420 protein-coding genes, 8 tRNA genes, 3 rRNA genes, 6 pseudogenes and 1 other annotated feature (2 of these 438 only partly in view) are annotated in these 461,373 nt (G+C 55.5%); of the genes and pseudogenes, 220 read left to right on the top strand and 217 right to left on the bottom strand.

The features are described from left to right. Both groL and ABLV66_RS23410 read left to right on the top strand, forming a co-directional pair. Positions 1-241, top strand: partial view of a chaperonin GroEL gene (gene groL, locus ABLV66_RS23415; RefSeq protein WP_015368665.1) — the 3' portion only. 1,406 nt of this gene lie to the left of the window's left edge; the window shows 241 of its 1,647 coding nt (coding positions 1,407-1,647); the start codon falls outside the window, past its left edge; its stop codon occupies positions 239-241. 127 nt (positions 242-368) lie between these two features. Beyond that, positions 369-722 (top strand): DUF4156 domain-containing protein, encoded by a 354-nt coding sequence (locus tag ABLV66_RS23410; protein ID WP_015368664.1) that lies wholly within the window; start codon positions 369-371, stop codon positions 720-722. Positions 723-764: 42 nt separating this feature from the next. Here the strand turns inward: ABLV66_RS23410 and yjeJ are convergent. From yjeJ to ABLV66_RS23365, 9 genes and pseudogenes are all read right to left on the bottom strand, one after another. After that, positions 765-1,628: pseudogene (gene yjeJ / locus ABLV66_RS23405) on the bottom strand (YjeJ family protein). A gap of 10 nt (positions 1,629-1,638) precedes the next feature. Continuing rightward, positions 1,639-3,762, bottom strand: a pseudogene (locus tag ABLV66_RS23400) (peptidase domain-containing ABC transporter). Beyond that, the gene (locus tag ABLV66_RS23395) at positions 3,755-5,044 is read right to left on the bottom strand and encodes an HlyD family secretion protein (protein WP_348877276.1); all 1,290 of its coding nucleotides are present in this window, start codon (positions 5,042-5,044) and stop codon (positions 3,755-3,757) included. Before ABLV66_RS23395 ends, ABLV66_RS23400 begins: the two are co-directional and overlap by 8 nt. An 87-nt stretch (positions 5,045-5,131) precedes the next feature. Beyond that, positions 5,132-5,503, bottom strand: coding sequence for a hypothetical protein (locus ABLV66_RS23390; RefSeq protein WP_047046318.1), 372 nt, complete (start codon positions 5,501-5,503; stop codon positions 5,132-5,134). A 63-nt stretch (positions 5,504-5,566) separates the two neighbouring features. Further along, positions 5,567-5,935 carry a hypothetical protein gene (locus ABLV66_RS23385; RefSeq protein ID WP_047046316.1) on the bottom strand — a complete coding sequence of 123 codons (369 nt, stop codon included), beginning with the start codon at positions 5,933-5,935 and terminating at the stop codon, positions 5,567-5,569. Between the two features lie 202 nt (positions 5,936-6,137). After that, positions 6,138-7,154, bottom strand: coding sequence for a fimbrial protein (locus ABLV66_RS23380; protein ID WP_063414409.1), 1,017 nt, complete (start codon positions 7,152-7,154; stop codon positions 6,138-6,140). Between the two features lie 23 nt (positions 7,155-7,177). Next, complete coding sequence (locus ABLV66_RS23375; protein ID WP_047078497.1) at positions 7,178-9,721, bottom strand: fimbria/pilus outer membrane usher protein; 2,544 nt, start codon at positions 9,719-9,721, stop codon at positions 7,178-7,180. A 35-nt stretch (positions 9,722-9,756) separates the two neighbouring features. Further along, the gene (locus tag ABLV66_RS23370; RefSeq protein ID WP_047078496.1) at positions 9,757-10,443 is read right to left on the bottom strand and encodes a fimbrial biogenesis chaperone; all 687 of its coding nucleotides are present in this window, start codon (positions 10,441-10,443) and stop codon (positions 9,757-9,759) included. A gap of 57 nt (positions 10,444-10,500) precedes the next feature. Continuing rightward, entirely contained in the window at positions 10,501-11,064 is a 564-nt protein-coding gene (locus tag ABLV66_RS23365) for a fimbrial protein (protein ID WP_045396419.1), read from the bottom strand. Between the two features lie 499 nt (positions 11,065-11,563). Between ABLV66_RS23365 and ABLV66_RS23360 the strand changes: the two genes are divergently transcribed. Beyond that, positions 11,564-12,121 carry a winged helix-turn-helix domain-containing protein gene (locus ABLV66_RS23360; protein ID WP_045396416.1) on the top strand — a complete coding sequence of 186 codons (558 nt, stop codon included), beginning with the start codon at positions 11,564-11,566 and terminating at the stop codon, positions 12,119-12,121. Between the two features lie 164 nt (positions 12,122-12,285). Here the strand turns inward: ABLV66_RS23360 and epmB are convergent, their stop codons facing one another. Then, the gene (gene epmB, locus ABLV66_RS23355; protein WP_045396412.1) at positions 12,286-13,317 is read right to left on the bottom strand and encodes an EF-P beta-lysylation protein EpmB; all 1,032 of its coding nucleotides are present in this window, start codon (positions 13,315-13,317) and stop codon (positions 12,286-12,288) included. A gap of 42 nt (positions 13,318-13,359) precedes the next feature. Between epmB and efp the strand changes: the two genes are divergently transcribed. The 4 genes from efp (at position 13,360) to sugE (ending at position 14,876) form a co-directional block, all read left to right on the top strand. Further along, positions 13,360-13,926: an elongation factor P gene (efp, locus tag ABLV66_RS23350; protein WP_003855940.1), complete on the top strand. Its 567-nt coding sequence runs from the start codon at positions 13,360-13,362 to the stop codon at positions 13,924-13,926. A gap of 64 nt (positions 13,927-13,990) precedes the next feature. Then, positions 13,991-14,122, top strand: coding sequence for an entericidin A/B family lipoprotein (locus tag ABLV66_RS23345; RefSeq protein WP_047066041.1), 132 nt, complete (start codon positions 13,991-13,993; stop codon positions 14,120-14,122). Between the two features lie 151 nt (positions 14,123-14,273). Further along, positions 14,274-14,420: a lipoprotein toxin entericidin B gene (gene ecnB, locus ABLV66_RS23340; protein ID WP_015368653.1), complete on the top strand. Its 147-nt coding sequence runs from the start codon at positions 14,274-14,276 to the stop codon at positions 14,418-14,420. 138 nt (positions 14,421-14,558) lie between these two features. Next, the gene (sugE, locus tag ABLV66_RS23335; protein ID WP_045380130.1) at positions 14,559-14,876 is read left to right on the top strand and encodes a quaternary ammonium compound efflux SMR transporter SugE; all 318 of its coding nucleotides are present in this window, start codon (positions 14,559-14,561) and stop codon (positions 14,874-14,876) included. Here the strand turns inward: sugE and ABLV66_RS23330 are convergent. The 5 genes from ABLV66_RS23330 to frdA form a co-directional block, all read right to left on the bottom strand. After that, positions 14,873-15,403 (bottom strand): lipocalin family protein, encoded by a 531-nt coding sequence (locus ABLV66_RS23330; RefSeq protein WP_049061219.1) that lies wholly within the window; start codon positions 15,401-15,403, stop codon positions 14,873-14,875. The genes sugE and ABLV66_RS23330 overlap by 4 nt on opposite strands. Positions 15,404-15,516: 113 nt before the next feature. After that, positions 15,517-15,876, bottom strand: coding sequence for a fumarate reductase subunit FrdD (gene frdD / locus ABLV66_RS23325; RefSeq protein ID WP_015368650.1), 360 nt, complete (start codon positions 15,874-15,876; stop codon positions 15,517-15,519). A gap of 10 nt (positions 15,877-15,886) precedes the next feature. Further along, positions 15,887-16,282, bottom strand: coding sequence for a fumarate reductase subunit FrdC (frdC, locus tag ABLV66_RS23320; RefSeq protein ID WP_045396402.1), 396 nt, complete (start codon positions 16,280-16,282; stop codon positions 15,887-15,889). A 10-nt stretch (positions 16,283-16,292) separates the two neighbouring features. Next, positions 16,293-17,027, bottom strand: coding sequence for a fumarate reductase iron-sulfur protein (gene frdB / locus ABLV66_RS23315; RefSeq protein WP_045362546.1), 735 nt, complete (start codon positions 17,025-17,027; stop codon positions 16,293-16,295). Then, a complete protein-coding gene (gene frdA / locus ABLV66_RS23310) occupies positions 17,020-18,810 on the bottom strand; it encodes a fumarate reductase (quinol) flavoprotein subunit (RefSeq protein WP_032713498.1) in 1,791 nt (596 codons plus the stop codon). The genes frdB and frdA overlap by 8 nt, the downstream gene beginning before the upstream one ends. Before the next feature lie 277 nt (positions 18,811-19,087). Between frdA and epmA the strand changes: the two genes are divergently transcribed. Together epmA and yjeM are read left to right on the top strand one after the other, a co-directional pair. Then, on the top strand, positions 19,088-20,065 hold the full coding sequence (gene epmA / locus ABLV66_RS23305; protein ID WP_015368646.1) for an elongation factor P--(R)-beta-lysine ligase: 978 nt from the start codon (positions 19,088-19,090) through the stop codon (positions 20,063-20,065). Between the two features lie 202 nt (positions 20,066-20,267). After that, a complete protein-coding gene (gene yjeM / locus ABLV66_RS23300; protein WP_348877274.1) occupies positions 20,268-21,770 on the top strand; it encodes a glutamate/gamma-aminobutyrate family transporter YjeM in 1,503 nt (500 codons plus the stop codon). A 43-nt stretch (positions 21,771-21,813) separates the two neighbouring features. On the opposite strand, the gene mscM is transcribed toward yjeM, so the two are convergent. The 3 genes from mscM to rsgA form a co-directional block, all read right to left on the bottom strand. Continuing rightward, complete coding sequence (gene mscM / locus ABLV66_RS23295; RefSeq protein WP_047050409.1) at positions 21,814-25,140, bottom strand: miniconductance mechanosensitive channel MscM; 3,327 nt, start codon at positions 25,138-25,140, stop codon at positions 21,814-21,816. A 24-nt stretch (positions 25,141-25,164) separates the two neighbouring features. After that, a complete protein-coding gene (asd, locus tag ABLV66_RS23290; protein WP_045396393.1) occupies positions 25,165-26,127 on the bottom strand; it encodes an archaetidylserine decarboxylase in 963 nt (320 codons plus the stop codon). Between the two features lie 150 nt (positions 26,128-26,277). Continuing rightward, positions 26,278-27,339 (bottom strand): small ribosomal subunit biogenesis GTPase RsgA, encoded by a 1,062-nt coding sequence (gene rsgA, locus ABLV66_RS23285; protein ID WP_015368642.1) that lies wholly within the window; start codon positions 27,337-27,339, stop codon positions 26,278-26,280. A 94-nt stretch (positions 27,340-27,433) separates the two neighbouring features. Between rsgA and orn the strand changes: the two genes are divergently transcribed. Beyond that, the gene (gene orn, locus ABLV66_RS23280; RefSeq protein WP_015704162.1) at positions 27,434-27,979 is read left to right on the top strand and encodes an oligoribonuclease; all 546 of its coding nucleotides are present in this window, start codon (positions 27,434-27,436) and stop codon (positions 27,977-27,979) included. Positions 27,980-28,023: 44 nt separating this feature from the next. Here the strand turns inward: orn and ABLV66_RS23275 are convergent, their stop codons facing one another. Continuing rightward, entirely contained in the window at positions 28,024-28,755 is a 732-nt protein-coding gene (locus ABLV66_RS23275; protein WP_213317943.1) for an arginine ABC transporter substrate-binding protein, read from the bottom strand. Positions 28,756-29,047: 292 nt separating this feature from the next. Between ABLV66_RS23275 and ABLV66_RS23270 the strand changes: the two genes are divergently transcribed. From ABLV66_RS23270 to ABLV66_RS23260, 3 genes are all read left to right on the top strand, one after another. Further along, positions 29,048-29,123: transfer RNA gene (locus ABLV66_RS23270), tRNA-Gly, on the top strand. Positions 29,124-29,194: 71 nt separating this feature from the next. Beyond that, a tRNA-Gly gene (locus ABLV66_RS23265) sits at positions 29,195-29,270 on the top strand. A gap of 71 nt (positions 29,271-29,341) precedes the next feature. Further along, positions 29,342-29,417 (top strand) — tRNA-Gly (locus tag ABLV66_RS23260). Positions 29,418-29,687: 270 nt separating this feature from the next. Here ABLV66_RS23260 and queG read toward each other — a convergent pair. Beyond that, a complete protein-coding gene (gene queG, locus ABLV66_RS23255) occupies positions 29,688-30,827 on the bottom strand; it encodes a tRNA epoxyqueuosine(34) reductase QueG (protein WP_045396859.1) in 1,140 nt (379 codons plus the stop codon). A 13-nt stretch (positions 30,828-30,840) separates the two neighbouring features. Between queG and nnr the strand changes: the two genes are divergently transcribed. From nnr to rlmB, 14 genes are all read left to right on the top strand, one after another. Beyond that, positions 30,841-32,352 (top strand): bifunctional ADP-dependent NAD(P)H-hydrate dehydratase/NAD(P)H-hydrate epimerase, encoded by a 1,512-nt coding sequence (nnr, locus tag ABLV66_RS23250; RefSeq protein ID WP_348877025.1) that lies wholly within the window; start codon positions 30,841-30,843, stop codon positions 32,350-32,352. Continuing rightward, positions 32,345-32,806: a tRNA (adenosine(37)-N6)-threonylcarbamoyltransferase complex ATPase subunit type 1 TsaE gene (tsaE, locus tag ABLV66_RS23245; protein WP_032715469.1), complete on the top strand. Its 462-nt coding sequence runs from the start codon at positions 32,345-32,347 to the stop codon at positions 32,804-32,806. The genes nnr and tsaE overlap by 8 nt, the downstream gene beginning before the upstream one ends. Before the next feature lie 16 nt (positions 32,807-32,822). Beyond that, positions 32,823-34,175, top strand: coding sequence for an N-acetylmuramoyl-L-alanine amidase AmiB (amiB, locus tag ABLV66_RS23240; protein ID WP_032715470.1), 1,353 nt, complete (start codon positions 32,823-32,825; stop codon positions 34,173-34,175). Positions 34,176-34,185: 10 nt separating this feature from the next. Next, positions 34,186-36,054 (top strand): DNA mismatch repair endonuclease MutL, encoded by a 1,869-nt coding sequence (mutL, locus tag ABLV66_RS23235; protein ID WP_032715471.1) that lies wholly within the window; start codon positions 34,186-34,188, stop codon positions 36,052-36,054. Next, positions 36,047-36,997: a tRNA (adenosine(37)-N6)-dimethylallyltransferase MiaA gene (gene miaA, locus ABLV66_RS23230; protein WP_032706712.1), complete on the top strand. Its 951-nt coding sequence runs from the start codon at positions 36,047-36,049 to the stop codon at positions 36,995-36,997. Before mutL ends, miaA begins: the two co-directional genes overlap by 8 nt. 92 nt (positions 36,998-37,089) lie before the next feature. Beyond that, positions 37,090-37,398 carry an RNA chaperone Hfq gene (gene hfq / locus ABLV66_RS23225; RefSeq protein WP_045396870.1) on the top strand — a complete coding sequence of 103 codons (309 nt, stop codon included), beginning with the start codon at positions 37,090-37,092 and terminating at the stop codon, positions 37,396-37,398. A 75-nt stretch (positions 37,399-37,473) separates the two neighbouring features. Continuing rightward, on the top strand, positions 37,474-38,754 hold the full coding sequence (gene hflX / locus ABLV66_RS23220; protein ID WP_032713510.1) for a ribosome rescue GTPase HflX: 1,281 nt from the start codon (positions 37,474-37,476) through the stop codon (positions 38,752-38,754). Positions 38,755-38,812: 58 nt separating this feature from the next. Further along, positions 38,813-40,075, top strand: coding sequence for an FtsH protease activity modulator HflK (hflK, locus tag ABLV66_RS23215; protein WP_015368631.1), 1,263 nt, complete (start codon positions 38,813-38,815; stop codon positions 40,073-40,075). Between the two features lie 2 nt (positions 40,076-40,077). Further along, entirely contained in the window at positions 40,078-41,082 is a 1,005-nt protein-coding gene (gene hflC, locus ABLV66_RS23210) for a protease modulator HflC (RefSeq protein WP_015368630.1), read from the top strand. A gap of 197 nt (positions 41,083-41,279) precedes the next feature. Next, positions 41,280-41,477 (top strand): DUF2065 domain-containing protein, encoded by a 198-nt coding sequence (locus tag ABLV66_RS23205; protein ID WP_015368629.1) that lies wholly within the window; start codon positions 41,280-41,282, stop codon positions 41,475-41,477. A gap of 103 nt (positions 41,478-41,580) precedes the next feature. Then, the gene (locus ABLV66_RS23200) at positions 41,581-42,879 is read left to right on the top strand and encodes an adenylosuccinate synthase (protein WP_045396875.1); all 1,299 of its coding nucleotides are present in this window, start codon (positions 41,581-41,583) and stop codon (positions 42,877-42,879) included. Between the two features lie 150 nt (positions 42,880-43,029). After that, positions 43,030-43,464 (top strand): nitric oxide-sensing transcriptional repressor NsrR, encoded by a 435-nt coding sequence (gene nsrR, locus ABLV66_RS23195; protein WP_045379682.1) that lies wholly within the window; start codon positions 43,030-43,032, stop codon positions 43,462-43,464. 91 nt (positions 43,465-43,555) lie between these two features. Then, positions 43,556-45,997 carry a ribonuclease R gene (rnr, locus tag ABLV66_RS23190; RefSeq protein WP_045396877.1) on the top strand — a complete coding sequence of 814 codons (2,442 nt, stop codon included), beginning with the start codon at positions 43,556-43,558 and terminating at the stop codon, positions 45,995-45,997. 81 nt (positions 45,998-46,078) lie between these two features. After that, a complete protein-coding gene (gene rlmB / locus ABLV66_RS23185; RefSeq protein WP_015704174.1) occupies positions 46,079-46,810 on the top strand; it encodes a 23S rRNA (guanosine(2251)-2'-O)-methyltransferase RlmB in 732 nt (243 codons plus the stop codon). A 20-nt stretch (positions 46,811-46,830) separates the two neighbouring features. On the opposite strand, the gene ABLV66_RS23180 is transcribed toward rlmB, so the two are convergent. Beyond that, the gene (locus ABLV66_RS23180; protein ID WP_047046281.1) at positions 46,831-48,126 is read right to left on the bottom strand and encodes an MFS transporter; all 1,296 of its coding nucleotides are present in this window, start codon (positions 48,124-48,126) and stop codon (positions 46,831-46,833) included. A 179-nt stretch (positions 48,127-48,305) separates the two neighbouring features. Between ABLV66_RS23180 and ABLV66_RS23175 the strand changes: the two genes are divergently transcribed. After that, complete coding sequence (locus ABLV66_RS23175) at positions 48,306-49,943, top strand: isovaleryl-CoA dehydrogenase (RefSeq protein WP_348877026.1); 1,638 nt, start codon at positions 48,306-48,308, stop codon at positions 49,941-49,943. On the opposite strand, the gene yjfN is transcribed toward ABLV66_RS23175, so the two are convergent. Together yjfN and bsmA are read right to left on the bottom strand one after the other, a co-directional pair. Next, the gene (gene yjfN / locus ABLV66_RS23170) at positions 49,934-50,209 is read right to left on the bottom strand and encodes a DUF1471 family protease activator YjfN (RefSeq protein WP_020079815.1); all 276 of its coding nucleotides are present in this window, start codon (positions 50,207-50,209) and stop codon (positions 49,934-49,936) included. The two genes, ABLV66_RS23175 and yjfN, sit on opposite strands and share 10 nt — an antisense overlap. Positions 50,210-50,349: 140 nt before the next feature. Further along, positions 50,350-50,658 carry a biofilm peroxide resistance protein BsmA gene (bsmA, locus tag ABLV66_RS23165; protein WP_015368621.1) on the bottom strand — a complete coding sequence of 103 codons (309 nt, stop codon included), beginning with the start codon at positions 50,656-50,658 and terminating at the stop codon, positions 50,350-50,352. A gap of 208 nt (positions 50,659-50,866) precedes the next feature. Here bsmA and yjfP point away from each other — a divergent pair, with 208 nt between their 5' ends. Further along, complete coding sequence (gene yjfP, locus ABLV66_RS23160) at positions 50,867-51,583, top strand: esterase (RefSeq protein ID WP_348877027.1); 717 nt, start codon at positions 50,867-50,869, stop codon at positions 51,581-51,583. Here the strand turns inward: yjfP and ulaR are convergent. Together ulaR and ulaG are read right to left on the bottom strand one after the other, a co-directional pair. Beyond that, on the bottom strand, positions 51,580-52,335 hold the full coding sequence (gene ulaR / locus ABLV66_RS23155; protein ID WP_015368619.1) for an HTH-type transcriptional regulator UlaR: 756 nt from the start codon (positions 52,333-52,335) through the stop codon (positions 51,580-51,582). The genes yjfP and ulaR overlap by 4 nt on opposite strands. Before the next feature lie 103 nt (positions 52,336-52,438). Beyond that, positions 52,439-53,503 (bottom strand): L-ascorbate 6-phosphate lactonase, encoded by a 1,065-nt coding sequence (ulaG, locus tag ABLV66_RS23150; protein WP_045396887.1) that lies wholly within the window; start codon positions 53,501-53,503, stop codon positions 52,439-52,441. Positions 53,504-53,867: 364 nt separating this feature from the next. Here ulaG and ulaA point away from each other — a divergent pair, with 364 nt between their 5' ends. From ulaA to ABLV66_RS23120, 6 genes are read left to right on the top strand one after another with little or no spacing between them, the layout of a single operon-like run. Beyond that, on the top strand, positions 53,868-55,268 hold the full coding sequence (ulaA, locus tag ABLV66_RS23145) for a PTS ascorbate transporter subunit IIC (protein WP_015368616.1): 1,401 nt from the start codon (positions 53,868-53,870) through the stop codon (positions 55,266-55,268). Positions 55,269-55,280: 12 nt separating this feature from the next. Then, entirely contained in the window at positions 55,281-55,586 is a 306-nt protein-coding gene (ulaB, locus tag ABLV66_RS23140; RefSeq protein WP_001577590.1) for a PTS ascorbate transporter subunit IIB, read from the top strand. Positions 55,587-55,595: 9 nt separating this feature from the next. Beyond that, positions 55,596-56,063, top strand: a complete 468-nt coding sequence (gene ulaC, locus ABLV66_RS23135; protein WP_015368614.1) for a PTS ascorbate transporter subunit IIA — start codon at positions 55,596-55,598, stop codon at positions 56,061-56,063. 15 nt (positions 56,064-56,078) lie between these two features. Further along, positions 56,079-56,732: a 3-keto-L-gulonate-6-phosphate decarboxylase UlaD gene (ulaD, locus tag ABLV66_RS23130; RefSeq protein ID WP_015368613.1), complete on the top strand. Its 654-nt coding sequence runs from the start codon at positions 56,079-56,081 to the stop codon at positions 56,730-56,732. Positions 56,733-56,741: 9 nt separating this feature from the next. Next, the gene (locus ABLV66_RS23125; RefSeq protein ID WP_045396890.1) at positions 56,742-57,596 is read left to right on the top strand and encodes an L-ribulose-5-phosphate 3-epimerase; all 855 of its coding nucleotides are present in this window, start codon (positions 56,742-56,744) and stop codon (positions 57,594-57,596) included. Beyond that, complete coding sequence (locus ABLV66_RS23120; RefSeq protein ID WP_015704178.1) at positions 57,596-58,282, top strand: L-ribulose-5-phosphate 4-epimerase; 687 nt, start codon at positions 57,596-57,598, stop codon at positions 58,280-58,282. The genes ABLV66_RS23125 and ABLV66_RS23120 overlap by 1 nt, the downstream gene beginning before the upstream one ends. A 61-nt stretch (positions 58,283-58,343) precedes the next feature. Here the strand turns inward: ABLV66_RS23120 and ABLV66_RS23115 are convergent, their stop codons facing one another. After that, a complete protein-coding gene (locus ABLV66_RS23115; RefSeq protein WP_047046274.1) occupies positions 58,344-59,537 on the bottom strand; it encodes an MFS transporter in 1,194 nt (397 codons plus the stop codon). Between the two features lie 148 nt (positions 59,538-59,685). After that, positions 59,686-59,961, bottom strand: a complete 276-nt coding sequence (locus tag ABLV66_RS23110) for a YdgH/BhsA/McbA family protein (protein WP_045396896.1) — start codon at positions 59,959-59,961, stop codon at positions 59,686-59,688. Positions 59,962-60,300: 339 nt separating this feature from the next. Here ABLV66_RS23110 and rpsF point away from each other — a divergent pair, with 339 nt between their 5' ends. The 5 genes from rpsF to ABLV66_RS23085 all read left to right on the top strand — a co-directional run bounded on the left by rpsF (position 60,301) and on the right by ABLV66_RS23085 (position 62,820). Further along, complete coding sequence (rpsF, locus tag ABLV66_RS23105) at positions 60,301-60,696, top strand: 30S ribosomal protein S6 (RefSeq protein ID WP_004098001.1); 396 nt, start codon at positions 60,301-60,303, stop codon at positions 60,694-60,696. Positions 60,697-60,701: 5 nt separating this feature from the next. Then, the gene (gene priB / locus ABLV66_RS23100) at positions 60,702-61,016 is read left to right on the top strand and encodes a primosomal replication protein N (protein WP_015704181.1); all 315 of its coding nucleotides are present in this window, start codon (positions 60,702-60,704) and stop codon (positions 61,014-61,016) included. Positions 61,017-61,020: 4 nt separating this feature from the next. Further along, positions 61,021-61,248: a 30S ribosomal protein S18 gene (rpsR, locus tag ABLV66_RS23095; RefSeq protein WP_000135199.1), complete on the top strand. Its 228-nt coding sequence runs from the start codon at positions 61,021-61,023 to the stop codon at positions 61,246-61,248. Between the two features lie 41 nt (positions 61,249-61,289). Further along, positions 61,290-61,739 (top strand): 50S ribosomal protein L9, encoded by a 450-nt coding sequence (gene rplI, locus ABLV66_RS23090; protein WP_015368607.1) that lies wholly within the window; start codon positions 61,290-61,292, stop codon positions 61,737-61,739. Between the two features lie 145 nt (positions 61,740-61,884). Beyond that, a complete protein-coding gene (locus ABLV66_RS23085; RefSeq protein WP_047046271.1) occupies positions 61,885-62,820 on the top strand; it encodes a DMT family transporter in 936 nt (311 codons plus the stop codon). A 32-nt stretch (positions 62,821-62,852) separates the two neighbouring features. Here ABLV66_RS23085 and ABLV66_RS23080 read toward each other — a convergent pair whose 3' ends face one another. Beyond that, the gene (locus ABLV66_RS23080; protein ID WP_348877028.1) at positions 62,853-63,524 is read right to left on the bottom strand and encodes a LysM-like peptidoglycan-binding domain-containing protein; all 672 of its coding nucleotides are present in this window, start codon (positions 63,522-63,524) and stop codon (positions 62,853-62,855) included. 209 nt (positions 63,525-63,733) lie between these two features. On the opposite strand from ABLV66_RS23080, the gene fklB reads away from it, so the two are divergent. Both fklB and cycA read left to right on the top strand, forming a co-directional pair. Then, positions 63,734-64,354, top strand: coding sequence for an FKBP-type peptidyl-prolyl cis-trans isomerase (gene fklB, locus ABLV66_RS23075; protein WP_002886687.1), 621 nt, complete (start codon positions 63,734-63,736; stop codon positions 64,352-64,354). Between the two features lie 307 nt (positions 64,355-64,661). Continuing rightward, positions 64,662-66,065, top strand: a complete 1,404-nt coding sequence (cycA, locus tag ABLV66_RS23070; RefSeq protein ID WP_015368603.1) for a D-serine/D-alanine/glycine transporter — start codon at positions 64,662-64,664, stop codon at positions 66,063-66,065. Positions 66,066-66,129: 64 nt separating this feature from the next. Here the strand turns inward: cycA and ytfE are convergent, their stop codons facing one another. The 4 genes from ytfE to ABLV66_RS23050 all read right to left on the bottom strand — a co-directional run bounded on the left by ytfE (position 66,130) and on the right by ABLV66_RS23050 (position 69,682). Beyond that, on the bottom strand, positions 66,130-66,795 hold the full coding sequence (gene ytfE, locus ABLV66_RS23065; RefSeq protein WP_348877029.1) for an iron-sulfur cluster repair protein YtfE: 666 nt from the start codon (positions 66,793-66,795) through the stop codon (positions 66,130-66,132). A gap of 82 nt (positions 66,796-66,877) precedes the next feature. Then, positions 66,878-67,852: a DMT family transporter gene (locus ABLV66_RS23060; protein ID WP_348877030.1), complete on the bottom strand. Its 975-nt coding sequence runs from the start codon at positions 67,850-67,852 to the stop codon at positions 66,878-66,880. Positions 67,853-67,928: 76 nt separating this feature from the next. Beyond that, on the bottom strand, positions 67,929-68,753 hold the full coding sequence (locus ABLV66_RS23055) for an AraC family transcriptional regulator (RefSeq protein ID WP_320482883.1): 825 nt from the start codon (positions 68,751-68,753) through the stop codon (positions 67,929-67,931). Between the two features lie 80 nt (positions 68,754-68,833). Then, positions 68,834-69,682: an SDR family oxidoreductase gene (locus ABLV66_RS23050; protein WP_032709690.1), complete on the bottom strand. Its 849-nt coding sequence runs from the start codon at positions 69,680-69,682 to the stop codon at positions 68,834-68,836. An 89-nt stretch (positions 69,683-69,771) separates the two neighbouring features. Here ABLV66_RS23050 and ABLV66_RS23045 point away from each other — a divergent pair, with 89 nt between their 5' ends. Beyond that, positions 69,772-70,143 (top strand): winged helix-turn-helix transcriptional regulator, encoded by a 372-nt coding sequence (locus ABLV66_RS23045; RefSeq protein ID WP_015704186.1) that lies wholly within the window; start codon positions 69,772-69,774, stop codon positions 70,141-70,143. Positions 70,144-70,727: 584 nt separating this feature from the next. On the opposite strand, the gene ABLV66_RS23040 is transcribed toward ABLV66_RS23045, so the two are convergent. Then, the gene (locus ABLV66_RS23040) at positions 70,728-72,671 is read right to left on the bottom strand and encodes a bifunctional 2',3'-cyclic-nucleotide 2'-phosphodiesterase/3'-nucleotidase (RefSeq protein ID WP_348877051.1); all 1,944 of its coding nucleotides are present in this window, start codon (positions 72,669-72,671) and stop codon (positions 70,728-70,730) included. A gap of 191 nt (positions 72,672-72,862) precedes the next feature. On the opposite strand from ABLV66_RS23040, the gene cysQ reads away from it, so the two are divergent. Continuing rightward, positions 72,863-73,606 (top strand): 3'(2'),5'-bisphosphate nucleotidase CysQ, encoded by a 744-nt coding sequence (cysQ, locus tag ABLV66_RS23035; RefSeq protein WP_015704189.1) that lies wholly within the window; start codon positions 72,863-72,865, stop codon positions 73,604-73,606. On the opposite strand, the gene ABLV66_RS23030 is transcribed toward cysQ, so the two are convergent. Next, complete coding sequence (locus ABLV66_RS23030; protein WP_045396912.1) at positions 73,596-74,153, bottom strand: YtfJ family protein; 558 nt, start codon at positions 74,151-74,153, stop codon at positions 73,596-73,598. The two genes, cysQ and ABLV66_RS23030, sit on opposite strands and share 11 nt — an antisense overlap. Before the next feature lie 319 nt (positions 74,154-74,472). Between ABLV66_RS23030 and ABLV66_RS23025 the strand changes: the two genes are divergently transcribed. Beyond that, positions 74,473-74,679 (top strand): stringent response modulator YtfK, encoded by a 207-nt coding sequence (locus tag ABLV66_RS23025; RefSeq protein WP_015368594.1) that lies wholly within the window; start codon positions 74,473-74,475, stop codon positions 74,677-74,679. Between the two features lie 63 nt (positions 74,680-74,742). Here the strand turns inward: ABLV66_RS23025 and paeA are convergent, their stop codons facing one another. Then, a complete protein-coding gene (gene paeA, locus ABLV66_RS23020) occupies positions 74,743-76,095 on the bottom strand; it encodes a polyamine export protein PaeA (RefSeq protein ID WP_045411099.1) in 1,353 nt (450 codons plus the stop codon). A gap of 181 nt (positions 76,096-76,276) precedes the next feature. Further along, positions 76,277-76,915 carry a peptide-methionine (S)-S-oxide reductase MsrA gene (msrA, locus tag ABLV66_RS23015; protein WP_047065991.1) on the bottom strand — a complete coding sequence of 213 codons (639 nt, stop codon included), beginning with the start codon at positions 76,913-76,915 and terminating at the stop codon, positions 76,277-76,279. A gap of 202 nt (positions 76,916-77,117) precedes the next feature. Here msrA and tamA point away from each other — a divergent pair, with 202 nt between their 5' ends. From tamA to ABLV66_RS23000, 3 genes are read left to right on the top strand one after another with little or no spacing between them, the layout of a single operon-like run. Beyond that, a complete protein-coding gene (gene tamA, locus ABLV66_RS23010) occupies positions 77,118-78,851 on the top strand; it encodes an autotransporter assembly complex protein TamA (protein WP_045396922.1) in 1,734 nt (577 codons plus the stop codon). After that, positions 78,848-82,624, top strand: coding sequence for an autotransporter assembly complex protein TamB (gene tamB, locus ABLV66_RS23005; RefSeq protein WP_047078405.1), 3,777 nt, complete (start codon positions 78,848-78,850; stop codon positions 82,622-82,624). The genes tamA and tamB overlap by 4 nt, the downstream gene beginning before the upstream one ends. A gap of 2 nt (positions 82,625-82,626) precedes the next feature. After that, complete coding sequence (locus ABLV66_RS23000; protein WP_015704194.1) at positions 82,627-82,968, top strand: gamma-glutamylcyclotransferase family protein; 342 nt, start codon at positions 82,627-82,629, stop codon at positions 82,966-82,968. Positions 82,969-83,156: 188 nt separating this feature from the next. Here ABLV66_RS23000 and ABLV66_RS22995 read toward each other — a convergent pair whose 3' ends face one another. Continuing rightward, positions 83,157-84,344 (bottom strand): hypothetical protein, encoded by a 1,188-nt coding sequence (locus tag ABLV66_RS22995; protein ID WP_348877052.1) that lies wholly within the window; start codon positions 84,342-84,344, stop codon positions 83,157-83,159. A gap of 74 nt (positions 84,345-84,418) precedes the next feature. After that, positions 84,419-84,949: an inorganic diphosphatase gene (gene ppa, locus ABLV66_RS22990; RefSeq protein WP_015368588.1), complete on the bottom strand. Its 531-nt coding sequence runs from the start codon at positions 84,947-84,949 to the stop codon at positions 84,419-84,421. Between the two features lie 404 nt (positions 84,950-85,353). Here ppa and ytfQ point away from each other — a divergent pair, with 404 nt between their 5' ends. The 4 genes from ytfQ to yjfF all read left to right on the top strand — a co-directional run bounded on the left by ytfQ (position 85,354) and on the right by yjfF (position 89,937). Next, positions 85,354-86,310: a galactofuranose ABC transporter, galactofuranose-binding protein YtfQ gene (ytfQ, locus tag ABLV66_RS22985; RefSeq protein WP_047046248.1), complete on the top strand. Its 957-nt coding sequence runs from the start codon at positions 85,354-85,356 to the stop codon at positions 86,308-86,310. A 103-nt stretch (positions 86,311-86,413) separates the two neighbouring features. After that, positions 86,414-87,916, top strand: coding sequence for a galactofuranose ABC transporter, ATP-binding protein YtfR (ytfR, locus tag ABLV66_RS22980; RefSeq protein ID WP_045394681.1), 1,503 nt, complete (start codon positions 86,414-86,416; stop codon positions 87,914-87,916). Between the two features lie 10 nt (positions 87,917-87,926). Continuing rightward, positions 87,927-88,952 (top strand): galactofuranose ABC transporter, ATP-binding protein YtfT, encoded by a 1,026-nt coding sequence (ytfT, locus tag ABLV66_RS22975; protein ID WP_047078407.1) that lies wholly within the window; start codon positions 87,927-87,929, stop codon positions 88,950-88,952. Next, the gene (yjfF, locus tag ABLV66_RS22970) at positions 88,939-89,937 is read left to right on the top strand and encodes a galactofuranose ABC transporter, permease protein YjfF (protein ID WP_015368584.1); all 999 of its coding nucleotides are present in this window, start codon (positions 88,939-88,941) and stop codon (positions 89,935-89,937) included. The genes ytfT and yjfF overlap by 14 nt, the downstream gene beginning before the upstream one ends. Positions 89,938-89,979: 42 nt before the next feature. On the opposite strand, the gene fbp is transcribed toward yjfF, so the two are convergent. Continuing rightward, a complete protein-coding gene (gene fbp, locus ABLV66_RS22965) occupies positions 89,980-90,978 on the bottom strand; it encodes a class 1 fructose-bisphosphatase (RefSeq protein ID WP_015368583.1) in 999 nt (332 codons plus the stop codon). A 174-nt stretch (positions 90,979-91,152) separates the two neighbouring features. Here fbp and mpl point away from each other — a divergent pair, with 174 nt between their 5' ends. Further along, positions 91,153-92,526, top strand: a complete 1,374-nt coding sequence (gene mpl / locus ABLV66_RS22960; protein WP_032709697.1) for a UDP-N-acetylmuramate:L-alanyl-gamma-D-glutamyl-meso-diaminopimelate ligase — start codon at positions 91,153-91,155, stop codon at positions 92,524-92,526. Between the two features lie 68 nt (positions 92,527-92,594). Next, positions 92,595-93,116, top strand: coding sequence for a GNAT family N-acetyltransferase (locus ABLV66_RS22955; protein WP_315712370.1), 522 nt, complete (start codon positions 92,595-92,597; stop codon positions 93,114-93,116). 101 nt (positions 93,117-93,217) lie between these two features. Here ABLV66_RS22955 and yjgA read toward each other — a convergent pair whose 3' ends face one another. Further along, the gene (yjgA, locus tag ABLV66_RS22950; RefSeq protein ID WP_015368580.1) at positions 93,218-93,769 is read right to left on the bottom strand and encodes a ribosome biogenesis factor YjgA; all 552 of its coding nucleotides are present in this window, start codon (positions 93,767-93,769) and stop codon (positions 93,218-93,220) included. 94 nt (positions 93,770-93,863) lie between these two features. On the opposite strand from yjgA, the gene pmbA reads away from it, so the two are divergent. The 12 genes from pmbA to ABLV66_RS22890 all read left to right on the top strand — a co-directional run bounded on the left by pmbA (position 93,864) and on the right by ABLV66_RS22890 (position 104,794). Continuing rightward, positions 93,864-95,216, top strand: a complete 1,353-nt coding sequence (gene pmbA / locus ABLV66_RS22945) for a metalloprotease PmbA (RefSeq protein ID WP_348877053.1) — start codon at positions 93,864-93,866, stop codon at positions 95,214-95,216. A gap of 64 nt (positions 95,217-95,280) precedes the next feature. Beyond that, entirely contained in the window at positions 95,281-95,667 is a 387-nt protein-coding gene (cybC, locus tag ABLV66_RS22940) for a cytochrome b562 (protein ID WP_015368578.1), read from the top strand. 289 nt (positions 95,668-95,956) lie between these two features. After that, a complete protein-coding gene (locus ABLV66_RS22935) occupies positions 95,957-96,295 on the top strand; it encodes a PRD domain-containing protein (RefSeq protein WP_015368577.1) in 339 nt (112 codons plus the stop codon). A 10-nt stretch (positions 96,296-96,305) separates the two neighbouring features. After that, the gene (locus ABLV66_RS22930) at positions 96,306-96,668 is read left to right on the top strand and encodes an SFCGS family glycine-rich protein (RefSeq protein WP_015368576.1); all 363 of its coding nucleotides are present in this window, start codon (positions 96,306-96,308) and stop codon (positions 96,666-96,668) included. A gap of 2 nt (positions 96,669-96,670) precedes the next feature. Further along, the gene (locus ABLV66_RS22925) at positions 96,671-96,970 is read left to right on the top strand and encodes a DUF4312 family protein (RefSeq protein WP_015368575.1); all 300 of its coding nucleotides are present in this window, start codon (positions 96,671-96,673) and stop codon (positions 96,968-96,970) included. 21 nt (positions 96,971-96,991) lie between these two features. Then, on the top strand, positions 96,992-97,768 hold the full coding sequence (locus ABLV66_RS22920; protein WP_015368574.1) for a DUF4311 domain-containing protein: 777 nt from the start codon (positions 96,992-96,994) through the stop codon (positions 97,766-97,768). A gap of 13 nt (positions 97,769-97,781) precedes the next feature. After that, on the top strand, positions 97,782-98,426 hold the full coding sequence (locus tag ABLV66_RS22915; RefSeq protein WP_015368573.1) for an EF_0833/AHA_3914 family membrane protein: 645 nt from the start codon (positions 97,782-97,784) through the stop codon (positions 98,424-98,426). Positions 98,427-98,538: 112 nt separating this feature from the next. After that, positions 98,539-99,672, top strand: a complete 1,134-nt coding sequence (locus ABLV66_RS22910; protein ID WP_047046238.1) for an EF_0837/AHA_3915 family putative deacetylase — start codon at positions 98,539-98,541, stop codon at positions 99,670-99,672. Beyond that, positions 99,656-100,774, top strand: a complete 1,119-nt coding sequence (locus ABLV66_RS22905) for a DgaE family pyridoxal phosphate-dependent ammonia lyase (protein ID WP_315712377.1) — start codon at positions 99,656-99,658, stop codon at positions 100,772-100,774. The genes ABLV66_RS22910 and ABLV66_RS22905 overlap by 17 nt, the downstream gene beginning before the upstream one ends. Beyond that, positions 100,771-101,511, top strand: a complete 741-nt coding sequence (dagF, locus tag ABLV66_RS22900; protein ID WP_045394691.1) for a 2-dehydro-3-deoxy-phosphogluconate aldolase — start codon at positions 100,771-100,773, stop codon at positions 101,509-101,511. Before ABLV66_RS22905 ends, dagF (ABLV66_RS22900) begins: the two co-directional genes overlap by 4 nt. A 198-nt stretch (positions 101,512-101,709) precedes the next feature. Further along, positions 101,710-102,861, top strand: a complete 1,152-nt coding sequence (locus tag ABLV66_RS22895) for a lactonase family protein (RefSeq protein ID WP_045394693.1) — start codon at positions 101,710-101,712, stop codon at positions 102,859-102,861. A 22-nt stretch (positions 102,862-102,883) separates the two neighbouring features. Continuing rightward, positions 102,884-104,794, top strand: coding sequence for a BglG family transcription antiterminator (locus ABLV66_RS22890; protein ID WP_045394695.1), 1,911 nt, complete (start codon positions 102,884-102,886; stop codon positions 104,792-104,794). 17 nt (positions 104,795-104,811) lie between these two features. On the opposite strand, the gene nrdG is transcribed toward ABLV66_RS22890, so the two are convergent. From nrdG to ABLV66_RS22875, 3 genes are all read right to left on the bottom strand, one after another. After that, positions 104,812-105,276 carry an anaerobic ribonucleoside-triphosphate reductase-activating protein gene (nrdG, locus tag ABLV66_RS22885; RefSeq protein ID WP_045386772.1) on the bottom strand — a complete coding sequence of 155 codons (465 nt, stop codon included), beginning with the start codon at positions 105,274-105,276 and terminating at the stop codon, positions 104,812-104,814. Between the two features lie 533 nt (positions 105,277-105,809). Beyond that, on the bottom strand, positions 105,810-107,948 hold the full coding sequence (nrdD, locus tag ABLV66_RS22880) for an anaerobic ribonucleoside-triphosphate reductase (RefSeq protein WP_032713553.1): 2,139 nt from the start codon (positions 107,946-107,948) through the stop codon (positions 105,810-105,812). 356 nt (positions 107,949-108,304) lie between these two features. Continuing rightward, positions 108,305-109,048, bottom strand: coding sequence for a MurR/RpiR family transcriptional regulator (locus ABLV66_RS22875; RefSeq protein WP_348876735.1), 744 nt, complete (start codon positions 109,046-109,048; stop codon positions 108,305-108,307). 306 nt (positions 109,049-109,354) lie between these two features. On the opposite strand from ABLV66_RS22875, the gene ABLV66_RS22870 reads away from it, so the two are divergent. The 3 genes from ABLV66_RS22870 to celB all read left to right on the top strand — a co-directional run bounded on the left by ABLV66_RS22870 (position 109,355) and on the right by celB (position 112,395). After that, entirely contained in the window at positions 109,355-109,618 is a 264-nt protein-coding gene (locus ABLV66_RS22870; protein WP_015368564.1) for a PTS sugar transporter subunit IIB, read from the top strand. Positions 109,619-109,709: 91 nt separating this feature from the next. Then, on the top strand, positions 109,710-111,017 hold the full coding sequence (locus ABLV66_RS22865; RefSeq protein WP_047046225.1) for a 6-phospho-beta-glucosidase: 1,308 nt from the start codon (positions 109,710-109,712) through the stop codon (positions 111,015-111,017). Between the two features lie 25 nt (positions 111,018-111,042). Further along, on the top strand, positions 111,043-112,395 hold the full coding sequence (gene celB, locus ABLV66_RS22860; RefSeq protein WP_348876736.1) for a PTS cellobiose transporter subunit IIC: 1,353 nt from the start codon (positions 111,043-111,045) through the stop codon (positions 112,393-112,395). Positions 112,396-112,451: 56 nt separating this feature from the next. Here celB and treC read toward each other — a convergent pair whose 3' ends face one another. The 3 genes from treC to treR all read right to left on the bottom strand — a co-directional run bounded on the left by treC (position 112,452) and on the right by treR (position 116,655). After that, positions 112,452-114,107: an alpha,alpha-phosphotrehalase gene (gene treC / locus ABLV66_RS22855; RefSeq protein WP_348876737.1), complete on the bottom strand. Its 1,656-nt coding sequence runs from the start codon at positions 114,105-114,107 to the stop codon at positions 112,452-112,454. A gap of 51 nt (positions 114,108-114,158) precedes the next feature. Further along, complete coding sequence (treB, locus tag ABLV66_RS22850; protein ID WP_348876738.1) at positions 114,159-115,577, bottom strand: PTS trehalose transporter subunit IIBC; 1,419 nt, start codon at positions 115,575-115,577, stop codon at positions 114,159-114,161. A 130-nt stretch (positions 115,578-115,707) separates the two neighbouring features. After that, positions 115,708-116,655 (bottom strand): trehalose operon repressor TreR, encoded by a 948-nt coding sequence (gene treR, locus ABLV66_RS22845; protein ID WP_045394704.1) that lies wholly within the window; start codon positions 116,653-116,655, stop codon positions 115,708-115,710. A gap of 181 nt (positions 116,656-116,836) precedes the next feature. On the opposite strand from treR, the gene mgtL reads away from it, so the two are divergent. The 3 genes from mgtL to ABLV66_RS22830 all read left to right on the top strand — a co-directional run bounded on the left by mgtL (position 116,837) and on the right by ABLV66_RS22830 (position 122,297). Further along, positions 116,837-116,890, top strand: a complete 54-nt coding sequence (gene mgtL / locus ABLV66_RS22840) for a mgtA regulatory leader peptide MgtL (protein WP_219340445.1) — start codon at positions 116,837-116,839, stop codon at positions 116,888-116,890. 146 nt (positions 116,891-117,036) lie between these two features. Then, positions 117,037-119,745: a magnesium-translocating P-type ATPase gene (gene mgtA / locus ABLV66_RS22835; RefSeq protein WP_348876739.1), complete on the top strand. Its 2,709-nt coding sequence runs from the start codon at positions 117,037-117,039 to the stop codon at positions 119,743-119,745. Positions 119,746-119,903: 158 nt separating this feature from the next. Beyond that, positions 119,904-122,297 carry a beta-N-acetylhexosaminidase gene (locus tag ABLV66_RS22830; protein ID WP_348876740.1) on the top strand — a complete coding sequence of 798 codons (2,394 nt, stop codon included), beginning with the start codon at positions 119,904-119,906 and terminating at the stop codon, positions 122,295-122,297. A 57-nt stretch (positions 122,298-122,354) separates the two neighbouring features. Here ABLV66_RS22830 and ridA read toward each other — a convergent pair whose 3' ends face one another. The 4 genes from ridA to ABLV66_RS22810 form a co-directional block, all read right to left on the bottom strand. Further along, positions 122,355-122,741, bottom strand: a complete 387-nt coding sequence (ridA, locus tag ABLV66_RS22825) for a 2-iminobutanoate/2-iminopropanoate deaminase (RefSeq protein ID WP_020079786.1) — start codon at positions 122,739-122,741, stop codon at positions 122,355-122,357. A 73-nt stretch (positions 122,742-122,814) separates the two neighbouring features. Beyond that, positions 122,815-123,276: an aspartate carbamoyltransferase regulatory subunit gene (pyrI, locus tag ABLV66_RS22820; RefSeq protein WP_015368555.1), complete on the bottom strand. Its 462-nt coding sequence runs from the start codon at positions 123,274-123,276 to the stop codon at positions 122,815-122,817. 13 nt (positions 123,277-123,289) lie between these two features. Further along, complete coding sequence (pyrB, locus tag ABLV66_RS22815; RefSeq protein ID WP_045394707.1) at positions 123,290-124,225, bottom strand: aspartate carbamoyltransferase; 936 nt, start codon at positions 124,223-124,225, stop codon at positions 123,290-123,292. 36 nt (positions 124,226-124,261) lie between these two features. Further along, a complete protein-coding gene (locus ABLV66_RS22810) occupies positions 124,262-124,369 on the bottom strand; it encodes a pyrBI operon leader peptide (protein WP_020079785.1) in 108 nt (35 codons plus the stop codon). A gap of 191 nt (positions 124,370-124,560) precedes the next feature. On the opposite strand from ABLV66_RS22810, the gene ABLV66_RS22805 reads away from it, so the two are divergent. After that, a complete protein-coding gene (locus ABLV66_RS22805) occupies positions 124,561-125,013 on the top strand; it encodes a YhcH/YjgK/YiaL family protein (RefSeq protein ID WP_348876741.1) in 453 nt (150 codons plus the stop codon). 54 nt (positions 125,014-125,067) lie between these two features. Here ABLV66_RS22805 and argF read toward each other — a convergent pair whose 3' ends face one another. After that, positions 125,068-126,072, bottom strand: coding sequence for an ornithine carbamoyltransferase (argF, locus tag ABLV66_RS22800; protein ID WP_045378488.1), 1,005 nt, complete (start codon positions 126,070-126,072; stop codon positions 125,068-125,070). A 163-nt stretch (positions 126,073-126,235) separates the two neighbouring features. Between argF and rraB the strand changes: the two genes are divergently transcribed. Both rraB and miaE read left to right on the top strand, forming a co-directional pair. Further along, complete coding sequence (gene rraB, locus ABLV66_RS22795; RefSeq protein ID WP_015368550.1) at positions 126,236-126,661, top strand: ribonuclease E inhibitor RraB; 426 nt, start codon at positions 126,236-126,238, stop codon at positions 126,659-126,661. Between the two features lie 71 nt (positions 126,662-126,732). Beyond that, entirely contained in the window at positions 126,733-127,497 is a 765-nt protein-coding gene (gene miaE, locus ABLV66_RS22790; RefSeq protein WP_063415127.1) for a tRNA isopentenyl-2-thiomethyl-A-37 hydroxylase MiaE, read from the top strand. Positions 127,498-127,743: 246 nt separating this feature from the next. Here the strand turns inward: miaE and ABLV66_RS22785 are convergent, their stop codons facing one another. After that, positions 127,744-128,247, bottom strand: coding sequence for a GNAT family N-acetyltransferase (locus ABLV66_RS22785; protein ID WP_045394710.1), 504 nt, complete (start codon positions 128,245-128,247; stop codon positions 127,744-127,746). 184 nt (positions 128,248-128,431) lie between these two features. Between ABLV66_RS22785 and ABLV66_RS22780 the strand changes: the two genes are divergently transcribed. Further along, positions 128,432-129,628, top strand: coding sequence for a YjgN family protein (locus ABLV66_RS22780; protein ID WP_348876742.1), 1,197 nt, complete (start codon positions 128,432-128,434; stop codon positions 129,626-129,628). 48 nt (positions 129,629-129,676) lie between these two features. Here the strand turns inward: ABLV66_RS22780 and ABLV66_RS22775 are convergent, their stop codons facing one another. From ABLV66_RS22775 to pepA, 3 genes are all read right to left on the bottom strand, one after another. After that, complete coding sequence (locus ABLV66_RS22775; RefSeq protein WP_045394712.1) at positions 129,677-132,532, bottom strand: valine--tRNA ligase; 2,856 nt, start codon at positions 132,530-132,532, stop codon at positions 129,677-129,679. After that, positions 132,532-132,975: a DNA polymerase III subunit chi gene (gene holC / locus ABLV66_RS22770; RefSeq protein WP_020079783.1), complete on the bottom strand. Its 444-nt coding sequence runs from the start codon at positions 132,973-132,975 to the stop codon at positions 132,532-132,534. The genes ABLV66_RS22775 and holC overlap by 1 nt, the downstream gene beginning before the upstream one ends. 121 nt (positions 132,976-133,096) lie before the next feature. After that, positions 133,097-134,608: a leucyl aminopeptidase gene (gene pepA, locus ABLV66_RS22765; RefSeq protein ID WP_008807121.1), complete on the bottom strand. Its 1,512-nt coding sequence runs from the start codon at positions 134,606-134,608 to the stop codon at positions 133,097-133,099. Between the two features lie 390 nt (positions 134,609-134,998). Here pepA and lptF point away from each other — a divergent pair, with 390 nt between their 5' ends. Both lptF and lptG read left to right on the top strand, forming a co-directional pair. Further along, a complete protein-coding gene (lptF, locus tag ABLV66_RS22760) occupies positions 134,999-136,096 on the top strand; it encodes an LPS export ABC transporter permease LptF (protein WP_045394713.1) in 1,098 nt (365 codons plus the stop codon). Then, positions 136,096-137,178, top strand: coding sequence for an LPS export ABC transporter permease LptG (lptG, locus tag ABLV66_RS22755; protein ID WP_045394714.1), 1,083 nt, complete (start codon positions 136,096-136,098; stop codon positions 137,176-137,178). The genes lptF and lptG overlap by 1 nt, the downstream gene beginning before the upstream one ends. Before the next feature lie 142 nt (positions 137,179-137,320). On the opposite strand, the gene ABLV66_RS22750 is transcribed toward lptG, so the two are convergent. Both ABLV66_RS22750 and ABLV66_RS22745 read right to left on the bottom strand, forming a co-directional pair. Next, positions 137,321-138,823, bottom strand: coding sequence for a helicase HerA-like C-terminal domain-containing protein (locus ABLV66_RS22750; RefSeq protein WP_348876743.1), 1,503 nt, complete (start codon positions 138,821-138,823; stop codon positions 137,321-137,323). 87 nt (positions 138,824-138,910) lie between these two features. Beyond that, positions 138,911-139,732, bottom strand: coding sequence for a TIM barrel protein (locus tag ABLV66_RS22745; protein WP_047046198.1), 822 nt, complete (start codon positions 139,730-139,732; stop codon positions 138,911-138,913). A gap of 355 nt (positions 139,733-140,087) precedes the next feature. Here ABLV66_RS22745 and ABLV66_RS22740 point away from each other — a divergent pair, with 355 nt between their 5' ends. Together ABLV66_RS22740 and iolB are read left to right on the top strand one after the other, a co-directional pair. Continuing rightward, positions 140,088-141,593 (top strand): CoA-acylating methylmalonate-semialdehyde dehydrogenase, encoded by a 1,506-nt coding sequence (locus ABLV66_RS22740; protein WP_063415878.1) that lies wholly within the window; start codon positions 140,088-140,090, stop codon positions 141,591-141,593. Positions 141,594-141,611: 18 nt separating this feature from the next. Further along, positions 141,612-142,412: a 5-deoxy-glucuronate isomerase gene (gene iolB / locus ABLV66_RS22735; RefSeq protein ID WP_047046197.1), complete on the top strand. Its 801-nt coding sequence runs from the start codon at positions 141,612-141,614 to the stop codon at positions 142,410-142,412. A gap of 85 nt (positions 142,413-142,497) precedes the next feature. Here iolB and ABLV66_RS22730 read toward each other — a convergent pair whose 3' ends face one another. Then, positions 142,498-143,352: a MurR/RpiR family transcriptional regulator gene (locus tag ABLV66_RS22730; RefSeq protein ID WP_015368536.1), complete on the bottom strand. Its 855-nt coding sequence runs from the start codon at positions 143,350-143,352 to the stop codon at positions 142,498-142,500. Between the two features lie 148 nt (positions 143,353-143,500). Beyond that, positions 143,501-145,414: a bifunctional 5-dehydro-2-deoxygluconokinase/5-dehydro-2-deoxyphosphogluconate aldolase gene (locus ABLV66_RS22725; protein ID WP_316423202.1), complete on the bottom strand. Its 1,914-nt coding sequence runs from the start codon at positions 145,412-145,414 to the stop codon at positions 143,501-143,503. A 527-nt stretch (positions 145,415-145,941) separates the two neighbouring features. On the opposite strand from ABLV66_RS22725, the gene iolD reads away from it, so the two are divergent. The 5 genes from iolD (at position 145,942) to ABLV66_RS22700 (ending at position 152,442) form a co-directional block, all read left to right on the top strand. Next, entirely contained in the window at positions 145,942-147,882 is a 1,941-nt protein-coding gene (gene iolD / locus ABLV66_RS22720) for a 3D-(3,5/4)-trihydroxycyclohexane-1,2-dione acylhydrolase (decyclizing) (RefSeq protein ID WP_348876744.1), read from the top strand. 47 nt (positions 147,883-147,929) lie between these two features. Beyond that, a complete protein-coding gene (gene iolG / locus ABLV66_RS22715) occupies positions 147,930-148,943 on the top strand; it encodes a bifunctional inositol 2-dehydrogenase/D-chiro-inositol 1-dehydrogenase (protein WP_015704222.1) in 1,014 nt (337 codons plus the stop codon). A 41-nt stretch (positions 148,944-148,984) separates the two neighbouring features. Further along, positions 148,985-149,869 carry a sugar phosphate isomerase/epimerase family protein gene (locus ABLV66_RS22710; RefSeq protein ID WP_325080786.1) on the top strand — a complete coding sequence of 295 codons (885 nt, stop codon included), beginning with the start codon at positions 148,985-148,987 and terminating at the stop codon, positions 149,867-149,869. Positions 149,870-149,892: 23 nt separating this feature from the next. After that, on the top strand, positions 149,893-150,792 hold the full coding sequence (iolE, locus tag ABLV66_RS22705; protein ID WP_348876745.1) for a myo-inosose-2 dehydratase: 900 nt from the start codon (positions 149,893-149,895) through the stop codon (positions 150,790-150,792). A gap of 153 nt (positions 150,793-150,945) precedes the next feature. Beyond that, complete coding sequence (locus tag ABLV66_RS22700) at positions 150,946-152,442, top strand: sugar porter family MFS transporter (RefSeq protein ID WP_015368530.1); 1,497 nt, start codon at positions 150,946-150,948, stop codon at positions 152,440-152,442. Between the two features lie 100 nt (positions 152,443-152,542). Here ABLV66_RS22700 and ABLV66_RS22695 read toward each other — a convergent pair whose 3' ends face one another. From ABLV66_RS22695 to ABLV66_RS22660, 8 genes are all read right to left on the bottom strand, one after another. After that, entirely contained in the window at positions 152,543-153,853 is a 1,311-nt protein-coding gene (locus tag ABLV66_RS22695) for an ABC transporter substrate-binding protein (protein WP_348876746.1), read from the bottom strand. After that, a complete protein-coding gene (locus ABLV66_RS22690) occupies positions 153,846-154,919 on the bottom strand; it encodes an ABC transporter ATP-binding protein (protein WP_042894203.1) in 1,074 nt (357 codons plus the stop codon). Before ABLV66_RS22690 ends, ABLV66_RS22695 begins: the two co-directional genes overlap by 8 nt. A gap of 5 nt (positions 154,920-154,924) precedes the next feature. Then, entirely contained in the window at positions 154,925-155,749 is an 825-nt protein-coding gene (gpdQ, locus tag ABLV66_RS22685; protein WP_063415861.1) for a glycerophosphodiester phosphodiesterase GpdQ, read from the bottom strand. Between the two features lie 10 nt (positions 155,750-155,759). Further along, entirely contained in the window at positions 155,760-156,647 is an 888-nt protein-coding gene (locus tag ABLV66_RS22680; RefSeq protein ID WP_348876747.1) for a carbohydrate ABC transporter permease, read from the bottom strand. Beyond that, the gene (locus tag ABLV66_RS22675) at positions 156,637-157,509 is read right to left on the bottom strand and encodes a carbohydrate ABC transporter permease (RefSeq protein ID WP_015368525.1); all 873 of its coding nucleotides are present in this window, start codon (positions 157,507-157,509) and stop codon (positions 156,637-156,639) included. The genes ABLV66_RS22680 and ABLV66_RS22675 overlap by 11 nt, the downstream gene beginning before the upstream one ends. A 142-nt stretch (positions 157,510-157,651) precedes the next feature. Then, positions 157,652-158,671, bottom strand: coding sequence for an NADPH-dependent aldehyde reductase Ahr (gene ahr, locus ABLV66_RS22670; protein WP_015368523.1), 1,020 nt, complete (start codon positions 158,669-158,671; stop codon positions 157,652-157,654). 113 nt (positions 158,672-158,784) lie between these two features. Further along, positions 158,785-160,254, bottom strand: a complete 1,470-nt coding sequence (locus ABLV66_RS22665) for a SulP family inorganic anion transporter (RefSeq protein WP_047046174.1) — start codon at positions 160,252-160,254, stop codon at positions 158,785-158,787. Continuing rightward, complete coding sequence (locus ABLV66_RS22660) at positions 160,251-160,889, bottom strand: carbonic anhydrase (protein WP_348876748.1); 639 nt, start codon at positions 160,887-160,889, stop codon at positions 160,251-160,253. The genes ABLV66_RS22665 and ABLV66_RS22660 overlap by 4 nt, the downstream gene beginning before the upstream one ends. Positions 160,890-161,462: 573 nt before the next feature. On the opposite strand from ABLV66_RS22660, the gene ABLV66_RS22655 reads away from it, so the two are divergent. From ABLV66_RS22655 to ABLV66_RS22645, 3 genes and pseudogenes are all read left to right on the top strand, one after another. Next, positions 161,463-161,547 (top strand) — tRNA-Leu (locus ABLV66_RS22655). Between the two features lie 222 nt (positions 161,548-161,769). Beyond that, positions 161,770-163,014, top strand: a pseudogene (locus ABLV66_RS22650) (tyrosine-type recombinase/integrase); the annotation flags it as partial. Positions 163,015-164,023: 1,009 nt separating this feature from the next. Next, positions 164,024-167,887, top strand: a complete 3,864-nt coding sequence (locus ABLV66_RS22645; RefSeq protein WP_348876750.1) for a DUF4365 domain-containing protein — start codon at positions 164,024-164,026, stop codon at positions 167,885-167,887. 85 nt (positions 167,888-167,972) lie between these two features. On the opposite strand, the pseudogene ABLV66_RS22640 reads toward ABLV66_RS22645, so the two are convergent. Beyond that, positions 167,973-168,515, bottom strand: a pseudogene (locus ABLV66_RS22640) (Fic family protein); the annotation flags it as partial. A gap of 188 nt (positions 168,516-168,703) precedes the next feature. On the opposite strand from ABLV66_RS22640, the gene ABLV66_RS22635 reads away from it, so the two are divergent. Then, positions 168,704-168,970, top strand: a complete 267-nt coding sequence (locus tag ABLV66_RS22635; RefSeq protein WP_079820401.1) for a hypothetical protein — start codon at positions 168,704-168,706, stop codon at positions 168,968-168,970. A 111-nt stretch (positions 168,971-169,081) separates the two neighbouring features. Beyond that, positions 169,082-169,735, top strand: a complete 654-nt coding sequence (locus ABLV66_RS22630; RefSeq protein WP_348876751.1) for an HNH endonuclease — start codon at positions 169,082-169,084, stop codon at positions 169,733-169,735. Between the two features lie 44 nt (positions 169,736-169,779). Here the strand turns inward: ABLV66_RS22630 and mobH are convergent, their stop codons facing one another. After that, a complete protein-coding gene (gene mobH / locus ABLV66_RS22625) occupies positions 169,780-171,369 on the bottom strand; it encodes a MobH family relaxase (protein ID WP_348876752.1) in 1,590 nt (529 codons plus the stop codon). A gap of 190 nt (positions 171,370-171,559) precedes the next feature. Here mobH and ABLV66_RS22620 point away from each other — a divergent pair, with 190 nt between their 5' ends. Beyond that, on the top strand, positions 171,560-172,012 hold the full coding sequence (locus ABLV66_RS22620) for a hypothetical protein (protein WP_348876753.1): 453 nt from the start codon (positions 171,560-171,562) through the stop codon (positions 172,010-172,012). A gap of 73 nt (positions 172,013-172,085) precedes the next feature. Here the strand turns inward: ABLV66_RS22620 and ABLV66_RS22615 are convergent, their stop codons facing one another. The 3 genes from ABLV66_RS22615 to ABLV66_RS22605 form a co-directional block, all read right to left on the bottom strand. Further along, positions 172,086-172,457, bottom strand: coding sequence for a hypothetical protein (locus ABLV66_RS22615; RefSeq protein WP_045330717.1), 372 nt, complete (start codon positions 172,455-172,457; stop codon positions 172,086-172,088). 65 nt (positions 172,458-172,522) lie between these two features. Further along, a complete protein-coding gene (locus ABLV66_RS22610) occupies positions 172,523-173,428 on the bottom strand; it encodes an ArdC family protein (RefSeq protein ID WP_348876754.1) in 906 nt (301 codons plus the stop codon). 64 nt (positions 173,429-173,492) lie between these two features. Continuing rightward, positions 173,493-173,783: a hypothetical protein gene (locus ABLV66_RS22605; RefSeq protein WP_348876756.1), complete on the bottom strand. Its 291-nt coding sequence runs from the start codon at positions 173,781-173,783 to the stop codon at positions 173,493-173,495. Positions 173,784-174,116: 333 nt separating this feature from the next. On the opposite strand from ABLV66_RS22605, the gene glgS reads away from it, so the two are divergent. Then, a complete protein-coding gene (gene glgS, locus ABLV66_RS22600; RefSeq protein ID WP_001561269.1) occupies positions 174,117-174,317 on the top strand; it encodes a cell surface composition regulator GlgS in 201 nt (66 codons plus the stop codon). Positions 174,318-174,461: 144 nt separating this feature from the next. Here the strand turns inward: glgS and ABLV66_RS22595 are convergent, their stop codons facing one another. The 9 genes from ABLV66_RS22595 to ABLV66_RS22555 form a co-directional block, all read right to left on the bottom strand. Beyond that, positions 174,462-175,964 carry a conjugal transfer protein TraG N-terminal domain-containing protein gene (locus ABLV66_RS22595; protein WP_348876757.1) on the bottom strand — a complete coding sequence of 501 codons (1,503 nt, stop codon included), beginning with the start codon at positions 175,962-175,964 and terminating at the stop codon, positions 174,462-174,464. After that, on the bottom strand, positions 175,961-177,322 hold the full coding sequence (locus ABLV66_RS22590; RefSeq protein ID WP_348876758.1) for an integrating conjugative element protein: 1,362 nt from the start codon (positions 177,320-177,322) through the stop codon (positions 175,961-175,963). The genes ABLV66_RS22595 and ABLV66_RS22590 overlap by 4 nt, the downstream gene beginning before the upstream one ends. A gap of 11 nt (positions 177,323-177,333) precedes the next feature. Further along, positions 177,334-178,257 (bottom strand): TIGR03756 family integrating conjugative element protein, encoded by a 924-nt coding sequence (locus tag ABLV66_RS22585; RefSeq protein ID WP_348876759.1) that lies wholly within the window; start codon positions 178,255-178,257, stop codon positions 177,334-177,336. Between the two features lie 89 nt (positions 178,258-178,346). Further along, positions 178,347-179,282, bottom strand: coding sequence for an endonuclease/exonuclease/phosphatase family protein (locus ABLV66_RS22580; protein ID WP_348876760.1), 936 nt, complete (start codon positions 179,280-179,282; stop codon positions 178,347-178,349). A 29-nt stretch (positions 179,283-179,311) separates the two neighbouring features. After that, positions 179,312-180,334 carry a Gfo/Idh/MocA family protein gene (locus ABLV66_RS22575; protein WP_348876761.1) on the bottom strand — a complete coding sequence of 341 codons (1,023 nt, stop codon included), beginning with the start codon at positions 180,332-180,334 and terminating at the stop codon, positions 179,312-179,314. A 10-nt stretch (positions 180,335-180,344) separates the two neighbouring features. After that, positions 180,345-181,325, bottom strand: a complete 981-nt coding sequence (gene srlE / locus ABLV66_RS22570; protein ID WP_348876762.1) for a PTS glucitol/sorbitol transporter subunit IIB — start codon at positions 181,323-181,325, stop codon at positions 180,345-180,347. Continuing rightward, a complete protein-coding gene (locus ABLV66_RS22565) occupies positions 181,322-181,696 on the bottom strand; it encodes a PTS glucitol/sorbitol transporter subunit IIA (RefSeq protein ID WP_348876763.1) in 375 nt (124 codons plus the stop codon). Before ABLV66_RS22565 ends, srlE begins: the two co-directional genes overlap by 4 nt. Then, positions 181,693-182,214 (bottom strand): PTS glucitol/sorbitol transporter subunit IIC, encoded by a 522-nt coding sequence (srlA, locus tag ABLV66_RS22560; RefSeq protein ID WP_000480483.1) that lies wholly within the window; start codon positions 182,212-182,214, stop codon positions 181,693-181,695. The genes ABLV66_RS22565 and srlA overlap by 4 nt, the downstream gene beginning before the upstream one ends. A 112-nt stretch (positions 182,215-182,326) precedes the next feature. Then, on the bottom strand, positions 182,327-182,602 hold the full coding sequence (locus ABLV66_RS22555) for a helix-turn-helix domain-containing protein (protein ID WP_348876764.1): 276 nt from the start codon (positions 182,600-182,602) through the stop codon (positions 182,327-182,329). Between the two features lie 107 nt (positions 182,603-182,709). On the opposite strand from ABLV66_RS22555, the gene ABLV66_RS22550 reads away from it, so the two are divergent. The 3 genes from ABLV66_RS22550 to ABLV66_RS22540 are packed head-to-tail and all read left to right on the top strand — an operon-like array spanning position 182,710 to position 183,954. Continuing rightward, positions 182,710-182,973, top strand: a complete 264-nt coding sequence (locus ABLV66_RS22550) for a helix-turn-helix domain-containing protein (RefSeq protein ID WP_348876765.1) — start codon at positions 182,710-182,712, stop codon at positions 182,971-182,973. Between the two features lie 39 nt (positions 182,974-183,012). Beyond that, on the top strand, positions 183,013-183,240 hold the full coding sequence (locus ABLV66_RS22545) for a helix-turn-helix domain-containing protein (RefSeq protein ID WP_348876766.1): 228 nt from the start codon (positions 183,013-183,015) through the stop codon (positions 183,238-183,240). Between the two features lie 27 nt (positions 183,241-183,267). Further along, on the top strand, positions 183,268-183,954 hold the full coding sequence (locus ABLV66_RS22540) for a RipA family octameric membrane protein (RefSeq protein WP_348876767.1): 687 nt from the start codon (positions 183,268-183,270) through the stop codon (positions 183,952-183,954). On the opposite strand, the gene ABLV66_RS22535 is transcribed toward ABLV66_RS22540, so the two are convergent. The 18 genes and pseudogenes from ABLV66_RS22535 to ABLV66_RS22450 form a co-directional block, all read right to left on the bottom strand. Next, positions 183,951-186,590: a conjugative transfer ATPase gene (locus ABLV66_RS22535; protein ID WP_348876768.1), complete on the bottom strand. Its 2,640-nt coding sequence runs from the start codon at positions 186,588-186,590 to the stop codon at positions 183,951-183,953. The genes ABLV66_RS22540 and ABLV66_RS22535 overlap by 4 nt on opposite strands. Beyond that, positions 186,587-186,946, bottom strand: coding sequence for a TIGR03751 family conjugal transfer lipoprotein (locus tag ABLV66_RS22530; RefSeq protein ID WP_348876769.1), 360 nt, complete (start codon positions 186,944-186,946; stop codon positions 186,587-186,589). The genes ABLV66_RS22535 and ABLV66_RS22530 overlap by 4 nt, the downstream gene beginning before the upstream one ends. Further along, positions 186,943-188,238, bottom strand: coding sequence for a TIGR03752 family integrating conjugative element protein (locus tag ABLV66_RS22525; protein WP_348876770.1), 1,296 nt, complete (start codon positions 188,236-188,238; stop codon positions 186,943-186,945). The genes ABLV66_RS22530 and ABLV66_RS22525 overlap by 4 nt, the downstream gene beginning before the upstream one ends. Beyond that, positions 188,235-189,003 (bottom strand): annotated as a pseudogene (locus ABLV66_RS22520) (TIGR03749 family integrating conjugative element protein). Before ABLV66_RS22520 ends, ABLV66_RS22525 begins: the two are co-directional and overlap by 4 nt. Next, the gene (locus ABLV66_RS22515) at positions 189,000-189,659 is read right to left on the bottom strand and encodes a PFL_4703 family integrating conjugative element protein (protein WP_348876771.1); all 660 of its coding nucleotides are present in this window, start codon (positions 189,657-189,659) and stop codon (positions 189,000-189,002) included. The pseudogene ABLV66_RS22520 and the gene ABLV66_RS22515 overlap by 4 nt, the downstream one beginning before the upstream one ends. Beyond that, positions 189,656-190,009: a TIGR03750 family conjugal transfer protein gene (locus ABLV66_RS22510; RefSeq protein ID WP_348876772.1), complete on the bottom strand. Its 354-nt coding sequence runs from the start codon at positions 190,007-190,009 to the stop codon at positions 189,656-189,658. Before ABLV66_RS22510 ends, ABLV66_RS22515 begins: the two co-directional genes overlap by 4 nt. Position 190,010: 1 nt before the next feature. Then, positions 190,011-190,328, bottom strand: coding sequence for a TIGR03745 family integrating conjugative element membrane protein (locus tag ABLV66_RS22505; RefSeq protein WP_031590962.1), 318 nt, complete (start codon positions 190,326-190,328; stop codon positions 190,011-190,013). Between the two features lie 9 nt (positions 190,329-190,337). Continuing rightward, positions 190,338-190,571, bottom strand: coding sequence for a TIGR03758 family integrating conjugative element protein (locus ABLV66_RS22500; protein ID WP_348876773.1), 234 nt, complete (start codon positions 190,569-190,571; stop codon positions 190,338-190,340). After that, positions 190,564-190,872: an integrative conjugative element protein, RAQPRD family gene (locus ABLV66_RS22495; protein WP_348876775.1), complete on the bottom strand. Its 309-nt coding sequence runs from the start codon at positions 190,870-190,872 to the stop codon at positions 190,564-190,566. Before ABLV66_RS22495 ends, ABLV66_RS22500 begins: the two co-directional genes overlap by 8 nt. 287 nt (positions 190,873-191,159) lie before the next feature. Further along, the gene (locus ABLV66_RS22490) at positions 191,160-192,278 is read right to left on the bottom strand and encodes a hypothetical protein (protein ID WP_348876776.1); all 1,119 of its coding nucleotides are present in this window, start codon (positions 192,276-192,278) and stop codon (positions 191,160-191,162) included. Further along, complete coding sequence (locus tag ABLV66_RS22485) at positions 192,271-194,100, bottom strand: AAA family ATPase (protein WP_348876777.1); 1,830 nt, start codon at positions 194,098-194,100, stop codon at positions 192,271-192,273. The genes ABLV66_RS22490 and ABLV66_RS22485 overlap by 8 nt, the downstream gene beginning before the upstream one ends. Before the next feature lie 486 nt (positions 194,101-194,586). Then, on the bottom strand, positions 194,587-195,219 hold the full coding sequence (locus tag ABLV66_RS22480) for an IncC plasmid conjugative DNA transfer DtrJ family protein (protein WP_348876778.1): 633 nt from the start codon (positions 195,217-195,219) through the stop codon (positions 194,587-194,589). Continuing rightward, positions 195,216-197,234: a type IV conjugative transfer system coupling protein TraD gene (traD, locus tag ABLV66_RS22475; RefSeq protein ID WP_348876779.1), complete on the bottom strand. Its 2,019-nt coding sequence runs from the start codon at positions 197,232-197,234 to the stop codon at positions 195,216-195,218. Before traD ends, ABLV66_RS22480 begins: the two co-directional genes overlap by 4 nt. Continuing rightward, complete coding sequence (locus tag ABLV66_RS22470; protein ID WP_348876780.1) at positions 197,231-197,713, bottom strand: transglycosylase SLT domain-containing protein; 483 nt, start codon at positions 197,711-197,713, stop codon at positions 197,231-197,233. Before ABLV66_RS22470 ends, traD begins: the two co-directional genes overlap by 4 nt. Beyond that, a complete protein-coding gene (locus ABLV66_RS22465; protein WP_348876782.1) occupies positions 197,692-198,366 on the bottom strand; it encodes a TIGR03759 family integrating conjugative element protein in 675 nt (224 codons plus the stop codon). The genes ABLV66_RS22470 and ABLV66_RS22465 overlap by 22 nt, the downstream gene beginning before the upstream one ends. Positions 198,367-198,369: 3 nt before the next feature. After that, the gene (gene pilL2, locus ABLV66_RS22460; protein ID WP_348876783.1) at positions 198,370-199,029 is read right to left on the bottom strand and encodes a PFGI-1 class ICE element type IV pilus protein PilL2; all 660 of its coding nucleotides are present in this window, start codon (positions 199,027-199,029) and stop codon (positions 198,370-198,372) included. A 113-nt stretch (positions 199,030-199,142) separates the two neighbouring features. Further along, entirely contained in the window at positions 199,143-199,526 is a 384-nt protein-coding gene (locus ABLV66_RS22455) for a hypothetical protein (RefSeq protein WP_348876784.1), read from the bottom strand. Between the two features lie 71 nt (positions 199,527-199,597). Further along, on the bottom strand, positions 199,598-200,041 hold the full coding sequence (locus ABLV66_RS22450; protein WP_348876785.1) for an STY4534 family ICE replication protein: 444 nt from the start codon (positions 200,039-200,041) through the stop codon (positions 199,598-199,600). A gap of 385 nt (positions 200,042-200,426) precedes the next feature. Here ABLV66_RS22450 and ABLV66_RS22445 point away from each other — a divergent pair, with 385 nt between their 5' ends. Next, the gene (locus tag ABLV66_RS22445) at positions 200,427-200,897 is read left to right on the top strand and encodes an Hsp20 family protein (protein WP_348876786.1); all 471 of its coding nucleotides are present in this window, start codon (positions 200,427-200,429) and stop codon (positions 200,895-200,897) included. Between the two features lie 47 nt (positions 200,898-200,944). Here the strand turns inward: ABLV66_RS22445 and ABLV66_RS22440 are convergent, their stop codons facing one another. After that, a complete protein-coding gene (locus tag ABLV66_RS22440; RefSeq protein ID WP_348876787.1) occupies positions 200,945-202,771 on the bottom strand; it encodes a DNA topoisomerase III in 1,827 nt (608 codons plus the stop codon). A gap of 242 nt (positions 202,772-203,013) precedes the next feature. Between ABLV66_RS22440 and relB the strand changes: the two genes are divergently transcribed. Both relB and ABLV66_RS22430 read left to right on the top strand, forming a co-directional pair. Then, positions 203,014-203,355, top strand: coding sequence for a type II toxin-antitoxin system RelB family anti-toxin (gene relB / locus ABLV66_RS22435; protein WP_348876789.1), 342 nt, complete (start codon positions 203,014-203,016; stop codon positions 203,353-203,355). Then, positions 203,345-204,685, top strand: a complete 1,341-nt coding sequence (locus ABLV66_RS22430) for a type II toxin-antitoxin system HipA family toxin (protein WP_348876790.1) — start codon at positions 203,345-203,347, stop codon at positions 204,683-204,685. Before relB ends, ABLV66_RS22430 begins: the two co-directional genes overlap by 11 nt. Positions 204,686-204,793: 108 nt before the next feature. On the opposite strand, the gene ABLV66_RS22425 is transcribed toward ABLV66_RS22430, so the two are convergent. The 7 genes from ABLV66_RS22425 to ABLV66_RS22395 all read right to left on the bottom strand — a co-directional run bounded on the left by ABLV66_RS22425 (position 204,794) and on the right by ABLV66_RS22395 (position 209,906). Beyond that, positions 204,794-205,219, bottom strand: a complete 426-nt coding sequence (locus ABLV66_RS22425; protein WP_348876817.1) for a DUF3158 family protein — start codon at positions 205,217-205,219, stop codon at positions 204,794-204,796. Further along, positions 205,209-205,820, bottom strand: a complete 612-nt coding sequence (locus ABLV66_RS22420; protein ID WP_079795026.1) for a PFL_4669 family integrating conjugative element protein — start codon at positions 205,818-205,820, stop codon at positions 205,209-205,211. The genes ABLV66_RS22425 and ABLV66_RS22420 overlap by 11 nt, the downstream gene beginning before the upstream one ends. 159 nt (positions 205,821-205,979) lie before the next feature. Continuing rightward, the gene (locus tag ABLV66_RS22415; protein ID WP_348876791.1) at positions 205,980-206,852 is read right to left on the bottom strand and encodes an STY4528 family pathogenicity island replication protein; all 873 of its coding nucleotides are present in this window, start codon (positions 206,850-206,852) and stop codon (positions 205,980-205,982) included. Further along, positions 206,842-207,399, bottom strand: coding sequence for a DUF2857 domain-containing protein (locus ABLV66_RS22410; RefSeq protein WP_348876792.1), 558 nt, complete (start codon positions 207,397-207,399; stop codon positions 206,842-206,844). The genes ABLV66_RS22415 and ABLV66_RS22410 overlap by 11 nt, the downstream gene beginning before the upstream one ends. Beyond that, complete coding sequence (locus ABLV66_RS22405; RefSeq protein WP_348876793.1) at positions 207,383-208,666, bottom strand: ParB family protein; 1,284 nt, start codon at positions 208,664-208,666, stop codon at positions 207,383-207,385. Before ABLV66_RS22405 ends, ABLV66_RS22410 begins: the two co-directional genes overlap by 17 nt. 16 nt (positions 208,667-208,682) lie before the next feature. Then, on the bottom strand, positions 208,683-208,877 hold the full coding sequence (locus ABLV66_RS22400) for a helix-turn-helix transcriptional regulator (RefSeq protein ID WP_001561320.1): 195 nt from the start codon (positions 208,875-208,877) through the stop codon (positions 208,683-208,685). A 138-nt stretch (positions 208,878-209,015) separates the two neighbouring features. Then, positions 209,016-209,906, bottom strand: coding sequence for a hypothetical protein (locus tag ABLV66_RS22395; RefSeq protein ID WP_348876794.1), 891 nt, complete (start codon positions 209,904-209,906; stop codon positions 209,016-209,018). A 160-nt stretch (positions 209,907-210,066) separates the two neighbouring features. Between ABLV66_RS22395 and ABLV66_RS22390 the strand changes: the two genes are divergently transcribed. Continuing rightward, positions 210,067-210,846, top strand: a complete 780-nt coding sequence (locus tag ABLV66_RS22390) for an HNH endonuclease (protein WP_348876795.1) — start codon at positions 210,067-210,069, stop codon at positions 210,844-210,846. A gap of 897 nt (positions 210,847-211,743) precedes the next feature. Here the strand turns inward: ABLV66_RS22390 and ABLV66_RS22385 are convergent. Then, complete coding sequence (locus ABLV66_RS22385; RefSeq protein WP_000787636.1) at positions 211,744-212,094, bottom strand: helix-turn-helix domain-containing protein; 351 nt, start codon at positions 212,092-212,094, stop codon at positions 211,744-211,746. 164 nt (positions 212,095-212,258) lie between these two features. Here ABLV66_RS22385 and mads1 point away from each other — a divergent pair, with 164 nt between their 5' ends. From mads1 to ABLV66_RS22335, 10 genes and pseudogenes are all read left to right on the top strand, one after another. Further along, a complete protein-coding gene (gene mads1 / locus ABLV66_RS22380; protein WP_142464495.1) occupies positions 212,259-212,465 on the top strand; it encodes a methylation-associated defense system helix-turn-helix domain-containing protein MAD1 in 207 nt (68 codons plus the stop codon). A 28-nt stretch (positions 212,466-212,493) separates the two neighbouring features. Further along, complete coding sequence (gene mads2 / locus ABLV66_RS22375) at positions 212,494-214,497, top strand: methylation-associated defense system DNA methyltransferase MAD2 (protein ID WP_348876796.1); 2,004 nt, start codon at positions 212,494-212,496, stop codon at positions 214,495-214,497. After that, positions 214,494-216,512, top strand: a complete 2,019-nt coding sequence (gene mads2, locus ABLV66_RS22370) for a methylation-associated defense system DNA methyltransferase MAD2 (RefSeq protein ID WP_348876797.1) — start codon at positions 214,494-214,496, stop codon at positions 216,510-216,512. Before mads2 (ABLV66_RS22375) ends, mads2 (ABLV66_RS22370) begins: the two co-directional genes overlap by 4 nt. Then, entirely contained in the window at positions 216,509-217,921 is a 1,413-nt protein-coding gene (gene mads5 / locus ABLV66_RS22365; RefSeq protein WP_348876799.1) for a methylation-associated defense system restriction endonuclease subunit S MAD5, read from the top strand. The genes mads2 (ABLV66_RS22370) and mads5 overlap by 4 nt, the downstream gene beginning before the upstream one ends. Beyond that, positions 217,921-222,078, top strand: coding sequence for a methylation-associated defense system protein kinase MAD6 (mads6, locus tag ABLV66_RS22360; RefSeq protein WP_348876800.1), 4,158 nt, complete (start codon positions 217,921-217,923; stop codon positions 222,076-222,078). Before mads5 ends, mads6 begins: the two co-directional genes overlap by 1 nt. After that, a complete protein-coding gene (gene mads7, locus ABLV66_RS22355) occupies positions 222,068-223,750 on the top strand; it encodes a methylation-associated defense system protein MAD7 (RefSeq protein WP_348876802.1) in 1,683 nt (560 codons plus the stop codon). The genes mads6 and mads7 overlap by 11 nt, the downstream gene beginning before the upstream one ends. Further along, positions 223,747-229,200 (top strand): methylation-associated defense system ATP-binding protein MAD8, encoded by a 5,454-nt coding sequence (gene mads8, locus ABLV66_RS22350; protein WP_348876804.1) that lies wholly within the window; start codon positions 223,747-223,749, stop codon positions 229,198-229,200. Before mads7 ends, mads8 begins: the two co-directional genes overlap by 4 nt. A 344-nt stretch (positions 229,201-229,544) precedes the next feature. Next, positions 229,545-229,697 (top strand): annotated as a pseudogene (locus ABLV66_RS22345) (FosA family fosfomycin resistance glutathione transferase); the annotation flags it as partial. Positions 229,698-230,037: 340 nt separating this feature from the next. Then, entirely contained in the window at positions 230,038-230,598 is a 561-nt protein-coding gene (locus ABLV66_RS22340; protein ID WP_171829914.1) for a type IV secretion protein Rhs, read from the top strand. Next, a complete protein-coding gene (locus tag ABLV66_RS22335) occupies positions 230,595-230,936 on the top strand; it encodes a putative T6SS immunity periplasmic lipoprotein (RefSeq protein ID WP_047075944.1) in 342 nt (113 codons plus the stop codon). The genes ABLV66_RS22340 and ABLV66_RS22335 overlap by 4 nt, the downstream gene beginning before the upstream one ends. 40 nt (positions 230,937-230,976) lie before the next feature. Here ABLV66_RS22335 and ABLV66_RS22330 read toward each other — a convergent pair whose 3' ends face one another. Beyond that, positions 230,977-231,846, bottom strand: coding sequence for a phosphorothioated DNA-binding restriction endonuclease (locus ABLV66_RS22330; protein WP_045394768.1), 870 nt, complete (start codon positions 231,844-231,846; stop codon positions 230,977-230,979). A 179-nt stretch (positions 231,847-232,025) separates the two neighbouring features. Here ABLV66_RS22330 and ABLV66_RS22325 point away from each other — a divergent pair, with 179 nt between their 5' ends. Both ABLV66_RS22325 and ABLV66_RS22320 read left to right on the top strand, forming a co-directional pair. After that, positions 232,026-232,658, top strand: coding sequence for an HNH endonuclease (locus tag ABLV66_RS22325; protein ID WP_348876805.1), 633 nt, complete (start codon positions 232,026-232,028; stop codon positions 232,656-232,658). A 27-nt stretch (positions 232,659-232,685) separates the two neighbouring features. Beyond that, the gene (locus tag ABLV66_RS22320) at positions 232,686-233,681 is read left to right on the top strand and encodes a membrane protein (RefSeq protein ID WP_045386873.1); all 996 of its coding nucleotides are present in this window, start codon (positions 232,686-232,688) and stop codon (positions 233,679-233,681) included. A gap of 89 nt (positions 233,682-233,770) precedes the next feature. On the opposite strand, the gene ABLV66_RS22315 is transcribed toward ABLV66_RS22320, so the two are convergent. The 7 genes from ABLV66_RS22315 to ABLV66_RS22285 form a co-directional block, all read right to left on the bottom strand. Further along, the gene (locus tag ABLV66_RS22315; protein ID WP_348876807.1) at positions 233,771-234,115 is read right to left on the bottom strand and encodes a DUF1294 domain-containing protein; all 345 of its coding nucleotides are present in this window, start codon (positions 234,113-234,115) and stop codon (positions 233,771-233,773) included. A 114-nt stretch (positions 234,116-234,229) separates the two neighbouring features. Further along, complete coding sequence (locus ABLV66_RS22310) at positions 234,230-234,949, bottom strand: DNA/RNA non-specific endonuclease (RefSeq protein ID WP_348876809.1); 720 nt, start codon at positions 234,947-234,949, stop codon at positions 234,230-234,232. After that, positions 234,942-235,070, bottom strand: a complete 129-nt coding sequence (locus ABLV66_RS22305) for a hypothetical protein (RefSeq protein WP_264753184.1) — start codon at positions 235,068-235,070, stop codon at positions 234,942-234,944. Before ABLV66_RS22305 ends, ABLV66_RS22310 begins: the two co-directional genes overlap by 8 nt. 196 nt (positions 235,071-235,266) lie before the next feature. Then, positions 235,267-238,416 carry a CusA/CzcA family heavy metal efflux RND transporter gene (locus tag ABLV66_RS22300; RefSeq protein ID WP_348876811.1) on the bottom strand — a complete coding sequence of 1,050 codons (3,150 nt, stop codon included), beginning with the start codon at positions 238,414-238,416 and terminating at the stop codon, positions 235,267-235,269. Positions 238,417-238,427: 11 nt separating this feature from the next. After that, on the bottom strand, positions 238,428-239,690 hold the full coding sequence (locus ABLV66_RS22295; RefSeq protein WP_348876813.1) for an efflux RND transporter periplasmic adaptor subunit: 1,263 nt from the start codon (positions 239,688-239,690) through the stop codon (positions 238,428-238,430). A gap of 44 nt (positions 239,691-239,734) precedes the next feature. Then, positions 239,735-240,079 carry a cation efflux system protein CusF gene (gene cusF / locus ABLV66_RS22290; RefSeq protein ID WP_047078543.1) on the bottom strand — a complete coding sequence of 115 codons (345 nt, stop codon included), beginning with the start codon at positions 240,077-240,079 and terminating at the stop codon, positions 239,735-239,737. 17 nt (positions 240,080-240,096) lie between these two features. Then, entirely contained in the window at positions 240,097-241,482 is a 1,386-nt protein-coding gene (locus ABLV66_RS22285; RefSeq protein WP_348876814.1) for an efflux transporter outer membrane subunit, read from the bottom strand. A gap of 173 nt (positions 241,483-241,655) precedes the next feature. Between ABLV66_RS22285 and cusR the strand changes: the two genes are divergently transcribed. The 3 genes from cusR to ABLV66_RS22270 all read left to right on the top strand — a co-directional run bounded on the left by cusR (position 241,656) and on the right by ABLV66_RS22270 (position 244,201). Next, entirely contained in the window at positions 241,656-242,339 is a 684-nt protein-coding gene (gene cusR, locus ABLV66_RS22280) for a copper response regulator transcription factor CusR (RefSeq protein WP_047046104.1), read from the top strand. Continuing rightward, positions 242,329-243,771 (top strand): Cu(+)/Ag(+) sensor histidine kinase, encoded by a 1,443-nt coding sequence (locus tag ABLV66_RS22275; RefSeq protein WP_348876815.1) that lies wholly within the window; start codon positions 242,329-242,331, stop codon positions 243,769-243,771. Before cusR ends, ABLV66_RS22275 begins: the two co-directional genes overlap by 11 nt. A 109-nt stretch (positions 243,772-243,880) precedes the next feature. Next, positions 243,881-244,201 (top strand): PcoE/SilE family metal-binding protein, encoded by a 321-nt coding sequence (locus ABLV66_RS22270; protein ID WP_045378631.1) that lies wholly within the window; start codon positions 243,881-243,883, stop codon positions 244,199-244,201. A 92-nt stretch (positions 244,202-244,293) separates the two neighbouring features. Here the strand turns inward: ABLV66_RS22270 and ABLV66_RS22265 are convergent, their stop codons facing one another. Further along, positions 244,294-245,415 carry a ribosomal protein uL16 3-hydroxylase gene (locus ABLV66_RS22265; RefSeq protein WP_320483165.1) on the bottom strand — a complete coding sequence of 374 codons (1,122 nt, stop codon included), beginning with the start codon at positions 245,413-245,415 and terminating at the stop codon, positions 244,294-244,296. Between the two features lie 592 nt (positions 245,416-246,007). Between ABLV66_RS22265 and ABLV66_RS22260 the strand changes: the two genes are divergently transcribed. The 6 genes from ABLV66_RS22260 to ABLV66_RS22235 all read left to right on the top strand — a co-directional run bounded on the left by ABLV66_RS22260 (position 246,008) and on the right by ABLV66_RS22235 (position 252,429). Next, a 16S ribosomal RNA gene (locus tag ABLV66_RS22260) occupies positions 246,008-247,547 on the top strand. A gap of 85 nt (positions 247,548-247,632) precedes the next feature. Continuing rightward, a tRNA-Glu gene (locus ABLV66_RS22255) sits at positions 247,633-247,708 on the top strand. Between the two features lie 190 nt (positions 247,709-247,898). Then, a 23S ribosomal RNA gene (locus ABLV66_RS22250) occupies positions 247,899-250,803 on the top strand. A gap of 95 nt (positions 250,804-250,898) precedes the next feature. Next, positions 250,899-251,014: ribosomal RNA gene (rrf, locus tag ABLV66_RS22245) — 5S ribosomal RNA — on the top strand. Together the 16S, 23S and 5S rRNA genes with 1 tRNA gene alongside form the textbook arrangement of a ribosomal RNA operon. Before the next feature lie 496 nt (positions 251,015-251,510). Next, positions 251,511-251,786, top strand: coding sequence for a DUF2574 family protein (locus tag ABLV66_RS22240; protein WP_020079736.1), 276 nt, complete (start codon positions 251,511-251,513; stop codon positions 251,784-251,786). A 325-nt stretch (positions 251,787-252,111) separates the two neighbouring features. Further along, the gene (locus ABLV66_RS22235) at positions 252,112-252,429 is read left to right on the top strand and encodes a hypothetical protein (RefSeq protein ID WP_020079735.1); all 318 of its coding nucleotides are present in this window, start codon (positions 252,112-252,114) and stop codon (positions 252,427-252,429) included. Positions 252,430-252,456: 27 nt separating this feature from the next. Here ABLV66_RS22235 and ABLV66_RS22230 read toward each other — a convergent pair whose 3' ends face one another. Genes ABLV66_RS22230 through ABLV66_RS22220 form a run of 3 tightly spaced genes read right to left on the bottom strand, consistent with a single transcriptional unit; the run spans position 252,457 to position 257,401 of the window. Continuing rightward, on the bottom strand, positions 252,457-253,581 hold the full coding sequence (locus tag ABLV66_RS22230; RefSeq protein WP_315712896.1) for an ABC transporter permease: 1,125 nt from the start codon (positions 253,579-253,581) through the stop codon (positions 252,457-252,459). After that, positions 253,581-256,340 (bottom strand): ribosome-associated ATPase/putative transporter RbbA, encoded by a 2,760-nt coding sequence (gene rbbA / locus ABLV66_RS22225; protein WP_348876345.1) that lies wholly within the window; start codon positions 256,338-256,340, stop codon positions 253,581-253,583. The genes ABLV66_RS22230 and rbbA overlap by 1 nt, the downstream gene beginning before the upstream one ends. Continuing rightward, positions 256,337-257,401, bottom strand: a complete 1,065-nt coding sequence (locus ABLV66_RS22220) for an HlyD family secretion protein (RefSeq protein ID WP_045395428.1) — start codon at positions 257,399-257,401, stop codon at positions 256,337-256,339. The genes rbbA and ABLV66_RS22220 overlap by 4 nt, the downstream gene beginning before the upstream one ends. A 372-nt stretch (positions 257,402-257,773) precedes the next feature. Between ABLV66_RS22220 and ABLV66_RS22215 the strand changes: the two genes are divergently transcribed. After that, on the top strand, positions 257,774-259,168 hold the full coding sequence (locus ABLV66_RS22215) for a diguanylate cyclase (RefSeq protein WP_348876347.1): 1,395 nt from the start codon (positions 257,774-257,776) through the stop codon (positions 259,166-259,168). Positions 259,169-259,214: 46 nt separating this feature from the next. On the opposite strand, the gene trpS is transcribed toward ABLV66_RS22215, so the two are convergent. The 26 genes from trpS to dagR all read right to left on the bottom strand — a co-directional run bounded on the left by trpS (position 259,215) and on the right by dagR (position 283,250). Then, on the bottom strand, positions 259,215-260,222 hold the full coding sequence (gene trpS, locus ABLV66_RS22210) for a tryptophan--tRNA ligase (protein WP_348876349.1): 1,008 nt from the start codon (positions 260,220-260,222) through the stop codon (positions 259,215-259,217). Between the two features lie 275 nt (positions 260,223-260,497). Continuing rightward, positions 260,498-261,088 carry a hypothetical protein gene (locus tag ABLV66_RS22205; protein WP_348876350.1) on the bottom strand — a complete coding sequence of 197 codons (591 nt, stop codon included), beginning with the start codon at positions 261,086-261,088 and terminating at the stop codon, positions 260,498-260,500. Positions 261,089-261,095: 7 nt separating this feature from the next. Next, the gene (gene ssp4 / locus ABLV66_RS22200) at positions 261,096-262,061 is read right to left on the bottom strand and encodes an Ssp4 family T6SS effector (RefSeq protein WP_047043810.1); all 966 of its coding nucleotides are present in this window, start codon (positions 262,059-262,061) and stop codon (positions 261,096-261,098) included. A gap of 266 nt (positions 262,062-262,327) precedes the next feature. Continuing rightward, positions 262,328-262,657, bottom strand: coding sequence for a DMT family transporter (locus tag ABLV66_RS22195; protein ID WP_004204123.1), 330 nt, complete (start codon positions 262,655-262,657; stop codon positions 262,328-262,330). 17 nt (positions 262,658-262,674) lie between these two features. Then, a complete protein-coding gene (locus ABLV66_RS22190; RefSeq protein WP_047043812.1) occupies positions 262,675-263,088 on the bottom strand; it encodes a DMT family transporter in 414 nt (137 codons plus the stop codon). A 31-nt stretch (positions 263,089-263,119) separates the two neighbouring features. Beyond that, positions 263,120-263,788, bottom strand: a complete 669-nt coding sequence (locus tag ABLV66_RS22185; protein WP_242814343.1) for a hypothetical protein — start codon at positions 263,786-263,788, stop codon at positions 263,120-263,122. Positions 263,789-263,800: 12 nt separating this feature from the next. Next, positions 263,801-264,421 (bottom strand): phosphate propanoyltransferase, encoded by a 621-nt coding sequence (locus tag ABLV66_RS22180; protein ID WP_047043816.1) that lies wholly within the window; start codon positions 264,419-264,421, stop codon positions 263,801-263,803. Continuing rightward, entirely contained in the window at positions 264,418-264,816 is a 399-nt protein-coding gene (locus tag ABLV66_RS22175; RefSeq protein WP_348876352.1) for a BMC domain-containing protein, read from the bottom strand. Before ABLV66_RS22175 ends, ABLV66_RS22180 begins: the two co-directional genes overlap by 4 nt. Positions 264,817-264,828: 12 nt before the next feature. Further along, entirely contained in the window at positions 264,829-265,776 is a 948-nt protein-coding gene (gene cutD, locus ABLV66_RS22170; RefSeq protein ID WP_126027708.1) for a choline TMA-lyase-activating enzyme, read from the bottom strand. Positions 265,777-265,861: 85 nt separating this feature from the next. After that, on the bottom strand, positions 265,862-269,248 hold the full coding sequence (cutC, locus tag ABLV66_RS22165; protein ID WP_213292803.1) for a choline trimethylamine-lyase: 3,387 nt from the start codon (positions 269,246-269,248) through the stop codon (positions 265,862-265,864). 133 nt (positions 269,249-269,381) lie between these two features. Further along, a complete protein-coding gene (locus ABLV66_RS22160) occupies positions 269,382-270,563 on the bottom strand; it encodes a 1-propanol dehydrogenase PduQ (RefSeq protein WP_047065163.1) in 1,182 nt (393 codons plus the stop codon). A gap of 17 nt (positions 270,564-270,580) precedes the next feature. Next, complete coding sequence (locus tag ABLV66_RS22155) at positions 270,581-270,838, bottom strand: EutN/CcmL family microcompartment protein (RefSeq protein ID WP_015368471.1); 258 nt, start codon at positions 270,836-270,838, stop codon at positions 270,581-270,583. A 24-nt stretch (positions 270,839-270,862) separates the two neighbouring features. Beyond that, entirely contained in the window at positions 270,863-272,464 is a 1,602-nt protein-coding gene (locus ABLV66_RS22150; protein WP_047043819.1) for an acetaldehyde dehydrogenase (acetylating), read from the bottom strand. A gap of 53 nt (positions 272,465-272,517) precedes the next feature. Beyond that, complete coding sequence (locus ABLV66_RS22145; RefSeq protein WP_004146125.1) at positions 272,518-272,796, bottom strand: BMC domain-containing protein; 279 nt, start codon at positions 272,794-272,796, stop codon at positions 272,518-272,520. A gap of 12 nt (positions 272,797-272,808) precedes the next feature. Beyond that, positions 272,809-273,093, bottom strand: a complete 285-nt coding sequence (locus tag ABLV66_RS22140; RefSeq protein WP_002442227.1) for a BMC domain-containing protein — start codon at positions 273,091-273,093, stop codon at positions 272,809-272,811. Between the two features lie 17 nt (positions 273,094-273,110). After that, complete coding sequence (locus ABLV66_RS22135) at positions 273,111-273,389, bottom strand: BMC domain-containing protein (RefSeq protein WP_012542984.1); 279 nt, start codon at positions 273,387-273,389, stop codon at positions 273,111-273,113. A 446-nt stretch (positions 273,390-273,835) separates the two neighbouring features. Beyond that, the gene (locus tag ABLV66_RS22130) at positions 273,836-274,354 is read right to left on the bottom strand and encodes a FidL-like protein (protein ID WP_063416119.1); all 519 of its coding nucleotides are present in this window, start codon (positions 274,352-274,354) and stop codon (positions 273,836-273,838) included. After that, positions 274,351-275,154 (bottom strand): winged helix-turn-helix domain-containing protein, encoded by an 804-nt coding sequence (locus ABLV66_RS22125; protein ID WP_032715935.1) that lies wholly within the window; start codon positions 275,152-275,154, stop codon positions 274,351-274,353. Before ABLV66_RS22125 ends, ABLV66_RS22130 begins: the two co-directional genes overlap by 4 nt. Before the next feature lie 21 nt (positions 275,155-275,175). Beyond that, the gene (locus tag ABLV66_RS22120) at positions 275,176-275,760 is read right to left on the bottom strand and encodes a TetR/AcrR family transcriptional regulator (protein WP_015704263.1); all 585 of its coding nucleotides are present in this window, start codon (positions 275,758-275,760) and stop codon (positions 275,176-275,178) included. A 166-nt stretch (positions 275,761-275,926) separates the two neighbouring features. Next, a complete protein-coding gene (gene dagF / locus ABLV66_RS22115; protein ID WP_047043821.1) occupies positions 275,927-276,673 on the bottom strand; it encodes a 2-dehydro-3-deoxy-phosphogluconate aldolase in 747 nt (248 codons plus the stop codon). Next, on the bottom strand, positions 276,660-277,769 hold the full coding sequence (gene dgaE, locus ABLV66_RS22110; RefSeq protein ID WP_348877009.1) for a D-glucosaminate-6-phosphate ammonia lyase: 1,110 nt from the start codon (positions 277,767-277,769) through the stop codon (positions 276,660-276,662). Before dgaE ends, dagF (ABLV66_RS22115) begins: the two co-directional genes overlap by 14 nt. Before the next feature lie 3 nt (positions 277,770-277,772). Beyond that, complete coding sequence (locus ABLV66_RS22105) at positions 277,773-278,633, bottom strand: PTS system mannose/fructose/sorbose family transporter subunit IID (RefSeq protein WP_162182316.1); 861 nt, start codon at positions 278,631-278,633, stop codon at positions 277,773-277,775. Continuing rightward, positions 278,630-279,379 carry a PTS mannose/fructose/sorbose/N-acetylgalactosamine transporter subunit IIC gene (locus ABLV66_RS22100; RefSeq protein WP_015368463.1) on the bottom strand — a complete coding sequence of 250 codons (750 nt, stop codon included), beginning with the start codon at positions 279,377-279,379 and terminating at the stop codon, positions 278,630-278,632. Before ABLV66_RS22100 ends, ABLV66_RS22105 begins: the two co-directional genes overlap by 4 nt. A 25-nt stretch (positions 279,380-279,404) precedes the next feature. Then, positions 279,405-279,890 carry a PTS sugar transporter subunit IIB gene (locus ABLV66_RS22095; RefSeq protein WP_320482968.1) on the bottom strand — a complete coding sequence of 162 codons (486 nt, stop codon included), beginning with the start codon at positions 279,888-279,890 and terminating at the stop codon, positions 279,405-279,407. A 10-nt stretch (positions 279,891-279,900) separates the two neighbouring features. Beyond that, entirely contained in the window at positions 279,901-280,329 is a 429-nt protein-coding gene (locus tag ABLV66_RS22090; protein WP_015368461.1) for a PTS sugar transporter subunit IIA, read from the bottom strand. 119 nt (positions 280,330-280,448) lie between these two features. Further along, positions 280,449-283,250, bottom strand: coding sequence for a transcriptional regulator DagR (dagR, locus tag ABLV66_RS22085; RefSeq protein WP_348877010.1), 2,802 nt, complete (start codon positions 283,248-283,250; stop codon positions 280,449-280,451). 179 nt (positions 283,251-283,429) lie between these two features. Here dagR and fosA point away from each other — a divergent pair, with 179 nt between their 5' ends. Then, a complete protein-coding gene (gene fosA, locus ABLV66_RS22080; protein ID WP_047078040.1) occupies positions 283,430-283,849 on the top strand; it encodes a FosA5 family fosfomycin resistance glutathione transferase in 420 nt (139 codons plus the stop codon). Between the two features lie 100 nt (positions 283,850-283,949). Here fosA and ABLV66_RS22075 read toward each other — a convergent pair whose 3' ends face one another. Beyond that, positions 283,950-285,362, bottom strand: a complete 1,413-nt coding sequence (locus ABLV66_RS22075) for an aminotransferase-like domain-containing protein (RefSeq protein ID WP_045395466.1) — start codon at positions 285,360-285,362, stop codon at positions 283,950-283,952. A 177-nt stretch (positions 285,363-285,539) separates the two neighbouring features. On the opposite strand from ABLV66_RS22075, the gene ABLV66_RS22070 reads away from it, so the two are divergent. The 4 genes from ABLV66_RS22070 to ABLV66_RS22055 all read left to right on the top strand — a co-directional run bounded on the left by ABLV66_RS22070 (position 285,540) and on the right by ABLV66_RS22055 (position 288,445). Next, the gene (locus tag ABLV66_RS22070; protein ID WP_064571553.1) at positions 285,540-285,704 is read left to right on the top strand and encodes a DUF1127 domain-containing protein; all 165 of its coding nucleotides are present in this window, start codon (positions 285,540-285,542) and stop codon (positions 285,702-285,704) included. Positions 285,705-285,852: 148 nt separating this feature from the next. Beyond that, on the top strand, positions 285,853-286,317 hold the full coding sequence (locus tag ABLV66_RS22065; RefSeq protein ID WP_045395468.1) for a MarR family winged helix-turn-helix transcriptional regulator: 465 nt from the start codon (positions 285,853-285,855) through the stop codon (positions 286,315-286,317). Positions 286,318-286,323: 6 nt separating this feature from the next. Continuing rightward, positions 286,324-287,391, top strand: a complete 1,068-nt coding sequence (locus ABLV66_RS22060) for an HlyD family secretion protein (protein WP_348877011.1) — start codon at positions 286,324-286,326, stop codon at positions 287,389-287,391. Beyond that, positions 287,381-288,445, top strand: coding sequence for a DUF2955 domain-containing protein (locus tag ABLV66_RS22055; RefSeq protein WP_045395472.1), 1,065 nt, complete (start codon positions 287,381-287,383; stop codon positions 288,443-288,445). Before ABLV66_RS22060 ends, ABLV66_RS22055 begins: the two co-directional genes overlap by 11 nt. Here ABLV66_RS22055 and ABLV66_RS22050 read toward each other — a convergent pair. From ABLV66_RS22050 to ABLV66_RS22025, 6 genes are all read right to left on the bottom strand, one after another. Beyond that, positions 288,442-288,696 carry a putative Se/S carrier protein gene (locus tag ABLV66_RS22050; protein ID WP_113374528.1) on the bottom strand — a complete coding sequence of 85 codons (255 nt, stop codon included), beginning with the start codon at positions 288,694-288,696 and terminating at the stop codon, positions 288,442-288,444. The genes ABLV66_RS22055 and ABLV66_RS22050 overlap by 4 nt on opposite strands. Further along, complete coding sequence (gene yjiL, locus ABLV66_RS22045) at positions 288,693-289,460, bottom strand: putative 2-hydroxyacyl-CoA dehydratase activator YjiL (protein ID WP_348877012.1); 768 nt, start codon at positions 289,458-289,460, stop codon at positions 288,693-288,695. Before yjiL ends, ABLV66_RS22050 begins: the two co-directional genes overlap by 4 nt. 9 nt (positions 289,461-289,469) lie before the next feature. After that, a complete protein-coding gene (locus ABLV66_RS22040) occupies positions 289,470-290,621 on the bottom strand; it encodes a double-cubane-cluster-containing anaerobic reductase (protein WP_348877013.1) in 1,152 nt (383 codons plus the stop codon). Positions 290,622-290,718: 97 nt separating this feature from the next. Then, positions 290,719-290,958 carry a DUF2164 domain-containing protein gene (locus ABLV66_RS22035; RefSeq protein WP_045395479.1) on the bottom strand — a complete coding sequence of 80 codons (240 nt, stop codon included), beginning with the start codon at positions 290,956-290,958 and terminating at the stop codon, positions 290,719-290,721. Positions 290,959-290,982: 24 nt separating this feature from the next. Continuing rightward, positions 290,983-292,227, bottom strand: coding sequence for a multidrug efflux MFS transporter MdtM (gene mdtM, locus ABLV66_RS22030; protein ID WP_348877014.1), 1,245 nt, complete (start codon positions 292,225-292,227; stop codon positions 290,983-290,985). A 56-nt stretch (positions 292,228-292,283) separates the two neighbouring features. Beyond that, a complete protein-coding gene (locus ABLV66_RS22025) occupies positions 292,284-293,576 on the bottom strand; it encodes a DUF445 domain-containing protein (protein ID WP_165430622.1) in 1,293 nt (430 codons plus the stop codon). Positions 293,577-293,838: 262 nt separating this feature from the next. Between ABLV66_RS22025 and ABLV66_RS22020 the strand changes: the two genes are divergently transcribed. Then, positions 293,839-295,209 carry an NAD-dependent succinate-semialdehyde dehydrogenase gene (locus tag ABLV66_RS22020; protein WP_348877015.1) on the top strand — a complete coding sequence of 457 codons (1,371 nt, stop codon included), beginning with the start codon at positions 293,839-293,841 and terminating at the stop codon, positions 295,207-295,209. Between the two features lie 57 nt (positions 295,210-295,266). Here the strand turns inward: ABLV66_RS22020 and yjiA are convergent, their stop codons facing one another. The 14 genes from yjiA to ABLV66_RS21950 form a co-directional block, all read right to left on the bottom strand. Continuing rightward, a complete protein-coding gene (gene yjiA, locus ABLV66_RS22015) occupies positions 295,267-296,223 on the bottom strand; it encodes a GTPase (RefSeq protein WP_015368442.1) in 957 nt (318 codons plus the stop codon). Positions 296,224-296,234: 11 nt separating this feature from the next. After that, complete coding sequence (locus ABLV66_RS22010) at positions 296,235-296,438, bottom strand: YbdD/YjiX family protein (RefSeq protein ID WP_002887451.1); 204 nt, start codon at positions 296,436-296,438, stop codon at positions 296,235-296,237. A 109-nt stretch (positions 296,439-296,547) separates the two neighbouring features. Continuing rightward, positions 296,548-298,698, bottom strand: a complete 2,151-nt coding sequence (locus tag ABLV66_RS22005; RefSeq protein WP_045395482.1) for a carbon starvation CstA family protein — start codon at positions 298,696-298,698, stop codon at positions 296,548-296,550. A 300-nt stretch (positions 298,699-298,998) separates the two neighbouring features. Continuing rightward, positions 298,999-299,511 (bottom strand): 4-hydroxyphenylacetate 3-monooxygenase reductase subunit, encoded by a 513-nt coding sequence (locus tag ABLV66_RS22000; protein WP_002887467.1) that lies wholly within the window; start codon positions 299,509-299,511, stop codon positions 298,999-299,001. A gap of 19 nt (positions 299,512-299,530) precedes the next feature. Further along, a complete protein-coding gene (gene hpaB, locus ABLV66_RS21995) occupies positions 299,531-301,093 on the bottom strand; it encodes a 4-hydroxyphenylacetate 3-monooxygenase, oxygenase component (RefSeq protein WP_002887473.1) in 1,563 nt (520 codons plus the stop codon). A gap of 225 nt (positions 301,094-301,318) precedes the next feature. After that, positions 301,319-302,209 (bottom strand): 4-hydroxyphenylacetate catabolism regulatory protein HpaA, encoded by an 891-nt coding sequence (gene hpaA / locus ABLV66_RS21990; protein WP_004182836.1) that lies wholly within the window; start codon positions 302,207-302,209, stop codon positions 301,319-301,321. 9 nt (positions 302,210-302,218) lie between these two features. Continuing rightward, positions 302,219-303,577 (bottom strand): 4-hydroxyphenylacetate permease, encoded by a 1,359-nt coding sequence (gene hpaX / locus ABLV66_RS21985; protein ID WP_348877016.1) that lies wholly within the window; start codon positions 303,575-303,577, stop codon positions 302,219-302,221. A gap of 21 nt (positions 303,578-303,598) precedes the next feature. Beyond that, positions 303,599-304,396: a 4-hydroxy-2-oxoheptanedioate aldolase gene (gene hpaI, locus ABLV66_RS21980; protein WP_047037808.1), complete on the bottom strand. Its 798-nt coding sequence runs from the start codon at positions 304,394-304,396 to the stop codon at positions 303,599-303,601. A 10-nt stretch (positions 304,397-304,406) separates the two neighbouring features. Continuing rightward, positions 304,407-305,210 (bottom strand): 2-oxo-hept-4-ene-1,7-dioate hydratase, encoded by an 804-nt coding sequence (hpaH, locus tag ABLV66_RS21975; protein WP_002887487.1) that lies wholly within the window; start codon positions 305,208-305,210, stop codon positions 304,407-304,409. A gap of 108 nt (positions 305,211-305,318) precedes the next feature. Continuing rightward, positions 305,319-305,699 (bottom strand): 5-carboxymethyl-2-hydroxymuconate Delta-isomerase, encoded by a 381-nt coding sequence (locus tag ABLV66_RS21970; RefSeq protein WP_015368431.1) that lies wholly within the window; start codon positions 305,697-305,699, stop codon positions 305,319-305,321. A gap of 9 nt (positions 305,700-305,708) precedes the next feature. After that, entirely contained in the window at positions 305,709-306,566 is an 858-nt protein-coding gene (gene hpaD, locus ABLV66_RS21965) for a 3,4-dihydroxyphenylacetate 2,3-dioxygenase (protein WP_009485358.1), read from the bottom strand. A 1-nt stretch (position 306,567) separates the two neighbouring features. Beyond that, a complete protein-coding gene (hpaE, locus tag ABLV66_RS21960) occupies positions 306,568-308,034 on the bottom strand; it encodes a 5-carboxymethyl-2-hydroxymuconate semialdehyde dehydrogenase (protein WP_008807572.1) in 1,467 nt (488 codons plus the stop codon). After that, complete coding sequence (locus ABLV66_RS21955; RefSeq protein ID WP_009485356.1) at positions 308,031-308,795, bottom strand: fumarylacetoacetate hydrolase family protein; 765 nt, start codon at positions 308,793-308,795, stop codon at positions 308,031-308,033. Before ABLV66_RS21955 ends, hpaE begins: the two co-directional genes overlap by 4 nt. Then, on the bottom strand, positions 308,792-309,424 hold the full coding sequence (locus ABLV66_RS21950; RefSeq protein ID WP_025713114.1) for a fumarylacetoacetate hydrolase family protein: 633 nt from the start codon (positions 309,422-309,424) through the stop codon (positions 308,792-308,794). Before ABLV66_RS21950 ends, ABLV66_RS21955 begins: the two co-directional genes overlap by 4 nt. A gap of 287 nt (positions 309,425-309,711) precedes the next feature. Between ABLV66_RS21950 and hpaR the strand changes: the two genes are divergently transcribed. Next, positions 309,712-310,152: a homoprotocatechuate degradation operon regulator HpaR gene (gene hpaR, locus ABLV66_RS21945; protein WP_045395485.1), complete on the top strand. Its 441-nt coding sequence runs from the start codon at positions 309,712-309,714 to the stop codon at positions 310,150-310,152. A gap of 3 nt (positions 310,153-310,155) precedes the next feature. Here hpaR and ABLV66_RS21940 read toward each other — a convergent pair whose 3' ends face one another. Genes ABLV66_RS21940 through ABLV66_RS21925 form a run of 4 tightly spaced genes read right to left on the bottom strand, consistent with a single transcriptional unit; the run spans position 310,156 to position 313,712 of the window. Then, positions 310,156-311,418 carry an FAD-dependent oxidoreductase gene (locus ABLV66_RS21940; protein WP_315712513.1) on the bottom strand — a complete coding sequence of 421 codons (1,263 nt, stop codon included), beginning with the start codon at positions 311,416-311,418 and terminating at the stop codon, positions 310,156-310,158. Further along, entirely contained in the window at positions 311,399-311,662 is a 264-nt protein-coding gene (locus ABLV66_RS21935) for a (2Fe-2S)-binding protein (RefSeq protein ID WP_045395487.1), read from the bottom strand. The genes ABLV66_RS21940 and ABLV66_RS21935 overlap by 20 nt, the downstream gene beginning before the upstream one ends. Next, positions 311,659-312,768 carry an NAD(P)/FAD-dependent oxidoreductase gene (locus ABLV66_RS21930; RefSeq protein WP_315712516.1) on the bottom strand — a complete coding sequence of 370 codons (1,110 nt, stop codon included), beginning with the start codon at positions 312,766-312,768 and terminating at the stop codon, positions 311,659-311,661. The genes ABLV66_RS21935 and ABLV66_RS21930 overlap by 4 nt, the downstream gene beginning before the upstream one ends. Next, positions 312,765-313,712: a 4-hydroxyproline epimerase gene (locus ABLV66_RS21925; protein ID WP_315712518.1), complete on the bottom strand. Its 948-nt coding sequence runs from the start codon at positions 313,710-313,712 to the stop codon at positions 312,765-312,767. Before ABLV66_RS21925 ends, ABLV66_RS21930 begins: the two co-directional genes overlap by 4 nt. Positions 313,713-314,022: 310 nt before the next feature. Here ABLV66_RS21925 and ABLV66_RS21920 point away from each other — a divergent pair, with 310 nt between their 5' ends. From ABLV66_RS21920 to ABLV66_RS21900, 5 genes are all read left to right on the top strand, one after another. After that, positions 314,023-314,847, top strand: coding sequence for an AraC family transcriptional regulator (locus tag ABLV66_RS21920; protein ID WP_023288209.1), 825 nt, complete (start codon positions 314,023-314,025; stop codon positions 314,845-314,847). A gap of 151 nt (positions 314,848-314,998) precedes the next feature. After that, positions 314,999-315,919, top strand: a complete 921-nt coding sequence (locus ABLV66_RS21915) for a dihydrodipicolinate synthase family protein (RefSeq protein ID WP_008807565.1) — start codon at positions 314,999-315,001, stop codon at positions 315,917-315,919. A 14-nt stretch (positions 315,920-315,933) separates the two neighbouring features. Further along, positions 315,934-317,538, top strand: a complete 1,605-nt coding sequence (locus tag ABLV66_RS21910; protein WP_063415887.1) for an aldehyde dehydrogenase (NADP(+)) — start codon at positions 315,934-315,936, stop codon at positions 317,536-317,538. Between the two features lie 15 nt (positions 317,539-317,553). After that, complete coding sequence (locus ABLV66_RS21905) at positions 317,554-319,155, top strand: APC family permease (protein WP_045395494.1); 1,602 nt, start codon at positions 317,554-317,556, stop codon at positions 319,153-319,155. 11 nt (positions 319,156-319,166) lie between these two features. After that, complete coding sequence (locus tag ABLV66_RS21900; RefSeq protein WP_063415883.1) at positions 319,167-320,183, top strand: Ldh family oxidoreductase; 1,017 nt, start codon at positions 319,167-319,169, stop codon at positions 320,181-320,183. Positions 320,184-320,921: 738 nt separating this feature from the next. Here the strand turns inward: ABLV66_RS21900 and ABLV66_RS21895 are convergent. Continuing rightward, positions 320,922-322,142, bottom strand: a complete 1,221-nt coding sequence (locus ABLV66_RS21895; protein WP_348876885.1) for an amino acid deaminase — start codon at positions 322,140-322,142, stop codon at positions 320,922-320,924. 43 nt (positions 322,143-322,185) lie between these two features. Next, complete coding sequence (locus ABLV66_RS21890; protein WP_042929906.1) at positions 322,186-322,365, bottom strand: hypothetical protein; 180 nt, start codon at positions 322,363-322,365, stop codon at positions 322,186-322,188. On the opposite strand from ABLV66_RS21890, the gene ABLV66_RS21885 reads away from it, so the two are divergent. The 5 genes from ABLV66_RS21885 (at position 322,343) to ABLV66_RS21865 (ending at position 327,327) form a co-directional block, all read left to right on the top strand. Further along, positions 322,343-323,782: an N-acyl-D-amino-acid deacylase family protein gene (locus tag ABLV66_RS21885; protein WP_047078023.1), complete on the top strand. Its 1,440-nt coding sequence runs from the start codon at positions 322,343-322,345 to the stop codon at positions 323,780-323,782. The genes ABLV66_RS21890 and ABLV66_RS21885 overlap by 23 nt on opposite strands. A gap of 10 nt (positions 323,783-323,792) precedes the next feature. Next, positions 323,793-324,185: a RidA family protein gene (locus tag ABLV66_RS21880; RefSeq protein ID WP_047043872.1), complete on the top strand. Its 393-nt coding sequence runs from the start codon at positions 323,793-323,795 to the stop codon at positions 324,183-324,185. Positions 324,186-324,371: 186 nt separating this feature from the next. Next, the gene (locus ABLV66_RS21875) at positions 324,372-325,859 is read left to right on the top strand and encodes a sodium:solute symporter family protein (protein ID WP_047043874.1); all 1,488 of its coding nucleotides are present in this window, start codon (positions 324,372-324,374) and stop codon (positions 325,857-325,859) included. Between the two features lie 9 nt (positions 325,860-325,868). Beyond that, positions 325,869-326,741, top strand: a complete 873-nt coding sequence (locus ABLV66_RS21870; protein WP_047043876.1) for a 2-dehydro-3-deoxygalactonokinase — start codon at positions 325,869-325,871, stop codon at positions 326,739-326,741. Next, entirely contained in the window at positions 326,728-327,327 is a 600-nt protein-coding gene (locus ABLV66_RS21865; protein WP_213797748.1) for a 2-dehydro-3-deoxy-6-phosphogalactonate aldolase, read from the top strand. Before ABLV66_RS21870 ends, ABLV66_RS21865 begins: the two co-directional genes overlap by 14 nt. On the opposite strand, the gene ABLV66_RS21860 is transcribed toward ABLV66_RS21865, so the two are convergent. Together ABLV66_RS21860 and ABLV66_RS21855 are read right to left on the bottom strand one after the other, a co-directional pair. Beyond that, positions 327,324-328,187, bottom strand: a complete 864-nt coding sequence (locus ABLV66_RS21860) for a MurR/RpiR family transcriptional regulator (RefSeq protein WP_015368411.1) — start codon at positions 328,185-328,187, stop codon at positions 327,324-327,326. The genes ABLV66_RS21865 and ABLV66_RS21860 overlap by 4 nt on opposite strands. 81 nt (positions 328,188-328,268) lie before the next feature. Then, complete coding sequence (locus tag ABLV66_RS21855; protein WP_047043880.1) at positions 328,269-328,802, bottom strand: GNAT family N-acetyltransferase; 534 nt, start codon at positions 328,800-328,802, stop codon at positions 328,269-328,271. Between the two features lie 32 nt (positions 328,803-328,834). On the opposite strand from ABLV66_RS21855, the gene ABLV66_RS21850 reads away from it, so the two are divergent. Beyond that, positions 328,835-329,650, top strand: coding sequence for a GNAT family N-acetyltransferase (locus tag ABLV66_RS21850; protein WP_047043882.1), 816 nt, complete (start codon positions 328,835-328,837; stop codon positions 329,648-329,650). 27 nt (positions 329,651-329,677) lie between these two features. On the opposite strand, the gene opgB is transcribed toward ABLV66_RS21850, so the two are convergent. The 6 genes from opgB to ABLV66_RS21820 all read right to left on the bottom strand — a co-directional run bounded on the left by opgB (position 329,678) and on the right by ABLV66_RS21820 (position 335,391). Beyond that, positions 329,678-331,969 carry a phosphatidylglycerol--membrane-oligosaccharide glycerophosphotransferase gene (gene opgB, locus ABLV66_RS21845; protein WP_348876886.1) on the bottom strand — a complete coding sequence of 764 codons (2,292 nt, stop codon included), beginning with the start codon at positions 331,967-331,969 and terminating at the stop codon, positions 329,678-329,680. Between the two features lie 256 nt (positions 331,970-332,225). Beyond that, on the bottom strand, positions 332,226-332,720 hold the full coding sequence (locus ABLV66_RS21840; RefSeq protein ID WP_047043886.1) for a YjjA family protein: 495 nt from the start codon (positions 332,718-332,720) through the stop codon (positions 332,226-332,228). A gap of 65 nt (positions 332,721-332,785) precedes the next feature. Next, positions 332,786-333,523 carry a replicative helicase loader DnaC gene (gene dnaC, locus ABLV66_RS21835; protein WP_026612409.1) on the bottom strand — a complete coding sequence of 246 codons (738 nt, stop codon included), beginning with the start codon at positions 333,521-333,523 and terminating at the stop codon, positions 332,786-332,788. A gap of 2 nt (positions 333,524-333,525) precedes the next feature. Continuing rightward, positions 333,526-334,065: a primosomal protein DnaT gene (dnaT, locus tag ABLV66_RS21830; protein WP_015368405.1), complete on the bottom strand. Its 540-nt coding sequence runs from the start codon at positions 334,063-334,065 to the stop codon at positions 333,526-333,528. A gap of 85 nt (positions 334,066-334,150) precedes the next feature. Continuing rightward, positions 334,151-334,624, bottom strand: a complete 474-nt coding sequence (locus tag ABLV66_RS21825) for a threonine/serine exporter (RefSeq protein WP_045395512.1) — start codon at positions 334,622-334,624, stop codon at positions 334,151-334,153. Next, on the bottom strand, positions 334,615-335,391 hold the full coding sequence (locus ABLV66_RS21820; RefSeq protein ID WP_348876888.1) for a threonine/serine exporter family protein: 777 nt from the start codon (positions 335,389-335,391) through the stop codon (positions 334,615-334,617). Before ABLV66_RS21820 ends, ABLV66_RS21825 begins: the two co-directional genes overlap by 10 nt. Before the next feature lie 270 nt (positions 335,392-335,661). On the opposite strand from ABLV66_RS21820, the gene pobA reads away from it, so the two are divergent. From pobA to bglJ, 4 genes are all read left to right on the top strand, one after another. Further along, positions 335,662-336,846 carry a 4-hydroxybenzoate 3-monooxygenase gene (pobA, locus tag ABLV66_RS21815; RefSeq protein ID WP_063447351.1) on the top strand — a complete coding sequence of 395 codons (1,185 nt, stop codon included), beginning with the start codon at positions 335,662-335,664 and terminating at the stop codon, positions 336,844-336,846. Between the two features lie 24 nt (positions 336,847-336,870). Further along, positions 336,871-337,740 carry a helix-turn-helix domain-containing protein gene (locus tag ABLV66_RS21810; RefSeq protein WP_045395518.1) on the top strand — a complete coding sequence of 290 codons (870 nt, stop codon included), beginning with the start codon at positions 336,871-336,873 and terminating at the stop codon, positions 337,738-337,740. Positions 337,741-337,997: 257 nt separating this feature from the next. Continuing rightward, a complete protein-coding gene (locus ABLV66_RS21805; protein WP_348876889.1) occupies positions 337,998-338,720 on the top strand; it encodes a helix-turn-helix domain-containing protein in 723 nt (240 codons plus the stop codon). Then, positions 338,681-339,361 (top strand): DNA-binding transcriptional activator BglJ, encoded by a 681-nt coding sequence (bglJ, locus tag ABLV66_RS21800; protein WP_045395522.1) that lies wholly within the window; start codon positions 338,681-338,683, stop codon positions 339,359-339,361. The genes ABLV66_RS21805 and bglJ overlap by 40 nt, the downstream gene beginning before the upstream one ends. A gap of 8 nt (positions 339,362-339,369) precedes the next feature. Here bglJ and ABLV66_RS21795 read toward each other — a convergent pair whose 3' ends face one another. Next, positions 339,370-339,828, bottom strand: a complete 459-nt coding sequence (locus ABLV66_RS21795; RefSeq protein ID WP_045395524.1) for a YbaK/EbsC family protein — start codon at positions 339,826-339,828, stop codon at positions 339,370-339,372. Positions 339,829-340,164: 336 nt separating this feature from the next. Between ABLV66_RS21795 and ABLV66_RS21790 the strand changes: the two genes are divergently transcribed. Continuing rightward, the gene (locus tag ABLV66_RS21790) at positions 340,165-341,508 is read left to right on the top strand and encodes a PTS sugar transporter subunit IIC (protein WP_045395526.1); all 1,344 of its coding nucleotides are present in this window, start codon (positions 340,165-340,167) and stop codon (positions 341,506-341,508) included. Positions 341,509-341,545: 37 nt separating this feature from the next. Here the strand turns inward: ABLV66_RS21790 and fhuF are convergent, their stop codons facing one another. Further along, entirely contained in the window at positions 341,546-342,334 is a 789-nt protein-coding gene (gene fhuF, locus ABLV66_RS21785; protein WP_348876890.1) for a siderophore-iron reductase FhuF, read from the bottom strand. Positions 342,335-342,446: 112 nt separating this feature from the next. Beyond that, positions 342,447-343,493 carry a GGDEF domain-containing protein gene (locus ABLV66_RS21780; RefSeq protein WP_045395530.1) on the bottom strand — a complete coding sequence of 349 codons (1,047 nt, stop codon included), beginning with the start codon at positions 343,491-343,493 and terminating at the stop codon, positions 342,447-342,449. 265 nt (positions 343,494-343,758) lie between these two features. On the opposite strand from ABLV66_RS21780, the gene ABLV66_RS21775 reads away from it, so the two are divergent. After that, positions 343,759-343,998 (top strand): DUF1435 domain-containing protein, encoded by a 240-nt coding sequence (locus tag ABLV66_RS21775; RefSeq protein ID WP_045395533.1) that lies wholly within the window; start codon positions 343,759-343,761, stop codon positions 343,996-343,998. A 21-nt stretch (positions 343,999-344,019) separates the two neighbouring features. Here the strand turns inward: ABLV66_RS21775 and ABLV66_RS21770 are convergent. The 4 genes from ABLV66_RS21770 to rsmC all read right to left on the bottom strand — a co-directional run bounded on the left by ABLV66_RS21770 (position 344,020) and on the right by rsmC (position 345,538). Beyond that, positions 344,020-344,106, bottom strand: a tRNA-Leu gene (locus ABLV66_RS21770). A 29-nt stretch (positions 344,107-344,135) separates the two neighbouring features. After that, positions 344,136-344,222, bottom strand: a tRNA-Leu gene (locus tag ABLV66_RS21765). A 28-nt stretch (positions 344,223-344,250) separates the two neighbouring features. Continuing rightward, a tRNA-Leu gene (locus ABLV66_RS21760) sits at positions 344,251-344,337 on the bottom strand. 172 nt (positions 344,338-344,509) lie between these two features. Continuing rightward, a complete protein-coding gene (gene rsmC / locus ABLV66_RS21755) occupies positions 344,510-345,538 on the bottom strand; it encodes a 16S rRNA (guanine(1207)-N(2))-methyltransferase RsmC (protein WP_348876891.1) in 1,029 nt (342 codons plus the stop codon). 102 nt (positions 345,539-345,640) lie between these two features. Between rsmC and ABLV66_RS21750 the strand changes: the two genes are divergently transcribed. From ABLV66_RS21750 to deoD, 12 genes are all read left to right on the top strand, one after another. Next, positions 345,641-346,054, top strand: coding sequence for a DNA polymerase III subunit psi (locus ABLV66_RS21750; protein ID WP_113374550.1), 414 nt, complete (start codon positions 345,641-345,643; stop codon positions 346,052-346,054). Then, on the top strand, positions 346,023-346,469 hold the full coding sequence (rimI, locus tag ABLV66_RS21745) for a ribosomal protein S18-alanine N-acetyltransferase (protein WP_015368389.1): 447 nt from the start codon (positions 346,023-346,025) through the stop codon (positions 346,467-346,469). Before ABLV66_RS21750 ends, rimI begins: the two co-directional genes overlap by 32 nt. A 14-nt stretch (positions 346,470-346,483) precedes the next feature. After that, entirely contained in the window at positions 346,484-347,161 is a 678-nt protein-coding gene (gene yjjG / locus ABLV66_RS21740) for a pyrimidine 5'-nucleotidase (RefSeq protein ID WP_045395924.1), read from the top strand. Between the two features lie 91 nt (positions 347,162-347,252). Further along, entirely contained in the window at positions 347,253-348,842 is a 1,590-nt protein-coding gene (gene prfC / locus ABLV66_RS21735) for a peptide chain release factor 3 (protein ID WP_045395922.1), read from the top strand. Between the two features lie 217 nt (positions 348,843-349,059). Beyond that, complete coding sequence (gene osmY, locus ABLV66_RS21730; RefSeq protein WP_020079668.1) at positions 349,060-349,671, top strand: molecular chaperone OsmY; 612 nt, start codon at positions 349,060-349,062, stop codon at positions 349,669-349,671. A 123-nt stretch (positions 349,672-349,794) separates the two neighbouring features. Then, positions 349,795-349,956 (top strand): DUF1328 domain-containing protein, encoded by a 162-nt coding sequence (locus tag ABLV66_RS21725; protein WP_015368384.1) that lies wholly within the window; start codon positions 349,795-349,797, stop codon positions 349,954-349,956. A gap of 151 nt (positions 349,957-350,107) precedes the next feature. Beyond that, a complete protein-coding gene (locus ABLV66_RS21720; RefSeq protein ID WP_045395919.1) occupies positions 350,108-351,181 on the top strand; it encodes a patatin-like phospholipase family protein in 1,074 nt (357 codons plus the stop codon). After that, positions 351,178-351,963 (top strand): metal-dependent hydrolase, encoded by a 786-nt coding sequence (locus tag ABLV66_RS21715; RefSeq protein ID WP_045395917.1) that lies wholly within the window; start codon positions 351,178-351,180, stop codon positions 351,961-351,963. The genes ABLV66_RS21720 and ABLV66_RS21715 overlap by 4 nt, the downstream gene beginning before the upstream one ends. Positions 351,964-352,371: 408 nt before the next feature. Beyond that, a complete protein-coding gene (gene deoC, locus ABLV66_RS21710; RefSeq protein WP_045395915.1) occupies positions 352,372-353,151 on the top strand; it encodes a deoxyribose-phosphate aldolase in 780 nt (259 codons plus the stop codon). Between the two features lie 113 nt (positions 353,152-353,264). Next, entirely contained in the window at positions 353,265-354,587 is a 1,323-nt protein-coding gene (deoA, locus tag ABLV66_RS21705) for a thymidine phosphorylase (protein ID WP_348876893.1), read from the top strand. Positions 354,588-354,639: 52 nt separating this feature from the next. Further along, the gene (gene deoB / locus ABLV66_RS21700; RefSeq protein WP_045395913.1) at positions 354,640-355,863 is read left to right on the top strand and encodes a phosphopentomutase; all 1,224 of its coding nucleotides are present in this window, start codon (positions 354,640-354,642) and stop codon (positions 355,861-355,863) included. A 197-nt stretch (positions 355,864-356,060) separates the two neighbouring features. Then, complete coding sequence (deoD, locus tag ABLV66_RS21695) at positions 356,061-356,780, top strand: purine-nucleoside phosphorylase (protein ID WP_002887789.1); 720 nt, start codon at positions 356,061-356,063, stop codon at positions 356,778-356,780. A 79-nt stretch (positions 356,781-356,859) separates the two neighbouring features. Here deoD and lplA read toward each other — a convergent pair whose 3' ends face one another. Then, on the bottom strand, positions 356,860-357,876 hold the full coding sequence (gene lplA, locus ABLV66_RS21690; protein ID WP_348875209.1) for a lipoate--protein ligase: 1,017 nt from the start codon (positions 357,874-357,876) through the stop codon (positions 356,860-356,862). 17 nt (positions 357,877-357,893) lie between these two features. Beyond that, positions 357,894-358,526, bottom strand: coding sequence for a YtjB family periplasmic protein (locus ABLV66_RS21685; protein ID WP_015368377.1), 633 nt, complete (start codon positions 358,524-358,526; stop codon positions 357,894-357,896). A 104-nt stretch (positions 358,527-358,630) separates the two neighbouring features. Here ABLV66_RS21685 and serB point away from each other — a divergent pair, with 104 nt between their 5' ends. From serB to nadR, 3 genes are all read left to right on the top strand, one after another. After that, positions 358,631-359,602, top strand: coding sequence for a phosphoserine phosphatase (serB, locus tag ABLV66_RS21680; protein WP_015704324.1), 972 nt, complete (start codon positions 358,631-358,633; stop codon positions 359,600-359,602). 9 nt (positions 359,603-359,611) lie between these two features. Next, positions 359,612-360,994 (top strand): DNA repair protein RadA, encoded by a 1,383-nt coding sequence (gene radA / locus ABLV66_RS21675; RefSeq protein ID WP_015368375.1) that lies wholly within the window; start codon positions 359,612-359,614, stop codon positions 360,992-360,994. Positions 360,995-361,061: 67 nt separating this feature from the next. Continuing rightward, positions 361,062-362,294 carry a multifunctional transcriptional regulator/nicotinamide-nucleotide adenylyltransferase/ribosylnicotinamide kinase NadR gene (nadR, locus tag ABLV66_RS21670; RefSeq protein ID WP_045395907.1) on the top strand — a complete coding sequence of 411 codons (1,233 nt, stop codon included), beginning with the start codon at positions 361,062-361,064 and terminating at the stop codon, positions 362,292-362,294. A 93-nt stretch (positions 362,295-362,387) separates the two neighbouring features. Here nadR and ettA read toward each other — a convergent pair whose 3' ends face one another. After that, positions 362,388-364,055 carry an energy-dependent translational throttle protein EttA gene (gene ettA, locus ABLV66_RS21665; RefSeq protein WP_023291900.1) on the bottom strand — a complete coding sequence of 556 codons (1,668 nt, stop codon included), beginning with the start codon at positions 364,053-364,055 and terminating at the stop codon, positions 362,388-362,390. Positions 364,056-364,274: 219 nt separating this feature from the next. Between ettA and sltY the strand changes: the two genes are divergently transcribed. Both sltY and trpR read left to right on the top strand, forming a co-directional pair. Beyond that, positions 364,275-366,212, top strand: a complete 1,938-nt coding sequence (sltY, locus tag ABLV66_RS21660) for a murein transglycosylase (protein WP_047043908.1) — start codon at positions 364,275-364,277, stop codon at positions 366,210-366,212. An 87-nt stretch (positions 366,213-366,299) separates the two neighbouring features. Then, positions 366,300-366,626 carry a trp operon repressor gene (trpR, locus tag ABLV66_RS21655; RefSeq protein WP_015368371.1) on the top strand — a complete coding sequence of 109 codons (327 nt, stop codon included), beginning with the start codon at positions 366,300-366,302 and terminating at the stop codon, positions 366,624-366,626. On the opposite strand, the gene yjjX is transcribed toward trpR, so the two are convergent. Then, a complete protein-coding gene (gene yjjX / locus ABLV66_RS21650) occupies positions 366,613-367,128 on the bottom strand; it encodes an inosine/xanthosine triphosphatase (protein WP_045395903.1) in 516 nt (171 codons plus the stop codon). The genes trpR and yjjX overlap by 14 nt on opposite strands. A gap of 113 nt (positions 367,129-367,241) precedes the next feature. Here yjjX and gpmB point away from each other — a divergent pair, with 113 nt between their 5' ends. Beyond that, the gene (gene gpmB, locus ABLV66_RS21645) at positions 367,242-367,889 is read left to right on the top strand and encodes a 2,3-diphosphoglycerate-dependent phosphoglycerate mutase GpmB (RefSeq protein ID WP_015368369.1); all 648 of its coding nucleotides are present in this window, start codon (positions 367,242-367,244) and stop codon (positions 367,887-367,889) included. Here the strand turns inward: gpmB and robA are convergent. After that, a complete protein-coding gene (gene robA, locus ABLV66_RS21640; protein ID WP_045395899.1) occupies positions 367,886-368,755 on the bottom strand; it encodes an MDR efflux pump AcrAB transcriptional activator RobA in 870 nt (289 codons plus the stop codon). The two genes, gpmB and robA, sit on opposite strands and share 4 nt — an antisense overlap. Positions 368,756-368,963: 208 nt before the next feature. Here robA and creA point away from each other — a divergent pair, with 208 nt between their 5' ends. From creA to creD, 4 genes are read left to right on the top strand one after another with little or no spacing between them, the layout of a single operon-like run. Beyond that, positions 368,964-369,437, top strand: a complete 474-nt coding sequence (gene creA, locus ABLV66_RS21635; RefSeq protein WP_020079661.1) for a protein CreA — start codon at positions 368,964-368,966, stop codon at positions 369,435-369,437. A 12-nt stretch (positions 369,438-369,449) separates the two neighbouring features. Beyond that, complete coding sequence (gene creB / locus ABLV66_RS21630; protein WP_045395896.1) at positions 369,450-370,139, top strand: two-component system response regulator CreB; 690 nt, start codon at positions 369,450-369,452, stop codon at positions 370,137-370,139. After that, complete coding sequence (gene creC / locus ABLV66_RS21625) at positions 370,139-371,563, top strand: two-component system sensor histidine kinase CreC (protein WP_316423474.1); 1,425 nt, start codon at positions 370,139-370,141, stop codon at positions 371,561-371,563. Before creB ends, creC begins: the two co-directional genes overlap by 1 nt. A gap of 59 nt (positions 371,564-371,622) precedes the next feature. After that, positions 371,623-372,978, top strand: coding sequence for a cell envelope integrity protein CreD (creD, locus tag ABLV66_RS21620; protein ID WP_348876894.1), 1,356 nt, complete (start codon positions 371,623-371,625; stop codon positions 372,976-372,978). Positions 372,979-373,043: 65 nt separating this feature from the next. Here the strand turns inward: creD and arcA are convergent, their stop codons facing one another. Next, a complete protein-coding gene (arcA, locus tag ABLV66_RS21615; RefSeq protein ID WP_002887843.1) occupies positions 373,044-373,760 on the bottom strand; it encodes a two-component system response regulator ArcA in 717 nt (238 codons plus the stop codon). 95 nt (positions 373,761-373,855) lie between these two features. Between arcA and yjjY the strand changes: the two genes are divergently transcribed. The 7 genes from yjjY (at position 373,856) to ABLV66_RS21580 (ending at position 380,611) form a co-directional block, all read left to right on the top strand. After that, a complete protein-coding gene (gene yjjY, locus ABLV66_RS21610) occupies positions 373,856-373,996 on the top strand; it encodes a YjjY family protein (RefSeq protein WP_001541509.1) in 141 nt (46 codons plus the stop codon). 395 nt (positions 373,997-374,391) lie between these two features. Beyond that, entirely contained in the window at positions 374,392-375,078 is a 687-nt protein-coding gene (locus ABLV66_RS21605) for a tRNA/rRNA methyltransferase (RefSeq protein ID WP_348876895.1), read from the top strand. A gap of 210 nt (positions 375,079-375,288) precedes the next feature. Further along, positions 375,289-375,357: a thr operon leader peptide gene (thrL, locus tag ABLV66_RS21600; protein WP_004222578.1), complete on the top strand. Its 69-nt coding sequence runs from the start codon at positions 375,289-375,291 to the stop codon at positions 375,355-375,357. Further along, positions 375,296-375,414: a sequence feature (Thr leader region), on the top strand. (Overlaps the previous gene by 62 nt.) A 25-nt stretch (positions 375,415-375,439) precedes the next feature. Next, entirely contained in the window at positions 375,440-377,902 is a 2,463-nt protein-coding gene (gene thrA / locus ABLV66_RS21595) for a bifunctional aspartate kinase/homoserine dehydrogenase I (protein WP_045395882.1), read from the top strand. Between the two features lies 1 nt (position 377,903). Continuing rightward, a complete protein-coding gene (gene thrB, locus ABLV66_RS21590) occupies positions 377,904-378,833 on the top strand; it encodes a homoserine kinase (RefSeq protein WP_045395879.1) in 930 nt (309 codons plus the stop codon). A gap of 3 nt (positions 378,834-378,836) precedes the next feature. Continuing rightward, positions 378,837-380,117, top strand: coding sequence for a threonine synthase (gene thrC / locus ABLV66_RS21585; RefSeq protein ID WP_047078008.1), 1,281 nt, complete (start codon positions 378,837-378,839; stop codon positions 380,115-380,117). Positions 380,118-380,311: 194 nt separating this feature from the next. Further along, positions 380,312-380,611 (top strand): DUF2502 domain-containing protein, encoded by a 300-nt coding sequence (locus ABLV66_RS21580; protein ID WP_348876896.1) that lies wholly within the window; start codon positions 380,312-380,314, stop codon positions 380,609-380,611. Between the two features lie 38 nt (positions 380,612-380,649). Here the strand turns inward: ABLV66_RS21580 and yaaA are convergent, their stop codons facing one another. Together yaaA and ABLV66_RS21570 are read right to left on the bottom strand one after the other, a co-directional pair. Beyond that, entirely contained in the window at positions 380,650-381,423 is a 774-nt protein-coding gene (gene yaaA / locus ABLV66_RS21575) for a peroxide stress protein YaaA (RefSeq protein ID WP_047043922.1), read from the bottom strand. Positions 381,424-381,500: 77 nt separating this feature from the next. Further along, positions 381,501-382,931, bottom strand: coding sequence for an alanine/glycine:cation symporter family protein (locus ABLV66_RS21570; protein ID WP_315712571.1), 1,431 nt, complete (start codon positions 382,929-382,931; stop codon positions 381,501-381,503). 202 nt (positions 382,932-383,133) lie between these two features. Between ABLV66_RS21570 and tal the strand changes: the two genes are divergently transcribed. The 3 genes from tal (at position 383,134) to ABLV66_RS21555 (ending at position 386,203) form a co-directional block, all read left to right on the top strand. Next, positions 383,134-384,087, top strand: coding sequence for a transaldolase (gene tal, locus ABLV66_RS21565; RefSeq protein ID WP_045395864.1), 954 nt, complete (start codon positions 383,134-383,136; stop codon positions 384,085-384,087). A 110-nt stretch (positions 384,088-384,197) separates the two neighbouring features. Then, the gene (gene mog, locus ABLV66_RS21560) at positions 384,198-384,785 is read left to right on the top strand and encodes a molybdopterin adenylyltransferase (RefSeq protein WP_047078005.1); all 588 of its coding nucleotides are present in this window, start codon (positions 384,198-384,200) and stop codon (positions 384,783-384,785) included. 113 nt (positions 384,786-384,898) lie between these two features. Then, a complete protein-coding gene (locus ABLV66_RS21555; protein WP_045395857.1) occupies positions 384,899-386,203 on the top strand; it encodes an MFS transporter in 1,305 nt (434 codons plus the stop codon). Between the two features lie 40 nt (positions 386,204-386,243). Here the strand turns inward: ABLV66_RS21555 and satP are convergent, their stop codons facing one another. Beyond that, positions 386,244-386,810, bottom strand: coding sequence for an acetate uptake transporter (gene satP / locus ABLV66_RS21550; RefSeq protein WP_045395854.1), 567 nt, complete (start codon positions 386,808-386,810; stop codon positions 386,244-386,246). Positions 386,811-387,253: 443 nt separating this feature from the next. On the opposite strand from satP, the gene dnaK reads away from it, so the two are divergent. The 4 genes from dnaK to ABLV66_RS21530 all read left to right on the top strand — a co-directional run bounded on the left by dnaK (position 387,254) and on the right by ABLV66_RS21530 (position 391,973). Then, positions 387,254-389,170 (top strand): molecular chaperone DnaK, encoded by a 1,917-nt coding sequence (gene dnaK, locus ABLV66_RS21545; protein WP_045395850.1) that lies wholly within the window; start codon positions 387,254-387,256, stop codon positions 389,168-389,170. 87 nt (positions 389,171-389,257) lie between these two features. Next, positions 389,258-390,388 carry a molecular chaperone DnaJ gene (dnaJ, locus tag ABLV66_RS21540; RefSeq protein WP_047078004.1) on the top strand — a complete coding sequence of 377 codons (1,131 nt, stop codon included), beginning with the start codon at positions 389,258-389,260 and terminating at the stop codon, positions 390,386-390,388. Between the two features lie 170 nt (positions 390,389-390,558). Next, positions 390,559-391,503: a LysR family transcriptional regulator gene (locus ABLV66_RS21535; protein ID WP_047043928.1), complete on the top strand. Its 945-nt coding sequence runs from the start codon at positions 390,559-390,561 to the stop codon at positions 391,501-391,503. A gap of 125 nt (positions 391,504-391,628) precedes the next feature. Next, entirely contained in the window at positions 391,629-391,973 is a 345-nt protein-coding gene (locus tag ABLV66_RS21530; protein WP_047078003.1) for a phage holin family protein, read from the top strand. Between the two features lie 60 nt (positions 391,974-392,033). On the opposite strand, the gene ABLV66_RS21525 is transcribed toward ABLV66_RS21530, so the two are convergent. Together ABLV66_RS21525 and ABLV66_RS21520 are read right to left on the bottom strand one after the other, a co-directional pair. Continuing rightward, positions 392,034-392,567 carry a glycoside hydrolase family 108 protein gene (locus ABLV66_RS21525; protein WP_047043932.1) on the bottom strand — a complete coding sequence of 178 codons (534 nt, stop codon included), beginning with the start codon at positions 392,565-392,567 and terminating at the stop codon, positions 392,034-392,036. A gap of 15 nt (positions 392,568-392,582) precedes the next feature. Next, the gene (locus ABLV66_RS21520) at positions 392,583-393,026 is read right to left on the bottom strand and encodes a winged helix-turn-helix domain-containing protein (protein ID WP_047043934.1); all 444 of its coding nucleotides are present in this window, start codon (positions 393,024-393,026) and stop codon (positions 392,583-392,585) included. A gap of 390 nt (positions 393,027-393,416) precedes the next feature. Here ABLV66_RS21520 and ABLV66_RS21515 point away from each other — a divergent pair, with 390 nt between their 5' ends. The 14 genes from ABLV66_RS21515 (at position 393,417) to nhaR (ending at position 410,137) form a co-directional block, all read left to right on the top strand. Then, positions 393,417-395,528, top strand: a complete 2,112-nt coding sequence (locus ABLV66_RS21515) for a glycoside hydrolase family 18 protein (RefSeq protein WP_316423482.1) — start codon at positions 393,417-393,419, stop codon at positions 395,526-395,528. Between the two features lie 88 nt (positions 395,529-395,616). After that, positions 395,617-398,640, top strand: a complete 3,024-nt coding sequence (locus tag ABLV66_RS21510; RefSeq protein WP_348876897.1) for a chitinase — start codon at positions 395,617-395,619, stop codon at positions 398,638-398,640. Positions 398,641-398,960: 320 nt separating this feature from the next. After that, positions 398,961-399,653 (top strand): winged helix-turn-helix transcriptional regulator, encoded by a 693-nt coding sequence (locus tag ABLV66_RS21505; protein ID WP_047043940.1) that lies wholly within the window; start codon positions 398,961-398,963, stop codon positions 399,651-399,653. Between the two features lie 314 nt (positions 399,654-399,967). Continuing rightward, complete coding sequence (locus tag ABLV66_RS21500; RefSeq protein ID WP_047043942.1) at positions 399,968-400,510, top strand: fimbrial protein BcfA; 543 nt, start codon at positions 399,968-399,970, stop codon at positions 400,508-400,510. A gap of 69 nt (positions 400,511-400,579) precedes the next feature. Beyond that, on the top strand, positions 400,580-401,266 hold the full coding sequence (locus ABLV66_RS21495) for a fimbria/pilus periplasmic chaperone (RefSeq protein WP_045395831.1): 687 nt from the start codon (positions 400,580-400,582) through the stop codon (positions 401,264-401,266). 7 nt (positions 401,267-401,273) lie between these two features. Further along, the gene (locus tag ABLV66_RS21490) at positions 401,274-403,877 is read left to right on the top strand and encodes a fimbrial biogenesis usher protein (RefSeq protein WP_348876906.1); all 2,604 of its coding nucleotides are present in this window, start codon (positions 401,274-401,276) and stop codon (positions 403,875-403,877) included. Beyond that, positions 403,878-404,885, top strand: a complete 1,008-nt coding sequence (locus tag ABLV66_RS21485) for a fimbrial protein BcfD (protein ID WP_348876898.1) — start codon at positions 403,878-403,880, stop codon at positions 404,883-404,885. It begins immediately after the preceding gene. After that, complete coding sequence (locus tag ABLV66_RS21480; RefSeq protein ID WP_047043949.1) at positions 404,885-405,421, top strand: fimbrial protein BcfE; 537 nt, start codon at positions 404,885-404,887, stop codon at positions 405,419-405,421. Before ABLV66_RS21485 ends, ABLV66_RS21480 begins: the two co-directional genes overlap by 1 nt. Before the next feature lie 10 nt (positions 405,422-405,431). After that, positions 405,432-405,950: a fimbrial protein BcfF gene (locus tag ABLV66_RS21475; protein WP_047065107.1), complete on the top strand. Its 519-nt coding sequence runs from the start codon at positions 405,432-405,434 to the stop codon at positions 405,948-405,950. Then, positions 405,943-406,641, top strand: a complete 699-nt coding sequence (locus ABLV66_RS21470; RefSeq protein ID WP_348876899.1) for a pili/flagellar-assembly chaperone — start codon at positions 405,943-405,945, stop codon at positions 406,639-406,641. Before ABLV66_RS21475 ends, ABLV66_RS21470 begins: the two co-directional genes overlap by 8 nt. A 58-nt stretch (positions 406,642-406,699) precedes the next feature. Then, positions 406,700-407,539: a DsbA family protein gene (locus ABLV66_RS21465; RefSeq protein ID WP_348876900.1), complete on the top strand. Its 840-nt coding sequence runs from the start codon at positions 406,700-406,702 to the stop codon at positions 407,537-407,539. A 60-nt stretch (positions 407,540-407,599) separates the two neighbouring features. Then, positions 407,600-407,890, top strand: a complete 291-nt coding sequence (locus ABLV66_RS21460; RefSeq protein ID WP_045395811.1) for a hypothetical protein — start codon at positions 407,600-407,602, stop codon at positions 407,888-407,890. 121 nt (positions 407,891-408,011) lie between these two features. After that, entirely contained in the window at positions 408,012-409,187 is a 1,176-nt protein-coding gene (gene nhaA, locus ABLV66_RS21455) for a Na+/H+ antiporter NhaA (protein WP_348876901.1), read from the top strand. Between the two features lie 50 nt (positions 409,188-409,237). Continuing rightward, complete coding sequence (nhaR, locus tag ABLV66_RS21450) at positions 409,238-410,137, top strand: transcriptional activator NhaR (RefSeq protein ID WP_045395806.1); 900 nt, start codon at positions 409,238-409,240, stop codon at positions 410,135-410,137. Positions 410,138-410,234: 97 nt separating this feature from the next. Here nhaR and rpsT read toward each other — a convergent pair whose 3' ends face one another. Then, the gene (gene rpsT, locus ABLV66_RS21445; RefSeq protein WP_001518655.1) at positions 410,235-410,498 is read right to left on the bottom strand and encodes a 30S ribosomal protein S20; all 264 of its coding nucleotides are present in this window, start codon (positions 410,496-410,498) and stop codon (positions 410,235-410,237) included. A gap of 330 nt (positions 410,499-410,828) precedes the next feature. On the opposite strand from rpsT, the gene ribF reads away from it, so the two are divergent. The 6 genes from ribF (at position 410,829) to rihC (ending at position 417,633) form a co-directional block, all read left to right on the top strand. Further along, entirely contained in the window at positions 410,829-411,767 is a 939-nt protein-coding gene (ribF, locus tag ABLV66_RS21440) for a bifunctional riboflavin kinase/FAD synthetase (protein WP_045378895.1), read from the top strand. Positions 411,768-411,812: 45 nt separating this feature from the next. After that, complete coding sequence (gene ileS / locus ABLV66_RS21435) at positions 411,813-414,629, top strand: isoleucine--tRNA ligase (protein WP_047077993.1); 2,817 nt, start codon at positions 411,813-411,815, stop codon at positions 414,627-414,629. Next, positions 414,629-415,126, top strand: coding sequence for a signal peptidase II (lspA, locus tag ABLV66_RS21430; RefSeq protein ID WP_045395800.1), 498 nt, complete (start codon positions 414,629-414,631; stop codon positions 415,124-415,126). Before ileS ends, lspA begins: the two co-directional genes overlap by 1 nt. Positions 415,127-415,249: 123 nt before the next feature. Further along, positions 415,250-415,699 (top strand): FKBP-type peptidyl-prolyl cis-trans isomerase, encoded by a 450-nt coding sequence (fkpB, locus tag ABLV66_RS21425; RefSeq protein ID WP_047043962.1) that lies wholly within the window; start codon positions 415,250-415,252, stop codon positions 415,697-415,699. Position 415,700: 1 nt separating this feature from the next. Further along, positions 415,701-416,651: a 4-hydroxy-3-methylbut-2-enyl diphosphate reductase gene (ispH, locus tag ABLV66_RS21420; RefSeq protein WP_015368325.1), complete on the top strand. Its 951-nt coding sequence runs from the start codon at positions 415,701-415,703 to the stop codon at positions 416,649-416,651. Positions 416,652-416,718: 67 nt separating this feature from the next. Next, positions 416,719-417,633, top strand: coding sequence for a ribonucleoside hydrolase RihC (gene rihC / locus ABLV66_RS21415; RefSeq protein WP_047043966.1), 915 nt, complete (start codon positions 416,719-416,721; stop codon positions 417,631-417,633). 9 nt (positions 417,634-417,642) lie between these two features. Here the strand turns inward: rihC and ABLV66_RS21410 are convergent, their stop codons facing one another. Further along, positions 417,643-418,572: a LysR family transcriptional regulator gene (locus ABLV66_RS21410; RefSeq protein ID WP_045395794.1), complete on the bottom strand. Its 930-nt coding sequence runs from the start codon at positions 418,570-418,572 to the stop codon at positions 417,643-417,645. A 270-nt stretch (positions 418,573-418,842) separates the two neighbouring features. Between ABLV66_RS21410 and ABLV66_RS21405 the strand changes: the two genes are divergently transcribed. The 5 genes from ABLV66_RS21405 to ABLV66_RS21385 all read left to right on the top strand — a co-directional run bounded on the left by ABLV66_RS21405 (position 418,843) and on the right by ABLV66_RS21385 (position 425,613). Continuing rightward, positions 418,843-419,898 carry a 4-oxalomesaconate tautomerase gene (locus ABLV66_RS21405; RefSeq protein WP_045395792.1) on the top strand — a complete coding sequence of 352 codons (1,056 nt, stop codon included), beginning with the start codon at positions 418,843-418,845 and terminating at the stop codon, positions 419,896-419,898. A gap of 45 nt (positions 419,899-419,943) precedes the next feature. Beyond that, positions 419,944-421,377 (top strand): anion permease, encoded by a 1,434-nt coding sequence (locus ABLV66_RS21400; RefSeq protein WP_047077991.1) that lies wholly within the window; start codon positions 419,944-419,946, stop codon positions 421,375-421,377. A 91-nt stretch (positions 421,378-421,468) separates the two neighbouring features. Further along, positions 421,469-422,731, top strand: a complete 1,263-nt coding sequence (locus tag ABLV66_RS21395) for an SLC13 family permease (RefSeq protein WP_348876903.1) — start codon at positions 421,469-421,471, stop codon at positions 422,729-422,731. Between the two features lie 54 nt (positions 422,732-422,785). Then, positions 422,786-425,071 carry a hydratase gene (locus tag ABLV66_RS21390; RefSeq protein WP_045395784.1) on the top strand — a complete coding sequence of 762 codons (2,286 nt, stop codon included), beginning with the start codon at positions 422,786-422,788 and terminating at the stop codon, positions 425,069-425,071. 176 nt (positions 425,072-425,247) lie between these two features. After that, the gene (locus ABLV66_RS21385; protein ID WP_047050152.1) at positions 425,248-425,613 is read left to right on the top strand and encodes a DUF805 domain-containing protein; all 366 of its coding nucleotides are present in this window, start codon (positions 425,248-425,250) and stop codon (positions 425,611-425,613) included. Here ABLV66_RS21385 and ABLV66_RS21380 read toward each other — a convergent pair. After that, positions 425,558-426,490, bottom strand: coding sequence for a LysR family transcriptional regulator (locus ABLV66_RS21380; protein WP_348876904.1), 933 nt, complete (start codon positions 426,488-426,490; stop codon positions 425,558-425,560). The two genes, ABLV66_RS21385 and ABLV66_RS21380, sit on opposite strands and share 56 nt — an antisense overlap. A gap of 92 nt (positions 426,491-426,582) precedes the next feature. On the opposite strand from ABLV66_RS21380, the gene ABLV66_RS21375 reads away from it, so the two are divergent. Continuing rightward, positions 426,583-427,212 carry an alanyl-tRNA editing protein gene (locus ABLV66_RS21375; RefSeq protein ID WP_348876905.1) on the top strand — a complete coding sequence of 210 codons (630 nt, stop codon included), beginning with the start codon at positions 426,583-426,585 and terminating at the stop codon, positions 427,210-427,212. 5 nt (positions 427,213-427,217) lie between these two features. On the opposite strand, the gene citB is transcribed toward ABLV66_RS21375, so the two are convergent. The 6 genes from citB to citS all read right to left on the bottom strand — a co-directional run bounded on the left by citB (position 427,218) and on the right by citS (position 434,736). Beyond that, positions 427,218-427,922, bottom strand: coding sequence for a citrate response regulator transcription factor CitB (gene citB / locus ABLV66_RS21370; RefSeq protein ID WP_045395773.1), 705 nt, complete (start codon positions 427,920-427,922; stop codon positions 427,218-427,220). Next, the gene (gene citA / locus ABLV66_RS21365) at positions 427,915-429,543 is read right to left on the bottom strand and encodes a citrate sensor histidine kinase CitA (RefSeq protein WP_348876908.1); all 1,629 of its coding nucleotides are present in this window, start codon (positions 429,541-429,543) and stop codon (positions 427,915-427,917) included. Before citA ends, citB begins: the two co-directional genes overlap by 8 nt. Positions 429,544-429,884: 341 nt before the next feature. Further along, on the bottom strand, positions 429,885-431,186 hold the full coding sequence (locus ABLV66_RS21360) for an oxaloacetate decarboxylase subunit beta (RefSeq protein ID WP_045398370.1): 1,302 nt from the start codon (positions 431,184-431,186) through the stop codon (positions 429,885-429,887). Positions 431,187-431,201: 15 nt separating this feature from the next. Then, positions 431,202-432,974 carry a sodium-extruding oxaloacetate decarboxylase subunit alpha gene (oadA, locus tag ABLV66_RS21355; RefSeq protein ID WP_165430612.1) on the bottom strand — a complete coding sequence of 591 codons (1,773 nt, stop codon included), beginning with the start codon at positions 432,972-432,974 and terminating at the stop codon, positions 431,202-431,204. 15 nt (positions 432,975-432,989) lie between these two features. Next, positions 432,990-433,238 (bottom strand): oxaloacetate decarboxylase subunit gamma, encoded by a 249-nt coding sequence (locus tag ABLV66_RS21350; protein ID WP_320482668.1) that lies wholly within the window; start codon positions 433,236-433,238, stop codon positions 432,990-432,992. A 157-nt stretch (positions 433,239-433,395) separates the two neighbouring features. Next, entirely contained in the window at positions 433,396-434,736 is a 1,341-nt protein-coding gene (citS, locus tag ABLV66_RS21345) for a citrate/sodium symporter CitS (protein ID WP_348876883.1), read from the bottom strand. 256 nt (positions 434,737-434,992) lie between these two features. Here citS and citC point away from each other — a divergent pair, with 256 nt between their 5' ends. From citC to ABLV66_RS21300, 9 genes are all read left to right on the top strand, one after another. Further along, positions 434,993-436,021 carry a [citrate (pro-3S)-lyase] ligase gene (gene citC, locus ABLV66_RS21340; protein ID WP_047078153.1) on the top strand — a complete coding sequence of 343 codons (1,029 nt, stop codon included), beginning with the start codon at positions 434,993-434,995 and terminating at the stop codon, positions 436,019-436,021. A gap of 30 nt (positions 436,022-436,051) precedes the next feature. After that, positions 436,052-436,345, top strand: a complete 294-nt coding sequence (gene citD, locus ABLV66_RS21335) for a citrate lyase acyl carrier protein (protein WP_045397268.1) — start codon at positions 436,052-436,054, stop codon at positions 436,343-436,345. Next, positions 436,342-437,211 (top strand): citrate (pro-3S)-lyase subunit beta, encoded by an 870-nt coding sequence (gene citE / locus ABLV66_RS21330; RefSeq protein ID WP_348876882.1) that lies wholly within the window; start codon positions 436,342-436,344, stop codon positions 437,209-437,211. The genes citD and citE overlap by 4 nt, the downstream gene beginning before the upstream one ends. 10 nt (positions 437,212-437,221) lie before the next feature. Further along, positions 437,222-438,748 (top strand): citrate lyase subunit alpha, encoded by a 1,527-nt coding sequence (citF, locus tag ABLV66_RS21325; RefSeq protein ID WP_320482665.1) that lies wholly within the window; start codon positions 437,222-437,224, stop codon positions 438,746-438,748. Between the two features lie 19 nt (positions 438,749-438,767). Next, positions 438,768-439,676: a triphosphoribosyl-dephospho-CoA synthase CitG gene (gene citG / locus ABLV66_RS21320; protein WP_045397274.1), complete on the top strand. Its 909-nt coding sequence runs from the start codon at positions 438,768-438,770 to the stop codon at positions 439,674-439,676. Positions 439,677-439,902: 226 nt separating this feature from the next. Then, positions 439,903-440,724, top strand: a complete 822-nt coding sequence (gene dapB / locus ABLV66_RS21315; RefSeq protein WP_348876881.1) for a 4-hydroxy-tetrahydrodipicolinate reductase — start codon at positions 439,903-439,905, stop codon at positions 440,722-440,724. A gap of 455 nt (positions 440,725-441,179) precedes the next feature. Further along, positions 441,180-442,328 (top strand): glutamine-hydrolyzing carbamoyl-phosphate synthase small subunit, encoded by a 1,149-nt coding sequence (carA, locus tag ABLV66_RS21310; RefSeq protein ID WP_015368301.1) that lies wholly within the window; start codon positions 441,180-441,182, stop codon positions 442,326-442,328. A 17-nt stretch (positions 442,329-442,345) separates the two neighbouring features. After that, positions 442,346-445,570 (top strand): carbamoyl-phosphate synthase large subunit, encoded by a 3,225-nt coding sequence (gene carB / locus ABLV66_RS21305; protein WP_045397278.1) that lies wholly within the window; start codon positions 442,346-442,348, stop codon positions 445,568-445,570. 168 nt (positions 445,571-445,738) lie between these two features. Continuing rightward, positions 445,739-445,972, top strand: a complete 234-nt coding sequence (locus ABLV66_RS21300) for a YgdI/YgdR family lipoprotein (protein ID WP_015704368.1) — start codon at positions 445,739-445,741, stop codon at positions 445,970-445,972. Positions 445,973-446,025: 53 nt separating this feature from the next. On the opposite strand, the gene ABLV66_RS21295 is transcribed toward ABLV66_RS21300, so the two are convergent. Further along, a complete protein-coding gene (locus ABLV66_RS21295) occupies positions 446,026-448,884 on the bottom strand; it encodes an autotransporter family protein (RefSeq protein WP_348876880.1) in 2,859 nt (952 codons plus the stop codon). A gap of 374 nt (positions 448,885-449,258) precedes the next feature. Between ABLV66_RS21295 and kefF the strand changes: the two genes are divergently transcribed. The 3 genes from kefF (at position 449,259) to folA (ending at position 452,327) form a co-directional block, all read left to right on the top strand. After that, positions 449,259-449,792 (top strand): glutathione-regulated potassium-efflux system oxidoreductase KefF, encoded by a 534-nt coding sequence (gene kefF, locus ABLV66_RS21290; protein WP_015704370.1) that lies wholly within the window; start codon positions 449,259-449,261, stop codon positions 449,790-449,792. Beyond that, positions 449,785-451,650, top strand: coding sequence for a glutathione-regulated potassium-efflux system protein KefC (gene kefC / locus ABLV66_RS21285; protein ID WP_032715999.1), 1,866 nt, complete (start codon positions 449,785-449,787; stop codon positions 451,648-451,650). Before kefF ends, kefC begins: the two co-directional genes overlap by 8 nt. A 197-nt stretch (positions 451,651-451,847) precedes the next feature. After that, positions 451,848-452,327 (top strand): type 3 dihydrofolate reductase, encoded by a 480-nt coding sequence (gene folA, locus ABLV66_RS21280; RefSeq protein WP_015368294.1) that lies wholly within the window; start codon positions 451,848-451,850, stop codon positions 452,325-452,327. Positions 452,328-452,452: 125 nt separating this feature from the next. Here the strand turns inward: folA and apaH are convergent, their stop codons facing one another. From apaH to lptD, 6 genes are all read right to left on the bottom strand, one after another. Further along, positions 452,453-453,301 (bottom strand): bis(5'-nucleosyl)-tetraphosphatase (symmetrical) ApaH, encoded by an 849-nt coding sequence (gene apaH, locus ABLV66_RS21275; RefSeq protein WP_045397283.1) that lies wholly within the window; start codon positions 453,299-453,301, stop codon positions 452,453-452,455. A 5-nt stretch (positions 453,302-453,306) separates the two neighbouring features. Next, positions 453,307-453,684 carry a Co2+/Mg2+ efflux facilitator ApaG/CorD gene (gene apaG, locus ABLV66_RS21270; protein ID WP_045397284.1) on the bottom strand — a complete coding sequence of 126 codons (378 nt, stop codon included), beginning with the start codon at positions 453,682-453,684 and terminating at the stop codon, positions 453,307-453,309. Between the two features lie 2 nt (positions 453,685-453,686). Continuing rightward, a complete protein-coding gene (gene rsmA, locus ABLV66_RS21265) occupies positions 453,687-454,508 on the bottom strand; it encodes a 16S rRNA (adenine(1518)-N(6)/adenine(1519)-N(6))-dimethyltransferase RsmA (RefSeq protein WP_015368291.1) in 822 nt (273 codons plus the stop codon). Next, on the bottom strand, positions 454,505-455,485 hold the full coding sequence (gene pdxA / locus ABLV66_RS21260) for a 4-hydroxythreonine-4-phosphate dehydrogenase PdxA (RefSeq protein WP_348876879.1): 981 nt from the start codon (positions 455,483-455,485) through the stop codon (positions 454,505-454,507). The genes rsmA and pdxA overlap by 4 nt, the downstream gene beginning before the upstream one ends. Positions 455,486-455,597: 112 nt before the next feature. Beyond that, positions 455,598-456,884: a peptidylprolyl isomerase SurA gene (gene surA, locus ABLV66_RS21255; protein ID WP_045397288.1), complete on the bottom strand. Its 1,287-nt coding sequence runs from the start codon at positions 456,882-456,884 to the stop codon at positions 455,598-455,600. 54 nt (positions 456,885-456,938) lie between these two features. Next, entirely contained in the window at positions 456,939-459,284 is a 2,346-nt protein-coding gene (gene lptD / locus ABLV66_RS21250) for an LPS assembly protein LptD (protein ID WP_032713339.1), read from the bottom strand. Between the two features lie 241 nt (positions 459,285-459,525). Between lptD and djlA the strand changes: the two genes are divergently transcribed. Further along, on the top strand, positions 459,526-460,353 hold the full coding sequence (gene djlA, locus ABLV66_RS21245) for a co-chaperone DjlA (protein WP_047047451.1): 828 nt from the start codon (positions 459,526-459,528) through the stop codon (positions 460,351-460,353). Between the two features lie 32 nt (positions 460,354-460,385). On the opposite strand, the gene ABLV66_RS21240 is transcribed toward djlA, so the two are convergent. Together ABLV66_RS21240 and ABLV66_RS21235 are read right to left on the bottom strand one after the other, a co-directional pair. Beyond that, positions 460,386-461,084 (bottom strand): response regulator, encoded by a 699-nt coding sequence (locus tag ABLV66_RS21240; RefSeq protein WP_045397296.1) that lies wholly within the window; start codon positions 461,082-461,084, stop codon positions 460,386-460,388. After that, a protein-coding gene (locus ABLV66_RS21235) for an ATP-binding protein (RefSeq protein ID WP_045397299.1) crosses the window boundary here: on the bottom strand, positions 461,074-461,373 show its end. 1,326 nt of this gene lie beyond the right edge of the window; the window shows 300 of its 1,626 coding nt (coding positions 1,327-1,626); the start codon falls outside the window, past its right edge; its stop codon occupies positions 461,074-461,076. The genes ABLV66_RS21240 and ABLV66_RS21235 overlap by 11 nt, the downstream gene beginning before the upstream one ends.

Here is a 461,373-nt window from a genome sequence, read left to right as displayed (position 1 = left end):
GAAAGCTGGTGACGGTAACTACGGTTACAACGCGGCAACCGAAGAGTACGGCAACATGATCGACTTCGGTATCCTGGACCCAACTAAAGTCACCCGTTCTGCGCTGCAGTACGCGGCATCCGTTGCTGGTCTGATGATCACCACCGAGTGCATGGTGACCGACCTGCCGAAAGGCGATGCGCCTGACTTAGGTGCTGCTGGCGGTATGGGCGGCATGGGCGGTATGGGCGGCATGATGTAATCGTGCGCTATACGGCATAAAAACGCAGAAACCCCCGGTCAGAAATGGCTGGGGGTTTTTCTTTTTGCTGGCTTTTTAGTATAAGGTTTACATCCGGGCCAGTGCGTCCAGCTCATTGGGGAATAACATGCAGGTAAAATATTTAGCAGGGATTGTCGGCGCAGCATTATTGTTAGCGGGTTGCAGTTCCAGCAACGAATTAACCGCAGGCGGCCAGAGCGTGCGTTTTGTTGAAGATAAACCAGGAACGGAATGTCAGCTGTTAGGGACGGCTACCGGCACGCAAAGCAACTGGCTGTCAGGCCAGAATGGCGATGAAGGCGGCTCGATGCGCGGCGCGGCGAATGCTCTACGTAACCAGGCGGCGGCTATGGGCGGTAACGTCATTTATGGCGTGAGCAGCCCGACGCAGAACCTGCTGTCGAGCTTTGTCCCGACCGATAGCCAGATGAACGGCCAGGTTTATAAGTGCCCGAACTGATGCGTTAAGCACTCTCTGCCTGCGCAGAGAGTGCTTAACAATTTATGCCTCAAGCGATGCTCTGGTCGCCACGTAGAATTCACGCAGCGAAAGCATACATTCATCTCTGGTTAGCATTTATCCCGGGGCGGATGGAATCACCTTACTGAAGATTTGATACGGCGTATGCTGGCTGTGGACCTGTTTTAGCTTCTGACTCTTTTCAAGCAGACGCAGCACGATACTTTTTTCAAAATCTGACTGATGCGCGGCGCTGGTTTTAATCACCGCGCCAGAGAGTACTTTTTTACCTTCTTCCTGCTCGTAGCTGTATAACACGGCCAGATGGTGGCTAAACAAATTCAGCTTCCACTCTTCCTGAGCATATTGCTGGTACTCAATGTTTGGTTGGGTCGTTAAATCGACGGTATACAGCAGCACATAATCCAGAGCCAGCGCCAGATACTCATTTAATTTCGTATCAGCAACCATTTTTAGAGATTGATTGATACCCAGAATCAATGCCTCTACCTGTCGGTCTTCAATGCGTAATGTCGCGATTTGCTCGTTCTGCAGCATCAGGATCAGCGTTGACTCATTTACCCCCGGTTTCAATGTGATCGACATGATCCGCAGCTCCGGATTCGGGTTTTGTACCTCTGCCATATCGACTGCTGGGGTATTGGCGATGAGCTCATTATTGTAGGCAATAAGTTCCTCTTTCAGCGTGTCGTCGCTTTGCTGCAAGCGTTGTAAGAAAACAGACATTCGAGTTGTCAGGACCATAAGCAGGTCAGCCAGCGCCGGCGCCTGTAAATAGAATGTCCGACACAGGCCATTCTGGTTTTGTACTTTCAGCAGCAGCGCCATGAAATGGTCTTCATAGGTAATTCCGGCGGTGTTAAAACCAATAAACGTTCCTTGCATGTTCTTCTCCTTACGCTGGCATTGGTATTTTTGATTGCGACAAATCAATAATCCGATCGGCAGAGGCGATGGTTGACGGGCGGTGGGCAACGATGACGCGGGTAATACTGAGCCCTGAAATCGATTGGTTGATAACAGACTCATTTCTTAAATCGAGATGGCTGGTGGCCTCATCCATAAATAGAATGCTCGGCTTACGATAAAGCGCGCGGGCAATCAAAATACGTTGCTTTTGGCCCCCGGAAATCCCTAAACCTAGCTCACCGACGATGGTTTCATAGCCCATCGGCATTTTCATGATTTCGTCATGGATGTTGCAGCGTTTGGCGCATTCGACGACAAAATCCAGATCGGCGTTGTCTTCAAAGCCGCTGATATTATCAATAAGCGAACCGGAAAAGAGCCTGTCCTCCTGCAATACGCAGGCGGTTCCCTGGCGATAGTTATTTAAACCTATTTTCTGGATATCGAGATTATCGGCAAACACATCGCCGCTGGTGGGGGAGAGCAGCCCGCACATCACTTTCAATAGCGTGGTCTTACCGACGCCGGACGGGCCGACCAGCGCGACGGATTCACCGGGCTCAACGGTGATGTTCAGGTTTGAGAAAATCGGCTGTGAAAATGGATCGTACTGATAGCTAAGATTTTTGACTTCAAGCCTGGCGCCGGCATCTTTCGAAAAGACGTCCCGTGATGGCAACTCTTGCTCGGGTTCGCTGAAGACGATTTCAGAAAGACGTTCGTTATGCAGCGAGAGCATGCGCAGCTGCATGGTCAGGTCAACCAGGCTGGATGCGCGCTGGGAGAACTGGCCTCGGTAGGCGTTAAAGGCCATAAACATACCGAGGGTCATTTCATTATCAATGACCATAATGGCGCCCAGCCACAGTACCGCTACCTGATCGATAGCGGTAATGAAGGTATTGATACCGCTAAACATCATGTCGAAACGGGTCTGTTTGATCCCCGCATTACAGGCGTCGATGTTGATATTCAGCCAGTGCTGAGAGCGGCGTTCTTTCAGGTTCAGCGCTTTGATGGTCGAAATACCGTACAGCGACTCCATAAAATGTGAACTGGAGCGCGCGCCTTTGATTACCTGTTCTTCAGCAACGCGGCGATAGAAGCGATAAGTTCCCAGACGCATAAGGGCGTAACATAAGGTAAAGCCAACGACGACCCATGTTAGCCAACCGCCGTACAGGGTGAGCATAATCAGAAGGCCGATCGTCATGATCGAGTCGATAATGCCGCTGACGATGCTATTAGTGAACGTGGAGCGAATGGTATCCAGCGATGAGAAACGGGACTGAATATCCCCCAGATGACGCTTTTCGAAAAATGCCAGCGGCAGGCTGGCCAAATGATCGAAGAGAGTGGTTTTCCACTGAATGTTGGTCAACGTGTTGAGCGTCAGTGAGGTCCATGCGCGCAGCATGCTGATAAAGGTGCGAAAGAGGGTAAAGAAAACCAGGCCAATACAGATCACCGAGAGCAGGCTCTGATCGTGGGCCATGATCACGTGGTCAGTGACTAACTGTGTGCCTATCGGCAGCAGTAAGCCGATGGCTTCAACGACGACGGAAAAAGCGAAAATCTTCAGCAGCGCAGATTTTAAGCCAACGATATTGCGCATCAGGTCTAACAAACGCAGGCGAGATTTGGCTTTTTCCTGCTGGAAGTTCTGATCGGGCCATAGCTCTAACGCGATGCCGGTAAAATTATTCGACATTTCCTGGATGCCGATAATACGTTTACCCAGGGCTGGATCGTGGACGATAAAGCTGGATTTACGCACTTTGGTCAAAACGACATAGTGGTTCATTCCTCAGTGGATAACACAGGGCAGCTTTAATTGTCTGATCTCATCCAGATCGAGCGATAGCGCCCGGCTCTTTAAACCTGCATGCTCTGCCGTTTTGCTTAATGACATCAGCGTGACCCCCTGAGAGGGGCTGCCAAAGCGCTGGCGGAAATTGAAGAGATCGATATCGAGACCATAATGGCCGCAAATCATCGCCAGGCAGGCAATGCCGCACTCGGCGGCTTCAGATTGCAATATTACCGGCGTCTTTTTCAAGATTGAAAAATTAACTTTCGCCGTAATTTTTTCAAACAGTTCATTAGTCATGAATCGGGCCGCTCACGCTTTGAGTAATCTTATAAACCGGAGTAAACATCCACATGTAGAGAGGGCGTTCTTCAAGGAAGACGACTGCCTGTGCTTTAAGCCCGTTGGACAGACTTAGCGTTTTTCCGTCATATTCGAACTGTTTATCTTTAATTTTGACAATCGCTTTATACAATGCCAGTTCTTGCTGCTGAGGTGTTCCATTATTGACGTTGGTATACTCAGACATTTCCTGTCGTGATGCCGGCATAGAAGATATTGATATTATTTTTCCTGGGAACTGACCAAACTTATCCGATGGGAACGCATCATAGCGAATATTAATAGTATCCCCGGTTTTTAAATACGGGATGGTATTATTTGGCAGCCATAGCACAAGATAATACTCAACATTACCAGTCGGCTTGATCTGAGCCAGGCTGCTACCGTTATCAACCGTCTGACCCAGTGTCGCTGAGAGCGATTCAATTCTGCCATCACTGGTCGATTTGATAATAATATTGCCGTTGGCATTGGATTCGACGAGTTGATTTTTAAAATCATTGGACTGGTTGTATTGACTGGATATTTGGTTGTCAAAGTCGGCTGCTTTAGTGATTTTATCACTGTTCAGCTGCGTGATTTGCGATTCCAGTTGCATCTTTTGACTCACCAGCGACTGATAGGCGCTCTGTTGCTGGAAATATAGAGAGTGCTGATAGTTATATTGGTCTTTAGTTATCAGGCCATTGTTAAGGTATTTATCATAGCTGGAAAGATTATCGTGCATTTTTTTCAGACCTACCTGGGTATTGACCAGCATACGGTTGGTCTCCTTCAGAGAGGCTGTGGTGGTTTTTAACTGCGCATTTAACGCATTTAATGTCTGATTTTTGTTATCTTCTAGTTTTTTAATGATGTCATCAGAGTTAGCAATCTTTTCATTGATGACTTCAACTTGCGCTGCACTGACATTGCCGCTGGTGGTGCTGCGTGAAATATCAATTTCGTAAAGAGGTTGGTTTTTTTTAACAATATCGCCTATTTTAACATGTTGTTTAACGATAAAGCCTTGCTGAGGCGCAAAAACATTTATAGAGTGAGGAAGGGTAATGACTTCGCCCTGAACATCGACACGTTGAGTAAATTTGCAAAATATCAATGCGCAAATAAGTGCGATAAGAAATAATGCCGATAACAAAGTGATTAACCAGGCAGGTAAACCGGCGAGCAACAAGGCTTTCCCTTTCCAGTGATTTCTTTTGTATTCGATCGCTTCCTTGCGATATAGACTATTAGCCATGATTTTTCATATTAGTGATAAGTGAAATAAAAAGGCTCAGTAATTTTGAGCCTTTAGGTCTTACCTCGTCTAAGGTTAAATAGACTATTAGGACTGGCCCCACGGAATAAAAGTACCCTTAACTACCGCCTCGAATGCTGCATTTGAGTATTCTACAGATTTTTCCCATCCCAGAGCGGCGTAAGTTACTGCGCCACCTACGGCGCCGACAATTAATCCCCAGACCATCCCTACAGCGTTGCCGATCAGACCGAGGCCAAGGATGCCCCCATTATTCCCGGATTGGGTGCCGCCTAATAAAGTCCCAAACGCTCCCCAGGTAACAGCGCCAAGAACTGCTGAGGCGACAGCCTCAGCGCCATTGCTTACCAGGCTAGTGATGCTTGACTGTATAGAAGAAAAGTCCCAGCTATAGCCCCCGGATACCGCTTCCATTTCGAAAACTGTAAGTTCTTTCACAAATCATTTCCTTTGATTAAAAATATTATTGCAGGCTGTTAAATGCATCTTGCATATCAATAATTAGCTTTTCCAGGGCATGAAGGTGCCAGCCAGCAGGCCTTGAATACCCTCTTCAACCAGAGCGACAGAGGCATCCCATCCCATAACAGCACCATTAACTGCCCCGGTGACTCCACCCACGATTAATCCCCATACCATCCCGACGGCATTGCCTAGCAAACCAAAACCGAGAATGCCGCCATTTGCTCCAGATTGGGTACCGCCAATAAGCGTTCCCATTGCCGCCATGCCAGTTCCCAGTAAAACGGCTGAAGCGACAGCCTCAACGCCATTACAAACTATACTGGTAATACTGGATTGAAATGAGGAAAAATCCCATGAGTAACCACCGGAAATACTCTCCATTTCAAAGATAGTTAGTTGTTTCATTTATATATCCTTTTTGTTGTATTATGAGTCCATTGATACTCGAACGGTTCTGATTAGCAGCAAGAATATAAAAATAACTGTTCGACTATTTCAATGTGATGCATTGTGATTATTTTATGAATTATTATTTCATATTCGTTGTTTTTATATGTAAGCGGCACGCATAGTAAAGTTTTATTTTCCTGTGCGTGTCGCGCTGTGTTTATTGTTCCTGGATTACTACTTCTAACATCGCTTTAACTTTACCGTTTGTGATACTATCGACGCTATTGCTCTGACGATAATAATCAGCGGTCAGGTTGATTATTTGTGATGCGGCAGCGCTATTGAAACTATAGCTATCCATATCATAAAATACCAGCGGAGTTCCTGTCTGTTTGAATATGATGCCGACATTTTTAGCGCCAGAGCTATCGGTTATCATATTATCAATGATACCATCGCCAGATGTGCTGGCCGTTCCTACCGGGTTAAACCAGTACATTAATGTATTACCGATGGAACCCGCTGGGCAGCTAATCGTTAATAAAATGTTTTTCTGCTCGGGGGTGACTCCACCGCGGGAGACAGACATTAAGGTGCTTTTCTTTATCCTGTTCAATGTTATTTGTGAACTGGATGGCGATATGTCACAAGATGTCACCTGGTATTTGGTGCTTTTGAGTTTTATATTCGTCGTATATAAGAGTTTTTCGGTAGTTCCGGGGTTAGTTGTGGGGTTGCCGACAGAAAAACTGATTGACGGATTTGAATCCGAACCTGAAGTGTCGATGACCTGTTTGGTTTTGATAAACCACACGGTGATGAATTTATAGTAATTATCTGAAGTATTCTCAAACGGTACCAGAACTGAGCCTGCCACGGCAGGAACTAATGCGCCATTTCTACTTTCCAGCAGATCGGAAACCTGAAAGCCTATACCATCGATACCTGTCTCATAAACCGGTTTTCCCTGTATTCCCGTGACTCCAGAAACGACAGGTGTACTAATTTCGGTGATGTATTGATCGTTAGTATTCTGATTGCATGAAAAATTTTTATAAGTTTGAGTACCATACTTTGTTGAATATAACACGCTCCCTACGGGAATTGAGTCATCGGTAGGGATCTTCGCGTTGATGGTAAAAGCTTGTCGACGAATACTCCCTGTATAGGTACATTTTGCAGCCGCCTCGCTGCAAATTAATAGAAGCGCGAAGAGAAAAAATATTCTTTTCATCAATATCTGTCCTTAAATGATGATTAGCGGCAAACCGCTTCAACCTGACTTAAACCAGCGGTTTTGCCTTCCCGCGGTGGCAGCGTGAATGGAGCGTTACATTGTTGGTTAGAACTTTTTCCCCACTGCACGTTGAGCGTTCCGGTTGGTTGCAGCCCGGACATATAGACCATCCCGGCATCGCTGACGATACTGGCCTGGCTTTTCGTATCACCAGCCAGTAAGACCATAGCGCCATAAGGAACATCATTGCCGCTGACAGTTTTCAGGTGAATAAAGGCGCGCTGCCCAATCTTGCCGTCGTAGTTGGCCCGCACGATAGCGCCGCGAGTCGGCACCACGGTTTGCGTTGTTTCCGGTAGTTCCATATCATCGCCAAGCGTGGCGGTGTCGAGTGTGATATCGGTGCGACGATAAGGGGTAACATAAGGCACAATGGCATAGCCGCGATAGTCGGTTGAAATGGTGTTATCGGTGCTCAGTTTGACGTCATCCAGCCCTGGAGCCTTAACCAGTACGGCTGCATCGGTAATGTCCTGACCTAAAGTGATGCCGTCGGCGTGCGCGACAATACTGCCGTTGGCACCATAATCAATACGTTGGCTATCGCGATCGTAGCTATAACCGGCGTTAACACTTCCTTGAGAACTGTTATAAGTGGCGCGCATGTCGCCGCTGTAATATTCGCGGTTGCTGTATCCTTGCTGAATACTCCAGTCCAGACTATCGTTTTCCAGTCCGACGCCGCCGATTGCAACCGATTGATCCGTTGAGCCTGGATTGCTATTTGTGAGCTGGTAGCTGGTATAGGTGCCAGGAAGCCAGTTGCTGATCGGTAGGGTAACGGTCAGGGTTATACGCTGATCGTCCTGGGCATCTTTATTAGAGCTATTGCCGCCCCAGGTGTAGCGGCTATAGCTATAACCCAGGTAGAAGTTCACGTTTTTAAACCCACCGTTATAGCCAACGCTGATAGATTTATTGGTGCGTTTATCATCCCAATAATCCTCTACCAGACCACTAATAGAGAGGCTTCCGAGCCCTTTACCCAGGCTTTGGTTGAGTGTCAGGTTGGTTCGATTGCGTAATGAACGGGTGGTATAGCTACCGTCATTAGCATAGCTATCCAGCACCTCGGATAAAGTGTTAAATCCCTCAGTAGAGTACCGGTAGCCAGCGATGGTAATGTTGGTTCCGGTATCAAGGATGTTTTTACCGTAGCGGATTCGCCAGGACTGTCCCGAAGTCTTTTCCCGATCCTGCATTTTTGACCAGGCCTGGGTGACATCCGCTGACGCGGCGCCGAAATCGCCGAGGTTATAGCCGAGACCGGATGACAATGCCTGATAATGTGAGGCCATTTGCATCCCGCCGTAGGCCGTCAGGCTACTGGATACACCGTAGCTTATCGTTGCTTGGGTGAATGGCGTTTCATGGACACCGTCATCATATGGACGATATTTACCTGAAGTGATTTCATATTGCAGCTGGCCTTCGCGTACCATCACCGGCAGCGTGGCGAACGGCACGATGAATTCTTGCTTTGAGCCATCCGATTCTTCTACCGTAACGTACAGATCGCCGCTACCGCCGCTTGGGTACATATCGGTGATTTCAAAGGCGCCGGGCGCGACGTAGGTCTGATATACCTGGTAGCCATTCTGTTTAACGATCACCCTGGCGTTGGTTTTTGCAATCCCACGGATAATTGGCGCATAGCCGCGAAGGCTCTCCGGCAGCATGGAAGTATCCGTTGCCATTTGAATCCCGGTAAACGGCACGCTATCAAAGATACTGGAAAGCGAGGAGCTTTCACCCATTACCAGATTACTATTAAGAGGGCGAATGCTGCGCTGCATGTACAGGTAAGCTGATTCCCAGTTGCTGGATTCACCTTTCGTTTTATTCCATGTGCTCAAATTTCGGATACGCCATGGACCAAGATTTAAACCGGACTGGAGGTTAAGGCTATAGTATTCATCTTCTGATTCGAAATCATTCGAGCCGCTGAACTGGTAATTCATTAACAGCGCGTTAATACCTTCATCAAATTGATCTTCCGGAATAAAGCCTTGCACGACGGTGGATAATGCTGCCTGTGGTATAGAGATATTTAACCGTTGTGCAGTAAAATCGAAATCCGCTTTTGTATCCGGTATTGCTGTTAGATTAACGCAGTTATTGGCATCTTCTTTCAGCGCTGGGAAGGATTTCACTCTGACACCATATTCCGCCAGGTCTTTAAGAGTGAAACAGGGGGCTAATTTGATATCATCACTCTTGTCGGTAGTATGACTATCAATAACAAACTTGATGGTACGGGTATCCAGATATTGGCCATTGAAGACAATATCCACCCGATAATCCCCGGGTGCCTGAGCGTTCCTGGCTTCAAAAATAGATAAATCTGGGGCGTTTGAAGGATCGCTACCATTCAATGAATTGATGAATGAGGGATCGAAGAAATCACGTGCTTGCGCTTTGTTATCCAAACCACAAAAAAACGCTGGCAACAAAGTGATGCAGAGCGTTGATAGTTTGAATAGCTCTTTATTTTTATTTTGCATAAACACATCCCTATAACGTTAATAAAAGTTCCCAATTACAACGGTGATGAATAGAGCGATCCAGCCCCACCATAATCATTAACTATTTTCCATGTCACGCTTGATGCGTTTATATTTCCCTTTAACGTTACTTCTTTTGTTTCCATCGGTGGGACCGTGTTTACTTCATTTTTTATTTCGGCACTGCCAATTTTTATTGTGTTGAAGTAATAGAAGAAAGGTGTCGGGTTTTTAATGAACAATTTATTGCCTGATTTACTCCATTGGAGTTTTGCCGCTTCCTCATTCGGTTTCATATCAAACAGCGATTTTGGCCGATACACCAGACGCATACGGTGGCGAACAGCCAGCTGAATCGTATTGTTTTTGGCGTTGGTCTCATCAGCGGGCGGGATAGCCATAACGTTGAAATAAAATACAGATTCACGATCGGTTGGCGCTGTGACATTATTGGTTGAAAACAAACGCACGGTATTTTGCTGTTTTGCTTCAAGTCGGAATAGCGGCGGAGTAGCCGTGAAAGATGGTGTTTGCCCTTTTGGGGTCTCAATCCAGGACTTAATTAAGTAAGGAATACCGTCTTTGTTCTCTATCTGGGCGGTGATTTCGCGGGCACCCTCTTTGTAGAGATAGCGAGTTGACTCAATAACGATACCGGCATGTGCAAAACCGCTAATCAATAAAAAAAAGGGAATGAGAAGTTTAAATAAGGTGCTTAACATAGCATTTCTCTAAACGGAAAAAAGGGCTCGCCAGACGGCGAGCCCTTTAAAATAGAATTAGATGGTGTAATCGATAGTAAAGGTTGCAACGCCTTTAACTGGACCTTCGGTTACAGCAGTTGTGGCATTTACTTTCACATAACCAGCATAGTAGTTCAGGGAAGTGACGGAACCATCAGTGTAGGTTTCAGACATGGTGCTGGAACCATCGAACTTAACACGAGAACCGTCGCTTACTTTCGCGATACCGATACCGATACCAGCTGCGCCGTCGTCAGCGGTGTTGTCCAGAATGGCCGCATCGCTGCTGGTTGTACCAGTAACAGCAACAGTCAGGCCAGTTGCCGGATCGCTGCTGCCTTTGGCGCAATCAGAAACATCAAAACCAAACTTCTGGCTTTTGAAAAGGGTGTTTGCAGCCTGCGCGTTCGCTTCGCTGGTGGTAACAGAAGTCAGACGAACGATGCCGTTGTTCAGAGTACCTGTCGGGGTGACTACGCAAGAAGAGGAGGAGTCATTGACTTCACCCAGAACGGTCACTTCAGCAGTGTTAGCTGCCATTGCCTGAGCGCTCAGAACTGCAGATGCAGCAACCATAACAGCTACGATTGTTTTTTTCATTTATTTGTCCATGTATAAATACGTAATCCTTGAAATAGATATCGCTCTAATTGCTAATTATTGGTTTGTCTAATTATCCGATAATTGCCCAAGAACTACACTATCCCATCTCTGTACTCCTTGTTGTCCCTTAGGCTAATAAGCAGATGGTGGCCTGCATTTAGCTTAAGACGGGAGCACTGAGGAATCTAATTCGCCGTTAGGGAAAATGCATGTGAATTTTAATTGAATAAATTTTTTAATGTTCAAGGAACGATTCACATTTTTATTTGAACTATAAGTGATAGCGTTGATTCGATGAATGTTGTGCGGTGTCTCTGGCTTCCATTCAGTTTAAATATCATGTTAGTCTTATCCTGGATGCAAAATCGAGACTCAATGATTGATATGTGAAGCCATCTAATAGCAGGCCTGTTCAAGGCTATTCGCTCAACATTAAAGATGGAATTTCATTAATTTCATGTTTATTTCACATAGCTAATGAAAAAGGGAAGACATTATGGCATTTAGTGAATTCATCATTAACGATGAAGTTATTTTTGATGTGAATATGAGTGAGTTGCGAACTGTTAATGAAAATGGCACTACCGTTAACTTAAATGGGCCGACCGCTCGTTGTTTATTGTTGCTAATAGAAAGTAATGGAAGGATCATTTCACGTGAGGAATTTCTGGAAACAGTCTGGAAAACAAGGGGTGTAATAGTTGCGCAAAACACCTTTTACCAAAATATATCATTGCTCAGAAAATCACTGGTAAAGGCTGGATTATCTCAGGATATCATTATTACCGTCAGACAACGCGGATTTATCCTTGCTACGGATGCAGTGATCACACCAGTGACCAAAGCGGAAGAGGTGAAAGCGAGTCCATCGGCGAATGTAGAGGATCCTGTAAGTGATAGAGAGTGCGAGGAGAGTGAAAGGTACGAAGTTATAGATACTGTAAGTGATAATCGAATCGAAAGTCGCAGAGGGACAGCATTTAAATTACCCAGATGGATTGTGGTGATGTTTATTGTTATGGTTGCAACCAATATACTTTCACTGCTTTTTTAGATGTCTTATTAGCGCATCATTTAATAGATACGCGTATATATAATTATAAATGTTAAGCAAACACTGCCTTCTGGATAACGCTGGTGAAAAATTTTATATCTATTATTTGCCAGGAAAACGCATTTGTCATTTAGGTATCTGCCGGACAGGGCCGGCAGAAAAACTTAGTTTTGTTGCTTTAAACCTAAATCCAGCGGCGTTTTACTCGGTTCGCCGCCTATTTCACGTGCCAATCTTGGCACCATATATCCGGATACCAGCGTTAATAGCTCACGCATGATGGCACGAGCCTCCTCGTCTTCTACCATGAAATGAGCCGCGCCCTGGACTTTATCGAGCACGTGCAGGTAGTAGGGCATTACCCCGGCATCGAACAGCGCATTACTGAGATTCGCCAGGGTTTGTGCATTGTCGTTAACACCGCGCAGCAGGACGCTTTGGTTGAGCAGCGTCACGCGCGCTTGCCGTAGCAGCGCCATTGCCGCCCGGAATTCCGGGCCGATCTCGTTGGCATGATTGATATGGTTAACTAACAATATCTGCAGCGAGGAGGCGCTAAAGCGAGCCGTCAGCCCTTCGGTGATCCGCGCCGGAATGACAATCGGCAAGCGGCTATGGATGCGTAACCGTTTAATATGCGGGATAGCTTCCAGTTGCGTCAGCAGCCACTCCAGTTCGTGGTCTTTCGCCATCAACGGATCGCCGCCGGAGAAAATAATCTCATCTAATTGCGGATTGGCGGCAATGTACTCCAGCGCCGCCTGCCAGTTGCGTTTATTACCCTGGTTCTCGGCATAGGGGAAGTGACGGCGGAAGCAGTAGCGGCAGTTGACCGCGCAGCCGCCTTTCACCAGCAATAGCGCCCGGTTGCTATATTTATGCAGTAGGCCGGGCACCACGCTGTGTTGCTCTTCCAGCGGATCGGTGGAAAAACCAGGAGCGGCAATAAACTCTTCTTGCGCGGTAAGTACCTGACGAAGAAGAGGATCGTGGGGATTTCCTTTCTCCATTCGTGCAATAAACGCGCGCGGCACGCGCAGCGCGAAGAGACGCTTCGCATCACGTCCCGCCAATAGGTTTGCATCTGTTTCCAGATCTAAAAGATGCAATAGTTCATCGGGACTGGTCACAACATCGGCAAGTTGCGTGATCCAATCTTCTCTGGATGGGGTATTTAGGGTTACAATATGCGCCATTTTGTGGCTTAGCTACCAAGTTAAACAATTTCAGAGGGCCTTATGGCGACTTACTATAGCAACGATTTTCGTGCTGGTCTTAAAATCATGATGGATGGCGAACCGTATGCGGTTGAAGCCAGCGAATTCGTTAAACCAGGTAAAGGTCAGGCATTCGCACGCGTTAAGCTGCGTCGCCTGCTGACCGGCACCCGTGTAGAAAAAACTTTCAAGTCCACCGACTCTGCAGAAGGCGCGGACGTTGTCGATATGAACCTGACTTACCTGTACAACGACGGTGAGTTCTGGCACTTCATGAACAACGAAACCTTCGAACAGCTGTCTGCTGATGCTAAAGCTATCGGCGACAATGCTAAATGGCTGCTGGATCAGGCTGAGTGCATCGTAACCCTGTGGAACGGTCAGCCTATCGCTGTGACCCCGCCTAACTTCGTTGAACTGGAAATCGTTGAAACCGATCCGGGTCTGAAAGGCGACACCGCAGGTACTGGCGGCAAGCCGGCGACTCTGTCCACTGGCGCTGTGGTTAAAGTTCCGCTGTTCGTTCAGATTGGCGAAGTCATCAAAGTAGATACCCGCTCCGGCGAATACGTATCTCGCGTGAAGTAATTCATGCTTTGAGACGGTGGGCGCAGCCTTGCTGCTGCGCCTTCAGTTTCGCGCCAGAACTAACATGAACCAGATGCTCAAACTTCTTGCCTTGCTGCTGCTCAGCGGCGCGCTGCTTACTGGATGCAATACCGCCCGCGGTATTGGCGAGGATATCCAGGGGCTGGGGCACGCGATTTCTCACGCCGTTAGCTAGTCTCATTTCATCTGCCTTCCCTGCAATTCATTTTGCTCAGTTCACCCTGAACCTCTTTTTCTCTTAAAAAACGCGACTATCCCTTCATTCTGAATCAGTTTGGCTATGCTTATAGAGCAAGAAAACAAAAACTGTTTATAAGGATGATATTATGGTGAAAAAAACGATTGCGGCGTTCTTTACTGTTTTGGTCCTTTCCTCTGTGCTCACCGCATGTAACACCACGCGTGGTATCGGTGAAGACATCTCTGACGGCGGCAGCGCTATCTCTGGCGCGGCGACCAAAGCTCAGAATTAAACATTACTGGTACGGCCTTGCGCCGTACCGGTCTTCACATTCACGGCGCCGTTGTTTATAATCCCGGCGTTTTCAACCACCTTGCGGGACGACCCGTGAGCGTATCTCATTCGGGGACGGCCCCATTACTGGAGCCTTATGTCCTGGATCATTCTCTTTATCGCCGGTTTGCTGGAAGTCGTGTGGGCCGTCGGCCTCAAATATACCCATGGATTTAGCCGTCTGCTGCCAAGCGTGATTACTATTGCTGCTATGGTCGTCAGTATGGCGCTGCTATCGTGGGCGATGAAATCACTGCCGGTGGGTACCGCTTATGCGGTGTGGACCGGGATCGGCGCCGTTGGCGCAGCGATAACCGGCATTGTGCTGCTGGGCGAATCCGCAAGCCCGATGCGTATCGCGAGCCTGGCCTGTATTGTGATCGGCATTATCGGGCTGAAAATGAGCGCGCATTAATAGCGCTGATTAACCCAAATCAGTTTGCTTACGTCGAAGCCCTGTCGGGTGGCGATATCCAGCATCTGCTGTTTCACCTGCGGCGAAATCTTCGGCGTGCGCGCCAGTAGCCACAGGTAATCACGATCCGGCCCGCAAACCAGCGCATGGCGGTACTCTTTATCCAGCGCAATGACGTTGTAGCCGCCATAGAAGGGGCCGAAGAAAGAGACCTTCAGCGCCGCGCGGTTGGGATTGCCGGTGAACCAGGCAACGCCGTCTGTTTTCTGCCAGATGCCGCGGTCAGGGTTATAACCTTTATTGACCACATCAATGCCGCCATCGCCGCGCAGGCTGTAAGTCGCCGTAACCTTTTCCAGCCCGCTTTCGAAATGATGATCGAAGCGGGCGATTTCATACCAGGTGCCGAGGAAGCGTTGGCTTTCAAATGGGCTGACGACGGTCACGCCAGCGGGAGGAACGGGATTGCTGCACGCAACGCTCAGCAATGACGCGATAACCACGGTTAACACTGGCAGCAGACGCATAGGTATTTTCCTTACCGCTTTTTCTCTAAGTGTAGATAGCGGCAGGAAAAAAGTAGGGTGATTTTGTCGATAAGCGAGCCCGGTAACAGATTGCTACCGGGCGAGATGTTGCATCAGATAAATAACACGCCGACCAGGGTGACGACGGTTAAAATCGCCGCCAGGCCATAGAAGACCCATTTGCCGTTCGGCACGTGGATTTTCAGGTCATGCATCGCATGGTGGATACGGTGCAGGCCGCACCACAGCGGCAGAACAATCATCAGGAAGATAAAGAGGCGACCGATGAAGCTATGGGCGAAGGCGTAAACGCGTTCGTAGCTGAAAGCATCGCCAGGCGCGAGCCCCAGCGGCAGTAGAATGCCGACCAGCAGCACCATCACCGGCGCGATAATCGCCCCCCACATACCGCCTGCGCCAAATAGCCCCCAGAACACCGGTTCATCGGAACGTTTTGGATTGGGATTAATCATATCAGCCTCCTTACCAGAACAACGCGACAAACAGGATCACGATGCTAACCAGCGCCGTAACCGCCCACAGCCCTTTAATCAGCGGCTCAGGCCCCATTTTCTCGCCTTTAACAATGATGTTGGCGGCTTTCGGCGCCAGCTCAAACCAGGTTTTGGTGTGCAGCAGCGCGGCTGCGAGGGTGATCAGGTTGAGGATCACCACAATCGGGTTTTGCAGGAAGGCCACATAGCCATCCCAGCTTTCGGCGCCGTGCTTGAGGGCGAACAAGCCGTAAATCAGCACGATGCTGAACCAGACCGTCGGCACCGCCGTCCCTTCACGCAGCATATAGAAGCGATAAAACGGCAGCTTCTTCCACCAGGTGGAGGTCATGGGCCGCACGTAGGGTTTGCGTTTAGTCGTCATAGTGCACTCCTTAGCGTGGTTTCAGGGTGGCGATCAGGAAGTCTTTCGAACTTTCTACCTTACCCTGCTGAATGGCGGCCGCCGGGTCGACATGCTTCGGACAAACTTCGGAGCAGAAGCCGACAAACGTACAGCTCCACACGCCGTTCTGGCCGTTGAGCTGCGCCATACGTTCCTTTTTGCCGTGGTCGCGGCTGTCTTCGTTGTAACGATGGGCGAGGGTGATCGCCGCCGGGCCAATGAACTCCGGGTTCAGACCAAACTGCGGACAGGCGGCATAGCACAGACCGCAGTTGATGCAGCCGGAGAACTGATGGTATTTCGCCATCTGCGCCGGAGTTTGTTTATTTGGCCCCTGATCCGGCGTGCGGTTATTTCCGATGATATAAGGCTTAATCGCTTCCAGGCTTTCGATAAAGTGGGTCATATCGACCACCAGATCGCGCTCAATCGGGAAGTTGGCCAGCGCTTCGACCTTCAACCCTTTGGTATAATCGCGCAGGAAGGTTTTACAGGCCAGTTTGGGCACCTTGTTGACCATCATGCCGCAGGAGCCGCAGATCGCCATGCGGCACGACCAGCGGTAGCTTAAATCCGGCGCGAGGTTATCTTTGATATAGCCCAGCGCGTCGAGCAGCGAGGTTTGTTCGTCGTAGGGGACTTCATAGAAAGCGCTGTGCGGCGCGGTGTCGACTTCCGGGTTGTAGCGCACCACTTCAACTTTCAATTTGTTCATCTCAGCCATGGGTCGTCTCCTTCTTCTCAGCGGCTTCCGCTTCGGCGCCATAGACGCGTTTAGCAGGCGGCAGAGTGGTAATCTTCACATCGCCATACTCCAGGCGCGTGCTGCCGTCGGCCTCACGGAAGGCGAGCGTATGCTTGAGGAAATTGACGTCGTCGCGTTCAGTGCAGCCTTCATCGAGGCGCTGGTGGGCGCCGCGTGACTCTTTACGCGCGATAGCGGAGTGCGCCATACATTCGGCGACGTTGAGACCATGGCCCAGCTCAATGGTGTAGAGCAGGTCGGTATTAAACACGCTGGAGGTGTCGGTGATACGCACGCGCTTAAAGCGCTCCTGCAGCTCGGCCAGCTTATCGATGGTTTTCTGCATCAGCTCCGGCGTGCGATAGATACCGCAGCCTTCTTCCATCGACATACCCATTTCATCGCGGATTTTGGCCCAGTTTTCATTGCCCTGCTGGTTAACGAGATCTTTAAGACGGTTTTCAACGTCGTTGACCTGCGCATCCAGCGCCGCGTTGTTAGCTTCGCCCGCGGCCATTGCGCGCTGCATGGCTTGCTCACCGGCAAGGCGGCCAAAGACCACCAGCTCGGCGAGCGAGTTGGATCCCAGACGGTTGGCGCCATGGAGACCGACGGAGGAACATTCTCCGACGGCGAACAGGCCCTTGATGCGGGTTTCGCACTGTTGGTCAGTTTCGATGCCGCCCATCGTGTAGTGGGCGGTCGGGCGCACCGGAATGGGCTCTTTCACCGGATCGACGCCAACATAGGCTTTCGCCAGTTCGCAGATGAACGGTAGGCGTTCAAGCAGTTTCTTCTCGCCGAGATGACGCAGGTCGAGATAAACCACGTCGCCGCGCGGCGTCGGAATGGTGTTGCCTTTGCGCCACTCGTGCCAGAAGGCTTGAGAAACTTTATCGCGCGGGCCGAGTTCCATGTATTTGTTTTTCGGCTCGCCAAGCGGCGTTTCCGGCCCCATGCCGTAATCCTGCAGGTAGCGATAGCCGTTCTTATTCACCAGAATACCGCCTTCGCCGCGGCAGCCTTCGGTCATCAAGATCCCCGAGCCCGGCAGGCCGGTTGGGTGATACTGGACGAACTCCATGTCGCGCAGCGGGACGCCGTGGCCCAGCGCCATGCCCATGCCATCGCCGGTGACGATGCCGCCGTTGGTGTTATAGCGATAGACGCGGCCAGCGCCGCCGGTAGCCATGACGACCGCATTGGCGCGAATTTGCACCAGCGTGCCTTCCATCATATTCATTGCCACCAGGCCGCGGGCCTGGCCGTCATCGACCAGAATATCCAGCACGAAGTGCTCGTCGAAACGTTGAATTTGCGGGAACTGGAGGGAAGTCTGGAAAAGGGTATGCAGCATATGGAAGCCGGTTTTATCGGCGGCGAACCATGTACGTTCGATTTTCATCCCGCCGAAGCGGCGAACGTTGACGCTGCCGTCCGGACGGCGGCTCCACGGGCAGCCCCATAGCTCAAGCTGGGTCATTTCCGTGGGGCAGTGGTGTACGAAATAGTCTACGACATCCTGTTCACAGAGCCAGTCGCCGCCGGCGACGGTGTCGTGAAAATGGTATTCAAAGCTATCGTGATCCTGCGCGACCGCCGCAGAACCGCCTTCGGCGGCGACGGTATGGCTACGCATTGGATAGACTTTTGAAATCAGTGCGATTTTGGCTTTTGGATTAGCCTGCGCAGCGGCGATGGCTGCGCGAAGACCTGCTCCGCCTGCGCCAATGACGACAAGATCGGCTTGAAAAGTTTGCACGACATTCCTCCAGTTTTTGTGTATTTCGCCGCCGGGCTGGCGAAAAAGTATCACTGCTCCTTTATAGGTAAATGAGTATAGCCATAGGGATGTTGGGGAAAATTGACGCGTTCGATTTTTTTATCAATCCGTGCGCTGATTTATCAATTTTATTTATGCAATTAAGTTAGCAATAAATTATCAGGATGTAATATCGCCGCCGGATTGCACAAAATTTGTTTCACTCGACGGTTGCGAGTAGACTTCGTGCCCTTGTATGAAATCGGAGAAAAGTACCATGAGCGAGACGGCAACCTGGCAGCCGAGCGCATCCATTCCAAATCTGTTAAAACGTGCGGCTGTAATGGCGGAAATTCGCCGTTTCTTTACCGACCGCGGCGTGCTGGAGGTGGAAACGCCTTGTATGAGTCAGGCAACGGTGACCGATATCCACATGTTCCCGTTTGAAACCCGTTTCGTCGGCCCCGGCCACTCTCAGGGTCTGAATCTGTATCTGATGACCAGCCCGGAATACCACATGAAGCGGCTGCTGGCCGCCGGATGCGGGCCGGTATTTCAGCTGTGCCGAAGCTTTCGCAATGAAGAGATGGGCCGTCACCACAATCCAGAGTTCACCATGCTGGAGTGGTACCGTCCGTGCTACGACATGTATCGTCTGATTAACGAAGTTGACGATTTACTGCAGCAGGTGCTCGAGTGCCAACCTGCGGAAAGCCTCTCTTATCAACAGGCCTTTCAGCGTTATCTGGAGATCGATCCGCTGTCGGCGGACAAAACCCAGCTGCGTGAAGTGGCGGCAAAACTCGATCTCAGTAATATCGCTGATACGGAAGAAGATCGCGATACGCTGCTGCAGCTGCTGTTCGCCATGGGCGTAGAGCCGCACATCGGTAAAGAACGTCCGACTTTCGTCTATCACTTCCCGGCAAGCCAGGCTTCGTTGGCGCAGATCAGCACCGAAGATCACCGCGTCGCCGAGCGCTTTGAGGTCTACTACAAGGGGATGGAGCTGGCGAACGGTTTCCATGAACTAACCGACGCGCGCGAACAACAGCAGCGTTTTGAGCAGGACAACCGCAAACGTGCGGCCCGCGGCCTGCCGGAGCAGCCCATCGACTATAACCTGTTGGCCGCGCTGGAAGCCGGCCTGCCGGATTGTTCCGGCGTCGCGCTGGGCGTAGACCGCCTGGTGATGCTGGCACTGGGGGTAGAGACCATCGGCGAAGTGATCTCGTTCACCGTCGATCGCGCCTGATTAACTGCGCTTCCCTTTCATGAGGAGAGGGAAGCCGTTTCCCGCCGTTAGCGTTATCCCCTTCATTCAAAGATTTTTACAGTTCTCCCGACTGCATTAGCCCTAATAACCACAATTTCAAACTGGAATATTGCTAGGATCCGCGTTCTATTTCTGCTTACCTGGCGACGTCGTTCGGCGACGCTCACGTTTGGATCGATTTATGCCTCAACAAATCAAGAAGATGAGCCTGATTGGGCTGATATTAATGATCTTCACTTCGGTGTTTGGCTTTGCCAATAGCCCTTCAGCGTTTTATCTGATGGGTTATAGCGCGATGCCGTTTTATCTTTTCTCGGCGCTGTTTTTCTTTATTCCTTTCGCCTTAATGATGGCGGAGATGGGCTCGGCATATCGTAAGGAAGAGGGCGGGATCTATTCGTGGATGAACCGTAGCGTCGGGCCACGCTTTGCATTTATTGGCACCTTTATGTGGTTTTCATCCTATGTGGTGTGGATGGTCAGCACCGCGGCGAAAATTTGGGTCCCGTTTTCGACCTTTCTGTTCGGCGCGGATAAAACTCAGAGCTGGGCTTTTGCCGGCTTAACCTCGACGCAAACCGTCGGCGTACTGGCCGCCTGTTGGATGGTGCTGGTGACGCTGGTGGCGGCGAAAGGGATAAATAAGATTGCCAAAATTACCGCCGTCGGCGGTGTCGCGGTGATGTGCCTGAATCTGGTACTGCTGCTGATGAGCGGGGCGATTCTGCTACTGAACGGCGGCCATTTCGCCCAGCCGCTGGATTTCACCGCGTCGCCGAATCCAGGATATCAATCGGGTCTGGCGATGCTGTCTTTCGTGGTGTTCGCCATTTTCGCCTATGGCGGGATTGAAGCGGTCGGTGGGCTGGTGGATAAAACCGAGAAGCCGGAAAAGAACTTTGCCAAAGGCATTATTATCGCCGCGCTGGTGATCTCGATCGGCTACTCGCTGGCCATCGTGCTGTGGGGCGTCAGCGCCAACTGGCAGCAGGTATTGAGCAACCACAGTACCAACCTCGGCAATATCACCTACGTGTTGATGACCAGCCTTGGCGCAACGCTTGGACAAGCGCTGCATCTGTCGCCGCAGGCGGCGGCGCTGACCGGCGTATGGTTTGCGCGCATTACCGGGTTGTCGATGTTCCTCGCCTATACCGGCGCATTCTTCACCCTGAGCTATTCACCGCTGAAGGCGATCATTCAGGGGACGCCGAAAGCGCTGTGGCCGACGATGATGACCAAAGTCAACGCTAACGGTATGCCGGCTAACGCCATGTGGCTGCAATGCCTGCTGGTGAGTCTGTTTATTCTGCTGGTCTCTTTCGGCGGCGATACCGCCTCGGCGTTTTATAACAAGTTAACGCTGATGGCTAACGTCTCGATGACCTTGCCGTATCTGTTCCTGGCGATCGCGTTCCCGTTCTTTAAGGCCAAAGCCGAGCTCGATCGTCCATTTGTGATGTTCAAAAGCCGCATAAGTACGCTGCTGGCAACGACGATAGTGGTACTGGTGGTAGCGTTCGCCAATATCTTCACCGTTATTCAGCCGGTGATGGATTCCGGTGACTGGAACAGTACGCTATGGATGGTCGGCGGGCCGATTTTCTTCTCGCTGTTGGCATTAGGGATCTACGAGAACTATCGCCAGAGAACGGCGGTACAGGTAGCCCTGGCGGAGGGTTAAGAAAGAGAATGCCCGGTGAATCGCTCACCGGGCTAGTTAGTGCTTACAAACTTCCTGGGGTACGGCTGCTTTTACCCGCTGAGTTCAGCGGCTGACTGCTGCGCAGACCATCCAGGCTTTCCAGACGCATCTGGAACGGTGGGAACGGCATGTCGATGCCGTGCGCGCGGTAACCGGCAAGAATCAGTTGATGCAGCTCATGACGCAGCGGCATACGGTGGCCCATCTCGGCGGCGTAAATACGCAGCTCGAAAATCTGAATCCCCTGCTGCAGGTCAACGAGAAACGCTTCCGGCGCCGGGGTATCAATCACCAGCGAGCAGCGATGAGCGGCGGTCAACAGAATCTGTGTGACCTCTTCCGTATTGGCCTCCGCGGGCGCCGGGATAGTCAACACCACACGGGTGACCGAATCCGACAGCGACCAGTTGATGAACTGTTCGGTGATGAACGCTTTGTTCGGCACGATGATTTCTTTACGGTCCCAGTCGCTGATGGTGGTGGCGCGGGTATTTATTTTCGTCACGCTACCGGTCAGGCTACGGATAGTGACCGTATCGCCGATACGGATCGGTTTCTCAAACAGGATAATCAGGCCGGAGATAAAGTTGGCGAAGATTTCCTGTAGACCAAAACCTAGACCGACGCTGAGCGCCGCCACCAGCCACTGCAGTTTCGACCACTCAATACCAATCATCGAGAAGCCAACCAGTCCGCCGATCAGCATCAACAGATATTTGGTGATGGTGGTGATGGCGTAGCCGGTACCCGGCGTCAAATCCAGATGTTGCAGAATCGCCAGTTCCAGCAGCGCCGGGAGATTGCGCACCAGCTGGGTGGTGATAATCAGCACCAGAATGGCGATCAATACCGCGCCGAGGGTAATGGGCTCAAGACTTTCGACGCCCTGTACCGTGGAGGTCACGTCCCACAGCGAGATATTTTCGAGGAAGCCGAATGCCGAGTGAATTTCCGACCACAGGATAATCACCGACAGCAGGGCTATCAGCATCAGCAGCGAACGGACCAGGCGCAGGGACTGGGTACTGATGGCGTCGAGGTCGACTTCGCTGACTTCCGCTTCGACCGAGCCTTCGGTGCTGGTGGAGTGGGCGGTATCTTCTTCGCCGCGGGCGCGCTGGGCGAGGATTTCCGCCCGGCGGTGTTTGGCGCGATCGAAGGCCAGACGCCGACGCTGAATCAGCATCCAACGGCGGATGATATGGTAGACCACCAACAGCAGGAACCAGATGGCAACCGAGGTTTCCAGTCGCGCCAGTAGCGCCTGCGAGGTAGCAAGATAGCCCACTGCCGCCGCCAGCATCGCGATCAGCGGCGCGCCGAGCAGCAGGTTCCACAGCAGACGGTTCACCATGTTCTCGCCGTCGCCCGCTTTATCAAGATACAGCGGGATCCCGGCGTGCTTCAGGCTCAAGGTAACCAGCGCCAGCGCGCCGCATATCAGCATGAAGCACAGGCGGCCCAGAGAGGCCGAGAATTCACGGTCGTTGAGATTATCGAACATGATCAGCGCCATAATCAGCGGTACGATCAACCCGATGCTCATCAGGTAGTAACGCATGGCTTTGGCGACGCGGTTGCGCGGCCAGCCGAAGTGGGCGATGAACAATCCATTCGGCCGGGCGAAGGTGGCGCAAATCATCACCACCCATAGTAGCGGCACGGTGGCGGTCACGCCGTCGCCAATGGCGACCGCCAGCGGGAAGGGCCAGGCCGCCTGCAATCCATAGCCGAGCGTCATCCACAATACCGGCAGCGGAGATGCCACCAGAATTGACCAGAACACGGTGCGCAGCGTCAGCCAGAAGTGATCCTGAGTCACCTTTCCAATCCGCGCGCTGGAGCGCTCAAGGAAGCGGGTAAAGTGGCGGCGCGAATAGATACTGAAGCCCACCAGCACCAGCGCGCCAAACAGCGGGAACAGCGTCTCTTTGCTGGTCAGCATCATGACGCTGGCCTTGCCGAGCTGGTTGATGGTATCAAGCGAGATCAGACGACGCAGATCCTGCACCACTTCCAGCGGCCAGGAGAAGCCAATCGGGCTGACGTCCGAGGTCCAGAACAGATAGCGGTGGGTTGCTTCGTTAATCTCTTTCAGCGCGTCTTCTAACTGGCCGTTGGCGACTTTCAGTTTCGTCAGTTCGAGCAGCAGGGTATCGCCTCCGCGCAGCAGCGAGTTAAGCAGCTCGCTCTGGGTACGCAGCTGCGCCTGCAGGATGCGGTTTTGTTCCGCGGTGAGCGGTTCGCCGTCGGCCTGGCGAATCAGACGTAATTGCGCCTGCTTGCTGAGCAGGTCTTCGTAATGCAAGCGCTGCACGCGCAACTGGGCCGTTTCAGTATCCAGTTGCTGGGGGCGCGGGCGCTCCGGCAGACGGGCGACCTGGGCGCGAAGCGCTTCGCCGAGTAGATTCGATGATCCCAGCCACTGCGACTGTTCGCGTAGGGTGTTCAGCGCCTGGCGCACCTGGAGCGTTTGATTGGTTGCCTGCCGCTGCTGCGAGGCCACCAGATCAAGGCGCTGGACCTGCTGGTTGAGCGCCTGCGATAGCTCGCGGTTAATTTTGAACTGGTCGATGATCCCCGGCGGCAGGTTTTCGCTGTTTTCCGCCAACAGCTCGGTACTCTCCAGCGCCTTTTCCGCTTCGCGTTGGCGCTGGCTGTTCTGCTGATTGCGCAGCGCCTGCAGGTAGGCATCGAGTTGTTCGCTCTGTTTCTGCGCCAGCTCAGAGCGGATGCGCGACAGCTCCTGGCGGTTGTTCGCGGAGAGTTGGGCCAGATCCAGCTCGTCGACCAGCGCTTTCAGACGCGCGGATTCCGCCTGCAGGCCGAGATTTTGCGCCTGCGCCAGCGGCGTATTGCCGGGCTGCGCGCCGACGCGGCGTTCAATTTCGTTAAGCTTGCGGCGGGCGTCGGTTTGCTGTTGAGGCAATTGGTTGAGAGAGTCAGCAATTTCCCGCGCCCGATCCTGCTCCTGCTGCGCCTGGCGGCTGGCTTCCAGAAGCTGGCTGCTGACCTGCAGGATCTCCTGATTCAGCGCGTCGGCGGTGAGGGCGGTAGGTACCTGGTGCGGCGTTTCGCTGACATTCGCTAACTGGGTGCGGAGAGTTTGAAACAGTTTGGGGAAATTATCGATGACATCCTGGTACTGGCGAGCACGCTCAACGGAGGCATTGCGCTCTTCCAGCGCATTCAACGCGGCTTGCAGGACCTCAACGGTTTCAGGCTGGGCGGGTTTCGCCGCCTTCGCCTGTTCCAGTTCCTGGGTGATTTGTTTGACGTCCGGGGCCGTCGCTGCGTACGCCCCGAAGCTGAGGCTCAAGGCCAACAGAAAAGTGTATATCAGGCGCACGGCGTAACCCTTTGTCGTCAGGAATTAACCTTCGTCTTGTTTGTCGTCAACCAGCGGGCTGGCGCGATGTTCGGCGCGGATCTCTTCTTCCGGCAACGGCGCAGGTTCCGCGGATATGTCCGCTTCTACGGCCGTTGCCAGCGGTTCGCCGATTTTGGTGACTGACAGGCTTTGCAGCTGTTCAACCAGCTTCACCTGGCCTGGCGCAAATAGGTTAATCACCGTTGAGCCCAGCTTAAAGCGCCCCATCTCCTGACCCTTCAACAGCGCAACGGAGCCTTCGCTTTCGCCCGCAGGCCAGGTCCAGCGCTTGATAATGCCTTCGCGCGGCGGCGTCACGGTGCCGGACCAGACGGTCTCGATGCTGCCAACAATCGTTGCGCCCACCAGAATCTGCGCCATTGGACCGAATTCAGTATCGAACAGGCAGATGACGCGCTCGTTGCGGGCAAACAGGTTCGGTACGTTTTGCGCCGTCAGGTGGTTGACCGAGAACAGATCGCCCGGAACGTAGATCATCTCGCGCAGGATGCCGTTGCACGGCATATGCACGCGGTGATAATCGCGCGGTGACAGGTAGGTGGTGGCGAAGCTACCGTTACGGAACAGGTCGGCCATCTGGTAGTTACCTGCCAGCAGGGCCTCCAGGGTGTAATTGTGGCCTTTGGCCTGCAGAATTTTGTCATCTTCGATAGCGCCAAGCTGGCTGATAACGCCGTCAGCCGGCATCACCAGTACGTTGGGATCGGTGTTGAGCGGGCGAACGTCATCACGCAGCGGGCGGACGAAGAAGTCGTTGAAGGTGCGGTAAGCGGCGGTATCCGGCTTCTGCGCCTCTTTCATATCGACCTTGTAGTATTTGACGAACAGATCGATAACCAGTTTAGTCAGCCAGCCTGCTCGTTTACTTGCCCCCCAGCCTGCGAGGCGGGTGAGCCACAGTTTAGGCAGAATGTATTGCAGTGAGAGTTTAAACGAGTTTAACAAGGTAGCCTCCAGGCCGTTAATTGTCGTTCCTGACCCCGCTTTGGCGCGGGGTACTGAAAAGGGGGACGATTCTATACGTAAACTTCAGCGAATTGTATCCGCGCCGTCTTGCTGGCAAAGCGAGTACGTATAGCGACGACAGCTTAAATGTCAGTCGTCGGTTGATGAAAAGCTTTTACGCGTTTTTACCTGCACCTGTTCCATACTTTCCAGGATGCGGTGATAGTTGGCGAAACGGCTTTCGGCGATAGCGCCTTTTTCTACCGCTTCGCGAATGGCGCAACCTGGGTCGGTGTCGTGCTTGCAATCGCGATACTTGCAATGGCCTAAATAATCATGGAATTCGACAAAGCCGTTGGTGATTTGTTCCGCATCAAGATGCCACAGCCCGAACTCGCGCACGCCCGGAGAGTCAATCACATCGCCGCCGTGCGGGAAGTGATAAAGACGCGCGGCGGTGGTGGTGTGCTGGCCGAGCCCTGACACATCGGAGACGTCGTTCGTCAGGATTTGCTCATCCCGCAGTCCCAGCAGCGTGTTCAGCAGGCTGGATTTACCCACCCCGGATTGGCCGGCAAAGATGCTGATGCGCCCGGTCAGCGCCTCTTCAAGCGGCTTCAGACCGTCCTGAGTATGGCTGGACACCATCAATACCGGATAACCGATCTGGCGATAGATATCCATCTGCTCGTTGACGAAGGCCATGCCGTCATCGTCCAGCAGGTCTATCTTATTCAGTACCAGTAGCGGTTCGATATTCTGCGCTTCGCAGGCCACCAGATAGCGATCGATAATATTGAGCGACAGTTCGGGTAAAATGGCCGAAACCACGACGATTTGGTCGATATTTGCCGCGATAGGCTTCACGCCGTCGTAAAAGTCCGGGCGCGTTAACACCGAGGCGCGTTCATGTACCGCTTCGACAATACCTTTGACGTTGACCCCGTCGGCGGCGTCTTTACCTGGCCGCCAGACCACGCGGTCGCCGGTCACCAGGGAACGAATGGTCCGGCGAATGTTGCAGCGGTGGGTCGTGCCATCCGCGGATTCGACATCGGCATGCATACCAAAACGGCTGATGACGATACCTTCAGAAGGCTCGCCAAACAGGTTGTCATCGTAGTCGGCCTTCTCCGAAGTCGTTTTCAGGCGGCGCTGGTGGTTGGCCTTGACGCGGCGCTGCTGGCCTTTGGAGAGCTTATTTTTACTCAATCGAACTGGCTCCTGGTCGCCCTGATGGGGCAAAACCTCTATGATACACGCTATTTTAGATGAATATAGTCACGCAAGAAGGGTGGAAAATAGCATGAGTGCAGATGAAAACAACCTGATTTGGATCGATCTTGAGATGACGGGGCTGGATCCCGAGCGCGATCGCATTATCGAAATCGCCACCCTGGTCACCGACGCGAATCTTAATATTCTGGCAGAAGGCCCGACCATTGCCGTGCACCAGTCTGATGCTCAGCTGGCGCTAATGGACGAATGGAACGTGCGCACTCATACCGGCAGCGGGCTGGTCGATCGCGTGAAGGCCAGTACCGTGGGCGACCGCGAAGCGGAACTGGCCACTATTGAGTTTCTCAAGCAGTGGGTGCCGGCGGGAAAATCGCCAATTTGCGGCAACAGCATCGGTCAGGACCGCCGCTTCCTGTTCAAATATATGCCGGAACTGGAAGCTTACTTCCATTATCGCTATCTCGACGTCAGCACCCTGAAAGAGCTGGCGCGCCGCTGGAAGCCGGAAATCCTCGATGGCTTTAAAAAGCAGGGCACTCACCAGGCGATGGACGATATCCGCGAATCCGTCGCCGAACTGGCTTACTATCGCGAGCATTTTATTAAGCTCTGAAGCAAAAAGAACGGGGCCGACATGGCCCCGTTCTTTTTGCTGCCTTACTTAAACCATTTCTGTTCCATCTGCTGGAACTCCGGCGACGCCTTCACTGCCTCCAGCGCGTCGTTAATCTGCTTAAGCAATTCCGGGTCGTCTTTGCGTACCGCGATCGCATATTGTTTGCCGTAGTAGGCCGGGTCGGTGGCGCGCTCTTTCATCTCGGCGTAATCAGAATTATCCGCCAGCCACTGGTCCATCGTCGCTAAATCGCCGATCGCGCCGTCGACTTCGCCGCTTTTCAACGCCGCCAGCGCGTCGCTATCGTTGCCAAAGGCGACGGTTTGAATGCCTTTTTGTTTATCGCGTAGATAACGCTGGTGGACGCTACCTTTGACGACGGCGAGCTTTTTACCCTGCAGGTCGGCAAACCCGTGGGCGGCGTCTTTTGCCGTGACTACCACGCCGGAGAGCTCCTGGCGATAAGGTTGGCTGAAGGCAACCTGCTTTTCACGCATCGGCAATACTTCAACGCCGGCAATAATAGCGTCGAACTTTTTAAAGCGTAGCGCCGGGATGAGGGTATCAAAGCGCTGCGGCGTGAATTTGCATTCCGCCTGCATCTGTTTACACAGCGCATTGGCCAAATCAATGTCAAAACCCGTAGGTTGACCTTTGCCTTTGACGGTCTCAAACGGCGGATTGGCGGTTGTGGTGCCAAAATGGAGCGTCTCGGCGGAAGCCGTTCCGATAATCGATGTGGTCAGCAGCAGGACGGAAAGCGCTTTTTTCATTCTGAATCCCTGATAGTCGTCATGGTGGACCTTTTCGCGGATAGCCACCGCGGTGTCATGCGGGCGATTTTGCGCCATTCGCGCGGGGGGAAAAAGATATTTTGCTAATTATGGCGGTTATTTATACAATTCAGTGGGCTGTGTGGCGAGAAAATGTCCATTCAAACAAAAAACGAAAAAAAGTGCTCGCCAGGGGGTTGCAGGTGAATCGAATTCTCGTATAATGCGCCTCCCGTAACGACGCAGAAATGCAAATTACGACGCCATCGAAATATGGCAAAAAAGCAGTAACGCGGGAATAGCTCAGTTGGTAGAGCACGACCTTGCCAAGGTCGGGGTCGCGAGTTCGAGTCTCGTTTCCCGCTCCAAAATTTGAAAGCAGCACCATACCAAAACATAGTTTTCAGGCTACCGGCAGGTAGATTGAAAGCCGATGTAAGCGGGAATAGCTCAGTTGGTAGAGCACGACCTTGCCAAGGTCGGGGTCGCGAGTTCGAGTCTCGTTTCCCGCTCCAAAATTTGAAAGACACACCATACCAAAGCATAGTTTTCAGGTTACCAGCAGGTAAATTGGAAACCGATGTAAGCGGGAATAGCTCAGTTGGTAGAGCACGACCTTGCCAAGGTCGGGGTCGCGAGTTCGAGTCTCGTTTCCCGCTCCAAATTTCTTCCTTTATCCAATTTATCCACAGTGCGAAATCGCGCCGGGGATGATTTTCATTGCCTATCCCAAAATACTGTAAACAGAGTTATCCACAGGCTGTCGTTTGGCTGACTGCGCGACAAATGCTTCACTTTGTAAATAGTATTGTCGTATCTGATTGAAATTTAACATTTAAATTTCATTTCAAACTGTTAATTCGATCACTTGACGTACGTCTGCCCGTTGAAACGCAATGTGTTTTTGTTTTTATTCACAGCCTGTGAATGAATCAGGCGTCGCGCGGCAATCCTTTCTCGACCACCCGGACCAGGCGTAGTTTCTGCGGCAACTGCACTTCGACAACGTTGGCATTTCGCTTTTCGATCTGCTGCGCAACCGCCCATTCAATGTGTTCATCGAGAAGTGGGTGCTCACCTCGGCGACTTTCCAGCGCCGCCAGATTGGCTTCATTCCACGGGGCATTACCGATCGCGACGGCGATATTGCGTAGCCAGCGTAAGTGGCCGATACGACGTATCGCCGACCCCTCGGTGACTTTCAGGAACCAGGCTTCGCTCCAGGCGAACAGCTCAATCAGCTGCGGCGCATGTAGCGCTTTACGCGGGCTGAAGTCCTCTTCATCGGTAAGCTGCGAAAAACGGTTCCACGGACAAATCAACTGGCAATCATCGCAGCCGTAAATACGGTTGCCGATCAGCGGACGAAATTCTTCCGGGATGGCGCCTTCCAGCTCGATGGTCAGATAAGAGATGCAGCGCCGCGCGTCGACGGTATAGGGCTCGACGATGGCGCCGGTGGGACAGATAGTCATACAGGCGACACAGCGCCCGCACTCTTCGGCAACCGGCTGGTCTACCGGCAGCGGAAGATCGATGAGCAATTCGCCGAGGAAGAAAAACGATCCGGCGTCGCGGCTTAAGATAAGTGAGTGCTTACCTGTCCAGCCAAGCCCCGCTTTTTCAGCGATGGGCCGCTCCAGGATAGGCGCGGAATCGACAAACGGTCTAAAATTGAGCGAAGCACACTGTTCCTGAATCATCTCGCCAAGTTTTTTCAGGCGGTTACGTAGCAGCTTATGATAATCACGCCCCAGGGCATAACGGCTAACGTAACCCAGCGCGGGATCTTTCAGGGTGCTGGCGAAAGCAGCATTGGCGGGCAGATAGTTCATACGCACGCTAATCACGCGTAGCGTACCGGGCAGCAGTTCATGCGGCCGGGCGCGCATCATGCCGTGGCGAGCCATCCATTCCATTTCGCCATGGTATTGTTTATCCAGCCATGCCTGTAACTTAGGTTCGCTGGCGCTGAGATCGGTATCGGTAATACCAACCTGCTGGAAGCCAAGCTCAGTGCCCCATTGTTTGATTTGTTGCGCTAACTGATTGAGATCGAGGGGCTGTGACATGATGGACCATACAATGACGAAAAACCCTGACAGTATACCACACATCGTATGGTCAGCGGAGACGCTGCGCCAGGCGGAAAGAGAGGCGGCGGATAGTCTCGGGCTGACGCTTTTTGAACTGATGCGCCGCGCCGGCGAGGCGGCGTTCCAGCTGGCCCGCAGCCTTTATCCCGCCAGCCAGCGCTGGTTAATCCTCTGCGGCCACGGCAATAACGGCGGCGACGGCTACGTGGTCGCGCGGCTGGCGCAGGCGCAGGGCATCGCGGTAACGCTACTGGCGTTGGAAAGCGATAAGCCGCTGCCGGAAGAAGCGCAGGCCGCACGGGAAGAGTGGCTCAATGCCGGCGGCGTCATCCACGCCGCCGATAGCGCCTGGCCGGATGATATCTCATTGATTATTGACGGTCTGCTCGGTACCGGCCTGCATAGCGCGCCGCGCGCTAATGTAGCCGGGCTGATTGAACTGGCGAACGCCTACCCCGCGCCGGTTATTGCGCTTGATATTCCCTCCGGGCTGAACGCGCAAACCGGCGCGACGCCTGGCGCGGCGATCCACGCCGCCCATACCCTGACGTTTATCGCGCTAAAACCCGGTCTGCTGACCGGTAATGCCCGCGACGTTGTCGGGCGCTTACATCATCATGCGCTCGGTCTGGAGCGCTGGCTTGCCGGGCAAAACACCGCTATTCGCCGTTTTTCTGCGGCGCAGCTGGCAGGCTGGCTGCCGCCGCGTCGTCCGACGTCGCATAAAGGTTCTCATGGTCGGCTGGTGATTATTGGCGGCGATCGCGGCACCGCTGGCGCCATTCGTATGGCGGGCGAGGCCGCTCTACGTGCCGGCGCGGGTTTAGTACGCGTGCTGACCAGGGCGGAAAATATCGCGGGCATTGTGACTGCCAGGCCGGAATTGATGGTCCATGAGCTGAACGGTGACTCTCTTACCGAAAGCCTGGAGTGGGCGGATGTCGTAGCGATTGGTCCCGGTCTTGGGCTAAGCGAGTGGGGTAAAGCGGCGCTGCGACAGGTAGAGAATTTTCGCAAACCGATGGTCTGGGATGCCGACGCGTTGAACCTGCTGGCAATCAATCCCGATAAACGTCACAATCGCGTGTTAACCCCGCATCCTGGCGAAGCCGCCCGTTTATTGAATATCAGCGTGGCAGAAGTTGAAAGCGATCGCTTACATTCTGTACAGCGTCTGGTAAAACGGTATGGCGGCGTGGTGGTGCTAAAAGGCGCAGGAACCGTAGTGGCGAATGACGCGGGCGAAATCGGTATCATTGATGCCGGTAATCCCGGAATGGCCAGCGGCGGGATGGGCGATGTGCTCACCGGCATTATCGCCGCGCTGTTGGGACAGGGGCTGACCCAGTATGATGCCGCTTGCGCAGGCTGCGTGGCGCACGGCGAAGCCGCAGACCGGCTGGCCGCCAGAGATGGTGCCCGCGGGATGCTGGCGACCGATCTTTTTTGCACGCTAAGGCGTGTTGTTAACCCGGATGTGATTGACCTAGACCATGATTAACCGTGTGATTCCTTTACCCGACGAGCAGGCGACATTAGACCTTGGCAACCGCGTAGCGCAGGCCTGTAGCGGCGCGACGGTTATCTATCTGTATGGCGATTTAGGCGCGGGTAAAACCACCTTCAGCCGCGGTTTTCTACAGGCCCTTGGCCACCGCGGCAATGTCAAAAGCCCAACGTATACGCTGGTAGAGCCTTACACCCTCGAAAATCTGATGGTGTATCACTTCGACCTGTACCGCCTGGCGGATCCTGAGGAGCTCGAATTTATGGGAATCCGCGATTACTTCGCTAACGATGCCATCTGCCTGGTGGAATGGCCGCAACAAGGCGCGGGTGTACTGCCTGACCCGGATGTCGAAATTCACCTGGATTACCAGGCGCAAGGGCGTGAGGCGCGCGTAACGGCGGTCTCTTCATTGGGTGAGTCTTTATTGGCGCGTTTAGCCATTTAGCCTAAAGGATGACGGGATGAAGTATCGTATAACCAGTTGGCTGGCCGCCGCTCTGATGCTGTTCGGCACTCAGGCATCCGCGGCAAGTTTATCCGATATCCAGGTCTCAAACGGCGATCGGCAGGCCCGCATAACGCTAAGTTTTGTCGGCGATCCCGAATATTCCTTCACCCCGCAAGGTAAGCGCGTGGTGGCGTTGGATATCAAACAAACCGGGGTGCTTCAGGGGCTGCCGCTGCAGTTTAGCGGTAATAACCTGGTCAAAAGCATTCGCTCCGGCTCGCCTCAGGATACGCAATCTCTGCGTCTGTTGGTCGATCTGACGGAAGATGGTAAAACGCGGGCGGTGAAGCAGCAAAACGGCGCCAACTATACCGTCGTCTTTACCATTAATGCCGATGTGCCGCCGCCACCTCCGCCGCCGCCAGTGGTAGCGAAGCGGGTCGAAGCGCCGGTAGTGTCGCCGCGTCCGAGCGAGCCGCCGCGCAATCCGTTTAAAAGCTCAGGCAGCGACAGAACCACGGTGGTGACCAGCAGTCAGCCGGCGATGACCAACAACCAGACTATTACCCGTCCGGCGGCGCGTACCGTCTCTTCTGACGATAAGATTATTATCGCTATTGATGCCGGGCACGGCGGCCAGGATCCTGGCGCTATCGGGCCTGGCGGCACCAAAGAGAAAAACGTCACGATTGCTATCGCCCATAAACTGCGAGCGTTGCTTAACGACGATCCGCAGTTTAAACCGGTGTTGACCCGTAATGGCGACTACTTCATCTCGGTCATGGGGCGTTCGGACGTGGCGCGGAAACAAAACGCTAATTTCCTGGTCTCTATCCATGCCGATGCGGCTCCGAATCGCGACGCGACCGGCGCATCGGTGTGGGTGCTCTCTAACCGCCGCGCTAACAGCGAAATGGCCGGCTGGCTTGAACAGCATGAGAAACAATCGGAACTCCTGGGCGGCGCGGGCGACGTGCTGGCGAATAGCCAGTCGGATCCTTATCTGAGCCAGGCGGTACTGGATTTACAGTTCGGCCATTCCCAGCGCGTCGGTTATGATGTGGCAACCGATGTACTGAGCCAGCTGCAGCGGATCGGCAATCTGCATAAACGCCGTCCGGAGCACGCCAGCCTTGGCGTTCTGCGCTCGCCGGATATTCCGTCGATCCTTGTTGAAACCGGCTTTATCAGTAATAACGGCGAAGAGCGCCTGCTGGGTAGCGATGATTACCAACAGCAGATTGCAGAGGCGATTTATAAAGGGCTGCGTAACTATTATATGCAGCACCCGCTGCAATCAGCGCCGCGCGGCACGGCTGCGCAAACCGCCAGCGCCAGTTCGCCTGGCGGGTCGTTGATTAACTAAGGAGAAGGTCATGCCGATTCAGGTCCTGCCGCCGCAACTCGCCAACCAGATTGCCGCTGGCGAGGTGGTGGAACGTCCGGCGTCGGTAGTGAAAGAGCTGGTCGAAAACAGCCTTGATGCCGGCGCGACCCGTATCGACATTGATATTGAACGCGGCGGCGCGAAGCTTATCCGTATTCGCGATAACGGCTGCGGGATTAAAAAAGACGAACTGGCGCTGGCGCTGGCTCGTCACGCCACCAGTAAAATCGCTTCGCTGGATGACCTTGAGGCGATCATCAGTCTTGGCTTTCGCGGCGAAGCGCTGGCCAGTATCAGTTCCGTCGCTCGCCTGACGCTGACATCGCGTACCGCGGAGCAGCAGGAAGCCTGGCAGGCCTATGCTGAAGGTCGAGACCAGGCGGTAACGGTGAAACCGGCGGCGCATCCGATTGGCACCACGCTGGAAGTGCTGGATCTGTTTTACAACACCCCCGCGCGGCGTAAGTTCATGCGCACCGAAAAAACCGAGTTTAATCATATTGATGAAATCGTCCGCCGCATCGCGCTGGCGCGTTTCGATGTGACGATTAATCTCAGCCATAACGGCAAAATGATGCGCCAGTATCGTGCCGTGGCGGAAGGCGGCCCGCGCGAGCGCCGCCTCGGCTCGATTTGCGGCGCGGCGTTTCTGGAGCACGCGTTGGCCATTGAGTGGCAGCATGGCGATCTGACGCTGCGCGGCTGGGTTGCCGACCCGTTGCATACTAATCCGACGTTAGCGGAAATCCAGTACTGTTACGTTAACGGGCGTATGATGCGCGACCGGCTGATCAACCATGCTATTCGCCAGGCCTGTGAAGATAAACTGGGCGCTGACCAGCAGCCGGCGTTTGTGCTGTATCTGGAGATTGACCCGCATCAGGTTGATGTCAACGTGCATCCGGCGAAGCACGAAGTGCGTTTCCATCAATCACGGCTGGTTCATGACTTTATCTATCAGGGCGTACTGAGCGTGCTTCAGCAGCAGCTTGATGCGCCGCTGGCGGAAGAAGACGAAGCGCCCGCGCCGCGGCAGGTGCCGGAGAACCGCGTAGCGGCGGGCGCGAACCATTTCGCTCGCCCATCGCCTGCCCGGGAACCGGCGGCGCCTGGTTATGATACTCGCGCGCCGCGGGAACCTGCCGCCGCCGGCGGCGGCTATAGCTCAGGCGGCGCCAGCTGGCCGCACGCCCAGCCTGGCTATCAGAAACAGCAGGGGGCGCTTTATCGTCAACTGCTGCAAACCCCGGCGGCGGAAAAAAAACAACCTGCGCCGACGCCTGCGGAAAGTCTGGCAGCCCACAGCCAAAGCTTTGGCCGGGTGCTAACTATTATCGGCGGCGATTGCGCGCTGCTTGAGCGCGGCGGCGCATTGGCGTTGCTGGCGCTGCCAGTGGCGGAACGCTGGCTGCGTCAGGCGCAGCTTACGCCGGGCGCGGAAGCGGTTTGCGCGCAGCCGCTGCTTATCCCGCTGCGTCTTAAAGTGAGTGAAGCAGAACGTAAAGCGTTGGAAAAGGCGCAGCCGGCGCTGGCGGAATTGGGTATCGATTTACAAGCAGATTCCCAGCACGTGACGGTCCGCGCGGTGCCTTTACCCTTAAGACAACAAAATTTACAAATCTTGATTCCTGAACTGATAGGCTACCTGGCGCAGCTAACGGCATTCGACGTCGGCGACATCGCCCAATGGACAGCGCGTAATCTGGCGAGCGAGCACGCGCAGTGGAGCATGGCGCAGGCGATTTCGGTTCTGGCGGACGTTGAGCGTTTATGTCCGCAGCTGATTAAAGCGCCGCCGGGTGGTCTGTTACAACCTGTTGATTTACATTCGGCAATGACAGCCCTGAAAGATGAGTGATGTAACTGAGGCGAGCCTGCCTAAGGCAATTTTTTTAATGGGGCCGACGGCCTCCGGTAAAACCGCATTAGCTATCGCCTTGCGTAAAGTTTTGCCCGTAGAGTTGATTAGCGTCGATTCCGCCCTCATCTATCGAGGAATGGATATCGGCACGGCCAAACCCGATGCCGCGGAGCTTAGCGCTGCGCCGCATCGGTTGCTGGATATTCTTGATCCGGCAGAGTCGTATTCGGCGGCGGATTTTCGTCGCGATGCGTTGGCGGAAATGGCGGATATCGTCGCCGCCGGACGCATCCCGCTGTTGGTCGGCGGGACGATGTTGTACTTCAAAGCGTTGTTGGAAGGGTTATCGCCGCTGCCTTCGGCGGATCCCGCAGTCAGGGCCAGAATTGAGCAACAAGCGGCAGAGCAGGGGTGGCACGCATTGCACCGGCAGTTACAGGAGATCGATCCCGTGGCCGCCGCGCGTATTCATCCAAATGATCCGCAAAGACTTTCCCGAGCACTGGAAGTTTTTTTCATTTCGGGTAAAACTTTAACTGAACTGACGCAAACGTCAGGAGAGGCTCTGCCGTATCAGGTGCATCAGTTCGCCATCGCCCCGGCGAGCCGTGAACTGCTACATCAACGCATTGAGCAGCGTTTTCATCAGATGTTGGCTTCAGGTTTTGAAGCAGAAGTGCGGGCGCTATTTGCCCGTGGAGATTTGCATACGGATATGCCTTCCATTCGTTGTGTCGGATACCGCCAGATGTGGTCATACCTTGAAGGCGAGGTCCCGTATGATGAAATGGTTTATCGAGGTGTTTGCGCGACGAGACAGTTAGCTAAACGTCAGGTCACCTGGCTGCGCGGTTGGGAAGATGTTCACTGGTTAGACAGTGAGCAACCTGAACAAGCGCTCAACAAAGTATTACAGGTTGTTGGTGCTAGCCAGAACTGAACGTGTACAATTGAACGGTATCGTGCGTAATTTTTTTTAAGAATCGTAAGGTTCTGAGTACAAAACAAGCATACATATAAGGAAAAGAGAGAATGGCTAAGGGGCAATCTTTACAAGATCCGTTCCTGAACGCTTTGCGTCGGGAACGTGTTCCGGTTTCTATTTATTTGGTGAATGGTATTAAGCTGCAAGGGCAAATTGAGTCTTTCGATCAGTTCGTGATCCTGTTGAAGAACACGGTCAGTCAGATGGTCTATAAGCACGCAATTTCTACTGTTGTCCCGTCCCGCCCGGTGTCTCACCACAGCAATAATGCTGGCGGCGGTGCAAGCAACTATCACCACGGTGGTAGCGCGCAAGGTTCTTCTGCGCCGCAGCAAGACAGCGACGACGCCGAATAAGGCTAATGCTGTTTTTCCACGTCGGGGAGCCAGGTTTTCTGCGTTCCCCGCTGGTATTTTATAAGGGGTTTACGCTTGTTTGACCGTTATGATGCCGGTGAGCAGGCGGTACTGGTACACATCTATTTTTCGCAAGACAAAGATATGGAGGATCTCCAGGAGTTTGAATCCCTGGTCTCTTCCGCCGGTGTCGAAGCAATGCAGGTGATTACCGGTAGCCGTAAAGCACCGCACCCGAAGTATTTTGTAGGTGAAGGTAAGGCTGTTGAAATTGCGGAAGCCGTAAAAGCGACCGGCGCCTCGGTCGTGCTGTTCGATCATGCCTTGAGTCCGGCCCAGGAACGTAACCTGGAGCAGCTATGCGAATGCCGGGTTATCGATCGCACCGGTCTGATTTTAGATATTTTTGCCCAGCGAGCGCGTACCCACGAAGGGAAACTGCAGGTTGAGCTGGCGCAGCTGCGCCATCTGGCCACGCGTCTGGTACGCGGCTGGACCCACCTTGAAAGGCAGAAGGGCGGGATTGGTTTGCGCGGACCGGGTGAAACCCAGCTCGAAACCGACCGTCGATTGCTGCGTAACCGTATTATGCAGATCCTGTCGCGACTGGAAAAAGTAGAAAAACAGCGCGAGCAAGGTCGGCGGTCACGCGCCAAGGCCGATATCCCTACCGTCTCGCTGGTGGGATATACCAACGCCGGAAAATCAACGCTGTTCAACCAGATAACCGAAGCGGAAGTCTATGCCGCGGACCAACTGTTCGCCACCCTGGACCCGACGCTGCGCCGTATTAACGTCACCGACGTCGGCGAAACGGTACTGGCAGACACCGTAGGCTTTATTCGTCATCTGCCGCACGATCTGGTGGCGGCGTTTAAAGCGACGCTGCAGGAGACGCGTCAGGCGACGCTGCTGCTGCACGTCATTGATGCCGCGGATGTCCGCGTGCAGGAAAATATTGATGCAGTAAATACGGTCCTTGCTGAAATCGAGGCCGATGAAATTCCGTCATTGCTGGTGATGAACAAAATCGATGTGCTTGACGATTTTGAACCGCGCATCGATCGGGATGAAGAGAATAAACCGATTCGGGTCTGGCTCTCCGCCCAGACCGGGATTGGCGTACCACTGCTTTTTCAGGCGTTAACAGAGCGTCTTTCCGGCGAAGTGGCGCAGCATACGCTGCGCTTACCGCCGCAGGAAGGTCGCCTGAGAAGCCGTTTCTATCAGCTTCAGGCGATAGAAAAAGAGTGGATGGAGGATGACGGCAGCGTAAGCCTGCAAGTGCGCATGCCCATCGTGGACTGGCGTCGCCTCTGCAAACAAGAGCCTGCGTTGGTCGACTACGTGGTTTGACCTGGCCTGAAGATATTAACCCCTGTGGGGATATCAAAAACAAATATGGAGCATATACATGGCGTGGAATCAGCCCGGTAATAACGGACAGGACCGCGACCCGTGGGGAAGCAGCAAAAATGGCGGCAACTCTGAGGGAAATGGCAACAAAGGCGGTCGCGATCAGGGGCCGCCCGATCTGGATGATATCTTCCGCAAGTTAAGCAAAAAACTTGGCGGTCTCGGCGGCGGTAAAGGCGGCCAGGGTGGCGGTAATGTGACTCAGGGCCCGCGCGGTCCAATGGGTGGGCGCATTGTCGGCATCGTTGCTGCAGCGGCGGTGATTATCTGGGCAGCCAGCGGTTTCTATACCATCAAGGAAGCGGAACGTGGTGTGGTGACACGCTTTGGCAAGTTCAGTCATCTGGTTGAGCCAGGTCTGAACTGGAAGCCAACCTTTGTCGATAATGTGCAAGCGGTGAACGTCGAGTCGGTTCGTGAACTGGCCGCATCCGGTGTGATGCTGACTTCCGATGAGAACGTCGTGCGCGTTGAGATGAACGTACAGTACCGGGTGACCGATCCGGAGCGCTACCTGTTTAGCGTGACCAGCGCCGACGATAGTCTGCGTCAGGCCACCGACAGCGCCCTGCGCGGTGTCATTGGTAAGTACACCATGGACCGTATCCTGACCGAAGGTCGTACCGTTATCCGTAGCGATACCCAGCGCGAGTTGGAAGAGACCATTCGTCCGTACAACATGGGTATCACCCTGCTGGACGTCAACTTCCAGACGGCGCGTCCGCCGGAAGAGGTGAAGGCCGCGTTTGATGATGCCATTGCCGCGCGTGAGAACGAGCAGCAGTACATCCGCGAAGCGGAAGCCTATACCAACGAAGTTCAGCCGCGTGCTAACGGTCAGGCGCAGCGTATCCTCGAAGAGGCGCGTGCGTATAAAACCCAGACCGTACTGGAAGCGCAGGGTGAAGTCGCTCGCTTTGCGAAGATCCTGCCGGAATATAAAGCCGCGCCGGAAATTACCCGCGAGCGTCTGTATATCGAAACCATGGAAAAAGTGCTGAGCCATACCCGCAAAGTGCTGGTTAATGACAGCAAGGGCGGCAACCTGATGGTTCTGCCATTGGATCAGATGCTGAAAGGCGCCACCGGCGCGCCGGCAAAGAGCGATAGCAGTGGCGCAAGCGATCTGCTGCGCCTGCCGCCTGCGTCCAGCTCAAGCAGCGCCAGCACCTCATCAACCTCGAGTTCAACCGGGGGTACCATTATGGACCAACGCCGCGCCAACGCGCAGCGTAACGACTACCAGCGTCAGGGGGAATAACGATGCGTAAATCTGTTATCGCGATCATTGTCGTCGTGCTGGTAGTGCTCTACATGTCTGTCTTCGTGGTGAAAGAAGGCGAGCGCGGCATTACGCTGCGCTTCGGCAAAGTTCTGCGCGACGATGAGAACAAGCCGCTGGTGTATGCGCCGGGTCTGCACTTCAAGATCCCGTTTATTGAATCCGTGAAAATGCTGGATGCGCGTATCCAGACCATGGACAACCAGGCTGACCGCTTTGTTACCAAAGAGAAGAAAGATCTGATCGTCGACTCCTATATCAAGTGGCGCATCAGTGACTTCAGTCGTTACTATCTGGCGACCGGCGGCGGCGACGTCTCCCAGGCCGAAGTTCTGCTGAAGCGTAAGTTCTCTGACCGTCTGCGCTCTGAGATTGGTCGTCTGGACGTGAAAGACATCGTGACTGATTCCCGTGGTCGTTTGACCCTGGAGGTGCGTGATGCGCTGAACTCCGGTTCTGCTGGTACAGAAGATGAAGTCTCGACGCCGGCAGCCGATGACGCTATCGCTAAAGCGGCAGAGCGTGTAGAAGCTGAAACTAACGGTAAGGTTCAGGTGATCAACCCGAACAGTATGGCGGCGCTGGGTATTGAAGTCGTTGACGTACGTATCAAGCAGATCAACCTGCCGGCTGAAGTGTCTGAAGCGATCTACAACCGTATGCGCGCCGAGCGTGAAGCGGTTGCTCGTCGCCATCGTTCACAAGGTCAGGAAGAAGCGGAAAAACTGCGCGCTACCGCGGACTATGAAGTGACCAAGACCCTTGCGGAAGCCGAGCGTCAAGGGCGTATTCTGCGCGGTGAAGGCGATGCCGAGTCGGCAAAACTGTTTGCCGATGCATTCAGTCAGGATCCGGGCTTCTATGCCTTTATCCGTAGCCTGCGCGCTTATGAGAAGAGCTTCCAGAGCAACCAGGACGTGATGGTCCTCAGCCCGGATAGCGATTTCTTCCGTTACATGAAGTCACCGGATTCCGTGCGTAAATAAGCCGGGTCAGTGTGAAATCAGAAGGCGCCTTGCAAGAGGCGCCTTTTTTCATGCCATAGATTGTGATTTTTCTCTCAGCTAGTGGTTTCATATTGCCTGTGAAATGCCGGAGAATGTGAAGAAAGAAAAAGGGTTTGCGGTAATACTCACCGGCGCCAACTGGCGGCGGTTTTGTTTTTCTATAAGGGTCATCAATAATGAATGCAACAATTTGGCTGGCACTGGCGCTGGTTTTAGTTCTCGAAGGTCTTGGCCCACTGCTTTATCCCCGCGCCTGGCGCAAGATGGTAGCGACAATGAGCCAACTGCCGGATAATTTATTGCGTCGCTTTGGCGGCGGTCTTGTGGTGGCTGGCATTGTCATCTACTACATGTTGAGGAAATCGATTGGCTGATCAAAAAATAATCGGATTACCCTCATTTTGAGTGCAAAAAGTGCTGTAACTCTGAAAAAGCGATGGTAGAATCCATTTTTAAGCAAACGGTGATTTTGAAAAAATGGGTAACAACGTCGTCGTACTGGGCACCCAATGGGGTGACGAAGGTAAAGGGAAGATCGTCGATCTCCTGACAGAACGGGCTAAATATGTTGTGCGCTACCAGGGTGGCCATAACGCAGGCCATACTCTCGTAATCAACGGTGAAAAAACCGTCCTCCATCTTATTCCATCAGGTATTCTCCGTGAGAATGTAACCAGCATCATCGGAAACGGTGTTGTGCTGTCTCCGGCTGCGCTGATGAAAGAGATGAAAGGTCTGGAAGACCGTGGTATCCCTGTTCGTGAGCGTCTGCTGCTCTCTGAAGCCTGCCCGCTTATTCTCGATTATCACGTCGCGCTGGACGTAGCGCGTGAAAAAGCGCGTGGCGCGAAAGCTATCGGTACGACCGGTCGCGGTATCGGCCCGGCTTACGAAGATAAAGTCGCCCGTCGCGGCCTGCGCGTTGGCGACCTGTTTGATAAAGCCACCTTCGCTGACAAACTGAAAGAAGTGATGGAATATCACAACTTCCAGTTGGTGAACTTCTATAAAGCAGAAGCGGTTGACTACCAGAAAGTGCTGGACGATGTGATGGCGATTGCCGACATCCTCACCAGCATGGTCGTTGACGTTTCCGATCTGCTCGATCAGGCGCGTCAGCGCGGCGACTTCGTGATGTTCGAAGGCGCGCAGGGCACGCTGCTGGATATCGACCACGGTACCTATCCGTACGTAACTTCCTCCAACACCACCGCGGGTGGCGTGGCGACCGGTTCCGGCCTGGGCCCGCGTTATGTGGATTACGTTCTGGGTATCATCAAAGCTTACTCGACTCGCGTAGGCGCGGGCCCGTTCCCGACCGAGCTGTTTGATGAAACCGGCGAGTTCCTGTGCAAGCAGGGTAACGAATTCGGCGCCACTACCGGCCGTCGTCGTCGTACCGGCTGGCTGGACGCTGTCGCGGTACGCCGTGCGGTGCAGATTAACTCCCTGTCCGGCTTCTGCCTGACCAAACTGGACGTCCTTGACGGCCTGAAAGAAGTGAAAATCTGCGTCGGTTACCGTATGCCGGACGGCCGTGAAGTGACCACCACTCCGCTGGCTGCCGACAACTGGGAAGGTATCGAGCCTATCTACGAAACCATGCCGGGCTGGTCCGAAACCACCTTCGGCGTGAAAGAGCGTAGCGGCCTGCCGCAGGCAGCGCTGAACTACATCGCGCGTATTGAAGAGCTGACCGGCGTGCCGGTTGATATCATCTCTACCGGTCCTGACCGTACTGAGACTATGATTCTGCGCGATCCGTTCGACGCGTAATCATCATCCAGGGGCGCCGTTCGGGCGCCCTTGTTTTTGCAGTTCGCCCGCCCCATTTCAAATAAATTAGCGGCCTGAGCGCTGGCTGGTTTATCATCAATAGAGTTAATACCCGCGGATTCACCGCTTTCCCCTTACCCTGAGGTTGATGTGCAGTTAACGAGTTTCACCGATTACGGATTACGCGCGCTGATTTACATGGCGTCGTTGCCGGATGACCGAATGACCAGTATTTCCGAGGTGACGGATGTCTATGGCGTTTCCCGTAATCATATGGTCAAAATAATCAATCAGTTAAGCCGTGTTGGCTATGTGACGGCCGTGCGGGGAAAGAATGGGGGGATTCGCCTTGGCAAGCCGGCTAAAATGATTCGCGTGGGTGATGTTGTGCGCGATCTTGAGCCGCTATCGCTGGTGAATTGCAGCAGCGAATTTTGCCACATTACTCCCGCTTGCCGCCTGAAACAGGCACTTGCCGAAGCCGCGCAAAGTTTCCTGAAGGAACTGGATAACTACACGCTGGCCGATTTGGTTGAAAAGAATCAACCGCTATATAAATTATTACTGGTGGAAGAAAAGCGCTGAATGATTTGCGCCGCAGCGTAAAGAGAACCCACAAAGCGGCGGCGTAAAACGCAGTCAGACTTTCATCGGAGATGACAACGGAGGAACCGATATGTCACAAGACCCATTCCAGGAACGCGAAGCTGAGAAGTACGCGAATCCCATCCCGAGCCGGGAATTTATCCTCGAACATTTAACCAAACGTGAAAAACCGGCCAGCCGCGACGAGCTGGCGATTGAGTTAAATATTGAGGGCGAAGAACAAACTGAAGCGCTGCGTCGCCGCCTGCGGGCAATGGAACGCGATGGCCAGCTGGTCTTTACTCGCCGTCAGTGTTATGCGCTGCCGGAACGTCTCGATTTAGTCAAAGGCGTCGTTATTGGCCACCGCGACGGCTACGGCTTTTTACGCGTCGAAGGGCGCAAAGACGACCTGTATCTTTCATCTGAGCAGATGAAAATGTGTATTCATGGCGATCAGGTGCTGGCCCAGCCGCTGGGCGCGGACCGTAAGGGCCGTCGCGAAGCGCGCATCGTTCGCGTGCTGGTGCCGAAAACCAGCCAGATCGTCGGCCGTTACTTCACCGATGCCGGCGTGGGCTTCGTGGTGCCGGACGACAGCCGTCTAAGCTTCGATATCCTGATCCCTCCTGAAGAGATCATGGGCGCCCGCATGGGTTACGTGGTGGTGGTCGAACTGACCCAGCGTCCAACCCGTCGTACCAAGGCGGTCGGCAAAATAGTTGAAGTGCTGGGCGACAATATGGGCACCGGCATGGCCGTTGATATGGCGCTGCGTACCCATGAGATCCCTTACGTTTGGCCGCCGGCGGTGGAAAAACAGGTCTCCGGCCTCAAAGAGCAGGTGCCGGAAGAGGCGAAAGCCGGGCGCGTTGATTTGCGCTCTCTACCGCTGGTTACTATTGACGGCGAAGATGCCCGCGACTTTGATGACGCAGTGTACTGCGAGAAAAAACGCGGCGGCGGCTGGCGTCTGTGGGTGGCTATCGCCGACGTGAGTTACTACGTGCGCCCCGGTACGCCGCTGGACGGCGAAGCGCGCAGCCGCGGGACGTCAGTCTACTTCCCTTCGCAGGTCGTACCGATGCTGCCGGAAGTGCTGTCCAACGGCCTGTGCTCGCTGAATCCACAGGTCGATCGCCTGTGTATGGTCTGCGAAATGACGATCTCGTCAAAAGGTCGCCTGACCGGCTTTAAATTCTATGAAGCGGTGATGAGCTCTCACGCCCGTCTCACCTACACCAAGGTTTGGCATATGCTGCAGGGCGATCAAGAGCTGCGCGAACACTACGCGCCGCTGGTGAAGCATATTGAAGAGCTGCATAACCTCTATAAGGTGCTGGATGGCGCCCGTGAAGAGCGCGGCGGTATCTCATTTGAAAGTGAAGAAGCTAAATTCATCTTCAACGCCGAGCGTCGTATCGAGCGTATCGAACAGACTCAGCGTAACGATGCGCACAAGCTGATCGAAGAGTGCATGATTCTGGCGAACATCTCCGCGGCGCGTTTCGTTGAGAAAGCGCAGGAGCCAGCGCTGTTCCGTATTCACGATAAGCCAAGCACCGAAGCGATTACCGCCTTCCGCACCGTGCTGGCGGAGCTGGGGCTGGAGCTGCCGGGCGGCAACAAACCGGAGCCGCGCGATTACGCCGAGCTGCTGACTTCCATCGCCGATCGCCCGGATGCGGAAATGCTGCAGACGATGCTGCTGCGTTCCATGAAGCAGGCGGTCTACGATCCGGAAAACCGCGGCCACTTCGGCCTTGCGCTGCAGTCATACGCGCACTTCACCTCGCCGATCCGTCGTTATCCTGACCTGTCGCTGCATCGCGCTATTAAGTATTTACTGGCGAAAGAGCAGGGACATAAAGGCAATAGCACCGAGACCGGCGGTTGGCACTACAGCATGGAAGAGATGCTGCAGCTGGGCGAGCACTGCTCGATGACCGAGCGCCGCGCCGATGAAGCGACGCGCGAAGTGTCAGACTGGCTGAAGTGCGACTTCATGCAGGATCAGGTGGGCAACACCTTCTCCGGCGTGATCGCAAGCGTCACCGGCTTTGGCTTCTTCGTCCGCCTGAACGATCTGTTTATCGATGGTCTGGTACATGTCTCCTCGTTGGATAATGACTACTATCGCTTCGACCAGGTCGGGCAGCGGCTGATCGGCGAGTCCGGCGGCCAGACTTACCGCCTGGGCGACCGCGTGGAAGTGCGCGTCGAAGCGGTCAATATGGATGAGCGTAAGATTGATTTCAGCCTGATTTCCAGCGAACGCGGTCCGCGTAATGTTGGCAAAACTGCACGCGAAAAAGCGAAGAAGGGCGCGCCGGGTAAAAACGGCGGCGGCCGTCGTCGTCAGGTAGGCAAGCAGGTAAACTTCGAGCCAGATAGCGCCTTCCGTAAGGAAAAAGAGAAAGCTAAAGCCAAACCGAAAGGCGAAAAGAAAGCGAAAAAACCGTCGGCGAAAACGCAGAAAATCGCCGCGGCAACCAAAGCCAAGCGCGCGGCGAAAAAGAAGATCGCCGAGTGATTGACGTCCCTTCGCCCTGAAGTCTGCTGGCGCAGAACGGGGTGAAGGGAACGGATAACAGAACCTAAAACGAGTACATCAATGAGTGAAATGATTTACGGCATCCATGCGGTGCAGGCACTGCTGGAACGCGCCCCTGAGCGTTTTCAGGAAGTTTTTATTCTGAAAGGCCGTGAGGATAAGCGTCTGCTGCCGCTGATCCATGCCCTTGAAGCGCAGGGCGTGGTGATTCAGGTTGCCAGCCGCCAGTTCCTCGATGAGAAAAGCGAAGGTGCGGTGCATCAGGGCATCATTGCCCGCGTGAAGCCGGGACGTCAGTATCAGGAAAACGATCTGCCGGATCTGCTGGCGCAGTTCGATCAGCCGTTCCTGCTGATCCTCGACGGCGTCACCGATCCGCACAACCTCGGCGCCTGCCTGCGTAGCGCCGACGCCGCAGGCGTGCATGCGGTGATCGTGCCGCGCGATCGTTCCGCTCAGCTCAACGCTACGGCGAAAAAAGTCGCCTGCGGCGCGGCGGAAAGCGTGCCGTTGATCCGCGTCACCAATCTGGCGCGTACTATGCGTCTGCTGCAGGAAGAAAACGTGTGGATTGTCGGTACTGCCGGCGAAGCCGACCATACGCTGTTCCAGAGCAAAATGACCGGCCCGATGGCGCTGGTGATGGGCGCGGAAGGTGAAGGTATGCGTCGTTTGACCCGCGAGCATTGTGATGAACTGATCAGCATCCCGATGGCGGGTAGCGTCTCTTCGCTGAACGTCTCTGTCGCCACCGGTATCTGCCTGTTTGAAGCGGTGCGCCAGCGCAGCTAAGCCGCCGCTGGCGCGGCGGGTTAGTCGTCCAGCGCGCGCAGATGGTCGTTCTTATTGAGCGTCATTAGCGCGGCTATACTGACGACGGCCGTCGCCATCACGTAGTACGCCGGAATATCCAGATTACCGGTCTGTTTAATCAGGCCGGTAATGATCAATCCGGCGCAGCCGGAAAACACGGCATTTGATAGCGAATAGGCTAACCCCAGCCCGGTATAACGCACCCTGGTAGGGAACATCTCCGCCAGCATCGCCGGCCCAGGCCCGGCCAGAATCCCCACCAGTCCACCCGCAATCAGCACCACGATACCTTTCACCAGCAGCGTGCTGCTTTCCGCCTGCAATATTTTCAGCAGCGGCAGCGCCAGTACCAGCAGCAATACCGCAGCCGCGACCATCACCCGCCGACGTCCCCACTGATCGCTGAGCATCCCGGCAGGCAAGATGGTGATGGCGAAGCCAATGTTGGAGATCACCGCAATCAGCAGCGCCTGATTAAAACCGGTGTGCAGCGCGGACTGGAGGTACGAGGGCATGATCACCAGGTAGGTATAACCCGCCGCCGACCATACCATCAGCCGGCCAATGCCGGTGAAAATCGCTTTGAGCGTCTGGCGCCAACTGGCGCGGGTTTCCGCAGGCGGCGTAGTCTGCTGCTGGCGTAAAAAGCCCGGCGTCTCTTCCATTTTAACGCGTAGCCATAGCGCAACGATGCCCATCGGTATGGCGAGGAAAAAGGGAATTCGCCAGCCCCAGTCATGCAGCGCTTCGGGGCTCAGTACGGCGGAAATCAGCGCGACCACGCCTGCGCCTGCCAGCAACCCTAATGCCACGGTAAAAGATTGCCATGCGCCATACAGACCGCGTTTACCTTTAGGGGCGAACTCGGTCATCAGCGATACCGCTCCTCCATACTCGCCGCCGGCAAACAACCCCTGCAGAATACGTAATCCGGTCAGCAGGAGTGGCGCCGCAATACCGATGCTGGCGTAAACCGGTACCAGCCCGATTGCCGTGGTGGCGAGCGTCATCAGTACCAACACGATAATCAGCGTCGGCTTGCGACCAATACGATCGCCAAGACGGCCAAAAACGATGGCGCCCAGCGGGCGAAAGAAGAACGCAATCGCGAAAGAGGCGTAAGTCAGAATCAGCCCGGTCAGCGGCGCTTCCCCGTTCAACTGGAAGAAGTTTTTTGCAATTACGGTCGCCAGAAAGCCATAGACCGCAAACTCGTACCATTCAATAAAGTTACCGATAGAACCGGCGATCAGCGCGCGTTTTTGCGCCGCTGATGTTGTGCTGGCGGTGTGCATAGGAAGCCCCGACTGATACAAAACAGTAACGAATGAATAAATTATTCCATACATTTTTTCTGAGGAAATTTTAAATTCTTATGCCTGTGATGGGCTTCACGAAGGCGTAGCGGTTTTTTTGTGACCGTCTATGCGGGCGACCATACTTACTGTCAGAGCCATTGACGGAGGGAGACATCATGCACTGGCAAACGCATACCGTATTCAATCAACCGACGCCGCTGTGTAACAGCAATCTGTTTTTGTCCGATACCGCGCTTTGTGAGGCGGTAGTGCGTGAAGGCGCCGGTTGGGATGGCGATCTGCTCGCCAGCATCGGCCAACAGTTGGGCACGGCGGAATCGCTGGAGCTGGGGCAACTGGCGAATAGCAACCCGCCAGAACTATTACGCTATGACGCCACCGGCGCCCGGCTGGATGACGTGCGGTTTCATCCCGCCTGGCATTTGCTGATGCAGGGACTGTGCGCCAACCGGGTGCATAATCTCGCCTGGCAGGAAGACGCCCGCGCGGGTTCATTTGTTGCCCGTACCGCCCGCTTTATGCTGCATGCCCAGGTGGAGGCGGGAACGTTATGCCCGATAACCATGACCTTCGCCGCAACGCCGCTGCTGCAGCGCGCGTTACCTGCGGTGTTCAGCGATTGGTTGCCGCCATTACTCAGCGATCGCTATGACCCGCATCTCGCACCGGGCGATCAGAAACGTGGATTGCTGATTGGCATGGGAATGACCGAAAAACAGGGCGGTTCGGATGTGCTCAGCAATACCACCCGAGCGGAAAAAACGGCGGAAGGATTCTATCGGCTGGTGGGCCATAAATGGTTCTTCTCGGTGCCGCAGAGCGATGCGCATCTGGTATTAGGCCAGACGCCGGGCGGGCTCTCCTGCTTCTTTGTGCCGCGCTTTTTACCCGATGGCCAACGCAATGGCGTGCGCCTGGAGAGGTTGAAAGATAAATTAGGTAACCGCTCTAACGCCAGTAGCGAAGCCGAATTCTTTGACGCCTGCGGGTGGCTGATAGGCGAAGAGGGCGACGGCGTGCGGCAAATTCTCAAGATGGGCGCGCTGACCCGCTTCGACTGCGCGGCCGGCAGCCATGCCCTGATGCGCCGCGCATACTCGGTGGCGCTGTACCATGCGCTGCAGCGTCAGGCGTTCGGCAAGAATCTGGCCGATCAGCCGATGATGCGTCAGGTGCTGGGCCAGATGGCGCTGCGTCTTGAAGGACAAACCGCTTTTCTGTTCCGTCTGGCTCGCGCCTGGGATCGGCGCGACGATGCGCATGAAGTGCTATGGGCTCGTTTATTTACCCCGGCCGCCAAGTTTGCTATCTGTCGCGCCGGTATACCGTTTGTCGCCGAGGCGATGGAAGTGCTGGGCGGTATCGGTTATTGCGAAGAGAGCGAACTCCCGCGCTTATACCGTGAGATGCCGGTGAATAGTATCTGGGAAGGTTCCGGCAATATTATGTGCCTCGACGTAATGCGGGTGCTTGGCAAGCAGCCGGCGGCGTTAGAAATGCTGGCGGCGGAGTGCGCTGAGGTCAAGGGGCAGAACCGGCATTATGACCGCGCGTGGCGACAGCTTCAGCAACTCTTGCGGCGGCCGGTTGAGGCGCAGGGACGAGAAATAGCGCGTCTGGTGTATTGCCTGGGGGCGGGGGCGCAGATGCTGCGCTTTGCATCGCCGCCGCTGGCCCAGGCGTGGTGCCGGATGATGCTGGATCCGCGAGGAGGTATCCGCCTGGACGCTCAACTGCTGGACGATGCGCTGCTACGGGCGATGGGGCGCGGACGACAGCCGTCTCAGGCGTAGAGAATGGCCTGCACTCGCCAGCTATCCGGCTGCGGCTCTTCATACATCTGAACGATACGATACCAGGAAGCGCCCTGCTCATCGGCTTTTACGGCAATGGCATGCTCGACATCCTGCTGACTGCCGGAGATATTATTGACGGAAATCAGACCAATTTCGTTCAGGCCAGTGACGCAATCCGCACTGGCGAATTCGGCTGACTGAGCGGAAGTATTGGCCGTCGCGGTAGTCAGCAACAGGCTGGGTAAGGTCAGTGATCGTTTCATCGTCAGCTCCATTTCACGTAATCCCGAGGGCAGTCCGTTTGCTAACGTTCTGCCAAAAAGGCTGGCCGAACGTTATTATGCGTAGGAGAACGTGAATGGACGCAAAGCAGTGTAAAGCTGGTTAAAAACGCATCACACCGCTATTTATGATACAGAATCGCTTGCGAATACCACTGGCCGGGAACCATGGTGTCATCGATCATAACGATGACGTAGTAATCCGCTTTTGCGGCTTCTGCTTTGGCTTTCAACGCGGTCTCGACATCCATCGGCGAACCGTACATCAGCACGCTGACGGTACCAATCTTTTGCAGGCCCTCAGTCTGATTGCGACGAATTTCCTGCGGATGATCGCTTGCCGGCGGCGGCGCCTCCGGCGTACCCTGCAGGACGCTACATCCGCTTAAGGCGAGAGCCAGTAACCACGGTGTAAACCTACGCATGACCATATCTCGTTTCCTGATAGTGATAGTGTAGTGGTAGCCTGAATATCATTTCTGGGGAATGTTCCCGAATTGTTATCTATCGCGCGATTTTCGAATGAAAATGTTATGAAAGCGTAACCGAGCTCTCAACATTATAAATCGTGCTCAACGCAAAGCTTTGACGAATGTTTTGGTGCGAGACGCCGTGCCACTATAAAGAAGGAGACGATAGTTGATTACACTCGAAATGCGCAATCTGGCAGGCGGTGAAGTGATTCACGCCTGTCCGGCTGGGATGGCGGATAAGCCTCTGCCGGTTATCGTCTTCTATCACGGTTTTACCTCTTCCAGGCTGGTCTACAGCTACTTCGCCGTCGCGCTGGCCGAAGCCGGGTTCCGGGTGATTATGCCGGATGCCGCCGAACATGGCGCGCGTTTTCGCGGCGACGAGGAGGGGCGAATGCAGCGTTTTTGGCCGATCCTGCGACAGAATTTTCTTGAATTTCCCGCCCTGCGAGACGCGATTATCGCTGAGGGATGGCTGGAAGATGAACGGCTGGCGGTGGCCGGCGCATCAATGGGCGGCATGACCGCGCTCGGTATCATGACCCATCATCCAGAGCTAAAATGCGTGGCCTGCCTGATGGGCTCAGGCTATTTCAGCAGCCTCGCGCAGACGCTGTTTCCGTCGCCCGGATTCGATACGGCAAGCCTGGCGGAGTGGGACGTGACTCATCAGTTAGCGGCGCTAGCCGACAAGCCGCTGCTGCTGTGGCACGGCGACGCAGACGACGTGGTTCCGCCCGGCGACACATTTCGCCTGCAGCAGGCGTTAACGCAGAGCGGCCTGGCAACTAACCTGACCTGCCAGTGGCAAAAGGGCGTACGCCACCGCATTACCCCGGAAGCGCTGGACGCGACCACCGCCTTTTTCCGGCAGCATCTTTAAACGCGGATAACCTGCACGCCCTGATCCTCAAGCTGCTTGAGGATCGTTTCATCGGCCTGCTTGCCGGTGATAACCAGGTCGATTTGGCTGGCCTGGCTGAACAGCATCCCGGCGCGTTCGCCGACTTTGCTGCTATCGACCAGTACCGCCAGTTTGCCAACGACGTTAAGCATTTTCTGCTCGGCCATCGCGGTCAACATATCGGTTTTGTACAATCCCTCGGCGGTTAACCCTTTGCCGCTGGTGAACATCCAGTGCCCGGCATACAGGCTGTTTTCGCTACCCTGCGGGCTGAGGGTGATGAAGTGGCTGTGGTTATATTGCCCCCCCATAATGATCACGCTGTCATGCTCCTGGTCAATCAGATAGTTGGCCAGCGGCAGGTAGTTGGTAATGATCTGCACCGGTTTGCCGCATAATTCACGGCCAAGCAGGAAGGCGGTGGAGCCGCAGTTGATAACGATGCTTTCGCCCGGAGAAACCAGTTGCGAGGCGGCGCGGGCAATCCGCACTTTCTCATCGTGGTTTTGCGCCTGATGAATGTTCATTGGCGACCAACGTGGGCGCTGTTCGCTGATGGCTTCCGCGCCATTACGGACCTTTTTCAGCTTGCCATTTTCATCAAGCTTATTGATATCGCGTCTTGCCGTCGCCGGAGAGATGCCGAGGCGGGAGATTACCTGTTCTACGGTGACAAATCCCGTTTGCGCCAGCAAATCCAGTAAAATTTGATGTCTTTGCGCTTCAGTCATGAGCGAATCCGATTAAAAGTGACAAGCAAAGATGATATTTGAAATTAACGCTAAATACTAATGCGGAAAGGGAATTCCGGCGGGCGCGCCCGCCGGAATAGGATTACAAAAAGGATTTGAACGGCAGGTCTGGCTCAATGGTAAAGCAGTCATCGAATCCGCGTGGGTAGTGGTATTCGAAATTGTCTTTATCCAGCGGCCAGGTAAATTTACCGCCGACCTGCCAGATAAACGGCTTGAAGCCGTATTTCAGACGATCCTTTTTCATCTCCCACAGTACGCGGATCTCCTGTGGGTCGGCCTGGAAGTTGGACCAGATATCATGGTGGAACGGAATGACCACTTTGGCATTTAGCGATTCCGCCATGCGCAGGATATCGGCGCTGGTCATTTTGTCGGTGATACCGCGCGGGTTTTCCCCATAGGAACCGAGGGCGACGTCAATCTGATGCTCGTTACCGTGCTTTGCATAGTAGTTGGAATAGTGTGAGTCGCCGCTGTGGTACAGGTTGCCGCCCGGCGTTTTGAACAGATAGTTGACCGCGCGCTGGTCCATGCCGTCCGGCAGCACGCCGGCGGCTTTTTGATCGGCTGGCAGGGTAATGAGCGCAGTACGATCGAATGCGTCGAGCGCGTGGATCTCAATGTCTTTGATCTTCACCACATCGCCCGGCTTCATGACGATGCAGCGTTCTGCCGGCACGCCCCAGCCAATCCACAGATCAACGCAGGTTTTTGGTCCGATAAACGGCACATCGGCGGCGCAGTTTTGCATCACCGCGGCGGCGACGTTAACGTCGATATGATCGTTGTGATCGTGCGTCGCCAGCACGGCGTCAATTTGGCGGATGGCGAAAGGATCGAGCACGAATGGCGTAGTGCGCAGGTTCGGCTGTAGTTTTTTCACCCCGGCCATGCGCTGCATCTGGTGGCCGGTTTTCATCAGCGGATTACCGTGGCTCTGCTTACCGGTACCGCACCAAAAATCGACGCAAATATTAGCGCCGCCTTCCGATTTTAGCCAAATGCCGGTGCATCCCAGCCACCACATGGCAAAGGTGCCCGGCGCAACCTGCTCTTGTTCGATCTCTTCATTCAGCCAGCTACCCCATTCCGGGAAAGTGCTCAAAATCCAGGATTCACGGGTGATGGTTTGCACTTTACTCATCGATCTCTTCCTCTTTTATTTCAAAAGTAATCAATTGGTGATTTGTTTTGATTGATACTGGCACTGTTTTTTCAGGAATGCAATCGGCTATTTTCAAGAAAAAGCGGTGAGAGCGTTGCGCTAACGCGCTGATAAACCCTGAATTTAATATCAAGCATGTATGTATATTGTTGATATTAGTGGTTTGTTTGGTTATGTCGTGACGTAATGGAAAATACACGCACAAAAAATATGATTATTTGCGTGATGCGTCACATTTAATCAAATTCAATCTTGTTGTGATTGTTTTTGATTATTAGAGTGAGGGCGACGACAACTGCTGAGCGTCATGCGCGTTCAAAGCCTTCCTCTTCTGGAGTGTGTTATGGAGATCCTCTACAACATCTTTACCGTCTTCTTTAATCAGGTAATGACTAATGCCCCGCTGCTGCTGGGTATCGTGACCTGCCTTGGCTATATCTTGTTGCGTAAAAGCGTCAGCGTGATTATCAAAGGCACGATCAAAACCATCATTGGTTTCATGCTGTTACAAGCCGGCTCCGGCATTCTTACCAGCACCTTTAAGCCGGTGGTGGCGAAAATGTCAGAGGTTTATGGCATCAATGGCGCGATTTCCGATACCTACGCCTCAATGATGGCGACCATCGACCGGATGGGCGAGGCCTATAGCTGGGTGGGGTATGCGGTGCTGTTGGCCCTGGCGCTAAATATCTGTTACGTCCTGCTGCGCCGCATTACCGGCATCCGCACTATCATGCTGACTGGCCATATTATGTTTCAGCAGGCGGGGCTGATTGCGGTCTCTTTCTTCATCTTCGGCTACTCCATGTGGACGACCATTATCTGCACCGCGGTGCTGGTCTCCCTGTACTGGGGTATCACCTCCAACATGATGTTTAAGCCGACTCAACTGGTTACCGACGGCTGCGGCTTCTCTATCGGTCACCAACAGCAGTTTGCCTCGTGGATTGCCTATAAAGTGGCGCCGTATCTGGGGAAAAAAGAGGAGAGCGTCGAAGACCTCAAGCTGCCGGGCTGGCTCAATATTTTCCACGACAACATCGTCTCTACCGCGATTGTGATGACCATTTTCTTTGGCGCCATTCTGCTCTCCTTTGGCATCGATGTTGTACAGGCGATGGCGGGCAAAACCCACTGGACGGTCTATATCCTGCAGACCGGTTTCTCCTTCGCCGTGGCCATTTTCATCATTACCCAGGGCGTGCGTATGTTCGTCGCCGAGCTGTCCGAAGCCTTCAACGGTATCTCACAGCGCCTGATCCCCGGCGCCGTGCTGGCGATCGACTGCGCCGCTATCTATAGCTTCGCGCCGAATGCCGTGGTCTGGGGCTTTATGTGGGGCACCATCGGCCAACTGATTGCCGTTGGTATTCTCGTCGGCGTTGGCTCCTCCATTCTGATCATCCCGGGCTTTATCCCAATGTTCTTCTCTAACGCGACGATTGGCGTCTTTGCTAATCACTTCGGCGGCTGGCGCGCGGCGCTCAAGATCTGTCTGGTGATGGGCATGATTGAAATCTTCGGCTGCGTGTGGGCGGTGAAGTTGACCGGAATGAGCGCCTGGATGGGCATGGCGGATTGGTCAATCCTGGCGCCGCCGATGATGCAGGGTTTCGCCTCGATAGGGCTGGCGTTTATGGCCGTCATTATTCTGATTTCACTGGCTTATATGTTCTTCGCCGGCCGCGCGCTGCGCGCCGAGGAAGACGCGGAAAAACAACTGGCAGAAGCCTCTGCTCAATAAGGAGTTCTGATTATGACCGTACGTATTCTGGCTGTGTGTGGCAACGGGCAAGGTAGTTCCATGATCATGAAAATGAAGGTGGACCAGTTCCTGACGCAATCAAACATCGACCACACGGTGAACAGCTGCGCGGTAGGTGAATATAAAAGCGAGCTAAACGGCGCGGATATCATTATTGCCTCGACCCACATCGCCGGCGAAATCACCGTCACTGGCAATAAATACGTGGTTGGCGTGCGCAATATGCTGTCCCCTGCGGATTTCGGCCCAAAACTGCTTGAAGTGATCAAAGCCCACTTCCCGCAGGATGTGAAATAAGGAGCCGCCATGAAACTTCATGATTCTCTGGCGCAGAACCACTCCATACGCCTGCAGGCGGAGGCGGAAAGCTGGCAGGAGGCGGTGAAAATCGGCGTCGATCTGCTGGTGGCCGCCGACGTAGTGGAACCGCGTTACTACCAGGCGATCCTCGATGGCGTCGCGCAGCATGGTCCCTATTTTGTTATCGCGCCGGGCCTGGCGATGCCTCATGGGCGTCCGGAAGAGGGCGTTAAGAAAACCGGCTTTGCGCTGGTGACGCTAAAAAAACCGCTGATTTTCAATCACGAAGATAACGACCCGGTCGACATTCTGATCACCATGGCGGCAGTTGACGCCACCACCCACCAGGAGGTGGGCATCATGCAGATCGTTAACCTGTTTGATGATGAAGCCAATTTCGACCGTTTACGCGCCTGCCGCACCGAGCAGGAAGTGCTGGATTTAATTGAAAACGCCACTGCGGCGGCTGTTTAAGAGGGAGTTGATACGATGTCTCAGTTACCAATGTTGCAGGTTGCGCTGGATAACCAAACCCTGTCTCACGCCTATGAGACCACCCGCCTGATCGCCGAAGAGGTGGATATCATTGAAGTGGGCACGATTCTCTGCGTCGGCGAAGGGGTGCGCGCGGTGCGCGATCTGAAAGCGCTGTACCCGCATAAAATCGTACTGGCGGATGCCAAAATCGCCGATGCCGGAAAAATCCTGTCGCGGATGTGCTTTGAAGCTAACGCTGACTGGGTGACCGTGATCTGCTGCGCCGATATCAACACCGCCAAGGGTGCGCTGGATGTCGCCAAAGAGTTCAACGGCGACGTGCAAATTGAGCTGACCGGCTTCTGGACCTGGGAGCAGGCGCAGGCGTGGCGCGATGCGGGCATTCAGCAGGTGGTCTATCACCGCAGCCGCGACGCGCAGGCCGCGGGCGTGGCGTGGAGCGAGGCGGATATCAGTGCGATTAAGCGTCTTTCCGATATGGGCTTCAAAGTCACCGTGACCGGCGGATTGGCGCTGGAAGACCTGCCGCTGTTCGCCGGTATTCCTATTCACGTCTTTATTGCCGGTCGCAGCATCCGCGATGCCGCCTCGCCGGTGGAAGCGGCTCGCCAGTTTAAACGCTCTATCGCCCAGCTGTGGGGATAAGGAGCGGCTATGTTGTCGAAACACATTCCGCTCGGTATCTATGAAAAAGCGCTCCCCGCCGGGGAGTGCTGGCTGGAGCGGTTACAGCTGGCGAAAACGCTGGGTTTTGATTTTGTTGAAATGTCGCTTGATGAAACCGATGCCCGCCTTGCGCGGCTGGACTGGAGCCAGGAGCAGCGCCTGGCGCTGGTCAAGGCGGTAGCCGAAACCGGCGTCCGGGTGCCATCGATGTGCCTCAGCGCCCATCGTCGTTTTCCGCTCGGCAGCGAAGATGACGCGGTGCGTAATCAGGGGCTGGAAATTATGCGTAAAGCCATCCAGCTGGCGCAGGATGTGGGGATTCGGGTGATCCAGCTGGCGGGCTACGACGTTTATTATCAGCAGGCGAACGATGAAACGCGCCGCCGTTTTCGCGAGGGCCTGAAAGAGAGCGTCGAGATGGCCAGCCGGGCCCAGGTGACGCTGGCGATGGAGATCATGGACTATCCGCTGATGAACTCGATCAGCAAGGCGCTGGGTTATGCCCACTACCTGAATAATCCATGGTTTCAGCTTTATCCGGACATTGGCAATTTGTCGGCGTGGGATAACGACGTACAGATGGAGCTGCAGGCCGGTATGGGGCATATCGTGGCGGTGCACGTCAAAGATACGAAGCCCGGCGTCTTTAAAAACGTACCGTTCGGTGAAGGCGTCGTCGATTTTGAACGTTGCTTCGAAACGCTCAAGCAGACGGGCTACTGCGGCCCGTATCTGATTGAGATGTGGAGTGAAACCACCGATGACCCGGCGGCGGAAGTCGCAAAGGCTCGCGACTGGGTGAAAGCGCGGATGGCGCGCGCGGGCCTGACGGAGGCGGCATAATGCAGCAACTTAAACAGCAGGTATTTGCAGCTAATATGGATCTGCCGCGCTACGGGCTGGTGACCTTTACCTGGGGCAACGTCAGCGCAATCGACCGGCAGCGTGGGCTGGTGGTGATCAAGCCCAGCGGCGTAGCCTACGAGTCAATGACCGTCGATGATATGGTGGTGGTCGATTTGCAGGGCAACGTGGTGGAAGGGCGCTGGCGTCCCTCTTCCGATACCGCGACCCATCTTGCGCTCTATCGTCGCTATTCCGGCCTCGGCGGGGTGGTGCATACCCACTCGACGCACGCTACCGCCTGGGCGCAGGCGGGGCTGGCAATCCCGGCGCTCGGCACCACCCACGCGGACTACTTCTTCGGCGATATCCCCTGTACCCGGGCGCTCAGCGCACAGGAGGTGGAAGAGGCCTATGAGCTGAACACCGGAAAGGTGATTATCGAAACGCTGGGCGAGGCCAACCCGTTACATACGCCAGGGATTGTGGTCTATCAGCATGGGCCGTTCTCCTGGGGGAAAGATGCCCATGAGGCGGTGCACAATGCGGTGGTGATGGAAGAAGTGGCGCGAATGGCGTGGATCGCCCGCGGCATTAATCCGCAGCTACAGCCCATCGACAGTTGGCTAATGGAGAAACATTTTCTGCGTAAACACGGGCCTGACGCCTACTACGGGCAGAAGTAAGCTACGCGCTCCGGGGCTTTCACCTCAGGGTGAAGTAACTGGTCTGGCCCCGGAGCCGTTTTTAACCCTGACGATAGGCCGATGGCATACAGCGCATGCCGATGAGCGTGACCACGCAAATCATCGCGCCGGCGTAAAACGTCGATGCGGCGCCGAAGGTTTCCCACAGTACTCCTGCGCCGGTACTGGCCAGCAGCAGCGCCAGGCCGCTCATCAGGTTAAACATGCCGAATGCCGTACCGCGTAGTTCCGGCGGCGCGGTATGCGCAACCATCGCCGCCAGTAGCCCCTGCGTCATCCCCATATGAATCCCCCACAGCGCGACGCCGATCAGCAGCGTGCTCCAGTGGCCGCTGAGCGCCAGCACGATATCGGCGAGGATCAGCACCAGCAGCCCCCATTGCAGCAGTTTGCTGTGGCTCATCCTGTCAGAGAGCTTACCGAACGGGTAAGCCGTGAGGCTGTAGACCAGGTTCATCGCGACCATCACCAGCGGAATAGTAAACAGCGGGATCTCCATCTGCTGGGCGCGCAGTACCAAAAAGGCTTCGCTGAAGCGGGCGAGGGTGAAAATGCTGCCAATCGCCACCACCCACCAGTAGGCGGCGGAGAGCTTTTTCAGGTTTTCGCGCTTCAGCGGATTGCTACGTTTGTGTGCGATGGCGGATTTCGGCTCCTGCAGACCAAAGCCCAGTAGAGCAATGGATAGTACGGCGGGAATGACCGCCACCCAGAAGATAGCGTGAAAATCGTTATGCCATATAAACATCAGCAGCACCGCCAGCAGCGGGCCGAGGAAGGCGCCGACGGTATCCAGCGCCTGGCGTAGCCCGTAGGCCGCGCCACGGATCTCCGGCGGCGTTACGTCGGCGACCAGCGCATCGCGCGGCGCACCGCGGATACCTTTTCCGACGCGGTCGATCATGCGGGCGCTAAATACCACCCCGGCGCTCGGCGCGAGGGCAAACAGCGGTTTACTCAGCGCCCCCAGCCCGTAGCCAAGCAGCGCCAGCCCTTTGCGTTTGCCCACGTAGTCGCTAATGACGCCGGAGAAGACTTTGAGGATTAAGGCGGTGGCTTCGGCCAGCCCTTCGATAAGACCGATAATAATGACGCTGGCGCCGAGCGTAGTGGCCATAAACAACGGGAGCAGGCTGTGGATCATCTCTGACGAGACATCCATTAGCAGGCTGACGCCGCCGAGCACCCAAACTCCTTTCGGGATACGACCTAAGGTCGCGAAACGCGGGACCATCAATCACTCCTGATTATCAAACGGTGAATTGATGATTAAATCAGGTTGCGATGACGCTGGTGAGTCAGTTGGGAAAATAATTCTCAATTGCGTTTACATCGGTTATTCGCTTCGCCCCTCGTGAGGAGAGGCGAAGCATCGACCTGGGCTAGCGGTAAATAGCGGCGCTGGCATGAATAAGGCCATTGCTCTGCGGTTCGTGAATCAGGATTGGCTGGAAGTACTTCGCTCCCAGGGCATCGCTTTCCTGGTTCAGGGCCTGTTCGGCCTCTTGTTCGCTAGCCATATTATGATTGATATAAATTACGCCCAGACTCTGCACATCGTCCATGTTGCGAGCCTGACGCCCATCGATTTTGATGGCTGCCAGCGCGTTGGCGCTAAGGAGTAGCGCAGCCATTACGGCGATGATAATGCTTTTCATAGAACGCTCCTTACTGACAGTACGGGTAAAACGCTGGACTCCTCTTGCTGGTGTCTGGCTATTGATTAAATTGTAATCGCTGGCGTGCCGCCTGATAGCGACCTTTTCTGATGCAGTTGTTCAAAAAAATGCCGCGTTCCTTATTGGTTAATTTTAAATCACCCACTTAGCCCAGCTTGGCGCTTAGTGCGAATTATTTGTGCAAATGCGCTTGTGTTCCTGGGGGGGCGCAATTAGAATGACGCGTCAATTTTTCAGCCGCCCTTTAACACGTTCCTTGCCTCCATGGGCCGCGGCTGACCCAGACAGGAGGCTGAATAATCCGTAAGGAGCAATTCGATGCGTCATTACGAAATCGTTTTTATGGTCCATCCTGACCAGAGCGAACAGGTTCCGGGCATGATCGAACGTTACACTGGTGCAATCACTGCAGCAGAAGGTACGATCCACCGTCTGGAAGACTGGGGCCGCCGTCAGCTGGCTTATCCGATCAACAAACTGCACAAAGCTCACTACGTTCTGCTGAACGTTGAAGCGCCGCAGGAAGCGATCGATGAGCTGGAAACTAACTTCCGCTTCAACGACGCCGTTATCCGCAGCATGGTAATGCGTACTAAGCACGCTGTTACCGAAGCATCTCCGATGGTTAAAGCGAAAGACGAGCGCCGTGAGCGTCGTGAAGATTTCGCTAACGAAACCGCAGATGATTCTGAAGCTGGGGATTCTGAAGAGTAATCCTGATGACCAACCGTCTGGTGTTGTCCGGCACCGTGTGCAGGATGCCCCTTCGAAAGGTCAGCCCGTCAGGAATTCCTCATTGCCAGTTCGTGCTTGAGCATCGTTCTGTGCAGGAGGAAGCCGGTTTTCACCGGCAGGCGTGGTGCCAAATGCCCGTTATTATTAGCGGACACGAGAACCAGGCCATTACTCACAGTATAACGGTCGGTAGCGCAGTCACCGTTCAAGGGTTCATTAGTTGCCATAAGGCAAAGAACGGCTTGAGTAAAATGGTTCTGCATGCCGAGCAGATTGAATTGATAGATTCTGGAGACTAGCCATATGGCACGTTATTTCCGTCGTCGCAAGTTCTGCCGTTTCACCGCGGAAGGCGTTCAAGAGATCGACTATAAAGATATCGCTACGCTGAAAAACTACATCACCGAAAGCGGTAAGATTGTCCCAAGCCGTATCACCGGTACCCGTGCAAAATATCAGCGTCAGCTGGCTCGCGCTATCAAACGCGCACGCTACCTGTCCCTGCTGCCGTACACTGATCGTCATCAGTAATCGGTCACGGTCCATTAATACGACTTTGAGAGGATAAGGTAATGCAAGTTATTCTGCTTGATAAAGTAGCAAACCTGGGTAGCCTGGGTGATCAGGTAAACGTTAAAGCGGGCTATGCTCGTAACTTCCTGGTACCACAGGGTAAAGCTGTTCCAGCTACCAAGAAAAACGTTGAGTTCTTCGAAGCGCGCCGCGCTGAACTGGAAGCCAAACTGGCTGACGTTCTGGCCGCTGCTAACGCACGTGCTGAAGCAATCAACGCACTGGGCACCGTTACCATCGCGTCCAAATCTGGCGACGAAGGTAAACTGTTCGGTTCCATCGGTACTCGCGACATCGCTGACGCTGTTTCTGCAGCTGGCGTTGCCGTTGCGAAGAGCGAAGTTCGCCTGCCGAACGGCGTTCTGCGCACCACCGGTGAGCACGAAGTAGACTTCCAGGTTCACAGCGAAGTCTTCGCTAAACTGGTTGTTAACGTTGTAGCTGAGTAATTTTTTACTCAACTCACGTCGATGCGCCGGCCTTGTGCCGGCGTTTTGCTTTTTAGCGCCTGCCTGATTTTTATCTGGTATGGTAGCTATTCTCGCCGCTTTCTGGATAATAAAATAAAACACGATTTTATTTCCGGTAAAGTTAATGGACGCTTCCTCTCCAACCCCTTCGATTTTTGCCAATAAAAAAGTAGCTTATGTCTGCGCGACGCTATGCTGTCTGCTGTGGGGCAGTTCTTATCCCGCGATAAAAAACGGCTATGAGCTTCTGCACATCGCCACCGATGATGTTCCCTCAAAAATTGTTTTTGCCGGATATCGCTTTCTGTTTGCGGGCTTATTGTTGCTGCTGTTTGCGCTGGCGCAGCGCAAACCCATCGCCCGGCTCAATGGCCGCCAGTGCGGGCAACTGGCGATGCTGGGGCTAACGCAGACCGCTATCCAGTACGCCTTCTTCTACGTCGGCCTGGCGTTCACCACTGGAGTGAAGGGATCGATCATGAATGCCACCGGGACGTTCTTCAGCGTTCTGCTGGCGCATTTTATCTATCAGAATGACCGGCTCAGCTACAACAAAACTATCGGCTGCGTGCTTGGCTTCGTCGGCGTGATGTTGGTGAACTTCAACGCCTCATTGGGCGATTTTAATTTTGTCTGGCAGGGCGATGGCTTTGTCGTGCTGGCGGCGTTCATCCTCTCGGCGGCGACGCTCTACGGCAAACGCATCTCGCAAACCGTCGACCCGACGGTGATGACCGGCTGGCAGCTGGCCTTCGGCGGTCTGGTGCTGGTGGCGGGCGGGTATCTGACCGGCGGGGAGCTACGAATGCACAGCCTGACCGCAGCGATGATCCTTGGCTATTTAACTCTGCTGTCGTCGATAGCTTTTGCGCTATGGAGCGTGCTACTCAAGCACAATCGCGTCAGTATGATTGCGCCGTTTAACTTTGTTATCCCGGTGGCCGGGACGGTGCTGTCAGCGATCTTTCTTGGCGAGAATATCTTTGAGTGGAAGTACGCGATCGCGCTGGTCCTGGTGTGTGTAGGGATCCGCTGGGTGAACAAAAGCCAGGCGCGTTAGGCCGGGCGTACAACCCGGCCTAAGTGAAGCGTTTATCGCGCACGCACGAAGCTGCCGTTCGACTGGCGGGTGAACAGCACCTGCTGGCCGTTGCCGGTATCAATAGTGAGGCCGGTGACGACGCCGTTGGCGTTCTGGCGAATTTGCACCGTCTGTCCACTCTGCAAGGTGCTTAATGGTTTGCCGGCGCCTTCGACCTGCGCCATGGCGTAGACGTCAGTGGCTGGCAGACCGTGGTCGCGGAACAGTTGCGCCAGCGTTTTGCCCGATTCAATCCGGTAGGTGCGCCACTGCTGTTCAATACCCGGCGCAGACTGCTGCTGCGCCGGTTGTTGATACGGCTGAGAAGAGGAAGACGTTTGCGGCTGGTCAGGCTGTTCATCCTGAATGGCTTCAGGCGCCACAGGCGCAACCTGATCGGCATCGCTGACCGTCGGCGTATTGGTGATTGGCGGAAGCGGCACGGCCTGATTACCCGAACCTTGCGGCTGAGACTGGGACTGCAAATCGAGACTGGCTTCACGGCTTGCCTGGGTCGGCGTGCTGTTATCGCCGGAGGGGAGCAGGAAACCAATAATCACCAGCAGGAAGCCGACGATGATGCCGCGGCGATGCATGGGCGGTAGCGGATCCATGAGACGAAGTTGATCCGGGGCGTGCCAGATCTTCGCCAGGGTAGATGTCAGTTCAAAGCGCCCGGGCATGGCTTTCCTCCTGCTCCGCATATTTTTATCCTGCTTATGAGTATAGACGGCTAACGTCCTGAAGGTAGAGGTTAACCTGATATCGCCTATTGTTTCTGTTTCGCTGAGATTTGTCATCATCCGCCGACAAAGTTTTACCCATTCCTCTATGGCTGTTATGCTTTCGAACGCTTTTCTCAAGATGTTTATCACCCAAAAAAGGAACAAAGATGGCAACCCCGACTTTTGACACTATCGAAGCGCAGGCAAGTTACGGTATCGGCTTGCAGGTTGGACAACAACTGAGCGAATCCGGCCTGCAGGGGCTGCTGCCGGAAGCGCTGGTTGCCGGCATTGCCGATGCGCTGGAAGGCAACCAGCCGCAGGTGCCGGTTGAAGCCGTACACCGCGCGCTGCGTGAAATCCATGAACGCGCTGACGCCGTGCGTCGCGAGCGCTTCCAGGCGATGGCCGCCGATGGCCAGAAATACCTCGATGAAAACCGTGAAAAAGAAGGCGTGAACAGCACTGAATCCGGTCTGCAGTTCCGCGTACTGACGCAGGGCGAAGGCCCGATCCCGGCGCGCACCGACCGCGTACGCGTTCACTACACCGGTAAGCTTATCGACGGTACCGTGTTCGATAGCTCCGTAGCCCGCGGCGAACCGGCTGAATTCCCGGTGACCGGCGTGATCGGCGGCTGGATCGAAGCGCTGACCCTGATGCCGGTAGGTTCCAAATGGGAACTGACCATTCCGCACAACCTGGCTTACGGCGAGCGCGGCGCGGGCGCTTCTATCCCGCCATTCAGCACTCTTATCTTTGAAGTTGAGCTGCTGGACATTATTTAAGCACCAGGGGCTTCCTCTCCCGCAGAGGGGAGGGAGCCAATAAAAATAGTGCAAAATCCTTAAGTTATAAATTTATTGGAATTTTATATTGCATATAAGTTTGTTGAGTGTATTTTTGTGAGCTGTTTCGCGTTACATTGGTGATATAACACTCACTTTAAACATAAAATTAACATTATATCTAAATCATAGTATTCATCCCTCCGATTCTTACCTAATATCGATAAACCCTCTTGCCAGGGTTGCGACAAATGACAGGCCAACAGAGCCTGAACAACACAGACAGGTACAACAGGAAGAAAATCACATGGTAGATCAGGTCAAAGTCGTTGCCGACGAGCAGGAGACGACTGAACAATCGCTACGGCGAAATCTCACTAACCGGCATATTCAGCTTATTGCTATCGGCGGGGCGATCGGCACCGGGCTGTTTATGGGGTCAGGCAAGACCATCAGTCTCGCCGGGCCATCCATTATTTTTGTTTATATGATCATCGGTTTTATGCTGTTCTTCGTCATGCGTGCGATGGGCGAATTACTGCTGTCGAACCTCGAATATAAATCATTCAGTGACTTCGCCTCCGACCTGTTAGGGCCGTGGGCGGGGTATTTTACCGGCTGGACCTACTGGTTCTGCTGGGTGGTCACCGGGATGGCGGACGTTGTCGCCATCACCGCCTACGCGCAGTTCTGGTTCCCCGGACTTTCTGACTGGGTCGCTTCGTTAGCGGTTATCCTGCTGCTGCTGGGCCTGAACCTCGCAACCGTGAAGATGTTTGGCGAAATGGAGTTCTGGTTCGCGATGATCAAAATCGTCGCCATTGTGGCGCTGATTGTGGTCGGCCTGGTGATGGTGATGATGCACTTTAAATCGCCAACCGGCGTCGAAGCCTCATTCGCGCATCTGTGGAATGACGGCGGCTGGTTCCCGAAAGGCCTCAGCGGTTTCTTTGCCGGCTTCCAGATAGCGGTATTCGCCTTCGTGGGTATTGAGCTGGTTGGTACCACCGCGGCGGAAACCAAGGACCCGGAAAAATCGCTGCCGCGGGCGATCAACTCCATCCCGCTGCGTATCATTATGTTCTACGTCTTCGCGCTGATTGTGATTATGTCGGTGACGCCGTGGAGCTCCGTCGTGCCGAGCAAGAGTCCGTTCGTTGAACTGTTTGTTCTGGTTGGTCTGCCGGCTGCCGCCAGCCTGATCAACTTCGTGGTACTGACTTCCGCCGCCTCTTCCGCTAACAGCGGAGTGTTCTCAACTAGCCGTATGCTATTCGGTCTGGCGCAGGAAGGTCAGGCGCCGAAAATGTTCGCCAAGCTGTCGAAGCGCGCGGTGCCGGCGAAGGGCTTAACCTTCTCCTGCATGTGTCTGCTGGGCGGCGTGGTAATGCTGATGGTCAACCCGAGCGTGATTGCCGCGTTCACCATGATCACCACGGTGTCGGCGATTCTGTTCATGTTCGTCTGGACTATTATCCTCTGCTCTTATCTGGTCTATCGTAAAAAGCGTCCGCAGCTGCACGAGAAGTCCATCTATAAGATGCCGCTGGGTAAAGTGATGTGCTGGGTGTGCATGGCTTTCTTCGTCTTCGTACTGGTGCTGTTGACGCTGGAAGATGATACCCGCGAAGCGCTGATGGTCACCCCGTTGTGGTTTGTTCTGCTGGGCGCGGGCTGGCTGTTTGCCGGTAAAAAACGTCTGGCGAAATAAAAAAGGCCACCCGGAGTGGCCAATAAACTGATAATGTCGAGAGGGCGCCTGCGGGCGCCTTTTTTTATGATTTTCCGGCGAGGGCACGCGGGAACAGCACGTTATTTTCCAGACTGATGTGCTCCATCAGGTCGTCAATCATCTCGTTAATGCCGTTGTACATCGCTTTCCAGGTAGTACAGGCTTCCGGCGGCGGCGTCACGTTATGGGTGATGTGCTTGATCACTTCCAGCAGTTCGCCCGCTTCGTCATGCTCGCTTTCCATTACGCTGATAGGACCACCGGCCTGAGCGCCCATGCCCTGCTTGATCATCGGGAACAGGATCTGCTCCTCTTTCATCATGTGGCTGGAGAGTTCCTGGTGCAGCATGGTCAGATATTTGGTTAGCCCTTTTGGCACGTTCGGTTTATCGGCGTGGACGCGTTCAACCTTGGTTGCCTGCAGGATCAGTTCCGGCAGCTGTTCGCGGTGGCGATCATGATAGCGAACGATGATGTGGTCGATGATGTCGGCGAACGGCGCGGCGCGCCAGTCGCGCTCGACCGGCTGCTCGGCCAGTTTCGCCAGCTCGGCTTCAATCACCGCAACATCCAGCGCTTTGCGCGTCGCCGCGCGCTCCAGGGTTTGTTTGCCGCCGCAGCAGTAATCCATATCGTATTGACGGAACAGCGCGGAGGCGCGCGGGATGCTCAGCGCCAGCTTGCCCAAAGGTTGGTCACGGAAAGCCATAGCAATTACCTCGTCATCAAAAATATAAGATGCATATTAAATGCATCTTATATCGATGGGAATACCCCTTTGGGATACCAGGCTATTTTTTTGGCTCAACGCGCACTTCCTGCAGGACCGGTTTCTCCGGGCGGGCGCGAACCGCCGACACCACGCCGAGCACCAGCAGCAGGATCCCGCTCAGCGTCAGCAGCGGCGGCAGGCTCTGGCGGAGCAGGAAGGTGTACAGCAGACCGGCCAGCGTCTCGAAGACGATCAGCGGCCCGAGGATCACCGTCGGCAGACGCTGGCTGGCAATATTCCAGCACAGTGCGCCGACCCACGAACAGAGTACGGCGATCGCCAGCATCAGGACGATGAACACCGCCGGGCGCGGGCCGAAGGGGAGCGGGAAGTCGATATGCTGGTTCTGCAGCCACCCACAGGCGGCGATATAACCGACCAGCGAGACCGGAAGGGTGACCAACGCCTGCGCGGTAGCCCACATCATTGGCGGCTTATCCGGGTTTTCACGCAGCCAACGAGCGTTGCGCAGGGCATACCACGCCCAGCAGACGACGGAGATCAGCGCGAGAAGAATGCCCGAACCATAGCGCCACGGGCTGAAATCAGGAAGCCCGTGCTGCAGCTCCGCTACGTTGACGCATACCAGCCCCAGCGCAATACAGATTAGCGCCGGAAATAGCCGCCGCCACGGCAGCTTGCCATCGCGCTGGCTATAAAGCAGGTTGGCGCACACCGGCAGTACCACCGGTAGGGTGCCGATAATCATCGTCGATACCGGCGCGCCGGTGCGCTGAATGGCGCTGGCCAGACAGAAGTAATAGATCAGGTTCCCCATCATGGTCAGCGCCAGCGCGGTCCACCAGTCCTTACCGTTCAGCTGGCGTAGACGCGCGCGGCCGAGCCACGCCAGCGGCAGGGCGATAAGTCCCAGTGCCAGATATCGCCCCATCGACTGCAGCACCGCCGGGTATTCCGGCACCAGCAACGGGCCAACGAAAATCAGCCCCCACATTAACCCCGCCAGCAGGGCATACAACACGCCGCTAATCATGATGACATCCATCTTCAGTTTGCTTGCGCCAAGTGTAGAAGGGTGTGGGGGAAAGAATATTGTATGAGATTGCGCTTTAGCGCCCGGCGACCTGCTTTTGATAACGCACCGGCGTAATGCCGTAGCGGCGGGTGAAGGCGCGGGTTAAGTGCGATTGGTCGGTTAAGCCGGCGGCGATGGCCACTTCGGCGGCAGGCATGCCGTGGGTCAGAAACGCCTTGGCGCGCCACAGGCGAATCGCCATCAGCATCTGGTGCGGAGTAACGTGAAAATGGGCTTTAAACTGGCGCTGGAAGTGATAGGGGCTGAGCGCCGCCACCTGCGCCAGTTCATCAAGGCTGACGGCGCGCATATAGTTATCGTGCAGGTAGTCGCGTACCCGATCGAAGCGGTGCGCCGCTTCCGGCGCCATTGGCGCATGGTGAGCCAGAGGGCGGAAGCTATCAACCAGGTCGAGCAGTATCCCCTGCTGCGCCAGCGGATCGTCTGCGTGCCACAGGCCGTAAATCAGTTGGCCGATTTGCCGGGCGCGCTGCGGCTCCTGGCGCACGACCTCGCTGAACCACCAGTGGCGAACGCCGGTGAAGGCCTCCAGCCGATCTGGCTCCAGATAAATCATCCGGTAGCGCCAGCCTTCGGCGGTTTCCGCCTCGCCGGTATGGAGCTCATCCGGATTCATGGTGACGATGGAATTGGCTGAGGCGACGTGCTGACTACCGCGATAGCGAAAGCGTTCGGCGCCTTGCTCAATCACGCCGATGCCGAAGGCTTCGTGGGTATGCGGTTCAAAGGCATAACGAGAAATATGGGCGTGATAGAGCTCAACGCCGGGGAGTTGGTCGAGATGGCGAAAGCGCGCGTGGTCTTTTTCATCGCTAAATTGTGGTGGTACGCCCTGCATGCCGTGTCTCCCGACGATTCATCCCTTCAATATTAGAGATGAAGCGCCGGGAAGCAACCGCAAAAACTGACAGGGAGCGATTAGATGATGCCTTTCACGCTATCGGCAAGCGACGTGGTCGGGCGGCCAATCAGTTTGCTCAGGGTGCGGCTGTCGTCAAACAGTCCGCCTTTCGACGCGCCGGTATCGGAATCCGCCAGCATATCGGCAAGCCCGGCCGGTAGGCCGACGTTTTTCAGCGCGGCGGCGAAATCGGCTTCGCTGAGGTTTTGATAAACCACATTTTTCCCGCTTTGCTTGCTCAGCTCGGCAGCCAGTTCGCTCAGGGTCCAGGCGTTATCTCCCGCCAGTTCGTAAACTTTCCCGGCATGGCCCTCACCGGCGATAACGTGGGCGGCGGCGGCGGCATAATCGGCACGGGTGGCGGAAGCGATTTTACCCTCGCCGGCGGCGCCAATAAACACGCCGTGTTCCAGCGCTGGCGGCGCGCTGGCCAAATAGTTTTCGGTATACCAGCCGTTGCGCAGCAGCGCGTAAGGAATACCGGAATCGGCCAGCATTTGTTCGGTTTCGATATGTTCACCGGCCAGGCCCAGCGGTGAGGTATCGGCATGCAGCAGGCTGGTATAGGCGATAAATTTCACCCCAGCGGCTTTAGCGGCGTTAATGACGTTACGGTGCTGAACGGCGCGCTGGCCGACTTCGCTTGAAGAGATTAATAACAGTTTATCAACCCCTTGCAGCGCGGCGGTAAGCGCGGCTTCATCGCCGTACTCGGCCTGGCGCACGACGACGCCCTGCTGGCTGAGCGCTTGCGCCTTTGCCGGGTTGCGGACAATCGCCACAATCTGGCTGGCGGGGACGGTTTTTAACAGATCATGCAGTACGTGCTGGCCAAGCTGGCCGGTAGCGCCGGTAATCGCGATCATAGGTCTTCTCCTTCGTGTTCATTGGCAGTTGTGGTAAGCTAACACCTTAACTAACTTTTAGTAAGTACGCACAAAAAGGTAAGTATAAAATGGCCGAACCGACGCTGAGCGACAAACTGCGCAACGGGAATCTGTTTGCTGAACAGTGCCCGTCGCGTGATGTGCTAAAACACGTGACCAGCCGCTGGGGCGTGTTGATTCTGGTGGCGCTACGCGAGGGGACCCACCGCTTTAGCGATCTGCGGCGCAAAATGGGCGGCGTCAGTGAAAAGATGCTGGCGCAGTCCTTACAGGCGCTGGAACAGGATGGCTTTATCGACCGCGTTTCGTATCCGGTGGTGCCGCCGCATGTTGAATATAGTCTGACGCCGCTCGGCCTGCAGGTGAGCGAGAAGGTGGCGGCGCTGGCGGACTGGATCGAACTGAATCTCCCCGCGGTGCTGGCTAACCACGGGGAGTGAAAATGTATCACTCCCCGTAGATACTGTTATCGGTTTGCAACTGTTTTGGTCCGGGAAAAACCGTTGTTTTGTATTCATTCAGCTTTGTAGCCCCGGTAAGCACAGCGCCACCGGGGTACCCGGTGTTATCGGTTTGCAACTGTTTTGGTCCGGGAAAAACCGTTGTTTTGTATTCATTCAGAGCACATTGCGCTCCCGAACTGTCTCCTGCGTTATGTTTCTCATGGCGCGGGGAGCGCACAGAGGGCGGCCAGTCGCCGCCGCCCTCTGTACTCCCGGGCTCTGGCCGCCAAAATCGCCACTTCGTGGTGCCTTCGACTTATCCCGGCAGGCTCCGGGTCGGGTCGAGGCAGCGTCCCTGCAAATCACGGCCCTCAGCCCGCATCCATGCGGGCTGCCCCGGCCTTCCGGGAACGTCTCAGCGATTTTGAGGCCACCAACACCGGCAGTTTCAGCCAACATGGTGAATAAATTAACGGCAGGCCGTACGGGCTATACCCGGATAGCGGCTTACGCCTTATCCGGGCTACCGGCCAGCTTCGCTTTGTAGCCCCGGTAAGCGCAGCGCCACCGGGGAACAGGCATTACTGACTCAAATCCAGCTGATAAATAGCGAAGCCGATATCATCGGTCGCTACCTGCCGCATCGGATACTGCGCTTTCTCTTTGATAAACGCCGCGGCTTTGTCGCCTGGCGAGGTCTCAAAGCGAATATTCAACGGCGTTTTGCTGTGGATCGGCGCCAGACGCCAGTTGTTATCCGCCGCCGGATGGATCGCGCCATCTTTCTTCGACTGCGCGCCAATCCACGCCGCCAGCACCGAACGGTTTTCGTCCGGGGAGGCAAAAGCGATATGGCTGTCGCCGGTACCGGCGAATTTGCCGCCGTAGGCGCGATAGTTATTGGTGGCGACCAGGAAGGTGGCCTGCGGATCGATAGGCTTACCGTTAAAGGTCAGGTCTTTGATGCGCTCTGACTGCGGGTGAATCATCTGGCATTCGCCATCGTAGCGCGCCGGTTGACTCACGTCGATCTGATAGTTTACGCCGTCAATCACGTCGAAGTTATAGGTGCGGAACCCGTCCCAGTTAATCAGCGACTGTGGTTTGCTGCTGGCGGTGTCAATCTGATTAAACTGCCCGGCGGAGCATTCGAGCCACTCCTTGACCTCTTTACCGCTTACCTTCATCACCACCAGCGTGTTCGGGTAGAGATAGAGGTCGGCGGCGTTACGGAAGGTGAGCTGGCCTTTTTCCACTTCGACAAAGCTTGCTGGATCGTTTTTACGTCCGCCGACTTTAAACGGCGCGGCGGCGGAAAGCACCGGCAACTTCGCCAGATCCGGATCGCCCTGGATGTAGTGTTCGACATAGGCCTTTTGCGCCATGTTGACCACCTGCACCGTTGGGTCGTCCTGCACCAGCGCCAGGTAGCTGTACATGTTGTCGGCGGACTTGCCGATAGGCTTGCTGACGAATTCGCGGGTGGCGTCGTGATCGGCTTTCAGCACCGCCACCATTTTACTATCTTCCGCCGCCAGCGACTTTTTCGCCACCGGGTCGTAAATAGGCCGCGCTTCGGCTTTGGCCTGCGTTACTTGCCATTTGCCGCTGTCGTTATTCAGCACCAAATCGACCACCCCGAGATGATCGCCCCACATTCCCGGCATCACCGCCGGAATACCGTTTAGCGTACCTTTGGCGATATCCGCGCCTTTAATGGTAGCGAAGTCTTTACCGGGGAACACCGCGTGGGCGTGGCCGAACATAATGGCGTCAACTCCGGGTACCTGGCTTAAGTAGTAGACCGAGTTTTCCGCCATTGCCTGATAGGGGTCGGCGGAGAGGCCGGAATGCGCAACCACGACCACCACATCAGCGCCTTTCGCGCGCATCTCCGGCACGTACTTACGCGCGGTTTCAGTGATGTCGTTGACCTTCACCTTGCCGTTGAGGTTGGCTTTATCCCAGGTCATGATCTGCGGCGGCACAAAACCGATATAGCCGATGCGCAGTGTATGGGATTGACCATCGCTATCCTGAACCTGGGTATCCTGAATCAGGTAGGGCGTAAACATTGGTTTGCCGGTTTTGAGATCGATAATGTTGGCGTTAACGTAGGGGAATTTCGCTCCGGCCAGCGCCTTGTGCAGGAAGTCGAGACCGTAGTTGAATTCATGGTTGCCCAGGTTGCCGACGGCGTAATTCAGAGTGTTCATCGCCTTATAAACCGGGTGCACATCCCCCTCTTTGAGTCCTTTTGCCGCCATATAGTCGCCCAGTGGGCTACCCTGAATAACATCGCCGTTATCCACAAGCACGCTGTTTTTCGCTTCCGCGCGGGCTTTTTCAATCAGGCTGGCGGTTCTGACCAGGCCGAATTTTTCCGTCGCGGCATCTTTGTAGTAATCGAAATCCATCATATTGCTGTGCAGATCGGTGGTTTCCATGATCCGCAGGTCGACCGTCGCCGCGTTGACGCTGGCCGCCACCAGCGTGGCCAGCAGCGTTGCGCTAAACTTAATCATCAGAGGCGTCCTTTTTTATGAGCAATGGCACAAAAGAAAATGTATTTACATTCTGTTGCTTACAGAATTGTGAATTCTGCCAGAAAAGCGTGAATGGAAACCGCTAGTGTTATCACAGATAGCGGAACTGGTGATGATGCGATATAAATAAAACAACGAGTTAACGCCACTGTAACCAGAAGAGGTGGAGAATGTTAGAACAAGTATGTCAGCTTGCACGGACCGCGGGCGATGCCATCATGGATGTCTACGATGGGAACCAGCCGATGGATGTGAGCAGCAAAAAGGATGATTCTCCCGTTACCGCGGCGGATATCGCCGCGCATAAAGTCATTGTCAGCGGCCTGCAGGCGCTGGATGCAGCAATCCCCATCCTGTCGGAAGAGGATCCGCCGGCGTGGGAAGTGCGGCAGCACTGGCAGCGCTACTGGCTGGTGGACCCGCTGGACGGCACCAAAGAATTTATCAAGCGCAACGGCGAATTCACCGTCAATATCGCGCTGATTGAAAACGGCAAACCAACGCTGGGCGTGGTGTACGCGCCGGTGATGAAAGTGATGTACAGCGCGCAAAATGGCAAGGCGTGGAAAGAAGAGTGCGGCGTGCGCAAGCAGATTCAGGTTCGCGATGCTCGCCCGCCGCTGGTGGTGATTAGCCGCTCCCACGGTAATGACCCGGAACTGCAGGAGTATCTGGAGCAACTGGGCGAGCACCAGACCACCTCAATCGGTTCGTCGCTGAAATTCTGCCTGGTGGCGGAAGGTCAGGCGCAGCTCTATCCGCGCTTCGGGCCGACCAGCACCTGGGATACCGCCGCCGGTCATGCGGTCGCGGTAGCCGCCGGGGCGCACGTTCACGACTGGCAGGGTAAAACCCTCGACTACACGCCGCGTGAATCCTTCCTCAACCCCGGCTTCCGCGTCTCTATTTATTAAGCAACTTATGCAGCAGGTCGACGACCTGCTGTACCTCTTGCTGGGTCAGCGCGCCGTCTTTTGCCCACTGAACGCGTCCGTCTTTGTCTAACACCACAATCGCCGAACTGCCTTCATCGAGCTGCCAGGCTTTGCGTGCGAGACCGTTGCTGTCGACGATAAACTGCGACCACGGATAGAGCTGTTTATTGCTCTCAATGCTGCTGCGCACGAACATTCCGGAACCGGGGATCGCGTCATCGGTATTGACGATGGTGGTGGTCTGGTAGCGGTCGTGCGGCAGGCCAGCCGCCTTAATCGCCTCAATCAGATTGGCATTCTTCTCTTTTGCCGAGGTGCGCCCGGCAATATGCTGGATGACGCGCACTTTTCCCGCCAGCTGCGAGCTATTCCAGTTTTTGTAGCTAAACTTATCGTTACTCAGTACCAGTTCTCCGCGGTCGGCGATGCCTACCGGCGCGACGCGTTGACCGTCGACAAAATTATGTGCCGAAGCCATTAACGGCAACAGGAGGGCGGAAACCGCCAGCAACTTACGTAGGGTCATGAGATATCCTTTTTTATATGCAGGTGATCCGACCACTTGGTCTTGTTTAATGATAAGTGCGAATTGTCGCCATTACCCGCAAGCGTGATGCCAGTTTGCGTGCTAACGCACACATTCAATAAAAAACGGAAACTTATACTAACAACTACGTATGCCTGAAACGAAAATTCTGAATTATTGTCATCAAAGGGTAAAAAAACTTCTACAGACTGGGTGACTTCGGAAATCTGGACTATAGTTTTAGGGCATTAAAATTTGCGCTCCCGATACGCGGGCTAACTGTGGCACCGCAGGAGCGTAACCCTGGCAGGAGACAACAATGAAAATTTTCCAACGCTACAATCCGCTGCAAGTGGCGAAGTACGTGAAGATCCTGTTTCGTGGACGGTTGTACATCAAGGACGTTGGCGCTTTTGAATTTGATAAGGGCAAAATCCTTATCCCGAAGGTTAAGGACAAGCTGCACTTCTCAGTGATGTCCGAGGTCAATCGTCAGGTTATGCGTCTGCAAACAGAGACCGCATAACGTGGTATGACGGCACGAAAAAAAACGGCTCCCGATGGGAGCCGTTGATGTTTTCAGGGCCGCTTACGCCGCACCTTTCTCTTTTTTTGCCGCGTCTTCGACATCAGGCAGTTTCGGTACCAGCACCGTTGGTTTGTTATCGATACGGGTGACCAGCAGCTGGTCGATACGGTAGTTATCGATATCCACCACTTCAAACTTGTAGCCGGAGAACTTCACCGCATCGGTGCGTTTCGGGATCTTGCGCAGCATAAACATCATAAAGCCGCCGATAGTCTCGTAATTATCGGACTGCGGGAACTCATCGATATCGAGCACGCGCATTACGTCATCGATTGGCGTACCGCCGTCAATCAGCCATGAGTTCTCATCGCGGGCGACAATTTGTTCTTCCAGCCCCTGGCCGACCAGGTCGCCCATCAGGGTGGTCATGACGTCGTTGAGGGTGATGATCCCTACCACCAGCGCGTATTCGTTCATGATCACCGCGAAGTCTTCGCCGGCGGTTTTAAAGCTTTCCAGCGCTTCAGAGAGCGTCAGGGTATCCGGCACGATCAGCGTATTGCGGATCTGCACGCCGCCGGTTAACACCAGGCTCTGGTTTGCCAGCACGCGGTTCAGCAGGTCTTTGGAATCGACGTAGCCGATGATGTGATCGATATCTTCGTTACACACCAGGAACTTGGAGTGCGGATGCTCCGCCACTTTATTCTTCAGGCTCTGCTCGTCTTCGTGCAGATCGAACCAGATCACGTTTTCGCGCGGCGTCATTGAAGAGGGAACGGTACGGGATTCCAGCTCAAAGACGTTTTCAATTAATTCGTGTTCTTGTTTACGCAGCACCCCGGCCAGCGCTCCGGCCTCCACCACCGCGTAGATATCATCGGAGGTGATGTCGTCTTTACGCACCATCGGGATTTTAAACAGACGGAAGATGTTGTTCGCCATGCCGTTAAACAGCCACACCAGCGGGCGGAAGACCAGTAAACAGAAGCGCATCGGGTTGATGATGCGCAAAGCCACGGCTTCTGGCGCAATCATACCGATGCGTTTCGGCGTCAGGTCAGCAAACAGGATGAACAAGCTGGTGACCAGGGTGAAGGAGAAAATAAAGCTCAGCTGCTCGGAAAGCTCCGGCGACATGTAGCGGCTCAGCACGCTGTGGAAAGCAGGGGAAAAGGCGGCGTCGCCGACGATACCACCCAGAATGGCCACGGCGTTGAGGCCGATCTGCACGACGGTGAAGAAGGTGCCGGGGTTTTCCTGCATTTTGAGAACGCGCTGCGCGTTCACATTGCCTTCATCAGCCAGCAATTTGAGTTTGATTTTACGCGATGCGGCCAGTGAGATTTCAGAGATCGAAAAAAACGCACTGACGGCAATAAGGAAAAGTATTACTAAAATACTGTTTAACATATCTTTTCTGACCGTTGAGGCCAGATCCTCGGAAGGGAAGTGGATAACTCTTTTAATGTGGAATACATAAAAAACCGGTCCGAAGGCGCTGGACCGGCTATGACACAGCGTAGTATAGCGTAAATGTCTGTAAAGCCACCAGAGCGATAATTATTCTCGCCAGCGGCCTTATTCTTCAGGATTACGCCTGCGGGGGGAGGCAAACGCCAATCCCGCCGATACCGCAGTAGCCGTACGGGTTTTTGTGCAGGTACTGCTGATGATCGTCCTCGGCGTAGTAGAACGGTTTTGCCGTGGCGATCTCGGTGGTGATCTCGCGGGTATCGTTGGCCTCGTGCATCGCCTTCTGGAAGCGCGCCAGACTAGCCTGCGCCGCTTCAAGCTGCTCCGGCGTCAGCGGGTAGATAGCCGAACGGTACTGCGTGCCGTGGTCGTTACCCTGCTGCATCCCTTGCGCCGGGTCGTGATTCTCCCAGAAAACCTGCAGCAGCTGCTCATAGCTGATGACCTGCGGGTCATATACCACGCGCACCGCTTCCGCGTGCCCGGTCTCGCCGCTGCACACTTCACGATAGGTCGGGTTTGGCGTGTAACCGCCGGTATAGCCCGCCGCGGTGCTGTAGACCCCCGGCAATTGCCAGAACAGACGCTCGACGCCCCAGAAGCAGCCCATCGCGAACAGCGCTACCTCCATTCCTTCAGGAACGTTGGTCATTGAGTGGCCGTTAACGGCGTGGAGCGTTGCTACCGGCATCGGCGTGTTGCGCCCCGGCAGCGCATCCGCCTGGGCGACAAGATGCGTTTTATCAAATAGACTCACGGTTGGCCTCGCAATTTGTGGTTAAGGTTGTAACGTCGCGTATCTTTTTAGACAATAAACACGCTCAATACGTCTAAATTTAAACATAAGAATTATTTGGGTTACCGTCACTTTTTCAACCCTTAGTTGTTAGGGTTTTGTTAAGCCGTGGAGCGGCACTTGCGTTTCCTTCGGGGGGAAACAAGGATATTCAGGAGAACACGTGCAACAAATCCGCCAGATATGCGTTACCAGCCTTTTGCTGGTCAGCGGGGTCGCCAGCGCAGCGAATGTGCGTTTGCAGGTTGAGGGGTTATCCGGGGAACTGGAAAAAAACGTCCGCGCCCAACTATCCACGATCCAGAGCGATGAAGTCACGCCGGACCGTCGTTTTCGCGCGCGCGTCGATGACGCCATCCGCGAGGGGCTGAAAGCGCTGGGTTACTATGAACCCACCATCGATTTCGATCTACGTCCGCCGCCCAAGAAAGGGCGCCAGGTACTGATTGCCAAAGTAACTCCCGGCGAGCCGGTGCGCATTGGCGGTACCGAGGTGATCCTGCGCGGCGGCGCGCGCACCGACCACGATTACCTGGATCTGCTGAAAACGCGTCCGGCAATTGGCACGGTGCTCAATCACAGCGACTATGACGGCTTCAAGAGCTCGCTCACCAAGGTGGCGCTGCGCAAAGGCTATTTCGATAGCGAGTTCAATAAAAGCCAGCTTGGCGTATCGCTCGATCGCCATCAGGCTTTCTGGGACATCGATTACAACAGCGGCGAGCGTTACCGCTTTGGCCCGGTAAGTTTTACCGGTTCGCAGATCCGCGAAGAGTACCTGCAAAACCTGGTGCCCTTTAAACAGGGTGATTATTACACCTCACAGGATTTGGCGGAGCTGAACCGCCGCCTGGCGGCGACCGGCTGGTTTAACTCGGTGGTCGTCGCGCCGCAGTTTGATAAATCACGTAAAACCAAGGTGCTGCCTCTGCAGGGCGTCGTTTCGCCACGCAAAGAGAACACCGTGGAAACCGGGATCGGTTATTCGACAGACGTCGGACCGCGCGTGAAAGCGACGTGGAAAAAGCCGTGGATGAACTCCTACGGCCACAGCCTGACCTCCAGCGTCAGCCTCTCCGCGCCGGAACAGCAGCTTGATTTTAGCTACAAAGTCCCGCTGCTAAAAAGCCCGCTTGAGCAGTATTACCTGATGCAGGGCGGTTTTAAGCGTACCGACCTTAACGATACTAAGGCCGACTCCACCACCCTGGCGCTGTCGCGCTATTGGGAGATGTCGAGCGGCTGGCAGCGCGCGATTAACCTGCGCTGGAGTCTGGACCACTTTACGCAGGCTAACGTTACCAATACCACCATGCTGCTTTATCCCGGGGTCTCGGTAAACCGCACCCGTTCCCGCGGCGGCCTGATGCCGACCTGGGGCGATTCCCAGCGCTATTCGGTGGACTACTCCAACACCATGTGGGGCTCGGACATTAACTTTATCGTCATGCAGGCGCAGGACGTGTGGATCCGCACCCTCTATGACCGCCACCGCTTCGTGGTGCGCGGCAACCTCGGCTGGATTGAAGCCGATGACTTCAGCAAAGTCCCGCCGGATCTGCGTTTCTTCGCCGGTGGCGACCGCAGCATTCGTGGTTATAAATACAAGTCGATCTCGCCGAAAGATGACGACGGCAAGCTGATCGGTGCGTCAAAGCTGGCGACAGGTTCGCTGGAGTATCAATACAACGTCACCGGGAAATGGTGGGGCGCGGCGTTTATCGACAGCGGCGAAGCGGTGAGCGATATCCGTAAAAGCGATTTTAAAACCGGCGCGGGCGTCGGCGTGCGCTGGCAGTCGCCGGTTGGGCCGATCAAGCTGGATATCGCCCGACCCATCGGCGACAAAGAAGAACACGGTTTACAGTTTTACATCGGTCTGGGGCCTGAATTATGAGTTTATGGAAGAAGATAAGCCTCGGCGTATTACTCTTTTTAGTGCTGCTGATTGGCGCGGTCGGCTTTTTAGTCGGCACCACTACCGGTTTGCATCTGGTACTGAAAGCGGCGGACCGCTGGGTGCCGGGACTGGAGATTGGCAAGGTCACCGGCGGCTGGCGCGACCTGACCTTACAGAACGTACGCTTCGAACAGCCGGGCGTGGCGGTGACGGCCGGCCAGTTCCATCTCGGCGTCAAGTTGCGCTGTCTGTGGGATAGCAGCCTGTGCGTTAATGATATCTCGCTGCGCGATATCTACGTCGCTATCGATACCAAAAAGATGCCGCCTTCGACGCCGGTAGAGGAAGAAGATTCCGGCCCGCTGAACCTGTCGACGCCATATCCTATTACCCTCAGCCGCGTGGCGCTGCATAACGTCAATGTCAAAATCGACGACACCGCCGTTTCGCTGCGCGATTTCTCCACCGGCCTGAACTGGCAGGAGAAAAACCTGACCCTGACGCCGACTTCGCTCCAGGGCTTGCTCATCGCCCTGCCGAAGGTGGCGAAAGTGGCGCAGGAGCAGGTGGTGGAGCCGAAAATTGACCATCCGAAACCGGAAGAGAAACCGCTCGGCGAGACGATGAAAGATCTGTTCTCGCAGCCGGTGCTGCCGGAAATGGTCGATGTGCATCTGCCGCTGAATCTTAATATTCAGGAGTTCCGCGGCGAACAGCTGCGCCTGACTGGCGACACCGATATGACCGTCTACAGCCTGCTGCTGAAGGTCAGCAGCATCGACGGGCAGATGAAGCTCGATGCGCTGGACGTCGATTCCGACCAGGGCAAGGTTACCGCTTCCGGCACCGCGCAACTGCAGGATAACTGGCCGGTTGATATCACCCTCGACAGCACGCTGAACATCGACCCGCTGAAAGGCGAGAAGGTGAAGCTGAAAGTAGGCGGCGAGCTGCGTAAAAAACTGCAGGTCGGCGTGGATTTAGCCGGCTCGGTGGCCATGACCCTGCGCGCCGAAGCGCAGCTGGCGGAAGCCGGTCTGCCGCTGAATATGGAAGTGAAAAGTAAACAGCTGTACTGGCCGTTTACCGGCGAGAAACAGTTCCAGGCGGATGATCTGCAGCTGAAATTCAGCGGCAAAATGACCGACTACACCATGGCGTTCAGTACCGCGGTCAAAGGGCAGTCGCTGCCGCCGGCTAAAATTACCCTTAATGCTAAAGGCAACGAACAGCAGGTAAATATCGATAAGCTGACCGTGGCGGCGCTGGAGGGGAAAACCGAACTGAAAGCGTTGCTCGACTGGCAGCAGGCGATCAGCTGGCGCGGTGAATTGACGCTCGATGGCATTAATACCGCCAAAGAGGTGCCGGACTGGCCGTCGAAGCTGAACGGGATTATCAAAACCCAGGGTAGCCTGTATGGCAGCAGCTGGCAGATGGCGGTTCCCGAGCTGAAAATTACCGGCAACGTGAAACAGAATAAAGTGGATGTCCACGGTTCGCTGCAGGGTAACAGCTATATGCAGTGGAAAGTGCCGGGACTGCATCTGGCGCTTGGCCCAAACAGCGCCGACGTAAAAGGCGAGCTGGGAGTGAAAGACCTCAACCTTGACGCCACCATCGACGCGCCACATCTCGACAACGCGCTGCCGGGGCTTGGCGGCACGGCGAAAGGTCTGCTGAAGGTGCGCGGCACCATCGACGCGCCGCAGCTGCTGGCGGATATCACCGCTCGCGCCTTACGCTGGCAGGAACTGACGGTAGCCCAGGTCAACGTCAAAGGCGACGTGAAGTCCAGCGATCAGATTGGCGGTAATCTTGATGTACGCGTCGATCGCATCAGCCAGCCGGGCGTCAACATCAGCCTGGTGCAGCTGAATGCCAAAGGTACCGAGAAGCAGCATGATTTACAGCTGCGCGTACAGGGTGAGCCGGTGTCGGGCCAGTTGACGCTGGCGGGCAGCTTCGATCGTAAAGAGGAGCGCTGGAAGGGCACTCTGAGCAATACCCGTTTCCAGACGCCGGTCGGGCCGGTAGCGCTGACGCGCAACATCGCGCTGGATTACCGTAATCAGGAGCAGAAAATCAGCATCGGGCCGCACTGCTGGAGCAACCCGAACGCCGAGCTGTGCGTACCGCAAACCATTGATGCCGGCGCCAGCGGGCGCGCGGTGGTCAATCTCAACCGTTTCGATCTGGCGATGCTGAAGCCGTTTATGCCGGACGCGACCCAGGCAAGCGGCGTGTTTAGCGGTAACGCCGATGTCAGTTGGGACACCACCAAAGAGGGACTGCCTCAGGGCAAAGTCACCCTCAGCGGGCGCAACGTCAAAGTTACCCAGACGGTCAACGACGCGCCGCTGCCGGTGGCGTTCGATACGCTTAACCTCAGCGCCGACCTGCATAACAACCGGGCGCAGTTGGGCTGGCTGATACGCCTGACCAATAACGGCCAGCTTGATGGCCAGGTGGAAGTGACCGACCCGCAGGGGCGGCGTAACCTTGGCGGCAACGTCAACATCAGCAACTTCTCGCTGGCGATGATTAACCCGATCTTCGCTCGCGGCGAGAAAGCGGAAGGCAAGCTTAATGCCCGTCTGCGTCTGGGCGGCAACTTGCAGAGCCCGCAGCTGTTTGGCCAGATGCAGTTGAGCGGCGTCGATATCGACGGCAACTTTATGCCGTTTGATATGCAGCCGAGCCAGCTGGCGATGAACTTCAACGGGACTCGCTCGACCCTGCAGGGGACGGTGAATACCAAACAGGGACAGATTGCGCTGAGCGGCAACGCCGACTGGACGCAAATCGATAACTGGCGCGCGCAGATTGCGGCGAAGGGCAGCCGGGTGCGCATTACCGTGCCGCCGATGGTCCGCCTGGATGTTTCTCCGGATGTGGTGTTTACCGCGACGCCAAGCCTGTTTAACCTCGATGGCCGCGTCGACGTACCGTGGGCGCGCATCGTCGTGAACGAGGTGCCGGAGAGCGCGGTGGGCGTCTCTTCCGATGAGGTGATGCTGGATAAAGATCTGAAGCCGATCAAGCCGCAGAGCGCCGGTATTCCGATCAACAGCAACCTGACGATTCACGTCGGCAACAACGTGCGTCTGGACGCTTTCGGCCTGAAAGCGCGTCTGACCGGCGATCTGAAAGTGGCGCAGGATAAGCAGGGGCTGGGGCTCAACGGCCAGATTAATATTCCGGAAGGCCGTTTCCACGCTTACGGTCAGGACCTGATCGTGCGTAAAGGCGAGCTGCTGTTCTCCGGGCCGCCGGATCAGCCGCTGCTTAATATCGAAGCGATTCGTAACCCGGAAGCCACCGAAGACGACGTGATCGCCGGCGTTCGTGTCACCGGTTCTGCCGATCAGCCGAAGGCCGAGATCTTCTCCGACCCGGCAATGTCGCAGCAGGAGGCGCTTTCTTATCTGCTGCGCGGTCAGGGTTTAGGCAGCGAACAGAGCGATAGTGCGGCGATGACCTCAATGCTTATTGGAATGGGGGTTGCACAAAGTGGTCAGGTTGTGGGTAAAATCGGCGAGACGTTTGGCGTAAGCAATTTGGCGCTGGATACCCAGGGGGTAGGCGACTCCTCCCAGGTGGTGGTCAGCGGCTATGTGCTGCCGGGTCTTCAGGTAAAATACGGCGTCGGCATCTTCGACTCTTTGGCGACGCTTACCCTGCGTTATCGCCTGATGCCTAAGCTATATATGGAAGCGGTGTCTGGCGTAGACCAGGCTCTCGATTTGCTCTATCAGTTTGAGTTTTAGCAATGCGAATATTTGTTTACGGCAGTTTACGACGCAAACAAGGCAACAGCCACTGGATGACCAACGCCCAGTTGCTGGGCGCTCATAGTGTCGACGATTATCAGCTGTACAGCCTGGGCCACTATCCAGGCGCGGTGCCGGGCGAGGGCACAGTACATGGTGAAGTGTATCGTATCGACGCATCAACGCTGGCCGAGCTGGATGCGCTGCGCACCAAGGGCGGTGAATACGCGCGCCATCTGATCCAAACGCCTTACGGCAGCGCGTGGATGTATGTCTACCAGCGCTCCGTCGAGGGGTTTGCGCAGATTGAGAGCGGAAACTGGTTGGACAGAGACCAGTAATTGAAAACGGCAACGCCACCTTCGGGTGGCGTTGTTTTTTTACCTTGTGGCCATCAGCTGTCAGCGTATATTCCTCGTTTAATCGCTATACCATTACCACAAATGAAAATGACTCTTGCCAAGCAACAGAAGGGCCGCCAGCGTGGTGAGTGCGAGAAACGACAACCGCCGTGTTAGGGTGCTGAACATTATGCTATCTCCTGTAATGGGGTGTTGGCGGCGACTCGCCTGAGGTAACCTCTTACCGCCGTTCGCAGCGCCAGCCAGTCACGTACGCTTTGTGACAAACAGCGGGCAACTGGGCCGATAAGCTCCAGGATTGCCAGCGTTCCGCTGAAGCAAAGTAGTAAGAGAGACAACATGTCCAGTGAATCGCGAAGCAACCACCAAAAATCCCTGCCTGACTTGTAGGGGTTATTTAACTCCATGCCAAGTACGAGTAAGTACAGCACCAGCGCGATGCCATAGAACAGGTTATAGAGTAGCGACATTTGCCGGTCGCCGGGATAACAGGAATGATTTTTCAGAAAAGCGCCCCCGTCGCTGACGTTGTATAACGCATGGATGTCGTTATTTTCCCGTTGGTAAACGGCGACTATCCGATCGCCGATAGCGAGAAAGGGCGGTTGACGGCGGTAAAAAAGGGGATGCAGGCCGAAATTGGCGAAACCGATCTGCCAGAAGAAAGCCAGCGGCGCAGCATCGCATTGCATCCCAACACCGTGGTATTCCCGCGTTGGGGTTCCCGTGAACCACTTCTTAAAAATGATATTGCTAATTTTTCCCGTCCTGACGGCATAGCGTTGCGGAAGCGTTTCGGTAAAAGCCAGCGCCGCCTGACGATCGACCGGCGGCGTTGCCTGTATCGCCTGACAAAATGAGAAGTCGCCGCGGCGCGCCAAATTCATCTTCGCCAGCAGATCGCGCATATCCGGGAGGCGTTTTAACGCCGGGCGAAACAGTAGCTCGCAGAGGCCAGACAGCAGCGCGATTAACGCCAGTACCGCGATAATGCCGAAGCCCATCTTTCCCCATTCTGAATCGATGTAAATGACAGGGATGAGCGTTGCGATGAGGACCAGTAGGCTAACCAACAGCAGCGGCCGGGCCCATGGCTTTGCTAACTGGTCAGGTTCAAGTAGCGTTGCGCCGTCGCTCAACCAGTGGATCCAGTAGCAACCATTACGCAAGCGGCGGGCGCCGATGTGCAGGGGGTAGTTAAGCTGCAGGCGGTCAAAAAGCGTGGGATCGCTAAAATGGCGTTTATTGGTATAAAAGACATGCTCGCCAGCAATGAGGCGCAAATAGGTTTGCCCTTCAGAGGCTGCTGTGGTGAAACCGGAATAGTTCAGGGTGAAATAGCGAGTGCTTTTCACGGGGTACCCTCCATGGTGATATTGCGGCAATCCGTGCCGCAGTCAGGCAGGGGATGACCCTGCCTGATACAGAATTACTTCTGTTTAGCGCGCTCGAAGGAAGCAACGATTTCAGCTTTCGCCGCTTCAGCGTTGTCCCAACCGTCGACTTTAACCCACTTGCCTTTTTCCAGATCTTTGTAGTGCTCGAAGAAGTGAGTGATCTGGGCTTTCAGCAGTTCCGGCAGGTCGTTCACATCTTTGATGTGATCGTATTCTTTGCTCAGCTTGGTGTGCGGTACCGCAACCAGCTTGGCATCTTCACCGGATTCGTCGGTCATTTTCAGTACGCCAACCGGACGGCAGCGGATAACTGAGCCTGGCTGCAGCGGGTACGGGGTCGGGACCAGCACGTCAACCGGGTCGCCGTCCAGAGACAGAGTGTGGTTGATGTAGCCGTAGTTGCACGGATAGAACATCGCAGTGGACATGAAACGGTCAACAAACAGCGCGCCGCTCTCTTTGTCAACTTCGTATTTGATTGGGTCTGCGTTAGCTGGGATTTCGATAACGACGTAGATGTCTTCCGGCAGCTCTTTGCCCGCAGGTACGTTGAGTAAGCTCATGTCTGTTTCCTTTAAAAATGTTTGGCAAACAAGTGCCCGGTATTATAGCCAACTCACATCGAATGTCTTCGCTTCTTTTTGCCCTGATGCAGGGGGAAGCGTCTGAATTTCTCCTCATCAGATAACCCTAAAATCCATAAAGATAGCTACATTCTGAATAAAATTGTGTAAACGCTTTCATTATCGCGAACGGCGGTTATCCAGAAGACAAATTTTCGCCATTGGCGCAGGCCATGCCGTTGGGCGGGAAGCCTTATCGCCGCTCAGCTCAGATAAATCGCAGTAATTAACATTTTATTTACTTTTTCGAAGTGTGATGTAACGCATTCAGTTACATAACGGATTGTCTATAGTTTGTTCGCAGGTGAGCATTTAACCAACAATAACCCTACGAGGATCATCTTATGTGGAAGCGCTTACTTCTTGTCACCGCGGTTTCGGCAGCTATGTCGTCTATGGCGATAGCCGCCAACCTGACCGTAGGATTTTCGCAGGTCGGCTCTGAGTCGGGCTGGCGCGCGGCCGAAACGAATGTTGCTAAGGAAGAAGCGGCGAAGCGTGGCATCACTCTGAAGATTGCCGACGGTCAGCAAAAACAGGAAAACCAGATTAAAGCCGTGCGCTCGTTCATTGCCCAGGGCGTGGACGCGATCTTTATCGCGCCGGTGGTGGCGACCGGTTGGGAGCCGGTACTGAAAGAAGCGAAAGAGGCCAATATCCCGGTGTTCCTCCTCGACCGTTCGATCGACGTTAAAGATAAGTCGCTGTATATGACCACGGTCACCGCCAACAACGTGCTGGAAGGCCAACTGATTGGCGACTGGTTGGTGAAAACCGTCGATGGTAAGCCGTGTAACGTCGTGGAGCTCCAGGGTACCGTGGGCGCCAGCGTCGCTATCGATCGTAAGAAAGGCTTCGCCGAGGCGATTGCCAAAGCCCCCAACATCAAGATTATCCGCTCGCAGTCCGGCGACTTCACCCGCAGTAAGGGGAAAGAGGTGATGGAGAGCTTTATCAAAGCGGAGAATAACGGCAAGAACATCTGCATGGTCTACGCCCATAACGATGACATGGTCATTGGCGCGATCCAGGCCATTAAAGAGGCCGGGCTGAAGCCGGGCAAAGATATCCTCACCGGCTCTATCGACGGCGTGCCGGATATCTATAAAGCCATGATCGCCGGCGAGGCGAATGCCAGCGTCGAGCTGACGCCGAATATGGCCGGTCCGGCGTTTGATGCGCTGGAAAAATACAAAAAAGACGGCACCCTGCCTGAGAAGCTGACCATTACCAAATCGACCCTCTACCTGCCGGATACGGCAAAAGAAGAGTTAGAGAAGAAGAAAAATATGGGTTACTAAGCCTTCATGAAAATGCCGGGGGCGCTACGCTTGCCCGGCCTACATTTCGCTCTTTTGTAGGCCGGATAAGCGCAGCGCCATCCGGCGTGATGCAGGGGGAACCATGACCAGCGACCAACACCAGGAGATCCTTCGTACCGAAGGACTCAGTAAATTCTTCCCCGGCGTGAAGGCGCTGGATAACGTCAATTTCAGCCTGCGGCGTGGCGAAATCATGGCCCTGCTGGGCGAAAACGGCGCCGGAAAATCGACGCTGATTAAAGCGCTCACCGGCGTGTACCATGCCGAACGCGGAGCGATTTGGCTGGAAGGCCAGCAAATTTCGCCGAAAAACACCGCCCACGCTCAGCAGTTGGGTATCGGTACCGTCTACCAGGAAGTTAATCTGCTGCCGAATATGTCGGTGGCGGATAATTTGTTTATTGGTCGCGAGCCGAAGCGCTTTGGCCTGCTGCGGCGCAAAGAGATGGAAAAGCGCGCCACCGCGCTGATGGCCTCTTACGGCTTCTCGCTCGACGTGCGCGAACCGCTGAACCGTTTTTCGGTGGCGATGCAGCAAATCGTCGCTATCTGCCGGGCCATCGACCTGTCGGCGAAAGTACTAATCCTCGATGAACCGACCGCCAGCCTCGACACTCAGGAAGTGGAAATGCTGTTCACCCTGATGCGCCAGCTGCGCGATAACGGCGTCAGCCTGATTTTCGTGACCCATTTTCTCGACCAGGTCTATGCCGTCAGCGACCGTATTACCGTGCTGCGCAACGGCAGCTTCGTCGGCTGTCGGGAGACCCGCGAGCTGCCGCAAATCGAACTGGTCAAAATGATGCTGGGGCGCGAGCTGGACCATCAGGCGCTGCAGCGCGCCGGGCGCACGCTGCTCAGCGATAAGCCGGTGGCGGCGTTTGAAGATTTTGGCAAGAAGGGCACGATTGCGCCGTTTACTCTGCAGGTGCGGCCGGGCGAGATCGTCGGCCTGGCCGGGCTGTTGGGATCCGGTCGCACTGAAACGGCGGAGGTCATCTTCGGCATCAAGCCCGCCGACAGCGGTAAAGCGTGGATCAAGGGCAAGCCGCAAACGCTGCGCTCGCCGCATCAGGCCTCCTGCCTCGGCATTGGCTTCTGTCCGGAAGACCGCAAAACCGACGGCATCATCGCCGCTGCTTCGGTGCGGGAAAATATCGTGCTGGCGCTACAGGCGCAGCGCGGCTGGCTGCGGCCGATCCCGCGCCGTGAACAGCATGAGATTGCCGAACGCTTTATTCGCCAGTTAGGTATCAGGACGCCCAGCGCTGAACAGCCAATCGAATTTCTCTCCGGCGGCAACCAGCAGAAGGTATTGCTGTCGCGCTGGCTGCTGACCAAACCCCAGTTCCTGATCCTCGATGAGCCGACGCGCGGTATCGACGTCGGCGCCCACGCCGAGATTATTCGTCTGATAGAAACCCTCTGCGCCGATGGCCTGGCGCTACTGGTTATCTCCTCGGAGCTTGAAGAACTGGTTGGCTACGCCGACCGGGTGATTATCATGCGCGATCGCCAGCAGGTAGCGGAAATCCCGCTCGCCGAGCTATCGGTCCCGGCGATCATGAACGCGATTGCGGCATAAGGAGCCCAGCATGATGCCCAGAACTGTTTCACAAAGCGGACAGCCAAAACGGCGCTTGAGCTGGCCGAAAGGAATGCCGCAAATTATCGCGCTATTGCTGGTACTGGCGGTGGATAGCCTGGTGGCGCCGCATTTCTTCCAGATTCTGCTGCAGGATGGGCGGCTGTTCGGCAGCCCGATTGACATTCTCAACCGCGCGGCGCCGGTGGCGCTGCTGGCGATTGGTATGACGCTGGTCATCGCCACCGGCGGCATCGATCTGTCGGTTGGCGCGGTGATGGCCATCGCCGGGGCGACCGCCGCCTCAATGACCGTCGCCGGGCACAGCCTGCCGGTGGTGCTGCTCGCCGCGTTAGGCGCAGGCGCGCTGGCCGGCCTGTGGAACGGCATTCTGGTAGCGGTGCTGAAGATCCAGCCTTTCGTGGCCACGCTGATCCTGATGGTTGCCGGGCGCGGCGTCGCGCAGCTGATTACCTCCGGGCAGATAGTCACCTTTGATTCGCCGGCGCTTTCCTGGCTCGGCAGCGGCTCCCTGTTGCTACTGCCGACGCCGGTGATTATCGCCGTCGCAACGCTGCTGCTGTTCTGGCTGTTTACCCGCCGGACCGCGCTCGGCATGTTTATTGAAGCGGTGGGGATCAATATCCGCGCGGCGAAAAATGCCGGGGTGAACACCCGCATCGTGGTGATGCTGGCCTATGTACTAAGCGGCATCTGCGCGGCGATTGCCGGCATTATCGTGGCGGCGGATATCCGCGGCGCCGACGCCAACAACGCCGGATTATGGCTGGAGCTGGACGCCATTCTGGCGGTAGTGATCGGCGGCGGTTCGCTGATGGGCGGGCGCTTCAATCTGCTGCTGTCGGTGGTGGGGGCGCTGATTATCCAGGGGATGAACACCGGGATTTTACTCTCCGGTTTCCCGCCGGAGCTCAACCAGGTGGTGAAAGCGGTGGTGGTGCTGTGCGTACTGATCGTTCAGTCGCCGCGCTTTATCGGTCTACTGAAAGGGGTACGCGGCCGTGATAAAACGTAATTTACCTTTGATGATTACCCTCGCGGTATTCGTGCTGGGCTATCTCTACTGCCTGACCCAGTTTCCGGGGTTTGCTTCGACGCGGGTGATTTGCAATATCCTGACCGATAACGCTTTCCTTGGCATTATCGCCGTCGGCATGACCTTCGTGATCCTCAGCGGCGGTATCGATCTGTCGGTCGGGTCGGTGATTGCCTTCACCGGCGTGTTTCTCGCCAAAGCGATCGGCTTTTGGGGGATCTCGCCGCTGCTGGCCTTTCCGCTGGTACTGGCCATGGGCTGCGCCTTTGGCGCGTTTATGGGATTGCTGATCGATGCGCTGAAGATCCCGGCATTTATCATCACCCTCGCCGGTATGTTTTTCCTGCGCGGCGTGAGCTATCTGGTCTCGGAAGAGTCGATTCCCATTAACCACCCGCTGTATGACACTCTGTCCGGGCTGGCGTGGACCATCCCCGGCGGCGGCCGCCTGAGCGCGATGGGGCTGCTGATGCTGCTGGTGGTGGTCCTGGGCATTTTCCTCGCCCACCGTACCCGCTTTGGCAATCAGGTTTATGCTATCGGCGGCAACGCCACGTCGGCCAATTTGATGGGCATTTCCACGCGTAGCACCACTATTCGCATCTATATGCTGTCGACCGGCCTGGCGACGCTTGCCGGAATCGTCTTCTCTATCTACACCCAGGCGGGCTACGCGCTGGCGGGCGTCGGCGTGGAGCTGGACGCTATCGCCTCGGTGGTGATAGGCGGCACGCTGCTGAGCGGCGGCGTCGGAACGGTGCTGGGGACGCTGTTCGGCGTGGCGATTCAGGGGCTTATTCAGACCTACATCAACTTTGACGGTACGCTCAGTTCATGGTGGACGAAGATTGCCATCGGTATCCTGCTGTTTATCTTCATTGCGCTGCAGCGCGGGCTGACGGTGCTGTGGGAAAATCGCCAGAATGCGGCGGTGACTCGCGTGGGTGGGGCGGTGAATCGCTGACAGGGAGCTCCCTTCCCGCAAGGCGGGAAGGGAAGGCAGAAATTAAGCGTCCGGGAACTCTTTAATGAAGTTCTCGACGTCTTCTACCATGTGGTCGTTGCCGACAAAGAACGAACGGCGCTGGTGCAGGCTTTCCGGGATGATATCGAGAATACGCTCTTTACCATCGCTGGCTTTGCCGCCCGCCTGTTCCGCCAGCATCGCCATCGGGTTGCATTCGTACAGTAAACGCAGTTTCCCTTGCGGGTGGCTGGCGGTGCTAGGATACAGGTAGATGCCGCCTTTCAGCAGGTTACGGTGGAAGTCGGCCACCAGAGAACCGATATAGCGCGAGGTGTACGGGCGCTGGGTCTCTTTATCTTCTTCCTGGCAGTACTTGATGTACTTCTTCACGCCCATCGGGAACTTGATGTAGTTACCTTCGTTGATGGAGTAGGTTTTGCCTTTCTCCGGGAAGCGCATCCGCTCCTGGCTCAGGCAGAAGACGCCGAGTGACGGGTCGTAGGTAAAGGCGTGCACGCCGCAGCCGGTGGTGTAGACCAGCATGGTGGAGGAGCCGTAAACCACATAACCCGCGGCAACCTGTTTGTTACCCGGCTGCAGGAAGTCTTCTTCGGTGACTGGCGTACCGACCGGCGTGACGCGGCGGTAGATAGAGAAGATAGTCCCCACGGAGACGTTAACGTCAATGTTGGAGGAGCCATCCAGCGGATCCATCAGCACAACGTATTTGGCGTGTTCGCACCCTTCGAAGACCACGATTTCATCTTCTTCTTCCGAGGCGATACCGGCGACGATATCACGTGCGCGCAGTGCAGCTTTTAATTTTTCATTCGCGAACAGGTCCAGCTTCTGCTGAACTTCACCCTGAACGTTTTCCGCACCGCTGGCACCCAGGATATCGACCAGACCGGCCTTATTGATATCGCGGTGGATGATCTTGGCGCCCAGTTTTATTGCCGACAACAAAGCAGTCAGCTCACCGGTAGCGTGGGAGAACTCGTGCTGCTTTTCGACAATAAATTCACCTAACGTTTTCATAACTCGTTCCCTGCATTTTTATGTTGAGTAAAACGAACGCAACAATCTTAACAAATAATAAAAAAACTGCGCACAGGTGAATCGCGCCAGCAAATGCAGATTTGCCTGAAATGCATTTCTCAGGGGGCATACATATGGGTAAAATGCGGGTCAGATTAATGAGGGAAGTAACGAATGCGCATTCATATTTTAGGAATCTGTGGCACGTTTATGGGGGGGCTGGCAATGCTGGCACGTTCCCTCGGGCATCAAGTAACCGGCTCGGATGCTAACGTTTATCCGCCAATGAGCACCCTGCTGGAAAATCAGGGTATCGATCTGATTCAGGGCTACGACGCCAGCCAACTGGACCCGCAGCCGGATCTGGTGATTATCGGTAACGCCATGACCCGCGGTAATCCGTGCGTCGAAGCGGTGCTGGAAAACAACATTCCGTACATGTCCGGCCCGCAGTGGCTGCACGACTTCGTCCTGCGCGACCGCTGGGTGCTGGCCGTTGCCGGTACTCACGGTAAAACCACCACCGCCGGCATGGCGACGTGGATCCTCGAAGCCTGTGGCTATAAGCCGGGCTTCGTTATCGGCGGCGTACCGGGGAACTTCGATGTTTCCGCACGCCTGGGCGACAGCCCGTTCTTCGTGATTGAAGCCGACGAATATGACTGCGCCTTCTTCGACAAGCGTTCTAAGTTCGTTCACTACTGCCCGCGCACGCTGATCCTCAATAACCTTGAGTTTGACCATGCGGATATCTTTGACGACCTGAAAGCGATTCAGAAACAGTTCCACCACCTGGTGCGCATCGTGCCGGGCAAAGGCAAGATTATTCTGCCGGAGAGCGACATCAACCTGAAGCAGGTGATGGCGATGGGCTGCTGGAGCGAACAGGAGCTGGTGGGCGAGCAGGGGCACTGGCAGGCGAAGAAACTCAACGCCGATGCCTCGCAGTGGGAAGTCCTGCTCGACGGCGAAAAGGTCGGCGAGGTGAACTGGGCGCTGGTCGGCGAGCATAATATGCACAACGGCCTGATGGCGATTGCCGCGGCGCGTCATGTCGGCGTGGTGCCGGCGGATGCCGCTAACGCGCTGGGCAGCTTTATCAACGCCCGTCGCCGCCTTGAGCTGCGCGGCGAAGCCAACGGCGTGACCGTCTACGACGATTTTGCCCACCATCCGACGGCCATTCTCGCGACGCTGCAGGCGCTGCGCGGCAAAGTCGGCGGCACCGCGCGTATTCTGGCGGTGCTGGAGCCACGTTCCAACACCATGAAAATGGGCGTCTGTAAAGACGATCTGGCGCCGTCTCTCGGCCGCGCCGATGAAGTCTTCCTGCTGCAGCCGCAGCATATCCCGTGGCAGGTGGCGGAAGTGGCGGAAGCCTGCGTACAGCCGGCGCACTGGAGCGCCGACGTTGATACGCTGGTGGATATGATCGTGAAAACCGCGCATCCGGGCGACCATATTCTGGTGATGAGCAACGGCGGTTTCGGCGGTATTCATCAGAAGCTGCTGGATAAACTGGCGCAAAAAGCGGCCGCGGCAGAGTAAGCGCGAACGCCTCCGGTTACTGCCCTCCGCGTGAGGGCAGTTTTGTTTTCGCCACCAGGGATTGTGTGATGCTGACCTGTGAAAAAGTCATTTCTACCGACTCGCCCCATTTCGCCGCGCTTGACGCGCTGTACGCCCGTGCCTTTCCGTGGCACGAACAGCGTGAAAGCGACGCCAAACTTCAGGCGTTGAGCAACACGCACTATGCGCTGGAAGCGTGGTTTGATAACGGGGTATTTATTGGCCTGAGCGGCTGCTGGCAGTTTGCCGGTTATAGCTATATCGAACATCTGGCGATTGACGACACCCTGCGTTCGCGCGGCTATGGCAAACAGCTGCTGGCGCAGATCCTGACGCGCGCGCCGCTGACTATTCTGGAAATCGATCCGCTCACCAGCGAAATCGCCCATAAACGGCTGCGCTTTTACCAGTCGATGGGATTCCATGCCAATGCCTGGGCGCACCGCCATCCAACCTATCATCAAGGGATCGACGATCATGAACTGCTGGTGTTGAGCTATCCGCAGCCGATCGATGTGGCGCGGTATCAGCAGTTTGCCGAGGATTTAGGGCACGAGGTCATGAGGTAAGGTTTGCGATGCGCTGACCGGAGCTAGCCACCGGATACCGATTCGTAGCCCGGATAAGGCGCAACGCGCCGCCATCCGGGAGATGGCGGTTAGCGTGGGAATTAGCCTTCGTTCTCGGCCAGTTCGCGCAGATACTGGAAGATCAGGCGCGCGGATTTCGGCGGCTTGTTGCCTTCTTTCTCTTTTTTGGCATTGCGGATCAGTGAGCGCAGCTGCTGACGATCAGCGTCTGGCCACAGGTTCAATACCTCTACGACCGCATCATCGCCATTATCAATCAGGCGATCGCGGATTTGTTCCAGCTTATGGAACAGCGCCACCTGCTGGTTGTGACGGTTCTTCAGCTTATCCAGCGCCTGGCGAATCGGATCGACGTCGCGATTACGCAGCATTTTACCAATCAGCTGCAGCTGGCGGCGGCGGCCTTCTTTCTTGATACGCTGGGCGAGTTCAATGGCGTCGCGCAGGTCGGTATCGAGCGGCAGCTTATCCAGCGCGTTCTTACCGAGGTCTACCATTTCCGCGCCAAGACGCTTCAGTTCTTCCGCGTCGCGCTTAATTTCACTCTTGCTGACCCAGATAATTTCATCATCTTCATCTTCAACGTCATCACCGGGCACGTCGTCGAGCCAGTCTTCGGGCTGCTTTGTCATCTCAGGCTCCTTAAAAAAGAGGCTAATGTTACCAGTTAAGGCGCGCACTGAAAAACGGTTCTCTGTTAGACTTCAGTTAACTCCTTCTTACATTATGGCATTAGCAATGAAAGTCATCTCTCAAGTTGCACAGCAGCGTAAGACGCTGGAAGAAGCCGTTAGTACGGCACTGGAACTGGCGGCAGGTAAATCCGACGGTGCGGAAGTCTCCGTTAGCAAGACCACCGGCATCGGCGTCAGCACCCGCTACGGTGAGGTGGAGAATGTTGAATTCAATAGCGACGGCGCGCTTGGCATCACCGTATATCATCAAAACCGTAAAGGCAGCGCCTCTTCGACCGACCTGAGCCCGGACGCTATCGCGCGTACCGTGCAGGCGGCGCTGGATATCGCGCGTTACACTTCGCCGGACCCGTTTGCCGGCGTGGCGGATAAAGAACTGCTGGCCTTTGACGCCCCGGATCTGGACCTGTTCCATCCGGCGGAGGTCTCCCCCGATGAAGCCATCGAGCTGGCCGCCCGCACCGAGCAGGCCGCCCTGCAGGCCGACAAACGCATTACCAATACCGAAGGCGGCAGCTTCAACAGCCACTATGGAATTAAAGTGTTCGGTAACAGCTATGGCATGCTCCAGAGCTATTGCTCTACCCGCCACTCGCTCTCCAGCTGCGTGATTGCCGAAGAAAACGGCGATATGGAACGCGACTACGCCTACACCATTGGCCGCGCCCTTGGCGATTTACAGACCCCGGAGTGGGTCGGCAACGAATGCGCCCGCCGCACCTTGTCGCGCCTGGCGCCGCGTAAGCTGTCGACGATGAAAGCGCCGGTTATCTTCGCCAACGAAGTCGCGACCGGGCTGTTTGGCCATCTGGTCGGGGCGATTGCCGGCGGCGCGGTCTACCGTAAATCGACCTTCCTGCTCGACTCCCTCGGCAAACAGATCCTGCCGGAGTGGCTGACCATCGAAGAACATCCGCATCTGCTGAAGGGGCTGGCTTCCACGCCGTTCGACAGCGAAGGCGTGCGCACCGAACGTCGCGACATCATCAAAGACGGCGTGCTGACCCAGTGGCTACTGACCAACTATTCCGCGCGCAAGCTGGGTATGAAAAGCACCGGCCACGCCGGCGGCATCCATAACTGGCGCATCAACGGCCGCGGCCTGAGTTTTGCAAAGATGCTTAAAGAGATGGGCACCGGGCTTGTGGTCACCGAATTGATGGGGCAGGGTGTCAGTGGCGTGACCGGCGACTACTCGCGCGGCGCATCCGGTTTCTGGGTAGAAAACGGCGAGATTCAGTATCCGGTTAGTGAGATCACCATCGCCGGCAATCTGAAAGAAATGTGGCGTAATATTGTCACCGTCGGCGACGATATCGAAACGCGCAGCAATATTCAGTGTGGTTCCGTGCTGCTGCCGGAGATGAAAATCGCCGGTCAATGACCTGTGTGCCGGGCGCGTCCTGCCGCGCCCGCTTGATATCTTCATAATAAAAAGGAAGTGAGCAATGCGTAAAAAACTGTTAGCGATGCTGGCCGTCTCTGCTTTTGCGCTCGGTTCGGCATCGGCGTTTGCCGACCTTGGCGAAGACATGGACACCCTTGCGGAAAATCTGCAGGTGGTACAGAAAACCTCAGACATTGGCGAGCTGAAAGCGGCGCTGAATAAGATGCGTACTGCTGCGGTTGACGCGCAGAAAGAGACGCCGCCAAAACTGGAAGGCAAAGCGGCCGATAGCCCGGAGATGAAAGATTTCCGCCACGGTCTGGAAACGCTGGTCGGCCAGATCGACGGCGCGCTGAAGTTAGCTGACGCCGGTAAGCTGAAAGAGGCGCAGGCCGCCGCGGAGGACTTCAAAACTACCCGCAATACCTACCATAAGAAGTATCGCTAATCGCCGTTTTCGGGAGGCGTCAGCCGATGTCTCCCGCCTAAAAGCCTACCCGCATCACATTTTTCCCTTTTCTTTTTCCGGTTTTTCCATCGTCGTTTTCCGCTAAACCTCGCGCATTGTTGTGATGCGCATCACGCCATATCGCCTGTTTTTACATTTATCCGGTGAATATGTGGAGTCGATCACCTAAGCCTTCTCCCTTTCCACTTCGAAGTGGAAAACAACTCGCTACAAACTCCTGACCCCCGGCGCTACTTTGGATTCCAGAGACATCAGCGGGGTAACACAAGTGAATAACGGAGCGGTAATAAACGACGTAGGGGAGCAGGCGGCGCAGACCGAACGCCTGGCTGACAAGATGTTACAGCAGGTATTCGCCCTGTTAAGCCGTCACGACATCGTCCCTAACGACGTTCAGGAGCAAATGCTGACTTCCCACGTGCGGGCCATGGCCCACCGGTCAATCAGCGGCGAACCGCTACCGGAAGTGGATGCCAGTCTGTTCGAAGAAATTTCTGAAGATTCAATGATGCTGGCCCGCGAAGTGGTCGCGCAGTTCGGCAACCTGCCTGATGAAGAGGCCTGGTTGCTGTCCGTCCACTTCGAAGTCGCAAAAGAAAACCTGTAAGGAGCAAAACATGGAACAAATCACCGTAGTTATTGGCGACCGTCTGGGTAAAGGACAAAAAGTCGCGGCAGGCGCAGAAAAAGCCGGCGCACGTGCAGTGGTCGTCCCTGGCGTTGCTGCCGATATGAAACTTGGCGACATGATGAAAGCGGAAAACGCCTCTTTCGGCATCTCCTTCTGCGGCAGCGGCGGCGCAGGCGCTATCACCGCGCAGACCAAGTACGGCTACAAAGCAAAATACGGCATGCGTTCTATTGAAGAGGGCGTCACCGCTATCAACGAAGGTTGCAACGTGCTGGGCTTCGGCTTCATGGATAAAGAAGAGCTGGGCGAGCGCCTGGTTGAAGCCTGGAAAAAGAAATACGGCGCATAAGTATGAAAGAGCAATTCACCACCACGGTGAGGGTTGCAGGCAAAGGCGAAAGCAAATCACGGGCCTTCGCCGATGCCCTTAACCATGTGCAGGCTGCGGTGATGAAATCATCATCGCGCATCCTACTGCGTATTGAGCCACAGGACGTGACGGTTGTTCATGCGCGCGAAGCGGTACGAAAAGAGGCGTTTCTGTTCATCTTTTTGCGCCGTGAACGACGGACCTACAGCGTGGAGCTGGACGTCACCGTCAACGTGACCGCCATCGATCTCGATAAAGTGGATTTCGTCACGCAAACCTGATTGTTACCAAAGGGTCAGACTATGTTCCTGATAATTTTAATAAAATCGCTCATCATCGGCGGCCTGGTCGGCGTCGGCGTGGGCGCCGGAGCGGCACGCATGTTTCACGCGCCCACCACGCAAGGGATGGGGGCGTTTCGTACCTTGGGCGAGCTGAATTCCTGCGAAGGCGATCCGGCTTCTCACTTCTCTTTTGGCCTCGGCTTCTTCTTTAACGCCTGGGCCTCTTCCGTTGCAGCAGGCTCCTTCACCCAGGACGTTGACCACCGCATTATCCCGAACTGGGGCGCGGCGGCGTTGATGGTGAAAAATCGTAACGTTGGCGAAACGCTACACGATCCGAAAAAAATGGCCATTGCCTGCGGCATCATCGGCATGATCGTCGTCGCCTTCCTTAACCTGACCGCCTCTTCCGTGCCGGAAGCGCTGCAGGTCACCGCCGTTAAGGTACTGGTTCCGGCGGCAAACCTGCTGGTGAATACCGTGATGCCGGTGATTTTCTGGCTGGCGGCTATCGATGCCGGTAAGAAATCAGGCTTCTGGGCGACGATTTTCGGCGGCGCGGCGCAGCTGATTATGGGTAACGCCGTACCGGGTCTGGTACTGGGGATCCTGATCGGTAAAGGCGTAGAAGAGAGCGGCTGGAACCGGGTAACCAAAGTGATGATGATCGCCATTGTCGCGCTGTTCGTCCTCAGCGGCTTCTTCCGCGGCTTCGACATGAAGATGCTCGAATCCTTCCATCTGACCGTGCCGAACTGGCTGGACATGATCCACAACTCACTCAGCGGCAAGTAACGGGAGCCTGATAATGGAACAGAATAAAGGTTTTTGGTATGCCGACTGGTCGTTCCCGATCTTTGTTGGCCTGCTCTCCTCCGGCGTCTTCGCCGGGACGCACATGTACTACCTGTACGGCATCGGCGCATTTAACGAAGTGGCCTTCGTGGCGATGTTGAAGGCAGGGATTGATACCGGCGCGTACGGCGCGGTGGCGGCATTCGGCGCGAGCTTCCTGTTCGCCCGCATCATCGAAGGTTCGCTGGTGGGGATTCTGGATATCGGCGGCGCCATCCAGACCGGTATCGGCCTCGGCGTGCCGGCGCTACTGCTCGGCGCGGGCTTTGTCTTCCCGGTGGCGAACTTCGCCGCGTCGCTGGCAACCGGCCTGATCCTCGGCCTGGCGGTCGGCTACATCATCATTCTGGCGCGTAAGTTCACCATCAACCAGAGCGACTCCACCTACGGCGCCGACGTGATGATGGGGGCCGGTAATGCCTCCGGCCGCTTCCTCGGTCCATTGATCATCCTCAGCGCGATGACGGCGTCTATTCCTATCGGGATTGGTTCTTTGGTTGGCGCACTGCTGTTCTACATCTGGCAGAAACCGATCACCGGCGGCGCCATCCTCGGCGCGATGATCCTCGGTTCCATCTTCCCGATTGCGATTAGCTAATCGCCCGATGGCGCTGCGCTTATCGGGCCTACAAGTCAGCGCGATTTGTAGGCCGGATAAGGCGGTACGCCGCCATCCGGCAACAGATTCACTCTTTCATCAGGAGATAGCTATGTTTGATTTACTCCTGCGCCGTGCGCGCCTCGTCGACGATACCCTGACTGATATCGCCATCCAGGACGGGAAAATCGCGGCGCTGGGCGAGATTAGCGCGCCCTCCCGTAAGACCATAGAACTGAACGGCAAGGTTTACGTCAGCGCTGGCTGGATTGACTCTCACGTTCACTGCTACCCGAATTCACCGATTTATCATGATGAGCCGGATAGCGTCGGCATCGCCACCGGCGTCACTACCGTGATCGATGCCGGCAGCACCGGCGCCGACGACGTCGATGACTTCTATCAACTGACCCGTAAAGCGGCGACGGAAGTTTATGCGTTGCTCAACATCTCCCGAGTCGGGCTGATTGCGCAGAATGAGCTGGCGAATATGGCCAATATCGACGCCGCCGCGGTGAAGCAGGCGGTGCAGCGTCATCCTGACTTTATCGTCGGCCTGAAGGCGCGGATGAGCAGCAGCGTCGTCGGCGAAAACGGCATCACGCCGCTGGCGCGCGCCAAGGCCATTCAGCAGGAAAACGGCGATCTGCCGCTGATGGTGCACATCGGTAATAACCCGCCGAACCTCGATGAAATCGCCGATCTGCTGAGCAGCGGCGACATCATTACCCACTGCTATAACGGCAAGCCGAACCGCATTCTTAATCCTGCCGGCGAGCTGCGCAGCTCCATTACTCGTGCTCTGCAGCGCGGCGTGCGCCTCGATGTCGGCCACGGTACCGCCAGTTTCAGCTTTGAAGTGGCGCGGCGGGCGATTGCGATGGGCATTCTGCCGCACACCATCAGCTCCGATATTTACTGCCGTAACCGTATCGACGGCCCGGTACGCTCGCTGGCGCTGGTGATGTCGAAATTCCTCGCCATCGGCATGACCCTGCCGCAGGTGATTGACTGCGTGACCGTCAGCGCCGCCGAGGGGCTGCGCCTGGCGCGTAAAGGGCGCCTGGAAGCGGGCTTCGATGCCGATTTAACGCTATTTAGCCTGCAGCATCAGCCCACGTTATTGGTGGATGCTGAAAAAGAGAGCCTGCAGGCTGACAACATTCTGGTGCCGCTGGCCGCGATTCGCGCGGGCAAGGGCTATCTGACCGAACAAGGGAGCGCGGAACATGCCTTCGATTTTTGAGAAATACCATTTAAAACAAGTTATTAATACTTCAGGCCGGATGACGGCGCTGGGCGTCTCCACGCCGCGCCCGGAAGTGGTTGAAGCCGCGATGGCCGGTATGAACCAGTACTTTGAAATGAAAGACCTGGTGAATAAAACCGGCGAGTACATCGCCAAACTGCTGGATGTGGAAGGGGCGACCGTTGTCTCCTGCGCGTCGGCGGGGATTGCCCAGTCGGTAGCGGCGGTGCTGGTGAAAGACAGCGACTGGCTGCTGGAGAACCTGCACGTTACCCCGATTGAAAATAACGAAATCGTGTTGCCGAAGGGCCACAACGTCAACTTTGGCGCGCCGGTAGGCACCATGGTGGCGTTGGGCGGCGGTAAGCTGGTGGAAGCGGGCTACGCCAACGAATGTTCTGCCCAACAGCTGGCGGCGGCGATCACTCCGCGCACCGCGGCGATTTTGTACATCAAATCCCACCACTGCGTGCAGAAAAGCATGCTCAACGTCGCGCAGGCCGCGGAAGTGGCGCGCCAGCATAACTTGCCGCTGATCGTCGATGCGGCGGCGGAAGAAGATTTGCAGTGCTACTACCGTATGGGCGCCGACCTGGTTATCTACAGCGGCGCGAAAGCGATTGAAGGGCCGACCAGCGGGCTGGTCATCGGCAAAACGCAGTACGTCGAGTGGGTTAAGCGCCAGTCGATGGGGATTGGCCGGGCGATGAAAGTGGGTAAAGAGGGCATTCTCGGCCTGACCTGCGCCATTGAACACTACCTGACGGCGACCAAAGAGAGCGGTCAGCAGATGGTGGACAAGATGACGCCGTTTATCGAACAGCTCAACACTCTCAACGGCGTGACCGCGCGGGTGGTGTGGGATAGCGCGGGCCGCGATATTGCTCGTGCCGAAATTAAATTTGATGAAGCGACTACCGGCGTGAATACCGGCGATCTGGTTAACGCGCTGAAGCAGGGCGAATACGCCATTTACTTCCGCGGCTATAAAGCGAATGAAGGCATTATTGAAGCCGATGTCCGCAGCGTGAACGCGCAGCAGCTGGAGGTGGTCTCCCGCCGCATCGTAGAAGTTCTGAATAAGGAGAAAAAAGCATGAAACTGACCCCAAATTTTTACCGTGACCGCGTGTGCCTGAACGTACTGGCGGGCAGCAAAGACAACGCCCGTGAAATTTACGACGCGGCGGAAGGTCACGTACTGGTCGGCGTGCTCTCCAAAAACTATCCGGACGTCGCCAGCGCGGTGGCCGATATGCGTGAATACGCGAAGCTGATTGATAACGCGCTCTCCGTCGGGCTGGGCGCAGGCGATCCAAACCAGTCGGCGATGGTGAGCGAGATTTCTCGCCAGGTGCAGCCGCAGCACGTCAACCAGGTCTTCACCGGCGTGGCTACCAGCCGCGCGCTGCTCGGGCAGAACGAGACCGTGGTGAATGGTTTGGTCTCGCCGACCGGTACGCCGGGAATGGTGAAGATCTCAACCGGCCCGCTGAGCAGCGGCGCGGCGGATGGGATTGTTCCGCTGGAAACCGCCATCGCGCTGTTGAAAGATATGGGCGGCAGCTCTATCAAATACTTCCCGATGGGCGGCCTGAAGCACCGCGCCGAATTTGAAGCCGTCGCCAAAGCCTGCGCTGAACACGATTTCTGGCTGGAGCCGACCGGCGGTATCGATCTGGAAAACTACAGCGAGATCCTGAAAATCGCGCTGGATGCCGGCGTGAGTAAAATCATCCCGCATATTTACAGCTCGATTATCGATAAAGCCAGCGGCAACACCCGCCCGGCCGATGTTCGCCAGTTGCTGGAGATGACCAAACAGTTAGTGAAGTAGTGCCATTGTCCCTCACCCTAACCCTCTCCCAAAGGGAGAGGGGACCGTCCGGTTTTCTCCCTCTCCCTCAGGGAGAGGGGACCATCTGGTTTTCTCTCTCTCCTTTGGGAGAGGGGACCATCTGGTTTTCTCCCTCTCCCTTTGGGAGAGGGCCGGGGTGAGGGGAAACTTATCCCACCGAACCATCAAGGAGTTACCATGCCAACCGCTCGTCACCTGCTTGTTGCTTCACTGTCTTTGCTTGCCGCCGGCGCCGCCGCGCAAACCCACTACGCCTGGATTGGCACCTATAATCCTAATGGCGAAGGTCTGTATCGCTTTACCGTCGATGCCAAAACCGGCGCCCTGCGCGATAAGGCGCTGGTGAGCTCGTTGCCGAACGTCGCGCAGCTGACCGTGTCGCGCGATGGCAAAACGCTGTATGCCGCCAGTGAAGTCGAAAAAGGCGTGGTGCAGGCGTGGCGAATTGACAAGAACGGCGAGCTGGCGGAACTCAACCAGGTTGCCTCCGGCGGCGCCGGGCCGGTGTATCTCTCCCTGACGCCGGATGGTAAATACCTGCTGGTCGCCAACTACGTTAGCGGCAGCACCGCTGTGCTACCGGTGAAAGAAGATGGTAGCCTGGGCGAGGCGGTGGATGTGCATCAGGATGAAGGTCCGGCCGGCGCCGAACGTCCGGCGGCGGCCGTCGAGGGCAGCTTTGCCATTAGCGATCACAATGGCCCGCACGCCCATATGATCGCCGCCGATCCCAGCGGGAAGTTTGTTTACTCCACCGATCTGGGGCTGGATCGGATCTATCAGTACCGTCTGGATAGCGCCAGCGGCAAACTGACGCCAAACGATCCGCCGTTTATCGCCGCCTCGTCGCCGGGCGCCGGCCCGCGGCACTTCGTCTTTACGCCAAAGGGCGACGGCCTGTGGCTGATTAACGAAGAAGCGTCGACGCTAACCTTCTATCATCTTGATAAGCAAAGCGGCCTGCTGCGCGAAGGCAAAACCGTCTCCGCGCTGCCAAAAGAGTATAAGGGCACCAGCTTTGCCGCCGGCCTTGTGCTGAGCAACGATGGCAAACAGCTATACGTCGCCAACCGCCTGCATAACAGCATTGCCCACTTTAGCGTGCTGGCTGACGGCAGCCTGAGCCACCAGGAGGATATCTGGACGCGCGGGGATTACCCCCGTACGCTGACCCTGGATAATCAGGGGCAGTGGCTGTACGTCATGAACCAGCGTAGCGATAATATTACCCGTTTTAGCGTGGCGCCGAAGGATGGCAAATTAACCTTTGCCTCAGACTACACGCCGGTCGGTAGCCCATCGCAGATGGTGATATCCGCCCAACCCTGAGCCGTAACAACAAGGAACTGACATGCGATTTCCCAACCAACGCTTAGCGCAACTCTTCACCCTGCTGCGAAATGAAACGCTGCCGCAGGATGAACTGGCGCAGCGGCTGTCGGTTTCTACCCGTACCGTGCGCGCCGATATTACCGCGCTGAATGCGCTGCTGGCGCAGTATGGCGCGCAGTTTACGCTCAACCGCGGTAGCGGTTATCAGCTGAAGATTGACGACCGATCGCGTTTTCAGGCGCTGGAGGAGACGGCGCCGAAGACGCAGCACGTGCCGCGTACCGCCCAGGAGCGCATCCACTTTTTGCTGGTGCGTTTCCTGACCTCGGCATTCTCTATCAAGCTGGAAGATCTGGCCGATGAATGGTTCATCAGCCGCGCCACGCTGCAGAATGATATGGTCGAGGTGCGCGAGCGCTTCCAGCGCTATCAGCTTACCCTCGAAACCCGCCCGCGCCACGGCATGAAGCTGTTCGGCAGCGAGGTATCGATTCGCGCCTGCCTGACCGATCTACTGTGGGAGCTGACGCTGCAGGGCGGCATTAATCCGTTGATTAGCGCCGAGGCGCTGGAAGCGGATGTCCCGGCGCAACTGGAGCCGGTGCTGCAGGAGACGCTCACGCGGCATCATATTCGCCTCACCGATGTCGGCGAGCGTTTTATCTGCCTGTACGGCGCGGTCGTGGTGCGCCGCGTTAGTGAAGGCTATCCGCTGGCCGATTTTAGCGCTGAAGATGTGGCGCAAAACGTCCGCGACGCCGCGCGCGACTTGGCGGGAGAGCTACAGCGGTTGGCCGGGAAACCCTTCTCGCCCGCCGAGGAAGAGTGGCTGTGCGTGCATATTGCCGCCCGCCAGGTACAGGATGTCGATCCGGAAACCATCAGCGCCGACGATGACGAAGCGCTGGTAAATTACATTCTGCGTTACATTAACAGCCAATATAACTATAACCTGCTGGAAGACGCCCAGCTGCACGCCGATCTGCTGACCCACATTAAGACCATGATCACCCGCGTGCGCTATCAGATAATGATCCCCAATCCGCTGCTCGATAACATCAAACAGCACTATCCGATGGCATGGGATATGACCCTCGCCGCGGTATCGAGCTGGGGCAAATACACGCCTTATACCATCAGCGAAAACGAAATCGGCTTTCTGGTGCTGCATATCGGCGTCGGGCTGGAACGCCACTACAACATCGGCTACCAGCGCCAGCCGCACGTGCTGCTGGTGTGCGATACCAGCAATGCGATGGTGCGGATGATCGAAGCGATCCTGCAGCGTAAATATCCGCAACTGGAGATCGCCGCCACCATTTCCCAGCGCGAGTACGAACAGCGAGAAGCGATCGATGAGGATTTTGTTATCTCAACGGTGCGGATCGGCGAGAAAGACAAACCGGTGGTGACCATCGCGCCGTTCCCCACCGATTACCAGTTAGATCAGATTGGCAAGTTGGTGCTGGTGGATCGCACCCGTCCGTGGATGTTGAATAAGTACTTCGATGCCGCCCACTTCCGGGTGATCGATAAGCCGATAGATCAGCAAACGCTGTTCGCCGAGCTGTGTCAGCAGCTGCAGCAGGAGGGTTTTGTCGATGCGGAGTTTCATGATTCGGTGGTCGAGCGTGAAGCGATCGTCAGTACCATGCTGGGCGATGGCATTGCGCTGCCGCACGCCCTCGGTCTGTTAGCGAAAAAGACGGTGGTCTATACCGTTATTGCTCCGCAGGGCATCGCCTGGGGCGACGAAATCGCCCATATCATTTTCCTGCTCGCTATCAGCAAGAGCGAGTATGAAGAGGCGATGGCGATCTACGATATTTTCGTGACGTTCCTGCGCGAGCGGGCCATGAGCCGCCTCGCCGCGACCCGCAGCTTCGATGAGTTTAAAACGGTGGCCATGGAGTGCGTCAGCCGGTTTTGAGAGGCTGACGGAGGGGATTAACGCAAATGATGCACGACCTGGTTGCTGCTGCCGCGCCAGATAAGCGCCGGGTCTTTTAAATCCTGCACAAACTTACCGTCGACCAGCACGTTAATCAGGTTCACGACTTCCATCTGCTCAGCGTTCAGTTCATCAATCTTATAGCCGGTCCAGACCCAGATATCTTTACCGGGGCATTCGGCGCGTACGCGCTGCACCAGTTTGAGGATCTCCGCGACGTTTTGCGGATGCAGCGGATCGCCACCGGAGAGTGAAAGCCCCTGGCGTTTGATGCGGGTATCGTTGAGGTCGGCAATGATGCGGTCGGCCATCCCGGTCGTGAACGGCATGCCGGAATTCACCCGCCAGGTGCTTTTGTTGTAGCAGCCGGGGCACTCGTGGACGCAGCCGGAGACAAACAGGGTGCAGCGGGTGCCGGGGCCGTTGACGATGTCGACGGGGTAGTATTGGTGATAATTCATTTTCGCTTCTCAATTAACGTCATAGCGGCGTTGGCTGCGCTCACTCACCCCAGTCACGTACTGAATGTACGCTCCTGGAGATTCCTTCGTTTGCCGCCTTGCTCTGACGTTAATTGCTTTGCGAAAACGCAGGCGTGCGGCCATTTCCCGGCGTCGCTGCGCTCGGCCGGGCTACCAGGGGCTGATACCCTCACCCCGGCCCTCTCCCAAGGGGAGAGGGGGAAAACCAGCGCCGGGCTTGAACGGTTCCCACTCCCAAGGGGAGAGGGGGAAAACCAGCGCCGTGCTTGAACGGTTCCCTCTCCCACGGGGAGAGGGGGAAAACCAGCGCCGGGCTCAACGCCGTGCTCGAACGGTTCCCTCTCCCACGGGGAGAGGGGGAAAACCAGCGCCGGGCTCAACGCCGTGCTTGAACGGTTCCCACTCCCACGGGGAGAGGGGGAAAACCAGCGCCGGGCTCAACGCCGTGCTTGAACGGTTCCCTCTCCCTTGAGGGAGAGGGTTAGGGTGAGGGTGAGAACCCTGTGCAGAACTTAACCGATCTGCCCATTGCCCAGGTGCTTCACGCGGCGCTTCACTTCTTCCTGCTTGCCGGCGTTGAACGGACGCGCGTCCGGGCTGCCGAGATAACCGCATACCCGGCGGGTCACCGATACGCGGGCGGCGTCGTGGTTGCCGCATTTCGGGCAGGTAAAGCCCTTGCTCGTGCACTCGAACTCGCCGGTATACCCGCACTCGTAGCATTCATCGATCGGCGTATTGGTGCCGTAATACGGTACGTGCTGATAGCTGTAATCCCATACGTCTTCCAGCGCCTTGAGGTTATGCTGGATATTCGGATATTCGCCGTAGCAAATGAAGCCGCCGTTGGCCAGCGGCGGATACGGCGCTTCAAAATCGATCTTGTCGTACGGGTTAACCTTCTTCTCGACGTCGAGATGGAAGCTGTTGGTGTAGTAGCCTTTTTCGGTCACGCCCGGTACCACGCCGAATTCGGCGGTATCGAGGCGGCAGAAGCGATCGCACAGGTTTTCGCTCGGCGTGCTGTACAGGCTGAAGCCGTAGCCGGTCTCTTCCTTCCACTGTTCAACGGCGTCGCGCAGACGCTGCACGATGGCGATGCCTTTTTCACGCAGCGCTTCGCTATCGTACATATGCTGATTGTTGTACAGCGCGTTGATGGTCTCGTGAATCCCGATGTAGCCCAGGGAAATGGACGCGCGGCCGTTCTTGAAAATTTCCGCGACGTCGTCGTCGGCTTTCAGACGTACGCCGCAGGCGCCTTCCATATACAGAATTGGCGCGACGCGGGCTTTCACCCCTTCCAGACGAGCTATACGGGTCATCAGCGCTTTGCGCGCCAGCAGCAGGCGCTCGTCCAGCAGCGTCCAGAAGGCGGCTTCGTCGCCTTTCGCTTCCAGCGCGATACGCGGCAGGTTCAGGCTGATAACGCCGAGGTTGTTGCGCCCATCATGTACCTGTTCGCCGTTCTCGTTTTCCCACACGCCGAGGAAACTGCGGCAGCCCATCGGCGTTTTAAACGACCCGGTAACTTTCACTACCTGATCGTAGTTGAGAATATCCGGGTACATGCGCTTGCTGGCGCACTCTAACGCCAGCTGTTTGATGTCATAGTTCGCATCGCCGAATTTATGGTTCAGGCCGTCGCGAATGGCGAAGACCAGTTTCGGGAATACCGCCGTTTTGCGGTTTTTGCCGAGACCGGCGATGCGGTTGCGCAGAATCGACTGCTGGATCAGGCGCGACTCCCAGCTGGTGCCGAGGCCAAAACCAAAGGTGACGAATGGCGTCTGGCCGTTGGCGGTATGCAGCGTGTTGACCTCATACTCCAGCGACTGGAACGCGTCGTAGCACTCTTTTTCGGTCCGCGTACGGGCATAGCCTTCGGCATCCGGGATCTGCCACTCTTCGGCAATTTTACGATGCTTTTTGAAGCTCTCGGTGACGAACGGCGCCAGCACTTCATCGATCCGGTTAATGGTGGTGCCGCCGTAAATATGGCTGGCGACCTGGGCGATAATCTGCGCCGTGACCGCGGTGGCGGTAGAGATAGACTTCGGCGGCTCAATTTCGGCATTGCCCATTTTAAAGCCGTGCGTCAGCATGCCTTTCAGGTCGATCAGCATGCAGTTGAACATCGGGAAGAACGGCGAATAGTCGAGATCGTGGTAGTGGATCTCGCCGCGCTCGTGCGCCTGTACGACATCGCGCGGCAGCAGATGCTGACGGGCATAGTGTTTGGCCACGATACCGGCCAGCAGATCGCGCTGGGTCGGGATCACTTTACTGTCTTTGTTGGCGTTCTCGTTGAGCAGCGATGAGTTGGTTTGCTCGACCAGACCGCGAATTTCCTGGTTCAGGCGGCCGCGCTTTTCACGCTCGATATCGCGATCGTGGCGATATTCGATATAGGCGCGCGCCAGCTGTTTCCACGGGCCGGACATCAACTGGTTTTCCACGGCGGTCTGGATATCGTTGATATCGACCTGCGCGCGGCCCTGCATTTGCTGGCTAACGACTTCTGCGACGGTGGCGCAATAGTCTGCGTCATCGACTCCCGCTGCTTTAGCTGCACGCAGAATTGCTTCTTTAATGCGCTCTGACTTGAACGGCACTTTACAGCCATCACGTTTCATCACATGCGGTGTCATGATCACTCCATATATAGAACAGGTTATCCACAGAGGCGGAAGGTCTCCCAAAAGCGCGCCACGCTACGACTAGCGGCGTTTGCCTTCGGATCCGGCCCTTTTTATCCACATCTCATCACCGCCCAACAACGACAAGATATGGTGACATAATAGACGATTAATACAATATGTAGGGCCGGGGCGCATTTTAAGTTCTATATGTAGTGATTTGCATCAAAGATGTTTGCGATTTTATTGACCCAGAACAAGGTAAAAAGGTGAGAGTACGGATGATGGGCGCTGGCGTAAATGTAAATTTAGGCGCTTAAAATATAAGCAAAAATTGGGCCCGAACGCTAAAGGAACGGGCAAAACATTCAGGCTATCAATGTATCGTTAAGCAGATCGACCAGCAGTAGCAGGGCGTAGCGGGCATGTTGCGGGTTGGCGGGCAGCGGAAGCACGGCGCTGGCCATATCGGCCAGCGCATGCTGTTCCGGGGTCAGTGCGATAATCGTCACTCCCTGCGTACGCGCCTGCAGCGTCGCGCTCTGTAATACCGTACTGGCTTCGGCGGTGGCCAGCACCAGCAGTAGATGATCGTCGTTGAGGGTACTGGCGGTCATTCGCATCAGCGCCGCCTCCTGACAGAGATTAATCGCGATGCCGGATGGCAGCAGCTGGTGCTGCAGCAGCGCCGCCAGCGCCACGTCCTGGGTGCCGAGGGCGAAGCAATGCACCGCGCGAGCGCTCAGCAGGCGCGATTTGCACTTTTCCACCGCCGCTTCGGCGGTGTGCCCGAGCTGGCGGGTTAGCGTATCGCCGAGGCTGCTAAGTTTGTCGCGCCAGGCGACGGGCAGGGCGGCGCTATCCGGCGTGAGCCAGCTGGCGCGCCGTTCACTGGCCTGCGCCAGCTGTTTACGTAAATCACGAATATCATCACAGCCCACTGAACGGGCGAAGCGGGTGATGGTGGCCGGGCTGACCCCCGCGCTGGCGGCCAGTTCGTCAATGGAGGCGCTGGCGGTAAAGCTAAGATTTTCCAGAATAAAGGCGGCGACGCGCGACTCCTGAGCGCTAAAGCGGATCAATCCTTCCTGTAGCTGACCTACGATATCCATCCTGATGTTCCCTTTGGCAGTACCCGGAATTGAAAATATTTTTCACGTAGTGAATAGCCGTTTTTATAGCATCTGCGCAGGCGATTTCCTATATCTGGCGTCGATGTTTGGCAATGACATGAGGAAATAATGCGCAAAAATTGAGCCTCGATCACATCGGTGAAAATTATTTTCATATAGCCTTCACTATCACACAATATTAACAATATAGTCGCACAGGTCGTGAAGGCTGAAGCGATAAACACGCAAAGGGGAAGCGCAATGCCACGAATCGTACTCTGTTGTGCCGCAGGCATGTCGACCAGCATGCTGGTAAATAAAATGAAAGCGGAAGCCCAGCAGCGCGCGCTGGCGCTGGAAATCTACGCGGTGGCGGTGGCGGAATTTGAACGTGAACTGCCGAACGCCGATGTCATCCTCCTCGGACCGCAGGTCAAATACGAAGCCGGACGGCTAACCGCGCTGGCGGCGCCGCAGGGCAAAGCGGTAGCGGTGATCGATATGGCCGACTACGGCATGATGCGCGGCGCCGCGGTGCTGGATAAAGCGCTGGCCCTGCTCGAACGCTAATTTACTAATCCCGTTTTTTATCACCCTCACGTGCGGTCCTGGCGATCGCGCGCGGCGATCTGCATGCCGAAAAATGCGAATAGAGGTCACTATGCAAGCACTGAAAATCGCCGTTATCGGCGGCGGCAGCAGCTACACGCCGGAGCTTATTGAAGGGATTATCGTTCGTTATGAGCAGCTTCCGGTCACCGAACTGGCGCTGGTGGATGTCGAATCCGGCAGGGAAAAGGTTGAGATCATTGCCGCGCTGGCCCGGCGGATGTTGAAACATAAAGGGCTGGAGCAGGTGGCGGTCAGCGTCCACTTTACGCTCGATGAGGCGATCCGCGGCGCCAGCTTTGTGCTGACGCAGCTACGCGTCGGGCAACTGGCGGCGCGCGCCGCCGATGAACGGCTGGGTCTCAAATATCATCTATTGGGCCAGGAGACCACCGGCGTCGGCGGTTTCGCCAAGGCGCTGCGGACGATCCCGGTGATCCTCGATGTTGCGCGCAAAGTGGAACAACTGGCGCCGGAAGCGTTCATTCTTAACTTTACCAACCCGGCGGGGATCGTCACCGAGGCGGTCAGCCGCTACAGCAAGGCGAAGATCATCGGCCTGTGCAACGTACCGATCAACATGCAGCACATGATCGTCGGCATGTTGGGCGCGCAGGAGTCCGAAGTGAAACTGCGCTTTGCCGGGCTCAACCATATGGTCTGGGTGCATAAGGTGCTACAGGGGCGCGAGGATGTCACCGGTAAAGTGATCGATATGCTGTGCGACGGTAAGGCGCTGTCGATGAACAACATTAAAGAACTGCCGTGGCCGGCGGAATTCCTCCGCGCGCTGAAGGCGATTCCGTGCCCTTATCATCGCTATTTCTGGCTGACGCCGGCGATGCTGGCGGAAGAGATCGCCGCAGCGAAAACCAAAGGCACCCGCGCCGAGCAGGTGATGAAGGTCGAGCAGGAGCTGTTTGCGCTGTACGCCGACCCGCAGCTGGAAGAAAAACCAGAGCAACTGAGCTTTCGCGGCGGCGCTTACTACTCGGAAGTGGCCGTTGAGCTTATCAACGCGATTCACAACAACCTGGGCGCGGAGATGGTGGTAAACACCCGCAACAACGGCGCGATTCACGGCCTGGATGATGATGCGGTGGTGGAAACCAACAGCATTATTGATGCGCAAGGGGCACGGCCGCTGGCGTTCGGCCCGCTGCCGCCGGCGATGAACGGCCTGACGCAGCAGGTGAAAGCCTTTGAACGGCTGACGATTGAAGCCGCGGTACACGGCTGCCGCGAGAGCGCGCTGCTGGCGCTGGTGGCTAACCCGCTGGTCGGTAACGTCACCGATGCCCAGGCGCTGCTGGATGAAGTGTTAACGATAAACCGTCAATGGCTGACGCAATTTAACTGACCGCTATTTCCCTCGGGAGCACACCATGTCGAATACAAGCTGGATTGAACGTTACGTCATGCCGGCGGCGCTGAAAATCGCCGGGCAAAAGCACGTCCTGTCGGTACGCGATGGCATCATTCTGAATATGCCGTTTATGCTGATTGGCTCGTTTTTCCTGATTTTCGCCTACCTGCCGATCCCCGGCTATGCCGACATGATGAGCGGCCTGTTTGGCGAGGTCTGGCGCGATAAAATGCTGTACCCGGTGAAAGCGACCTACGACATTATGGCGCTGATTTCCAGCTTCGGCATCGCCTATCGGCTGGCTGAGAAGTACCGCACTATCGACCCGCTGAGCGCCGGGGCGATGTCGTTGGTGGCTTTTGTGATGACTATCCCGCAAAACACCCTGTTTACCCCGGTACACGGCGCGGCGGAGGTGATTAAAGGAGTGATCCCGGTGAGCATGGTCGGCAGCCAGGGGTTGTTTGTCGCTATTGTCATTTCGCTGCTGTCGACGGAGATTTATCGTTTGGTCGCCAGTCGCAATCTCGTTATCCGCATGCCGGACGGCGTGCCGCCGGCAGTGGCGAAATCATTCCTCGCGCTGATCCCTGGTTTTTGCGTACTGGCGGTGGTGCTGGCGCTGCGCCTGGCGGTTGAGGCCTCGCCGTTCGGCGACATCAACAGCATGATCGCCACCCTGATCGGTATTCCGATGCATCACGTCGGCGGTACGCTGCCGGGGATGATTATTTCGGTGATTGTGATCGGTATTTTGTGGACGCTGGGCCTGCACGGCGACGCGATTGTGCTGGTATTTATCCAGCCGGTGTGGCTGTCGAATATGTCAGAGAACCTGACGGCCTTTCAGAACGGCCAGCCGATCCCGCATATTATTACCCAGCAATTTTACGACCTGTGGATTGCGCCCGGCGGCACCGGCGCGCTGCTGGGGCTGGTGATTTTTATGTTGCTGCGCAGCCGTAGTCAGCAGATGAAACAGCTGGGGAAAATTGCCGCGCCGGGAGCGTTGTTTAACATCAGCGAGCCGATGGTGTTTGGCATCCCGCTGGTGATGAACCCCTACTTCTTCCTGCCGTTTATTTTAACGCCGGTGCTGCTGGTGATCGTGTCCTATACCGCGATGGCGACCGGGCTGGTGGCGCCGCCGGCCGGAATCGCGCTGCCGTTCACCACGCCGATTTTCATCAGCGGCTATCTGGCGACCGGCGGCCATATTTCCGGCACCGTACTGCAGGTAGTGAATTTAACTATTTCGCTGGTGATCTACTATCCGTTCTTCCGCGCCTGGGATCGGCTGAAGGCCAAAGAGGAGCATGCCTCAGCGCAGCCGCAGGAGAGCGTTATCCTTCCAGACGCTGACCGCGCGTAATCTCCAGTGCCACGAACCGGTAGCCCCGGTGAGCGTAGCGCCACCGGGGAAAAGCTTTACGCCTGCACCCACCATACCGCTTCGAACGGCCGCAGCGTCATTGCCGCCGGACGGTTGGCCGTTTCCGCATAGTTGCCAATCAGCGCCCGCCAGTCGCCGGACATCTCCGGCGGCTGCCACGGCTGGAACTCACGGCTCAGGTTGGCGGCCACCACCAGCGTCTGCCCCTGCCACTGGCGGCGATAACACCACAGCGACGGATGGTCCGGCAGCAGATCCTGATAATCCCCCCAGGTCAGCACCGGCGTGGTTTTTCGCAGCGCGATCAGCTGCTGATAGGTGTAAAACACCGATTCCGGATCCGCTAGCGCCGCCTCGACGTTAATCTCGCGATAGTTATCACCCAACGCGATCCAGGGTTCTCCATCGCTGAAGCCACCGTTCTCGCCGTCGTGCCACGGCATCGGTGTGCGGCTATTGTCGCGCGATTTGCTGGCCAGAATCGCCAGCAGTTCATCCGGGCTTTGCCCCTGCGCCGCGCGCTCGATAAACATATTATGGCTTTCCACGTCGCGATAATCGCTAATGTTGCTGAAATGCGGGTTGGTCATGCCAATCTCTTCGCCCTGATAGATATAGGGCGTGCCCTGCATGCCGTGCAGTACCATCGCCAGCATCTTCGCCGCCGGCACCCGGTACTCGCCCTCGTCGCCGAAGCGCGACACGATGCGCGGCTGATCGTGGTTACACCAGAACAGCGCATTCCATGCCCGGTTATGCATCCCTTGCTGCCAGTGGCGGAATAGCGCTTTCAGCGCCACGTAGTCCGGACGGGCGAGGGTCCATTTTTCGCCGCCGGGATAATCGACTTTTAAGTGATGAAAATTAAACGTCATCGACAGTTCGCGTCCGTCCAGCGCGGCGTATTGCTGGCAGTGCTCAAGCGAAGTGGAAGACATTTCGCCGACGGTCATCAGGCCACGAGGGGTAAAGACATCGCGGCTCATTTCCTGCAGGAACTCGTGAACTCGCGGGCCATCGGTATAGAAGCGACGTCCATCGCCAACGCTATCGGACGGGAAGTTCTGATCCTTGGAGATAAGATTGATGACATCAAGGCGCAGGCCATCAACGCCGCGATCGGCCCAGAACTCGCAGACTTTTTTCAGCTCGGCGCGTACCGCCGGGTTTTCCCAGTTGAGATCCGCCTGCTCGGTGGCGAAAAGATGCAAATAATACTGTTCGCTTTCCGCATGCCACTGCCAGGCGTTACCGCCGAATTTCGAACGCCAGTTATTCGGCAATGTTCCCGGCTCGCCGCCGCGCCAGATATAGAACTGGCGATACGGGCTCGCCTTATTTAACGACTGGCGGAACCATTCGTGTTCCGTCGAGGTATGGTTAAACACCATATCCAGCACGATGCGGATACCGCGCGCTTTCGCTCCGGCGACCAGTTGGTCGAAATCTTCCAGCGTGCCGTAAGAGGGATCGATAGCGGTGTAGTTCGCCACGTCATAGCCGTTATCCACCTGCGGCGAGACGTAGAACGGCGTCAGCCAGATAGCGTCGACGCCGAGCTTTTTCAAGTAGTCGAGACGGGCGGTGACGCCGCGTAAATCGCCGGTACCGCTGCCGGTGGTGTCCTGAAAACTCTTCGGGTAGATTTGATAAATAACGCCGTTTTGCCACCAGCGGGGAAGGGTATTCATATTACGTTCCTGCGAATATAGGGGGCGCAAGCGGCGCCCCGAAAGAAGACGTTAGATAATCTGCAAGGTGCCCTGACGGTACTTGCGTTGATAAACCACGGTGGTGAGGATAATCGGCACTACCACGGCGATGGCCATCGCCGTGGCGTAGACCTGCCAGTAGCTTGGCTGAATCGACAGGATGCCCGGCAGGCCGCCGACGCCGATGCCATTCGCCAGCACGCCGTTCAGGCCGCAGAGCAGGCCCGCAAGGCCGGATCCGACCATCGCGCACAGCATCGGGAAGCGGTACTTCAGGTTGATGCCGTACATCGCCGGTTCGGTGACCCCGAGATAGGCGGAGATCGCCGCGGGTACCGAGATTTCGCGTTCATTCTGTTTACGGCTGGCAATAATAATGCCTACCACCGCCGACGCCTGAGCAATATTCGACAGCGCAATCAGCGGCCATACCGGCGTGCCGCCCATGCTTTGAATCATCTGCATATCGATAGCGAGGGTGGTCTGATGTACGCCGGTTATCACCAGCGGCGCATAGAGGAAGCCGAACAGCGCGGCGCCGATCGGCGCGAAGCTGCCGGTTAACAAGTGGCGTACCGCGAAGGCCACGCCGTCGCCAATCAGACGACCAAACGGGCCGATAAAAGCGTGAGCGAGGAACACCGCCAGAATCAACGAGCACACCGGCACCACCACCAGATAGAGGTAGTCAGGCACGATACGCTTGAGGCGCGTTTCGATAAAGCCCAGCGCCAGCCCCGCCAGCAGTGCCGGGATCACCTGCGCCTGATAGCCGACTTTCGCAATGGTAAACAGGCCGAAGTTCCACACTTCCGGCACCTGCTGGCCGAGCAGGTAAGCGTTCATCAACTGCGGAGAGACCAGCGTGACGCCAAGCACGATCCCGAGGATCGGCGTGCCGCGCATTTTCTTCACCGCTGACCAGCAGATCCCCACCGGCAGATAGAAGAAGATAGCCTCGCCAATCAGCCACAAGAAGTCATAAATCGTTTTCAACGACGGGTGCATTTGCGCCAGCGTCTGGCCGTTGCTCATCGGCAGATCGCCGATGACGTTACGGAAACCGAGGATCAGACCGCCGCTGATCAGCGCCGGCAGGAGCGGGAAAAAGATCTCGGCAAAGTGCGAGATCAACCGTTCGTGCCACTTCATGTTTTGCCGCGCGGCCTGTTTGGCCTGCTCTTTGTCGGCGGACGCCTGGCCGGTGGTGGCCAGCAGCGCCTTATAGTAATCGCCGACTTCGGTGCCGATGACCACCTGGAACTGCCCGGCGTTAGTGAAGCATCCCTTCACCATGCGCAACTGCTCAATATCTTTCGGTTTGGCGATGGCCGGATCGTTCAGCACAAAGCGCAAACGGGTAATACAGTGGCTGACGGTGGCAATGTTGCCGCGCCCGCCCACCAGTTCGATCAGTTTATCGATGTCCTGCTGGTTTACTTTGCTCATGATGAAGCCTCAAAAACAGAGGGGAGAGATGCCGTTTTTACCTTGCATGCATCCTAACCGTTCCGTTGGGAATGCAAAATGGGAACGTTCCCGAAACTCGGCGAAGATCACATAAATCGCCCGAACGAGATTAATTCAGGGCAGCGGGAATGACGATTTGGCGGGGTTCTGCGTGGCCGGCGATCTGGTCGATCAGCTGCTGCGCCGCCTGGCGTCCGGCTTCGGCGTAGCCGGGATCGACGGTGAGGATCTCCGGATGCAGAAACTTCATCAGCGGCGTGCTGCCGACGCTGGCGAGTTGTAGCGTGTCGATACGCTGTTCCTGTAGATATTTACTGGCGCCGAGAGCGAGAGTATCGGTGGCGCAGACCAGCGCGCGGGTCTCGGGCGTCAGTACGCTGGCAACGCTTTCATAACCCTGCTTCATCGCCAGTCCCGGCAGGGCAGCGGTCGGCGTGAGCTTCTTTTGCGCGCAGAAATCGAGATAAGCCTGATGACGGCGTTCCCCGGTGGTAACGTCGCTGTGCGGCACGCCGAGGAAACTTATATGCCGGTGTCCGCGTTCATAGAGACGCTGCATCAGTAACTTGATCGCGCCATGATCGTCATAACACACCGAAGCGAAGCCGGGAGCGTCGCGCGCCAGCAGCACCAGCGTTTCGCGCCACGGCGCGAGCATCTCCTCGCGAATACCGGTAAAGCCGAACAGTACCACGCCGTCGATATTGCGGCGGGCGAGCATGCCCAGATGTTCTTCCACCAGCGCCGGAGAAAACTGGCTCTCCATCATGATCGGATCGTAGCCCTGCTGATAAAAGGCGGGCAGCATGGTCTGCACCGCTAAATTTTCCGACAGCGAATCCAGACGGGTGACGATAATCGCCACCACCTTATCGCTCTGACCACGCATGGCGCGGGCGGAGCGGGAAGGGGAGAAACCGTGCTGCTGCATCACCGCTTCCACCCGTTCGCGGGTGCGCTCGCTGACGCCGCTTTCGTTATTCAGCACGCGCGACACCGTCGATTTTCCGACGCCGCTTAAACGCGCGATATCTTTGATTGTTAGCCGGTTTTGCATACGAGGTTCTCGCCGTCGTCCGATTTGAGTGAGTCTAATGCTACTCAACGAATCCTCAATGAGCAAAGACTGGTTGAGGTCCGGTTTAGTTGCCGGACGGTATGATAGCCATAATAGCCACAAATAGTTTCCTGGTCGCGGTATACTCCGCGCCGTCTTGAGTTACTTACCGGAGAATTTTATGGACCCCGATCCCACTCCTCATCCTCGATGGAGCAACCTTTCTTTCCGGTAAGCCTGTTTAGCACTGCTTTACCGGAAAGCGTAAAGCAGTGACGTCCACGATGTCCCTGCCCTATAAAAATAATGCCTGACAGGTAAGGCTTTGCCACGCCTGTTGGCAACGCTGCGTTCGCTCGCGCGAGCGCGGAGGGACTGTTTATGCTGAAAAATTTTACCCGGCAGCTGTTCGCGCAGCTTAGCCGTCATTTACCCCATCGTTTGATCCAGCGCGATCCGCTGCCCGACGCCCGTAACCTGGCCAGCGCGCCGATCCCGGATTCACTCGGCAAGCGCTGTCTGGACGTGGCGGCCATGGATGAGCATGAAATCTGGCGCGCGTTCGACAGCCACCCTGAAGGGCTGAACGACGTCGAAGTGGCGGCGAAAATCGCCCTGCACGGCGATAACCAAATCCCGGTGCAGAAGCCGTCGCCGTGGTGGGTTCATCTGTGGACCTGCTATCGCAACCCGTTCAACCTGCTGTTGACGGTGCTCGGCATCGTCTCCTATTCCACTGAAGATTTGTTCGCCGCGGGCGTTATCGCGCTGATGGTCGGCATCTCGACGCTGCTTAACTTCATCCAGGAAGCGCGCTCGACCAAAGCGGCGGATGCGCTGAAGGCGATGGTCAGCAATACCGCCACGGTGCTGCGGGTTATCAACGAGCAGGGCGAGAGCCGCTGGCTCGAACTGCCTATCGACCAACTGGTGCCGGGCGATATCGTCAGGCTGTCGGCGGGAGATATGATCCCGGCGGACCTGCGCATCATTGTGGCGCGCGACCTGTTTGTCGCTCAGGCCTCGCTGACCGGTGAATCGCTGCCGGTTGAAAAAGTCGCGCGCACCCGCGATCCGCTACAAACCAATCCGCTGGAATGTGACACCCTGTGCTTTATGGGGACCAACGTGGTGAGCGGCTCGGCGCAGGCCATCGTCTACGCCACCGGCGGCAACACCTGGTTCGGCCAGCTTGCCGGGCGCGTCAGCGAGCAGGAAAGCGAGCCGAACGCCTTTCAGAAAGGCATTAGCCGGGTCAGCATGCTGCTGATCCGCTTTATGCTGGTGATGGCGCCGGTGGTGCTGTTGATCAACGGCTACACCAAAGGCGACTGGTGGGAAGCGGCGCTGTTCGCGCTGTCGGTGGCGGTCGGCCTGACGCCGGAGATGCTGCCGATGATCGTCACCTCGACGCTGGCGCGCGGGGCGGTGAAGCTGTCAAAACAAAAGGTGATCGTCAAACACCTCGACGCCATTCAAAACTTTGGCGCGATGGATATCCTCTGCACCGATAAAACCGGCACCCTGACCCAGGACAAAATCGTGCTGGAGAACCACACCGATGTTTCCGGTAAATCCAGCGAGAGAGTCCTGCACACCGCCTGGCTCAATAGCCATTACCAGACGGGGCTTAAAAACCTGCTCGACACCGCGGTGCTGGAAGGCGTGGAGCTGGATGCCGCTCGCGGTCTCGCGGAGCGCTGGCAGAAGGTGGATGAGATCCCGTTCGACTTCGAACGTCGCCGCATGTCGGTGGTGGTGAAAGAGCAGGACGACGCGCATCAGCTGATCTGTAAAGGGGCGCTGCAGGAGATCCTCAACGTCTCGACCCAGGTGCGCTACAACGGCGAAATCGTACCACTGGACGACACCATGCTGCGCCGTATTCGCCGGGTGACCGATACCCTGAACCGTCAGGGGCTGCGAGTGGTGGCGGTGGCGACCAAATACCTGCCGGCGCGGGAAGGCGACTATCAGCGTGCGGATGAGTCCGACCTGATCCTCGAAGGCTACATCGCCTTCCTCGATCCGCCGAAAGAGACTACCGCCCCGGCGCTGAAAGCGCTGAAGGCCAGCGGCATTACGGTAAAAATCCTCACCGGCGACAGCGAACTGGTGGCGGCGAAAGTGTGTCATGAAGTGGGGCTGGATGCGGGCGAAGTGGTGATTGGCAGCCAGATTGAAGCCATGAGCGACGACGAACTGGCGGCGTTGGCGAAACGCACCACGCTGTTCGCGCGCCTGGCGCCGCTGCATAAAGAGCGCATCGTGACGCTGCTGAAACGCGAAGGTCACGTGGTGGGCTTTATGGGCGACGGTATTAACGACGCCCCGGCGCTACGCGCGGCGGATATTGGCATTTCCGTTGACGGCGCGGTAGATATCGCCCGCGAGGCGGCGGATATCATTCTGCTGGAAAAAAGCCTGATGGTACTGGAAGAGGGGGTTATCGAAGGCCGCCGCACCTTCGCCAACATGCTCAAGTACATCAAAATGACCGCCAGCTCCAACTTCGGCAACGTCTTCAGCGTGCTGGTGGCCAGCGCCTTCCTGCCGTTCCTGCCGATGCTGCCGCTGCACCTGTTGATTCAGAACCTGCTGTACGATGTCTCCCAGGTGGCGATTCCGTTTGATAACGTCGACGATGAGCAGATCCGTAAACCGCAGCGCTGGAACCCGGCCGATCTCGGGCGTTTTATGGTCTTCTTCGGGCCGATCAGCTCTATTTTCGATATCCTCACCTTCAGCCTGATGTGGTGGGTGTTCCACGCCAATAGCGTCGAGATGCAGACCCTGTTCCAGTCCGGCTGGTTTATTGAAGGGCTGCTGTCGCAGACGCTGATTGTGCATATGATCCGTACCCGCCGCATTCCGTTCGTCCAGAGCCGCGCCGCGTGGCCGCTGTTCGTGATGACGCTGCTGGTGATGGCGGTGGGTATCGCGCTGCCGTTCTCGCCGCTGGCGGGCTACCTGCAGCTGCAGGCGCTGCCGCTCAGCTATTTCCCATGGCTGGTGGCGATTCTGGCGGGTTACATGGTGTTGACCCAGACCGTTAAAGGCTTCTACAGCCGTCGTTACGGCTGGCAGTAGAGGTTTAGCCCCTTTGCCGCCGGGCAGAGGGGCTTACCGGTATTTCTCTTAAATCTCATCAAGTTGTGAAGCCCGTCATCGCCATGTATTGACGCAATTTTGTGCGCATGTTAACCCAATGTTTTGCTTTTTTTGGCCCGTCATAAAAAGGAACATTGATGATTAACACCGTGCGTTACAGTCTGCTGACCAGCGGAATATTACTGAGCAGCATGGCGCTTGCCGCCCCGGCGGGCGATCTGCCGCTGATGCCGTGGCCCGCTCATGTGGAGCGCCCGCAGGCGCAGGGGGCGTTGGCGCTAAATAATCAGCTGACGATCAACGTCAGCGGCGACGATCTTGGCGAAGCGGCGAACCGCTGGCGCGAACGTCTTGCGCGGCAAACCGGCTGGACGCTCCAGCCGCAGACGGCGCCGGCGAAAAGCCCAACCATTAACGTGATCGTCAGTAAAAAAGTGCCTTTCCTGCCGCAGCCGGATAGCGACGAAAGCTATCAGCTAACCGTTAACGCAGACGGCGCGACCCTGAAAGCCAATACGCGTTTTGGCGCGCTGCGCGGCATGGAAACGCTGCTACAGCTGGTACAAAACGGTCCTGACGGCACCACCATTCCTTATGTCGCCATTGACGATGCGCCGCGCTTCCCGTGGCGTGGACTGCTGCTGGATTCCGCCCGTCACTTTATGCCGCTGTCGGCGATCAAACGGCAGATTGACGGTATGGCGGCGGCGAAGCTTAACGTACTGCACTGGCATCTGACCGACGATCAGGGCTGGCGTTTCGCCTCCAGCCGCTATCCGAAGCTGCAGCAGCAGGCCAGCGACGGCCTGTTTTATACCCAGGCGCAGATGAAAGACATTGTGCGTTACGCGGCTGAACGCGGTATTCGCGTGGTGCCGGAAATCGATATGCCGGGCCACGCCTCGGCGATCGCCGTGGCTTATCCGGAACTGATGAGCGCGCCGGGGCCGTACGCGATGGAGCGCCACTGGGGCGTGCTGAAACCGGTACTCGACCCAACAAAAGAGGCCACCTACGCGTTTGCCGAGGCGATGGTCAGCGAACTGGCGGCTATCTTCCCCGATCCGTATCTGCATATCGGCGGTGATGAAGTCGATGACAGCCAGTGGCGCGCCAATCCGGTCATTCAGAAATTCCTCAAAGAGAAGGGGCTGGCGGACAGCCACGCGCTACAGGCGTACTTCAACCGGCGCCTGGAGAAGCTGCTCGAGAAACATCACCGGCAGATGGTCGGCTGGGATGAGATCTACCACCCTGATTTACCGAAGAGCATTCTGATCCAGTCCTGGCAGGGGCAGGACGCATTAGGCGACGTCGCCAAACACGGCTATCGCGGTATTCTCTCCACCGGTTTTTACCTCGACCAGCCGCAGTACACCGCCTATCACTATCGTAATGAAATTATCCCGCAGGGGCTTAACGGCGTGGATACGATTACCGATAGCGACAGCGCCCAGAGCTGGCAGTTTTCGATGCCGCGGCTGAAGGGCAGCGCGGTTGAGGGCAGCTTTACGCTGGTAAAAGGCGATAGCGGCTGGCGGGGATTTATTGATTTTAAAGGTAAATCACGGCGTGCCGTGCAGGAGATTGAATGGCTCGGCGACAATCAGGTCACGTTCCGCGTCGATACCTGGATGGGCGAAACCCGCCCGGTGCTGACCATTAACGATGACAAGCTCGCAGGTTACTTCCTGCTTGGCAACACCCGTTATCCCATTGACGGCAAGCGGCTGGATGCCGTGCCGCAGGGCATTCAGCCGACGCTGCCCGACGCGCAGCAACAGAAGAATCTGCTGGGCGGTGAGGCGGCGCTGTGGGCGGAGAACGTCGCCGCGCCGGTCATCGATATCAAGCTGTGGCCGCGCGCTTTTGCAGTAGCGGAGCGTCTGTGGTCGGCCGAGGACGTCAAAGACAGCGACAATATGTATCAGCGCCTGCAGGCGATGGACAGCTGGTCAACGGTCTCCGTCGGCCTGCAGCAGCACACTCAGCAGTTGGAGCAGTTCACCCGGCTGGCGAACAGCAGCCATACGCTGGCGTTGCAGATCCTCGCCGAGGCGCTGGAGCCGGCGCATTACTACACCCGTCAGCATCTCAAGTTCCAGGCGAACAATTACCATCAATTTGAACCGCTTAACCGGCTGGCCGATGCGTTACCGGCGGAGAGCGACACCGTACGCAGCCTGAACCAGTGGGCGGAGCGGCTGATCAGCGATGCCGAAGACACCGAGAGCGCCGATGCGCTGCGCCACGTCTTTACCCGCTGGCAGAACAACAGCGGCGATGCGCTGGCGCTGACCGACAATAACTATCAGCTGGCGGCGATTAAACCGGTGGTGCAGCAGGTTGATAAGCTGGCGAGCCTCGGGCTGCGCTTGACCGATCTGGTTGCGCGGCAGGGAACGCTGGACGATAAAGAGTACGCCTCAATCCAGGCGCAGCTGGATACGGCGGCGAAAACCCAGGATGAGCTGGTGATTGCGGCGGTCTATCCGCTGGAGAAACTGCTGCGGGCAACGAAGATAAAATAGGGCATTTCCCTCACCCCGCGGATGGCGCAAGCGCCTGGGGTGAGGGCAGAGAAGCGATTAGCGACGGATCGCGATAGCTTCAATCTCAATCTTCACGTCTTTCGGCAGACGCGCGACTTCTACGCAGGAACGCGCCGGGAAAGTGGCGTTATGCTCGGTGAAGAACGCTTCATACGCGGCATTCACGGTGGCGAAATCGTTCAGATCTTTCACGAAAACGGTGGTTTTCACGATATCGCCCACTTTCAGGCCAGCGGCTTCAACGATAGCTTTTACGTTGTCCAGGGACTGACGCGCCTGCGCGGCGACATCTTCCGGCACGCTGCCGGTTTTCGGGTCTACTGGGATCTGGCCGGAAGTGATGATCATGCTACCCAGATCAACACCTTGTACATATGGGCCGATAGCTGCTGGTGCCTTTTCCGTCGCAATAGTTTTGCTCATAATATCTCCAGATGAACTGCAGTAATTAGGTCGTAGCCATTATAGGGAGGGCCGGTATTAATACCAACCGCAATTAGTTGGCCAGCACCACATAATGGGAAAACTCTTTTTCACAGTATTTGCATTTGAGTGCAATGTCATCGGCGCGTTTTTTCACTGCGAAACTCGACGAAACCGGCTCAGCGTGACTGATGCAGTTGCTATTCGGACAGACCAGCACGCTATTGATGCGCTCCGGCAGGCTCGGGCGGGATTTGCCCACCACTTCGTAATCATCGATACGGTTAACCGTCGCGTCCGGCGCATACAGCGCCAGCTGATTGACCTGCTCATCGGTCAGGAAGGTATTCTCGATTTTAATCAAATCTTTACGGCCCATCTCGCCGGATGGCAGGTTCAGGCCGATGGTGATGCGCTGGTCGGTTTCGGTCAGCTTGAACAGGGTCAACAGTTTGAAGCCGACCTGGGCCGGGATATGGTCGATCACGGTGCCGCGCTTAATGGCTTCTACCTGCAGTTTATTGTCGTGTGTCATCTTTCATTCCCCCTTACTGTGCCAGCTCGCTATTCAATACCAGTGCCAGTAACGCCTGGCGGGCGAAGATGCCGTTGCCTGCCTGCTGGAAGTACCAGGCGTGCGGCGTTTTATCGACATCGGTGGTGATTTCATCAACGCGCGGCAGCGGGTGCAGCACTTTCATGTTGGCGCGCGCGCCTTCGAGATCCGCGGCGCGCAGTATGAACTGCGCCTTCACGTTGGCGTATTCCGACGGGTCCAGACGCTCTTTCTGCACGCGCGTCATATACAGAATATCGACCTCTGCCATCACTTCGTCGATGGCGCTATGCAGGCTCCAGGCGATGCCTTTTTCATCCAGCATATCGAGAATATATTGCGGCATCGCCAGCGCGTCCGGGGCGATGAAGTAAAAGCGGTTGCCGTTGAATTTGGCCAGCGCCTGGGTCAGCGAGTGTACGGTACGGCCATATTTCAGGTCGCCGACCATCGCGACATTAAGATTCTCAAGGCGGCCCTGAGTTTCCTGAATGGTGAACAGGTCGAGCAGGGTTTGTGTCGGATGCTGATTGGCGCCGTCGCCGGCGTTGAGAATCGGCACGCCGCCGGAGAATTCGGTTGCCAGACGCGCGGCGCCTTCTTGCGGATGGCGCATCACGATAGCGTCGACGTAGGTGCTGATAACCGAAATGGTGTCGGCCAGGGTTTCGCCTTTCTTACCGAGCGAGGTGTTGCTGCTGTCGGAGAAGCCGACCACGCTGGCGCCGAGGCGGTGCATGGAGGTTTCAAAAGAGAGACGAGTACGAGTGGAGGCTTCAAAGAAACAGCTGGCGATAACCTTATGCTTCAGCAGCTCGGGTTGCGGATTGGCTTTCAGCTTTGCGGCCGTCGCCAGCACCAGTTCGAGGTCTTCGCGGCTGAGATCGTTTATGGAAATGATATGTTTTTGATATAGCGGGTTAGCCATGCTTATCTCCTGACGCCTGAGCAAAAAAAAAGCCCCTTAAATAAGGGGCTTCGAGAATTCATTGAGCAACGGAAAGAAAAACGCCAGGCCAGCGCCTGCTTTCAGACGCGGTAAGACACAGCAATGTCGTACGCAATTGACCATATTTCCTCCCGGCAAAACGGCTGGCATTATACGCAGCTTTGATGAGCAATCAAGCGATTAATCCACAATCAGGGAAACGTTTGCCTGCGAAGGCTGCGCCAGCGCAAAAAACCGCGATAAAAATGTGGTCTGGCAGTGGTAAGCGGCGTATAAAACAAAAATGAAAAGCTGTTTTATATTTGAGGGCTCTTATGATTATCGGCAATATTCATCATCTGCAATCCTGGCTGCCAGACGCGCTGCGTCAGGCGATTGAGCATGTTAAGGCTCACGTCAACGAGGCGACGCCGCTCGGCAAGCACGATATCGACGGCAACAATCAGTTCTATCTGATTTCTGAAGACAGCACCGAACCGCAGGCCGAGCGTCGCGCCGAGTATCACGCCCGCTATCTGGATATCCAGATTGTGCTGCGCGGTCAGGAAGGGATGACTTTCAGCACCTTACCGGCAGGCGAGCCGCAGACTGACTGGCTGGCGGACAAAGACATCGCCTTCCTCGCCGAGGGAGCGCAGGAGAAAACCGTTATCCTTAACGAGGGGGATTTTGTGGTGTTTTATCCAGGCGAAGTGCATAAACCGCTATGTGCCGTCGGGGCGCCGGCGAAGGTGCGCAAAGCGGTGGTAAAGGTATTGATGGCTTAAAACGGGTAGCCCGGATACGCGTAGCGCTATCCGGGAACCTACCGTGATTAATGGTTATTTTCCAAGCGTCGCCACCATCACCGCTTTGATGGTGTGCATACGGTTTTCCGCCTGATCGAAGACGATGCTCGCCGGCGATTCAAAGACTTCATCGGTCACTTCCATGCCGCCGTGCAGTCCATACTCCGCCGCCATCTGTTTGCCGAGAATGGTCTGGTCATCGTGGAACGCGGGCAGACAATGCAGGAATTTCACCTGCGGGTTGCCGGTCAATTGCAGCATGGCTTTATTCACCTGGTAACCGCGCAGCAGGGCGATACGCTCCGCCCATTTCTCTTTCGCCTCGCCCATCGACACCCACACGTCGGTATAAATGAAATCGGCGCCTTTTACGCCCGCGGCGATATCTTCCGTCAGGGTAATATTGCCGCCGTGCTTTTTCGCCAGCGCAGTGCATTCCGCCACTAAACCTTCATCCGGCCAGCAGGCTTTCGGCGCCACCAGACGCAGATCCAGCCCGGTCAGCGCGGCGGCTTCCAGCATGGAGTTACCCATGTTGTTACGCGCGTCGCCGGCGTAGACCAGCGTCATTTCATTAAATGCCTTACCCGGCAGGTGCTCTTGCATGGTCAGCAGGTCGGCCAGGAGCTGCGTCGGGTGGAATTCATCGGTCAGGCCGTTCCACACCGGCACGCCGGCATACTCCGCCAGGGTTTCCACCAGCTCCTGGCCGTAGCCGCGATACTGAATACCGTCATACATGCGGCCCAGCACGCGGGCGGTATCTTTCATGGATTCTTTGTGGCCGATTTGGCTTCCGCTGGAACCGAGATAGGTCACGCGGGCGCCCTGGTCGTAAGCGGCAACTTCGAAAGAGCATCGTGTGCGGGTTGAGTCTTTTTCGAAGATGAGCGCGATGTTTTTGCCCTTCAGTTTCTGGGCCTCGATGCCGTTTTTCTTATCGGCTTTTAATTGCGCGGCCAGGTCGACAAGGCCGGTAATTTCTGCAGCAGTAAAATCCAGTAATCTCAAGAAATGCTTCTGATATAACGCGGACATAATTCCCTCACCTGGCAAACGCCACCATTGAATTAAAATTCACTTTATATGTATGAATATTCATTTGCAACCCCGAGTTAGAAATCTTTTACACAGAAGGTGGAGGCAATCACGGCGGTATGTGACAATAGGAGTATCTGCCGCACATTATGAGGAACGAGCCATGGCAAACCCGGAACTACTGGAAGAACAGCGTGAGGAAACGCGTCTGATTATCGAAGAGCTGCTGGAAGATGGCAGCGATCCGGACGCGCTGTATACCATTGAGCATCATCTCTCTGCCGATGATTTCGAAACGTTGGAAAAAGTGGCGGTAGAGGCCTTCAAGATGGGTTATGAAGTCACCGAGCCGGAAGAGCTGGAAGTCGAAGAAGGCGAAGTGGTGATCTGCTGCGATATCCTGAGCGAAAGCGCGCTCAACGCCGATCTGATCGACGCCCAGGTTGAACAGCTGATGAACCTGGCGGAAAAATTCAACGTTGAGTACGACGGTTGGGGTACCTACTACGAAGACCCGAACGGCGAAGACGATGACGGCGAAGATGACGAAGATTTAATTGACGAAGACGACAACGGCGTACGCCACTAAGTCGTCAACGGATACGGCGGCGTCTGCCGCCGTATATACCCGTCCTGATTAGGGTATAGCCTGGAGCTTTAATGGATTACCCGCAAATACTCTCCCCGATTTTAGCATTTCTTCACTGTCCTACGCCGCAGGCGTGGATTGACGAAGCCCGTAAACCGGAAAACCTGCCGCTGCTGCTGACCGACCATATGGTATGCGAGCTGAAAGCGGCGCAAAACGCCATGCTGCTGGTACGCCGCTACGTCGCCGATAAAGACGGCGCCGACGAGCTGCTGGAATGCCTGAAACCGTACGAAGACTTTACCTATCGCCGTGGGCCGGAGCCGGATTTTGTCGCTCTGCATAAACGGATCAACAAAAGCGCTATGCCGCGAACCAACGACCCGTGGAGCAGCCAGTTGCTCGACAGCATGATTCTGTTGATCAAAGAGGAGCTGCATCACTTCTGGCAGGTGCGTGAGATCATGCTGGCGCGGGATATCCCTTACGTCAAAATCACCGCCAGCAACTATGCCCGCGGTATGCGTCGGGAGGTGCGATCGCACGAGCCGGTGATGCTGATCGATAAGCTGATTTGCGGCGCTTATATCGAAGCGCGTTCCTGCGAGCGTTTTGCCGCGCTGGCGCCGTGGCTGGATGATGATTTACAGAAGTTTTATCTGTCGTTGCTGCGCTCCGAGGCCCGTCATTATCAGGACTACCTGGACCTGGCGCAGAAGATAGCGGGGGAAGATATCAGCGAGCGGGTGCGCCAGCTTGGCGAGGCGGAAGCGGCATTGATTCTCCGCCCGGAGCCCGAGTTCCGCTTTCACAGCGGCGTACCGACGGCGCCGTAGTCAGCGATTTTCGGACCCGGTAGCCACTAATACTGGCAGTTTCAGTAGTCATGGGGAGAGATAGCGTTGAGAGCTTCAGCTCGTAATGGTACGGGCCGTAGGTCGGGTAAGGCGTTAGCCGCCACCCGACAAAAAATGGCACCGCGAGCCCGGGACATCCCCCGGCTAGCGCTACGCTTAGCCGGGCTACCGAACTGTAGCCCCGCTAAGCGTAGCGCTATCGGGGACGACTGCGCTATCGAGGCGTTACAGCGTTTTCAACATCCGCACTTCACAATCGACGTGGCCGGTGCAGCCCAGCGGCCCGTCGATATGTTCAAATCCGAGATGTTCATAAAGGGCAATCGCCTCTTTCAAAAAAGCGGTGGTCTCCAGATAGCAGCGTTTAAAACCCTGCTCGCGGGCGTGATCCATCGCCATCAGCGCCAGCTTTTTCGCCAGCCCTTTGCCGCGCGCCGCGGTCATAAAGTACATTTTCTGCAGCTCACAGATATCGGACTCGCTACACGAGAGCGGCGCCACGCCGCCGCCGCCAACCACTTCGCCATTTTGCTCCACAACCCAATAGGCGGAGCCCGGTTGGCTATAAAGTTCATAGAGTTCATCCAGGTTGGGATCAGCGACCGTATAGCCTTTATCGGCGGTCAGGCCGTATTCCGCGGAGACCTGGCGGATAACTTGGGCGATGGCGGCATTATCTGCTGCCGTAATGCGGCGTAAAGTAAAGGTCTGTGGCGCAGCAAGATTCATAGAATCACTCAATTTTAGCTTAAATAACCATACATTGTTTTAATACCATTATTCTTTAACCGACGCAAGGCGTGCATAAATATATTGCCGAGTAATTTCAAAATAATATATTCTGCATATTTAATGATGGTTATTCTGACTTATTATTTATATATATAATTTAAAGTACAAGGATGGCGGGGTTATGGATATTACTTTAGGGAAGAAGCAGCGTGCCAGTCATTATTTTGTCTTTCACGGACGGGCTCGCGCCTATTTCTTTATTTGTTTGGTCAATATTATACTGTCAGTAATTACTTTAGGGATATTCATTCCCTGGGCATGGGTACGTAGTCGCCGTTACCTTTGTGAAAATATGGAGGTTAACGGTAACCGTTTTGCTTACCACGGGAAGGGCTTCACGATTTTACTTAGCTGGCTGCTAATGTTTATCGTGCTGGTTTTACTCAGTCTGGCGCTTGCCATTTTCTCTCACGGCAGCGAAGAATGGGTGACGTTAGCATATCTTATCCTGCTGCCAGTCATGGTAATGAAGGGGTTAAGCTACCACGCGAATATGACCTCATTCGCTAATATTCGTTTCGGGTTTAAATGTAATCTACTGCGCGCATGGTGGATTATGCTTGGGTTACCTTTGCTGATAGTCGTACTAACGGTGTTGATCCTCGCTATTCCTGGAAGTCGTATCTGGTTAGGTTCAAGTATAAATGGCATGCTAGTGGGTTTCGTTGTGCTGGTTTTACTGGCACTGTGTGTGATGGCCGTCGCCAGCGGGGTGGTTTACAGCCACTGGCTTGAACTGATCGGCAAAGGCGCAAGCTTAGGCAAAAATAAATTTAATATTTATATTAGCACTAAGCGTTGCGTCGTGGCTTTTTTATGGGCAATGGTAATTATATTGCCATTTATTATACTGTTTTTCGGGTTTTTCATTTCCGCATTCATGCAAATGATTACAGGATGTATGTTCGGCTTGTGTAATGAAAATACGGTTCTGTTTATGGCATTACGGCATCTTGGAACGGTGGCAGGAGGAAATTTATTTCTCACCATCGGCATCGTGTTAGCCATGACGTATATCCAGGTAGCTTTACGTAATCACGCGTGGAATAATTTGGTGCTTGGCGACAGCATTCATTTTCGTTCTACTCTGACGTTTTTTGGTCTTGCCCCGCGTTTATTGGCTCTGACGTTTCTTTCTGTGCTGACATTGGGTCTGGCGTACCCCTGGTTAAAGATTAATTTGATGCGCTATATTGCCGCCAACACCGAGGTAATGGGTGACGTTGAAACGCTCGACCTGCAGCAAGATGAGGCCCATAAACCACCAGTACCTGGCAAATTGTTCAGCGGTTTTTTACCTAACCTGCCGTTCTTATAATGTAAAAAAGCCGGAGCAAGCTCCGGCTTTTTATGCTTTGGCGAGCTATTACAGCGCGGCTATCACCGCCTGCTGTTCAATCAGTTTCGCTTTCGCTTCCGCGTAGCCTTCCAGCTTCTCACGCTCTTTGGCGATAACCGCTTCCGGCGCGCGGGCCACAAAACCTTCATTGGACAGCTTGCTTTCGATACGGCCGATTTCCGCTTCGACTTTCGCCACTTCTTTCGCCAGACGCGCCAGCTCGGCTTCTTTGTCGATAAGACCCGCCATCGGGATCAGCAGCTCGGCGCCGTCGATAATCTTGGTCACGGAAACCGGACCTTTATCATCGGCAGGCAGCACGGTGATGCTTTCCAGACGCGCGAGGTTCAGCAGGAAGCTGCGGTTGTCGTTAACACGACGCTCGGCATCTTTGCTGCAGCCGCGCAGCAGCAGTTCCAGCGGTTTACCTGGCGCAATGTTCATCTCCGCCCGGATGTTACGTACGGCAACGATCGCCTGCTTCAGCCATTCGGTATCCGCCAGCGCCGCTTCATCAACCTGAGAAGCCTCATACTGCGGGAACGGCTGCAGCATGATGGTGTCAGCGTTAATACCGCAAATGACCTTCACGCGCTGCCAGATGGTCTCGGTGATGAAAGGAATAATCGGGTGCGCCAGGCGCAGCAGACCTTCCAGCACGGTCACCAGCGTATGGCGAGTGCCGCGCAGTTCCGCTTCGCTGCCGCCGTTCATGACCGGCTTGGTCAGTTCGAGGTACCAGTCGCAGAACTGGTTCCAGGTGAACTCATACAGGATGCCCGCGGCGATATCGAAGCGGAAGTTATCCAGCGCTTCGCGGTACGCTTTCACGGTCTGGTTGAATTCAGCCAGGATCCAGCGGTCGGCCAGGGACAGCACCATCTCGCCGCCGTTGAAACCGCAATCCTGATCTTCGGTATTCATCAGCACGAAGCGGCTGGCATTCCACAGCTTGTTGCAGAAGTTACGGTAACCTTCCAGACGCTTCATATCCCAGTTGATGTCGCGACCGGTAGAGGCCAGCGCCGCCAGGGTAAAGCGCAGGGCGTCGGTGCCGTGCGGCTCGATGCCGTTCGGGAACTGTTTCTCGGTACGCTTGCGGATTTTTTCCGCCAGCTGCGGCTGCATCATGTTGCCGGTACGTTTCTCCAGCAGCTCCGGCAGGGTGATGCCGTCAACCATATCCAGCGGGTCAATGACGTTACCCTTGGATTTGGACATCTTCTGGCCTTCGTCGTCGCGGATAAGGCCGGTCATGTAGACGGTCTTAAACGGAACCTGCGGCTTGCCGTTTTCATCTTTGATGAAGTGCATGGTCATCATGATCATGCGGGCGATCCAGAAGAAGATGATGTCGAAGCCGGACACCATCACGCTGGTCGGGTGGAACTGACGCAGCGCGTCGGTGTTTTCCGGCCAACCGAGGGTGGAGAAGGTCCACAGCGCGGAAGAGAACCAGGTATCCAGAACATCTTCGTCCTGACGCAGGGCAACGTCGGCGCTCAGGTTGTTTTCCTGACGCACTTCGTCTTCGCTACGGCCAACGTAGACGTTGCCGTCGTTGTCATACCATGCCGGGATGCGGTGACCCCACCACAGCTGACGGGAAATACACCAATCCTGAATATCGCGCATCCAGGAGAAGTACATGTTTTCGTACTGCTTCGGCACGAACTGAATGTCGCCATTCTCAACGGCTTCAACTGCCGGCTTGGCCAGCACGTCGGCACGCACGTACCACTGGTCGGTCAGCATCGGTTCGATAACCACGCCGCCGCGGTCGCCGTAAGGCACGGTCAGGTCGTGCGGTTTGATTTCTTCCAGCAGGCCCAGCGCGTCGACGGCGGCAACCATCGCTTTACGCGCGGCAAAACGTTCCATCTTCTGGAATTCAGCCGGGATCTCGTTGGAATAAACGTCGGATTCGTTGCCTTTGGTGTCATAGACTTCCGCGCTTTCGCGGATGTCGCCATCAAAGGTCAAAATATTAATCATCGGCAGCTGATGACGGCGGCCAACTTCGTAGTCGTTAAAGTCGTGCGCCGGGGTGATTTTCACGCAGCCGGTGCCTTTTTCCATATCGGCGTGTTCGTCGCCAACAATCGGAATGCGGCGGTTAACCAGCGGCAGCACCACGAATTTACCAATCAGGTCTTTGTAGCGCGGGTCTTCCGGGTTTACGGCCACGCCGGTATCGCCCAGCAGGGTTTCCGGACGAGTGGTGGCGACCACCAGGTAATCTTTACCGTCAGCGGTTTTCGCGCCATCGGCCAGCGGATAGCGGATGTGCCACATGGAACCTTTCGATTCGCGGTTCTCTACTTCGAGGTCGGAAATGGCGGTGCGCAGTTTCGGGTCCCAGTTCACCAGGCGCTTGCCGCGATAAATCAGGTCTTCTTTGTACAGGCGAACGAAGACCTCTTTCACCGCGTTGGACAGGCCTTCGTCCATTGTGAAGCGCTCGCGCTCCCAGTCTACGGAGTTGCCGAGGCGGCGCATCTGGCGGGTAATGGTGCCGCCGGATTCCGCTTTCCACTGCCAGATTTTATCGATGAAGGCATCGCGACCGTAGTCGTGGCGGGTTTTACCTTCTTCAGCGGCAATCTTACGCTCAACCACCATCTGGGTGGCGATACCCGCGTGGTCGGTACCGGCTTGCCACAGGGTGTTTTTACCCTGCATGCGCTGGTAGCGAATCATGGTATCCATGATGGTTTGCTGGAAGGCATGACCCATATGCAAACTGCCGGTGACGTTCGGCGGCGGGATCATGATGCAGAAGCTCTCCTGGCTTTCATCACCATTCGGTTTGAAATAGCCCTGCTTTTCCCAGTGCTCGTAAAGCGGCTGTTCGATATCTTGTGGGTTGTATGTCTTTTCCATTATTTCCAGGTTGCCGTGTTCAGGTTGAAACCAGCCATGCGGTACGCTTTATAGCGTTCGCGCGCCAGTTGTTTCAGAGAATCTTCGTAAGGGACAAAGTCTATCACTTCTGTGAAAGCGGTGGCAAAATCTGCAAAGTTTAGCCGCAGGCTGATAAGAATATCCCGCGGACTGCTGTTGCGCTTTTGCGGCCAGGCAATTTCTACCGGCGCGCCGCCTCTCGGGCCTTCGCCCGCCAGGTTATGCGGCACAAAGCTCTCCGGCGGCCGCGTCCACAGCGCTTCATCGAGGCGAATAGCCTGCTGTTCATCTTCACAGGCGATCAATACGCGCTTGCCGTTGCGCCAACGTTCTGCGGCAATTTCACACACCAGCTGTTCGACGGCGCTGAGCTCGTCGACGGTGTCTTCGTTGTCCAGAAGATAGAACGTTGCGTTTTTCATATATGGGGCTTCTTGTTGTGGATTTAAATGCAAAGCCGGGTGGCGCTACGCTTACCCGGCCTACAAACGGCATCTTTCCGTCGGCCCGGTAAGCGTAGCGCCACCGGGCATCAGACGGCAATCACTCTTCGCCGTTAAAACCCGCACGATTGAGCAGGAACTGAGACAGCAGCGCCACCGGACGACCGGTTGCGCCTTTGGCCTTCCCGGAACGCCAGGCGGTACCGGCGATGTCGAGGTGCGCCCAGTTGTACTTGCGGGTGAAGCGTGACAGGAAGCAGCCAGCGGTAATCGCGCCGCCAGGACGGCCGCCGATGTTGGCCATATCCGCAAAGTTGGACTCCAGCTGATCCTGGAACTCGTCGGCCAGCGGCAGACGCCATGCGCGGTCGCCGGCCAGTTCGGAGGCGCCGATCAGCTCATGAGCCAGCGGGTTATGGTTCGACATCAGGCCGGTGATGTGATGACCGAGGGCAATCACGCAGGCGCCGGTCAGCGTTGCGACATCGATAACCGCTTCCGGTTCGAAGCGCTCAACGTAGGTCAACACGTCGCACAGCACCAGACGGCCTTCGGCATCGGTATTCAGCACTTCAACGGTCTGTCCGGACATGGTGGTCAGAACATCGCCCGGGCGATACGCGCGGCCGCCAGGCATGTTTTCACAGCCCGCCAGCACGCCGATGACGTTGAGCGGCAACTGCAGCTCGGCAACCATTCGCATTACGCCGTAAACCGCCGCCGCGCCGCACATGTCGTACTTCATCTCGTCCATGCCTTCGGCAGGCTTGATGGAGATACCGCCGGAGTCGAAGGTCAGGCCTTTACCGACCAGCACGATAGGGCGCGCGTCTTCAGACGGGTTGCCTTTATACTCGATGACCGACATCAGCGACTCGTTCTGCGAACCGTTACCGACGGCGAGATAGGAGTTCATCCCCAGCTCGCGCATCTGCTGTTCGCCGATCACGCGGGTGATAACATTCTTGCTGTAAGTGTCGGCCAACTGGCGCGCCTGGGAAGCAAGGTAAGCCGCGTTACAGATATTCGGCGGCATGTTGCCGAGGTCTTTCGCCGCTTTGATACCGGCTGCGATCGCCAGGCCATGTTGAATGGCGCGTTCTCCGCTGGTGAGCTCGCGGCGAGTCGGCACGTTGAAGACCATTTTACGCAGCGGACGACGCGGCTCGCTTTTGTTGGTCTTCAACTGATCGAAGCTGTACAGCGTCTCTTTGGCGGTTTCAACGGCCTGGCGAACTTTCCAGTAGTTGTTGCGACCTTTAACGTGCAGTTCGGTCAGGAAGCAGACGGCTTCCATCGAACCAGTGTCATTCAGAGTATTAATGGTTTTCTGAATAACTTGTTTATACTGACGTTCATCCAGTTCGCGCTCTTTACCACAGCCGATGAGCAGAATGCGCTCAGACAGGATGTTCGGCACATGGTGCAGTAACAAGGTCTGGCCAGGCTTGCCTTCGAGCTCGCCGCGACGCAGCAGGGCGCTGATGTAACCGTCGCTGATTTTATCGAGTTGTTCGGCGATGGGGGAGAGGCGACGTGGTTCGAAGACGCCGACCACGATACAGGCACTCCGCTGCTTCTCCGGGCTACCGCTTTTTACACTGAACTCCATGCACTATGCTCCTGAATCTTAAAGACAACAGTGGTGGCTACGGCTATACTCGTCGCCTTTCCAGTTGCAGATGCGTTGGCTACGCCTGCTTACCCCTGACGCTGGCTGATGCCGCACCGGGGCTTCACAGTCCTGCCACCTTTCTACAACTCGAAATCCATTGAGTATATAATTGCAAGCTTTCGTAACTCATGTCCGCTGTTGCGGTGACTTCGTGTTAATCTTAACGTTATTACGGCTTTGGTTCGTCAGAAAAGATCCTGATACGCAGAACCGATGAGTCATTTAATCTTAGCGATGTTTTCGACGACAAAAGAGAATAAATGACGTTTAAGCCATGAAACAAGCAATTTTCCTGCAATAAGACGGGTTTTTACGGGCGTATTTATAGTGATAATCATAAGATATCTGGTTCGTGAGACGCTGAAAAGCCAGTTGGCGATCCTATTCATCCTGTTGCTGATTTTCTTCTGTCAGAAACTCGTCAGGATCCTCGGCGCCGCGGTAGATGGCGATATCCCGACCAACCTGGTGCTCTCACTGTTAGGGCTGGGCGTACCGGAAATGGCGCAGCTCATTCTGCCCCTGAGTCTTTTCCTCGGGCTGTTGATGACGCTCGGCAAACTGTATACCGAAAGTGAAATTACGGTGATGCACGCCTGCGGCTTAAGTAAAGCCGTATTGATTAAGGCGGCGATGATCCTCGCCCTGTTTACCGGCGCCGTCGCGGCGGTCAACGTGATGTGGGCGGGGCCGTGGTCGTCGCGCCATCAGGACGAAGTACTGGCGGAAGCCAAAGCTAACCCTGGAATGGCGGCGCTGGCTCAGGGCCAGTTCCAGCAGGCCAGCGACGGCAGCGCGGTGCTGTTTATCGAAAACGTCAACGGCAACCGCTTCAACGACGTGTTCCTGGCGCAACTGCGGCCTAAAGGCAACGCGCGTCCTTCCGTGGTGGTGGCGGACTCCGGCGAGCTGTCGCAGAAAAAAGACGGCTCCCAGGTGGTCACCATGACCCAGGGGACGCGTTTTGAAGGCACGGCGATGCTGCGCGATTTCCGTATTACCGACTTTAAAAACTACCAGGCGGTTATTGGCCATCAGGCGGTAGCGGCCGATCCCAGCGACACCGAACAGATGAATATGCGCACCCTGTGGCGTACCGACACCGATCGCGCCCGCGCCGAACTGCATTGGCGCTTCACGCTGGTGGCGGCGGTGTTCATGATGGCGCTGATGGTTGTCCCGCTCAGCGTGGTGAACCCGCGTCAGGGCCGCGTGCTGTCTATGCTGCCGGCGATGCTGCTGTATCTGGTGTTCTTCCTGCTGCAAACGTCGATCAAATCGAACGCGGGTAAAGGCAAAATGGACCCCGCCATCTGGATGTGGGGCGTGAACCTGCTCTACTTCGCGCTGGCGGTGCTGCTTAACCTGTGGGATACGGTGCCGATGCGTCGTTTCCGTGCCCGGTTTAATAAAGGAGCGGTGTGATGCAGGCGTTTGGCGTACTTGACCGCTATATTGGTAAAACCATTTTTAACACCATCATGATGACGCTGTTCATGCTGGTGTCGCTCTCCGGCATTATTAAGTTTGTCGACCAGCTGAAAAAAGCCGGGCAGGGCAGCTATGATGCGCTGGGAGCAGGACTCTATACCATTCTCAGCGTGCCAAAAGATGTGCAAATCTTCTTCCCAATGGCGGCCCTGCTTGGGGCTTTGCTGGGGCTGGGGATGCTGGCGCAGCGTAGCGAACTGGTGGTGATGCAGGCTTCCGGCTTTACCCGTATGCAGGTGGCGCTGGCGGTGATGAAAACGGCGATCCCGCTGGTGTTGTTGACCATGGCGATGGGTGAATGGGTGGCGCCGCAGGGCGAACAGATGGCGCGTAACTACCGAGCGCAGCAGATGTACGGCGGTTCGCTGCTGTCGACCCAGCAGGGTTTGTGGGCGAAAGACGGGCATAATTTTGTCTACATTGAACGAGTAAAAGGTAACGATGAGCTGGGCGGGGTGAGCATCTACCAGTTTAACGATAACCGTCGTCTGCAATCTGTCCGTTACGCCGCTTCCGCTAAGTTTGATAATGAAGCTAAGGTTTGGCGTCTGTCGCAGGTTGATGAGTCCGACCTGACCGATCCGAAGCAGGTAACCGGTACCCAGATGGTCAGCGGTACCTGGAAGACCAAACTAACGCCGGACAAACTCGGCGTGGTTGCGCTGGATCCGGATGCGCTGTCAATCAGCGGCCTGCATAACTACGTGACCTATCTGAAGTCCAGCGGTCAGGATCCGGGCCGTTACCAGCTCAACATGTGGAGCAAAATCTTCCAGCCGCTGTCGGTGGCCGTGATGATGCTGATGGCGCTGTCGTTTATTTTTGGTCCATTGCGGAGCGTGGCGATGGGCGTGAGGGTCGTTACCGGGATTAGCTTCGGCTTTATCTTCTACGTCCTCGATCAGATATTTGGCCCACTGACGCTGGTTTACGGCATACCGCCAATCATCGGCGCGCTGCTGCCAAGCGCAAGCTTCTTCCTGATAAGCCTTTGGCTGATGATGAGAAAAGCGTAGTTCGATAAATGACCCGGCCAAGCGCAAGCAACGCCGGGTTTTTTGTGCCTGCCGTTTGAGTGGCTATCCGCAATGTAATGCCCTGTATTGTTGTCGCCCGGATCGGACGCAGCGCGCCGCAATCCGGGGCTCGACACTGACGTTAACGGCGCCTTCCGCCAAGCAGGCTGCCCAGCATGCCGCGGACAATCTGGTTGGTGACCTGACGTACGGCGCTTTTGGCCGCGGTCTGTACGATACCGTCTCGTTTACCGCCGCGCGGGCCGGTCGTGCCGAACAGAATATCTTTCAGTCCGCCGAGCAGCCCGTCGTCATCGCCGGTTTGTTGGCCTTTTGCCGGCGGCGCCGACTGCTGCTCTGTGGCGACCTGCACCCCTTTTTGCAGCATTTCGAAGGCCGACTCGCGGTCAATCTCTTCTTCATACTTGCCGTACAGCGCCGAGTGGTTAATCAGGCCATTACGCTCATCATCGCTGACCGGCCCCATCCGTGAACATGGGGCGATGACCATCGCACGCTCAACTACCGACGGACTGCCTTTTTCGTCGAGGAAGGAGATCAGCGCTTCGCCGGTACCGAGCTCCTGAATGGCCTGCTCGGTACTGAACGCCGGATTGGCGCGCATGGTCTGGGCGGCGGTCTTCACCGCTTTTTGATCCTTCGGGGTAAAGGCTCGCAGGGCATGCTGCACGCGGTTGCCCAACTGGCCGAGCACGGCATCCGGGATATCCGACGGATTCTGCGAGACAAAATAGACGCCGACCCCTTTAGAACGGATAAGGCGAATCACCTGCTCGATTTTATCCAGCAGTACCTGCGGCGCATCGTTAAACAGCAGGTGGGCTTCGTCGAAGAAGAACACCAGCTTCGGTTTTTCGAGGTCGCCGGCTTCCGGCAGGCGCTCGTAGAGTTCGGAGAGCATCCACAGCAGGCTGGCGGCGTACAGCTTCGGCATCTGATAGAGCTTTTCGGCGCTGAGGATATTAATCACCCCTTTACCGCTGGCATCGACACGCATCCAGTCCTGAATATCCAGCATTGGTTCGCCGAAGAAGTGCTCTGCGCCTTGCTGCTCCAGGGTCAACAGACCACGTTGGATAGCGCCTACCGACGCGCTGCTGATGTTGCCGTACTGATTCTGGAAAGCTTTGGCGTTATCGCCAATAAACTGGGTAATGGCGCGAAGATCTTTAAAGTCGAGCAGCAGCAGACCGCGATCGTCAGCGATATGGAAAATAATGTTCAGCACGCCGCTTTGTACTTCATTCAGGTTGAGCAAGCGGGCGAGCAGCAGGGGGCCGAGGTCAGACACCGTGGCGCGCACCGGGTGGCCCTTTTCACCAAAGATATCCCAAACAACCACCGGATTGGCGTGCGGCTCCCAGTCGGTAACGCCGATTTTTTCCAGACGCGCCTGAAGTTTCTCAGAGCTCTGGCCTGCCTCCGCGATACCGGTCAGGTCGCCTTTCACATCGGCCATAAAGACCGGCACGCCGATCTCAGAAAACGACTCCGCCAGCTTTTGCAGAGTAACGGTTTTACCGGTGCCGGTGGCGCCGGTAATTAAGCCGTGACGGTTGGCCATTGCCGGCAGCAGGTGGAGCTGTTTGTCCAGCGTGCGTGCAATTAGCAGGGGTGAGCTCATGATCGATTCCTCCATTTATCCTGCGTCGATTATAGGCAACCTGACAGCAAAAAGAGGGAGGAAATCGATAACTCTCAACGTTTAATCTCACGCGCAGTGGCGTTGAATCAGCGCAATGCTCTGTTCAATCTCGCGGCGAATATCCTCTTCACGCCATGACGCCAGCTGCGGGGCGAAAGGCTCGAAGGCGTAATCGCCACGATATCCGCGGGCTTCGAGATGTTTTACCTGCTGGCAGGTCAGCAGCCTATCTTGTGGTGTCAGCATGATGCGCTCGTCGTCGGTCAACTGTTCTCGCGGGCGGGGATCGTCAACGCCGGAGAGGTGAACCAGACCTATCTCAGCAACGTCCAGCTGGCTGAATTCCTCTTCAGCTTGTGGATAGAGGTGGTGGTGGAAAGTATCAATTAACAGTTTAAACGGTACCTGGGCGTCGCGAATAAGCGCCTGCGCCTGCGCCGCCGAGCGCAGCGAACTTTGTGGGAAGCCCAGCGGCTCGACCAGGCCCTGAATGCCATATTGTTCGAACAGCGGCGCCAGCTCGCGCATAGCGGCAAGCGTTTCTTGCGGCGCTACGGTGGCGCCATCGTTTAACGGGCACATCACCAGCGATTTGGCGCCAATAGCCTGCGCCTCTTTTAGCAGCGACTCCGTCAGTTGACGTACTTCAGCGCTGTGGCGGTTGAAGGGATAGACGGCGTTGATCGTCAGAATTTCAAGCTGGTAACGGTCGGCCAGCCGGCGCACCTGCTGGTAGGTGAGCGCGTCGGTGACTTTACCGCTGGGTAAATCATTTCGCAGCTCGACCTTACGCAGCCCGAGTTCGCTCACCAGACGGAAAAACGCCTCAATGCTGAGCGACGGCGCAATTTTACGATTGATACAGAAACGCTGCAGGGCAATGGCCATTTGACACTCCTGACAAGATGTTGACTGGTTTAGTTCGATTGTCAGATAGTTAAAATGTTTATTTCATCATTGGCAATGGATGAAATGATGGTTATTTGAGCACGATCGCAAAATAGTTGCTGCGCCATTTCATGGTTTACATCAAAGCTAACCGCATAAAATCTCACCTTCTATACTGCTGTGATATGAAATCACATAGAGAGAGGCTTGCTGAAAAATGCGACAGCTATCACCAAAGTGGAATTTCATTTTATCTGTTTATTGAAATATAAATTTCATTTTACTACGGTTATAGCACAGCACAATCAGCGACGGGCCGTAACTTGAACGGCCTTCTACACTATGAGGCGAGAAGATGACTATCACAGGTAACTTTATTGGTGGGAAAGCGGTAACCAGCAGCAGCCGCGAAACGATGCCGGTGTACGACCCGGCCACTGGCGATGTAGTTCGCGAAGTCACGCTTTCCACCGCGCAGGAGGTTTCCGACGCAATCCAGGTCGCTCGCGACGCTTTTGACAGCTGGTCCCGTACCACGCCGTTGCGCCGCGCCCGCGTGCTGTTCAATTTTAAAATGCTGCTCGAACAGCACGTCGATGAACTGGCGGGAATTATCGTTAGCGAGCACGGCAAAGTGTGGTCCGATGCGTTGGGCGAGCTGACCCGCGGCATGGAAGTGGTTGAGTTCGCCTGCGGTATTCCGCATCTCATTAAAGGTGAGTTTTCTTCCGACGTGGGTACCGGCGTCGACAGCTATTCGCTCATGCAGCCGCTGGGCGTGGTGGCGGGGATAACGCCATTTAATTTCCCGGCGATGGTGCCGATGTGGATGTTCCCCATCGCGCTGGCCTGCGGCAACAGCTTCGTGCTGAAACCACCGGCGCTGGCGCCGACCGCGGCGGTACGCATGGCTGAGTTACTGAAAGAAGCCGGTCTGCCGGATGGCGTCTTTAACGTCATCCATTGCAGCAATGAAGATGCCGAGCAGCTTTATACCGACCCGCGTATTGCCGCCGTCAGCTTTGTCGGCTCCTCCGGCGTGGCGGAATATATCTATAAAACCGCCAGCGCTCACGGAAAACGCGTCCAGGCGTTTGGCGCGGCGAAAAACCATGCCATCGTGATGCCGGACGCCGATCTTGATGCGACCGTGAATGCCATTATGGGCGGCGCGTATGGTTCCGCAGGCGAGCGCTGTATGGCCCTGCCGGTAGTGGTGGCCGTCGGTGACGAGACCGCAGATAAGTTAATCGCCCGCCTGAAACCATTAGTCGAGTCGCTGAAAGTCGGTCCTGGCTGCCTGCGCGGCAAAGACGAAAACGAAATGGGGCCGGTGGTATCCGAAGCACATCAGAAAAAAGTACTCGGCTATATTGATAAGGGCGTCAGCGAGGGGGCGTCGTTGGTGGTGGATGGCCGCAGGCTGCGCGTGGCTGGCCATGAGGACGGATATTACGTTGGCGGTACGCTGTTTGACCACGTCACTCCGGAAATGACCATCTGGCGCGAAGAGATATTTGGTCCGGTGCTGGGGATCGTTCGCGTCGCTGATTACCAAAGTGCGCTGGCGCTGGTTAACAGCCATGAATTTGGCAACGGCAGCGCCGTCTTTACCAGCAACGGCCATACCGCCCGCGAGTTCGTCCATGACGTACAGGCCGGCATGGTTGGCGTCAACGTACCGGTGCCGGTGCCGATGGCCTTCCATAGCTTCGGCGGCTGGAAGCGCTCGGTATTTGGCGCGCTGAACGTCCACGGGCCGGACGGCGTCCGCTTCTATACCCGTATGAAAACTGCCACCGTGCGCTGGCCGCAGGGGCAGCAAACCGTATCTGAATTCAGTATGCCGACGTTAGGTTAATCGGCGAAGGAGAACGCTATGTCGTTATTGGCTAAAGCGCAAAAAGAGGGACATATCCAGCACATCACCCCGCAGAGCGCGGGGTGGCAGTATATTGGCTTTGATGTCTGGATGTTAAAACAGGGGCAAACCGTGACCCTGGAGAGCGGCGAGCGTGAGCTATGTCTGGTACTGGTTTCCGGGCTGGCCTCGATCAAAACTCAGCACGCCGATTTTCCCGACCTTGGTAAACGCATGTCGCCATTCGAGCGTACGCCGCCGTGGTCGGTCTATGTGCCGCCGCACGATAAGGTCGAGGTCACTGCAGATTCCGATCTTGAGCTGGCGGTTTGCAGCGCGCCGGGCAAAGGCAGCTTCCCGGCGCGAGTGATACGGCCTGAGGATGTCGGCGTAGAGCATCGCGGTAAAGGGCGCAACCAGCGCCTGGTGCACAATATTCTGCCGGATAATGCGCAGGCGGATTGCCTGCTGGTGGTGGAAGTCTACACCGAAGAAGGGGCGACCAGCTCCTGGCCATCGCACAAGCACGATACCGCGCTGCCGGGGCAGGAAACCCAGCTGGAAGAGACCTACTACCACCGCTTCGATCCGCCGCAAGGCTTTGCCTTTCAGCGAGTGTACACCGATGACCGCAGCCTGGATGCCTGTATGGCGCCCTATAACCATGATGTGGTGATGGTGCCGCGCGGCTACCATCCGGTAGCGGCGATCGCCGGTTACAACAGCTACTATCTGAACGTAATGGCGGGGCCGGATCGTAAGTGGCTATTTACCTGGGAAGACGATCACGCCTGGATCAACAGCGATCGCTATTCATAGTGCGCGATAAACGAGAAAAGCCGGGGATGTCCCCGGCTTTTTTGTCTGTTGATTGCCGTTGTTTACAGCGTAGCGCAACGGGTAATCAGGCGCGGTGCTGCTGCGGCTCTTTGCTGCTATTCAATGCCAGCGATACCGCCAACGTCTGCGCCAGGCACAGCGAGGCCACCTGCGAACGGAAACCATCTACCTGCGCTTCACGCACCACAAAGCACACATCACTGAAGGCGGCAAGCGGGCTTACCTGGCTATCGGTAATGGCGATTTGTCGCGCCTTGCGCTGGGCGCCAAGCTCAACCAGCTCCACCACTTCACGGGCGTAGGGCGAGAAACTCACCGCCACAACCACATCCTTCGGCCCCACCAGACTGAGCTGCTCGGTGAACATCCCGCCGAGGCCGTCGATCAGGAAGGCTTTGCGATCCAGATGGCGCAGCGCGTAGGTCAGGTAAGAGGCGACGCTGAACGAGCGACGCAGGCCGATGACATAGATATTTTCCGCATCCGCCAGTAAATCTACCGCGCGGTTGAGGTCTTCGCCGGAGGTCTGCATTGCCAGTTGCTGCAGCGCCTGGGTATTGACCATGCTGAACATGTTGAGGATTTCCGTCGGCGTTTCCGGCGGCGTCGTTTCGTCGTTAGTGGTCTGGCGGAACAGACGCGCGCGCTCGGTGTAGTTGGCGGTCTCTTCCATCAGATGCTGCCTGAACATCTGCTTCATTTCGTTAAAGCCGCTAAAGCCAAAGGCGTTAGCGAAGCGAATCAGCGTTGAGGGCGGAACGTCAGCCTGTTGCGCAATGGAGGCTACGGTATCGAAAGCAACGCTATTACTGTTATCCAGTATATAGCGCGCCACCTGCTTCAGACGTTTGCTGAGCGTGTCGTAGCGCCGTCTGATTTCATCCTGCAGGATGGTCAGTTGGGTCGGATTATTAGCCATAAGTTGCGCTCTGAGAAAATGGAAGGAATATGGCTTCCAGTGTACCAAATGAAGCGAATTTTTCATTTTTTGCGATGAAATACGCGATTCATTTCACGAAGAAACCGCAGGCCCGCCATTTTCAAGGAAGAGGCGGGCCTGAAGGAGGTTAGCCGCGCGCTTCGCGCCAGTAGCCGATGAGCCGCAAATAGTTACGCTTCACTTCATCGATTAGCGTGGCGTCATCCAGTTCGCCCTGCATCCAGCGGCGCGAAGGCTGGCCAAAGATGGTGCGGCCGACGGCAAAACCCTTGATCATCGGGTGTCCGGCCGCTTCGGCGAAACCTGAACGCAGGCGATCCGATGGGGCATCCAGCCCCAGGAGCAGGATGCCCCGGCACCATGGATCTTCGCGCTCGATAAGCGCTGAGATCCGCTCCCACTGGGCGCTGGCCAGCGGCGGCAGTTTCCACCAGTCCGGCTGGATCCCCAACTGATAGAAGTGCTCCAGCATAGTGTGGTAGTGGCGTTCGTCTTTGTCCGGTCCGTTCTCCGGCAGGATCACTTCCAATAGCAGCTCGTGTCCGGACTTATTACAGGCCTGCCAGACTTCAAGCAGCAGCGCGTCCTGCTCGGCGCGCAGCGCCGCCGGATCGTCCGGATGGTAAAAGACCAGACATTTGACGACGTGCTCAAGCGGCCAGTCGATCAGTTGTGAGCCAATATTACCGTGCTCAAGGCGCAGCGGACGCGAGCTGGGGAGCTCAATTGGCCGACCGATCCACCAGCCTTTACCGGTAATGGCGTTAAGCGCACGCTGGCCGTAGGTGCCGTCGGCCAGGATACCGCTACGCTGTTCAAGCCCGGCCTCAGCGGCTGCGGCTTCGGCGGCTGCCAACAGTAGCAGCTTGAGCCGGGGAATGCAGGCCGGATCGCGGCCGGTTTCTAACGCCAGGTCCGCCAGTTGTTTGCGGTGGTCAAAGGCGAAGATACATAGCTCTGGCCACGGCTGGCGGCGGCTGGTCACCCGGTGCAAGTGATTGAGCCGCGCATCGATATCCGGGCGCGGAACGGCATCTGCCCGCGATAGATAATCATCAAGTTCGACTTTCGTCGGCATCGCCGGCGCGCAGCCGTGGCGCGAAACCACCAGCGCGCCGCAGGCGTTGGCGTAGCGGCAGGCCTGTTCCCAGCCTTCATCATTCAGCCAGCCGCGCAGCAGGCCGGACATAAAGGCGTCGCCGGCGCCGAGCACGTTAAGCACCTCGACGCGAACGCCCTGCTGCAGCGGGACGCTATCCCAGCTATCCGGGATCGCGCCTTCCAGCACCACGCAACCCATCGGCCCGCGCTTGCAGACCAGCGTCGCGTTAGTGGCGTGGCGCACGTTTTTCAGCGCGGTGAGGGTGTCGGTACTGCCGCCGGCAATATGAAACTCCTCTTCGGTGCCCACGACTAAATCGAACAGATGCAGAACTTCCTGCAGCTGGCGGGTCACCGGTCCGGATTCAATGAAACGCGTTTCACCGTCGCCAAGTGAAGTCAGCCCCCACAGCACCGGGCGATAGTCGATATCCAGTGCGGTACGCAGACCGTGGCGGCGGGCGTATTCCAGCGCTTTCAGCACCGCTTCGCGGGTATTGGCATGTGAAAGATGCGTGCCGGTCACCGCCAGAGCGCGGGAAGAAGCGATGTACTGTTCATTAATATCGTCAGGCGTCAGCGCCATATCGGCGCAGTTGTCACGGTAGAAAATCAGCGGAAAGGTATCCTGATCCTTGATTCCCAGCATCACCAATGCGGTCAGCCGGTCTTTATCAGTGATCAGGTATTCGGTATCGACCCCTGCGCGGCTGAGGGTTTCACGCAGGAAGCGACCGTTGTGTTCATCGCCAACGCGGGCCAGCATCGCTGATTTCAACCCCTGAATCGCGGTGCCAAAGGCGACGTTGCCTGAGGAGCCGCCGAGATATTTGGCGAAACTCGCCACATCTTCCAACCTTGCCCCTATCTGCTGGGCGTAGAGATCGACGGCCACCCGGCCAATACAGATGACGTCGAGCCGCTTAACTGCTGCATTCATCGCTAGGGTTTCCTTTTGCAAATCTGCTGCCAGGAGAAGGTCGCATGAGTGACGGTCTGCCGTGAACAGCCTGATGGTTATTAGTTATCTCTAGTTTGAGAAATAAATATTTCATTTTCAAATCTAATCGAAATTAAAAAACCAAAAGTGTGAAGGATCTACCACTCTGCGCGGCTGAGCAGCTGCCTGCTCATACATGCTGTCTGCGTCCCGTTTACCCATGTCCCCCTTTTTTTAATATCAATATTATCCATAATTTTCATGTAGATAATCTTGTTTTTCCTCTTTTGTTTGGAAGACTTCTCGCGAAGGAGATGTAAGTGAAACGTGTGAAATGGGTAGAGAGTTTGATCCTTCTCGCAAAATGAAACATTTCTTCTGTATTTGTATTTAATGAAAAAAATGTTTGCCTATAATCCAAAAATATTCCAGTGGACGTTAACGGCTTTCCCGCACCTACGCCATCTTCTTTGGCGAGCAAAGCGCTAACTCACACGACAAATACTGAACGATAAGGATTAGGCAACATGGGCAAACTGAGACTGACAATGGCGCAGGCGCTGGTGAAGTTCCTTGATAACCAGTATCTGGAGGTGGACGGCGAAGCGCAGAAATTCGTGAAAGGGATTTTCGCTATTTTTGGTCACGGCAACGTGTTGGGCTTAGGCCAGGCGCTGGAAGAGAACAGCGGCGAACTGCGGGTTTACCAGGGGCGTAATGAACAAGGCATGGCCCATGCGGCCACCGGCTTTGCCCGTCAATCACTGCGCCGGCAGATCATTGCCTGCACTTCTTCCATCGGTCCCGGGGCGGCCAACATGATCACCGCCGCGGCGACGGCTACGGCCAACCGTATCCCGCTGTTATTACTGCCGGGCGATGTATTCGCCACCCGCCAGCCGGACCCGGTACTGCAGCAAATCGAACAGAGCTACGATCTGAGTATCACGACTAACGACGCATTTCGCGCGGTGAGTAAGTACTGGGATCGTATTACCCGCCCGGAACAGCTCATGAGCGCCTGCATTAATGCCATGCGCGTGCTGACGGATCCGGCGGAAACCGGCGCCGTCACCTTGTGTCTGCCGCAGGACGTGCAGGGTGAAGCCTGGGATTATCCCGAGTCCTTTTTTGCCCGCCGCGTCCACCGTCTGGATCGCCGTCCGCCAAGCGCGGCGCAGCTGGCGGATGCGGTAGCGGCAATTAAAGCCAGCCGTAAACCGCTCATCGTCTGCGGCGGCGGGGTGAAATATTCCGCGGCAGGCGATGCGCTGGTGAGCTTCGCCGAACGTTACGGCATTCCGTTTGCGGAAACGCAGGCCGGTAAGGGCACGGTGGTTTCATCGCATCCGCTGAACGTCGGCGGCGTTGGCGAAACGGGCTGTCTGGCTGCCAACCTGTTGGCGAAAGAGGCCGATTTGGTCATCGGTATCGGCACACGCTTTAGCGATTTCACCACCTCCTCGAAATGGATATTCCAATCCCCTGGCGTGCGCTTTCTTAACGTTAACGTCAGTAATTTTGATGCCTGGAAGCTGGACGGCATCCCAATGCTGGCGGACGCCCGCGAGGCGCTAAGCGCGCTCAGCGCTGCGCTGTCGAACGAGCCCTGGCAGGCAGAATGGGGCGCGCAGATTGCAAGCGTGCAGAGCCGGCAGATGAAAGAGACCCAGCGCGTCTATCAGGCGGTCTGGCAGGAAACGGATTTCGTACCAGAAATTGACGACCATATTGACCGTGAATCGGTTTATCGCGAATTCCGTCAAATCACGGATTCTACCCTGACGCAAAGCAGCGTACTTGGCCTGCTGAACGAGTCGCTGGCGGCGGATGCGGTCATTGTGGCGGCGGCGGGCAGCCTGCCGGGGGATTTACAACGCGTCTGGCGCAACCGGGCGCCTAATACCTATCACGTCGAGTACGGCTACTCGTGCATGGGCTATGAGGTCAACGCCGCCCTCGGCGTTAAGCTGGCGCAGCCGCAGAGCGAAGTCTATTCGCTGGTCGGCGATGGCTCCTTCATGATGCTGCACTCTGAGCTGATCACCTCCCTGCAGGAGCGGGCGAAGATCAACGTCATCCTGCTCGACAACATGGCGAACGGCTGCATCAACAACCTGCAGCTGGAACACGGTATGGATAGCTTCGGCACCGAGTTTCGCTACCGCTCGGCGGAAAACGGCCAGCTGCAGGGCGGGCTGGTACCGGTGGATTTCGCCACGATCGCTTCCGGCTACGGCTGCAAGACCTGGCGGGTCACCACCCTCGATGAGCTTCGCCACGCGCTGGATGCCGCTCGCCGTGAAACCGTCAGCACGCTTATCGACATTAAAGTACTGCCGAAAACCATGGTCCACAAATACGGTAGCTGGTGGAACGTTGGCGTGGCGCAGACGGCGCTGTCGGAACGTATCCGTAAAGTCGCTGAAATGATTAATGAAAAACGCGCCCAGGCGCGGGATTACTAACAAAGAACACGAACCCTGAACCCTACAGAACTACGGAGAGAACCATCATGTCACTCAAATTAGGTGTCATCGGCGCAGGCGCCATCGGTAAAGAACATATCCGTCGCTGCACCCAGGTCTTACAGGGGGCGACTGTGGTCGCCGTTTCCGATATCAACGCCGATAACGCCCGTGCGGCAGTAGCGCTGCCGGGCGTGCAGGCGGAAGTCTACGCCGACGGTCATGATGTGATTAAAGCCAGCGACGTTGACGCCGTGCTGGTGACCTCCTGGGATCCAACCCATGAAGAGTACACCCTGGCGGCTATTGAGGCCGGTAAGCCCGTATTTTGCGAAAAACCGCTGGCGATGAGCGCGGAAGGCTGCCGCCGCATCGTTGATGCTGAAATGAAAGCCGGGCGTCGCCTGGTGCAGGTCGGCTTTATGCGTCCTTACGATGAAGGCTATCTGGCGCTGAAGAAAGTCATTGATGACGGCGATATCGGCGCGCCGCTGATGCTGCGCTGCGCCCACCGCAACCAGTCGGTCGGCGAGAACTACACCACCGATATGGCGATCACCAACACCCTGATCCACGAGCTGGACGTGCTGCGCTGGCTGCTAAATGACGACTACCGCTCCGTACAGGTACGCTTCCCGCGCTCGACCTCCCATACCCATGCGCGGCTGAAAGACCCACAGATCGTCTCGTTTGAAACGAAAAAGGGCACCCTGATCGACGTCGAAGTCTTCGTGAATTGCCAGTACGGCTATGACATTCAGTGTGAGGTGGTTGGCGAAACGGGCATTGCGCGCCTGCCGGAACCGTCGGCGGTGGAGATGCGTAAAGCCGCCAGCCTGTCGACAGCTATCCTCACCGACTGGAAAGACCGTTTCATCAAAGCCTACGACGTCGAACTGCAGGCATTTATCAATGATGTGAAAGCCGGCAAGCTGCAGGGCCCCTCCGCCTGGGACGGCTATGCGGCATCGGTTGCCGCCGACGCCTGTCTGAAAGCGCAAGAGTGCAACGAACCGGTAGCAGTATCGCTACCTGAGTGCCCGGCATTCTACCAACGCTAAATCCTCCTTCACCGACGTAACGTTTCAAACAGGTAACGACGATGAAAATTGCTTTTGATGTCGATGTGATTCGCGATCTCGGGATCACCAGAATGGTCCAGCAGGTGGCGGAGTGGGGCTACAAATACATTGAACAGTCGCCGCACCCGCAGATTAACCCATTCTACAAGCATCCGCGCGCCAGCCGGGAGATCATGGCCGAGTATAAGCAGGCGCTGCGTGACAACGGCGTTGAACTCTCCTCGTTCATCTGCGTTTATCGCTGGTCTGGCCCGGATGAGCTGCGCCGACAGGCGGCGGTGAAGAACTGGAAGCGGCTAATCGAAGTGGCGGTGGAGATGGGCGTGCAGGTTATCAACACCGAATTTTCCGGCGATCCTAACCAGCCGGAAATTTGCGAAGAGATGTTCTACCGCTCGATGGAAGAGCTGCTGCCGATATTCGAACGTGAAGGTATCCGCCTCGAAATCCAGGCCCATCCGTGGGACTTCTGCGAAGAAAACAACGAGACGGTGGATATCGTGAAGTCCTTCCGTAGCGACAACGTGAAGTACGTCTACAGCGTGCCGCACACCTTCTTCTACGACAAAGGTAAAGGTGAAGTCGAGAAGATGCTGCGCTATGCCGGTCAGGACCTGTCGCACGTGCTGATTGCCGATACCCGCAATCACACCAAACACTGCCGCTATATCGTTAATCCGCCGGGCGTTGACGCCGCCGTACACCAGCACGTCGGCGTCGGCGAGGGGGATGTCGATTTCGATGCTCTGTTCCGCACCCTGCGCGATATGCGCTTCGCTGAACAGACCTTCAAAGTTGGCGGTGAACCGATCGTCTGCACCTCGCTGTTTGGTTACCCGGAAAAGATGAAATACCAGGCCGTGGAAACGCGTGAACTTATCGAACGTGAACTGCTGCGCCGGTAAGGCGCGGCGGCAGGAGCATCAAAATGAACAAAGACAACGTCAAACTGGCTATCGCCCCTATCGGTTGGACTAACGACGATATGCCTGAGCTGGGAAGCGAAAACACCTTCCAGCAAACGGTCAGCGAAATGGCGCTGGCCGGGTTTACCGGCAGCGAAGTTGGCAGCAAATATCCGCGCGATCCGGCGGTGCTGAAGCCGATGCTGGATATTCGCGGCATGCAAATTTGTAACGCCTGGTTCAGCACCTTCTTTGCGGATGGCCAAAGAGAAAAAACCATCGATGAATTCGTTAACCACATGAATTTCCTCCATGCGATGGGCGCGAAGGTGATTGGCTGCTCTGAACAAAGCGGCAGTATCCAGGGGCTCGATAAACCGATCCTCGGCGATGTAAAACCGTGCTTTAGCGACGAAGAGTGGCAGCGGGTAGCCGAAGGTTATAACGCGCTTGGCAAACTGGCGGCAGAGAAGGGGATGCAGGTTTGTCTGCATCACCATATGGGCACCGGCATTCAGACTACCGCGGAGATCGACAAGTTTATGTCGCTGGTAGACGAACGCGTCTTCCTGCTCTACGACACCGGTCACGCCTGGTATTCAGAGGGCGGCGAGGCGCCGATGCTGGCGATCCTGAAAAAATATCTGCCGCGCATCAACCACGTGCATCTGAAAGACGTCCGCCCCGCGGTGATTGAGCAGGTGCGCCGCGAAGGGCTCTCATTCCTCGACGGCGTCAAGAAAGGCACCTTTACCGTACCGGGAGATGGCGCCATCGATTTCCGTCCGGTTTTCCAGTTGCTGGATGACTACAGCTACAAGGGCTGGATGGTGGTGGAAGCCGAACAAGACCCCGCGCTGGCGAACCCCTTCGAATACGCGGTGAAAGCGCGTAAATACATCCGCGAAACGGCAGGAATCTGATCGTTGATGCATTTCAGGCCACACAGCTGCGTGGCCTGCTTTTTCTAAACCTCAAGAGAACCACACGAGAACGACACGTCCGTGAGGCTGGAGGCCTCTGTATTCAGACAAGAGCATATCTTCCCCCTACAAGGTAGGTTACTGGAGTCTTCTATGTCACAGGAACAATATCTCACACTCAATAAAGCGTCGGGGCCGAATAGCGACGCCCCGGCAACGCCGTTTGTTAAGATCGTGGCGCTGATCGCCACCTTAGGCGGTTTACTCTTTGGCTACGACACCGGGGTGATTTCCGGCGCCCTGCTGTTTATGGGTAAGGAACTGCACCTCACGCCGTTTACCACTGGGCTGGTGACTAGCTCGCTGCTGTTCGGCGCCGCATTCGGCGCACTGCTTTCTGGCCATCTGGCCAGCGCCGCAGGCAGAAAGAAAATCATCCTCTGGCTGGCGGTGATCTTCGCTATCGGCGCGGTGGGTACTGCCCTCGCGCCGGACGTCAACTGGATGATTTTCTTCCGCCTGGTTCTCGGCGTAGCGGTTGGCGGCGCGGCGGCAACGGTGCCGGTATATATCGCTGAGATGGCGCCCGCCAACAAACGCGGGCAACTGGTCACGCTGCAGGAACTGATGATCGTCTCCGGCCAACTGCTGGCCTATATCTCTAACGCCACCTTCCATGAGCTGTGGGGCGGAGAAAGCACCTGGCGCTGGATGCTGGCGGTGGCGACGCTGCCTGCCGTGCTGCTGTGGTTTGGCATGATGTTTATGCCGGATACCCCGCGCTGGTACGCGATGAAAGGCCGACTGGCGGAAGCGCGCCGGGTGCTGGAGCGTACGCGGCGTAAAGATGATGTCGAATGGGAGCTAATGGAGATTACGGAAACTCTCGACGAGCAGCGCAATCTCGGTAAGCCAAAAATTCGTGAAATCATGACTCCGTGGCTGTTTAAGCTGTTCATGATCGGTATCGGCGTGGCGGTTATTCAGCAGCTTACCGGCGTCAATACCATTATGTACTATGCGCCGACGGTGCTGACCTCGGTCGGTATGACCGATAACGCCGCGCTGTTCGCCACCATTGCCAACGGCGTGGTTTCGGTACTGATGACCTTTGTCGGCATCTGGATGCTGGGGAAGATAGGCCGTCGCCCGATGACCATGATCGGCCAGTTCGGCTGTACCGCCTGCCTGGTGTTTATCGGCGCGGTGAGCTACCTGCTGCCGGAAACGGTCAATGGTCAGCCGGATGCGCTGCGCGCCTATATGGTACTGGCGGGAATGCTGCTGTTCCTGAGCTTCCAGCAGGGGGCGCTGTCGCCGGTGACCTGGCTGCTGTTGTCGGAAATTTTCCCAACCCGGATGCGCGGGATGTTTATGGGCGGGGCGGTGTTCTCAATGTGGATTGCCAACTTCCTGATCTCGCTGTTCTTCCCGATGCTACTGTCGTGGGTCGGCCTCTCCGGAACCTTCTTTATCTTTGCGGCAATCGGTATCTTCGGCGCGATCTTCGTGATCAAATGCGTGCCGGAAACGCGCAACCGCAGCCTTGAGCAGATCGAGCACTACCTGCGCGAGAAGCTGGATACCAGCCCGGCGGGAAAAGCCTACGCGCGTAAATCCTGGGCTTCGTCGCAGGCGGATAAAATCTAAGGCTTCGCAAAATCTCCCCGGCGCATCCTGCGCTGGGGGCGGTTGGTCACCCGGCCTGGGCGTTTACGCCGTAAGCCGGGCGCCCCGCAACAGACCTGTGCTACTTCACTTCTCCCAGCGCGGTCTTATCAACATAAGGTTTCATTAGCGCGTCAGCTTCCTTCTGTGCCGCCTGTACCGCTGCTTCCGGCGTTACTTTGGCATCGTTGACCACCGCCGCCAGCTGGTTCTCCATCGCCTTACGCACGGCGACGGTCTCCCAGGTGGAGTACCACGGATGCGCGTACTTCAGCTGTTCAAGGGCGATCGCCGCCCGCGGATCCTGCTGCAGATATGCTTTCATCTCCGGCGTATCGTAAGAAGCCTTGCGCGGCGAGAAGTAGCCGGTAAAGCGGCTCCACGCCCCGTTCACCTGCGGGCTCACCAGATAAGTCAGGAACTGGTAGGCCGCTTTCTTCTGCGCGTCGTTGATGCCTTTAAAGCTTACCAGGCTGGCGCCGCCGATCGGCACCGCGCGCTGCTCCTTGGCTGGTAGCATGGCGACGCCGAGTTCAAAATCTTTACTGTTCTCGCGCATAAAGCCCAGCGCGCCGGTGCTGAGCATCGCCATGCCAAGTTTGCCGGAGAAGAATGAAGCGCTGATCTGCTTCGAATTCAGTACCCCGGAAGGCATCACTTTGTCTTTGTAGATCAGACCCTGCCAGAAGCGCAGAGCGCCGATAGCGGTCGGCGAGTTGTAATAAACCTCACCCGGATAGTCTTCATTGAAATATTTACCGCCGTTGGCCCGCACAAGCGCCGAGAAGATCCAGCCGCCGTAGTCGTCGTTGGTCGACGGCAGCATGATCCCCCACTGGCCTTTGCTCTCGTCGGTCAGCTTTTTGGCATCGGCCAGCAGCTCGGCCCAGGTCTGCGGTGGTTGCGCGATCCCAGCCCGATCGAACAGCGTCTTGTTGTAGTAGAGGATCGGCGTCGAGTTATGGAACGGGATCGCATAGGTGGTGCCCATCACCTGGGCGTTCTTATGCATCGCTGGCCAGAATTCCTTTTGCAGAAAATCGCCAGCCTTTTGATCGCCATATTTAAACAGTTCGTCCATCGGCAGGATCTCATCCTTCAGCGCCAGATCGGTAGTGAAGTTGGCGGACATGATCACCAGCGCCGGCGGTTGTCCGGCCTTCTGTGCGGATTCGGCTTTGATCTTGGTGGTGTCATAGTTGCCGGTGAAGATGCCGCGAACTTCGACATCCTGCTGCGAGTCGTTGAACGTTTTAATAACGCGTGTCATCTCCATCGTCAGCTTGCCGTCTACCGGGGCCGGGAACATGAAGTCTATTTTCTCTTTCGCCAGCGCCGCGCCGCTCAGGGCGAGGCTGAGCCCAACCGTCAGGGCGGTGAGGGGGTTAAACATGGTCTGTCTCCATCAGTAAATTATGCTGGGTCTCAGCATGAAAAAGATGCACATCGGCAGGCGAGAAGCCGAGGATCAGCGATTCGCCTTTTTCAGGTACCGTGCCGCGGTGGCGGCGGCTAAAGCGCAGGGTGCCGATAGGCGTGCTGACGTGGAGCAGATAATCGGCTCCCATCAGTTCTCGTTGCAGGACGGTGCCCGGCAGGCGCAGATGGCCTTGCTCCACGCGGTCGGTAATATGTTCCGGGCGAATGCCCAGCCAGACGCGGGTCTGGCTGCGGTGGCGCGGCGGTAGCGGATGGCGTAGTTCGCCAAGCTGAACGTTGCCGTCAACGCAGGGAAGTGATAGCAGGTTCATCGCTGGCGAACCGATAAATCCGGCCACGAACAGATTGGCCGGGTTGGCATACAGATATTCTGGCCGTCCTACCTGTTGCACGTGGCCGCCGTTCATCACCACGATGCGGTCGGCCATCGACATGGCCTCGGTCTGATCGTGGGTGACGTAGACGGTACTGGTTTTCAACTGCTGGTGGAGGTCCATAATGCTGTCACGGACTTCGCTGCGCAGGCGGGCGTCGAGGTTGGACAGCGGTTCATCCATTAAGAACAGCCGCGGATTACGCACGATCGCCCGCGCCATCGCTACCCGCTGCCGTTGGCCGCCGGAGAGCTTAGCCGGTTTGCGATCGAGCAGCGCCTCCAGCTGCAGCATCTGCGCGACTTTATCTACCCGCGGCTGCCAGCCGCTTTTCTCTTCCTTGCGTACCTTCATGCCGAAGGTGATGTTGTCGCGCACAGAGAGATGTGGAAACAGCGCATAGTTCTGGAAGATCATCGCAAAATTGCGTTCGCGCGGCGTGGTGTCGGTGATGTTCTCATCATGCAGCCAGATTTCGCCTTCGCTGACCTGATCCAACCCGGCAAGCAGGCGCAGTAGGGTGCTTTTACCACAGCCCGACGGGCCGACCAGCACCACAAATTCGCCTTCGTGGATATCAAGCGACAGCGCGCTGAGCGCTGGTTTACCGTCGAAATGTTTACTGATGTTTTGCAGACTGAGCATGGCGGTTAGCGCTCTTCCGTTGGACAACTAATGTTTTCGTCGTACAGCCACGGCCCGGCGTAGTGGGCCAGCGAGTGCTGGTAGCTCACCCATTGCTCGCCGACCTGGCGGTGCATCAGGCACGAAGCCGGCGAGAGATCGTAATACGGGCGAGTGTCTTCGTGGCAGTAAGGCACCTGATGGACGGTGCCGGGGAGGGTGGAGATCAGCGCCTGGCGATACTGGGTCATGGTCAGGCTATGGTTATGACCGCAGAAGATGCGCGTCAGCGACGGGAAACGTTCCACCAGCGCCAGCAGACGGTGGCCGTTTTCGCAGGCAATCGGGTCCATCTGCGCATTGCCCAGCGGCAGCGGCGGGTGGTGCATAAACACCGTGGCCGGTTTGTCGCCGCCCTCGAACAGCTGCGCTTCCAGCCAGCTGATGGTCTCGTCGGTCAGCCAGCCTTTTGAAGTGCCGGCGCGGCTGGAGTCGATAAACAGCAGGCGGGTAGCGAAGTCGTCAACCGCATAGCGCATATTATTGGCATCGTTGCCGAGCAGCGGGCACAGCGGCTGCAGGTACTCCAGAAACAGCGCTTTATCATCGTGGTTGCCGGGGATCGGATACAGCGGATAATTCAGGCTGCCGAGGATCTGGCGGGCGACCTGATACTCCTCCGGGCGGCCGCAGTTGACGATATCGCCGCTCACCACCACCGCATCCGGGCGTTCGCGCAGCGCGTTAAGTTGAGAAACCACATCAGCATTGGCGGCATTGACGTCGATAAAACCGTACAGCTTTTCGCCGCGGCTGCGGAAATGGGTATCGGAAATGTGCGCTAACAGCATGAATAACTCCTTATTTGATCCCGGAGAAGCCGAAGCTTCGCAGGAACTGTTTCTGGAAAAGGATGAACGCCAGCATCAGCGGCAGGCAGACCATCAGCGTCCCGGCGCCGATGGTGCCCCATTGGCCGCCGGATTCAGCGCCCATGGCGAAAGAGACCAGCCCGACGGTCAGCACCTGCTTATCGGGATCGTTGAGCATCATCAGTGGCCACAGGTACTCGTTCCAGTGGTAGGTAATGCTGACGGTGGCGAAGGCCAGCACCGACGGCCAGGAGATCGGCAGCAGTACGCGGAATAGCACCTGCCACCAGAGGCAGCCCTCCATCAACGCTGCCTCTTCCAGCTCTTTCGGGATGGCGAGGAACGCCTGGCGCATCAGAAACACGCCGAACGCCGAGGTAAAGTAAGGCATCATCACGCCGGTCAGAGTGTTGAGCAGGCCGAAGGTTTTCAGAGTCAGCATGTTCGGCACCATCATCACCACCGGCATGATCATCAGCTGGACGAGGAACAGCAGAAACAGCGTTTTCTTGCCGCGAAATTCGTGGCAGGCGAAGACGTAGCCGGCGGTGGTGATGGTGAGTAGCTGCACGAAGAAAGTGCCGAAGGTAAAGATAAGGGTGTTGGCGTACAGGCTCAGCCAGTCGGCGCTGTCCCAGGCGTCGCGGAAGTTATCGAGAGTCAGCGGCAGACGGGGCAGCAATGAGGCCATATCTTCGCCGAAGGTGGTGGCGCTGAACGAGGTCGCCAGCATCCAGATAAACGGGCTCACCCATAGCAGCGCCAGGCAGCACATGATTACCGTCAGGGTAAAGGGCTGTGAGCGACGCAGGCGCAACCACAGCGGACGCGCAGCGGTGGGCGAGCGGACCATCAGCGGTGAGATTTCAGCGCTCATAGTGGGCTCCTTTTTCCAGCAATTTCAGGTTAATCAGCGAGAAGGCAAACAGCCCGGCCAGCGTCAGGAAGGTGGCGGCGGAGGCTTTGCCGAGGTCGTGGGTATCCCAGGCGAGATTCTGGATGTAATAGAGCAGCACGGTCGTGGCGTTATCCGGCCCGCCGCGCGTCATCACCGCGACGTGATCAATCTGGGTAATGGAGTAAATCAGCGCGGTGGTGATAACAAAGCTCAGCGTCGGGCGCAGCAGCGGCAGCGTCACCTTAAAAAACACCTGGGTGCGGCTGGCCCCTTCCATCAGCGCCGCTTCCCGCGTCGAGGCCGGAATGCTCTGCAGCCCGGCGAGGAAAAACAGCATGTAGTAGCCAGCGAATTTCCACACGCCAATCAGCGCCAGCGCCAGCAGCGCGCTGTTGCTGCGCCCCAGCCAGTTGTTGTTCTGAGGGCCAAATAGCTTCGCCAGATAGTGATCGAGCAGGCCGAGGCCGGGCATAAAGATAAACAGCCACAGCGCGGCGGCGCTGACCATCGGGATAATCATCGGGAAGAAAAAGGCGGTGCGCAGCCAGCGGTTGACGCGGTGATTCTCGCTCAGAGCCACCGCCAGCAGCAGAGCGAGCGTCACGCCGGGTACCACCGTCAGCAGGATATAGAGCAAATTATTGACCAGCGATTGCCAGAAAACGCCGTCGGCAAACAGGCGGGCGAAGTTATCCAGCCCGACGTACTGTGCGCCGTCGCTGGCCATGCGGGTATCAAACAGGCTGTCATAGACCGAACGGCCAAGCGGAAACCAGGTAAACAGCAGTAAAAACAACAGGGAAGGCGACAGTATCAGCCAGGGGAGCCAGCGCTTATTCATGGTGACGGGCGTCTCGTTCAGGCGTTTATGGAAGCCCGGATTGTGGGAAGCGATGACTACAGGGGAATGGCGGGGAGATGACGGTTTGATGAAGCAAGAAGAAAAGCGCCGGGCGCACGGGACGCCCGGCGGTAAATACCAATCAGAAGTCGGCTTTTAGTACCGCGCGATAGCGGGCTTTGCCTTCGCGCACGTGTTTCAGCGCTTCGTTAATTTGCGACATCGGGAACAGTTCGGTTGTTGGCGCCACTTTGCTACGCCCGGCGAATTTCATCAGCTTACGCAGTTCGGACGGATTACCGGTCGCCGAGCCGGAGATGCTGCGGTCGCCGCCGATAAGGGTAAAGGCCGGTACCGGGAACGGCTTCATCACCGCGCCGACGGTGTGGAAGTTGCCGCCGTAGGCCAGCGCCTGGAAGTACGGCTGCCAGTCAAGGTCCACCGCCACGGTGTTGATGATCAGATCGAACTGACCGGCCAGCGCGGTTAACGCCTGCGGATCGCGGCTGTTCACCACGCGGTCGGCACCCATTGCCAGCACTTCCTGCTCTTTCGCCGGGTTGGAACTGAAAGCGGTTACTTCCGCCCCCATCGCCCGCAGCAGTTTAATCGCGATATGGCCGAGGCCGCCGATACCAATCACGCCGACGCGGCTGGTAGCGGTAACGTGGTGGGTCAGCAGCGGTTTGAAGACGGTGATGCCGCCGCACAGCATCGGGCCGGCGGAAGCCAGATCGATGCTCTCCGGCAGCGGGATCACCCATTGCCAGTCGGCGCGCAGCTTATCGGCGAAGCCGCCGCGGTTCATAATGGTCGGTACAGAGCCTTCCAGGCAGTTGATCTGATTGCCGCTGATACAGGCGTCGCAGTGGCCGCAACTGCGCGCCGTCCAGCCGATCCCGACCTTCTGACCAATCTTCAGCCCTTTATCCCGTGCCGCGCTGCCCAGCGCCGCCACCCGACCAATAACCTCGTGACCGGCGACCAGTGGGTAGCTCGACATGCCCCATTCGTTATCGATCATCGACAGGTCCGAATGACAAATCCCGCAGTACTCCACCTCGACTTCAACATCTTCCGGCAACAGTTCGCCGGCATCGTACTCCCACAGCGACAGATCGGCGCCCGCTTCTTTGGCGGCGTAACTTTTAATGATGCTCATGTTTGTTTCCTTGGGGTTGGCGTAGTAACGAAGAAAGTGTAGAGCATGGCAACAGGCGTCGCTTGGCATTAGGAGGGGTGGATAACCGGGCGGACCAGCCGCCCGGGAGACGGTCAGCGGCTGGCAAGCGGCCACTGATTGAGGCGGATACCGCGCTGCGGCGCGCTCTCGGCAAAATCATCCAGCACCGCCTGCACATCCGGGTCAAGGTAGCCGACGTTATCGTGCTCGACGATCACCACGCTCTTTTCCGGAATTTTCGCCAGCAGCGCCAGCAGATGCGGATTGTGTAAAAAGGTCAGGTTCTGCTGGATGCGCAGCACGTAGTGATCGTCGTAGCGCGCCAGCTGCAGCGAATGGCGATGGCTACGCCAGATGCTGAACGCCACCTGGGTGGCGAGGCCAATGCCGATCCCCGCCAGCATGCCGAAGCCGATAATTCCGCCAATGGTGGCAAGGAAGGGGACGTACTGTGCGGCGCCCTGGCGGAACTGTTCAATGAACAGCCGCGGCGTCGCCAGCTTATAGCCGGTATACAGCAGCACGGCAGCGAGGCTGGCGAGCGGGATTAACGTCAGCAGGCCGCTAAACCACAGTCCGCAGATCAGTAGCAGTACGCCGTGGATAAAGATCGACAGTTTGCTCTGTGCGCCGTTGCTGACGTTGACCGAGCTGCGGACGATGACCGCGGTGATCGGCATCGCCCCGAGTACGCCGGAGAGCAGGTTGCCGACGCCCTGGGCGACCATTTCGCGGTTCGGCGAAGGCGGCGGATTTTGCGGACGCAGTTTTTTCAGCGCCTCCTGGCTGAGCAAGGTTTCGAGGCTGGCGACCAGCGCGAGGGTCAGTGCCACCACCCACACCGACGGATTACGCCACGCGCTCCACGCAGGAGACTCCAGCTCGCCCAGCAGATCGCCGAGGCTACCGAACTCCGGCAGGGTAATGCGCGGCAGGGAGGCAAGCTGCTGTGGCGCGGCCTGGGTCATTAATACAGTGGTGGCACAACCGAGCAGGACAGCGATCAGCGGGCCGGGGATCCAGCGCAGGCTCGTCACCCGGCGGATAAGCGGCGAACCCCACAGCCATAGCACCAGCAGGCCGCCCAGGGCGACGGCGATAGCGCTGAGGGAGAAGGTGGCGTTACCCTGTACGATATCGGCGAGCCCGGTCTCTTCTGCGCTGCCAAGCGCGACGGGGATCTGCTGCATAATCAGCAGGATGCCGATCGCCGCAAGCATACCTTTGATGACGCTGGCGGGAACCAGCGAAATAAAGCGCCCGGCCCGCAGAATGCCGAACAGCAGCTGCAGCACGCCGGCCAGCACCAGCGCCATCAGGAAGATGGAGAAGGAACCCAGGGATTCGATGGCGGCGACGACGATGGTGACCAGTCCGGCGGCGGGGCCGCTGACGGCGAAGCGGGAGGGGCTGAGGGCGGTGACGACCAGGCCGCCGATGATACCGGTCAGCAGACCGACAAAGGGCGGTAAGCCGCTGGCCTGGGCGATACCGAGGCACAGCGGCAGGGCGACAAGGAAGACGACAATGCCTGCGAGAGAGTCCTGACGAAGAGTATTCATGGGGCATGCTCCTGAGGTGAGAGATGTTCGACGAGAGTGGTCAGATGGCCGGATGCCAGATCGTAGACGCAGCCGTGCAGGCTGAGCGGCCGTCCGCTGGCGAGCAGCGTCTGTACGGGGTCACAGTCAAGCAGGCGGCTGAACTGGGCGCGAACGTTGGCCTCCACCAGGGCATTGAGCGCTTCGGCAGCGTCGGCGTCAGTGTCAGTGAGCGTCAGAGCAGCGATATCACGCTGCAGGGTATCGCGCAGCGAGCCGATGCGGCGGGCCAGCGCCGAGGACTCGTGGGCCAGCGGCATCTCCGGCAACGACAGCGCCGCCTGCACGCCGCCGCAGCCGTAGTGGCCGCAGAGCACCACCCGTTCGACCTCGAGATAGTGGAGGGCATATTGCAATACGCTCATAAAGTTGTCGTCGGCGGGGTCAATCATGTTAGCGATATTACGGTGGACGAAGAGTTCGCCGGGATGGCTGCCGGTGAGTACTTCGGCGGGAACGCGGCTATCGGAGCAGCCAATCCACAGCGAATGCGGCCGCTGCCCGGCTACCAGTTTTTCAAAATATTCCGGGTCATGCTGGCACTTCTGCAGCGCCCAGCTGCGGTTACGCGCCAGTAAAGGTTTTAAGGTAGTCACAGTCTTTCTCCTGATTTTATTCACCGAGTGAAGATGTCCATCGAGACTCGTACAGCGACTAGTAAAAATAGTATTTACCGGAACTTTCACGCCTGAGGAAAATCCTGGAATAAAGAACGAACACAAAACTTTTCATTAATGTAAAGTTATAAAAATATTGACGTAATTAATAAATCCTTAAGGATTGCGGTAATAAGAAAAAGCGATAGGGTAATTTTTTATGGAATATATAAATCAATTACATTAATTATTCTGGAATCTTATATTGAGTGTTTGATGAAGCGTACATGCTTATGGTTGGCGGCGATAAAACGTTGACGCGATGAGGGTGTAATGTGAGATGGATTTGAGAAAAGTTGGGGCGGAATTGGTGATGTGTCGGTCGTAGTGGCAGGGAAGCGAAGGCCAGGGAGCCGGTTTGTTGCGCATTGATGGCTGAAAAGTGTGACGCTGCACCACTCGTTTATGGGATTGCGCTGTTTTTTTCAACACTTAGCACGACTGATGCACGCTGTTGCTTGCATGGTGGCTATCGACAGGTATAATCCAAAACGTTTTCCGTATCCCTTCAGTGCCGAAGTGGCGAAATCGGTAGACGCAGTTGATTCAAAATCAACCGTAGAAATACGTGCCGGTTCGAGTCCGGCCTTCGGCACCAAGCGATGCAATAATTAGCTACCTAAGGGTGGCTTTTTTTGTGTCCATTTTCGTCCAAATTCGTCCATATCCATTTGTAATTCAAAGATAATTTATTTTTCGGCAATAACCATATTTATTTTGCGGCCTTTCCGTGTTGGTCATTTTTCATCCATTGACATCCACGCGATTTGGGGGCCAAATTGGGGGCTTAGACGTAGTTCGATAATAGTGAGGCCCCCAAATGGCACTAACAGATCGCGCTATAGTCCACGCCAAGCCTTGTGGCAAGCCGTATAAGCTCAGTGACTCGCATGGACTTTACCTGCTGGTTAACCCTAACGGTTCAAAACGCTGGTACATCAAGTACCGCTTTGTAAACAAAGAGAAAAAGCTCGCTTTAGGACCTTATCCGCTTTTGACGCTTGCACAGGCAAGACGCATGCGTGAAGAGGCCCAATTACTGCTGATTTCCGGCATCGATCCGAGCGCACACCGAAAGGCTGAACGCCTTGCTATAACGCCGGAACATACGTTTGAGTCTGTGGCACGCGAATGGATCACCAGTAACGTGAACTGGTCGGCGGAACATAAGAAGCGGGTGCTGCGTTACTTCGAGCTTTATGTGTTCCCCACGAACGGCAGCTGTGACATCACCAAAATGAAGGTTAAAGACCTGCTGGTACCCATCAAAGAGGTGGAGAAAGCGGGCAAGCTGGATGTTGCTTCCCGGCTTCAGCAGCGCACTGCCTGCGTGATGCGCTACGCCGTCCAGAACGGCATTATCGATCATAACCCCGCATCAGATTTAACCGGGGCGGTCTCTACGCCCAAAGTACGCCATCATCCTGCATTGGATCTGAATCTTATCCCTGATTTCCTGGAAAGAATCGACGATTACAAAGGCCGTCAACTGACTCAACTGGCGGTAAAGCTGGCGCTGCTGCTGTTTATCCGTTCCAGCGAACTGCGCTTTGCCCGCTGGGATGAAATTGACCTGCGTAACGCCATGTGGACAATCCCCGCCGAGCGTGAGCCGATCCCCGGCGTTAAATATTCAGCGCGTGGGGCGAAGATGCACTCCCCACACCTGGTCCCATTGTCACGTCAGGCCATCGAACTGCTGCACGAGGTGCGGCAGCATTGCCGACCGGGAACTGAACTGGTGTTCCCCGGCGATCACAATTACCGCAAACCGATGAGCGAAAACACCATCAACAAAGCATTGCGAGTGATGGGCTACGACACCCAGAAAGATGTCTGCGGCCACGGTTTTCGCACTATGGCCTGTAGCGCGCTGGTAGAGTCAGGCCTGTGGTCAAGCGATGCGGTAGAGCGCCAGATGAGCCATCAGGAGCGCAAGCGCGTGCGGGCGGCGTATATTCATAAGGCGCAGCATCTCGAAGAACGTCGGGAGATGATGCAGTGGTGGGCGGATTATCTGGATGCAAACCGGTTCAGGCATGTGGTGCCGTATGGCTTTAAAAAGTCGCCGGGAGGTGCACTCGACCATATGAGTTTCCAGGAGCGCAATGACCGGCAGCTAGAGGAGCTGAAAGCCAGAATACTGGCCGACTCAGAATGGCTGACGGCGTCTGAATTATCGGCAAAAGCGGGCTTTCGTTCCGCCGATCCTGATGCTGGCCCGAAAGGCTGGAAAGCCGCCGGGAAGATTTTCTCGCTGAAGGTCGACGGGGAGGATTTGTACCCGGATTATGTTCTGGATGAGAAAATGCGGCCTCTCAAGGTTGTCAGGCTGATTCTGTCGCTGTTCAAGGAGCGTAAAACGCCGTGGGGGCTGGCTATCTGGTTCGGTTCGGCAAACCGCAGGTTGAGAGGTAGGAAGCCGAAAGATTTGCTGATTTCGAAGTCAGAGTTGGTTCTGATGGCGGCGCAGGATGAGGTTGAGTCGGGGGAGTAGGGGGATTCAGACCATCCATGCATCTACAAGCCGATGGAACAATGAGCCCAGTAAGGTATTAAAACATTGATTAAATCGCGAGGCGTGGATGTGCGAATTTCTTGTGCGTAACTTCTAGCGAAACTTTGATTTTCGTGGAGGGCTTCTCTATTTCAATAGCCGTGGGGGTTACTACTGAACGAACTATGTATGCACGAGAAGGCTCAGTATAGGACTCATGCGTTTTTTGTTTCCACTCATGATGGCCCTCAACGGTTAAATTTTTAGCTCAGAAAAATCGAAGGTTAGACGTTATACCAAGTTTTCTACACAATTTCACATAATATAAATGTAATCCAGTACTCAGGAAATACCATGTGAAGCTAATCCCACTAGTATACAATCGACGAACCTTCCATGCGTTGGTCACATCCGAGCATATGGGGCTATTCGCTGCATATAGAAACGTTTTAGCTATCTGGATGAACGGGATACTTACAATAGGAGCTGGGATCCGCTAGCAGTCTAGAAAAACTGGATGGCCGCCGTATATCCTATCTAATAAGAATTAAATCTTAAGTCTCATGAGGATTCTGATATGACTCAACTGCCGAATGATAGTCAAAGCCAGGAAATTGGTAGATTGGCACAACGTGCACTTTCAACAAAAATACCGCGAGCATGGATAGAAACCCCAATGTCCGGTGATTCTGATTATGGCATTGATTATCAAATTCAATTAAAAAATCCACAGGAGCAAGTTGAATTTAGTTTTTATCTTCAATTGAAAGGAACGACTAACCCTTCATTTAACTCTGATGGTACCTTAAGCTTCGCATTTAGATGCTCAACATTAAATTTTTACCACTCTCAAGAACCGTTAGTGATGGTTGCAGTTGTAAACCTTAAAGATAATATGGATGAGGTATATAATTGCCCTATATATTATCTATGGCTCGACGATGAATGGTTTAAAATTTACGAAGAGAAGCTAAAAACACAGGAGTCCATTACTCTCCGAATTCCAACAGGTCAGTTATTAACAACAAAGTTAGATGTTTATGATTTCTATAGAAATAGATTCCAAGAGCGAATGGCACTAACTGATTTGAGCCGTGAAATAAAACCGCATACTGAAGACATCATTGAAACTATCAGTCATATTAAAAATACAATTACAGATAAGCCATTTTTTTTAAAGGCGATAGAACATAGCGGTGATGAACCTTGGATTGAGAATCCAGAAGGGTACTACCCTACTGAGCTGAAACGAATTGAAATCCATCAAAACAACAATAGATTAAGCTCTGCCAGAAGAATAATAGAAGATTTAGAACGTAATTTGGACTCAATGGATTCTCACGAAATAGCAGAGTTATGGTATCAAAAAGCTAATTTAATGTTGCTTTTAGATAAGTCAGAGGAGTCTCTTGGGTTATATAAAGATGCAAGGAATCTATCTGGGAAAATAAGATACGTAGTGGCTTATCTCGAGGCGATATTAAGATTTCAACCATCTCAGCAAGCTCGGAATATACTTACCAGTCTCGAAGGATATCCCAATAACGATAAAAGGATTGTCTTTCTTAAAGCTAAGTGCATGGCTCTAATCGGTTGCGCGAAAGAAGCAATTATTCTGATATGTGATAATCATCCTGATTATATTGCCGCAAAGTTGATAGTTTATACTATTATAGATGACAAAGTTCAATTAGATAGTTTGATTGATACGATAGATATTGAATCATTAAAATCTGTTCGAGAAAAACTCTTTATTCACTTCTTGGCCGGAAGAAGAGCTTATCTTAAAGCTAATAATGAAGTTATACAATATGATGAAATAATTCCAATTTCTGGCTTACCTGGTGCTGATTTAACTCTGATGCAAAAATCCTATAGGCATTACAGACAAGCTTGGGATTTAACAGAGGAACTTGGATACCCTCAGGACTTTACTCTCTTACTAGATATTAGTCCATTAGTATTTACTTACTTCAACAATATGCAAGAGCTTTTTAGGCATTTTGATAATATTCTCAAAGAAAGACCTGAGCATTCTGAAGTTATTCATGTTTATTCTAGGTTGGTTTTTAATAAGCAAGATTATAAAAAAGCTATAATTTTATTGAGAAATAAAAAATGTGAACTTGAATTGGATGACCAGGTATTACTTTTTTTATCATATTATAATATTAAAAAATATCCAGAAGCATTTGATGTATTTAAAGATATAGCTGATGAAGTCTTGAATTCAAAAATAAATAATAAATCTAGCTTGTTTTATGTCGCTTCTAGGGTTGCAAAGGAATTGTTTGAAGTTGATGCTTCCGAATATTATATGTCTCGCGTTAAAATGTTTCCTGATGCAGACGCTGTAATAGCACTATCGGAGTTCATAGATAGTACAGAGAAAGATAAGTCAAATATAGGTCTAAGCCTAGATATGTTGTATCGAAAATACATTGAGCTAGGTAGACCACTTTTTCTGGCTGAGCAGTTAATAAATAACTTACAGGTGAATACAAGCGAAGATGCTGATAAGTTTATAGATGTTGCAACCACAATTACCAAACATCACGAACTTAATGAATATGATAATTTTCATTATGCCAACTCATTAATAACTAAATGTGATTACGAAAGAGCATTAGTGATAATAAACAAATCCTTGCAAAAGGAGCATATTGATCCTAATTGGCATTTGCTTAAGGCGTTAGCTCTTCATAACAATGGAGAGCCCGGCTTAGCCATTGACTGCATTGGTAAAGTGTTGCAAAATTCACAGCTGTCTCATGATACTCTTAAAATGTACATCCAGCTTTGTATACAGTTTGGAATGGCAAATGAAGTTGAAAAAACAATTATTGAGGTAATATCTAAAAGTAATGATGTCTCTATAAAAGTTAGGTTCTTGATTCAATTATTTAATATTTATAGTAAGGATGAAGAGAACAAAGATAAAAGATTGCCGGTTCTACGTCAAATCGGAAAGCATGTAAATCAGGATGATTGTGATGAAGAGGGTAGTTTTTTAATGCTAATGTTAACATCCCAACGGACTGACGATGAACTAGAGTTCGCTGAATGGCAACAACGCTTGATTAATTATACAACAAAATTCCCCGATTCAGCTCGATTAAAACGAGCTGAAATAAATCCTGATGCACCAGCAGAAGAACTTCTTGAAACTTTGAATAAATTAGCAGGAGTTACCCCTGAAAAAATTCAGTGGTGGGAAAACAACAAACTGCAGATTCGTAATGGTTCATTAAGAGTACCATTCGCCATGCGTGGATATTTCTTGAAGGATACGCGTGATATCTTTACTACATGGTCGTTATCTAAGTTCACATCAGAGGAAAGTCTTGAGTTCAAAATTCGCCATGCCGGTTTTAGTCCGCAACCTGATTTTGACACTCTTGTTGATGATGCTTCTACTTTCATATTTGAAGAAACAACCTTGTTGATTTTGTCTGAATTGAATATTTTAGACCAGTTTTTTAGTAAGTTGAAACGATTTGCTCTTCTAAGTACTTCTTTCAAAAATATTAGTACACATGCTCACAGCTATATGAAGTCTGATACTTCAAATGTTGCTGAAAAAATAATGTCAGCAATTAATAATCATCGAAATAAACTTAAGTTATTAGATTGTCATGGCAAGAATATCATTGATGATTATACAAGTGCAGTAATAGATAAAGGCTATGTTTTATTGTCAGATGATATTGATATGCAAAGTTTTGTTCTTGCTGCTACAACTAAAAAAATATCTGCAAATAGTGTTAATGTGATATTATTTCTTATGGAGCGTGATATTTTAACACAAGGTGGTGCTTACGATCTCATAGCTAAATTATGTGATTTAGGTATTTATCAACCAAACATGAGCATTCAGCTATTATCAGATATCTATTATTACTATTTTTTACAATGTGGTGGTGATAATATTTTCAGTACGAATTTTACTAAAGTATACGATAGTATATTCTCGTCATTGCACACTACAACCAATGCAGCATCTGTTCTTATTCACATGCTAGTTAATGCTTCTGCTTTTGAAAAACCATTGCCAACCCCTAATGTTTTGCAAATTTTGTTACGCACGCTTATAGAGCGTAATCCATTCACATCACTAGACAGGTTCGTAACTATTTGGTTCATTCAACAATGTACTTTTAGTTTGAGTGAAAATGCTGAAGATATCAGCGTGCACTCAAGTGAATTGAGTGTTAAAATATTTGGATTGTATAAAGAAGTCATGTGTGACCTTGATCCGGCTTATGACGATGAAGATAAAATAATATCATCAATTATTGATTCACTAAAAAGTGTTGATAAAGAAAAACGTTCTCAAATCTTCACTGCGGTAAAAAGATGTTTTAAGCCTCTTACGCACTCTGCTCTTACACTACAAAGCAAATACCAATCTATGAAATTTAATGATCAATATTTCTTTTGATTTTTAAACTATAAAACAGCTCAGTCTGCTTTGACTGGGCTGGCAGCATTTGTTACAGGCATGGGGTCAGTCCAGTTCACCTCTTCCCGTCCGGAAAGGGGTGGATGCACTCAAACTGATAGTGCGTAATAGCCATTTTCACCAATGGCTCTTAATCAGCGTCACCGTGTATGAAACGCTCCAGGTTCGCCAGTAAGTTACGGATAGCATCTTCACCTGCTGGTGGTGTGTACACACTCTATTATTCTGATCGCACAATACTGTGCCCGGTATTTTCCTGATATCGGTTTCCACTGCGCATAATTTGGTGCAGATAGCGATCGCGGTGTTTATGCAGAGTGGATAGGTCTTAAGATAGGTATAACCATCATAGAGCGCCGTACGATAGCGCAACGCTTCTTTAGTTGCTGGATCTGCATCATTCGTATGCTGAAAGAGTTGATCGCTGGTTGTTATGATGTTCTCAATGCGTGAAGAATCTTTTGCTTACAGCATCGAGAGGATGTTGATCAACAATCCCTGATCAGGGATTAGTTCACCCGCGCCTTTCAACTCTGCAATTGCTACGCGCACTTATATATGCTTTGGGTACATTGTGTGTTTTAATCCGCTTCAGATTAGGTGACAGTTTTGTTAGGGCGGTGTAAGGGGCTCTGGGTTTTAGTTCATATGTTTATAAAAACTGTTTTCATCGACATATCCTAAGAGGTTCAACATAGGCTAGTGGAAGCCATCCGGCAGAGGTTGCAAACGCGAAAAATGCCCCTATTTCATGGCTAATTAACCGCGTAATTATAGCCATGGAGGAAACTACCGATGTTACCCCGGACACACCGCCAGCTCGTGAGCGTTGAAGTGATGTGGCCTGCTCAGACGCTACCACTTCCCCTGCAACAGGTAGTCGAAGCATTGAATCAGGGCGAAACGCCCGATCAGATTATTATCCGCATGAACCAACAGGGCCTGCTGGCGTGGCGTGAGGATGCATCCGTGCAGGATACACACGATATCTTTCAGGTACGGCTGGACAATCAGCATGAAGCGCGGTTTCTCTGCCGCTACGTTACGCTGCCGCTGCACTGATGTCCGTATCCCGGTAACGCGAAATTGAAGAGTGCTGTTTATCACCGGATAAATTAATATGCTATAAAATAAAGATTTAGCATATGTCATTTCAGGGATGATGAGTTGTAAATGAAGAAGAAACTGCCAGACCAGCTTACCAGGGAATGCATTATTGCGGCTATGCGCGCCTATGATGAAGGTGTACGCCACCAGTTCAGCGAGTCCCGGCTGTATGATGTGGTCTTTGAAGGGCGCAGTTATCCACCGAAAGCTATAGTCAGTATTGCTGCTTCAAATATGACAGGCGTTGAGTTTTCCCCTGAAGATTTTAGTGGTGGTATCAAGTCGAAATGCGTCAAGTTGCTTACCGATCAAGGGTTTCAGATCGTTGAGAAAAATTTGGATAACGAGCAGCCCGCCATCAGTATTTTTCCTGATGAACTGCCGCCGCAGAGCGTATTTAATGAAGGTGCAGCTACGCAGGTAACGGTTAACCGCTATGAACGCGACCGTAAGGCCCGTCAGGCCGCATTAGCCTGGCATGGTTGTCTGTGCAGAGTATGTGGTATTGATATGATGAAGGTGTATGGTGAGATAGCAAAAGGTTTTATCCATATACATCACCTGATTCCGCTATCAGACATCAAAGAGAATTACTCTCTGGATCCCAAAAAAGATCTTATTCCCGTCTGCCCTAATTGCCACGCCATGTTGCATCGGCGTAATCCGCCTTTTTCGCCTGAAGAATTGAAATCAATTATTGAATATCATGCGGCTCTTTAGGTATTAAAGCCCATTCGCTGTAGCTCGGTGGAAGAGATAAATTGCTATTCGCGCAGCAACTTCAGCCACGGATTATTCATCTGCACTTTCTCCCCAAACACCAGCCCAGGATCCTCCATCAGAAACCCTTTCAACAGACTACTTTTCTTTTGTGGCGCGCGAACCTCGCAGGTCCAGATAAAACTGTCATCATTACAGCGCAGGGCCAGCCCTGACTCCTGAAACATTCGCTGTGCCAGTTTCCAGCCGTCGCCGGTATCGCCTGTAGTTTCTGCTGCGTATATCTTAAAGATCCCCGGCGAAATCAAAAAAAGATGGTTTTCCACCACATGTACCTTGCCGTTCCGGGTATTCACCGTGGCTGAAGAACTGGTGTGGTTCTTCAGCCACTGCAGGAAATTATTATTGTCACCAAGTCTCGGGTCGTCTGCTATCTCTGGCAGCGGTTGAGTGGGAGCGCTAAGTTCAGGGACGGGTTCAGCTTCGCTTACCGGCGTCACATCACCGGCAAAACAGGCGGGACGTTGTTCGCTTGGTTCCCATATTGCAGACGGCGTCAGGCGCAGCAGCGTCAGCGGTTCAACGGGCGACCAGCCCTTATCTGATCGGATAATGCAGCGCCAGATCGCTTTATCCTCATTGGCAACGATAAGCTGATGTGCCAGCAGTTCGTCAAACAGGCGGTTATTATTTTCCGGTACGCTGGCTACGCCATGCTGGAGCAGCCAGGCGCGAACCCGGTCGGCGGTGGTTTTGCTGATAAGCCACAGCGCATCCTCCGTCAACCAGCCATCTGATCCGCATTCGGGATTATTGAGCCGGTACTCGTTCTGTACCAGCGACCGCAAGGCTGTAAGAAGTTGCTGGGGGAAGGAAGAGGGCTTTTGCGCCAGCGCGGTTTTGATATCGCCGCCGAGGTATCGGGCGACAGAGGCTTTATCGGCCTGCTGCACCAGTTCAGCCAGTGCGCCAACCCTTTCGTAGTGTCCGGTGAGCTGATAAATCAGGGACGCAAAAGCCGCCGGGTATCCGGCCAGCCAGTCCAGTAATGGCGAGGGTATCAACTGATTAATCAGCATTGCGCCAGCCGCCGGATGCAGATGATAGTCGCGACTGTGGCTCTCGTACTGCCAGCGATAAGGCTGCACCAGATTACCCTGCCACGGATGCCAGCGGGTGCCATCACGTTGATGAATCTCCATATCCACGGCGATTTTTCCCGTATCGTGCAGCAATGCTGCGCAGACTACCGTGACCGTCCATGCGCTGGCCTGTCGGGCCTGTTCTTCCGCACCCGCTTCTGGTGGCAACAGGTAACCCTGGCGCAGTCGGATGGCGTTGCAGGCAACCTCCAGCGAATGATCCAGTAGCCCACCGGGGATGGAATGGTGATGATTTTGGGAGGCGGGTAGCAGCTGTACCAGTGCTGCGAAGCGATTAATCGCCGTGAGGAGCCAGCTATCGAACAGGGTATCCGGCAGTGGGGTCAGTTGCCGTAACTGGTGCAAACAGGACTGGCGTAACGGCGTCGCCAGCAATTGTTCTGCGGATTGTGGCGCAAACCAACCCTCTGGCAGCGTAGCGTCTGGCGCAGGTGGCTGGCTCTGGGGTGGTCTTTTTAGCCACTTCAGCATATTTCCCCTTTCCGGGCAGGCCCCTTTGCCCTTGTCGCCCTTCCTTTGCAGTGTCTCCCTTTGGGCTTTTTGCGTGCAGCAGATTTTTTTGTCAGCCAAGAACAGTTAAACGTTGTGCTTATCTCAACGGACAAATTTTGTTCAATATGGTACTGGTGGCTGAAATAATGCGATCGGTGAGGCCAATGTTATGGTGCAAGTGAACCACACAGCGTTGGATGGAAAAATAGCAGGTAATTTGTGCACTTTGATTGATGAAAAAGCACTGGCGCAGGCCAGAGGGCAATTGGTTGCACAGGGCTGGCTGACAGCAGATGAAATATCCCTGTTGACGGATTTCACTCCTGAACAGTTTGCTAATTGGAAATGCGAGCACTGTATTTTCTCGGTACATAAAAATGGTGTAGGGGAGGTATTTCCTTGTTATGCGTTAGATGAAAACCTGCGGCCATTACCAGTGATGAAATCGATTCTGGATATTCTGACAAAGGTGAAAGCGCCATGGGGCATAGCCGAGTGGTTCGCCACCTCAAATGATTTATTGGCAGGCAAGACACCGGAGGAGATGCTATCGCGCTATCCGGCCAATGTAATTCAGGCGGCGGAAACCGAAGCATGGCAACTCATCGATGGTGCAGAATAGACGCAGTCAGGGCATATTCTTTTTTCTCCGACCGAGTATTAAAGTGACCGACGTATTGTCGGCCACTTTAAAACTACCACCAGGCATAAAACATCAGCCTGTCTCGCTCAAAATCAAACGTCTCCAGCGTCTCCTTCACCCAGAGGGTGACGGCGCGGACATCTTTCCAGTAGTGCTCTCCATAATCGGTATAACCATAGAAAAAGCCATCAATCGTCGGATAAACCGCGCCGCAGTTATCCGGCGTCAGGCTCTGCAGGTCGCTCAGAAGCGCCTGCAAATGTGCTTTTGTGACTTCTAACAGCACCTGGTTGCGCACCAGCCCGACGTGTTTATCCACCCATTTGAGTAACGGGTTCACCTTGCGGAAATAACCTACTCTGGTGTACTGGCTTTCATCGGGCGCGTTTTTTGCCCGTTCGAAAAAGAAGAGATCGAGTCCCATATATCACTCCAGAAAAAAAGGGGAGCAACTCCCCGGCGGGGAAGGCTCCCCGTGCGGGTGGGCTGTCAGGCGCTAAGCTGACAGGGTTGTGGTACAGCGTTGAGCAGCCATTCACTGGCGTGGCGCGCCATACCGCTGGCGCGGATCACTGCCCGCTTGTCCTGGCGCAGGATGTTCAGCCAGGACCCGATATAGCTGGCGTGCTGGAGCCTGCCCTGAATGCCGCAATGGGCGCACAGGAAGGCGCTACCCATCTCCGCCACTAACTCTTCAGCGGCGTAGAGCGCTTCGGTGCGTTCCGCTCCGGCAATACCAGGGCGGTTCAGGCGTGAAGCGTGACCGGTGGCGTGCGTCAGTTCATGCAGCAGCGTGGCATAGTACGCCTCGCTGCTTTCAAACTGCTGCGGGTGCGGCATCATCACCAGGTCGGTCGCGGGTTTGTAATACGCTTTCGACTGGCGGCGATGGCGCAGCGTCACGCCGCTGTTCATCGCAATGGCTTCGGCCATCTCCACAGGCTTTGCGGGTCGGGTAAACGGCTCGGACAGCGACTGCGGCAGGCCGTCGCACTGCGACAGGTTAAACAGCCTAAATTCACGAATGATCCCGAAATGCCGTACCTTCGGCTCACCGTCTTTATCCAGCAACGGCTGGCCGAGTGCGTCGGTCTCTTCCTGCGTACGCGGCAGATACAACACCGCCAGAGAGGATTTCTCCCCCCGGCGCACCTGCCCGCCGAGCGCGCTGACCTGATGGAACGTCAGCCAGCGGTCGCTGGCGAAGCTCTGCTTGTCGGCGCTGTTCCACAGCAGCGGCACGTTGATGCCGTGATACGCTCGACCGGATAACGCATTGATCGGGAACGGCGGCTCGCCATCGCGCCACGGGCGGATCCACGGCACATTGCCGTTTTCCAGCTCAGCAATAATCTGGTCGGTGACTTTCTGGTAGATATCGTTACTTCTGTCCATAGTGCGATCCTCATGGAAGAAGCCGGAACCACCTCCATCCGGAAGCGACTCCGGCAGGGAGGGGTTATGCCTGTTCAGCCATCGAGACCTGCACATAGTGGCCGTGATAGTTGAGCGCTAGCGGTAATGCGACAGGGACTTTCATATCGCCCTGCGGCGGCTGGCAGTAGATCGTAAAGGTGACTTTCTTGCGGGACGTCCCGGCGGTGCGCAGGGTCAGCAGTACGGCGAGTAACAGATTGCCCAGCCGTTCTTCCACCTGCTGTGGGTCGGCGGGAAATTCCACAGCGGATTGCCAGACATCAGGGGCGATAACCACCGGCATTAACGACGGTTTTTTATCGAAAAGCGACATGGTGTTTCTCCTGTAAATGAACAGGGAACACCCTTCGCAGGGCGTTTCCCTGCGGGATGGAATGGTACGGGTATCCTGCGCATCTGCGCCGTTCGCACCTTCCGGATACATGGCGAACTTACTGCATGGCTGGCGGTAGTGTTTTCTGCGCGGGTGATAAAAGGGAGGGGAAAATCATTACGGAGTTCTGAAAGTTCTGGCACTCCTGAAATGTGAACGCAGGCAGATTGATGCGCACGCATCGCTCAAAAAATGATCTTTTTCAGGCGGATACTGAAATCAGAAAAGCATATGACCTTGAACAGTAAACACAATGACTGGAGGGATATGCTAATGAACCGACAAGATATAAACGCATTAAAGAATTTTGATTTTCTGGCGCGCAGTTTTGCCCGTATGCACGCCCTGGGCCAGCCAGTGGATATCGACGCCGTGACCGGCAATATGAGTGATGAACAGCAAGCATGGTTCCGGGAGCGATACGACCACTACCGAAAACAGGCTGAGCGGGCGAGAGTGATAGAACTGCGGTGATATAACGAACAACGGGCCTAACGGCCCGTTGCGTATTTTCAGGCTCCAGCTACCTACCACGAAATTGTCACTGACACGACAGTTTATGCGGTGCGCATAAACTCAGCTGCAAGCCCCGTTCATCACACCGTCAGTACGAAATCTTCAGGGAATGCGTGTTTTACTGACGATCATTTTCCCGACCTGTTCGCCAGCGCTGCGGATATCGCCGACCGCGCTGCCCATCACGCCGACGATGGCCGCGCCGATCCTGACGCCTGCCCACGTCAGCGCGCCCAGCCAGAATGCGGGTAACACCAGGAACATCACACCCATAATGATATTCACAATCAGATCGTCGGAGGTGTTTTGCAGGCCCCAGAGGTTGAAGTACGAGTGGGTATCGCTGTCGTACATCATCTGCATCAGCCAGTTATCCAGCCAGCGGGCCAGTTCCCACCAGAAGGTGAGGAAGAACAGGGCGAACTGCACAAAGCTCAGCGTGATGACCGTTTTAAGATCCCATGCCGAGAACAACAGGATCACCGGAATACAGATCACCAGCGCCATTTCGAGGAACGCCTGCACCATCGGCAGCGCCTGGCGCACATTATCAAAAGCCGGAAACAGGGCGTAGCTGGAAAGCCCCGCGCCGATGATCCCGCCTACACGACTCAGCAACTGCGTCTGGCTGAGATTATCTCCCGCACTCCCGCCAAACCCGTTGTACACCAGCCCGCCCTGCGATACCTGCATATTGCGCGGGCTGACCAGCGATCGCAGTACCGCTTCTTCATACTCCTCTTTCGACTGCCCCAGTTTTTGCAGTTGCTGCCAGAGCGTGGTATCGACCTGCTTCAGCAGGCGGTTTTTCAGCCCTGCATCGCCATCGGACCACCACTCCTTACACGCTGGATAGCCACCGCCACCCGTATCGCTCAGGCCATCATCGCGGCTGGCGTCATAAGGCCAGGCGGCACGGGGTGAGCGGGAATGATCGTGGTCGTAATAGCCCGGCGTGGAGAGGTAAAAAGACGATCCCACCCAGTCCACCTCCCGGCTCTGTTCCTCGCTGATATCACTGCCCAGCCGCTTGAGTCGTACCCGCGACGGCCCGTAGCAGTCGTTAACGAAATCCTGTAATTCCTGAGCCAGCGCCGGATCGGCGATCCGGGTATGCTGCACCTCAAAGCGTAGCTGGCGCAGGTCCGGCTTGCAGGGCAGCACCGCGACGGCGGCGCTGGTGATGCCCTTGCCCAGCGAGTGGGTGAAGTACCACCACACCGGCACCGAGGCGCTCTGACCGCTGAGTTCGTTGATCAGCGGCGCATAGCCGGAATCGCCGGGCTGCACCACCGACCAGCCGCACTGCTTCGTCCGCTGGCTATCATAGGTGAGGGTGTTGATATCGATGTTGAGGAACGGCACGCCCGCAAAGAGGATCACCAGCAGGGTGCTGTAGAGCGAGTGCTCCACCCAGACGACCAGCAGGCGGGCGACGTTGCCTTCGTCCGCCCCCTGGCCGCGTGCCTTCAGCCACAGGGCAATCAGTTTTGCCAGCAGGGGCAGGGCGAACAGCCCGGTGGCGGTCAGCGTCTGCCAGACGCCGTTGTTCACCAGCCAGCCGAGCAGGGTGAGCACATACTCGAAATAGCTGTTGGCGGTCATCGCGGACTGTCCGGCTGCGGGTTATTCAACTGATGTAAGCGGCGGTCGCTATCGTCCGGCACTTCCACTGCCTGCCCCTGAAGCTGGTCGCGCTGCTGTTTGCGTTGCAGGATCTGGCTGGCGGTATTGCGCGTCAGCGCCTGGCGGAAATCGAGTTCCAGCTTAAGCTGGTTCAGCTCTTCATCCAGCTGGGCGGTGGTTTTGCCCAGGCTCTCCTGCGCTTCTTTGACGTTGGCGATATTGGGCTCGCGCATGCCCGCGAGCAGCGTGCGTCGGGCCAGCAGCGCCTGTTCGGTAACGCGGGCCAGCGCCAGTTCTCCCGCCAGCCGTTCGGTGAGGACGGCAACATCCGGATCGTCGCGCAGCGCCTCGACCACGCCGCGGGTCAGTTGCATGGATCCGCCGGAGGCTTTCGTCAGGTTGTCGAAGCCAGGTTTCTGACTGCCGTTAACCAGATCTGTCAGGAGAGGCAGGATCTTTGCCTTTTCTTCATCGATCAGCGGATGCAGGCCGATCCCCGCCTGCGCGCCGGAACGTGCATCCGGATCGTCGGTGGCCTGCGCCACGCTGATGGTCTGCTCGCCGACAACGCGGGTCATCCATCCGGCGGCCTCTTCAGGGGATGTCCAGGTGTTACAAAGTTCCCCGTCGCATTCGGAGGCGGTAAGAGACGTGGTGCTGGTGGATGGCTGATGGTTGAGAATATTCCAGCCTGCGGCGGTGGCGTCATGGACTACCTTAATCGGCGGCTGGCCTTTGCCGCCGCGCTTTTCGCCGCCCACCCAGCGTTTACCCTTTTCGGCGGCCTCTTTTGCCGCTTTCTGGTCGGTGCGAATGGCATCGCTGTCACTGGCGGCGAGGGACTGGTAATTTTCCGCTTTAGCTCCGGAAAACCAGGCGGAATCTGTCGCTAAATCGGTCATCTTCTCCGCCATTTTCTGGCAGTTCAGCAGCGACTTATCAAAATCCAGACGCCCCTGCAGCACGCCGTTGGTCAGCAGATCATAAAGCTGCGGATTGGCGCGCTGAATAATCATCGCGGGCAGGCTGGCGACCGCCCCGGTGGCGCTCTGGATAACGTTGCCCATCAGTTGCTGGAAGCCATCGGTGATGCCGTTGAGCTGGTTGCGCACCGTGGTGTCGATGTCGAAATTGCCGCACATCATATCGGCGTTCCAGCCAATCCCCACGCTAAGCGGCGAGGGGCTGCGACGCACGGGGGGCGGCATTACCGCTTCACCGCCGCCAATCTGGTAGTAAAGCAGGTCGTCAACCGCGCCCTGCTTGCGGAAACTGTAGTCATCGGCGGCCACGCAAATCCAGGCGAAAAACAGTAAGACCAGGCAAAGGACTCTCATCACCGCCTCCGTTAACCTGTACTGCCGAGAAAGGTTTGCCCCCGGCGCGGACAGCATTTGTAAGGCCGCCACAGCGTCCAGGTGTAAGCCCCGTCATTCGCCAGCTTGTCGGCGTAAGTGTCGGTGGCGCTGCCATCCGGGAACACCGAACAGGCGGCGGATTTTTTCGGCGTGAGCATCTGCCAGCGATGGTTATCGCTGTCGCCTTCGATAACCGGGGAGGGCGGCCAGTATCCGGCGCGGGATGAGGCGGTCAGTGGCGTGTAGATATGCGGTTGCCCGGTACGCGTCACCAGATCGGCCACACGCTGGGCGATAACGGCGGCGGCTTTATAGTCGTGCGTCTGGCTGATGGCTCCGGCGCGAGGGTAGATATTGCGCCACATATCGCCGTTTTGACCGACTTCCCGCATGCCCGGCGTCAGCGCCTCCGCGTAGGTCATTTCCGGCACACCGCTGCGCCACGCCAGCGTATCCAGTTGACTCAGAAAGTACGGTTGAAAAGGCTGCGATGAAGGCGAGCAGATATAACCAAACTGGGTGAAAAACTTCGCCAGTTCATCACCCGCCGGGAAGCCGATGGCATCGGCATTCTTAAAGCGGATTTTGCTATGCTGGTTTGCGGTGCGGGGATTCGTATCACCACCGCCTTCGGCAATGCCCGGTAATGCCGGGCTGAGTAACGACATCTCCGCCCACGGATTTTGCCCGGTGTTGCTGTAAGCCGACACCACCAGATCCGGGCGGAAATGGCTGACCTTCACCGAAGTGCGTACCGTACAGCCGAACGGCGTGCAGTACAGCCAGTAGCACAGGCCGACCACCCGGTACTGCACACAGTCCGGCGACAGGGCGGAGGCGGCGATCTCCGGCGTGGTGATAGCGAATGTCGGCCAGGAAGCCAGAACAAGCGGGAGAAGAAGTAACGGAGCCATAGCACACACCTGCGACAGTGAACCTTATCGCAGGTGTAAAGAATCAGGAGGGTGGGGGCACTATGAAACTCATTCCCTCCTGTAAAGTTTTATTGCTCGATGAGTTTCAATTTCATCACCAGCGGCAGGTGGTCGCTGATTTCTGCCCATGGAAGGAGGCCCTGCTGTTGCCGCTGACTGGCTGGTAGCATGATGCTTTCGGTCTGCCAGCGTTGCCCCTTAAACGTCAGAATATGATCGATAGCGGCGGCCGGATTAATGGCAGGCCAGCTTCGCGCATCCCGTTGTTGTGGCATGGGATTGTCCCAGTAGCGCCCGAATCCTGCCATAACCGCGCTTTTCGGTACATCATTGAAATCACCCGCCAGTATTTTCACGGATGATTCAATATTCGGGAAAGAGGATGGCGTATTGCCGACGGCGAAATCATTGATGGCGTACATCTGCTGCATCCTGACTGCCGGGTCTTCGTGCCAGTCCAGATGGTCAGCGATAAAAATAACAGGACTGTCGAACCCGGGCTTGTGGATTTCGGTCGCCAGGAGAACACTTTGTTCCACTTTGGGTGATGGCAGGGGGATGGTTGCCTGCCGGGTGATGGGGTAGCGGGAGAGCACGGCGATACCGTATTCGCCGCCTTCAAAATCAATTGCCTTACCGAATACACCATACATACCGGTCAGCTTCTTCAGCCTTTCCAGTTGATCGACATTACCGCTGCGGCGGGTGTTCTTATCCACTTCGCTCAGGGCGATAATATCGGCATTCAGTGCCTTAATGGCGCTGGCAATGGCGTTCAGGTCACCGACTCTGGCGGCGGCAATGTTGTAAGCCGCGACGGTGATTTTCGGGGCATGCGCGGTATCGTAGATTTTGTCCGGCGTTCCACCTTTCGAGGGGGTCAGCACCGTCAGCTCATTTTCCTTCGCTGCCGCATTATCACTGGCATGGCCTGACGGAATACAGGATATGAAGAGCATGATGAGTGGCATCATCATGACATACAAAATTTTTTTGCTGTTCATGGCAATTCCTTTATGGTTCTGACAGATGTTCAGGGTCCACATACGGTTTCAGGCATACCGCTCTCCAGGCTGCGATGCACCGCTTCGCAAATCCGGCTCACCGCCAGCCAGTCCTCTGCCGTTACCGGATACGATGACCTGTTACTGACCGCGCGCACAAAGTCGTTTATCGGATCGATACCGAAGCCGCTGGCAACGCCGTTGCGGTAGTTGATGAAATAGCTGTTGGGCGTGAGCGTCATGCCCGGCGTGGTGATTTCCAGCCCGCGGTGCTGCGAGGTGTTGCGGATATACGTTGCCTCGCAGAGAATATCGATACGCCCGTCGTTGTCCTTCGGAAAGCCCTCCGGCAGCACCCATGAGTTTTCCACCACCCACGAACTGCCGTCGGCCATCGTCAGAAGGCTCTGCACGCTGTCAAAAGTATCGAGGCCGCATTCGGCCATCAGCCGTTTCTGCCCGGCGGCATACACCGACACCACCTCCTGTCCGGAAAGATGGCGCACCAGGTCAAAGCAGTGGGAGCCGAGAAACCACACCGGGGAACTTGCGCCCGCCCAGTCCAGCCACTCCGTCGGCACGCTGATGACATCATCCATACTGATATGCCCTCGCAGGATGCGCCCGGCTTCAGGCTTCTCCAGTTCATCCTTAATGCGCATTACTGCCGGGTCCCAGCGTTTGTGGAAATCGACGCCGACCAGCAGGTCCCGCTGCTGCGCCAACTCCACGATAAGCTCGCACTCGCGTACCGACGTGGCGAGCGGTTTTTCCGCCAGCACATGTTTGCCGTGGCGCAGGGCGGTGAGGATGGATTCGGTGTGGTACGGGTCCGGTGTTGCTACGGAGACCACATCGATAGCTTCCTCCTGCAACAGGACATCCAGCCGGGTATAGCCGATTACGCCGTAGGCCATGGCAAGGTCGTCGCAGCGTTCTGTATCGGTGTCGCAGATGGCGACCAGCACGGTGTCCGGGTTATGGCGGTATGCGTTCATATGGTGTTTGCCGTAGATACCTGCGCCGACCACGGCGGCTCTGATTTTGTTCATGGTTTTGTCCTCAGAATAAGCCCAGGGAAAACAGCCAGCCGACTATTACCGCCAGCGGTCCGGTCAGTTGTCTCGACAGCAGAAAGGCGGGTACACCTTTTGCGATGGTCTCCGGCTTTGCCTCCTGCATGGAAAGACCCACCGGCACGAAGTCGCAGCCGACCTGCACATTTATCGCAAACAGCGCGGGCAGGGCGAAGGCCGGAGATATCGCGCCTGCGTCAATCTGGGTGCCAATCATTACGCCAATCACCTGCGAGATGGCCGCGCCCGGCCCGAGTACCGGGGAGAGAAACGGAATGCCGCAGATGAGCGACAGCAGCACCAGCCCCCACAGCGAGTTCGCCAGCGGCGTCAGGGCATGGGCAATCAGGCTGCCGAGTGCGGTCTCCTGCACCAGCGCAATCAGCAGTGAGACAAAGGCCATAAACGGGATGACATTGCGCAGCGACACATCCACCGCCTCGCGACTGGCGGCGAACAGCAGGGCGATAACGTGGCCGACGGCGGTGCCGGTCTGCTCGACCATGCGCACCAGCTTCTCCGCGCCACGGGCAGGCGGCAGAGTGGTGATCACCCGTGGCGCAGGCTCTGTGGTTGCCTCTGGCCTGCCGTCCGGGGCCTCGGCAGTATCCACCAGAACCAGCTGTTCCATCGTCACGCCGGAGACGTAATTCTCTTCGGTAATAAAGTGCGCCAGCGGTCCGGCCCGCCAGGTAGGCAGCACGTTGATGGTCGGGATGCCCTTCTGCGGATACAGGCCACAGCGCAGGGACCCGGCGCAGTTAATCACCACGCACAGGATGTCGTTATCCGGCGGGATATCGGCGAAGCCGTTCACCACTTCCGATTCGGTGAGCGCGCCGATTTCTATCGCCACCGGATGAATCTCGCGTCCGGTTAGCGACAGCACCTTTTTGCCGCTACCAACGGGCAGCCAAAGCCCCTTACCGTAGCCACCGGGGCCGGGAGGAATAAGCACCGTGTTCATGGGCGTCCCTCCTCAATTACCAGATTGCCGTGCAGGTCATGGAGTTTCGGCACCGGGCCGGAGAGATGAACCGCGCCGACATGGCAGGGATTCAGGCCACCGTTAAACACCAGCGTCAGGTGGCCGAGTTCAAACAGTGCCTGCTGTGCTCCCTTGCCGACGGCAGTCACCAGATAGTCGTGCCCCGCCAGCATCAGGCGGTCGCCGGGGAGTATCATCAGGCTCTCTTTCCGGAACGACGGCTCCAGCGACAGCGAGTAATCGAGGCAGTCCTTCGGCCCGTTGCTGTCGAAGGTGATGAGCATCTTGTCAGTCAGGCCGTCAGCGACAAACAGCCCGATGGCAGTAATACGCGCGCAGTAAATCATCATGGCGCATTCCCCCGCCTGCTGAGCCGCAGAAACAGGTACTCGGTGATAATTCCGCGGATAAGACCAATCAGCATGGCAGCGGCGATATAGCGCAGCGCCAGCGAGGTGACGGGCAGGCCGAGCGCCTTAACCCCGGCGGCGACGCCGAGCCAGACAAACAGCTCCGACGGCACCACATGGGGAAACAGGCTGGTAAGCGGATGGGCAGTGGTGCCGAGGGCATCCTCATAGCCGGGTTTGCTTTTCTCAGGTAAGAGTTTGCCGAGGGTCAGTGCGCCGGGGCTGCTCATAAAGAACCAGCCGAGCACCGGCAGCACGCCGTAGGTGAGGATGCGCGAGCGGCCGAGCAGGGCGGCGACTTTCTCCATTCTGACGGTGCCGACCAGTTTCATCAGGAAGTTGATGGCCAGCAGCAGACAGATAAGCATCGGGATAAGCCCGGTCATCATGTCGAGGAAGATTTTGCCTGCGGCCTGGAACAGGTGGATAAAGCCTTCAGCCAGGGAGACCAGAAACATGGCGGCCTCCTGTATACAGTGCGATGGTGTTTGGTTGTGGTTCGGTGTGCATAAACAACTCTCCTGTCAGGTATCGTTGGTTAATGCGTCCTGCCACTCACAGCGCGGGTCGTTATGTCCCGGAGTTGTCGGTTGTTGTCATGGGTTGAAGCGGTTTACGGGGTTCACGTTTATTTCCCGTATTGAGGTAACGGCCGGGCCAGATTTCTGACGGATGCACGTCGAGCGCGATGGCAATCAGCCACTCGCCTTTCGGCCACGGGCGGTTCAGGGCATTCGACAGCGTTGATGAGGCCAATCCCGCTTCCCGCGACAGTTTCGCCAGACTGGTACCGCGCTTGTGTAAGGCGGCAACGATGTCGGCGGGGTGCCAGTCTTTTTTAGCCATTTCGTTTACCTCTGTTGTTGACTATGAGTCACAAATGTATGCTAGCACGCTTTTTATGTGACTCATAGTCCGTGGACCAATAATCAACGAAGATTGATGCTGGCTAGATGGAAAAGACGGGATCAATCAAAAAGGTACTGGGCAACAGAATCAGGGCGCTACGCAATGAGATGGGCCTGTCCCAGGAAGCTTTTGCCGACAAATGCGGCATCGATCGCACCTACATGAGTGGCATTGAGCGAGGAGTAAGGAACCCCACGCTTGTTGTCATTTGTGCAATTTCGGACGGTTTGGGGATGGATCTCAGCCATTTATTTATGTTTGACAATACCGTAGAAAAAGACGGCGAATCAACGGATTGTGACTCATAGTCCGTGGTCTGATAGGCAACGTAAGTTCATTTTATCTGGATGAAAAATACATCCAGCATTCAGGCGCAATTTGGCGCGCATCTCAAAAAACTCAGGCTCCAGTCCGGCCTGTCTCAGGAAGCATTTGCGGATAAGTGTGGGCTTGATCGTACTTATGTGAGCGGTATTGAGAGAGGGGTAAGGAATCCAACCCTTGAAGTCATAAGTGTTTTGGCTAAGGGATTAGAGATAGAAATATCAGAGCTATTTTTCTTCAACCAGGAATAAATCATATATTTGATAATTTGGAATGTAATGAATAGAAGATATATAACCATTCATCAATACCGTGATGCGTTTAAGCGGAAGCAGTTAAAAGAAGCATTTGAAAAGGCTTCTGATATAAGAAAATTTGAAATTGAACTCTATTGGAAAAGAGCATCTTATTTTTGGACGCTAATATCAGTGGCATTTGCCGGTTATTTTGCTGTCATTGGTTCGCTAAAAGAACCATACCAATTTTTGTGTTCCTGGATTATCGCTTCAATTGGGCTTGTGTTTACTATTTCTTGGCTATTCGCAAACAGAGGTAGTAAGCACTGGCTTGAAAACTGGGAAAATCATATTGATTTACTTGAAGATAATATTACAGGACCACTCTATAAAACCGTTCTTGTCCGTTCGAAGTATGATGATTTCTTTGAAAGACATATTACGGGGCCAAAAGATCTCTCCGTGTCAAAAATAAATCAATGGGTCGCTGTTTTTGTTAGTGTTACTTGGTTTCTTATGTTGGTTTTTTCGGGGGTGTCAACCTGGGAACAATTAAGTAAATATCATGTTAATATCTTTGCGTATATACTTTATGGTAGCATGCCTGTTTTAATAGTGTTGTTCATTTACTTCATTTTTAGAAAATCAAATACTCATATGGGGGATCATCATCCATATGCTGTTAGACGAAAGACAACTATTGTACCCAATCCAGAACTGAATGATTAGTGTAATATGTTAGATGAAGCTATTGCCGCCTCCAGCTCACTACACCCCATCTCCTTCATAATCCGCATCCTTTCCGCCTTTTCATGCTTTTCGGTCATCGCCAGCGCCAGATAGAGCGCTGGCGGCACCACCCGAAACAGCGCTTCAACGCGAGGTGAGAGCACCACACCCTCGGTATACTGCCCCGGTGATTTCACCGCCGAGCTCAGCAGTTGCCGTTGTTCTTCGGTTAGTGCCTTAAACCGGCACACCTGCTCGATCTCCTCCGGCGGCATCACCAGCAGTTCCCACCACTCGATCATGTTGAGCAGCTTCTTCGCCTCATCGGGAAAATCCGCCAGGTTCTGGGTCGCCAGCCACAGCCAGATGCCGAGTTTGCGCCACATCTTCGAACCCTTCGTGAGGAACCGCGCCAGCAGCGGATTGATGGTAATAATATGCGCCTCATCGGTGATATTAACAATGGGACGGGCCAGATGCTGGTCGCGTTCTCCGAGGTTATTAATATGGTTAATCAGCGAGATATAGCTGATGGCAAGCTGGGCTTCATAACCTTCTCGGGCGAAGGTGGCGAGATCCACCAGAGTGATATCCGCCTCCGGCCACATCGTGCCTTCACGGTTAAACAGTTCGCCTTCAAACCCGGCGCAGAACAGATTGATGGATTCCGCCATCTCATACGCCCGCTGGCGGCGGGCTTCCGGCAGGCTGGCATCGCGGGAAAGGGCGAACAGTGCATCGCGGATATCCTGGGTCAGTGTCTGGCGTTTTTCCTGATAACAAGTCTGCGCGGCAGCGATAATCGCCTGGCGGATCATCGCTCGGTCTGGCCGGGTGAGGCGCGCATCTTCTTTCGCTTCGCCGCCGGTGATCATCAGCCGGGCGGTGATCTCCATTTCGCCCAGTACGTCGCGCTGCTCGTCGCCTTCGCTCTCTTCATCTTCCGGCGGTTCGGCGTCGGTAACGGCTTGTTCCACCAGTCGCCAGGCATCGGCGAATAGGGGCAGGGTGACGCCGGAACCGGGGCGCAGGCTGATTTTATTCACCGTCAGGCCGTGAGCAGCGGCGTAGTCGGCCATCAGGCCAAATGAGTTTCCTGCCTCGATGATAAACAGGCGCGGGCGGTGCAGCGCCATCAGTTGCGCGATTTTGGCGTTCAGTGTGGCGGACTTGCCCGCTCCGGTCGGGCCGAGTAGCAGTAGATGGCCACTCTGTGCACGATCCAGTTTGTTCAGCGGATCGAAGCACAGCGGCGTGCCGCCCCGGTTGAAGTAGCAAATCCCCGGATGCCCGGTGCCGGTTTCCCGTCCGTACACTGGCAGCAGCCCGGCGATATGCTGGACGAAGTTGAGCCGGGTATAGAGCCCACGCGGATCGCGCAGGGGATCGAAGCACATCGGCAGCCAGCGCAGCCAGTGGCTGAGCGGGGCAACTTCATGCTGCTCCTGCACTGGCACCAGTCCGGCATTCAGCAACAGGCTGTGCAACTGGCGCTGCTGGCGAAACAGGGTATCGGTATCGGAGGCGTGCAGATAAAACGCCAGCGTGCTGCGGTACAGTTTATGTCCGTCCTTCAGGTAGCTGCGTACCTCGTGGCAGTCGCGGCGGGTATATTCTGAATCGGTGTTGTCGCCAATCGCCCGCCCGGAAAGATGGCTGATATGCTGCTCCAGCTTATCCTGCGGATATACCACCACCGTCAGGTTCATGATGGTTCCCGCAGGCAGTAGGTCGAACAGGGCGTTGATGCCGTCGCCGCGCGGGGTTTCCCCGGTCAGCAGACCGGGCGGCGGCGCTTTGCGCAGTCGATCGACGACCACCACTTTATGCGGGCGGTTATCCAGCCACCAGACGCCGTTCTCCGCATTTGAGCGCGGTTCGCTTGCCAGCAGCCGTTCGGCGAAGTCAGTGATGACGGGCAGGGATTCTGCTTCCGGTAAATCCAGTTGTCGCCAGAAGGCTTTTTTATCTTCAACGGGCGGCGCGGGGTTAAACCAGCGCACCAGCCAGCGGTGAATGTCCTGCTCATTCTGGCGGATAGCACTGATACCCGCCGCTTTCAGCCCGGCTGTGAGGCGTTCGCAGATATGGTTCAGCGTCTCTTCCGGTGATGGTTCATCCGGCAAAGACGCGGGCAGCCAGCGGTAGACCACCATCCGCGTGCGCCGCCACGTCGCCCGCCAGCGGGTACGGGTCACGGTGTTATCGAAAAACAGCCCCTCGTCTCGGGTGAGGTTCACCATATGGTTTGCCATCTGTGTGAGCCATTCGCGGGTAAAGGCGGAATCACGGCTCTCCGGTGCGGCGTAAGCCGCCAGCGTCTCCAGCCACGCCTCGCTGTCGTCCTCATCCTGACAGAAAAACTGTACCACCCACGGTGCGCGCTCATGCTCATCAAACGCATCCTGTAAGGCATCGGTGACGGTATCGCGCACCTGTTCGAGAAATGCCGCCGAACGGCCTTCGGTGCCAACAGGCGTCAGTTCGAATACTGCTCCCACCGAACGGCCATCTTCCAGCAGCAGCGTCTGCGAGCCCGGTAAAAATTCCACCCACGGCAGCCAGTCAACAAACGATGGACCTTTGCGGTAGCTGGCGTCCAGTGCCTGTTCGGTCAGGCCGCGACGTTCATTCATGGTGGCGTCAGGCGCTCGCCCGGCAGCGCATACTGCGGGCGAGTGTAGAAGGGGAAGACGGTGCTGTAGCCGGGCACCGGCGTGTTGCCGTTAAGGTGCGGGAAAACGTACAACACCATATCCGGGTTGGGCAGTCGCGGAAACTGGCTGCGAATGGTATCCGCTTCGGGTTGCGACACCGGACCATCCGGCGGGCGGCGCAACCGGGCGCGGGCATCCAGCAGGGCGGCATTTCCACCGCTTTGCTGCTGCCACAGCGAGAGCATACTGTCGTCAGGATCGACCGGCATCAGCTCTTCCTGCGAGGTGCTGCATCCGGCCAGTAAAAACAGAAGTATGAACAGGGTGCGTATCACTCCAGACCTCCCGGCGTGCTCGCCTGCTGGTATTTCACTTTGCGACCCTCCAGCTCGTAGTCGATGGCCAGCGGTTCGGTGAGATGCACCGCTACCTTGTGGCCTGGTGGCACATATACCGCGTCGAACATCTGGCCGTAGTGCTGTTTCATCCAGTCGGCGGTCTCTTTCAGCCCGCCGCCGATGGCCTGGCCGAGGACGTACTGGCCGTTGTTGCCTGTCACTGTGCTGGTGATGCTGCCGTCTTCGACCACGGTGGTGCTTTCGCCATTGGCGAAGGCCTGCGCCGCCGCGCCGGATCCCGCCAGCAGGAACTGCGAGGTCAGGTACTCCTTCGCATTGCTTTTGCGCTCGCCGGGAATACACGGCAGCCCCTGGTTATCCGAGAGCCAGCCGATCTCCTGCTGCTTGTTGCCGGATTTGCCGCCCTGCGGCACGGTGCGGATGGTGCCATCGTGAAACACAAAGGTCATTGAGGTGATTTGCCCGCGCACGCAGGAGAGCGTCCAGTCGCCGGAGGCGATACCGGAGACCACTGCACCCGCCACGTCCGGCAGTTCGATGCCGTTGGCGGTGAGGTTGTCCTCGCCAATCAGCAGCTTGAACGGGTAGGGATCGCTGACGGTGCCGTTAAGCGGCACGCGGCCAATCAGCGCCGTCATCGCCACCGATCCGGTCAGCGTGGCGTTCTGCGGCAGGGTGTAGGTCTTCACGTCAGGTTTTGGTGCTGGTTTGTCGGCTGTCTTCAGGGGAACGCGCAGCAGCTTTTCATCCACGGGCGGAGGCGCATCCAGCGGCTCCAGCCAGCGGATATCTGGCTGTACGTCGGCGGGCTGTTCGCCGGGCGTCAGTCCCAGACCGGGCGGGATATCGTCCGGGCGTTTCTCCATCAGGCGGTCGAGCTTATCCAGCAATCCTCGCTGGCTTTTCAGCAGTTCATTGCGCATCTGATCCTGCTGCCTGCGCATATCCCCACGCAACTCCGATACCAGCGTTGCCTGCTGGGCTTTCAGCCGCTTCTCGCGTGCCTGCTGGCTTTCGTTATCGCTCTGAATGGCCTGAAGCTCCCGGCGGTACTGTTTCATCTGGCCGACCAGCGTGGCGACGGTATCGGCAGGTGTGTCGCCGTCGATACCCAGATCGCGCAGTTCCTGTTGTGTTAATGCTGCCACGCTGCGGGACGGGGATTTCTCAGTGGTGTTTTTGTTGTCCGGGCGCAGCAGCAGCCATACCGTTACCAGCACAATCACGGGCAGCAGGATTTTCAGCAGAAGACTCTGGCGAGGCATCATGGTTTCGGCTCCGGCAGCAGGGCGCGGGAAACCGGGCCTTCCGTTACCAGGTACACCACGGTGGTGTCTTCTGCCAGACCTCGCGGGCCGAGCCAGTCATGCTGGAACGCGGCGGCAGTGAACTGCCCCTGAAGTTCGCGCGGATCGAGCGTGATGCGCTGCCCGCTACGGTTTTGCAGGCGGATAGCGGTGACGGTGGTGGCGTTAACCTGCCATGACGCCAGCGGGATGGCGGTAACAGGCTGCTGTGGTAGTAAGGTGGTGATGCGTTTCGCCAGCCGGACGGGGGGCAGATGTGACGCCGGGCAGGGCTTCGACGGTACGCCGCGGGGCATACAGGTTTTGCGCGGCATAGCGCACCAGCAGGACGGGCAGAGGCTCGGTTGATGCTGTCACCGGGACGGGGGTTTTTGTTGTGGGGGACGTCTGCGGTGTGTAGCTGATTTGCACGGGTTCAAGTGGCGAAGTGCTTTGGGTTGCCTGAATATCCAGCAGGATCAGCTCGCCACTGCCGGTATCTCGTAGTTGAATGCGGGTGGACGGGAATGCCGTATTTGCCAGCAGGAAGACCTTGCCACCCGCGCTTTGCAGACGCACTTTGCTTTCCAGCGTGGCGGGATAGCCGATGCGCACCGCTTTCCCCACGTCGACAATCCGCTCCTGCCCGACATGCAGCGTAACGGGGAGTGGGATGTTTTCCCACTGCACCACTTCCGTGGCGAAGGCCGGTAGGCTGAAGAGCAAAGCCAGGAAGACGGTCTTCATGGTTTCTCCTCCACTACCAGACGCTGGGGCGCGGCGTCGGTGCAGTCGATCGCCAGTCCCCACGGATTTTTCTCCGCATCAATGGCGTAGCGCACCACCTGCAACGGGTAGCGCACCAGCGCCTTTTTCACCGGTTCGTTCTGGTAATACTCCTCAACCGCCACGTCCAGCGTTACCCGCCAGGCGTCCCGGCTTAAGGTCTCGACGCGCGGTAAGGGGCGTTTATCGCCGTCATGCACCAGGCTGCTGTAGCCGTGGCCGGGCAGTTCATACACGCCGCGCGTGCGCTCGCGCAGTTCACCGCCGTTGCGCCGTACCTGAAAATCGTGCTCCAGCCGGGTGTAACAGGCGGGCGTCAGGTAAGCGCGCAGTGAGCGTAAGTTGCGGGGATAGTCTTCCTCGCCGTTATCCGGCCAGCGGTTAAGCTGCTGGAAGATATAAAAGGTGAAGGCGTAGACGCTGGCGGGAGGCACTTCCCACCACGGGCGGGTGCTGCCGCTACGCAGGTCCGGCGGGAACCAGAGAGTGAGCTTTTGCGGTGCACGGTACCAGCCGTAGCCGACACCTGCCAGACACAGGCACAGCAGAACAATCATTGCCCGCAGCGTCAGGATATGGTTATCGCGCTCAGCCAACGCATGGCGAAAACGGCTCATCGCGGACTCCTGCGCACTACCCATACGGCGCTGTGCTGGACCAGTAGTGCACCGCGAAGATGATGGCGTTCCAGCCAGGCAAGGATCGCTTGCGGTAGCCAGCTGTCGGGCTTACCGCGTTTGGTGCTGGCCAGGATGCGTCCGCCGCCCTGAATCAACAACGCCGCGCCCGCCAGCGCCGAACCGGGGATCAACGGCCAGTAGTGGGTTATCAGGGCCAGCATTATGCCGAACGCGCAGCCGCCGCCAAGACCGAGGGCCAGCGCCAGAAACAGCTCGCTGGTGGTCAGGCCGCGCCAGACCATGGGCTCGCGGTTGAGGCGGTCGGGGAGAAAGGGAATGGTCGCCATATCACAGGACGTCCGAGGCCTGGTTGAGCAGCCAGATGATGACCACCAGAAGGATGCTTCCGACGCCTGCCATCGAGCCCAGATCTTTCCACTGCTTGCGCCCGCTCTGGATCTCCGAGTAGGTGGCAATGCAGTTGTTCGCCACCACCAGAAAACCGACGGCGCAGATGGCTAGCGCCAGCAACACCACAATATCAAAACCGTAGTTTTGCAGTGTCTCCATAATGCCCTGACCCTGGCCGCGCGAGGGATCTTCCATCGTCGGCAGATCGGCGAGGGCATTAAACGCGGTGAGTAACAGTAACAACAGCCAGCGCATGATTCCTCCTTAGCTCAGGACCAGCCAGAAACTGACCAGCACCAGTAACAGTGAACGGGCCGCCACTGTGCCAAAACTCTGCCAGCTCAGGCGCTGGCAGCAGACGCCCTGCCAGGCGACCAGTAGCGTCCAGGCGCACCACAGCAGCAGGACGCTGGTAAACAGGCCGAGCACCAGCAGGCTGACGGTCTCCGGTTTGCTCAGGCTGGCGGCCTGAAAGGCGGTGAGTTGCGAGTCAGTCATCGGGATGCTCCCGCTGGTAGCTGGCGCTCAGGGGCTGGACGGCACGTGGCTGTGCTCTTGCCGGGACAAGATAGAGACGGATGCCCTGTTCAACGGCGGATATGTCCTGCTGCGCCTGTAAATAGTCGAAGAAGTAGCGCGACTGCGGGTCCGTGCTGGAGCTGGTTTGGGCGCGTTCCAGTGAGGTTTTTACGCCCTCGAGCTGCTTCAGCGCGAGGGCTAGCTGGGTGGATTCCGGGGAAGCATAGGCCAGAGACCCTATGGGAAAAGTCAGTAACAGAAATAATGGACTATGTCGCATGGCAGTATTTTCCTGAAGCGTATTCAGGGCAGGGTAGATGAGATGCTGGGGGGGCACAGTGAAGAAATATTTGTGTCTAATAAAAGATTTTAGTCGGCGCTGTGAATGCTAACTCACCATTTTTAATATGGAAGTACTAGTAATAGTCAAGTTTTATCTAACTGTTTACTGCATTAGGGGCCATTGGATTTTATAGTCGGCAAACGATCGTATCTTCTATGGATAAAGTTTGGTAGTTGGGATTCTAACAACTACCAAAAATTACTGGATTGGACAATTAAAGTATGTCAACTTTTAAGAATATCATTCTTTAATTTCGATAAAGGTATCGTAGAATAATCTTGTTCGTTTCCCGTCACCCCAAATATGACATGCCTAAATTCGTCTTCTGTCATTTTTGTTGATAGGATTTTTTCTATTGATTTTCTATATCCATCGGTGAAGATTAAACGTTTTTTGAGAAGGTTTGCTACGTCTGATTTATGATTATCATATATCTCACGATGTCTAAAAAAATATGAGTTATTAATATCATCTTTATCCTTTGGGATTAATTTCAAGTCAAATCCATCCATGTCTCCATATAGTCCTTTTACGTTATTATAAGTCACATGGAAATATTTCTCATCTATTAATCTATTAGAGTATATGTCTGCCCAAGGGAACAGTTTGTCTTTTTTTATTATGCAATTGCAATATGAACAAGATGGTATAAAGTTTAACAAGGTCAGTGAATATAAAGGAAATATTGATTTTGGGAATTGATGATCAATTTGAGCTAAAGATTTTACCTCACCATTATAGGAGTATGTATCAATGTATTGTCTATTACAGTAAGGGCAAATAGTTATTTTAATATTATTAAGTATATCGTTTCTTATATTTTTTACTGACATCAAAAACTCATTGTAGTTAAAAATGGCAGCAATGCTTTTGTTGTTTTTTTTAAATGCGGTAATTATTTTCTTATGAAAGTCCAAATAGTTCTTTTCGTTTTTTACAATATCTGGGTTATTAATGCCAAAATTTTTTAGGATATTATTATGCCTGAATTTATCTATAATATAAATCCGTTCATCAGCTAATGCTTTTTTATACAGAGAGCCACTTCGAACATTATGTTGAATTTTTATTATTTTTAGATAATCATTACCATGTAATAAAAATCTTGAGATCTCGTAGTAGTCTTTCAGAAATTCCTCATTTTTCTTAATTAATCCTTTTTGAACAAATGGATCAAAAGAGATGGAGTTTAAAAGTTCATCCGAGCACACTTCATTAAATGAAAATGAGTGATTAAAGAAATCAATTCCTAATTTTTTGTTCAGGACGAATGATTTAACCTTTCGTTGATGTGAAACAATAAATTCATTATTAAAAATTTGCTCTTTAGAAAATTTAATCATGTTCCTTTCCATCCATTTTACTAAGGATTTTTTCTTTCTTTTTGATTAAAGTGTTTATTTCATTATCTAATTTAACTAATTGCATTTTTTTATCATAATTATAATTGGCGTTAAGTTGATTAATCAATGTTCGTCTAATATACTCATCATCAATGGAATGTATTATATTACGTAGGCTAGTATAAGTTTTTGAAGTGGTATTCATGTTTACATTATCTACTTGAGTCAATAACTCATTTAATTTTCGTACAGCAAACTCACCAATTGGTTGCGATAAAAAGAATGAATCATTTATTATATCATATATATTGCTTGCAAAACTACGGCTTGCTTTACTACTATAATATTTACCTTCAGAGGGGATGTATTCTATTTTTATAACATTTTCTTTTAACAGATCGCTGATGACATATGGTGAATGTGTTGATAAAAGTATCTGGAAGAAATAATTATTGTAACCTTTGCTCAAGTATTGTAGTAGGTAATCTAAAAATAATCTTGACCACTCTGGATGAAGGTGTTCATCATACTCATCTAATATAATAATAAAACCATGAATCTCTGGGTTGTTCTCTATGGTTAGTTTAATTGCTTTATTAATACCAGCGATCTTGCTATTTATATCAAACTCCCCGGTGCTCATTTTAGGCATTTTGAGAATAATTGGGTTGTTTCCAGCGCCAATTTCAGCAATAAAAGAATGTACCTTGTCATCATAATTATTAAGATTTATGGAACATGTTACGTTTTCTTTCAGTCCATTTCCTTCTTTCGTAAAAAACAATTTGTCATTGTTTTCTAAAAAATTTATAACTACGGTCCATTCTATATCATCTAAATATGAAACTATTTCATCATCATTTTTTGTTAATAGTTCAATAGTATTGTTTATTGTTTTTAACAGGAAAGATTTTATTTTAGCATAATCTAATATATCGCTATTATATCTGTTAGAGTTAATTAACTCTTGACAGATTGCTCTATTTTTTTCATCAAAAGAGTTATGGATTATGTGTAAGATGTATTCTTCCATAAAATTTATTACAAAAAGTTTTTTGCTGTCTTGTATTTTTTTTGGTTTGTTTTGATTAAATAATATGATATCAGAGTCTAAATATCTATCAAAGTCATTATAAAATTTAAACTCTTTTTTTTCTTCACGCGTCTGGTATGCTTCGATCTTTATATCAATGCTTTTTTTGTTTATGTGACTGCAAAAATCATTGGCATTATTAGTTATAAATTCATAAAAATTTGCCATGTTGGTTTGCAGATAATTTCTTTTAAAACCATAGTTTCTATCATCGTTATCATGAATGTTCCTGCGTCCTTTTCCATTTATGCTATTGGAAAAATTTGGTTTGTGAATAACACAGTATTTATTTTGAATGTTATTTTCAAATTGGATAAATGAATCTAGGTAAAGAATATTTTCTGTTCTACCTAATCTATAGGCTATGTAAGATTGATTTACTTTCCCGATGTTTATAATTTTATCGGCATTAAAACCTTCTAAAAAATAAGTATCATTATGTTCATAAACGGCTACCCATTGGCTATTAGGGTAGCAACTATGCAAGTCTATGTGGCTCAAACCAAGTATATTAAAAATGGTGCTTTTCCCTACACCATTTTGTCCCACGACAGCGTTTACATTAATAATATTATTTCCATAGAAATTTTGTAATGGTGTATATTCCAAGTCAATTATCTTCAATTCACGTGTGTTTGTGATATTTATTTCTTTATCTTCTGAAAAATTAATTTCCAAATTAAAGTCAACGTCAAAGCAATTAGCCAAATAAAAATAAATTAATCTCATTTCATCCCTCAACATAAATCATTAAAACTATCAAGCATGGAGTTAAAGTGTAATAGTCAAAGTATATCGTTTAAATGGTTGATGTTAATTATACTAAAGAGAATATCATAATACAATAATTATACCAAAGTCAGGGTTCGATGTTCTATGGTTTTTTAATTGCAATTGCTTTTTTATTATTAGTATGTTTTTATTAAGAAGCCATTTTTGTATGTAACATGCAATCATATTATAAGTTTTGACATGTCTTACAACACTAATGATGATTTAAGGCGTAAGGATAGTGTATTAGAGTTATGATTATTTTTGTGAGCTTAAATGTCTTGGGCCTTTTTTACTGAAACAAGCTTGAAAGCATTTTCATGTTTTGGTGAGTTATATTTGAGAAACATCGATATTAGATATGGATGAGATGGTAGGAATTGTCTCTTATTTATATAATCGTGACAAAGTGAATCGTTATATTGGATAAAAAGGGAACCAAAATTATAACCAGCGCTTGAAACTCCCTACAGCTATCCATATCGTTACCCCAAACCAGAAGGCGGCAGGCAGTAAAACCAGTATTGCAGGCAGAAATAGCGGCTGCGCCAGATAAAACACCCACAGCGTGGTGGCGACTGAACTGCCGGAACTGATGACATAACGGTGGAGAAAAACGGATTCCAGCCCGGAGCCAAACCGTCTTAAATCCCGCTGCACCAGTCCCTCCGTCAGCCCTATTACCGCACACAGGCAAATCAGGGGGAGCATAGCGGAAAGCCATATCAGGCGCTGCATAAAACTCACCAGCGTATAGACCAGGGTGGTGAACGGTTTCTGCAGGAACATGTTGGCCATAATCCCGTGAGTTGCTCCTTTTTCCAGCAGCACCAGAATTTCATTCCCCAGAGGGTGCGGCTGCAACGCAATAACCAGTTCAGCCTGCTCCTGCTTCATCACCATAGAAACATGCCTGCTCCCCTCCTGCGGCCACCAGAAATACAACCCCGCCAGCTCCAGTACGATCCGCAGCACCAGCGCGCCAATAATCAGCCCTATAAGTCGTCCGGCCAGCGACAGCAGCCAGCCGACCGGCCCCTGAGCCGGACGTGAAGGCGGAGAGCGCTGCTCACTCATTCCGGCTGTCCCTGCTGGCGCGCCTGCATCCACGCCGCCAGTTGCGCCACAGATTCCGGCAGCGGACAGTGTTTATCCGCTACGGGCAGCGGCAAACGGATTTTCCACAACTGGCCGCCTTCAAGCAGAGCAAAGGCCTGGCCTTTGGGAAGCTGGATCAGCGCGGCGGTATCCAGCAATGGTACGTTGCGGGTGCTTACCTGTTCGCGGGTGTTGCTGGTAAAGCTGTTGATGCCGCCCGGCGTGTCGGTGACGCCGGAACTGACCTGGCGGCTACGCACTTCCACCTGCGGCAATTGTTTCGTCAACAGTTCGGCGGTGGTGGTTTCACGTACCCGCAGCATAATCAGGTTATTGAAATTGCCCACCACCTGGCCTGCCTTGGGTGCGCTGCCGATGCGGGCCTGAATATCACTCAGCGTCTGGGTATAGGCCGTGACCTGAATGCCCGCGCCGCCGCCCTTGTTGACCAGCGGGATAAACTCCTCGCCCATCAGTTCATTAAACTCATCGCAATGCAGGTTGATGGGCGGCTGTTTTTCACTGCTGCCGGGCAGTCCTTCGTTGAGGCCAAACTTGTAGAGGTGCCCGGCGACGCTCACCAGGTCGGCAAACATCGAATTGCCGACGGCGGCAGCGACCACCGAATCGGAGAGCGCGTCCAGCCCGACATAGACCACCGCCTTCTGGCGGATCGCCTGCTGCCAGTCGAGGATTGGACGCGTGTCGTCCAGATCGTGGTAGTCCGGGGCGAGCAGGGCGGCGAGCGTACCGGTGGTCAGCTTTTCCAGCAGCGGCAGCAGCGAGGCGACAATCTTGTCGAAGTAGGTTTTGTCATAGCGCACTGCCGAGAGCAGGCCGTCGAGGATTGGCTCGTAGAATTTCTCCGCGTTGAGGTACTGTTCCAGCGCCACCACATGGGGATCGCGGCCCAGCATATGGCGCGGCATATTCCGGTCATTAAGCTGCTCCGCCAGTTGCGCCACCACTTCCCACGCCCGCGCGTTGTGGCGCGGCAGCACGATGCGGGCATAGTCGATAAACAGGGCGTCGATATTGACGACATGGCGGGAAATTAACTGATAGTCGGGACGCTGACCGAGCGCCACCAGGGCGCGGGCGATGATGTTGACAAAGCGCCAGGCGAACTCGCGGAAGGCTGCCGAGTTGCCTTCGCCGGAAAGCTGTCCGGTGAGGCGCGACGCCACTTCTGAAATGCGGCCAAAGCGCCCGATGGCGTTGTAGCGGGCGGAGATTTCCGGGTATGCCAGATGGAACAGAATAAAGCGGTCTCCGCGTCCGGCGCGCTGCGCTTCTGTCCACAGACGCTTCAGCAGATCCGCGTCGCCTTTTGGATCGAAAACGATCACCACCTCGCCGCGGCGGATATCCTGAGTGGCAAGCAGTTCCGCCAGCCGGGTTTTGCCGACGCGGGTGGTGCCGAGCACCAGTGTGTGGCCGGGGCGTTCACTGAGCGGCAGGGTGACGTCGCACTCTTTTAGTTCCACACCGTGCAACCACGGATTGCCGCCGACGGGCGGCAGCGGGCGCACCGGGTTCAGCCAGCGATCGGCGCTGAGCAGGCGGGCAAGGCCAGGAAGAGTATGCTCGCTGCGTTTTTCTATGTGCCTTGCCAGGCGGTAGCACCATCCCGGACGCAGCCAGCGTGCGGCTTTCGGTTGCAGGCAGTCGTACAGCCGCTGGGTATGAATGGGCTGCCAGCGAAAGCCTTTACCGAGAAACAGCCACTGGCGGCTGACCGGGATTTTCCGGCTGGTGAGCGCGTAGCGCGGCAGGCGCAGAAGGTTGCGGTGGTAGCGTACGATGTGCCAGCCCTGCCAGCCGCGCCGCAGGGCCAGCAGAATCAGGGCGCTGGCCATCAGGCGGGCCTGCCACGGCGTCAGCATCAGCAGCGGGGCCTGCGTCAGGCAGATTAACGCGCCACAGTTGGCGGTGACGGTGCTGTAAAACTCCACGGGCGGGCGAAGCAGCGCCTCCAGCGCGTAACGGCTCATGGCGGAGCGGCCTGTTGCAGGTGGCGGCTGACCAGCTTGCGGTAGCGTGCGGCGGCATTGAGCCAGCTTCCGGGGCGTTCATCGTAGCGCTGACGCAGCAACTGCGCGGTGAGCGACAGGTTTTGCAGGGGATGCAGGGCGTCGCAGGGAGAGTCAAAATACGCCCGGTGCCAGCCGATATTGATTTGCCCGAGCCCCACATCAATGCGCTTCGGGCTGGTGCGGCGGATGGCGGCCAGCAGCGCCTGACAGGCCTGCTCCCGGCTGGCGTAGCGGTAGCCGGTGCCTTTGATATTGAGCGTCCACGGCCACGGAAGATGTCTGCCGTTCAGGTTCGCGCCGCTTTCGGTCTGTGTTACGGCCCACAGCAGTTCCGGCGGCACACGGAAATGCTCCGCGGCGCGCAGATAAGCCTCTGGCAGAGGCTGCGCCAGCGCCAGGCAGGGCAACAGCAGGATCAGGGCAGAACCTCGCGCCATTGCTCCCCCTTACGCTCCAGCGCCACCGGGATTTTGCTCTGGCCCAGAAGCAGCCAGCGACCCGCGTCGTGGTTAAGCGTGATGCTGTGTTCACTCACCAGTTTTGCGTCGATGCCATGCGCCATCGCCCAGCGGCGTACCCGGTTATCATCGCCTTCGCTTCCGATCAGCCAGATATCCAGCGGGCGCTGTTGCGCCAGCAGGGTACGCAGCAGGCTGTCGCAGGGCGGGCAGTCATCTTTAACGAATAGTGAAACGCGGGAAGTGCTGGCGGAGGTGGTTTTCAGCGGCGTCAGGCCCGGATACAGGCGCTGCCAGGCCGCATCCCAGGCACGCTGGAAGGCGAGTTCTTTCTCCAGCCGCTGATATTCTTGCCTGACCAGCAGTTCGGCGAAGCGCTGACGTTCGTGGTCTGTGTCGGCTTCGACGCCCAGCGTGGTCAGCGGATCGAGCCCCGGCGACCAGACGCCGCGCGCCTGCTGTTTCAGCGTGAGATAGCGCTGCCACTCCTCTGGCGTGACGCCCCAGACGGTGGCCTGCTGTTGCGTGCTCAGCGGTCTTAGAGCTGAGTCCGCGTTCTGGCTGGTCTGCACCTGAAGCGGTTGCGCCCACACGCTGGTGGTGAAGAGTAACAGAGGAACCAGGCGTTTCATCGCTTACTCCGGTACTTTCAGCGTCAACTGGCGTTTGTCGTGACGGAACACCGCCCGGCGCTCATCAAACCGCTCCAGCCGCCAGCCGTGCCACTGTTCTCCCCTGCGCAGCCACACCACCTGATGGAGGTAAACGGCTTCCGGCGGCACAATCACCGCCAGGCGGATATCGCCACGCTGTACGGTCCCGGCGAGAAAAAACGGGGCCGTTAACGGCCCCAAAGGGTGGAGGGACACGGGATGACGGTAAGCCACCGTCTGGGGGAGGGAATGGTCGCTGGCGAAACAAATTTCGCGGCGGTTTTCGTCGGTGATCACCCGCCATGCCGGGCCTGCCAGCAGTTGCAGGGCGGCCTTCAGGCGCAGCGGGCCGGTACGGTACTGGCTCAGCGGTAACGGGAGGCCATAAAACTGCGCCCGGCGCGCATCGGCGAGGCACAAAGACCAGCCGCTGTCGCGCAGCAGGTATTGCAACGCTTCCCCGACCGTCGGGTGAAAACCTGGCGGAACGGACAGGGCGGTAAGCTGTTCGAGTGGCGGCTGTTGCGGTGACGTGTTGACCAGCAGGTAGCGGTCGTAGCGGACGACTTCTGGCGTGGCAGGCGAGGCAGCGGTCACGCCGTTGAGAATGAACAGGAGTAGGGCTGGCATCAGTCGTTTCATCGCATCCTCCACAGGGCTTTGACAGGAGAGTGCAGGATGAGAGGATGAGGGACTAGCGACAACTGTTTGCAGCACCAAAAAATAGCGCCCGTTATTCCGGGCGCGAAATCATATCAGTAAGGGAATCTTTCCCCCATCAGCCCCAGCGTGGCGGCGATGGGAATGCCTTGCTCAGAAAAATGAACGCGTAACGTCAATCTGACGGTTTGCTGCTGCGTGCTGCCGTTGGTTTTTTGCGTCAGCACCGAGCGGTAATCAATACGAATGGTGTGTTGCGGCGGTTGGTGGGAGATAAAGGCCACTACCGCTGCCATTTCAACACCTTTCAGCAACTCCCGGATGGCGTTGTCATTCCGGTCTTCAAGACAGTGCCTGTGGGCCGGAAGGGTAATGGCCAGATCCAGCGGCAAGCCTGCGTCCAGCGCCTCGTCATCAAGGTTAATCAGTTTGCCCCGGTTAAGGGCTTCATCACGTGAGTTCAATACGGTATTCATCATGCGTCTCTCCGGTAAAAGGCCGGGGAAACGCCCCGACGGGGGAATTTCCCCGGCAGGGTGAATGCTGTGCGTCAGAACTGCGCTACAGGCTCTGCTGGCGGTGCGGCTGGCGCTGGCTGGGATTCAGCTTCGCGCTCTGCCCGGTAAACCTCTTCACCATCAATTTTGATGAACCCGATGTGTAGCAGATGGGCCTTCAGGCTGACGCCGGTTTCGCCTTTACGGTCGCCTTTGCTGTAGACAAAGGTGTCGGTATACAGATCGCCGAGGCGGAACTGGATCAGCACTTTGCGTTTCTGCTCGCAGGAGTCGATACAGCGGCGTACCAGTTTCTGCGCTTCCTTGCCGCTGACGCGGCAGTCGAACCAGGTGTGCTCCGCGTTGCTGGCTTCGCCCCGTAGTGCGGCAATGTCGCAGCACAGGAACGGTTCGCCTTTTTTCGGGGTCACTTCCCGGATCCGGTTGAGGTAGCCCAGACCGCTGGTGTACAGGTTGAAGTAATGGGTATCGTTCATGGTGGTGTCTCCGTGTTGAAAGTGCGGAGCGCCCCATGCGCGGGGATGCCCCGCTTCGGGTTTGGCTCATTGGCTGCAAGGCCTCTGAGTTACTGGCAGTACGGGCATTCCGCGCTGTGCGCCTCCGCGTTTCAGGAATGCATGGCGGACTTTGGTGATAACGGCATTACAGCAACAGCTTTCGGGGTGAGAGAACAGCGAGATTTGTTACCGGTGGCTGAATAATTTCCGTGACAGGCTGGGTGTATAATGTGTGATTTACATCACAAAATTGCACTTCGGTGAGTTGAAATATTGTGCAGTAACCTCATATAGAAAGCGGGTAAGGAACACTGCCCACAAGACATGAACTTTTTGAATATTCTTTTTACTGTTCAGGAGGTACATGATGACTCTCAGAACTTTTCCTGTATTACACGATCTCTCCGACTCTCTGTTTGCGGACCGTTTTAACCGTATCGATCGCCTTTTTAGCCAGCTAACCGGCAGTACGCCGTTGCCCTCCACGCCTTCTTACAATATCCGGCGGCTGGGCGATAACCGCTATGAACTGACGCTCAGCGTGCCGGGCTGGAAAGAAAGTGAACTGGAAATTGAAACCGTCGGCGGTCAACTGAACATCAGCGGTAAACGTGAAGAGGAGAAAACCGAAAACGGCGAAGAAGGGTGGATCCATCGGGGTATCAGCCGCAGCGACTTCCGGGCCAGCTATAGTCTGCCGGAGCATGTGAAAGTGACCGGCGCTTCGCTGGAAAACGGCCTGCTGGCGATTGAATTACACCAGGATATCCCGGAAGAAGAGAAACCGCAGCGCATCGCCATCAACAACAACCCGGCGATTGAACACAAGCTGTAATCGTTGACTGTCGTTGTTTTCACGCCCGGCAAACGCCGGGCGTTTTGCTAACCTGATGAGGCACTTTTCTGGCCTCTGACTATTTGAGCCGTGAGCGCTGTAACGGTTTCTTGCTGCTGCACCAGGAACGCCTCCAGGCCCATTTTTCCCGTCGCGATGTCATCCAGCATCTGCTCCCATAGCGCAGTGGTGCCGGGATCCTTCAGTGCTTCCGGCAGGGCATCAATCAGCGCGCTGGCCGTATTCGTTGCCAGCAGAAAGCGGCGCTGCTTAATCAGATAACCGCGCTTAAGGAGCGTCTGGATAATCCCGGCGCGGGTGGCTTCGGTGCCGATGCCCGCGTTCTCTTTCAGCCGCTGCTTCAGGTGCTCATCGCTGACAAAACGGGCGGCATTTTTCATCGCGGCAATCAGCGTCCCTTCCGTGTAGTGTTCCGGCGGCTGGGTCTGGCGGGCGCGAACGTCCACCTGTTCCACCTGGCAGGTTTGCCCCTGTTGCAGGGCGGGGATGGACTGCGTTTCTTCCGGTGAATGCGTTGCCATCTCGCGCAAAAACAGCTGCCGCCAGCCGCTGACAACCACTACTGAGCCACGGGCAGCCAGCGTTTCCCCGGCGCAGTTCAGGCGCAGAACGGTTTTGTCCATCTTATGGTCCGGCAGAAACTGCGCCAGAAAATGGCTGCGCACCAGGCCGTAGACCTTGCGCTCGCTGTCGTTCATCTGCGCCAGATCTACCGTTTTACGGGTCGGGATGATGCCATGGTGGGCAGTGATTTTGCTGTCGTCCCACAGCCGGGAGCGTTGTTGCAGATTCAGTTGCGTGGCGAGGGGCTGGAGTGAGGCGTCGCTGGCAACCAGTGCCGCCAGCACCTGCGGCGCTTCAGCGTGCATCGAGAGCGGCAGCCAGCCGCAGTCGGTGCGCGGATAGGTGGTGGCTTTATGGGTTTCATACAGGCGCTGGGCGATATCCAGTACCTCCTGTGCGCCCATGCCCCACTGTTTTGAGCAGACTTGTTGCAGGGCGCTGAGAGTGAAGGCTAGCGGTGGCGGCGTTTTCTCCCGCCGGGTTGTCACGTCCATTACCAGCGCGGTTCCGGCCTGTTGCAGGCGGGCGGTGGCATCACGGGCGGCGGATTCACGGATACAGCGCCCTTCATCGTCGCAGTACGCACTATCCGGCTGCCACTGTGCCAGAAAGGAACAACCCTCCGCATGCAAGCGGGCATCCACCCGCCACCAGGGGCGGGGCGTGAAGCGGGCGATCTCCCGGTCGCGCTCCACCACCAGACGGAGGGTCGGCGTTTGCACCCGGCCCACGGAGAGCACGCCCTTGTGCCGCCGGTTCATTAGCGTGCAGGCGCGGGTCATGTTGATGCCGACGAGCCAGTCGGCGCGGGCGCGCGCCAGTCCGGCCTGGTACAGCGGAAACGTGCTGTCGCCGGGTCGCAGGGCAGCAAGCGCCTTGTGGATACTGGCCTCATCCAGCGCCGATAGCCACAGCCGCTGGACCGGACCGCGCCAGCGGCATTGTTCCAGAATTTCACGAGCGATGGTTTCGCCTTCGCGGTCGGCGTCGGTGGCAATCACCACTGCATCTGCCTGTTTCAGCAGCTTCTCGATGATACGGAACTGCTTGCGCACCTCCGGGCGGATCACCAGCCGCCATGCCGGGGGAATAAACGGCAGTTGTTCCGTCCGCCAGTGTTTCAGCGCCGGATCGTAATCCTCCGGCGCGGCCATGCTCAGCAGGTGGCCGAAGCACCAGGTGATGGTCACGGTGGCGTTATGCAGGTAGCCATCGCTGCGGTTACGGGCGTCAAGAACGCGGGCAATATCGCGCGCCTGAGAGGGTTTTTCGCACAGGTAAAGTTGCATGGGCTGTCTCCGGTGAAAGGGAGTTCAGCATGGTGTACCGGAGGGATAAGGCGACAGGGGAAACTGGAGGAAGAAGGTAAAAATTGCACCTTAAAATGCGCATTAAGCGGATAGTGCGCGTTTTAAGGTGCGTTGTTTTTTTTGAAGAGATACCATTTCAGCGTGGGCATACTTGTTTGAAAAATACTCTAATGCACCTTAAAATGAGCATTAAGTCTTTAGTGCGTGTTTTAAGGTGCAAAATGAAACGTACACAGCAGGATTTATTACCTTCTGATTTAAGCCGCCAGCTATCTGACCTGGGCTATGTTCTGGCGCAAAGTCGTATTGCGCGAAAAATTCCACAGTCAGAAGTCGCGGTGCGCGCCAATATCAGCCGTAACACCGTTAGTCGTATAGAGAATGGTGATGCAGGCGTCGCTATCGGTCAGATTCTGCGTTATCTCAGTGTTGTTCGGCCTGGCGCAACGCTTGCCGATGTTATGGGGAAGAAGGATCATGCCGTACAGGCCGTTAAGAGTCTTCAACGTCCTCGGCGCGCACGACCATTAAGCAATAAGGAGTTGGAAGAATATGATTTCTGAGAGCACGTTGCTGGTTCATGCATTTTTACCCGGAGCAACAGAGTCTGTTCCGGCCGGAAAATTGCATTTACAGGAAGAAGGCACCGACCTTCTGGCTTCGCGTTTTATCTATGGTCTTAAATACCTGAAAAGAAAAGGCGCAATTGAAATCGATCCTGTGGGGTTGGGTATGTTGCAGGGCCAGCAGGTAGCAAAACAGGAGCTATTTGCGCAGGAGTCAACGCTGTTTGGTGGGATCCGTGATGCTGCGCCAGATGCCTGGGGACGACGGGTTATTGAAGCTAAAAAACGTGTGCCTGCGAATTCATTGCCTGAATCGGTATATCTGCTGGAGGCCGGGCCAAACCGGACAGGGGCTTTGGATCTCACTCCTGATGGGCAGCAATCCAGAGATCTTGATACCTCCGCGGATATAAAATCCCTGGGATACCTGTTTGATGCCGCGGAGAGAATCGAGAACGGTGCGCCTTTGCCTGCCAACCTGCACGGGATATTTGATGCGGGTTCCAGTATGGGTGGGATGCGGCCAAAAGCGACGGTGGTCGTAGAGGATGGAAGTCATTGGCTTGCGAAGTTCTCTTCCCGTACCGACCGCGGGTTTTGTTATCCGGCAATTGAACACGCGACGTTGCGTCTTGCGGATGCGGCGGGACTTCACGTCCCTGAAACGCGTCTTGAAGAGATTGGACCGGGACGCTTCGCTATGCTGATCAAACGTTTTGACCGTGTGGGCCAGGGAGACAATACCGGCAGGCGTCATTTTGTCTCCGCGCTCACCTTGATGAATATTCACGAAATGGCTTCGGTCGAAAGCAGTTATGCGGAACTGGCGGATGCGATGCGCAGACATCTCGGCGCAGACAATCTTGCAGACGACCTGAAGGAACTGTTCTGCCGGATGGTATTTAATATCCTGGTTAACAATGATGATGATCATCTGCGTAACCATGGTTTTGTCCTGATGGAATCGCCAGTACAGATCCCTGTAAGAGGGGCTCAGGAGTCGCAGGATGATGTTGCTCTGGCATGGCGAATCAGTCCGCTTTATGACGTGGTTCCTCGTCCGGTGCATTCTCATCATCGTCGACTTCATCTGGGGGTTGGCGCATATGGTAAAGAGGCCACGCTCGGCAATGCCGTTTCCTGGTGTGAACGCTTTGGACTAAGCCGTACTGAAGCTATTGCAGAGATTGATCGAATCTGGCGAGTGGTCAGGGAGTGGCGTAATCATTTTGAGGCATGCGGTGTAGCAGGAAGCGATATTGATGCCGTAAGTTCTGCGTTTTTACACGCCCGCTATTTGGGAGGAGCAGATGTTGGAATTACTTGATTGCACCTTAAAACGAGCATTAAGCGGATAGTGCCTGTTTTTAGGTGCATGGGGTGAGTTTAAAATAATCGCTAAAGTGACACTCAGGGTTTAACTTCGCGCAAAATTTTAAACCAGCGTGGTTAACGGCTGTATCCGCCGCAGCATAAACATCACCACTGAAAGCTGCGTATTCAGAACCTGCCGCCGCCATTCGAGCGCCATCAGCGCGTCGCGCAGTTCATCGCTCACATCCGGCTGTTGAATGGCCTCCTGCAATGCCACGCCTCCCGAACGGTTGTTGTCCAGATTACGCCAGCGCAGATAGCTGACGCCGGAGCGCGCCGGGTTGCTGCACAGGATCAGCGGTACATTACGCCCCGGCAGTTCATACACCGCCGGTTTCAGCATCGGCTGACGTTGTTGCAGTTGTATCCGAGCCTCCTGTAACTCCAGCACCAGCGCTCGCAGCTCTCCCTTACCCTTAAAGGCCTTTAAAAGGCCCTTTAGCGAGCTTTTGCGGGCGGCGCTTTCTTCGTCGTTTTCACCGATCATCACGCAGGATCTCCGCAAGCATCTTTTTGGGCAAATTCCCGAGCTTATGCGCCATCGTCTGCGCCAGCGGACTGTTTGCCCGCACGTCGGCGCGGGTCACGCCGGTGGTGCGAAAGCGGTTCACGAAGCTGAACACCTGGAGCATCAGGCGTGGGATGGTGGCAATGAAATCGCGCTTCTCCGCCTGGGTGATAAGGCCGAGGTGCCAGGCGAGCAGGGTTCGGCGGACCAGCAGATCGTAATCAATCAACTGTTGCAGCAGGCGCGAACCGGGCGGCGAGAACAGCGCCAGCGGCAGGATGAATTCGGTCGGGGACGGGTTACTGACCTGCGTGGTGTGGATAGCGCCCGGCAGGCTGGCGAAGGCCTGGTCCAGCCGACGGTTTTTTTGCTTCAGCAGGTGTGCAATCAGGTTCAGGCGGATGCGCAGTTGCTTCAGCCAGTGGGCGGCCCACGGGTCGTCGGCCTCCTCGGCGCGCAGCAGACGCCTGAGTAACGCCAGACAGAGTAGCATACCGGTGGGATGCGCCTGCCACAGCCGGGCGGCGACGCGGGTGTGCAGGGTGATGCGGATATCGCTGAACAGGGTTGTGCCAGGCATCGGAAATTCTCCATGGGTTCAGATGCCAGCAGTGTCGGTCCGCGCAATGAGTCTGGCGACGGGAAACCCATCTGGTTCACAGAAAGTTAATTTCGCCGATGAATGAGGTTTGATTGATAGCTGGTATGCCGGCTTTATGCGGTGCGCATAAAATCAGGGCTATCTGCGCCTGCGCCGAAGCTGATTGAACTCGCCCCGTCTGGCTTTCTCCAGCGTTGCCAGCAGATAGGCAAGGGGGCGGTGGATATCGTGGGCGGCGATCCGCCACAGACAGTCGTCCAGCACCTGCTGGCAGAGAGCGGGATCCAGATTGCGCATCGCGCGTTCGGCGGCGCGGCGCTCGCTGGCGCTGAAGGGATTATCCACAGGCCAGTGCAGCAGTTGCGTACGCTTTTGATGTTTATTGTTTAAATCTGTACCAGTATGTACGCAATGCGGCTCCGGCTGCCCGCCAGCCCCCGCCACATCACTGAGTCTTAATTGAAGACTCGGGCATTTTTTACTGAGTCCTCGATTAAGACCAGGGGCGGTCTTCACTGGAGACTCAGTGCAGGTTCGTCCACTGTCCACAGGTTGTTGCAGGGTGAGCAGCAGCCCGATGGCGATGTTGCGGATACGCCGGTTGCGGTGGTGGGAGCAGGCGGTGAGCAGCGCCAGATATTCGCTGTCCATCCGACAGGCATCGGCATGAGTCAGTGGTGCATCATGCAGAGCGTAGAGGTTACCGGTGATCCTGCCGCTTTGCTCGTCCCGCAACCGCTGGCACAGGCTCAGCCAGCGGGTGATCCGCAGCATCATCAGCGCGTTGCTGACGGTACTACGCGAGGCCTTCTCGCCTTCAGGCTGGTCAGAGAGCCAGCCCTGCAGTTCGTTGTAGGAGGGAAAGACGCCGCTGCCGTCGTCGCGGGCGTGCAGGCGCAGCAGTTGCCACGTGAACTTGTCGCGCGGGGAGAGGTTGCGCGCCAGCAGCAGGCGCTTCGGCACGCTCTGCTGCGGGTTGCCGAGAAACAGCAGCCGATCGTCACTCTTCATGCAGCAGCTTCTCCTGAGTCCACTGGCGCAGCAGGTTCCAGATAACCGTCAGCGACAGATCGTGTTCGCGGGCTATCGCCATCATGGCGGTCAGCGCTTCGGGTGAGTCGAGCTTGTTCACGCCCATTTTCTGCCACTCATTCCATACCAGCGTCTCCATCTGTTCATCCGGAGCAGTGTTGCGCCCTTGTCGGACAAACAGGCCAATCAGCCGCCGCCGGGCACAGACCTCCGGCGTGGAAAGGCCAAAATAGTGGTTGATGAACTCGATGGACGCGCCGAGAGACAGCGCTTCCTCCAGACGCTGCTGGAACAGCCGCTCCTGCTCCATCCTCGCCAGCATCCGGCCCAGCATCTCGTGGTCAATGTGGGTGGTGATGAACTGCACCGCGCTGTTGCTGAGAAACAGGATGTCGTCGGCGGTAAGGCGCGTCAGCTCGCACAGCTCCTGCGGGCTGAAGCCGAGCGATTCGCAGTAGCGGATCTGTTCTTCCTTCAGCGCCTGGACGATGTGGGTGAGCACTGCCTGGTTAACTGAGGGCGTCATGGCGAACCTCCCGCAGCCGCCGCTGGCGGCACAGGCTGATAAGCTGCATCAGTTGCTGGATCTGAGCGTTGTCGTAGTCCGGCGACAACAGCAATTCAAGGGCGGGCATCGGTGTACTGGTGTCGCTATTCAGGGCGGCCAGCACCTGGTAACAGCGCTGTGCCGCCGGATGGGGAAAATCGTCGCAGGGCGCGAGGGTGAAACCGGCCGGAGCGCTGTCGTCCGGCTGGATACATGCATCCAGTCCCCAGCAGGCACACAGCGACCGTGCCGTATGCACCAGCGGTGAGGGCTTTGGCTCATCGGGCACGGTGGGTTCAGTCGGTGGCTCTGGCTCTGGTAGGGGTGCTTTTTCCACTTCCTGCGGTAGCGGCCAGAGGACCTTTTCGGCCGGAGGCCCCAGCAGCGCCTGCCGCCTGCTCTGGCCATCGGTCAGTTCCGCCAGCAACGTATTCCAGCTCATGCCGCTGCGACAGCTCATCTCACCGAGCAGTTCATCCTGCACCAGTTGCGGCACCACGCCCTCCGGCTCGCCATTGAAGGTGGCAAGGGCGGTGCTGAACAGGTCGGCAAATTCCGGCTGGCGTTCCAGCGGCATCAGCTTTGCCCAGACCTGTTCCGCCGCGCTGCGTAGCACCAGCAGGCGATCGATAATCTTACGGGTCAGGCCGCCGTATAGCGCGTTGGGGATGCAGGGCAGCAGCCAGTCGACGGTCTGTAGCATCCGGCTGATTTGCGACTGGCTGACGGGATAGCCGTCGCGGGTGAGTTGTTCCGCAAGCGCCAGCTGCGTCGGGCATTCAATGCCTGCCTCGAGGTAAAGATCGCGCAGGTGCAGGATCCCTTCCGCCCGTTCGATAAACATCAATCCGTTATGCAGGTCGCTTTCGGCCAGATGGCCGATCAGGCACTGTACTTCGCCCTGCTGCGGTGACAGCGTTTCCGGCCACGGTCTGAACGGCCAGCAGACGCGGTGGTAACGCTCATCCTGCGTCTCCTGCCACAGTTCATTGAGGATGGCGAGGCGCGTATTCTCACCGCTGGCGAGCATGTATTTTTCATCACCGGGGCGGCGGGTTAACACCGGCGGGTTATCCAGCCCGCGGGCGAGAATTGACGCTTTCAGCGCATCATAGCCCGGGTTGCGGGTGACGCGGGGATTGAGAGAGAACGGCTGGATTTGTTCCAGACTGACCTGGACCATCTCCTGTTCTTCAGGGGCCGGCGCGCCGTGAAGCCAGCGGTTGAGCAGGTGTGAAGCGCACATAATCTTCCTCCGGCATTCAGACATCGCGGGTAAGCCGGATGCGCTGGTGGATCCACGCGTCCACTTCGCTTTCCAGCCAGGCGACGTGGCGGCTGTTGAGTCGGATGGACGGCGGAAACTGTTGCAGCTGGATTTGCCGGTAAATCCACGATTTACCGAAGCCGATTTTGTCTTCCACCTGGCGTAAGCGTAAAAATCTGTCGCTATTCATAACCATTCCTCCTGTGTCCAGATTTGTTCACATCAGCACAATGGGCGTGGTTATCAAAGCAGCAGCGTCCCTGCGAGGCAGTAAAAATCCTTATCTGGGTTAGTGAGAGTTGTTAGTTGAAATAGTTAGTTGATTGAGTTACGGCGGTGCGCCGCGCTGGAGCGCGGTTTTCAGCGTCTCGGGGCTCAGCGGCAGGTGCATACCATCCTCACGCGCCCAGCATTCAAAAATGTTCAGCAGTTTGTAGGGATGCTCCAGCATTTTATCGTCCAGTTGTGGGTTGTGCTTGCAGGCCAGCCATAGCAAACGGGAAAGCGCGGAGCTTATCCGCTCCTTTGATTCCGGCTGATGACGGGTCAGGAAGGCTTCGAGATGAGAGCGGCGGATGACGAACAGTGCGTCAGGAGGCAATGTATCCGGTAAATAGCATACTGATAAATTGAGACGGGGCTGGAGTTCATCGCGTCCATGACTGTAAAGCTGGGCGATCAACGCATGGAGTTCTTCCGGGATCCTGCCATTGGTGCCGAGTAACTCGAGTAGCACTTCACGTAGCGATTTGTGGTTGCAGAGCTGGAAAAAACTGCCGTTTTCATCGCAAAGCACAATGCCAATCTGGTTACAGCAGTGCGTTTCATGTGGGCAAGGGCAGTTTAGCGTCTGCGCCAGCCGCTGGTGGAGCAGCAGGCGTTCAAGACCGATTAACGGCAAATCCCAGAGATGGCTGGTTGTCAGGCGCAGAGTGGGATCGCGTCTGCACGGCGGCGAGTTCGCCATCACTTTGCGGTTGCCAGGTTTGTTGCACTGCGAAGGTGGAAAGGGAGGCTTGCTGAATCGGCAGGCAAAGCGGCAAGGTGGATTGAGTGGCCTGATAAGTACGGGCGAAGGGAAGTAGACCGAGAGTGACAGATCGCCGTGCAGGGCATGGCGGATCAGGTCAGCAGGCAGCAACGTGATGTTGTGCTGCCGGATGACTTCTGCGGCCTCGTCCAGCGTCAGCCACTCCTGGCGGATTTTGTGGGGGGGCATGGCGTGTTCCTTTTTGTGTTGTTGGTTGCGTGTAGTGCTTGTTGATGGTGAAAACCGGTGTGAGATGTTTTTGCTAAAACAACTAACCTGATCAGTTTAGTTAACGATCATTTCAGACATAATCTGGTGATGAATTACGCTGGAAAAACAGGATGTAACATTGAATAGCTCTGAAGACGATTTGCTGGAAGTGGCGTGGTATTTGTCGAAGTACGGTAAATCTCAACCACCTGTGGGACTGGGTGTTCAGAAATGGAAAGAGGCTTATGCCTTGTTTTATCCCCGTTTCGGGGCGGGCAAAACTGCTAGTGAGTTTCGCAATAGTCTGAAAAATAGTCGTGACCGTTTTGATTCCTGGCTTAGTGATGTGCGTGTCGGCTGGCTTGACGAGCAGGGCGCTCCTGCTGCGCTTTCTCATTCAGCGCAGCGTGTGCATCAGCGATTGAGTGTGCTTTCCGATGGTGCAATTGAGCAGCGCGTTCTTTCGTTAATATCTTCTGGTAGAGATGAACAGGCGCAGCGTGACTGTCTTATTATTCAGCAGGATAAAAGTATTGAAGATACCGTACGCGAGCAGTTGATTGCGGCACGGCTGGGGCAGGGTACCTTTCGGAAAAATTGTCTCATGTTGTATCCGGCATGCCCTGTTACGGGAACGACGTTTGCGCCGTTACTCCGTGCCAGCCATATAAAACCGTGGGCTGCCTGCGAGAATGGGAGTGAACGCCTTGATCCGTTTAATGGAATTATACTGGCCGCACATATTGATATTCTTTTCGATCAGGGATGGATTTCGTTTGAAAACGATGGACGTTTATTAATTAGTAATGAGCTGGATATGAGTGTTAAAGAGCAGTGTTTGTTGCCGGAGAAAATAAAGGCGTTTTCTGTTGAATCGTATTGTTATCTGGAATGGCATCGGGAGAATTTATTGAGATAAAGATATAATTCCGCCTACAGTAATAACTACTTTTTTTAAATATTATTTATATGTAAAATTAAAAAAGTATTTGGTACGGTAGGTCTGTAAATATTTAATGTCATTAATGAAATTTTTAAATTTTAGTGCTTTCGTTGGTTGACTTTTAACTATTAGGGGGGAGTTCCTTAGAAAGTTGAAGGATAAGGATTCAGCATGTCCCGACTTTACTGGTTATATGATTTAACACTACAATTAGGTCTGAAGTATTTTTAATACATTCTGACGCCAGTAGGCTCGTTTAGAGAGGTGTATATACATTATGACCTGTCTTATGAAGAGAATGGTTTCAGTCTCATTTTTGGTGTTTCCAAAGAAAAATACAGTTTATCTCCACTAGAAATACTGTATATACCCTTCATACTTCAAGTTGCTTGTGCGTTGGCTTTCCTCGCTCACCCCAGTCACTTACTTCAGTAAGCTCCAGGGGATTCGCTGCGTCGCCGCCTTCCTGCAACTCGAATTATTTTGGGTATAAACGAAAATGGTGTAGCTATTCAGAACCTATCTATGACAAAGTAGAGCACGGTTGCAAATTGGCTGGCTTGTGGGGACAGATTTCGTACAGATAATACAGTATTAAAGATAATGAAAAGCCAAGCTGTTTTGCGCACAAATTCAGGATTTGTTGTTCTGTAGCTGAGTTTGGAATTCAGTGCCAAGTTTTGCAGAAATTATCAGCGAAAGTGGTAAATGAAATTTATCCTATATAGGGGGAACGTATTGGACAATCCAATCGATAGTACCTGCGAAGCACATCAGGACGTTTATATTAAATATCACCAATTACGCAATGATCGTGTTTTAGTGTTGGCGCCTAAGCAGATTTTGAATCGGGATCAACCGAGAGTGGTAGGGCTAATGAGAGTTGGCCTTGATGCTTTCAGCTGCTTGAACGAGGCTCTTGAGCTCATCCTCGGTAAAGCAGGCCTCCTTGACATAGCGGAGCAAATTCATGACCTCGGGTTGGTCATGAAGGTAGTCGACAACTTCCGGGTCTGTGGAGGAAGACAAGCGGAACAGCACGTCAGGGTCGGCCGCTAGTATCTTGGCCAGCTCCTTGATTACCTCTGGTCTTGGCGGACGCTCCTTGCCACGCTCAATGCGGCTTAGATAGGCGGGGGAAATGCCTACCTTGATCGCAGTCTCGCGCAACCCAAGGTCTTGGGCGACTCGAAGGTCGCGGATGGTTTCACCAAAGTTTTTCATAGCGTTTAATATACTTCGGTGTTTAGTGTTTTGCAACACGAAACCTCTCTGGCAATCTTTGGCATAATTCGGTATATTCTGGTTTATTTTCACTCAGAGGCAGGAAAGCCGCCTCTGTTCTGGTACTGTGTTTTGACGGCCAACAGCCCTTCAGGAGAGGCGGCATGAGCAATGACGAGGTTCTGAAACTAAAGGATGTCGCCACCCTACTTAAGGTCGGTGAGAAGACAGTCTATTCCATGGCCCAGACCGGGGAACTACCTGCTTTTAAGGTCCGAGGTCAGTGGCGATTTTCCCGAAAGGATATCGACGCATGGATAGAACAACAGAAACATACAACAAAAGATTTCGGTGAGGGTAATACAAAATGACCCTGACCTCGGAGCGCGGAGTTTTTAAATGAGCAAAAAGAACAGCATACAAGCCGAAAACACGATACCGGCTGGGTATACGCTCGACTACGTTTCCGGCAAACAGATCAAGGAAACGAAGAAGGAGCTAGTCCGGCAGCGGATCGTTCGCGCCCTAATCCACGAATATGGATTCTCGCCCGAAGACATGGAGCTGGATTTTTCCATTGGCGGCCGCAAGAAGGTGGACGTAGCTATCTTCCATCATGGCAAGGAACACATCATCGAGAATCTGGGGCGCGCTGTGCTCTGCCGTCAGGAACCGAACGTCGGCAAAAATGCCGTACGCATCCGCGATTTTGAGCAGGCCGCTCAAGATCTTGATGAAATTGAAGCTATTATGCGCGAGGTTGAAGCCGTTAAGTATGGTTTGTGGACTAACGGCTTAGAGTTCTTCTTTGTTGAAAAAGAGCAAAAGCGATTCGAAACAAAGTGCAACCCAATCGGCGACTGGCCTATGGCGGAAGAGTCTGTTGGCACCAAAGAGGTTATCTCTGATGCTCACACGCGCGTCGCTGACAATGAGATGCTTAAAATCACATTCCGTCGTTGCCATAACTTCATCCATGGCAACGAAGGCATGCCAAAAGACGCCGCCTTCTGGCAGTTCCTCTATCTGATTTTCTGCAAAATGCATGACGAAAACCTTCGGGGGATCCTACGTCAGTCATGGAAGCGGCAGTTCTGGGCAGGCCCTAAAGAGCAGTTTGAAGTTGAGGGCCGAAAGGCCATTCGTGCTCGTATCGAGACGCTCTTTACCGAGGTTAAAAAGCAGTATAAGAACATCTTCCGGGGCAACGAGGAAATCACCCTCTCCAACCGGGCGTTAGCCTTTATTGTTTCTGAGTTAGCCAAATATGATTTTACCCGCACGGACGTTGATGCCAAGGGCGTGGCCTACCAAGAGTTGGTGGGCGTCAATCTGCGCGGCGACCGTGGTCAGTATTTCACTCCTCGCGGGGTCGTAAAGCTAGTGATCGAAATGCTGGATCCTAAAGAGCATGAGACACTGCTTGACCCTACTTGTGGCACAGGGGGATTCTTGGTGGCGACCCTTGGACACATGCTGAAAACGTTCCGCAAAGATCAAGACATACAAGCCACTAACGAGAGTACAACCGAGTTTTTAGGTGTTCACGAAAGATTGAGAGAGTATGCTGCTGCCAATGTCTATGGCGCAGACTTTGATCCATTCCTGATCCGCGCTGCTCAAATGAACATGGTGTTGGCGGGGGATGGTCGAGGGCATATCTACAACATCAACTCACTCGAGTTCCCACTTGGGCACCTTGCGGACTTAGATTCAGCCAAGAAAGAAATTCCTTTAGGGTCGATCGATATCATTGCAACTAACCCGCCTTTTGGTTCTGACATTCCAATTACCGATAGGCACATCCTTGAACAATACGAGTTAGCGCACAACTGGGAATCAGATGGAGAAGGTGGTTTCCGCAATACAGGTTCATTGAAAGGCAGTGTGGCTCCGGAGATTCTCTTTATTGAGCGTTGCATCAAATGGCTCAAGCCCGGTACAGGTCGAATGGGTATCGTTCTGCCCGACGGTGTTCTCGGTAACCCAGCAGCAGAATATATCCGTTGGTGGATCATGCGCGAAACCCAGGTGCTTGCCTCCGTAGATCTGCCGGTGGAAGCTTTCATCGCTGAGGCCAACGTCAACATACTCACCAGCCTGCTATTCCTGCGTCGCAAGAGCGAAGAAGAAAAGCGCGCCGAGGCCTTGGGCGGGATCGATGAGTATCCTGTGTTCATGGCGGTGGCTGACAAGGTTGGCTTCGACCGCCGTGGCAACAAGCTCTACAAACGCACCCCGGACGGAGAAGAAATCGTTGAGCCCAAGCAGCATATCGAGCGCATCCGCATCGGCGGACGTTTCATGGAACGGACATTGACCCGCAGTGAAAAGATCGAGGACAACGATCTGCCGGTCATCGCTGAGAAGTACCGCGAATTTCTCATGGAGCAGAATAGATGAGCGACCGAGACGATATTATTGATGCTTCGCAGGATACTGCCGAAGAGAGCGGCCCGGATAACTTTTTCATCGACATTCTGACCGGCCACAAAAAGAGTGCCTCCGCCAAGAAGCTATTGGTGCAGAAAGTCTTACGTCAGCTCATAGAGAGCTACGGTTTTGATCGAAACGACCTGGAAGTCGATTACAACCCCCAGATTTCCGGCCAGGGGCGCAAGCGTATCGACATTGCGGTTTTCCGTCCCGATGCTGGGCATGATAACGACAACCTGCAGCGGATAATCGTCTGCAAGAATCAGAGGAAGCGCGACAAGATCCGTTCCATTGCCGAGGCTGATGCCGACCTGCGCGAGCTCAAGGAGTTGCTGGAGCTGATCCCCAGTGCTACGCTGGGCATGTGGACTAACGGCCAGGAAGAGTTCCTGTTCCAGGTAGAGCGCACCCGCTTCGAGGTCCGCGCCAAGCCGTTGGGTGTCTGGCCGGTGCCGGGCGAACGCACTGCCGATTTAGACCGTGCCGGAGGTGTCATTCAGGTCAGTGCCGAGGCAGAAGACCTGGAAGGTGCTTTGCTGCGCTGCCGCCAGTATTTGAACCGTAACTTGGGGCTCGATCACAAGGATTCCTTTAAGCAATTGGCAGTGCTGATGCTGGCCAAGATCTTTGATGAGACCCAGCCTACCGGAGAGCGCAAATTCTGGATCAGAGGTGACGAGCCTTTCACCGAGGCGGGTCAACAGGCTATTGCCCTGCGCGTCAACGACTCCATTGCCGCTGCCAAGGCCTGGCAGCCGAACCTGCTGACCCGTGGCTGGGAACTGACGCTGGAACCTCACGAAACCGCCCGCGTGGTGATGGAGTTGGCCCGCTATAACTTAAGAGAAACCCAGCCCCGTTACCGCACCGAAGCCTTTCGAGCGGTCGCCCGCAGTGTGATGGATGGCCGTGAGGGCCGCTACCCCACGCCCCTTAACGTGGCCGAAATGGCGGTGGAGATGCTCGATCCGAAACTCGGTGAACGCGTCATGGACTGCTCCAGCGGCACTGGCACTTTCCTGGCCATGAGCGCCGCGCACATTTTCAAGAAGAAACTGGCCGTCATGGGCACCACGCCTGAAGAGGCTACAAACGAACAGATCCTTCAGGCACAAAACGAAACTGCCGCTTGGGCGGCCAGCAATGCCTTGGGCTGCGACATTGATCCCTTTCTGGCTGTGGCCAGCCGCATGAACCTGCTGTTCACCATCGGTAATCCCGGCCGCGTGTTCCGTATCGATGCTCGTACCTTTCCAGACGGCGATCTGGATGGCATCGAAGCCGCCAGTCCAGCTATGCCACTTGGCAGCATGGATATGGTTCTGCTCAACCCCTGGTTCTCAACTCAAGACACGGTGAGCGATCCCTCCATTCTGGAGCGCTATGACTTAGGCAACAACTGGGAGCGCGACGAAGAGGGGGGATTCCGCAACACTGGCAATCTGAGCACCGGAGGCGTCCCTCCCGAGGTGCTGTTTATCGAACGCGCCCTGCAGTGGGTGAAACCTGGTACTGGCCGTGTGGGCATCCTGTTACCAGATGGCTTGTTGGGCAACCCTGGCGATGAATACGTGCGCTGGTGGATTCTGCATCACTGCGAGGTCTTGGCCTCGGTTGATCTGCCAGTGGAGCCTTTCAAGGTCACGGTGAAGGAATATGGTTTATCCCCTGCACTACCGAGTTTATTGCTCCTCCGACGCCGTAGTCAGGAGGAACTGATAAATACCGAATATCCGGAATATAGGGTGTTCATGGCCGTGGTGGATCGGGCCGGGGTCGATGCCCGGGGTAATCTCCTGTTCCAACGTGCCCCCGATGGTGAAGAGCTGGTTTTTGATGAAGAAGTGATCGAGCGAGTTCGTGAAGGCGGTGCAGTTGAAATCCGTAGGGTCACGCGTCGCAACCGCCGCATTCATGACGAGCTGCCGCTGGTGGCAGAGAAATACAAAGAATTCCGCGCAACCGGCGAGGTGACATTATGAGCAGAAAATTTCAGGTAAAAACTGTTCCGAGTAGCTGGATAGAGAAACAGGCTCGCCGCCTTGATTGCGGACCGTATATGTCTGGAGCAATTGAGGCACGAGAGCTTCTTGGGCAACTTCGAGTAAGAAAAGATCATCTTCAAGACCTAACTGAGGGCGGCATATCTGGAATAATAAATCCAGGTCGTATTACTCGCCTTTGGGTAGAGGATGAACAGAATGGGTATCCATTTCTATCAAGCACTGACATTCTCCAATCCGATCTGAGCAATGTTAGTTACATTGCAAAATCTGCAGCACGTCAAAATAGTCAACTTCTAATCAAGGATCGATGGACCCTCATCACTCGCTCTGGAACTATTGGACGCATGGCGTATTCACGTGCAGACATGAACGGAATGGCCTGTACTGAGGATGTTCTTAGGGTGATCCCTGACGAAAGCAAAGTAAAACCAGGTTATCTCTACGCCTACTTATGTAGCCGATTTGGAGTTCCACTCATCATTTCCGGCACATACGGCGCAATCATCCAGCACATTGAGCCTCAACATATTGCTAATCTTCCTGTTCCGCGTCTAGGCACAGTAGAGGATCAAGCTCACGAGTTGATTCAAGGCGCTGCTGATCTTAGAGTTGAAGCGGCAGAGTTGCTGAAGACAGCGGGACAAATGGTCAATGAACAGTTCGGCTTTCCGGAAAAGCTGGCGTTATCACACCGGGTCTTTTCCTGTTCGACGGCTTCATCAACGCTGGTTCTCAAGCGATTAGAGGCTACCTTCCACGATGCTGTTGCTCAAGAAAGTGACCGGCTGCTTGCTGATGTTCAACGAAAGGATAAATTCTCATCCCTCGGTATAGCGATTAGTGAAACCGGACGGCTTAAGCAGGTCTTCGTTGATGAGGAGTACGGTGCCCCATTCTTGACCAGCGGCGAGATTTTCCGCCAGCGTTATGAGCCAACACGTTTCCTGTCCAATCGATTGTTGCCTGACGAGAGCGAGTGGGCGACCCAGGAAGGTGACCTCCTTCTAGCTCGAAGCGGGCAAGTCGGCGGTATTATTGGTCGTGGTGTTTGGGCCGACCGTCGCTTCGCCGGAGGATGCGTATCGGTAGATGTTCTCAGGCTGGGGGCACAAAACTCGCAAATTCTTCCCGGCTACCTCTACGCTTACATGTTTCTCACTGATATTGGTTACCGGCAATTGATTCGTACAGCTGCTGGTAGCTCTATCCCGCATCTGTCGGCACCTGATGTGTCGCGCTTGCTTATTCCCCGATGCGACAGCGCCATCGAAGCGGAGATCAACGAGTTGGTCAGGAATGCTGGACATAAACGGGCTGAGGCTCAGGAAAGGGAAGATCAGGCTCGGATCCTCGTCGAGCGCACAATTGAGGAGGGCGGTCGCTAATGGCGAAGGTCATACCCATCGGGCAACCTGCAAACGAATCTGAACGCCAGGCCATCGGTTTCCTTCGGGATCATCTTCCCGATGGCTGGTTGATCTTCCACAACTTCGAGATGCGTCAAGGGGAGGAGGTGTTCGAAATCGATATCGCCATCCTCGCGCCTCATGCGATTTATTTGGTGGATGTCAAAGGAACGCGTGGCAACATCGATGTGTATGGCTCAAAGTGGTATCCCGAGGGGAGGCAAAAATTTCACTCCCCTCTGGCAAAGCTGCGCAACCACGCCAAGGTGATGAGCACCTTATTGGCTGACAGCAATAAAGGAATAATCGAGTTACGTAAAGTGCATGTACATGCGGTTGTATTGCTTACAGCAAATGATGCCCAGCTATATGATCCTGCTGGCATCGATAGCCCGGATGTGACTGACTACAAGCGCTGCTTAAAACTCTTTACTGATAAGGGGAAAATCCCAAGCCACCGTCTTTCTGATATTCGTTCTTATCACTCACATATTGACAAAGCCATTCAAGGTAGAGCCAAGCCAAAATCAGCTCCCCCTGTGTTTGGAAGTTGGCAGGTTATAGAAAAACTAGGTGGCACAGACCGTTACACCGAGTATCGGGCAAAGCACAACTTATTAGGTGCAAAGGCGGGCCAGGTCCGCCTAAGAGTTTATCGTGCAGACCCCTATTTAGAGGAAGCCGCCCGTAAAGAAGAACTGAAAAAAATCAGTAATGCTTTTGTGGCTGTCCAGCACATGAGTGCCCATTCGAATGTATTGGCTGTGCGTGACCTAATTCAATCTGACGACGGTAATGAAATTACTTTGGTGGCTGATGATATTTCAGGTCAAGCGCTGCGTCAGCACTTAAAAAAGCCAGCTTTTGCGCTCACAACAGATCAAAAATACCAAGTGATCAAAGGTGTGCTTTCTGCATTGGATCACGCACATCAACATCAGGTCATTCATCGAAACCTCACACCAGATGCGATTCTCATCACGAAAGGGGGGATAGCTCGGATCACCGATTTCGATTTTGCTCGGGTAGGTAAAAACCGATCAACTTCAGAAACTATTGCTAACCAAATTACCGAAGATCTTGATTCGACTTATCGCGCTCCCGAATTAGTGATAACCGAGCAAAAGTCTGAACCGAAAGAGGCTTCTATCGCTTCTGATTTATTTTCTGCGGGCTTGGTATTTTACGAATTGCTGACTGGTGAGTTGCCCTACGAAAATGTTGATCAAATGATCGAAGCCGATGGCAAATTTCCCATCAAACCCTCGGAGCACAAACCTGATTTAGCCAAGGGAATTGACGCGTGGTTGCAAACCTTTTGTGAGTTTGATCCTGAAGATCGTTTTGCCAGTGCTGCTATAGCTAAAAAGCAATTTGAAGATCTGATATTACCCGAAGGCAAAAGTGAAAAAAAACCTTCTGCACCAGCTTTTAACATTCCTGATGACCTAACCAACCTGCCTACCGATTTTGTATTAGCTGAGCGTTTCAGTGTGCAAAAGAAACTCGGCAGCGGTGGCTTTGGGGTGGTCTATAAAGTATTTGATGCTTTAGGCGATGTAGTCCGCGTTATCAAACTTGTGACCAAAGACAGGCGTAGCGTTTATGAGCGCCTGCGCCGCGAATATAAGACACTCACCAGCCTGCCAGATCATCCACATGTCGTTAAGGTTATCTGGGCCGATCGAATGGCTGATGCAAATCAAACTCCTTATATCGTCTTTGAGTATGTGGAAGGCCTGGACGTGTCCGATCTGATCGATACTGAAGCCTTGGCGTTGGATGATGCTGTTCGCATTGTTCGCGAAGCAGCCGAGGGCTTAGCGCATCTCCATAAACATGGTATTTATCATCAGGACGTTAAACCCTCTAATTTGCTATGGACTGATAAAGGTGTTCGTATCATTGATTTTAATGTCGCGGTATCCGAAAGTGACGAGGTTCAGGGAGGTGGTGGCACTCGTCGCTACCTGCCGCCGGATTACGATTACAATTCCGAGCCGGATGTTTCTGATCGGGTAGACCGCGACATCTATGCTTTGGGTATCACCTTCTACGAGTGTCTGACCAGCAAGTATCCGTTCGACGATCCCACGCCGCCGATCAAGACTCAACCCAAGGACCCCAAGCAGTTCAAAGGCTGTGCCGACCTCAGCTCGTCACTGGTCAACATTCTGGTGAAGATGATCGCGCCAGAGCGTAAGGAGCGCTTCACGTCAGTCGATGAGTTCTTGACTGCCATGGCTGAGGTCAAGCGTCTGCGCTCGGTGCTGACCACCGGCGAGATTGGAGCTGGCCCCAAGGCGGTATCCAGGCTGGGCTTCGAGCCGACCAAGCCCAATAGCAACCCCTTTGTCACCCATCTGCTGACCCTCTACAGCCAGAGCCAGGTATCCAACGCGGGAACCCGTGGCCTCGACGAAGTTGGTAAGGCCACCTATGTGCCGACATATCTGGACGAAAAGCTTAAGCCCGCCTTGCTCAAAGGCGAGTTTAAGCTCGTGATCATTAGCGGTAACGCAGGTGATGGCAAGACCGCCTTTATTCAGCAGGTTGAGTCCTTTGCCGAGAGCAAGGGCGCGCAGATGCAACGTGGCGCGAATGGAGCAGTGTTCCAGATCAAGGGGCATACCTACCTGAGTAACTATGACGGTAGCCAGGATGAAGGCGATGAGCGAAACGATGCGGTATTGCGGAAATTCTTTGCTCCTTTCGCGGGTAAGGATGCCTCTAGCTGGCCCGAAAATCAGACTCGCCTAATAGCCATTAACGAGGGACGGCTAGTCGATTTTTTCCTGGAGCATGAAGAGGAGTACCCGCTGCTCGCCAGGCAGACCCAACAGGGTTTGGCCGGGGCCGTTCCGGAAGGCGGTATAGCGATCATCAACCTCAATTTGCGCTCGGTAGTTGCTGACCCCGAAGAAAGTCAGCCTTCGATTTTTGAGAGGCTGATTGCCCGCATGACACAACAGGAATACTGGCAAGCCTGCGAGAAGTGTGACATCAAGGGCAAGTGTTTTGCCTACCATAATGCCCGGACTTTCCAGGATCCGGTTGCCGGTCCCAAGGTGATCGAGCGTCTGAAGATGCTCTACACCATTACCCACCTTCGCGGGAGATTGCATATCACTATGCGCGACCTACGGTCGGCGTTGGCTTTCATGTTAGTGGGCACCCAAGATTGTGACGGTATTCACCAGCTTTATCAGACCGGTGGTGAAGAGGTCCAAAACCGCATCTTGGACGGATTCTATTTCAACTCGTGGCTTGGTGGGGAAAAAGGCTCCAATGACCGACTTATTGCTCTGCTGCGCGAGATCGACATTGCTGAAGTCAGCAACCCTGATCTGGACCGCGAGTTAGGCTTTCTCCATCCCAGGGCTAAGGCTATGAGTCGTTTCTCGTTTGCAGAACGAGCCGGATATGACAATGAATTGGTTGAAGCGTTGTTTGACAGCCTGCCTCGCGATTACTCATCGAAAAATCGTGCCCGATTGATTTCCAGACATCGGAATTACATTTCACATATGCGACGTCGCCATTTCTTCGAACGAAGGGACATGGGGTGGAAGGAGATGCTGCCATATGAAAGCATCGATCCCTTCTTGGTCTCCACGCAGCGGACAGGTACAAAAAGCAACGATGAGGTGACTGCAATTCTCCGCGCCATCAACCGAGGCGAAGGTTTAAGCGACCCTGCGAGGTTAGGTAACCAGTTGGCACTGCGTGTTCGCCAAGTGGATAAAGGTACCATTCGCAGTTACCGGCTTTTCGACGGTGACTATTTTTCGCTTCGTACCGAACAGGAGACTGCGTCTCATCCTTTCCTCGAGTGCCTGTCTCAGGCGTTGGTCCTGCTTTATGACTCCGGCGAGGGGCACAAGGCCAGCCTACGAATCAATCTCGATATATATGAAATGCTGATGCGCCTTAACGACGGCTACCGACCAAGCGTAGAAGAGCAAGAAGGCTTTTTGTTGAGCTTGTCCGTCTTTAAGAACTTGTTGGCCTCTGTACCTTACAACGAAGTATTGTTAACCAAGGCTGGCCACAAATTTTACGAAATCCGTCGAGAACAAGATGGACGGCTAGTAATGGAAGCATCTGAAAAGGGGGCCGAATACAATGTCAATTAAAGGCCGTGACAAAGAGTTTCGAATCCCGAAAGTTTCTTATCTCGATTTTAAACATATTGAGATGGATCGCGTACTCACCATGTTGTTTCCACGATTGAAATACGATGGTTATGGCAGTCGCAGACCTCCTCGCGGCGGCGATCTTTCAGTTGAGGAATTTCTCGAAGATTTCCTTGAGCATCCCGAGTGGTTTGCTGGTTTCGATCAAAACCCTGAAATTGTTCGAGCCTGGATTGAAACAGATCTTATGGATCTGGTGAATAGAGGTAAAAGCAACCAAGCTTTGGCTGCTCCACGTCCTTTGCATGGTAATACCTATAAGTTTCGTAACGCGAAGCATACCCGTGATTACGGCGCTGCAGAGCAAATCTACTGGATGCTTTTCTATGCCCGCAAAGGTAAGGGCCAAGCGGCGCGGGATGCCTTGAAGCGCTTCTTCTTTCCGGGGATCGACCTAGTGACGGATCGTTACGATCCCAACGTTTCCGTGGATGTGGAAACGCAGGCCATCTTACGCCTGGACCAACAGGTTACGCAGGATATGAAGGATTCCAAGGAGCCCGCACGTTTCCAACCTCTGTGTATCGGGCAGGCCGATATTTTGGCAGACGATATTCTGCGTTTACTCGCCTATGAGCCTTATATCCCGCGCTCGGTGTTGGTTGACTATCTCAAAACTCTGATGGCTTTCCATCTGGCACTTTATCACCTCAAACTACTGCAAATGCTGCCTAAGCTGGTGAAACAGCGCTCTGGTAACGATCTCTGCACCGCCAGGGAATGTCCGATCAACCCGGGTCTCGACAATGCTCTGGAAGGTTGCCCTTACCGCTTGGCGTTGATAGTAGATATGGGGGACGTCAACAATCCGCACATGGTTGAGTTAGCTCGAAAATCCACTGACCGGCTCTATCGTCAGATACCTGCTTTTGTGCAGGCCAATTTTGTCGTCAAGAAACTCGATGAAATGGCGGAATACCTGAGCAAAAAAACTGGTAAATTGGCTCCTCCCGGAGGCGGTGTGTTCACTGTTAGTGATCTGATATCCCTGCTGAAGCCCGAACACGACACCGAGCGTCAAGCCTACTTCAAATTCCGCTTGGCGAGCCTAATTGAAGAATCGGCCTCAAGGAATGATGATTTAGACCCAGAGATCAGGGACGTCACCGCCATGGGCTTGGGTGAATTCGATTCCTTCATTGAAATACTGATGGCCTATCGAGGTAAATATCACCGCCAATACATCACTGAGTGCCTGGATTCTCTTCTGCTGAAGAATAAAGAAAGTGGGCTTTTGGCTCAGGCCCGGACTAAGGGAAGCCCACGTCGATTTGTGTTAGGAAGCAAGCTGCTCGAAGTGCTCCTCCAGGTAGCTGTACTCACCCAAGACGGCGGGCGTTTTGTGACCCACGAGGTTCGCATCGAAGAATTGTTAGCCTTTTTAAGGAACCGCTACGGTCTTTACATCGACCAGTTACCAGAAGGAACCATAGCTAACAGCAGCATACTAGACAAACGTGCCCTGCGTCTTAATCTCGAAGCCTTCAAGCGCCGCCTTCGTGAAATTGGGTTCTACCAGGATTTGTCGGATGCTTATGTAACCCAAAAAGTATCGCCCCGATATGCAATTGAAAGATTTGATAGAACTGATAAGAATGGGAGACACACATGAGTAGCGCGTTCATAAAGCTTCCACAGGATAAATTGAATGCGGCGTTGGCTGGAGTGCTGTGTCCTCGTATCGAAGCGATCCTGAGTGATCGAGGCCCAGGCCACTGTGTGCGGGTCACTGACCTTGATGACGAAGTTATGGAGTCAGTATGCTGGGAACTTAGGCGAATCTGGCCTGACGGGAACATATTTATACTCGGCAGTCATGACCAAGAAGGCATGCCTTTCCGAGTAACTTCCACCAAGTTGGTGGAACTGCGTAATCCTGACGCGAACGGCGAGCTGCGCCAGCCTTTGCTAGTGTTCATACCGACCTCGCTCCGTACTAGTGCCGAGGATTCTTTTGGCGTGGCGACCTTCGAGGAACTTACCTTCACCGATATCTACGAGGATCTGATCGAATCGCTGTTTGACCGGCTCCCGGCAACGCTGGCTAGCTATGTTCGCGATCTTTTGGGTATTCTCACCGAGGAGGAATGGCTATTTGCCGACGATGTTTCTCGCGTGCGGTATCTACTTACCGCGCTCGAAAACGGGATTGATGGCGAAACGCTTGGGGCCAGTCTGTATGAATTGGCGTTGATTCCGGACTTCAAGCTCTTTGCCGATCCGGGCATAGTCATTGGAAAAATTCGCCGTAATCTTGTCAGCGTCCGCAGTTTGATAACCTCGCACAAGTCGGTTCGTGGTCGTATTGCTGATCTTGGGCTCAGTGATAAGGCATTGGGGTCGCGTCTATTCACCTATTTTGAAAAACACGATATCCATGAGTCAGAATCCTGGACGCCACCCATTGCGACAGACAAGAGTTGGTGGAGCATTTCTTTCGATAAATGGACGTTCAAAGAAGAGCTATCACTGGACAAGGTTCTTCTGACTGTGTTGGAAACCGACTTGCCGGTCGTTGCGGACGATGAAACCGACGAGCAACTCACTGGCCTCATCGGGCAACAGGTTCTGGTACCGAACGACCGTCGTAAAATGAACGTGGTGTTTGAGGTTAATCCTCACCCCGGCAAGGTCAGTGGGCTTGACCATTTTATGGTGCAAATCATTTCGCAGAATGACGGCCCGGTAGGGAAATCTAAAAAGGTAAAGGCCTGGACCCCGAACCGCCTGCAATGTACTACAAGCCTTGCTAAACTCAATAAAATCGAATTCGATGAAGGATGGCATTTCATCCGTGTAATGCCCTGGACTGCCGATGGCGACCCGATTCCGCTGGAAGCGGATTCCACCTCCGAGGGCGCTAAGCGCTCTTACGAGAGCGAGCCTTTCTACGTCCTGCCCGGTGGCAACATTGAAGAAGAGCCCCCTCAACGTGCCGTTCCTATTGAGCAGAGCCTGGAGCATGCACGTTTCCGACTGCAATTGACAGCCCTGGGTGATGAACGTGATCCCGATGATATCGCCATCAGTGGTGTCGCTTGGTCCGAGGGCGGTCGTACCAAAAAGACCTCCCGCCTTGAAACCTTGCACGCAAAATTCGGTCGTGAGGGGGCTGTTCAGATTCCGCTATCACGTACGCTCAAAATTATCGAGCAACGCATCTTAGCAAAGCCTAAACACCCGTCAGGCTGGCGAATGCAGATCAACTTGGATACCGCTGAGCCGCCCTCCGAGGTCGGGCTCATGCTGCCCTCTTCTGCTGCGATGGCATCTTTCCTGGCTGCCCGTGAAGAGTTTTTTGCAGCGGTGCGCAAAGACACTGCCGAACTGATCATGCAGGGGCTGTTGTTCCAGGACTCTGAAAAGGAATGCCTCGCGTATGCTGAAAGCTATCTTGACTTGGTCAGGAATCTCATCCGCCAAGCCGAGATGACTTCTGGTGTCGAGCGCCAGCAACACCTGCAATCGCTAAGAAACATACTGGCCGTTGATTCAATCCATGTCATCCTGACCGACTTCCGTGGAAGGCATCGCGAGGCTGTTTTGGTCTCCCCAACCCATCCGCTCCGAGCCTTGTGGCTGAACAGTTGGGTTACTCTGGGCAAGGATTGGATTGGGAAGATCAAGTCAGGTGGGAAAGAATACATTCCTCACGTCCGTTCCGCCCTATTGGATAGCCTTGTGCCCTCAGCCTATCCTGTCGGCATTCCCGTAGAGGATGGTCGTATCTTCACGCCGGTGGACAATCTAAATACGTTTTGGGCTCTATACGCTCCAACAACCGAGGATAATTCTCGTGGTCTGATGGCGGAGATCTGTTCGGCACTTGGCTTGGCCGAGCCCTCTGCGGCGGGAACTGATATTTCCGGAAAGGTCATTGCGGATAAGATTGAGCGCTATCTCTCCCAGCATCCTTATGTGAGAGAGCTATCGCTGAATATCTTCAACCCCGGAGCTGGTTCGTTAATAGCAGAGGCTCTGATAGCGCTTCAGCAGAAAGGTGAGTATGCCAATTTACGCTATGATATACGGCTCTTTACCTCCGAGCCTGACTCGCCAGTTTTGGGTGAGGCGCTTGAATCCATAGTCCGTCCCGGAGCGACGGTGAATGAGGCTGCAGACGCGTTTGCGGCATCAACTGGCAGTCATCTGTTTTCCAAGCTGAACTTGGCCAAGCACGCGCTGAATGAATTCCATGCAAATTCCAAGGATTTTCCAGCGCACATCAGCGTTCTTTTGGATGTGTTCCCCGCCGAGGAGCTTTCCATTTCCGAGAGGCCGATGGGGGTGACTCCGTTGTATGGGTTGATACAGGGTTTTGACACCGAATTCGTTGACGACGATTCGGGTACCTTCTGGAATAAGCGGCCTATTATTGGGCGCTCCTTCGGTGCGAATAACCACGCTGCGTGTTTCGATTTGCTGTCGTCGCTGAGCCGTCACCTCTGTTTTGCAACCTCAGCGGTTGCTACTTCTGGTGCTAGTTTCAAGGCCGTACCCGTTGTAACCCTAGGCCTCGATGTGGCCCAACGAGAACTGATTTACGAGGTTCACCAGATCAGCGATTGGGTGTTCACTATCGACCGAAATATGGGGATTGAGTTTTTCGACCATGGCGGTCGGAAGAACAGACCGGATTATCTGATTGACTATGTGCCAGGAGCCAGCTCCCAGGCGACACATAATCTGATAATCTCCTCGCGCTCGAACGATGAGTTGGAGGCCATGCTGAAGCCGGTGCTGCTTGAGCACGGTTTGTCCGCCGACGGCGAGCAGTCGGTTCAGATACTCGCGAACCTACGCTCGCTTTCTGGTCAGCTTGCCCTGAAACTGATTTCCGCACGTACGCAACAGGCGGAGGCTCTTGGCCTAGCTCTGGCGAGGCTCTATCTCGAATATCAAGGCGCGTTAAGCAATCAGATCATTGTGCCATTAGACGCACACACGGACCTCTACCGCTCAAGCGGTGAGTCAGACGATGTTAACGATGCTATCAGCCTACAACGTACCGACTTGGGTTTGTTTGATTTAGATTTAAACACCAGGACGATCACCTGTAATCTGGTTGAGGTGAAGTGTTATTCGCAGGTTGGTGCCTTTGCGGCTTTCAACCAACTGAAGGAACGGATCTCCGCCCAGATAAATCAGAGTGAGCGCATCCTCCAGCGTCACTTTGACCCGGCCCTGAAAAAACCGGATCGGCCCGATAGGTTGCTCAAGAGCCGGGAGTTGGTTCAGATTCTTAGGTTCTATCTGGAGCGCTCACTACGTTATGGGATCTTTGAAGAGATCGCCGCGCAGGAAGCGAGAGGACTACTTGAATCCATTGAGCAGGGCTACTCGCTTCAATTCAGGCGGTGCGCTTTGATTTTCGACTTTGAAAAGTCTGGTACAGAATCTCCGGACAACGAGGTAGGCATCGAATTCCATCGCATCGGAAAGGATCTCATTCATGCTTTGCTGGAGAACTGCCGCAAGCCTGTGTCTGTTGAGAGTGAGGAAGTACTGACCGCTCCTACTCTGAGCGAACAGTTCATTCTGAACGTGCCGAAGCTCGAGACTGCCGCTTTCATCGCCCCTAATAGAGTCCGCTCAACATCCTGGACGGTGGATGAGCTCTTGGACGATGAGCCGGGGACTCCAGTCACCCAGCTAACACCTTCTGTCTCAGAGGAAATCACGGCGCCTGTTCAAAAGGAAGAACAGGCGAAACCCGTTGAGCATGCACCTAAACCTACCACCATCGCGCCCAAACAAGAAAAAGACGACGAACAATCCGCCGCCGTTGATGTGGGACCGGAAGAAGCTGTTCAACCCGTGCTTGAAGTGCAGGAGCATCTGACATCCGAGCCTCAAGCCGAAGTCAGCTACGACATCATGCTGGGCGTTAATGGTAGTTCACCGCAGTACGGGTTGCTCGGAGAGGTTTCCGGACGGAAAATCGCGTTGGACCTCAATCATACCCACACGATCAGTCTCTTCGGGGTTCAAGGCGGTGGAAAGAGCTACACCCTTGGAACAGCAATTGAGATGGCCTCAATGCCGATTCAGCACATCAATGTGCTGCCAAGCCCGCTCGCCACAGTCATTTTCCATTATAGCCCGACGCAGGATTATGCGCCGGAGTTTACCTCGATGATTAATGCCAACTCGGTAGAGGATGAGATCCGTATCCTTCGTGAGCGTTACAAGGCCAACCCGGAAGCATTGAAGGATGTCTTGATTCTTACCCCTGCCAACAAGGTAGATGATCGTAGGGCCGAGTACCCGGATATTGAGGTTAAGCCGATTGCTTTTTCTGCCGCTGAACTTAAGGCAGCACACTGGAAATTCCTAATGGGAGCGATTGGTAGCCAGAGCATGTATATGCGCCAAATCAATCTCATCATGAGGGGACTGCGGGATAACCTGACCTTGGATTCTCTGCGGGCAGGCATCGATAACTCTGGTTTGTCCGATCATCTAAAGGAGCTGGCCCAGACGCGCTTACTGTTTGCAAGCGAATATATCGATGATAACCAGCGTCTCCAGGATCTGATTCGCCCCGGCCGGTTGATTATCGTGGATCTGCGAGATGAATACATCGAGAAGGACGAAGCTCTCGGTTTGTTCGTGGTGATGCTACAGGTTTTCTCAGAAGCAACCTACCAGGGAAGCGCCTTCAATAAGTTGGTGGTTTTCGATGAAGCTCACAAATATATCGAAAACGATGACTTGGTTTCTGGCCTTGTCGAGGTTGTCCGTGAGATGCGGCACAAGGGAACAAGTATTATGGTCGCCTCTCAGGACCCTCCATCAGTCCCGATCTCTCTGATCGAGTTGTCTTCACAGATCATCATGCATAAATTCAACTCACCTGCATGGTTGAAACACATCCAGAAGGCGAATGCCGCTCTTGGTGAGCTGACCTCCGACAAGATGAGCCATCTTGGAACCGGCGAAGCCTATGTATGGTCGAGCAAGGCCTCGGACGACTCATTCACCCGGGGCGCTGTGAAGATCAAGTGCCGTCCTCGCATTACCCAGCATGGTGGCAGTACCAAAACGGCTGTGGGTCGGTAGGAGATCTTTAAAGGGGCTACTTGGAAAACGGAGAATATCCTACACTAAGCATGTTTTTTAAGCAGATATGATAGGCAGCTTTGAGCGAAGCGGACATTACAGCCAAGCTGAACTAAGCATGGAAAACCAAACATACTGCACAAAAAAAGGATCAGTGGCTTTTTTTAATTATCAGTCTCACCTCCGGTGGAGGTGGCGATTGTTAATGTGGGTTTTACCTATAGAATGCCCATGCTAAATACTGCCTCGGTTTGTTACCAGCAAATCTGGGAGTAAATAGCATGGGCAGATATAAATCCGCTTCCCACTTATTCTATCGCTGTCAGTATTTTGTATGGACGACGGTCTGGAAAGACAATAAAAGCGAAGGGCAATCTTTCTATTTTCTTGACCCGGATGGCCACAAGCTGGAGCTGCATGTGGGAGATTTAGCATCTCGACTGGCGCAGTGCCGGGAGAAGCCTTACTCTGGAATGCGTTTCGGTTCTGGAAAATAATCACGCAACTTTGTGATCTTCCACGCAGTATTCAATTTTATGTCCCATTCTGGGGGCAAATCCCCAAAGTAAAATCTAACAACTCATTAATTTTCAATAAATTAAACGAAAAGGCGAGTCCGGCCTTCGCACCCAATCGGCAACCAATTCACCTGAAGGCATCTTTTTGTGCCGGAAATTCAGTATCTGTTTAAACACTTCGTGTAACGAATGTGAGTATTGTATTCCCATTAACTATGCTAAGTCAGCTGCAAATTTTTTCGGATAAAAATCTTTCCCTTGTCGATTGCATTGGCGTACGATAAATAAACAATACCGCTGCAATTCAGAGGGATTTTGAATGCCTGTAAACGAGAGGATTAACGCGACATCCGGGACACGTATTAAGCCCGGTGGAACGAGGCTTATAACCACTGGTGAGATTGGGTTAGCAAGAACGCTATTTAGCTACGGTCTCCGGTACAATACAGTGTGGATTCATCGGGAAAGTTATTTGCCGTTCAATCTGCAGCCTACTGATATTGCTATGAGTCCTAACGGAGAAATGTGGTTTAGGGAAGACACCTACTCCCATGATTTTTCAATGGAAGTTGATGTGCAAAAAAAACATAGATTCATGCATGAGTTAATGCATGTATGGCAAGCGCAGCACGGAATGTTTGTCAGAACCAGAGGGTTGTTCTCCCGATTTGCTGATTACAGTTACAGTTTAGACAAGGAGAACATACGACATTATAGCTTAGAACAGCAGGCTTCATTAGTTAGTGATTACTGGTTGTTGCAAGCTTACGGTTTTAAAAATTATCTGTATCTACCTGCATTACGAGATTATGATCATAAAGAATCTGACTATACATTGCTTCAAAAATATAAATTAGTTATGAAGGGATTTCCACAATGAAGAGATTCGCTATCTTACCTTTAACTTTTCTTATTTCCGGTTGTCCTGGTGGTAATCCTGCGCCACACCCAAGAGATACCATTATTAATGGAGAGCATCTTTGCTTTAGTTTGGATAAAAGGGATGTATTGAATTACTACACTATTGATTCAGGCGAAAACGGTAAGACGCAAACGGTAATGAGTTCTGGTTATGACAAGTTAATGTCATCATATCCTGACAATTGCATCGATATTGAATGGAAGAAGAATCATACTTATGTCATTAACTACGGTTTAAATAATAAAAAATATGTTCATGAATTCTTTATTGATAGTGCTGGGACGTTGACTAAATAGCGGAGGGGTGACTCCGTGACATATAGTCGCGTGCCTTACCTCACCCCCTAAATACCTCTCTCCTGTGCCACTCCACAAATCCCTCTTTCGGGTAACAGTCCTTCCCCTGAGGCAATCCAATTTGCTTACCATCAAAGTCCCAGAACAGCTTTCCGACAATCCCGCCGCCGTTAACCGCGGGAGAAATCTGTACCCGCATATGCTCATCCAGGCCAATCGAACCTTTATCAAATGCTTTGTGGTGAATGGCGCATAGCGCCAGGCCGTTGGGAATTTCACATGGGCCGCCGTGCTGCTTCCATTTGATATGCGCAGCCTCCAGCGCGACGGAGGTGTTGTCATGGCGCATATTAAAGCCGCAGATAGCGCATTCATAGTTATAAGCGCGTAGCACCTGCTGGCGGAACAGCGGGTCGCGTTCTTTGCGAATTTGCTGGATATCAAACCCCATCTCGTCGGCGATCTCTTCCTGAATACTCTCCGGGAAATGGGCCTGCAGGATCTGATGCGCCAGGGTGTTAATCAGCCTCTTATTCTTGCTCAGCAGCGCGAAGTGCTCTTCGTCAAAGCCGCCCGCGACGTGATAGGTTTCCAGTTCTTTAGAGGGTGGCTGTCTGCTGCCTTCAGTTGAACATTGCTCAGCGTTGCGTAATTCCCAGAAGCCGTCGCCTTTTAGACGCCAGAAAGGCATATCGGGGCGGTATTGCGCGCGCTGTGGACCAAAACGCTCCAGCAGGCTATGTAACTCATCACGAACCTCTGAGGCGTAATCGAACATCCGCGGATGTCCGTGCTGGTAATGCGACAGCACGTGCAACAACAGCAGAGGTTTATGCGGCGCGCGCTGTTCGCCTTTGCGCCAGATAGTGATATTGGCGATCGCTTGTTGCAGAGTTTTACTAGAAGGCATCGCGTTACGTATTTTGCTAAATAATTGCGATGATGCTCGCAAAACTGCTGTCGATCAAGCCACCGGGATTCGATATCCAACCCAGGTCTCTTTTCAACTATCACCATGATTTATCTATTCGAAATTTATTCCGCTTTCTATCTATAATGAGGTCACTCATCATCAAATAGCTCAGCCATATGAAACGGTTGCCAGATCATCTATCGCGAGAATGCATCATCGAAGCCATCCGCGCATACGACGAGGGTATAGCGCATCAGTTTAAAGACGCGCGTCTGTATGAAGTCGAATTCGAAGGACGTCGTTATCCCTCTAAAGCTATCGTTGGGATAGCGGCCACCATGGCGACGAAAACGGAGTTCACCCCGGCGGATTTCAGCGGTGGGATCAAATCCAAATGCGTCCGTCTGTTGCTGGAACAAGGATTCAAGATCGTTCAGGAGCGAGTAGATGATACCGGCATTACCCTTTTTCCCGACGAGCTACAGACGAAAAGTGAGTTTGTGGAAGGGGCTGCGGTTCAGGTTATGGTTAACCGCTATGAGCGCGATCGCCAGGCCCGCGAGGCTGCGTTGCGCTATCACGGTACCCGGTGTCAGGTGTGCGGCCTTGATATGGCTAAGCGCTACGGTGATATCGGCCAGGGCTTTATCCATATTCATCATCTGGTGCCGCTATCGGAGATTAAACAGGACTATCGTTTGGATCCGAAAACTGACCTGATCCCAGTTTGCCCCAACTGTCACGCGATGCTGCATCGGCGAAACCCGCCATATACGCCAGATGAATTAAAAACTCTGATACAATCATAGTAATACTTTCATAAACGGATTTGAAAAATGGCATTATATAATATTGCTGATAAAAATTTAGTTGCGCTGGAAAAAACTACCTACTCAATAGAGGGGCTTCAGGAACGTTACGATTTGCAAGAAGCTATAAAAAATAATATTGATATCCTTGCACCTGATTGTCTTGTCATTGCTGAGGAGTTTTCAGATTGGGAGGACAGCAGAAGACGGATTGACTTATTAGCGATTGATAAGCAGGCTAATCTTGTCGTAATAGAGTTAAAGCGAGATGAAATCGGCGCTCATATGGAATTACAAGCATTGCGTTATGCAGCTATGATTTCTACAATGAGTTTTACAAAAGCATGCGAATATTATCAGTCATATTTAGGTACTGATTCAGATGTTAATGCTAAAGCAAAAATATTAGAATTTATTGGTCTTGAGGAGAATGAGCTCTCTGACTTTGGTAAGGATGTTAGAATTGTTCTTGCTTCAGCTGATTTTGGGAAAGAACTGACCACTACAGCGATTTGGCTGAGAGATAAAGGTGTTGATATTCGTTGTGTTCGTCTTACACCTTACAAGTTTAACGATGATATACTAATAAATGCGGAGCAAATAATTCCGGTTCCAGAATTAGAAGAATATCAAGTTAAGTTCAGGGAAAAGCTGGTTGAGCAAAATATAAGTAGCCAGAAGTCTGAAAAAGATTACTCTGAATATAGGTATAATGGTGGTGTTTATAATAAGCGTAAGTTAGCCCTTGAACTATTTACTGATTGGATAAATAAGCATAATCCCCACAGCCTTGAGGACATTTATACTAAGCTGGGTGAAATTCTCAAAAATCGAACAATTGTTTTGGCTGATCAAGTTCCTGATGGGCGAAAGAATCGATATCATTTGAGTGAAGATGCGGTAATTGAGCTTCAATCTGGCGAAGTTATCGCAATATCGAACCAATGGGGGCTTGGTAATATCCAGCGTGTAATTGATTTTTTACGACGCGATGGTTTTATTATTGAAAAAGTAGAGCAATAGGTAGTAAAAAATATTGCTCAACGCTGCGTTTGCAGACCTGGTGTTGAGCATATTGAGCGTATATGTAGTGATAATAAATTACACCAACCCTACACCCCATAATCCCGATACAGCCAATACCCGCCAACCAGCAGCACAACATTCAGCACGATGCTAATAATGAAATACGTTCTGAATGGCTGCTTCTGGGTTTTGTGGCGAAAACACAGCTGCCCGGCAATCGCGCCGGGCCATCCGCCAAGCAGGCCGAACGTCAGCAGGGTGGATTCCGGGATCCGGCTCCAGGCTTTACGGGCGGCTAATTTATCGATGCCGTAGATAAGCCAGGTCAGCACGTTCGCCAGCAGGAACCACATGGCGATGGAATAGGGCAGCAACAGGCTGCCGACGGCGGCAAGGGCCAGCAGGAAGTAACAAAAATAACCGAGCTTCATACGAGATCAACAGCGCTTAGCAGTGGCAGGGAGGGCAACTATATCTGGTTTGCTGGCTGGCGGTAAGACGTCGATTGTTAATCGCGACAGGTCGACAACTTTACCCCTTGCTCCTTATTGGCAACCCATTTCCCGCGCCAACCTCCCCGGCTGCGTTTTTAGCGTTGTGGTAACGGCCGCCGGCAGTGCCGACCACAGCGTCAAATGCGGACTGGTGCGGCGCTCGATCTCTTCCACCGTCACCTGATGGTCGCAAAAATTGGCATCGCGCGGCGTTGCCTGGTCCAGCACAAATGCCGCGTACTGGCCGCTCTGCGGGCCGCTATCGAGGAAAATAATCTTCCAGTAACCGCTGGGGATCTCCACGTCCGGCGCGGCGGGCAGGGTGGCGATATGCCGCTCGAACAGCGACCCGGTAACCGCATAAACCGCCGTCACCTCCGGGCGCTCGGCTAACGCGCGCTCCGCGTCTTCCAGCCGCGCCCATGCTCCCTGATTCAGCGCCGCTTCCTGCGGGGTGATATTCGACAGATAGTTCAGCGCAGGCCAGTCCGCCGCGCCACCGAGGCTCGCCAGCGGCGCCTGATGGCCGCGATCGACCGCCAGTAAGGTGTTGGCCCGGCGATAGTCGGCGGGCGCCAGCGTATCGGCGGCAGGCAAATCGGGGTCCTGCTTCCACACTCTTGCCCGGTTGCTGGCCTCGCTGGCACGGGTGATTTTATACGCTACCCAGTTGGCCAGTTTACGACTGGGGTTATTGTTCAGCGTGTAGGCCGCGCGGAAAAGCGTCTGTTGGCTGCCGCCGGTTGGGCAGCCAACTTCGCAATTATCCACCTTTACTGTCGCGGCATGGCAGGGGGATATCGTGCTCAGGGTGGAAAGTAATAACAGCAAAAATAAACAGGGTGGAGAAGGATTCAGGTTCATCGATAGCGCTCATTAATTTAAGGCCCACCTTTTCTCCGCGTGATAAATACGCAGCCTGGGTGAGCAGGAAAATCAATGAAGCTAAAGGGGATAACGAGGAGTGAAGGTCGATTGGCGCAGAGGATGAGATAATATGAGAGCGGGTGAGGGTTAAATGAGGTAATTGCTTGTGGGTCTAATAATAAAAAGGCCCGCCGGTGAAATACCAACGGGCCTGCCTTTATTTATTCTCCGCGCTTGCCCCGATGCCGATACAGCCACATCAGCTTATATGCCGCCGGAATGATAAACAGCGACAGCAGCGGCGCGGTGATCATCCCGCCAATCATCGGCGCGGCGATACGGCTCATCACTTCTGACCCGGCGCCGGTGCCCCATAAAATCGGCAGCAGGCCGGCGATAATCACCGCCACGGTCATCGCCTTTGGCCGCACGCGCAGCACCGCGCCCTGGTACAGCGCCTCGTCGAGCTTATCGGCGCTGAAGGTCTGCGGATTTTCCAGCGATGGCTCCGCCTCGATGGCATGGCGCAGGTACATCAGCATCACCACGCCAAACTCTGCCGCCACCCCGGCGAGGGCGATAAAGCCGGTACCGGTGGCCACCGACAGATGGAACCCCATCCAGTAGAGGAACCAGATCCCGCCGACGAGGGCGAACGGCACGCTGGTGATAATCAGCAACGCCTCGCCGAAGCGGCGGAACGCCAGGTACAGCAGCACGAAGATAATCATTAGCGTCATCGGCACCATCAGCTTCAGCTTCTGATTAGCACGCTCGAGCAGCTCAAACTGCCCGGAGTAGGAAACGCTGATGCCCGGTTTCAGCTTCACCTCTTTGCCGATGGCCTGCTGCAGATCGCGCACCACCGACACCATGTCGCGGTCGCGAGCGTCGATGTAGATCCAACTGGTCGGGCGGGCGTTCTCGGTCTTCAGCATCGATGGCCCGGTAACGACCTTAACCTCGGCGACGTCGCCGAGCACGATCTGCTGCTTCAGCGGCGTGAGGATCGGCAGCTGGCGCAGGGTCTCCGGGCTGTCGCGATAGCTCTGCGGGTAGCGGATGTTGATCGGATAGCGCTCGACGCCCTCTACCGTTTCACCAACCATCGCGCCGCCGATGGCGGACGAGACGAACAGCTGCACGTCGCCGACGGTCATGCCGTAACGGGCCGCCTTCTCACGATGAATATCAATGTTGAGGTAGCGCCCGCCGACCAGCCGCTCGGCTAGTGCCGAAGTGACTCCCGGCACGGTGCGCGCCACCACTTCAATTTGTTCGGCGATGGTGTCGATATCGGCCAGATTAGTGCCGGAAACTTTAATGCCGATCGGGCTCTTGATGCCGGTGGAGAGCATGTCGATGCGGTTGCGGATCGGCGGCACCCACAGGTTCGCCAGCCCCGGCAGACGCACGGTTTTATCCAGCTCCTCGACGATCTTCTCCATGGTCATCCCCGGTCGCCACTGATCCTGCGGCTTGAGCTGAATCGTGGTCTCTACCATCTCCAGCGGCGCCGAGTCGGTGGCGGTTTCGGCCTTGCCGGTTTTGCCGAACACCCGCTCCACTTCCGGCACCGTCATGATCAGCTTATCGGTTTTCTGCAGCATATCCGCCGCCTGCGCAGCGGAGATCCCCGGCAGCGTTGACGGCATATACAGCAGATCGCCTTCGTTAATCTGCGGCAGAAACTCGCCGCCGACCCGGTTAAGGGGCCAAATCACCGTCAGGATCGACAGGAGCGCAATCAGCAGGGTAGTCTTCGGCCAGTGCAGCACCTTCAGCAGCAGCGGGTGATAAATGCGGATTAAAAAGCGGTTCAGCGGGTTGCTGTTCTCCGCTGGGATCTTGCCGCGGATCCAGAAGCCCATCAGGATCGGGATCACCACGATCGCCAGCAGCGCCGCCCCGGCCATCGACCAGGTTTTGGTGAAGGCCAGCGGGCCGAACAGTTTGCCCTCCTGGCCTTCGAGGGTGAAAATCGGGATAAACGACAGAGTAATGATCAGCAGGCTGATAAACAGCGCGGGGCCGACCTCCACCGACGCATCGGTAATGATTTTCCAGCGGATGTCGTTGCTAAGTTTCTCTCCCGGGTGCTGATGTTCCCACTCCTCCAGCCGCTTATGGGCGTTCTCAATCATCACGATGGCGGCATCGACCATCGCCCCCACCGCAATGGCGATCCCGCCCAGCGACATGATGTTGGCGTTAAGTCCCTGGAAATGCATCATGATAAAGGCGAAGCACAGGCCGAGCGGCAGCGAAATAATCGCCACCAGCGCCGAGCGCACGTGCCACAGGAACAGGGCACAGACCAGCGCGACAACGATAAACTCTTCCAGCAGCTTGTGGCTGAGGTTGTCGATGGCGCGGTCGATAAGCTGGCTGCGGTCGTAGGTGGTGACCACTTCAACCCCTTCTGGCAGGCTGCTTTGCAGCGACGCCAGCTTCTCTTTGACCGCCGAGATCACCTCGCGGGCGTTCTTGCCGGAGCGCAGGATCACCACGCCGCCGGCCACTTCGCCCTCGCCGTTAAGCTCTGCGATACCGCGGCGCATCTCCGGGCCAATCTGCACCCGCGCGACGTCGCCGAGATAGACCGGCACGCCGTTATCGCCGGTTTTCAGCACGATATTTTTGAAGTCGTCGAGCGTCTGCAGGTAGCCGCTGGCGCGCACCATATATTCGGCTTCCGCCAGTTCGACGGAAGAGCCGCCCGCCTCCTGGTTAGAGGCGTCCAGCGCCGATTTCACCTCGCCGAGGCTGATGCCGTACTGGGTCAGCTTCATTGGGTCGACGACAATCTGATACTCCTTGACCACGCCGCCCACCGACGCCACTTCCGAGACGTTAGGAATGGTTTTCAGCTCATATTTTAAGAACCAGTCTTGCAACGAGCGCAGTTCGGCGAGGTCGTGTTTGCCGCTGCGGTCGACCAGCGCGTACTCGAAGACCCAGCCAACGCCGGTGGCGTCCGGGCCCATTTCGGCGCTGACCCCGGCGGGCAGTTTGCCCTGCACCTGGTTGAGATACTCCAGCACCCGCGAGCGCGCCCAGTAAGGATCGGTGCCGTCTTCAAATATTACATACACGTAGGAGTCGCCAAACTGCGAGAAGCCACGCACCGTTTTGGCGCCGGGGACTGACAGCATGGTGGTGGTCAGCGGCCAGGTGACCTGGTTTTCGACGATCTGCGGCGCCTGTCCCGGGTAGCTGGTTTTGACGATTACCTGTACGTCGGAGAGGTCCGGCAGGGCGTCTACCGGGGTGTGGATGATGGTCCAGGTTCCCCAGATGCTGAGAAACAGCGCCGCCATCATCACCAGGAAGCGGTTGGCCACCGAGCGGCGGATAATCCATTCAATCATTGTTCCGTTCCTCAGTGCGCGTGGGCGGCAGGAGCCGTGACATCAGGAGCCTGCGCGCGCATGCGCTCCAGCGCGCCGGAGATATTGGCTTCCGAGTCGATCAGGAACAGGCCGCTGGCGACGACTTTTTCGCTCTCCTGCAGACCGCTGCGAATGGCCGTAACGCCATTGGATTCGTGGAATACCTGCACGAGCTTCGGCACGAAGCGGCCCTCGTTATCCACGGTAATCACTCGCTGCTCGCTGCCGCTGTCGATCAACGCTTTTGATGGGATCAGCAGCATCGGCGCGCTTTCGCTGGTCAGCTTCAGATAGGCGTTCATCCCCGGCTTTAGCGCTTCATCCGGGTTATTGACCTGCAGGCGTAGCTGCAGGGTACGGGTGGCGCTATCGACGCTGGGGAGAATGGTCCATTTGTTGATGCTGAAGGTTTTGCCCGGCCAAGCGGGAACCTGAATGGCGAACTGCGAGGCGTCTTTAATTAGCCAGGCGATGGATTCCGGCACCGCCACGCTGACCCACACCGGGTCCATGCCCTGAATTTTCGCCACCACATTATCTTTGGCGATATTCATTCCGGCACGCAGATCGAAGGCGGTAATAACGCCATCGATCGGCGCTTTGAGGGTAAAGCGGGTCTGGATTTTACGTGTGGTTTTCAGGCGGCGGATATCGTCATCCGGCATGCCGGCGAGGCGTAGGCGTTCGAGGATCCCCTCAACCTGCGTGGCGGTGCCACCGGTCTCCTGCAACAACAGATATTCGCTCTGCGCTTCCACCCAGTCCGGGATGGTCAGCTCGAGTAACGGCGTGCCTTGCTTGACTTTGTCGCCGACGGTCAGCGGATAGACTTTATTGATAAAGCCCGCCGCCCGCGCCTGCATAATCACGTACTGATACTCGTTATAGCTGATGTTGGCCGGGAAGGTCTGGGCGTAGCGCAACGGCCCGCGGCTGACCGCGGCGGTTTTTACGCCGAGATTCTGGGTCTGCGTCGGGTCGATACGCACCCCCGGCGCACCGGCGGCGGCACTCTCCTCATCAGCGTATTTCGGCACCAGATCCATATCCATAAACGGCGATTTACCCGGTTTATCAAAGCGAGTATTCGGGTACATCGGGTCGTACCAGAACAGCACTTTGCGCTGCTGCTCGATCGCGGATGCGCTAGTCAGGGGAGGCGTCAGTCGGGTATACAGCGCCGCGGTAAGCGCGCCGCCAATTACCATGCTGCCGAGGATCAGCGCCGTATTTTTCAGTGTCAGGGATGCCATGTGTCGTCCATTCAGTTGTTGAGGAGCCTACCGTCGCCGGGCCGTTATTGGGCGCGGATATCCTGTAACAGCGACAGATTGCCCTGCTGAACGAAGGTGAAATCCACGCTGTCGCCGTTCTTCACATTGTTGAGCTGCGTCTGCGGGGTGATGGTGAAGCGCATGGTCATCGGCGGCCAGTTCACCGCCGGGATGGCGTCGTGGGCGATGGTGATTTTTTTACTATCCATGTCAATGGCTTTAATGACGCCTTTGCCAGTGATGCTTTGCGTCTGCGTGGCTGCGGGCTGTTCGTGCATTGCCATACCGGCGTGCGGGTCGGCGGCCTGGGCCGCGAACACTGCGCCAGAGAACAGGGTGAACAGGGCGATTTTAGACAGTGAATTCATAATCAAGACTCCTCGGGTTATTCCATCCAGCCGCCGCCGAGAGCGGTGAACAAGGTGATTTCATTAGCCTGACGGGAATAGTTGAGTTCCAGCAGGGTTTGTCGGGTGGTGAAAATGTCGCGCTGGGCGCTCAGGACTTCGATGTAGCTGACCGCGCCGTGACGATAGAGCGCAGTCGCGCGCTGCAGGGTGATATTTAGTGAAGCGAGATAGCGTTCCTGGGCGGCAATCTGAGCGGCCAGGCTTTGGCGCAGGGCCAGCGCGTCGGCCACCTCTTTAAAGGCGGACTGTATTTTTTGCTCATAGTTGACCACCTGCTGCTGCTGGCGGATCTCCGCCAGATCGAGGTTGGCCTGATTACGCCCGGCGTTGAAAATCGGCAGTTCGATTTTGGGGATGAAGTTCCACATCGCGCTGCCGGCGTTAAACAGGCTGGAGAGCTCGCTGCTGCTGCCGGAGAGAGAGCTGGTTAGGGTAATCGACGGGAAGAAGGCCGCCCGCGCGGCGCCGATATTGGCGTTGGCTGCCAACAGGCTGTGTTCGGCCTCTAAAATATCCGGCCGCTGCAGCAGGATCTCTGAAGAGAGCGACGGCGGCAGGGTTACGCCTTTCAGGTCCACCGCGCTGCTGGCGCTATCGTCCGGCAGCCGTTGATAGCTGCCGAGCAGTAGCTGCAGGGCGTTATTAGCCTGCGCCAGTTGGCCCTGCCGTTTGGCGATATCGGCGCGGGTGCTTTCGATCATGCCGCGCGCCTGTTCCAGCGCCAGAACGGTGGTGCTGCCGGTCAGCAGCTGTTTTTCGACGAAGGCGTAAGACTGCTGATAGTTCTGTAAGGTGTCGTTCGCCACCTGCAACTGCGCCGCCGCCAGCCGCTGGTTGAAGTAGCTTTGTGAAACGTTAGCAATCAACAGGATATGCACCGCGCGCCGCGCCTCTTCGCTGGCGAAGAAGTTCTGTCGGTCGGCCTCGCTAAGGTTTTTCAACCGGCCAAAGAAGTCGAGGTCGTAGCTGAGACTCAAGCCAGCGGCATAATCGCTGCTGGTGGTGGTGTTGCCTTTGAGCTTGCTGCCATAGGTGGTGCTGCCGTCGCCGTTAAGCTGCGGGTAGCGGTCGGCGTCGGTGACCCGGTACTGGGCGCGGGCCTCCTGCACTTTCAGCGTCGCCATCCGTAGATCGCGGTTGTTGGTCAGCGCGATACTAATCAGGCTTTTCACCTGCGGGTCGACGAAAAAGGTGCGCCAGCCGGTTTCCTGGTAGCCCGCCGTCGCGGTAACCAGTTTGTTCTGGCTGAGAGAGAACTGCTGCGGCACCGGCGCTGCGGGGCGCTGGTAGTCCGGAGCAAGTGACAGACAGCCTGTTAAGGCGAATATCACGCTGAGAGAAAGAAGCTGAATTGGGCGCATGGCGACAGACGGTTTTCGGCGATTTATCAATGGCGGATACTTTACGCAGCGGGCTCTGTTCAACGCGTGACAGGAAAATGACAAAGCTGTCATTTTCCTGATATTTCATTGCTATCCGGAGGGGCTCCTCTAAAATTGAATACCCGCACAGAGCGCGCGTGAAGGAGCCAGCCGTGAAGATTTTGATTGTCGAAGATGAGAAGAAAACCGGGGAGTACCTGACCAAAGGGCTTACCGAAGCCGGATTCGTCGTCGACCTGGCCGACAACGGCCTTAACGGTTATCACCTGGCGATGACCAGCGATTACGATCTGCTGATCCTCGATATCATGCTGCCGGACGTCAACGGCTGGGATATCGTGCGCATGCTGCGCGCCGCCAATAAAGGGATGCCGATCCTGCTGCTCACCGCGCTTGGCACTATCGAGCATCGGGTGAAGGGGCTGGAGCTGGGCGCCGACGACTATCTGGTGAAGCCCTTTGCTTTTGCGGAACTGCTGGCGCGGGTACGTACTCTGCTGCGTCGCGGGGCGGCGGTAATAGTAGAAAGCCAGTTTCAGGCGGCCGATCTCAGCGTTGATTTGGTCAGCCGCAAGGTGATGCGCGGCGCGACTCGTATCACCCTGACCAGTAAAGAATTCACTCTGCTGGAGTTCTTCTTGCGCCATCAGGGCGAGGTGCTACCCCGCTCGCTGATCGCGTCGCAGGTGTGGGATATGAATTTCGACAGCGACACTAACGCCATCGACGTGGCGGTGAAGCGGCTGCGTGCCAAAATCGATAACGACTTCGAACCGAAGCTTATCCAGACCGTGCGCGGCGTCGGCTATATGCTTGAGGTGCCGGATGGCCGCTAAGCGCCCCTTTTCGTTGGCTACCCGGCTGACCTTCTTTATCAGCCTCGCCACCATCATTGCATTCTTTGCCTTCACCTGGATCATGATCCATTCGGTGAAGGCTCACTTTGAAGAGCGCGACGTTCACGACCTCAAGCAGCTCAGTACCACGCTTGAGACGGTGCTCAACCATGCCGACTATCCGCAGGAGCGGCGGCTGGAGATCTTAAAAAACGTGATTGGCGGCTACGCTAACGTCTTTATCTGTCTGGATGATGCCGAGGGCAATATTCTGTTTCAGTCGCCAGACGGCCCGGAACTCAGCCATATTATGAGCACGCCGGGTCTGGCGATGAAGTTGCGCGACGGTAATGTGATTTCATGGACCGACCCGCAGCCGCGGGAAATGGTTCATGATAATCATCAAATGGAGACCCGCTCCTGGCGGCTAATCATGTTGCCGCTGGGCAAGCAGGCGGACGGTAAACCGGCCTGGCATCTGCTGATGGCTTTATCGATCGACTTTCACCTGCACTATATTAATGAGCTCAAAGCAAAGCTGATTTCCGCGGCGTCGATAATCAGCCTGCTGATCATCGCCATCGTGCTGTTTGTGGTCTATCAGGGGCATAAGCCGATTCGCCAGATCAGCCGCCAGATCCAGAATATTACCTCCCGGGATCTCGATGTACGCCTTGACCCACAGGCGGTACCCATCGAGCTGGAGCGGCTGGCGCTGTCGTTTAACCATATGCTGGAGCGGATAGAGGATGTCTTTACCCGGCAGTCTAATTTCTCCGCCGATATCGCCCATGAAATCCGTACGCCGATTACCAACCTGGTGACGCAAACCGAAATCGCCTTAAGCCAGAGCCGCAGCCAGCAGGAGCTGGAAGAGGTGCTCTATTCCAACCTCGAAGAGTTTTCACGCATGTCGCGGATGGTCAGCGATATGTTGTTCCTCGCCCAGGCGGATAATAACCAGCTGATCCCTGAACAGCGGGCGCTGGATCTGGCCGAGGAAGTGAATAAGGTGTTTGAGTTCTTTGAAGCGTGGGCGGAAGAGAAAGAGGTGGCGCTGCGTTTTGTCGGTAGCCACTGCCGGGTGATTGGCGACCCGCTGATGCTGCGGCGGGCAATCAGCAACCTGCTGTCGAACGCGATCCGCTATACCCCTGCCGGCCAGGCGGTGACCATTCAGTTGAGCGAAAGCGCCGAGAAGATTCGCCTGGTGGTGGAGAACCCCGGCGCGCCGATTGCCGCTGAACATTTGCCGCGCCTGTTTGACCGTTTCTATCGCGTCGACCCCTCGCGCCAGCGCAAAGGCGAGGGCAGCGGCATCGGTCTGGCGATTGTAAAATCGATTGTCAGCGCCCATCACGGCAGCGTGGCGGTGAAGTCCGATCAACGATCTACGCGTTTTATTGTGGTATTACCAAAATATGCGCAATAACGACCTCATCTGACGGCTTCGTCATAATGCGGTCACGCTGGCGACAGAGCCATTATTTTATCCTTCCTGTTGATGACTCACTATTTGTTAATCTTCAGGGAGTAATAGAATGAACACAGTACGCACTATCGTGGCTATCAGCGTTATTTTTGCAGCAAGTGTGGCGAATGCTGCGGAAATGACCCATCACAACGCGGCGTTGGCGCATGAGATGATGAATAACGGGCAGTCGCCGGCCCATCAGCAGATGGCGCAGGGGCATCTTGCGCAGGTGGGCGACAATCCGGCCTCCCCGAAACAGCCGCGTTCTTTTTCACAAATGAATGAACATGAACAGGCTGCGGTATTTCATGAATCGCTGAATAATGGCCAGGCGTTTGCCCATCAGGCGGAAGCAAAAGCGCATCGCCAACAAATTCCAGCTCTCTAATCAGTGGTGGAGGTGATGGGGGCGAGTTGTCTGGATAATGTCTGAGAGATAGCGGGCAGCGCCAGGCGGCTGCCCGCAGTATTGCCGTTCTCTTACTCTTCGAAGTACCAGTAGCCCTGATTAATCAGGCGCGTCAGTTCGCTAACGAATGCCGGATTTTTCAGGCCGCTGCCGAGCTCTTCTTGACCTAATGAGGTATAGCGGCACAATGCATCCAGCGCTCCGGCATCGGTGGTATCCAGCTGTTCGCTATGTACGAAGAAGCTGTCGCCGATATGCAGAACGCGCAGGCCGCTCAGGCGAGAAAGCTTTTCGCCGCCCAGCAGCGCATCGACCACTTCCGCTTCTTCATATGCCGGTTCCGCCGGAGCAATGTCCAGCTCGTGACGCGGCGTGGTGACGAAACTGCCGAACCACTGCTTGAAGTCTTCGGGTTGGCAAATCATGTCGATCATCATGTTGCGCAGACGTTCGAGTTCATACTCTTCAACCCGGCCCGGATGCTCGCGGCAGGTGAGATCAGGATCGCTGTAGTGTTCGCCGCCGAGGTCGTTTTCCAGCACATAGTCGGCGAAGCTGCTGATCAGGTCGCGGCCGTTTGGCCCGCGGAAGCCGACGGAGTAGTTCAGTGCCGTTTCGTGGGTCACGCCGTCGTGCGGGAATCCCGGTGGAATATAGAGGATGTCGCCCGGCTCCAGATCTTCATCAATGATCGGTGGGAACGGATCGACGTGCAGCAGTGCCGGATGCGGACAGAACTGACGCATCGGCAGCTTATCGCCCACGCGCCAGCGGCGGCTGCCCATGCCCTGAATAATAAAGACGTCATACTGATCGATATGCGGGCCCACACCGCCGCCGGGGACGGAGAAGGAGATCATCAGATCGTCTAAACGCCAGTCAGGCAGCACGCGGAACGGGCGCACCAGTTCCGCGGCCGGCATATGCCAGTGGTTTACCGCCTGGGCCAGCAATGACCAGCCGCTTTCGCCCAGCCCGTCGAAATGTTCAAATGGACCGTTACTGGCCTGCCATTTACCGTTAACCAGGCTCACCAGCCGGCTATCGACTTCCGGCTCCATGGCTAACCCGGCCAGTTCGTCTGGCGTAATGGGGTCGATGAAGTTCGGAAACGCCTTCTTTAATACGACCGGCTGCTTTTGCCAGTACTTCTCTAAAAACTCGGGCCAGTTAATGTTGAGTTGATAAGCCATAGATTATTACCAATAGGAAGAAACGGCTCTGATTATAGAAAGGAGAGGAAGTTGAGCGCTTTATCATGGGTCAAGAGTGGTGCTTAATTCACCATTGGCGCGATAGCGGCGGTGGGTGAACGAGAAAAATCGCGTTTTCGCAAAAAAGTAGTTTCGGTAGAGAATGCGCTGCAGGCCGCATGAATACTGGGTTTTATCGGTTCTGTCTTAACGAGGATAAACGTGAAAAGTTTAATTAATGAGCGCTTGATAAGTTTTTTGTATTTTAAGGCTTGCTATATCTCAGCAGCTCCCTATAATGCGCACCCACTGACACGGCAGATGTGAATCACTTCACACAAACAGCCGGTTCGGTTGAAGAGAAAAATTCTGAAATTCAGGGTTGACTCTGAAAGAGGAAAGCGTAATATACGCCACCTCGCGACAGAGCGCTAAAGCGCGTCGCAACTGCTCTTTAACAATTTATCAGACAATCTGTGTGGGCGCTCAAAGTGACATGGATTCTTAACGTCCTCGGACGAAAAATGAATACCAAGTCTCTGAGTGAACATGCGTAATTCATTACGAAGTTTAATTCACGAGCATCAAACTTAAATTGAAGAGTTTGATCATGGCTCAGATTGAACGCTGGCGGCAGGCCTAACACATGCAAGTCGAGCGGTAGCACAGAGAGCTTGCTCTCGGGTGACGAGCGGCGGACGGGTGAGTAATGTCTGGGAAACTGCCTGATGGAGGGGGATAACTACTGGAAACGGTAGCTAATACCGCATAACGTCGCAAGACCAAAGTGGGGGACCTTCGGGCCTCATGCCATCAGATGTGCCCAGATGGGATTAGCTAGTAGGTGGGGTAATGGCTCACCTAGGCGACGATCCCTAGCTGGTCTGAGAGGATGACCAGCCACACTGGAACTGAGACACGGTCCAGACTCCTACGGGAGGCAGCAGTGGGGAATATTGCACAATGGGCGCAAGCCTGATGCAGCCATGCCGCGTGTATGAAGAAGGCCTTCGGGTTGTAAAGTACTTTCAGCGAGGAGGAAGGCGTTAAGGTTAATAACCTTGGCGATTGACGTTACTCGCAGAAGAAGCACCGGCTAACTCCGTGCCAGCAGCCGCGGTAATACGGAGGGTGCAAGCGTTAATCGGAATTACTGGGCGTAAAGCGCACGCAGGCGGTCTGTCAAGTCGGATGTGAAATCCCCGGGCTCAACCTGGGAACTGCATTCGAAACTGGCAGGCTAGAGTCTTGTAGAGGGGGGTAGAATTCCAGGTGTAGCGGTGAAATGCGTAGAGATCTGGAGGAATACCGGTGGCGAAGGCGGCCCCCTGGACAAAGACTGACGCTCAGGTGCGAAAGCGTGGGGAGCAAACAGGATTAGATACCCTGGTAGTCCACGCCGTAAACGATGTCGACTTGGAGGTTGTGCCCTTGAGGCGTGGCTTCCGGAGCTAACGCGTTAAGTCGACCGCCTGGGGAGTACGGCCGCAAGGTTAAAACTCAAATGAATTGACGGGGGCCCGCACAAGCGGTGGAGCATGTGGTTTAATTCGATGCAACGCGAAGAACCTTACCTACTCTTGACATCCAGAGAACTTAGCAGAGATGCTTTGGTGCCTTCGGGAACTCTGAGACAGGTGCTGCATGGCTGTCGTCAGCTCGTGTTGTGAAATGTTGGGTTAAGTCCCGCAACGAGCGCAACCCTTATCCTTTGTTGCCAGCGGTCCGGCCGGGAACTCAAAGGAGACTGCCAGTGATAAACTGGAGGAAGGTGGGGATGACGTCAAGTCATCATGGCCCTTACGAGTAGGGCTACACACGTGCTACAATGGCATATACAAAGAGAAGCGACCTCGCGAGAGCAAGCGGACCTCATAAAGTATGTCGTAGTCCGGATTGGAGTCTGCAACTCGACTCCATGAAGTCGGAATCGCTAGTAATCGTAGATCAGAATGCTACGGTGAATACGTTCCCGGGCCTTGTACACACCGCCCGTCACACCATGGGAGTGGGTTGCAAAAGAAGTAGGTAGCTTAACCTTCGGGAGGGCGCTTACCACTTTGTGATTCATGACTGGGGTGAAGTCGTAACAAGGTAACCGTAGGGGAACCTGCGGTTGGATCACCTCCTTACCTTAAAGAACCTGCCTTTGTAGTGCTCACACAGATTGTCTGATGAAAGTAAAGAAGCAAGGCGTCTTGCGATTGAGACTTCAGTGTCCCCTTCGTCTAGAGGCCCAGGACACCGCCCTTTCACGGCGGTAACAGGGGTTCGAATCCCCTAGGGGACGCCACTTGCTGGTTCGTGAGTGAAAGACGCGCGCCGACATATCTCAAAACTCATCTTCGGGTGACGTTTGAGATATTTGCTCTTTAAAAATCTGGATCAAGCTGAAAATTGAAACGACACACAGTCAATGTGTGTTCGAGTCTCTCAAATTTTCGCGACACGAAAATGTTTTACGAAACATCTTCGGGTTGTGAGGTTAAGCGACTAAGCGTACACGGTGGATGCCCTGGCAGTCAGAGGCGATGAAGGACGTGCTAATCTGCGAAAAGCGTCGGTAAGGTGATATGAACCGTTACAGCCGGCGATGTCCGAATGGGGAAACCCAGTGCAATTCGTTGCACTATCGTTAACTGAATACATAGGTTAACGAGGCGAACCGGGGGAACTGAAACATCTAAGTACCCCGAGGAAAAGAAATCAACCGAGATTCCCCCAGTAGCGGCGAGCGAACGGGGAGCAGCCCAGAGTCTGAATCAGCTTGTGTGTTAGTGGAACGGTCTGGAAAGTCCGACGGTACAGGGTGATAGTCCCGTACACCAAAATGCACAGGCTGTGAACTCGAAGAGTAGGGCGGGACACGTGGTATCCTGTCTGAATATGGGGGGACCATCCTCCAAGGCTAAATACTCCTGACTGACCGATAGTGAACCAGTACCGTGAGGGAAAGGCGAAAAGAACCCCGGCGAGGGGAGTGAAAAAGAACCTGAAACCGTGTACGTACAAGCAGTGGGAGCACCTTTATGGTGTGACTGCGTACCTTTTGTATAATGGGTCAGCGACTTATATTCTGTAGCAAGGTTAACCGTATAGGGGAGCCGCAGGGAAACCGAGTCTTAACTGGGCGTTAAGTTGCAGGGTATAGACCCGAAACCCGGTGATCTAGCCATGGGCAGGTTGAAGGTTGGGTAACACTAACTGGAGGACCGAACCGACTAATGTTGAAAAATTAGCGGATGACTTGTGGCTGGGGGTGAAAGGCCAATCAAACCGGGAGATAGCTGGTTCTCCCCGAAAGCTATTTAGGTAGCGCCTCGTGAACTCATCTTCGGGGGTAGAGCACTGTTTCGGCTAGGGGGTCATCCCGACTTACCAACCCGATGCAAACTACGAATACCGAAGAATGTTATCACGGGAGACACACGGCGGGTGCTAACGTCCGTCGTGAAGAGGGAAACAACCCAGACCGCCAGCTAAGGTCCCAAAGTCACAGTTAAGTGGGAAACGATGTGGGAAGGCACAGACAGCCAGGATGTTGGCTTAGAAGCAGCCATCATTTAAAGAAAGCGTAATAGCTCACTGGTCGAGTCGGCCTGCGCGGAAGATGTAACGGGGCTAAACTGTGCACCGAAGCTGCGGCAGCGACACTATGTGTTGTTGGGTAGGGGAGCGTTCTGTAAGCCTGCGAAGGTGACCTGTGAGGGTTGCTGGAGGTATCAGAAGTGCGAATGCTGACATAAGTAACGATAATGCGGGTGAAAAGCCCGCACGCCGGAAGACCAAGGGTTCCTGTCCAACGTTAATCGGGGCAGGGTGAGTCGACCCCTAAGGCGAGGCCGAAAGGCGTAGTCGATGGGAAACAGGTTAATATTCCTGTACTTGGTGTTACTGCGAAGGGGGGACGGAGAAGGCTATGTTAGCCGGGCGACGGTTGTCCCGGTTTAAGCATGTAGGCGGAGGTTCCAGGTAAATCCGGTACCTTTTAACGCTGAGGTGTGATGACGAGGCACTACGGTGCTGAAGTAACAAATGCCCTGCTTCCAGGAAAAGCCTCTAAGCATCAGGTAACATCAAATCGTACCCCAAACCGACACAGGTGGTCAGGTAGAGAATACCAAGGCGCTTGAGAGAACTCGGGTGAAGGAACTAGGCAAAATGGTGCCGTAACTTCGGGAGAAGGCACGCTGATATGTAGGTGAAGCCCCTGCGGGTGGAGCTGAAATCAGTCGAAGATACCAGCTGGCTGCAACTGTTTATTAAAAACACAGCACTGTGCAAACACGAAAGTGGACGTATACGGTGTGACGCCTGCCCGGTGCCGGAAGGTTAATTGATGGGGTTATCCGTAAGGAGAAGCTCTTGATCGAAGCCCCGGTAAACGGCGGCCGTAACTATAACGGTCCTAAGGTAGCGAAATTCCTTGTCGGGTAAGTTCCGACCTGCACGAATGGCGTAATGATGGCCAGGCTGTCTCCACCCGAGACTCAGTGAAATTGAACTCGCTGTGAAGATGCAGTGTACCCGCGGCAAGACGGAAAGACCCCGTGAACCTTTACTATAGCTTGACACTGAACATTGAGCCTTGATGTGTAGGATAGGTGGGAGGCTTTGAAGCGTGGACGCCAGTCTGCGTGGAGCCAACCTTGAAATACCACCCTTTAATGTTTGATGTTCTAACGTTGGCCCCTAATCGGGGTTGCGGACAGTGTCTGGTGGGTAGTTTGACTGGGGCGGTCTCCTCCCAAAGAGTAACGGAGGAGCACGAAGGTTAGCTAATCCTGGTCGGACATCAGGAGGTTAGTGCAATGGCATAAGCTAGCTTGACTGCGAGCGTGACGGCGCGAGCAGGTGCGAAAGCAGGTCATAGTGATCCGGTGGTTCTGAATGGAAGGGCCATCGCTCAACGGATAAAAGGTACTCCGGGGATAACAGGCTGATACCGCCCAAGAGTTCATATCGACGGCGGTGTTTGGCACCTCGATGTCGGCTCATCACATCCTGGGGCTGAAGTAGGTCCCAAGGGTATGGCTGTTCGCCATTTAAAGTGGTACGCGAGCTGGGTTTAGAACGTCGTGAGACAGTTCGGTCCCTATCTGCCGTGGGCGCTGGAGAATTGAGGGGGGCTGCTCCTAGTACGAGAGGACCGGAGTGGACGCATCACTGGTGTTCGGGTTGTCATGCCAATGGCATTGCCCGGTAGCTAAATGCGGAAGAGATAAGTGCTGAAAGCATCTAAGCACGAAACTTGCCCCGAGATGAGTTCTCCCTGAGACTTTAAGTCTCCTGAAGGAACGTTAAAGACGATGACGTTGATAGGTCGGGTGTGTAAGCGTAGCGATACGTTGAGCTAACCGATACTAATGAACCGTGAGGCTTAACCTTACAACGCCGAAGATGTTTTGGCGATTTGAGACGATTTTCAGCGTGATACAGATTAATCAGTGCGTCGTAATGACGGGCTGGTAAAACAGAATTTGCCTGGCGGCGATAGCGCGGTGGTCCCACCTGACCCCATGCCGAACTCAGAAGTGAAACGCCGTAGCGCCGATGGTAGTGTGGGGTCTCCCCATGTGAGAGTAGGGAACTGCCAGGCATCAAATAAAACGAAAGGCTCAGTCGGAAGACTGGGCCTTTTGTTTTATCTGTTGTTTGTCGGTGAGCGCTCTCCGGAGTAGGACAAATCCGCCGGGAGCGGTTTTGAACGTTGCGCAGCAACGGCCCGGAGGGTGGCGGGCAGGACGCCCGCCATAAACTGCCAGGCATCAAATAAGAAGAACCCCATACCGGAAGGTGCGGGGTTTTTTGCTGTGTGGCGTATAGCTCCCCCGGTGGCGCTGCGCTTACCGGGGCTACGCAACCCGTAGCCCGGAAAAGGTGCGCAGCACCGCCTCCGAGGAAATACCCTGCCGGCCGCCTGGTTCGTTAACATCAGTAATACCTATCACACTAATAGCTCTCAGTATAATTGTCCTTATTAATTATATGGATTATATTTCCTGCGTGATGACATCAACGCATCACTTCTCCTGAAGGAGAAAAATAGAAAGCAAATCGCTTATTTCTCATCCTGTTAACTGGTTATAAATTCAATGAAAAAACCGCTAATTGGGATTCTGACATTAGCTTATGGATTGAGCTTGCCTGCATTCGCTGCGGATACCGCTACATTAACGATCTCCGGGCGTGTGGCGACACCTACCTGCAGCACCAATATCATTAATGAAAAAGCTCAACAGCGTTGTGGGCAAAATACTTACCTCATTAACACGCAAAATATGGCAGTCCCTTCTCATGGGGTGGTTACCCAAACGGTGAATTTACCGAATGATGCGAACAGGAAAATAATTATCAGCAGCTACGATTAATCACCCACTTATATTTCCGCGCCATTATATTGCCCAGCGGCGAAATAATGGCGCGCTGCTATCAGCCATAAAAAATCAGCCACTTGTGGACTTGAAAATTTATTCCCGCCGCTTAATACTTCTCCCCCCGCTTATTTCCATGAACGACAGGGTTATCCACTCTTTTTGGGGTTGATGCGATACATCATTAACACTTTGTTAACTTGATCTGGTTTAAGTGACGGTAAATTTGATATACAAATAGGGTAGATTGCCTGTACGGACGCTGCCCGGAATGCCTTGCGATGAATGTTGCAGGTCATCGGCTGGCAATATGAGAATATAAATGAAAATCCTGCTTAACTGGCCGCCGCTGCGCCAGATCGTTACTTACATTCAGGAGCGCTTTACCTTTCTGGTTCTGCTCTGCTGGCCGGCGATTATCTGGCTGTTCTGCCGGGTTGGCGTGTGGCTTACCGATAGCGCCTATCAACTGCTGGGAAAATCGCCTGCCCACTCTTTCACCGTTTATCTTCAGCCATTTATGACGCCGGGCACGTTGCTGCGCATTTCTATCAGCTGGATTGTGCTGTTATTCATCCTTTTCAGTATGGCGATGGCCTTCACCTGGGGTCTACGTCGCTTTATGAATCGTCAAAAATAAGCCATCGGCGCAGCGCCCGGTTCAGGTTTATGCCATCTCACCAATTGTCTTGCGAAAACGCAGCAGCGCAATGGTAAAGAAAGCACTGCCGATAGCGAACAAAATTAAAAACTGCGGCCAGACGATGGCAAAGCTGGCGCCGCGGTACAGTATCGCCTGCGCGAGGCTGACGAAGTGGGTGGTCGGCATGGTCAACATAATGTCCTGAACCAGCTGCGGCATACTCTCCCGTGGCGTGGATCCGCCGGAGAGCATCTGCAGCGGCAGCAGCACCAGGATCATCAGTAGCCCCAGTTGCGGCATAGAACGGGCGAGCGTGCCCATAAAAATGCCGATGGAGGTGGTGGCGAACAGGCTGAGCGCTACCCCCAGCATAAACAGCGGGATCGACCCTTCAATCGGCACCTGCAACACTCCCTGTACCATAAGCAGTAGCGACAGCCCGGAGACAACCAGCACCACCAGACCCATCGACCATATCTTGGCCATCATTATCTCAAACGGCGTTACCGGCATCACCAGCAGGTGCTCAATGGTGCCGTGCTCTCGCTCGCGGATAAGCGCCGAACCGGTGAGGACAATGGCCAGCATGGTGATGTTGTTGATAATCGCCATCACCGCGCCGAAGCGCTCTTGTTCAAGGTTAGGGTTAAAGCGCATCCTCACCGCCAGCTCCACTGGCAGCGTACTGTTGTCGCGATAGCGGGCAACAAAGCTGTTCACTTCACCGCTGATAATATTCTGGATATAGCCGTTGCCGGTAAAGGCCTGGCTCATTCGCGTGGCGTCGACGTTGACCTGCACCTCCGGCTGACGACCGGCTAGCACATCGCGCTGGAAGTTTGGCGGAATATTAATGGCGAATGTGTATCGTCCGGCATCCAGCCCGGCATCCATTTCATCGGCGCTGATCAACTCTGGCGTTAAAAACCATGGCCGATAAAAGCCGTTAATGATCCGCGATGAGAGCTGTGATTTATCCATATCGGCAATAGCGATAGGCGCCAGGTGTAGAGAGCCGGGCATTACCGTGGCCGAGGAGTAAACCGACACGGTAAAAGCAAACACGATCAGCGCCAGCATCGCTTTATCGCCGAGCAGGCTGCGCAGCTCTTTGACGCCGAGGTTATAAATATTGCGTAATCCGCGCATCATCCCTCCTGTTTCTTCAGCAGCAACACGCTCAGCCCGAGCACCAGCGGCACCGCAATCAATAGTGGAATGAACGAAACCCACAAATCACTAATATTCAGTGCCTTGGAGAAGGTACCGCGGGCGATGGTCAGGAAATGGCTGGTCGGGTAGATTTGTCCGATCCAGCGACCTGGCCCCTCCAGAGACGCCACCGGGTCGATCATCCCGGAGAATTGGGTGGCCGGAATCAGCGTAATAATCGCGGTACCGAAAATGGCGGCGATTTGGCTCTTCATAAATGTCGAGATCAGCAATCCCAGCCCGGTGGAGATGGTGACATACAGCAGCGCCGCCAGGGTGAGGGTCAGGAAACTCCCCTTATGCGCGACGCCAAACACGAAGACCGACAGCGCGCACAGCAGAAAAAAGTTAAACATCCCCAACACGATGTAAGGCAGCTGTTTGCCGAGCAGGAATTCGCTGCGGGTGGTCGGCGTCACGTACAGGTTGATGATCGAACCGAGCTCTTTTTCCCGCACCACGCTCAGCGCGCTGAGCATCGCCGGGATCATCATCAGCAGCAGCGGGATCACCGCCGGGACGATGGCCGGCAGGCTCTTCACGTCCGGGTTATAGCGATAGCGGGTCTCGATGGAAATGAGCGAAGTATCACGATTCGGGCTACTTTGCCGCCCGGCCATCTCCTGCAGCCAGGCCAGATGCATCGCCTGCACGTACCCGCGCACCGTTTCGGCGCGATTTGGCATTGCGCCGTCCACCCACACGCCAATCTGCACCGGCGTACCGCGAGCGATATCGCGGCCAAAGTTCGGCGGAATTTCTATCGCTACCGCCAGCTCGCCGTTACGCATTCGACGATCCAATTCGTCATAACTCTGCAGTGGCGCCTGCTCGATAAAGTAGCGTGAGCCAGCAATGTTCTGCGACCAGTTCTGGCTGCTGATCGTTTGATCGCGGTCGAGGACGGCAAAGCGCAGATCCTCGACATCCATGCTGATCCCATAGCCCATGATAAACATCAGGATCACCGTTCCCAGCAGCGCCAGCGTCGATCGTACCGGATCGCGGCGCAGTTCCAGCGCTTCGCGGCGGCTATAGCTAAACAGGCGGCGCAGGCTGAATGACTGGCGTGGGGACGCGTTCTTGTGGTGTGATGCGACAGCAGGCGGCGCGGGCGTTGTAGAGACAGAAACGGTCGGCTGTGTGGCATCCGCCGCCTCCTGCAGCCAGGCGATAAACGCCTCTTCGAGGCTGGCGGAGCCACGTTGCTCAACCAGCGCCTGCGGCGTATCGCTGGCCAGCACTTTGCCGGCGTGCATCAGCGAGATGCGATCGCAGCGTTCCGCCTCATTCATAAAGTGGGTGGAGATGAAGATGGTGACGCGATCCTGCCGCGCCAGGTCAACCATCAGTTGCCAGAACATATCGCGCGCCACCGGGTCGACGCCGGAGGTGGGTTCATCGAGGATCAGCATCTCCGGGCGATGAATTACCGCGACCGCTAATGACAGGCGCTGGCGGATCCCCAGCGGTAGAGCGGCGGGGAGCGCGTCTTCAACCTCGGTCAACATAAAACGCTCGCTCATTTCAGCGACCCGGCTGGCTATTTCATGATCCGGAATGTGAAACAAGCGGGCGTGCAGCTCCAGGTTTTGCCGTACGCTCAGTTCGCTATAGAGCGAGAAAGCCTGCGACATATAACCCACTCGCTGGCGGGTGGCGATATCTTTCGGGTCGACCGGTTGGCCAAACAGCCAGGCCTCGCCTTCGCTGGCGGGCAACAGGCCGGTGAGCATTTTCATGGTGGTGGATTTGCCGCAGCCGTTAGAGCCGAGGAAGCCAAAAATTTCGCCACGGGCGATACGAAAGTTAACGTGGTCGACGGCGACAAAGTTGCCGAAGCGCATCGTCAGGCCGCGCGCTTCAATGGCGATCTCTTCCTCGCTGCCGTCGCGCGGCGGAATGACCACGTCTTTATGCGCCAGGCGCTGCGCTTCCGGCAGCAAGGCGATAAACGCCTGCTCCAGGGTCTGGCTGCCGGTTTGTTTTTTGAGCGCCGCCGCGCTACCGGTCGCCAGTATCTCGCCGGCGTTCATCGCCACCAGCCAGTCGAAGCGCTCGGCCTCTTCCATGTAGGCGGTAGCGACCAGTACGCTCATTTCCGGCTGGCGCTGGCGAATGCTGTCGATTAGATCCCAGAACTGCGCGCGGGAGAGCGGGTCGACGCCGGTAGTCGGTTCATCAAGGATGAGTAGCTGCGGGTCGTGGATCAGCGCACAGCACAGCCCGAGCTTTTGTTTCATTCCACCGGAGAGTTTACCGGCGGGGCGATCGCGAAACGGCGCCAGCCCGGTGCTCTGCAGCAGTTCGTTGATGCGTAGTTCACGCTCGGCTTTATCGTGACCAAACAGGCGGGCGAAGAAGTCGACATTTTCATAGACCGATAACGTATGGTACAGGTTTTTCCCCAAACCCTGCGGCATCCAGGCGATTTTCGGGCATACCTGCTGGCGGTGACGAACGTCGCGCATATCGCCGCCGAGCACCATCACGTTACCCTGCTCGATGGCCCGCGCCCCGGCGATAAGCGAGAGCAGGCTTGATTTGCCGACCCCGTCCGGGCCAATCAGGCCAACCATACGCCGCGCCGGGATCGCCAGGTTGATATCGCGCAACGCGATGGTGGCGCCAAACTGCTGGCCAACGTTTTCCAGCAGGGCGACGGGAGGCGAAGTATCCTGCGGCGTGAGTTTCATTGCGGCAACCTCACCGTCAGCGCTTCAGGCCAGCTTTTCTGCTTATCCAGTCGTACCCAGGCCATCCCAGGCAGGCCGGTTTTGACATATTCCAGATGCTGTTCCAGCAGCTCTGGCGGAATGCGCGCCTTGACGCGGAACATCAGCTTGAGCCGCTCGTCGCTGGTTTCTACCGTTTTTGGGGTGAATTGCGCGACGCTGGCGACAAAGCTGATATTTGCCGGGATCACTAGATCTGGCGCGGCATCCAGGATCAAGCGCGCTTCACTGCCGAGCGCCAGGAGACCCGCCTGTTCCGTTGGCAGGAAGAAGGTCATATAGACGTCTGCCAGGTCGACCATGTTTAATACCCGCCCCCCGGCGGCCAGCACTTCGCCTGGTTCGGCGACGCGGTACTGGATGCGGCCGTCGCGCGGCGCTTTCAGCTGGCTATCGTCAATATCGGCGAGGATCCGCCGCTCGGTGGCTTCGGCGGCTTCAACGCGGGTTTTAGCCTGGATGATGCTGGTGCGGGCAGCCTCGATGGCGGCGCGGGCGGCGGAGACCTGCGCTTTCGCCGATTCCAGCGCCGCGCGGGCGCTTTCAGCGGCCGCGCGATCGTCATCCAGCTGCTGAGCGGAGACGGCGCCGCGCTGTGAAAGAGTGCTGGAACGGACGTGACGTTTAGCGGTGGAGTCTAGCTCCGCCTGGCGCTGTTTCACCACCGCTTCGGTGGCGCGCATTTCGCTCTGCCGCTGGTCGAGTAACGCGTTGGCGGCGGCAACCGCGCTTTGCGCTTCTTTGATTTGCGCGGCGGCTTCGAGGCGCTGCTCATTGAGCACCCGCGTATCCATCCGCGCCAGCACATCGCCTTTATGGACGAACTGCCCCTCTTTGACCAGAATCGTCTCGATACGCCCGGCAATTTTGGTGGCGATATCGACTTCCGTCGCCTCGATGCGGCCATTACTGGCGGCGAAGCCCGGCGGTAGCCCAGCCGGGCGCAACATCCACCATGCGGCGGCGATGACCACCGCTGCAACTACGATATACCCGGTCCAACGTCGTTTGTTCTTGTCCATACGCGACTCGCTCTGTTCCATATTGCTGAGTGGTGCGCGTTTCGCTATTTCGCCCGGCGGGACGATAAAACAAAAGGGAGATAAGGCCGTCCGGCGCAAAATCCTGTTACGTTGCCAACCGGTGGGGAAGATGTGCTTTTAGAGTGGTCATCATCAGCAATCCTGGCCTTAAATGAAACACGCATATTTATAATCTGGATACTAACATCGGTAGCGTCAAAGTCCATATATAAACTATGGAATTGCGACCCCCTCGCTATAATGACTGAGAAATACGCTATCCCTATGATTTTCTTCGTCTGGTTGACCTGCGGCAACTCATGTATGATCGGCAACCCCGAAATAGACTAACGCCCGGCGAGCGCTTTATTCATGAACGATGAAAGCAAAAAATATATCTCTGTTATTTTTAAGGAGTGGCTACCGCTGTATGACAGCCTGACGCCAGCCGTTAAGGAGGTACTTAAAAATATCGCAGAGGAGCAATCGGAAGCGTTAGCGGCCCGGTTTTATGATTTTATTTTTCAGGATCCGGATATTGCCCGCCACCTGACTTATGATTTAGTTCAGGAAAGACTGAGCCGCTCGCTGGCGCTATGGGTGAAGGAGATCCTGACCAGCGACAAAGCGCAGTTGCCGGCGCTGGCGGAACGGCAATATCAGATTGGCAGCATCCACGCGCGGATCGGTATCCCGGCGGAGGCGGTGCTGCGCGGCGCCCGGCAAATTAAGGCCGGGCTTATTGAGTATATCCGCAGCCACGTTAACGACCGCCAGATTGCCGTCGATGCCATCTATTACGCTATTATGGCGATTAATATGGCCGTTGAGATGATGTGCCATGCCTATACCTTATCGCACTATCGGGCGACCAAAAACGAAGAGGCTTATCGCCTGTATAGTTTGATGGACAATGTCCCGATGGAATATGGCAAACAGCAGGCGGCGCTTTCCGGTTGGGAAAATACGGCAATTTTTAATATTGTTAGCGAAAATAAAGCGCATACTAACGCTACGTTATTATCTGAATCGGAATTTGGTCTCTGGTTCCGCCATAAATGCGTACGCTATTTTAACAAAAATAGCCAGATGGACGAAATCGCCGCATTAATTTCTCAGGTCGACGATTTATTAATAGGATGGCGGGCATCCGCCTCTGCCATGGATTATAAAAATACACAAAACCTGATTCAGGGGATCCATATTCATTGCCAGCAAATCGGCAGCCAACTGGGCGTAATTTTTAGCAGCCTGTCGCAGATGCAAAACGGCAAAGATGCATTAACCAGTCTGCTTAACCGCCGCTATTTGCCGGTGGTGCTCAAGCATGAAGTGACGCTGGCGATGGAGTATGAGTTGCCGATGACGGTGGCGATCGTCGACATCGACCATTTCAAAGGCATTAACGATAACTGGGGCCATATGGTCGGCGACCGGGCGATTAAACATGTCGCGGAACTGCTCAGCGACAATATCCGTTCCAGCGACTATATCTTCCGCTACGGCGGGGAAGAGTTTCTGCTGGTGCTGGTGGAGACCGGCGTGTCAGAAGCGTTTACCATCCTCGACCGCCTGCGGAAGAAAATTAGCCAACTGGCGTTTAACGTTGGCGGCGATACGCAGATCCCGATCACCGCCAGCATTGGCTACGCCGTGCACTCCGGCCATCCCGATTACAACCTGCTGTTGCGCGATGCCGATAATGCTCTGTACGCCGCCAAACGCGAGGGGCGCAACTGCGTGAAGATGCATAAAGGCAGGGTGTAAAACGAGCCCCGGTAAACGTAGCACGACCGGGGCAGGGCTCTGAAGCTCAGAACAGCACCGGCAGCCCCAGCCCGCGCTTCACTTCATGCAGCGTCCGCTGCGTGAGCTGGTGGGCGCGTTCGCTGCCCTGGCGCAACAATTCCAGCAGCATTCCTTTATCCTGACTGTAAGTGGCCCGGCGTTCGCGGATCGGCGCCAGTAGCTCCTGCAAGCAGGTTTCCAGTTCATTCTTACACTGGCGATCGCCCAGCCCGCCGCGCTGATAGTGGGCTTTCATCTCAGCAACCAGCGCCTTATCGCTATGGAAAGCGTCGAGATAGGTGAACACTACGTTGCCGTCGACATGCCCCGGATCGCAGACTCTCAGGTGTGTCGGGTCGGTATACATCGCGCTGACCGCGCGGTGAATCTCCTCTTCACTGGCCGATAACGTCAGCGTATTGCCCAGCGATTTCGACATTTTGGCATTACCGTCGACGCCCGGCAGGCGGCTCACTTCGCTGAGTAGCGCTTTGCAGTGGCGCAGTACCGGTTCGCCGGTGAGGCTATTCATTTTGTGGACGATTTCGTTGGTCTGCTCAATCATCGGTAGCTGATCGTCGCCCACCGGCACCAGCTCGGCCTTGAAGGCGGTGATATCGGCGGCCTGGCTAATCGGATAGGCGAGAAAGCCAACCGGCAGCGAGCGGGCGAATCCCTTCTGGGCAATCTCATTTTTTACCGTCGGATTACGTTCCACGCGAGCGACGGTGACGATATTCATATACAGCGCGCTGAGCTCCGCCAGCGCGGGCAGAGCGGACTGCAGGCAAATAGTGGTGAGCCTGGGGTCGATGCCGACGGCCAGATAATCGGCCATGACTTCGAGGATATGGTGGCTGATTTTTTGCGGGTTGCTGCCGTTATCGGTGAGCCCTTGCAGGTCGGCGATCAGGATAAACTGCTGGTGGTCGTGCTGCAGCGTGACGCGCTGGCGCAGCGAGCCGACGTAGTGGCCAAGATGTAGTTGGCCGGTCGGGCGGTCGCCGGTGAGGATGGTTTGTGGATGGTTCATCAGGGACTCCTTATCAGACTGTTCAGCCGAAAGACGTCCTGGAAATAACAAAGCCGCCTTCCGGCGGCTTTGAAAATGGAAACGTGTATCGTGCCGCCTGTTATGCAGGCAGCCACCAACGACGGGGGTAGGTAACGATAACGTTTCTGTTCATCTTTTTATCCTGCCACGAAATCACGGCGGGGTAAACCTGTTGCGTACAAAGTATTACTCAGCAATCTGAAATCCTGCTCGTAAGCAGGTTTTGCTGAATTTGGTACCTCTGACTGGGAGGATCACATATGCTGTTCTTCAATTTTCAATTGCTTACGCCATACGCGGTTATGTAACGTCAAGACGATCGACTGGTAAAATGATGATGAATTCATCCACATGATATTCAGGCAGAAAAACATCAAACCTAAAGCAGATGTTATCTGTGGCGTATAATTGTCTACCGTGCCGAATAAAAATGAAAACCAGGAACCGATAAAGTAGATAATGCTAGTTATTCCTGTCATCGTGATAATAATCAGATGTAATTTATATCCGTTTAAAGAGCCTCGAGCAGTCAGTAACGTTGTAGTCATGATAACTACGCAATATACGATCGCTGCAAAAAAAACGCCCATCAGTACTTTGTATTCAGGTATTCCTAACCAGCGAAAGAGTAGCATCCATACATAAACCTGGGGCATCGCGTAGCAAAAGATAGCAAGTATCATGCTGATCGCGATAGGAATACCGGCCATGTGTATACCAGGCGCCGCGCCGAATCGGCTTTTTAACCGATCCTTTAGTTGTTCCAGGTATTGCAGATCGCTGGTTGCCAGTTTTTTCTTGATGATAGCGCTCAACACGAGGCTCTTCTTAATATATTTCATCATTGTCGGATCAATGTGGTCCAGTGAATGAAAACGACTGAATTAAGCCAAAAATATACTTCCCAGATTGTGTCATATTCTGAGGGTTCCTGATGGTGCCCGAGATCGCGCTACCAAAAAATGCCGAGGAGTTGGCAATGGCATTCATTAATTCTCGTTGCAAGAGCATCTGTAAGGCTTCCGAAGGATAACGCTTGGGATAGATGCCAGCTTTCATTGCCACTTTGATACCAGAATTAGAGATTCCGGGGTTTCTAATTCGAATAATTTCCTCCGTCAATCGTGTTCGGTCGGCTCGGTTCATTTTTTTTAATAAAGAAAGTAAACTTTCCGACGTAGACCGATTAAGTAATCGATATGTTAGCATGGCGCTTTTTAAACCAGCACCAGCCCCGGCAAGTGAGATCATATCAAGTGCTGTATTGGTTGCCGTATACCACTCATGAGAGTCAAGCCATGCTACATAGTCATCATGGTTCATGGCAATTAATGAAAGGCGCCCGAGGCCATTTGCACATTGGATTCCTGTTGCTACGCCACCAGCGATAATTACAGCAGCAACTGCACTTGAGGTGCCTGCGGTGAGAGGAATCGCCATGCTTGCACCAACAGAAAGTATGATAGTGAGAATTGCTGCTCCGCAGGAAATGGCTGTTGAACCGATTTCAGTAACTAAGGAAGATGACTGAATTGCATTCGTCGTTAGCTGGGCTGGATTATTTGCTGAAGTGGTTACTTTCGTTACAACGACGTGGCTTACCGAGCTTTCATTTGGCGTTGCGATCCGTCTTGATGGCCTTACTAACCACTGACGAGAACCATCTGAATAAATTATCCCAACTTGGCTAAAGTTTCTATAACAATCCAACTGGTTAGCAAGAGCTATGAAATCAATTTCAGCGCCGCTGACAAGGCCTAAACTTCGGGCAAAGCCATAATCAGGTAGAGCTTTTGAAAATTGTCCTGGAAATGTCATCCTTTTTCTCCATGCACCTAATGCTCTTAAGATGAGGGATCAAGAGTAATGCTCTTAAGATAGTAATAAATTAGGAATATTCCGGATGACACCTACAAAATAACCTACCAGCGTAAGTAAGAAAAGAGTGGGTATAGTGCGGATTTCTTGCGAGAGCGTCTCAGCGATTTTGAGGTTACCAACACTGGCGGTTTCAGCCAGCATGGTGAATTTACGGTAGGCCGGGCAAGGCGTAGCCGCCGCCCGGCAAGATAAACAAACCGTTGTTACATGGTCGAGAAGACGTTCATGATCACGCCGCCGGAGATAATTAGCGCCATGGCGATAATGGCCGCCAGGTCCGGCTTCTGCTTATAGAGGATCATGGAGCAGATCGTCACGCCGACGATACCGAAGCCGCACCACAACGAGTAGGCTACGCCCACCGGGATGGTGCTCATCGCGCGGGTGAGGGCGAAGTAGCACAGGCCGTAGGCGCAGACCACCAGCACTGAAGGCGCCAGCTTGCTGAAGCCGTTGGTCTTTTTGATCATCGAGGTGCCGGTGATTTCGGAGCCGATAGACAGCGCCAGCCATAAAAATCCGAGATTAAACATAGGGTATTCCTTTCCTGTTAGTTGGCGATTTTCTTATCCATGGAGGCGACTGGCGTGACGGGTGCAGCCTCTTCGCTCTCTTCGGAACCCATCTTCGAGAACAGGTTCATGATAACGATGCCGCTGGCGATCACCGCCATGCCGATGATGGCGGCGGTATCCGGGTGCTGGCCGTAGAATGCCATTCCCAGCGTCGAGACCACCAGGATACCGGTGCCGGACCAGGTGGCGTACGCCAGGCCGACCGGGATATCTTTCACCGCCCTTGAGAGCGAGTAATAGCAGGTGCAGTAGAGCGCAATCAGCAGGCCGAGCAGCAGCATTTTTGTGCTGCCTTCGCTGCTACCGAACATTTTTAACGTCGAGGTTGCTGAGGTTTCGGAGAGGATAACCAGCAGCATCCATAACCAGCATTTTGTTTTCGAAGACATCGTTAAGCTCCAGGTTCATAGTTGGGTAAGGTCATATCTTTCTGTTTTTTAAATAATCAATGGCCGCATCGGTCAGCTGCGCGTGCGGGGCCGCCGCCAGCGCCGGATTATTCACCACGTCTGTGACGGTGAGATAACGGCGCGGTTCGCTGCTGGTGGCGGCAGGCGCGGTGGGCGCGTCCAGCGTCGCCAGCAGCTCATTCATGGTGCCGAGGAAGACGCCGCAGGCCTCCAGACGAGCCAGCGTGGCCTGCAGATGCCCGGTATAGGCGCTGTCGGCCTGCGCGCCGCGTAGCTGGTTGAGTTCGCTGAGCGGATCGCAGTGATAGCGCAGCGCCAGCACGGGAATACCCTTCAGCAGCGCCTCGTGCGCGCAGCGGGCGAGCGGGCTGCTGCGCGTGCCGTTCAGCAGGTCTGAAGCCAGCGGGTAATCGAGAAACGGCAGCAGTACCGCCCGCCACGGCGCTGACGGCAGGGCATCCTGCCAGGTCGATGACGGGATAATCTCGCCCACCTCTCGCCACGCGGCGGCGTCGGCGAGACCATCCTCCAGCGCGAGGCGCAGCGGGTAGCCGCAGCTTGCCAGGCGCTGGCGGATTGCCGCGCGGTAGCCGTCAGCGGCGGTCACCATCACCAGTACCGGCGGTTGCAGGCGCTGTAAAATCCGCGCGACTAAACCTTCAATCTGTTCGTCGGTCATGGCGAGCCTCCGTTAGCCGATGAGCGTCACCTGCGCGCCGTTTTTCAACCCGGCGGCATTGGCTTCTTCGGTGTCAATGTGAAACTCCAGCGCGAAGTCATCGCGCACCCGCACCACCACTTCATCGAAAGTTAGCTGGCGCTCGCCGTTGCTGCGCACGCTGACCTTCTGGCCATTGCTAACGTTGAGTCGGCGCGCGTCCTGCGGCGACATATGAATATGGCGCCAGGCGCAGATCACCTGCGAATGGAGTTCAACGTGGCCTGCGGGGCCAATCAGCAGCGCGCTGCCGGCATTCTCCAACTGGCCGGACTCACGAACTGGCGCCTTAATCCCCAGCGTGAAGCAGTCGGCGCGCGACACTTCCAGCTGCGATAGCGGGCGGGTTGGCCCCAGCACGCGGACGTTGGTCAGCGAGCCCTTCGGCCCGACAACGGTCACGCACTCCTGGGCGGCGAACTGCCCCGGCTGGCGCAGCGGTTTGAACGGCGTCAGGCTGTAGCCTTTGCCGAATAGCGCCTCGACGTCCTGTTGCGCGAGATGAACGTGGCGGTTGGAGATCCCCACCGGGATCGCCGGCGCCGTTGCGCTCAGGCGAACGGTGATTTTTTCGCGAAGCAAGGTGTCGATCATGACTTCTTCCCTTTCTTCAGCGCCGGATGCTTATCTTCCGCTTCGTTCGGGGCGGCAGGCGGAACGATGGGGTCCGGGGCGGCGATAACCACAGGTTCGGCCGCTTTTTTCGCAGGCGGCGGGTTGCCTTTGAGGTTGCTTAACGCTTCAACCACGCAGCGCTCCGGACGGGCAATGACCAGCGACTTCACGGTGTGCTCGGCGCCAGCCACCGCCACGCCGCGCTCGATAGCGGTGTGGATGGCGCTGATTTCCCCTTCAAAGCAGACGCTCACCAGCCCGGAGCCTGGTTTGCGATAGCCAATGCAGGTCACTCCCGCGGCTTTACAGGCGGCGTCGACGGCCTGAATGGCGGCGACCCATCCTCGCGTTTCAATTACGCCTAAACTTTTCATGGTCGGCTCCTGTTAATGGCGGACTAAGCGAATATCAAAATCAAATTGCTGGAAGAAGGTTTCCAGCCGGTCCAGTTCGTCCGGTGAATAAGACGGGTCCTGGGTAATCGGGTAGGGCATATCCAGGCGTTCGTATTTTTTGCGCCCCAACTGGTGGTACGGCAGCATGTCGATGCGGCGGATATTCCCGCGCTTCGCCAGCTTCTGTACGTAATCAATGGCGCCGGTAATGGCGTCGAATGAGTCGTTGTAGCCGCGAATGAGCGGCATGCGCACAATCACATTGGCGCCGGAATCCACCAGCCATTCGAGATTGCGGCGGATCCCTTCGTTGCCGATGCCGAGCATCGCCTTGTGGTACTCGCTGTTAATCTGCTTTATGTCGAACAAGAAGGTGTCGGTGACCGGCGCCAGCTTCTGGTAGTTGGCAAGCGGAGTGGTGCCCTGGGTTTCGACGGCGGTGTTAATCATCATTTTTTTGCATTCGCTAAATAAGGCGACGGCAAAATCGGTCTGCAGACTCATCTCGCCGCCGCCGATGGTCACGCCGCCGCCGGAGGAGATGTAGAAGTCGTAGTCCTGCATGATGATCTCCATCAGCTCGCTGACGGTGACGTCCTTGCCCATAATGTCCAGCGCGTTCTGGGTGCAAATCTCTTCGCATTTGCGACAGCCGATGCAGTCTTTGTTGCGGTCGACGAAGTGCTTCATTTCGCCGTTTTCTTCCGCCCGATAATGAATACCCGCCGGACAGACGCTGACGCAGTCGCCGCAGTTAATGCATTTGTCGTGCGAGAACATCACCTGGAACTGGCTGCTCAGCCCTTCCGGGTTGGCGCACCACGGGCAGCGAATGTTGCAGCCCTTAAAAAACACCAGCGTGCGAATGCCATCGCCGTCATAGATCGAATATTTCTGGATATTGAAAATTCGGCCCGTTAATTCTTGTTTTGCGATCACGCTTGCCTCCCGCTCCGTCCCGTTACGGGACGGAGAACTTCCGGTTATTTCTCAAATACAGCTCATTTAATTCTCTTTAAGAGAACTAGAACTTCTCAATCACCGTACGGCTGATGATCTCGTCCTGGACCTCTTTGCACAGCTCAACGAAGTAGGCGCTGTAGCCGGCGACGCGAACGATCAGGTCGCGGTATTTCTCCGGCTCCTGCTGCGCCTTCTTCAGCACTTCGTTATCGACGTAGCTGAACTGCATCTGGCCGTTGCCAAGAATCGAGGCGGTACGCAGCAAGGTAATCAAGCCGTGGCGACCTTCAGGGGTATCCAGTAGCCCTTTGAGGAACTTGAAGTTGTGCACCATGCCGATGTTCATGGTTTCCACGTTCATCTTGCTGACCGACTTGATAATCGCCGTCGGGCCTTGTTTATCCGCGCCCTGAGTCGGGCTGATGCCGTCGGAGAGCGGCATCCACGCCAGGCGGCCGTTAGGCGTGGCGTTGGTCAGCTCGCCGATTGGCGTATTGTTGGAGATAGACAGGGTGCCGTGGCTCAGGGTCGAGTAGAGCATTTTGTATTTACGGCACTCTTTCTCGGTCCATTCGGTAATATCCAGCGCGTACTGGTCGACGTAGTTATCGTCGTTACCGTATTTCGGCGCGTTCAGGCAGTCGCGGCGCAGCGCTTCGTAACCTTCAAAGTTGGCCAGCAGCGCATCGCGGATCTGCTCAAGGGTGTATTTCTTCTCTTCGAACACCAGCTTGCGGATCGCTGCCATCGAGTCGACGTAGGTCGCCAGGCCGGAGAAAATCAGCCCCGGACCGTGGTTGACCATCGCGCCGCCTGCGGCGACATCTTTGCCGCTCTCCATGCAGCCTTCGACCAGCAGCGACATCAGCGGCTTCGGCGCCACATCGCGGTGGACGCGCTGGCTGATGACGGTGCCGATGGCCGACAGGCGCACGATGTGGGCGATCTGCTGTTTCACCGCCGCGTCGAAATCTTCGAAGGTGCGCAGGTCGCGCAGGTCGCCGGTATCCAGCCCCTGATAGCTATCGAACAGCACCATCCGCCCGCGGTTGAGCACGAATTCGATAGCGATAGGCCACTGGGTGTAGCCGGTGGAGGTCCACTGGTAGATGCGCCCGGATTTTTGCGGCTCAACGCAGCCCATCAGGCAGTAGTCGCGGGCGTCTTCAAAATCGAAGCCTTTGCGCAGCATCATCTTGATGTGGGAGTCATCAAAGTGGCAGGCCGGGAAGCCCATTCCTGCTTTCACCACGTCGACGATTTTTTCCATGTATTTCTGCGGCGACTGGTTGTGGATACGGCAGGCCAGCGACGGCTGATAAACCTTCACAAAGCGCACCGCGTCCATAATCAGGTAGGTCAGATCGTTACAGGCATCGCCGCCGCTACGTTTCTGGCCGCCAACGGTGAGGTTGATAAACGGCTGATAACCTGCGAAATATTTCGCTCCCAGCTCGCTCGACATCCACATCAGTTCGGCACATTTGATGATGAACGCCTGCAGCAGCTCCAGCGCGCTGTCGTGGGTCAGGCGGCCTTCGCGGATATCGGCTTCGAACATCGGGTAGCAGTACTGGTCGACGCGCCCCAGCGACAGCCCGGTCTGGTTCTCTTCGATTTCAAACAGTGACTCGACGGTCCAGATACTCTGCAGCGCTTCCTGCAGGGTCTTCGGCGGATTGGCCGGCACGTTTTCGTTGACGTCGGCGATGGTCAGCAGTTCGGCGCGGCGCTGGGCGTTTTGCTCTTTAGCCGCCAGTTCGCGGGCGTGGGCGGCAATGCGGCGGGCGTAGTTGACCACCCCTTCACAGGTTTCAATCGCCGCTTTGTAGTAGTAGATACGGTCGATATCTTCCGGGTTTTCCATGCTAAGGCCGGCCAGATGCGCCTCGGCATCGGCTTTAATGCCGTTCATCCCTTTGGTGAACAGCAGCACGTCGTAGCCCGGACAGGTATCGCCGCCGCCGTTAATCTGGTGATAGGAGAGGTCGCTGACGAAGGTCTCGCCGCTGAAGGCCCAGACGCCGGCCTCACGGTATTGCGCTTCGCAAATCTCATCCAGCGAACGGCCTTCCCAGAACGGGACGATCTCTTCGCGAATGGTTTTTTTATCCGCTTCGCTGATTTCAAACGGATCCTGCGGGCGGGTGCTCATGGTGTCGAGCTCATCGCGCACCCAGCGCCAGGCGATATCCGGCGAGAAGGCGCCCGCGCGCGGCTTGCCGCACGGATGGCCGACGATCAGCTCATCGTCCTGAATCAGAATCGGCGCGGTTTCGCAGGCGTGGCGGAAAGCTTTGGCGCGCAGCAGAATGGTCGGCATGCCAGGGTTGGCTTTGACCACTTCGGTAAAGGCCAGCGCGCGGTAGATAGAGACGCTCGGGCGTACCGTCAGGTAGTGGTTACGCAGGCGCTGCATACGCGGAGTTAAGCCTTCCATCGCCGGCGTGTCGGCACAGGCGGCGAAAGGCGCGTGGCTGACCTGTTGCGCGCCGCTAAACAGACGTACCGGCAGATTCAGCGCGCTGAGGTTGCGCTGGGCGCTGATAAACATCGCCGAGAGTTCGTTCACTTCGGCGTTATCAAAAGAGGCGCCGTGCAGCATGGCGTCGAGCATCGGATAGCCGTCAATGGCGCAGGCGGCGCGGACTTCGCTCAGTTCAGCCAGCTTGAACCACAGGCACTCCACGATTTCATAGGCCTGCTGGGTATTCAGCGCGCCGCTGTTGATATCGCGCTGGAAGTAAGGCAGTAGCGCTTTATCCGCCCCGTGCGGGTTAACCGCATAGCTGCCGTTATCCAGCTGTAGCGCCAGCTGGAACAGATAGAACGCCTGGCAGGCTTCTTTGAAATTACGCGCCGGATGGGCCGGAACGTGGTGCAGAATGGCCGCGCTATCGAGCAGCTCGGCTTTGCGATAAGCATTGGTTTCTGCGGCCGCAAGCTGTTCGGCGCTGTTGGCCAGATTTTGCGCCAGCGCTAACAGGGCGTCGCAGGCGTAGATGGCGGCGCGGCAGCCGTTGACTTCATCCATACCGCTGCGGCTAACGGCGCTACCGAGGGCGCGGGTTTTCTCTTCCAACTGGTGCTTAATCGCCAGCACGCCTTTTTCGACGACCAGGTTGTAGTCCGGTGAATCGAGATCGCTGTTGAGGTTGAGGAACTGGAATACGGATGGCCGATGCGCGGCGCTTTCATCATGGAAAATCGCCCCGTGCGGTTTACGGGTCTGGTTACCGACGATCAGTTCGTCGGCGCTGATGGTCAGCGGCAGCTGGCGCATCAGTTCATAGAAACGGCGAGCCGGTTTGACGGCGGCGGGAATGCCTGCGATATCGCTATCCAGCGCGCTGAGGATCGCGGCGTGCTCGGTGCACAGGGTGCTTGCCTGTGAGCGTAAACGGTCTGCCAGCACTTTGACGCGCGGCGTTAAGCTGTAGTGTGCCATGTAGTATTCTCCAGATGTTCTTTTTCCGCGGCTGATGACAACCCGGTTGTGGATACAGTGTCCGTATTCCTGCCGGGTGGCGGCTGACGCCTTACCCGGCCTACAAATAACTCAGCGATCACCCGGTTATTTGTTACCCGTAGGCCCGTGCAAGCGGAGCGCCGTCGGGCGATTCCAGGCAACCGGACCAGGCCCGGCGATAAAGCTCGGTTAACGCGTTAGCGTCCGGCGCGCGTGGGTTAGTTGGGGTACAGCTGTCGCGCAGCGCCTGGCCGACCATCTCCGGCAAACGGCGTTCGAATTCAGCCGCCTCAATACCGGTGTCGCTAATGCCGGAGGGCATGCTCATCTCTTCTTTTAAAGCCTGAATGGCGACCAGCAGGCTGGCGACGCCCTGACGCGGCGAGGCGGCTGGCAGATCCAGCAGATGCGCCAGACGGGCATATTTCGTTGCCGCAAGGGTGTCGCACTGGCCGTTGAAATCGGCGTTCCAGGCGACGACTTGCGCCATCAACAGGGCGTTGGCGCGGCCATGGGGTACGCGGAAGACGCCGCCGAGGGCGTGTGCCAGGCTGTGGGTTATCCCAAGCGACGCGTTGGTGAATGCCATCCCCGCCATGCAGGAGGCGTTATGCATCTTTTCGCGCGCCTGCAGGTTGTCGCCGCTGCGCCAGCAGGTCGGCAGATAGCGGAATACCTGCTGCACCACTTTCTCCGCCAGCGCGTCGGAAAAGTCGCTGGCGGCGCGAGAGACGTAGGCTTCCAGAGCGTGACACAGTACGTCCATGCCGGTGTCGGCGGTAATTGCCGGCGGCACCGAAGCCACCAGCGCCGGGTCAAGAATGGCGATATCCGGTAGTAGCGACGCATCCACCAGCACCAGCTTCTCCGCATTGGCTTTCACCACCGAAAAGGCGGTGACTTCCGAGCCGGTGCCGCTGGTGGTGGGGATGGCGACGAAGCACGGGCGGGGACGGTTGCCCTGCGGACGGGTCTGCGCCAGGGAGAAAATAACCGCTTTGGCGGCATCGATTACCGAACCGCCGCCGAGCGCGATAACCAGATCCGGATAGTGGTTATCCATCAGCTTCATGCCGCGCACCACGGTGGCGATATCCGGATCCGCCACTACGTCGTCCCACATCTGCCAGGCGATCCCGCGCTGGCGCAACAGGGCGGTGACGCGCTCGGCGAGGCCAAACTTCACCATCGCTTTATCGGTCACCAGTAGCACGCTGCGGGCGGAAAGTTCGTTCAACACCGAGAGGGCGTCCTGACCGAAGCAAATCCGCGGTTTCAGTAAAAATTCACTCATTGGGCTATTCACTCCTGTTAGGCGTCCCGAAACACGTTCTCGACAATGGCGACCACCGACATCGCTTTGTAGCGGTCTTTATTGAGCGCGAAGTACTCTTCCGCCAGCACGATGTCGTGCATGCCGGCGCCGACGTTATCGACGGCGACCCAGGTCTGGTCTTTCATCGGCTGCTGTTTGTCATCTAAGCGGGTGATCAACAGCAGGTTGCTGCCGCGTAGCTCATCGCATTTTTGCGTGGCGACGACATGGCCGGTTACCTTTGCGAGAATCATCGTTTATCGCCTTATATCAGTGCGTTACTTAGCGAGGCGCTCCAGCACCTGGCGAATAACGCGTTCCACGTTTTGTTCGTTGATTTCACCTTCCATACTGGCGGCGCCTGCGCTGGCGAAACGGTCATCGTTGCCTGCGGAGCACGCTGGCGCGGCATTGGCCGGAGCGTTGAAACGCACGTCATCAAGAATGCTGCGCTGCGGATCGCTCGCCGGAGTAACGATGGTCGGCTGGGGCTCAGGGCGGCTGCCCGGCGCGCGAAGCTCGTCAATCGAACGCACGCCATAGCCGACTTTGCGGATATTGAGCAGGTTCATCGGGCCGACGTTGTCGGAGCTGGAGCCGCCGCCGACCGCGCCGCAGCCGAGGGTCAGCGCCGGAGATATGTTGGTGGTCGCGCCGATACCGCCGAGCGCCGCTGGGGTGTTAATCAGAATGCGGTTGACCGGTTTTTCGAGGCAGAACTGGCGGATGACGTCCTGATTACGGGTGTGGATCACCAGCGTATGGCCGAGTCCTTCGTTGGTCAGCAGCTCCACCACGCGGTGGCAGGCGGCTTTCCAGTCCTCTTCCACGTACAGGCCGAGTACCGGGCACAGTTTTTCGCGCGAGTAGGGATTTTTCGGCGATACGGTGGTCTGTTCGGCGATCAGCACTTTAGTGCTGGCCGGTACGCAGAATCCCGCCATCTGGCTGAGGTATAGCGCGGTTTTGCCGACCACTTTCGGGTTGATGGTGCCGTTCGGGCGCAGCAGCAGCGCCGCCATTTTCGCCGCCTCATCTTCATTCATGAAGTAGACGCCCTGAGCTTCCAGCTCGCGGTGAACCTCGTCGTAAATGCAGCGTTCGACGATAATCGACTGCTCGGAGGCGCAGATCACGCCATTATCGAAGGTTTTACTGGTGACGATATCTTTCACCGCGTGGTGGATATCGGCGCTGCGTTCGATAAACGCCGGGCCGTTACCCGGGCCTCCGCTGATGGTCGGGGTGCCGGAAGCGTATGCCGCTCGCACCATGCCTTCGCCGCCGGTGGCGAGGATCAGTGACACGTCTTTGCTGTGCATCAGTTCGGAGGTGGCTTCGAGCGTTAACTGGGTGATGCCGTCAACGCTGCCTGCCGGGGCGCCGGCCGCTTCTGCCGCGCGTTTGACGATTTCAATCGCCTTCCAACTGCACTGACGCGCGCCCGGATGCGGGGAGAAGATAATGGCGTTGCCGGCCTTGAGGGCGATCAGCGCTTTGTAGATAACCGTAGAAGTTGGGTTAGTTGAGGGGACCAGCGCGCAAATCACGCCGAGCGGCACGCCCACGTCCATCACTTTTTTTACCGGGTCGTCATGAATGATGCCAACGGTCTTCATATCTTTGATGGCGTCGTAGACGCGCAGCGAGGCGAAACGGTTTTTCAGCACTTTGTCCTGCCAGTTGCCAAAACCGGTCTCTTCCGCGGCCATTTTCGCCAGCGCTTCGGCGTGGTGCGCTGCTTCCTGGGCCACGTTTTTCACGATGGCGTCGATTTGCTGTTGCGAAAAGGTGGCCAGAATCGCCTGCGCCTTTTTGGCGTTGCGCACCAGTTCCCGCGCGTTCTGCCGGGACTGCAAATCGTTATCCAGTTCAATCATGAGTCTATCCTTCATCAGACGAAAAGAGTGGAGACGGGGCGCGCCCTGTCAGGTCATGCTTTGTGCTGCGCCGCGATTTTTTCGATGTCGTTATGTGGACGCGCAATGACGCGAGAACTGACGACTTCGCCGATGCGTTTCGCCGCTTCCACGCCGGAGTCGACCGCCGCGTTGACCGCGCCGACGTCGCCTTTCACCATTGCGGTGACGAGGCCGGAACCGACGTTTTCATAGCCGATAAGCTCGACGTTGGCGGCTTTACACATCGCGTCCGCGGCTTCAATGCAGGCCACCAGACCTTTGGTTTCGATAAGACCAAGCGCTTCTTTCATCAGGATTCTCCGTTAGTCCGCAATCTTGTAATGCGAGACGATTTTGTTGATGTCGTTATGCGGACGGGCGATAACCAGCGAGGTCACCACTTCGCCGATGCGCTGCGCCGATTCCACACCGGAATCCACCGCCGCTTTCACCGCGCCGACGTCGCCTTTCACCATCGCGGTGACAAGGCCAGAGCCGACGTTTTCATAGCCGATAAGTTCGACGTTGGCGGCTTTACACATCGCATCCGCCGCTTCAATGCAGGCCACCAGACCTTTGGTTTCAATCAGACCTAATGCATCACCCATTTGCGTTCTCCTGGCCTTCAGGCCTTGTGTTTAATGACGATTTTGTTGATGTCGTTATGCGGACGGGCGATGACCAGCGAGGTCACCACTTCGCCGATGCGCTGCGCGGATTCCACACCGGAATCCACCGCCGCTTTCACCGCGCCGACGTCGCCTTTCACCATCACGGTGACAAGGCCAGAGCCGACGTTTTCATAGCCGATCAGTTCGACGTTGGCGGCTTTACACATCGCGTCCGCTGCTTCAATACAGGCCACCAGACCTTTGGTTTCGATAAGCCCCAATGCATCACCCATCGTGATTTCCTCCAGAACAGGTTTTGTTATTCGGGAAAACCGTCCGCGTAACGGCATCAACACGCGGAAGCGGCGTTCGGGGTTCACTATAGGGAATGGGGAAAGAAGTGAAATTTAAATCCGTGGAGATGAATATTTTAGGTTTTTACTCTGTGATTTAGCCTTATTTAGCCTTCCATTTATCTTTTCGTTCTGTTTTATGCGTGTTGATTTTTATGATGATATGGCGCTTTTTTAGACTATTTATCGGCGAGAGGTGAATGTTAATAAGATGCTAATTACTTGCCAGCAGGCGGTAATATAGCCGCGTGATAATTGTGGGTATGCGCAAGTTTTGGCGTCGAAGCTAAATGCAAAACGTGCGCTTTTAGCATCGTGGAAAGAGGGGGCAATAACGGAGCGTGAGCGAGGGCGCATTTTCCTCGCGGCGATACATAGGGGACGGGTTAGTTAAGCGTGCTGCCGGACTTCAGCGTGCAGATGTAGAGCGGTGAGTTGATAGAGCTCAGCAGGATAGCTTTGTCGTTAAGCTTCTGCGCGTTGAGGAACAGGCCATCGTGGCTGTCGGACATCTCGCGCATGAAGTAGTCGAAGATGACATTCGGCGATTCGTCGATGGATGAGGCGCTGGATTCCCATTTTTTAATGCGGTAGTGGCGTTCGGTTGCCGAGATACGTTGGCTGGTGTAGCTGAATTTGACGTAGCGCTGCAGATAGAGCCAGCCGGCGGCGGAATCGGTATAGCCTTCCACCACCATCGAACCGTTACCGTTGGCGGCAAAATTAAAATGGATATTGCCGTTCACATTCTCTTTATCCATGTTTTCAAAACGCATGATCGCTTTGGTGGAACAGCTCATCACGCCGTCGTTGGCATCCGGCAGCAGGCGCCAGGCGCTAAACCCGGCGGCGGCGATAAATGCGAGGGCGGAGAGGGCGAAAAAGGTGCGGGGCGCGAGTCTCATTGCGGCTTCCAGGAGTAGTAAAAGTAGTTATCGCAATAGCTAAATGGGTTGTCTTCGTGCATCGCGCAGTGGGCGAGAAATACCCGGCCCAGGCCGTTAGTCTCCAGCCGGTCGCCGTAGAAGAAAACGAAACGCTCCCCCGGCTTGCAGCTAAGCTTCAGCCGCTGACGCACCTCATCAAAATTCTTACCATAGGCCGTGGCCGAGACCGAACGCAGCATTTCATCGCTGGCCAGCAGTTCGCACTGGCTGTGGCTCATCAGCGTCAGATTGATTGGCCGGGCGACGTGGGTGCCGGCGAGACTAAATGCCACCAGCAGCAGGGCGATGAGCAACAGACAGCCGCCGGCCAGATACCAGCACATACCGCGCGCATGTAGAGAAGCGGTGGGCGACGTTGGCGCCGCAGCGGGGGCGGCTTCATCAGGCGTATCGCATGTGAGAACTGCATCGGCGGGCGTCGGCTCGGCGTCGAGCAGTTCGATGCTGAGATCCTGATTCAGCTGCAGCATGCCGCGCGACACGGTGACAATAATGTTATCGATATCGTAGTGGCGGAAGGTTTTGCGCAGCATGCTCAGGTATTGATTGAGATTGCTGTTGGATGAGGTTAAGCCGTTATCGTCCCAGACCTTTTTCAACACTTCATCGCGACTGACAACGCCGGTATGGCGAAGAAAGAAATAGAGCAGCGCGTTGGCGGTAATGGATAGCTGACTATCCGGCTCATTGCCGCCCGGTAATGTTAGGGTGCCGTCCGTTGCGTCATAAATGAGACGGGCATTGATGTTGTAGCGCATCGCGGCCTCACTCTACTCGCTTCACGCGGGAAGCGTCATTTTTGTCAGATCGTTTACCAACGCCTGGCGGTGTTCGCTGCTCATGGTGCGCCCTTCGGTCAGTTCCGATAACCAGATGCCGTCGGCGGCGTAGCGCACCAGCGTGCCGGTCGGGCCGTTGTCGAGCGCATCGCCCTGCGCCAGATGATCCAGCATCCAGTCGCGCCAGCATTTTCGCAGCACCGGTTCGTCCGGCATCGCCAACGACAGCACCATCAGCTGGCGGCTCTCGTGGGTATCCGTCAGCTCCGGGTTGGACAGATAGCGCAAATAGGCGCGGGTAAAGCGTCCATAAGCGATGTTATCGGCGGCCATCAGCTCGCTAATCGCCTTTTCCATAATCGCCAACAGCCGGGCGAACAGGGCGAAAATCAGCGCCTGTTTATTGGGAAAATGGTGCATGAGCCCGCCTTTGCTGACACCAGCTTCGCGGGCGACGGCGTTTAGCGACAGGGCGGCAATACCATCCCGACCGGCGATCATCGCTGCGGATTCAAGCAGTTGACGATGCAGACGGACGGGGTCTTTTTTACGATGCTGGGCTTCCATGTTCATGGCCCGAATCATACCGACCAGACGGTATGATTATTCTTGATCGCTATCAATATGAGAGGGCGCTTCGGACGGCGGGATGTCGTTATTGCGTGGAGGCTCACAGATTGACAGTGACCTTCAGCAGATCAGGAAGTTAGCGCGTGCGGTAATAGTGGCCTACACCGCACGCGCGGGGGGATTAATCGACCAGTTCCTTGACGATGTTCATCAGAGCATGGACATCTTGCGGGCGGGTATTGCCGCTTTGCGGATCGATAATGGAACTATAAATATGCGGCATGACCTGCGCGACGCCGGCCTGCAGGCAGGTTTGTAGAATCAGCGCAAAGTTATCGAGATCGATGCCCCCGGTGGGCTCAATCAGCGTCATACCGTTTTCTACCGCGCTTTGGGCGAGCGCTTTCAGCTCCGCCAGCGACTTTTCGCCGCCCATCGGGAAAAATTTAGCCGCGTGCGCGCCCATATCCTGCATCATTCTGACCGCCGCATCGCAGGATACCTGGGCCGGAATGCCCTGGGCGCTGCGCACGCCGGTGGAGATGCGTACTTCACCGGGCGTGCCGCTGGGGCTGACCAGCGCATTAATAAAGGTCTGCTGGCCGCCGGTCGCCGCCAGCGCCCCGGCGGCAAAACCGCTGCCGGTGAAGGTCTGGTTGACGTGAGCGGGGTGGACCTGCGCGGCGATCATTGCCGCTTTGTAAAACTGCGCCGGATCGCCGGCGCCGAGACCGACGGAAATAGAAGGCACTTCCGCCATCCAGCGGCGCACTTCTGCAACGCCTTGTTCGACGCTGGTAAATTGCGCCGAGAGTACGCCAATCACCGCGTGCCCTTCAGCGGCGTCATAGATTTCCCGGGCGTTGGCGATGTCCTTCGCCAGCACGTTAATCGCCACCCGCTGGCGATAAAAGTTAATCCGCTGCATGCTGCGTAATCTCCTGTAAGCGCGCGACGATGAGCGACATTTCTCCTTCGCCGACGGTGCGAGGGTCAAGGCTAAAATGACCCTCATGCAGATAGTAGCGGCGGGCGTAAATAGCGATATCGCCGCCGCGTAGCTGGGCTTCAACCTCATGGGCGCTGAGTCCCAGTTCATTGGCGTCGACGCTGACCCGAATGCGCCAGATGGCGCGCCCGGCCTCATCCTGCTCGATATCGGCGCGCAGGCCGGGTAGCGCGGAGATCGCCTCGGCGAATGGACGCAGCGCGGCGGCGTCGGGCGCCGGTGCCGCCGTCCGGTAACGGTCCAGCGCGTAAACGAGACCGACCATATTCTCTTTGCCGATTTTCATCGCCCGCGCGATGCCGTGGTGTTGGGCTTTACAAGCGGCGATCCAGTTGCGCTTGCCGCTAATAAAGCCTGAGGTTGGGGCGTTAAAGGCTTTCGCCCCGCTGTAGATAACCATCTCCGCGCCGCTGGCGACCCACTTGCGCAAGTCTTCTTCGGCGGCGGCATCGACGATCAGCGGCAGATTATGCTGGCGGGCGACCTGCACGAAATCGTCAATACCGAGCATCCCTTTTTGCACGCAATGGTGGGATTTCACATACAGTAGCGCCGCCGTGCGTGCGTTCACCGCGCTCTCCAGCTGCCAGCGTGCCGCCAGATTGCTGGAGCCGACTTCGACAATGCGCCCGCCGCCGAGGCGGATAGCGCTGGTGATTGGTGCGCCGTAATCGACATTATGCCCGCGCAGTATCACTATCTCGTTCGGCCACTGGCTGCTGTCCGGCATCTGCGCCACCTTTTCCGGCTCGCCGCGGGTGATCGCCGCCGCGACGGCGATGGCGATACCGGCGGAGGCGCAGGAGGTGATATAGCTGTCTTCCGCGCCGGTGTGGGCGGAAACCAGTTCGCCCGCGCGGTCGGTTAATTTATCGATTTCGACGAAGGCTCCCGCCGCCTGCGCGGTGGCCTGCATCACTTGCGGGTCGACGGCGGACACGCCGAGGATGGTCATTTTGCCGCAGGCGTTAATCACCCGTTTTAAGCCCAGTTGCTGGTAGATATTGCCGTTCATGATTTACAGCACTCCCAACAGCGAGCAGACGATGCTGATAGCGACTATCGACAGTAAAATGGTGGTGTAGCGCGGCCCTTTTTTCAGTAAGTAGAAATAGATAGCGAACACCGCCGCCAGCGGCAGCAGACCGGGGGCTATCGAGTCGAGGATCTGCTGGACCACCACTTCCGAGCCTTTAAGCGCGCTGATTTTCAGCGGGGTAGTGATTTTGACATAGCTTGCCGACAGCGCGCCCATCATGATGAGACCCAGTACGTTGGCGCCGTAAATCAATTCTTTAATTCGCCCCCCTTGCAGCAGGCCAATAATGGAGTCACGGCCGAGGGTGTAGCCTTTATGCACCAGTCCGTAGCTTATCGCCATGGTGATCGCCGGGTAGAGGATCAGCGGGGCGATCCCGCCGAACGCGCTGCCGCTGGCGGCGAAGGGGATGAAAATCGCAATCAGCAACGGCATCACCGCGGCCCAGATAATCGAGTCGCCCATCCCGGCCAGCGGGCCCATCAGGCCGGTTTTTATCCCGGTGATTGAAGCGTCGCTGATCGGCTCGCCGCGGGTTTTCTGCTCTTCCATGGCGATGGAGATACCCTGGATAACCGAGCCGAAAGTTTGCTCCGAGTTAAAGAAGTTCAGGTGGCGTTTGAGCGCCTCGGTCTGCTCCTCTTTTTCCGGGTACAGCTTTTTGATAATGGGCGTCATTGAGGCGCAGAAAATCAGGCTCTGCAGACGTTCGTAGGAGCTGGATACCTCCGCCCCCAGCCAGTAAATCAGCCAGGCTTTGGTGATATCGGCTTTGCTCAGCGCCTGGGTTTCGCGGGCGCGTTCAACCAGTTCATGTTCCATTACATCGCTACTCATCATGCAGCTCCTTCATTTTTGGCCAGGCCTTTAATCAGGAAGGCGACGCAGGTACCGAAAATCGCCATCGCCATGATGTCCACCTTCAGGTAGAGCACCGCGAAAAATCCGCCGATAAACCACGGCAGCAGGCTCTTTTTGCCGATCACCATGATGGTGATGGCAAAGCCCAGCGCCGGCAGGATACCGCCCATAATTTCAAAAGAGTGGGTCAGCCAGTGCGGCATCAGTTTGAGGAATTTTTCCACTACGCTTTGGCCAAAGTAGTTGGCGGCGAAGACCACCGGGAAGCGCAGCACCAGCCCCAGCAGCGCCGGATAGATAAAGGCGCAGCGCATGATGCCCGCCATGTTGGCGCTTTCGGCGTGTTTGTCGGCCATGTGCACCCACGCGGCGTTGAGCGTGCGGCGCAGCTGATCGAGGAATACCCCGATGACGCCAAACGGGATCGCCAGCGCGATCGCCAGGTTGGGCTCCATCCCGGCCTTCACGGCGATCGGAATGGCGATACAGGCGGCCAGCGCCGGGTCCGACGGCACGTTGCCGCCCGGCGTGGAGGTCACTCCAAGATAGACCAGCTGCATACCCGCGCCGATGATCATCGCGGTTTTCATATCGCCCAGCAGCAGGCCGACGAATACTGCGATCACCACGGGTTGCAGCAACATGGCGGAGAAGGTATAGCCTAAACGTAATCGGGCGAACCAGTAATACAACCCCATCAGGCTCGCAAAAAGTAAGGTATCCATAGTTTTTTACCTTTTTATCAACTGGTTAGAATTTTTTCAGGATGTCGTCCAGTGACTGTGGTTTATCTTCCGGGATGGTCTGAAAGAACACCTGAATGCCGCTATCCTTCAGAGCGCCGAGGATGCCGACATCTTTTTCATCAAGGGTGATGTTCTGGAACACGGCCTTGCGGTTCGGCCCGCCGCCCAGCCCGCCAACCTGAATCGTCTGCACGTCAAAGCCCAACTGGACGGCTTCCTGAACGGCTGATAGCGACGGGAATAGCACCAGCACATTGCCATCGCCGAGCTGATTCTCTTTCCAGGCGGCGGCAAAGCTGGCGTTGCTGTAACAGTCGACTTTGATGTTCGGCGGCGCGGCCATTAAATAGATATTTTTCATAAACGGATCGGCATCCAGCTCGTCGCTGACCACGGCGATACGATTGGCCTGCGACTGGCCGACCCATTTGGTGACGACCTGACCGTGGATCAGACGGCTATCGATACGACATAAAACGATTTTTGCCATGATGGGCTCCTTAAGAGGTTAACTGGTTCACGTGGGCGACAACGTCGCGGCAGCTGCTGCGTCCTGCTTCGACCAGCGCATTAACGCAGCCGGTGAGCGGGCCCTGCTCGCGCAGATCCAACGCCTCCAGCAGCAGCGAGGCGTTGAGCCCGCAGACGACGGCGATGGGGTAATCCGCGCTCAAGCGCGCGGCGACGTTGGAGGTAGTGCCGCCGAGAAAATCGGTCAAAATCAGCGAGCCTGCCGGCATCGCCTGCACGGCCGCTTCGACGCGCTGATAAAACTCGCCGAGGGTATCGACCGGCATAAGCGCGATTTCGCTGACGCCGGCGATTTCGCCGGTCACCATGCGCAGACTGTCGCAAAGTTGCGTGCCCCAGCCGCCGTGCGTCAGCAGCAGAATCTGGGGTAACTGGGTGGTAGGTTCAGTGGATGACAAAGTGGCCTCCTGGCGCCGAATCGTTGACGCACTGATAAGAGCAAAGCGCGTGCCACAATTTGTGTCATCTACCGAAGAGGAAAAGGCTGGCGGGCCGCAAAGCCGCGCCAGAACAGGCGTTAACTAAATAATAATTCGTAGATATAAATGTACTCGGCATCGGATAAACGGATGGCGTAGGCCTCCTCAACCGGATGGAAAGCCGATTTAATGACACTAAATGCCTGAGCGTCCATATCCGGCCGCGTTTCCAGCGCCATCTGTAACGGTTTCCGGTTAATCACGATACGCTCGACCATACAGCAGCAGTGGATCAGAAAGCGTAGTGTCACCTGGCGGTTAGGCGCGATGGCCAGCGTGTTCCTGAGCTGGTTCAGGATCCCTTCCATTTCTTTTAATATGCGCTGCGGATTGAGCACCGAAATATGGTTGATAATGCTTTCCATGGTCAGGGCGCTGATAAACCGTGAAGCGCTGCGCTCCATCTCCAGACGGCGCTCGCTGCTGGATAAATCCGGGGTCAGCAGGCTGAGCACCAGCTCCGGCCCCTGCTCGGAAAACAGCTCCTCCAGCGAGATAAACGGGATATCGGGCAGCCCCGGCTGGAATGTCCCGACAATACCCGCCAGCCGTTCATGCGCCCTGATTGCCTGCTGTAGGCGCTCCGGGCTGCGAACTTCGTTGTAATCGAGGATCACCATCCGGGTATCCTGCGACATCAGCTCGCCAAAGCTCTCCTCCAGCACCTTTTTGATTTTTTCCGCCGTGCCCATGCCGGTAATGCAGGAGATAACCAGAACCTTGCCGGCGTTCTCCTGCTGCGGCGTGCACAGCTGGCTAGCGATGCCTTTTTCCTGCATCAGATTGACCAACCGCGGCAGGTCGCCGGTTTCGTAGCTGAGATCGAGACCGATCTCCAGTAGGCTGGTCAGGGTGATATTCGGCATCAGCAGGACATCGATCTGGAACAGTTTGCTGATGGTGCTGCCGAAATGGACCAGCGATCCGATGTCGACCATCAGGATCAGCCGCTGCCAGCCTTTGCTGTGGATCAACTGGATCAGCTTTTCCAGCGTATCGTGCACCGATTGTTCGAACGGCATGTCGATAGCGTTGAACAATTCGCGCTCCAGCACCCGATTGACGTATTGCGCCATGCTGGTGGCCGTGGTGGCGCCATGGGCAATGAGGATCGCTCCGCAGTCCGGGCTGGCGCTGATGCGCTGGCGGTAATGGCGGCACTCTTTGAGGAACAGGCACAGCCAGACCACCTCGGTGGCCGGACACTGGATATGCAGCAGATCGTTGATCTTCTTGCACAACAGAGTGGCGTTATCGTATTCATCTTTGCAGCGATCGAGGATTAGGCTCGAAGAGTATAACTGCGGGATCAGGCCGCGTTGTACGTAGCTGATGAGAGCGAGAAAGTGTTTACGCAGCGGGTTGACCAGGTTTTCCGGCAGGGCGAAGCCGAGTACCTGCTCAACGTAGCCGATAAGCAGGGTCACGCGCTCCTCAATCCGATCGCCATAGCGTGGCGCGTGGCTGGCGTTATCGCGGCTGTAGAGGCCATATTCAAAAATCGAGCTGAGCTTATTTTTAAGGATCGCCAGCGTCTCGGCGGGCGGCACGTTGCTATTGCGCAGGTTAACGTATTCGCGGGTCAGGAAGCTGTAGAACAGATCGCTCTCCTCGACGCTGTCATCGGCCGCCGAACTTTTCAGCTGCGGAAGAGTTCGGGCATCGATGTTCAGCAGGGGACGGCCGTTAAACAGCGCATCGACCAGCTGTCGTTGCTCCGGCGTGGCATTGATCGGGCCGTCCGCCAGTTTGCTGTCCAGCAGCAAAACTTCGTTATTGGCCGCCATTCCCGACGCCCATGCCTGGGCGCATAAAAACTGGATATCGCTTTTGAGCTGACCGATGTTGCCTTCCAGCGGCTTGTTCAGCAGCCACAGCAGCAAAGGTTTATCTACGCTTACCGTGCGTTCGATCTTGCGACTTTCACGCTGTAAAAAGCCGATGATCAGTTCGATTTGCTCTTCTACCGTACGCTGGCGGATGCCGGGTAGATCGATGGCGACCTGGATACGCCGCTGAAAGGTACGTAATAGCGATGAGCTGACGGGCTCGGTGGTGGCGCAGATCAGACGTACGGCGATATTGCGCGCCGGACCACTGGCGCCGAGCGGGCGATATTCGCCTTTATCCAGCAGCGAAAAGAGCTTTTCCTGCCCTTCATAGGGCAGGCGATGTACTTCATCCAGCAGCAGATAGCCGCCGTCGGCCTGTTCGATTAGCCCGCTTTTGTTTTCCGTCGCCCCGGTAAAGGCGCCCTGACGGTGGCCAAAGAGATGCGATGACAGCAGCTCCGGGTTGTTGGCGTATTCAGCGCAGTTGAAGTAGACCAGCGGCGGCCGTTTTTCGCCGCCATGCTCGCAGGCGTAGCGGTGCATCAGTTCGGCAAAAAAGGTTTTGCCGACCCCGGAAGGGCCGGTCAGCAGGACGTGCAGCCCGTGGGGATACAATACCGCGGCTTTCCCTTTTTCCACGGCATCGTGCAGGCTGCGATCGTGGCCGATCAGCATGGCGAACGGGTCGACAGCCTCATTGTTATCTTGCGGCTGCGGCAGGAGATCGGCGAGAGTCGCCGGCTCGCGTTCGCTTTCCGTCAGCGTACGGTCGAGCAGCGTTTCCGTCGTCCTGCGATGTAAAAAGAACACCGGGCGGCCGCGCGTTTTAATCACCAGCCCGTCACTCCACAGCTGATTGAGATCTTTACTCACCGAGTTGCGCGCCAGCCCGAGGTTAAAGCCGATTTGCTCTGCAGTGAAGGCGTTTGAGCCCCTGGCTAAATCGTCCAGCGTGACGGCCTGGCTCAGCCTCTCCAGCTCCCGCAGTACTATCTCAATACGTCTCATCTCGTTACCGGGTTGTTCAATGTCGATAGTTGAGAACATACACTATTACGCGGCGTCAGAAAGAGACCGGGGGCGAAGTTGGCGGCCATAACGATATCTACAGAGTGTCCTTTCACTGCCACAATGGTGGTTTAGGGTGGGATTGGATATGGTTAGCGCATCTCACCGGAGGAACAGATATGTTGAGCGGATTAAATCACCTGACCCTGGCGGTCAGCCAGCTGGCGCCGAGCGTGGCGTTTTATCATCAGCTACTTGGCATGACGCTGCACGCGCGCTGGGATAGCGGCGCGTATCTTTCCTGCGGCGATCTGTGGCTGTGCCTGTCGCTGGATCCGCAGCGGCGCGTCACTCCGCCGGAGGAGAGCGACTACACCCATTATGCCTTTAGCATCAGCGAGGCGGATTTTGCCAGCTTTGCCGCCCGTCTTGAGGTCGCTGGCGTAGCGGTATGGAAGCTAAACCGTAGCGAAGGCGAATCGCACTATTTCCTCGACCCCGACGGCCATAAGCTGGAATTGCACGTCGGCAGCCTCGCCCAGCGCCTGGCCGCCTGTCGCGAGCAGCCGTATAAGGGGATGGTGTTTTTTGACGAGTGATGGAGAGTCTCCCGGAGGCGGCGCTTGCCGCGCCTTTTCCGGGCTACCGGCCCTGTAGCCCCGGTAAGCGTCAGCGCTACCGGGGATAACAGACAAAGCCTCACTCCATCGCCACCTTCACCGCTTCCCCCAGCTTGACCATCACCTCTTTATGCTTCTCGATCGGCGGCAGGGCGCAGTTGATCCTTAAGCAGTTACGATATTTCCCCGATGCCGAAAACAGCGAGCCCGGCGCGACCTGGATCTTCAGCCGACACAGCTGCTTGGCGACGCAGACCATATCCACCTGCTCCGGTAGCTCGACCCACAGCATAAAGCCGCCTTTTGGCCGGGTGACGCAGATGCCGCAGGGGAAAAACTCCCGCAGCCAGCAGGTGTAGATCTCCATATTACGCTGATAGATCTGCCGCATCCGCCGCACGTGGCGGTGGTAATGGCCTTCGCGAATAAAGTTACAGGCCGCCAGTTGGGTTGAAGGGACGTTAGTGCCGCTGGCGGCGTACTTCATCTGCAGCAGACGATCGTAGTAGCGCCCGGGGGCAATCCAGCCGATGCGCAGGCCGGGGGCGATGGTCTTGGTAAACGAGCTGCAAAGTATCACCCGACCGTCGATATCCCATGAATGAATCGTACGCGGGCGCGGGTATTCCGTCGCCAGCTCGCCGTAAATATCATCTTCGAAAATCACGATATCGTGGCGCTGGGCAAGGGACAGCACCGCGCGTTTGCGCGCGTCAGGCATGATGTATCCCAGCGGATTGTTGCAGTTAGGCACCAGGATCACCCCTTTGATTGGCCACTGATCCAACGCCAGCTCTAAGGCCTCGATGCTGATCCCGGATTCCGGATCGGTTGGGATCTCAATGGCTTTCAGCCCCAGGCCGCGAAGTATCTGCATGGTGCCGTAGTAGCAGGGGGATTCGACAGCGACGATATCGCCGGGGTGGCACACCGACAGCAACGCCAGCGATAATGCGCTGTGGCAGCCGCTGGTGATCAGCAGATCGTCGGCGGTGACGACCGATCCGCCGTCGAGCATCAGGCGGGCGATCTGTTCGCGCAGTTCGCGACGCCCGGCCAGCTCGTCGTAGTTGAGCACTTCGCTGAGGTTATGCTGAATTGCCCGGCTCAGTTCGCGCCAGATAGGCTTAAGGCTCGGCTGGGTGACGTCCGGCGAACCGCCGCCGAAGGTAATGATCGATTTATCATTGCGCGCATCGAGCATGGTCAACACCTGGTCCCACTGGGTGATCTCCACCGGGCGCTGCACCGGGCGCGACATCGTCGGTACCGGCGCCTGAGCTTTACGCGGGGCGACGAAATAGCCGGAGCGCGGCTGCGGCACGATCAGCTGTTGCTGTTCCAGCGTCTGGTAGGCCTGCTGAACGGTACTGATGCTGACGCCATGCTCCTGGCTCAGGCTGCGCACCGACGGCAACTTTTCGCCCTGGCGATACAGCCCTTGTTCGATACGTTCTGCCAGCAGACTGGCCAGATGTTGATAACGGGTCATGCTGTATCCTTAGTAATTGCCATACAGATAGATAAACCAGTACAGATGGCGGTCAAAAATGGGGCATGGTGTACGTTTTAGCCAATCTGTATGTTAAAGAAAAGTGTTTTGTGAATCTGTATTGTTCAGGCCCGGATCCGTGAAGATAAAGCCTCTGGCAAGGCGAGGAGGTAGAGGATGGAATTTCACGAGAATCGGGCAAAACAGCCGTTTATCGGCTGGGTATTTCTGGCGCGAGCAATTAGAAAATGGTGGCTTCGTGGGCAAACGCGCAAAGTATTGCAGCGAATGAGCGACGAACAGCTGAAAGATGTCGGGTTGCGCCGGGATCAGATCAATTAAAAAGTGCTTTTTTGTAGCCCCGGTAAGCGTCAGCGCTACCGGGGAATTACATTCACAAAATTTATCAATTGATGCTTCTACTCCCATCGTTTCTTGATACTTACCATGATAAGTATTATTTTCCCCACAGCTAAGTGAGGAAAGTAACATGACCGAAGACGAACTGTTTGCCCGCCGCCCGATGGGGATGCGCATGGCGATGGTGGTGCGCCAGTGGCGCGCGATTATCGACAGCGCCATTACCGATACCGGCCTGACCCAGTCAAGCTGGACGGTGCTGATGCAGCTGCATCAGCTGGGGTGCAACGTCTCGGTAAGCGAACTGGCGGAAGTGCAGGGTATTGAACTGCCGCCGCTGATGCGCACTCTCACGCAGCTGGAAAAGCAGGGGTATCTACTGCGCTCAACATCGCCATACGACAAGCGCATTCGTCTGCTTACGCTGACGGTAGAAGGCCGTACAGTCCTGGAAAAGCTGAACCGCGTGATTGAAACCTATCAACGGCGCGTGACGGAAACCATCCCCGATGCGGACCTCGACACCTTCAGCGCCACGTTAAATCAAATCGCCTGCAACTTGCGGATTATCCGCGAAGAAGATAACAAGATCTAAAACACTATGATGACGCCAGAACAAAAATTTGCCCGCTGGGTAAGGGTAAGTATTGCCGCTTTCCTGGTGATATTCGCCTGGTTTATCGTTGCCGATATCTGGATCCCGTTGACCCCGGACTCCACCGTGATGCGCGTGGTGACTCCGGTCTCGTCGCGGGTCTCCGGCTACGTCTCGCACGTCTACGTGCATAACAATAGCCAGGTGAAAAAGGGCGAGCTGCTGTATGAGCTCGATCCCACGCCATTCATTAATAAAGTTGAAGCGGCGCAAATCGCCCTTGAACAGGCCAAACTGAGCAACCAGCAGCTGGATGCGCAAATCGCCGCCGCTCGCGCCAACCTGCGCACCGCGCAATATACCGCGCGTAATGACAAAGTCACCCTCGACCGCTACCAGCGCCTGAGCACCATGCAAAACGTGTCGCAATCGGATCTCGATAAGGTGCGCACGACATGGCAGACCAGCGAACAATCGGTCAGCGCCCTGAATGCGCAAATTCAGAACCTGTTGATCCAGCGCGGTGAGCGCGACGATAAGCGCAACGTAACGCTGCAGAAATACCGCAACGCGCTGGAAGAGGCGCAGCTCAATCTCGGCTGGACCCAGGTTCGCGCCGAGACCGACGGTATGGTCAGCAACCTGCAGCTTAATCCGGGAATTTACGCCACCACCGCCACCGCCGTGCTGGCGCTGGTTAACAACAACACCGATATCGTCGCCGACTTCCGTGAAAAAAGCCTGCGCCACACGGCGGTGAATACCGATGCGGCGGTAGTGTTCGATGCCCTGCCGGGTAAAGTCTTCCCGGCGCACGTGACCAGCAGCGACGCCGGTATTCTTGCCGGTCAGGAAGCGGTGAATGGCCAACTGTCGCAGCCTGAGCAGTCCACCCGCTGGGTGCGCGATGCCCAGCGCATGCGGATCCACGTCGCGCTGGATCAACCGCTGGATAAGCCGCTGCCGACCGGCGCTCGCGCTACGGTGCAGTTGTACAATAGCGACGGCCCCTTCGCCCGCACCTTTGCCGGCCTGCAGATCCACCTGGTGAGCTGGTTGCACTATGTCTATTAACACCCTGGCGCACGTCTTTACCCCGCACGGCAATATCGTCTACACGGCCAATGATTTTCGTCAGACGGTACGCATTGCCGTCGCCGGGACCATCGCGCTGAGTATTTCGACCTTCTACGACGTGCAGTACGGCGTGTTTTTCGTCGTTTATCCACTGATGCTGATGTCGCTGGTGCCGGTGTTTAACCGTCACGTCGCCCGACAGTTTGTGTTCAGCGCGGCGGTGAATTGCGTCGAAATGGTGCTCATCGTTGGCTATCTGTCGCAGTGGCCGGTGATTATGACGTTAGTTGTGTTCGGCCTGTATGTGATGCGCTTTCGCTTTATGAGCCAGGGGCCGCTGTTCTTGCTGGGGTCGATGGGCGTGGTGTGCCAGAGCACGATGCTCAATTTTATGAGCTATCCCTCCAGCAACTGGCACACGCTGATGTTCTCCAATATGGAGGCCTGCGTGATGGCGGTGGCGCTGAGCGCATTGCTCCATTACCTGATCCCGGATGTCGAACCGCGTAAGCCGCCGCCGCGCATAGAGAAAGACGCCGCACGGATCCGCCATGAATCGCTGCTTTCCGGCACGGTCGCGACCATTATCTTTGTGATCTTTCAGATCTGCGATCTGAGCGATTCGCTATCGGCGCTGATGGCCGGGGTGCTGATCCTGTTTCCGATGCACTATCGCGGCGCGGTGATCAGCTCGATCTGGCGTGTGGCGGGGGTCGTGCTGGCTTGTCTGTACATTCTGGTGGTGCAGCTGATTATCTATGATTTCAGCAACCACATGATCCTGATGATGCCGCTGATTGGTCTTGGTCTGGCCTTTAGCGCCCGCCTGCACGTGATGGAAAAAGTGGGCGCGGGCGTGGGTTTCGCCAGCATTACTACTATCGGTATTATGTTTGGCCAGAACCTGCATCCGAATCAGGATCTGGTGTTCAGCGACCTGTACCGTATTACTTCGGTCACGGTCTCGCTGGTGGCGACGCTGACCATGGTGTTCCTTGTCCATCGGGTACTGAACTGTTTTGCGCCGACGCGTTTTGTGGTTACCGATTAATCCTCCTGCGGGAAGCGGGCGATGCAGCGCCACGCTTCCCCGTTTTGCTGATAAAGCGCCGCAGTATGCCCGGCGATTATCCAACTTCGCGCCGCTTCTTCGCTCCCCTCAATCAATACGCACAGGCCGCAGCCGCTGCGGAGCTGGCGGGGAATATCCTTTACCTCGAAGGTTATCCCTGCCGCCTGCAGGGCTTTGCGCATCCGCACGACGCCCACTGTTGAATGGAATAAGAATAGATATTTGCTCATCCGCGCCTCCGCTGGCGCTGGCCGATCAGCGCCGCGCCGATCGCCCCGGCAAATTGGGCGTCGGGATGGGTCGCGACCGGCATGCCGAGATGCGTCTCCAGCATGCGGGCGAAGGCGGCGCAGTGGCTGACGCCGCCGGTGAACAGCAGCGGTCCCTGCGCCGATAAACGGCCAATAAAGTTCGCGCTGCGCCGCGCCATGGCGTTGATCACCCCGGCCAGAATCGCCTCCGGGGCAACCCCCGCGGAACGCAGGCTGATGACTTCCGATTCGGCAAAAACCGTACACATGCTGGTGATGGCGTGCGGTTCTACACCTTCGGTAATGGCGTCAAGCTGTTCGACGCTGGCGCCGAGGGTCCGTGAAATCACTTCCAGAAAGCGCCCGGTACCAGCGGCGCATTTGTCATTCATCAGAAAGTCGCTGAGATTGCCCTGCGCATCCAGTTGAATGACTTTGCTGTCCTGGCCGCCGATATCAATTACCGTGCGGGTTTTCGGCGCCAGCAGACGCGCGCCGAGCCCGTGACAGGAAATCTCGGTGACTTGTTTATCGGCGAAATCGACCAACTGGCGACCATAGCCGGTGAGGGTTAAAAAAGGCGTTGCCGCGAGGCCCGCGCGCAGCGTCTCCCAGGCCTCGTGAATAGCATCGGCGGGGCGAAAAGGTGTCGGGCTGAGGAAGCGGCGCGCGATGGCGCCGTCTGCCAGCAGGATGCCTTTGGTAGCGGTGGAGCCGGAATCAATACCTACCGAGTAGATCACGCTTGCTCCTTATAGCATTTCAATAAAGGCGGCGACGCGGGTGCTGAGCTGGCCGAGATCCGCCGTCGAATAGTCGGTTTCAATCGCGATATAAGGAATGTCGTGCCGCTGGCGCACGTGGCGCTTGATCGCCAGCGATTCCACGGCGTAGGTATGGCAAGCCTGCAGAATCACATCGACCACGCCGTCGGCCTGATACTCCTCAACCATCTGACTTAGCAATTGCAGGCGCTGGTCGTTAGGTGAAATACAGGAGCAGCCGATGGCGAGATATTTATCGGTTAAGGCATCGTAGACGTCGCCATCTTCCGCTACGCAGCGTTCGGTGGCCTTCGCGCCGGTACAGTTCTCGTAGCCCACCACCCAGCCGCCGTTTTCTTCGATAGCGCGGACGACTTTTTCCGCCGCGCCGCCGATCGGGCAGCCGGTGATCAGAATACGCGGACGAGACGCCAGCCGTTGGCCTCCTTGCCATTGCTGATGGATACGTTCCGCCATCGCGTTCAGTTCGTCAATCAGCGCGCTTTTGTCGAAGCGGAAGGTGGCGCCATAAACCACCTTTAGAATATCGCTGCCGCTAAGCGCCGGCGGATTGAGTTGCCCGAGGCGATAGAAGTTGGCCAGCGCCCGGCGTTCGCGATTTTTCAGTACGATGGCTTCACGCAACGCCGCTTCGCTAATGGGCGTGGCGAACCGGGTTTCAACGACCTGCTGCAGGCGTTTGATTTCCACTTTCCACAACGCGCGGGAGGCGGCGTCGCTGGCGCTGTTCGGTAGTTGCATTACGTGTACCGCCTTGAATTCGGCCATGTACTCGTACATCTTCTTTTTGCCGTCGCAGGTGGTTTCGCCGACCACCAGATCGGAGAAATAAAAGTAGGGGCATTTATCGGTTTTGCCAAAGCCGTAGCTGCTTTTAATCAGCGGGCAGAGATTGCGCGGCAGGTCTTTCTCCGCCTCTTCGATGGTTTCATCAGAAGTGGAACACAGTGAGACGACCACGGCGCCCGCCGCCATGACTATCTCCTGGGGCATAAAAGTGCAGTAGGTACCGACCAGCGGCACGTTCTGCTCTTTGAGTTCCATTACGCTGAGAAAGCCTTTCTGGCGAGCTTCTGAGAATTGATCGAAGAGGGCGGGTAGATCGGTGATGAGCGACATGATTTTCCTTCCCCGTACACGGGAGATGATGAAAGAGTCGCCATTATAACCTTGTTATTTGTGCGTGTTTATTGATCTCCCGCCCATCCTGACGGCGTTAATAGACCTTCTTCAAATCCATCTCTTCCTGAATGCGCTCGCTCCATGCCAGATGGGTGCGGATGGCTTCCTCAATACCGGCGTTGTAGAACAAAGGCCCCAGCTCTGTGGCGATAAAGTCGACAAAAAACTCGGCGTCGAACTGTTCCAGCTCCAGGTTAAAGGTCTCTTCGCAGTACTTGCTTAGCCGCTCGCGTAGCAGATCGCGCTGCGCCGGGCTGAGTTCAATATCGCTCATGCGTGGTTAATCTCGGTGAGTTAGTCAGGATTGCCGGGCTTCGATGACCGCCTCTGAACGCTGGCGCAAATTACGGAGTAACCCCGCCAGACAGCAGGCGGCGACGATCCCGGCGGCTACCGCCAGCAGGTGGAACGGCAATCTGCCGCCATGGAACCATAACCAGCGCGCGCCTTCAATCGACAATGCGCTGACGCTAAGGATCACGATATTCAGCGAGGCGGAAACGGTGCCTTTCGGCAAGTCGTTGGAAAACAGGGTAAAACGGAACAGCGTCGGGAAAATCAGCCCGATGCCGAAGGCGTAGAAACAGGTGCCGAGTACCGACCACAGCCAGACGTGCGGCCACGTCAGATTACCGATAATCAGGATCGCCAGGCCAACCATCTGGATGGGCACGGCGCTTAACACAAAGCGTGGGCGAGTCGGGTCTTTCACCCAGCGCGCCACCGACAGGTTAGCGATAATCACCGCGCTGAAGACCGGCACCTGGCTCCAGGCAAACTCGCTGGAGGTGAGCCCGCCGGCGTCCATTAAAATCACCGGCGATACTGCCACCCAACTCATCAGCGGAATATAGCTCAGCGCCAGCGTGGCGGCGCCGAGTAAAAAGATGCGGTTGCGGAAGACGTCGCGAAAATCGCACACCACGCCGAGCGGGCTAAACGGCACGTCGCCGCGACGCACCGTCTCCGGCATGTTAAACAGTAAACCCAGCCAGGCCACCAGCCCCATCGCGGCGATAATGCCAAACAGCGCTTTCCAGTGGATAAAATGCATCAACGCCGCGCCGGAAAGCGGGCCGACGATCGGCGCCACCAGCACGATGGAGGTAATCACCGCCATCAGCTTGATTGACCGCTTTTCGTCAAAGGCCTCCTGCACGGTGACGTAGCCGACGGTGGCGATAAAACAGATGCTGGTGCCCTGCACAAAGCGGGCAATCAGGAACTGGGTCATTGAGGTCGTCCACAGGGTGGCGAAGCAGGCGAGGGTAAAAATCAGCGCGCCGCTCAGCAGTACCGGTCGGCGGCCAATACGATCGGAAAGCGGTCCCAGCAGCCACTGTAGCGCCATCCCACCGGCCATATACAGGCTCACCGAGGCCGGAGCCAGCGCCACATCGGCGTTGAAATCCCGCACCACGTGCAGGATCCCCGGCTGGATGAGATCGGTGGTCAGGTAGGCGGAAAAGTCATACAGGATCAGCGCCATCGGAAAGAACAGCGATGCGCTGTAGCGGGCGCTCAATCGCGAAATCCATGACATAACCTTCTCCTTGCCGTCGGGTATTCATCGTTAGAATGGTTATGATGCTACCATTGTCAGCCGATATGCAGATGCAGCAGCGCCGGAATTTGCGATAACAGCCACAGGCCGAGGCCGATAGTGCCGCCGACCAGCGTGCCGTTGATGCGAATAAACTGCAGATCCTTGCCGATGTTGAGCTCGATCTGTCGCGACATATCGCGCGCGTCCCAGCTTTTGACCGTATCGCTGATATGGCGAGTGAGGAAAGCGGAGAATTCCGGCGCCACCCGATGCGCCGCCTGCTCAAGATGCTCATTCAGCGATTCACGCAGCGCGTCGTCGCGCACCAGCGTTTCGCCGAACCACTGACCGGCCTCGGCGATCCGCTGCTTGATGCGCGAATCGTCACTGCTGATATCGTTTTTCACCCAGCCGCGCAGATCCGCCCACACCTCGCCGAGATAGCGATTAAAGGTCTCATCGTTTTTCAGATACGCTTTGATGTTATCGGCTTTTTGCGCCATTTGCGGGTCGGATTTCAGATTGTCGATAAGCTTCTGCGCCGCGCGGTCGAAGGCCTGACGAATCTGGTGCGTGCGGTCCTGAGTGACCTCATCGAGCAGCGTATTCACCGCGTCAGTCACCATTTCGGCGCTGTGCTCGCCAAGCCACTCGGTGGGTAACAGTTTGGCCTTCAGCGGATGTTCGGTCTCCAGCCAGTGCACGATACCGCGGGCGATAAAGGCGCGGGAGCTGTCGCGCTGTAGCAGGGCGATCAGCTGGCTTATTAGTGAATCCAACAGCTTTTGATGACGGTTATCGCGGGTTAGCCCCTCCAGCATCATGGCGCTGGTCTGCGTCAGGTCGACCTTATCGATAGCCTTGTGCACCGCGCGCCGCAGCAGACGCTGAATACGGGTGTCATCGGTGAGCTCGAGAAAACCGCTCATCACCTGTAGCAGATGTTGACCCACACGGCGGGCGTTTTCGGGCTGGCTGAACCAGTTGCCGAGCATCAGGGCCGGTTCATAGCGGCGGATCAGCGCCACCAGAGATGGGGTATCAAGAAACTTCTCCTGCACGAAATGGCCAAGATTATCGGCGATCCGGTCTTTATTACGCGGGATGATCGCCGTATGGCGGGCGACAAACGGCAGCGGAATGCGGCGAAACAGGGCCACCACCGCAAACCAGTCGGCCAGCGCCCCGACCATCGCCGCTTCGGAAATAGCCTTTAGCGCGCTGACCCACGGCGTCGGCGGTAGCAGTAGCGTAGTGATAAACAGCGCCGCCGCAATGAGCAGCAGCGACAGCGCCAGCAGTTTGGCGCGTTTTAATTCAGCGAGTTTTTCCATAGGTTTAAGCATATAACCTGACGGCGAGGTCATGCAAAAATTGGCAGCACTTCCTGTGCCTGCGGGTCAATTTGCGAGTGGGCTGCCAATATTGGATAACGATTGCAGCACGCAGAAATTAGCTTTCGGCACGGCTCGTGAAAACGCTTTTTGCCCTCATGGAATATTCCGGATATACCTAACTTTACCCGCATCGTCAGCTATCTCGACTACCCTTAATATCCTTAGCGGCATTTTTGACTGCGTTAATAGCGATAACAAGGAGACATGCGATATGGCTTATCAGACAGTGAATCCTGCGAATAACCAGCTAATTAAGAGCTATCCCGCACACAGTGATGCGGACGTGGAGGCGGCGCTGCAGCAGGCAGATGCGCTTTATCATTCTGCGTGGGCGAAAGGCGATATTGCGCAGCGTCTGCCGGTGCTGCATAAGCTTGCCGATCTTATCGACAGCCGGGCGGAGGAGCTGGCGAAAATCGCCAGCCAGGAGATGGGGAAGCTCATTAAACAGAGCCGCGGCGAGGTCAAACTCTGCGCGCAGATCGCCCGCTATTATGCCGACAACGCCGAACGGTTCCTGGCGCCGGTGAAGTATCCCTCCGAGTCTGGCGAAGCCTGGGTTGAGCATCATCCCATCGGCGTCTTAATGGCGGTGGAGCCGTGGAACTTCCCCTATTACCAGTTAATGCGCGTGCTGGCGCCAAATCTGGCGGCCGGTAACCCGGTGATTGCCAAACATGCCAGCATCGTTCCGCACTGCGCCGAGACCTTCGCGCAGCTGGTGCGCGAGGCTGGGGCGCCAGAAGGGGCGTGGACCAATCTGTTTATCTCCCAGGATCAGGTGGCGAAAATCATCGCCGACGATCGGGTGCAGGGCGTGGCGCTGACCGGTTCGGAAAAAGCGGGCGGCATCGTAGCGGCGCAGGCGGCGAAACATATCAAGAAAGCGACGCTGGAGCTGGGCGGCAACGATGTGTTTGTAGTGCTCGACGATGCCGACCTGGAACGCGCGGTGAAAATTGGCGTACAGGCGCGGCTGAACAACGCCGGGCAGGTTTGCACCGCCGCCAAGCGCTTTATTTTGCATGAAAAGATCGCCGAGCCGTTCCTGAGCAAGTTTAGCGATGCCTTCCGCCAGGTGAAGATCGGCGATCCGCTCGATGAAAGCACTACGCTTGGCCCACTTTCCTCGAAAGATGCGCTGGAAACCTTAAGCAAGCAGGTCGACGAGGCGGTGAAGCATGGGGCCAAATTACACCTTGGCGGCAAGCCGGTTTCCGGCGAAGGCAACTTCTATGAACCCACCATTCTGACGGGAATTACCCGTGATAACCCGGCGTACTTCGAGGAGTTCTTTGGCCCGGTGGCGCAGATTTACGTGGTGAAAGACGATGATGAGGCGATTGCGCTCGCCAACGACTCTCACTACGGCCTGGGCGGCGCGGTGTTCAGTCAGGACATTGAGCGGGCGAAGCGCATGGCTTCGGGGATTGAAACCGGCATGGTCTATATCAACTGGTTAACGGATACCGCGCCGGAGCTGCCTTTTGGCGGCGTGAAGCGTTCCGGCTTTGGCCGCGAGCTCTCCGACCTCGGTATCAAAGAGTTTGTGAATCAGAAGCTGGTGGTCGTTCGCCGCTAAACCACCCTGCGCGCAATATCCCTCTCCCATCGGGAGAGGGTAACCTTTTTGCCGCGGCTATTTGCGTAGCCCGGCAAACGCGGCGCGGATTTCCTCTTCCGGCAGCTGAATGCCGATAAACACCAGCGTGCTGTGCGGAGTTTCATCGCCCCACGGGCGATCCCAGTCGGCGCTGTAGAGGCGCTGCACGCCCTGGAACAGCAGGCGATTTGGCTCGCCATCGATCCACAGCATGCCTTTATAGCGCATCAGTTGCTCGGCGAAAGAGAGCAGCAGGTTTTCCATCACCCGTGACACTTCGCTGATATCCACCGGATAGTCGAGCTCGACCACAATCGACGAGACGTCGTTCTGTTTTTCCGCCACGAAGTGAAAGCGCGGTGTGGCGCTGACAACCTTCTCTTCGAGCATAAAACCGCTGGTATTAAAGAGCAGGCTTAAATCGATATCGCCGTGGATGACGGTATAAATTGGCGCCCGCGCGTTGATGCGCGCCAGCCGTTCGCGCAGCTTTTCGGTGTCGCCGGCGACATCGGTTTTGGTTAACAAAATCCGGTCCGCGTAGCCGACCTGCGACTGGGCAATGGTGAACTGATCCATCTGCTGGTCGGCATGGACGGCGTCGACCAGGGCGATCACGCCGTCCAGCAGATAGCGTTCGCAAAGCACCTCGTGGGAGAAAAAGGTCTGGATAATCGGCCCCGGGTCGGCCATGCCGGTGCACTCAATCACCAGTCGGTCGAAGGCAATCTCGCCGCGATCGCGGCTGTCGAGTAGATCGAGCAGGGCATCCTCCAGTTCGTTGGAGCGCGTACAGCAAATACAGCCGTTGGTCAGGGTTTTAATCTGCGTGGCGCGATCGCCGATCAGCTGGTCGTCAACGGAAACTTCGCCAAATTCATTTTCAATCACGGCGATTTTGAAACCGTGCTGCTCATTAAGGATGTGGCGCAGCAGGGTGGTTTTTCCCGCGCCGAGAAAACCGGTGAGTAGGGTGACTGCAATCGGTGCCATTATTGCCTCCATTAACAGCAGCGTACGCCGCCTTTGCCGTCGCCGCCGTAGCGGGCCTGCTGGCGTTCGCGGAAGAATTCTTCATAAGTCATGTACGGCTGATCCGGATGGTTGGTTTGCATATGGGTGACGTAGTTGTCGTAATCCGGAATACCGATCAGCATTTTTGCCGCCTGACCGAGATATTTTTTTGCCTGACCTAAGTTACCAAACATTGTGAGTTCCAGATAACGAATAAAGCCGGATGGCGGCTAGCGCCATATCCGGCCTACGTTAATGCGCTTTTGGTAGGCCGGATAAGCGTAGCGCTATCCGGCATCAGGGTTAATGATGTGACGAGGTTTTCACGCCGCCTTCTGGTACCGGCACGTACGGAGTCTCTTTGTCGGTACGCACCTTATTGTTGCGGACATTGAGCCAGGTTTTGATGCCGTAGAAGATGATGCTATACACCACCACCAGGAACAGGATGCTCAGGCCGGCGTTGGTGTAGTTGTTAACCACGATATGGTTCATGTTGGCGACCTGCTGCGCGGTCAGCTCGCCGCCGGCGGCAATCTTCTCTTTATACTGCTGAGCCATAAAGAAGAAGCCTTCCATCTGCGGGTTGGTGCTGAACAGTTTCAGACCCAGCGCCCAGGTGGTGCACAGCAGCAGCCACGCAGCCGGAATAACGGTAACCCAGATATATTTGGTGCGCTGCATTTTGATCAGCACCACCGTGCCGAGCACCAGCGCCACCGCGGCCAGCATCTGGTTAGAAATACCGAACAGCGGCCACAGGCTCTTCACGCCGCCCAGCGGGTCGACCACGCCCTGATACAGCAGGTAACCCCACAGGCCGACGCAGCCCGCGGTACCGATAATACCGGCGACCAGCGAGTCGGTTTTTTTCAGGAACGGCACGAAGTTACCCAACAGATCCTGCAGCATAAAGCGGCCTGCGCGGGTACCGGCATCCAGCGCGGTGAGGATAAACAGCGCTTCAAACAGGATACCGAAGTGGTACCAGAAGCCCATATCCGCCATCGGGATGATTTTGTGGAACACGTGAGCGATACCGACGGCCAGCGTCGGCGCGCCGCCGGCGCGGTTCAGTACTGAAGGTTCGCCGATATCTTTCGCCGTCTGCAGGATCTGCTCAGGTGAAATCACGAAGCCCCAGGAGCTGACGGTCGCCGCCGCGTGGACGGTCACTTCTTTCAGCTGCGCAGCGATCATCGCCGCGTTTTCACCGCCCATTTCGTGCAGGTTCGGCATGACGATGCCAAGGCCCGCCGGCGGGGTATTCATCGCGAAGTAGAGACCCGGTTCGATAATTGATGCCGCGACCAGCGCCATGATGGCGACGAACGACTCCATCAGCATCGCGCCGTAGCCGATAAAGCGGGCGTCGGTTTCGTTGGCCAGCAGCTTCGGCGTGGTGCCGGAGGCGATCAGCGCGTGGAAGCCGGAGACCGCGCCGCAGGCGATGGTGATAAACAGGAACGGGAACAGCGCGCCTTTCCACAGCGGGCCGGTACCATCAATGTACTGGGTCACTGCCGGCATTTTCAGGTCCGGGTTGAGGATAACGATCCCCAGCGCCAGGCCGACGATCACGCCGATTTTCAGGAAAGTGGCCAGATAGTCACGCGGCGCCAGAATCAGCCATACCGGCAGCAGCGCGGAGATAAACGCGTAGCCAATCAGGGTAAAGGTGATGGTGGTGTCTTTAAAGGTCAGCGCCGGGCCCCAGTACGGGTCGTGGGCAATGATGCCGCCAAACCAGATAGACGCCACCAGCAGCACGATACCGATAACCGAGACTTCACCGACGCGGCCAGGGCGCAGGAAGCGCATATAAATACCCATAAACAGCGCGATAGGCACCGTCGAGCAGACGGTAAAGACGCCCCACGGGCTCTCCGCCAGCGCTTTCACCACGATGAGCGCCAGCACCGCGAGGATGATGATCATAATCAGGAAGCAGCCGAACAGGGCGATAGACCCCGGTACCGGCCCCATCTCCTGTTTAATCATCTCGCCCAGCGAGGCGCCGTTGCGCCGCGAGGAGATAAACAGCACCATGAAGTCCTGTACCGCGCCCGCCAGCACCACGCCGGCCAGTAGCCACAGGGTGCCCGGCAGATAGCCCATCTGCGCGGCCAGTACCGGGCCGACCAGCGGGCCGGCGCCGGCAATAGCGGCGAAGTGGTGGCCGAACAGCACGTAGCGGTTGGTCGGCACGTAGTTCAGGCCATCGTTATTAATGACCGCCGGCGTCGCGCGCGTTGGGTCAAGCTTCATCACCTTCTGCGCGATATACAGGCTGTAATAACGGTAGGCGACGAGGTACACGGAAACCGACGCGACGACGATCCACAGCGCACTGACGTGCTCACCGCGGCGCAACGCGACGACTGAGAGGCAAAATGCCCCGATGATTCCAAGAATCACCCAGGGTATGTGCTTGAGTAGTTTTTTGGTATCCATAGTAAAACCTGGCGTTAATTAGATTAATAATTGGCCGAAGCCGTCTGGTTTTGTGTTTGGGTTGGTGGAGGTATTGATTAGCTAGGCTAGCGTCGATCTTGCCAGAACTGCGCGCGCGTAAAGTTGGGTAAATGAGTGAGTGGTTGTATGGGGGGTTAAGCGGTCGCTAGCTGGGGTAAGCGGTTGGCTATGAAGTGAACAGGAGATAAATATGTGATTGAGATCACAGGGTATTATGACCGGGAAGATGGTCATGAAAGATAAGGCTCCTCCCCGGGCGGAGAGGAGCAGACGAGGCCATTACACCGCGACTTCCATTTCCATCATCACCGGATGGAAACGGCGTTTAAAGTAAATCAGGCCGTGCCCTTGCGGGCTCAGGGTAATATTGCGGATCTCCACCAGATACACCAGGTGGGTACCAATGGTTTGCACCTGGCTTATCTCGCCTTCGAGGCTGGCCAGCGAGCCTTTCAGCACCGGCTGCCCGAGCGCGCCCTGCTGCCAGCCGCTGAGGGCAAACCGCTCTTCCATCGTCACCCCGGTCATCCCGGCGAAGTGACGGGCCATGATTTCCTGTTCGTGGTTCAGCACGTTGATGCACAACTTGCCGTTGCCCTGAAAGACCGGGTTCATCGCGCTGTTGGCGTTGATACAAACCATTACCGATGGCGGCGTATCCGTCACCGAGCAAACCGCCGTGGCGGTAATGCCGCAGCGGCCGGCTTCGCCTGCGGTGGTGACAACGTTAACCGCCGCCGACAGGCTGGCCATGGCATCGCGAAAACGCAGGCGTTGTTCATCTAATTGCATTATGACCTCCCGCTGTGAATTACTTCAGCAGCTTATCCAACATGTTGATATCAGCGTTATTGTGCAGATGCGGCACCGTCCAGCCGTTCTGGTCGTACTCGGACAGGCAGCGGTCAACCATCGCCATCATTTTGTCCATATTGCCGGAGCTCTGCGCCTGACGCAGACACTGCAGGCGAATTTCATCCTGGCTACCGGAGTAGTTGATTTCATACAGTTCATGACGGCCGCCGAATTCGCTGCCGATCGCGTCCCACATTAGTTTGAGGATCTTGATACGTTCAACGTGATCCATACCGTTGGAGCCGCGCACGTACTTCGCCAGATACTGGTCGATCTGCGGGTTGTTCAGATCGCGGGCGCTGGACGGCAGATAAATCAGGCCGCTGGTGACGTTACGCTCGATGATGTTCTTGATCTTGGCGTAGGCCATCGGCGCCATCACGCGATAGGTCTGCAGCGCGGCGTGATCCGGCAGCCATGCGCCGTTGACCCACGGCGTCGCTTCCGAGCACATAGAATCGCTTAACGCCCAGAACATGTTGCGCCACGCCACCACTTCGCCAAGGTCGGCCTGCACGCCGCGGAATTCGAGGGTGCCGGTACATTCCAGAGAACGCTTCAGCAGGGCGGTGATAAAGTCCAGTTTTACCGCCAGGCGCACGCAGGCCTGCAGCGGGTACATGCGGGCGAAACCGCCTTCCATGGTCCAGCGGCGGCAGCGGTCGAAGTCGCGATAAATCAGTACGTTCTCCCATGGGATCAGCACCTTATCCATCACCAGAATCGCGTCGTTCTCGTCGAAACGGCTGGAAAGCGGATAGTCGTACGGCGAGCCGGTCGCACCGGCGACCATCTCATAGGAGGCGCGGGAGATAAGCTTGACGCCTTCGGCATCCATCGGCGCGACGAACATCAGCGCGAAGTCCGGGTTCTCGCCCATCACCTGCGCGGAGCCGAAGCCGATCATGTTGTAGTGGGTCAGCGCTGAGTTGGTGGCGACCACTTTCGCGCCGCTGACGATGATCCCGGCATCGGTCTCTTTTTCCAGCTTGATGTAGACGTCCTTCACTTCATCAGCCGGCTTGTGGCGGTCGATCGGCGGGTTGACGATTGCGTGGTTAAAGTACAGGCCGGTTTCCTGAATGCGGGTGTACCAGTTGCGGGCGTTCTGCTCGAACTGGCCGTAAAACGCCGGGTTGGCGCCCAGCGCGCAGCCGAAGGCGGCTTTGTAGTCCGGGGTGCGGCCCATCCAGCCGTAGCTTAAGCGCGACCACTCGGCGATGGCGTCGCGCTGCTGGCGCAGATCGTCGGCGCTTTTCGCCACGCGGAAGAATTTATGGGTGTAGCCGCCGCTACCGGTATCGGTGCCCCAGCACAGGGAATCCTGCATCTCCGGTTTGTGCAGCGCATCGTACAGCTGAGCGACAGAAGCCGCGGCATTACGGAAGGCTGGATGCGTGGTGACATCCTTCACGCGCTCGCCGTAGATATAAATTTCGCGGCCATCCTGCAGGCTTTTTAAATACTCTTCGCCAGTTAACGGGCGTTTCGCGTCGGCGCGGAAATCTTCAGGTTTCATAGGGGCCTCTTCAGTATTTATCGGAATAATGATGTTAAATATATGTTTTGTTTTTGTTGTTTAATTGAAGCGGCTATTGCGCTTGTCGTGAAGGGACGTTTGCGACAACGGCGGGTACTTTTCAGGCGGGAGTGAATTTTGTGATCTCTGCAGCTTTTGGCGGGCGGCGCGGCGCTGACCCGCCCTATGGACCGTAGCCCCGGCAAGCGCGGCGCCGCCGGGGTATTACGACACCGGTACTTTTTGCGCCCGGTAACTGCTTGGCGAGCAGCCGACCTGGCGGCTAAAAAAGCGCGCAAAATAAGCGGGATCTTTAAACCCCAGTTGCCAGGCTATCTCATTGACCGCGCTATCGGAAAACAGCAGCAGCCGCTTCGCCTCGCGTAGCTGGCGGTCGAATATCAATCGCTTCGGCGGGCGGTTGGCGAAGCGGCGGCAGATATCGGTCAACCGCGATTCGGTCAGATGCAGCTCGTTGGCGTAATCCGGTACCGTCCAGTGTTGATGAAAGTGGCTGTCGATCATCTGGTTAAAGCGCTGGAATAATTTCAGCTCGCCGCGCATGCCGCTGGCGGCATGATCGTCGAGCCTGGCGTTGCGCAGCAGCAGGGTAAATACCGCCTGCGCCAGCAGCGCCAGGGTATGCTCGCGCCCCGGCAGCTGAGCGGTGGATTCGCGGCGAATCAGCTGCCAGTAGTGCGCCAGCGCCGCCAGCTCGTCGGGTTTATCCGCCAGCGACAGGCAGATCCCCGGCAGGCCGAAGGTCTCCCGCGTGCCGGGATAAAGCACCTCCAGCAGCGGCCAGATGAGTTCTTCGTGCACCGTCAACACGTGACCATCGCTATCGGACTCGGTAATAAAGGCGTGCGGCACCGAAGGCGGCGTTATCACAAACAGCGGCGCCTGCACCGAGTAGCGATGGTCATCAAGCTGCAGCTCAATCTGCCCGGTATCAAGAAAGTGCATCTGAAAATAGCGGTCGTGGCGATGCGCCTGCATGTCGCGGCCAAAAAAGGCCGCCATACGGGCGAACGACTGATAGTGCACCTCTTCGGTACCCAGGCTCTCGTCGTAATCTTTATTGATATCGATGTTGGCGATTGAATGCTGACACATACCCGCTCCTTAGTGGCCTTTTTGCGTCGCTAAGCCCGGCGCGGCGGCGGCGGCATCGCGCTGGCTCATCGGAATGCGGGTGAGCACCAGCGCGCCGACGATTAGCAGCCCGGCGACAAACCACAGCCCGGAGCTAAAGCTGCCGGTGGTATCGCGCAATATGCCGATCAACAGCGGGCTGACGGCAGAGCCGACGTTGCCGATGGCGTTGATCACCGCCAGTGCCACCGCGCGCGACTGCAGGCTGATCACCCGATCCGGGGTGGTCCAGAAAATGGCCATCGCGGTAAAGGATCCCACCGAGGCCATAACAATACCGATCAGTTGGATCAGGCTGTGGTGGGTTGCCGAAGCCAGCAGCCAACCCGCCGCGGCGAACAGGTAGGGCAGGATGGTATGCATCTTGCGCTCTTTGCGGCGGTCGGAGCGGCGACTCCACCAGATCATGCCGAAAATGGTGCAGAACTGCGGGATCGCCGCCAGCAGGCCAATCATGATGTTGCTGCTGCCGGTGTTAAAGCTCTGCAGGATCTGCGGCGTCCAGATATTAATGGCGCTGAGGGTATTGGTCAGGCAGAAGTAGGCGAGGGTATACATCAGCACCGCCGGCGTCAGTACTTCGCGCAGCGTGGAGCGCGGCGAGGCCGGGACGATCGCCGCATGTTCCCGTTCGCGATCGATCATCGCCTTCAGCGCCTGTTTCTCTTCGTTGTCCAGCCAGTTGGCTTTATCCGGCGTGTCGTTGAGGAAGAACCAGGTGACGACGCCGAGTACCACCGACGGCAGGCCTTCCAGCAGAAACAGCCACTGCCAGCCTTTCAGGTTCCACAGGCCGTCGAGCGCCAGAATATAGCCGGAAAGTATCGAGCCGAGCATCATGGTCACCGGCATGGCGATCATAAACAGGGCGTTGGCGCGGGCGCGATGGTAGGCCGGAAACCACCAGGTCAGATAGACGAGGATCCCCGGCAGAAAGCCGGCCTCGGCGATGCCGACCAGCATCCGCAGGATGTATAGCGTATGTGGATTGGTGGCGAACATGGTACAGGTCGAGGCGATCCCCCAGACCACCATGATCCCGGCGATCCAGCGGCGCGCGCCGACCTTCGCCAGCATAATATTGCTGGGGATCCCGCACAGCACGTAGGTGACGTAGAACAGCGTCGCCGCCAGGCCGAACATGGTGGAGGTCAGGCCGAGATCTTTGCCCATCGTCAGGCCGGCGAAGCCGATATTAATTCGGTCCAAAAATGAGAAAACAAAGAGAACAAACAGGAAGGTAATCAGGCGGCGGAACAGCTTTTTGATCACCCGGTTTTCTACTTCAACGGCTTTATTATCATTGTGTTGCAGGGTAGAGGTAGTCATGTTGCGCTCCACATTATCCGTTCAATAGACGGATTTATTGTTATCGGTTGTGGTGGTTGCGGTGTGGGTAAAACGGGCCGCCAGCGCTTCTGCGCCGCGGGCCAGCAGGGTGGTATCGACGCCGACGGCGACGAACAGCGCGCCCAGTTCAAGATAGCGTTTCGCCAGCTGTTCATTGGCCATCAGGATCCCCGGCGCCTTACCGGCCTGACGGATTTGCTGGATGGCATCTTCAATGGCGGCCTGCACTTCCGGGTGTTGTGGGTTGCCGCCGTGGCCCATATCAGCGCTCAGATCCGCCGGACCGATAAACACGCCGTCCACCCCGTCGACATCGAGGATCTGCGGCAGATTCTTCAGCGCTTCGCGGGTCTCAATCTGCACCAGTACGCACATAGCGTCATTGGCCCGGTGGATATAATCCGGGACGCGATTCCAGCGCGAGGCGCGGGCCAGCGCGCTGCCTACGCCGCGGATGCCGGCAGGCGGGTAGCGAGTGGATCTGACCGCCAGCCGCGCTTCTTCGGCATTCTGCACCATCGGCACCAGCAGGGTTTGCGCGCCGACGTCCAGTAGCTGTTTAATTTGTACCGGATCGTTCCACGACGGACGCACCACCGGCTGGCTGGGGTAGGGCGCAATGGCCTGAAGCTGGGTCAGCACCGTTTGTACATTGTTGGGCGCGTGTTCGCCGTCGATCAGCAGCCAGTCGAAGCCCGCGCCGGCCAGCAGTTCGGCGCTGTAGCTGCTGCACAGCCCAAGCCACAGGCCGATTTGCGGACGCCCGGCCTTGAGCGCCTCTTTAAATGCGTTGTTCATGTTGCTCTCCTCAAACAAAGCGGCAGCTGATGGCGCCCATGTTGCCGTAGTCGACGTGGAAGGTATCGCCCTTGCGCGCCGGGACCGGGCGGGTGAACGAGCCGCCGAGGATAATCTGCCCGGCTTCGAGCTGGACATCGTACGGCGCCAGCTTGTTGGCCAGCCAGGCCACGCCGTTGGCCGGATGATTAAGCACGCCCGCGGCGACGCCGGTCTCTTCAATCACGCCGTTGCGATACAGCAGGGCGGAGATCCAGCGCAGGTCGAGCTCATCCGGTTTAATCGGCCGGCCGCCGAGGATCACCCCGGCGTTGGCGGCGTTATCGGAGATGGTGTCGAACACTTTGCGCGGACGCTGGGTTTCCGGGTCGATGTTGTGGCAACGCGCGTCGATAAGCTCAAGCGCCGGGATAACGTAGTCGGTGGCGTTGTAGACATCAAACAGCGTGCAGTTCGGGCCGCGCAGCGGTTTGGCCAGCACGAAAGCCAGCTCGACTTCGATACGCGGCACGATAAAGCGGTCGGTAGGAATATCGCTGCCGTCGTGGAAGAACATATCATCGAGCAGCGCGCCGTAGTCCGGCTCGCTGATCTGCGAACTGGCCTGCATCGCTTTAGAGGTCAGGCCGATCTTATGGCCTTTGAGCACGCGGCCTTCGGCGATCTTCATTTCGACCCACTCGCGCTGGACGGCGTAGGCGTCCTCAATGGTGATCGACGGATAATCCAGCGAGATCGCGCGGATCTGTTCACGCTGTTTTTCGGCCTGGTTCAGCCGCTGGGCAATCAGGGTTCGGGTCTGTTTATCGAGCATAGTGATTCCTGTGGCATTGTATTGCCGGATGGCGCTTCGCTTATCCGGCCTACAAATTCATGGCCGTTGTAGGCCCGGTAAGCGCAGCGCCACCGGGCAATTTGCACATTATTTAAATAACGCGTGCACATTGTTCTGTTTGTAGTTCAGCGTCGGGTCGAGCTCTTCCATGGCGAACGACAGCGCCAGATAACGGCTCTCCATCAGCGCGGCAAAGTGGGCCTTGATCAGCGCGAACAGCATTTCGCCCACCTCCTGACGGCTCTCCAGGCTACGGCCGGCGCCGATCTTCAGAGTCATATGCACGAAGGCGTAATCATGCTTGCCGTCGGCCATCTGCCAGGTATCCAGCCAGTGGGCGCGGCTGCGAATACCGCCAATCGGAAAGATACCGGTGGCGGCCAGCGCCTCGTTGACTTTGGCGAACAGCCCCGGTAAATCGGCCTGTTCGCGGATATTGTCGCTACACTCGGCGATAAAATGCGGCATGGGGCCTCCTTACGCCTGCGCCGGCAGCGGGAACACGGCGTTAACCTGGCCGGTACCGGAGCTGGCGAATAGCTCGGTGATAAACTCCACCTTGCCGTCGTATTTATCCCAACCCAGCAGGCCGAGCAGCATCACCGTGTCGTGCATGTTGCCTTCGCCGTAGCAGTAGTCGGCGTACTCCGGCAGCATGGTGCAGAACTCTTTGAATTTGCCTTCGCGCCACAGCTTCACCACGCGCTCATCCATCTGATGGTCAAACTCGCGGGTATAGCTGTTCATGCCCTCTTCGGCGCGCTGGTCGTCGATAAAGCGATGCGACAGCGAACCGCTGGCCAGCACCGCCACGGTGCCGTCATATTTGTCGATGGCCTTGAGGATGGCCTCGCCCAGCTTGCGGCTGTCGGCAAAATCGTGAACGGTACAGAAGGCGGAAATGGACACCACTTTGAAATGCTTATCGCTATTCATGTAGCGCATCGGCACCAGGGTGCCGTATTCCAGCTTCAGGCTCGGAATATTGTGCGCTTTGGCGCGTACGCCAAGCTTGACGGCCTCGTCGGCAATCAGGTGACCCAGCTCCGGGTTGCCGTCGTAGTCGTAGGTCATGTCGCGAATAAAATGCGGCAGTTCGTTACTGGTGTAGACGCCCTGGAAATGGTCGGCACAGTTGATGTGGTAGGCGCTGTTGACCAGCCAGTGGGTGTCGAACACGATAATGGTATCGACGCCCATTTCACGGCAGCGCTTGCCAATTTCTTTATGCCCGTCGATCGCGCCCTGACGGCAGCCGTGGTTTTTCCCCGGTAGCTCAGACAGATACATCGACGGCACGTGAGTGATTTTTGCTGCTAACGCTAACTTACCCATATCAGACTCCCCATTTCGGGATCGGATGGTCGCCCATCGAGATGCAGACGTTTTTCATTTCGGCGAACACTTCAAAGCTGTACTCGCCGCCTTCGCGGCCGGTGCCGGAGGCCTTCACGCCGCCGAACGGCTGACGCAGGTCGCGCACGTTCTGGGTGTTGACGAACACCATCCCGGCTTCAATACCGCGCGCCAGACGCAGCACTTTGCTGACGTCCTGGGTCCAGATGTACGACGCCAGGCCGTATTCCACATCGTTGGCCAGGCGCAGCCCTTCCGCTTCATCTTTGAACGGCAGCAGGCAGGCAACCGGGCCAAAAATCTCTTCCTGGGCGACGCGCATGCGGTTGTCGACATCCGCCAGTACCGTCGGGCGCAGGAAGTTGCCGGCTTTCAGATGCGCCGGCAGGTCGGACGGCTTATCCGCGCCGCCGGCCAGCAGGGTGGCCCCCTCTTCGATACCGAGGCGAATGTAGCCGGACACTTTCTCCCAGTGCTGCTTGCTAATCAGCGCGCCGACCTGGGTATTCGGATCGGTCGGATCGCCTACGCGCAGGCGGTTGGCGCGCTCGGCGAAGCGCTTGACGAACTCCGGATAAATACTCTGCTGAATGAAAATGCGTGAACCGGCGGTGCAGCGTTCGCCGTTGATCGAGAAAATGGTGAACAGCGCGGCGTCGAGCGCGCGCTCAATATCGGCGTCTTCAAAAATCAGCACCGGCGATTTTCCGCCAAGCTCCATGGAGTACTTTTTCAGGCCGGCGTTTTTCATAATGTTGCGGCCGGTGGCGGTGCCGCCGGTGAAGGAGACGGCGCGCACATCATGATGGCGTACCAGCGCGTCGCCAGCGGTGGCGCCATAGCCCTGCACCACGTTGAGCACGCCAGCCGGGATCCCGGCTTCCAGCGCCAGCTCGCCCAGACGATCGGCGGTCAGCGGCGACAGCTCGGACATTTTCAGCACCGCGGTATTGCCCAGCGCCAGGCACGGCGCCACCTTCCAGGTGGCGGTCATAAACGGCACGTTCCACGGCGACACCAGCGCGCAGACGCCAACCGGCTGCACGAGGGTGTAGTTAAGCATCTTGTCGTCGACCGGATAGGTCTTGCCGTTCATCTGCTGGCATACTTCGGCGAAAAATTCGAAGTTATGCGACGCCCGCGGGATCAGCACGTTTTTGGTCTGGTGGATAGGCAGGCCGGTATCGGCGGTTTCCATCGCCGCGATCTCCGGGACGTTCTGATCGATCAGATCGCCCAGGCGGCGCATAAGGCGCGCGCGCTCTTTCATCGGCAGGTTAGCCCACTTCGGGAAGGCCTCTTTCGCCGCCGCTACCGCCTGGTTGATTTCGGCTTCGCCGCCGGAGGCGACTTCAGCCAGTACCTCGCCGGTGGCCGGGTTGGTGGTATGAAAATAGTCTGCGCCGGCAACGTTTTTACCGTTGATCCAATGGTTAATCTTTTTCATGACAGTGTCTCCTCATACGCTTGCTGGCTGATGATATGGTTGACCAGGCGGCCCACGCCCTCGACTTCAACGATCACCTCATCGCCCGGCACCACATCGGATAGCCCTTTCGGCGTGCCGGTGGCGATCATGTCGCCCGGTTGCAGGGTCATAAATTCGCTTAAATAAGCGATGAGGAACGGGATGCTGAAGATCAGATCGGCGGTGGTGCCCTGCTGGCGCAGTTCGCCGTTGACCCAGGTGCGTAGGGCCAGATTATGCGGATCCGGGATCGCCTCTTTGGCGACGATCCACGGGCCGATCGGCGTCAGGGTGTCGCGGCTTTTCACCCGCAGGTTCGGGCGGTAGTAGTTTTCCAGATAGTCGCGGATCGCGTAGTCGTTGCACACGGTATAGCCAGCGACATAGTCCATGGCCTCGGCTTCGCTGACGCGGCGCGCGGTTTTCCCGATCACCACCACCAGTTCGGCTTCGTAGTGCATGTATTCGACGTTATCCGGGCGTACCGACTGCTGCTGGTGGCCAATAAAAGTGTTCGGCGCTTTGATGAACACCAAAGGTTCGGTTGGCGGTTTAAACTCCAGCTCGCTGGCGTGGTCGGCGTAGTTGAGCCCCAGCGCGAACAGCGTGCCGTCGGCGGGCGGCAGCCAGCGGAATTCGCCTTCTTTCAATACCGTGCCATCGGGCAGGCGCACCTGGTCGCGTTCATCGACCAGCACGTCGCGTACCTGTCCCTGCCATTCAATACGTGCCTGTTTCATGCCAGCTCTCCTTCTGCGACAACCGGGTTTTCGAGCGCCGGGAAACCGTCGGCGAGAATACGTACGCGGTCGCCGGGGCGCAGCGTGACGCGGGAGTGGGGCGTGCCGATAAGGATCGCGTCGCCGGGATTGAGGGTGGCGAACTCGCTTAAGGCGCTCAGCAGCTGCGCGGCGTTACGCTGCAGATCGCCGGTATGCCAGCTATCCGCCTCGCGGCCGTTGATTTCGGTGATGATGGTCAGGTTATCGACGTTGCGCACCGCCGACAGCGCGCCGATGGGGCAGAAGCCATCACGGCATTTGGCCTTGATCGCCGGGCGATAAAAACTCTCTTCCGGCAGGCTAACGTCGTTAGCCAGCGCGTAGCCGGCGATATAGTTCGCCGCCTCTTCCGCCGCCACTTTACGCGCGGTTTTGCCGACAATCAGCGCCACCGTCGCGCCGCTTTGTACGGTCTCGCCCTGCGGATGGGGAATGGCTTCGCCATCGCCAATCACGGTATTACGGGGTTTGATGAACCAGACCGCGGTTTTCGGCGGCGTCTTGTAGGGGGCCTGTTGAAACGCTTCGCGCCAGGCGTCGAGCTGGCTGCGATGATTGAGCGCAACGGCGAAGATGGTACCTTTCATTCACCACTCCTCTGGTACTGATTTCGGATTCGAAGGGATTTCATTAATATGTTAATGATCATCTTTTATTCTTTGCGCGAAGGTTTGGCAAATAGAAGTGAATGTTTTGTGATCGGATTAACACAATATTTACATGTTTTTTATTTATATCTTATATATCAATTATATATATTTATTTTTGATAGCGACTGGTACTTTTCAGGTGCAGAAACCGGTTGTACATGGCAGGATTAGGGCTAATTATTAAAGTGTTAATAAGTTTTGGTTAGCGTTGTTGAGGGGATACCATGCATGATTCATTAACCATTGCGCTGCTGCAGGCGCGAGAAGCGGCGATGGGCCATTTCCGGCCGATCGTTAAACGCCACAACCTGACCGAACAGCAGTGGCGTATTGTGCGTATCCTTGCGGAAAACCCATCGATGGATTTTCACGACCTGGCCTGGCGCGCCTGCATTTTGCGCCCCAGCCTGACCGGGATTTTGACGCGCATGGAACGCGACGGTTTAGTGCTGCGCTTAAAACCGGTCAACGATCAGCGCAAGCTCTACCTGTCGTTAACGCCCGCCGGGCTGGCGCTGTATGAGAGCGCCCAGGCACAGGTGGAAGAGGCCTACCGGCAGATAGAAGCACAGTTTACGGCGGAAAAGATGCGCCAGCTGACCACGCTGTTGGAGGAGTTTATTGCGCTTGGCGTCCCTGCCGCGCGCGGTGATGAAGAAGAGTAGCGGTTACGGCTCGGCGCTCGGCCGGGCGAGGGCAGTAAGCGTTTCCGCGCGGGCGGGGGCCAGCGGTTCTCTCGGCTGCGGCAGCGGCCAGCCGTACAACCAGCGGGCGCTGGCGGCGCAGGTGCGCCCCTGACAGGCGCCCATTCCGCAGCGCTGGGTGAGTTTGGCCTGCGGCCAGCCCCCGGCGGCGTCAACATCGCCGCAGCGCACATCTTCGCAGCGGCACAGCAGGCTCTCCGGCGTTGCGGCGTTTTTCAAGGACTCCCTCAGCCGGAAGGTACGGTTGATTGCTTCGGCGAAACGCTGCCAGCGGGCGCGGCGGGCAAATAACGCCTGCGCTTGATGGCTGGCCCCGGCGGCGGCAAAACCGGCGATTTCGCCCTCCGCCAGCGCCAGTTCGCTACCGCCGAAACCGGTGCACTCGCCGGCGGCGTAGATATCCTCGATGCTGGTCTGCTGCCAGCGGTTAACCTGTATCGCCTCCTGCGCCGTGGCGCAGCCGAACAGCAGCGCCGTCTCGATATTGGGTATCAGCCCGTAGCCGATAGCCAGCCGATCGCAGGCGATAGTCCGCTCGACGCCGCGCTGGCGAAGCGTAACGGCTTCCAGCCGCGTTGTACCGTGAGCGCGGATCGCCTGCGCGCCGCTAAGATAGCCTTTCGGGGCCAGCGTCGCTAACTGGCGCAGCTTCTGCGGCCAGCGCCATAGACCGCTGGCGAAGCGCAGCAGCGTCGGGAGCGGCGCTTGCTCAATGATATTCGTCACTTCGCCTCCGGCCTTGTTCACCGTATCCGCCACCGCCAGCAGTAGCGGACCGCTGCCGGCAATCACCACCTTTTCACCTTTCAGCGACAGCCCATGTTTGATTTGCGCCTGTAGGCCGCCCGCGCCAGTCACGCCGGGTAAGGTCCAGCCGGGAAAGGGCAGCGACAGCTCGCGCGCGCCGCAGCAGAGGATCAGTTTCTGCCAGTAAACCACGCCGCCGCCGTCGGCGGTTTCAAACAGCACGCTGTGCGAGGAGGGGCGGGCAATCAGCCGCGCGCCGTTCACTACCCGGATGGCGGCAGACGCGGCGATGGCGTCGCGGTAGCGCCGGGCCAGGGCGGGCAGCGTCGCCTGCGGACCCGCGCGCCAGATTTGTCCGCCAGGGGCAGGGTTATCGTCGAGGATGATGACCTGTTTATCGCAGGCGGCGGCGGAGAGCGCGGCCGCCATGCCGGCGGGGCCGGCGCCGAGGATTAAAATGTCACAGCGCAGCGTGTTCATCGCGGCTCCTTTCTATTTGCATACCGGCCCGGCACAGGGTCTGGCAGGCCAGCACCCGTAGGCCATCGACGGCGATCCGGCACTCCTGGCAGACGCCCATGCCGCAAAACGGCGCGCGGAGCTCGCCGTTAACCGCCTGGCGGGTGGTGGGGTCGCCGGTCAACGCCAGCGCCGCCGCCACGCTGATCCCTTCCGGCACCGTCAGAGGCTGGCCATCGACGGTGATGTTGAGAGTGGCCTTCATGCAATCGCCTCCTGTTGACACAAACGAGCCGGGAGCCAGACGTCGGGCGCCAATGGGCAGCGTTCATCGAGGATCTGCGCCGCCAGCAGTTCGGCCGTGGCCGGAGCGGTGGTGACGCCCAGCCCTTCATGGCCCAGCGCTAACCATACGCCACGGCGAGCGGGGTGCGGGCCGATCAGCGGGTTGCCATCCTGCGAGGCGGCGCGCAGACCGCTCCAGCAGCGGATAATATTCAACGTCGCCAGCGCCGGCACGAAGTGGCGGGCGCGATCGAGCATCTGCGCCAGCAGGGGCAGATCCAACTCGCGCTCGCGGTTATCAAACTGACGCGAAGAGCCAATCAGCAGCTGGCCGGTCGGTCGCGGCTGAAGATTAAACGCCACCGAGGTGCCGCCGCCGTGGGCGCTGGCGCCGTAACCCAGCTCAACCAGCTGGTGATGCACCCGCGGCCCGTAGCGATCGGTAATCGCCAGTTGGCCTTTTTTCGGTCTCAGCCAGTTTTCCGCTAACAGCACATTGGCTTCAAGGCCGCAGGCCACCACGATCGCCCGTGCCTGTAGCCGTTGGCCGCTGGCGAGCAGCACCTGTGGCTCTTCAATCGTCTGTACGCTGTCGCGCAGGCAGGTAAGATGGTCTCCGGCATCGGTAATCAACCAGCGGGCGACGTTCGGCGCGTAGACGATGCCATCGCCCGGCACCCACAGCCCGCCGGCCAGCCCGCCGCGCAGCAGCGGCTCGCGCCCGGCGATCTGCTGCGGAGTCTGGAGTTCGCTGTGCACCTGATGGCCGGCTATCCGCCGCTGTTTTTCGTCGGCGACGGCCATCTCTTCTTCGCTTTCCGCCAGCCACAGCGTGCCGCAGCCGCGCCAGGCGCAATTGTCGGGCATCCGCGGCGTGATAGCGCGCCAGCGTTCCAGCGACCACGCCGACAAGGCAAGCTCGGCGGGGTCATCATCCATGCACACCAGATGGCCCATACCGGCCGCCGTGGCGCCGGGCTGCCCGTTATCGATAAGCGTCACGCTTTGCCCCCGCTTCGTCAACTGCCACGCGCAGGCGGCGCCGATGATCCCGGCGCCGATCACGATGACATCGCTCTGCTTCACGGCGCGATCCCCCAGCAGAAGGGATCGTCAGGGTTGAGGATCAATTGGTTATCGCCGCAGACCCAGGCTTCGCCGCGGATCGTTGGGATGATGCCTTCAGCGGTGCGCTGGTAGCTGGCGGTAAACTGGCTGCTGATGATGCTGGCCTGACGCCATATTTCCCCTGGCTGCAGCTTGCCATCCTGCGCCAGACAGGCCAGCTTGGCGCTGGTGCCGGTACCGCACGGCGAGCGATCCCAGGCCTTTCCCGGGCAGAGTACGAAGCTGCGGCTGTCGGCGGTATCGTCATCGGCGAAGAGTTCGATATGGTCGATAACGCCGCCGTCGTCGCCACGGATCCCCGCTGCTTCCAGCCCCTCGCGCACTGCCCAGGCGTAGTCGGTGAGCTGTGGAATTTGTTCGGGGGTAATGGCGAACGGGTGGTCGTTAATCAGGAAAAACCAGTTGCCGCCCCAGGCAATATCGCCGATGACGGGACCCAGCGCGGTTTCAACGCGGATCTGTTTTTTCCAGCGACGGGCCGGGACGTTTTGCACCGATACGCTGCCATCGTCGTGCAACGTCGCGCTTACGTCGCCGACCGGCGTTTCAATCAGGTGTACGCCGGGCTTGATACGCCCAAGCCAGGCCAGCGAGGCGATAAGCCCGATAGTGCCGTGGCCGCACATATTCAGAAAACCGGCGTTGTTGAAGAAAATCACCCCAGCGGTAGCCGCCGCCGAGACCGGTTTGCACAGCAGCGCGCCGACCAGTACGTCATTGCCGCGCGGTTCGAGAATGGCCGCCTGACGCCAATGGTCGAAGTCGCGGGCGAAGCGGTCGCGGCGCTCCGCCATGCTGCCGTCGCCGAGGTCGGGGAAGCCGTCAACGATCAGGCGGGTCGGTTCGCCGCCGGTATGTGAATCGATAGCTCTCAGCGTAATAGGGGGGCGTGGCGCGGTCATCAGACTCTCCGGAAGTTAACAACATGTTTCATCATGCTGGCGCAACCTTTCCCGGCCTGCTTGAGCGCTTTCGTCAGAGAAAATGACGAAATCTGCATAGTAATGAGAGCGGTATATTTCTATTTCACATAGTTATTTCTTATTAATCATTTGCTTAATGCTGTGGTAAACCGAAAGTGACCATTGCGCCAGTGGCTAAATCAGGGGAAGGCGTAAAGCGGATCCAGGATCGCAAATCCAGCGCTTGCTGCTTGTGGTGTTAACGGAAAGTGAATAAATATCCTTCGGTCACTTACCATGAGGAGGCCTTATGATCGGTGTTTCTGATGCGGCGCCGCCGCGCGCGGTTAACCAACCTGAGCTGGCCGTCGATGAGCTGAGCCAGATCTGCGAAGGGCTGGCGCGCCAGCGGCCGGAAAATATGCCGGCGCTGCTGAATGCGCTGGCGCTGATTGCGCCCTTGCTCAATGCCATTCCTAATGTGGTCTTTTTTATCAAAGATCGCCAGGCGCGTTATTTGTTGGCGAACCTGACGCTGGCCCGCCGCTGTGGTTTCAAAAGCGTCTCCTCGCTGCTGGGCAAAACCTCCGCCGATGTCTTTCCTTCCGCGCTGGGTCAGGGTTATACCGAGCAGGATCTTCGGGTACTACGGGAAGGCGTGACCCTGCGCGATCAGCTGGAAATGCATCTCTACAATGGCCGCGAGCGCGGCTGGTGCCTGACGCAGAAATTGGCGCTACGCGATATCAGCGGCCAGGTGATCGGCATGGCCGGGATCTCGCACGATCTGCAGGAGGCCCACGCCCGCCATCCGGCATGGCAGCGGCTGGCGATCGTCGACGATCATATCCGCCGCCACTATCACCGGCCGATCGCCATGGAAGAGTTAACCGCCTTAAGCGGGATGTCGATTGCGCAGATCGAACGCTACTGCAAGCGGATCTTTCATCTCACCCCGCGGCAGATGATCCACAAAGTGCGGCTGGAAAAAGCCACCGAACTGCTGGCTGGCGATACGCCGATTACCGATATCGCCCTGCAGTGCGGCTATACCGATCACAGCGCTTTTAGCCGCCAGTTCAAGGCGATGACCGGCTCGACGCCGCGCGATTTTCGCCTCACGCTGCTCGGATAAACGCTGGCTCACACTTTTGCCGACTGTGCTAATTTCGTCATCGTATTGAGGGAAAACCGACAAGCCGCCGGTTCCGCGACACGTCAATCTGTCAGTGAATATTCACCATTCATTCACTTTGACTTAACAAAATGACGACAAGGAACCGAGCATGAGCAAAAAAGCGATTCACTGGAGCGGCGTATTCCCGGCGGTCAGCACGCAGTTTCGTAGCGACTACTCCCTCGATTTAGACGCCACTCACGCGGTGATGAAAAACCTGGTGAAAGATGGCGTTTCCGGGCTGGTGGTGTGCGGCAGCGTAGGTGAAAACACCTCGCTGAGCACCGATGAAAAACTGCAGATTATCGAGGTGGCGAAGGATGCCGCCGGCGGCAAAATTCCGGTCATCGCCGGGGTGGCCGAGTTCACCACCGCCTTTGCCCAGAAAATGGCGAAAGAGGCGGAGCGCGTCGGCGTCGACGGGATCATGGTGATGCCGGCGCTGGTCTACTCCTCAAAACCGCATGAAACCGCGGCCCACTTCCGCAGCGTGGCGAGCGCTACCGACCTGCCGATTATGGTCTACAACAACCCGCCGATTTACAAAAACGACGTGACGCCGGACATTCTCGCCACCCTGACCGACTGCGACAACATCGTCTGCTTTAAAGACTCCTCCGGCGATACCCGCCGCTTTATCGACCTGCGTAACACCGTTGGCGACCGCTTCGTGCTGTTTGCCGGGCTGGATGACGTGGTGGTGGAAAGCATCGCCGTCGGCGCGGAAGGCTGGATCTCCGGGATGTCCAACGCCTTCCCGCGCGAAGGGGAAACGTTATTCCGTCTCGCCCGTCAGCAGCGTTACGAAGAGGCGATGGCGCTGTACCGCTGGTTCATGCCGCTGCTGCATCTCGATGCGCGTCCGGATCTGGTGCAGTGCATCAAGCTGTGTGAAGAGTTGCTGGGTCGCGGCAGCGCCATCACTCGTCCGCCTCGTCTGGCGCTGGAAGGCGAAACGCGCCAGCAGGTGGTGGCGATCGTTGAACAGGCGCTGGCGACTCGTCCGACGCTGCCGGATGTCGGCCTCTGAGCACAGGAGTCAATATGAATGCATCTCAGACCACGGCGGGACGGCAGTTTATTGCCGGACGCCGCATTGCCAGCGGTGAGGCGACGCTATTGAGCCTACGGGCGGTGGACGGCGAAGCCACCGGCCACCGCTTTTATCCGGCTTCACGCGAGGAAGCCGCTCAGGCCGCAGAAGCCGCGCAGCAGGCCTTTACCGTCTATTCACAAACCACGCCGCAGCAGCGGGCGCGCTTTCTCAACGCCATTGCTGATGAACTGGATGCGCTGGGCGAGGCGTTTTTTGCTATCGCCGGGCAGGAGACCGCGCTGCCGCTGGCGCGGCTGCAGGGTGAACGGGCGCGCACCAGCGGCCAGCTGAGAATGTTTGCTGGCGTGATCCAGCGCGGCGATATCTTCGCCGCCCGTATTGATACCGCCTTAGCCGACCGTCAGCCGCTGCCGCGCCCGGACCTGCGCCAGTATCAGCAGGCGTTAGGGCCGGTGGCGGTGTTTGGCGCCAGCAACTTTCCGTTGGCCTTTTCCACCGCCGGCGGCGATACCGCCTCGGCGCTGGCGGCTGGCTGCCCGGTGGTGGTGAAGGCCCATCCGGGCCATATGGCCACCGCCGAGCTGACCGCTGAAGCGATCGTCCGGGCGGTGGTGCGGTGCGGTTTACCCGGCGGCGTATTCAATATGATTTTCGGGACCGATATCGGCGCCGAATTAGTCCGCCATCCGGCGATTCAGGCCGTTGGCTTTACCGGTTCGCTGGCCGGTGGTAAGGCGCTGTATCAGCTGGCGCAGCAGCGCCCGCAGCCAATCCCGCTGTTTGCTGAAATGTCGGCGATTAACCCATTGATTATTCTGCCGCAGGCGCTGCAGACGCGGGCCGAGGCGCTGGCAAACGAGCTGGTGGCGTCATTCACCCTCGGCGGCGGCCAGTTCTGTACCCGTCCGGGGCTGATTCTGGCGCTGCGCGGCGCCGGGCTGGAACGCTTTAAGTCGGCGCTGTGCGCGGCGGTAGCGGGCTCTCCGCCGCAGGTGTTGCTCAATGCGCCGACCCTTCAGCACTACCATCAGGGCGTGGCGGCGCTTGCGGCGCACCCGCGTATCGAGAAGCTGGCGAACGGCATCGCCGCCGGCGCCGGGCAGGCGCAGACCCTGCTGTGGCAGGCTCAGGCCGAGGATCTACTGGCGCAGGATACGCTGCTGCAGACTGAGGTTTTCGGCCCGTTATCGCTACTGGTGGAAGTGGACGACGTGGCCCAGCTGCAGGCGGTGGTGAAAGCGCTGCAGGGGCAGCTCACCGCGACGCTGCATGCCGAGGCGGATGATGGCCCGCTGGCGGCGAGCCTGCTACCGCTGCTTTGCGAAAAGGCCGGACGGGTACTGTTTAACGGTTATCCCACCGGCGTGGAAGTGTGCGATGCGATGGTCCACGGCGGCCCGTGGCCGGCGACCACCGACGCGCGCGGGACTTCGGTTGGCAGCCGGGCGATTGAACGCTTTCTGCGCCCGGTCTGTCTGCAGAACGCGCCCGCCGCCCTGTTACCGCCGGCGCTGCAGGATGCGAACCCTTTGAACCTGCTGCGCCTGGTCAACGGCCAGTGGACCCGGGAAGCGATTTCCTCCTCTCATTGACGCAAGGGCATCACCATGACCATTCACTCTACGCATAATAGTCAAACCCGCGTTGCAGAGTCGGGTAAGTTTAAAAAACAGCTGACCCTAACGGATCTCACGTTTATCGGCCTGGGCGCGATTTTCGGCTCCGGATGGTTATTCGCCGCCAGCCACGTGGCCTCCATCGCCGGTCCGGCCGGGATCGCGTCGTGGGTGATCGGCGGTTTTGCAGTATTGCTGTTGGGGATTGTCTACTGCGAACTGGGGGCGGCGCTGCCGCGCGCCGGCGGCATTATTCGCTACCCGGTCTTTTCCCACGGTGAGCTGATGGGCTATCTGCTGGGGTTCATCACCTTGATCGCTTTCTCCAGCCTGATCTCAATTGAAATCGTCGCCGCCCGGCAATATGCCGCGGCCTGGTTTCCGGCGTTGACCCAGCCGGGTTCCAGTTCGCCGACGCTGCTGGGGTGGGTGGTGCAGTTCCTGCTGCTCTGTTTCTTCTTTGCGCTGAACTACTACAGCGTCAAGACCTTCGCCCGATCGAACAACTTCATCAGCGTGCTCAAGTTTCTGGTGCCGCTGCTGGTGGTGGTGACGCTATTCGCCTTCTTTAAACCGGAGAACCTGCACGCTCAGGGTATTGCGCCATTCGGCATGTCCGGGGTGGAAGCGGCGATCAGTGCGGGGGGAATTATCTTCGCTTATCTGGGATTGACGCCGATTATCTCGGTAGCCAGCGAAGTGCAAAAGCCGCAGCGCACTATCCCTATCGCGTTGATTTTATCAGTGGTGCTGTCGACGATTATCTACGTGCTGCTGCAGCTGGCGTTCCTTGGCAGTATCCCCACCGAGATGCTAAGCGGCGGTTGGGCCGAGGTGAGCAAACAGTTCTCGCTGCCGTATCGCGATATCGCTATTACCCTCGGCATGGGCTGGCTGGCCTTTATGGTGATAAGCGATGCGATCATCTCCCCGAGCGGCACCGGCAATATCTATATGAATGCGACGCCGCGGGTGATCTACGGCTGGGCGAAGGCGGGTACCTTCTTTAAAGCCTTTACCCATATTGATAAAGAGTCCGGTATTCCGCGCCCGGCGCTATGGCTGACTTTTGGACTGTCGATTTTCTGGACGCTGCCGTTCCCATCCTGGGAACAGCTGATTAGCGTGGTGTCGGCTGCCCTGGTGCTGAGCTACGCCATCGCCCCGGTAACCGCCGCCGGGCTGCGCCGCAACGCGCCGGATCTGCCGCGGCCTTTCCGCGTGCGCGCCTTCGGCATCATCGGCCCGGTATCGTTTATGATCTCGGCGCTGATTGTCTACTGGTCCGGCTGGAATACGCTCTCGTGGCTGTTGGGGCTGCAAATCGTGATGTTTGTCGTCTATGTGATGTGCAAAGGTAAGGTGCCGGAACATACCGTGAGCCTGGCGCAGCAGGTGAAATCGTCGCTGTGGCTGATCGTTTTTTATGCGTTGATTATCCTCTTTTCCTGGCTGGGCAGCTTCGGCGGGCTTAATGTTATCGGTCACCCCTGGGATACGGTGCTGGTGGCGGCGATGTCGTTGGGGATTTACTACTGGGGCGCGCGCAGCTGCCTGCCGCAGGCTAACTTTAGCGGAGACGAAGAAGAGTAAAGGAGAACAGTATGGAGTCGGTAACTCTATCGTTACCTGAAGCTTATGACCTGGCGCTGGAGGTACTCAGCGCCAATGGATTTAGCGCCGACCACGCGGCGGCCATTGCACGTAATGTGGCCGCCGGGGAGCGCGACGGCTGCGCTTCCCACGGCCTGTGGCGGCTGTTGGGCATTGTCGATACCTTGCGTAAAGGCAAGGTATCGCCTGATGCCGAGCCGCAAATCCACGATCAGGCGCCGGCGATTGCGCGGGCGGACGCCGGCGGCGCCTTTTCGCTGCTGGCCTACGAGCGCGCGCTGCCGTTACTGCTGGAGAAGGCGCGGCACAGCGGCATTGCGGCGTTGGCGATTAACCGCTGCGTCCATTTTTCCGCGCTGTTTGCCGATATTGAGCCGTTGACCGAGGCAGGGCTGGTGGGGCTGTCCTGCACGCCAAGTCACGCCTGGGTCGCCCCGGCGGGCGGCACGCGTCCGCTGTTCGGCACCAACCCTATCGCCTTTGGCTGGCCGCGGCGGGATAAGCCGCCGTTTATTGTTGATATGGCGACCAGCGCCGCGGCGCGCGGCGAGATCCAGCTGCATCAGCGCGCCGGCAAAGCGCTACCGCAAGGGTGGGGAATCGACAGTCAGGGACAGCCGACGACCGATGCCGCGGAGGTGCTGAACGGCGCGATGTTAACCTTCGGCGGCCATAAGGGCTCGGCGCTGGCGGCAATGGTCGAGCTGCTGGCCGGGCCGCTTATCGGCGATATGACCAGCGCCGAATCGCTGGCGTGGGATAACGGCGCGGGCGGTCTCCCCTACGGCGGCGAGCTTATCCTGGCGCTGGATCCGCAGCGCTTTCTCGGCGCGCAGGCACCAGAGCAGCTGGCGCGCGCCGAAACGTTGTTCAATGCGATGCAGGATCAGGGGGCGCGGCTGCCGGGCGAGCGGCGTTTCGCCTGCCGCCAGCAGAGTGAGCGGCAGGGGGTAGTCATCAGCCGTTCATTGCATGATGAGATTTGCGCCTTGCGCCAGGGCGGGTAAGGCGCAGCCGCCACCCGGGACATCCCCCGGCTTGCGCTACGCTTAGTCGGGCTACCGAACGCCGCGGGTTGTGTAACCGGGGTAAGGCGCGAAGCGCCGCCATCCGGGACATCCCCCGGCTTGCGCTACGCTTAGCCGGGCTACCGAACGTCGCGGGTTGTGTAGCCCGGGTAAGGCGCGAAGCGCCGCCACCCGGGACATCCCCCGGCTTGCGCTACGCTTAGCCGGGCTACCGAACGTCGCGGGTTGTGTCGCCCGGGCAAGGCGCGAAGCGCCGCCATCCGGGACATCCCCCGGCTTGCGCTACGCTTAGCCGGGCTACCGAACGTCGCGGGTTGTGTAGCCCGGGTAAGGCGCGAAGCGCCGCCATCCAGGACATCCCCCGGCTTGCGCTACGCTTAGCCGGGCTACCGAACGTCGCGGGTTGTGTCGCCCGGGCAAGGCGCGAAGCGCCGCCATCCGGGACATCCCCCGGCTTGCGCTACGCTTAGCCGGGCTACCGAACGTCGCGGGTTGTGTAGCCTGGGTAAGGCGCGAAGCGCCGCCACCCGGGACATCCCCCGGCTTGCGCTACGCTTAGCCGGGCTACCGAACGTCGCGGGTTGTGTAGCCTGGGTAAGGCGCGAAGCGCCGCCATCCAGGACATCCCCCGGCTTGCGCTACGCTTAGCCGGGCTACCGAACGTCGCGGGTTGTGTAGCCCGGGTAAGGCGCGAAGCGCCGCCACCCGGGATGCCGGTCAAAACAGCGTGTCGAGCTCGTCCAGCACGTTGTAGTCGTCATCGACCAGCAGCAACGTCTTCCACTTATCAAAGGTCAGACACGGGTGCGAGGTGCCGAACAGCAGAATATCGCCGACCTGCACATCGCTGCCCGGCGCCAGGCGCAGCATGCAGTGCTGATCCATGATGCCGATACTGACGATCGACTCCGCGCGCAGCGCTAACTGCTGGCCGTTACTATAATGGGCGATCGGCTGCGGCAGCCCGGCGTCGAAGGCGCAGTCGCGCTTGCCGAAATTCACCACTGCGCGATCCGCCTCAGGCACCGATTGCACCATCGCCATCAGCTCCAGCGCTGAAGTGAGATCGCCGGCGAGATCGCAGGCAATCGGATCGCGTGCGATCAGCTCTTGTTGTGCGAGATCGTAGATCCCGCGATCGTGGGTGATATAACAGCCAGGGCGGATGACGATACGGCAGCGGCGCGGTTTTGCCGCCGCCAGCCAGATGTTGCACACCACGTCATACCAGACGGTGCCCGCGCCGGTGAGAATAAATTCGCCGTCAACCAGCGGCTCCATGCGGCAGGCAAGCGCCGCGGCCTGTTGTAATAACGCTTCCACCTGCGGTTGCGGATCGTCGCCGTGCAACACTCCTTCATACAATTCCAGTCCGCGTAGCCGTAACCCCGGCAGGTCGCTTACCCGCTGCGCCAGCGCCAGCGCGTCATCGAAGCTACGACAGCCGCAGCGCCCGCCCGGCACGCCAAGTTCAATCAGCACATCCAGCGTTTGTCCCTGGGCGGTGAAGAAAGCGGAGAGGGTGCGCACGTTGGCCTCGCTATCGACGCAGCAGATAAAATCTACTGCCCGATAGTGCGCTTTTAGCTGCGCGACCACCTGCATATTGGCCTTGCCGACCAGCTGATTGACCATCAGGACGCGTTGGATGCCGCTGGCCATCGCCGCGCTGGCCTGCCAGGCGCTACCCACGCCGATCCCCCACGCTCCCGCTCGCTGCTGCGCCTGAAATATCCATGGCGTCATTGTCGTTTTACCATGCGGCGCCAGCGACACGCCGCGGGCGTCGGCATAGCGCTGCATCCATGAAATATTGTTTTCCAGCGCCGACTTTTTTAACAGCGCGGCGGGCAGACAGACCTCTTCCGCCAGCAGATTAGCCGGCGCGGACATGAGGGCGGATTTGTGCGGGATGAGCGGTGCTGAATGGTATTTCATAACACTATCCTTTCAGGGTTTATAATCGGTTAGTCGCTGGGTATCATTTATAACTATTTGATAAATATATTTTTAATATAAAAATGTTATTTGTTTTGAATAAAAGTATCACAAAATGATCTGGGTTTTGCGTAGTTTTCCACTGTTTTTTGCGCTTGTAAATGGTTAACTTATCGGCATGTCGAAAGGGAGTAATTGCTATGAAAGTTGACTGGCTTTTCAAAAACGTCACGGTGATCGACGGGAGCGGCGGGCCGCAATACCGTGCCGATGTGGCGGTGAAGGGCGACCGAATAATCGCTATCGCCCCGGCGCTGGACGTCGCGGCGGAGCAGGAAATTGATGGCCAGGGGCGGGTACTGGCGCCGGGCTTTATTGATGTGCATACCCATGATGATATCAACGTTATCCGCATGCCTGAGTACTTGCCGAAGCTCAGCCAGGGGGTGACGACGGTGATCGTCGGCAACTGCGGGATTAGCGCGGCGACCGCCACTATGCGCGGCGAGGTGCCGGACCCGATGAATCTCCTTGGCGAGCAGCAGCACTTTATCTATCCCACCGTGGAGGCTTATGCCCATGCGGTTGAAGCGGCGCGGCCGTCGCTGAATGTCGGCACGTTAATCGGTCACACCGCGCTGCGCAATAACCATATGGACGATCTGTTTCGTCCGGCGAACGAGACGGAAATCGCCGGCATGCGCGTACAGCTACGCGATGCGCTGCGCCAGGGGGCATTAGGGCTCAGTACCGGGCTGGCCTACGCCAGCGCCTTCCAGTCGACCACCGAAGAGGTGATGGCGTTGGCGGAAGAGCTAGCCGCCGGGAAGGGTGTCTATACCACCCATTTACGTTCAGAGTTCGAGCCGATTCTTGAGGCGCTGGACGAAGCCTTCCGTATCGGCCGTCACGGCAACGTGCCGGTGGTGGTTTCTCACCACAAGTGCGCCGGGGCGAAAAACTGGGGGCGTACCAAAGAGACGCTGGCGTTTTTCGATGAGATGCGCCAGCAGCAGGATATCGCCTGCGACTGTTATCCCTACTCCGCCAGCTCGTCGACGCTGGATATGAAACAGGTGACCGATGAGTTTGATATCGTGATCACCTGGTCCGAAGCGCAGCCGGAGCAGGCGGGGAAAACGCTGCAGCAGATCGCCGATGAGTGGCAGGTGAGCCTGCACGAGGCCGCGGCGCGGCTGATGCCGGCGGGCGCTATCTACTACAACATGGATGAGCAGGATGTACGGCGGGTGATGCGCTATCCGGTCACCATGATTGGCTCTGACGGGCTACCGAACGATCCGATGCCGCATCCGCGCCTGTGGGGCGCCTTCCCGCGGGTACTTGGTCACTATAGCCGCGACGAGCAGCTATTCCCGTTGACTACCGCGGTACACAAGATGACCGGGCTGTCGGCGGCGCGCTTCCAGCTGGCGGATCGCGGGCTGGTGAAAATTGGCTACTTCGCCGACCTGGTGCTGTTTGACCCGCAGACGGTGCGCGATGTCGCCAGTTTCTCCGACCCGAAACGCCCGGCGGACGGCATTGAGGCGGTGATGGTCAACGGCGTGATGAGCTACGGCAGTGATAAGAAAATTACCGGGCGGGCAGGGCGTTTCCTGCGCCGTCGGATGGACTAAGGAGTTGAGTATGAGTATCAAACGTTATGGCGTGGAAGGCGGTACCGGAACCGGCGGTCAGCATCTGCCGTTCGCCCGCGCGGTGGAAGCGGGCGGCTGGCTATATGTCTCCGGGCAGACGCCGATGAAAAATGGCGAAGTCGTGGAAGGCGGCATCGTCGAACAATCGCGGCTGGCGATCCAGAACTGCGTCGACATCATGAGCGAAGCAGGTTACGGCATGGCGGACGTGGTGCACGTGAAAGTGATCCTCACCGACGCGCGCTATTTTCAGTCGTTCAATAAGGTATTTCGCGAGTTCTTTGGCGATAATCCGCCAGCGCGCATTTGCTGCGTGGCGGACCTGGTGGTGGATTGTAAAGTAGAAGTGGATGTGACCTGTTTTAACGCTGCGCGACAATAACGCCCGAAACCTAAAAATAAATCCCTCCCTTTGCGGGAGGGATCATCAAAAAAGTGTGATATCGGCACCAGAGTGAATAAATAAATCGGTGCCACTGGGTTCGCTATGCCTTTTTTCAGGCATGGTTCCTGTTAACTCATAATATTCAGCGGCACGAATATTATTTATTACGTCTGGATGTGAGCCATGAATAATATGTCATTTATGATTTGGTTTTCCGTTTATGCCTGCGCGATGATTACCTTAGGCTGGTACGTTTCGCGCAAACAGAAAACCGGCGAAGACTTTTTACTTGGCGGCCGTTCGCTGCCGATGATCCTCACTCTCGGTTCGACGGTCGGCACCATGGTGGGCACCGGCTCCAGCGTCGGCGCCGTCGGCTTTGGCTACAGCAACGGCTGGGCCGGGATGCTTTACGGCCTCGGCGGCGCGGTGGGGATTCTGCTGGTGGCATGGTTATTCGCTCCGGTACGTAAACTTCGCTTCATGACTATGAGTGAAGAAATGTCGTATTACACCGGCGGCAGTAAAATAATTAAAAACCTCGTCGCGATACTTATTTTTATTGCCTCTATCGGCTGGCTGGGAGCGCATATATTAGGTGGCGGATTATATCTGGCGTGGGCCAGCGGCATTGATATTAATGTCGCGAAAATTATTATCGCGCTGGCTTTTGTGGTTTATGTCGGTATTGGCGGCTATTCCGCGGTGGTGTGGATCGATACTATTCAATCGATCGTGCTGTTCGTCGGCTTTATTTTAATGGCGGTACTCGCAGTCCATCACGTTGGCGGCTGGAGCCATATTCAGCAGGCCGTCGATCCGGCGGCGCAAAGCCTGTTCGCGGTCGATAAATTAGGCGTGCTGCCGGCGCTATCGCTGGCGATGGTGATCGGCGTCGGCGTGCTGGCGACCCCTTCTTATCGCCAGCGTATTTACTCGGCGAAGACCGTCTCTTCGGTACGTCAGTCCTTCACGATTACCGGCCTGCTGTATTTGGGATTTTCCTTCCTGCCGGCGATCATCGGTATGGCGGTATGGACCATGAACCCGCAGTTGGAGAACAGCGGCTTCGCCTTCTTGTTTGCCACCCAGGTGCTGCCGCCGGTGCTGGCGATGGCGATCCTGATTGCCGGCATGTCGGCCAATATGTCTTCCGGCAGCTCTGATGCCATCGCCGCGGTGTCCATTATGCTGCGCGACCTCTACACCCTGGTGACCGGCCATATGCCCGCGCCGGAGAAAGCGATTCGCCTGTCGCGGATCTTCCTGGTTCTGGTGATTGCGCTGGCGCTGCTGTTTGCCCTGACCTCCAACGACATCATCAGCTATATCACCAAAATGATCTCGATGATTATGTCCGGGATGTTTATCTGCACCATGCTTGGCCGTTTCTGGACACGCTTTAACTGGCAGGGCGCGGTCGCTGCGCTGGCCGGCGGCGCCGGGGCATCGGTTGCGGTGCTGGTGGATAGCGACTGGCTGGCGTTCTGGGGCAACCCGTGTATTCCGGCGGTACTGACGAGCCTGGTGGCTTCGGTTGTGGTGACGTTAGTGACCCCGGCCAGCAGCCTGAGCCGCGAGCAGGCGCTGGAAATGATTACCCACGAACGTGAAAGCCGCCCAACGCCGCCGCCGCTGCCAATTGGCAAACGTCATACCTCACGCGGGTAAGGGGCCATCATGAACGAGTATATTGCCGTCGATTGGGGCTCTACGCAGCTGCGGGCATGGCGGATGCGCGATGGCGAATGCATCGACAAGCTGAAGCTGCCTTACGGCATCACGCGCCTGAACGGGCAGCGCGCCGAAGCGGTTTTTCAGCAGCAGCTGGCGCCATGGCGCGGCGACCCCGCGCTGCCGGTGGTGATGGCGGGCATGATCGGTAGCGATGCCGGTTGGCAACCGGTGCCTTATCTGGCCTGCCCGCTGGCGCTGGAGGCGCTCAACGGTCAGTTACATGAGGTGGCGGAAAAAGTGTGGATCGTGCCGGGGCTGAAAGTAGCGCAGGCCGCAGAGTACGACGTGATGCGCGGCGAGGAGACCCAGCTGCTGGGGGCCTGGCAACGGATGCCCGCGGAGTGTTACGTGATGCCCGGCACCCACTGCAAATGGGTGCAGGTGCAGAACGGCGTGGTGCGCCAGTTCGCCACCGCGATGACCGGCGAACTGCATCACCTGTTGCTTAACCATTCGCTGCTCGGCCAGCAACTGCCGGCACAACAACCTGATGACGCCGCTTTCGCCCTCGGTATGGAAAAAGGGCTAAATCAGCCGGCGCTGCTGGACGGGTTATTCAGCGCTCGCGCCGCGCGGGTGTTAGGGGCGCTGGCGGCAACTTCGGTGAGCGATTATCTCTCCGGGCTGTTGATTGGCGCGGAAGTGGCGACCTTTAGCGAACGCTACCGCGCCAGCCGCGTGGTGCTGGTTGGTGAGCACTCGCTCAGCGCACGTTATCAGCAGGCGATGGCGGCACGCGGATTGGCCGTTTCTTGTTGTTCCGGCGAGGCGGCGTTTCTTTCGGGTATGGCGAGGATGATAGATGGACAAGGTTAAACTGGTGGCGATTTTACGCGGTATTCAACCCGATGAGGCGGCGGAGCATATCGCCGCGCTAATCGATGCGGGTTTTCGCTATATTGAAATTCCGCTTAACTCGCCGGACTGGCAGCAGAGTATTCCAGCGATGGTGCGCCAGTTTGGCGAGCGGGCGGTGATTGGCGCAGGGACGGTGCTGAAGGTTGAACAGGTTGATTTTCTGGCTGAAGCCGGGGCGAAGCTTATCGTGACGCCCAATACGGCCCCGGCGGTGATCCGCCGCGCGGTAGATAAGGGGATGCTGGTGTGCGCCGGCTGCGCGACGGCCTCCGAGGCGTTTAGCGCGCTGGATGCCGGGGCGCAATGGCTGAAAATCTTTCCGTCATCGGCATTCGACCCGGACTATATCCGCGCGCTGAAAGCGGTGTTGCCGCCGGAGGTGCCGGTGCTGGCGGTAGGCGGCGTGACGCCGGAAAATCTGCACAGCTGGCGTCAGGCGGGCTGCGCGGGGGCGGGATTAGGCAGCGACCTCTACCGCGCCGGGCAGCCGTTGGCGCGTACCCGCCAGCAGGCGCAACGCTTTATCGCCGCCTGCGGCGATTAATCGCCGAGCGGCAGTCGGTCGACGCCGTCACGGTGGTCGTCGAGCGCCAGCTTAATGCGGCGCAGACGGTCTTTCGCCTGCGGTTTATTGGCCATCGCCAGCTCGGTGGCCAACACATCTACCATCGCCAGCATCGCATAGCGTGAAGCGCTGGGCTTAAAGATATAGTCGTTTTCGCTCACCAGTAGCGGCAGCACGATATCGGCCTGCGCCGCCAGCGGCGTTTCCGGCGGGGTAATGGCAACAATTTTCGCCCCGTATTGCCGGGCGATGGCGGCGCTTTCGATCATCTCTTTGGTATAGCCGCCGAGCGACAGCACAATCACCACATCTTTCGCCGTCACCGCTGAACTCATCATGCGTACCAGCAGGCCATCGCTCTGGCTGACTACCGGTAACCCGAGGCGGAACAAGCGATACTGGATCTCCTGCGCGCAGATGGTCGAACCGCCGCCCATACCCAGCGCAAGCACCTGACGGGCGTCGCTAATCCATTCCACCGCGCGTTTCAGCGCCGCAAGATCCAGCGCCCGGCGGTTGGTTTCCAGCACGCTGATGATCGACTCATAAATTCCCTGTACGCCTTCCAGATCCGGCACATCGAGAATAAAGCGCTGACCAATGGCCAGCGACTGGGCGAGCTTCATTTTCAGTTCGCGCACGTCTTTACAGCCCAGCGCACGCGCAAAGCGCGTCACCGATGCCTGGCTGGTGTCGGTCAGGCGCGCCAGTTCGGCAATCGGCATTTCCGCCGCGGCGGCGACGTCGTCGAGAATAAACTGCGCAATGCGCTTTTCGGTCGCGGTCAGCGCCATAAAGCGGTCGGTGATGCAGGAGATGATATCGATCGAGTAGGCCATTCCGGGTATCAGGTTATGTATTGGGAATGGTACTTTGTACCATATACCGGTGACAAAATCAGCGCGGCGCCTCTCGCGGCGTTAAAAATCAAGGCGCATCGCGCAGCGGGTTTCCGCCGTCAGGCCGTGCTCTGCTTCCAGCGCGCGTTTCGCCGCCAGCCCTTCGGGTAGGTGCAGTTCATTGAGGATGGTGAAGCCCAGCCGGGTATAAAAGGGCGCGTTCCACGGCACCTCGCGAAAGGTGGTGAGCGTCACCGCCGGGAAGCCGTCGCGGCGGGCGGTGTCGATAGTTTGGCTAAGCAAGGCGCGGCCAATGCCCTGGCCCTGCCACTGCTGATGGACGGAGATTTCTACAATAAATAGCGCATCGTCCAGCGGCTCGCTCAGCAGGAAACCGACGGGCCTGTCGTCAGCGAGCGCCAGTAGACTGTGGCCGGTTTCCAGGTATTGCCGGTGCTGTTCAACGCTCATCACCGGGCTTTCCGCCAGCCAGGCGAAAGCGGGAATGCGCGCAAAGGACTGTGCCGCCGAACGTTCCAGCGCGGGCAGCAGCGGCAGATCGCGTTCTTCGGTCAGGCGAAAAGTGATGGTGGGGTTTATAGTGTTAGTTTTCATTGCCTCAGCATAGCAGCCTCAGGGAGAAATGCATGGAGTTCACCGCCGTTCCTGCCGTCCAGTTTAGCGGCGCGCAGTTGACTACGATTTTGAATGACTGCTTTGCCGATTATCTGGTGCCGGTGTCGATGTCGGTAGATCTGTTTGTACAGCGCTTTAGCGCCGAAGGGTTAAACCTGTTGCAGTCTAAAGTGTGGCTGGCAGGAGATGAACCGGCCGCTATCGGGCTCATCGCCCGCCGCGGGCGCGATGCGCGGCTGGCGGCTTTTGCTATTCATCCCGGCTTTCGCGGCAAAGGACGAGGGCGACAATTGATGGCTTCGCTTATCGCCGATTTACGCGCTCAGGGCGTACAGCGAATGTGGCTGGAAGTGATCCGCGATAATCACCGGGCGGTGGCGCTGTATCAGTCATTGGGTTTTACCGTGCGTCACGGGCTGTGCGGCTATCTCAGCTCGGTGCAAGCGGACCCGCGTGAGTCCACCCTGGAGGATTACGATTTGCTGAGCCTGCTGCGTCATGCAAGCCTGGAGCAGGAAGGGCAACTGCCGTGGCTGCTGGATCCGCTGACCTTTATTACCTTGCCCTGTCGGGCGTTGACGCTGCAGCAGCAGGCCTTCGCCGTGCTGGCAACCACCGCCAGCAAGCCGCAGCTACAGTTTTTATGGCTGACGCCGGCGGCGCGCGGACGCGGGCTGGGGCGAGAAATGCTGCTCGCGCTGGCTCAACAGTTTCCTGGACTAAGCACTTCGGTGACCATCCCGGAAACCTTCACGCCGCTGTTTAAATCGGCGGGCTATGCGCCGCTGGCGCTGCAGCAGTACGAGATGTGCCTGCCGTTGAACTAGCCCGGCGGCGGAGCCGGGCTACGGGTATTAGCCTTCGCGGCTGACGATTTTAATATCCACCATGCCAATGCCTAACTGGCGCGGCGCGTGACCGACAATGTTGCCTTCGTTGGTGGACTGCGGTTCCGGCGGAGTGATAGTTAAGGTGTTGCTGCGCGCCGGATTGTCGAAATGCAGCGTTGTGGTGGTCACTTCATTGGCTAAAGTAAGTACTTGCTCACTTTTCCCAACGCGTACCGGTATCGGCTGGTTGGCGTTCGGGCCGAAGGCTTTGGCGGTGATCACCAGGTCGAATTTTTCCGGCAGTGGCTCTTTGTACTCAATCTTCACTTCGTCTCCGAGCTGGGCGTTGGACCAGCGTCCCCATAGCTCAGGTCGCGAGATGCCGCTGAACTGTTTAACTTCTTCCGGCGCGCCGGCGACGTTAAACACGAAACTGTCGGCTTTGTAGCGAATATCGTTATCGACAATTTTCAACGTATCGACGTTGCCTTTATAGCGCTCCATATCGATGACGGTATCTTTGAAGGCGGTTTTGCCCTGCCACTGCGGCTTATCGACATGCTGTACTTTTTGTTCGCCGCCCAGTTGTCCTTGCGAGACACACCAGTCGGTGGACAGCGCCAGTTCCGGCCGCCACAGTTGGCCCATCTTGTAGCAGCGGTCGACCCATACGAAGTTGTCGCGCGGGGCGAAGTCCGCCAGCTGGAAGCGCAGCGGCGCCGAGTATTCGCTTTCCGGAATCGGTTCGACGCGCTGATCCGAGACCCGCAGCAGCAGCGGCAGACGGAAGTGGCTACCGGAGAATGCGATCATGTTCTTCTGCGAGTCGATACTGAAGCTCTTAATCTCCTTCGGGAAATTCCACAGACGAATGACATCCGGCTTCCAGGCCAGCACTTTCTCTTTCATATTCATGAAAATGGTTGAAAGCGATTCGGCGGAAAGGCTGCTGCGGCCGAGGCCGATATAGTTATCGCCGCCGAGAATATCCAGCACCGTTGCGCCGTTATCCATGGTATTACGCTTCACGGCCAGCACATCCTGTTGAGGCTGGTCGCCGCGCAGGATAAAGAACAGATTGCTGCGATCCTGTTTGTTCAGATAATCCCAGGCGCTGTTTTTCATCGCCAGATGATCGGACGAGACCACGATGACCGTATTTTTGAAGTACGGCGAGGCCTTAATCTTTTCAATCAGCGCGGCGATGTGCTCCTGGCTACAGGCCACGGCGCTGAAGGAGAGGTTCTTTTTGCCATCCATGTCATAGCGTTTGCGCTCGCAGGTGCGCGAGATAAAGCCGTCAGGGTGGTGGGTATCGACGGTGAGGGCGAACAGCGAGAAGCGTTTGCCGGATTGGGAGAGCTCTTCGAACTTTTTCCACGTTTCGTCGAGCACGGTGTCGTCGTAGAAGCCCCAGTCGTTGCGGTAGGAGGGGGCGGCCACCGTTGTTTTCAGCTCTTCCGCGCCGAACAAGTGATCGAAACCGTGAGATTTGAGGAAAACGTCTTTACCGGCAAAACGCAGGTTGGCGCCCTGCACAAAGTAGTTTTCGTAACCGGAGTTTTTCAGGATATCGCCAAGGCAGATATTTTGCGGGAAGAAGCTGGATACCGCCGCGGAAGCGTTGCCTTCGAACGGCGCGAACAGCGGAATACCGCACTGGGAAGCGACCATACCGGCGATGGTGTAATCGGTGCCGGGAAGCTGCGCGGTGTTGCTGAAATCCAGCCCTTCGCTTTTGATTTTACCCAGTTCCGGCGTCAGCTCCGGGAAAGCCTCGTTATTGAAGTAGGTGCGTTCCAGGCTCTCGCCGTAGATATAGACCAGATTCAGATGCGGATTGTTGATGCTTTTCGACGGCTCTTTGTAGTAAGCCGTGAAGTCCGGATCGCCGTCGCGGGACTGCGATTTCACGAGTTCGGTGATTTGGCGGAACGCCGGGCTGGCGTCGACGGAGGCCAGCGCCAGTACCAGCGCAATCAGGCTGTAGCCAAAGTGATGCGGATGATGGCGGCGACGGCGTAATATCCAGCCGAGAGCGCCAAATACGGCGACCAGCGCCAGCACCAGACCGATACCTGGCAGAATATATTTACTGACGCCCGCGCCGGTCAGGCTATTGGTCAGGGTATAAAGTACCGCGTCGTTAATACCGTCGCCGGTGAAGTAGTCGCTGGCGTAGAGGGTGATATTGAGCACAACAAACAGCCCCAGCACCGCAAGAGTGGCAGAAAACCACCAAGTATTGCGACCGGCTTTCCAGGCATAGATCACCACCGAGGCAAGAAACAAGGCGATGGATAACAACTCTGACACAGCTAACCCTCATGTGCGCCAGCGGCGGGCTGGCCGGATAGATCGATTTTCACGCTACACTGTAATGGCAGCGTCTTTCTGCTGCAATTGTAGTGTCATGAAAGTGTGCTGTGATTCAGAATTGGTTTAGAAAGCGTCTTTTTTGTACGATGTCTCATCCTGTCATAGCGCGGAAAACAGGAGCAGAAAAGTAAAAATAGCGATTGCGGCCGCGCTGGCAACGCTAAAGCGCCAAACGCGGCATCGGCGGGGAAATTTAAGACAGGAAATTAACGCCCTGTTTCAGCACCAGGTCACAGGCCTTGGTCTTCACTTTTTCAGCCAGCGGGCTGCTGCCGAGGGTGTTGAGATTCAACTGCTGGCCGTTATTGCTGCTCAGCAATCCCTGTAGCCCTTCCAGATAACCGGTATCTTGTTTCTGTTTCTCCGGCGTGCTCAGGCCAAGCTTATCCAGTACCTGGTTTTTCACGTTGTCGGCGTTGGTGACCGAGGTCAGTTTTTTTTGCGCGCAGTAAGAGAGAACGCCGGCGGCATTGTTCATGCTGCTGGAGGTGAGCGCCTGGTTGCCGCCGTTGAGCAGGCTGGTTAAGGACGACATCGACATACCGCCGCCGCTCTGTTGGGAACTGCTGCTGCTGAGCTGGCTGGCGGCGCTATTGAGTGAGTCCTGCCAGGAGGCGGCGTAGGTGGGGGCCGCCATCAACGCGCCGGCTGCGATAGCGGCGCAAAAAGCTGTCTGCAAAGATTTCATAAACGTACTCTTCGTCGTTACTTAAGAATCTCTTCAGTATAACGCCGCTTGAGCTCGGAAATCTCTCAATACTCTTTACCGGTAACGCGATCGCGGTAGCTATCCCAGGTGAAGTTCACCCACAGGCTATTGCCGAGGCGCATGCGATCCATGACGCGTTCGCCGAGCAGTTTGTTCATTTCGTCCATCGTACTGTTGGTCAGCATGCCGGTTGGGCGTTTCGAGGAGGAGCGACGATCGACAATCTGGTTGATTATCACTTTCTCGTAGCGCGATTCCGTTTGCATACCGATTTCGTCGATAACCAGCAGATCGACCCGGCTCAGGTCGCTTAGCAGTTGCTCTTCGCTGGTTTCCCGATTACCGAAGGTATCTTTCATTGCCGACATAATATCGGCGACGGTGATGATTAATACCGATTTACCGCGCAGCAGCAGCTCGTTGCAGATAGCGGCGGCAAGATGATTTTTACCGGTGCCCGGCTTGCCGGAGAAAATAAAGCTCGCGATGTTGCCGTCAAACTCTTCAACGTACTGACGAGCGCGGGACAAGGCGATCATCTGCCCGTCGTTTTCGACGCGGTAATTATCGAATGAACAATTTTGATGTAAGGGGCGGATCCCGGAGCGGTTAAAGGTGCGTTGCATTTTCATCGCCCGGTTTTCCCGCTCCAGCGCCTCCGAACGCAGCTTGCCTTGTTCTTTTTGCCAGGCCAACAGCTCTTCGCCGGTTTTAAACGCCGGTTGCACGTGGGCTGGCATCATTTTTTGCAGGCGCTTCATAAGATCGCCAACGTTTTTCATGCTCATCCTCGGAAACCTCGCGGGATCTGGTTATCGGGTTCGCTAATGGCGTTTACGTCGCGCTTCGGCTGCCCGCCGTTGCTGGCGCGGCCAATTTGCACACTACGCGCCAGCTTTTGCTGCCACTGCACGTGGTGGAAAACTTTGCCTTCCGCTTGCCAGTAGGCGACGAAGGCGGCCAGTTCTTCCGGGGTGACCGGCTGCGTCAGGGCGATGCCCCATAACGCCGCCAGACGTTGAAAATCGGCATCCGGCTGCCAGCCGGCATACATGGCGAATTTACCCATCGGCACGGCGACGGGCGCGGCGCTCGGCTCGTCAAAGAACTGCGCATCCAGCGCGATATCGCTGGTGGGGCGCGCCAGTTTCGCTTCCAGCTCCAGCAGCTGCGCCAGGCGCTCCGGCGTCAGCGCGTAAAACGCCGGGGCGTTATTGGCAAACACGGCGACGGCGCCGCTGGCTGATTTTTGCAGCCTGGCCGCGTGGTTCTCGACGAAATCGTCAAGACCGCAAAAGTCGGTGGTTAAAATTCGTGAAGACATAACGCTATCTCAACTCTGAACAGCAAAGAGTGGGGGAATTGCTGACATAGTAGCATAGTGCGAGGCCAGGAAGCAGCGCTGCCGGTTACACGCGCGGGCGTTTGCGGTACAGCCACAGCCCAGGGATAGAAAGCCCGATAGAGAGCGCCCCGACGATGGAGGAGGCTTTTAAAAAATTGCTCAGCAGCATAATCATCATCTCCTCGGAATAACCAAAATGGCTAATTTTGACGGCCGAGATCATCGCCGTATAGGCCGAAATACCCGGAAACATTGGGATCACCGCGGCGACGGTAAATATCTTCGGATGCGCCAGATACCAGCGCGACCACTGAATGCCGATACTGCCGACCAGTAACGCGGCGAGAAAGGTGGCCCATTCAATGTTGAAGCCTGCGCTCATCATTACCATCCGCGAGCCGTGGCCGATAGCGCCCAGTAATGCGCACCAGCGCAGCGCGCGCTGTGGGACGTTGAACACCATCGCAAAGCCGACAGCAGGGATGGCCGCCAGCGCCATATCCTGCGCCAGGTCGAAAAGAAAAGAGATTATGCCCATCCGCGTAGCCCCCACACGGTCATTGCCATCACCACCCCGATACAGGTCGCCAGCGTCAGCAGGCTGGCGATCGCCCAGCGGGCCAGCCCGGTATTGATATGGCCCTTGAACATATCGGCGACGGCGTTAATTAACGGAAAGCCGGGAACCAGCAACAGCACGCTGGCGGCCATGGCGATAGTCGGCGTGTCGCTAAATGTCGGCAGGCGCAGCATCAGCCCGGAAATCGTGGTGGCGACGAAGGCGGTAATGCAGAAATTAATCTGCGGATGCATGGAGCGATGGGTCAGCAACTGGCGAATATACATGGCGACGGTGCTGGCAAAGAAGGTGACCACCGCGCCATCCCAACCGCCGTTGTTCAATTTACAAAAGCAGGCGCAGGAAAGGCCAACCATCAACACCAGCAGCCAACGCGGGTAGCGTAGGGGTTTAATTTGCGCGAAGCGCTTCTCGACGTCTTTATAATCCAGCAGCTTATGTTCGGCCATGATCACGATATGCTGTACCTCCGTCACCACGTGCATGTTAATTCCGCGATCGCTGTTTTTGCGCGTGGACGTCAGGCATTCACCATCTTTAATCGTCGTTAGCACAATCGCGTTAGAAGAGATGGCGCTCTCAACGCTATCCATGCCTAATGCCCGCCCAAGCCGGGTAGAAAGCTCTTCCACCAGCGCGCTTTCCGCGCCGTGCTGGAGTAAATAAAGGGCACACTGAATACACAGCCGGGTGATGGCGCGCTGTTCTGATTTATCTACCTGCATAAGTACCTGCTGTCCGCGTCTCTATTGATACTTTTACCTGAACTCCACCCCGTTGTGCGGCGTGCGGGATCAAACAATGTGCAAAAATTGCTCCATCAATGGCGTTGGCTGAAATTTGAACCGCGCCACACTTTCGTCACTTCGTTGGAAAGTGCAATTTTTACCGCCATTCATCCCTTCTTTTTCCCGTTTGAGTTATCAAAAATGCATCTGTGAACTTTTAATAAACAAAAAACAAACAAATAATTAACTTTCGAGAGCGAGTACCCTATGAGAACACAGGTTGCCATTATTGGCGCGGGCCCGTCGGGGCTGCTGTTGGGCCAACTGCTGCATAACGCTGGTATTCATACCGTTATCCTTGAGCGTCAGAGTGCGGAATATGTGCTGGGGCGCATCCGCGCCGGGATACTGGAAAATGGCACCGTCGAGCTACTGCGCGAAGCAGGGGTGGCAAAGCGAATGGACGCGGAAGGGCTGGTTCATCATGGCGTAGAGTTTTTATTTGAAGGCCAACGAGTGCCGGTACCGCTCAGCGAGTTGACCGGCGGTAAAAGCGTGATGGTCTATGGTCAGACCGAAGTCACCCGTGACCTGATGGCGGCAAGACGCGACAGTGGCGCGCCGATTATTTATGGCGTTAGCGAGGTTGCACTCGAAGATGTTAAAAGCGATCGGCCGGCAGTCTCATACGTAAGCGGCGGCGAAAAATGTCGCCTGGAGTGCGATTTTATTGCAGGTTGCGATGGCTTCCACGGCGTTTCGCGGCAAACCATTCCACGTGACATTCTCAAAGAGTATGAAAGCGTGTGGCCGTTTGGTTGGTTAGGTTTGCTGGCGGATACGCCGCCGGTGAATCCGGAACTGATTTACGCCCATCATGAACGCGGGTTTGTATTGTGTAGTCAGCGCTCACTCACCCGTAGCCGCTATTACCTGCAGGTGCCGCTAAGCGATAGCGTCTCGGCGTGGTCTGATGAACGCTTCTGGGATGAGCTAAAACGCCGTTTGCCGGAGGATCTGGCAAATAAGTTAGTAACTGGTCACTCACTTGAGAAAAGTATTGCGCCGCTGCGCAGTTACGTCGTTGAGCCGATGCAGTACGGCAGACTGTTTCTGGTCGGCGATGCCGCGCATATCGTGCCGCCAACCGGCGCAAAGGGGCTGAATCTGGCGGCGTCGGATGTCAATTATTTATGGCGGATCCTGCGCGAATATTATCACCATGGCCGCGAGGACCTGATCGCCAGCTATTCACGCTTTGCTCTCGACCGCGTGTGGAAAGGAGAAAGATTCAGCTGGTTTATGACTCGCCTGTTGCACGACTTTCCTGAACAGAATGAATTCGATAAAAAAATGCAGGCCGCCGACCGCCGCTACTATCTGGGTTCTCGCGCTGGGCTAACGACCATTGCCGAAAACTATGTGGGGTTGCCGATGGAGCGCGTGACGTAACGACAAACGAAAACTGGAGAGACCATGTTAACCGCGAACACGATTCCCGTTTTTACCTTGTATGGCGAAGAGCGCGGTTGGCCGACGCCGGATCTGCTGCATTGCGAATCCATTTTGCAGCGCAGCAGCCTTTATGAGTGGCATATCCGCGTACATCAACATGCCGAAATGGTACAGCTGTTATATCTGCATAAGGGGCGTGCTGAAATTGAAATTGAAGGCGTCACCAGGGTGATGACCGAAGCCTGTATTCAGGTCGTGCCGGCATTATGCATCCACGGCTTTCGTTTCTCGCCCGGTACCCAAGGGTTTGTCCTGTCGCTGTCGCAGCCGTTGCTGAGCCGCTTTGAAAACCAGTTTGGGCGTACGCTTGATGTGCTATCGCAGCCGCAGTGCGTGGCGGTGAAACGCTCCCGCGGCCATATTCGTTCACTGTTTACCGCCTTGCGTGAAGAGTATTGCGAGGAGCATGATGCGCGCGAAATGATGCTGCATTCGCTGCTGGGAGCACTATTGGTATGGTTAAATCGCCAGTGCCAGCCGACACCAATGACAGAGGACAAAGCAGAGCGTAAGCGCAGCGTCATGCGGCATTTTTCACGTCTGATTGAAAGCCACTATCGGGAACATCTGCCGCTGGCTGAATATGCAAGGCTAGTGGGGCTCTCCACAACGCATTTAAATTATTTGTGTCGTGAATTTCATGGCTGCAGCGCATTAGGCGTATTACATCAACGTTTAATGTTAGAAGCACGGCGTAACCTACAATATACCAGCATGACTATCACCCAACTTTCTGATTATTTAGGATTTACTGATGCTGCTTATTTTTCGAGATTCTTTAGGCGCTATAGCGGGATCTCACCGAAAGCATTTAGGAAAGAAATTAAATAAGTTATTTATTTAATTTTTAAGGTAATTTTACTAATGAGGGTTTTAATTTTTTCTAATTTATTGATGACATCATTTTGTGTTAGGGTAAATCGCTGGTGAGAGTAATGCTAATATATCTCTCATGGTTATGGAATGAAGTTAAGGGCATACGTCATGCCCGCCAGGGACGATAAAGATTCAATTGGCAAATAATATTATTGTAGCCATTCATCCATTACTTATTTGGGTTTGAATCTTTGACAGGAGGTGGAGGTTTTATGTTGCCAGGACAAGGTAAGTTTGGCGTTATCATTAGTAGAATACCGGTTATGCAATCGGGTTTGAACGCTATTTTAAGGGAGCATCTCCCTGATTACGATTTGAGTTTCTGTGCTTCACAGGATGAACTCACGCTACTTCAGCTTCGGCGCGCCGTGCTGGTCCTCGTCGACCTCTCCGGTCACATTGAACACCCGCGAGATATTTGTGAGCATTATTATTCATTAATGAATCAATCCCGGGACATTCACTGGATCTTTATGGTTAGTCACTCCTGCTTTCCACTGGCAGTTGAGTTTTTGATGCGGCCGGAAAGCTCTCTGATTTCTGATAGCGAGCCGGTTAAACGTTTCATCGAGGTCATCCGTGCTGGTAAAGCTTCTGCCGAAAGAATTAGTCAGACACTTTTTTCACCCGAGATGGACAACTTAGGTGATGATGCTGGTGATACGGTCATCTTAACCTTTTCAGAGCGCAAAGTTTTGCGGCTACTGGCAAAAGGGTGGGGAATTAACCAAATTGCTGCCTTGCTGAAAAAAAGCAATAAAACGATAAGCGCGCAGAAAAATAGCGCCATGCGCCGACTGTCGTTACGCAGTAATGCAGAAATGTATGCCTGGATCAATAGCGCTCAAGGAATGAAGGAACTGAATCTGTATTCAGCCTATGGAGATAACACGGAATGGAAAAAAATCTCACAACACGATGTGTCGCTATCGTAGAAAAATGCGCAATGACTGAAATGGCGCTTCGTTATATTTTAGATAACGAAGCAGGTAAAAAATATAGCATTCATTTTTATAAAAATACTCAGGCCTTAAAGCGTGAATTCGCTTCCAAAAACTTTATCGCCGTTATCTTTTCCCTTTCCGGTAGTCGACGTATTCGTCTGGAAAGCCTGCTTTTTTTACATGAAATAGCGCAAACACGCCCCGAAATACAGCGAATTGTACTGGCGGATAATACTGCGGAAATGCGTCTGATCAGTCATCTGACACCTTCAAGCCCGCAAACTATTTTGAATAAATCATCTTGTCTTACTCGTTTGCAGGAGCGTTTACTGCAGCTGATCGAGCAGGCGCCGCTGGATAAAGAAAGCATTCTGGAGCGTAGCAATAGCTCCTGCGGGCAAATTCTTAGCCCGACGGAGCATACGATACTTCGTTATATGACCTATGGTTATTCGTTGCCCGAAATCGCTACCCAGCTTGATAGAAATATCAAAACTATTCGCGCACATAAATTTAACGCGATGACCAAACTGGGCGTTAACTCTGATATTGGCCTGCTCAGCGCGGCGGACATTCTGCTGTGTCTGCCGGCGAATAACGACGATGGGCAGGGAATGTGCCTGGCGCAATAATTGGCAATTTACAGACAGACGTCAACCCAGTCGGCTTCTGTCAGTTGTGCCATGCGCTCAGGCGAAATTCGTACCGCGCTATGAATGGCACCTGCTGCCGGTAGAACTTCGGCATACTGCTTGAGTGAAACATCACAATAGACCGGCAGAGGGTTTTCCAGGCCAAATGGACAGACGCCGCCGACGGGGTGGCCGGTTAGCGTAACAACTTCATCACTGCTGAGCATCCGCGCTTTTGCGCCGAAGGCGTCTTTCAGCTTCTTGTTATCAAGGCGAGCATCGCCTTTAGCGACGATCAATATAACCCGATCTTTTACCTTTAAAGATAAAGTCTTAGCGATTTGCCCCGGCTCGACACGATGCGCGGCGGCGGCAAGCGCAACGGTCGCCGTACTTTGATTCAACTCGATGATTTCAATATCGGGGGCATGTTCAGCAAAAAACTGCCTCACGGACTGCAGACTCATGGGGTTCTCCTGGTAGTTATCCGCTTAAATCTGTCACAAGGCCGGAAATCTGTAAATATTGTCGATGGATAATCAGGAATTATTCCGATTTCTGGATCTTCTTCACAATCGCCGCAACCGGTTACTGTAACCGGTTGCAGGAACGCGCTCGTCGATGAATACTGACAGGGTAACTCCCTGTTCCAAAGATAACTAACAGCCGCGCATGAGATGTTCCTGCTGACAATATGGCGACCTGACATCCCGGTCAGCCACAGTCCGTAGGCAGTTAATTTCAGCATAGCGGCAAGATTACCGTTGTTGGGCCTGTTTCGATAGCCTGTCAGGAGGGCTGCTATGTCTGCAAACCATGCTGCGTTTAATCTGATATTTCGCTTTGTAGAGAACTATATAAGTCCCGTTGCCGGGCGCATTTCTTCGCAGCGCCACGTCATGGCTATTCGTGACGGATTTATCTCGGCCATGCCGTTTATGATCGTAGGTTCCTTTCTCTTAGTCTTCGCTTATCCGCCTTTTTCACCGGATACCACCTGGGGCTTCGCCCGTGCCTGGTTGGATTTAGCCAAAGAGTTCGAAGGACGCATTCTGACGCCTTTTGATATGACCATGGGCATCATGTCCATTTATATCTGCGCGGCAATTTCCTACAATCTGGGCAAACATTATGAAAAGGCGCACCAGCTCGATCCTTTCATGTGCGCCATGCTGTCGATCATGGCGTTCCTGCTGATCGCTGCGCCAAAAACCAATGGTAATCTGCCGGTTGATAGTTTGGGAGGCACCGGGATCTTTACCGCGATCCTGGTGGCGATTTACTGTGTAGAGATGATGCGTTTCTTAAAGGCGCACAACATCGGGATCCGTCTGCCGGATCAGGTGCCGCCGATGATCAAAAACTCATTTGATCTGTTGATCCCAGTTCTGGTGGTGGTACTGACGCTTTATCCGCTGAGCTTGTTTATCCAACATCATTTCGACATGCTGATCCCGCAGGCAATCATGGCTATCTTTAAGCCATTGGTCTCTGCCGCAGATTCATTACCGGCTATTTTACTGGCTGTTTTGATTGGCCACCTGCTATGGTTTGCCGGGATTCACGGGGCGGCGATAGTCTCCGGTATGCTGCAGATGTTCTGGCTCACTAATCTGGGGATGAACCAGCAAGCACTGGCGCAGGGCGCACCGCTGCCGCATATTTTTATGGAAGCGTTCTGGACGTTCTTTATTGTCGTTGGCGGTTCCGGCGCCACGATGGGGCTGGTGTTCTGTTATTTGCGCAGTCGTTCTGCGCATTTGCGCTCGATAGGTCGTTTAAGCGTGGTGCCAAGCCTGTTTAACATTAACGAACCGGTTATCTTCGGCACGCCCATCGTCATGAACCCGGTATTCTTTATTCCGTTCCTGTTGGCGCCGATGGTTAACGCAGTCATTGCCTGGGCGGCCATGAAGTTAGATCTGATCGGCCGTGTTATCTCCGTTGTGCCGTGGACGGCGCCGGCGCCGATTGGCGGCGCATGGGCTTTGGGATGGGATTTCCGTGCGGCGATCCTGGTCGTTATTCTCGCTTGCGTGTCGGCTATCATCTACTTCCCGTTTTTTAAGGTGTACGAAAAGCAGCTGCTGGCGCAGGAAGCTGAAGAGGCGCAGCGCGCGGCGCAGGAGAACGAGCAGACTGCGTAAAATAACAACGGGCGGCATATTGCCGCCCGTCAGATGATTACTTTAACGTGCAGTCGCCGCATTGCTGAACGTCCGGCAGGCGATAACGCTGACAGCAAGTTCGGCGTACCAGTAGACCTTCACGCAAGACCACCGTTCGCCACAGCGGGTTATCCTCGCCACTGGTCTGCTGCTTTGCAAAAAAACAGTGTTGACGTAACGCGTTCACCCGCTCGTCGCCAAGCAGATTTTTCATTTCACCGAGATACCAGTTAATCAGATAGCCGGTATTGCTCCAGATAAGCTTACCGTTAATGTCGCCGGTCGCTTCCAGCGCTTCCACCACCGGTGTCAGCGCTTTATTGACCAACATATCCATACGCGCTTGTGCGGAAAGCGTCAACGCATCATGGTTGGCATGCACGTCAATCCAGAAGCAGGCCGCGCGCCCGCTTTCATGGAATTCAACGCGGAAATGCTCCGGTTCAAGGCTAATAGCCTGCTCTTCAGTGAGTAACGCCAGCATCAGCGGCGGTACCAGCAGGCCGATATACCACTGCGCCCACAATGAAAGCAGGGGTTTTTGTTCGCGCGGCTGGCTGGGTTGGTGACGGTAAATATGGTCGGAATAGGTGGCCAGCAGCGAAGTAAGGGTAGTAGGTTGCGACCATTGCGCGAGGGTTAGGGCACGCGGCGGCGCTTCTTCATCCAGACGCAGGAAATCCAGCAGATGCGGGCGTACCGCCGCGATCTTTTCCCGTACCGCATTCGCCAATGCATGCTCGACGGGCGCAAGCGGCGCACGCCAGATGATTTCATCGCTGAAGGAGAAGGTACGGTAAGCCATCAGATTTCCAGATACAAATCTAAATGATAATGATTGCTGATACTAGTTGTTCGTTGCAGGGAGCGCAAGCGATTTGTCAGCGCCGCATATCCCTCGCGGCGGGCTGGAGGGGTTAGTTGACGAGAATGATATTACGCCCCTGGTTTTTGGCTTCATATAGCGCGCTATCGGCGCGTTTTATCGCACTGTCGATATCGCCATTCACCAACGGAGTCATACCGATACTGATGGTGACATTGGTGGCGACGCTTTCATTAAAACGGTGTGCGATTTTTAAATCGTAAACCCGTTGGCGAATACGCTCTGCTGTCTGGAATGCGGTTTCCGCCGTGCTACTGGTCAGTACCACCATAAACTCTTCACCGCCAAAGCGAGCAACGATATCGCGTGAGCGCACGGAATTACGAATCGCCGCCGATACCTGAATTAGCGCCTGGTCGCCCATCATATGGCCATAGTTATCGTTGTAGGCTTTGAAGTGATCAATATCCAACAGCAGGATGAAATGTTCGCGCGAATCCACTGTCAGGATGTTATCCAGCCGGTTTTGCAGGCCACGACGGTTATACAGGCCGGTCAATGGATCAAGCATACTGAGATCGTTCAGGGTGTTACGCTCTTGCAGCAGTTTATCCATTAGCCCTTGGGTAAAATTATCGCTGCGCTTTTGCATAATGTTCTGCAACGTAATTCCGGCAACCGGCAGGACAAAGCAGTAAAACATCCGCATCCATTGTTCTCCGCCAGCCAGCGCCAGACACACAATAAAAGTGGGTAGGGAATGTAGAGTAAAGGCAATGATATTGTTAGAAAAAGCGATAGTTCCAATAAACAGAATGCTTAATAAGGCGATAACCAGGAAGTTAAAATGCGGTGGCGGTAACAATGAGGCTTTTATTACGATGTGCCAGGCCCATAACATGCCAAATAACAGAGAAATAACAGGAATATTTATTTTCTGTTGTGGGAATTTCCAATTCCATAACAAGAGGCCCAGGCTGGCCGCGCATATCAGCGCACACGGTAGCGTGACGGTGACAATGGTAAACAGCGGGCTGAGCAGCGACAGAGCGGCAGAAACACAATTAAGTAATAAAAAAAGTCGTAAGGAATACTGATATTTTTGCTCGTAATGAGCCCGCCAGGTTTGTGCAGTCATATTGGTACTATCATTATTAGTAGTTAAGTTTCAAGATGATGGCTGCCAAAGGGGAAAAATATAAAACAACACGTAATATAAGGCTATCAGCGCAAATGATCAGACAATTTAATATATAGATTTAATTTGCTTAATTTATCATCTCAATGAATGTATGTCATTACTCCTGAGTGCAAGAGTAATAAAAGTTAAACGGCTCGGCATGACAAATGATAAAAATTATCATATGATATTGGTTATCATTATCGTTGTGAGAGGCGAAACCATGTTGCAGCGAGCTTTAGGGAGTGGTTGGGGAATTCTGCTGCCGGGCGTACTGGTGATGGCGTTAGGCATAATTGGCCTGCCGGTAGAAGCCTGGCGCGTGATGATTGCTCTGGGATTACTACTATCGGCTGCAATGATCTGGCACCGTCAGTTGCGTCATTTCGTACTGTTGCCGTCAAGCGTAGCGCTGATCGGTGGAATGATGCTGATAATGTTGAATTTGAAGCTGATGGGATAAAACAGAGAAGGGTAAGAATATTGGTGCGAGGGGGGGGACTTGAACCCCCACGTCCGTAAGGACACTAACACCTGAAGCTAGCGCGTCTACCAATTCCGCCACCTTCGCACAGTATTCTTAATCTGATATCGCCTCGTTGGTGCGAGGGGGGGGACTTGAACCCCCACGTCCGTAAGAACACTAACACCTGAAGCTAGCGCGTCTACCAATTCCGCCACCTTCGCACAGTGCGAGCGATATCAACGTGGATTATGGTGCGAGGGGGGGGACTTGAACCCCCACGTCCGTAAGGACACTAACACCTGAAGCTAGCGCGTCTACCAATTCCGCCACCTTCGCATACCATCGACACTATAAAAGTATCGTTACCACGGAGGCGCATTCTAGTGGTTTTCGGCGACACGTCAATAGTTAATTATGCAGGTTTTCTCGATTGCTGCAAAAATGGGCTATTCAGAGCGTAGGGAAGTACCGGCGGCACGTCGAGCATGCCGCCGATGAGAAACGAAGATTATTTCTTCGCCTGGCGAGTCATCACCGAGCGGTAAACTTTGAAACGGCCGGTTTGGGCGATCACTTCATGAAAACCAAACGTCTCATCCAGCACCTGCGGATAGGGCAGGAAGGCGTTGGCCACGATACGCAGTTCGCCGCCGCTGTTCAGATGGCGGACCGCGCCACGGATCAGCGCCTGCGCCGCTTCAAGGCTGGTTTGCAGGCCGTCGTGGAATGGCGGATTTGAGATGATCATGTCAAAACGGCCGTTGACCTCAGAGAAGACGTTGCTGGCAAAAACCTCGCCTTCAAAACCATTCGCGGCAAGCGTCGCGCGGCTGGCTTCGACCGCCGGAGCGCTGACGTCGCATAGCGTCAGGCGTACCTTCGGCGAATGGCTGGCCAGTACCGCGGCCAGCACCCCAGCGCCGCAGCCGACATCGAGCACTTTGCCTTTGGTATGCGGTTGTAGAGTCGACAGCAGCAGTTGGCTGCCAACATCAAGGCCGTCACGGCTGAACACGCCCGGCAGCGTTTTAATGGTCAGGTTATCGAGCGCGTACTCGTTCCAGTACTGTTCGGCGTTGAAGGAGGGCTGTTTTTCCAGACGGCCGTGGTAGAGACCGCAGCGGCGGGCGCTATCCACTTTATTCAGCGGCGCGTATTCGGCGAGCATCTGCTCGGCGCTACGCACGCCGCTGCGGTTTTCGCCGATCACGAAAATATCGATCCCCACCGGCAGCAGAGAGAGCAGGTTCATCAGCTGGAACTGCGCTTCCGGCTTGTTCTTCGGCCAGTAGTAGATCAGGGTGTCGCAATCGGCGACGTCGGCGGCCTCGGCTACTAAGCTAAAACGAACGTTATCGCCCATCTGGCGATTCAGGACCTGCCAGTGGTGGAATTGTTGGGTATGAGCGCGGCTGGCCGCGGTATCCAGACGTGCAGGCAGGTCATCCTGCAGGTCACCGGCAAACAGAACGCGGGCGGACTCGAAATCATCACTGTGGCGCAGCAAGACTTCACTTGCCGGGGTAAAAGCTGACATGAAACACTCCTTCAATAAGACTGGCGCCGATTATAGTAGTTTGTTGGCGCAGATACGACGGATTTGCTATATTGCGCGCTTGTTTAACAGGAGTGTTTCGCTATGACTTCCCGACGAGACTGGCAATTACAGCAACTGGGGATTACCCAGTGGTCGCTGCGTCGCCCGGGGGCGTTGCAGGGCGAAATCGCTATCTCGCTTCCTGAACATATTCGTCTGGTGATGGTGGCGGAAACCCCGCCGTCGCTGACTGAACCGCTTATTAGCGATATTCTGCGCGCGCTCTCGATTAATGCCGATCAGGTGCTGCAACTTACGCCGGACCGGGTAGCCATGCTGCCGCAAAATAGCCGCTGCAACAGCTGGCGACTGGGCTGCGAGACGCCGCTGTCGCTGGCGGGCGCCCAGGTCTCGACGCCCGTTTTTGATGAACTTCAGAGCAGCGCGCCGGCTCGCATCGCGCTCTGGCAACAAATCTGCGCACATGAACACGATTTCTACCCTCAGCACGGCTGATTTATCCAAAGCTTGGCAAATCGAAAAACGCGCCCACGCTTTTCCGTGGAGCGAACAAACCTTTGCCAGCAATCAGGGTGAACGTTATCTGAATTACCAACTAGCAGTTGATGGGGAAATGGCGGCCTTTGCCATCACCCAAATTGTCCTTGATGAAGCGACGCTTTTTAACATCGCCGTTGACCCCGCATACCAGCGCCGCGGCCTGGGACGGGAACTGCTGGAACATGTTATTGATGAAGTCGAAAAACTCGGCGTCGTTACGCTGTGGCTGGAGGTGCGGGCATCGAATGTCGCCGCCATCGCGCTCTACGAAAGCTTAGGCTTTAACGAGGCGACTATCCGCCGCAATTACTACCCTACGGCCGATGGGCGTGAGGACGCAATTATCATGGCTCTGCCAATCAGTATGTAAGACAAGGTGAAACGATGAAATGGGACTGGATTTTCTTTGATGCCGATGAAACGTTGTTTACGTTTGACTCTTTCAGCGGCTTACAGCGGATGTTTCTCGACTATAGTGTGACATTTACCGCCGAAGATTTTCAGGACTATCAGGCCGTTAATAAGCCGCTGTGGGTGGATTATCAAAACGGCGCCATCACCTCGCTACAATTACAGCATCAGCGTTTTGATAGCTGGGCGGAACGTTTGAACGTCCCCCCGGGCGAACTGAACGACGCTTTCATGAATGCGATGGCCGAAATCTGCGCGCCGCTGCCGGGCGCCGTATCGCTGCTGGATGCGCTGCAGGGCAAGGTAAAAATGGGCATCATCACCAACGGTTTTACCTCGTTGCAGCAGACTCGTCTGGAGCGTACCGGCCTGCGCGATCACTTTGATTTGCTGATTATTTCTGAGGAAGTCGGCGTCGCGAAGCCGGATGCGCGTATCTTCGATTATGCGCTGGCGCAGGCGGGTAATCCGTCGCGCGACAGGGTATTGATGGTCGGCGATACCGCCGAGTCGGATATCCGCGGCGGCGTCAACGCCGGGCTTGCCACCTGTTGGCTGAATGCGCACCAGCAAACGCTGCCGGCAGACCTGCAGCCCGACTGGACGGTGACCTCTTTAAGCGAACTGGAGCAACTCCTGTGTAAACACTAATTGCCTCCCCCCCATTGATGGGTAAAATAGCTGCAATTTTTCGTATTCCACATGCGCGGCCCATTGCCGCGTTTACTTAGAAGATTGAATTATGACGTTGTCTCCTTATCTGCAAGAGGTGGCCAAACGCCGCACTTTTGCCATTATTTCTCACCCGGATGCCGGTAAGACCACCATCACTGAAAAAGTGCTGCTGTTCGGACAGGCGATTCAGACCGCTGGTACCGTGAAGGGCCGTGGTTCCAGCCAGCATGCAAAATCCGACTGGATGGAAATGGAAAAGCAGCGTGGGATCTCGATTACCACCTCGGTGATGCAGTTCCCGTATCATGACTGCCTGGTTAACCTGCTGGATACCCCGGGGCACGAAGACTTCTCCGAGGATACCTACCGTACCCTGACGGCGGTTGACTGCTGTCTGATGGTTATCGATGCGGCGAAAGGCGTCGAAGATCGTACCCGCAAGCTGATGGAAGTTACTCGTCTGCGCGATACGCCGATCCTCACCTTTATGAACAAACTCGACCGTGATATCCGCGATCCGATGGAATTGCTGGATGAAGTCGAAAATGAGCTGAAAATCGGCTGCGCGCCGATTACCTGGCCTATCGGCTGCGGCAAGCTGTTTAAAGGGGTTTATCATCTTTATAAAGATGAAACTTACCTCTATCAGACCGGTAAAGGGCACACCATTCAGGAAGTGCGCGTGGTTAAGGGGCTGAATAACCCTGAACTCGATGCCGCGGTGGGCGACGATCTGGCGCAGCAGCTGCGCGATGAACTGGAACTGGTACAGGGCGCATCGAACGAGTTCGATAAGGATCTGTTCCTGGCGGGCGAAATTACTCCAGTGTTCTTCGGGACCGCATTAGGCAACTTCGGCGTGGATCATATGCTGGATGGCCTGGTGGAGTGGGCGCCGGCGCCGATGCCGCGTAACACTGATACCCGTGAAGTGACGGCCGCAGAAGAGAAATTCACCGGCTTCGTGTTTAAGATTCAGGCCAACATGGACCCGAAACACCGCGATCGCGTGGCGTTCATGCGCGTGGTTTCCGGCAAATACGAGAAAGGCATGAAGCTGCGTCAGGTGCGTATCGGCAAAGACGTGGTGATTTCCGACGCGCTGACCTTTATGGCGGGCGACCGTTCGCACGTTGAAGAAGCCTACCCGGGCGATATTATCGGCCTGCATAACCACGGCACCATTCAGATTGGCGACACCTTTACCCAGGGCGAAATGATGAAGTTCACCGGTATTCCGAACTTCGCGCCGGAACTGTTCCGTCGTATTCGCCTGAAAGATCCGCTGAAGCAGAAACAGCTGCTGAAAGGGCTGGTTCAGCTCTCTGAAGAGGGCGCGGTACAGGTCTTCCGTCCTATTGCTAATAACGATCTGATCGTCGGCGCCGTCGGCGTGCTGCAGTTCGATGTGGTAGTTGCGCGTCTGAAAAGCGAATATAACGTTGAAGCGATTTACGAATCCGTCAACGTGGCCACCGCGCGCTGGGTTGAATCAACTGACGTGAAAAAATTCGAAGAGTTCAAGCGTAAGAACGAAGTTCAGCTGGCGCTGGATGGCGGCGATAATCTGACCTATATCGCCCCGACGATGGTTAACCTGAACCTGACGCAAGAGCGTTATCCTGATGTGGTGTTCCGCAAAACGCGCGAGCACTAATGTCTCTCTGGAGCGCGGCGATGCTGCGCTCCAGCCCGTTTTGTCCGCCTTCATCCTTACCATAGAAAGTTCTTAAATCTGCGCAAATCGTAGCTTTTTTATTCAAACCCTCCGCTGCATCTCCGCTCATCTACTATATTTATTAAGCACTTTTCAGAAACCTGGCTGAATAAATAGCCATTTGTTTTACCAAAGCAGACATCGTGAGGGCATACCAATGACCAGACTAAAGAGCGCCAGGCTATTGCTGCCTCTCTTCTTAGGCTCAGCGTTGATAAGCGCCTCGACCTATGCGGAAACCACCGCAACCGATAGCGCGAAGGCTGCCGCGACCAGCGCTGGAGAAAGCGTCGATAAGTCGATCAACAAGGTTGGCGATTTTATGGATGACAGCACGATCACTGCCCGTGTTAAAGCGGCGCTGATCGATGACAAAAGTATCCGTAGCACCGATATCTCGGTGAAAACGGAAAACAAAGTCGTGACCTTAAGCGGGACCGTGGAGAGCGCTGAGCAAAAATCACAGGCCGTCAGCGCGGCGAAAGGCGTCGAAGGAGTGAGTTCGGTAAGCGATAAGCTGACCGTGGCGGGGGAAAAATCAGCCAGCCTGAAGGGCTATGCTGGCGACACCGCAATCACCAGCGAAGTCAAAGCCAAACTGCTGGCGGACGATATCGTTCCGTCGCGTAAGGTAACGGTGGAGACCAGCAACGGGGTAGTTCATCTCTCCGGGACGCTGGAATCCAGCAAGCAGGTCGATCGCGCGGCAGACATTGCCAAAGCGGTAACCGGTGTTAAGAGCGTGAAGAACGATCTTAAAGTGCAGTAAGGGTATTCATTAAAAGATATTCGCCAGCGGCGAGACCGCTGAGCGAGTTGTACGCAGGGTTGATGTATGCGCGGCCTGAGCGCGCAGAAAAGCGACCGTTAATCATATGGTAAGGAGAACAGTATGTTTAGATGGGGCATTATTTTTCTGATCATCGCGTTGATTGCCGCCGCATTGGGCTTTGGTGGTCTGGCGGGTACCGCGGCGTGGGCGGCTAAAATCGTCTTTGTTGTCGGTATTATCATTTTCCTGGTCAGCCTGTTTACCGGTCGAAAACGACCCTAGAGGCGATGTGCCGAAAGGCGTGAATCAATAACCGTGCAGTGATGACATAACGTCTTACATAAAGCCAGTCAATGTGACTGGCTTTTGCGGTTTCAGGGGACGACAATTTGCGTTACTTTAATGACAGAAAATAAACAAACAGGAAAGCAGGGTGGGGCAGCGCATTCCCGTGACGTTGGGCAATATTGCCCCGTTAGCGGTAAAACCCTTCCGTCCAGGCAAACTTGCTCTGGTGTGCGAAGGCGGTGGTCAGCGAGGTATTTTCACAGCCGGGGTTCTGGACGAATTCATGCGCGCCGGATTTAACCCTTTCGACCTGATGCTTGGCACTTCCGCTGGCGCGCAAAACATCTCCGCTTATATCTGTAATCAGCAGGGCTACGCCCGCAAAGTCATTACGCGTTATACCACCTCAAGGCAGTTTTTCGACCCGATGCGCTTTGTTCGCGGCGGCAATCTTATCGATCTCGATTGGCTGGTCGATTCCACTTCGCAACAAATGCCGCTGGCGATGAACTATGCCGAGGAGCAGTTTGCGCTGGGTAAAGAGCTGTGGATGTGCGCCTGCCGCGGTGACGACTACACGGCAAACTATTTTTCCCCCACCCGCCAGACCTGGCTCGACCTGATCCGCGCCTCCAGCGCCATTCCCGGCTTCTATCGTAGCGGTGTCCTGCTGGATGGCGTGAGCTACCTCGATGGCGGCGTCAGCGATGCGATCCCTGTGCAGGAGGCGGCGCGCCGCGGCGCGCAGACTATCGTGGTGATCCGTACCGTCCCTTCGCAGATGTTCTACACCCCGCAGTGGTTTAAACGAATGGAACGCTGGCTGGGAGAAAGCAGCCTGCAGCCTTTTGTGAACCTGGTACAGCACCACGAAACCACCTATCGCGCGACGCAGCAGTTTATTGAAAAACCGCCGGGTAAACTGCGGATATTCGAAATTTATCCGCAGCGGCCGCTGCGCAGTATGGCGCTTGGCAGCCGTCTGCCGGCGCTGCTGGAAGATTATAAAACCGGGCGCCAGTGCGGCCGCTACTTCCTCGCCACGGTAGGGAAACTGCTGACCGAGCAACCGCCTCTGTTACGCCATGCGCCGCGTGTGGCAAGGCCGACGCCGGTGGTGGTGCCGCCGCTGCCGGTGGCTAACGAAACGCCGCAACAGGCGATTATCACCGCGCCGCAGGCTAATGACCCCAGCTTTAATAACGAGGATCTGGCGTGACGTTACGCTTTATTGATACCCACTGTCACTTCGATTTTCCCCCGTTTACAGAGGATGAACCCGCAAGTATCGCGAGGGCGGCGCAGGCCGGCGTTGGGCGTATTATCGTGCCGTCGATATCCGCCGCGCGCTTTGCTCGCGTGCTGGCGCTGGCGGAGCAACACGAGCCGCTGTATGCCGCGCTAGGGATGCATCCTATTGTTATCGAACAGCATGATGACCGCGGATTAGCGCAACTGGAAAGCTATCTTGCACAGCGTCATCCGAAACTCGTGGCCCTCGGAGAGATTGGCCTCGATCTCTACCGCGACGATCCGCAATTCGATCGCCAGCAGGCGCTGCTGGAAGCGCAGCTGCGGCTGGCGAAGCGTTACGATTTGCCGGTGATCCTGCATTCGCGGCGCACCCACGATAAGCTGGCGATGTTGCTAAAAAAACATAACCTGCCGCGCGCTGGGGTGGTGCATGGTTTTGCCGGCAGCCTGCAGCAGGCGGAACGTTTTGTACAGCTGGGCTATAAGATTGGCGTCGGCGGCACCATTACCTATCCCCGCGCCAGCAAAACTCGTGATGTTATGGCGCGTCTGCCGCTTTCTTCGCTGTTGCTGGAAACCGATGCTCCGGATATGCCGCTCAATGGTTTTCAGGGGCAGCCGAACCGCCCGGAACAGGCGGCCCGCGTCTTTGACGCGCTCTGTGAACTGCGCGCGGAACCGGCGCAGGAAATTGAAGCGGCGCTACTGGCGAATACCAAAAGCCTCTTTACCGCGCTAACCCTCTAACGCCCCCACATTCTGGACAAAATCGTCCCGGTTTTGACGGATTGTGACAATCCCATCATATTTGGTAAATATAAAATCTATTAAATTTCAATGTGAAAGTGTTTTTATGTCCCGGTATTGCACAATTTGTGCGCCATATCGTCGAGATAATACGTTTCGTTATGTTAGAATAATAACATCATCATGAGCTTCGATTTGCCAATTATGCTTAAACAGGACCTCACGGTGAGGATCGAAGTAAATGGTAGGTAATTGTGATTTGTATCACGTTACAGTAATGCAAATTAGTAACTAGTTTTCATTAACTGTGATGAATGTCGAAGTGTAATGGCGAGCGGATGTTACAATAGTAACAGGCTCGCATGGTGAACAAACTATTGAACCGGCAACACGCCGTCGGAGTATGAAATGACTGATTTAAAAGCAAGCAGCCTGCGCGCGTTGAAACTGATGGATCTGACCACCCTGAATGATGACGACACCAATGAGAAGGTGATCGCGCTGTGCCATCAGGCAAAAACCCCGGTGGGCAATACCGCTGCAGTCTGCATTTACCCGCGTTTTATCCCGATTGCCCGTAAGACGCTGAATGAGCAAGGAACACCGGACATCCGTATCGCGACGGTGACCAACTTCCCGCATGGTAACGACGATATCGATATCGCGCTGGCGGAAACCCGCGCGGCAATCGCCTATGGCGCGGATGAAGTGGATGTGGTTTTCCCGTACCGCGCGCTGATTGCTGGTAACGAGCAGGTAGGTTTTGATCTGGTGAAAGCCTGTAAAGACGCCTGTGCGGCGGCGAATGTGCTGCTGAAAGTGATCATCGAAACCGGCGAGCTGAAAGAAGAAGCGCTGATTCGTAAGGCATCTGAAATTTCTATTAAAGCGGGCGCGGATTTCATCAAAACTTCTACCGGTAAAGTGCCGGTGAATGCGACGCCGGAAAGCGCGCGCATCATGATGGAAGTCATCCGCGATATGGGCGTTGAGAAAACCGTTGGCTTCAAACCTGCCGGCGGCGTGCGCAGCGCGGAAGACGCGCAGCAGTTCCTGGCGATTGCCGATGAACTGTTCGGCGCCGACTGGGCTGATTCCCGTCACTACCGTTTTGGCGCATCAAGCCTGTTGGCTAGCCTGCTGAAAGCCCTGGGGCACGGCGACGGTAAGAGCGCCAGCAGCTACTAATCCCTTGATATGCCGGATGGTTATGCGCTTATCCGGCCTACGAATTGATGCCTGTAGGCCGGATAAGGCGCCCGCGCCGCTATCCGGCAATTTATACCCGTTGGGAGGTTACCGTGTTTCTCGCACAAGAAATTATTCGTAAAAAACGTGATGGTCATGCATTAAGCGATGAAGAAATTCGCTTTTTCATCAACGGCATCCGCGATAATACTATCTCTGAAGGACAGATCGCCGCGCTGGCGATGACCATCTTCTTCCATGATATGTCTATGCCGGAACGTGTCTCGCTGACCATGGCGATGCGGGATTCAGGGACCGTTCTCGACTGGAAAAGCCTTAACCTCAACGGCCCGATCGTTGATAAACACTCGACCGGCGGCGTGGGTGACGTTACCTCGCTGATGCTGGGGCCAATGGTTGCCGCCTGCGGCGGTTACGTACCGATGATCTCCGGGCGCGGCCTCGGCCATACCGGCGGTACGCTTGATAAACTGGAAGCGATCCCGGGCTTCGATATCTTCCCGGACGACGCGCGATTCCGCGAAATTATTAAAGATGTCGGCGTGGCGATCATCGGGCAGACCAGCTCGCTCGCGCCGGCTGACAAACGTTTCTATGCCACCCGCGATATTACCGCGACGGTGGATTCCATCCCGCTGATTACCGCATCGATCCTGGCCAAGAAACTGGCGGAAGGTCTGGATGCGCTGGTGATGGACGTTAAAGTCGGCAGCGGCGCCTTTATGCCGACTTATGAGCTTTCAGAAGCGCTTGCCGAAGCGATCGTTGGCGTCTCCAACGGCGCCGGCGTGCGCACGACCGCACTGTTAACCGATATGAACCAGGTGCTGGCCTCCAGCGCAGGTAACGCCGTTGAAGTTCGCGAAGCGGTACAGTTCCTGACCGGGGAATACCGTAACCCGCGTCTGTACGACGTCACCATGGCGCTGTGCGTGGAAATGTTGATTTCCGGCAAGCTGGCGGCGGATGACGCCGAGGCGCGCGCGAAATTGCAGGCGGTGCTGGATAACAGTAAAGCGGCGGAAGTCTTTGGCCGCATGGTGGCGGCGCAGAAAGGGCCGAACGACTTTGTCGAAAACTATGCGAAATACCTGCCGACGGCAATGCTGAGCAAAGCGGTCTATGCTGAAGGCGCCGGATTTGTCTCTGATATGGATACCCGTGCGCTGGGGATGGCGGTGGTGTCGATGGGCGGCGGTCGTCGTCAGGCATCCGATACCATTGACTACAGCGTTGGTTTTACTGATATGGCGCGCCTTGGCGATAAAGTCGATGGCGAACGTCCGCTGGCGGTGATTCATGCGAAAGATGAATCCAGCTGGCAGGAGGCGGCCAAGGCCGTGAAAGCGGCAATTAAACTGGACGCTCAAGCCCCAGAAATTACACCGACGGTCTATCGCCGAATCACCAAGTAGCGATATACTGATCTGATCGCTTTTTTGCAGCGCATGATGTATGGAGAACAAGATGAAACGTGCATTTATTATGGTGCTGGACTCCTTTGGGATTGGCGCAACGGAAGACGCTGACCGCTTTGGCGATGTGGGCGCCGATACCATGGGCCACATTGCGGAAGCCTGCGCCAAAGGTGAAGCTGACAATGGTCGTAAAGGCCCGTTGAATTTACCTAACCTGACCCGCCTGGGCCTGGTGAAAGCGCATGAAGGTTCTACCGGTAAAATTGCCGCCGGTATGGACGGTAATGCTGAAGTCGTTGGCGCTTACGCCTGGGCGCATGAACTCTCTTCCGGTAAAGATACGCCGTCTGGCCACTGGGAAATCGCCGGCGTGCCGGTGTTGTTTGACTGGGGCTACTTCAGCGATCATGAAAACAGCTTCCCGCAGGAACTGCTGGATAAACTGGTTAAGCGCGCGAACCTGCCGGGCTACCTCGGCAACTGCCACTCTTCCGGTACCGTGATTCTGGACCAGCTGGGTGAAGAACATATGAAAACCGGGAAACCGATTTTCTATACCTCTGCTGACTCGGTATTCCAGATCGCCTGTCACGAAGAGACTTTCGGCCTCGACAAGCTGTATGAGCTGTGCGAAATCGCCCGTGAAGAACTGACCGAAGGCGGCTATAACATTGGCCGCGTCATCGCGCGTCCGTTTGTCGGCGACAAAGCCGGTAACTTCCAGCGTACCGGTAACCGTCACGACCTGGCGGTCGAGCCGCCGGCGCCGACCGTGCTGCAGAAGCTGGTCGACGAGAAAAACGGCCACGTGGTTTCCGTGGGTAAAATCGCCGACATCTACGCCAACTGCGGCATCACTAAGAAAGTGAAAGCCACCGGGCTGGACGCGCTGTTCGACGCGACCATCAAAGAGATGAAGGAAGCGGGCGACGAGACTATCGTCTTCACTAACTTCGTCGACTTTGACTCCTCCTGGGGTCACCGTCGTGACGTCGCGGGCTACGCGGCGGGTCTGGAACTGTTTGACCGCCGTCTGCCGGAGCTGATGGAGCTGGTTGGAGAAGACGACATTCTCATCCTCACCGCCGACCACGGCTGCGACCCGACCTGGACCGGTACCGACCACACCCGCGAGCACATTCCGGTGCTGGTATATGGCCCTAAAGTGAAACCAGGTTCGTTAGGCCACCGCGAAACCTTCGCCGATATCGGCCAGACCCTGGCGACATACTTTGGTACGTCGCCAATGGCGTACGGTAAAAACATGCTGTAATACTCGTTGTCTTTCGCGCTGTAGATGCGTTGACTTCATTCGCTCACCCCGGTCACATAGTTAATCTATGCTCCCGGGGATTCACGAATTCGTCGCCTTCCTACACCGCGAAATCTTTAGGGTATTTGAATACGTTTTGTAGGCCTGATAAGGCGTAGCCGCCATCAGGCACGAACAATTTATATAAGGATAAAACGATGGCTACCCCACACATTAACGCAGAAATGGGCGATTTCGCTGACGTAGTTTTGATGCCGGGCGACCCGCTGCGCGCGAAGCACATTGCCGAAACTTTCCTTGAAGACGTGCGTGAAGTCAACAACGTGCGCGGCATGTTGGGCTTCACCGGTACCTACAAAGGCCGCAAAATCTCCGTGATGGGCCACGGTATGGGTATCCCATCCTGCTCTATCTACACCAAAGAGCTGATCACCGATTTCGGCGTGAAAAAAATCATCCGCGTTGGATCCTGCGGCGCGGTACGTGAAGATGTCAAACTGCGTGATGTGGTTATCGGCATGGGCGCGTGCACCGACTCTAAAGTCAACCGTCTGCGCTTCAAAGACCATGATTTCGCGGCGATTGCTGATTTCGGCATGGTGCGTAACGCGGTAGACGCGGCGAAAGCGCTGGGCGTTGACGCGCGCGTCGGCAACATCTTCTCTGCTGACCTGTTCTATACGCCGGACCCGTCTATGTTCGACGTGATGGAAAAATACGGCATTCTGGGCGTGGAAATGGAAGCGGCCGGCATCTATGGCGTCGCGGCGGAGTTCGGCGCGAAAGCGCTGACCATCTGCACCGTTTCCGATCATATTCGTACCCACGAGCAGACCACTGCCGCTGAGCGTCAGACGACCTTCAACGATATGATCAAAATCGCGCTGGAATCCGTACTGCTGGGCGATAAAGAGTAAGACCTGTTGTGCCGGGTGGCGGCTTCGCCTGACCCGGCCTACGGTTTCCCAGGCCCGCTAAGCGCAGCGGGCTTTTTTATTAGCGCACCGCGCCGGCCATCCACGCCGACAGTTCTTTCAGTTCCGCTTCCTGCTCAGGGTAATCTCTAATCAACGCCTCACACTGCTGCTGCAGGACCTCCGCCCGATACTGACAGCCGACTAAGCGTGCCGCCAGCGCCTCCAGCGGCGCCGGATTCAGGCTATCGGTAAAAGCCTGGGCGCGGGTGATATGGCCTTTTTCTACGTCAAAATGCAGCTCGACGCCGCCCCAGCGAAAGCGCTCATCCAACAGGTGGGAGAAAGCGGGCGCCTGACCGAAGTTCCACTCCCAGCTGCTCTGGCGAGCGAAGGTCTCGGCAAAATTCGGCAGATCCGGCGTATTGTCCGGCGATATGACTTCCGCCTCTACCCGCTCGCCGTAATGGCTGAAGAATGCTTCCTGCATGGCTTCGCAAATTTGCTGATGGGTGATACCCGGCAGCAGCTCAACCAGGTTCGCTACGCGCCCGCGCACTGAGGTAATGCCTTTGGCCTGCAGCTTTTTCTTGTCCGGATTGAGGTAGTTAGCGAGACGGCTTAGGTCGGCGTTCAGTAGCAGGGTGCCGTGATGAAAACCGCGGTCCATCGTTTCGCGATAGGCGGATCCAGACACCTTGCGGTCGCCGTTGTCGGTTTTGACCACCAGATCGTTGCGCCCGGAGGCTTCGGCCGTTACGCCGAGTGAATTCAACGCCGCCAGCACGATAGCGGTGGAGACGGTTTTGTCGTATTCCGGTTTACCCGCCATAAAGGTAAAGCAGGTGTTGCCGAGGTCGTGGAATACCGCGCCGCCGCCGCTGCTGCGCCGGGCCAGCCGCACGTTATCTTCTTCCATGCGCCGGGTATTGCACTCCTTCCACGGATTCTGCGCGCGACCAATAACGACGGTGTCGGCGTTGCGCCACAGAAACAGCACCCGTTGGGTGGCCGGCATCTGGCGGAAAATACACTCTTCGACCGCGAGGTTAAACCAGGGGTCGTAGGAGTCGGAGAGCAGCAGGCGGAGCGTCGGCATAGGATATCCTTGTCTGGTTAATCTTTATCTTCGTCCTGGACGGGCTTATTCGCGGTGAGCAGGAAGGGCGATTGCTGCCAGCGGGTACGTTTGCCCTGCAGCAACGTGCGGGTCAGCACCACGCCGATGGCCAGCGACAACAGCAGCATCAGGCGTAAGATATTGGTGGTATTATCCACCTGTTTCGCCTCGGTCGCCAACGTGTGGGTATCCAGCGTCAGGCGCAGATAGCCGACCGGGCCGTTTTTGCCGAGGATCGGCTCGACGATTTGCTGGTTAAAGTAGCCGCCGGCTTTTTTGCCATCCAGCGCCAGGCGGTCGCGCACATCAACGCTTTCGCCGGAGCGAGCCACCAAATCGCCTTGTTCATCATATACCCCGGCATCGAGCACCCGACTTTTATCCGTCAGCTGTTCCAGCAAGCGGGTAATGCGCTTTTCGTCGGGCGTTTCGCTGCGCATCAGCGGCGCCAGGTTCAGCGTAACCTGCTGCGCCAGCGTCCGCGCCAGCTCTTCCAGCTGCGGATTACGCTGCTTTTGGCTATTCTGACTGAACCACGAGGCGCCCTGCATCAGCGCGACGAGAAGCGCGAGACAGATCAGAACAATGACGGCGCGATGCAGTCGGAATTTCAGTTTTGCTCGTACCATATTCCACCTTTGAAAATTTGCAGCTTAATGTTGCCAGAAGCGCTGGTTACAAGGTAGCCTCATGCGTTATTTTCCTCGCCTGAATGAAGAGATGTGGAGCCGTAATGCCTAACAGTTTGACCTGGTGCGACCTGCCCGAAGATGTTTCCTTGTGGCCTGGGTTGCCGCTTTCCCTGAGCGGCGACGAGGTCATGCCGCTGGATTATCACGCCGGGCGCAGCGGCTGGCTGCTGTATGGTCGCGGTCTCGATAAACGTCGGCTGACGGCGTGGCAGCGCGAACTCGGCGCGGCGCTGGTTATCGTCTCTTCCTGGGTCGTGGAAGACTATCAGGTGATTCGCCTGGCGGGCTCGCTGACGCAGCGCGCCACACGCCTGGCCCATGAAGCCGGGCTGGACGTCGCGCCGCTGGGCAAAATCCCGCATCTGCGCACGCCGGGCCTGTTGGTGATGGATATGGACTCCACGGCGATTCAGATCGAATGTATCGATGAAATTGCTAAGCTTGCCGGCACCGGCGAGCTGGTTTCGGAAGTGACCGAACGCGCGATGCGCGGCGAGCTCGACTTCACCGCCAGCCTGCGCCAGCGCGTCGCCACCCTGAAAGACGCCGACGCGAACATCCTGCTGCAGGTGCGGGAAGCGCTGCCGCTGATGCCGGGGCTGACGCAACTGGTGCTGAAGCTGGAAACGCTGGGCTGGAAGGTAGCCATCGCCTCCGGCGGCTTTACCTTCTTTGCCGAATACCTGCGCGATAAGCTGCATCTCGACGCGGTATTCGCCAACGAGCTGGAAATCATGGACGGCAAGCTCACCGGCAACGTTATCGGCGACATTGTCGATGCCAAATATAAAGCCAATACTCTGCGTAAACTGGCGGAAAAATATGAGATTCCGCCGGCGCAAACCGTGGCGATTGGCGATGGCGCCAACGATCTGCCGATGATCAAGGCGGCAGGCCTCGGCATTGCCTATCATGCGAAACCAAAAGTCAATGAACAGGCGGAAGTCACCATCCGCCACGCTGACCTGATGGGGGTATTCTGTATTCTCTCCGGCAGCATGAATCAAAAGTAAGAGGTTAACGTGGCGAAAGCTCCAAAACGCGCATTTGTCTGTAATGAATGTGGTGCGGATTATCCGCGCTGGCAGGGGCAGTGCAGCGCCTGCCATGCCTGGAATACCATCACCGAGATGCGCATCGCCGCCTCGCCGCAGGTGGCGAGAAACGAGCGTCTGTCAGGCTACGCCGGTAATGCCGGCGTGTCGAAGGTACAGAAGCTATCGGAGATAAGCCTGGAGGCGCTGCCGCGTTTCTCCACCGGATTTAAAGAGTTCGACCGCGTGCTCGGCGGCGGCGTGGTACCGGGTAGCGCCATTCTAATCGGCGGCAACCCCGGCGCCGGGAAATCGACGCTGCTGCTGCAAACGCTCTGCAAGCTGGCGGAAGGAATGAAAACGCTGTACGTCACCGGGGAAGAATCCCTGCAGCAGGTCGCGATGCGCGCGCATCGTCTCGGGCTGCCGACGGCGAATCTGAATATGCTCTCGGAGACCAGCATCGAGCAAATCTGCCAGATCGCCGATGAAGAAAAGCCTCAGCTGATGGTCATCGACTCCATCCAGGTGATGCATATGGCTGATGTCCAGTCGTCGCCGGGGAGCGTGGCCCAGGTACGCGAAACCGCGGCCTATCTGACGCGCTTTGCCAAAACTCGCGGCGTGGCGATTGTGATGGTCGGCCATGTCACCAAAGATGGCTCGCTGGCCGGTCCGAAAGTACTGGAACACTGTATTGACTGCTCGGTGCTGCTGGACGGCGATGCGGATTCCCGTTTCCGCACGTTGCGCAGCCATAAAAACCGCTTTGGCGCGGTCAATGAACTCGGCGTCTTCGCGATGACCGAGCAGGGCCTGCGCGAAGTCAGCAACCCCTCCGCCATCTTCCTCAGCCGCGGCGATGAAGTCACCTCTGGCAGCTCGGTCATGGTGGTATGGGAAGGCACCCGTCCGCTGCTGGTTGAGATCCAGGCGCTGGTCGATCACTCGATGATGTCTAATCCGCGTCGCGTCGCGGTAGGCCTGGAGCAGAACCGTCTGGCGATCCTGCTGGCGGTGCTGCACCGTCATGGCGGCCTGCAGATGGCCGATCAGGACGTCTTCGTTAACGTGGTTGGCGGGGTCAAAGTCACTGAAACCAGCGCCGACCTGGCGCTGCTGCTGGCGATGGTTTCGAGCCTGCGCGATCGCCCGTTGCCGCAGGATCTGGTGGTCTTTGGCGAAGTCGGATTAGCCGGTGAAATTCGCCCGGTGCCAAGCGGCCAGGAACGTATTTCCGAGGCGGCGAAGCACGGGTTCCGTCGCGCCATCGTACCTGCGGCAAACGTGCCTAAAAAAGCGCCGGAAGGGATGCAAATCTTTGGCGTGAAAAAACTGGCCGATGCGCTGAGCGTTTTTGACGACTTATAATGATACCCGTCATACTTCAGGGTATGACGGGTATCAAACCCGAGTTTGCAGGAGGCACGCATAAACTATGTCGTCATTCGACTATCTGAAAAACGCCATTAAGCAAAAGGGTTGTACGCTGCAGCAGGTGGCGGAAGCCAGCGGGATGACCAAAGGTTATCTCAGTCAGCTATTAAACGCGAAAATCAAAAGCCCGAGCGCCCAGAAGCTCGAAGCCTTACACCGCTTCCTCGGCCTTGAATTCCCGCGCAAACAGAAAAGCGTCGGGGTGGTTTTTGGTAAATTTTATCCGCTGCATACCGGGCATATTTACCTGATTCAGCGCGCCTGTAGCCAGGTCGATGAGCTTCATATCATCATGGGCTATGACGACACTCGTGACCGCGAGCTGTTCGAGGAGAGCGCCATGTCGCAACAGCCGACGGTTCCCGATCGTCTGCGCTGGCTGCTGCAAACCTTTAAATATCAAAAAAACATTCGCATCCACGCCTTCAACGAAGAGGGGATGGAGCCGTACCCGCACGGCTGGGACGTCTGGAGCCGCGGGATCCGCGCCTTCATGAGCGAGAAAGGGATCGAACCTAACTGGATCTACACCTCGGAAGAGGCCGATGCGCCGCAGTATCTGGAGCATCTGGGGATCGAAACCGTGCTTATCGATCCGAAGCGAACCTTCATGAGTATCAGCGGCGGCCAGATCCGCGAAAACCCGTTCCGCTATTGGGAATATATTCCGACCGAAGTAAAACCGTTCTTTGTGCGTACGGTGGCGATCCTAGGCGGCGAGTCGAGCGGTAAATCGACGCTGGTGAATAAGCTCGCCAATATCTTCAATACTACCAGCGCCTGGGAATATGGCCGCGATTACGTCTTTTCACACCTCGGCGGCGATGAAATGGCGTTGCAGTATTCCGATTACGATAAAATCGCGCTGGGGCATGCACAGTACATTGATTTCGCGGTGAAGTATGCCAATAAGGTGGCGTTTATCGATACCGACTTCGTCAGCACTCAGGCCTTCTGCCTGAAGTACGAAGGCCGCGAGCATCCGTTCGTGCAGGCGTTAATCGATGAATACCGCTTTGATCTGGTGATCCTGCTGGAGAACAACACGCCTTGGGTGGCCGATGGGCTGCGTAGCCTCGGTAGTTCGGTAGATCGCAAAGAGTTTCAGACGTTGCTGGTGTCACTGCTGAAAGAAAACGGCATCGAGTTCGTCCACGTGGAAGAGTCGGACTACGACGCCCGGTTCCTGCGCTGCGTTGAGCTGGTGAAGCAGCTGATGGGCGAGCAGGGGTAGAGGCTCTGCGGGGTGAGGCCCTCACCCCGGCCCTCTCCCAATGGGAGAGGGAGCAAACATTAAAAAAGGCAACTTGCGTTGCCTTTTTGTATTTTATTTTGAGATACGTTTGTACTTGATACGCTTCGGCTCCAGCGCATCGGCGCCGAGGGTGCGTTTCTTGTACTCTTCGTACTCGGTAAAGTTACCTTCGAAGAACTCAACTTTACCTTCATCCTGGTAATCCAGAATGTGGGTCGCAATACGGTCAAGGAACCAGCGGTCGTGCGAGATAACCATGGCGCAGCCCGGGAACTCCAGCAGGGCGTTTTCCAGCGCGCGCAGGGTTTCGATATCCAGGTCGTTGGTCGGTTCATCGAGCAGCAGTACGTTACCGCCGACCTGCAGCAGCTTCGCCAGGTGCAGACGACCGCGTTCACCGCCGGACAGCTCGCCAACGCGTTTGCCCTGGTCGACGCCTTTGAAGTTAAAGCGGCCAACGTAGGCGCGGCTTGGCATCTCTGTGTTGCCGATCTTCATGATATCCAGGCCGCCGGACACTTCTTCCCAAACGGTCTTGCTGTTGTCCATCGCGTCACGGAACTGATCGACGGAGGCCAGCTTAACGGTTTCACCCAGCGTGATGGTGCCGGAATCAGGCTGTTCCTGGCCGGACATCATGCGGAACAGGGTAGATTTACCCGCGCCGTTCGGACCGATGATACCAACGATAGCGCCTTTCGGTACGGAGAAGCTCAGATCGTCAATCAGTACGCGGTCGCCGTAAGATTTGCGCAGATTGCTGACTTCCAGAACTTTATCGCCCAGACGCGCTCCTGGCGGAATGAACAGTTCGTTGGTCTCGTTACGTTTCTGGTATTCGACGTTGTTAAGCTCTTCAAAGCGCGCCAGACGGGCTTTGCCCTTAGACTGACGGCCTTTCGCGCCCTGGCGAACCCACTCTAGTTCTTTCTCGATAGATTTGCGGCGTGCGGCTTCCTGAGAAGCTTCCTGCGCCAGACGCTGATCTTTCTGCTCCAGCCAGGAGGAGTAGTTGCCTTCCCACGGAATACCTTCGCCGCGGTCAAGCTCGAGGATCCAGCCGGCGACGTTATCGAGGAAGTAACGGTCGTGGGTAATCGCCACTACGGTGCCTTCGAAATCGTGCAGGAAGCGCTCCAGCCAGGCGACGGACTCGGCGTCGAGGTGGTTGGTCGGTTCGTCGAGCAGCAGCATGTCTGGTTTTTCCAGCAGCAGGCGGCACAGCGCGACGCGGCGGCGTTCACCACCGGAAAGATTGGCGATTTTCGCATCCCAGTCCGGCAGGCGTAGGGCATCGGCCGCACGCTCCAGCTGCACGTTCAGGTTATGGCCGTCGTGCGCCTGGATGATCTCTTCGAACTTGCCCTGTTGCGCGGCAAGCTTATCGAAGTCGGCATCCGGCTCGGCGTATTTGGCATAAACTTCGTCCAGGCCTTTCAGCGCGTTAACCACTTCGGCGACCGCTTCTTCAACGGATTCGCGTACGGTGTGCTCCGGATTCAGCTGCGGCTCCTGCGGCAGGTAGCCGATTTTGATCCCGGGCTGCGGGCGCGCTTCACCTTCGATCTCGGTGTCGATACCGGCCATGATGCGCAGCAGGGTAGATTTACCGGCGCCGTTCAGACCGAGAACACCGATTTTCGCGCCAGGGAAGAAACTGAGGGAGATATTTTTCAAAATATGACGTTTCGGCGGAACCACTTTGCCGACACGATGCATGGTATAAACGAATTGAGCCACGTTGGACTTCGCCTCTTTCTATTCTGATAGATAGTTCAAAGGCGAAGTGTAGCCTTTTTCGCGCGGTAATCCCAGCGAGGCGACAGGATTCACAGAAGCGTAAAAAAATGTTCAGGACATGGCATGTTTTCAGTTGTCTGATTAGCATAACTAAGCAATACCTGATTTTTTTGAAGCGGCACGATGCCGCGGTGATGCACCAAACTAGAGGAAGAGCTTGTGGAAAAAGCCAAAACTACGGCATGGCGTCTTCTGGCTGCCGGCGTGAGTCTGCTGACGCTAAGCCAGCTGGCGCATGCGGATTCACTGGATGAACAGCGCAGCCGCTATGCTCAAATTAAACAGGCGTGGGACAACCGCCAGATGGATGTCGTCAACCAGTTGATGCCCACGCTCAGCAGCTATCCGCTGTATCCCTACCTGCAATATCGACAAATTACCGATGACCTGATGAACCAGCCGCCGCTGGTGGTCACTAATTTCATTGCGGCGAACCCGACGCTACCGGCGGCGCGTTCGCTGAAATCACGCTTTGTTAATGAGTTGGCGCGGCGTACCGACTGGCGAGGCTTACTGGCGTTCAGCCCGGATAAACCGGCGACAACCGAAGCGCAGTGTAACTACTACTACGCTAAACTCAGCGTCGGCCAATCGCAGGAAGCGTGGAGCGGGGCGAAAGAGCTGTGGCTGACCGGTAAGAGCCAGCCAAATGCCTGCGATCCGCTGTTTAGCGCATGGCGCGATTCCGGGCAGCAGGATCCGCTGGCCTATCTCGAACGAATCCGCCTGGCGATGAAGGCCGGCAATACCAGCCTGGTCCGCGTGCTTGCTCAGCAGATGCCGTCAAACTATCAGAGCATCTCTTCGGCGGTGGTGGCGTTGGCCAACGATCCTAATAGCGTGATGACCTTTGCCCGCACCACCGGGGCCACCGACTTTACCCGCCAGATGGCGGCGGTCGCTTTTGCCAGCGTCGCGCGTCAGGATGTGGAAAACGCCCGTCTGATGATCCCATCGCTGGTGCAGGCGCAGCAGTTGAATGAGGATCAAACCCAGGAGCTGCGCGATATCGTCGCCTGGCGCCTGATGGGCAGCGATGTGACCGAAGCGCAGGCGGAGTGGCGCGATGACGCGATCATGCGTTCGCAATCGACCCCGCTTGTGGAACGCCGGGTTCGTATGGCGCTCGGCAACGGCGATCGTCATGGGCTGAACACCTGGCTGGCGCGTCTGCCGATGGAGGCGAAAGAGAAAGACGAGTGGCGCTACTGGCAGGCGGATCTGCTGCTGGAGCGCGGGCGCGATGACGAAGCGAAAGCCATCTTGCATTCGCTGATGCAGCAGCGCGGCTTCTATCCGATGGTTGCCGCTCAGCGTCTGGGCGAAGAGTACACCTTCCGCATTGATAAAGCCTCCGGCACTATCGACCCGGCGCTGGCCTCTGGCCCTGAGATGGCGCGCGTTCGCGAGCTGATGTACTGGAACATGGACAACACCGCGCGCAGCGAATGGGCGAACCTGGTGAGCAGCCGGACCAAATCGCAGCAGGCGCAGCTGGCGCGTTACGCTTTTGATCAACACTGGTGGGATCTTAGCGTACAGGCGACGATCGCCGGTAAATTGTGGGATCAGCTGGAAGAGCGCTTCCCGCTGGCGTACAACGATCTGTTCGCGCGTTATATTAGCGGCAAAGATATTCCGCAGAGCTACGCGATGGCGATTGCGCGTCAGGAGAGCGCCTGGAACCCGAAAGTGCGTTCACCGGTCGGCGCCAGCGGCTTGATGCAGATTATGCCGGGCACCGCGACGCATACCGTTAGCATGTTCAGCATTCCTGGCTATAGCGGCCCGTCGCAGCTGCTGGATCCGGAAACCAATATCAACATTGGTACCAGCTATCTGCAGTACGTCTACCAGCAGTTCGGCAATAACCGTATTTACGCTTCCGCCGCCTATAACGCCGGGCCTGGACGCGTGCGAACCTGGCAGGGCAATAGCGCCGGGCGCATCGATGCGGTGGCATTTGTCGAGAGTATTCCGTTCTCGGAAACCCGCGGCTATGTAAAAAACGTCCTCTCTTACGATGCCTATTACCGCTACTTTATGGGCAAGCAGGATAACTTGCTGAGCGACGCCGAATGGCAACAGCGTTACTGATTGTTCGGAAGTATGTTATTCTTTGTACTCGTTGATGAGTACATTCGACGGGCAGCCTGGCTGCCCGTCTCAACATGGCGACGTAACATGACCCAACAATCTCCCTATTCAGCGGCCGTGGCCGAACAACGTCATCAGGAGTGGCTACGTTTCGTGGCGCTGCTGCAGCAAGCTTACGCCGAAGACCTTCACCTGCCGTTACTGCAGCTGATGCTGACGCCCGACGAGCGCGAAGCGCTGGGCACCCGGGTGCGTATTATTGAAGAGTTGCTGCGCGGCGAGATGAGCCAGCGCGAGCTCAAAAACGAACTCGGCGCCGGTATTGCCACCATTACCCGCGGTTCGAATAGCCTGAAATCGGCGCCGGTAGAGCTACGCCAGTGGCTGGAACAGACCCTGCTTAACGATAAATAGCGTTATGGAATGGGCTGAGTGCCAGCACGACCGCCTGATGGTAGACGCTGCTGCGCGTCAGCTTGCCGCCGGTAAAGACGCCAATAGCGCCCTCTTTGCGGCCTATCTCATCGATACCGGTATGCTGCGACATGACCGGCCCCAGCGCTTCCCCGGCGCGAACCTGCGCAAGAATGACTTCCGGCAGCGGCAGGGTTGCCGAGCGCGCTTCGCCGCGCTGCTGCTGGCTCTCAATTACCACCCAACTGAAGGTGCTGCCTTCATCGATCCCGGCTTCTATCGCCACCCAAAAATCGGCTTGCGGCTGCGCGATACGGGCATTAGCGACGCGATTTCGTGCGCCAGCCCGCGTTTCCTCGCTGCCGAAGGGCTGTTCCGGCACGCCGCTCTCGACGGCGACGGACTCAATGTGGCAGGATCCTTCGCCGAAGATCTCGTTAAAAGCCTGCAGAATTGCCTGAATTTTGGCGGGATTAGTGGTAGCTGAGACAACATGGTGCATAATCAAAACAACTCAGAATTAATTAACGTCATCGCAGTATACTCTAAATCACTCTGGCGGTAGCCGATAGCGCCGATCGTCGATTGATGAAGGGTTCAGAACGGAAAATAAGCATGTTACAGGTATACCTTGTTCGCCACGGTGAAACGCAGTGGAACGCCGAGCGACGTATTCAAGGCCAGTCCGATAGCCCACTGACCGCTCACGGCGAGCGCCAGGCATGGCAGGTGGGCGAGCGCGCCAGAACGTTGGGGATCACCCATATTATCGCCAGCGACCTCGGACGTACCCGCCGCACGGCAGAAATTATCGCTGAAGCCTGCGGCTGCGGCGTCGTTACCGATCCGCGCCTGCGCGAGCTGGATATGGGGGTGCTGGAGAAGCGCCATATCGACTCGCTTAGTGAGGAAGAAGAGGGCTGGCGCCGTCAGTTGGTCAACGGTACGCCGGATGGGCGCATACCGCAGGGCGAATCCATGCAGGAGCTGAGCGAGCGTATGCGCGCGGCGCTATCATCCTGTCTGGAATTACCGCCAGGTAGCCGGCCGCTGCTGGTGAGTCATGGGATGGCTCTGGGCTGTCTGGTGAGCACAATCCTCGGGCTGCCTGCTTATGCGGAGCGCCGTCTGCGCCTGCGCAACTGTTCGATTTCACGCGTTGATTATCAGCAGAGCCCGTGGCTGGCGTCAGGATGGGTGGTGGAGACCGCGGGGGACGTTTCGCATCTCGATGCCCCCGCGATGGACGAACTACAGCGTTAACGACGAATCGGAATCAGGTATTCGCAGCGCAGCTGAATTGGCGTGGCCTGGTTCCGGTTATCATCTTCCGGATAGAAGCGCTCAATATCCAGGCCTTTGCGGCGGGTGAGGTTCAGCATCGGCATACAGGTGCCGTATACCGTCAGGATAAACTCCTGCAGCCCGGTGCCTAATCCTTCGTAAGTGAACATTACATACTCGCCGCCTTCCAGAATCACCGGATGAGAGTTATGCAGGTGCCCGTTCGCCATCTCCGGCGTTAGCGCGGTGGTGTAGAACACCTCCTGTTCGTCATCTTTTTCCAGACTTGGACGCGGTTCATGCAGGCCGTACAGCGTTGGCGGAATGCTGGGCGCATTGCCGAGGAATTCGCGCCAGAACTGAACGCGCATCTGGTTACGGAATTCAGAAATCTCTTCAAGCTTACAGGTATAGCTTTGGGTCACGCCGACCAGTTGCGTGGTGCTCAGGGTCACAAACTCATGCTTCGGCATGGTAAATTCGCCGAGCCGCAGCGGCGGACGCATACCGAACGAGCTCCAGTCCGGAGAACGGCGGTAGAGCGCTGGGGTCAAATTAAACTGTTTTTTAAAGGCGCGGGTGAACGTCTGTTGAGAATCGAAGCGATACTGCAGCGCGATGTCGAGAATCGGGCGTGCGGTCAGGCGTAGCGCCACGGCGGATTTGGAGAGACGGCGTGCGCGAATATAGGCACCGATAGCTTGACCCGTGACGTCTTTAAACATACGTTGCAAATGCCACTTGGAATAACCTGCCTTCGCCGCCACATTATCCAACGAGAGGGGCTGATCCAGGTGACCTTCCAGCCAGCTCAGGAGATCGCGAATAATCCCAGCTTGATCCATAAAATGTCCCCATCCTTTAAACTCAGGTACCTATATTAAGGTAGCGGATAATAGCATTTTTTGATGTTTTAGCATTCAGTGTTTTTTTTGCTTATAAATGCGATTATCTGGTGGATATCGTCGGTAATTTTGTAAAGCTGTGATCTTTAAACCTTTTCCACAGCGTTTGTGATTATCACGCAGCGGAATTTTAAGAAATGGTAACAATATGAAATACAAGAAGTTAGTGGCAGGTTTGTTCTTGCTGGCCGCAGGCCAACTGGCGCACGCCGAGCAAATCGGCTCCGTCGATACGGTATTTAAATGGCTGGGGCCGGATCATAAAATCGTGGTCGAAGCCTTCGACGATCCCGATGTACAAAACGTCACCTGCTATATTAGCCGGGCAAAAACAGGCGGCATTAAAGGCGGGCTGGGGCTGGCGGAAGATACCTCAGACGCCGCCATCTCCTGCCAGCAGGTCGGGCCGATTGAGTTGACGGATAAAATCAAAAACGGCAAAAGCCAGGGCGATGTGGTATTCCAGAAACGTACCTCGCTGGTGTTCAAAAAACTGCAGGTCGTACGCTTCTATGACGCTAAACGCAATGCGCTGGTGTACCTGACCTATTCGGATAAAGTGGTCGACGGCTCGCCGAAGAATGCCATCAGCGCCGTGCCGATCATGCCGTGGAATAAATAAACGGGAGTCACAATGCAACAGCCACGGATTTGGTTAGTTGAGGATGAACAGAGTATCGCCGATACCCTTGTTTACATGCTGCAGCAGGAAGGATTCGACGTGACCGTCTTCGAGCGCGGGTTGCCCGCGCTTGATGCGGCGCTGCATCAGAGCCCGGATTTAGCGATCCTCGACGTCGGCTTGCCGGATATTAGCGGCTTTGAACTATGCCGACGACTGCTGGCGCGCCATCAGGCATTGCCAGTACTGTTTTTGACCGCACGCAGCGAAGAGGTTGATAAGCTGCTGGGGCTGGAAATTGGCGCTGACGACTACATCGCCAAACCGTTTTCGCCGCGCGAAGTCTGCGCGCGGGTGCGTACCGTTCTGCGTCGCCTGCAGAAATTTTCTACCCCTTCGCCGGTGGTGCGCGTTGGCGAGTTCGTGTTGGATGAGCTGGCGATGACAATTAGCTGGTATGGTCAACCGCTGAGCCTGACGCGTTACGAATTCCTGCTGTTGAAAACCCTCATTAACGCCCCAGGTCGCGTGTTCTCTCGCCAGCAGTTGATGGAGCGAGTGTGGAGCGATGCTTACGAGAGTATCGATCGTACCGTCGATACCCATATCAAAACCCTACGCGCCAAGCTGCGGGCGGTGAATCCTGATATTAACCCGATTAATACGCATCGCGGTCTGGGCTATAGCCTGGGGGGCTATTGATGCGTATCGGGATGCGCCTGTTACTGGGGTATTTCTTGATTGTCGGCATTGCCGCGTGGTTTGTGCTCTCTATCTTTGTGCAGGAAGTCAAACCGGGCGTGCGCCGGGCAACGGAAGGCACGCTTAACGATACCGCAACGCTATTGGCGGCGCTGGCCCGGGAGGATCTTCTTTCGGTAAATCCGCAGCAGGGGCGGCTGGCGCAGGCCTTTCAGTCGCTTAATCAGCAGCCCATCAACGCCAATATCAGCGGTATCAGGAAAATGCGCAATGAGTATCGCGTCTATCTGACGGATGCTCAGGGGAAAGTGGTGTTTGACTCCAGCGGGGAGGCGGTTGGCCAGGATTATTCGCGCTGGAATGACGTCTGGCTGACCCTGCGCGGCCAGTACGGCGCCCGCAGTTCGCGCAGTGACCCCAATGATGATAATAGCTCCGTCATGTACATTGCCGCGCCGGTGATGGATAACGGGCGTATCATCGGCGTGGTCAGCGTTGGTAAACCTAATCTGGCAATGACGCCGGTGATTAAACGCAGCGAGCGGCGGATATTGTGGGCCGGTGGCGCGCTGCTGGGGATTGCTTTACTGATCGGCGCCGGGATGGTCTGGTGGATTAACTTCTCTATTGGCAAACTGGTGCGTTACGCCGATTCGGTGACTGCCGAGCGTCCGTTGCCTCTGCCGAACGTTGGCAGTAGCGAGTTAAGCAAGCTGGCGCAGGCGCTGGAGAGCATGCGCGTGAAGCTCGAAGGCAAGAACGCGATCGAAAACTATGTCTACGATCTCACTCATGAACTCAAAAGCCCGCTGGCGGCGATCCGCGGTGCGGCGGAGATCTTGCGCGAGGGGCCGCCGCCTGAGGTCGCCGCGCGTTTCACGGCAAATATTCTTGCGCAGAATACGCGCATGCAGCTGCTGGTGGAAAAACTGCTGCAACAGGCGCGGCTGGAAAATCGGCTGGAGATAACGCCGCAGTTGGTTTCGGTTGATGCGCTTTTCCAACGTCTGGCGGATGAACGCGACATTGCTCTGGAGGCGAAAGCCATCACCCTGCGCTGGCAGAAGAGCGGGGTAACGGTGAATGGCGATAGCGAACTACTGGCGCAGGCGCTGGGCAATCTTATCGATAATGCGATTGACTTTACCCCCCGCGGCGGTGAAATCGCTCTGGCGGTGGAGACGTGCCACGAAGAGGCGCAGCTAAGCGTGACGGATAACGGTCGCGGTATTCCTGACTTTGCGCTGGCGCGCCTCTTTGAACGCTTTTACTCGCTGCCGCGGGAAGATGGCCATAAGAGCAGCGGTTTAGGACTGGCGTTTGTGCGTGAGGTGGCGCGTCTGCATCAGGGTGATATTAGCCTGCGTAATCGCCCTGAAGGCGGCGTTGTCGCGACGTTACAACTTCACCGTCCCTTCACATAGCTTCAAACACACTGCACATAGCCGCCCTACAGTGAGCCCATCACGATAGGGAGAAGGCTATGATGAAATCACCATTATTCTGGAAAATTAGTACGCTGTTGGGCTGTATTTTGCTGTTGTCCGTGCCGCTGATGATGGTCAGAGCGCTTATTAGCGAGCGTGCGGACTATCGCAGCGATGTAGTGGATGCGATAGAGCACAGTACCAGCGGTTCACAAAAGCTGACGGGGCCGCTGGTTGCTATCCCGGTGACCGAGACGCTATTTCGTATGGAGAATCAAAAAGAGGTCGAATATCAGCGTCGCTGGATCTACTACTGGCTACCGGAAACGCTGACGGTTAACGGTGTGCAAAATGTGGAGTCGAGAAAAGTCGGCATATACAGTGGGCAGGTCTGGCATAATGCGCTGCAAATTCAGGCGCAGTTCGATCCTTCGCGGCTGAAAGAGCTGAAAAAGGCAAATATCAATTTAGGAAAACCGTTTTTAGTGCTTAGCGTGAGCGATGCCCGCGGCATCGGCGTTATCAACGCGCCGGTAATTGACGGTACGGCACTGACCGTTGAACCGGGATTGGGATTGAACGGCGGCGGGGTAGGTATTCATATGCCGATGCCGGCGTTAAGCGCAGGCAATAAACCGCTGGATATTGCTTTTACCCTCAATCTTAACGGTACCGGCGGCTTCTCCGTTGTACCGTTGGGCCGCAACAGCGAGCTTCAGCTAACCAGTAACTGGCCGCATCCAGGATTCCTTGGCAGATTCCTGCCTACGAAACGCGAAGTGAGCGCCTCGGGTTATAGCGCGCATTGGCAGAGCAGTTGGTTTGCCAACAATATGGGCAACTATTTCGCCGATGACACCGATATTGAGTGGTCGCGTTTACCCGCCTTTAGCGTGGACGTGATGTCGCAGGCCGATCAATATCAGCTCACCGACCGGGCGACTAAATACGCCATCTTGTTAATCGCACTGACTTTTATGGCCTTCTTCGTTTTCGAGAGCCTGACGCATCGTCGTCTGCATCCGATGCAGTATCTGCTGGTCGGCTTATCGCTGGTGATGTTCTACCTCGTGTTGCTGGCGCTCTCTGAGCATATTGGCTTTACCCGAGCCTGGGCGATAGCCAGCCTGATTGGCGCGGTAATCAACGGTATTTATTTACAGGCGGTACTGAAAGGGTGGCGTAATAGTCTGTTATTCGTCGTGGCGCTGCTGCTGCTGGATGGCGTGATGTGGCTACTGCTGCGTTCTGAGGATAGCGCGCTGCTGCTCGGCACCGGGGTGCTACTGCTGGCGCTGTGCGCGTTGATGTTCCTGACCCGCCGCGTGGACTGGTATGCCTTATCTCTACCGCAGAGCAAACCGGAAAAACCGCAAAGCAAGGATGACGACACGCTACGTATCTGGAAGTAAAAGTAGCATAAAAAAACAGCGCCAGAAGGCGCTGTTTTTGCATTATAGCTGCGGGATAACCAGAATTATTCCTGCAGATCGCCGCAGAAACGGTAACCTTCACCGTGAATCGTGGCGATGATTTCCGGAGTATCCGGCGTGGATTCGAAATGCTTACGAATGCGACGAATGGTCACGTCCACGGTACGGTCATGCGGCTTCAGCTCGCGACCGGTCATTTTCTTCAGCAGCTCTGCGCGTGACTGGATTTTGCCCGGGTTTTCGCAGAAGTGCAGCATCGCGCGGAATTCGCTACGCGGCAGCTTGTACTGCTCGCCGTTTGGGCTCACCAATGAACGGCTGTTGATATCCAGTTCCCAACCGTTGAACTTGTAGCTCTCAACGCTGCGACGCTCTTCGCTCACGGTACCCAGGTTCATGGTACGGGAGAGCAGGTTACGCGCGCGGATAGTCAGTTCACGCGGGTTAAACGGTTTAGTGATATAGTCATCGGCGCCGATTTCGAGGCCAAGAATTTTATCAACTTCGTTGTCGCGGCCGGTAAGGAACATCAGCGCGACGTCAGCCTGCTCACGCAGTTCACGCGCGAGCAGAAGACCATTTTTACCTGGCAGGTTGATATCCATGATCACCAGGTTGATATCATTTTCAGACAGGATCTGATGCATTTCCGCGCCATCGGTCGCTTCGAATACATCATAACCTTCTGCTTCGAAAATACTTTTTAACGTGTTGCGTGTTACCAACTCGTCTTCAACGATAAGAATGTGCGGGGTCTGCATGTTTGCTACCTAAATTGCCAACTAAATCGAAACAGGAAGTACCAAAGTCCCTGACCTGCCTGGTACATGCCACAAATTAACATGTCCGGCGTAACATGACTAAAGTACGTAATTGCGTTCTTGATGCACTTTCCATCAACGTCAACAACATCATTAGCTTGGTCGTGGGTACTTTCCCTCTGGACCCGACGGTGTCAAAAACGGCTGTCATCCTAACCATTTTAACAGCAACATAACAGGCTAAGAGAGGCCGAACACCCAATAAAACTACGCTTCGTTGACATATATCAAGTTCAATTGTAGCACGTTAACAGTCTTGTGAAATCATTGCATCGATTTGCGATTTATCGTCACATTTCTTACACAGCTCAATTAGTTGCAGCTATGAATTAATAAATGCAATGAATCCAAAGCCCGTAGACAAATGAAAACTGAAATATCATTGCCAAACATATGGATAAATGCGTTCTGTTAACATACTCCGTATTGGTGTCCAATGTGAACAGTTTAGTTTTTTTTAAGAGTAATAAAGCTCATTTTTAGTGATTTTTGTTGCAAATTTGTAAATTTTCGCCGCGTAAAATGGGGGAGACCGCAGAGTCACGCCGCGTAAGTGGATAAGGGAAGCATAATGCGTTTATCGATCATTTTAGTGGCCCCCGCGAGGGCTGAAAACGTCGGCGCGGCGGCGCGAGCGATGAAAACCATGGGATTCAGCGAACTGCGGATTGTCGATAGCGAAGCGCATCTGCAGCCCGCCGCGCGCTGGGTTGCGCATGGTTCGGGAGATATTTTAGATAATATAAAAACCTATCCGACGCTTGAGCAGGCCCTGCACGATGTCGACTTTGCCGTCGCCACTACCGCCCGCAGTCGCGCGCGTTTTCACTACTACGCCACGCCGCAGCAGTTGCTACCGCTGCTGGAAGAAAAAGCGCAATGGATGAAACATACGGCGCTGGTCTTTGGCCGTGAAGATTCCGGATTAACTAACGATGAACTGGCGCTGGCCGATGTGCTTACCGGCGTGCCGATGGTCGCCGATTATCCCTCCTTGAATCTTGGGCAGTCGGTAATGGTGTATTGCTATCAGCTGAGCTCGCTGCAGCAGCAGACTGCGGTTCAGGCGCCTGAAACCGACGAAAAACAATTGCAGGCGCTACGTCAGCGGACGCTTTCGCTACTTGGACGCTTGGGTGTCGATGACGACATAAAACTGGCCGACTGGCTACAGCAGCGGATCGGCCTGTTACAACAGCGCGACACCGCCATGTTGCATCGATTGCTGCATGATATTGAAAAAAAACTATCTGAATAAAATCCTGTGATAAGTAATTTTTATGGTTGAATGTACTAATTTCAACGGCAACCGTCTGGCAATGCGGCGGAAATATCGGGGCGCTGTGGCGTAATGACGGTGTTGGTTGAAACGTCGCCAATTTAGAAATTCGTTGACTTAAGCAGGCAGATACTTTAACCAATATAGGCAGGACACAAGACAGATAAAAATACAGAGTACACAACATCCATGAATCGCATCGGCATGATTACCACCATTATCACCACCACCATTACCACAGGTAACGGTGCGGGCTGACGCGTACAGGAAACAACAGAAAAAAGCCCGCACCTGAACAGTGCGGGCTTTTTTTTTGACAAGAGATCAAGGGGTAAGAACCATGCGAGTGTTGAAGTTCGGCGGTACATCAGTGGCAAATGCAGAACGTTTTCTGCGGGTTGCCGATATCCTGGAGAGCAATGCCAGGCAGGGGCAGGTTGCGACCGTGCTGTCTGCCCCGGCGAAAATCACCAACCATCTGGTCGCAATGATTGAAAAAACCATTAGCGGTCAGGACGCTCTTACCAATATCGCCGACGCTGAACGCATTTTTGCCGACCTGCTGCAGGGGCTGGCCGACATTCAACCAGGCTTCCCGCTCGCACAGCTGAAAACTTTCGTAGACCAGGAATTCGCGCAGATTAAACACGTGTTGCACGGTATCAGCCTGCTGGGCCAGTGCCCGGACGGCGTTAATGCCTCGCTGATCTGCCGCGGTGAAAAGCTCTCTATCGCTATCATGGCGGCGCTGCTGGAAGCGCGCGGCCACAAGGTCAGCGTGATTAATCCGGTCGAAAAGTTGTTGGCCGTCGGCCACTACCTTGAATCCACTGTTGATATTGCTGAATCTACCCGCCGTATCGCCGCCAGCCAAATCCCGGCAGACCACATGGTGCTGATGGCCGGCTTTACCGCCGGTAACGAAAAGGGTGAGCTGGTGGTTCTCGGGCGTAATGGTTCTGATTACTCCGCTGCCGTGTTGGCAGCCTGTATGCGCGCCGACTGCTGCGAAATCTGGACCGACGTTGATGGCGTCTATACCTGCGACCCGCGTCAGGTACCGGATGCGCGGCTGCTGAAATCCATGTCTTATCAGGAAGCGATGGAGCTCTCCTATTTCGGCGCGAAGGTGCTGCATCCGCGCACTATCGCTCCCATCGCCCAGTTCCAGATCCCCTGCCTGATTAAAAATACCGGTAATCCGCAGGCGCCGGGGACGCTTATCGGCGCCAGCCTTGATGAAGACGGCCTGCCGGTAAAAGGGATCTCTAATCTTAACAATATGGCCATGTTCAACGTTTCCGGGCCGGGAATGAAAGGCATGGTCGGTATGGCGGCGCGCGTTTTCGCCACCATGTCCCGCGCCGGTATCTCCGTGGTGCTGATTACCCAATCTTCTTCGGAATACAGCATCAGCTTCTGCGTGCCGCAAAGCGACAGCGCGCGGGCGAAGCGAGTGATGGAAGAGGAATTTTATCTCGAACTGAAAGAAGGGCTGCTGGAGCCGCTGTCAATCATGGAGCGGCTGGCGATCATCTCCGTCGTGGGCGATGGAATGCGCACGCTGCGCGGTATCTCGGCGAAATTCTTCGCCGCGCTGGCGCGCGCCAATATTAATATCGTGGCGATTGCCCAGGGCTCTTCCGAGCGTTCAATTTCGGTGGTCGTCAGCAACGACGACGCGACTACCGGCGTGCGCGTCACGCATCAGATGCTGTTTAACACCGACCAGGTCATCGAAGTCTTCGTGATTGGCGTCGGCGGCGTCGGCGGCGCATTAATCGAACAGATTAAGCGCCAGCAGAGCTGGTTGAAGGGCAAGCATATCGATCTGCGCGTATGCGGCGTCGCCAATTCACAGGCGCTGCTGACGAACGTCCATGGCTTGAATCTGGAAAACTGGCGTAGCGAACTCGCGGAAGCGAAAGAGCCCTTTAATCTGGGCCGTTTAATCCGTCTGGTGAAAGAGTATCACCTGCTGAACCCGGTTATCGTCGATTGTACCTCCAGCCAGGCGGTGGCCGATCAGTACGCTGACTTCCTGCGTGAAGGGTTCCATGTGGTGACGCCGAATAAAAAGGCCAATACCTCTTCGCTGGATTACTATCACCAGTTGCGTCACGCCGCCAGCAGCTCGCGGCGCAAGTTCCTCTACGACACCAACGTCGGCGCGGGTCTGCCGGTCATTGAAAACCTGCAGAATCTGCTGAACGCTGGTGATGAGCTGGTGCATTTTTCCGGGATCCTCTCCGGCTCGCTTTCCTTTATTTTTGGTAAGCTGGATGAGGGCATGAGCCTTTCTGAAGCCACTAAACTGGCGCGCGAGATGGGCTATACCGAACCGGACCCGCGCGACGATCTTTCCGGCGTGGATGTGGCGCGCAAGCTGCTGATCCTTGCCCGCGAAACCGGGCGCGAGCTGGAGCTCTCGGATATTATCGTTGAGCCTGCGCTGCCTGCCGACTTTGACGCCAGCGGCGATGTCGAAAGCTTTATGGCGCGACTGCCGACGCTTGACGATCAATTCGCCTCGCGGGTTGCTAAAGCGCGCGACGAGGGTAAAGTCTTACGCTACGTCGGCAATATTGAAGAAGATGGCGTCTGCCGGGTGAAAATCGCCGAAGTCGACGGCAACGATCCGCTGTTCAAGGTGAAAAACGGCGAGAACGCGTTGGCATTTTACAGCCACTATTATCAGCCTCTGCCGCTGGTGCTGCGCGGCTATGGCGCGGGGAATGACGTGACGGCGGCTGGCGTGTTCGCCGACCTGCTACGCACCCTGTCATGGAAGTTAGGAGTTTAAGATGGTCAAAGTATACGCCCCGGCTTCCAGTGCCAATATGAGCGTCGGTTTTGATGTGCTGGGAGCCGCGGTGACGCCGGTTGACGGCACCTTGCTGGGGGATAACGTCTCGGTAGAGACGGCGGCGGAGTTTAGCCTACGTAATGTAGGCCGCTTCGCCGGCAAATTACCGTCGGCGCCGCAGGAAAATATCGTTTATCAATGCTGGGAAGCCTTTTGCCGCGAGATCGGTAAAACGGTTCCGGTGGCGATGACCCTGGAAAAAAATATGCCGATCGGCTCGGGCCTTGGCTCCAGCGCTTGTTCGGTGGTCGCCGCGCTGGTGGCAATGAATGAGTTTTGTGGTAAGCCGCTGAATGAAACCCGAATGCTGGCGCTGATGGGCGAGATGGAAGGGCGCATCTCCGGCAGCGTTCACTATGATAACGTGGCACCGTGCTACCTTGGCGGTATGCAACTGATGATCGAAGAAAATGGCATCATCAGCCAACAGATCCCGGGTTTTGATGAATGGTTGTGGGTGCTGGCCTATCCGGGGATTAAGGTCTCTACCGCCGAAGCGCGTGCGATTCTTCCGGCGCAGTATCGCCGCCAGGACTGTATCGCCCACGGTCGTCACCTTGCAGGGTTTATTCACGCCTGCTATAGCCGTCAGCCGCAGCTGGCGGCAAAGTTAATGAAAGATGTTATCGCCGAACCGTACCGTACCAAACTGCTGCCGGGCTTCAGTGAAGCGCGTCAGGCGGCGATGGAGATCGGCGCGCAGGCTTGCGGTATTTCCGGCTCCGGCCCGACGCTGTTCGCGTTGTGCGATAAACCGGACACCGCGCAGCGCGTCGCCGACTGGCTGGCCGCGCATTATCTGCAAAATCAGGAAGGCTTCGTTCATATTTGCCGGCTGGACACGGCGGGCGCTCGAGTAGTGGGATAAGTGATGAAACTGTATAACTTAAAAGATCATAACGAACAGGTCAGCTTCGCGCAGGCCGTGACGCAAGGGCTTGGCAAACAACAGGGGCTGTTCTTTCCGCACGATCTGCCGGAATTCAACCTGACCGAAATCGACGAAATGCTGGAACAGGATTTCGTGAACCGCAGCGCGAAAATCCTGTCGGCCTTTATTGGCGACGAGATCCCGCAGAATGAACTACAGGCCCGCGTTGCCGCGGCGTTCGCCTTCCCGGCGCCGGTAAGTCAAGTACAGGATGATATCGGCTGCCTGGAACTGTTCCACGGTCCGACGCTGGCGTTTAAAGACTTTGGCGGCCGCTTTATGGCCCAGATGCTGACGCATATCGCAGGCGATAAGCCGGTGACGATTCTGACCGCTACCTCCGGCGACACCGGCGCGGCCGTGGCGCACGCTTTCTACGGCCTGCCGAACGTCAAAGTGGTTATCCTCTATCCGCGCGGTAAGATCAGCCCGCTGCAGGAGAAGCTGTTCTGTACCCTGGGCGGCAATATCGAAACCGTGGCGATTGACGGCGACTTCGACGCCTGCCAGGCGCTGGTTAAGCAGGCGTTTGACGATGAAGAGCTGAAGGTGGCGCTCGGCCTCAACTCCGCCAACTCGATTAACATCAGCCGCCTGCTGGCGCAGATCTGCTACTACTTCGAGGCGGTCGCGCAGCTGCCGCAGGAAGCCCGCAATCAGCTGGTGGTGTCGGTGCCAAGCGGCAACTTCGGCGATCTTACTGCCGGCCTGCTGGCGAAATCGCTGGGGCTGCCGATTAAGCGTTTTATTGCCGCGACCAACGCCAATGACACCGTGCCGCGCTTCCTGCAGGATGGCAACTGGGCGCCGAAGGCGACGCAGGCGACCCTGTCTAACGCGATGGACGTCAGCCAACCGAACAACTGGCCGCGCGTGGAGGAGTTATTCCGCCGTAAAATATGGCGTCTGAATGAACTGGGTTATGCTGCGGTGGATGATGAAACCACTAAAGCGACCATGCGTGAATTGAAAGCCATCGGCTATACCTCGGAACCGCATGCGGCGATTGCCTATCGCGCATTGCGCGACCAGCTGCAGCCGGGAGAGTACGGGTTATTCCTCGGAACGGCGCATCCGGCTAAATTCAAAGAGAGCGTAGAAGAGATCCTACAGGAGACGTTGCCGCTGCCGAAAGAACTGGCCGACCGCGCCGACCTGCCGCTGCTCTCGCACAATCTCCCAGCCGACTTCGCCGCGCTGCGTAAGCTGATGATGGGCTAGCATTGCCATTCCGCTGTTCGTTAAACCGGGCTCCGCGCCCGGTTTTTTTACGCCCGAAAATGGAGAGATTGTGTAAAACTGACCAATAAATGCGGAAGAGCATAAATTCAGATTGCGGAGAATAAACAGGGTAGTTGTGCAGGGTTAATATTTTGTTATCGACCCATAATGGGGGCGAATAGAAGGGGTTGCTTATGACAATGCTGAAACCTGTTTTGCTGGCGCTTTCTCTGCTGCTGGTCGCTCCTGCGTTGGTTCATGCAGATGAAATTACCCTGATCCCGGCGGTGAAGCTGCAAATCGGCGACCGTGATGATTATGGACGCTACTGGGACGGCGATCGCTGGCGCGATCATGACTGGTGGGCGAGCCATTATGACTGGCGTGACGACCGCTGGCGTCCGCATGATGATTATCGCCGCCACGATCGCGATGACGATGACGATCAAGGCCATCATGGTCATGGCTACGAGCGGCATCACCACGACGACTAATCGTTCCGCCCCCGGCGCCATACCGGGGGCATTCAGGCTTACTGCTCGTGGCGTTTAAACACCAGTTCGCCGTTCTCCGATGCCTGCGCATCAAAGAAATAACCTTCGCTATCAAACTCCTGCAGTTGATCCGGACGGGTTAAACGGTTCTCTATGATAAAGCGGCTCATCAGGCCGCGCGCTTTTTTGGCATAGAAGCTGATCACCTTGAATTTGCCGTTTTTCTCATCGAGGAATACCGGCTTAATCAACTGTCCCTGCAATTTTTTCGGTTTTACCGATTTAAAATACTCATCGGACGCCAGGTTGATAACGGTATCGTCGCCCTGCGCCTGCAGCGCCTGATTGAGCTTATCGGTAATGACATCGCCCCAGAAATGATACAAATCTTTGCCCTGCGGATTTTCCAACTTGATGCCCATCTCCAGACGATAAGGCTGCATCAAATCCAGCGGACGCAACACGCCGTAAAGCCCGGATAGCATACGCAGATGCTGCTGGGCGAAATCGAAATCCGCTTCGCTAAAGGTTTCAGCCTGCAGGCCGGTATAAACGTCGCCTTTGAAGGCCAGAATCGCTTGACGGGCATTCTGCGGGGTAAAGTCCGGATGCCAGTCGTGAAAACGGGTGGCGTTGAGGTCGGCAAGCTTATCGCTGATGCTCATCAGCTTACCGATTTGCGGCGCCGTCAGCTTACGGGCGATACCGATAAGCTGTTGAGAATACTCCAGGAGTTCGGGCTGGGTATAGCGCGTCGTTGCCAGCGGGCTTTGATAATCGAGCGTTTTAGCAGGTGAAATCAGAATCAGCATATCCAGTCCTTGCAGGGAATTTCGACGAATTTTAACAAAAAAAGAGTACGGTGGGAGCGATTGCTGCGATTACCGCGCTATTCACGCGGTATCTCATCCCAGGCGCCTGGCGCCAGATGTTGCTGAATTTCCGGATAGCGAGCGGGATCGAAGACCGGCTGTACGCCGAGTTTACGCTGGCGCAGATAATCGCTGGCGAGGATCCGTACCGTTGGCGACAGCAGCAAAATCGCCGTTAAGTTAGTGATAGCCATCAGCGCCATAATAATATCCGCCAGCTGCCAGACCACCGGCAGGCTTACCAGAGTGCCTGCTAGTACCATGAATACGGTAATGACCCGGAGCGTCCAGATATGCAGCGGCTTATTGAGTCGCAGAAAGATCAGATTATTTTCGGCATAAATATAATTGGCGACAATCGAACTAAAAGCGAAAAGCAGTAGCACGGCAGCCACCAGACCAGGACCCCAACTGCCAATGAGATCGCCCATCGCGTGCTGCATGGTTTGAATCCCACTGACCACATTATCGCGGTTTTCGCGCGGCGCCAGCAGGATAATCACCGCGCTGGCGGTACAGATAACGATGGTATCAATAAAGACGCCAATCATCTGGACGATGCCTTGCGCCGCCGGATGCGGCGGCCATGAAGCCGCGGTAGCCGCCGCGTTTGGCGTGGAGCCCATCCCCGCTTCATTGGAAAACATCCCGCGCTGGAAACCGCCGGTAAGCGCCTGGCTAATGGTATAGCCCACCGCGCCCGCCGCCGCTTCTTGCCAGCCGAAAGCGCAGCGGAAGATGGTTTCAAAGACCGCGGGTAGGGCGGAGAAGTGCCAGAGGCCAATCAACAGGCTGGCGCCGACCCACAGCAGGGCCATCAGCGGGACAAACCACTGCATCAATCGCGCCACGCCGCGTAAACCGCGGACGATAATCAACAGCGTCGCGGCAGCCAGCGCGGCGCCGACGGCGGCCATCGGAAAATCGAAGGCATAGGCCATGGCGTGCGCCACCGAGTTGGCCTGCACGGTATTGAAAATCACCCCGTAGGCCAGCAGGAGCAGAATCGAGAAGACCACGCCCATCCAGCGCATCTCAAGGCCGCGAGCCATATACCACGCCGGGCCGCCGCGGAACTGGCCTGCGCTATCGCGCTCTTTGTACAATTGGGCAAGCGAGCATTCAGCGAAGCTACTGGCCATACCGAGTAGCGCGGAGACCCACATCCAGAACACCGCGCCGGGGCCGCCGGCGGCAATCGCTAACGCCACGCCCGCCAGATTTCCGCTGCCGACGCGCGCCGCCAGGCTGGTGCACAGCGCCTGAAAAGACGTTAAGCCGCCGGGCTGCGGGCGGAGGCTTTTTTTAAGGCTTTTGCCAAACTGACGAATATAACGGAACTGCACAAATTGCGTTCGCCAGGTGAACCAAATACCGGCGCCCAGTAATAGATAAATCATTACCGAGCCCCAGAGTATTTCATTGATAAACGAGAGAAAATCAGGCATTAAACGTCCTCTTGTCCATGCCGGCGCGCGGTGTAAGCGCTACCACTCCGGTGACAATCCTTTAGCATTCAGATAATTAATATGTCGAGTTTATCACACTCTGCGCTCTTGCATTGTCGGCGGTTGCGCTGACCCTATGGCGTGTTATCATCTTGGCAGACCGGTTACATCCCCTTAACTGCTGTTTAAGAGAAACACTATCATGACGGATAAATTGACTTCTCTGCGTCAGTACACCACTGTCGTAGCTGACACCGGAGATATCGCGGCAATGAAGCTGTATCAGCCTCAGGATGCCACCACCAACCCTTCTTTGATCCTCGGCGCGGCTCAGATCCCTGAGTACCGTAAGCTGATTGACGACGCTGTTGCCTGGGCTCGCAGCCAGAGCAGCGATCGCGCACAGCAGATTATCGATGCTTCCGACAAACTGGCGGTGAACATCGGTCTCGAAATCCTTAAACTGATCCCGGGCCGTATTTCTACCGAAGTTGATGCCCGTCTGTCCTACGACACCGATGCTTCCATCGCTAAAGCGAAACGCCTGATCAAACTGTATAACGATGCCGGTATCGGCAACGATCGTATCCTGATCAAACTGGCTTCGACCTGGCAGGGCATTCGCGCCGCCGAGCAGCTGGAAAAAGAAGGCATCAACTGTAACCTGACCCTGCTGTTCTCCTTCGCTCAGGCTCGGGCTTGCGCCGAAGCGGGCGTCTTCCTGATTTCTCCGTTTGTTGGCCGTATCCTCGACTGGTACAAAGCGAACACGGATAAGAAAGAGTACGCGCCGGCAGAAGATCCGGGCGTGGTTTCCGTTAGCGAAATCTACGAGTACTACAAGCAGCACGGCTATGAAACCGTGGTAATGGGCGCAAGCTTCCGTAACGTTGGCGAAATCCTTGAGCTGGCCGGCTGCGACCGTCTGACCATCGCCCCTGCGCTGCTGAAAGAGCTGGCGGAAAGCGAAGGCGCTATCGAACGTAAACTGGCGTTCAGCGGCGAAGTGAAAGCGCGTCCGGAACGCATTACTGAATCCCAGTTCCTGTGGCAGCACAACCAGGATCCGATGGCGGTAGACAAACTGGCGGAAGGTATCCGTAAGTTTGCCATCGACCAGGAAAAACTGGAAAAAATGATCGGCGACCTGCTGTAATCATCCCAGCGTGACCGGGCTGCCGGTCACGCTACTTCTTTTGAATCCTGTCTGTAATTCTCTCCAGCGTGTATCATTCCGCTTAATTGCACTATTTGAACGGAATGAATATGAATAAATTACGCATCGGCTTAGTTTCTATTTCTGACCGCGCCTCCAGCGGCGTTTACCAGGACAAAGGTATTCCTGCGTTGGAAGAGTGGCTGTCGCGTGCGCTGACAACGCCCTTTGAACTGCAGACTCGCCTGATTCCCGATGAACAGCCCATCATTGAACAGACGCTGTGCGAGTTGGTTGACGAGATGGGCTGTCATCTGGTGTTAACCACCGGCGGCACCGGCCCGGCGCGTCGTGATGTGACCCCGGACGCAACTTTAGCCATTGCCGATCGTGTGATGCCCGGTTTCGGTGAGCAAATGCGCCAGGTTAGCCTACACTTTGTGCCGACGGCTATCCTATCCCGGCAGGTTGGCGTCATCCGCAAGCAGGCGCTGATCCTCAACCTGCCAGGCCAGCCGAAAGCCATTCAGGAAACCCTCGAAGGGGTGAAAGACGCTGAAGGTAAAGTGCTGGTGCATGGTGTCTTTGCAAGTGTACCTTATTGTGTACAGTTGCTTGAGGGGCCGTATGTGGAGACGGAAGCGAGCGTTGTAGCAGCTTTTCGCCCGAAAAGCGCACGGCGTGAAACTTTATCCTGAATTTAATGCATTGCTGATATAACCTGTATTGCCGGTGGTGTGCTGTTTTATTTACGGTATAGTGTTTTTTACTTTACACATTGCGTAATATTACTGCGGACGAAACGTCAGTTATGTCACAACACACCCGAGCACTGAATCGACAAGATTATAAAACTCTGACGCTGGCCGCCCTCGGCGGGGCGCTGGAGTTTTATGACTTCATCATTTTTGTCTTCTTCGCCGCGGTCGTCGGCGAACTATTCTTCCCGGCGGATATCCCGGAATGGCTACGCCAGGTACAGACCTTCGGTATTTTTGCCGCGGGTTATCTGGCGCGCCCTCTTGGCGGCATTATCATGGCCCACTTTGGCGATCTGGTCGGGCGGAAGAAAATGTTCACCCTCAGTATTCTGCTGATGGCGCTGCCGACGCTGGCGATCGGCCTGCTGCCGACCTATGCCTCAATGGGCATCGTTGCGCCGCTGCTATTACTGCTCATGCGTATTTTACAAGGGGCGGCGATTGGCGGTGAAGTGCCGGGTGCCTGGGTCTTTGTAGCCGAACATGTCCCGGAAAAACGCATCGGTATCGCCTGCGGCACCCTGACCGCGGGGTTGACCGTTGGGATCCTGTTGGGATCGGTAGTGGCGACGCTTATCAACACCAGCATGACGCCGCAGGGTATCCACGACGGCGGCTGGCGTATTCCTTTCCTGCTGGGTGGCGTGTTCGGTCTGGTAGCCATGTACCTGCGTCGTTGGCTGCAGGAGACGCCGATATTTCTTGAGATGCAACAGCGCAAAGCGCTGGCGCAGGAGCTGCCGGTGAAGGCGGTGGCGCTCAAGCACCAGAAGGCCGTTATCGTTTCGATGCTACTCACCTGGCTGCTTTCCGCCGGGGTGGTAGTGGTGATCCTGATGTCGCCGGTGTGGCTGCAAAAACATTATGGCTTTGCGCCGGCGATTACCCTGCAGGCCAATAGCATCGCCACGATTATGCTGTGTATTGGCTGTTTACTCGCCGGTCTGGCGGCAGACCGATTCGGCGCCAGCCGCACTTTTATCGTCGGTAGCCTGCTGTTAGCGGCGGCCAGTTGGGCCTTTTACCACCTTTCCGGCGCCAGCCCGCAGCGGCTGTTCCTGCTGTATGGCACGGTTGGACTGTGTGTCGGCGTGGTGGGGGCGGTACCTTACGTAATGGTGCGCGCCTTCCCGGCGGAAGTGCGTTTTACCGGCATCTCGTTTTCCTACAATTTGTCATACGCCATTTTCGGCGGCCTGACGCCGATTGCCGTCACGATGCTGATGGGGGTTTCGCCGATGGCGCCGGCCTGGTACGTACTGGCGCTGTCGCTGATGGGGCTGGGTCTGGGTATTTGGCTGCGTCAGGGGTTGACGGCGCAGGCGGTTTTACCGCAAGGAGAACTGCAGCGTTAAATTTAACGCCGCCGCCCGCGTTGTGGGCGGCGGCAGGCCATTAGCGTGGCTCGCCAATCGGCAGGACGGTACGGCCGAACTGCTCGTTCAACACTTCACCCATCGCCAGGTAAATAGCGCTCGCGCCGCATACCAGGCCGATCCAGCCGGCAATTTTAACAATGCCTTCGTTATCAACCAGGTGGCCAATCGCCAGCAGCGCGAACAGCACCGTCAGGCTCAGGAACACGAACTGCAGCATGCGCGCGGCTTTCAGCGTGCCGAAGAACATGAACAACGTAAAGATACCCCACAGGCCAAGATACATGCCCAGGAAATGCGGATTCGGCGCATCAGCCAGGCCCATTTTCGGCATCAGGAGGATCGCGACCAACGTCAACCAGAAGGAGCCGTAGGACGTAAAAGCGGTTAAACCAAAGGTGTTGCCTTTTTTATACTCGAGCAGGCCGGCAAAAATTTGCGCAATGCCGCCGTAAAAAATGCCCATCGCCAGGATAGCTACATCGAATGCGAAAAGGCCGCTATTCGCCAGGTTAAGCAGAATAGTGGTCATGCCGAAACCCATAAGGCCCAGCGGTGCCGGATTAGCCAACTTAGTGTTGCCCATAATTCCTCAAAATAATGATTAGAAAGGGAAGCATTACCCCGCCACTTGCGGTGGGGCGCGGCATAATAATGAGGCGCGCAGAGGCTGTCTATGATCTGGCGGGGTATTTTTCAGCAATTTACCTTTCGCGGCGATAATGGCGAACTCTTTGGCGAACTCGTGCGATATCCAGTGAATATGTTCTTATTTACTATTTATTTTTTTGTATGGATTATGACGGCTATTTTGTCCGTCTGGCATGTTGTTCGCTCTCGCGCCTGCGCTCTGCCATAAAAATTTTTTTTGGCCTGCCCCTTGATGAAAACCAGCGCGACCCCATCTTGTAGTCAACCGCAGTGAAGAACCTGAAAAAAAATGATGTCAGGGTAGTTGAAACCGCACGTTTCGCCCTTATTACAGGTTCACAACCACATGTTGATCGAATTTTTAGTGGAGACGTTTAGATGGGTAAAATTATTGGTATCGACCTGGGTACTACCAACTCTTGTGTAGCGATTATGGATGGCACTACCGCTCGCGTGCTGGAGAACGCCGAAGGCGATCGCACCACGCCTTCTATCATTGCCTATACCCAGGATGGTGAAACTCTGGTTGGTCAGCCGGCTAAACGTCAGGCAGTGACAAACCCGCAAAACACCCTGTTTGCGATTAAACGCCTGATTGGTCGCCGCTTCCAGGATGAAGAAGTTCAGCGTGACGTTTCCATCATGCCGTACAAAATCGTTGCCGCAGATAATGGCGACGCATGGCTTGATGTGAAAGGCACCAAAACCGCGCCGCCGCAGATTTCTGCTGAAGTGCTGAAGAAAATGAAGAAAACCGCTGAAGATTACCTGGGTGAGCCGGTAACTGAAGCTGTTATCACCGTACCTGCGTACTTCAACGATGCTCAGCGTCAGGCAACCAAAGATGCCGGCCGTATCGCGGGTCTGGAAGTCAAACGTATCATCAACGAACCGACTGCCGCTGCGCTGGCATACGGTCTGGATAAAGAAGTCGGCAACCGTACTATCGCGGTATACGACCTCGGTGGTGGTACCTTCGATATTTCTATTATCGAAATCGACGAAGTTGACGGCGAAAAAACCTTCGAAGTTCTGGCAACCAATGGTGATACCCACCTGGGTGGTGAAGACTTCGATACTCGTCTGATCAACTACCTCGTTGACGAGTTTAAGAAAGAGCAGGGCATTGACCTGCGCAACGACCCGCTGGCGATGCAGCGTCTGAAAGAAGCTGCAGAAAAAGCGAAAATTGAGCTGTCTTCCGCTCAGCAGACCGACGTTAACCTGCCGTATATCACCGCAGACGCGACCGGTCCGAAACACATGAACATTAAAGTGACTCGCGCGAAACTGGAAAGCCTGGTTGAAGATCTGGTTAACCGTTCCATCGAGCCGCTGAAAGTTGCCCTCCAGGATGCCGGTCTGTCCGTTTCCGATATCAACGACGTGATCCTCGTTGGTGGTCAGACTCGTATGCCGATGGTGCAGAAGAAAGTTGCCGAGTTCTTTGGTAAAGAACCGCGTAAAGACGTTAACCCGGATGAAGCTGTGGCTATCGGCGCAGCGGTTCAGGGTGGTGTTCTGACTGGTGAAGTTAAAGACGTTCTGCTGCTGGACGTTACCCCGCTGTCGCTGGGTATCGAAACCATGGGCGGCGTGATGACCGCGCTTATCAGCAAAAACACCACTATCCCGACCAAGCACAGCCAGGTGTTCTCTACTGCGGAAGACAACCAGTCCGCGGTAACCATCCATGTGCTGCAGGGTGAGCGTAAACGCGCTTCTGATAACAAATCTCTGGGTCAGTTCAACCTGGATGGTATTAACCCAGCGCCGCGCGGTATGCCGCAGATCGAAGTAACCTTCGATATCGATGCTGACGGTATCCTGCACGTTTCCGCGAAAGATAAAAACAGCGGTAAAGAGCAGAAGATCACCATCAAGGCTTCTTCCGGTCTGAATGAAGAAGAAATTCAGAAAATGGTTCGCGAAGCGGAAGCTAACGCTGAATCTGACCGTAAGTTCGAAGAGCTGGTTCAGACCCGTAACCAGGGCGACCATCTGCTGCACAGCACCCGTAAGCAGGTTGAAGAAGCAGGCGACAAACTGCCGGCTGATGACAAAACTGCAATCGAGTCTGCGCTGACCGCGCTGGAAGCTTCCCTGAAAGGTGAAGATAAAGCGGACATCGAAGCGAAGATGCAGGCGCTGGCCCAGGCTTCCCAGAAGCTGATGGAAATCGCTCAGCAGCAGCATGCACAGCAGCAGGCTGGCGGTGCTGACGCTCAAGAGAACAGCGCGAAGGACGACGATGTTGTCGACGCTGAGTTCGAAGAAGTGAAAGACAAAAAATAATCGCCCTTTGAACGGGTAAAACACTGGCACGGGCGAAGAGGTTTCCTCTCCGCCCGTGCACGCATGTTAAGGGGCTGAAAAACACCAATGGCAAAGCAAGATTATTACGAGATTTTAGGCGTTTCCAAAACAGCGGAAGAGCGTGAAATCAAAAAGGCGTATAAGCGCCTGGCCATGAAGTATCACCCGGACCGTAACCAGGGTGACAAAGAGGCCGAAGCCAAATTTAAAGAAATCAAAGAAGCGTATGAAGTCCTGACTGATGCCCAGAAGCGTGCAGCCTACGATCAGTACGGCCACGCCGCGTTTGAACAAGGCGGCATGGGCGGCGGCGGTTTCGGCGGCGGCGCGGATTTCAGCGATATCTTTGGCGACGTGTTCGGCGATATCTTCGGCGGCGGTCGTGGCCGTCAACGCGCGGCGCGCGGCGCAGATCTACGTTACAACATGGAATTGACGCTGGAAGAAGCGGTCCGCGGCGTTACCAAAGAAATCCGCATTCCAACGTTGGAAGAGTGCGATGTCTGCCACGGCAGCGGCGCCAAATCCGGTACGCAGCCGCAGACCTGTCCAACCTGTCACGGTTCCGGTCAGGTCCAGATGCGTCAGGGCTTTTTTGCCGTTCAGCAAACCTGTCCACACTGTCAGGGACGCGGTACGCTGATTAAAGATCCGTGCAATAAATGTCACGGTCACGGTCGCGTTGAAAAAACCAAAACCTTGTCGGTGAAAATCCCGGCTGGCGTCGATACCGGCGATCGCATTCGTCTGGCTGGCGAAGGCGAAGCCGGCGAGCATGGCGCTCCGGCGGGCGATCTGTACGTTCAGGTTCAGGTCAAACAGCACGCGATCTTCGAGCGTGAGGGGAATAATCTGTACTGCGAAGTACCGATCAACTTCACCATGGCTGCGCTTGGCGGCGAGATTGAAGTACCGACGCTGGATGGCCGCGTTAACCTGAAAGTGCCTGGCGAAACGCAAACCGGCAAACTGTTCCGCATGCGCGGCAAGGGCGTTAAGTCCGTTCGCGGCGGTGCTCAGGGCGATCTGCTGTGTCGCGTGGTGGTTGAAACACCGGTCGGTCTTAACGATAAGCAGAAGCAATTGCTTAAAGAGCTGCAGGAAACTTTCGGTGGCCCGACGGGGGAGAAAAACAGTCCGCGTTCCAAAAGCTTCTTCGATGGCGTGAAAAAATTCTTTGATGATTTAACGCGTTAATTGCGTTTAATCACCTTATTAGCACAAGCCTGAACATTTTTGTTCAGGCTTTTTTCTATCCCAACTTCGGTCGCTGGCGGAAAACGCTATACTGCGTATAGCGAGTCAGGATTTGCTTTATTTTGAGTATTATCTATATTGCTTTTTTCGTTATTAGAGGCTGACAGTGGATGGGATCGAAAGGTGCCAATAAGGGCTTTGATTATAATTTAATCAAGGTTCTTGACGCTGTCATTTCGGCAGGTAATGCCGCGAAGGCGGCGAAAAAATTGGCCATTACACCTGCCGCGGTCTCTCTGGCATTAAGACGACTACAAAACTTCTATCACCAGGAGCTGTTTGTCAGAAGTAAAGATGGTTTACTGCCAACGGCGAAAGCGCTTGAGATCCACCATAGTTTTCGCCAGGCCATGTTGCTTGTCGATAATACCTTTCTGACAGAAAACAAGGATGATGATACCCGGATTACGATCCTTGGTAGCGACTTCATTGAAAGTTATTACCTTTCCCAACTGTACGGTAGCGCGCTTTTTGAACAGGGCGTTATCAATCATTTTTCATCCCGCAATATTAGCCGCGATAAAGCTAAAGAGCTTTTACTGACGGCGCAATGCGATTTATCGATCGGATCTGAGCCGCTGGTTGAGCCCGGGCTCGATAATCAAATGATTGATAGCTTCAGAAATTTCGTCTGTATTTGTGCCAAAAGTCACTTATTCAGCGAACTATCGCAGCTTTCTTTGCATCAGTTCTACTCTTCCCGCCATGCCATGTATCAACCCGGCATTTCCTCGCCTTCCATCATCACTGATAACGGATTATTTAAAGATGATGTTTATTATGACGGTTCACGTACCATGGGCTATTGCAGCGACTCTATCACCGGGCTGGTTGGCATGGTAGAAAGAACCGCGTTGATTGCGTTATTGCCTTTAAAGCTGGCGCTATTTTATAAAAATCAGCGTAAATACGATATAAATTTTATCCAACCGCCACCAGAGTTAATGTTCAAGTCCGTGCAGGTTTATGCTTCATGGAACAAAAATAGCAAAAATATATCAGCGATCAATGAAACGGTTTCCATGTTACATACGCTGTCATCATTCAGACGGTAAGTTCCATCATCTTACCGTCATTAAGATGATGTGGTTAGTCTTGATATTCTTTGATTACCTTTCCCCTATTGCGCCACTTACACTCCTGATGAATCTTTTTTAACTTTAGTGATGCAGGAGCGATTATGTCTATACCTAATCATTTAGAAACAACGGAAGTTGTATTACTGGAAGTAGAAATACTTCTAACCATTATTTCTATCGGCGCCTGGGGTGGATTCGTCAGTTTCCTTCTCCGTAAAAATAAGGAAGAGAGTAGCGAAGCGCATCAGGGAATTATGAACTGCCTGACCCAGGTGGTGATATCTTGTTTTACCAGTTTTCTCCTTAGCGCTCTCGCAATCGAAAAAGGATTTAGCTTTAATATGGTACTGTTAGCCGCAGGGTTAGGCGGCGTTTTTGCCGGTCCAATTTTAAAAATACTGGGCGAGAAAGTAAAAAATACGCTTGGTGGTACTAAGCTTAAGTAGTATTACTACGTAATAAAAGGCTCATCCTTGAGTCTTTTATTACCGATGCGCGCGCGTCAACTATGTCACCCGGTTTTTAATCCAGCCGTAAATGAACTCTTCATTTTGTCGATGCTTTTCGCCGATCTCCAGGTAATAAGCCCCCTGGCTGCAGTTCAGCGCTTTGACTAACACCTGTTCTCCTTCTTTACCTCGTCGCGTCAAATAGTCATTCAGCGCATTCAGGGTTAGCGGGCCGATGTTGCCATCTGTTTTTATATCCGGGTAGTATTGCTGCTCGCGATTCATCACGTTAAGCCAGCGCTGTAGCCACATGCAGGGATGGTGAGGACCAATATTCACCGCAGCGTCGCACAGCTCAAATGCTACCGACCAGGAGAGTTGCGATACCTGCTCGAAGCCGGGTTTGATCCAGTAATCGGTCTCCAGAATCGTATAGGCCTCATTGTGAGAAAGCTCGCTCATCTTTCCCTGATAACCGTGCGCTCGCGCCGTTGCTTCGGTGATACCCCAGTTAGTTTCTCCGCCTTTGTCCTTTGGATTGGCGCTATAGCCGCCTTCCAGCCCCAGGATCCCATCAATAATTGGATTCATTTTATTCTCCCTGAATTAATGAATGTGCATGTACATCATTGTACCTAGCGTGACGGAAAAGACGGTGGTGAGAGCCGCCAGGGTTTTACGGAAAAACTGCTTTCTGACTTTCGGTTTCCTGGATTCGACTTTCTCAATGGCGATGTCTTTGTTTACCTGCAGCCCCTGGCGCGGGATAGTGATGAAAAGATCGTTTATACCGAGTGCTTTGAGATCTCGTCTGATTAAATACAGTATCTGCGTTAGATTGGCATCATTCACAAAATGACTTCTGCTACCCCATAACTCATTGGCGATTTTCTGCCGTTCGATAATCTCCAGATGAGCGTTTTCAATAATGAAGCTAAGACATTTAGAACGCATTGCTGTCATTCGAATAACTTGCGAATTTGAGCTCGTTCTTAGTTCATATTTCTGTTCGTTGTAGATGCAGTTGTTATTGATGAGATAAGTTTTCATAACGTCTTCCTTTAGATTTGCACATCCTGATTGTCGTCGATGAATATATTGCACAAGAAATGGCTTAATCCATTTTTTGTCATCGGTTTTATTGTAGTGTTGTTTGTTGGGGAGACCTTTGTCACATAATCTCATGTAAGTTAAATGACAATTAATTACTACCTAAATCATACTTAATATGCTGTCTGTTTTTTACTCTTCAGGTGGGTTTGGTAGCCTGTTAGACCCGATGATGTTGGGCTGATGTTCCTCATCGATGTCTCAGTACGATAATTATCTGGCGTTGATGAATTACTGATGGTTTGTGATTAGCTAATTTTTAATGCGCAATGGATTATTGCTCTCGCAGAACGAACTGCGATAATTTTTAAACTTAAAAGGAAATTTAAAATGGCTACCAGCAAACTGATTAAAGGCGATACTCTTACCGAAACCAGCAACGCCGCTGATGGTTTTAATCCAGCAACTGAAGTCAGCAACTATAGCTATACTTCAGCGCGTGTCGCAAAGCCGGTCTATAACAAATATAAAGCAGCAACCACTAAGCCGAAGGTATTTGGCTATTATACCGACTGGTCTCAGTATGATGGTCGCCTGCAAGGAGACGACTCTAAAGATAACCGCGGTCGCGGCTACGACCTGACCAATATATCCCCGACTGCTTACGATAAAATCATCGTTGGCTTCGTCGGCGTAACCGGCTTCCATAAAGTGGATGGTCTGTATCGCGATGTGGTGGCCGAAGGGGCAGAGCAGTGCGGCAAAGTGAAGTACGAACCGACCTTCCTCGACCCGTGGGGCGACTTCCAGTCTTACGTCAACGTTGGACATAGCGTTAGCGGCTGGGACGTTGATCCGAAAACCGTAACCCAGGAGAACACCAAAGGCCTGCTCGGAGGTCTGCGTGACCTGCAGGCGAAAGCGAAACAGCAGGGCCACAACCTGGTACTGTCGATGAGCATCGGCGGCTGGACCATGAGCAACGGTTTCCATGAAACCGCAGCGTCTGATTCCGCCCGTAAAACCTTCGCCAAAGGCGTGGTGAAACTTTTCAAACAGTTCCCGATGTTCAGCGAAGTGGATATCGACTGGGAATATCCGAATGCCGAAGGCGCCGGTAACCCTTGCGGTCCGGAAGATGGCGAAAACTACGCCTTGCTGATTGGCGAACTGCGTAAACAACTCGATTCCGCCAACCTGAGCAATGTGAAAATCTCCATCGCCAGCTCCGCGGTCGTGAAGACGTTTGATTACTCCAACGTGAAAGCGCTGATGAAAGCGGGCTTGTACGGCATCAACCTGATGACCTATGACTTCTTCGGCACCCCGTGGGCGGAAACCGTTGCCCATCATACTAACCTGAATGCGCTGGAAGCGGGCGGTTGGGGGGTAAACACTATTGTGGAGCATCTGCTGTCCGAAGGTTTCCCGGCTGAAAATATCAACATCGGTTATGCCGGCTATACCCGTAATGGCCGTAACGTTGAGCTGGAGTCGCTGTCTCCGCTGAAAGGCACCTATAACCCGGGTAATGGCGATACCACCGGTACTTTCGAGTCCGGTACCAATGAATGGTATGACGTGATCTACAACTACCTGGATCTGGAAAACCAGAAGGGTCGTAACGGCTTCAACGTTTATACCGATCGGGTGGCTGACGCTGACTATTTGTATAACCCGGAATCCAAACTGTTTATGTCGCTGGATACTCCGCGCAGCGTCAAAGCCAAAGGCGAATATGCGGCAAAACTGGGTCTGGGCGGCATGTTCACCTGGACTATCGACCAGGACAACGGCGTGTTGCTGAATGCGGCTCGTGAAGGTCTGGGTTATGAAATTGAGTCTGAAACTATCGATATGGACCCGTTCTACTTCGAAGGCATCAATGTTGAAAAAGATGAATCTGAAGAAGACGATCAGAAAACGGACGTCAATCATGCGCCGAAAGCGGCTATTGAGCTGCTGGTTGTGGGCGGCTCTACCGTTCAGTTGTCCGGCGCCGGTTCTTCCGATGAAGATAAAGACGAGTTGACCTTTAGCTGGGGTGTGCCGTCTGAAATTAGCGTCGCGGATAAAACGGCGGAAGTGATTGAGTTCGTCGTGCCTGAGGTCAGCGCGAAAACGGCGTTCCAGTTCACCTTATTCGTTCGTGACTGCTACAACGAACCGTCCACTCAGCAGCGTTTTGTGTTGACTGCGGTTCCGGCTGCTGCCCAGGTTGAACCAAAACCGGCTGATGAAGAAGATGAAACCGACGTTATTCCGCTTCCTGACGAAGATACCAAACCGGCTGAAGATGACTCCTCTTCCGATGATGCGGCAGGCCAGGATGCGCCTCACGCGCTGTGGGATGCCAACACCGTGTACGGCGCAAGCTGGGGTACCTTCGAAACCGTGAGCTGGAAAGGTCACAACTACCAGGTGAAATGGTGGTCCCAGGGCGACCAGCCTGACCTGAACTGCGGTCAGAGCGGCGCATGGACTGACTTAGGCGCTTACTAATATTTCTGCGCTTAACGAGGTATGGGCTCCATGACAAAGCCCCGGTTTACCGGGGCTTTTTTCCACCAGGGAATGAGGAATCGAGTTGATGACCGTTGTAATTAAAAATAGCCGGATTGATGTGAATAGTTGGTATCAGAAAGTCACATTAACCTTCACAAACGAAAGTAACCGCCCGGTAGATCTGAACCAGGCTGCAATTAGCTTTACCGCCTCCGGGCATCCGGATCCGTGGGGAAATACAGGAGGTACGCTGAAAGGGGATCGTTCGCTAACGTTGCGTGATACCGCTCAGGGAAGCCTGGAATTCAATGAAATCATTATAAACAACAGCAGTGAGCTGCTGCTGCAGGCTGGGGAAAGCGGTACCCTATACTTTAGCCTGGCGGCCACCCAGGTACCGGTAAAATTATCTACCTTCACCCTGACTCTGGCGGCTTCCGATAGCGCAGATGAGGTTCAACCAGAACCTGAAGAACCGGCGGATGACACCGCTGATGAAGTTGAACCAGAACCTGAAATACCCGCAGATGATTCTGCTGATGAAGTTGAACCTGAAGCGCCCGCCGATGAGGCGATTACCGGCGCAGGACTGACCCTGGTTTCCGGGGAGGTGAAAGCCGCCAGCTGGTATCAACGCATAGCCCTGACGCTGACGAATCAGTATTCGCAGTCCGTCGATATTAATCAGTTGAAATTAGGCTTCACGGCGACAGCGCATCCCGATCCGTACAGCCCATTTAGCGGCACCATGATGGGTAACCAGGCGGTAACGCTAGCCAGCGACGGTGGCTGGCCGACAGAAAAAAATACCATCACAATCAATAATGACGGCGAGTATCTGTTGGCTGCTGGTAAATCGGCGGTACTGGAGTTTTATCTTTCGGCCACGCAAACGCCCGTCGTGCTGAGTGACCTGACGGCGACGCTGGCTCACGACCCTGGACGCCAGGGACAAATTATTCTGCAATTCCCGACGCAGGCGCAGAGCACCTCGCTGAAGCCGGAAATTGAGCTGCAATACTCTGATGGCCGCCAGCAGCGCTTTACCGGAGAGTGGGGCGCGACGCTGACCATTGGCGATCTGAGCGCCGGTAGCTACGTTATTACGGCACTGGAACTGTGTAACGATGAGATGAGAATTTCGCCCGTTACAGAATGCTATACGCTGGCGCTTGCTGCAGGTAATGCCGTTGAGCGCTGTCAGATTGCTTATCAACCGCCGGTAATTTTTGCCGCGATCGATCTGCTGCTGGCGGACGATGATCTGGCGGGCGCGGAAGTCGTTGTTGAGCTATGGTCGGAAGCAGGCGTGTGTGAAAGAACGCTGACGCTGATGGCGAATCAACCACAGCGCGTTACCCGGCTATTGGCCAATCATCAATATGCTATCTGTCTGCAGCCGACGACGATGAACAACCAGTTGCTCACCACCGCGGCGCAGGCCGCAACCATTGTGCCGAAGGTCGACACGACGGCGCAGGTTAACGTGGCATTACAAAAAACGCCCGTTGCGAGCGACAGCTTTGTTGAGGTCGCGGTGACGGTATTAGGCTTACCGCAGGGGACGGCCGCGCAGCGTTATCGTTTCTGCTGTGGCAGCTATCAGTATAGTTTCGTGCTGCAAAGCGACGCTCGCCAGCAGAAGCTGCCGCTGCGTTTGGCCGCCGGGGAATATAGCGTACAGGTAGCGGATGTGTATATTGCCGGTACGCCGTGGCGTTGCGACATCAGCTCGCCATTGCGTTTACTGCAAAGCGTTAATAGTGTCGCGCTTGAATTTGTCCAGGGCGTTCCGCTGCAGGTAAAAGGGTGGCCGAATTATCTGGCGCACGGCGGTGTGACGGTGAATGCGGCAGAGACGGTTGATTTGTATCGCAATGTGCCTTGCAGCGCGCTGTTTAAATATGATGGTTTTGATGGCGGCGGCGATCCGATCCCGGCGGCGGAAGTGGACAGCAATGGCGATGGTTTCCTGGATTATGCTTCGCTACCGATCCACAAAACGGTGCCGCTGGTTCGCCAGATCGAAGCCGAAGCGGGCCGCGCGGTAATGCCGGTAATGGTGGTCTATACCGCCAATGCCAGCGGCGGCAGCGCGGTATCGGATCTGCAGGATGAACAACGTTTACGCAATCACTTTGGTAACTTCATTACCCAGTGTCTGGCGGCACAATCCTGGAAAGATGAGCAGCATCCGGTTCCGGCAACCTTCGTCCTCAATCCGGATTTCCTTGGCGCTATGCAGCAGGAGCCTTATGGCTATACCGCGCTGCGGAAAGCCAATAGCGTGCAGGTGAATGTACAACTGGCGGCGGCGATTAACGCGCTCCCTGCGATTCCTGGTTTCAGCGCGCCGGCACTGCCGACCTTCAGCAACGATTTGTATGGCTACGTGCAGGCGATTAACTATATCGTTCGCCAGTTCGCGCCTGATATCGCTTTTGGTTGGCAGACTAACGTCTGGGCGACGGGCACGGCAGATTGGCTGCTGCGCGCCAATGCCGCACCGGTTGAACAAGGGGCGGCGATTGCTGAATTCATTAATGAATTGGGCGTGTACAGCGGCGACTATGCGCCAGACTTTATCGCATTTGATAAATTCGAACGCGACTGCTTCAGCCCGGATGCCTTAGCCCACTACGGTTGGAACGCCACCTGCTGGTTTAACTATCTGGGTATGGTGAAGGAGACGGCCAGAGCGTTGCAAAAACCAGCGATGTTGTGGCAGATCCCGGGCGGCCATATGCCGACAGTGGCTGAGGGGACCAGTAAAATCGCTGCGGCGCATTTTGCATCCGGCGGTACGTTCTTCATGGGGGATTCGCGGATTGGCAGCGATATCAACGCCATTACTCCGGCGTTGTTAAATACCGCGGTGAACAGCACGACGTATGGTGTTGCGACGGTAGGCGATTTTCTGCGCCGGGATGGCGGATACGATTGGAGCCAGATGCAGGCGTTAAATCTGCCGGACTATAACGTCTTTGCCGTGCTGTGGGGCGGCGGTTCTACAGTCAGTATCACTACCATTCATTCCAACGGTGAAGATGGCGGTTGGTTAGCGGAGAAAATGGCGGAGTACTACGCGGCCCCGCGCTATTTTAATTAATTGAGCTTTATTCCATGTAGCGTAAAGGCGGTGATTCAGCATAGGTACTATTCTGGATCGCTGCCTTTTCACTTTCTTGTTATATCATAAAAAATAATTTCATTTGTCATGAGCGGCTGATGTTAAAAATAATTAATGAGATTTTGAGAACTTTGTTGGTTATTTGTTTGAGTATTATCTTATTTGATAAATGATTGATTATTTGTGCTTTCATCATACATTTATACTATATTTAATATTTATTTATTATTAATTGCAGGCTAACGAATGTGTGTATATCTTTATTTCTCATATGATTATGGATATTTAATGAAGATATAATGAAATTAAATGGTTTCGAAAATGATAATGAGAATGCCTTGCACTCATATATTTTCTCTCAGCAGGCTAAACCTCATGCTGCGATTGATGCCTTATTTTCTGCACTTCTGCCATTTGGTAAGCCTTTCATCGTGCAGCCGGGTGAAGAATTTTCGCTGTATACCGAGCAGAGCAGCCGCATTGTGTTGCTGGAGTCCGGCATCTTCTCTATTTGTCGCAGCGACAGAGGGTTGAATGTGTTATCGGTTTTTGCTCCATCAATTGCAGGGCTGATTGATAGCTACGGCGTAACCTACGATGTTCCTACCCGCCCGGAACATTTTTTGATTGCTGAAACAGAATGCTGTGGTCGCGCGGTCCCGCTAGCGGATTTCATAAAGGTCACGGATGAGTGCAATCTTTGGCACGATGTCGCCCGTTTTCTCGCCTATCGTTTGATGGTGATGAACGTTCGCGATCGGGAACTGGTTGGCGTTGACTCTTATCTCAAGGTTCGTGCGTTATTAATCGAAATTGCCGCCTATAGCGACGAATATCGCCAGAGTATTAATGTTCTGAATTTTATTCAACGACGAACCGGAATATCGCGAAGTCGTACTATGAAGCTACTTTCTGAATTGCGCAAGGGCGGTTATATCAATATAGATGGCGGACGTTTGTTAGGGGTTAAGAAACTGCCTCTGGCCTACTAAAGACTGCATTAAATAACAGATTCAAAAAATTATTTCCTGGAAAAACATATGGTTAAGAAAGGTCCTATAAAAACAGCCATTGTAGATTGCAACTCCCTGGCCAATTTATAATAATTAAATAACGGCAGGAATTTATTCTCTATTAGCGCTTATAAATCAGTGCAGGGCTTGCTATTCATTGAATATAGTATTTCTGTACGCTACAACTTTTAACGTTTTTGCGCCCGGTACCAGCATGAGATCTCTGTGAAGAGGGCTCGGTACTAAAATTCGTTATTAATTTATTTTCGACTTGTGTATTTAAAAGGTTATTTATGAAAAAACATCTTTTAGCGATGGTAATAACTGCCATGGCGGCGAGCGGTATGACCTGCGCTGCGAATGCGGACACCACGACGGTCTCCGGCGGTACGGTGAATTTTACGGGGCAGGTTGTGAATGCCGCATGCTCCGTTTCCGCTGACTCTATCGATCAGACCGTAATCCTGAGCCAGGTTCGCACCAGCAAACTGACGGCATCTGGAATGGTTGCCAATCAGAAAGAAGATTTCTCAATCAAACTGGAGGACTGCGACACCACGGTCAGCCAGAATGCGGCGGTGATTTTTAATGGTCAGCAGGACAGCACGCTCGCAGGTTCGCTGGCGAACACCGCTGGCGCGGGTGCGGCGACAAACGTTGCGCTGCAGTTATATGGCCCGGATGGGCAGGTTCTGAATATCGGCGATACCTCCGGCACCATCACCCTGATTGATGGTGAAAACACCGTGCCGCTGAGCGTGGATTATGTCGCTACCGGCGCGGCCACGGCGGGTAACGTTGCGGCAACCGCGACCTTCAGTATGGTCTATTCCTGATTGGTATCCGCATCCCTCCGCTGTTGTCAGCGGAGGGATGCATTTCATCTTCTCCCTGGTTATCAAATAATGAGTACGCGAATTACCCCGATTTTATTTTCGTTCTTGCTGCTGGCGGCGTTGGGAATGACTCAACTGGCCCATGCGGGTGGCATCGCGCTGGGTTCGACCCGAGTTATTTATCCGCAGGGCGATAAGCAGGTTTCTCTGCCGGTGATTAACTCTTCCAGCAATAATGTATTTTTAATCCAGTCGTGGGTGGCGAACGCCGATGGCGGCAGAAGCGCAGATTTTGTCGTTACCCCGCCGCTGTTCGTCATTCAGCCGGGAAAAGAAAATCTGCTGCGTATCATGTACGTTGGCCCCTCGTTGCCGACAGATCGCGAAAGCGTCTTTTATCTCAACAGTAAGGCCATCCCTTCGGTTAATAAAAGTAAGCTGGCGGCTAATTCACTGCAAATCGCCACGCAAAGCGTTATTAAACTGTTTATTCGCCCTAAACACTTGTCTGTTGCCTCGGTAGACGCGCCGGGAATGTTACGCTGTCAGCGTGCCGGTGACCGCCTGAGTATCGCCAATCCTTCCCCGTATTATGTCTCGCTGGTTGATATTCATGTGGGCGGGCAGAAATTAGCCAATGCGATGGTGCCGCCGAAAAGCGAGATAAACTTGCACGGCGGAACAGGGCAGGTGACTTTCCAGTCGATTAACGATTTCGGCGCCACCACGCCGCAGCAAACCTGTCTGAGCCAGTAAGATTGTGTTGAAACTCGATGTCGCCGCTCGCCAGTTGACGGTGGGTAGACTACCTGCGCTTATCAGCCTGGCTCTAATCTCGGCAAGCGTATGTACGCTGCCGCGCGGCTGGGCGGAAAACTATTTTAACCCTGCCTTTTTATCTGACGACCCGTCGAAAATCGCTGACCTGTCGCATTTTGAGGGTAACGGTCAGGCGCCGGGAGTTTATCGGGTCGATGTCTACCTTAATGGCGCATTGCTGACGACGCGCGATATCGCTTTTCGCGCGAACCCGCAAGCTACCGATGGCTCAGGTCTACGCGCCTGCCTGACGCCCGAAATGCTCAACGGCATGAACGTGAATATCAGCGCGTTTCCACCGTTGGCGAAGGCAAGCGTGGGGGACTGCGTCGATCTCGCGGCGGCGATCCCTGCCGCCTCCAGCGCTTTTGACTTTAATCAGCAGCGGCTGAATATCAGCATTCCGCAGGCGGCGCTGAACACCCGGGCGCGGGGCTATATTCCGCCGCAAAACTGGGATGAAGGTATCAATGCATTGCTGCTCAACTATACGTTTACCGGCGCGAATAGCCGGGACCGTAGCGCTGGCGGCACCAATAGCGACAGCTACTTCCTGGGGCTTAACAGCGGCTTAAATCTTGGCGCCTGGCGTTTACGTGATTACTCGACATGGAACTACAACAGCGGTAATCAGCAGAATAAAAGCGACTTGCAGCACATCAGCACCTACATTGAACGTGATGTAGCGAAGTTAAAAGGCGAACTGACGGCAGGCGACAGCTATACCCCTGCAGGCGTTTTCGATAGCCTGCCGTTTCGCGGGCTACAGCTGGCGTCTGATGACAATATGCTGCCGGACAGCATGAAAGGCTTCGCGCCGACTATCCACGGCATCGCGAAAAGCAATGCCCAGGTGACGATTCGCCAGAATGGCTACACCATCGACCAGCGCTATGTACCGCCTGGCGCCTTCACTATTGACGATCTCTATCCGACCTCCTCCAGCGGCGATCTCAACGTCGAGCTCAAGGAGTCCGATGGCAGCATTTCCAGTTATAGCGTCCCTTATGCCGCCGTACCGGTTTTGCAACGCGAGGGGCGGGTGAAATACGCCGCCACTGCGGCGACCTATCGCGGCGATAGCAGCCAGAAGCGGGATGTGAGTTTCGGCCAGGCGACCCTGATGTGGGGGTTGCCGCACGGCTTTACGCTGTACGGCGGAACGCAGTTTGCCTCCGATTACCGCGCGCTGGCGCTGGGTACAGGGGCTAACTTCGGCGACTGGGGAGCGATTTCCGTCGATCTTACCCAGGCTTACAGCACTCTGGCGGATGAGAGCGAACATCAGGGACAATCGCTGCGCTTTTTATATGCCAAATCATTGAACGACCTGGGCACCCATTTTCAACTGTTGGGCTATCGCTACTCGACCTCTGGTTTTTATACGCTCGATGATACTGCGTGGAAGCGAATGTCAGGCTATAACGGCCAGCAGGACGACGACGGCGAGCGCGATGCCGGCGATGAATACAACCTCTACTACACCAAACGCGGCAAGGTGCAGGTCAATATCTCTCAGCAGTTCGGGCATTTTGGCTCGCTGTACATCACCGGCAGCCAACAGAGTTATTGGCACACCGATGAAAGCAATAAATTACTGCAAATTGGCTACAGCGACACGCTGGCCGGGGTCTCGTGGAGCCTGTCATATAGCAGCAGCCGCGCGCCCGGCGAGGAGGAACGCGACCAGGCTCTGGCGCTTAATATCTCGCTACCGCTCAGCCAGTGGCTTACCCACGGCGACGATATCACCCAGCGTCGTCATAACATTTATGCGACGTTTTCCACCAGTAGCGATGGACACGGCGGCGTAACGCAAAATAGCGGTATCAGCGGCACGTTGTTGGATCAAAACAATCTGAGCTACAGCGTGCTGCAGGGCTACCAGAATCAGGGCGTTGGCGAGAGCGGTTCCGCCAGCCTGGAATACGATGGCGCGAAGGGTAACCTGAATGTCGGCTACAACAACAGCAATCATGGCGATTATCGACAACTGAACTATGGCCTCAGCGGCGGCATGGTCGCGCATGCTCATGGTCTTACCCTCAGCCAGCCGTTGGGCGATACCAATGTTCTTATCGCCGTGCCGGGGGCTGGCAACGTTAATATCGAAGATCAGCCGGGGATCCACACCGATGGTCGCGGCTATGCGGTGGTGCCGTATGCCACGACCTATCGCCAGAACCGCATGGCGCTGGACGTTAATTCGCTAAAAGACGATGTCGATATCGATGATGCGGTGATCAATGTCGTTCCCACCCAAGGGGCGCTGGTGCTGGCGAACTTTACCGCTCGAGTCGGCGAGCGCGCGCTGTTGACGCTAAAACATGAAGGAAAACCGCTACCGTTCGGCGCCACGGTCACTATTGCTGGCGCGCCTGAAGAAGGCATCGTTGGCGACGACGGTGAAGTGTATCTTTCCGGCCTAAGCCCGCAGGGCACGCTGAAAGCGCAGTGGGGGCCGCAGCCCGACCAACAATGCCTCACTCATTATCATCTCCCCGACGTGAGCCAACCGCTGGCGCGTCAGCATCTGGAATGTCGCTAAATGAAGCCTGTCTCTTTTCTTGTTCTGTTAATGGGGCTGCTGCTGGCCCGCGGTAGTCTGGCAGCCGTTTGCCAGAATACCAATGGCTCGCCTGCGACGGTCGATTATGACCTGACGACGACGCTGACGGCAGCGCAAAATCAGGCCGGTTCGACCACTCAGCTGAGTAAAAACCAGGATGTAAACGTGCAGGCGATTTGCCCTGCGGGTTCTTCAGATTCCGGGCGGACGTTTCGTTCGTACGTGGCGTCCGCGCCGGTAGTGGAAACCAACGGCAGTTGGAAATATTTGCAGCTGGACGGTACCTATCTTGAAGGGGCGATGCGCATCGAAGACTCGGCGGCAGGGGAATTTTATCCGCCGATTGATTATGTCTATATGGGCTATGACGCCAACGTTAACAATGGCTCACCATTCCCGGTACATGATTCAAACCTGGTATTTCAGCTTAAGGTGGTTAAGCCATTTATTGGCACGGTAAATATCGAACCGAAGACCATGTTTAACGTTTATGTCACCACCACCGGGGATGATCCGCTGAGTACCGTGGTATACAGCATTGTCTACAGCGGCAGCGTGACCGTGCCGCAAAGCTGCGAGATTAACGCCGGACAAACCATCCTCGTTGATTTTGGCTCGCTGTACAGCGGTGGTTTCAATCGCGTCGGAGAAAAACCAACCGGTGTCCGTAATAAAAGATTCACCGTGCCGGTGAAGTGCAGTGGGGTGGATTCACAGGTTAGCCTGAGTCTGCGGTTGATAGCCACCGCCGATAGCCACTTAAGCCAGGCTATCGCCACCGATAATCCTGATGTTGGCGTGGTGGTCGAAAGCAGCGATGGCACGGTATTAACACCCAATGACGCCAGCAGCGTCGAGCCTTTTACTACCGATGAAAACGGACAGGCGCCCCTTTCCCTGCAAGCGTATCCGGTCAGCACCACCGGCCAGACGCCGGCGGAAGGCGCTTTTACCGCGTTGGCTAACTTACGGGTGGATTTCGATTAATGCGCCTGTTTCAGTACTTCATCTTACTTATCCTGCTGTGCGGTAACGGCTGCTACGCCGACGATAGCGGTTACAACCTGGAATTTACCGGCACGATTGTCGCGCAAACCTGCGATGTCGAAATTTCCAGCCTCAGCCAGAGTATCGATTTAGGTCAGTTCTCGGTGGAGGATTTCCCCTCTACCGGTACGACGACGAAGTTCAAGCCGTTCAACATCAATCTAAAAAACTGCTCGCGGGGCATTACCGGCAGCAAAATCTGGTTTACCGGCACTGCCGACAGCGACAACCCGGCGCTACTGGCGCTGAGTGACACCGGGATGGGTAGCGAAAAAATGCTGGCTGGCGGCGTTGGCGTGGAGATCCTTGATGAGGACCAGGATGCCGTCAGCATCAATAACACCAGCTCGGTAGTCTATCCGCTGAAAACGGGCCGCAACACCTTATCGTTTTATATCCGCTACAAATCTACCCGACCAACCGTGACCTCCGGCAATGCGACGGCGGTGATGTATTTCGATCTGCAATATGAATAGGCGCGCGGCAATGATCAAACAACTGTGCTTCTGCTATGGGCTTCTTCTGGCGGTAAGCGGCGCGCTGGCGCATGACGGGAGGGTTTATGTGACGGGAACGATTACCGACAACACCTGCACGCTGTCGCCGGATTCCGAAAACATTCAGGTCGATATGGGAACCGTCAGCAACCGCCAGTTTTATCAAACCGGGGCCGGCGCGGAATGGCAGCCATTTTCAATCACGCTGCAAAATTGCGGTAGCACCGCCAGCGGCGTAACGCTGAGCTTTAACGGCGTCAGCGACTCGCAAAGCGGTGACCTTTTCGCATTGGATAGTGGAGCGAACGCGGCCTCTGGTATCGGGATTGCGTTATACGACAAGAACAAACAACAGATCGCGCCGGGGGCGCAAAGCGATGTGCAGGCGCTAAGCGCGGGCGCAGCGTCCCAACGTTTACAGTTTTATGCCCGCTATGTGGCTGATGGCGCCCCGGTGGCGCCGGGTGTAGCCGATGCTTCCGCGACTTTTGTGCTGAGTTATGAATAGACGACTTTTCTGCTGGTTTTGGCTCTGGCTGTTGCCCTTTGGAATAAGTCATGCGGGCGTGGTGATTGGCGGCACGCGTTTTATTTATCACGCTGAGCGGACGACGCTGAGCGTTCCGCTACGCAATACCTCTGAGAGCGACTGGCTGGTGGACAGCCACGTGCTGAGCGGTGGACGCTGGCCAGGCGCTGATAATTTGTCACCCCGTAAACCGCCATTCGTGGTCACGCCGCCGCTCTTCTTATTGCGCGCAGGGCAGGAGAACACGCTGCGTGTCGCGTGGAGCGGCGAGGCGCTGGCGCAGGATCGTGAAACTTTGTTCACCCTGAGTATTGCCGCTATTCCATCGGGAAAAACCGGCGTCAATAGCGTGCAGATGGCCTTTCGCTCGGCGTTAAAGCTGATTTATCGGCCCGTAGGGCTAACCGGCGATCCGCAGCAGGCTTATCGCCAATTAGCCTGGAACTTAACGGCGGATGGTCTGACGGTACGCAATGCCGGGCCCTACTACGTCACCCTCTTTTCAACCCGCGTCAACGGTGCGCCTATAGACGCCGCGGGGATGGTCGCGCCCTTTTCTACCCGCCGCACGTCGTGGTGTCGACTGGCGACACGCTGCGTCGTGCGCTGGCAAAGTCTCAACGATGCCGGAGGAGTAATGCCGCCGGTTACGGTAACGGCGCAACGGTGATGACGATTTTACTCAGCCCCTGTGGGCATCCCCTGAACTTAATAATGAGAACTCAATAATGCGCAAACTTTCCTGTAAATCGGCGGTGTGCATGGCGCTTGGCGGCGTCATCTCTTTTTCCGTACTGGCGGCGAATACCACTCCAGCTGCCAGCGATATTGGACCGGCCGCGGAAGCCTATATCGCCAGCCATCCTGATAAAGTCGGCGAAGCGGTGGCGACGTATCTGGCGGATCATCCGGAATTCCTGATTGCCGCCAGCGAAACGCTACATCAGCGCCAGCAGGTCGCCCAGAAGCAGGCTTATGCGCAGCTGGCGCTGCAGTACCGCTCTGAGCTGCTGAGCGATAGCTCTCCCTCCGTTGGCCCGGCGGATGCCAAAGCAGCGGTGGTGATGTTTTTTGATTACCAGTGTTCCTGGTGCAGCAAGATGTCGCCCGTGGTGGAGGAGCTCGTGAAATCCAATCCTGACACGCGTTTTATCTTTAAAGAGTTCCCGATTTTTTCATCCCGCTGGCCGGTGTCAGGTCTGGCGGCGAGGGTCGGTGAACAAGTGTGGTTGAAGGATGGCGGCACGAAATATTTGGCCTGGCATAATGCGCTGTACGCTTCCGGCAAAGTGGAGGGGCAGTTAACCGAGCAGGATGTTTACACGCTGGCGTCGCATTATCTCACCCAGCCGCAAATGACGGCGGTAAAAACCGCCGAGCAGAGCGGGGCGGTGCATGACGCGCTGATGAGCAATCAGGCGCTGGCTCAACATATGAACTTTTCCGGTACTCCGGCTTTTGTGGTCATGCCGCAGGCTGCCGCTCCGGACGCCGGTCGTATCTCGGTAGTGCCGGGCAGTACGTCGCAGGATGCGTTGCAGATGGCGATTCAGAAAGCTAAAGGCTAAGTCTCAGCGACCGGGGCGCGGTTCCCGGTTATCTGCTTCCTCCGACCGAGGATTTCGCGTATGCAATTCAAGAAACGCTGGTTAGGGCTGGCGGCCATTTCACTGTTCACGATCGGCGGCGTGCGGGCGCACACTGTCGGTAATATCCAATTTTTTGGCAACGTAGTTACTGAAAGCTGCTGGAACGAAACGGAAAGTAGTGAGATTTTTTGCCAGCGCGCCGATCGCATCGAACGCCACGTGATTGTGGAAAATATCACGACTTCGCTGGCCTCAGCTTACGCGACGGTGGAAAAAAGCTATCTCGATACCGACAAGCAGCTCACCCTGCTACGGGTGGTCTATGATTAACGAGAGGCGTTTATAGCTCGGAAAAAATGAGTGTAATGGCAACTTAAATCTGATTTTTTCGATGTGTTAGCGGTTGTATCATACTTTTATCGAGTTATTGACCAACAAGGTGAGAGTAAAAGTGAAACATCTGCAACGATTTTTCAGTAGCGATGCTTCCGGGGGCATTATCTTAATCTGCGCCGCCGCGCTGGCGATGATTATGGCCAATAGCGGCGTCACCAGCGGTCTGTATCATGCTTTTTTGGAAACGCCGGTACAGCTGCGCGTCGGTGCGCTGGAAATTAACAAAAACATGCTGTTGTGGATCAACGATGCGCTGATGGCGGTGTTTTTCCTGTTAATTGGTCTGGAGGTTAAGCGTGAGATGATCCAGGGGGCGCTTGCCAGTCGCCGTCAGGCGGTGTTCCCGGTGGTTGCCGCGATTGGCGGCATGGTGGTGCCTGCGCTTATCTACTTAGCCTTCAATGCCCAGGATCCCGTTGCGCGGGAAGGGTGGGCGATCCCGGCGGCGACAGATATCGCCTTCGCGCTTGGCGTTTTGGCGCTATTAGGCAACCGTGTACCAACGGCGCTGAAAATTTTCCTGATGGCGCTGGCTATCATCGATGACCTTGGGGCGATCGTTATTATTGCGCTGTTTTATACCAACGATCTATCGGTGCTATCGCTGGCCGTCGCCGCAGGCGCGATTGTGGTGCTGGCGGCGCTTAATCTGAGCGGCGTGCGGCGCACCGGTATCTATATACTGGTAGGCGCGGTGCTGTGGACGGCGGTACTGAAATCCGGCGTACATGCGACCCTGGCGGGGGTTATCGTCGGTTTTATGATTCCGTTGAAGGAGCAGAATGGCAAATCGCCAGCGAAGCAGCTTGAACATGTGCTGCATCCGTGGGTCGCGTTTCTTATCCTGCCGCTGTTTGCTTTTGCCAATGCCGGAGTTTCGCTGCAGGGCGTCACATTCGCGGGGCTGACCTCACTGCTGCCGCTGGGGATTATCGCCGGGCTGTTTGTCGGTAAGCCGCTTGGCATCAGCCTGTTCTGCTGGCTGGCGCTGAAGTTTAAGTGGGCCTCGCTGCCGCCAGGAACCCGCTTCCCGCAGATTATGGCGGTCGGCGTACTGTGCGGAATCGGCTTCACCATGTCGATTTTCATCGCCACGCTCGCTTTTAGCAGCGTGGATCCCGGATTGATCAACTGGGCTAAGCTGGGCATTCTGATAGGGTCTATCCTGTCTGCCGTCATCGGCTACATGATTCTGCGTAAGCGCGAAACGGATCTTACTCACAGCGTGTAACTTCATCGGGAGGGCCTGTGGGCTCTCCCGGACATATCAGGGAGGGATGCATGTCGCATATCAATTACAACCATTTGTACTACTTTTGGCACGTCTACCGTGAAGGCTCGGTCGTCGGCGCCGCCGAGGCGCTCTATTTGACGCCGCAGACGATCACCGGGCAAATAAAAGCGCTGGAAGAGCGACTGCAGGGAAAGCTTTTTAAACGCAAAGGGCGAGGTCTGGAACCGAGCGAATTGGGTGAGCTGGTATTTCGCTACGCGGATCGCATGTTTACGCTGAGCCAGGAGATGCTCGATATCGTCAATTACCGCAAAGAGTCGAACCTGCTATTTGATGTCGGCGTCGCCGATGCGCTTTCCAAGCGGTTAGTGAGCGGCGTGCTGGATGCCGCAGTAGTGGAAGATGAGCAAATTCATCTGCGCTGTTTTGAATCCACCCACGAGATGCTGCTGGAGCAACTGAGCCAGCATAAGCTGGATATGATTATCTCCGATTGCCCAATTGACTCTACTCAGCAGGAAGGGCTGTTCTCGGTGAAAATCGGCGAGTGCGGGGTCAGCTTCTGGTGTATGAATCCGCCGCCGGAAAAAGCGTTTCCCGCCTGTCTTGAGGAGCGTCGCCTGCTTATTCCCGGCCGTCGTTCAATGCTCGGGCGCAAGCTGCTGAACTGGTTTAATTCGCAGGGGCTACAGGTGGAAATTCTCGGCGAGTTCGACGATGCGGCGCTCATGAAAGCCTTCGGCGCGGCGCACAACGCGATTTTTGTGGCGCCAACCCTCTATGCTCACGATTTTTATGCCGATGAGTCGATTGTGGAAATCGGGCGCATGGAGAACGTGATGGAGGAGTATCACGCTATTTTTGCCGAACGAATGATTCAGCATCCTGCGGTACAGCGTATCTGCAATCGCGATTATTCATCGCTGTTTGCGCAGCCGCAAAGTTAAGCGCGACTATGGCCGGCAGAGGTCGGCCCAGACGAACAACAGACATAAAAAAACCCGCTTTCGCGGGTTTCTTTAACAAAGTTCAGCAAGCGGGCGATTAAGCCAGTTTGTTGATCTGTGCAGTCAGGTTTGCTTTATGACGCGCAGCTTTGTTTTTGTGGATCAGACCTTTAGCAGCCTGACGGTCCACGATTGGTTGCATTTCGTTAAATGCTTTCAGTGCAGCAGCTTTGTCGCCAGCTTCGATAGCTGCGTATACTTTCTTGATGAAAGTACGCATCATAGAGCGACGGCTTGCGTTGTGCTTGCGAGCCTTTTCAGACTGAACGGCGCGCTTCTTAGCTGATTTGATATTAGCCAAGGTCCAACTCCCAAATGTGTTCTATATGGACAATTCAAAGGCCGAGGAATATGCCCGTTTAGCCTTCTTTTGTCAATGGATTTGTGCAAATAAGCGCCGTTTAAGATAACGAGGCTTCATTACGTAGTGATGGCGCAAGATTCTACCAGCTTGTTGTAGTCGAATACAGTCTTTCCACCATAAAAATCGACGGCCGCGTATAGTTTTTCCTGCATTCTTACGCTGAGTGAATGAATTAGCAGGAACTTTCGTAATCGAGGTGCAATCGCTGGTTAACGTCGCCTGTTGTACAAGGTATACTCGGACGATTTTCACTGTTTTGAGCCAGACATGAAGCTGATACGCGGCATACATAATCTCAGTCAGGCCCCGCACGGGTGCGTGCTGACCATTGGAAATTTCGACGGCGTGCATCGCGGGCATCAGGCGCTGCTGCAGCGCCTGCGCGCAGAGGGCCGCCAGCTCGGTCTGCCGGTTGTGGTGATGATTTTTGAGCCGCAGCCGCTGGAGCTGTTTGCCGCCGATAAAGCGCCGGCGCGGATCACGCGGCTGCGTGAAAAGCTGGGCTACCTGGCGGAAAGCGGCGTCGACTACGTGCTGTGTGTCCGTTTCGACCGGCGTTTCGCCGCGCTGACGGCGCAAGATTTTATCAGCGAACTGCTGGTGCGCCAGCTTGGCGTGCAGTTCCTTGCCGTGGGGGATGATTTCCGCTTTGGCGCTGGTCGTCAGGGGGATTTCTTGTTATTACAGAAGGCCGGGGCGGAGTACGGTTTTGACGTCACCAGCACTCAGACCTTCTGTGAAGGCGGCGTACGTATTAGCAGCACCGCGGTGCGTCAGGCGCTGGCCGACGATGACCTCGCGCAGGCGGAAAACCTGCTGGGGCATCCGTTTACCATCTCTGGTCGCGTCGTCCACGGCGATGAGCTGGGGCGCACCATAGGTTTCCCGACGGCGAACTTACCGCTGCGTCGTCAGGTTTCCCCGGTTAAAGGGGTCTTTGCGGTAGAAGTGGCAGGGCTCGGCGATAAGCCATTACCCGGCGTCGCCAACATTGGCACTCGTCCAACGGTCTCTGGCGTGCGACAGCAGCTGGAAGTTCACCTTCTGGACGTTGTAATGGACCTCTACGGTCGCCATATAGATGTAATACTGCGTAAAAAAATACGTAACGAGCAGCGTTTTGCGTCGCTGGATGAGCTAAAAGCGCAAATCGCACGAGATGAGTTAACGGCCCGCGAGTACTTTGGGCTCACCAGGCAGGGATAATCCTACTGGTATTTATCAAACCGAAATAACGGAACCGAGAATCTGATGAGTGACTATAAATCCACCCTGAATTTGCCGGAAACAGGGTTCCCGATGCGTGGCGATCTCGCCAAACGCGAACCGGGAATGCTGGCGCGTTGGACCGATGATGACCTGTACGGCATCATCCGTGCGGCGAAAAAAGGCAAAAAAACCTTCATTCTGCATGATGGCCCTCCTTATGCGAATGGCAGCATTCATATTGGTCACTCGGTTAACAAGATTCTGAAAGACATTATCGTTAAGTCCAAAGGACTGACGGGTTTTGACTCGCCGTACGTTCCGGGTTGGGACTGCCACGGTCTGCCGATCGAACTGAAAGTCGAGCAGCAATACGGTAAGCCGGGCGAGAAATTCACCGCTGCAGAATTCCGCGCCAAGTGCCGTGAATATGCCGCCGAGCAGATCGACGGCCAGCGTAAAGACTTTATCCGCCTGGGCGTACTGGGCGACTGGTCGCGTCCGTACCTGACCATGGACTTCAAAACTGAAGCCAATATCATCCGCGCGCTGGGTAAAATCATCGGCAACGGTCACCTGCATAAAGGCGCTAAGCCGGTGCACTGGTGCGTTGACTGCCGTTCCGCGCTGGCGGAAGCGGAAGTTGAGTATTATGACAAAACGTCTCCGTCTATCGATGTGGCGTTCCACGCGGTAGATAAAGCCGCGGTACTGGCCAAGTTCGGCGTAGCCGACGTCACTGGCCCGGTTTCGCTGGTTATCTGGACCACGACGCCGTGGACCCTGCCGGCTAACCGCGCCATCTCTCTGTCGCCTGAGTTCGACTATGCGCTGGTGCAGGTTGACGGTCAGGCGCTGATCCTGGCGAAAGACCTGGTTGAGAGCGTGATGCAGCGCATTGGCGTGGCGGATTACACCATCCTGGCGGCGGTACAAGGTTCCGAACTTGAACTGATGCGCTTCAAGCATCCGTTCCTCGATTTTGACGTGCCGGCTATCCTTGGCGACCACGTGACGTTGGACGCGGGTACCGGTGCGGTGCATACCGCCGGCGGCCACGGTCCGGACGACTACACTATCAGCCAGAAATATGGTCTGGAAATCGCCAACCCGGTTGGCCCGGACGGTTCTTACCTGCCAGGTACTTACCCGTCTCTGGACGGTATCAACGTCTTCAAAGCCAACGACATCATCGTTGAGATGCTGCGTGACAGCGGCGCGCTGCTGCACGTGGAAAAAATGCAGCACAGCTATCCGTGCTGCTGGCGCCACAAATCGCCGATCATCTTCCGCGCCACCCCGCAGTGGTTCGTCAGCATGGATCAGAAAGGCCTGCGCGCGCAGTCTCTGAAAGAGATCAAAGGCGTGCAGTGGATCCCGGACTGGGGCCAGGCGCGTATCGAATCGATGGTAGCCAACCGTCCTGACTGGTGTATCTCCCGTCAGCGTACCTGGGGCGTGCCGATGTCGCTGTTCGTGCATAAAGAAACTCACGAACTGCATCCGCGTACCCTCGAACTGATGGAAGAAGTGGCGAAACGCGTTGAAGTTGACGGCATCCAGGCATGGTGGGATCTCGATTCCCGCGACATCCTCGGCGCTGACGCCGACAGCTACGAAAAAGTGCCGGATACCCTCGACGTGTGGTTTGACTCCGGGTCTACCCACTCTTCGGTGGTTGATGTGCGTCCGGAATTCGCCGGTCACGCCGCGGACATGTATCTGGAAGGCTCCGATCAGCATCGCGGCTGGTTCATGTCTTCGCTGATGATCTCCACGGCGATGAAAGGCAAAGCGCCATATCGTCAGGTACTGACCCACGGCTTCACCGTCGACGGTCAGGGCCGCAAAATGTCCAAGTCTATCGGTAACACCGTTAGCCCGCAGGACGTGATGAACAAACTGGGTGCCGATATTCTGCGTCTGTGGGTGGCTTCCACCGACTACACCGGCGAAATGGCGGTCTCCGATGAGATCCTCAAACGCGCCGCGGACAGCTATCGTCGTATCCGTAACACCGCGCGCTTCCTGCTGGCGAACCTTAACGGTTTCGATCCGGCAAAAGACATGGTCAAACCGGAAGAGATGGTCGTTCTGGATCGCTGGGCGGTCGGCTGCGCGCAGGCGGCTCAGGAAGATATCCTCAAAGCCTACGAATCCTACGACTTCCACGAAGTGGTACAGCGCCTGATGCGCTTCTGCTCCATCGAGATGGGTTCGTTCTACCTCGATATTATCAAGGACCGCCAGTACACCGCGAAAGCGGACAGCGTGGCGCGCCGCAGCTGCCAGACCGCGCTGTTCCACATTGTGGAAGCGTTGGTGCGCTGGATGGCGCCGATCATGTCCTTCACCGCGGACGAAATCTGGGGCTACCTGCCGGGCGAGCGTGAAAAATACGTCTTTACCGGCGAGTGGTATGAAGGCCTGTTCGGCCTGGCCGACGACGAAGCGATGAACGACGGTTTCTGGGATGAACTGCTGAAAGTGCGCGGCGAAGTCAACAAGGTGATTGAGCAGGCGCGTGCGGACAAGAAAGTTGGCGGTTCTCTGGAAGCGGCGGTTACGCTGTATGCCGATGCCGAACTGGCGGCCAAGCTCAACGCGCTGGGCGAAGAATTGCGATTTGTCCTGTTGACCTCCGGCGCTAACGTTGCCGATTATGCACAGGCGCCGGCTGATGCCTGGCAGAGCGATCTGCTGAAAGGGCTGAAAGTGGTTCTGAGCAAAGCCGAAGGCGAGAAATGCCCACGCTGCTGGCATTACACCAGCGACGTCGGCAAGGTGGCGGAACACGCGGAAATCTGCGGTCGCTGTGTCAGTAACGTCGCCGGTGACGGCGAGCAACGTAAATTCGCCTGATGAGTAAATCGATCTGTTCAACGGGGCTACGCTGGCTGTGGGTCGTCGTAGCCGTGCTGATTATCGATCTGGGCAGCAAATTCCTGATCCTCCAGAACTTCGCTCTGGGGGAGACGGTATCGCTGTTTCCATCGCTTAATCTGCATTATGCGCGCAACTACGGCGCGGCTTTTAGCTTCCTCGCCGATAGCGGCGGCTGGCAGCGCTGGTTCTTCGCCGGGATTGCGGTCGGCATCTGTGTGGTGTTGACGGTGCTGATGTACCGTTCGAAGGCGACGCAAAAGCTGAACAACATTGCCTACGCGCTGATCATTGGCGGCGCGTTAGGGAATTTGTTCGACCGCCTGTGGCACGGCTTTGTGGTCGATATGATCGACTTTTACGTCGGCGACTGGCATTTCGCCACCTTCAACCTTGCCGATAGCGCCATCTGCATCGGCGCGGCGCTGATTGTGCTGGAAGGTTTCTTGCCTTCCAGTGATAAAAAAACAGCATAAAAAATTGCCGGATGGCGACGCTAAAGCGTCTTATCCGGCCTACAGTATACATCGGCCCTTATTGCCCGGTAAGCGCAGCGCCACCGGGCAACAAGTGGCGGTAATGTAAAAGAGCAAACCTGCATGTCTAACTCTGTACAGAGCAACAGCGCGGTGCTGGTGCACTTCACGCTAAAACTGGATGATGGCTCCACCGCCGAGTCCACGCGCGGCAACGGTAAACCGGCGCTGTTTCGTCTCGGCGACGCCTCGCTTTCCGAAGGGCTGGAACAGCATCTGCTGGGGTTGAAAGCCGGCGATAAAACCACTTTCTCGCTGGAACCTGACGCCGCATTCGGCGTACCGACTCCGGACCTGATCCAATATTTCTCTCGCCGCGAGTTTATCGACGCCGGCGAGCCGGAAATTGGCGCAATTATGCTCTTTACCGCAATGGATGGCAGCGAAATGCCCGGCGTGATCCGCGAAGTGAACGGCGACTCTATTACCGTTGATTTCAACCATCCGCTGGCCGGGCGCACCGTTCATTTTGATATTGAAGTGCTGGAAGTCGATCCGGCGCTGGAGGGGTAAGATGCAGATCCTGTTGGCTAACCCGCGCGGTTTTTGCGCCGGCGTTGACCGCGCTATCAGCATTGTCGAAAACGCGCTGACGCTGTACGGCGCGCCAATCTACGTTCGTCACGAAGTCGTCCATAACCGCTACGTCGTCGATAGCCTGCGTCAGCGTGGAGCGATTTTTATCGAACAGATTAGCGAAGTGCCGGACGGCGCGATCCTGATTTTCTCTGCTCACGGCGTTTCACAGGCGGTACGCAATGAAGCGAAGAGTCGTGACCTGACGGTTTTCGACGCCACCTGTCCGCTGGTGACCAAAGTCCATATGGAAGTCGCCCGCGCCAGCCGCCGCGGCGAAGAGTCGATCCTGATCGGCCACGCCGGGCATCCGGAAGTTGAAGGCACCATGGGTCAGTACAATAACCCGGAAGGGGGCATGTACCTGGTTGAGTCGCCGGAAGATGTGCTGACGCTGGAAGTGAAAAACGATGCCCGACTGTCGTTTATGACTCAGACCACGCTCTCCGTCGACGATACTTCTGACGTTATCGACGCGCTGCGCGAGCGCTTCCCGAAAATCGTCGGCCCGCGTAAAGACGATATTTGCTACGCCACGACTAACCGTCAGGAAGCCGTACGCGCGCTGGCGGAACAGGCTGACGTGGTGCTGGTGGTCGGTTCGAAAAACTCCTCTAACTCTAACCGTCTGGCCGAACTGGCGCAGCGGATGGGGAAAGCGGCTTATCTTATCGACGATGCCACCGATATTCAGGAACAGTGGGTGAAATCCGCTGCCTGCGTTGGAGTAACGGCGGGCGCGTCGGCCCCGGATATCCTGGTGCAGAACGTGATTGCCCGCCTGCAGGAGCTGGGCGGCGGTGAAGCGGTGCCGCTGGAAGGCCGTGAAGAGAATATCGTTTTTGAAGTGCCGAAAGAGCTGCGTGTGGATGTCCGTGAAGTAGAGTAAGTTCTTTCATCCATCAGTATGAGAAGATGCCAGACTTAACGTCTGGCATTTTTTTTGGGAGAAAACCATGCGCTTACCGATTATTCTCGACACCGATCCGGGTATTGACGACGCGGCGGCGATCGCCGCCGCGCTCTTCTCACCGCAGCTGGATTTGCAACTCATGACGACGGTCGCGGGTAATGTCTCGGTGGAGAAGACGACCCGCAATGCGCTGCAGTTGCTGCATTTCTGGAATGCTGATGTACCACTGGCGCAAGGGGCATCGATGCCGCTGGTGCGTCCGCTGCGCGATGCCGCCTCGGTGCACGGCGAATCCGGCATGGAGGGCTATGATTTCGTCGAGCATAACCGCCAGCCGCTGGCTAAACCGGCTTTTCAGGCAATTCGCGATGCGCTGATGCACGCGCCGGAACCCGTGACACTGGTGGCCATCGGCCCGCTAACCAATATTGCTCTGCTGATTACGCAGTATCCTGAGTGCCTGTTTAATATTCGTCGACTGGTGCTGATGGGCGGCTCGGCCGGTCGCGGCAACTTTACCCCTAACGCCGAGTTTAATATCGCCATCGATCCGGAAGCCGCCGCGAAAGTCTTCCAGAGTGGGTTGGACATTGTGATGTGCGGACTGGATGTCACCAATAAGGCGCTGCTGAGTGCGGACTATCTGGCAACCCTGCCGACGCTCAATCAAACCGGTAAAATGCTTCATGCGCTGTTTAGCCACTATCGCAGCGGCAGTATGAGCAGCGGCCTGAGAATGCACGATCTCTGCGCTATCGCGTGGTTGGTTCGCCCGGATCTATTTATGCTCAAACCCTGCTTTGTAGCGGTGGAGACGCAGGGGACCTGGACGGCCGGCACCACCGTGGTGGATATCGAAGGGCGTTTGGGACAACCGGCCAACGCCCAAGTGGCGCTGGATTTGGATATCACTGGTTTTCAACGTTGGGCGGCGGAGGTTTTCGCTCTCGCGCCGTGACAGGTAAAGCTAGTGTGAATCGACCACATTACACCATAACTCGCTCGCTTCATCCGTCCACATGAGTAGCAATAATGAAGCGAAGCGTTCAGCCGCCGCGGAAAGAGGACGGTTTTTAACGCGAATCATGCCAAGCGTGCGCCTGATGACCGGTTCAACCAGCGGCACGCTGACGACAGCGCTGTTAGCGTGATGCGGCATGGCCAGGCAGGGCAGAGCCGATATGCCAAGCCCCGCCTCGACCAGACCAAGAGAGGTGGATAAATGTCTGACTTCGTAAAACCAATCTAACCTCCACGGTTTATCCTGCAGGCAACTTTCAATAAGTTGCCGATTACCGCTTGAGCGTCTGACGCCAATTAATCTCTGCGAGACGAGCTCGCGCCATTCCACTAATTTTTTACTGGCGAGCGGATGATCCTGCCGGCAAGCCAGCACGAAGGGTTCGTTGACCAGCGGGCTAAATTCGATGTCGGGATGTGTGATGAAGTTCATATTTATTCCAAAATCGACTTCGCCTTTTCTCACCGAAGTCATGCAATTTTCTATACCTTGTTCATAAATTCGAACTTTGATGTGGGGATAGCGCTGATTAAATTGAACGATAGCACGTGGTAAAAAATAAAATACCGCCGTCGGGATACAAGAAAGCGTTACCGTATCATGCACATTCGAAGTCAGGTTGCTGATGTTGAAAATGGCGGCATCTAGGCTGGCAATCAGTGATTTCGCTTTAGGAAGAAGCATTTGTCCTGCCTGGGTGAGCATGATTTTTCGGGTGGTTCGTTCGAAAAGCGGGGTATTAAGATTACTTTCTATTTTCTGTATTTTTCGGGTTAGGGCGGGTTGCGTCAGGTTAAGAACTTCAGCGGCTTTGCTAAATGAACCCAGTTCGGCAACAGTGACAAAGGCTTTCATACCGGATAGTTCATTATTCATTGTTGCTCCGTAATCTGAGATGAATTATTGATATATAGAATGGCCTTGTTAATTATTACCGTGCCGATAGTTATTATTAATGTTTTGTAGGTATAAGTCTTATTTTCATATTTTATCAATCACTATCCGCCTTGCAAGTAGAATCAGATGGTGAACGGTTGTGCGATTAATGAATAATAAAGTAAATAAAAAACTTTAAATACATTAAGTTCATTAAATTCACGCCCCGTTTATTTATTCTTTTTCTTCTATATTTGTAAGGAGCGTGTTATGAAACAAATTCCGTGTGTTCTCATGCGTGGAGGAACGTCAAAAGGGGCTTTTCTTTTAGCGGATGATCTACCTGAAGATATTCAAAAACGTGATGAGGCGTTATTAACCATCATGGGTTCAGGCCATGAACTGGAAATTGATGGTATTGGCGGTGGTAGCCCGCAAACCAGTAAAGTGGCTATTGTCAGTCAATCGTCCAGCCCACAAGCAGACATTGACTATTTATTTGTGCAGGTCATTGTCAATGAACGGCGGGTCGATACCACGCCTAATTGCGGTAATATGCTGTGCGCGGTAGGTGGATTTGCTATCGAAAAAGGTCTCATCGCGGCGAGTTCACCGGTAACGCGGGTGCGTATCAGAAACGTAAATACCAATACCTTTGTCGATGCTGACATTCAAACACCGAACGGCCAGGTCGTTTATGAAGGGAATACCCATATTGATGGCGTTCCCGGGCAGGCGGCTCCCGTTGCTCTGACATTTCTAAACGCCGCCGGGGCGAAGTCGGGCCAACTTTTCCCCACCGGTAACCGGGTCGATATTTTTGATGATATTCGCGTCACGTGTATTGATATGGCGATGCCGATGGTGATTATCCCTGCACACAGTCTCGGTAAAACCGGATATGAATCTGCTGCTGAATTAGACAAGGACAGTGCATTTTTCCAGCGTCTTGAATCTATACGTCAACAAGCTGGCGCGGCAATGGGGTTTGGCGATGTATCCAACATGGTTATACCTAAACCGGTACTGGTTGCTCCACCGCAACACGGCGGAACAATGAGCGTGCGTTATTTCATGCCCCACAGCTGCCATAAGTCTCTGGCGATTACGGGCGCTATCGGTCTGGCGAGTTCTTGTGTTATCGCCGACACCGTGGTTAACGAGCTTACGCGAATGTCTGGTGAAGGATTAATTAGCGTTGAACACCCTAGCGGCAGCATTGAGGTGAACCTAAGTAACGCGAATGGAAATCCTGAAAATATTCGCGCGTCGGTTATTCGTACCGCACGTAAGATTCTTTCTGGCATGGTTTATCTCCCTGAATAACTTAATCAGTGTTCTTCTATAATTTTATTCAGGTAAGGGATCAAAATGGATAAAAAAACAGTATGCAAGCTATTAGTGCTTGTCGCCATCCCATTGCTTATTAGTCTATTTCCGGCTCCAGCGGGATTGACCAAACTGGCTTGGGTGCTATCAGGGATTTATCTGGCGGCGATTGTTGGTTTGGTTATTAAGCCGTTTTCTGAACCGGTAATATTGTTAGTCGCTGTCGCCACATCAATGGTCGTTATTGGCAATTTAGGTGATGGCGTAATAAAATCATCGAGTGTATTAAGTGGCTATGCATCGGGAACTACCTGGCTGGTTTTCTCAGCGTTTACCTTAAGTGCCGCCTTTGTTATTACTGGTTTAGGTAAGCGGATTGCTTATATTCTTATTGGCAAGATAGGGAGTACCACGCTTGGCTTAGGCTATGTTACCGCCTTTCTTGATCTCATCCTTTCCCCCGCAACACCGTCGAATACGGCTCGCGCCGGTGGTATCGTCTTACCTATCATCAATAGCGTGGCTGTTGCGTTAGGCTCGGAACCGGAGCATACGGCAAAACGCGTTGGCCATTATTTGATGATTAACGTCTATATGGTTACCAAAACGACCAGTTATATGTTCTTTACCGCAATGGCTGGGAATATACTGGCGCTCAAAATGATTGAAGATATTTGTCATATCAAATTGAGCTGGGGCGGATGGGCATTAGCCGGAATATTACCAGGCATTATTATGCTGTTATTAACACCGCTCATTACCTATAAGTTATATCCACCAGAGTTAAAGAAAGTGGATAATAAGGCAATTGCCAAAGAAGGTCTTGAGTCTTTAGGGCCGATGACCTTACGTGAAAAAATGCTCTCCTGCCTGTTTGTCATGGCATTAGCCGGTTGGGTATTTAGCAAGTCGCTTGGCGTTAACGAATCAACGGTAGCTATTTGCGTCATGGCATTGATGCTGGTGTTAAAAATCGTCACCTGGGATGATGTTATAAAAAATAAAGGGGGTTGGAATACCCTGATTTGGTACGGTGGGATTATTGGTTTGAGTTCGCTGTTGTCCAAAGTGGGCTTTTTCTTGTGGTTAGCTGAATTGTTGAAGGACAATATTTCGTTTGGCAGTCATAGCACTCTGGCTTTCGTGGTTATTGTAGCATTAAGCATTCTGGTGCGTTATTTCTTCGCTTCAGGCAGCGCGTATATTGTGGCAATGGTACCGGTGTTTGCGATGTTAGCGAATGTTTCCGGTGCGCCAGTGATGTTAACCGCATTAGCCCTACTGTTTAGTAATTCGTATGGCGGTATGGTCACCCATTATGGCGGCGCCGCTGGCCCGGTGATATTTGGCGTTGGTTATAATGATATTAAGTCCTGGTGGATTGTCGGCGGTATATTGGCTCTGCTGACGTTCATCCTGCATATCACCATCGGGGTATGGTGGTGGGAGTTATTAATGTACTGGAAGGTAATCTAATAAATTAAATATTGATTTTAATCTTTTTTATAATCTGCGTTCATGGAACAAGGATATATTTTAAAAACGCTAAATGGAGTGTCGCATTTTTATGTCTCCAGTAACAATTACATTGTCACTATTGTTATTTTCAATTGTGATGTTTATTTGGGAGAAAATCCCGCTGGCGGCGACCGCGATGATCGTATGCATTGTCCTGGTCGTAACCGGCGTGTTTGATGTGAAAACGGCCTTCTCGGGGTTTATTAACCAGAATGTCATTTTATTTGTCGCCATGTTTGTGGTTGGCGGCGCCTTATTCGAAACTGGCGTCACAGATAAAATTGGAGGAATAGTTACCCGTTACGCTCGGTCGGAGAAGCAACTCATCGTTATTATCATGTTGGTTTGCGGAATACTCTCCGGCTTTCTGTCTAACACGGGAACGGCCGCGGTACTGATCCCCGTAGTTATCGGCGCCGCGGTGAAGTCTGGCTATGCGCAATCTCGTTTGTTGATGCCATTAGCGTTTGCGTCGGCGCTGGGTGGAAACTTATCGCTTATTGGCTCGCCGGGTAATTTGATCGCCCAGTCGGCGCTGGAACAAGTCGGGCAACGCTTCGGTTTTTTCGAGTATGCCAAACTGGGTATCCCTATGCTGCTTTGCGGGATCATCTACTTTTTGACAATAGGTTATAAATTGTTACCGGCACAATCTGTGCGTGCCGAGGGAAAAGCAGAAAAGAGCAGGAAAGTTGACTGTCCTAAATACAAGCAAGTTATTGCGGTTTTAGTGTTGGTATTTACTGTACTGGGCATGATTTTTGAGAGCGTCATTGGTTTGCCAATTGCAATTATTGGTTCAATTGGCGCCTTATTTTTGGTTATTACGCGAGTGATTACTGAAAAACAGGCCTACCAGTCAATTGACTCACAGACGATTTTTCTGTTTGGCGGTACTTTAGCTTTAGCGAAAGCACTCGAAACCACTGGCGCGGGTGAAATCATGGCCCGTTCTATTATCGATCTGCTGGGTCAACAGGCTTCACCGTTCTTACTGTTAAGTGCTGTGTTAATCATATCCTGTGTATTAACGAACTTCATGTCGAATACCGCAACAGCGGCCTTGCTGATTCCTATTGGTCTGTCTATTGCGAATTCCATGGGGGCCGATCCGCGAGCGGTGCTAATGGCTATTGTCATTGGTTGTTCATGTGCTTATGCGACCCCGGTGGGGACGCCGGCGAATATGATGATTTTTTCCGCCGGAGGATATCGGTTTATGGATTATGTCAGGGTCGGATTACCGCTGATTATTATATCTGTGGTGGTGAGCTTTATTTTACTGCCGATATTTTTTCCTTTCTATTCGTAATAATACGGATAAAAGCATCGCCTAATTATTTAATCTATCTGAAGGACATAAGTCATGATTAAATTACATGATAGTGGGGTATATTTATCCCATCAGCATGGGATTATCCCAGAACAGGAATGCGCCAATCCTGTCGCCAAAGAGATTGCACGAAAGGGAACCATAGCATGGTCAATTTTGTCATCTCATAGCCACTCGGGAGATGAACAGAAATTAAAAATTAAATTTGATTCTATGACCTCCCATGACCTTACCTTTGTTGGCATCATCCAGACGGCAAAAGCCTCCGGCATGACCCGCTTTCCATTGCCGTATGTTTTAACCAACTGCCACAATTCACTTTGTGCGGTGGGAGGAACCATTAACAGCGACGATCATATTTTTGGTCTCACTTCCGCGCAGAAATATGGCGGGATTTACGTTCCGCCACATATTTCGGTTATTCACCAGTATATGCGTGAAATGATGGCTGGTAGCGGCCAAATGATACTGGGATCGGATAGTCATACGCGTTATGGCGCGCTGGGGACGATGGCCGTCGGTGAAGGCGGCGGTGAGCTAGTTAAACAACTGCTGGGAAACACCTGGGATATTGATTATCCCGATGTCGTCGCGGTGTATTTAACTGGCAAACCTGCCGCTGGCGTTGGCCCTCAGGATATTGCGTTGGCATTAATTGGCGCGGTATTCAAAAACGGTTATGTGAAGAACAAAGTGATGGAATTCGTTGGTCCCGGCGTGGCCAGTATGTCGACCGACTATCGAAACAGTATTGATGTCATGACTACTGAGACGACCTGCTTATCCTCTATCTGGCAGACCGATGAAGAGACGCGGCATTTTTTACGCCTTCATGGTAGAGAGAAAGATTATCGTGCGCTGTCAGCAAAAGAGATGGCCTACTACGATGGTTGTATCGAAATCGATTTAAGTACCATCAAGCCGATGATCGCGCTACCGTTTCATCCAGCCAATGTCTATGAAATTGATACACTTAATCAGAATTTACCGGACATTTTACGCCAGGTTGAAATTGAAGCTGAGAAAATCTCGCTTGGGCGCGCGAAGCTGTCTCTGTTGGACAAAATAGAGAACGGTAAATTACGCGTTCAGCAGGGTATTATTGCTGGTTGCGCCGGGGGCAACTATGTCAACGTCGTACAGGCGGCGAATGCCCTGAGGCATCACTCCTGTGGCGATAATATTTTCTCGCTTTCAGTTTACCCCTCCTCACAACCGGTGCTGATGGCGTTAACGAAGAAGGGAATGATCAATGACTTAATGAGTGCGGGCGCCATTATTCGTACCGCGTTCTGCGGTCCTTGCTTCGGCGCCGGTGATACCCCGATGCATAATGGCTTAAGTATCCGTCATACGACGCGAAACTTTCCGAACCGTGAAGGTTCCAAGCCGGGAAATGGGCAGATGTCGGCGGTGGCATTGATGGACGCGCGTTCAATTGCCGCGACGGCCGCTAACGGGGGATTGTTAACCTCGGCGGCGGAGCTCGATTGCTGGCATGATGCTCCGGAATATGAATTTGATGTTTCCCCCTATAAAAACCGGGTTTATCAGGGATTCGTTAAAGGCGCTACGCAGCAGCCGCTAATCTATGGCCCGAATATAAAAGATTGGCCGGAAATGAATGCATTAACGGATAATGTTCTGTTAGTGGTCGCCGCAAAGATAATGGATCCGGTAACGACTACCGACGAGCTGATACCGTCAGGGGAAACATCATCGTTTCGTTCGAACCCCCTGGGGCTGGCGGAATTTACGCTCTCCCGTCGCGATCCGCAGTATGTGGGGCGGGCTAAAAAAATTGCCGTTATGGAGCAACAACGCGTTAAGGGTGAAGATCTTTGCCGTTTAAATCCACAGCTGGAAAATATATTTTCCCAGATACGTCTGCTACCGGGTCAGGAAAATATTAGCGCGGCACAGACTGAGATAGGTAGCATGATCTATGCGGTCAAACCCGGTGATGGCTCAGCGCGAGAGCAGGCCGCTAGCTGCCAGCGCGTGCTTGGCGGGCTTGCCAATATTAGCCAGGAGTATGCGACCAAGCGCTATCGTTCCAATGTGATTAACTGGGGGATGCTGCCGCTGCAGATGAAAGAGGCGCCTGATTTCGAGGTCGGCGATTTTATTTATATCCCGGCAATAAAAAGCGCACTAACCGGTGAGTTTAGTGATATCACCGCTTTTGTAGTCAGCGATAATCGACCTGTGAAGCAGATAACGCTTTATATGGAGAAATTAACCTCGTCGGAGCAGGAGATTATTAAGGCCGGTGGTCTTATTAATTATAATAGAAATCAATTAATCCTCGCTAATTAATATCTGGTCATGCTGGCAGTGTTTCTCTGCCAGCAATCTTTTCAACATTAATATATCTTTTCTTGTGCCAGCACATTAATTTATGCTGAAGCGTTGTTTAGGCTAAGGAGTGTTTGGTTTGAAGGGGGCTCCGATGTGCCCCGCTGTCATTAATTCGTTCTCATGGAGAGAATATCATGACCTATGGACAGGCCTATCTTAAAGGCTGGAAACAGGCTTTTAATTTCGTTGGACGCTCTGACCGCCGTGAGTTCTGGTCATTTTTTCTTATCAACGCCCTGATTGTGGCAACCCCTTTACTCATCTGGTATCTGGCTACGCTTTATGACTACCGGTATGGCGTTTTGAGTCTGTTTCTCTTCCCGTTGGCTTTTGTGCTTCATTTACCGATGATTATCCCAATATTGGCGGTAGGTTTTCGCCGGATGCATGATATTGGCCGCTCTGGTTTCTGGTTTTTACCGGGGATCGTTTTCCCGGTGTTTATTATTTTATCTTTGGCAATGTGCTGCCTGCGTTCAGCGCCGGAACCGTCTCGCTAAGAAAATCAATCATTGCCCGCATTCTGGCGGGCATATGCTTATGCCCCGCCCATAACAGCCACAGATTGCCAGAGTAGCTGCTGATAAACTCCCACTCCGCCAGTACCTGCACGATTTCACCCTTTGCCAGCGCTTCACGGGCGGTAAACAGTGGCAGACTGCCAATCCCCAGATGCTGTTTAACCGCATCAAGACGCACCGCAGTGTGGTTAGCGGCGTAGCGTCCGTACGTCTGCACCGTTTCGTTTTTGCCTTCGCGGCGAAATTTCCAACGCGCGTCGGCGGGCGTTTCGCCAAGACTGATACAGCTATGCGCGCGCAGATCCTGCGGGGTACGCGGCATTCCGTGGCGCTGTAAGTACTCTTTGGTGGCGCAGATGACATGAACGATCGGCATCAGCGGTTTGCCATGCAGTACAGGGGAAGGGGTATGGGTAATACGCAGCGCGAGATCGATGCCGTCATCAATAAAGTCGAGATCGCGATCTTCTAAACGTAAACAGACGTCAACCTGCGGATAACGGTTGAAAAAGTCGATCATTAGCGGATGAATGACAAAGCGCCCGACGGCTTTTGGTACGCTCAGCGTGAGTTTACCCTGCGCCACCGTCTGGGTACTTCCGGCGCAGTCCATAGCCTGGCGCGCCGCTTCCAGCATTTCCAGCGCATGTTCATATACCGCTTTCCCGGCATCGCTCAGCCGCAGCTTGCGGGTGGTTCGATGCAACAGTTTGCAGCGCATCTCCTGTTCCAGCCGCGAGACGCTGCGACTGACGGCGGATGGCGTAATCCCGCTCTGACGGGCGACGGCGGAAAAGCTGCCTTGTTCGACAATCTGTACGAAGAGGGCGAGGTCGGGGAGAAGGTTCAGATTCATTTGTGCCCTCAAAGCAAAAGTGCATTGGTTGTGGAGGCCATTATCGCGGTCAATATTATCAATATACTGTGCTGACAGAGAGGAGAACAATCATGACTGAACGTGTTTATTACGCCAGCGACGCCACCGAAGGGCGCGCACAAATTATCAGCTGCAGCGCTGAAGCCGATGGTGGTTATGCCATTGAACTTGATCGCACGTTGTTCCATCCGCAGGGCGGCGGGCAGCCGTCCGATCGCGGCTGGATCGATGAGCGGCCCGTAATGGCGGTCACGACGCGCGGCGATAGTGTCCTGCATATCGTTGCCCAGCCGCTGCCGTTAGGCGAGGTGGAGATACGAATTGATGCGCCTGTGCGGCAACGGCATGCCCGTTTGCACTCTGCTGGTCACTTGCTGGGACTGGCCGGCGAGCAGTTCGGCTGGCGACCGGTGAAGGCGCATCACTGGCCGGGAGAGGGACGGATTACGTTTGCTGCCGGCGCTGGCGCCGCGTTACCGGAAGCCAGCGCGCTGCTGGCGCAGGTGAGCGCGTGGCAGAAGCAGGATTTACCGCGCCGCATCACCTTCGCTAATGGCCTGCGCGCCGTAGGATTCGGCGAACTGCCGGTTTATCCCTGTGGCGGTACCCATGTCGCTAGTCTGGCGGCGTTGGGAAATATCGTCATCAGCCAGCTGAAAATGAAAAAAGGGCAGATGATCGTCAGCTATACCCTCGAATAAGCGTTTCAGACGTGCTCAGGGTAGGGATGTTTGCCGCGATAAATGCGTTCCGGCCGGCCGACTTTGCCATAACTGATTTCCGCTTCCAGAAAATCGTTTTTAACGCCTTGTTCGAGATAACGGCGGGCAGTGGTTTTACTGCTGCCGAGGATGCGGGCCAGAGAGTCGGCGGTATGCACGACTTCCGGGTCGGAGAACAGCTGCAGCACGCGGTGAAAGGTGCTTTCATCGATCCCGCGCAGCGGCGCGTCAGCAGGTTCAGTGTGCTCGCGAGCCTGGATATTAAACAGGGCGTCGACGTGGGTCTGGCTGGCCTGTTCGCTCGAACGCAATGAGCTGCGGTAGCGGGCGAAACGCTCGAGCGTATGTTGTAAACGTTGATAGTGTACGGGCTTAATCAGGTAATCGAATACTCCCAGTCGCAGGGCTTCGCTGATGGTCTCCATATGATTATCGGCGGTAATAAAAATGATTCGCCCTTTGTAGTTAGTGCTGACAGCGTGGCGAATCAGATCCAACCCCTTGCCGTCAGGGAGAAAGTTATCCAGCAGGATCAGCTGCGGCTGGTAGAGACGCATCAGCTTTTTCGCGCTTTCCAGTTTATCCGCGATGCCGATTACGTTGAACTGGGGGAACTGTTTGATGGTATCCACCAGGATTTCCGCCAGCATAGGTTCGTCTTCAACGATAAGAGTAGTAATGCTATCCATGATGTTCATCTCGGGTCAGGGGGATATAAAGGGTAAAGATGGTGCCAAAGGGAATGTTATTTTCGACGACGATAGTGCCGCCTGCTTGTTCTACGTAACTGCGCACCAGCCAGAGCCCAATACCGTGCTCGGCGCTGGCGCTACTGGTGACGCCACGCTCAAAGATGCGATCGCGTAGCGTCTCGTCAATGCCGCATCCCTGGTCGGCGATCTCGACGATCAGTTCATGACCGTCGCTATTTATTAAACACTCGATCTGCTTCGATCCCAGCGGCTGGCGTAACGAGGCATTGTAGGCGTTATCGAGCAGATTCCCTACGATCGAGATCCATTCGCTGGGAGAAAGCGCGGTGGGAAGGATATCGACGAAGCAGGCGGGGTCGAATACCAGTTCAAGACCAAGCTCTTTGGCCCGATAATATTTACCGATCAGCAGCCCGGCAAGGTGGTTATCCTGGAAATTACGCGCAATAAAATCGAGCACCTTCTGGTGGCTTTCTGACTGTTGCTGAATCAGATCCAGCGCGTGATCGTAGCGTTTAAGAAACAACAGTCCGGCGATGGTCGAGATCAGGTTGCGGTGTTCATGCTGCACGGCGCGCAGATTATCGGCGTACTGCTGTACCTGGCTGAGCTGCAGACTGAGGGTGTTGATATCGTCTTTACTGCGAAAACTGATGACCCAACCCTGTGGGGCATTATTTAAGATCACCGCCATCCGGCTGGCGATCACTTTGATCTGATTAAAAGTGACGATCGCGTCTTTCTTATTCTCATGCGGCGCATCGTAGAAGAAGGCCTCTTGCGCAATGACGCTACTGATCTTTTTACCGATCAGTACGGGCTCCGGCTGGCTTAGATTAAGCAGACGACGGGCGGTCTGATTAATGGCGGTTATCTTATAATTTGAGTCGATGGCGATGAGCCCTTCAAACACCGATTCAAAGAGCACGCTTTGCTGGATGAGCAGCTGCGAGAGCTGCTGGGGCTCCATATTGAGCATTTGCTTTTTGATATGCAGCGAGAAGCGCCGAGCACAGTACAGCAGCAATAGCAGGATAATCGCCATCGGGATCAGTAGCGAGCTTATCTGCAAGCTGAGCCAGTTTTCTAACTGTTCAATGGTATAACCGACCGACACGATGCCGATGACTTTCCCGGTGGCGTCCTGCACCGGCGATTTACCCCGTAATGATGAACCTAGCGAACCTTTGCGTACCGAGACATAGCTTTTGGCGTTATACAGCGCCTCATCGCTATCGCCACCTTCCATTGATTTACCGATTTCGTCCGGGTTGACGTGATAAAGACGCTGCCCGTTGGCATCGCCGACGGTGATGTAGGTGGCGTCTGAGAATGAACGCATGGGGCCGATAAGCTCTTTAATTCTGGCGAGATCGCGCTTCTGTACCGCTTCCACCAGCTCCGGCATTGCTGAAATCTGCATCGCCTGAATCAATGCCCGTTGCCCGACCTGGTAATGAAGACGTTCTTCGGTAATATCTGTTAGATACCAGGACATACCCAGCATGACGACAGTTGAGGTAAATAATATCAGCAGGAAGATGCGGTTCTGAAAGGACCGCCGCGCAAACCAGTGGGTTATTTTTCGGGTGTACATAGGGCCGATAGACATTAAATGGCTAGTTTCCTCGTTTGGCGGTCCGGGTACCTGCAGATGGCGCACAGATCCAAAAAATTCAGAAAAACGCCCGTTCAAAACCATTGAATCGGGCGCTGGTGTGGTAGCCCGGCTAAGGCGCCAGCCGCTATCCGGCAACCTCTCCCCGGTGGCGCTGCGCTTACCGGGGCTACAAACCGGAGCGGACCGGTCGCCCGGATAAGGCGCCAGCCGCTATCCGGGAACCTCTCCCCGGTGGCGCTGCGCTTACCGGGGCTACAAACCGGAGCGGACCGGTCGCCCGGCTAAGGCGCCAGCCGCCATCCGGGATGGACGCCGGCCTACATCGCCAGCACGTACTTGAGCATCACCCCGGCGGCGATCGCCGAGCCGATCACCCCGGCCACGTTCGGGCCCATCGCGTGCATCAGCAGGAAGTTCTGCCCGTCCGCTTCCAGACCCACCTTGTTGGACACCCTCGCCGCCATCGGCACCGCCGATACCCCGGCGGAACCAATCAGCGGGTTGATCTTGTGCTTACTGAACACGTTCATCAGCTTCGCCATGATCACCCCGGCGGCGGTGCCCACGCAGAAGGCGATCACGCCCAGCAGCAGGATCCCCAGCGTCTGCGGCTGCAGGAACTTGTCCGCCACCAGCTTGGCCCCCACCGACAGCCCGAGGAAGATGGTGACGATATTGATCAGCGCGTTCTGCACCGTATCGCTCAGACGATCCACCACCCCGCTTTCGCGCATCAGGTTGCCGAAGCAGAACATCCCCAGCAGCGGCGCGGCGTCCGGCAGCAGCAGCGCCACCAGCAGCAACAGCACCGCCGGGAAGAGGATCTTCTCGCGTTTGCTCACCGTACGCAGCTGCACCATGCGGATCTTCCGCTCTTTGTCGCTGGTCAGCGCCTTCATGATCGGCGGCTGGATCAGCGGCACCAGCGCCATGTAGGAGTAGGCGGCCACCGCGATGGCCCCCAGCAGCTCCGGCGCCAGCTTGCTCGACAGGTAGATGGCCGTCGGGCCGTCGGCGCCGCCGATGATGCCGATGGCCGCCGCCTGCGGCAGGGTGAAGGAGATGAAGCCGAAGTAGTTCAGCGTCAGCGCCCCGAGCACGGTGGCGAAGATCCCGAACTGCGCCGCCGCCCCCAGCAGCAGGGTGCGCGGGTTGGCCAGCAGCGGGCCGAAATCGGTCATCGCCCCGACGCCCATAAAGATCACCAGCGGCGCGATACCCGAGCCAATCGCCACCTTATAGAAGATGGCCAGCACCCCGGAGGAGTAGCCCATGTCCACCGCCAGCGTCTCCATCTGCCCCTGCACCGACGGCAGGGCCAGCGCCAGCGCCTCCTTGATGGCGTGGACGTCCGGCGCGCAGTTGAGCTTCGCGGCAATCACCGCCAGCTGGACCGGGTCGTGGTGGGCCAGCAGGTTTTCCAGCGCGCTCAGCGCCAGCCCGGCCTCCGGGATATTGGAGAGCAGGCCGCCGAAGCCAATCGGCAGCAGCAGTAACGGCTCGAACTTTTTCGCAATCGCCAGCCACAGCAGCAGCAGGCTGACCAGCAGCATCACCGCCTGGCCGGCTCCCAGGTGCATCAGCCCCATGCCCTGAATCAGGGCGTTCAGACTTTCCATTTGCGCTCCTCGTCCTTACGCCAGCTGCAGCAGGGTGTCGCCGACCGCCACCGCATCGCCGGATTTCACCGCGATACCGCGTACGGTACCGGCCTGCGCGGCGCGGATTTCGGTTTCCATCTTCATGGCTTCCAGAATCAGCAGCACCTCGCCTTCCGCCACCGCCTGGCCTTCGCTGGCCAGCACCTTCCAGATGGTGCCCGCCAGCGGCGCGGTCACCGGGGTGCCGGTGCCTGCCGGGGCCGGGGCGGCTGCCTGAACCGGTGCGGAAGACGGAGTGGCCGCCGTCAGCTGGCTGACGTCGCCGCCGTCGCTGACTTTGACCACGAAGGCTTTGCCTTCCACTTCCACGGTGTAGACGCCGGAGGCGGCGGCTTTTGCCGGCGCGGCAGATTTTGCTTCTTCCACCTGCGGCACGGGCTCAAAGGCCGCCGGGTTGTGGCGGTTTTCGAGGAACTTCAGGCCGATTTGCGGGAACAGCGCCACGGTGAGCACGTCGTCGATGGCGTTTTCGGCAAGCGTGATGCCCTTCTCCTGCGCCTGGCGTTTCACGTCGGCTTCAAGCTCCGCCAGCTCCGGCTTCAGCAGGTCCGCCGGGCGGCAGGTGACGGCGTCGGCGCCGTCGAGCACCCGCGCCTGCAGGGCGGCGTTAACCGGCGCCGGGGTGTGGCCGTATTCGCCTTTCAGGATACCGGCGGTCTCTTTCGCGATGGTTTTGTAGCGCTCGCCGCCCAGCACGTTAAGCACCGCCTGGGTGCCGACAATCTGCGAGGTCGGGGTCACCAGCGGGATGAAGCCGAGGTCCTCGCGCACACGGGGGATTTCCGCCAGCACCTCATCCAGACGGTGGGCGGCGCTCTGCTGTTTAAGCTGGCCCTCAAGGTTGGTGAGCATCCCGCCCGGCACCTGGGCGACCAGGATACGGCTGTCGGTGCCTTTCAGCTGGCCTTCGAAGGCGTGGTATTTTTTGCGCACCTCGCGGAAGTACGCGGCGATGCTCTCCAGTTTGTGGATATCGAGGCCGGTGTCGTAGCGGGTCCCGGCGAGGGTGGCCACCAGCGCTTCGGTGGCCGGGTGGCCGTAGGTGGCGCTCATCGAGGAGATGGCGGTATCGACGCCGTCGACGCCGGCTTCAATAGCCTTCAGCAGCGCCATCTCCGCCATGCCGGTGGTGGCGTGGCAGTGCAGGTGCAGGGTGACGGCAAAGCGTTTTTTGATTTCGCTGACCAGCTCAAAGGCGGCATGCGGGGTGAGGATACCGGACATGTCCTTGATGGCGATGGAGTCGACGCCGGTCTCCAGCAGCTGTTCGGTGAGGTCGAGCCAGGTCTGCAGGGTGTGTGCCGGGCTGGTGGTGTAGCTGAGTGTGCCCTGGGCGTGGGCGCCGTGGCTGCGCACCGCCTGCAGGGCGGCTTTCATGTTGCGCGGGTCGTTCATGGCATCGAAAACGCGGAACACGTCCATGCCGTTTTTGACGGCGCGCTCGACAAAGCGCTCCACCACGTCGTCGGCGTAGTGGCGGTAGCCGAGCAGGTTCTGGCCGCGGAGCAGCATCTGCAGCGGGGTTTTCGGCATCGCCTTTTTCAGTTCGCGCAGGCGGACCCACGGGTCCTCGCCGAGGAAGCGGATGCAGGCGTCAAAGGTGGCGCCGCCCCAGCATTCCAGCGAGCGGTAGCCGACGTCATCCAGCTGAGCGGCGACGGGGAGCATATCGTCAAGGCGCAGACGGGTGGCGAACAGGGACTGGTGGGCGTCGCGCAGGACGACATCGGTAATGGCAACGGTCATGAATTCCTCCGTGAATTAAGGATTAAGGCGGCGATGGTGGTGAATGGCGGCGACAATCGCCGGTTTTAAGCGGGCGAAGTCGTCAGCGGGCGCGACGGCGGCCGGCGCCGCTTTGGGTGCGGCAGGCGGCTCAGGGAACAGACGGGTAACAGCGAGAGACATCCCCCGGATGGCGAAAATGAGCAGCAGCAGAAACGCCAGCACGAAGCCCATGCCAAGAAACATCAGGGTGAAGCCTTCGCCTAACAGCGCAGCATCAGTCATACAAAATCTCGTATAAGGGCACGATGACGCGTTGGTTGGCGAGGTTGTCGACGCTTCCGGCTAAGGAGCAGGGTAGATTTCCCGCAGCCGCCCCCGGCGCTGGTCCCTGACTGGGTCAACTTCTTCGGCCGCTCAACGGCGCCATCGTGCGTGTGGGTTAAATCATCATGCCGAACACGATGCTGGCGATGACCAGCACAATACCGCCGCCCAAACGGGAGGAGATTTGTGCATAAGAGATAAGGCTCATACGGTTACAGGCGGAAAGGACTTCCAGGTCGCCGGAACCGCCGCGGTTAGCCATACACAGGCCTGCGGTGATCGCTGATTCAATCGGGAAGAAGCCCATCATCCAGCCGCCGATCGCCGCGCCGAGCACTGCGCCGATAACGATTACGGCGGCGATAACGACGTTATAGACAGTAATGGCATTGATGATTTCCTGCAGGTCGGTGTAGCAAACGCCGACGCCGACCATCAGTACCCACAGCAGCTGTTTAGAGAAGAAATCAGACAGACGCTTGGCGCCGGCTTTGATTTCCGGTGAGCACAGGTCGGAGGCGTTCAGCGCCGCAACGATCAGTACCATCCATGCGAAGTAGTGAATCGAAACGCCGCCAATGCTTGGCAGGATTTTCTTCGCGACGACGTATGCCAGCAGGAAACAGGTCGTGGAAAGCACCAGACCAACGGCGGTTTCACGATGCGTGATTTGTCCCGCTTTCTCGTCTTCTTCGACTTTGAACGAGGCTTTACGCACCAGTTCGCCTTCGCCGCTCAGCCAGGTGTATTTTTTGCCGATGATATCGAGGACTGCGGCGAAGACGATGGCGAAAATGTTAGCGATGGTCAGAATAGCGATGGCGGTTGAGTAGTACTCATCACGTGAACGACCGGTGACGGAGTGATAAATCTCCGACAGCGGAACCGCGCCCGCACCGTTGCCGCCGCCCATGATCGGCAGGACGTACAGCATCATGATGCGATCTACCGGAATACCGAACACCAGACCGATAGCGATGCCGAAAATCGACGCGCCGACAATGCCCATCAGGATGGTTGGAATATAGCCGAGCAGCGATTTCAGCAGCAGACGGCGGTTTACCGACAGAATCGCCCCGGTAATTAATACCGCGATGAATAAGTTAAGGAAGTTACTTTCATCCATAACGTTGCTGATAGCATCGATTTCTTTTTGCGTGAAAATACCGGCATAAACAAAATAAGCGGCGACCAGGAAAATCATTACCGGGGCGCCACCTATATATTTGTTGAATATTGGTAGACGTTTGCCAATTTCGCCGAATATGGCGCCGATAATAAACATGATGGCAAAGCCGCCAACGATGTCGGTGGGTAAAGCGTTATAAAAATGTGAAAGTAATAGCGTAATTAACGCAAACGCGTAAAGGGGGAGCGGCATGCCGAAGATTTTAAATCCCAGCAGGTCGCTAACGCCCTTTTTCTCCGTTGCCGGAGCCTGACTCATGTTGGTCATAAACGTTTTCCTGTTTATTGATGGAGTAGTAATACCGGCGCATAGTAATAAATAGACTTAGTGGTAAGGTGTGATTGCCTTCACTGAATACTCGTGTTTTTTATTAATTTAATTATTTTTATTATTCTGAATTAATTAACAACATAAAAACCATAAAGCTAATTAAGCCACGGGGAAAACTGTGACTTAAATACAAGTATCAATAGTCGAACGCTGGCGAAATACAGTTCGTTTTAGAATAACGAAGCGCTAAAAAATGACTCTGATATTAAAACGCGTTCAGCTATTAAAGGATCAACCGCGGCGAGAGGCGATCGATCGGTTTCTTCATCAGCATCAGTTGTCGTTAGAAACCGATTGCGAGATGGCAATCGTTGCGGAGTATCGGCAACGGCTGGTCGGCTGCGGCGCCATTGCCGGTAATGTACTGAAATGCATCGCCGTCGATCCCTCGCTACAGGGGGAGGGGCTGAGCCTTAAATTATTGACCGAACTCCTGACGCTGGCCTATGAACTTGGGCGTAGCGAACTGTTTTTATTTACTAAGCCGAGCAATGCCGCGCTGTTCTCCGGCGCCGGCTTCTGGCCGATAGCCCAGGCGGGCGATCGCGCCGTATTGATGGAAAACAGCCGCGAACGTCTGACTCGTTACTGCCGTCAGCTGGCAATGTACCGTCAACCGGGAAAAAAAATCGGCGCTATTGTGATGAACGCCAATCCCTTCACCCTTGGTCACCGCTGGCTGGTGGAACAGGCGGCACGGCAGTGCGACTGGCTGCATCTGTTTGTGGTCAAGGAAGATGCATCCTGCTTTTCCTATCACGATCGCTTCAAGCTGATCGAACAGGGGATTACCGGTATCGACAAAGTGACGCTGCACCCCGGTTCGGCGTATCTGATTTCGCGGGCGACGTTCCCCGGCTATTTCCTGAAAGAGCAGGGCGTGGTCGATGACTGTCACAGCCAGATTGACCTGCAGCTCTTTCGCGAACGTCTGGCCCCGGCGCTGCAGATTACCCATCGTTTTGTCGGCACCGAGCCGCTATGTCCCCTGACTCGTAATTACAACCAACGCATGAAGTCACTGCTGGAAGCGCCAGGCGAGGCGCCGCCCATTGAAGTGGTTGAGCTGACGCGAATCGAAAAAAATGGCGGGCCCGTGTCGGCCTCCCGAGTGCGCGAACTTTATCGGCAGCGCAACTGGCAGGCGGTCGCGGCGTTGGTGCCGCCGGGAACCCTCTCTTTTCTGATGAAACTGGCGGAAAGCGAACATCAAACCGCCTGATTTTTATGCCCTAACTAAGGATTTTCCCCTATGGAAATGAAGATTGACGCCCTGGCCGGCACGCTGGAATCCAGCGATGTAATGGTCAGGATTGGACCGGCGGCGCAGCCGGGCATTCAGCTGGAAATCGACAGCATTGTGAAACAACAGTTTGGCGCCGCGATTGAGCAGGTGGTCAGAGAAACGCTGGCGCAGCTTGGCGTGAACCAGGCCAACGTGGTGGTCGATGATAAAGGCGCGCTGGAATGCGTACTGCGGGCCCGCGTACAGGCCGCAGCGCTGCGGGCGGCGCAACAGTCCCAATTACAATGGAGCCAGCTATGAAACCACGTCGCAGTATGCTGTTCATCCCTGGCGCCAATGCCGCCATGTTAAGCACTTCATTTGTTTACGGCGCCGATGCGGTGATGTTCGACCTTGAAGATGCCGTTTCGCTACGCGAAAAAGATACCGCTCGCCTATTGGTGCATCAGGCGCTGCAGTATCCGCTGTATCAGGATATCGAAACCGTGGTGCGTATTAACCCGTTAAATACGCCATTCGGTCTTGCCGACCTTGAAGCGGTGGTCCGCGCGGGCGTGGATATGGTGCGTCTGCCGAAAACCGACAGTAAAGAAGATATCCATGAGCTGGAAGCGCATGTTGAACGGATTGAGCGCGAATGCGGCCGGGAAGTGGGCAGCACCAAACTAATGGCGGCTATTGAGTCGGCGCTGGGCGTGGTGAATGCGGTAGAGATTGCCCGCGCCAGCCCGCGTCTGGCGGCGATCGCGCTGGCAGCTTTCGACTACGTCATGGATATGGGCACCTCCCGTGGTGACGGTACTGAACTGTTCTATGCCCGCTGCGCCGTGCTGCATGCCGCGCGCGTTGCCGGCATCGCAGCCTATGACGTGGTGTGGTCGGATATCAACAACGAAGAGGGCTTCCTGGCGGAAGCGAATCTGGCCAAAAATCTCGGCTTTAACGGCAAATCGTTGGTTAACCCGCGACAAATTGAACTCCTGCATCAGGTCTATGCCCCGACGCGCAAAGAGGTCGATCACGCGCTGGAGGTGATTGCCGCGGCGGAAGAAGCCGAAACGCGCGGTCTTGGCGTGGTATCGCTGAACGGCAAGATGATCGATGGACCGATTATCGACCATGCTCGCAAAGTGGTGGCGCTCTCGGCTTCCGGTATTCGTGATTAAGGGGAATAAGATGAAAGAGACAGTAACAATGCTTAATCAGCAGTACGTGATGCCGGAAGGGTTAGCGCCTTATGCGGGCGTGACGGCGAAAAGCCCGTGGCTGGCGAGCGAAAGCGAAAAACGTCAGCGTAAAATCTGCGATTCGCTGGAAACGGCGATCCGTCGCTCCGGTTTGCAAAACGGCATGACCATTTCGTTCCACCACGCGTTTCGCGGCGGTGACAAAGTCGTCAATATGGTGGTGGCGAAACTAGCTGAAATGGGCTTTCGCGATCTGACGCTGGCGTCCAGTTCGCTGATCGACGCCCACTGGCCGCTGATCGAGCATATTAAAAACGGCGTGATCCGCCAGATCTACACCTCCGGCCTGCGCGGCAAGCTGGGCGAGGAGATCTCCGCCGGGTTGATGGAAAACCCGGTGCAGATCCACTCCCACGGCGGTCGCGTACAGCTGATTCAAAGCGGCGAGCTGTCGATTGATGTTGCGTTTCTTGGCGTCCCCTGCTGCGATGAGTTTGGTAATGCCAACGGCTTTAGCGGTAAATCACGTTGTGGTTCGCTGGGCTATGCGCGCGTTGATGCGGAACATGCCAAATGCGTGGTGCTGCTGACCGAAGAGTGGGTGGGCTACCCTAACTACCCGGCCAGCATCGCTCAGGATCAGGTCGATCTGATTGTTCAGGTGGACGAAGTCGGCGATCCGGAAAAAATCACCGCTGGCGCGATCCGTCTGACCAGCAACCCGCGCGAGCTGCTGATCGCCCGTCAGGCGGCGAAAGTGGTTGAGCATTCTGGTTACTTTAAAGATGGTTTCTCGCTGCAGACTGGTACCGGCGGCGCCTCGCTGGCGGTGAGCCGCTTCCTCGAAGACAAAATGCGCCGTAACGGCATTACCGCCAGCTTCGGCCTCGGCGGCATCACCGGGACGATGGTTGACCTGCACGAAAAAGGGTTGATTAAAACGCTGCTGGATACCCAGTCGTTCGATGGCGACGCGGCGCGTTCATTAGCGCAGAACCCGAACCACGTAGAGATTTCCACCAATCAGTATGCCAGCCCGGGTTCTAAAGGCGCCTCCTGCGAGCGTTTAAATGTGGTGATGCTCAGCGCGCTGGAAATTGATACCGATTTTAACGTCAACGTGATGACCGGCTCCAATGGCGTGCTGCGCGGCGCATCCGGCGGCCATAGCGATACCGCCGCCGGCGCGGATTTGACCATCATTACCGCGCCGTTAGTTCGCGGCCGTATTCCCTGTGTCGTGGAAAAAGTGCTGACCCGCGTCACGCCGGGAGCCAGCGTAGATGTGCTGGTCACCGACCACGGCATTGCGGTAAACCCGGCCCGCCAGGATCTGATCGACAATTTGCGCAACGCGGGCATTGCGCTGATGACTATTGAGGAACTGCAGCAGCGTGCGGAACTGTTAACCGGCAAACCGCAGCCGATCGAGTTTACCGATCGCGTGGTGGCGGTGGTGCGCTATCGTGATGGCTCCGTTCTTGATGTCATTCGTCAGGTGAAAAACAGCGACTAAACGCAGAGGGGGAAGGGCAATGAGCGAAGTGTTAATCAATCCGCCGCGTTCTCTGCGCGTGACATCGCTGAACGCTGAAGAGGTGGTCAGCGCGGTAGAACGCGCGCTTTTAACCGAAGTTCGCCTGACCCCAAAGCCCGGGTTGGTGGACATTCGTAACACAGGCGCCCATCACGATATGGACCTGGCCTCTTTTGAGGCCAGCACCGCGGTCGTGGCTCCGTGGATGGAGAAATTTTTCATCATGGGCCACGATACCGCGGCTATCGTACCGGAACAGGTGTTAATGATGCTGCGTCCTGTAGGGATGGCCTGCGAGAACGATATGCTGGAGGCCACCGGTGGAGTGAATACCCATCGCGGGGCAATCTTCGCTTTCGGTTTGCTGAGCGCGGCGGCGGGAAGGCTGGTATCGAAAGGCGAACCGATTGAACAGCATCGGCTTTGCGATCAGGTGGCGCGATTCTGTCGCGGCATGGTTATGCAAGAACTCTCTTCCGCCAGCGGCGAACAGTTAAGCAAAGGCGAGGCCCATTTTTTACGTTATGGACTCTCCGGCGCCCGCGGCGAGGCCGAGAGCGGCTTTCGTACCGTGCGTACCCAGGCGCTGCCGGTGTTCAATCGCATGATGGAAGAGACCGGCGACAGCAACCTGGCGCTGCTGCAAACCTTGCTGCATCTGATGGCGTGGAATGATGACACCAATCTGGTCTCGCGCGGCGGGCTTGCGGGCCTGAACTATGTGCAGCAGGAGGCGCAGCGGCTGTTGTGGCAGGGCGGCGTCATGGCTGACGGCGGGCTGGAGGCGCTACGCCAACTCGACGACGAGCTGATTGCTCGCCATCTCAGCCCTGGCGGCAGCGCCGATTTACTGGCGGTAACCTGGTTTTTATCCGCTTTCCCCGCAGGCGCGCTTTTCCCCCTTTGATTGAGTACACAACGCCTTAGCCCGCGTCGCGCGGGCGGGGCGCTACCGTGTCCCCTCCCAATTTTCACTACTTAAACGCCGAATCGCGGCACAATCATATAGTTTTTACTGATATCGACCGCCGTTTGTCATAAATTTCTAATTATCGGCGTTTTTGAGTAGCGGCTATGCAATGGGCTGGTTACTCTGAAAACAATTCACGTGAAGTTAACAAAAGAGAATAGCTATGCAAGATGCACAAATCCGCGTGGCCATCGCCGGCGCGGGCGGCCGGATGGGACGCCAGTTAATTCAGGCTGCGCTGCAGATGGAAGGCGTGGCGCTTGGCGCGGCGCTGGAGCGCAAAGGTTCAAGCCTGGTGGGCAGCGATGCGGGCGAGCTGGCGGGCGCAGGCAAATCAGGCGTTACCGTCCAAAGCAGCCTGGCGGCGGTAAGCAATGATTTCGATGTTTTAATCGATTTTACCCGCCCGGAAGGCACGCTTAACCATCTGGCTTTCTGCCGTCAACACGGCAAAGGGATGGTGATCGGCACCACCGGTTTTGATGATGCCGGAAAGCAGGCGATTAGCGATGCCGCACAGGAAATCGCCATCGTCTTTGCCGCTAACTTTAGCGTTGGCGTCAACGTGTTGTTAAAGCTGCTGGAAAAGGCGGCAAAGGTAATGGGCGATTATACCGATATCGAAATCATCGAAGCGCACCATAGGCATAAAGTGGACGCGCCATCAGGTACCGCGTTGGCGATGGGCGAGGCGATCGCCGGGGCATTGAACAAAGATTTGAAGGACTGCGCCGTCTATAGCCGCGAAGGCCATACCGGCGAACGCGTTCCGGGTACTATTGGTTTTGCTACCGTTCGCGCGGGCGACATCGTCGGCGAACATACGGCGATGTTCGCTGATATCGGCGAACGTATCGAAATTACCCATAAGGCCTCCAGCCGGATGACGTTTGCCAATGGTGCTGTTCGTTCAGCTTTGTGGCTGAAAGATAAGAAAAGTGGTCTTTTCGATATGCGTGATGTGCTTGAACTGAATTCTTTATAATGATTATTACCCATCGTGATGTGGTTATTGCATTCAATATGTAATTGATTGCAAAGGGCAATATTTTATTGCCCTTTTTTATTTTGACTGCTTTTGTGTTTTTTTCTTCTGAAGACATTAAAAAACTATATCTTCCTGATGTTTTTGGTTATTGAATTGTAAATTTTGACCATCTGGTCCACTTTTTTACCCTCCGCTGGCTGATTTTACAGTTTTCCTCGCCCGCAAGCGTTTTCTCAACCAGGTTAGTTGATCTTTTTACCGTGAAAATAGCCCATTGCGCGCCAGTGACGTAAAATAAGGTTAAAAATATCCGCTTTAAGTTGACTTTTACCTGACATCTCTCCAGAATGCCGCCGTTTGCCAAAATTCTGCGGGCAAAAATTTGCATTGATTCAGATTTATGTCTGAATTAATATGCAAATAAAGTGAGTGAATATTCTCTGGAGGGTGTTTTGATTAAGTCAGCGCTTTTGGTTCTGGAAGACGGAACCCAGTTTCACGGTCGGGCCATCGGGGCAACCGGCACGGCGGTTGGGGAAGTCGTTTTCAATACTTCAATGACCGGTTATCAAGAAATCCTCACTGATCCTTCCTATTCCCGCCAAATCGTCACTCTTACTTATCCCCATATTGGAAATGTCGGCACCAACGCCGCCGATGAAGAATCTTCTCAGGTACATGCACAAGGCCTGGTCATTCGCGACCTGCCGCTGATTGCCAGCAACTTCCGCAATACCGAGGACCTTTCTTCTTACCTGAAGCGCCATAACATTGTGGCCATTGCCGATATCGATACCCGTAAGCTGACGCGTTTACTGCGTGAGAAAGGCGCGCAGAATGGCTGCATCATCGCCGGCGATAATCTTGATGCCCAGCTGGCGCTGGAAAAAGCCCAGGCGTTCCCTGGCCTGAACGGTATGGATCTGGCGAAAGAGGTCACTACTGCAGAAACTTACGCCTGGACGCAGGGGAGCTGGACACTGGCGGGCGACCTGCCGGAAGCGAAGGCGGAAAGCGAGCTGCCATTCCACGTCGTGGCTTATGACTTCGGCGCCAAGCGCAACATCCTGCGGATGCTGGTCGATCGCGGTTGTCGCCTGACTATCGTACCGGCGCAAACGTCGGCAGAAGATGTGCTTAAGCTGAATCCGGACGGTATTTTCCTCTCCAACGGCCCTGGCGACCCGGCGCCGTGCGATTACGCCATCGCGGCAATAGAAAAATTCCTCACCACCGATATTCCGGTCTTTGGCATCTGTCTTGGCCATCAGCTGCTGGCGCTGGCGAGCGGCGCGAAGACCATTAAGATGAAATTTGGTCACCACGGCGGCAACCACCCGGTTAAAGATATCGATAACAATGTAGTGATGATTACCGCCCAGAACCACGGCTTTGCCGTTGACGAAGCGACGCTGCCTGCCAATCTGCGCGTGACCCACAAGTCACTGTTCGACGGGACCCTGCAGGGGATCCATCGTACCGACAAGCCGGCGTTTAGCTTCCAGGGTCACCCTGAAGCGAGCCCGGGCCCGCACGATGCCGCGCCGCTGTTCGACCACTTTATCGAGTTAATTGAGCAATACCGTCAGTCCGCGAAATAATCAGGAGTAAAAGAGCCATGCCAAAACGTACAGACATAAAAAGTATCCTGATTCTGGGCGCGGGCCCGATTGTTATCGGTCAGGCGTGTGAGTTTGACTACTCGGGCGCCCAGGCCTGTAAAGCCCTACGCGAAGAGGGTTACCGCGTTATTCTGGTGAACTCCAACCCGGCGACCATCATGACCGACCCGGAAATGGCCGATGCGACCTATATCGAGCCGATTCACTGGGAAGTGGTACGTAAAATTATCGAAAAAGAGCGCCCGGACGCGGTACTGCCGACTATGGGCGGCCAGACCGCGCTGAACTGCGCGCTGGAGCTGGAGCGTCAGGGCGTGCTGGCAGAGTTCGGCGTCACCATGATTGGCGCGACCGCCGATGCGATCGATAAAGCGGAAGACCGTCGTCGCTTCGATGTGGCGATGAAGAAAATCGGCCTCGACACCGCGCGTTCCGGCATTGCGCACACCATGGAAGAAGCGCTGGCGGTGGCCGCTGACGTTGGCTTCCCATGCATCATCCGTCCGTCCTTCACCATGGGCGGCACCGGCGGCGGTATCGCCTATAACCGCGAAGAGTTCGAAGAAATCTGCGAACGCGGCCTGGATCTCTCTCCGACCAACGAACTGCTGATTGATGAATCGCTGATCGGCTGGAAAGAGTACGAGATGGAAGTGGTGCGCGATAAGAACGATAACTGCATCATCGTCTGCTCGATTGAAAACTTCGATGCCATGGGGATTCACACCGGCGACTCCATCACCGTCGCTCCGGCGCAGACCCTGACCGACAAAGAATACCAAATCATGCGTAACGCCTCGATGGCGGTGCTGCGTGAAATCGGCGTGGAAACCGGCGGTTCTAACGTACAGTTCTCGGTGAACCCGAAAGATGGTCGCCTGATCGTTATCGAAATGAACCCGCGCGTATCCCGCTCTTCGGCGCTGGCCTCGAAAGCGACCGGCTTCCCGATTGCCAAAGTGGCGGCGAAGCTGGCGGTGGGCTACACCCTTGACGAACTGATGAACGACATCACCGGCGGCCGTACTCCGGCCTCCTTCGAACCGTCCATCGACTATGTTGTGACCAAAATTCCACGCTTTAACTTCGAAAAATTCGCTGGCGCTAACGACCGTCTGACAACGCAGATGAAATCCGTCGGCGAAGTGATGGCGATTGGCCGCACGCAGCAGGAATCGCTGCAGAAAGCGCTGCGCGGCCTGGAAGTGGGCGCCACCGGCTTCGACCCGAAAGTCAGCCTCGACGATCCGGAAGCGCTGACCAAAATCCGTCGCGAGCTGAAAGACGCGGGCGCCGAGCGTATCTGGTACATCGCTGATGCCTTCCGCGCCGGTCTCTCCGTCGACGGCGTCTTCAACCTGACCAACATCGACCGCTGGTTCCTGGTACAAATCGAAGAGCTGGTGCGCCTGGAAGAGAAAGTGGCGGCAGTGGGCATCAACGGCCTCGACGCTGACTTCCTGCGCCACCTGAAGCGTAAAGGCTTTGCCGATGCGCGTCTGGCGAAGCTGGCGGGCGTGCGCGAAGCGGAAATCCGCAAGCTGCGCGACCAGTACAACCTGCACCCGGTCTACAAGCGCGTGGATACCTGCGCGGCGGAATTCGCCACCGATACCGCCTACATGTACTCCACTTATGAAGACGAGTGTGAATCTAATCCGTCCGTCGACCGCGATAAAATCATGGTTCTCGGCGGCGGCCCGAACCGTATCGGCCAGGGTATCGAGTTTGACTACTGCTGCGTACACGCCTCGCTGGCGCTGCGCGAAGACGGGTACGAGACCATCATGGTCAACTGTAACCCGGAAACCGTTTCGACCGACTACGACACCTCCGACCGTCTGTACTTCGAGCCGGTAACGCTTGAGGACGTACTGGAAATCGTGCGTATCGAGAAGCCAAAAGGCGTTATCGTGCAGTACGGCGGCCAGACCCCGCTGAAGCTGGCGCGTGAACTGGAAGCCGCGGGCGTACCGGTTATCGGCACCAGCCCGGACGCTATCGACCGCGCGGAAGACCGCGAGCGCTTCCAGCATGCGGTTGACCGTCTGAAGCTGAAGCAGCCGGCGAACGCCACCGTGACCGCGCTTGAGCAAGCGGTTGAGAAGGCAAAAGAGATCGGCTATCCGCTGGTGGTACGCCCGTCTTATGTGCTCGGCGGCCGCGCGATGGAAATCGTTTATGACGAAGCTGACCTGCGTCGCTACTTCCAGACCGCGGTGAGCGTTTCTAACGATGCGCCGGTGCTGCTCGATCGCTTCCTCGACGATGCGGTTGAAGTCGATGTTGACGCTATCTGCGACGGCGAAATGGTGCTGATTGGCGGCATCATGGAGCACATCGAACAAGCGGGCGTGCACTCCGGCGACTCCGCCTGTTCTCTGCCTGCCTACACCCTGAGCCAGGAAATTCAGGATGTGATGCGCGAGCAGGTACAGAAGCTGGCCTTCGAGCTGCAGGTTCGCGGCCTGATGAACGTACAGTTCGCGGTGAAGAACAACGAAGTGTACCTGATTGAAGTGAACCCGCGCGCGGCGCGTACCGTACCGTTCGTCTCGAAAGCCACCGGCGTACCGCTGGCGAAAGTGGCGGCGCGCGTGATGGCCGGTAAAACCCTGGCGCAGCAGGGCGTCACCAAAGAAATCATCCCGCCGTACTACTCGGTGAAAGAGGTGGTGCTGCCGTTCAACAAATTCCCGGGCGTTGACCCGCTGTTAGGGCCGGAAATGCGCTCTACCGGGGAAGTGATGGGCGTGGGCCGCACCTTCGCGGAAGCGTTCGCCAAAGCGCAGCTGGGCAGCAACTCCACGATGAAGAAACAGGGGCGCGCGCTGCTCTCCGTTCGCGAAGGCGACAAAGAGCGCGTTGTCGACCTGGCGGCAAAACTGCTGAAACAGGGCTTCGAGCTGGATGCAACCCACGGTACCGCGATTGTACTGGGTGAAGCCGGTATCAACCCGCGTCTGGTGAACAAGGTACATGAAGGTCGTCCGCACATTCAGGACCGTATCAAGAATGGCGAATATACCTACATCATCAATACCACCGCAGGTCGTCAGGCGATTGAGGATTCCAAGCTGATTCGCCGCAGCGCGCTGCAGTACAAGGTGCATTACGACACCACCCTGAACGGCGGTTTCGCCACCGCGATGGCGCTGAATGCCGATGCGACCGAGAAGGTCATTTCGGTGCAGGAAATGCACGCGCAAATCACCAAATAAGCGCACCGGCCGGGCCGGAAAGCGAAACAGAGGGGCTGACGATATCGTCAGCCCTTTTTTTTTACGGCAACCATCTTCGGAGAGTTCTGCTTTTATCTGCCTGCCAGGTCAGGCTAACTATAGTTAGCACGATAACGATACCAATTGATGAAAAGACAGGAGGATACAATGCGGAACAAAATTCTGGTGGCATCCGCGCTGGCGGCAACGGCGATGGTATTTGTGGCAGGTTGCTCATCAAATCAGTCGCTCAAAACGACAGATGGCAAAACAATTGTGACCAGCGGTAAGCCGCAGGTTGATGATGATACTGGCCTGGTATCCTACAAAAATGCGGAAACCGGTCGCGTGGAGCAGATTAATCGCGACCAGGTGAAGTCAATGGACGAGCTGGATAACTAAAAAAAAAAAGCAGTGGCTCCGGCCACTGCTTTTTACCTTTCATTGTACGGCGATTACCAGCGGTGATTCAGCAGAATGTGGCCGCCATAAGCGGCGTAGCTGTTTTCACCCCATTCGCCGCTGGCGCGCAGCGAGATTGTGGTCGTCTCGTTCACATTGCCGGTTACGCCCAGCTCTAGCTGACCGCGGTCGTCCGGCGTATCGTTGCTGACTTTTTCGCCATTGAACGCCAAATCGTTTTGACCCGCGCCTTTCAGCCAGTTCACCGCGACATACGGCTGCCAGGCTTTAACATCTTGCTGCTCAAAGTAGCTGGTCTTCACGCCGAGACGGCCAAACAGGCTGTTGTTGTCCAGGGTTGATACCCGCACGCCATCCGGGTCGGTGTGATTTTCCTGATCGAGATAGCTGTAGATCACCTGCGCCTGAGGCTCAATCTTCCACGTACGCGCGCTTTCTGAAGGGATCACCCACGCATGGCCGACTTCAACAGAGGCGGCAAAACCTTTACTGTCATACTTTTCATTATTGCGATTGCTGGTGACGGTGTTGTTATACCAGCTGTATGATGCCCAGGTATCGATGTAGCTGCCGAGACGCAATTTCGGGTCTTCCTGCCAGGTGGCGTACAGGCCAACGTTGAAACCGTCGACTTTACCCTGTGCGGTACGCACATTGTGTTTTGCATCTGAATCCGTTTTCGCCTGACCTGCGCCAAACATGCCGCCCGCGCGCAGTATCCCTTTGTCCATCGGCTTGCTGATGACATCACTGCCCACCTGGAGTACGGTGGTGGTGGTGTCGTAGCTGACTTTATCGCCGCCGGCATCGTTCTCATGATAGCGGCCCTTCACGTACATCCAGGTGTTCAGGTCGTCTGTATTACGGAAGGTGAGCTGGTCACGATCGTCACGTTTATGCAGGAACATACTCTGCGCCGCGAGATAGTTACCCAGATAAGCGCCAACTTCCGGGGCCATGACTTCTGGCAGGGGTTGACCGCCATTATCGGTGCCGCTACCGCCATCGGTACCGCTACCGCTACCGCCATCGGTGCCGCTACCGCCATCGGTGTTGCTACCGCCATCGGTACCGCTGTCACCATCGTCAGTATCATCCGACGGATCGTCTGACGGGCTCGCTTTGGATTCCAGATACCAGTTACCGTTGTCGTGTTGATACAGACCATACTCATAAGCCCCGGCGACAACCGGTTTGGATAAAGTTAACTGTGCTTCTGAACTGCCGCCGACGCTGACAACCTCCATACCATTAACGGTTTGCGCGCCCAGCCCGCCGATATTGGCGATGCTGACGCCAGACTGACCGTAGCTGCTGCCGGTGATGGACAGATGGTCGGTCGGCGAGCTGTCTTCGCCAAGTTGGCTGTTCATCACGATTTGGCTGCCGGCGGAGCCGGTATAGTCGCCGTTAATCGTAAAATTGTTGCCAACGCTATTATCGGCGGCGCTGAGTAACAGCGTGCCGCTGTTGCTTACATTGCCATTAATGGTGTCGACGCCGGATGTTCTTAGCGTTGAGTTACCGTCAACCGCATTCCACGCCGCGAGGATACCGCCGCTGAGGACATCAATGTTGTTATTGACTTCGCCTGCGCTGGCAAATTGCGCGCCATTTTCGATGGTGAGGGTGGCGCCGCTGCCGGCGACGCCGAGAGTAGCGCCTTCCGCGACCAGAGTGGTGCCGCTTTTCAGAAGCGTATTGCCGGTATAACTATTGGCGCCGGTTAAGGTCAGGGTATTGGCATCGACTTTTTCCACGTTGCCGCTACCGATGATACCGGTGGCAAAAGTAGAGTCGCTTCCCTGATTGAAGATCAGCGTGCCGTTATTGGTCAGGCTGCCGGTGAGGGTCGCAGTTTTCTGCCCGTTGCCTAACTGTAGCGTGGCCGCTTCCGCTACCAGCGTGTTGCCGCTATTAGCGACAGCGCCCGCCAGCGTCAACTGGCCGCTATTAACCTGGAGGGAATCGCCGCTGCCGATGATGTCGAGGTTGCCGGTGAGCGTCCAGTCTTCACCGTTCATTTTCACGGAGGCAAAACCGTCGCCATCGTTAAGGCCGACAAAGTTGCTGTCTTCCGTACCAGAACCGACTAGCGAGAGTGCGTTACCCGTTGAGCCCGTGGAGATGACATCGCCGATGAGGGAAGAGCCGGTATTGAGTACCAGGCTGTTATTTTTGCTGCTGGCAAACATCACGGCCGCATCGCCGCCGCCGAGTAAACCGCTGTTGATGATATCGGCTTTCGCGTCATTAGCGACGTTGATACCGTTCTGGCTACCCTGCACGGTGCCGCTGTTGTTAATTTTGCTGTTGCCGTCGCTTAATGCAACACCATCGCCTGCGGTACCGGTGATGGCGCCGCTGTTATCTAACCCGAGGCCGATTTGCGAACTCAGGCCGTTTTTCCCGCTAATCACGCCGGTATCGGTATTGGTGATACTAATTGCCGATGACTCTTCGCTAACGAAAATACCGTTGTTGGCGCCAGTAATGATTCCGCTATTATTAAAATCACCCGCCATTGATTGCACGTTAACGGCATTGTCAGTTGCAGATGAAATAATTGCATTTTCATTATTATTAATTTCTACTGGTTGCGCATCGATATTAATATTCAGACCGATTCCCGAACCGGAAATATTGCCTTCATTGGTAACTTTTTCGACTTTCATCCCGCTAACGGATACTGCTGGGGTGTTATCTGCGGAGGAGACGGTGACGTCTCTATTGATGACGTACTCGCTATCAGCCGAGAAGTCTTGCGGCACGGAGGTTGACTCGGCAATCGTGCCTGCGCTGACAACAATTGGCGTAAACATTAATAAGGCGGGAAATATTCTCGCCAGCGTTTTGGTTGTTCTGTTTAGTTCAAAATGTTTGTTGCTCATATACACGTCCATTTGCGTAAATAGCGCTTCCGGTTAACGCTATATATTAGAGTTTTGTTTTTGATTTAAAATTTTGGGGCTCAAAATGAAGAGCGTAAAATTATTGGTTGTACATTGTGGGGTGTATAGATTTATTTATTAAAGAATGATTTAATCTCGCCTTAAAATATCCAGTGACTGTATCATTTCTAATGATAAATTCGTATGAGGAATTAAATGGGGCGCCAATTGTGCTCTGGGACGCCTGCATTTTTGTTGTGATGGGAGGATTATCATTAGCTGCGATCGACTTTTCCTCAGGCATTACCCCCTTTCAGTGAGCGAGTTAACTGTCTACACTCACTGCTACAAGAATACAAAAGACAGGCCCATTCATGATTCTGATAATTTACTCGCATCCTTATCCGCATCACTCCCATGCGAATAAGCGGATGCTTGAGCAGGCAGGGACGCTTGATGGCGTAGAGATACGCTCCCTCTATGAGCTATATCCCGACTTCAATATTGATATCGCTGCCGAGCAGGCGGCGCTGGCGCGCGCCGATCTGGTTATCTGGCAGCATCCAATGCAGTGGTACAGCGTGCCACCGCTGTTAAAACTGTGGATGGATAAAGTCCTGTCCCACGGCTGGGCGTACGGCCACAACGGTATTGCGTTACACGGTAAATCGTTAATGTGGGCGGTTACTACCGGCGGCGGCGAAAGCCACTTCGATATTGGTTCATTCCCCGGCTTTGACGTGCTGGCGCAGCCTCTGCAGGCAACGGCGCTGTACTGTGGTATGAAATGGCTGCCGCCGTTTGCCATGCACTGTACCTTTATCTGCGATGACGAAACGCTGCAGGCGCAGGCCCGTCATTATCGTCAACGCTTAATCGAATGGCAGGAGGCGCATAACAATGGATAGCCATACGCTAATACAGGCGCTGATTTATCTCGGTTCCGCTGCGCTTATCGTGCCGATCGCCGTGCGTCTTGGGCTGGGATCGGTGCTCGGATATCTGATTGCCGGCTGCGTTATCGGCCCGTGGGGACTGCGGCTGGTTACTGACGCTGAGGCGATTCTGCATTTTGCCGAAATCGGCGTGGTGCTGATGCTGTTTGTTATAGGTCTTGAACTGGATCCGCAGCGCCTATGGAAACTGCGCGCCTCGGTATTTGGCGGCGGCGCGCTGCAAATGGTGGTGTGCGGCGCGTTTATCGGCCTGTTCTGCATGCTGCTTGGCTTGCGCTGGCAGGTTGCGGAGCTGATCGGGATGACGCTGGCGCTGTCGTCGACGGCGATTGCGATGCAGGCGATGAACGAACGTAACCTGACGGTGACGCAGCTGGGACGTAGCGCCTTCGCCGTCCTGTTGTTCCAGGACATCGCCGCTATCCCTCTGGTCGCGATGATTCCGCTGCTGGCGGCCAGCGGCGGTTCAACCACGCTGGCCGCGTTTGCGCTGTCGGCGTTAAAAGTGGCCGGCGCGCTGGCGCTGGTGGTGCTGTTAGGGCGCTATTTGACCCGGCCGGTGCTGCGCTTTGTTGCCCGTTCCGGCCTGCGCGAAGTGTTCAGCGCCGTGGCCCTGTTCCTGGTCTTCGGCTTCGGATTGCTGCTGGAGGAAGTCGGGCTGTCGATGGCGATGGGCGCGTTTCTTGCCGGGGTGCTTCTCGCTAGTTCTGAATACCGCCATGCGCTGGAGAGCGATATCGAACCGTTTAAAGGGTTGCTGTTGGGGCTGTTCTTTATCGGCGTCGGTATGTCTATCGACTTTGGGACCCTGGTCACCCATCCGCTACGTATCCTGATCCTGCTGGTGGGTTTCCTGGCGATTAAGGCCTTGATGCTATGGTTGATTGCTAAACCACTGGGTGTACCGCGCGCGCAGCGCCGCTGGTTTGCCGTATTATTGGGGCAGGGGAGTGAGTTCGCTTTCGTGGTCTTCGGCGCCGCGCAGATGGCCGATGTGCTGGATAGCGAGTGGGCGAAGGCGCTGACGCTGGCGGTGGCGCTATCGATGGCGGCAACGCCTATCCTGCTGGTGCTGCTGACGCGAATGGAGAAATCCGCCAGTAACCAGGAGCGCGAAGCGGACGAGATTGATGAAGAGCAGCCGCGGGTAATTATCGCCGGTTTTGGCCGCTATGGGCAGATAGCCGGCCGTGTGCTGCTTTCCAGCGGGGTGAAAATGGTTATCCTCGATCACGATCCGGACCACGTTGATACCCTTCGCAAGTTCGATATGAAGGTGTTTTACGGCGATGCCACGCGGGTGGATCTGCTGGAATCGGCGGGGGCGGCTAAGGCGGAAGTGCTGATTAACGCCATCGACGATCCGCAGGCCAGCCTGCAACTGGTGGAGCTGGCGAAAGAACATTTCCCGCATCTGCAGATCATTTCACGCGCCCGCGATGTCGATCACTACATTCAGCTGCGCCAGGCCGGGGTAGAAGCGCCGGAGCGCGAGACCTTCGAATCGGCGCTGAAAAGCGGCCGCATGACGCTGGAAGCCTTAGGTCTGGGCGCTTATGAGGCCCGCGAGCGCGCCGATCTGTTCCGCCGCTTTAACCAGCAGATGGTGGAAGAGATGGTGGCGATGGCGGAAAATGACGCTGCCTCGCGGGTGGCGGTGTTCAAGCGTACCAGCGATATGCTTACCGGCATCATTAATGAGGACCGTAATCATCTGTCGCTAGTGCAGCGTCACGGCTGGCAAGGTACTGAAGAAGGACGGCACACCGGAGACGTCCGCGATGAGCCGGAGAATAAGCCTTCAACCTAAGGTGGTAAGCAAATGTTGCGTTAACTTTACAGCTAACATTTTGTTTTCAATTTAGTTCCTGATCTGGCGGCTCATGAGGCTTACGTGGGCTCGCCAGCAAATCTAAAAATTTTCTTATTCTTTACTCTTCGTTCAGTCGACGAAGTATTACGCTTTCCGTATAGTGGCGGCAATTTTTTGCATTCGGGATATTTTCAATGATTAGTCTGATTGCGGCGTTAGCTGTAGATCGCGTAATTGGCATGGAGAACGCTATGCCATGGGACTTGCCTGCCGATCTCGCCTGGTTTAAACGTAACACCTTAAACAAGCCGGTGGTAATGGGGCGTTTGACCTGGGAATCCATCGGTCGCCCGTTGCCAGGACGTAAAAATATCGTTATCAGCAGCAAGCCAGGCAGCGACGATCGCGTGCAGTGGGTGAAGTCTGTTGATGAAGCGATTGCCGCCTGCGGCGACGCGGAAGAGATTATGGTGATCGGCGGTGGCCGCGTTTACGAGCAGTTCCTGCCAAAAGCGCACAAACTCTACCTGACCCATATTGATGCGGAAGTGGAAGGAGATACCCATTTCCCGGATTACGATCCGGACGAGTGGGAATCGGTGTTCAGTGAGTTCCACGATGCCGACGCGCAAAACTCCCACAGCTACTGCTTCGAGATCCTCGAGCGTCGTTAAGCTAACATAGCGTGGATTGAAAAACCCCGGTCGCGTCAGGCGTGACCGGGGTTTTGTTTTATCAGGTATCTCCCGTACCGGAGGTAGCCCGGATAAGGCGCAGCGCGCCGCCATCCGGGATCGACTCAGGAGGCGACCGCTTCGCCTTCGTCGAGGCTTTTCTGGCGGTTGGAACGCTGGGTGAAATACGTTTTATCTTCCCAGCGCAGGCAGGTCAGGTCGCCGCCCCAGCAGCAGCCGGTATCCAGCGCATAGATACCTTCCGGCGTACCGCGGCCTTCCAGCGACGCCCAGTGGCCAAAGGCGATACTGTACTCGCGGGCGACCGGGCCCGGAATGGCAAACCATGGCTTAAGCGGGGCTGGCGCGTCTTCCGGCGCCTCTTTGCTGTACATATCCAACTGGCCGTTCGGGAAGCAATAGCGCATGCGGGTGAAGGCGTTGGTGATAAAGCGCAGGCGCGCCAGGCCGCTGAGCTCATTGCTCCAGTGGTTCGGCATATCGCCATACATCGCGTCGAGGAAGAACGGATAAGAGTCGCTCGCCAGCACGGCTTCGACATCGCGCGCGCACTGTTTGGCGGTTTCCAGATCCCACTGCGGCGTGATGCCGGCATGAGCCATCACCAGCTTTTTCTCTTCATCGACCTGCATCAGCGGCTGGCGACGCAGCCAGTTGAGCAGTTCGTCAGCGTCGGGCGCTTCCAGCAGCGGCGTCAGACGGTCTTTGGGCTTGTTGCGGCTAATGCCGGCAAATACCGCCAGCAGATGCAGGTCATGGTTGCCCAGCACGATGCGCACGCTATCGCCGAGCGTTTTCACGAACCGCAGCACTTCCAGAGAGCCGGGGCCGCGCGCGACCAGGTCGCCGGTGAGCCACAGGGTATCCGTATCAGGATTAAACTCCACCTGCTCCAGCAATGCGATCAGTTCATCGTAGCAACCATGAATGTCGCCAATAAGGTATGTAGCCATTGTTTTTAATGTATAAGCGTTGGAACTGCGAGACGGAAGACAGGGATCTCGATAGTGAACGGTGCGCCGTTGCTATCAATCATCTCATAATGACCCTGCATGGTGCCCAGCGGCGTTTCGATAACCGCGCCGCTGGTGTATTGATACTCTTCGCCGGCAGGGATGTGCGGCTGTTCGCCGACCACCCCTTCACCCTGGACTTCCGTCTCGCGACCGTGTCCATTGGTGATGAGCCAGTAGCGGCCGAGAAGCTGAACCTGACTCCGCCCCAGGTTGCGAATAGTGACGGTGTAAGCGAAGACGTAGCGCTCTTCTTCCGGAGAAGATTGCGATTCGATATAGACGCTTTGCACCTGGACGCAAACACGAGGCGAATTAATCATGGTTAGCTCTCCTTCGAAGGCAGATTGTTGGATAACCAGTTGGCCATCTTACAGTACTGCTCTACAGAAATATTTTCCGCACGTACCGCCGGGTCAACGCCCAGCTCCGTCAGCACCTCAACGCTAAACAGATTGCCGAGACTATTACGGATGGTCTTACGGCGCTGGTTGAAGGCTTCAGTGGTGATACGGCTCAGCACGCGGACATCCTTCACCGGGTACGGCATGGTGCGGTGCGGCACCAGGCGCACGACGGCGGAATCCACTTTTGGCGGCGGCGTAAAGGCGGTCGGCGGGACTTCAAGTACCGGGATCACCTGGCAGTAGTACTGCGCCATTACGCTTAATCGACCATACGCTTTACTATTCGGCCCGGCAACCAGACGATTAACCACTTCCTTCTGCAGCATAAAGTGCATATCGGCAATGGCATCAGTATAGCTGAAGAGGTGGAACATCAACGGCGTTGAGATGTTGTACGGCAGGTTGCCGAAGACGCGCAGCGGCTGGCCCATTTTCTCCGACAGTTCGCCGAAGTTCATGGTCATCGCATCCTGCTGGTAAATGGTCAGCTTAGGGCCGAGGAACGGATGCGTCTGCAGGCGGGCCGCCAGATCGCGGTCCAGCTCGATAACGGTTAACTGGTCGAGGCGTTCGCCGACCGGTTCGGTCAGCGCGGCGAGACCCGGGCCGATTTCGACCATCGCCTGGCCTTTCTGAGGATTGATGGCCGAAACAATGCTGTCGATCACGAACTGATCGTTGAGAAAGTTTTGCCCGAAGCGTTTACGGGCTAAATGGCCCTGATGGACTCGATTATTCATTGGGTATTAACAATCATTTTGATGGCGAGATTAAGCGCCGTGATAAAACTGCCGACGTCCGCTTTCCCCTGACCGGCTAATTCCAGCGCGGTCCCGTGGTCAACGGAGGTACGAATAAAAGGTAAACCGAGCGTAATATTCACGCCGCGGCCAAAGCCCTGGTATTTTAGCACGGGCAGGCCCTGATCGTGGTACATCGCGAGTACCGCATCGGCATTATCGAGATATTTTGGCTGAAAAAGGGTATCCGCAGGCAGCGGACCGCTTAAATTCATGCCCTTTGCCCGCATCTCTTCCAGCACGGGAATAATGGTATCGATCTCTTCCGTCCCCATGTGGCCGCCTTCGCCGGCGTGGGGATTCAGGCCGCAAACCAGCACGTGCGGCTGAGCGATACCGAATTTATGCCGCAGATCGGCATCGAGGATGGTAATTACTTCGCGCAGCAGCTCTGGCGTAATTGCCTCGCTTATTGCTTTTAGCGGCAGATGGGTGGTGGCCAGCGCGACCCGCAGCTCTTCGGTCGCCAGCATCATCACCACTTTGCTGGCGTGAGCGCGTTCTTCAAAGAACTCGGTATGGCCGGTGAAGGAGATACCGGCGTCATTGATGTTGCCTTTGTGCACCGGCCCGGTAATCAACGCCGCGAATTCTCCCTTAAGGCAGCCATCGCAGGCGCGCGCCAGGGTTTCCACCACATAGTTGCCGTTAGCGACATTAAGCACGCCCGACTGTACCGGCGCGTTGAGGGCAACGGGAAGTAGCGTGAGCGTGCCCGCCCGCTGCGGCTGTGGAGGAAGGGTTGGATCGTAAGGGAGGAGCGATAAAGGAAGACCGAGCTGGCGGGCTCGGTCAGTTAACAGTGCGCCATCGGCGCAGATAACCAGTTCAACCGGCCAGTCGCGCTGTGCAAGCTCGGCGACAAGATCGGGACCAATCCCCGCGGGCTCGCCGGGAGTGATAACAACACGTTGCATAGAAACGTTCCTTCGGGCCAGGGGGGCCCGGCTGCGCAGTCGACCCCAGCCGTTGCTGGGGCGACCGGTCTCCCCTCCCGCTACGCTTTTAAGGCGTGGAGAGGGGAGAACTTTAGTTGCTCAGAATTTTGACGTAAGCGCTGGCGCGCTGTTCCTGCATCCAGGTTGCCGCTTCTTCAGAGAATTTGCGGTTCATCAGCATGCGGTAAGCACGATCTTTCTGCGCGGCGTCGGTTCTGTCGACGTTGCGGGTATCCATCAGTTGGATCAGGTGCCAGCCGAAGGAGGAGTGAACCGGGCCGCTGGTCTGGCCTTTGTTCAGACGCATCAGCGCATCGCGGAACGCGGGATCGAAGATATCCGGCGTCGCCCAGCCTAAGTCGCCGCCCTGATTGGCGGAACCCGGATCCTGGGAAAACTCTTTCGCCGCTTTATCGAATGTGGTCTTACCGCTCTTAATGTCAGCGGCGATCTGTTCCAGTTTCGCCTGCGCCTGCGCGTCGTTCATGATCGGCGACGGCTTCAGCAGGATGTGGCGGGCATGGACTTCGGTGACGGAGATGTTCTGGCTGCCGCCGCGCATATCGTTAACTTTCAGGATATGGAAGCCGACGCCGGAACGAATCGGACCGACAACATCGCCTTTCTTCGCGGTACTCAGCGCCTGAGCGAAGATACCCGGCAGCTCCTGAATACGGCCCCAGCCCATCTGGCCGCCTTTCAGCGCCTGCTGGTCAGCAGAGTAGGTGATAGCCAGTTTGCCGAAGTTAGCGCCGTTACGGGCCTGTTCAACGACGGACTTCGCCTGCTCTTCCGCAGCCGCAACCTGATCGGAGGTTGGGTTTTCCGGCAGCGCGATGAGGATGTGGCTCAGGTTCAGCTCGGTGCTGGCATCGTTCTGATCGCCAATCTGCTTGGCCAGCGCTTCAACTTCCTGCGGCAGCACGGTGATACGGCGGCGCACTTCGTTGTTACGTACTTCCGAAATCAGCATCTCTTTACGGATCTGGTTACGGTAGGTGTTGTAGTTGATGCCTTCATAGGCCAGACGGCTACGCATCTGATCCATCGACATGTTGTTCTGTTTGGCGATGTTGGCGATGGCCTGGTCAAGCTGATCGTCGCTGACTTTCACGCCCATTTTCTGACCCATTTGCAGAACGATCTGGTCCATGATCAATCTTTCGAGGATCTGATGACGCAGGGTCGCGTCATCTGGCAGCTGCTGTCCCGCCTGACCAGCGTTGAGCTTCACCGACTGCATCAGACCATCGACGTCGCTTTCCAGAACAACGCCATTATTGACGACAGCCGCTACTTTATCGACCACCTGCGGGGCGGCGAAACTGGTATTCGCGATCATGGCGATACCGAGAAGCAGCGTTTTCCAGTTCTTCATACTTTTTCCATTTCAATTAACCGCAAATGCGGATTACGTTTTAAACCAGACGCCTTACAGCGAGCTCTGGTACGGCAAAATGTTCGAGCGCAGCATCTGCTGGGTGCCAAGACCGTAGTTGGAGCTCAGACCACGCAGTTCGATGTTGATACCGAAGGTGTTGTCGTATTTGCTCTCACCGCCGTTGTTGTTATCCCAGCCGTTGATCTTACGTTCGTAGCCAAGGCGGATAGCGTAGCAGCAAGAGTTATACTGTACCCCTAACATCTGGTTAGCCGCTTTTTTGGTATTGGTATCGAAGTAGTACGCGCCGACCACTGACCAACGATCGACAATCGGCCAGCTGGCGGTCATACCCACCTGAGAAATACCTTCTTTGTACTGCTGAGCGGTGGAATACGAAGGCAGCGTCGCCTGAATATATTCCGGACTCGCGTAACGGTAGTTCAGTTGCACTAAGCGGTTTTCGTCGCGGCGGTATTCAATGGTTCCGTTGCCGGTTGCGACGTTATCCAGACGCGTATCGTACTGGATCCCCCCGCGTAAACCCCAGTTATCGGTGATACGCCAGTAAGTATCGCCGGCCCAGACCAGTGAACCCGTGGTGTCGTTATTCTCCCAGTTGATGTTGTCCGCACCGGTGCGAGACTCGGTGAAATAGTAGATTTGACCAACGGAAATATTAAAACGTTCAACGGCCGCGTCATCATATACGCGAGATGTGACGCCGGTGGTGACCTGGTTGGCTGACGCGATACGGTCAAGGCCGCTGTAGGAGCGGTCGCGGAACAGGCCGCTATAGTCGGACTGCAGCAGTGTCGAGTCGTAGACGCCAATGTGGCTCTGGTCGCGATACGGGATGTACAGGTACTGCATGCGCGGTTCCAGGGTCTGGGTATACCCTTCCTGCATATCGCGTTCGAAGACCATTTTGCCGTCGATTTTGAATTGCGGCATCACGCGGTTAACCGAATCTTTGTAATCGGTACCGTTAGCGGTGTTGTACTGATCGAGATTACTCTGCTGATAGTGGGTCGCCAGCAGCTTCGCCTCGGTATTGATGCTTCCCCAGCCGTTAGACAGCGGCAGGTTGATCGTCGGCTCCATGTGCAGGCGCGTTGCTTCTGGCATATCGCCGTTGGTGTTGACGAAGTGCACCGCCTGCGCATACAGATGAGTATCGAACGGACCGACGTCATTCTGGTAGGCGTTAATATCGAGCTGAGGCTCAGCAGCGTAGGAGTTGCTTGAGCTACGGTCGAAGACCTGGAACTGCTTGGTCGACACGGTGGCGTCAAAGTTCTGGTTAACGTAACCGGCGCTGAATTTCTGCGTCGCGTAGCCGTCGGTACTGGAACCGTACTTAGAGCTAAAGTCGTTAAAGTAATCCGGGTCGCTGACTTTGGTGTAGTCGGCGTTCAGACGCCACACCTGATCGATAACCGCGTTGTGGTTCCAGTAGAACATCCAGCGGCGGCTATTGCTGTCGTTGGAGTGATCGTCTTCGTACACTTTATCGGAAGGCAGGTAATCGAATTCGAATAAACCTGCGCCCGCCTGGGTCAGATAACGGAATTCGTTTTCCCACATTACGCCGCCGCGTTTATTCATATAGTGCGGCGTAATGGTGGCGTCGAAGTTCGGCGCGATATTCCAGTAATAGGGCAGCGAGAACTCAACGCCATTTTTAGTGCTGTATTTGGCGTTGGGGATCAGGAAGCCGGAGCGGCGCTTATCGCCGACCGGCAGCTGCAGATACGGGCTATAAAAAATAGGGACGGAACCCAGCTTAAAGCGCGCGTTCCAGATTTCGGCAACCTGCTCTTCGCGGTCATGGATAACTTCGCTGCCGACGACGCTCCAGGTATCAGAACCCGGCAGACAGGAGGTAAAGCTGCCGTTTTCCAGAATGGTATAGCGGTTTTCGCCGCGCTGCTTCATCAGGTCGGCGGTACCGCGCCCCTGACGGCCAACCATCTGATAGTCGCCTTTCCAGACGTTAGTATCTTTGGTGTTCAGGTTCGACCACGCCTTCGGCCCCTTCAGAATAACCTGGTTATCGTCATAATGAACGTTGCCAAGCGCATCAACGGTACGCACCGGCTGCGGTTGCCCCGCCGGCTGCTGCTGATGCAACTGCACCTCGTCGGCCTGCAGGCGACTATTCCCCTGATTAATATCAACGTTGCCGGTAAACACGGCATTATCGGGGTAGTTGCCTTTCGCATGATCGGCGTCAATCGTTACCGGTTGATCGTTAGGCTTCCCTTCAACGAGAGGACGATTATAGCTTGGCACGCCAAGCATACATTGCGTGGCGAGATCGGCGGCCATGCCCTGTTGGCTATACAAGGCGCTGGCGATCATGGTGGCCAGGAGGCTGGGGATACGTTTTTTCATACGTTTTATTTGTTGTTCCGTCATCTTGTGGCAGCGGCTTGCAAACGGTCAGAGCCTAACGTACTCATCTTAATCGCGCTAGTCTTAATCCGCTCGTTTCGTTTCTGAGCGTTAGGCACCGTGTAGAATGGCGAGTATGATAAAGCAAATTATAGGCGATGTCCCACATGACCGTGGCGTCAACGCTTGGTAACGTGCGGTCAGATATAGCTTAACTGGTAGCAGAAAGATTGGGGAGTCTATGCAGTATTTGGGTAAAGTGATTGGTGTCGCGGTTGCATTATTGATGGGCGGCGGCTTCTGGGGCGTGGTGCTTGGCTTTTTAGTCGGACATATGTTTGACCGGGCCCGTAGCCGTCGGCTGAATTTATTTGCCAACCAGCAGGAGCGGCAGTCGCTGTTCTTTTCCACCACTTTTGAAGTGATGGGGCATCTGACTAAATCTAAAGGGCGCGTGACGGAAGCCGATATTCATGTGGCGAATGTGCTGATGGATCGTATGAATCTGCACGGCGAGTCGCGTACCGCGGCGCAGCAGGCTTTTCGCGCCGGCAAGGCCGATAATTACCCGCTGCGCGAAAAAATGCGTCAACTGCGCAGCGTCTGTTTTGGTCGCTTCGATTTAATTAGGATGTTTCTGGAAATTCAGCTGCAGGCGGCCTTCGCCGACGGCGAATTACACCCCAATGAACGCGAAGTGTTGTTTGTTATCGCCGACGAGCTTGGTATCTCGCGCGCGCAGTTTGAGCAGTTCCTGCGCATGATGCAGGGCGGCGCGCAGTTCGGCGGCGGCTCGCAGCAGCAATCCTATGGTCAGCGCGGCGGCAATGGCGGCTGGCAGCAGGCACAGCGCGGTCCGACGCTTGAAGACGCTTGTAATGTTCTCGGCGTCAAGCCGACCGATGATGCCGCCACCGTCAAACGCGCTTACCGTAAACTAATGAGCGAACATCACCCGGACAAGCTGGTAGCCAAAGGGCTGCCGCCGGAGATGATGGAAATGGCGAAACAGAAAGCGCAGGAAATCCAGAAAGCCTGGGAGCTTATCAAAGAGCAGCGCGGCTTCTGAATCCCGTAAGGCTTCACCTTCATGGAGAAGCCTTAGTTCGCGCCCTGCGCGCGGCGATACATCCGCCGTGGGTGGCCAATCTTTCCGTACAGCATTTCCACTTCCAGAAAACTCACTTCTACGCAATGCTCGAGATAACGACGGGCAGTGGTCTTGCTCAGCCCGGTTTCGCTGACCACTTCGTCAACCGAAAAACAGTGCGTTTCGCGGCCATGAAATAAATTTTGTACCAGCGCCAGGGTCTTTTCTTCGATGCCCTTGCTGCCGTTATCAGCGCGAAAATTTTTAGCCTGCAGCTGATACAGAGAATCAACGTTTTGCTGATCGACGATTTTCCATTCCCGCTGCTGATCGTAAAACTGAATAAAGCGCTCCAGCGACTGGCTCAGCCGTTTCCACGAAACCGGCTTGAGAATGTAGTCGAAGGCGCCGTTGCGTATCGCCTGGCTGCAGGTTTCCATATCGCTGGCGGCGGTGATGAAAATGACCGAGCAATTGGCATTGGCCAGAATCGGGTCGGTCATCAGAGTAACGCCTTTGCCGTCCGGCAGATAATTATCCAGCAGGACCAGCTGCGGCGGTCTGGCGTTGAGCATCTGCCGCGCCTGGGAAAGCGAGGCGGCCATTCCCGCCAGCCGCATGCGCGGGTGTTTCTGTATCAGCTCGGCGTGCAGGCGGGCCAGCTCGTTTTCATCTTCGATGATCAGCACATCGACCAGATCATGATGCATCGTTGGCCTCCGGTTGCGGATGGGCTGGCGGGTCGGCGGGAATAAACAGGGTAAATATCGTTCCGCGCGGCGCGTTATCGGCAACCTCAATCGTGCCGCCAGCCTGAGTCACATAATGTTCAATAAGATACAGACCAATACCGTGATCGCCACGGGTTTTTGTCGTCACCCCGCGCTCAAAAATACGTTCGCGGATATCCGGGCGAATTCCGACGCCGCGATCGGCCACCTCAATCATCAGCTCGCGGGCGTTGAGTTGAATCAGTACCTCGACCGGCTCGTGAGGTAG

The organism is Klebsiella sp. CN_Kp073, from assembly GCF_040065495.2.
GTDB lineage: Bacteria > Pseudomonadota > Gammaproteobacteria > Enterobacterales > Enterobacteriaceae > Klebsiella > Klebsiella aerogenes.
This window is presented reverse-complemented; position numbering and strand designations above follow the sequence as displayed.

Bases quoted from the DNA above. Each gene is read 5' to 3' on its own strand.
- ABLV66_RS23410 (WP_015368664.1), top strand. From the start codon at position 369: ATGCAGGTAAAATATTTAGCAGGGATTGTCGGCGCAGCATTATTGTTA.
- ABLV66_RS23395 (WP_348877276.1), bottom strand. From the start codon at position 5,044: ATGGCTAATAGTCTATATCGCAAGGAAGCGATCGAATACAAAAGAAAT.
- ABLV66_RS23385 (WP_047046316.1), bottom strand. From the start codon at position 5,935: ATGAAACAACTAACTATCTTTGAAATGGAGAGTATTTCCGGTGGTTAC.
- ABLV66_RS23380 (WP_063414409.1), bottom strand. From the start codon at position 7,154: ATGAAAAGAATATTTTTTCTCTTCGCGCTTCTATTAATTTGCAGCGAG.
- ABLV66_RS23375 (WP_047078497.1), bottom strand. From the start codon at position 9,721: ATGCAAAATAAAAATAAAGAGCTATTCAAACTATCAACGCTCTGCATC.
- ABLV66_RS23370 (WP_047078496.1), bottom strand. From the start codon at position 10,443: ATGTTAAGCACCTTATTTAAACTTCTCATTCCCTTTTTTTTATTGATT.
- ABLV66_RS23365 (WP_045396419.1), bottom strand. From the start codon at position 11,064: ATGAAAAAAACAATCGTAGCTGTTATGGTTGCTGCATCTGCAGTTCTG.
- ABLV66_RS23360 (WP_045396416.1), top strand. From the start codon at position 11,564: ATGGCATTTAGTGAATTCATCATTAACGATGAAGTTATTTTTGATGTG.
- epmB (WP_045396412.1), bottom strand. From the start codon at position 13,317: ATGGCGCATATTGTAACCCTAAATACCCCATCCAGAGAAGATTGGATC.
- efp (WP_003855940.1), top strand. From the start codon at position 13,360: ATGGCGACTTACTATAGCAACGATTTTCGTGCTGGTCTTAAAATCATG.
- ABLV66_RS23345 (WP_047066041.1), top strand. From the start codon at position 13,991: ATGAACCAGATGCTCAAACTTCTTGCCTTGCTGCTGCTCAGCGGCGCG.
- ecnB (WP_015368653.1), top strand. From the start codon at position 14,274: ATGGTGAAAAAAACGATTGCGGCGTTCTTTACTGTTTTGGTCCTTTCC.
- sugE (WP_045380130.1), top strand. From the start codon at position 14,559: ATGTCCTGGATCATTCTCTTTATCGCCGGTTTGCTGGAAGTCGTGTGG.
- ABLV66_RS23330 (WP_049061219.1), bottom strand. From the start codon at position 15,403: ATGCGTCTGCTGCCAGTGTTAACCGTGGTTATCGCGTCATTGCTGAGC.
- frdD (WP_015368650.1), bottom strand. From the start codon at position 15,876: ATGATTAATCCCAATCCAAAACGTTCCGATGAACCGGTGTTCTGGGGG.
- frdC (WP_045396402.1), bottom strand. From the start codon at position 16,282: ATGACGACTAAACGCAAACCCTACGTGCGGCCCATGACCTCCACCTGG.
- frdB (WP_045362546.1), bottom strand. From the start codon at position 17,027: ATGGCTGAGATGAACAAATTGAAAGTTGAAGTGGTGCGCTACAACCCG.
- epmA (WP_015368646.1), top strand. From the start codon at position 19,088: ATGAGCGAGACGGCAACCTGGCAGCCGAGCGCATCCATTCCAAATCTG.
- yjeM (WP_348877274.1), top strand. From the start codon at position 20,268: ATGCCTCAACAAATCAAGAAGATGAGCCTGATTGGGCTGATATTAATG.
- orn (WP_015704162.1), top strand. From the start codon at position 27,434: ATGAGTGCAGATGAAAACAACCTGATTTGGATCGATCTTGAGATGACG.
- ABLV66_RS23275 (WP_213317943.1), bottom strand. From the start codon at position 28,755: ATGAAAAAAGCGCTTTCCGTCCTGCTGCTGACCACATCGATTATCGGA.
- queG (WP_045396859.1), bottom strand. From the start codon at position 30,827: ATGTCACAGCCCCTCGATCTCAATCAGTTAGCGCAACAAATCAAACAA.
- nnr (WP_348877025.1), top strand. From the start codon at position 30,841: ATGACGAAAAACCCTGACAGTATACCACACATCGTATGGTCAGCGGAG.
- tsaE (WP_032715469.1), top strand. From the start codon at position 32,345: ATGATTAACCGTGTGATTCCTTTACCCGACGAGCAGGCGACATTAGAC.
- amiB (WP_032715470.1), top strand. From the start codon at position 32,823: ATGAAGTATCGTATAACCAGTTGGCTGGCCGCCGCTCTGATGCTGTTC.
- mutL (WP_032715471.1), top strand. From the start codon at position 34,186: ATGCCGATTCAGGTCCTGCCGCCGCAACTCGCCAACCAGATTGCCGCT.
- miaA (WP_032706712.1), top strand. From the start codon at position 36,047: ATGAGTGATGTAACTGAGGCGAGCCTGCCTAAGGCAATTTTTTTAATG.
- hfq (WP_045396870.1), top strand. From the start codon at position 37,090: ATGGCTAAGGGGCAATCTTTACAAGATCCGTTCCTGAACGCTTTGCGT.
- hflK (WP_015368631.1), top strand. From the start codon at position 38,813: ATGGCGTGGAATCAGCCCGGTAATAACGGACAGGACCGCGACCCGTGG.
- hflC (WP_015368630.1), top strand. From the start codon at position 40,078: ATGCGTAAATCTGTTATCGCGATCATTGTCGTCGTGCTGGTAGTGCTC.
- ABLV66_RS23205 (WP_015368629.1), top strand. From the start codon at position 41,280: ATGAATGCAACAATTTGGCTGGCACTGGCGCTGGTTTTAGTTCTCGAA.
- ABLV66_RS23200 (WP_045396875.1), top strand. From the start codon at position 41,581: ATGGGTAACAACGTCGTCGTACTGGGCACCCAATGGGGTGACGAAGGT.
- rnr (WP_045396877.1), top strand. From the start codon at position 43,556: ATGTCACAAGACCCATTCCAGGAACGCGAAGCTGAGAAGTACGCGAAT.
- rlmB (WP_015704174.1), top strand. From the start codon at position 46,079: ATGAGTGAAATGATTTACGGCATCCATGCGGTGCAGGCACTGCTGGAA.
- ABLV66_RS23180 (WP_047046281.1), bottom strand. From the start codon at position 48,126: ATGCACACCGCCAGCACAACATCAGCGGCGCAAAAACGCGCGCTGATC.
- ABLV66_RS23175 (WP_348877026.1), top strand. From the start codon at position 48,306: ATGCACTGGCAAACGCATACCGTATTCAATCAACCGACGCCGCTGTGT.
- yjfN (WP_020079815.1), bottom strand. From the start codon at position 50,209: ATGAAACGATCACTGACCTTACCCAGCCTGTTGCTGACTACCGCGACG.
- bsmA (WP_015368621.1), bottom strand. From the start codon at position 50,658: ATGGTCATGCGTAGGTTTACACCGTGGTTACTGGCTCTCGCCTTAAGC.
- ulaR (WP_015368619.1), bottom strand. From the start codon at position 52,335: ATGACTGAAGCGCAAAGACATCAAATTTTACTGGATTTGCTGGCGCAA.
- ulaG (WP_045396887.1), bottom strand. From the start codon at position 53,503: ATGAGTAAAGTGCAAACCATCACCCGTGAATCCTGGATTTTGAGCACT.
- ulaA (WP_015368616.1), top strand. From the start codon at position 53,868: ATGGAGATCCTCTACAACATCTTTACCGTCTTCTTTAATCAGGTAATG.
- ulaB (WP_001577590.1), top strand. From the start codon at position 55,281: ATGACCGTACGTATTCTGGCTGTGTGTGGCAACGGGCAAGGTAGTTCC.
- ulaC (WP_015368614.1), top strand. From the start codon at position 55,596: ATGAAACTTCATGATTCTCTGGCGCAGAACCACTCCATACGCCTGCAG.
- ulaD (WP_015368613.1), top strand. From the start codon at position 56,079: ATGTCTCAGTTACCAATGTTGCAGGTTGCGCTGGATAACCAAACCCTG.
- ABLV66_RS23125 (WP_045396890.1), top strand. From the start codon at position 56,742: ATGTTGTCGAAACACATTCCGCTCGGTATCTATGAAAAAGCGCTCCCC.
- ABLV66_RS23120 (WP_015704178.1), top strand. From the start codon at position 57,596: ATGCAGCAACTTAAACAGCAGGTATTTGCAGCTAATATGGATCTGCCG.
- ABLV66_RS23115 (WP_047046274.1), bottom strand. From the start codon at position 59,537: ATGGTCCCGCGTTTCGCGACCTTAGGTCGTATCCCGAAAGGAGTTTGG.
- ABLV66_RS23110 (WP_045396896.1), bottom strand. From the start codon at position 59,961: ATGAAAAGCATTATCATCGCCGTAATGGCTGCGCTACTCCTTAGCGCC.
- rpsF (WP_004098001.1), top strand. From the start codon at position 60,301: ATGCGTCATTACGAAATCGTTTTTATGGTCCATCCTGACCAGAGCGAA.
- priB (WP_015704181.1), top strand. From the start codon at position 60,702: ATGACCAACCGTCTGGTGTTGTCCGGCACCGTGTGCAGGATGCCCCTT.
- rpsR (WP_000135199.1), top strand. From the start codon at position 61,021: ATGGCACGTTATTTCCGTCGTCGCAAGTTCTGCCGTTTCACCGCGGAA.
- rplI (WP_015368607.1), top strand. From the start codon at position 61,290: ATGCAAGTTATTCTGCTTGATAAAGTAGCAAACCTGGGTAGCCTGGGT.
- ABLV66_RS23085 (WP_047046271.1), top strand. From the start codon at position 61,885: ATGGACGCTTCCTCTCCAACCCCTTCGATTTTTGCCAATAAAAAAGTA.
- ABLV66_RS23080 (WP_348877028.1), bottom strand. From the start codon at position 63,524: ATGCCCGGGCGCTTTGAACTGACATCTACCCTGGCGAAGATCTGGCAC.
- fklB (WP_002886687.1), top strand. From the start codon at position 63,734: ATGGCAACCCCGACTTTTGACACTATCGAAGCGCAGGCAAGTTACGGT.
- cycA (WP_015368603.1), top strand. From the start codon at position 64,662: ATGGTAGATCAGGTCAAAGTCGTTGCCGACGAGCAGGAGACGACTGAA.
- ytfE (WP_348877029.1), bottom strand. From the start codon at position 66,795: ATGGCTTTCCGTGACCAACCTTTGGGCAAGCTGGCGCTGAGCATCCCG.
- ABLV66_RS23060 (WP_348877030.1), bottom strand. From the start codon at position 67,852: ATGATTAGCGGCGTGTTGTATGCCCTGCTGGCGGGGTTAATGTGGGGG.
- ABLV66_RS23055 (WP_320482883.1), bottom strand. From the start codon at position 68,753: ATGCAGGGCGTACCACCACAATTTAGCGATGAAAAAGACCACGCGCGC.
- ABLV66_RS23050 (WP_032709690.1), bottom strand. From the start codon at position 69,682: ATGATCGCGATTACCGGCGCTACCGGCCAGCTTGGCCAGCACGTACTG.
- ABLV66_RS23045 (WP_015704186.1), top strand. From the start codon at position 69,772: ATGGCCGAACCGACGCTGAGCGACAAACTGCGCAACGGGAATCTGTTT.
- ABLV66_RS23040 (WP_348877051.1), bottom strand. From the start codon at position 72,671: ATGATTAAGTTTAGCGCAACGCTGCTGGCCACGCTGGTGGCGGCCAGC.
- cysQ (WP_015704189.1), top strand. From the start codon at position 72,863: ATGTTAGAACAAGTATGTCAGCTTGCACGGACCGCGGGCGATGCCATC.
- ABLV66_RS23030 (WP_045396912.1), bottom strand. From the start codon at position 74,153: ATGACCCTACGTAAGTTGCTGGCGGTTTCCGCCCTCCTGTTGCCGTTA.
- ABLV66_RS23025 (WP_015368594.1), top strand. From the start codon at position 74,473: ATGAAAATTTTCCAACGCTACAATCCGCTGCAAGTGGCGAAGTACGTG.
- paeA (WP_045411099.1), bottom strand. From the start codon at position 76,095: ATGTTAAACAGTATTTTAGTAATACTTTTCCTTATTGCCGTCAGTGCG.
- tamB (WP_047078405.1), top strand. From the start codon at position 78,848: ATGAGTTTATGGAAGAAGATAAGCCTCGGCGTATTACTCTTTTTAGTG.
- ABLV66_RS23000 (WP_015704194.1), top strand. From the start codon at position 82,627: ATGCGAATATTTGTTTACGGCAGTTTACGACGCAAACAAGGCAACAGC.
- ppa (WP_015368588.1), bottom strand. From the start codon at position 84,949: ATGAGCTTACTCAACGTACCTGCGGGCAAAGAGCTGCCGGAAGACATC.
- ytfQ (WP_047046248.1), top strand. From the start codon at position 85,354: ATGTGGAAGCGCTTACTTCTTGTCACCGCGGTTTCGGCAGCTATGTCG.
- ytfR (WP_045394681.1), top strand. From the start codon at position 86,414: ATGACCAGCGACCAACACCAGGAGATCCTTCGTACCGAAGGACTCAGT.
- ytfT (WP_047078407.1), top strand. From the start codon at position 87,927: ATGATGCCCAGAACTGTTTCACAAAGCGGACAGCCAAAACGGCGCTTG.
- fbp (WP_015368583.1), bottom strand. From the start codon at position 90,978: ATGAAAACGTTAGGTGAATTTATTGTCGAAAAGCAGCACGAGTTCTCC.
- mpl (WP_032709697.1), top strand. From the start codon at position 91,153: ATGCGCATTCATATTTTAGGAATCTGTGGCACGTTTATGGGGGGGCTG.
- ABLV66_RS22955 (WP_315712370.1), top strand. From the start codon at position 92,595: ATGCTGACCTGTGAAAAAGTCATTTCTACCGACTCGCCCCATTTCGCC.
- yjgA (WP_015368580.1), bottom strand. From the start codon at position 93,769: ATGACAAAGCAGCCCGAAGACTGGCTCGACGACGTGCCCGGTGATGAC.
- pmbA (WP_348877053.1), top strand. From the start codon at position 93,864: ATGGCATTAGCAATGAAAGTCATCTCTCAAGTTGCACAGCAGCGTAAG.
- cybC (WP_015368578.1), top strand. From the start codon at position 95,281: ATGCGTAAAAAACTGTTAGCGATGCTGGCCGTCTCTGCTTTTGCGCTC.
- ABLV66_RS22930 (WP_015368576.1), top strand. From the start codon at position 96,306: ATGGAACAAATCACCGTAGTTATTGGCGACCGTCTGGGTAAAGGACAA.
- ABLV66_RS22925 (WP_015368575.1), top strand. From the start codon at position 96,671: ATGAAAGAGCAATTCACCACCACGGTGAGGGTTGCAGGCAAAGGCGAA.
- ABLV66_RS22920 (WP_015368574.1), top strand. From the start codon at position 96,992: ATGTTCCTGATAATTTTAATAAAATCGCTCATCATCGGCGGCCTGGTC.
- ABLV66_RS22915 (WP_015368573.1), top strand. From the start codon at position 97,782: ATGGAACAGAATAAAGGTTTTTGGTATGCCGACTGGTCGTTCCCGATC.
- ABLV66_RS22910 (WP_047046238.1), top strand. From the start codon at position 98,539: ATGTTTGATTTACTCCTGCGCCGTGCGCGCCTCGTCGACGATACCCTG.
- ABLV66_RS22905 (WP_315712377.1), top strand. From the start codon at position 99,656: ATGCCTTCGATTTTTGAGAAATACCATTTAAAACAAGTTATTAATACT.
- dagF (WP_045394691.1), top strand. From the start codon at position 100,771: ATGAAACTGACCCCAAATTTTTACCGTGACCGCGTGTGCCTGAACGTA.
- ABLV66_RS22895 (WP_045394693.1), top strand. From the start codon at position 101,710: ATGCCAACCGCTCGTCACCTGCTTGTTGCTTCACTGTCTTTGCTTGCC.
- ABLV66_RS22890 (WP_045394695.1), top strand. From the start codon at position 102,884: ATGCGATTTCCCAACCAACGCTTAGCGCAACTCTTCACCCTGCTGCGA.
- nrdG (WP_045386772.1), bottom strand. From the start codon at position 105,276: ATGAATTATCACCAATACTACCCCGTCGACATCGTCAACGGCCCCGGC.
- nrdD (WP_032713553.1), bottom strand. From the start codon at position 107,948: ATGACACCGCATGTGATGAAACGTGATGGCTGTAAAGTGCCGTTCAAG.
- ABLV66_RS22875 (WP_348876735.1), bottom strand. From the start codon at position 109,048: ATGGATATCGTAGGTCAGCTACAGGAAGGATTGATCCGCTTTAGCGCT.
- ABLV66_RS22870 (WP_015368564.1), top strand. From the start codon at position 109,355: ATGCTGGTAAATAAAATGAAAGCGGAAGCCCAGCAGCGCGCGCTGGCG.
- ABLV66_RS22865 (WP_047046225.1), top strand. From the start codon at position 109,710: ATGCAAGCACTGAAAATCGCCGTTATCGGCGGCGGCAGCAGCTACACG.
- celB (WP_348876736.1), top strand. From the start codon at position 111,043: ATGTCGAATACAAGCTGGATTGAACGTTACGTCATGCCGGCGGCGCTG.
- treC (WP_348876737.1), bottom strand. From the start codon at position 114,107: ATGAATACCCTTCCCCGCTGGTGGCAAAACGGCGTTATTTATCAAATC.
- treB (WP_348876738.1), bottom strand. From the start codon at position 115,577: ATGAGCAAAGTAAACCAGCAGGACATCGATAAACTGATCGAACTGGTG.
- treR (WP_045394704.1), bottom strand. From the start codon at position 116,655: ATGCAAAACCGGCTAACAATCAAAGATATCGCGCGTTTAAGCGGCGTC.
- mgtA (WP_348876739.1), top strand. From the start codon at position 117,037: ATGCTGAAAAATTTTACCCGGCAGCTGTTCGCGCAGCTTAGCCGTCAT.
- ABLV66_RS22830 (WP_348876740.1), top strand. From the start codon at position 119,904: ATGATTAACACCGTGCGTTACAGTCTGCTGACCAGCGGAATATTACTG.
- ridA (WP_020079786.1), bottom strand. From the start codon at position 122,741: ATGAGCAAAACTATTGCGACGGAAAAGGCACCAGCAGCTATCGGCCCA.
- pyrI (WP_015368555.1), bottom strand. From the start codon at position 123,276: ATGACACACGACAATAAACTGCAGGTAGAAGCCATTAAGCGCGGCACC.
- pyrB (WP_045394707.1), bottom strand. From the start codon at position 124,225: ATGGCTAACCCGCTATATCAAAAACATATCATTTCCATAAACGATCTC.
- ABLV66_RS22810 (WP_020079785.1), bottom strand. From the start codon at position 124,369: ATGGTCAATTGCGTACGACATTGCTGTGTCTTACCGCGTCTGAAAGCA.
- ABLV66_RS22805 (WP_348876741.1), top strand. From the start codon at position 124,561: ATGATTATCGGCAATATTCATCATCTGCAATCCTGGCTGCCAGACGCG.
- argF (WP_045378488.1), bottom strand. From the start codon at position 126,072: ATGTCCGCGTTATATCAGAAGCATTTCTTGAGATTACTGGATTTTACT.
- rraB (WP_015368550.1), top strand. From the start codon at position 126,236: ATGGCAAACCCGGAACTACTGGAAGAACAGCGTGAGGAAACGCGTCTG.
- miaE (WP_063415127.1), top strand. From the start codon at position 126,733: ATGGATTACCCGCAAATACTCTCCCCGATTTTAGCATTTCTTCACTGT.
- ABLV66_RS22785 (WP_045394710.1), bottom strand. From the start codon at position 128,247: ATGAATCTTGCTGCGCCACAGACCTTTACTTTACGCCGCATTACGGCA.
- ABLV66_RS22780 (WP_348876742.1), top strand. From the start codon at position 128,432: ATGGATATTACTTTAGGGAAGAAGCAGCGTGCCAGTCATTATTTTGTC.
- ABLV66_RS22775 (WP_045394712.1), bottom strand. From the start codon at position 132,532: ATGGAAAAGACATACAACCCACAAGATATCGAACAGCCGCTTTACGAG.
- holC (WP_020079783.1), bottom strand. From the start codon at position 132,975: ATGAAAAACGCAACGTTCTATCTTCTGGACAACGAAGACACCGTCGAC.
- pepA (WP_008807121.1), bottom strand. From the start codon at position 134,608: ATGGAGTTCAGTGTAAAAAGCGGTAGCCCGGAGAAGCAGCGGAGTGCC.
- lptG (WP_045394714.1), top strand. From the start codon at position 136,096: ATGCAGGCGTTTGGCGTACTTGACCGCTATATTGGTAAAACCATTTTT.
- ABLV66_RS22750 (WP_348876743.1), bottom strand. From the start codon at position 138,823: ATGAGCTCACCCCTGCTAATTGCACGCACGCTGGACAAACAGCTCCAC.
- ABLV66_RS22745 (WP_047046198.1), bottom strand. From the start codon at position 139,732: ATGGCCATTGCCCTGCAGCGTTTCTGTATCAATCGTAAAATTGCGCCG.
- ABLV66_RS22740 (WP_063415878.1), top strand. From the start codon at position 140,088: ATGACTATCACAGGTAACTTTATTGGTGGGAAAGCGGTAACCAGCAGC.
- iolB (WP_047046197.1), top strand. From the start codon at position 141,612: ATGTCGTTATTGGCTAAAGCGCAAAAAGAGGGACATATCCAGCACATC.
- ABLV66_RS22730 (WP_015368536.1), bottom strand. From the start codon at position 143,352: ATGGCTAATAATCCGACCCAACTGACCATCCTGCAGGATGAAATCAGA.
- ABLV66_RS22725 (WP_316423202.1), bottom strand. From the start codon at position 145,414: ATGAATGCAGCAGTTAAGCGGCTCGACGTCATCTGTATTGGCCGGGTG.
- iolD (WP_348876744.1), top strand. From the start codon at position 145,942: ATGGGCAAACTGAGACTGACAATGGCGCAGGCGCTGGTGAAGTTCCTT.
- iolG (WP_015704222.1), top strand. From the start codon at position 147,930: ATGTCACTCAAATTAGGTGTCATCGGCGCAGGCGCCATCGGTAAAGAA.
- ABLV66_RS22710 (WP_325080786.1), top strand. From the start codon at position 148,985: ATGAAAATTGCTTTTGATGTCGATGTGATTCGCGATCTCGGGATCACC.
- iolE (WP_348876745.1), top strand. From the start codon at position 149,893: ATGAACAAAGACAACGTCAAACTGGCTATCGCCCCTATCGGTTGGACT.
- ABLV66_RS22700 (WP_015368530.1), top strand. From the start codon at position 150,946: ATGTCACAGGAACAATATCTCACACTCAATAAAGCGTCGGGGCCGAAT.
- ABLV66_RS22695 (WP_348876746.1), bottom strand. From the start codon at position 153,853: ATGTTTAACCCCCTCACCGCCCTGACGGTTGGGCTCAGCCTCGCCCTG.
- ABLV66_RS22690 (WP_042894203.1), bottom strand. From the start codon at position 154,919: ATGCTCAGTCTGCAAAACATCAGTAAACATTTCGACGGTAAACCAGCG.
- gpdQ (WP_063415861.1), bottom strand. From the start codon at position 155,749: ATGCTGTTAGCGCACATTTCCGATACCCATTTCCGCAGCCGCGGCGAA.
- ABLV66_RS22680 (WP_348876747.1), bottom strand. From the start codon at position 156,647: ATGAGCGCTGAAATCTCACCGCTGATGGTCCGCTCGCCCACCGCTGCG.
- ABLV66_RS22675 (WP_015368525.1), bottom strand. From the start codon at position 157,509: ATGAATAAGCGCTGGCTCCCCTGGCTGATACTGTCGCCTTCCCTGTTG.
- ahr (WP_015368523.1), bottom strand. From the start codon at position 158,671: ATGAGCATCATTAAAAGTTACGCCGCCAAAGAAGCGGGCGCCGATCTG.
- ABLV66_RS22665 (WP_047046174.1), bottom strand. From the start codon at position 160,254: ATGAATACTCTTCGTCAGGACTCTCTCGCAGGCATTGTCGTCTTCCTT.
- ABLV66_RS22645 (WP_348876750.1), top strand. From the start codon at position 164,024: ATGACTCAACTGCCGAATGATAGTCAAAGCCAGGAAATTGGTAGATTG.
- ABLV66_RS22635 (WP_079820401.1), top strand. From the start codon at position 168,704: ATGTTACCCCGGACACACCGCCAGCTCGTGAGCGTTGAAGTGATGTGG.
- ABLV66_RS22630 (WP_348876751.1), top strand. From the start codon at position 169,082: ATGAAGAAGAAACTGCCAGACCAGCTTACCAGGGAATGCATTATTGCG.
- mobH (WP_348876752.1), bottom strand. From the start codon at position 171,369: ATGCTGAAGTGGCTAAAAAGACCACCCCAGAGCCAGCCACCTGCGCCA.
- ABLV66_RS22620 (WP_348876753.1), top strand. From the start codon at position 171,560: ATGGTGCAAGTGAACCACACAGCGTTGGATGGAAAAATAGCAGGTAAT.
- ABLV66_RS22615 (WP_045330717.1), bottom strand. From the start codon at position 172,457: ATGGGACTCGATCTCTTCTTTTTCGAACGGGCAAAAAACGCGCCCGAT.
- ABLV66_RS22610 (WP_348876754.1), bottom strand. From the start codon at position 173,428: ATGGACAGAAGTAACGATATCTACCAGAAAGTCACCGACCAGATTATT.
- ABLV66_RS22605 (WP_348876756.1), bottom strand. From the start codon at position 173,783: ATGTCGCTTTTCGATAAAAAACCGTCGTTAATGCCGGTGGTTATCGCC.
- glgS (WP_001561269.1), top strand. From the start codon at position 174,117: ATGAACCGACAAGATATAAACGCATTAAAGAATTTTGATTTTCTGGCG.
- ABLV66_RS22595 (WP_348876757.1), bottom strand. From the start codon at position 175,964: ATGACCGCCAACAGCTATTTCGAGTATGTGCTCACCCTGCTCGGCTGG.
- ABLV66_RS22590 (WP_348876758.1), bottom strand. From the start codon at position 177,322: ATGAGAGTCCTTTGCCTGGTCTTACTGTTTTTCGCCTGGATTTGCGTG.
- ABLV66_RS22585 (WP_348876759.1), bottom strand. From the start codon at position 178,257: ATGGCTCCGTTACTTCTTCTCCCGCTTGTTCTGGCTTCCTGGCCGACA.
- ABLV66_RS22580 (WP_348876760.1), bottom strand. From the start codon at position 179,282: ATGAACAGCAAAAAAATTTTGTATGTCATGATGATGCCACTCATCATG.
- ABLV66_RS22575 (WP_348876761.1), bottom strand. From the start codon at position 180,334: ATGAACAAAATCAGAGCCGCCGTGGTCGGCGCAGGTATCTACGGCAAA.
- srlE (WP_348876762.1), bottom strand. From the start codon at position 181,325: ATGAACACGGTGCTTATTCCTCCCGGCCCCGGTGGCTACGGTAAGGGG.
- ABLV66_RS22565 (WP_348876763.1), bottom strand. From the start codon at position 181,696: ATGATGATTTACTGCGCGCGTATTACTGCCATCGGGCTGTTTGTCGCT.
- srlA (WP_000480483.1), bottom strand. From the start codon at position 182,214: ATGTTTCTGGTCTCCCTGGCTGAAGGCTTTATCCACCTGTTCCAGGCC.
- ABLV66_RS22555 (WP_348876764.1), bottom strand. From the start codon at position 182,602: ATGGCTAAAAAAGACTGGCACCCCGCCGACATCGTTGCCGCCTTACAC.
- ABLV66_RS22550 (WP_348876765.1), top strand. From the start codon at position 182,710: ATGGAAAAGACGGGATCAATCAAAAAGGTACTGGGCAACAGAATCAGG.
- ABLV66_RS22545 (WP_348876766.1), top strand. From the start codon at position 183,013: ATGAAAAATACATCCAGCATTCAGGCGCAATTTGGCGCGCATCTCAAA.
- ABLV66_RS22540 (WP_348876767.1), top strand. From the start codon at position 183,268: ATGAATAGAAGATATATAACCATTCATCAATACCGTGATGCGTTTAAG.
- ABLV66_RS22535 (WP_348876768.1), bottom strand. From the start codon at position 186,590: ATGAATGAACGTCGCGGCCTGACCGAACAGGCACTGGACGCCAGCTAC.
- ABLV66_RS22525 (WP_348876770.1), bottom strand. From the start codon at position 188,238: ATGATGCCTCGCCAGAGTCTTCTGCTGAAAATCCTGCTGCCCGTGATT.
- ABLV66_RS22515 (WP_348876771.1), bottom strand. From the start codon at position 189,659: ATGAGCCGTTTTCGCCATGCGTTGGCTGAGCGCGATAACCATATCCTG.
- ABLV66_RS22510 (WP_348876772.1), bottom strand. From the start codon at position 190,009: ATGGCGACCATTCCCTTTCTCCCCGACCGCCTCAACCGCGAGCCCATG.
- ABLV66_RS22505 (WP_031590962.1), bottom strand. From the start codon at position 190,328: ATGCGCTGGCTGTTGTTACTGTTACTCACCGCGTTTAATGCCCTCGCC.
- ABLV66_RS22500 (WP_348876773.1), bottom strand. From the start codon at position 190,571: ATGACTGACTCGCAACTCACCGCCTTTCAGGCCGCCAGCCTGAGCAAA.
- ABLV66_RS22495 (WP_348876775.1), bottom strand. From the start codon at position 190,872: ATGCGACATAGTCCATTATTTCTGTTACTGACTTTTCCCATAGGGTCT.
- ABLV66_RS22490 (WP_348876776.1), bottom strand. From the start codon at position 192,278: ATGATTAAATTTTCTAAAGAGCAAATTTTTAATAATGAATTTATTGTT.
- ABLV66_RS22485 (WP_348876777.1), bottom strand. From the start codon at position 194,100: ATGAGATTAATTTATTTTTATTTGGCTAATTGCTTTGACGTTGACTTT.
- ABLV66_RS22480 (WP_348876778.1), bottom strand. From the start codon at position 195,219: ATGAGTGAGCAGCGCTCTCCGCCTTCACGTCCGGCTCAGGGGCCGGTC.
- traD (WP_348876779.1), bottom strand. From the start codon at position 197,234: ATGAGCCGTTACGCGCTGGAGGCGCTGCTTCGCCCGCCCGTGGAGTTT.
- ABLV66_RS22470 (WP_348876780.1), bottom strand. From the start codon at position 197,713: ATGGCGCGAGGTTCTGCCCTGATCCTGCTGTTGCCCTGCCTGGCGCTG.
- ABLV66_RS22465 (WP_348876782.1), bottom strand. From the start codon at position 198,366: ATGAAACGCCTGGTTCCTCTGTTACTCTTCACCACCAGCGTGTGGGCG.
- pilL2 (WP_348876783.1), bottom strand. From the start codon at position 199,029: ATGAAACGACTGATGCCAGCCCTACTCCTGTTCATTCTCAACGGCGTG.
- ABLV66_RS22455 (WP_348876784.1), bottom strand. From the start codon at position 199,526: ATGATGAATACCGTATTGAACTCACGTGATGAAGCCCTTAACCGGGGC.
- ABLV66_RS22450 (WP_348876785.1), bottom strand. From the start codon at position 200,041: ATGAACGATACCCATTACTTCAACCTGTACACCAGCGGTCTGGGCTAC.
- ABLV66_RS22445 (WP_348876786.1), top strand. From the start codon at position 200,427: ATGATGACTCTCAGAACTTTTCCTGTATTACACGATCTCTCCGACTCT.
- ABLV66_RS22440 (WP_348876787.1), bottom strand. From the start codon at position 202,771: ATGCAACTTTACCTGTGCGAAAAACCCTCTCAGGCGCGCGATATTGCC.
- relB (WP_348876789.1), top strand. From the start codon at position 203,014: ATGAAACGTACACAGCAGGATTTATTACCTTCTGATTTAAGCCGCCAG.
- ABLV66_RS22430 (WP_348876790.1), top strand. From the start codon at position 203,345: ATGATTTCTGAGAGCACGTTGCTGGTTCATGCATTTTTACCCGGAGCA.
- ABLV66_RS22425 (WP_348876817.1), bottom strand. From the start codon at position 205,219: ATGATCGGTGAAAACGACGAAGAAAGCGCCGCCCGCAAAAGCTCGCTA.
- ABLV66_RS22420 (WP_079795026.1), bottom strand. From the start codon at position 205,820: ATGCCTGGCACAACCCTGTTCAGCGATATCCGCATCACCCTGCACACC.
- ABLV66_RS22415 (WP_348876791.1), bottom strand. From the start codon at position 206,852: ATGAAGAGTGACGATCGGCTGCTGTTTCTCGGCAACCCGCAGCAGAGC.
- ABLV66_RS22410 (WP_348876792.1), bottom strand. From the start codon at position 207,399: ATGACGCCCTCAGTTAACCAGGCAGTGCTCACCCACATCGTCCAGGCG.
- ABLV66_RS22405 (WP_348876793.1), bottom strand. From the start codon at position 208,666: ATGTGCGCTTCACACCTGCTCAACCGCTGGCTTCACGGCGCGCCGGCC.
- ABLV66_RS22400 (WP_001561320.1), bottom strand. From the start codon at position 208,877: ATGAATAGCGACAGATTTTTACGCTTACGCCAGGTGGAAGACAAAATC.
- ABLV66_RS22395 (WP_348876794.1), bottom strand. From the start codon at position 209,906: ATGCCCCCCCACAAAATCCGCCAGGAGTGGCTGACGCTGGACGAGGCC.
- ABLV66_RS22385 (WP_000787636.1), bottom strand. From the start codon at position 212,094: ATGAAAAACTTTGGTGAAACCATCCGCGACCTTCGAGTCGCCCAAGAC.
- mads1 (WP_142464495.1), top strand. From the start codon at position 212,259: ATGAGCAATGACGAGGTTCTGAAACTAAAGGATGTCGCCACCCTACTT.
- mads2 (WP_348876796.1), top strand. From the start codon at position 212,494: ATGAGCAAAAAGAACAGCATACAAGCCGAAAACACGATACCGGCTGGG.
- mads2 (WP_348876797.1), top strand. From the start codon at position 214,494: ATGAGCGACCGAGACGATATTATTGATGCTTCGCAGGATACTGCCGAA.
- mads5 (WP_348876799.1), top strand. From the start codon at position 216,509: ATGAGCAGAAAATTTCAGGTAAAAACTGTTCCGAGTAGCTGGATAGAG.
- mads6 (WP_348876800.1), top strand. From the start codon at position 217,921: ATGGCGAAGGTCATACCCATCGGGCAACCTGCAAACGAATCTGAACGC.
- mads7 (WP_348876802.1), top strand. From the start codon at position 222,068: ATGTCAATTAAAGGCCGTGACAAAGAGTTTCGAATCCCGAAAGTTTCT.
- mads8 (WP_348876804.1), top strand. From the start codon at position 223,747: ATGAGTAGCGCGTTCATAAAGCTTCCACAGGATAAATTGAATGCGGCG.
- ABLV66_RS22340 (WP_171829914.1), top strand. From the start codon at position 230,038: ATGCCTGTAAACGAGAGGATTAACGCGACATCCGGGACACGTATTAAG.
- ABLV66_RS22335 (WP_047075944.1), top strand. From the start codon at position 230,595: ATGAAGAGATTCGCTATCTTACCTTTAACTTTTCTTATTTCCGGTTGT.
- ABLV66_RS22330 (WP_045394768.1), bottom strand. From the start codon at position 231,846: ATGCCTTCTAGTAAAACTCTGCAACAAGCGATCGCCAATATCACTATC.
- ABLV66_RS22325 (WP_348876805.1), top strand. From the start codon at position 232,026: ATGAAACGGTTGCCAGATCATCTATCGCGAGAATGCATCATCGAAGCC.
- ABLV66_RS22320 (WP_045386873.1), top strand. From the start codon at position 232,686: ATGGCATTATATAATATTGCTGATAAAAATTTAGTTGCGCTGGAAAAA.
- ABLV66_RS22315 (WP_348876807.1), bottom strand. From the start codon at position 234,115: ATGAAGCTCGGTTATTTTTGTTACTTCCTGCTGGCCCTTGCCGCCGTC.
- ABLV66_RS22300 (WP_348876811.1), bottom strand. From the start codon at position 238,416: ATGATTGAATGGATTATCCGCCGCTCGGTGGCCAACCGCTTCCTGGTG.
- ABLV66_RS22295 (WP_348876813.1), bottom strand. From the start codon at position 239,690: ATGGCATCCCTGACACTGAAAAATACGGCGCTGATCCTCGGCAGCATG.
- cusF (WP_047078543.1), bottom strand. From the start codon at position 240,079: ATGAATTCACTGTCTAAAATCGCCCTGTTCACCCTGTTCTCTGGCGCA.
- ABLV66_RS22285 (WP_348876814.1), bottom strand. From the start codon at position 241,482: ATGCGCCCAATTCAGCTTCTTTCTCTCAGCGTGATATTCGCCTTAACA.
- ABLV66_RS22275 (WP_348876815.1), top strand. From the start codon at position 242,329: ATGGCCGCTAAGCGCCCCTTTTCGTTGGCTACCCGGCTGACCTTCTTT.
- ABLV66_RS22270 (WP_045378631.1), top strand. From the start codon at position 243,881: ATGAACACAGTACGCACTATCGTGGCTATCAGCGTTATTTTTGCAGCA.
- ABLV66_RS22265 (WP_320483165.1), bottom strand. From the start codon at position 245,415: ATGGCTTATCAACTCAACATTAACTGGCCCGAGTTTTTAGAGAAGTAC.
- ABLV66_RS22240 (WP_020079736.1), top strand. From the start codon at position 251,511: ATGAAAAAACCGCTAATTGGGATTCTGACATTAGCTTATGGATTGAGC.
- ABLV66_RS22235 (WP_020079735.1), top strand. From the start codon at position 252,112: ATGAAAATCCTGCTTAACTGGCCGCCGCTGCGCCAGATCGTTACTTAC.
- ABLV66_RS22230 (WP_315712896.1), bottom strand. From the start codon at position 253,581: ATGCGCGGATTACGCAATATTTATAACCTCGGCGTCAAAGAGCTGCGC.
- rbbA (WP_348876345.1), bottom strand. From the start codon at position 256,340: ATGAAACTCACGCCGCAGGATACTTCGCCTCCCGTCGCCCTGCTGGAA.
- ABLV66_RS22220 (WP_045395428.1), bottom strand. From the start codon at position 257,401: ATGGACAAGAACAAACGACGTTGGACCGGGTATATCGTAGTTGCAGCG.
- ABLV66_RS22215 (WP_348876347.1), top strand. From the start codon at position 257,774: ATGAACGATGAAAGCAAAAAATATATCTCTGTTATTTTTAAGGAGTGG.
- trpS (WP_348876349.1), bottom strand. From the start codon at position 260,222: ATGAACCATCCACAAACCATCCTCACCGGCGACCGCCCGACCGGCCAA.
- ABLV66_RS22205 (WP_348876350.1), bottom strand. From the start codon at position 261,088: ATGATGAAATATATTAAGAAGAGCCTCGTGTTGAGCGCTATCATCAAG.
- ssp4 (WP_047043810.1), bottom strand. From the start codon at position 262,061: ATGACATTTCCAGGACAATTTTCAAAAGCTCTACCTGATTATGGCTTT.
- ABLV66_RS22195 (WP_004204123.1), bottom strand. From the start codon at position 262,657: ATGTTTAATCTCGGATTTTTATGGCTGGCGCTGTCTATCGGCTCCGAA.
- ABLV66_RS22190 (WP_047043812.1), bottom strand. From the start codon at position 263,088: ATGTCTTCGAAAACAAAATGCTGGTTATGGATGCTGCTGGTTATCCTC.
- ABLV66_RS22185 (WP_242814343.1), bottom strand. From the start codon at position 263,788: ATGACCGACGAACAGATTGAAGGTTTAGTCGCGCGGATTTTACAGCGC.
- ABLV66_RS22180 (WP_047043816.1), bottom strand. From the start codon at position 264,421: ATGATCGACACCTTGCTTCGCGAAAAAATCACCGTTCGCCTGAGCGCA.
- ABLV66_RS22175 (WP_348876352.1), bottom strand. From the start codon at position 264,816: ATGAAAAGTTTAGGCGTAATTGAAACGCGAGGATGGGTCGCCGCCATT.
- cutC (WP_213292803.1), bottom strand. From the start codon at position 269,248: ATGGCACACTACAGCTTAACGCCGCGCGTCAAAGTGCTGGCAGACCGT.
- ABLV66_RS22160 (WP_047065163.1), bottom strand. From the start codon at position 270,563: ATGAGTGAATTTTTACTGAAACCGCGGATTTGCTTCGGTCAGGACGCC.
- ABLV66_RS22155 (WP_015368471.1), bottom strand. From the start codon at position 270,838: ATGATTCTCGCAAAGGTAACCGGCCATGTCGTCGCCACGCAAAAATGC.
- ABLV66_RS22150 (WP_047043819.1), bottom strand. From the start codon at position 272,464: ATGATTGAACTGGATAACGATTTGCAGTCCCGGCAGAACGCGCGGGAA.
- ABLV66_RS22145 (WP_004146125.1), bottom strand. From the start codon at position 272,796: ATGAAAGAAGCGCTTGGTCTTATCGAAACCAAAGGTCTGGTGGCCTGC.
- ABLV66_RS22140 (WP_002442227.1), bottom strand. From the start codon at position 273,093: ATGGGTGATGCATTAGGTCTGATTGAAACCAAAGGTCTGGTGGCCTGC.
- ABLV66_RS22135 (WP_012542984.1), bottom strand. From the start codon at position 273,389: ATGGGTGATGCATTGGGGCTTATCGAAACCAAAGGTCTGGTGGCCTGT.
- ABLV66_RS22130 (WP_063416119.1), bottom strand. From the start codon at position 274,354: ATGAGACTCGCGCCCCGCACCTTTTTCGCCCTCTCCGCCCTCGCATTT.
- ABLV66_RS22125 (WP_032715935.1), bottom strand. From the start codon at position 275,154: ATGCGCTACAACATCAATGCCCGTCTCATTTATGACGCAACGGACGGC.
- ABLV66_RS22120 (WP_015704263.1), bottom strand. From the start codon at position 275,760: ATGATTCGGGCCATGAACATGGAAGCCCAGCATCGTAAAAAAGACCCC.
- dagF (WP_047043821.1), bottom strand. From the start codon at position 276,673: ATGCAGCGGATTAACTTTTATCGCCAGCGGGTGGCGATTAACGTGCTG.
- dgaE (WP_348877009.1), bottom strand. From the start codon at position 277,769: ATGAACGGCAATATCTACCAGCAACTGGGCTTAAAACGGGTGATTAAC.
- ABLV66_RS22105 (WP_162182316.1), bottom strand. From the start codon at position 278,633: ATGATGAGTAGCGATGTAATGGAACATGAACTGGTTGAACGCGCCCGC.
- ABLV66_RS22100 (WP_015368463.1), bottom strand. From the start codon at position 279,379: ATGGATACCTTACTTTTTGCGAGCCTGATGGGGTTGTATTACTGGTTC.
- ABLV66_RS22095 (WP_320482968.1), bottom strand. From the start codon at position 279,890: ATGGCAAAAATCGTTTTATGTCGTATCGATAGCCGTCTGATCCACGGT.
- dagR (WP_348877010.1), bottom strand. From the start codon at position 283,250: ATGAGACGTATTGAGATAGTACTGCGGGAGCTGGAGAGGCTGAGCCAG.
- fosA (WP_047078040.1), top strand. From the start codon at position 283,430: ATGTTGAGCGGATTAAATCACCTGACCCTGGCGGTCAGCCAGCTGGCG.
- ABLV66_RS22075 (WP_045395466.1), bottom strand. From the start codon at position 285,362: ATGACCCGTTATCAACATCTGGCCAGTCTGCTGGCAGAACGTATCGAA.
- ABLV66_RS22070 (WP_064571553.1), top strand. From the start codon at position 285,540: ATGGAATTTCACGAGAATCGGGCAAAACAGCCGTTTATCGGCTGGGTA.
- ABLV66_RS22065 (WP_045395468.1), top strand. From the start codon at position 285,853: ATGACCGAAGACGAACTGTTTGCCCGCCGCCCGATGGGGATGCGCATG.
- ABLV66_RS22060 (WP_348877011.1), top strand. From the start codon at position 286,324: ATGATGACGCCAGAACAAAAATTTGCCCGCTGGGTAAGGGTAAGTATT.
- ABLV66_RS22055 (WP_045395472.1), top strand. From the start codon at position 287,381: ATGTCTATTAACACCCTGGCGCACGTCTTTACCCCGCACGGCAATATC.
- ABLV66_RS22050 (WP_113374528.1), bottom strand. From the start codon at position 288,696: ATGAGCAAATATCTATTCTTATTCCATTCAACAGTGGGCGTCGTGCGG.
- ABLV66_RS22040 (WP_348877013.1), bottom strand. From the start codon at position 290,621: ATGTCGCTCATCACCGATCTACCCGCCCTCTTCGATCAATTCTCAGAA.
- ABLV66_RS22035 (WP_045395479.1), bottom strand. From the start codon at position 290,958: ATGAGCGATATTGAACTCAGCCCGGCGCAGCGCGATCTGCTACGCGAG.
- mdtM (WP_348877014.1), bottom strand. From the start codon at position 292,227: ATGTCATGGATTTCGCGATTGAGCGCCCGCTACAGCGCATCGCTGTTC.
- ABLV66_RS22025 (WP_165430622.1), bottom strand. From the start codon at position 293,576: ATGCTTAAACCTATGGAAAAACTCGCTGAATTAAAACGCGCCAAACTG.
- ABLV66_RS22020 (WP_348877015.1), top strand. From the start codon at position 293,839: ATGGCTTATCAGACAGTGAATCCTGCGAATAACCAGCTAATTAAGAGC.
- yjiA (WP_015368442.1), bottom strand. From the start codon at position 296,223: ATGGCACCGATTGCAGTCACCCTACTCACCGGTTTTCTCGGCGCGGGA.
- ABLV66_RS22010 (WP_002887451.1), bottom strand. From the start codon at position 296,438: ATGTTTGGTAACTTAGGTCAGGCAAAAAAATATCTCGGTCAGGCGGCA.
- ABLV66_RS22005 (WP_045395482.1), bottom strand. From the start codon at position 298,698: ATGGATACCAAAAAACTACTCAAGCACATACCCTGGGTGATTCTTGGA.
- ABLV66_RS22000 (WP_002887467.1), bottom strand. From the start codon at position 299,511: ATGCAATTAGATGAACAACGCCTGCGTTTTCGCGATGCCATGGCCAGC.
- hpaB (WP_002887473.1), bottom strand. From the start codon at position 301,093: ATGAAACCTGAAGATTTCCGCGCCGACGCGAAACGCCCGTTAACTGGC.
- hpaA (WP_004182836.1), bottom strand. From the start codon at position 302,209: ATGTGTCAGCATTCAATCGCCAACATCGATATCAATAAAGATTACGAC.
- hpaX (WP_348877016.1), bottom strand. From the start codon at position 303,577: ATGACTACCTCTACCCTGCAACACAATGATAATAAAGCCGTTGAAGTA.
- hpaI (WP_047037808.1), bottom strand. From the start codon at position 304,396: ATGAACAACGCATTTAAAGAGGCGCTCAAGGCCGGGCGTCCGCAAATC.
- hpaH (WP_002887487.1), bottom strand. From the start codon at position 305,210: ATGCTCGATAAACAGACCCGAACCCTGATTGCCCAGCGGCTGAACCAG.
- ABLV66_RS21970 (WP_015368431.1), bottom strand. From the start codon at position 305,699: ATGCCGCATTTTATCGCCGAGTGTAGCGACAATATCCGCGAACAGGCC.
- hpaD (WP_009485358.1), bottom strand. From the start codon at position 306,566: ATGGGTAAGTTAGCGTTAGCAGCAAAAATCACTCACGTGCCGTCGATG.
- hpaE (WP_008807572.1), bottom strand. From the start codon at position 308,034: ATGAAAAAGATTAACCATTGGATCAACGGTAAAAACGTTGCCGGCGCA.
- ABLV66_RS21955 (WP_009485356.1), bottom strand. From the start codon at position 308,795: ATGAAACAGGCACGTATTGAATGGCAGGGACAGGTACGCGACGTGCTG.
- ABLV66_RS21950 (WP_025713114.1), bottom strand. From the start codon at position 309,424: ATGAAAGGTACCATCTTCGCCGTTGCGCTCAATCATCGCAGCCAGCTC.
- hpaR (WP_045395485.1), top strand. From the start codon at position 309,712: ATGCATGATTCATTAACCATTGCGCTGCTGCAGGCGCGAGAAGCGGCG.
- ABLV66_RS21940 (WP_315712513.1), bottom strand. From the start codon at position 311,418: ATGAACACGCTGCGCTGTGACATTTTAATCCTCGGCGCCGGCCCCGCC.
- ABLV66_RS21935 (WP_045395487.1), bottom strand. From the start codon at position 311,662: ATGAAGGCCACTCTCAACATCACCGTCGATGGCCAGCCTCTGACGGTG.
- ABLV66_RS21925 (WP_315712518.1), bottom strand. From the start codon at position 313,712: ATGACCGCGCCACGCCCCCCTATTACGCTGAGAGCTATCGATTCACAT.
- ABLV66_RS21920 (WP_023288209.1), top strand. From the start codon at position 314,023: ATGATCGGTGTTTCTGATGCGGCGCCGCCGCGCGCGGTTAACCAACCT.
- ABLV66_RS21915 (WP_008807565.1), top strand. From the start codon at position 314,999: ATGAGCAAAAAAGCGATTCACTGGAGCGGCGTATTCCCGGCGGTCAGC.
- ABLV66_RS21910 (WP_063415887.1), top strand. From the start codon at position 315,934: ATGAATGCATCTCAGACCACGGCGGGACGGCAGTTTATTGCCGGACGC.
- ABLV66_RS21905 (WP_045395494.1), top strand. From the start codon at position 317,554: ATGACCATTCACTCTACGCATAATAGTCAAACCCGCGTTGCAGAGTCG.
- ABLV66_RS21900 (WP_063415883.1), top strand. From the start codon at position 319,167: ATGGAGTCGGTAACTCTATCGTTACCTGAAGCTTATGACCTGGCGCTG.
- ABLV66_RS21895 (WP_348876885.1), bottom strand. From the start codon at position 322,142: ATGAAATACCATTCAGCACCGCTCATCCCGCACAAATCCGCCCTCATG.
- ABLV66_RS21885 (WP_047078023.1), top strand. From the start codon at position 322,343: ATGAAAGTTGACTGGCTTTTCAAAAACGTCACGGTGATCGACGGGAGC.
- ABLV66_RS21880 (WP_047043872.1), top strand. From the start codon at position 323,793: ATGAGTATCAAACGTTATGGCGTGGAAGGCGGTACCGGAACCGGCGGT.
- ABLV66_RS21875 (WP_047043874.1), top strand. From the start codon at position 324,372: ATGAATAATATGTCATTTATGATTTGGTTTTCCGTTTATGCCTGCGCG.
- ABLV66_RS21870 (WP_047043876.1), top strand. From the start codon at position 325,869: ATGAACGAGTATATTGCCGTCGATTGGGGCTCTACGCAGCTGCGGGCA.
- ABLV66_RS21865 (WP_213797748.1), top strand. From the start codon at position 326,728: ATGGACAAGGTTAAACTGGTGGCGATTTTACGCGGTATTCAACCCGAT.
- ABLV66_RS21860 (WP_015368411.1), bottom strand. From the start codon at position 328,187: ATGGCCTACTCGATCGATATCATCTCCTGCATCACCGACCGCTTTATG.
- ABLV66_RS21855 (WP_047043880.1), bottom strand. From the start codon at position 328,802: ATGAAAACTAACACTATAAACCCCACCATCACTTTTCGCCTGACCGAA.
- ABLV66_RS21850 (WP_047043882.1), top strand. From the start codon at position 328,835: ATGGAGTTCACCGCCGTTCCTGCCGTCCAGTTTAGCGGCGCGCAGTTG.
- ABLV66_RS21840 (WP_047043886.1), bottom strand. From the start codon at position 332,720: ATGAAATCTTTGCAGACAGCTTTTTGCGCCGCTATCGCAGCCGGCGCG.
- dnaC (WP_026612409.1), bottom strand. From the start codon at position 333,523: ATGAAAAACGTTGGCGATCTTATGAAGCGCCTGCAAAAAATGATGCCA.
- dnaT (WP_015368405.1), bottom strand. From the start codon at position 334,065: ATGTCTTCACGAATTTTAACCACCGACTTTTGCGGTCTTGACGATTTC.
- ABLV66_RS21825 (WP_045395512.1), bottom strand. From the start codon at position 334,624: ATGGGCATAATCTCTTTTCTTTTCGACCTGGCGCAGGATATGGCGCTG.
- ABLV66_RS21820 (WP_348876888.1), bottom strand. From the start codon at position 335,391: ATGCAGGTAGATAAATCAGAACAGCGCGCCATCACCCGGCTGTGTATT.
- pobA (WP_063447351.1), top strand. From the start codon at position 335,662: ATGAGAACACAGGTTGCCATTATTGGCGCGGGCCCGTCGGGGCTGCTG.
- ABLV66_RS21810 (WP_045395518.1), top strand. From the start codon at position 336,871: ATGTTAACCGCGAACACGATTCCCGTTTTTACCTTGTATGGCGAAGAG.
- ABLV66_RS21805 (WP_348876889.1), top strand. From the start codon at position 337,998: ATGTTGCCAGGACAAGGTAAGTTTGGCGTTATCATTAGTAGAATACCG.
- bglJ (WP_045395522.1), top strand. From the start codon at position 338,681: ATGGAAAAAAATCTCACAACACGATGTGTCGCTATCGTAGAAAAATGC.
- ABLV66_RS21795 (WP_045395524.1), bottom strand. From the start codon at position 339,828: ATGAGTCTGCAGTCCGTGAGGCAGTTTTTTGCTGAACATGCCCCCGAT.
- ABLV66_RS21790 (WP_045395526.1), top strand. From the start codon at position 340,165: ATGTCTGCAAACCATGCTGCGTTTAATCTGATATTTCGCTTTGTAGAG.
- fhuF (WP_348876890.1), bottom strand. From the start codon at position 342,334: ATGGCTTACCGTACCTTCTCCTTCAGCGATGAAATCATCTGGCGTGCG.
- ABLV66_RS21780 (WP_045395530.1), bottom strand. From the start codon at position 343,493: ATGACTGCACAAACCTGGCGGGCTCATTACGAGCAAAAATATCAGTAT.
- ABLV66_RS21775 (WP_045395533.1), top strand. From the start codon at position 343,759: ATGTTGCAGCGAGCTTTAGGGAGTGGTTGGGGAATTCTGCTGCCGGGC.
- rsmC (WP_348876891.1), bottom strand. From the start codon at position 345,538: ATGTCAGCTTTTACCCCGGCAAGTGAAGTCTTGCTGCGCCACAGTGAT.
- ABLV66_RS21750 (WP_113374550.1), top strand. From the start codon at position 345,641: ATGACTTCCCGACGAGACTGGCAATTACAGCAACTGGGGATTACCCAG.
- rimI (WP_015368389.1), top strand. From the start codon at position 346,023: ATGAACACGATTTCTACCCTCAGCACGGCTGATTTATCCAAAGCTTGG.
- yjjG (WP_045395924.1), top strand. From the start codon at position 346,484: ATGAAATGGGACTGGATTTTCTTTGATGCCGATGAAACGTTGTTTACG.
- prfC (WP_045395922.1), top strand. From the start codon at position 347,253: ATGACGTTGTCTCCTTATCTGCAAGAGGTGGCCAAACGCCGCACTTTT.
- osmY (WP_020079668.1), top strand. From the start codon at position 349,060: ATGACCAGACTAAAGAGCGCCAGGCTATTGCTGCCTCTCTTCTTAGGC.
- ABLV66_RS21725 (WP_015368384.1), top strand. From the start codon at position 349,795: ATGTTTAGATGGGGCATTATTTTTCTGATCATCGCGTTGATTGCCGCC.
- deoC (WP_045395915.1), top strand. From the start codon at position 352,372: ATGACTGATTTAAAAGCAAGCAGCCTGCGCGCGTTGAAACTGATGGAT.
- deoB (WP_045395913.1), top strand. From the start codon at position 354,640: ATGAAACGTGCATTTATTATGGTGCTGGACTCCTTTGGGATTGGCGCA.
- deoD (WP_002887789.1), top strand. From the start codon at position 356,061: ATGGCTACCCCACACATTAACGCAGAAATGGGCGATTTCGCTGACGTA.
- lplA (WP_348875209.1), bottom strand. From the start codon at position 357,876: ATGCCGACGCTCCGCCTGCTGCTCTCCGACTCCTACGACCCCTGGTTT.
- ABLV66_RS21685 (WP_015368377.1), bottom strand. From the start codon at position 358,526: ATGGTACGAGCAAAACTGAAATTCCGACTGCATCGCGCCGTCATTGTT.
- serB (WP_015704324.1), top strand. From the start codon at position 358,631: ATGCCTAACAGTTTGACCTGGTGCGACCTGCCCGAAGATGTTTCCTTG.
- nadR (WP_045395907.1), top strand. From the start codon at position 361,062: ATGTCGTCATTCGACTATCTGAAAAACGCCATTAAGCAAAAGGGTTGT.
- trpR (WP_015368371.1), top strand. From the start codon at position 366,300: ATGACCCAACAATCTCCCTATTCAGCGGCCGTGGCCGAACAACGTCAT.
- yjjX (WP_045395903.1), bottom strand. From the start codon at position 367,128: ATGCACCATGTTGTCTCAGCTACCACTAATCCCGCCAAAATTCAGGCA.
- gpmB (WP_015368369.1), top strand. From the start codon at position 367,242: ATGTTACAGGTATACCTTGTTCGCCACGGTGAAACGCAGTGGAACGCC.
- robA (WP_045395899.1), bottom strand. From the start codon at position 368,755: ATGGATCAAGCTGGGATTATTCGCGATCTCCTGAGCTGGCTGGAAGGT.
- creA (WP_020079661.1), top strand. From the start codon at position 368,964: ATGAAATACAAGAAGTTAGTGGCAGGTTTGTTCTTGCTGGCCGCAGGC.
- creB (WP_045395896.1), top strand. From the start codon at position 369,450: ATGCAACAGCCACGGATTTGGTTAGTTGAGGATGAACAGAGTATCGCC.
- creC (WP_316423474.1), top strand. From the start codon at position 370,139: ATGCGTATCGGGATGCGCCTGTTACTGGGGTATTTCTTGATTGTCGGC.
- creD (WP_348876894.1), top strand. From the start codon at position 371,623: ATGATGAAATCACCATTATTCTGGAAAATTAGTACGCTGTTGGGCTGT.
- arcA (WP_002887843.1), bottom strand. From the start codon at position 373,760: ATGCAGACCCCGCACATTCTTATCGTTGAAGACGAGTTGGTAACACGC.
- yjjY (WP_001541509.1), top strand. From the start codon at position 373,856: ATGACTAAAGTACGTAATTGCGTTCTTGATGCACTTTCCATCAACGTC.
- ABLV66_RS21605 (WP_348876895.1), top strand. From the start codon at position 374,392: ATGCGTTTATCGATCATTTTAGTGGCCCCCGCGAGGGCTGAAAACGTC.
- thrA (WP_045395882.1), top strand. From the start codon at position 375,440: ATGCGAGTGTTGAAGTTCGGCGGTACATCAGTGGCAAATGCAGAACGT.
- thrB (WP_045395879.1), top strand. From the start codon at position 377,904: ATGGTCAAAGTATACGCCCCGGCTTCCAGTGCCAATATGAGCGTCGGT.
- thrC (WP_047078008.1), top strand. From the start codon at position 378,837: ATGAAACTGTATAACTTAAAAGATCATAACGAACAGGTCAGCTTCGCG.
- ABLV66_RS21580 (WP_348876896.1), top strand. From the start codon at position 380,312: ATGACAATGCTGAAACCTGTTTTGCTGGCGCTTTCTCTGCTGCTGGTC.
- yaaA (WP_047043922.1), bottom strand. From the start codon at position 381,423: ATGCTGATTCTGATTTCACCTGCTAAAACGCTCGATTATCAAAGCCCG.
- ABLV66_RS21570 (WP_315712571.1), bottom strand. From the start codon at position 382,931: ATGCCTGATTTTCTCTCGTTTATCAATGAAATACTCTGGGGCTCGGTA.
- tal (WP_045395864.1), top strand. From the start codon at position 383,134: ATGACGGATAAATTGACTTCTCTGCGTCAGTACACCACTGTCGTAGCT.
- mog (WP_047078005.1), top strand. From the start codon at position 384,198: ATGAATAAATTACGCATCGGCTTAGTTTCTATTTCTGACCGCGCCTCC.
- ABLV66_RS21555 (WP_045395857.1), top strand. From the start codon at position 384,899: ATGTCACAACACACCCGAGCACTGAATCGACAAGATTATAAAACTCTG.
- satP (WP_045395854.1), bottom strand. From the start codon at position 386,810: ATGGGCAACACTAAGTTGGCTAATCCGGCACCGCTGGGCCTTATGGGT.
- dnaK (WP_045395850.1), top strand. From the start codon at position 387,254: ATGGGTAAAATTATTGGTATCGACCTGGGTACTACCAACTCTTGTGTA.
- dnaJ (WP_047078004.1), top strand. From the start codon at position 389,258: ATGGCAAAGCAAGATTATTACGAGATTTTAGGCGTTTCCAAAACAGCG.
- ABLV66_RS21535 (WP_047043928.1), top strand. From the start codon at position 390,559: ATGGGATCGAAAGGTGCCAATAAGGGCTTTGATTATAATTTAATCAAG.
- ABLV66_RS21530 (WP_047078003.1), top strand. From the start codon at position 391,629: ATGTCTATACCTAATCATTTAGAAACAACGGAAGTTGTATTACTGGAA.
- ABLV66_RS21525 (WP_047043932.1), bottom strand. From the start codon at position 392,567: ATGAATCCAATTATTGATGGGATCCTGGGGCTGGAAGGCGGCTATAGC.
- ABLV66_RS21520 (WP_047043934.1), bottom strand. From the start codon at position 393,026: ATGAAAACTTATCTCATCAATAACAACTGCATCTACAACGAACAGAAA.
- ABLV66_RS21515 (WP_316423482.1), top strand. From the start codon at position 393,417: ATGGCTACCAGCAAACTGATTAAAGGCGATACTCTTACCGAAACCAGC.
- ABLV66_RS21510 (WP_348876897.1), top strand. From the start codon at position 395,617: ATGACCGTTGTAATTAAAAATAGCCGGATTGATGTGAATAGTTGGTAT.
- ABLV66_RS21505 (WP_047043940.1), top strand. From the start codon at position 398,961: ATGAAATTAAATGGTTTCGAAAATGATAATGAGAATGCCTTGCACTCA.
- ABLV66_RS21500 (WP_047043942.1), top strand. From the start codon at position 399,968: ATGAAAAAACATCTTTTAGCGATGGTAATAACTGCCATGGCGGCGAGC.
- ABLV66_RS21495 (WP_045395831.1), top strand. From the start codon at position 400,580: ATGAGTACGCGAATTACCCCGATTTTATTTTCGTTCTTGCTGCTGGCG.
- ABLV66_RS21485 (WP_348876898.1), top strand. From the start codon at position 403,878: ATGAAGCCTGTCTCTTTTCTTGTTCTGTTAATGGGGCTGCTGCTGGCC.
- ABLV66_RS21480 (WP_047043949.1), top strand. From the start codon at position 404,885: ATGCGCCTGTTTCAGTACTTCATCTTACTTATCCTGCTGTGCGGTAAC.
- ABLV66_RS21475 (WP_047065107.1), top strand. From the start codon at position 405,432: ATGATCAAACAACTGTGCTTCTGCTATGGGCTTCTTCTGGCGGTAAGC.
- ABLV66_RS21470 (WP_348876899.1), top strand. From the start codon at position 405,943: ATGAATAGACGACTTTTCTGCTGGTTTTGGCTCTGGCTGTTGCCCTTT.
- ABLV66_RS21465 (WP_348876900.1), top strand. From the start codon at position 406,700: ATGCGCAAACTTTCCTGTAAATCGGCGGTGTGCATGGCGCTTGGCGGC.
- ABLV66_RS21460 (WP_045395811.1), top strand. From the start codon at position 407,600: ATGCAATTCAAGAAACGCTGGTTAGGGCTGGCGGCCATTTCACTGTTC.
- nhaR (WP_045395806.1), top strand. From the start codon at position 409,238: ATGTCGCATATCAATTACAACCATTTGTACTACTTTTGGCACGTCTAC.
- ribF (WP_045378895.1), top strand. From the start codon at position 410,829: ATGAAGCTGATACGCGGCATACATAATCTCAGTCAGGCCCCGCACGGG.
- ileS (WP_047077993.1), top strand. From the start codon at position 411,813: ATGAGTGACTATAAATCCACCCTGAATTTGCCGGAAACAGGGTTCCCG.
- lspA (WP_045395800.1), top strand. From the start codon at position 414,629: ATGAGTAAATCGATCTGTTCAACGGGGCTACGCTGGCTGTGGGTCGTC.
- fkpB (WP_047043962.1), top strand. From the start codon at position 415,250: ATGTCTAACTCTGTACAGAGCAACAGCGCGGTGCTGGTGCACTTCACG.
- ispH (WP_015368325.1), top strand. From the start codon at position 415,701: ATGCAGATCCTGTTGGCTAACCCGCGCGGTTTTTGCGCCGGCGTTGAC.
- rihC (WP_047043966.1), top strand. From the start codon at position 416,719: ATGCGCTTACCGATTATTCTCGACACCGATCCGGGTATTGACGACGCG.
- ABLV66_RS21410 (WP_045395794.1), bottom strand. From the start codon at position 418,572: ATGAATAATGAACTATCCGGTATGAAAGCCTTTGTCACTGTTGCCGAA.
- ABLV66_RS21405 (WP_045395792.1), top strand. From the start codon at position 418,843: ATGAAACAAATTCCGTGTGTTCTCATGCGTGGAGGAACGTCAAAAGGG.
- ABLV66_RS21400 (WP_047077991.1), top strand. From the start codon at position 419,944: ATGGATAAAAAAACAGTATGCAAGCTATTAGTGCTTGTCGCCATCCCA.
- ABLV66_RS21395 (WP_348876903.1), top strand. From the start codon at position 421,469: ATGTCTCCAGTAACAATTACATTGTCACTATTGTTATTTTCAATTGTG.
- ABLV66_RS21390 (WP_045395784.1), top strand. From the start codon at position 422,786: ATGATTAAATTACATGATAGTGGGGTATATTTATCCCATCAGCATGGG.
- ABLV66_RS21385 (WP_047050152.1), top strand. From the start codon at position 425,248: ATGACCTATGGACAGGCCTATCTTAAAGGCTGGAAACAGGCTTTTAAT.
- ABLV66_RS21380 (WP_348876904.1), bottom strand. From the start codon at position 426,490: ATGAATCTGAACCTTCTCCCCGACCTCGCCCTCTTCGTACAGATTGTC.
- ABLV66_RS21375 (WP_348876905.1), top strand. From the start codon at position 426,583: ATGACTGAACGTGTTTATTACGCCAGCGACGCCACCGAAGGGCGCGCA.
- citB (WP_045395773.1), bottom strand. From the start codon at position 427,922: ATGGATAGCATTACTACTCTTATCGTTGAAGACGAACCTATGCTGGCG.
- citA (WP_348876908.1), bottom strand. From the start codon at position 429,543: ATGTACACCCGAAAAATAACCCACTGGTTTGCGCGGCGGTCCTTTCAG.
- ABLV66_RS21360 (WP_045398370.1), bottom strand. From the start codon at position 431,186: ATGGAAAGTCTGAACGCCCTGATTCAGGGCATGGGGCTGATGCACCTG.
- oadA (WP_165430612.1), bottom strand. From the start codon at position 432,974: ATGACCGTTGCCATTACCGATGTCGTCCTGCGCGACGCCCACCAGTCC.
- ABLV66_RS21350 (WP_320482668.1), bottom strand. From the start codon at position 433,238: ATGACTGATGCTGCGCTGTTAGGCGAAGGCTTCACCCTGATGTTTCTT.
- citS (WP_348876883.1), bottom strand. From the start codon at position 434,736: ATGACCAACATGAGTCAGGCTCCGGCAACGGAGAAAAAGGGCGTTAGC.
- citC (WP_047078153.1), top strand. From the start codon at position 434,993: ATGACTCTGATATTAAAACGCGTTCAGCTATTAAAGGATCAACCGCGG.
- citD (WP_045397268.1), top strand. From the start codon at position 436,052: ATGGAAATGAAGATTGACGCCCTGGCCGGCACGCTGGAATCCAGCGAT.
- citE (WP_348876882.1), top strand. From the start codon at position 436,342: ATGAAACCACGTCGCAGTATGCTGTTCATCCCTGGCGCCAATGCCGCC.
- citF (WP_320482665.1), top strand. From the start codon at position 437,222: ATGAAAGAGACAGTAACAATGCTTAATCAGCAGTACGTGATGCCGGAA.
- citG (WP_045397274.1), top strand. From the start codon at position 438,768: ATGAGCGAAGTGTTAATCAATCCGCCGCGTTCTCTGCGCGTGACATCG.
- dapB (WP_348876881.1), top strand. From the start codon at position 439,903: ATGCAAGATGCACAAATCCGCGTGGCCATCGCCGGCGCGGGCGGCCGG.
- carB (WP_045397278.1), top strand. From the start codon at position 442,346: ATGCCAAAACGTACAGACATAAAAAGTATCCTGATTCTGGGCGCGGGC.
- ABLV66_RS21300 (WP_015704368.1), top strand. From the start codon at position 445,739: ATGCGGAACAAAATTCTGGTGGCATCCGCGCTGGCGGCAACGGCGATG.
- ABLV66_RS21295 (WP_348876880.1), bottom strand. From the start codon at position 448,884: ATGAGCAACAAACATTTTGAACTAAACAGAACAACCAAAACGCTGGCG.
- kefF (WP_015704370.1), top strand. From the start codon at position 449,259: ATGATTCTGATAATTTACTCGCATCCTTATCCGCATCACTCCCATGCG.
- kefC (WP_032715999.1), top strand. From the start codon at position 449,785: ATGGATAGCCATACGCTAATACAGGCGCTGATTTATCTCGGTTCCGCT.
- folA (WP_015368294.1), top strand. From the start codon at position 451,848: ATGATTAGTCTGATTGCGGCGTTAGCTGTAGATCGCGTAATTGGCATG.
- apaH (WP_045397283.1), bottom strand. From the start codon at position 453,301: ATGGCTACATACCTTATTGGCGACATTCATGGTTGCTACGATGAACTG.
- apaG (WP_045397284.1), bottom strand. From the start codon at position 453,684: ATGATTAATTCGCCTCGTGTTTGCGTCCAGGTGCAAAGCGTCTATATC.
- rsmA (WP_015368291.1), bottom strand. From the start codon at position 454,508: ATGAATAATCGAGTCCATCAGGGCCATTTAGCCCGTAAACGCTTCGGG.
- pdxA (WP_348876879.1), bottom strand. From the start codon at position 455,485: ATGCAACGTGTTGTTATCACTCCCGGCGAGCCCGCGGGGATTGGTCCC.
- surA (WP_045397288.1), bottom strand. From the start codon at position 456,884: ATGAAGAACTGGAAAACGCTGCTTCTCGGTATCGCCATGATCGCGAAT.
- lptD (WP_032713339.1), bottom strand. From the start codon at position 459,284: ATGAAAAAACGTATCCCCAGCCTCCTGGCCACCATGATCGCCAGCGCC.
- djlA (WP_047047451.1), top strand. From the start codon at position 459,526: ATGCAGTATTTGGGTAAAGTGATTGGTGTCGCGGTTGCATTATTGATG.
- ABLV66_RS21240 (WP_045397296.1), bottom strand. From the start codon at position 461,084: ATGCATCATGATCTGGTCGATGTGCTGATCATCGAAGATGAAAACGAG.